Source organism: Bacillus sp. N1(2025), from assembly GCF_053470005.1.
The window spans coordinates 1-453,617 of the sequence record NZ_JBLTJB010000001.1 but is presented as its reverse complement, the minus strand read 5'-3'; the positions used below and the strand labels follow the sequence as shown (position 1 = coordinate 453,617).

At 46.4% G+C, this 453,617-nt stretch carries 488 protein-coding genes, 8 tRNA genes, 1 other RNA gene, 8 pseudogenes, 2 riboswitches and 8 other annotated features (1 of these 515 running past the window's edge); of the genes and pseudogenes, 88 read left to right on the top strand and 417 right to left on the bottom strand.

Annotation, left to right across the window (positions count from 1 at the left end; translation table 11 throughout):
- From ACNFN4_RS02525 to ACNFN4_RS02515, 3 genes are all read right to left on the bottom strand, one after another.
- Window positions 1-193, bottom strand: partial view of an MBL fold metallo-hydrolase gene (locus ACNFN4_RS02525; protein WP_014418452.1) — the 5' portion only. 725 nt of this gene lie to the left of the window's left edge; only the first 193 of its 918 coding nucleotides appear in the window; its start codon is at window positions 191-193; the stop codon falls past the left edge of the window.
- Window positions 194-239: 46 nt separating this feature from the next.
- On the bottom strand, window positions 240-722 hold the full coding sequence (gene ybaK, locus ACNFN4_RS02520; RefSeq protein ID WP_014418453.1) for a Cys-tRNA(Pro) deacylase: 483 nt from the start codon (window positions 720-722) through the stop codon (window positions 240-242).
- A gap of 67 nt (window positions 723-789) precedes the next feature.
- Window positions 790-1,674 carry a LysR family transcriptional regulator gene (locus tag ACNFN4_RS02515; RefSeq protein ID WP_007408231.1) on the bottom strand — a complete coding sequence of 295 codons (885 nt, stop codon included), beginning with the start codon at window positions 1,672-1,674 and terminating at the stop codon, window positions 790-792.
- A gap of 124 nt (window positions 1,675-1,798) precedes the next feature.
- On the opposite strand from ACNFN4_RS02515, the gene ACNFN4_RS02510 reads away from it, so the two are divergent.
- Complete coding sequence (locus ACNFN4_RS02510; protein WP_014418454.1) at window positions 1,799-3,007, top strand: MFS transporter; 1,209 nt, start codon at window positions 1,799-1,801, stop codon at window positions 3,005-3,007.
- Between the two features lie 149 nt (window positions 3,008-3,156).
- On the opposite strand, the gene ACNFN4_RS02505 is transcribed toward ACNFN4_RS02510, so the two are convergent.
- The 7 genes from ACNFN4_RS02505 to ACNFN4_RS02475 form a co-directional block, all read right to left on the bottom strand.
- The gene (locus ACNFN4_RS02505) at window positions 3,157-6,318 is read right to left on the bottom strand and encodes a bifunctional cytochrome P450/NADPH--P450 reductase (protein ID WP_014418455.1); all 3,162 of its coding nucleotides are present in this window, start codon (window positions 6,316-6,318) and stop codon (window positions 3,157-3,159) included.
- A 27-nt stretch (window positions 6,319-6,345) separates the two neighbouring features.
- Complete coding sequence (locus ACNFN4_RS02500; RefSeq protein ID WP_014418456.1) at window positions 6,346-6,912, bottom strand: TetR/AcrR family transcriptional regulator; 567 nt, start codon at window positions 6,910-6,912, stop codon at window positions 6,346-6,348.
- Between the two features lie 209 nt (window positions 6,913-7,121).
- Entirely contained in the window at window positions 7,122-7,661 is a 540-nt protein-coding gene (locus ACNFN4_RS02495) for a class I SAM-dependent methyltransferase (protein ID WP_007408228.1), read from the bottom strand.
- 172 nt (window positions 7,662-7,833) lie between these two features.
- Complete coding sequence (locus ACNFN4_RS02490; protein WP_021494367.1) at window positions 7,834-7,989, bottom strand: hypothetical protein; 156 nt, start codon at window positions 7,987-7,989, stop codon at window positions 7,834-7,836.
- 172 nt (window positions 7,990-8,161) lie between these two features.
- A complete protein-coding gene (locus ACNFN4_RS02485; protein WP_003152787.1) occupies window positions 8,162-8,302 on the bottom strand; it encodes a YrzI family small protein in 141 nt (46 codons plus the stop codon).
- Between the two features lie 389 nt (window positions 8,303-8,691).
- A complete protein-coding gene (locus ACNFN4_RS02480; protein WP_007408225.1) occupies window positions 8,692-9,492 on the bottom strand; it encodes a formate/nitrite transporter family protein in 801 nt (266 codons plus the stop codon).
- Window positions 9,493-9,759: 267 nt separating this feature from the next.
- Complete coding sequence (locus tag ACNFN4_RS02475) at window positions 9,760-10,128, bottom strand: DUF2294 domain-containing protein (RefSeq protein ID WP_007408224.1); 369 nt, start codon at window positions 10,126-10,128, stop codon at window positions 9,760-9,762.
- Between the two features lie 306 nt (window positions 10,129-10,434).
- Here ACNFN4_RS02475 and fdhF point away from each other — a divergent pair, with 306 nt between their 5' ends.
- Together fdhF and ACNFN4_RS02465 are read left to right on the top strand one after the other, a co-directional pair.
- Window positions 10,435-13,377, top strand: coding sequence for a formate dehydrogenase subunit alpha (gene fdhF, locus ACNFN4_RS02470; RefSeq protein ID WP_202729685.1), 2,943 nt, complete (start codon window positions 10,435-10,437; stop codon window positions 13,375-13,377).
- A gap of 17 nt (window positions 13,378-13,394) precedes the next feature.
- Window positions 13,395-13,886, top strand: coding sequence for a DUF1641 domain-containing protein (locus tag ACNFN4_RS02465; RefSeq protein WP_007612765.1), 492 nt, complete (start codon window positions 13,395-13,397; stop codon window positions 13,884-13,886).
- Window positions 13,887-13,924: 38 nt separating this feature from the next.
- Here ACNFN4_RS02465 and ACNFN4_RS02460 read toward each other — a convergent pair whose 3' ends face one another.
- The 5 genes from ACNFN4_RS02460 to ACNFN4_RS02440 form a co-directional block, all read right to left on the bottom strand.
- Entirely contained in the window at window positions 13,925-14,155 is a 231-nt protein-coding gene (locus ACNFN4_RS02460) for a YrhC family protein (RefSeq protein WP_012118061.1), read from the bottom strand.
- Between the two features lie 83 nt (window positions 14,156-14,238).
- Window positions 14,239-15,381, bottom strand: coding sequence for a bifunctional cystathionine gamma-lyase/homocysteine desulfhydrase (locus ACNFN4_RS02455; RefSeq protein ID WP_021494369.1), 1,143 nt, complete (start codon window positions 15,379-15,381; stop codon window positions 14,239-14,241).
- Window position 15,382: 1 nt separating this feature from the next.
- Entirely contained in the window at window positions 15,383-16,306 is a 924-nt protein-coding gene (locus ACNFN4_RS02450; RefSeq protein WP_014418459.1) for an O-acetylserine dependent cystathionine beta-synthase, read from the bottom strand.
- Between the two features lie 47 nt (window positions 16,307-16,353).
- Window positions 16,354-17,049 carry a 5'-methylthioadenosine/S-adenosylhomocysteine nucleosidase gene (gene mtnN, locus ACNFN4_RS02445; protein WP_014418460.1) on the bottom strand — a complete coding sequence of 232 codons (696 nt, stop codon included), beginning with the start codon at window positions 17,047-17,049 and terminating at the stop codon, window positions 16,354-16,356.
- A 20-nt stretch (window positions 17,050-17,069) separates the two neighbouring features.
- Window positions 17,070-17,711 carry a class I SAM-dependent methyltransferase gene (locus ACNFN4_RS02440; RefSeq protein WP_014418461.1) on the bottom strand — a complete coding sequence of 214 codons (642 nt, stop codon included), beginning with the start codon at window positions 17,709-17,711 and terminating at the stop codon, window positions 17,070-17,072.
- A gap of 183 nt (window positions 17,712-17,894) precedes the next feature.
- On the opposite strand from ACNFN4_RS02440, the gene ACNFN4_RS02435 reads away from it, so the two are divergent.
- Window positions 17,895-18,098 carry a YrzA family protein gene (locus ACNFN4_RS02435; protein ID WP_003152771.1) on the top strand — a complete coding sequence of 68 codons (204 nt, stop codon included), beginning with the start codon at window positions 17,895-17,897 and terminating at the stop codon, window positions 18,096-18,098.
- 39 nt (window positions 18,099-18,137) lie between these two features.
- Here ACNFN4_RS02435 and ACNFN4_RS02430 read toward each other — a convergent pair whose 3' ends face one another.
- The 13 genes from ACNFN4_RS02430 to ACNFN4_RS02370 form a co-directional block, all read right to left on the bottom strand.
- Window positions 18,138-18,854, bottom strand: a complete 717-nt coding sequence (locus tag ACNFN4_RS02430; protein ID WP_014418462.1) for a YrrS family protein — start codon at window positions 18,852-18,854, stop codon at window positions 18,138-18,140.
- A 63-nt stretch (window positions 18,855-18,917) separates the two neighbouring features.
- Window positions 18,918-20,672, bottom strand: a complete 1,755-nt coding sequence (locus tag ACNFN4_RS02425) for a peptidoglycan D,D-transpeptidase FtsI family protein (RefSeq protein ID WP_014418463.1) — start codon at window positions 20,670-20,672, stop codon at window positions 18,918-18,920.
- A gap of 53 nt (window positions 20,673-20,725) precedes the next feature.
- Window positions 20,726-21,199 carry a transcription elongation factor GreA gene (gene greA, locus ACNFN4_RS02420; RefSeq protein WP_003152766.1) on the bottom strand — a complete coding sequence of 158 codons (474 nt, stop codon included), beginning with the start codon at window positions 21,197-21,199 and terminating at the stop codon, window positions 20,726-20,728.
- A gap of 253 nt (window positions 21,200-21,452) precedes the next feature.
- Entirely contained in the window at window positions 21,453-22,088 is a 636-nt protein-coding gene (udk, locus tag ACNFN4_RS02415; protein WP_003152763.1) for a uridine kinase, read from the bottom strand.
- A 6-nt stretch (window positions 22,089-22,094) separates the two neighbouring features.
- Window positions 22,095-23,363: a peptidase U32 family protein gene (locus tag ACNFN4_RS02410; protein ID WP_017418217.1), complete on the bottom strand. Its 1,269-nt coding sequence runs from the start codon at window positions 23,361-23,363 to the stop codon at window positions 22,095-22,097.
- A 17-nt stretch (window positions 23,364-23,380) separates the two neighbouring features.
- Window positions 23,381-24,310, bottom strand: coding sequence for a peptidase U32 family protein (locus tag ACNFN4_RS02405; RefSeq protein WP_007408214.1), 930 nt, complete (start codon window positions 24,308-24,310; stop codon window positions 23,381-23,383).
- A 6-nt stretch (window positions 24,311-24,316) separates the two neighbouring features.
- On the bottom strand, window positions 24,317-24,970 hold the full coding sequence (locus ACNFN4_RS02400; RefSeq protein ID WP_072177609.1) for an O-methyltransferase: 654 nt from the start codon (window positions 24,968-24,970) through the stop codon (window positions 24,317-24,319).
- A gap of 151 nt (window positions 24,971-25,121) precedes the next feature.
- Window positions 25,122-26,213 (bottom strand): endolytic transglycosylase MltG, encoded by a 1,092-nt coding sequence (gene mltG, locus ACNFN4_RS02395; protein WP_215797058.1) that lies wholly within the window; start codon window positions 26,211-26,213, stop codon window positions 25,122-25,124.
- Window positions 26,214-26,323: 110 nt separating this feature from the next.
- Window positions 26,324-26,605, bottom strand: a complete 282-nt coding sequence (locus ACNFN4_RS02390; protein WP_003152751.1) for a DUF1292 domain-containing protein — start codon at window positions 26,603-26,605, stop codon at window positions 26,324-26,326.
- Between the two features lie 13 nt (window positions 26,606-26,618).
- Entirely contained in the window at window positions 26,619-27,035 is a 417-nt protein-coding gene (gene ruvX / locus ACNFN4_RS02385; RefSeq protein WP_003152750.1) for a Holliday junction resolvase RuvX, read from the bottom strand.
- An 8-nt stretch (window positions 27,036-27,043) separates the two neighbouring features.
- Window positions 27,044-27,310 carry an IreB family regulatory phosphoprotein gene (locus tag ACNFN4_RS02380; RefSeq protein WP_003152749.1) on the bottom strand — a complete coding sequence of 89 codons (267 nt, stop codon included), beginning with the start codon at window positions 27,308-27,310 and terminating at the stop codon, window positions 27,044-27,046.
- A gap of 84 nt (window positions 27,311-27,394) precedes the next feature.
- Window positions 27,395-30,031, bottom strand: a complete 2,637-nt coding sequence (gene alaS / locus ACNFN4_RS02375; protein ID WP_014418517.1) for an alanine--tRNA ligase — start codon at window positions 30,029-30,031, stop codon at window positions 27,395-27,397.
- Between the two features lie 80 nt (window positions 30,032-30,111).
- Window positions 30,112-30,319, bottom strand: a binding site (T-box leader).
- A 43-nt stretch (window positions 30,320-30,362) separates the two neighbouring features.
- Window positions 30,363-31,424 (bottom strand): AI-2E family transporter, encoded by a 1,062-nt coding sequence (locus tag ACNFN4_RS02370; protein WP_021494373.1) that lies wholly within the window; start codon window positions 31,422-31,424, stop codon window positions 30,363-30,365.
- Between the two features lie 220 nt (window positions 31,425-31,644).
- Between ACNFN4_RS02370 and ACNFN4_RS02365 the strand changes: the two genes are divergently transcribed.
- From ACNFN4_RS02365 to ACNFN4_RS02350, 4 genes are read left to right on the top strand one after another with little or no spacing between them, the layout of a single operon-like run.
- Window positions 31,645-32,373 carry an amino acid ABC transporter ATP-binding protein gene (locus ACNFN4_RS02365; RefSeq protein WP_014418519.1) on the top strand — a complete coding sequence of 243 codons (729 nt, stop codon included), beginning with the start codon at window positions 31,645-31,647 and terminating at the stop codon, window positions 32,371-32,373.
- A 20-nt stretch (window positions 32,374-32,393) separates the two neighbouring features.
- Window positions 32,394-33,221: a transporter substrate-binding domain-containing protein gene (locus tag ACNFN4_RS02360; protein WP_007408208.1), complete on the top strand. Its 828-nt coding sequence runs from the start codon at window positions 32,394-32,396 to the stop codon at window positions 33,219-33,221.
- 56 nt (window positions 33,222-33,277) lie between these two features.
- Entirely contained in the window at window positions 33,278-33,928 is a 651-nt protein-coding gene (locus tag ACNFN4_RS02355) for an amino acid ABC transporter permease (RefSeq protein ID WP_014418520.1), read from the top strand.
- Between the two features lie 18 nt (window positions 33,929-33,946).
- A complete protein-coding gene (locus ACNFN4_RS02350; protein WP_015417903.1) occupies window positions 33,947-34,603 on the top strand; it encodes an amino acid ABC transporter permease in 657 nt (218 codons plus the stop codon).
- Between the two features lie 35 nt (window positions 34,604-34,638).
- Here ACNFN4_RS02350 and ACNFN4_RS02345 read toward each other — a convergent pair whose 3' ends face one another.
- From ACNFN4_RS02345 to cymR, 8 genes are all read right to left on the bottom strand, one after another.
- Window positions 34,639-34,770 carry a YrzQ family protein gene (locus tag ACNFN4_RS02345; protein WP_003152741.1) on the bottom strand — a complete coding sequence of 44 codons (132 nt, stop codon included), beginning with the start codon at window positions 34,768-34,770 and terminating at the stop codon, window positions 34,639-34,641.
- 21 nt (window positions 34,771-34,791) lie between these two features.
- Window positions 34,792-34,983, bottom strand: a complete 192-nt coding sequence (locus ACNFN4_RS02340; RefSeq protein ID WP_003152738.1) for a hypothetical protein — start codon at window positions 34,981-34,983, stop codon at window positions 34,792-34,794.
- 12 nt (window positions 34,984-34,995) lie between these two features.
- A complete protein-coding gene (locus ACNFN4_RS02335) occupies window positions 34,996-35,454 on the bottom strand; it encodes a PRC-barrel domain-containing protein (protein ID WP_029973378.1) in 459 nt (152 codons plus the stop codon).
- 118 nt (window positions 35,455-35,572) lie between these two features.
- Window positions 35,573-37,951, bottom strand: a complete 2,379-nt coding sequence (gene recD2 / locus ACNFN4_RS02330; protein ID WP_029973377.1) for an SF1B family DNA helicase RecD2 — start codon at window positions 37,949-37,951, stop codon at window positions 35,573-35,575.
- Between the two features lie 18 nt (window positions 37,952-37,969).
- Window positions 37,970-38,590 (bottom strand): tetratricopeptide repeat protein, encoded by a 621-nt coding sequence (locus ACNFN4_RS02325; RefSeq protein WP_088461189.1) that lies wholly within the window; start codon window positions 38,588-38,590, stop codon window positions 37,970-37,972.
- 87 nt (window positions 38,591-38,677) lie between these two features.
- Window positions 38,678-39,793 carry a tRNA 2-thiouridine(34) synthase MnmA gene (gene mnmA, locus ACNFN4_RS02320; protein WP_025649675.1) on the bottom strand — a complete coding sequence of 372 codons (1,116 nt, stop codon included), beginning with the start codon at window positions 39,791-39,793 and terminating at the stop codon, window positions 38,678-38,680.
- Window positions 39,794-39,829: 36 nt separating this feature from the next.
- Complete coding sequence (locus tag ACNFN4_RS02315) at window positions 39,830-40,969, bottom strand: cysteine desulfurase family protein (RefSeq protein ID WP_007612815.1); 1,140 nt, start codon at window positions 40,967-40,969, stop codon at window positions 39,830-39,832.
- Window positions 40,970-40,987: 18 nt separating this feature from the next.
- Window positions 40,988-41,404, bottom strand: a complete 417-nt coding sequence (gene cymR, locus ACNFN4_RS02310) for a cysteine metabolism transcriptional regulator CymR (RefSeq protein ID WP_017418225.1) — start codon at window positions 41,402-41,404, stop codon at window positions 40,988-40,990.
- A gap of 194 nt (window positions 41,405-41,598) precedes the next feature.
- On the opposite strand from cymR, the gene ACNFN4_RS02305 reads away from it, so the two are divergent.
- Complete coding sequence (locus ACNFN4_RS02305) at window positions 41,599-42,867, top strand: replication-associated recombination protein A (protein ID WP_003152729.1); 1,269 nt, start codon at window positions 41,599-41,601, stop codon at window positions 42,865-42,867.
- A 114-nt stretch (window positions 42,868-42,981) separates the two neighbouring features.
- On the opposite strand, the gene ACNFN4_RS02300 is transcribed toward ACNFN4_RS02305, so the two are convergent.
- The 5 genes from ACNFN4_RS02300 to ACNFN4_RS02280 all read right to left on the bottom strand — a co-directional run bounded on the left by ACNFN4_RS02300 (window position 42,982) and on the right by ACNFN4_RS02280 (window position 47,666).
- On the bottom strand, window positions 42,982-43,746 hold the full coding sequence (locus ACNFN4_RS02300) for a tRNA threonylcarbamoyladenosine dehydratase (protein ID WP_025285046.1): 765 nt from the start codon (window positions 43,744-43,746) through the stop codon (window positions 42,982-42,984).
- A 71-nt stretch (window positions 43,747-43,817) separates the two neighbouring features.
- Window positions 43,818-44,009: non-coding RNA, 6S RNA (gene ssrS, locus ACNFN4_RS02295), on the bottom strand.
- A 62-nt stretch (window positions 44,010-44,071) separates the two neighbouring features.
- Window positions 44,072-45,850, bottom strand: a complete 1,779-nt coding sequence (gene aspS / locus ACNFN4_RS02290) for an aspartate--tRNA ligase (RefSeq protein WP_448199978.1) — start codon at window positions 45,848-45,850, stop codon at window positions 44,072-44,074.
- A 14-nt stretch (window positions 45,851-45,864) separates the two neighbouring features.
- Complete coding sequence (hisS, locus tag ACNFN4_RS02285; RefSeq protein ID WP_007408198.1) at window positions 45,865-47,139, bottom strand: histidine--tRNA ligase; 1,275 nt, start codon at window positions 47,137-47,139, stop codon at window positions 45,865-45,867.
- 63 nt (window positions 47,140-47,202) lie between these two features.
- Window positions 47,203-47,435 (bottom strand) — a binding site (T-box leader).
- A gap of 60 nt (window positions 47,436-47,495) precedes the next feature.
- Window positions 47,496-47,666, bottom strand: a complete 171-nt coding sequence (locus ACNFN4_RS02280) for a YrzK family protein (RefSeq protein WP_003152722.1) — start codon at window positions 47,664-47,666, stop codon at window positions 47,496-47,498.
- Between the two features lie 130 nt (window positions 47,667-47,796).
- Here ACNFN4_RS02280 and ACNFN4_RS02275 point away from each other — a divergent pair, with 130 nt between their 5' ends.
- On the top strand, window positions 47,797-49,359 hold the full coding sequence (locus tag ACNFN4_RS02275) for an SH3 domain-containing protein (protein ID WP_448199977.1): 1,563 nt from the start codon (window positions 47,797-47,799) through the stop codon (window positions 49,357-49,359).
- A gap of 26 nt (window positions 49,360-49,385) precedes the next feature.
- Here the strand turns inward: ACNFN4_RS02275 and dtd are convergent, their stop codons facing one another.
- The 8 genes from dtd to ACNFN4_RS02235 all read right to left on the bottom strand — a co-directional run bounded on the left by dtd (window position 49,386) and on the right by ACNFN4_RS02235 (window position 58,709).
- Window positions 49,386-49,829, bottom strand: coding sequence for a D-aminoacyl-tRNA deacylase (gene dtd / locus ACNFN4_RS02270; RefSeq protein WP_007408194.1), 444 nt, complete (start codon window positions 49,827-49,829; stop codon window positions 49,386-49,388).
- A 12-nt stretch (window positions 49,830-49,841) separates the two neighbouring features.
- Complete coding sequence (relA, locus tag ACNFN4_RS02265; protein WP_003152716.1) at window positions 49,842-52,046, bottom strand: GTP diphosphokinase; 2,205 nt, start codon at window positions 52,044-52,046, stop codon at window positions 49,842-49,844.
- Between the two features lie 157 nt (window positions 52,047-52,203).
- Complete coding sequence (locus tag ACNFN4_RS02260) at window positions 52,204-52,716, bottom strand: adenine phosphoribosyltransferase (RefSeq protein WP_003152714.1); 513 nt, start codon at window positions 52,714-52,716, stop codon at window positions 52,204-52,206.
- 5 nt (window positions 52,717-52,721) lie between these two features.
- Window positions 52,722-55,082, bottom strand: a complete 2,361-nt coding sequence (gene recJ, locus ACNFN4_RS02255) for a single-stranded-DNA-specific exonuclease RecJ (protein WP_021494382.1) — start codon at window positions 55,080-55,082, stop codon at window positions 52,722-52,724.
- A gap of 55 nt (window positions 55,083-55,137) precedes the next feature.
- Window positions 55,138-55,464 (bottom strand): LapA family protein, encoded by a 327-nt coding sequence (locus tag ACNFN4_RS02250; protein WP_014418528.1) that lies wholly within the window; start codon window positions 55,462-55,464, stop codon window positions 55,138-55,140.
- Window positions 55,465-55,527: 63 nt separating this feature from the next.
- Window positions 55,528-56,025, bottom strand: coding sequence for a cation:proton antiporter regulatory subunit (locus tag ACNFN4_RS02245; RefSeq protein ID WP_014418529.1), 498 nt, complete (start codon window positions 56,023-56,025; stop codon window positions 55,528-55,530).
- Between the two features lie 131 nt (window positions 56,026-56,156).
- On the bottom strand, window positions 56,157-58,376 hold the full coding sequence (gene secDF, locus ACNFN4_RS02240) for a protein translocase subunit SecDF (protein WP_448199976.1): 2,220 nt from the start codon (window positions 58,374-58,376) through the stop codon (window positions 56,157-56,159).
- A 36-nt stretch (window positions 58,377-58,412) separates the two neighbouring features.
- The gene (locus tag ACNFN4_RS02235) at window positions 58,413-58,709 is read right to left on the bottom strand and encodes a post-transcriptional regulator (protein ID WP_014418531.1); all 297 of its coding nucleotides are present in this window, start codon (window positions 58,707-58,709) and stop codon (window positions 58,413-58,415) included.
- 115 nt (window positions 58,710-58,824) lie between these two features.
- Between ACNFN4_RS02235 and spoVB the strand changes: the two genes are divergently transcribed.
- On the top strand, window positions 58,825-60,381 hold the full coding sequence (spoVB, locus tag ACNFN4_RS02230; RefSeq protein WP_021494386.1) for a stage V sporulation protein B: 1,557 nt from the start codon (window positions 58,825-58,827) through the stop codon (window positions 60,379-60,381).
- Between the two features lie 7 nt (window positions 60,382-60,388).
- On the opposite strand, the gene ACNFN4_RS02225 is transcribed toward spoVB, so the two are convergent.
- Window positions 60,389-61,045: a DUF421 domain-containing protein gene (locus tag ACNFN4_RS02225; protein ID WP_095061077.1), complete on the bottom strand. Its 657-nt coding sequence runs from the start codon at window positions 61,043-61,045 to the stop codon at window positions 60,389-60,391.
- 166 nt (window positions 61,046-61,211) lie between these two features.
- Here ACNFN4_RS02225 and ACNFN4_RS02220 point away from each other — a divergent pair, with 166 nt between their 5' ends.
- Window positions 61,212-61,598 carry a TIGR04086 family membrane protein gene (locus tag ACNFN4_RS02220; protein ID WP_003152697.1) on the top strand — a complete coding sequence of 129 codons (387 nt, stop codon included), beginning with the start codon at window positions 61,212-61,214 and terminating at the stop codon, window positions 61,596-61,598.
- A gap of 52 nt (window positions 61,599-61,650) precedes the next feature.
- Here the strand turns inward: ACNFN4_RS02220 and yajC are convergent, their stop codons facing one another.
- The 13 genes from yajC to nadB form a co-directional block, all read right to left on the bottom strand.
- The gene (gene yajC, locus ACNFN4_RS02215; protein WP_007408187.1) at window positions 61,651-61,911 is read right to left on the bottom strand and encodes a preprotein translocase subunit YajC; all 261 of its coding nucleotides are present in this window, start codon (window positions 61,909-61,911) and stop codon (window positions 61,651-61,653) included.
- A 30-nt stretch (window positions 61,912-61,941) separates the two neighbouring features.
- Complete coding sequence (gene tgt / locus ACNFN4_RS02210; protein WP_014305500.1) at window positions 61,942-63,087, bottom strand: tRNA guanosine(34) transglycosylase Tgt; 1,146 nt, start codon at window positions 63,085-63,087, stop codon at window positions 61,942-61,944.
- A gap of 27 nt (window positions 63,088-63,114) precedes the next feature.
- Entirely contained in the window at window positions 63,115-64,143 is a 1,029-nt protein-coding gene (gene queA / locus ACNFN4_RS02205) for a tRNA preQ1(34) S-adenosylmethionine ribosyltransferase-isomerase QueA (RefSeq protein ID WP_003152692.1), read from the bottom strand.
- Between the two features lie 25 nt (window positions 64,144-64,168).
- A complete protein-coding gene (locus tag ACNFN4_RS02200; protein WP_003152687.1) occupies window positions 64,169-64,369 on the bottom strand; it encodes a DUF2905 domain-containing protein in 201 nt (66 codons plus the stop codon).
- Entirely contained in the window at window positions 64,362-65,366 is a 1,005-nt protein-coding gene (ruvB, locus tag ACNFN4_RS02195) for a Holliday junction branch migration DNA helicase RuvB (RefSeq protein WP_003152685.1), read from the bottom strand. The genes ACNFN4_RS02200 and ruvB overlap by 8 nt, the downstream gene beginning before the upstream one ends.
- 10 nt (window positions 65,367-65,376) lie before the next feature.
- Window positions 65,377-65,982, bottom strand: coding sequence for a Holliday junction branch migration protein RuvA (ruvA, locus tag ACNFN4_RS02190; protein WP_003152683.1), 606 nt, complete (start codon window positions 65,980-65,982; stop codon window positions 65,377-65,379).
- A 134-nt stretch (window positions 65,983-66,116) separates the two neighbouring features.
- Window positions 66,117-66,626 (bottom strand): intercompartmental signaling factor BofC, encoded by a 510-nt coding sequence (locus ACNFN4_RS02185; protein WP_012118093.1) that lies wholly within the window; start codon window positions 66,624-66,626, stop codon window positions 66,117-66,119.
- A gap of 132 nt (window positions 66,627-66,758) precedes the next feature.
- Window positions 66,759-66,878, bottom strand: a complete 120-nt coding sequence (locus ACNFN4_RS02180; protein WP_022552885.1) for a hypothetical protein — start codon at window positions 66,876-66,878, stop codon at window positions 66,759-66,761.
- 132 nt (window positions 66,879-67,010) lie between these two features.
- On the bottom strand, window positions 67,011-67,604 hold the full coding sequence (locus tag ACNFN4_RS02175; RefSeq protein ID WP_038461552.1) for a YhcN/YlaJ family sporulation lipoprotein: 594 nt from the start codon (window positions 67,602-67,604) through the stop codon (window positions 67,011-67,013).
- A 147-nt stretch (window positions 67,605-67,751) separates the two neighbouring features.
- On the bottom strand, window positions 67,752-68,942 hold the full coding sequence (safA, locus tag ACNFN4_RS02170) for a SafA/ExsA family spore coat assembly protein (RefSeq protein ID WP_014418537.1): 1,191 nt from the start codon (window positions 68,940-68,942) through the stop codon (window positions 67,752-67,754).
- 126 nt (window positions 68,943-69,068) lie between these two features.
- Window positions 69,069-70,172, bottom strand: coding sequence for a quinolinate synthase NadA (nadA, locus tag ACNFN4_RS02165; protein WP_448199975.1), 1,104 nt, complete (start codon window positions 70,170-70,172; stop codon window positions 69,069-69,071).
- A gap of 1 nt (window position 70,173) precedes the next feature.
- Complete coding sequence (nadC, locus tag ACNFN4_RS02160) at window positions 70,174-71,022, bottom strand: carboxylating nicotinate-nucleotide diphosphorylase (RefSeq protein ID WP_017418241.1); 849 nt, start codon at window positions 71,020-71,022, stop codon at window positions 70,174-70,176.
- Window positions 71,004-72,569: an L-aspartate oxidase gene (gene nadB / locus ACNFN4_RS02155; protein WP_022552882.1), complete on the bottom strand. Its 1,566-nt coding sequence runs from the start codon at window positions 72,567-72,569 to the stop codon at window positions 71,004-71,006. Before nadB ends, nadC begins: the two co-directional genes overlap by 19 nt.
- Window positions 72,570-72,675: 106 nt before the next feature.
- On the opposite strand from nadB, the gene ACNFN4_RS02150 reads away from it, so the two are divergent.
- Window positions 72,676-73,827 carry an IscS subfamily cysteine desulfurase gene (locus ACNFN4_RS02150; RefSeq protein ID WP_022552881.1) on the top strand — a complete coding sequence of 384 codons (1,152 nt, stop codon included), beginning with the start codon at window positions 72,676-72,678 and terminating at the stop codon, window positions 73,825-73,827.
- A complete protein-coding gene (locus ACNFN4_RS02145; RefSeq protein ID WP_014418541.1) occupies window positions 73,824-74,366 on the top strand; it encodes a transcription repressor NadR in 543 nt (180 codons plus the stop codon). The genes ACNFN4_RS02150 and ACNFN4_RS02145 overlap by 4 nt, the downstream gene beginning before the upstream one ends.
- A 25-nt stretch (window positions 74,367-74,391) precedes the next feature.
- On the opposite strand, the gene pheA is transcribed toward ACNFN4_RS02145, so the two are convergent.
- From pheA to ACNFN4_RS01865, 56 genes and pseudogenes are all read right to left on the bottom strand, one after another.
- The gene (gene pheA / locus ACNFN4_RS02140) at window positions 74,392-75,249 is read right to left on the bottom strand and encodes a prephenate dehydratase (RefSeq protein WP_003152668.1); all 858 of its coding nucleotides are present in this window, start codon (window positions 75,247-75,249) and stop codon (window positions 74,392-74,394) included.
- Window positions 75,250-75,262: 13 nt separating this feature from the next.
- Window positions 75,263-75,706 carry a transcriptional regulator ThrR gene (thrR, locus tag ACNFN4_RS02135; protein ID WP_007408173.1) on the bottom strand — a complete coding sequence of 148 codons (444 nt, stop codon included), beginning with the start codon at window positions 75,704-75,706 and terminating at the stop codon, window positions 75,263-75,265.
- A gap of 53 nt (window positions 75,707-75,759) precedes the next feature.
- The gene (obgE, locus tag ACNFN4_RS02130) at window positions 75,760-77,046 is read right to left on the bottom strand and encodes a GTPase ObgE (RefSeq protein ID WP_007408172.1); all 1,287 of its coding nucleotides are present in this window, start codon (window positions 77,044-77,046) and stop codon (window positions 75,760-75,762) included.
- Between the two features lie 31 nt (window positions 77,047-77,077).
- On the bottom strand, window positions 77,078-77,656 hold the full coding sequence (locus tag ACNFN4_RS02125; RefSeq protein ID WP_014418543.1) for a sporulation initiation phosphotransferase B: 579 nt from the start codon (window positions 77,654-77,656) through the stop codon (window positions 77,078-77,080).
- 317 nt (window positions 77,657-77,973) lie between these two features.
- Window positions 77,974-78,258, bottom strand: a complete 285-nt coding sequence (rpmA, locus tag ACNFN4_RS02120; RefSeq protein WP_003152662.1) for a 50S ribosomal protein L27 — start codon at window positions 78,256-78,258, stop codon at window positions 77,974-77,976.
- 12 nt (window positions 78,259-78,270) lie between these two features.
- On the bottom strand, window positions 78,271-78,612 hold the full coding sequence (locus ACNFN4_RS02115) for a ribosomal-processing cysteine protease Prp (RefSeq protein WP_012118103.1): 342 nt from the start codon (window positions 78,610-78,612) through the stop codon (window positions 78,271-78,273).
- A gap of 2 nt (window positions 78,613-78,614) precedes the next feature.
- Window positions 78,615-78,923: a 50S ribosomal protein L21 gene (rplU, locus tag ACNFN4_RS02110; protein WP_003152660.1), complete on the bottom strand. Its 309-nt coding sequence runs from the start codon at window positions 78,921-78,923 to the stop codon at window positions 78,615-78,617.
- Window positions 78,924-78,936: 13 nt separating this feature from the next.
- Window positions 78,937-79,010: a sequence feature (ribosomal protein L21 leader region), on the bottom strand.
- Window positions 79,011-79,068: 58 nt separating this feature from the next.
- Window positions 79,069-79,935 (bottom strand): M50 family metallopeptidase, encoded by an 867-nt coding sequence (locus tag ACNFN4_RS02105; protein ID WP_017418245.1) that lies wholly within the window; start codon window positions 79,933-79,935, stop codon window positions 79,069-79,071.
- The gene (locus ACNFN4_RS02100) at window positions 79,928-80,731 is read right to left on the bottom strand and encodes a M23 family metallopeptidase (protein WP_017418246.1); all 804 of its coding nucleotides are present in this window, start codon (window positions 80,729-80,731) and stop codon (window positions 79,928-79,930) included. The genes ACNFN4_RS02105 and ACNFN4_RS02100 overlap by 8 nt, the downstream gene beginning before the upstream one ends.
- A 127-nt stretch (window positions 80,732-80,858) precedes the next feature.
- A complete protein-coding gene (gene minD, locus ACNFN4_RS02095) occupies window positions 80,859-81,662 on the bottom strand; it encodes a septum site-determining protein MinD (protein WP_003152655.1) in 804 nt (267 codons plus the stop codon).
- Window positions 81,663-81,664: 2 nt separating this feature from the next.
- Entirely contained in the window at window positions 81,665-82,345 is a 681-nt protein-coding gene (gene minC / locus ACNFN4_RS02090) for a septum site-determining protein MinC (RefSeq protein ID WP_003152653.1), read from the bottom strand.
- A gap of 53 nt (window positions 82,346-82,398) precedes the next feature.
- Window positions 82,399-82,917, bottom strand: a complete 519-nt coding sequence (gene mreD / locus ACNFN4_RS02085; protein WP_003152650.1) for a rod shape-determining protein MreD — start codon at window positions 82,915-82,917, stop codon at window positions 82,399-82,401.
- A complete protein-coding gene (gene mreC / locus ACNFN4_RS02080; RefSeq protein WP_007408166.1) occupies window positions 82,914-83,777 on the bottom strand; it encodes a rod shape-determining protein MreC in 864 nt (287 codons plus the stop codon). The genes mreD and mreC overlap by 4 nt, the downstream gene beginning before the upstream one ends.
- A gap of 30 nt (window positions 83,778-83,807) precedes the next feature.
- Window positions 83,808-84,821: a cell shape-determining protein MreB gene (mreB, locus tag ACNFN4_RS02075; protein WP_003152647.1), complete on the bottom strand. Its 1,014-nt coding sequence runs from the start codon at window positions 84,819-84,821 to the stop codon at window positions 83,808-83,810.
- A gap of 91 nt (window positions 84,822-84,912) precedes the next feature.
- Window positions 84,913-85,215: pseudogene (gene radC, locus ACNFN4_RS02070) on the bottom strand (RadC family protein); the annotation flags it as partial.
- Window positions 85,216-85,532: 317 nt separating this feature from the next.
- A complete protein-coding gene (locus tag ACNFN4_RS02065; RefSeq protein ID WP_119001867.1) occupies window positions 85,533-85,775 on the bottom strand; it encodes a helix-turn-helix domain-containing protein in 243 nt (80 codons plus the stop codon).
- 436 nt (window positions 85,776-86,211) lie between these two features.
- A complete protein-coding gene (locus tag ACNFN4_RS02060) occupies window positions 86,212-87,147 on the bottom strand; it encodes an N-acetylmuramoyl-L-alanine amidase (RefSeq protein ID WP_448199974.1) in 936 nt (311 codons plus the stop codon).
- Between the two features lie 55 nt (window positions 87,148-87,202).
- The gene (locus ACNFN4_RS02055; RefSeq protein WP_102422300.1) at window positions 87,203-87,466 is read right to left on the bottom strand and encodes a phage holin; all 264 of its coding nucleotides are present in this window, start codon (window positions 87,464-87,466) and stop codon (window positions 87,203-87,205) included.
- Window positions 87,467-87,480: 14 nt separating this feature from the next.
- On the bottom strand, window positions 87,481-87,693 hold the full coding sequence (locus ACNFN4_RS02050) for a BhlA/UviB family holin-like peptide (RefSeq protein ID WP_046559637.1): 213 nt from the start codon (window positions 87,691-87,693) through the stop codon (window positions 87,481-87,483).
- Window positions 87,694-87,739: 46 nt separating this feature from the next.
- Window positions 87,740-87,928 carry an XkdX family protein gene (locus ACNFN4_RS02045; protein WP_043867136.1) on the bottom strand — a complete coding sequence of 63 codons (189 nt, stop codon included), beginning with the start codon at window positions 87,926-87,928 and terminating at the stop codon, window positions 87,740-87,742.
- The gene (locus tag ACNFN4_RS02040) at window positions 87,925-88,287 is read right to left on the bottom strand and encodes a hypothetical protein (protein ID WP_421726836.1); all 363 of its coding nucleotides are present in this window, start codon (window positions 88,285-88,287) and stop codon (window positions 87,925-87,927) included. Before ACNFN4_RS02040 ends, ACNFN4_RS02045 begins: the two co-directional genes overlap by 4 nt.
- Entirely contained in the window at window positions 88,284-89,420 is a 1,137-nt protein-coding gene (locus ACNFN4_RS02035) for a phage baseplate upper protein (RefSeq protein WP_448199973.1), read from the bottom strand. Before ACNFN4_RS02035 ends, ACNFN4_RS02040 begins: the two co-directional genes overlap by 4 nt.
- 12 nt (window positions 89,421-89,432) lie before the next feature.
- Window positions 89,433-91,997, bottom strand: a complete 2,565-nt coding sequence (locus tag ACNFN4_RS02030; RefSeq protein WP_448199972.1) for a peptidase G2 autoproteolytic cleavage domain-containing protein — start codon at window positions 91,995-91,997, stop codon at window positions 89,433-89,435.
- 32 nt (window positions 91,998-92,029) lie between these two features.
- Window positions 92,030-93,748, bottom strand: coding sequence for a phage tail spike protein (locus tag ACNFN4_RS02025; protein WP_448199971.1), 1,719 nt, complete (start codon window positions 93,746-93,748; stop codon window positions 92,030-92,032).
- A 12-nt stretch (window positions 93,749-93,760) separates the two neighbouring features.
- Window positions 93,761-94,597: a phage tail family protein gene (locus ACNFN4_RS02020; protein WP_134992354.1), complete on the bottom strand. Its 837-nt coding sequence runs from the start codon at window positions 94,595-94,597 to the stop codon at window positions 93,761-93,763.
- Complete coding sequence (locus ACNFN4_RS02015; RefSeq protein WP_448199970.1) at window positions 94,598-98,344, bottom strand: phage tail tape measure protein; 3,747 nt, start codon at window positions 98,342-98,344, stop codon at window positions 94,598-94,600.
- Between the two features lie 60 nt (window positions 98,345-98,404).
- On the bottom strand, window positions 98,405-98,587 hold the full coding sequence (locus ACNFN4_RS02010; protein WP_328222013.1) for a hypothetical protein: 183 nt from the start codon (window positions 98,585-98,587) through the stop codon (window positions 98,405-98,407).
- A gap of 11 nt (window positions 98,588-98,598) precedes the next feature.
- Window positions 98,599-98,961 carry a phage tail assembly chaperone G gene (gpG, locus tag ACNFN4_RS02005; RefSeq protein ID WP_448199969.1) on the bottom strand — a complete coding sequence of 121 codons (363 nt, stop codon included), beginning with the start codon at window positions 98,959-98,961 and terminating at the stop codon, window positions 98,599-98,601.
- A gap of 57 nt (window positions 98,962-99,018) precedes the next feature.
- Window positions 99,019-99,597, bottom strand: coding sequence for a major tail protein (locus tag ACNFN4_RS02000; RefSeq protein ID WP_088030551.1), 579 nt, complete (start codon window positions 99,595-99,597; stop codon window positions 99,019-99,021).
- Between the two features lie 18 nt (window positions 99,598-99,615).
- Window positions 99,616-100,005 carry a hypothetical protein gene (locus ACNFN4_RS01995; protein WP_448199968.1) on the bottom strand — a complete coding sequence of 130 codons (390 nt, stop codon included), beginning with the start codon at window positions 100,003-100,005 and terminating at the stop codon, window positions 99,616-99,618.
- A complete protein-coding gene (locus tag ACNFN4_RS01990) occupies window positions 100,002-100,391 on the bottom strand; it encodes an HK97-gp10 family putative phage morphogenesis protein (RefSeq protein WP_227579014.1) in 390 nt (129 codons plus the stop codon). The genes ACNFN4_RS01995 and ACNFN4_RS01990 overlap by 4 nt, the downstream gene beginning before the upstream one ends.
- Window positions 100,391-100,717, bottom strand: coding sequence for a phage head closure protein (locus ACNFN4_RS01985; RefSeq protein WP_069448903.1), 327 nt, complete (start codon window positions 100,715-100,717; stop codon window positions 100,391-100,393). The genes ACNFN4_RS01990 and ACNFN4_RS01985 overlap by 1 nt, the downstream gene beginning before the upstream one ends.
- Entirely contained in the window at window positions 100,707-101,000 is a 294-nt protein-coding gene (locus ACNFN4_RS01980; protein WP_014472232.1) for a head-tail connector protein, read from the bottom strand. The genes ACNFN4_RS01985 and ACNFN4_RS01980 overlap by 11 nt, the downstream gene beginning before the upstream one ends.
- A gap of 51 nt (window positions 101,001-101,051) precedes the next feature.
- Entirely contained in the window at window positions 101,052-101,492 is a 441-nt protein-coding gene (locus ACNFN4_RS01975) for a collagen-like protein (protein WP_448199967.1), read from the bottom strand.
- A 27-nt stretch (window positions 101,493-101,519) separates the two neighbouring features.
- On the bottom strand, window positions 101,520-102,719 hold the full coding sequence (locus tag ACNFN4_RS01970; protein WP_448199966.1) for a phage major capsid protein: 1,200 nt from the start codon (window positions 102,717-102,719) through the stop codon (window positions 101,520-101,522).
- A 48-nt stretch (window positions 102,720-102,767) separates the two neighbouring features.
- Window positions 102,768-103,364 carry an HK97 family phage prohead protease gene (locus ACNFN4_RS01965; RefSeq protein ID WP_448199965.1) on the bottom strand — a complete coding sequence of 199 codons (597 nt, stop codon included), beginning with the start codon at window positions 103,362-103,364 and terminating at the stop codon, window positions 102,768-102,770.
- Window positions 103,357-104,583, bottom strand: coding sequence for a phage portal protein (locus ACNFN4_RS01960; protein ID WP_448199964.1), 1,227 nt, complete (start codon window positions 104,581-104,583; stop codon window positions 103,357-103,359). The genes ACNFN4_RS01965 and ACNFN4_RS01960 overlap by 8 nt, the downstream gene beginning before the upstream one ends.
- Window positions 104,584-104,587: 4 nt before the next feature.
- Window positions 104,588-104,794 carry a hypothetical protein gene (locus ACNFN4_RS01955; RefSeq protein ID WP_448199963.1) on the bottom strand — a complete coding sequence of 69 codons (207 nt, stop codon included), beginning with the start codon at window positions 104,792-104,794 and terminating at the stop codon, window positions 104,588-104,590.
- A 16-nt stretch (window positions 104,795-104,810) separates the two neighbouring features.
- Window positions 104,811-106,517: a terminase large subunit gene (locus ACNFN4_RS01950; protein WP_448199962.1), complete on the bottom strand. Its 1,707-nt coding sequence runs from the start codon at window positions 106,515-106,517 to the stop codon at window positions 104,811-104,813.
- Window positions 106,510-107,004, bottom strand: a complete 495-nt coding sequence (locus tag ACNFN4_RS01945) for a phage terminase small subunit P27 family (protein WP_014472238.1) — start codon at window positions 107,002-107,004, stop codon at window positions 106,510-106,512. The genes ACNFN4_RS01950 and ACNFN4_RS01945 overlap by 8 nt, the downstream gene beginning before the upstream one ends.
- A 759-nt stretch (window positions 107,005-107,763) precedes the next feature.
- A complete protein-coding gene (locus ACNFN4_RS01940; RefSeq protein WP_448199961.1) occupies window positions 107,764-108,390 on the bottom strand; it encodes a hypothetical protein in 627 nt (208 codons plus the stop codon).
- Between the two features lie 392 nt (window positions 108,391-108,782).
- Complete coding sequence (locus ACNFN4_RS01935; protein WP_013353512.1) at window positions 108,783-109,163, bottom strand: ArpU family phage packaging/lysis transcriptional regulator; 381 nt, start codon at window positions 109,161-109,163, stop codon at window positions 108,783-108,785.
- The gene (locus ACNFN4_RS01930) at window positions 109,160-110,515 is read right to left on the bottom strand and encodes an SNF2-related protein (RefSeq protein ID WP_448199960.1); all 1,356 of its coding nucleotides are present in this window, start codon (window positions 110,513-110,515) and stop codon (window positions 109,160-109,162) included. Before ACNFN4_RS01930 ends, ACNFN4_RS01935 begins: the two co-directional genes overlap by 4 nt.
- Window positions 110,512-110,823 (bottom strand): VRR-NUC domain-containing protein, encoded by a 312-nt coding sequence (locus ACNFN4_RS01925; RefSeq protein WP_448199959.1) that lies wholly within the window; start codon window positions 110,821-110,823, stop codon window positions 110,512-110,514. The genes ACNFN4_RS01930 and ACNFN4_RS01925 overlap by 4 nt, the downstream gene beginning before the upstream one ends.
- Before the next feature lie 275 nt (window positions 110,824-111,098).
- Window positions 111,099-113,510 (bottom strand): VapE domain-containing protein, encoded by a 2,412-nt coding sequence (locus ACNFN4_RS01920; RefSeq protein WP_448199958.1) that lies wholly within the window; start codon window positions 113,508-113,510, stop codon window positions 111,099-111,101.
- A 23-nt stretch (window positions 113,511-113,533) separates the two neighbouring features.
- Window positions 113,534-113,737 (bottom strand): hypothetical protein, encoded by a 204-nt coding sequence (locus ACNFN4_RS01915; protein WP_041915585.1) that lies wholly within the window; start codon window positions 113,735-113,737, stop codon window positions 113,534-113,536.
- 59 nt (window positions 113,738-113,796) lie between these two features.
- Window positions 113,797-113,982, bottom strand: a pseudogene (locus ACNFN4_RS01910) (hypothetical protein); the annotation flags it as partial.
- A 115-nt stretch (window positions 113,983-114,097) separates the two neighbouring features.
- Complete coding sequence (locus ACNFN4_RS01905) at window positions 114,098-116,044, bottom strand: DNA polymerase (protein ID WP_448199957.1); 1,947 nt, start codon at window positions 116,042-116,044, stop codon at window positions 114,098-114,100.
- Window positions 116,041-116,592 (bottom strand): hypothetical protein, encoded by a 552-nt coding sequence (locus ACNFN4_RS01900; protein WP_448199956.1) that lies wholly within the window; start codon window positions 116,590-116,592, stop codon window positions 116,041-116,043. The genes ACNFN4_RS01905 and ACNFN4_RS01900 overlap by 4 nt, the downstream gene beginning before the upstream one ends.
- Before the next feature lie 12 nt (window positions 116,593-116,604).
- Window positions 116,605-116,904, bottom strand: coding sequence for a hypothetical protein (locus ACNFN4_RS01895; protein WP_448199955.1), 300 nt, complete (start codon window positions 116,902-116,904; stop codon window positions 116,605-116,607).
- A gap of 61 nt (window positions 116,905-116,965) precedes the next feature.
- Window positions 116,966-117,535: a DUF2815 family protein gene (locus ACNFN4_RS01890; RefSeq protein WP_448199954.1), complete on the bottom strand. Its 570-nt coding sequence runs from the start codon at window positions 117,533-117,535 to the stop codon at window positions 116,966-116,968.
- A 30-nt stretch (window positions 117,536-117,565) separates the two neighbouring features.
- Complete coding sequence (locus ACNFN4_RS01885; protein ID WP_448199953.1) at window positions 117,566-118,744, bottom strand: DUF2800 domain-containing protein; 1,179 nt, start codon at window positions 118,742-118,744, stop codon at window positions 117,566-117,568.
- Window positions 118,741-119,136 carry a hypothetical protein gene (locus ACNFN4_RS01880; RefSeq protein ID WP_448199952.1) on the bottom strand — a complete coding sequence of 132 codons (396 nt, stop codon included), beginning with the start codon at window positions 119,134-119,136 and terminating at the stop codon, window positions 118,741-118,743. Before ACNFN4_RS01880 ends, ACNFN4_RS01885 begins: the two co-directional genes overlap by 4 nt.
- 12 nt (window positions 119,137-119,148) lie before the next feature.
- On the bottom strand, window positions 119,149-119,550 hold the full coding sequence (locus ACNFN4_RS01875) for a hypothetical protein (RefSeq protein WP_013353520.1): 402 nt from the start codon (window positions 119,548-119,550) through the stop codon (window positions 119,149-119,151).
- A gap of 93 nt (window positions 119,551-119,643) precedes the next feature.
- A complete protein-coding gene (locus ACNFN4_RS01870) occupies window positions 119,644-119,796 on the bottom strand; it encodes a hypothetical protein (protein ID WP_166706040.1) in 153 nt (50 codons plus the stop codon).
- A gap of 68 nt (window positions 119,797-119,864) precedes the next feature.
- The gene (locus tag ACNFN4_RS01865) at window positions 119,865-120,137 is read right to left on the bottom strand and encodes a helix-turn-helix transcriptional regulator (RefSeq protein WP_017418278.1); all 273 of its coding nucleotides are present in this window, start codon (window positions 120,135-120,137) and stop codon (window positions 119,865-119,867) included.
- A gap of 262 nt (window positions 120,138-120,399) precedes the next feature.
- On the opposite strand from ACNFN4_RS01865, the gene ACNFN4_RS01860 reads away from it, so the two are divergent.
- From ACNFN4_RS01860 to ACNFN4_RS01850, 3 genes are read left to right on the top strand one after another with little or no spacing between them, the layout of a single operon-like run.
- Complete coding sequence (locus tag ACNFN4_RS01860; protein ID WP_017418279.1) at window positions 120,400-120,834, top strand: helix-turn-helix domain-containing protein; 435 nt, start codon at window positions 120,400-120,402, stop codon at window positions 120,832-120,834.
- A gap of 13 nt (window positions 120,835-120,847) precedes the next feature.
- Window positions 120,848-121,294: an ImmA/IrrE family metallo-endopeptidase gene (locus ACNFN4_RS01855; protein ID WP_119001899.1), complete on the top strand. Its 447-nt coding sequence runs from the start codon at window positions 120,848-120,850 to the stop codon at window positions 121,292-121,294.
- A 38-nt stretch (window positions 121,295-121,332) separates the two neighbouring features.
- Window positions 121,333-122,757, top strand: a complete 1,425-nt coding sequence (locus ACNFN4_RS01850) for a recombinase family protein (RefSeq protein ID WP_017418281.1) — start codon at window positions 121,333-121,335, stop codon at window positions 122,755-122,757.
- 12 nt (window positions 122,758-122,769) lie between these two features.
- On the opposite strand, the pseudogene radC (ACNFN4_RS01845) reads toward ACNFN4_RS01850, so the two are convergent.
- From radC (ACNFN4_RS01845) to ACNFN4_RS01820, 6 genes and pseudogenes are all read right to left on the bottom strand, one after another.
- A pseudogene (gene radC, locus ACNFN4_RS01845) lies at window positions 122,770-123,177 on the bottom strand (RadC family protein); the annotation flags it as partial.
- Between the two features lie 31 nt (window positions 123,178-123,208).
- A complete protein-coding gene (locus tag ACNFN4_RS01840; RefSeq protein ID WP_012118105.1) occupies window positions 123,209-123,778 on the bottom strand; it encodes a Maf family protein in 570 nt (189 codons plus the stop codon).
- A 140-nt stretch (window positions 123,779-123,918) separates the two neighbouring features.
- Entirely contained in the window at window positions 123,919-124,920 is a 1,002-nt protein-coding gene (locus ACNFN4_RS01835) for an SPOR domain-containing protein (protein ID WP_448199951.1), read from the bottom strand.
- Window positions 124,921-125,046: 126 nt separating this feature from the next.
- Window positions 125,047-125,799, bottom strand: a complete 753-nt coding sequence (locus tag ACNFN4_RS01830; protein ID WP_017418284.1) for a prepilin peptidase — start codon at window positions 125,797-125,799, stop codon at window positions 125,047-125,049.
- Window positions 125,800-125,938: 139 nt separating this feature from the next.
- Window positions 125,939-127,231: a bifunctional folylpolyglutamate synthase/dihydrofolate synthase gene (locus ACNFN4_RS01825; RefSeq protein ID WP_014418549.1), complete on the bottom strand. Its 1,293-nt coding sequence runs from the start codon at window positions 127,229-127,231 to the stop codon at window positions 125,939-125,941.
- A gap of 58 nt (window positions 127,232-127,289) precedes the next feature.
- Entirely contained in the window at window positions 127,290-129,932 is a 2,643-nt protein-coding gene (locus tag ACNFN4_RS01820; protein WP_012118109.1) for a valine--tRNA ligase, read from the bottom strand.
- A 58-nt stretch (window positions 129,933-129,990) separates the two neighbouring features.
- Window positions 129,991-130,212 (bottom strand) — a binding site (T-box leader).
- A gap of 172 nt (window positions 130,213-130,384) precedes the next feature.
- On the opposite strand from ACNFN4_RS01820, the gene ACNFN4_RS01815 reads away from it, so the two are divergent.
- Complete coding sequence (locus ACNFN4_RS01815; protein WP_003152639.1) at window positions 130,385-130,576, top strand: hypothetical protein; 192 nt, start codon at window positions 130,385-130,387, stop codon at window positions 130,574-130,576.
- Window positions 130,577-130,589: 13 nt separating this feature from the next.
- Here the strand turns inward: ACNFN4_RS01815 and ysxE are convergent, their stop codons facing one another.
- The 8 genes from ysxE to hemA form a co-directional block, all read right to left on the bottom strand.
- Entirely contained in the window at window positions 130,590-131,612 is a 1,023-nt protein-coding gene (gene ysxE / locus ACNFN4_RS01810; protein ID WP_029973368.1) for a spore coat protein YsxE, read from the bottom strand.
- Window positions 131,613-131,645: 33 nt separating this feature from the next.
- On the bottom strand, window positions 131,646-133,526 hold the full coding sequence (locus ACNFN4_RS01805) for a LysM peptidoglycan-binding domain-containing protein (protein ID WP_215797053.1): 1,881 nt from the start codon (window positions 133,524-133,526) through the stop codon (window positions 131,646-131,648).
- A gap of 132 nt (window positions 133,527-133,658) precedes the next feature.
- The gene (gene hemL, locus ACNFN4_RS01800; protein ID WP_022552875.1) at window positions 133,659-134,948 is read right to left on the bottom strand and encodes a glutamate-1-semialdehyde 2,1-aminomutase; all 1,290 of its coding nucleotides are present in this window, start codon (window positions 134,946-134,948) and stop codon (window positions 133,659-133,661) included.
- 28 nt (window positions 134,949-134,976) lie between these two features.
- On the bottom strand, window positions 134,977-135,951 hold the full coding sequence (hemB, locus tag ACNFN4_RS01795) for a porphobilinogen synthase (RefSeq protein WP_029973366.1): 975 nt from the start codon (window positions 135,949-135,951) through the stop codon (window positions 134,977-134,979).
- A gap of 5 nt (window positions 135,952-135,956) precedes the next feature.
- A complete protein-coding gene (locus ACNFN4_RS01790) occupies window positions 135,957-136,736 on the bottom strand; it encodes a uroporphyrinogen-III synthase (protein ID WP_014418554.1) in 780 nt (259 codons plus the stop codon).
- Window positions 136,726-137,667, bottom strand: coding sequence for a hydroxymethylbilane synthase (gene hemC, locus ACNFN4_RS01785; protein WP_012118114.1), 942 nt, complete (start codon window positions 137,665-137,667; stop codon window positions 136,726-136,728). The genes ACNFN4_RS01790 and hemC overlap by 11 nt, the downstream gene beginning before the upstream one ends.
- Window positions 137,668-137,701: 34 nt before the next feature.
- Window positions 137,702-138,532 (bottom strand): cytochrome c biogenesis protein, encoded by an 831-nt coding sequence (locus ACNFN4_RS01780; RefSeq protein ID WP_007408154.1) that lies wholly within the window; start codon window positions 138,530-138,532, stop codon window positions 137,702-137,704.
- Window positions 138,533-138,539: 7 nt separating this feature from the next.
- A complete protein-coding gene (gene hemA / locus ACNFN4_RS01775; protein WP_251257563.1) occupies window positions 138,540-139,907 on the bottom strand; it encodes a glutamyl-tRNA reductase in 1,368 nt (455 codons plus the stop codon).
- 193 nt (window positions 139,908-140,100) lie between these two features.
- Between hemA and ACNFN4_RS01770 the strand changes: the two genes are divergently transcribed.
- Complete coding sequence (locus ACNFN4_RS01770) at window positions 140,101-140,592, top strand: hypothetical protein (protein WP_015240316.1); 492 nt, start codon at window positions 140,101-140,103, stop codon at window positions 140,590-140,592.
- A gap of 32 nt (window positions 140,593-140,624) precedes the next feature.
- Here the strand turns inward: ACNFN4_RS01770 and yihA are convergent, their stop codons facing one another.
- The 13 genes from yihA to ilvB form a co-directional block, all read right to left on the bottom strand.
- On the bottom strand, window positions 140,625-141,212 hold the full coding sequence (yihA, locus tag ACNFN4_RS01765; RefSeq protein ID WP_342004695.1) for a ribosome biogenesis GTP-binding protein YihA/YsxC: 588 nt from the start codon (window positions 141,210-141,212) through the stop codon (window positions 140,625-140,627).
- Window positions 141,209-143,533 (bottom strand): endopeptidase La, encoded by a 2,325-nt coding sequence (lon, locus tag ACNFN4_RS01760; RefSeq protein ID WP_014418556.1) that lies wholly within the window; start codon window positions 143,531-143,533, stop codon window positions 141,209-141,211. The genes yihA and lon overlap by 4 nt, the downstream gene beginning before the upstream one ends.
- Before the next feature lie 198 nt (window positions 143,534-143,731).
- A complete protein-coding gene (gene lonB / locus ACNFN4_RS01755) occupies window positions 143,732-145,390 on the bottom strand; it encodes an ATP-dependent protease LonB (protein ID WP_014418557.1) in 1,659 nt (552 codons plus the stop codon).
- A gap of 150 nt (window positions 145,391-145,540) precedes the next feature.
- Entirely contained in the window at window positions 145,541-146,803 is a 1,263-nt protein-coding gene (clpX, locus tag ACNFN4_RS01750) for an ATP-dependent protease ATP-binding subunit ClpX (RefSeq protein ID WP_007408149.1), read from the bottom strand.
- 259 nt (window positions 146,804-147,062) lie between these two features.
- A complete protein-coding gene (gene tig / locus ACNFN4_RS01745) occupies window positions 147,063-148,349 on the bottom strand; it encodes a trigger factor (RefSeq protein WP_448199950.1) in 1,287 nt (428 codons plus the stop codon).
- A gap of 216 nt (window positions 148,350-148,565) precedes the next feature.
- Window positions 148,566-149,570, bottom strand: coding sequence for a DNA damage checkpoint antagonist DdcA (gene ddcA / locus ACNFN4_RS01740; protein ID WP_021494396.1), 1,005 nt, complete (start codon window positions 149,568-149,570; stop codon window positions 148,566-148,568).
- Between the two features lie 117 nt (window positions 149,571-149,687).
- Window positions 149,688-150,287 carry a 3-isopropylmalate dehydratase small subunit gene (gene leuD / locus ACNFN4_RS01735; protein ID WP_007408146.1) on the bottom strand — a complete coding sequence of 200 codons (600 nt, stop codon included), beginning with the start codon at window positions 150,285-150,287 and terminating at the stop codon, window positions 149,688-149,690.
- 15 nt (window positions 150,288-150,302) lie between these two features.
- Window positions 150,303-151,721, bottom strand: coding sequence for a 3-isopropylmalate dehydratase large subunit (gene leuC / locus ACNFN4_RS01730; protein ID WP_014418559.1), 1,419 nt, complete (start codon window positions 151,719-151,721; stop codon window positions 150,303-150,305).
- Between the two features lie 49 nt (window positions 151,722-151,770).
- A complete protein-coding gene (gene leuB / locus ACNFN4_RS01725) occupies window positions 151,771-152,868 on the bottom strand; it encodes a 3-isopropylmalate dehydrogenase (RefSeq protein ID WP_003152604.1) in 1,098 nt (365 codons plus the stop codon).
- Between the two features lie 20 nt (window positions 152,869-152,888).
- Complete coding sequence (locus ACNFN4_RS01720) at window positions 152,889-154,445, bottom strand: 2-isopropylmalate synthase (protein WP_021494398.1); 1,557 nt, start codon at window positions 154,443-154,445, stop codon at window positions 152,889-152,891.
- Complete coding sequence (gene ilvC, locus ACNFN4_RS01715) at window positions 154,432-155,460, bottom strand: ketol-acid reductoisomerase (RefSeq protein WP_014418562.1); 1,029 nt, start codon at window positions 155,458-155,460, stop codon at window positions 154,432-154,434. The genes ACNFN4_RS01720 and ilvC overlap by 14 nt, the downstream gene beginning before the upstream one ends.
- A gap of 22 nt (window positions 155,461-155,482) precedes the next feature.
- Window positions 155,483-156,001 (bottom strand): acetolactate synthase small subunit, encoded by a 519-nt coding sequence (gene ilvN, locus ACNFN4_RS01710; protein ID WP_003152598.1) that lies wholly within the window; start codon window positions 155,999-156,001, stop codon window positions 155,483-155,485.
- The gene (gene ilvB / locus ACNFN4_RS01705; protein WP_029973362.1) at window positions 155,998-157,722 is read right to left on the bottom strand and encodes an acetolactate synthase large subunit; all 1,725 of its coding nucleotides are present in this window, start codon (window positions 157,720-157,722) and stop codon (window positions 155,998-156,000) included. The genes ilvN and ilvB overlap by 4 nt, the downstream gene beginning before the upstream one ends.
- Before the next feature lie 119 nt (window positions 157,723-157,841).
- Window positions 157,842-158,093 (bottom strand) — a binding site (T-box leader).
- 422 nt (window positions 158,094-158,515) lie between these two features.
- On the opposite strand from ilvB, the gene ACNFN4_RS01700 reads away from it, so the two are divergent.
- Window positions 158,516-158,866: a hypothetical protein gene (locus ACNFN4_RS01700; protein ID WP_029973361.1), complete on the top strand. Its 351-nt coding sequence runs from the start codon at window positions 158,516-158,518 to the stop codon at window positions 158,864-158,866.
- 39 nt (window positions 158,867-158,905) lie between these two features.
- On the opposite strand, the gene ACNFN4_RS01695 is transcribed toward ACNFN4_RS01700, so the two are convergent.
- The 13 genes and pseudogenes from ACNFN4_RS01695 to ACNFN4_RS01635 all read right to left on the bottom strand — a co-directional run bounded on the left by ACNFN4_RS01695 (window position 158,906) and on the right by ACNFN4_RS01635 (window position 166,583).
- Entirely contained in the window at window positions 158,906-159,091 is a 186-nt protein-coding gene (locus ACNFN4_RS01695) for a hypothetical protein (protein WP_007408136.1), read from the bottom strand.
- Between the two features lie 250 nt (window positions 159,092-159,341).
- Window positions 159,342-159,415: transfer RNA gene (locus ACNFN4_RS01690), tRNA-Arg, on the bottom strand.
- 124 nt (window positions 159,416-159,539) lie between these two features.
- Window positions 159,540-159,613 (bottom strand) — tRNA-Arg (locus ACNFN4_RS01685).
- Between the two features lie 113 nt (window positions 159,614-159,726).
- On the bottom strand, window positions 159,727-160,236 hold the full coding sequence (locus ACNFN4_RS01680) for a YfcE family phosphodiesterase (protein WP_021494403.1): 510 nt from the start codon (window positions 160,234-160,236) through the stop codon (window positions 159,727-159,729).
- 15 nt (window positions 160,237-160,251) lie between these two features.
- The gene (locus ACNFN4_RS01675; RefSeq protein WP_087920775.1) at window positions 160,252-160,848 is read right to left on the bottom strand and encodes an XTP/dITP diphosphatase; all 597 of its coding nucleotides are present in this window, start codon (window positions 160,846-160,848) and stop codon (window positions 160,252-160,254) included.
- A gap of 11 nt (window positions 160,849-160,859) precedes the next feature.
- Window positions 160,860-161,597 carry a ribonuclease PH gene (gene rph / locus ACNFN4_RS01670; protein WP_007612934.1) on the bottom strand — a complete coding sequence of 246 codons (738 nt, stop codon included), beginning with the start codon at window positions 161,595-161,597 and terminating at the stop codon, window positions 160,860-160,862.
- Window positions 161,598-161,706: 109 nt separating this feature from the next.
- On the bottom strand, window positions 161,707-162,792 hold the full coding sequence (locus ACNFN4_RS01665; RefSeq protein WP_014418573.1) for a GerMN domain-containing protein: 1,086 nt from the start codon (window positions 162,790-162,792) through the stop codon (window positions 161,707-161,709).
- A gap of 105 nt (window positions 162,793-162,897) precedes the next feature.
- Complete coding sequence (gene racE / locus ACNFN4_RS01660) at window positions 162,898-163,716, bottom strand: glutamate racemase (RefSeq protein WP_012118125.1); 819 nt, start codon at window positions 163,714-163,716, stop codon at window positions 162,898-162,900.
- A 7-nt stretch (window positions 163,717-163,723) separates the two neighbouring features.
- The gene (locus tag ACNFN4_RS01655; RefSeq protein WP_014418574.1) at window positions 163,724-164,164 is read right to left on the bottom strand and encodes a MarR family winged helix-turn-helix transcriptional regulator; all 441 of its coding nucleotides are present in this window, start codon (window positions 164,162-164,164) and stop codon (window positions 163,724-163,726) included.
- Between the two features lie 186 nt (window positions 164,165-164,350).
- Window positions 164,351-164,437, bottom strand: a pseudogene (gene gerE / locus ACNFN4_RS01650) (spore germination transcription factor GerE); the annotation flags it as partial.
- Window positions 164,438-164,468: 31 nt separating this feature from the next.
- Window positions 164,469-165,995: a recombinase family protein gene (locus ACNFN4_RS01645; protein WP_073982287.1), complete on the bottom strand. Its 1,527-nt coding sequence runs from the start codon at window positions 165,993-165,995 to the stop codon at window positions 164,469-164,471.
- Window positions 165,996-166,135: 140 nt separating this feature from the next.
- Window positions 166,136-166,363, bottom strand: coding sequence for a LexA family protein (locus tag ACNFN4_RS01640; RefSeq protein ID WP_073982288.1), 228 nt, complete (start codon window positions 166,361-166,363; stop codon window positions 166,136-166,138).
- Complete coding sequence (locus tag ACNFN4_RS01635; RefSeq protein ID WP_151296291.1) at window positions 166,356-166,583, bottom strand: WYL domain-containing protein; 228 nt, start codon at window positions 166,581-166,583, stop codon at window positions 166,356-166,358. The genes ACNFN4_RS01640 and ACNFN4_RS01635 overlap by 8 nt, the downstream gene beginning before the upstream one ends.
- A gap of 107 nt (window positions 166,584-166,690) precedes the next feature.
- Between ACNFN4_RS01635 and ACNFN4_RS01630 the strand changes: the two genes are divergently transcribed.
- Entirely contained in the window at window positions 166,691-166,879 is a 189-nt protein-coding gene (locus tag ACNFN4_RS01630; protein ID WP_129003862.1) for a hypothetical protein, read from the top strand.
- A 247-nt stretch (window positions 166,880-167,126) separates the two neighbouring features.
- Here ACNFN4_RS01630 and ACNFN4_RS01625 read toward each other — a convergent pair whose 3' ends face one another.
- Together ACNFN4_RS01625 and ACNFN4_RS01620 are read right to left on the bottom strand one after the other, a co-directional pair.
- The gene (locus ACNFN4_RS01625; RefSeq protein WP_162885924.1) at window positions 167,127-167,276 is read right to left on the bottom strand and encodes a PhrK family phosphatase-inhibitory pheromone; all 150 of its coding nucleotides are present in this window, start codon (window positions 167,274-167,276) and stop codon (window positions 167,127-167,129) included.
- Window positions 167,277-168,389 carry a response regulator aspartate phosphatase gene (locus ACNFN4_RS01620; protein WP_375035374.1) on the bottom strand — a complete coding sequence of 371 codons (1,113 nt, stop codon included), beginning with the start codon at window positions 168,387-168,389 and terminating at the stop codon, window positions 167,277-167,279.
- 299 nt (window positions 168,390-168,688) lie between these two features.
- On the opposite strand from ACNFN4_RS01620, the gene ACNFN4_RS01615 reads away from it, so the two are divergent.
- Both ACNFN4_RS01615 and ACNFN4_RS01610 read left to right on the top strand, forming a co-directional pair.
- The gene (locus tag ACNFN4_RS01615; RefSeq protein ID WP_375035373.1) at window positions 168,689-170,269 is read left to right on the top strand and encodes a T7SS effector LXG polymorphic toxin; all 1,581 of its coding nucleotides are present in this window, start codon (window positions 168,689-168,691) and stop codon (window positions 170,267-170,269) included.
- A 14-nt stretch (window positions 170,270-170,283) separates the two neighbouring features.
- The gene (locus tag ACNFN4_RS01610; protein WP_375035372.1) at window positions 170,284-170,673 is read left to right on the top strand and encodes an Imm50 family immunity protein; all 390 of its coding nucleotides are present in this window, start codon (window positions 170,284-170,286) and stop codon (window positions 170,671-170,673) included.
- A gap of 237 nt (window positions 170,674-170,910) precedes the next feature.
- Here the strand turns inward: ACNFN4_RS01610 and ACNFN4_RS01605 are convergent, their stop codons facing one another.
- The 70 genes and pseudogenes from ACNFN4_RS01605 to ACNFN4_RS01260 all read right to left on the bottom strand — a co-directional run bounded on the left by ACNFN4_RS01605 (window position 170,911) and on the right by ACNFN4_RS01260 (window position 212,492).
- Window positions 170,911-171,312 carry a DUF1878 family protein gene (locus ACNFN4_RS01605; RefSeq protein ID WP_198698706.1) on the bottom strand — a complete coding sequence of 134 codons (402 nt, stop codon included), beginning with the start codon at window positions 171,310-171,312 and terminating at the stop codon, window positions 170,911-170,913.
- An 18-nt stretch (window positions 171,313-171,330) separates the two neighbouring features.
- The gene (locus ACNFN4_RS01600; RefSeq protein WP_375035371.1) at window positions 171,331-171,786 is read right to left on the bottom strand and encodes a hypothetical protein; all 456 of its coding nucleotides are present in this window, start codon (window positions 171,784-171,786) and stop codon (window positions 171,331-171,333) included.
- Between the two features lie 334 nt (window positions 171,787-172,120).
- Window positions 172,121-172,201 (bottom strand): annotated as a pseudogene (locus ACNFN4_RS01595) (hypothetical protein); the annotation flags it as partial.
- A gap of 35 nt (window positions 172,202-172,236) precedes the next feature.
- Window positions 172,237-172,467 carry a helix-turn-helix domain-containing protein gene (locus ACNFN4_RS01590; RefSeq protein ID WP_127010282.1) on the bottom strand — a complete coding sequence of 77 codons (231 nt, stop codon included), beginning with the start codon at window positions 172,465-172,467 and terminating at the stop codon, window positions 172,237-172,239.
- Window positions 172,468-172,717: 250 nt separating this feature from the next.
- Entirely contained in the window at window positions 172,718-172,861 is a 144-nt protein-coding gene (locus ACNFN4_RS01585; protein WP_164969218.1) for a hypothetical protein, read from the bottom strand.
- 259 nt (window positions 172,862-173,120) lie between these two features.
- Window positions 173,121-174,281, bottom strand: a complete 1,161-nt coding sequence (locus tag ACNFN4_RS01580) for an N-acetylmuramoyl-L-alanine amidase (protein WP_375035370.1) — start codon at window positions 174,279-174,281, stop codon at window positions 173,121-173,123.
- A 54-nt stretch (window positions 174,282-174,335) separates the two neighbouring features.
- Window positions 174,336-174,599, bottom strand: a complete 264-nt coding sequence (locus tag ACNFN4_RS01575; RefSeq protein WP_346611359.1) for a phage holin — start codon at window positions 174,597-174,599, stop codon at window positions 174,336-174,338.
- Between the two features lie 15 nt (window positions 174,600-174,614).
- On the bottom strand, window positions 174,615-174,845 hold the full coding sequence (locus tag ACNFN4_RS01570) for a hemolysin XhlA family protein (protein WP_374956727.1): 231 nt from the start codon (window positions 174,843-174,845) through the stop codon (window positions 174,615-174,617).
- Between the two features lie 114 nt (window positions 174,846-174,959).
- Window positions 174,960-175,151, bottom strand: a complete 192-nt coding sequence (locus ACNFN4_RS01565) for an XkdX family protein (RefSeq protein WP_346611358.1) — start codon at window positions 175,149-175,151, stop codon at window positions 174,960-174,962.
- Complete coding sequence (locus ACNFN4_RS01560; protein WP_253600232.1) at window positions 175,141-175,563, bottom strand: hypothetical protein; 423 nt, start codon at window positions 175,561-175,563, stop codon at window positions 175,141-175,143. Before ACNFN4_RS01560 ends, ACNFN4_RS01565 begins: the two co-directional genes overlap by 11 nt.
- Before the next feature lie 12 nt (window positions 175,564-175,575).
- Window positions 175,576-176,817: a hypothetical protein gene (locus tag ACNFN4_RS01555; protein WP_346611356.1), complete on the bottom strand. Its 1,242-nt coding sequence runs from the start codon at window positions 176,815-176,817 to the stop codon at window positions 175,576-175,578.
- A 14-nt stretch (window positions 176,818-176,831) separates the two neighbouring features.
- Window positions 176,832-177,461, bottom strand: a complete 630-nt coding sequence (locus ACNFN4_RS01550) for a hypothetical protein (RefSeq protein ID WP_326365068.1) — start codon at window positions 177,459-177,461, stop codon at window positions 176,832-176,834.
- Window positions 177,458-178,642, bottom strand: a complete 1,185-nt coding sequence (locus ACNFN4_RS01545) for a baseplate J/gp47 family protein (protein WP_346611365.1) — start codon at window positions 178,640-178,642, stop codon at window positions 177,458-177,460. Before ACNFN4_RS01545 ends, ACNFN4_RS01550 begins: the two co-directional genes overlap by 4 nt.
- Complete coding sequence (locus tag ACNFN4_RS01540) at window positions 178,626-178,982, bottom strand: DUF2634 domain-containing protein (RefSeq protein WP_073982177.1); 357 nt, start codon at window positions 178,980-178,982, stop codon at window positions 178,626-178,628. Before ACNFN4_RS01540 ends, ACNFN4_RS01545 begins: the two co-directional genes overlap by 17 nt.
- Window positions 178,979-179,326, bottom strand: a complete 348-nt coding sequence (locus tag ACNFN4_RS01535; protein WP_016938720.1) for a Gp138 family membrane-puncturing spike protein — start codon at window positions 179,324-179,326, stop codon at window positions 178,979-178,981. Before ACNFN4_RS01535 ends, ACNFN4_RS01540 begins: the two co-directional genes overlap by 4 nt.
- Window positions 179,326-180,300 carry a phage protein gene (locus tag ACNFN4_RS01530; RefSeq protein WP_445596653.1) on the bottom strand — a complete coding sequence of 325 codons (975 nt, stop codon included), beginning with the start codon at window positions 180,298-180,300 and terminating at the stop codon, window positions 179,326-179,328. Before ACNFN4_RS01530 ends, ACNFN4_RS01535 begins: the two co-directional genes overlap by 1 nt.
- On the bottom strand, window positions 180,278-180,637 hold the full coding sequence (locus ACNFN4_RS01525; protein WP_346611354.1) for a phage baseplate plug family protein: 360 nt from the start codon (window positions 180,635-180,637) through the stop codon (window positions 180,278-180,280). The genes ACNFN4_RS01530 and ACNFN4_RS01525 overlap by 23 nt, the downstream gene beginning before the upstream one ends.
- Before the next feature lie 14 nt (window positions 180,638-180,651).
- Window positions 180,652-181,209 (bottom strand): LysM peptidoglycan-binding domain-containing protein, encoded by a 558-nt coding sequence (locus ACNFN4_RS01520; protein ID WP_129003887.1) that lies wholly within the window; start codon window positions 181,207-181,209, stop codon window positions 180,652-180,654.
- Complete coding sequence (locus ACNFN4_RS01515; RefSeq protein WP_375035367.1) at window positions 181,210-185,823, bottom strand: transglycosylase SLT domain-containing protein; 4,614 nt, start codon at window positions 185,821-185,823, stop codon at window positions 181,210-181,212.
- A 158-nt stretch (window positions 185,824-185,981) separates the two neighbouring features.
- The gene (locus tag ACNFN4_RS01510; protein WP_042635088.1) at window positions 185,982-186,278 is read right to left on the bottom strand and encodes a hypothetical protein; all 297 of its coding nucleotides are present in this window, start codon (window positions 186,276-186,278) and stop codon (window positions 185,982-185,984) included.
- 100 nt (window positions 186,279-186,378) lie between these two features.
- Complete coding sequence (locus tag ACNFN4_RS01505; protein WP_253600236.1) at window positions 186,379-186,774, bottom strand: phage structural protein; 396 nt, start codon at window positions 186,772-186,774, stop codon at window positions 186,379-186,381.
- A gap of 16 nt (window positions 186,775-186,790) precedes the next feature.
- Entirely contained in the window at window positions 186,791-187,825 is a 1,035-nt protein-coding gene (locus ACNFN4_RS01500; protein ID WP_375035366.1) for a DUF3383 family protein, read from the bottom strand.
- A gap of 4 nt (window positions 187,826-187,829) precedes the next feature.
- The gene (locus ACNFN4_RS01495; protein WP_042635086.1) at window positions 187,830-188,300 is read right to left on the bottom strand and encodes a phage neck terminator protein; all 471 of its coding nucleotides are present in this window, start codon (window positions 188,298-188,300) and stop codon (window positions 187,830-187,832) included.
- On the bottom strand, window positions 188,257-188,646 hold the full coding sequence (locus ACNFN4_RS01490; protein WP_375035365.1) for a hypothetical protein: 390 nt from the start codon (window positions 188,644-188,646) through the stop codon (window positions 188,257-188,259). The genes ACNFN4_RS01495 and ACNFN4_RS01490 overlap by 44 nt, the downstream gene beginning before the upstream one ends.
- Window positions 188,646-189,149, bottom strand: coding sequence for a hypothetical protein (locus tag ACNFN4_RS01485; protein WP_375035364.1), 504 nt, complete (start codon window positions 189,147-189,149; stop codon window positions 188,646-188,648). The genes ACNFN4_RS01490 and ACNFN4_RS01485 overlap by 1 nt, the downstream gene beginning before the upstream one ends.
- 4 nt (window positions 189,150-189,153) lie before the next feature.
- Entirely contained in the window at window positions 189,154-189,489 is a 336-nt protein-coding gene (locus ACNFN4_RS01480; protein WP_029575357.1) for a phage head-tail connector protein, read from the bottom strand.
- A gap of 14 nt (window positions 189,490-189,503) precedes the next feature.
- Complete coding sequence (locus ACNFN4_RS01475; protein WP_375035363.1) at window positions 189,504-190,373, bottom strand: phage minor head protein; 870 nt, start codon at window positions 190,371-190,373, stop codon at window positions 189,504-189,506.
- Between the two features lie 11 nt (window positions 190,374-190,384).
- Window positions 190,385-190,588, bottom strand: a complete 204-nt coding sequence (locus ACNFN4_RS01470) for a DUF7302 family protein (RefSeq protein ID WP_375035362.1) — start codon at window positions 190,586-190,588, stop codon at window positions 190,385-190,387.
- Between the two features lie 13 nt (window positions 190,589-190,601).
- The gene (locus tag ACNFN4_RS01465; protein WP_042635082.1) at window positions 190,602-191,462 is read right to left on the bottom strand and encodes a phage capsid protein; all 861 of its coding nucleotides are present in this window, start codon (window positions 191,460-191,462) and stop codon (window positions 190,602-190,604) included.
- 14 nt (window positions 191,463-191,476) lie between these two features.
- A complete protein-coding gene (locus ACNFN4_RS01460; protein ID WP_327997730.1) occupies window positions 191,477-192,196 on the bottom strand; it encodes a DUF4355 domain-containing protein in 720 nt (239 codons plus the stop codon).
- A 266-nt stretch (window positions 192,197-192,462) separates the two neighbouring features.
- Window positions 192,463-193,896 (bottom strand): phage portal protein, encoded by a 1,434-nt coding sequence (locus ACNFN4_RS01455; RefSeq protein ID WP_375035361.1) that lies wholly within the window; start codon window positions 193,894-193,896, stop codon window positions 192,463-192,465.
- Window positions 193,897-193,899: 3 nt separating this feature from the next.
- A complete protein-coding gene (locus ACNFN4_RS01450; protein WP_014470565.1) occupies window positions 193,900-195,105 on the bottom strand; it encodes a PBSX family phage terminase large subunit in 1,206 nt (401 codons plus the stop codon).
- Window positions 195,092-195,853 (bottom strand): phage terminase small subunit, encoded by a 762-nt coding sequence (gene terS / locus ACNFN4_RS01445; RefSeq protein WP_375035360.1) that lies wholly within the window; start codon window positions 195,851-195,853, stop codon window positions 195,092-195,094. The genes ACNFN4_RS01450 and terS overlap by 14 nt, the downstream gene beginning before the upstream one ends.
- Window positions 195,854-195,897: 44 nt before the next feature.
- Window positions 195,898-196,128, bottom strand: coding sequence for a hypothetical protein (locus ACNFN4_RS01440; RefSeq protein WP_375035359.1), 231 nt, complete (start codon window positions 196,126-196,128; stop codon window positions 195,898-195,900).
- 140 nt (window positions 196,129-196,268) lie between these two features.
- Window positions 196,269-196,466 carry a hypothetical protein gene (locus ACNFN4_RS01435; RefSeq protein WP_375035358.1) on the bottom strand — a complete coding sequence of 66 codons (198 nt, stop codon included), beginning with the start codon at window positions 196,464-196,466 and terminating at the stop codon, window positions 196,269-196,271.
- Window positions 196,467-196,537: 71 nt separating this feature from the next.
- Window positions 196,538-197,086, bottom strand: coding sequence for a hypothetical protein (locus tag ACNFN4_RS01430; RefSeq protein WP_375035357.1), 549 nt, complete (start codon window positions 197,084-197,086; stop codon window positions 196,538-196,540).
- Between the two features lie 169 nt (window positions 197,087-197,255).
- A complete protein-coding gene (locus tag ACNFN4_RS01425) occupies window positions 197,256-197,717 on the bottom strand; it encodes a hypothetical protein (RefSeq protein WP_375035356.1) in 462 nt (153 codons plus the stop codon).
- A complete protein-coding gene (locus ACNFN4_RS01420) occupies window positions 197,717-197,923 on the bottom strand; it encodes a hypothetical protein (RefSeq protein WP_016938703.1) in 207 nt (68 codons plus the stop codon). The genes ACNFN4_RS01425 and ACNFN4_RS01420 overlap by 1 nt, the downstream gene beginning before the upstream one ends.
- A 14-nt stretch (window positions 197,924-197,937) precedes the next feature.
- Window positions 197,938-198,066 carry a hypothetical protein gene (locus tag ACNFN4_RS01415; RefSeq protein ID WP_014470571.1) on the bottom strand — a complete coding sequence of 43 codons (129 nt, stop codon included), beginning with the start codon at window positions 198,064-198,066 and terminating at the stop codon, window positions 197,938-197,940.
- A gap of 174 nt (window positions 198,067-198,240) precedes the next feature.
- A complete protein-coding gene (locus ACNFN4_RS01410) occupies window positions 198,241-198,444 on the bottom strand; it encodes a hypothetical protein (protein WP_129003956.1) in 204 nt (67 codons plus the stop codon).
- Between the two features lie 55 nt (window positions 198,445-198,499).
- On the bottom strand, window positions 198,500-198,790 hold the full coding sequence (locus ACNFN4_RS01405; protein ID WP_151296268.1) for a hypothetical protein: 291 nt from the start codon (window positions 198,788-198,790) through the stop codon (window positions 198,500-198,502).
- 33 nt (window positions 198,791-198,823) lie between these two features.
- Window positions 198,824-199,258 carry a hypothetical protein gene (locus ACNFN4_RS01400; protein WP_375035355.1) on the bottom strand — a complete coding sequence of 145 codons (435 nt, stop codon included), beginning with the start codon at window positions 199,256-199,258 and terminating at the stop codon, window positions 198,824-198,826.
- 5 nt (window positions 199,259-199,263) lie between these two features.
- Window positions 199,264-199,482, bottom strand: a complete 219-nt coding sequence (locus ACNFN4_RS01395; protein WP_375035354.1) for a hypothetical protein — start codon at window positions 199,480-199,482, stop codon at window positions 199,264-199,266.
- Window positions 199,479-199,853, bottom strand: coding sequence for a hypothetical protein (locus ACNFN4_RS01390; RefSeq protein WP_375035353.1), 375 nt, complete (start codon window positions 199,851-199,853; stop codon window positions 199,479-199,481). Before ACNFN4_RS01390 ends, ACNFN4_RS01395 begins: the two co-directional genes overlap by 4 nt.
- A complete protein-coding gene (locus ACNFN4_RS01385) occupies window positions 199,850-200,212 on the bottom strand; it encodes a hypothetical protein (protein ID WP_375035352.1) in 363 nt (120 codons plus the stop codon). Before ACNFN4_RS01385 ends, ACNFN4_RS01390 begins: the two co-directional genes overlap by 4 nt.
- 259 nt (window positions 200,213-200,471) lie before the next feature.
- Window positions 200,472-200,834 (bottom strand): hypothetical protein, encoded by a 363-nt coding sequence (locus ACNFN4_RS01380; protein WP_375035351.1) that lies wholly within the window; start codon window positions 200,832-200,834, stop codon window positions 200,472-200,474.
- Entirely contained in the window at window positions 200,834-201,151 is a 318-nt protein-coding gene (locus ACNFN4_RS01375) for a hypothetical protein (protein ID WP_375035350.1), read from the bottom strand. Before ACNFN4_RS01375 ends, ACNFN4_RS01380 begins: the two co-directional genes overlap by 1 nt.
- The gene (locus tag ACNFN4_RS01370) at window positions 201,151-201,693 is read right to left on the bottom strand and encodes a dUTP diphosphatase (protein WP_375035349.1); all 543 of its coding nucleotides are present in this window, start codon (window positions 201,691-201,693) and stop codon (window positions 201,151-201,153) included. Before ACNFN4_RS01370 ends, ACNFN4_RS01375 begins: the two co-directional genes overlap by 1 nt.
- A 13-nt stretch (window positions 201,694-201,706) precedes the next feature.
- Window positions 201,707-201,844 carry a hypothetical protein gene (locus ACNFN4_RS01365; RefSeq protein WP_016938691.1) on the bottom strand — a complete coding sequence of 46 codons (138 nt, stop codon included), beginning with the start codon at window positions 201,842-201,844 and terminating at the stop codon, window positions 201,707-201,709.
- Window positions 201,845-201,953: 109 nt separating this feature from the next.
- Window positions 201,954-202,778 (bottom strand): DNA adenine methylase, encoded by an 825-nt coding sequence (locus ACNFN4_RS01360; RefSeq protein ID WP_375035348.1) that lies wholly within the window; start codon window positions 202,776-202,778, stop codon window positions 201,954-201,956.
- A gap of 3 nt (window positions 202,779-202,781) precedes the next feature.
- Complete coding sequence (locus tag ACNFN4_RS01355; RefSeq protein WP_071348438.1) at window positions 202,782-203,042, bottom strand: hypothetical protein; 261 nt, start codon at window positions 203,040-203,042, stop codon at window positions 202,782-202,784.
- Window positions 203,039-203,512, bottom strand: coding sequence for a YopX family protein (locus ACNFN4_RS01350; RefSeq protein ID WP_375035347.1), 474 nt, complete (start codon window positions 203,510-203,512; stop codon window positions 203,039-203,041). The genes ACNFN4_RS01355 and ACNFN4_RS01350 overlap by 4 nt, the downstream gene beginning before the upstream one ends.
- The gene (locus ACNFN4_RS01345) at window positions 203,509-203,763 is read right to left on the bottom strand and encodes a hypothetical protein (RefSeq protein WP_375035376.1); all 255 of its coding nucleotides are present in this window, start codon (window positions 203,761-203,763) and stop codon (window positions 203,509-203,511) included. Before ACNFN4_RS01345 ends, ACNFN4_RS01350 begins: the two co-directional genes overlap by 4 nt.
- A gap of 85 nt (window positions 203,764-203,848) precedes the next feature.
- On the bottom strand, window positions 203,849-204,052 hold the full coding sequence (locus ACNFN4_RS01340; RefSeq protein ID WP_003155894.1) for an XtrA/YqaO family protein: 204 nt from the start codon (window positions 204,050-204,052) through the stop codon (window positions 203,849-203,851).
- 81 nt (window positions 204,053-204,133) lie between these two features.
- Window positions 204,134-204,286 carry a hypothetical protein gene (locus ACNFN4_RS01335; RefSeq protein WP_014470584.1) on the bottom strand — a complete coding sequence of 51 codons (153 nt, stop codon included), beginning with the start codon at window positions 204,284-204,286 and terminating at the stop codon, window positions 204,134-204,136.
- A 119-nt stretch (window positions 204,287-204,405) separates the two neighbouring features.
- Window positions 204,406-204,864 carry a DUF1064 domain-containing protein gene (locus tag ACNFN4_RS01330; protein ID WP_335371334.1) on the bottom strand — a complete coding sequence of 153 codons (459 nt, stop codon included), beginning with the start codon at window positions 204,862-204,864 and terminating at the stop codon, window positions 204,406-204,408.
- On the bottom strand, window positions 204,851-205,303 hold the full coding sequence (locus tag ACNFN4_RS01325; RefSeq protein ID WP_375035346.1) for a YopX family protein: 453 nt from the start codon (window positions 205,301-205,303) through the stop codon (window positions 204,851-204,853). The genes ACNFN4_RS01330 and ACNFN4_RS01325 overlap by 14 nt, the downstream gene beginning before the upstream one ends.
- 145 nt (window positions 205,304-205,448) lie before the next feature.
- Window positions 205,449-205,592: a hypothetical protein gene (locus ACNFN4_RS01320; protein ID WP_189319827.1), complete on the bottom strand. Its 144-nt coding sequence runs from the start codon at window positions 205,590-205,592 to the stop codon at window positions 205,449-205,451.
- A gap of 9 nt (window positions 205,593-205,601) precedes the next feature.
- Window positions 205,602-206,384, bottom strand: a complete 783-nt coding sequence (locus tag ACNFN4_RS01315) for an ATP-binding protein (RefSeq protein WP_375035345.1) — start codon at window positions 206,382-206,384, stop codon at window positions 205,602-205,604.
- Complete coding sequence (locus ACNFN4_RS01310; RefSeq protein ID WP_448199949.1) at window positions 206,374-207,348, bottom strand: hypothetical protein; 975 nt, start codon at window positions 207,346-207,348, stop codon at window positions 206,374-206,376. The genes ACNFN4_RS01315 and ACNFN4_RS01310 overlap by 11 nt, the downstream gene beginning before the upstream one ends.
- Before the next feature lie 166 nt (window positions 207,349-207,514).
- On the bottom strand, window positions 207,515-208,354 hold the full coding sequence (locus ACNFN4_RS01305) for a recombinase RecT (protein ID WP_253600261.1): 840 nt from the start codon (window positions 208,352-208,354) through the stop codon (window positions 207,515-207,517).
- Window positions 208,355-208,356: 2 nt separating this feature from the next.
- A complete protein-coding gene (locus ACNFN4_RS01300) occupies window positions 208,357-209,307 on the bottom strand; it encodes a YqaJ viral recombinase family nuclease (protein ID WP_118977684.1) in 951 nt (316 codons plus the stop codon).
- A complete protein-coding gene (locus tag ACNFN4_RS01295) occupies window positions 209,307-209,492 on the bottom strand; it encodes a hypothetical protein (RefSeq protein ID WP_253600262.1) in 186 nt (61 codons plus the stop codon). The genes ACNFN4_RS01300 and ACNFN4_RS01295 overlap by 1 nt, the downstream gene beginning before the upstream one ends.
- Window positions 209,485-210,102: a hypothetical protein gene (locus ACNFN4_RS01290; RefSeq protein WP_253600263.1), complete on the bottom strand. Its 618-nt coding sequence runs from the start codon at window positions 210,100-210,102 to the stop codon at window positions 209,485-209,487. Before ACNFN4_RS01290 ends, ACNFN4_RS01295 begins: the two co-directional genes overlap by 8 nt.
- A 110-nt stretch (window positions 210,103-210,212) precedes the next feature.
- Window positions 210,213-210,413, bottom strand: a complete 201-nt coding sequence (locus ACNFN4_RS01285; RefSeq protein WP_073981971.1) for a YqaI family protein — start codon at window positions 210,411-210,413, stop codon at window positions 210,213-210,215.
- Window positions 210,400-210,678, bottom strand: a complete 279-nt coding sequence (locus tag ACNFN4_RS01280; protein WP_016938674.1) for a hypothetical protein — start codon at window positions 210,676-210,678, stop codon at window positions 210,400-210,402. Before ACNFN4_RS01280 ends, ACNFN4_RS01285 begins: the two co-directional genes overlap by 14 nt.
- Window positions 210,675-211,247 carry a helix-turn-helix domain-containing protein gene (locus ACNFN4_RS01275; protein ID WP_127010345.1) on the bottom strand — a complete coding sequence of 191 codons (573 nt, stop codon included), beginning with the start codon at window positions 211,245-211,247 and terminating at the stop codon, window positions 210,675-210,677. The genes ACNFN4_RS01280 and ACNFN4_RS01275 overlap by 4 nt, the downstream gene beginning before the upstream one ends.
- Before the next feature lie 68 nt (window positions 211,248-211,315).
- Window positions 211,316-212,014, bottom strand: a complete 699-nt coding sequence (locus tag ACNFN4_RS01270) for a BRO family protein (RefSeq protein ID WP_127010347.1) — start codon at window positions 212,012-212,014, stop codon at window positions 211,316-211,318.
- Between the two features lie 52 nt (window positions 212,015-212,066).
- The gene (locus ACNFN4_RS01265; protein WP_016938671.1) at window positions 212,067-212,207 is read right to left on the bottom strand and encodes a hypothetical protein; all 141 of its coding nucleotides are present in this window, start codon (window positions 212,205-212,207) and stop codon (window positions 212,067-212,069) included.
- 54 nt (window positions 212,208-212,261) lie between these two features.
- Window positions 212,262-212,492: a helix-turn-helix transcriptional regulator gene (locus ACNFN4_RS01260; RefSeq protein WP_129003950.1), complete on the bottom strand. Its 231-nt coding sequence runs from the start codon at window positions 212,490-212,492 to the stop codon at window positions 212,262-212,264.
- Between the two features lie 191 nt (window positions 212,493-212,683).
- Here ACNFN4_RS01260 and ACNFN4_RS01255 point away from each other — a divergent pair, with 191 nt between their 5' ends.
- The 3 genes from ACNFN4_RS01255 (at window position 212,684) to ACNFN4_RS01245 (ending at window position 215,190) form a co-directional block, all read left to right on the top strand.
- Window positions 212,684-213,088, top strand: coding sequence for a helix-turn-helix domain-containing protein (locus tag ACNFN4_RS01255; RefSeq protein ID WP_129003952.1), 405 nt, complete (start codon window positions 212,684-212,686; stop codon window positions 213,086-213,088).
- 443 nt (window positions 213,089-213,531) lie between these two features.
- Window positions 213,532-214,569 (top strand): hypothetical protein, encoded by a 1,038-nt coding sequence (locus ACNFN4_RS01250; RefSeq protein WP_375035343.1) that lies wholly within the window; start codon window positions 213,532-213,534, stop codon window positions 214,567-214,569.
- Between the two features lie 144 nt (window positions 214,570-214,713).
- Window positions 214,714-215,190, top strand: coding sequence for an ImmA/IrrE family metallo-endopeptidase (locus ACNFN4_RS01245; protein ID WP_375035342.1), 477 nt, complete (start codon window positions 214,714-214,716; stop codon window positions 215,188-215,190).
- Between the two features lie 11 nt (window positions 215,191-215,201).
- Here ACNFN4_RS01245 and ACNFN4_RS01240 read toward each other — a convergent pair whose 3' ends face one another.
- The 5 genes from ACNFN4_RS01240 to sdhC form a co-directional block, all read right to left on the bottom strand.
- The gene (locus ACNFN4_RS01240; protein ID WP_016938666.1) at window positions 215,202-215,381 is read right to left on the bottom strand and encodes a helix-turn-helix domain-containing protein; all 180 of its coding nucleotides are present in this window, start codon (window positions 215,379-215,381) and stop codon (window positions 215,202-215,204) included.
- Between the two features lie 120 nt (window positions 215,382-215,501).
- Window positions 215,502-215,939 carry an acyl-CoA thioesterase gene (locus ACNFN4_RS01235; RefSeq protein WP_012118126.1) on the bottom strand — a complete coding sequence of 146 codons (438 nt, stop codon included), beginning with the start codon at window positions 215,937-215,939 and terminating at the stop codon, window positions 215,502-215,504.
- 59 nt (window positions 215,940-215,998) lie between these two features.
- Complete coding sequence (gene sdhB, locus ACNFN4_RS01230) at window positions 215,999-216,757, bottom strand: succinate dehydrogenase iron-sulfur subunit (RefSeq protein ID WP_003152575.1); 759 nt, start codon at window positions 216,755-216,757, stop codon at window positions 215,999-216,001.
- 2 nt (window positions 216,758-216,759) lie between these two features.
- Window positions 216,760-218,520 (bottom strand): succinate dehydrogenase flavoprotein subunit, encoded by a 1,761-nt coding sequence (sdhA, locus tag ACNFN4_RS01225; protein ID WP_003152573.1) that lies wholly within the window; start codon window positions 218,518-218,520, stop codon window positions 216,760-216,762.
- A gap of 33 nt (window positions 218,521-218,553) precedes the next feature.
- Window positions 218,554-219,162, bottom strand: coding sequence for a succinate dehydrogenase cytochrome B558 (gene sdhC, locus ACNFN4_RS01220; RefSeq protein WP_003152571.1), 609 nt, complete (start codon window positions 219,160-219,162; stop codon window positions 218,554-218,556).
- A gap of 296 nt (window positions 219,163-219,458) precedes the next feature.
- On the opposite strand from sdhC, the gene ACNFN4_RS01215 reads away from it, so the two are divergent.
- Window positions 219,459-219,905, top strand: coding sequence for a YslB family protein (locus tag ACNFN4_RS01215; protein WP_007612940.1), 447 nt, complete (start codon window positions 219,459-219,461; stop codon window positions 219,903-219,905).
- A gap of 46 nt (window positions 219,906-219,951) precedes the next feature.
- Here the strand turns inward: ACNFN4_RS01215 and ACNFN4_RS01210 are convergent, their stop codons facing one another.
- The 9 genes from ACNFN4_RS01210 to ACNFN4_RS01170 form a co-directional block, all read right to left on the bottom strand.
- Window positions 219,952-221,181, bottom strand: a complete 1,230-nt coding sequence (locus ACNFN4_RS01210; RefSeq protein ID WP_448199948.1) for an aspartate kinase — start codon at window positions 221,179-221,181, stop codon at window positions 219,952-219,954.
- Between the two features lie 125 nt (window positions 221,182-221,306).
- A riboswitch (Lysine riboswitch) is annotated at window positions 221,307-221,486 on the bottom strand.
- A gap of 61 nt (window positions 221,487-221,547) precedes the next feature.
- On the bottom strand, window positions 221,548-223,320 hold the full coding sequence (uvrC, locus tag ACNFN4_RS01205) for an excinuclease ABC subunit UvrC (protein ID WP_017418307.1): 1,773 nt from the start codon (window positions 223,318-223,320) through the stop codon (window positions 221,548-221,550).
- 142 nt (window positions 223,321-223,462) lie between these two features.
- The gene (gene trxA, locus ACNFN4_RS01200; protein ID WP_003152560.1) at window positions 223,463-223,777 is read right to left on the bottom strand and encodes a thioredoxin; all 315 of its coding nucleotides are present in this window, start codon (window positions 223,775-223,777) and stop codon (window positions 223,463-223,465) included.
- 153 nt (window positions 223,778-223,930) lie between these two features.
- On the bottom strand, window positions 223,931-225,421 hold the full coding sequence (locus tag ACNFN4_RS01195; protein ID WP_014418579.1) for an alpha-N-arabinofuranosidase: 1,491 nt from the start codon (window positions 225,419-225,421) through the stop codon (window positions 223,931-223,933).
- Window positions 225,422-225,634: 213 nt separating this feature from the next.
- On the bottom strand, window positions 225,635-226,612 hold the full coding sequence (locus ACNFN4_RS01190; RefSeq protein ID WP_021494410.1) for an electron transfer flavoprotein subunit alpha/FixB family protein: 978 nt from the start codon (window positions 226,610-226,612) through the stop codon (window positions 225,635-225,637).
- A 31-nt stretch (window positions 226,613-226,643) separates the two neighbouring features.
- Window positions 226,644-227,417 (bottom strand): electron transfer flavoprotein subunit beta/FixA family protein, encoded by a 774-nt coding sequence (locus ACNFN4_RS01185; protein WP_448199947.1) that lies wholly within the window; start codon window positions 227,415-227,417, stop codon window positions 226,644-226,646.
- A 13-nt stretch (window positions 227,418-227,430) separates the two neighbouring features.
- The gene (locus tag ACNFN4_RS01180) at window positions 227,431-228,210 is read right to left on the bottom strand and encodes an enoyl-CoA hydratase (protein ID WP_332286175.1); all 780 of its coding nucleotides are present in this window, start codon (window positions 228,208-228,210) and stop codon (window positions 227,431-227,433) included.
- A 13-nt stretch (window positions 228,211-228,223) separates the two neighbouring features.
- Window positions 228,224-228,808 (bottom strand): TetR/AcrR family transcriptional regulator, encoded by a 585-nt coding sequence (locus tag ACNFN4_RS01175; protein ID WP_448200023.1) that lies wholly within the window; start codon window positions 228,806-228,808, stop codon window positions 228,224-228,226.
- 88 nt (window positions 228,809-228,896) lie between these two features.
- Entirely contained in the window at window positions 228,897-230,585 is a 1,689-nt protein-coding gene (locus ACNFN4_RS01170; protein WP_017418312.1) for an AMP-binding protein, read from the bottom strand.
- 105 nt (window positions 230,586-230,690) lie between these two features.
- Between ACNFN4_RS01170 and ACNFN4_RS01165 the strand changes: the two genes are divergently transcribed.
- Entirely contained in the window at window positions 230,691-231,368 is a 678-nt protein-coding gene (locus ACNFN4_RS01165) for a DUF2711 family protein (RefSeq protein WP_448199946.1), read from the top strand.
- Window positions 231,369-231,506: 138 nt separating this feature from the next.
- Here ACNFN4_RS01165 and ACNFN4_RS01160 read toward each other — a convergent pair whose 3' ends face one another.
- The 5 genes from ACNFN4_RS01160 to zapA all read right to left on the bottom strand — a co-directional run bounded on the left by ACNFN4_RS01160 (window position 231,507) and on the right by zapA (window position 236,922).
- Window positions 231,507-231,911 carry a DUF350 domain-containing protein gene (locus tag ACNFN4_RS01160; protein ID WP_003152541.1) on the bottom strand — a complete coding sequence of 135 codons (405 nt, stop codon included), beginning with the start codon at window positions 231,909-231,911 and terminating at the stop codon, window positions 231,507-231,509.
- A gap of 16 nt (window positions 231,912-231,927) precedes the next feature.
- Complete coding sequence (locus ACNFN4_RS01155; protein ID WP_015240335.1) at window positions 231,928-234,285, bottom strand: endonuclease MutS2; 2,358 nt, start codon at window positions 234,283-234,285, stop codon at window positions 231,928-231,930.
- Window positions 234,286-234,305: 20 nt separating this feature from the next.
- Window positions 234,306-236,018: a DNA polymerase/3'-5' exonuclease PolX gene (gene polX / locus ACNFN4_RS01150; RefSeq protein WP_029973353.1), complete on the bottom strand. Its 1,713-nt coding sequence runs from the start codon at window positions 236,016-236,018 to the stop codon at window positions 234,306-234,308.
- 105 nt (window positions 236,019-236,123) lie between these two features.
- Entirely contained in the window at window positions 236,124-236,657 is a 534-nt protein-coding gene (locus ACNFN4_RS01145; protein ID WP_021494414.1) for a CvpA family protein, read from the bottom strand.
- Window positions 236,658-236,664: 7 nt separating this feature from the next.
- The gene (gene zapA / locus ACNFN4_RS01140; protein WP_007408114.1) at window positions 236,665-236,922 is read right to left on the bottom strand and encodes a cell division protein ZapA; all 258 of its coding nucleotides are present in this window, start codon (window positions 236,920-236,922) and stop codon (window positions 236,665-236,667) included.
- Between the two features lie 133 nt (window positions 236,923-237,055).
- Here zapA and rnhC point away from each other — a divergent pair, with 133 nt between their 5' ends.
- The gene (gene rnhC, locus ACNFN4_RS01135) at window positions 237,056-237,997 is read left to right on the top strand and encodes a ribonuclease HIII (RefSeq protein ID WP_007408113.1); all 942 of its coding nucleotides are present in this window, start codon (window positions 237,056-237,058) and stop codon (window positions 237,995-237,997) included.
- Window positions 237,998-238,033: 36 nt separating this feature from the next.
- Here the strand turns inward: rnhC and pheT are convergent, their stop codons facing one another.
- From pheT to ACNFN4_RS01120, 3 genes are all read right to left on the bottom strand, one after another.
- Window positions 238,034-240,448 (bottom strand): phenylalanine--tRNA ligase subunit beta, encoded by a 2,415-nt coding sequence (pheT, locus tag ACNFN4_RS01130; protein WP_103526713.1) that lies wholly within the window; start codon window positions 240,446-240,448, stop codon window positions 238,034-238,036.
- A 13-nt stretch (window positions 240,449-240,461) separates the two neighbouring features.
- Window positions 240,462-241,496, bottom strand: a complete 1,035-nt coding sequence (pheS, locus tag ACNFN4_RS01125; protein WP_003152530.1) for a phenylalanine--tRNA ligase subunit alpha — start codon at window positions 241,494-241,496, stop codon at window positions 240,462-240,464.
- Window positions 241,497-241,857: 361 nt separating this feature from the next.
- Entirely contained in the window at window positions 241,858-242,604 is a 747-nt protein-coding gene (locus tag ACNFN4_RS01120) for a TrmH family RNA methyltransferase (protein ID WP_094031880.1), read from the bottom strand.
- A 119-nt stretch (window positions 242,605-242,723) separates the two neighbouring features.
- Here ACNFN4_RS01120 and sspI point away from each other — a divergent pair, with 119 nt between their 5' ends.
- The 4 genes from sspI (at window position 242,724) to ACNFN4_RS01100 (ending at window position 246,923) form a co-directional block, all read left to right on the top strand.
- On the top strand, window positions 242,724-242,939 hold the full coding sequence (sspI, locus tag ACNFN4_RS01115; RefSeq protein WP_003152527.1) for a small acid-soluble spore protein SspI: 216 nt from the start codon (window positions 242,724-242,726) through the stop codon (window positions 242,937-242,939).
- 61 nt (window positions 242,940-243,000) lie between these two features.
- Window positions 243,001-244,086 carry a CdaR family transcriptional regulator gene (locus ACNFN4_RS01110; protein ID WP_352426547.1) on the top strand — a complete coding sequence of 362 codons (1,086 nt, stop codon included), beginning with the start codon at window positions 243,001-243,003 and terminating at the stop codon, window positions 244,084-244,086.
- 99 nt (window positions 244,087-244,185) lie between these two features.
- Entirely contained in the window at window positions 244,186-245,598 is a 1,413-nt protein-coding gene (gene glcD, locus ACNFN4_RS01105) for a glycolate oxidase subunit GlcD (RefSeq protein WP_021494418.1), read from the top strand.
- A complete protein-coding gene (locus tag ACNFN4_RS01100) occupies window positions 245,595-246,923 on the top strand; it encodes a (Fe-S)-binding protein (RefSeq protein ID WP_103526712.1) in 1,329 nt (442 codons plus the stop codon). Before glcD ends, ACNFN4_RS01100 begins: the two co-directional genes overlap by 4 nt.
- Window positions 246,924-246,993: 70 nt before the next feature.
- Here ACNFN4_RS01100 and cstA read toward each other — a convergent pair whose 3' ends face one another.
- The 12 genes from cstA to ACNFN4_RS01040 form a co-directional block, all read right to left on the bottom strand.
- Window positions 246,994-248,790, bottom strand: a complete 1,797-nt coding sequence (gene cstA / locus ACNFN4_RS01095) for a carbon starvation protein CstA (protein WP_448199945.1) — start codon at window positions 248,788-248,790, stop codon at window positions 246,994-246,996.
- Window positions 248,791-248,900: 110 nt separating this feature from the next.
- On the bottom strand, window positions 248,901-250,400 hold the full coding sequence (gene arfA, locus ACNFN4_RS01090; protein ID WP_021494420.1) for an arabinosylfuranosidase ArfA: 1,500 nt from the start codon (window positions 250,398-250,400) through the stop codon (window positions 248,901-248,903).
- A gap of 16 nt (window positions 250,401-250,416) precedes the next feature.
- Window positions 250,417-251,244: a carbohydrate ABC transporter permease gene (locus ACNFN4_RS01085; protein WP_007612991.1), complete on the bottom strand. Its 828-nt coding sequence runs from the start codon at window positions 251,242-251,244 to the stop codon at window positions 250,417-250,419.
- An 18-nt stretch (window positions 251,245-251,262) separates the two neighbouring features.
- The gene (locus tag ACNFN4_RS01080) at window positions 251,263-252,204 is read right to left on the bottom strand and encodes a carbohydrate ABC transporter permease (RefSeq protein WP_007408105.1); all 942 of its coding nucleotides are present in this window, start codon (window positions 252,202-252,204) and stop codon (window positions 251,263-251,265) included.
- 41 nt (window positions 252,205-252,245) lie between these two features.
- Complete coding sequence (locus ACNFN4_RS01075) at window positions 252,246-253,541, bottom strand: ABC transporter substrate-binding protein (protein ID WP_029973347.1); 1,296 nt, start codon at window positions 253,539-253,541, stop codon at window positions 252,246-252,248.
- A 31-nt stretch (window positions 253,542-253,572) separates the two neighbouring features.
- The gene (locus tag ACNFN4_RS01070) at window positions 253,573-254,757 is read right to left on the bottom strand and encodes a sn-glycerol-1-phosphate dehydrogenase (RefSeq protein WP_025649711.1); all 1,185 of its coding nucleotides are present in this window, start codon (window positions 254,755-254,757) and stop codon (window positions 253,573-253,575) included.
- On the bottom strand, window positions 254,754-255,560 hold the full coding sequence (locus tag ACNFN4_RS01065) for an HAD-IIA family hydrolase (protein ID WP_370530869.1): 807 nt from the start codon (window positions 255,558-255,560) through the stop codon (window positions 254,754-254,756). Before ACNFN4_RS01065 ends, ACNFN4_RS01070 begins: the two co-directional genes overlap by 4 nt.
- Window positions 255,538-256,227 carry an L-ribulose-5-phosphate 4-epimerase gene (gene araD / locus ACNFN4_RS01060; protein WP_003152509.1) on the bottom strand — a complete coding sequence of 230 codons (690 nt, stop codon included), beginning with the start codon at window positions 256,225-256,227 and terminating at the stop codon, window positions 255,538-255,540. The genes ACNFN4_RS01065 and araD overlap by 23 nt, the downstream gene beginning before the upstream one ends.
- Complete coding sequence (gene araB / locus ACNFN4_RS01055) at window positions 256,220-257,905, bottom strand: ribulokinase (protein ID WP_017418323.1); 1,686 nt, start codon at window positions 257,903-257,905, stop codon at window positions 256,220-256,222. The genes araD and araB overlap by 8 nt, the downstream gene beginning before the upstream one ends.
- A gap of 1 nt (window position 257,906) precedes the next feature.
- Window positions 257,907-259,400 (bottom strand): L-arabinose isomerase, encoded by a 1,494-nt coding sequence (araA, locus tag ACNFN4_RS01050; protein WP_017418324.1) that lies wholly within the window; start codon window positions 259,398-259,400, stop codon window positions 257,907-257,909.
- 182 nt (window positions 259,401-259,582) lie between these two features.
- Window positions 259,583-260,548: a glycoside hydrolase family 43 protein gene (locus ACNFN4_RS01045; RefSeq protein WP_448199944.1), complete on the bottom strand. Its 966-nt coding sequence runs from the start codon at window positions 260,546-260,548 to the stop codon at window positions 259,583-259,585.
- 142 nt (window positions 260,549-260,690) lie between these two features.
- Window positions 260,691-261,776, bottom strand: coding sequence for a M42 family metallopeptidase (locus ACNFN4_RS01040; RefSeq protein WP_007408096.1), 1,086 nt, complete (start codon window positions 261,774-261,776; stop codon window positions 260,691-260,693).
- A gap of 183 nt (window positions 261,777-261,959) precedes the next feature.
- On the opposite strand from ACNFN4_RS01040, the gene ACNFN4_RS01035 reads away from it, so the two are divergent.
- Window positions 261,960-262,352: a hypothetical protein gene (locus ACNFN4_RS01035; protein WP_003152498.1), complete on the top strand. Its 393-nt coding sequence runs from the start codon at window positions 261,960-261,962 to the stop codon at window positions 262,350-262,352.
- Window positions 262,353-262,365: 13 nt separating this feature from the next.
- Here ACNFN4_RS01035 and ACNFN4_RS01030 read toward each other — a convergent pair whose 3' ends face one another.
- From ACNFN4_RS01030 to ACNFN4_RS00995, 8 genes are all read right to left on the bottom strand, one after another.
- Window positions 262,366-262,632, bottom strand: coding sequence for a DUF1294 domain-containing protein (locus tag ACNFN4_RS01030; RefSeq protein WP_007613018.1), 267 nt, complete (start codon window positions 262,630-262,632; stop codon window positions 262,366-262,368).
- 57 nt (window positions 262,633-262,689) lie between these two features.
- Window positions 262,690-263,049: a 50S ribosomal protein L20 gene (gene rplT, locus ACNFN4_RS01025; protein ID WP_007613019.1), complete on the bottom strand. Its 360-nt coding sequence runs from the start codon at window positions 263,047-263,049 to the stop codon at window positions 262,690-262,692.
- A gap of 31 nt (window positions 263,050-263,080) precedes the next feature.
- A complete protein-coding gene (rpmI, locus tag ACNFN4_RS01020; RefSeq protein WP_003152493.1) occupies window positions 263,081-263,281 on the bottom strand; it encodes a 50S ribosomal protein L35 in 201 nt (66 codons plus the stop codon).
- 12 nt (window positions 263,282-263,293) lie between these two features.
- On the bottom strand, window positions 263,294-263,815 hold the full coding sequence (gene infC, locus ACNFN4_RS01015) for a translation initiation factor IF-3 (RefSeq protein WP_071543361.1): 522 nt from the start codon (window positions 263,813-263,815) through the stop codon (window positions 263,294-263,296).
- 58 nt (window positions 263,816-263,873) lie between these two features.
- Window positions 263,874-264,004, bottom strand: a sequence feature (ribosomal protein L20 leader region).
- Between the two features lie 181 nt (window positions 264,005-264,185).
- Complete coding sequence (gene lrgB / locus ACNFN4_RS01010) at window positions 264,186-264,869, bottom strand: antiholin-like protein LrgB (RefSeq protein ID WP_007408093.1); 684 nt, start codon at window positions 264,867-264,869, stop codon at window positions 264,186-264,188.
- Between the two features lie 12 nt (window positions 264,870-264,881).
- Complete coding sequence (gene lrgA, locus ACNFN4_RS01005) at window positions 264,882-265,319, bottom strand: antiholin-like murein hydrolase modulator LrgA (RefSeq protein WP_007613022.1); 438 nt, start codon at window positions 265,317-265,319, stop codon at window positions 264,882-264,884.
- Between the two features lie 129 nt (window positions 265,320-265,448).
- Window positions 265,449-266,183: a LytR/AlgR family response regulator transcription factor gene (locus ACNFN4_RS01000; RefSeq protein WP_094296073.1), complete on the bottom strand. Its 735-nt coding sequence runs from the start codon at window positions 266,181-266,183 to the stop codon at window positions 265,449-265,451.
- Entirely contained in the window at window positions 266,161-267,942 is a 1,782-nt protein-coding gene (locus tag ACNFN4_RS00995) for a sensor histidine kinase (protein WP_017418328.1), read from the bottom strand. Before ACNFN4_RS00995 ends, ACNFN4_RS01000 begins: the two co-directional genes overlap by 23 nt.
- 186 nt (window positions 267,943-268,128) lie before the next feature.
- Here ACNFN4_RS00995 and ACNFN4_RS00990 point away from each other — a divergent pair, with 186 nt between their 5' ends.
- Window positions 268,129-268,923, top strand: a complete 795-nt coding sequence (locus ACNFN4_RS00990; protein WP_014418604.1) for an HAD family hydrolase — start codon at window positions 268,129-268,131, stop codon at window positions 268,921-268,923.
- Between the two features lie 54 nt (window positions 268,924-268,977).
- Here the strand turns inward: ACNFN4_RS00990 and thrS are convergent, their stop codons facing one another.
- From thrS to ACNFN4_RS00945, 9 genes are all read right to left on the bottom strand, one after another.
- On the bottom strand, window positions 268,978-270,909 hold the full coding sequence (thrS, locus tag ACNFN4_RS00985) for a threonine--tRNA ligase (protein ID WP_065181020.1): 1,932 nt from the start codon (window positions 270,907-270,909) through the stop codon (window positions 268,978-268,980).
- 409 nt (window positions 270,910-271,318) lie between these two features.
- Window positions 271,319-272,149, bottom strand: coding sequence for a putative sporulation protein YtxC (ytxC, locus tag ACNFN4_RS00980; protein WP_448199943.1), 831 nt, complete (start codon window positions 272,147-272,149; stop codon window positions 271,319-271,321).
- Window positions 272,150-272,214: 65 nt separating this feature from the next.
- On the bottom strand, window positions 272,215-272,856 hold the full coding sequence (locus ACNFN4_RS00975; protein WP_094296137.1) for a TVP38/TMEM64 family protein: 642 nt from the start codon (window positions 272,854-272,856) through the stop codon (window positions 272,215-272,217).
- A gap of 31 nt (window positions 272,857-272,887) precedes the next feature.
- Window positions 272,888-273,823 carry a primosomal protein DnaI gene (gene dnaI, locus ACNFN4_RS00970; protein WP_012118157.1) on the bottom strand — a complete coding sequence of 312 codons (936 nt, stop codon included), beginning with the start codon at window positions 273,821-273,823 and terminating at the stop codon, window positions 272,888-272,890.
- Window positions 273,824-273,847: 24 nt separating this feature from the next.
- Window positions 273,848-275,257: a replication initiation and membrane attachment family protein gene (locus ACNFN4_RS00965; protein WP_154817593.1), complete on the bottom strand. Its 1,410-nt coding sequence runs from the start codon at window positions 275,255-275,257 to the stop codon at window positions 273,848-273,850.
- 111 nt (window positions 275,258-275,368) lie between these two features.
- Window positions 275,369-275,827: a transcriptional regulator NrdR gene (gene nrdR / locus ACNFN4_RS00960; RefSeq protein WP_003152473.1), complete on the bottom strand. Its 459-nt coding sequence runs from the start codon at window positions 275,825-275,827 to the stop codon at window positions 275,369-275,371.
- 248 nt (window positions 275,828-276,075) lie between these two features.
- Window positions 276,076-276,456, bottom strand: a complete 381-nt coding sequence (speD, locus tag ACNFN4_RS00955) for an adenosylmethionine decarboxylase (protein WP_448199942.1) — start codon at window positions 276,454-276,456, stop codon at window positions 276,076-276,078.
- 238 nt (window positions 276,457-276,694) lie between these two features.
- Complete coding sequence (locus ACNFN4_RS00950) at window positions 276,695-277,717, bottom strand: glyceraldehyde-3-phosphate dehydrogenase (protein WP_014418609.1); 1,023 nt, start codon at window positions 277,715-277,717, stop codon at window positions 276,695-276,697.
- Between the two features lie 207 nt (window positions 277,718-277,924).
- Window positions 277,925-278,311 carry a winged helix-turn-helix transcriptional regulator gene (locus tag ACNFN4_RS00945; RefSeq protein ID WP_003152469.1) on the bottom strand — a complete coding sequence of 129 codons (387 nt, stop codon included), beginning with the start codon at window positions 278,309-278,311 and terminating at the stop codon, window positions 277,925-277,927.
- A gap of 183 nt (window positions 278,312-278,494) precedes the next feature.
- On the opposite strand from ACNFN4_RS00945, the gene ACNFN4_RS00940 reads away from it, so the two are divergent.
- Entirely contained in the window at window positions 278,495-279,694 is a 1,200-nt protein-coding gene (locus tag ACNFN4_RS00940) for an MFS transporter (RefSeq protein ID WP_014305559.1), read from the top strand.
- A 58-nt stretch (window positions 279,695-279,752) separates the two neighbouring features.
- Window positions 279,753-280,595: an aldo/keto reductase gene (locus ACNFN4_RS00935; RefSeq protein ID WP_021494429.1), complete on the top strand. Its 843-nt coding sequence runs from the start codon at window positions 279,753-279,755 to the stop codon at window positions 280,593-280,595.
- 38 nt (window positions 280,596-280,633) lie between these two features.
- On the opposite strand, the gene coaE is transcribed toward ACNFN4_RS00935, so the two are convergent.
- The 16 genes from coaE to ACNFN4_RS00855 form a co-directional block, all read right to left on the bottom strand.
- Complete coding sequence (gene coaE, locus ACNFN4_RS00930; protein ID WP_029973342.1) at window positions 280,634-281,227, bottom strand: dephospho-CoA kinase; 594 nt, start codon at window positions 281,225-281,227, stop codon at window positions 280,634-280,636.
- Window positions 281,228-281,242: 15 nt separating this feature from the next.
- Window positions 281,243-281,875 carry a sporulation membrane protein YtaF gene (gene ytaF, locus ACNFN4_RS00925; protein ID WP_003152461.1) on the bottom strand — a complete coding sequence of 211 codons (633 nt, stop codon included), beginning with the start codon at window positions 281,873-281,875 and terminating at the stop codon, window positions 281,243-281,245.
- A 136-nt stretch (window positions 281,876-282,011) separates the two neighbouring features.
- The gene (gene mutM, locus ACNFN4_RS00920) at window positions 282,012-282,842 is read right to left on the bottom strand and encodes a DNA-formamidopyrimidine glycosylase (RefSeq protein ID WP_029973341.1); all 831 of its coding nucleotides are present in this window, start codon (window positions 282,840-282,842) and stop codon (window positions 282,012-282,014) included.
- A 24-nt stretch (window positions 282,843-282,866) separates the two neighbouring features.
- Window positions 282,867-285,506 (bottom strand): DNA polymerase I, encoded by a 2,640-nt coding sequence (gene polA, locus ACNFN4_RS00915; protein WP_029973340.1) that lies wholly within the window; start codon window positions 285,504-285,506, stop codon window positions 282,867-282,869.
- Window positions 285,507-285,752: 246 nt separating this feature from the next.
- Entirely contained in the window at window positions 285,753-287,492 is a 1,740-nt protein-coding gene (pnpS, locus tag ACNFN4_RS00910; RefSeq protein ID WP_448199941.1) for a two-component system histidine kinase PnpS, read from the bottom strand.
- The gene (locus ACNFN4_RS00905) at window positions 287,485-288,204 is read right to left on the bottom strand and encodes a response regulator transcription factor (protein ID WP_014418615.1); all 720 of its coding nucleotides are present in this window, start codon (window positions 288,202-288,204) and stop codon (window positions 287,485-287,487) included. Before ACNFN4_RS00905 ends, pnpS begins: the two co-directional genes overlap by 8 nt.
- Before the next feature lie 215 nt (window positions 288,205-288,419).
- The gene (gene mdh / locus ACNFN4_RS00900; RefSeq protein ID WP_003152455.1) at window positions 288,420-289,358 is read right to left on the bottom strand and encodes a malate dehydrogenase; all 939 of its coding nucleotides are present in this window, start codon (window positions 289,356-289,358) and stop codon (window positions 288,420-288,422) included.
- Between the two features lie 45 nt (window positions 289,359-289,403).
- On the bottom strand, window positions 289,404-290,675 hold the full coding sequence (gene icd / locus ACNFN4_RS00895; protein WP_007408075.1) for an NADP-dependent isocitrate dehydrogenase: 1,272 nt from the start codon (window positions 290,673-290,675) through the stop codon (window positions 289,404-289,406).
- A gap of 160 nt (window positions 290,676-290,835) precedes the next feature.
- Window positions 290,836-291,954 (bottom strand): citrate synthase, encoded by a 1,119-nt coding sequence (gene citZ, locus ACNFN4_RS00890; protein WP_017418343.1) that lies wholly within the window; start codon window positions 291,952-291,954, stop codon window positions 290,836-290,838.
- Between the two features lie 717 nt (window positions 291,955-292,671).
- Window positions 292,672-292,824, bottom strand: coding sequence for a hypothetical protein (locus ACNFN4_RS00885; RefSeq protein WP_017418344.1), 153 nt, complete (start codon window positions 292,822-292,824; stop codon window positions 292,672-292,674).
- A complete protein-coding gene (locus ACNFN4_RS00880; RefSeq protein ID WP_014418617.1) occupies window positions 292,814-293,947 on the bottom strand; it encodes a Rap family tetratricopeptide repeat protein in 1,134 nt (377 codons plus the stop codon). The genes ACNFN4_RS00885 and ACNFN4_RS00880 overlap by 11 nt, the downstream gene beginning before the upstream one ends.
- Window positions 293,948-294,238: 291 nt before the next feature.
- The gene (locus ACNFN4_RS00875; RefSeq protein WP_289357476.1) at window positions 294,239-294,676 is read right to left on the bottom strand and encodes a terpene synthase; all 438 of its coding nucleotides are present in this window, start codon (window positions 294,674-294,676) and stop codon (window positions 294,239-294,241) included.
- Window positions 294,677-294,832: 156 nt separating this feature from the next.
- Entirely contained in the window at window positions 294,833-295,069 is a 237-nt protein-coding gene (locus tag ACNFN4_RS00870) for a peptidoglycan-binding protein (protein WP_434476128.1), read from the bottom strand.
- Between the two features lie 83 nt (window positions 295,070-295,152).
- The gene (locus tag ACNFN4_RS00865) at window positions 295,153-295,563 is read right to left on the bottom strand and encodes a YjdF family protein (protein WP_017418345.1); all 411 of its coding nucleotides are present in this window, start codon (window positions 295,561-295,563) and stop codon (window positions 295,153-295,155) included.
- Between the two features lie 214 nt (window positions 295,564-295,777).
- A complete protein-coding gene (locus tag ACNFN4_RS00860; protein ID WP_289357477.1) occupies window positions 295,778-295,954 on the bottom strand; it encodes a hypothetical protein in 177 nt (58 codons plus the stop codon).
- Between the two features lie 30 nt (window positions 295,955-295,984).
- Window positions 295,985-296,449: a DUF441 domain-containing protein gene (locus tag ACNFN4_RS00855; protein WP_448199940.1), complete on the bottom strand. Its 465-nt coding sequence runs from the start codon at window positions 296,447-296,449 to the stop codon at window positions 295,985-295,987.
- Between the two features lie 97 nt (window positions 296,450-296,546).
- On the opposite strand from ACNFN4_RS00855, the gene ytvI reads away from it, so the two are divergent.
- The gene (gene ytvI, locus ACNFN4_RS00850) at window positions 296,547-297,662 is read left to right on the top strand and encodes a sporulation integral membrane protein YtvI (RefSeq protein WP_448199939.1); all 1,116 of its coding nucleotides are present in this window, start codon (window positions 296,547-296,549) and stop codon (window positions 297,660-297,662) included.
- Between the two features lie 31 nt (window positions 297,663-297,693).
- Here the strand turns inward: ytvI and ACNFN4_RS00845 are convergent, their stop codons facing one another.
- The 7 genes from ACNFN4_RS00845 to dnaE form a co-directional block, all read right to left on the bottom strand.
- Window positions 297,694-298,077 carry an FxsA family protein gene (locus ACNFN4_RS00845; protein ID WP_012118168.1) on the bottom strand — a complete coding sequence of 128 codons (384 nt, stop codon included), beginning with the start codon at window positions 298,075-298,077 and terminating at the stop codon, window positions 297,694-297,696.
- A gap of 110 nt (window positions 298,078-298,187) precedes the next feature.
- On the bottom strand, window positions 298,188-299,945 hold the full coding sequence (gene pyk, locus ACNFN4_RS00840; protein WP_007408069.1) for a pyruvate kinase: 1,758 nt from the start codon (window positions 299,943-299,945) through the stop codon (window positions 298,188-298,190).
- 39 nt (window positions 299,946-299,984) lie between these two features.
- Window positions 299,985-300,944 carry a 6-phosphofructokinase gene (gene pfkA / locus ACNFN4_RS00835; protein ID WP_007408068.1) on the bottom strand — a complete coding sequence of 320 codons (960 nt, stop codon included), beginning with the start codon at window positions 300,942-300,944 and terminating at the stop codon, window positions 299,985-299,987.
- Between the two features lie 191 nt (window positions 300,945-301,135).
- Window positions 301,136-302,113 (bottom strand): acetyl-CoA carboxylase carboxyl transferase subunit alpha, encoded by a 978-nt coding sequence (gene accA / locus ACNFN4_RS00830; protein ID WP_100261945.1) that lies wholly within the window; start codon window positions 302,111-302,113, stop codon window positions 301,136-301,138.
- On the bottom strand, window positions 302,098-302,970 hold the full coding sequence (gene accD, locus ACNFN4_RS00825; RefSeq protein WP_017418350.1) for an acetyl-CoA carboxylase, carboxyltransferase subunit beta: 873 nt from the start codon (window positions 302,968-302,970) through the stop codon (window positions 302,098-302,100). Before accD ends, accA begins: the two co-directional genes overlap by 16 nt.
- 328 nt (window positions 302,971-303,298) lie before the next feature.
- Window positions 303,299-304,531, bottom strand: coding sequence for an NAD(P)-dependent malic enzyme (locus ACNFN4_RS00820; protein ID WP_007613079.1), 1,233 nt, complete (start codon window positions 304,529-304,531; stop codon window positions 303,299-303,301).
- A gap of 139 nt (window positions 304,532-304,670) precedes the next feature.
- Window positions 304,671-308,009 (bottom strand): DNA polymerase III subunit alpha, encoded by a 3,339-nt coding sequence (dnaE, locus tag ACNFN4_RS00815; protein ID WP_249684916.1) that lies wholly within the window; start codon window positions 308,007-308,009, stop codon window positions 304,671-304,673.
- A 142-nt stretch (window positions 308,010-308,151) separates the two neighbouring features.
- Here dnaE and ACNFN4_RS00810 point away from each other — a divergent pair, with 142 nt between their 5' ends.
- The 3 genes from ACNFN4_RS00810 (at window position 308,152) to ACNFN4_RS00800 (ending at window position 309,290) form a co-directional block, all read left to right on the top strand.
- On the top strand, window positions 308,152-308,493 hold the full coding sequence (locus ACNFN4_RS00810) for a YtrH family sporulation protein (RefSeq protein WP_017418353.1): 342 nt from the start codon (window positions 308,152-308,154) through the stop codon (window positions 308,491-308,493).
- Complete coding sequence (gene ytrI, locus ACNFN4_RS00805) at window positions 308,490-308,993, top strand: sporulation membrane protein YtrI (protein WP_007408062.1); 504 nt, start codon at window positions 308,490-308,492, stop codon at window positions 308,991-308,993. Before ACNFN4_RS00810 ends, ytrI begins: the two co-directional genes overlap by 4 nt.
- Window positions 308,994-309,098: 105 nt before the next feature.
- Entirely contained in the window at window positions 309,099-309,290 is a 192-nt protein-coding gene (locus ACNFN4_RS00800; RefSeq protein WP_017418354.1) for a hypothetical protein, read from the top strand.
- A gap of 17 nt (window positions 309,291-309,307) precedes the next feature.
- Here ACNFN4_RS00800 and ACNFN4_RS00795 read toward each other — a convergent pair whose 3' ends face one another.
- Window positions 309,308-310,249, bottom strand: coding sequence for a DHH family phosphoesterase (locus ACNFN4_RS00795; protein WP_014418624.1), 942 nt, complete (start codon window positions 310,247-310,249; stop codon window positions 309,308-309,310).
- A gap of 116 nt (window positions 310,250-310,365) precedes the next feature.
- On the opposite strand from ACNFN4_RS00795, the gene ACNFN4_RS00790 reads away from it, so the two are divergent.
- A complete protein-coding gene (locus ACNFN4_RS00790) occupies window positions 310,366-310,668 on the top strand; it encodes a YtpI family protein (RefSeq protein ID WP_448199938.1) in 303 nt (100 codons plus the stop codon).
- Between the two features lie 28 nt (window positions 310,669-310,696).
- Here the strand turns inward: ACNFN4_RS00790 and ACNFN4_RS00785 are convergent, their stop codons facing one another.
- The 14 genes from ACNFN4_RS00785 to sppA form a co-directional block, all read right to left on the bottom strand.
- Window positions 310,697-312,013: a CBS domain-containing protein gene (locus tag ACNFN4_RS00785; protein ID WP_007408058.1), complete on the bottom strand. Its 1,317-nt coding sequence runs from the start codon at window positions 312,011-312,013 to the stop codon at window positions 310,697-310,699.
- 138 nt (window positions 312,014-312,151) lie between these two features.
- Window positions 312,152-312,838, bottom strand: coding sequence for a metal-dependent hydrolase (locus ACNFN4_RS00780; protein ID WP_151296228.1), 687 nt, complete (start codon window positions 312,836-312,838; stop codon window positions 312,152-312,154).
- A 60-nt stretch (window positions 312,839-312,898) separates the two neighbouring features.
- Window positions 312,899-313,666: an SDR family oxidoreductase gene (locus ACNFN4_RS00775; protein ID WP_095272590.1), complete on the bottom strand. Its 768-nt coding sequence runs from the start codon at window positions 313,664-313,666 to the stop codon at window positions 312,899-312,901.
- Window positions 313,667-313,803: 137 nt separating this feature from the next.
- A complete protein-coding gene (locus ACNFN4_RS00770) occupies window positions 313,804-313,932 on the bottom strand; it encodes a hypothetical protein (RefSeq protein ID WP_007408056.1) in 129 nt (42 codons plus the stop codon).
- Window positions 313,933-314,005: 73 nt separating this feature from the next.
- Entirely contained in the window at window positions 314,006-315,382 is a 1,377-nt protein-coding gene (argH, locus tag ACNFN4_RS00765; RefSeq protein ID WP_003152429.1) for an argininosuccinate lyase, read from the bottom strand.
- Complete coding sequence (locus ACNFN4_RS00760) at window positions 315,379-316,590, bottom strand: argininosuccinate synthase (protein WP_003152428.1); 1,212 nt, start codon at window positions 316,588-316,590, stop codon at window positions 315,379-315,381. Before ACNFN4_RS00760 ends, argH begins: the two co-directional genes overlap by 4 nt.
- 151 nt (window positions 316,591-316,741) lie before the next feature.
- Complete coding sequence (locus ACNFN4_RS00755; RefSeq protein WP_007408054.1) at window positions 316,742-317,254, bottom strand: MogA/MoaB family molybdenum cofactor biosynthesis protein; 513 nt, start codon at window positions 317,252-317,254, stop codon at window positions 316,742-316,744.
- 99 nt (window positions 317,255-317,353) lie between these two features.
- Window positions 317,354-318,541: an acetate kinase gene (locus ACNFN4_RS00750; protein ID WP_007408053.1), complete on the bottom strand. Its 1,188-nt coding sequence runs from the start codon at window positions 318,539-318,541 to the stop codon at window positions 317,354-317,356.
- Window positions 318,542-318,851: 310 nt separating this feature from the next.
- Entirely contained in the window at window positions 318,852-319,838 is a 987-nt protein-coding gene (locus tag ACNFN4_RS00745; protein ID WP_160182918.1) for a class I SAM-dependent methyltransferase, read from the bottom strand.
- 61 nt (window positions 319,839-319,899) lie between these two features.
- Complete coding sequence (gene tpx / locus ACNFN4_RS00740) at window positions 319,900-320,403, bottom strand: thiol peroxidase (protein ID WP_007613091.1); 504 nt, start codon at window positions 320,401-320,403, stop codon at window positions 319,900-319,902.
- A gap of 115 nt (window positions 320,404-320,518) precedes the next feature.
- The gene (gene ytfJ / locus ACNFN4_RS00735; protein WP_003152423.1) at window positions 320,519-320,959 is read right to left on the bottom strand and encodes a GerW family sporulation protein; all 441 of its coding nucleotides are present in this window, start codon (window positions 320,957-320,959) and stop codon (window positions 320,519-320,521) included.
- A 12-nt stretch (window positions 320,960-320,971) separates the two neighbouring features.
- The gene (locus tag ACNFN4_RS00730; protein WP_025649721.1) at window positions 320,972-321,661 is read right to left on the bottom strand and encodes a DUF2953 domain-containing protein; all 690 of its coding nucleotides are present in this window, start codon (window positions 321,659-321,661) and stop codon (window positions 320,972-320,974) included.
- A gap of 77 nt (window positions 321,662-321,738) precedes the next feature.
- Window positions 321,739-322,230, bottom strand: coding sequence for an RDD family protein (locus tag ACNFN4_RS00725; RefSeq protein ID WP_007408048.1), 492 nt, complete (start codon window positions 322,228-322,230; stop codon window positions 321,739-321,741).
- Window positions 322,231-322,243: 13 nt separating this feature from the next.
- A complete protein-coding gene (gene sppA / locus ACNFN4_RS00720; protein WP_003152419.1) occupies window positions 322,244-323,251 on the bottom strand; it encodes a signal peptide peptidase SppA in 1,008 nt (335 codons plus the stop codon).
- 181 nt (window positions 323,252-323,432) lie between these two features.
- On the opposite strand from sppA, the pseudogene ACNFN4_RS00715 reads away from it, so the two are divergent.
- A pseudogene (locus ACNFN4_RS00715) lies at window positions 323,433-324,239 on the top strand (NAD kinase).
- Window positions 324,240-324,255: 16 nt separating this feature from the next.
- On the opposite strand, the gene ACNFN4_RS00710 reads toward ACNFN4_RS00715, so the two are convergent.
- The 5 genes from ACNFN4_RS00710 to ACNFN4_RS00690 all read right to left on the bottom strand — a co-directional run bounded on the left by ACNFN4_RS00710 (window position 324,256) and on the right by ACNFN4_RS00690 (window position 330,266).
- The gene (locus tag ACNFN4_RS00710) at window positions 324,256-325,851 is read right to left on the bottom strand and encodes an amidohydrolase (protein ID WP_017418363.1); all 1,596 of its coding nucleotides are present in this window, start codon (window positions 325,849-325,851) and stop codon (window positions 324,256-324,258) included.
- A gap of 23 nt (window positions 325,852-325,874) precedes the next feature.
- Window positions 325,875-327,461, bottom strand: a complete 1,587-nt coding sequence (gene mbcS, locus ACNFN4_RS00705; protein WP_014418632.1) for an acyl-CoA synthetase MbcS — start codon at window positions 327,459-327,461, stop codon at window positions 325,875-325,877.
- A gap of 148 nt (window positions 327,462-327,609) precedes the next feature.
- Complete coding sequence (locus ACNFN4_RS00700) at window positions 327,610-327,831, bottom strand: alpha/beta-type small acid-soluble spore protein (RefSeq protein ID WP_007408043.1); 222 nt, start codon at window positions 327,829-327,831, stop codon at window positions 327,610-327,612.
- Window positions 327,832-327,911: 80 nt separating this feature from the next.
- Window positions 327,912-329,117, bottom strand: coding sequence for a tRNA uracil 4-sulfurtransferase ThiI (thiI, locus tag ACNFN4_RS00695; protein WP_015418002.1), 1,206 nt, complete (start codon window positions 329,115-329,117; stop codon window positions 327,912-327,914).
- A 3-nt stretch (window positions 329,118-329,120) separates the two neighbouring features.
- Window positions 329,121-330,266 carry a cysteine desulfurase family protein gene (locus ACNFN4_RS00690; RefSeq protein WP_022552830.1) on the bottom strand — a complete coding sequence of 382 codons (1,146 nt, stop codon included), beginning with the start codon at window positions 330,264-330,266 and terminating at the stop codon, window positions 329,121-329,123.
- 193 nt (window positions 330,267-330,459) lie between these two features.
- On the opposite strand from ACNFN4_RS00690, the gene brnQ reads away from it, so the two are divergent.
- Complete coding sequence (gene brnQ / locus ACNFN4_RS00685; protein ID WP_448199937.1) at window positions 330,460-331,800, top strand: branched-chain amino acid transport system II carrier protein; 1,341 nt, start codon at window positions 330,460-330,462, stop codon at window positions 331,798-331,800.
- 113 nt (window positions 331,801-331,913) lie between these two features.
- Here brnQ and ezrA read toward each other — a convergent pair whose 3' ends face one another.
- Window positions 331,914-333,605, bottom strand: a complete 1,692-nt coding sequence (gene ezrA / locus ACNFN4_RS00680; RefSeq protein WP_095061275.1) for a septation ring formation regulator EzrA — start codon at window positions 333,603-333,605, stop codon at window positions 331,914-331,916.
- 195 nt (window positions 333,606-333,800) lie between these two features.
- Here ezrA and hisJ point away from each other — a divergent pair, with 195 nt between their 5' ends.
- Window positions 333,801-334,613 (top strand): histidinol-phosphatase HisJ, encoded by an 813-nt coding sequence (gene hisJ, locus ACNFN4_RS00675; protein ID WP_109567123.1) that lies wholly within the window; start codon window positions 333,801-333,803, stop codon window positions 334,611-334,613.
- On the opposite strand, the gene refZ is transcribed toward hisJ, so the two are convergent.
- A complete protein-coding gene (gene refZ, locus ACNFN4_RS00670) occupies window positions 334,603-335,226 on the bottom strand; it encodes a forespore capture DNA-binding protein RefZ (protein WP_007408038.1) in 624 nt (207 codons plus the stop codon). The genes hisJ and refZ overlap by 11 nt on opposite strands.
- A gap of 125 nt (window positions 335,227-335,351) precedes the next feature.
- On the opposite strand from refZ, the gene ACNFN4_RS00665 reads away from it, so the two are divergent.
- Window positions 335,352-335,834, top strand: coding sequence for a GAF domain-containing protein (locus tag ACNFN4_RS00665; RefSeq protein ID WP_007408037.1), 483 nt, complete (start codon window positions 335,352-335,354; stop codon window positions 335,832-335,834).
- Between the two features lie 34 nt (window positions 335,835-335,868).
- Here the strand turns inward: ACNFN4_RS00665 and ACNFN4_RS00660 are convergent, their stop codons facing one another.
- Entirely contained in the window at window positions 335,869-337,617 is a 1,749-nt protein-coding gene (locus tag ACNFN4_RS00660; RefSeq protein ID WP_267543356.1) for a sensor domain-containing diguanylate cyclase, read from the bottom strand.
- Between the two features lie 290 nt (window positions 337,618-337,907).
- Here ACNFN4_RS00660 and rpsD point away from each other — a divergent pair, with 290 nt between their 5' ends.
- Both rpsD and ACNFN4_RS00650 read left to right on the top strand, forming a co-directional pair.
- Window positions 337,908-338,510, top strand: a complete 603-nt coding sequence (rpsD, locus tag ACNFN4_RS00655) for a 30S ribosomal protein S4 (protein WP_003152406.1) — start codon at window positions 337,908-337,910, stop codon at window positions 338,508-338,510.
- A gap of 255 nt (window positions 338,511-338,765) precedes the next feature.
- Window positions 338,766-340,136: an aldehyde dehydrogenase gene (locus ACNFN4_RS00650; protein ID WP_014418637.1), complete on the top strand. Its 1,371-nt coding sequence runs from the start codon at window positions 338,766-338,768 to the stop codon at window positions 340,134-340,136.
- A 24-nt stretch (window positions 340,137-340,160) separates the two neighbouring features.
- On the opposite strand, the gene ACNFN4_RS00645 is transcribed toward ACNFN4_RS00650, so the two are convergent.
- Window positions 340,161-340,325, bottom strand: a complete 165-nt coding sequence (locus ACNFN4_RS00645) for a response regulator aspartate phosphatase (protein WP_232489598.1) — start codon at window positions 340,323-340,325, stop codon at window positions 340,161-340,163.
- 263 nt (window positions 340,326-340,588) lie between these two features.
- Between ACNFN4_RS00645 and ACNFN4_RS00640 the strand changes: the two genes are divergently transcribed.
- Window positions 340,589-341,272, top strand: a complete 684-nt coding sequence (locus tag ACNFN4_RS00640; RefSeq protein WP_029973324.1) for a hypothetical protein — start codon at window positions 340,589-340,591, stop codon at window positions 341,270-341,272.
- 350 nt (window positions 341,273-341,622) lie between these two features.
- Here ACNFN4_RS00640 and ACNFN4_RS00635 read toward each other — a convergent pair.
- The 6 genes and pseudogenes from ACNFN4_RS00635 to hmpA form a co-directional block, all read right to left on the bottom strand.
- Window positions 341,623-341,964, bottom strand: a pseudogene (locus ACNFN4_RS00635) (HNH endonuclease signature motif containing protein).
- A 37-nt stretch (window positions 341,965-342,001) separates the two neighbouring features.
- Window positions 342,002-342,439, bottom strand: coding sequence for a hypothetical protein (locus ACNFN4_RS00630; protein WP_029973323.1), 438 nt, complete (start codon window positions 342,437-342,439; stop codon window positions 342,002-342,004).
- Window positions 342,440-342,484: 45 nt separating this feature from the next.
- Window positions 342,485-342,730: a hypothetical protein gene (locus ACNFN4_RS00625; protein WP_029973322.1), complete on the bottom strand. Its 246-nt coding sequence runs from the start codon at window positions 342,728-342,730 to the stop codon at window positions 342,485-342,487.
- Between the two features lie 378 nt (window positions 342,731-343,108).
- The gene (locus tag ACNFN4_RS00620; protein ID WP_029973321.1) at window positions 343,109-343,741 is read right to left on the bottom strand and encodes a hypothetical protein; all 633 of its coding nucleotides are present in this window, start codon (window positions 343,739-343,741) and stop codon (window positions 343,109-343,111) included.
- Between the two features lie 341 nt (window positions 343,742-344,082).
- The gene (locus ACNFN4_RS00615) at window positions 344,083-344,469 is read right to left on the bottom strand and encodes a hypothetical protein (protein WP_050569573.1); all 387 of its coding nucleotides are present in this window, start codon (window positions 344,467-344,469) and stop codon (window positions 344,083-344,085) included.
- Window positions 344,470-344,840: 371 nt separating this feature from the next.
- Window positions 344,841-346,031 (bottom strand): NO-inducible flavohemoprotein, encoded by a 1,191-nt coding sequence (hmpA, locus tag ACNFN4_RS00610; protein WP_205160449.1) that lies wholly within the window; start codon window positions 346,029-346,031, stop codon window positions 344,841-344,843.
- Between the two features lie 159 nt (window positions 346,032-346,190).
- Between hmpA and ACNFN4_RS00605 the strand changes: the two genes are divergently transcribed.
- The 4 genes from ACNFN4_RS00605 (at window position 346,191) to ACNFN4_RS00590 (ending at window position 347,454) form a co-directional block, all read left to right on the top strand.
- Complete coding sequence (locus ACNFN4_RS00605) at window positions 346,191-346,262, top strand: SWIM zinc finger family protein (RefSeq protein ID WP_223204447.1); 72 nt, start codon at window positions 346,191-346,193, stop codon at window positions 346,260-346,262.
- 5 nt (window positions 346,263-346,267) lie between these two features.
- Window positions 346,268-346,495 carry a hypothetical protein gene (locus ACNFN4_RS00600; RefSeq protein ID WP_021494455.1) on the top strand — a complete coding sequence of 76 codons (228 nt, stop codon included), beginning with the start codon at window positions 346,268-346,270 and terminating at the stop codon, window positions 346,493-346,495.
- A 169-nt stretch (window positions 346,496-346,664) separates the two neighbouring features.
- Window positions 346,665-347,174 (top strand): type 1 glutamine amidotransferase domain-containing protein, encoded by a 510-nt coding sequence (locus ACNFN4_RS00595; protein ID WP_095272626.1) that lies wholly within the window; start codon window positions 346,665-346,667, stop codon window positions 347,172-347,174.
- A gap of 151 nt (window positions 347,175-347,325) precedes the next feature.
- Window positions 347,326-347,454 carry a hypothetical protein gene (locus ACNFN4_RS00590; protein ID WP_007408761.1) on the top strand — a complete coding sequence of 43 codons (129 nt, stop codon included), beginning with the start codon at window positions 347,326-347,328 and terminating at the stop codon, window positions 347,452-347,454.
- 15 nt (window positions 347,455-347,469) lie between these two features.
- Here ACNFN4_RS00590 and ACNFN4_RS00585 read toward each other — a convergent pair whose 3' ends face one another.
- From ACNFN4_RS00585 to ACNFN4_RS00570, 4 genes and pseudogenes are all read right to left on the bottom strand, one after another.
- The gene (locus ACNFN4_RS00585) at window positions 347,470-348,222 is read right to left on the bottom strand and encodes an SGNH/GDSL hydrolase family protein (protein WP_095061262.1); all 753 of its coding nucleotides are present in this window, start codon (window positions 348,220-348,222) and stop codon (window positions 347,470-347,472) included.
- Window positions 348,223-348,419: 197 nt separating this feature from the next.
- Window positions 348,420-348,647 (bottom strand): hypothetical protein, encoded by a 228-nt coding sequence (locus ACNFN4_RS00580; protein ID WP_038462250.1) that lies wholly within the window; start codon window positions 348,645-348,647, stop codon window positions 348,420-348,422.
- 47 nt (window positions 348,648-348,694) lie between these two features.
- Window positions 348,695-348,745 (bottom strand): annotated as a pseudogene (locus ACNFN4_RS00575) (hypothetical protein); the annotation flags it as partial.
- A 171-nt stretch (window positions 348,746-348,916) separates the two neighbouring features.
- The gene (locus ACNFN4_RS00570) at window positions 348,917-349,786 is read right to left on the bottom strand and encodes a cation diffusion facilitator family transporter (RefSeq protein ID WP_014418648.1); all 870 of its coding nucleotides are present in this window, start codon (window positions 349,784-349,786) and stop codon (window positions 348,917-348,919) included.
- A 222-nt stretch (window positions 349,787-350,008) separates the two neighbouring features.
- On the opposite strand from ACNFN4_RS00570, the gene ACNFN4_RS00565 reads away from it, so the two are divergent.
- The 3 genes from ACNFN4_RS00565 (at window position 350,009) to ACNFN4_RS00555 (ending at window position 351,939) form a co-directional block, all read left to right on the top strand.
- Window positions 350,009-350,815, top strand: coding sequence for a TrmB family transcriptional regulator (locus tag ACNFN4_RS00565; RefSeq protein ID WP_007408765.1), 807 nt, complete (start codon window positions 350,009-350,011; stop codon window positions 350,813-350,815).
- 72 nt (window positions 350,816-350,887) lie between these two features.
- Window positions 350,888-351,619: an AzlC family ABC transporter permease gene (locus ACNFN4_RS00560; RefSeq protein WP_003152395.1), complete on the top strand. Its 732-nt coding sequence runs from the start codon at window positions 350,888-350,890 to the stop codon at window positions 351,617-351,619.
- Window positions 351,616-351,939, top strand: a complete 324-nt coding sequence (locus tag ACNFN4_RS00555) for an AzlD domain-containing protein (protein ID WP_007408767.1) — start codon at window positions 351,616-351,618, stop codon at window positions 351,937-351,939. Before ACNFN4_RS00560 ends, ACNFN4_RS00555 begins: the two co-directional genes overlap by 4 nt.
- Before the next feature lie 40 nt (window positions 351,940-351,979).
- On the opposite strand, the gene sr7p is transcribed toward ACNFN4_RS00555, so the two are convergent.
- The 3 genes from sr7p to acsA form a co-directional block, all read right to left on the bottom strand.
- On the bottom strand, window positions 351,980-352,105 hold the full coding sequence (gene sr7p / locus ACNFN4_RS00550; RefSeq protein WP_007408768.1) for a small protein SR7P: 126 nt from the start codon (window positions 352,103-352,105) through the stop codon (window positions 351,980-351,982).
- A gap of 119 nt (window positions 352,106-352,224) precedes the next feature.
- Complete coding sequence (gene tyrS, locus ACNFN4_RS00545) at window positions 352,225-353,490, bottom strand: tyrosine--tRNA ligase (protein WP_015240395.1); 1,266 nt, start codon at window positions 353,488-353,490, stop codon at window positions 352,225-352,227.
- Window positions 353,491-353,540: 50 nt separating this feature from the next.
- Window positions 353,541-353,773: a binding site (T-box leader), on the bottom strand.
- Between the two features lie 53 nt (window positions 353,774-353,826).
- Window positions 353,827-355,545 carry an acetate--CoA ligase gene (gene acsA, locus ACNFN4_RS00540; protein ID WP_020956214.1) on the bottom strand — a complete coding sequence of 573 codons (1,719 nt, stop codon included), beginning with the start codon at window positions 355,543-355,545 and terminating at the stop codon, window positions 353,827-353,829.
- Between the two features lie 158 nt (window positions 355,546-355,703).
- Between acsA and ACNFN4_RS00535 the strand changes: the two genes are divergently transcribed.
- The 3 genes from ACNFN4_RS00535 to ACNFN4_RS00525 are packed head-to-tail and all read left to right on the top strand — an operon-like array spanning window position 355,704 to window position 358,168.
- Window positions 355,704-356,336 (top strand): GNAT family N-acetyltransferase, encoded by a 633-nt coding sequence (locus ACNFN4_RS00535; RefSeq protein WP_007408771.1) that lies wholly within the window; start codon window positions 355,704-355,706, stop codon window positions 356,334-356,336.
- Between the two features lie 24 nt (window positions 356,337-356,360).
- Window positions 356,361-357,005 (top strand): acetoin utilization AcuB family protein, encoded by a 645-nt coding sequence (locus tag ACNFN4_RS00530; RefSeq protein ID WP_007408772.1) that lies wholly within the window; start codon window positions 356,361-356,363, stop codon window positions 357,003-357,005.
- Window positions 357,002-358,168 carry an acetoin utilization protein AcuC gene (locus ACNFN4_RS00525; protein ID WP_007408773.1) on the top strand — a complete coding sequence of 389 codons (1,167 nt, stop codon included), beginning with the start codon at window positions 357,002-357,004 and terminating at the stop codon, window positions 358,166-358,168. Before ACNFN4_RS00530 ends, ACNFN4_RS00525 begins: the two co-directional genes overlap by 4 nt.
- A gap of 9 nt (window positions 358,169-358,177) precedes the next feature.
- Here the strand turns inward: ACNFN4_RS00525 and motS are convergent, their stop codons facing one another.
- The 12 genes from motS to ACNFN4_RS00465 form a co-directional block, all read right to left on the bottom strand.
- Complete coding sequence (gene motS / locus ACNFN4_RS00520) at window positions 358,178-358,867, bottom strand: flagellar motor protein MotS (RefSeq protein ID WP_007408774.1); 690 nt, start codon at window positions 358,865-358,867, stop codon at window positions 358,178-358,180.
- Window positions 358,857-359,672 carry a flagellar motor protein MotP gene (gene motP, locus ACNFN4_RS00515; RefSeq protein ID WP_020956215.1) on the bottom strand — a complete coding sequence of 272 codons (816 nt, stop codon included), beginning with the start codon at window positions 359,670-359,672 and terminating at the stop codon, window positions 358,857-358,859. The genes motS and motP overlap by 11 nt, the downstream gene beginning before the upstream one ends.
- Before the next feature lie 68 nt (window positions 359,673-359,740).
- Window positions 359,741-360,745, bottom strand: a complete 1,005-nt coding sequence (gene ccpA / locus ACNFN4_RS00510; protein WP_015240399.1) for a catabolite control protein A — start codon at window positions 360,743-360,745, stop codon at window positions 359,741-359,743.
- A gap of 279 nt (window positions 360,746-361,024) precedes the next feature.
- Window positions 361,025-362,101: a bifunctional 3-deoxy-7-phosphoheptulonate synthase/chorismate mutase gene (locus tag ACNFN4_RS00505; protein WP_003152383.1), complete on the bottom strand. Its 1,077-nt coding sequence runs from the start codon at window positions 362,099-362,101 to the stop codon at window positions 361,025-361,027.
- Between the two features lie 235 nt (window positions 362,102-362,336).
- A complete protein-coding gene (gene ytxJ, locus ACNFN4_RS00500; RefSeq protein WP_007408776.1) occupies window positions 362,337-362,663 on the bottom strand; it encodes a bacillithiol system redox-active protein YtxJ in 327 nt (108 codons plus the stop codon).
- Window positions 362,664-362,688: 25 nt separating this feature from the next.
- Entirely contained in the window at window positions 362,689-363,102 is a 414-nt protein-coding gene (locus ACNFN4_RS00495) for a YtxH domain-containing protein (protein ID WP_003152380.1), read from the bottom strand.
- A 32-nt stretch (window positions 363,103-363,134) separates the two neighbouring features.
- Window positions 363,135-363,557, bottom strand: coding sequence for a DUF948 domain-containing protein (locus ACNFN4_RS00490; RefSeq protein ID WP_007408777.1), 423 nt, complete (start codon window positions 363,555-363,557; stop codon window positions 363,135-363,137).
- 155 nt (window positions 363,558-363,712) lie between these two features.
- Entirely contained in the window at window positions 363,713-365,011 is a 1,299-nt protein-coding gene (gene murC / locus ACNFN4_RS00485) for a UDP-N-acetylmuramate--L-alanine ligase (protein ID WP_020956217.1), read from the bottom strand.
- Window positions 365,012-365,251: 240 nt separating this feature from the next.
- On the bottom strand, window positions 365,252-367,855 hold the full coding sequence (locus ACNFN4_RS00480; protein WP_020956218.1) for a DNA translocase FtsK: 2,604 nt from the start codon (window positions 367,853-367,855) through the stop codon (window positions 365,252-365,254).
- Between the two features lie 167 nt (window positions 367,856-368,022).
- On the bottom strand, window positions 368,023-368,628 hold the full coding sequence (gene ytpR / locus ACNFN4_RS00475; RefSeq protein WP_003152375.1) for a YtpR family tRNA-binding protein: 606 nt from the start codon (window positions 368,626-368,628) through the stop codon (window positions 368,023-368,025).
- A 14-nt stretch (window positions 368,629-368,642) separates the two neighbouring features.
- On the bottom strand, window positions 368,643-369,452 hold the full coding sequence (locus tag ACNFN4_RS00470; protein WP_020956219.1) for a DUF1444 domain-containing protein: 810 nt from the start codon (window positions 369,450-369,452) through the stop codon (window positions 368,643-368,645).
- Window positions 369,453-369,467: 15 nt separating this feature from the next.
- The gene (locus ACNFN4_RS00465; protein WP_003152373.1) at window positions 369,468-369,791 is read right to left on the bottom strand and encodes a thioredoxin family protein; all 324 of its coding nucleotides are present in this window, start codon (window positions 369,789-369,791) and stop codon (window positions 369,468-369,470) included.
- Between the two features lie 197 nt (window positions 369,792-369,988).
- On the opposite strand from ACNFN4_RS00465, the gene ACNFN4_RS00460 reads away from it, so the two are divergent.
- Window positions 369,989-370,435 carry a YtoQ family protein gene (locus tag ACNFN4_RS00460; RefSeq protein ID WP_014418659.1) on the top strand — a complete coding sequence of 149 codons (447 nt, stop codon included), beginning with the start codon at window positions 369,989-369,991 and terminating at the stop codon, window positions 370,433-370,435.
- Window positions 370,436-370,468: 33 nt separating this feature from the next.
- Here ACNFN4_RS00460 and ACNFN4_RS00455 read toward each other — a convergent pair whose 3' ends face one another.
- Window positions 370,469-371,542 carry a M42 family metallopeptidase gene (locus ACNFN4_RS00455; protein ID WP_014418662.1) on the bottom strand — a complete coding sequence of 358 codons (1,074 nt, stop codon included), beginning with the start codon at window positions 371,540-371,542 and terminating at the stop codon, window positions 370,469-370,471.
- Window positions 371,543-371,700: 158 nt separating this feature from the next.
- Between ACNFN4_RS00455 and ACNFN4_RS00450 the strand changes: the two genes are divergently transcribed.
- On the top strand, window positions 371,701-372,018 hold the full coding sequence (locus ACNFN4_RS00450) for a PepSY domain-containing protein (RefSeq protein WP_003152366.1): 318 nt from the start codon (window positions 371,701-371,703) through the stop codon (window positions 372,016-372,018).
- Window positions 372,019-372,073: 55 nt separating this feature from the next.
- Here the strand turns inward: ACNFN4_RS00450 and ACNFN4_RS00445 are convergent, their stop codons facing one another.
- The 3 genes from ACNFN4_RS00445 to trmB all read right to left on the bottom strand — a co-directional run bounded on the left by ACNFN4_RS00445 (window position 372,074) and on the right by trmB (window position 375,407).
- Window positions 372,074-373,771 carry an NAD-dependent malic enzyme gene (locus ACNFN4_RS00445; protein ID WP_160216551.1) on the bottom strand — a complete coding sequence of 566 codons (1,698 nt, stop codon included), beginning with the start codon at window positions 373,769-373,771 and terminating at the stop codon, window positions 372,074-372,076.
- Between the two features lie 78 nt (window positions 373,772-373,849).
- Window positions 373,850-374,695, bottom strand: coding sequence for a YtnP family quorum-quenching lactonase (locus ACNFN4_RS00440; RefSeq protein WP_021494470.1), 846 nt, complete (start codon window positions 374,693-374,695; stop codon window positions 373,850-373,852).
- Between the two features lie 58 nt (window positions 374,696-374,753).
- Window positions 374,754-375,407 carry a tRNA (guanosine(46)-N7)-methyltransferase TrmB gene (trmB, locus tag ACNFN4_RS00435; RefSeq protein WP_021494471.1) on the bottom strand — a complete coding sequence of 218 codons (654 nt, stop codon included), beginning with the start codon at window positions 375,405-375,407 and terminating at the stop codon, window positions 374,754-374,756.
- A gap of 185 nt (window positions 375,408-375,592) precedes the next feature.
- Here trmB and ACNFN4_RS00430 point away from each other — a divergent pair, with 185 nt between their 5' ends.
- On the top strand, window positions 375,593-375,871 hold the full coding sequence (locus tag ACNFN4_RS00430) for a YtzH-like family protein (protein ID WP_003152357.1): 279 nt from the start codon (window positions 375,593-375,595) through the stop codon (window positions 375,869-375,871).
- Here the strand turns inward: ACNFN4_RS00430 and ACNFN4_RS00425 are convergent, their stop codons facing one another.
- The 4 genes from ACNFN4_RS00425 to thpR form a co-directional block, all read right to left on the bottom strand.
- Window positions 375,872-376,669 (bottom strand): phosphotransferase family protein, encoded by a 798-nt coding sequence (locus ACNFN4_RS00425; protein ID WP_003152355.1) that lies wholly within the window; start codon window positions 376,667-376,669, stop codon window positions 375,872-375,874.
- 270 nt (window positions 376,670-376,939) lie between these two features.
- Complete coding sequence (locus ACNFN4_RS00420; RefSeq protein WP_007408786.1) at window positions 376,940-377,869, bottom strand: YegS/Rv2252/BmrU family lipid kinase; 930 nt, start codon at window positions 377,867-377,869, stop codon at window positions 376,940-376,942.
- 52 nt (window positions 377,870-377,921) lie between these two features.
- Window positions 377,922-378,854, bottom strand: coding sequence for a hypothetical protein (locus ACNFN4_RS00415; protein ID WP_017418394.1), 933 nt, complete (start codon window positions 378,852-378,854; stop codon window positions 377,922-377,924).
- Between the two features lie 26 nt (window positions 378,855-378,880).
- Window positions 378,881-379,432, bottom strand: coding sequence for an RNA 2',3'-cyclic phosphodiesterase (gene thpR, locus ACNFN4_RS00410; RefSeq protein ID WP_021494473.1), 552 nt, complete (start codon window positions 379,430-379,432; stop codon window positions 378,881-378,883).
- 128 nt (window positions 379,433-379,560) lie between these two features.
- Here thpR and cysK point away from each other — a divergent pair, with 128 nt between their 5' ends.
- Window positions 379,561-380,493 (top strand): cysteine synthase A, encoded by a 933-nt coding sequence (gene cysK / locus ACNFN4_RS00405; protein ID WP_021494474.1) that lies wholly within the window; start codon window positions 379,561-379,563, stop codon window positions 380,491-380,493.
- Between the two features lie 37 nt (window positions 380,494-380,530).
- Here cysK and pepV read toward each other — a convergent pair whose 3' ends face one another.
- On the bottom strand, window positions 380,531-381,922 hold the full coding sequence (gene pepV, locus ACNFN4_RS00400; RefSeq protein ID WP_160182931.1) for a dipeptidase PepV: 1,392 nt from the start codon (window positions 381,920-381,922) through the stop codon (window positions 380,531-380,533).
- 95 nt (window positions 381,923-382,017) lie between these two features.
- On the opposite strand from pepV, the gene ACNFN4_RS00395 reads away from it, so the two are divergent.
- Window positions 382,018-383,322 carry an NCS2 family permease gene (locus ACNFN4_RS00395; RefSeq protein ID WP_014418668.1) on the top strand — a complete coding sequence of 435 codons (1,305 nt, stop codon included), beginning with the start codon at window positions 382,018-382,020 and terminating at the stop codon, window positions 383,320-383,322.
- Between the two features lie 33 nt (window positions 383,323-383,355).
- On the opposite strand, the gene ACNFN4_RS00390 is transcribed toward ACNFN4_RS00395, so the two are convergent.
- Both ACNFN4_RS00390 and ACNFN4_RS00385 read right to left on the bottom strand, forming a co-directional pair.
- Window positions 383,356-384,516: an ABC transporter permease gene (locus ACNFN4_RS00390; protein WP_448199936.1), complete on the bottom strand. Its 1,161-nt coding sequence runs from the start codon at window positions 384,514-384,516 to the stop codon at window positions 383,356-383,358.
- Window positions 384,513-385,217 carry an ABC transporter ATP-binding protein gene (locus ACNFN4_RS00385; protein ID WP_021494477.1) on the bottom strand — a complete coding sequence of 235 codons (705 nt, stop codon included), beginning with the start codon at window positions 385,215-385,217 and terminating at the stop codon, window positions 384,513-384,515. Before ACNFN4_RS00385 ends, ACNFN4_RS00390 begins: the two co-directional genes overlap by 4 nt.
- Window positions 385,218-385,497: 280 nt before the next feature.
- On the opposite strand from ACNFN4_RS00385, the gene ACNFN4_RS00380 reads away from it, so the two are divergent.
- On the top strand, window positions 385,498-385,719 hold the full coding sequence (locus ACNFN4_RS00380) for a DeoR family transcriptional regulator (protein WP_003152337.1): 222 nt from the start codon (window positions 385,498-385,500) through the stop codon (window positions 385,717-385,719).
- A 127-nt stretch (window positions 385,720-385,846) separates the two neighbouring features.
- Here ACNFN4_RS00380 and ACNFN4_RS00375 read toward each other — a convergent pair whose 3' ends face one another.
- Both ACNFN4_RS00375 and ACNFN4_RS00370 read right to left on the bottom strand, forming a co-directional pair.
- Entirely contained in the window at window positions 385,847-386,566 is a 720-nt protein-coding gene (locus ACNFN4_RS00375; RefSeq protein WP_007408795.1) for a pseudouridine synthase, read from the bottom strand.
- A gap of 55 nt (window positions 386,567-386,621) precedes the next feature.
- Window positions 386,622-388,259: a putative polysaccharide biosynthesis protein gene (locus ACNFN4_RS00370; RefSeq protein WP_014418671.1), complete on the bottom strand. Its 1,638-nt coding sequence runs from the start codon at window positions 388,257-388,259 to the stop codon at window positions 386,622-386,624.
- Window positions 388,260-388,466: 207 nt separating this feature from the next.
- Between ACNFN4_RS00370 and ACNFN4_RS00365 the strand changes: the two genes are divergently transcribed.
- Together ACNFN4_RS00365 and opuD are read left to right on the top strand one after the other, a co-directional pair.
- The gene (locus ACNFN4_RS00365) at window positions 388,467-389,732 is read left to right on the top strand and encodes an NAD(P)/FAD-dependent oxidoreductase (RefSeq protein WP_448199935.1); all 1,266 of its coding nucleotides are present in this window, start codon (window positions 388,467-388,469) and stop codon (window positions 389,730-389,732) included.
- 179 nt (window positions 389,733-389,911) lie between these two features.
- On the top strand, window positions 389,912-391,447 hold the full coding sequence (opuD, locus tag ACNFN4_RS00360; RefSeq protein WP_012118228.1) for a glycine betaine transporter OpuD: 1,536 nt from the start codon (window positions 389,912-389,914) through the stop codon (window positions 391,445-391,447).
- A 35-nt stretch (window positions 391,448-391,482) separates the two neighbouring features.
- On the opposite strand, the gene ACNFN4_RS00355 is transcribed toward opuD, so the two are convergent.
- Window positions 391,483-391,665, bottom strand: a complete 183-nt coding sequence (locus ACNFN4_RS00355) for a sporulation protein Cse60 (RefSeq protein ID WP_003152309.1) — start codon at window positions 391,663-391,665, stop codon at window positions 391,483-391,485.
- A gap of 201 nt (window positions 391,666-391,866) precedes the next feature.
- Here ACNFN4_RS00355 and ACNFN4_RS00350 point away from each other — a divergent pair, with 201 nt between their 5' ends.
- From ACNFN4_RS00350 to melA, 5 genes are read left to right on the top strand one after another with little or no spacing between them, the layout of a single operon-like run.
- Window positions 391,867-392,892 (top strand): LacI family DNA-binding transcriptional regulator, encoded by a 1,026-nt coding sequence (locus ACNFN4_RS00350; protein WP_215797040.1) that lies wholly within the window; start codon window positions 391,867-391,869, stop codon window positions 392,890-392,892.
- A 41-nt stretch (window positions 392,893-392,933) separates the two neighbouring features.
- Window positions 392,934-394,211, top strand: a complete 1,278-nt coding sequence (locus ACNFN4_RS00345) for an ABC transporter substrate-binding protein (protein WP_448199934.1) — start codon at window positions 392,934-392,936, stop codon at window positions 394,209-394,211.
- Window positions 394,208-395,122 (top strand): carbohydrate ABC transporter permease, encoded by a 915-nt coding sequence (locus ACNFN4_RS00340; RefSeq protein ID WP_448199933.1) that lies wholly within the window; start codon window positions 394,208-394,210, stop codon window positions 395,120-395,122. The genes ACNFN4_RS00345 and ACNFN4_RS00340 overlap by 4 nt, the downstream gene beginning before the upstream one ends.
- Window positions 395,119-395,940, top strand: a complete 822-nt coding sequence (locus ACNFN4_RS00335; protein ID WP_007408803.1) for a carbohydrate ABC transporter permease — start codon at window positions 395,119-395,121, stop codon at window positions 395,938-395,940. Before ACNFN4_RS00340 ends, ACNFN4_RS00335 begins: the two co-directional genes overlap by 4 nt.
- A 22-nt stretch (window positions 395,941-395,962) precedes the next feature.
- On the top strand, window positions 395,963-397,261 hold the full coding sequence (melA, locus tag ACNFN4_RS00330; protein ID WP_109567140.1) for an alpha-galactosidase MelA: 1,299 nt from the start codon (window positions 395,963-395,965) through the stop codon (window positions 397,259-397,261).
- 36 nt (window positions 397,262-397,297) lie between these two features.
- On the opposite strand, the gene ACNFN4_RS00325 is transcribed toward melA, so the two are convergent.
- From ACNFN4_RS00325 to ACNFN4_RS00310, 4 genes are all read right to left on the bottom strand, one after another.
- Window positions 397,298-397,774 (bottom strand): GNAT family N-acetyltransferase, encoded by a 477-nt coding sequence (locus tag ACNFN4_RS00325; protein ID WP_217365606.1) that lies wholly within the window; start codon window positions 397,772-397,774, stop codon window positions 397,298-397,300.
- An 84-nt stretch (window positions 397,775-397,858) separates the two neighbouring features.
- Window positions 397,859-398,170 carry a rhodanese-like domain-containing protein gene (locus tag ACNFN4_RS00320; protein ID WP_021494484.1) on the bottom strand — a complete coding sequence of 104 codons (312 nt, stop codon included), beginning with the start codon at window positions 398,168-398,170 and terminating at the stop codon, window positions 397,859-397,861.
- A gap of 116 nt (window positions 398,171-398,286) precedes the next feature.
- Entirely contained in the window at window positions 398,287-400,701 is a 2,415-nt protein-coding gene (gene leuS / locus ACNFN4_RS00315) for a leucine--tRNA ligase (RefSeq protein WP_448199932.1), read from the bottom strand.
- Between the two features lie 109 nt (window positions 400,702-400,810).
- Window positions 400,811-401,024 (bottom strand) — a binding site (T-box leader).
- Window positions 401,025-401,126: 102 nt separating this feature from the next.
- Complete coding sequence (locus ACNFN4_RS00310) at window positions 401,127-401,462, bottom strand: DUF4257 domain-containing protein (RefSeq protein WP_015418038.1); 336 nt, start codon at window positions 401,460-401,462, stop codon at window positions 401,127-401,129.
- A gap of 388 nt (window positions 401,463-401,850) precedes the next feature.
- Between ACNFN4_RS00310 and ACNFN4_RS00305 the strand changes: the two genes are divergently transcribed.
- A complete protein-coding gene (locus tag ACNFN4_RS00305) occupies window positions 401,851-402,636 on the top strand; it encodes a PAS domain-containing protein (protein WP_448200022.1) in 786 nt (261 codons plus the stop codon).
- A gap of 41 nt (window positions 402,637-402,677) precedes the next feature.
- On the opposite strand, the gene ACNFN4_RS00300 is transcribed toward ACNFN4_RS00305, so the two are convergent.
- From ACNFN4_RS00300 to ACNFN4_RS00235, 14 genes are all read right to left on the bottom strand, one after another.
- The gene (locus tag ACNFN4_RS00300; protein WP_017418406.1) at window positions 402,678-403,862 is read right to left on the bottom strand and encodes an MDR family MFS transporter; all 1,185 of its coding nucleotides are present in this window, start codon (window positions 403,860-403,862) and stop codon (window positions 402,678-402,680) included.
- Between the two features lie 195 nt (window positions 403,863-404,057).
- Window positions 404,058-404,777 (bottom strand): YwaF family protein, encoded by a 720-nt coding sequence (locus tag ACNFN4_RS00295; RefSeq protein WP_448199931.1) that lies wholly within the window; start codon window positions 404,775-404,777, stop codon window positions 404,058-404,060.
- A 106-nt stretch (window positions 404,778-404,883) separates the two neighbouring features.
- On the bottom strand, window positions 404,884-406,824 hold the full coding sequence (locus tag ACNFN4_RS00290) for an FtsX-like permease family protein (RefSeq protein ID WP_032868344.1): 1,941 nt from the start codon (window positions 406,822-406,824) through the stop codon (window positions 404,884-404,886).
- Window positions 406,821-407,576 (bottom strand): ABC transporter ATP-binding protein, encoded by a 756-nt coding sequence (locus tag ACNFN4_RS00285; RefSeq protein WP_280145401.1) that lies wholly within the window; start codon window positions 407,574-407,576, stop codon window positions 406,821-406,823. The genes ACNFN4_RS00290 and ACNFN4_RS00285 overlap by 4 nt, the downstream gene beginning before the upstream one ends.
- A 102-nt stretch (window positions 407,577-407,678) precedes the next feature.
- Window positions 407,679-408,683 (bottom strand): sensor histidine kinase, encoded by a 1,005-nt coding sequence (locus ACNFN4_RS00280; protein ID WP_280145402.1) that lies wholly within the window; start codon window positions 408,681-408,683, stop codon window positions 407,679-407,681.
- A complete protein-coding gene (locus tag ACNFN4_RS00275) occupies window positions 408,676-409,371 on the bottom strand; it encodes a response regulator transcription factor (RefSeq protein ID WP_095061243.1) in 696 nt (231 codons plus the stop codon). The genes ACNFN4_RS00280 and ACNFN4_RS00275 overlap by 8 nt, the downstream gene beginning before the upstream one ends.
- 63 nt (window positions 409,372-409,434) lie before the next feature.
- Window positions 409,435-410,745 carry an ABC transporter permease gene (locus ACNFN4_RS00270; RefSeq protein WP_232489593.1) on the bottom strand — a complete coding sequence of 437 codons (1,311 nt, stop codon included), beginning with the start codon at window positions 410,743-410,745 and terminating at the stop codon, window positions 409,435-409,437.
- The gene (locus ACNFN4_RS00265) at window positions 410,735-411,430 is read right to left on the bottom strand and encodes an ABC transporter ATP-binding protein (protein WP_007408816.1); all 696 of its coding nucleotides are present in this window, start codon (window positions 411,428-411,430) and stop codon (window positions 410,735-410,737) included. The genes ACNFN4_RS00270 and ACNFN4_RS00265 overlap by 11 nt, the downstream gene beginning before the upstream one ends.
- Before the next feature lie 15 nt (window positions 411,431-411,445).
- Window positions 411,446-412,426 carry an ABC transporter permease gene (locus ACNFN4_RS00260; RefSeq protein ID WP_448199930.1) on the bottom strand — a complete coding sequence of 327 codons (981 nt, stop codon included), beginning with the start codon at window positions 412,424-412,426 and terminating at the stop codon, window positions 411,446-411,448.
- Window positions 412,427-412,462: 36 nt separating this feature from the next.
- Entirely contained in the window at window positions 412,463-413,449 is a 987-nt protein-coding gene (locus tag ACNFN4_RS00255; protein WP_448199929.1) for an ABC transporter permease, read from the bottom strand.
- A 15-nt stretch (window positions 413,450-413,464) separates the two neighbouring features.
- The gene (locus tag ACNFN4_RS00250) at window positions 413,465-414,445 is read right to left on the bottom strand and encodes an ABC transporter permease subunit (RefSeq protein WP_029974129.1); all 981 of its coding nucleotides are present in this window, start codon (window positions 414,443-414,445) and stop codon (window positions 413,465-413,467) included.
- Window positions 414,439-415,317 carry an ABC transporter ATP-binding protein gene (locus ACNFN4_RS00245; RefSeq protein ID WP_003152276.1) on the bottom strand — a complete coding sequence of 293 codons (879 nt, stop codon included), beginning with the start codon at window positions 415,315-415,317 and terminating at the stop codon, window positions 414,439-414,441. The genes ACNFN4_RS00250 and ACNFN4_RS00245 overlap by 7 nt, the downstream gene beginning before the upstream one ends.
- The gene (gene ytrA, locus ACNFN4_RS00240) at window positions 415,310-415,702 is read right to left on the bottom strand and encodes a GntR family transcriptional regulator YtrA (protein WP_014418691.1); all 393 of its coding nucleotides are present in this window, start codon (window positions 415,700-415,702) and stop codon (window positions 415,310-415,312) included. Before ytrA ends, ACNFN4_RS00245 begins: the two co-directional genes overlap by 8 nt.
- Window positions 415,703-416,049: 347 nt before the next feature.
- Window positions 416,050-416,322: a YtzC family protein gene (locus tag ACNFN4_RS00235; RefSeq protein ID WP_003152272.1), complete on the bottom strand. Its 273-nt coding sequence runs from the start codon at window positions 416,320-416,322 to the stop codon at window positions 416,050-416,052.
- A gap of 237 nt (window positions 416,323-416,559) precedes the next feature.
- On the opposite strand from ACNFN4_RS00235, the gene ACNFN4_RS00230 reads away from it, so the two are divergent.
- From ACNFN4_RS00230 to ACNFN4_RS00220, 3 genes are all read left to right on the top strand, one after another.
- Entirely contained in the window at window positions 416,560-417,528 is a 969-nt protein-coding gene (locus ACNFN4_RS00230) for a TIGR01212 family radical SAM protein (protein ID WP_448199928.1), read from the top strand.
- Complete coding sequence (locus ACNFN4_RS00225) at window positions 417,525-418,106, top strand: tRNA (mnm(5)s(2)U34)-methyltransferase (RefSeq protein WP_007408823.1); 582 nt, start codon at window positions 417,525-417,527, stop codon at window positions 418,104-418,106. Before ACNFN4_RS00230 ends, ACNFN4_RS00225 begins: the two co-directional genes overlap by 4 nt.
- Before the next feature lie 122 nt (window positions 418,107-418,228).
- Window positions 418,229-418,423: a hypothetical protein gene (locus ACNFN4_RS00220; protein WP_003152265.1), complete on the top strand. Its 195-nt coding sequence runs from the start codon at window positions 418,229-418,231 to the stop codon at window positions 418,421-418,423.
- A gap of 17 nt (window positions 418,424-418,440) precedes the next feature.
- Here ACNFN4_RS00220 and ACNFN4_RS00215 read toward each other — a convergent pair whose 3' ends face one another.
- The 3 genes from ACNFN4_RS00215 to ACNFN4_RS00205 form a co-directional block, all read right to left on the bottom strand.
- Window positions 418,441-419,250: a glycerophosphodiester phosphodiesterase family protein gene (locus tag ACNFN4_RS00215; protein WP_020956241.1), complete on the bottom strand. Its 810-nt coding sequence runs from the start codon at window positions 419,248-419,250 to the stop codon at window positions 418,441-418,443.
- Between the two features lie 110 nt (window positions 419,251-419,360).
- Window positions 419,361-420,440 carry a tetraprenyl-beta-curcumene synthase family protein gene (locus ACNFN4_RS00210; RefSeq protein WP_007408825.1) on the bottom strand — a complete coding sequence of 360 codons (1,080 nt, stop codon included), beginning with the start codon at window positions 420,438-420,440 and terminating at the stop codon, window positions 419,361-419,363.
- A gap of 20 nt (window positions 420,441-420,460) precedes the next feature.
- A complete protein-coding gene (locus tag ACNFN4_RS00205; RefSeq protein WP_003152261.1) occupies window positions 420,461-421,240 on the bottom strand; it encodes an alpha/beta hydrolase in 780 nt (259 codons plus the stop codon).
- A gap of 46 nt (window positions 421,241-421,286) precedes the next feature.
- Between ACNFN4_RS00205 and ACNFN4_RS00200 the strand changes: the two genes are divergently transcribed.
- Window positions 421,287-421,802 carry a gamma carbonic anhydrase gene (locus ACNFN4_RS00200; RefSeq protein WP_100262139.1) on the top strand — a complete coding sequence of 172 codons (516 nt, stop codon included), beginning with the start codon at window positions 421,287-421,289 and terminating at the stop codon, window positions 421,800-421,802.
- Between the two features lie 177 nt (window positions 421,803-421,979).
- Here the strand turns inward: ACNFN4_RS00200 and alaP are convergent, their stop codons facing one another.
- The 3 genes from alaP to metK form a co-directional block, all read right to left on the bottom strand.
- The gene (alaP, locus tag ACNFN4_RS00195) at window positions 421,980-423,383 is read right to left on the bottom strand and encodes an alanine permease AlaP (protein WP_017418420.1); all 1,404 of its coding nucleotides are present in this window, start codon (window positions 423,381-423,383) and stop codon (window positions 421,980-421,982) included.
- Between the two features lie 204 nt (window positions 423,384-423,587).
- Complete coding sequence (asnB, locus tag ACNFN4_RS00190; RefSeq protein ID WP_003152255.1) at window positions 423,588-425,486, bottom strand: asparagine synthase (glutamine-hydrolyzing); 1,899 nt, start codon at window positions 425,484-425,486, stop codon at window positions 423,588-423,590.
- Between the two features lie 142 nt (window positions 425,487-425,628).
- Window positions 425,629-426,831 (bottom strand): methionine adenosyltransferase, encoded by a 1,203-nt coding sequence (metK, locus tag ACNFN4_RS00185; RefSeq protein ID WP_003152253.1) that lies wholly within the window; start codon window positions 426,829-426,831, stop codon window positions 425,629-425,631.
- A 169-nt stretch (window positions 426,832-427,000) separates the two neighbouring features.
- Window positions 427,001-427,140: riboswitch (SAM riboswitch) on the bottom strand.
- Window positions 427,141-427,337: 197 nt separating this feature from the next.
- On the opposite strand from metK, the gene pckA reads away from it, so the two are divergent.
- Window positions 427,338-428,921: a phosphoenolpyruvate carboxykinase (ATP) gene (gene pckA, locus ACNFN4_RS00180; protein WP_007613256.1), complete on the top strand. Its 1,584-nt coding sequence runs from the start codon at window positions 427,338-427,340 to the stop codon at window positions 428,919-428,921.
- Between the two features lie 42 nt (window positions 428,922-428,963).
- Here the strand turns inward: pckA and ACNFN4_RS00175 are convergent, their stop codons facing one another.
- Together ACNFN4_RS00175 and ACNFN4_RS00170 are read right to left on the bottom strand one after the other, a co-directional pair.
- Window positions 428,964-429,206 (bottom strand): DUF2584 domain-containing protein, encoded by a 243-nt coding sequence (locus ACNFN4_RS00175; protein ID WP_003152249.1) that lies wholly within the window; start codon window positions 429,204-429,206, stop codon window positions 428,964-428,966.
- 57 nt (window positions 429,207-429,263) lie between these two features.
- Complete coding sequence (locus ACNFN4_RS00170) at window positions 429,264-430,037, bottom strand: alpha/beta hydrolase family protein (RefSeq protein WP_022553650.1); 774 nt, start codon at window positions 430,035-430,037, stop codon at window positions 429,264-429,266.
- A 139-nt stretch (window positions 430,038-430,176) separates the two neighbouring features.
- Here ACNFN4_RS00170 and ACNFN4_RS00165 point away from each other — a divergent pair, with 139 nt between their 5' ends.
- The 3 genes from ACNFN4_RS00165 to ACNFN4_RS00155 are packed head-to-tail and all read left to right on the top strand — an operon-like array spanning window position 430,177 to window position 432,762.
- The gene (locus ACNFN4_RS00165; protein WP_022553651.1) at window positions 430,177-431,181 is read left to right on the top strand and encodes an ABC transporter substrate-binding protein; all 1,005 of its coding nucleotides are present in this window, start codon (window positions 430,177-430,179) and stop codon (window positions 431,179-431,181) included.
- Window positions 431,182-431,192: 11 nt separating this feature from the next.
- Entirely contained in the window at window positions 431,193-431,975 is a 783-nt protein-coding gene (locus ACNFN4_RS00160) for an ABC transporter ATP-binding protein (protein WP_003152246.1), read from the top strand.
- Window positions 431,950-432,762, top strand: a complete 813-nt coding sequence (locus ACNFN4_RS00155; protein WP_022553652.1) for an ABC transporter permease — start codon at window positions 431,950-431,952, stop codon at window positions 432,760-432,762. Before ACNFN4_RS00160 ends, ACNFN4_RS00155 begins: the two co-directional genes overlap by 26 nt.
- 35 nt (window positions 432,763-432,797) lie before the next feature.
- Here the strand turns inward: ACNFN4_RS00155 and ytkD are convergent, their stop codons facing one another.
- The 3 genes from ytkD to ACNFN4_RS00140 form a co-directional block, all read right to left on the bottom strand.
- Complete coding sequence (gene ytkD, locus ACNFN4_RS00150; protein WP_003152244.1) at window positions 432,798-433,277, bottom strand: RNA deprotection pyrophosphohydrolase; 480 nt, start codon at window positions 433,275-433,277, stop codon at window positions 432,798-432,800.
- Window positions 433,278-433,409: 132 nt separating this feature from the next.
- Window positions 433,410-433,814, bottom strand: coding sequence for a phage holin family protein (locus tag ACNFN4_RS00145; RefSeq protein ID WP_007408834.1), 405 nt, complete (start codon window positions 433,812-433,814; stop codon window positions 433,410-433,412).
- Window positions 433,815-433,966: 152 nt separating this feature from the next.
- On the bottom strand, window positions 433,967-434,404 hold the full coding sequence (locus ACNFN4_RS00140; RefSeq protein WP_007408835.1) for a Dps family protein: 438 nt from the start codon (window positions 434,402-434,404) through the stop codon (window positions 433,967-433,969).
- A gap of 124 nt (window positions 434,405-434,528) precedes the next feature.
- On the opposite strand from ACNFN4_RS00140, the gene ytzI reads away from it, so the two are divergent.
- The gene (gene ytzI, locus ACNFN4_RS00135; RefSeq protein WP_014418700.1) at window positions 434,529-434,678 is read left to right on the top strand and encodes a YtzI protein; all 150 of its coding nucleotides are present in this window, start codon (window positions 434,529-434,531) and stop codon (window positions 434,676-434,678) included.
- On the opposite strand, the gene ACNFN4_RS00130 is transcribed toward ytzI, so the two are convergent.
- Together ACNFN4_RS00130 and ACNFN4_RS00125 are read right to left on the bottom strand one after the other, a co-directional pair.
- On the bottom strand, window positions 434,675-435,118 hold the full coding sequence (locus tag ACNFN4_RS00130) for a FixH family protein (RefSeq protein WP_014418701.1): 444 nt from the start codon (window positions 435,116-435,118) through the stop codon (window positions 434,675-434,677). The two genes, ytzI and ACNFN4_RS00130, sit on opposite strands and share 4 nt — an antisense overlap.
- A gap of 114 nt (window positions 435,119-435,232) precedes the next feature.
- Window positions 435,233-435,706: an S-ribosylhomocysteine lyase gene (locus tag ACNFN4_RS00125; protein ID WP_003152237.1), complete on the bottom strand. Its 474-nt coding sequence runs from the start codon at window positions 435,704-435,706 to the stop codon at window positions 435,233-435,235.
- A 124-nt stretch (window positions 435,707-435,830) separates the two neighbouring features.
- Between ACNFN4_RS00125 and yidD the strand changes: the two genes are divergently transcribed.
- Window positions 435,831-436,058 (top strand): membrane protein insertion efficiency factor YidD, encoded by a 228-nt coding sequence (gene yidD, locus ACNFN4_RS00120; RefSeq protein WP_007408838.1) that lies wholly within the window; start codon window positions 435,831-435,833, stop codon window positions 436,056-436,058.
- On the opposite strand, the gene ACNFN4_RS00115 is transcribed toward yidD, so the two are convergent.
- A complete protein-coding gene (locus ACNFN4_RS00115) occupies window positions 436,055-436,624 on the bottom strand; it encodes a beta-class carbonic anhydrase (RefSeq protein ID WP_003152233.1) in 570 nt (189 codons plus the stop codon). The two genes, yidD and ACNFN4_RS00115, sit on opposite strands and share 4 nt — an antisense overlap.
- Window positions 436,625-436,742: 118 nt before the next feature.
- Entirely contained in the window at window positions 436,743-436,991 is a 249-nt protein-coding gene (locus ACNFN4_RS00110) for a type B 50S ribosomal protein L31 (RefSeq protein ID WP_003152229.1), read from the bottom strand.
- A gap of 197 nt (window positions 436,992-437,188) precedes the next feature.
- Here ACNFN4_RS00110 and ACNFN4_RS00105 point away from each other — a divergent pair, with 197 nt between their 5' ends.
- From ACNFN4_RS00105 to ACNFN4_RS00095, 3 genes are read left to right on the top strand one after another with little or no spacing between them, the layout of a single operon-like run.
- Complete coding sequence (locus tag ACNFN4_RS00105) at window positions 437,189-438,520, top strand: cytochrome ubiquinol oxidase subunit I (RefSeq protein ID WP_025649757.1); 1,332 nt, start codon at window positions 437,189-437,191, stop codon at window positions 438,518-438,520.
- Window positions 438,521-438,542: 22 nt separating this feature from the next.
- Complete coding sequence (locus ACNFN4_RS00100) at window positions 438,543-439,583, top strand: cytochrome d ubiquinol oxidase subunit II (RefSeq protein ID WP_021494497.1); 1,041 nt, start codon at window positions 438,543-438,545, stop codon at window positions 439,581-439,583.
- 57 nt (window positions 439,584-439,640) lie between these two features.
- Complete coding sequence (locus ACNFN4_RS00095; protein WP_007408842.1) at window positions 439,641-439,799, top strand: DUF1540 domain-containing protein; 159 nt, start codon at window positions 439,641-439,643, stop codon at window positions 439,797-439,799.
- 15 nt (window positions 439,800-439,814) lie between these two features.
- On the opposite strand, the gene ACNFN4_RS00090 is transcribed toward ACNFN4_RS00095, so the two are convergent.
- From ACNFN4_RS00090 to ACNFN4_RS00045, 10 genes are all read right to left on the bottom strand, one after another.
- Complete coding sequence (locus tag ACNFN4_RS00090) at window positions 439,815-440,696, bottom strand: metal ABC transporter permease (protein WP_017418424.1); 882 nt, start codon at window positions 440,694-440,696, stop codon at window positions 439,815-439,817.
- Window positions 440,686-441,972 carry a metal ABC transporter permease gene (locus ACNFN4_RS00085; protein ID WP_022553655.1) on the bottom strand — a complete coding sequence of 429 codons (1,287 nt, stop codon included), beginning with the start codon at window positions 441,970-441,972 and terminating at the stop codon, window positions 440,686-440,688. Before ACNFN4_RS00085 ends, ACNFN4_RS00090 begins: the two co-directional genes overlap by 11 nt.
- Window positions 441,972-442,724, bottom strand: coding sequence for a metal ABC transporter ATP-binding protein (locus tag ACNFN4_RS00080; protein ID WP_014418707.1), 753 nt, complete (start codon window positions 442,722-442,724; stop codon window positions 441,972-441,974). Before ACNFN4_RS00080 ends, ACNFN4_RS00085 begins: the two co-directional genes overlap by 1 nt.
- Before the next feature lie 20 nt (window positions 442,725-442,744).
- Window positions 442,745-443,662 (bottom strand): metal ABC transporter solute-binding protein, Zn/Mn family, encoded by a 918-nt coding sequence (locus ACNFN4_RS00075; protein WP_022553656.1) that lies wholly within the window; start codon window positions 443,660-443,662, stop codon window positions 442,745-442,747.
- 269 nt (window positions 443,663-443,931) lie between these two features.
- A complete protein-coding gene (menC, locus tag ACNFN4_RS00070) occupies window positions 443,932-445,047 on the bottom strand; it encodes an o-succinylbenzoate synthase (RefSeq protein WP_448199927.1) in 1,116 nt (371 codons plus the stop codon).
- Window positions 445,044-446,507 carry an o-succinylbenzoate--CoA ligase gene (locus tag ACNFN4_RS00065; RefSeq protein ID WP_448199926.1) on the bottom strand — a complete coding sequence of 488 codons (1,464 nt, stop codon included), beginning with the start codon at window positions 446,505-446,507 and terminating at the stop codon, window positions 445,044-445,046. The genes menC and ACNFN4_RS00065 overlap by 4 nt, the downstream gene beginning before the upstream one ends.
- 87 nt (window positions 446,508-446,594) lie before the next feature.
- Window positions 446,595-447,413, bottom strand: coding sequence for a 1,4-dihydroxy-2-naphthoyl-CoA synthase (gene menB, locus ACNFN4_RS00060; protein ID WP_003152221.1), 819 nt, complete (start codon window positions 447,411-447,413; stop codon window positions 446,595-446,597).
- A 58-nt stretch (window positions 447,414-447,471) separates the two neighbouring features.
- A complete protein-coding gene (gene menH, locus ACNFN4_RS00055; RefSeq protein ID WP_448199925.1) occupies window positions 447,472-448,296 on the bottom strand; it encodes a 2-succinyl-6-hydroxy-2,4-cyclohexadiene-1-carboxylate synthase in 825 nt (274 codons plus the stop codon).
- Window positions 448,284-450,020, bottom strand: a complete 1,737-nt coding sequence (gene menD, locus ACNFN4_RS00050; protein WP_448199924.1) for a 2-succinyl-5-enolpyruvyl-6-hydroxy-3-cyclohexene-1-carboxylic-acid synthase — start codon at window positions 450,018-450,020, stop codon at window positions 448,284-448,286. The genes menH and menD overlap by 13 nt, the downstream gene beginning before the upstream one ends.
- Window positions 450,017-451,432 (bottom strand): isochorismate synthase, encoded by a 1,416-nt coding sequence (locus tag ACNFN4_RS00045; RefSeq protein ID WP_021494501.1) that lies wholly within the window; start codon window positions 451,430-451,432, stop codon window positions 450,017-450,019. Before ACNFN4_RS00045 ends, menD begins: the two co-directional genes overlap by 4 nt.
- A 282-nt stretch (window positions 451,433-451,714) precedes the next feature.
- On the opposite strand from ACNFN4_RS00045, the gene ACNFN4_RS00040 reads away from it, so the two are divergent.
- Together ACNFN4_RS00040 and ACNFN4_RS00035 are read left to right on the top strand one after the other, a co-directional pair.
- Window positions 451,715-452,434, top strand: coding sequence for a TraR/DksA C4-type zinc finger protein (locus ACNFN4_RS00040; RefSeq protein ID WP_007613312.1), 720 nt, complete (start codon window positions 451,715-451,717; stop codon window positions 452,432-452,434).
- 156 nt (window positions 452,435-452,590) lie between these two features.
- Complete coding sequence (locus ACNFN4_RS00035) at window positions 452,591-453,061, top strand: TspO/MBR family protein (RefSeq protein WP_072177718.1); 471 nt, start codon at window positions 452,591-452,593, stop codon at window positions 453,059-453,061.
- A 35-nt stretch (window positions 453,062-453,096) separates the two neighbouring features.
- Here the strand turns inward: ACNFN4_RS00035 and ACNFN4_RS00030 are convergent.
- From ACNFN4_RS00030 to ACNFN4_RS00005, 6 genes are all read right to left on the bottom strand, one after another.
- Window positions 453,097-453,168: transfer RNA gene (locus ACNFN4_RS00030), tRNA-Glu, on the bottom strand.
- Window positions 453,169-453,171: 3 nt separating this feature from the next.
- Window positions 453,172-453,262: transfer RNA gene (locus ACNFN4_RS00025), tRNA-Ser, on the bottom strand.
- A 3-nt stretch (window positions 453,263-453,265) separates the two neighbouring features.
- Window positions 453,266-453,340 (bottom strand) — tRNA-Asn (locus tag ACNFN4_RS00020).
- Window positions 453,341-453,350: 10 nt separating this feature from the next.
- A tRNA-Ile gene (locus ACNFN4_RS00015) sits at window positions 453,351-453,427 on the bottom strand.
- 15 nt (window positions 453,428-453,442) lie between these two features.
- Window positions 453,443-453,516, bottom strand: a tRNA-Gly gene (locus tag ACNFN4_RS00010).
- 8 nt (window positions 453,517-453,524) lie between these two features.
- Window positions 453,525-453,600, bottom strand: a tRNA-His gene (locus ACNFN4_RS00005).
- Between the last annotated feature and the right edge of the window lie 17 nt (window positions 453,601-453,617).

Below are 453,617 nucleotides of genomic sequence, written 5' to 3'. Positions count from 1 at the left end.
AAGAATGGCCGATCCATGTTATGGCGGTTTCCGTCCGATTGACGGCAACATCACGGACATCCCTAGTGACCGCTTTCGGAATGTTCTCGCTTAAGTCTTTACTTTTCTCTCTTCGTTCTTTCATCCATTTCAACATGTCCCTGAATCCATGTTCATTCTTCACGCCATTCAAGTTTTCATATCTTTTTTTCATTATCATTCTCCCTTGACACGTGTATTCCATTAGATTCATCGGACATTTATACAATGTCTGTAAATACCGCCCCGCTTGCTTCGGCTAAATCTTGAGGCGCTGCTTTCAGCTGCATTCCGATTTTCCCCGCACTGACGATCATAAACTCCAGTGTTTCAGCGGATCTATCAATAAAAGTCGGAAACCTTTTTTTCATGCCGATCGGAGAGCAGCCGCCGCGCATATAGCCGGTCACTCCTAAAAGGTCCTTCATGGCAATCATTTCTATTTTCTTCTCACCTGCCGCCTTCGCAGCCTTTTTCAGATTCAGTTCTTTTGCAACGGGAACGGCAAAGACGTAATAACGATCAGTTCCTGCAGATGCCACTAAGGTTTTATAAACATATTCGGCAGCGTATCCGATTTTTTGTGAAACGGAAAGACCGTCTGCGGGCTGTCCCCCTTCTGTTTTGTAACCTAATAGCTCATAGGGAATGTTTTGCTGCTCAATGATACGGACAGCATTTGTTTTCACTGTTTTTTTCGCCATGGTTTTCCTCCGTTTTCTGTATTTCTATCTGCTTTATTTTCAACTTCGATTTTAATAAAATGACCGCTCAGTTGCGTGCTTTGTAATACTCAAGTGCAAACTGTTTAAAACGCTCAGCAGCGGGAGAGAGAGCATGGTTTTTCAGCTGGGCTAACGCTATGGTGCGTTCGCATTGGTAATCTGCAACCGGAAGAAAAACGACCGGAAAGTATGAATGCTCCGCGGTTTTCGGCAGCACTGCAGCCCCCAGACCCGCGGCGGTCAGCCCTAATATGGTTGACACTTCCTCTCCTTCAAATGCGAGATGCGGGTGTATATTCAAATCCCGGCACATCAGATCAAACATATACCTCAGTCCGTATCCCGGTTTAAATCCGACAAAATCCTCGTCCTGCATCTCTTTCATTTGAATGCTTTTATTTCCTGCAAGCGGGTGGTTCTCAGGTAGCACCGCATAAAGAGGCTCTTTCTCCAGCACTGTCCATTGTAAAAGCTCGCTGGGAAGCGGCGGGGAGCTGAGACAGATATCCGCATCTCCCGTTTCCACCATTTTGCGAAGCGTTTCATTTGCGCCTTGATAAAGCCGGAAGGTCACGTTTGGGTATAGCTTTTTAAATTCGGCAATCAGCTGAGGCATTAAACGCAGCCCGAGCGTATGAAGAAAAGATACAGATATTTCGCCGTGTTCCAGGCTCATATTCTTTTTCACTTGTTCAACGCCTTCATTTAAAGCTCGTCTCGCTTGTTTTGCTTTTATTAAGAACTGCTCTCCGTGCCTTGTCAGCCGGACGGCTTTTGTCTCTCTGTAAAATAACGGCGCGCCTAATTCTTCTTCGAGCCTGATAATCGATCGGCTTAATGCCGGCTGAGAAATCATTCTTTCTTTTGCCGCATTTGTGAAATGCTGATGAGTTGCCGCCGCAATGAAGTTGTCAATTTGATGAAGCTCCATTTTCTCCTTCTCCCCTTTCTTCATAACCTACACGCATTAATTCTATAGTCATTATAAATTAGACACATTGAAATGAAAAGCGTACGATACATATATAACCAACAGTGAGAAAAGAGGGACATTCATGACGTTTATTCAGCCTCATACAAAGGCTTACAGAAAGGCCAGCTTGGCTCTGTTTATCAGCGGCTTTGTGACCTTCGCCACGCTTTACACGACACAGCCGCTTATGCCTTTGTTTTCGGAAGAGTTTCATATTTCCGCTGCGGCTGCCAGCTTAACTTTATCCATCTCAACAGCCGTTTTGGCATTTTCATTATTGGCCGCCGCTTCGTTGTCTGACGGATTCGGCAGAAAAAAATTAATGGTGCTGTCGTTAACAGCTACATCTGTTTTAGGTCTATTAACAGCGTTCAGTCCGGCTTTTCCGGCGCTTTTGGCGATGAGGGCGCTGCTCGGTATTTTCCTGGCAGGCGTTCCGGCTGTCGCTATGACATATGTAGGCGAGGAGTTTGATCCGCAGGGCCTCGGGAAAATGATGGGCTTGTATATCAGCGGCACAAGCATCGGGGGAATGAGCGGCAGGCTGTTAACGGGGCTTCTGACCGATGTATTCGGCTGGCGGCCGGCGCTTGCCATCATCGGCATTCTTTCTATTGTATTAAGCTATTTGTTTTGGCGTTTTCTTCCGGCTCCGCGCCATTCATCTCAGCGGCATGCGGGCGTAAAAGCGGCATGTAAGGAATACGGAGCGGTTCTGCACCGCAAACGGCTGCTTTTGTTAATATCTCTGGGATTTATATTAATGGGGAGTTTTGTGACATTATATAATTATATCGGCTTTCATTTAATGGCGGCTCCTTATCATTTGTCGCAGACTGTGATCGGTTTTATTTTTATTGTCTATCTCGCGGGAACGTTCAGCTCTGTCTATATGGGGAAAAAAGCAGATCTTTTCGGAAGCGCAAAAATGATTAAGATTGCGATTTTTGTTATGCTTGCCGGCGCAGCGGTGACACTTTTGCCCCAGCTTGCGCTTAAAATCGCGGGGATTGCCGTCTTTACCTTCGGCTTTTTCGGCGCGCATTCGATCGCAAGCGCCTGGGTCGGCCGCGCAGCCGGTGATCAGCGCGCGCAAGCCTCTTCATTATATCTGCTTGCATACTATATCGGTTCAAGCGTGGCAGGGTCTTGCGGCGGTTTCTTTTGGACGCATTTTCATTGGATCGGTATCATTTCATTTATTTCGGTTTTGCTATTAGTGTCTTATCCGGTTTTATTTCTGGCGGAATTCAGAAAAAAGGGACATAGCCGCCTGCATGTAAATCAATAAAAACATTAAAGATTTGTGTCTTTTGTCCGATACTAAAGTTAAGGCCGGCACGATACTCCCTATAACTATTCCTTTTGATTCAGTAGATTTCAAATATCGTGCCGGCTTTCTTCAATTAAAAAACATTCTTCAGTTGTCTCACTCTTCTGTTACATACCTGCCCAAACATCTTTCGCATATCTTCCTTCCGCCTGCAGCTGTTCAAGCCAATTCAAGGAAACTTTTGAATCAGTGTTATGCACCTTTTCATACGCCTGAAGCAGTACATTTTCTACGGCCGGAGCCATTTTGCTTCCGTCGCCGCATATATAGAGATGGCCGCCTTGGTCAAGGAGAGCAATAATTTGTGCAGCCTCGCGAAGCAGGACATCCTGTACGTAAACTTTACAGTCCTGATCTAATCTGGAATACGCCCGATGCACGGTGACAAGGCCGTTTTTCTCCGCATCGTCGAATTCATCTTTGTACAGATCGTCTTCTTCAGGATGCCGGCAGCCGAAGTATAAATGAGCTTCGCCCAGGCTGTTACCGGACATTTTTTCGGCAGCCCGCGCCTGGATAAATCCCCTGAACGGCGCAATTCCTGTGCCTGCTCCGACCATAATGAGAGGCGTTTTCGGATTTTCAGGCAATGCGAAACCCGACTGCGGCGAGCGGATGAAACAGACGGCAGGATCGCCATTCTGTAATCCGGCTAAATAGTTCGAAGCCACGCCCCGGTATTCCCCACGGCCGCTCCATGCCGGAGCCGTCACAACGCCGACCGTGATACTGAGCTCCCCGCTGGCTGCCTTCGGTGAGCTTGAGATTGAATAATAGCGCGCCTTTAAGGATGGCAGAAGTTCTAAAAAGCGCTCAAACGGCAGTTCACATGCAGGATAATCTTCCAACAGGTCCAGCATGGTCATTCGTTTTTTCAGCACGTTTTCTTTATATGCCGCATCATCAGAATAAAGATGCTCCAATTCTTTTTGGTGCGGCGGGCACACGGTATGTGCGGCAAGTTCGCGAAGCTGGGCTCTCGTTGCCGGCTCCTGCAGCTCTACATAGGACGCCAAAAGCTCCGGCGCATTAACCGGCCGGTCCATCGGCAGATGAGGCAGCTGCCGGCCCTTGATCTTAAAGTGCTGGTTCGGATCAAGACCGAATCGGCGAATGACACGGCTGATCAGTTCCCCGCTGTTTTGCGGAAGCACCCCGAGATGATCTCCTTCCTGATACGTTTCTGTTTCGGGGAGACGCAGCTCAATATGCCGGACTGAGCGCTTGCTGCTTTCGGTATGAAGCTCTTTGTTCGTGATGACCTCCGCCTCAAATGCTTTGTACGTTTTGGCAATCGGCGTCTCGGCTGCTTCACTCACGTATTCGATTGATAACTGTGATTTGTTTGTCTGTTTTGGAGCGGCCTCTATATGAAAAGCCTTCATGATGTCCTTCCAGAATGAGTCTTCCCAGGCTTCCTGACTGTACTCAAAATCATCGGCATTGTCGCCCTCCCCGATAGAGGTCAGCCGTTTTGCCCCTTTTTCTTCAAGCACTTTGTCTATCAGGCGGGGGATCCTCTGGTAAGTGGCGGCCCAGTTGCGGTCTCCGCAGCCGAAGACGGCGTAAGAAACACCCTTTAATTCCTGATCTTCAAGGGTTTCCATCCATTTCACAAAACCCGCCGCATTATCAGGCGGCGCCCCGTTATAAGAAGCCGTAACAATAACGACCGCGCCTTTTACAGGCAGTTTCCCGGCATAATCATCGAGCGGTCCGGTTTCAGTTGAAAATCCTTTGCTTCTTCCGATATCAGCCAGCTCTTCCGCGATTCCTTCCGCAGTTCCTAAATTTGATCCGTAAAGAATGAGAAGCGGCGTTCCGTGGGACGGGATTTCTTTCATTTCTTCTTTGTGACCGCTGCCTTCAGCTTTATGGTTTTGTGCGGACTGCTGATTGGACACGTCCTTGTTTTTCACACGGATTTTAAAATCACCGGGCTTAATGGTTAGAGCTTCTTTAATCGTAAGCTCATAATCAGTATGATCAATCAGTTCAAAGTGTTTCAGGACAAGGCCGAGCACCATTGTCGCTTCCTGCAGGGCAAACTGCATCCCGATGCATGCGCGCTGTCCGTTTCCGAACGGCTTATACGCATCTGCCGGAATGGCCGCGGGATCACTGAACCTTTCCGGGCGGAATGACTCGGCATCTTCTCCCCACGCACTTTTATCCCGGTGCAGCTGCGGAGTCAGAATCGTCACCGGCTGTCCCTTCGCAATCGGATATTTCCCGCCGAGAACCGTATCTTCCTTCGCGTACAGAGAAAATGCCGGGGCAGTCGGATACAGCCGCAAAGTCTCGTTTAGCACCATGCGGATATATGTCAGCTGCTGAATCTGCTTATATTCAGGTGTCTCTCCCGTCAGCACCCGCTCGGCTTCCTGAACGGCTTTTTTCAATTTATCTTTATTTTTCAGCAGGCAATATATCGCAAAAGAAAGCAACCCGCTTGTGGTTTCATGCCCCGCGATCAAAAAGGTAATGATTTGATAACGGATATTTTCATCATCCAGCCTTTCCCCCGTTACAGGGTCTTTCGCTTCAAGCATCAATGCTAAAAGGTCAGACAGATTTTCATCCGGATTTTCCCTCCGCTCAGCGATGATCCGGTCTACAAGCGAATTCATCTCTTCAATATCCTGCTGGAACTGATGTCTCGTTTTGATCATCAGCTTGTCCTGCAGGCTGTGTCTTTGCGCTTGGCGCATGGCCTCCTGCAGCGCACGAAGCATACTTGTGATAAAAGAATGCTGTGTGTCGCGGTAAAAGCTGTTAAAGCGGTAATGAAATCCGCACAGGCCGATTGTATCCAGCGTCAGGCGCGTCATATCTTCGGCGACGTCAATTTCTTCATTCGGATTTAATCTGCTCCACTTCTGCACGAGCTGCATGGCAATATCCAGCATCATTGAATGATAGCCTTTCATCGCCTTCTGGCTGAAGCTCGGCAATAAAATCCGATGCGCTTTCTGCCAGTTCTTTTCGTGAGTCCAGCTCGTAAATAGTCCGTCACCGCCAAATTCACGGACTTTCAGCAGAGCTTTGCTGAGATTTTTGTCAAATCGCTTTTCATCACAGACTTCTGCGGCGAGCTCGCGGCCTGATACGAAGACCCCGACAGAGCTCGGAAATTCAAAACGAAAGATCGGGCCGTATTCTTCGGCAATTTTCCAAAGCGATTGTGACAGTTTTTCTTTTTCCAAGTGAGGGAGATTTTTGAGAGGCCCGTATGTTTTCGGCTGCGGTATAGCGCTTAGCTGTTTCATATCGATCTTCCTTCCTTCGGCGTATAATTAATGAGTTCTGATGGCATCCCAAGAACATTGTTCCAATTCTTTCAGAAACGGTTTTGTTATTTCGACGCTTCCCGTCCGGACAAGCTGATAGAGTTTGAGATATGCCCCGAGCAGCAGCGCCATCAGCACATTGGACGGCAGATTGCGGAGCACACCTTCAGACTTGCCGCGCTGAAAAAAGACGTCAAGCATCTGTGTTATTTCATCAAGAAGCTTACGGCTCGTTTCATTCAGAAAGTAGGCGTCCTTATTCGTTTCAAGAAAAAACAATGCATACTCACTTTCCTTCGTAAAATCAATCAGACAATAAAACAGATGATGAAACCCTTCTCTTACAGATATCCCCTGAAAGTCCGTTTTGACTTTTTTCATAAAACGCTGCGCACTTTCCTGATACAGTACGTTCACAAGTGTCTCTTTACTGTCAAAGTAACGGTAAATTGTGCCGGTTCCGACATCGGCCTGAGCGGCAATCATCGGAATCGTCGTTGCGTCAAATCCTCTATCTGTAAACAAAGTAAGCGACGCTTTCATAATGAGTTCAACCTTGTTTGAAGCTGTCATTTCATCCCCCTTTCTAAACACGGAATGAATATTCATTCCGTTTGTTCAAAATATTTAAAATGTACGGTCATCTGATTACCATTGTATAAGAAAAAAACTTTTTTTTATATAAAATAGATGTAAAATAACCAAAAATAAGGAAATATGCCCAATTTCACAAAAAGAGCTGCAGTGACTTAAGCAGCTCTTTTTATTTCCCAAGAAATATTCTATTTAATGGCAGTAATAAAATGGAATGAATCTCTGCTGACAACTGAAATGTCTCTGAAATGCTGATCATAGAGCACCTCAATCACATCCTTTTCACTCATCCGCGAAGGTTTCAAAACCATATAGAAACACCCGTCAATTTGAAGAACGCGGTACACTTCTTTACATGCTGTCCGGTAATCGCTGACTGTTTCCGCAGTATGTAAAGAGAAGACTTTATGAAAGCTGCGGTCGCGGAACGGTATGCTTTCCGGCCTTCCCTGCTGAATGTTTCCGAGCCCGGCTTTTATAACCGAACGGTTTGCGCGCTGTGTTTTCCGTATTTTACGTTTCGATGTTTCTATGCTTTTAAGACTGCCCTTTTCAAGCTGTCCGATGATTTGTTTAAACATTGAGCCGTTTCCGGTCCCGATTTCCAAAATGCGGTCGTATTCCTGTATGTCCATCAAGATTTGCTGAATGACTGACTCTGCCGGTTCTGATGCAGCAAAGTATTTCGCGCGCATTCGTTTTAATGCTGAAGATGTATGTTGCAACATTGTATAACACCCGCTTTTCCATTCCTGTGATTTATTATTCAGAAATAATATTACCTCGTATTAGTATGAGGTACTAACTAGACGCACTTCTCTTCATGAACGTTTCGATTTATTTGAAATTTATATTTGTTTTCATAAAAAAAAGACGGAAAACGTAGGTTTTCCGCCTGCTCTAGTACCAATAATACGGTGCTATATATCTTGTCTGCCGGGAAAGCACCGCCATTCTCTGCCGGCGGTACGGGTTGCCGTAGCCGTGTTTAAATGAATGGGGCATTGACGCATACCCGTGCCCGATGGATGGAATTCTGTTCTGACCGCCCTGCATGCTATCACCCGCTAACCAATTTTTCTTTCTTTACCATGGTATGCAGGCCGTCTGCGACGTGACAGCAACATCCTCGCTAAACCTGGTCCTTCTCCATTGTGTAATGATTCAGCAGTTCAATTCTGAACATGATGATCTCCTCCTTCTCCTCCGTTTTGGCCCTTCGTGTCCGTTAGTTCATATAAAAATGTTTCAGCTGGCGTTCTTTCGCTTCATTATAAAACTCTTCGACCTGCTGTTCTCGTTCATACTCTTCCGCACTTTTAAAACGCTTTGAAATGGTCAGTGTTAAAAAGAAAAGATTAATGGTCATTATCGCTCACCCCCTTTCAATATCCGCACAAGCGAAAATAACCCGCAGCAAAGTTCATATGCGCTGCGGGCAGACTAAATCCGCAGACAAAAGAAGACGGTGCTTCTTTCCCTGCGGGGAGCTGCGAATGTCCTGATACTCCGAAATTAACGTGCTTGACGGGCAGAGGTTAAGGAAGGACACGAACTCTTCCACAGGCTGAATCGGTTCAATTGTAGATTTTGATTGCCGTTTAACGTCGTCATGTGATTCAACCTCCCTTTGCTTTTTTCTTACTTTGTAAGTATATCCATCAGCTTCCATTTTGTAAACATTTTTTTCAAGATTTGGACGGAAAATGTGCTGGCATTCCGCTTCAATTTTCCGTGTTTTCCGGCATCTTTCTTACCTCAGGAAACTCTTTTCATCCCTTGCTTTTTCTGATCTTTTTTTGAATATGCAATAAAATAAATAAGGCCGACAAACACTGCCCCGCCGATGACATTCCCGATAAAGGCCGGAATGAGATTGCCAATCAGATCACCCCACGAAAAAGAACCTGCAAATATCGCAGCCGGGATGATAAACATATTGGCTACAACGTGCTGAAAACCAATTGCGACAAACGCCATAATCGGAAACCATATACCCGCGATTTTTCCGGCTCCGTCTTCTGCGCCGAAAGAAAGCCAGACGGCCAAACAGACAAGCCAGTTACAGCCGATCGCCGAAACAATGACTTTTCCAAACGGCATATCCAATTTGCCTTGTGCGACCGCAATCGTTTTTTCCAAGTAAGGTCCTGTTTCGGTTAATCCGACAACATGTCCGAAAAAGTAAGCGACAAACAGTGCGCCGACAAGATTCATCAACGTCACGATCACCCAATTTTTCACTAATGCACCGGCGGATATTCTTCTGGAAAACAGCGCCATGGATACCGACATCATATTTCCTGTAATCAGCTCCGCGCCGGCAAGAACGACGAGCACCAATCCGATGGGAAACACGGACGCCCCGATTAAACTCGACAGGCTTCCCCATTCTTTCGGAAGGTCGCCGATGACACGGATATCAAGCAAATAACCGAGTGCGATAAACGCTCCTCCCAAAAATCCTAATACAATCAGTGCTGAAAGCGGTGAATGCACCTTTTTTACCCCTGATTCGACCGCAAGCTCCGCTATTTCGTCCGGTTTACGAAAAGCCATAATAACCCCTCCATTTAACAATTCAGCCCGCAGTTTCCAAAGACGCCTAACAAAAAAGGCAGCATTCAACTAACCCGTCTGAAAAAACGAGGGTTTGAATGCTGCCTAACTTGTATGCATACCCATACAACAATATCAAGCAGAATGAAAATATGCGGTATAGAATATGTACAGATCATGCACACATTCCATAAAAAATCGTCCTTAGGCCACTGCCGGCAGTTCATATCATATCAAATGTGACAATTTCGTGTCAATTGAATATTGTCAGCTTTTGATTTCTTCTTTATGCTCTTCAATTGAGCGGTCAAAGACAAACACCGATACAGCAATATTTTCCTCTATTTTTATATCTGAAAACAGATGCACCAGCTTTGCTCCGATGAGCTCTTCCATTCCATCAGGCGTTTGTTTTGAATACAGCTCCTGAATTAAGCTGGTCCGCGCCGCATGAACCATTTCTCTTCCTTCAGGCGTGCGTGCGATAAACTGCTCACTTGCGCTTAGATTGCCGTAAAGTGTAGATACCGCCATGTTATCCACAAAAACGGTGTGAATTCGTTCAGGCCCCTTTCCAAATAATTCTTTGCGCAATTTCCGGATAATATCGTTAAATTCATGAATTTTTTTAGACATATTGTCCCCTCCGATTTTAGCCTATGAAAGACATTCCCGGTTCCCCTTTGTGACATTTCACCTGGTTAAAGTTTTCCTTTCGTATTGTATTATAATAAATATCACCTTATAATAAAAGCAGTGAAGATGGATTTGTAATAGGAAACGTGTTACGAGTCTATCGTTTTATACAAATAGGATTGGTCTGTTAGTAAGACTTGCTAGTGAACTATTCCGCCATGCGTATTTATACCGTTCTCCGGACAGGAGGCCGGTATCTATGTGCATGGCTTTTTTTCGAGTTTAAAAGATGGAGGGGAATTGGAAGTGACAGACGTTCAGTCTATCCGTGTCAAAATTGACGGCACGGAGTATGAAGCACCAGAGGGGTCTAAGATTTTAGATATTTTAAACCAAAACGGAATTGAGATTCCGCAAATATGCCATGTACCGGAAGTGGATCCGATTCAAACATGTGACACCTGTATTGTTGAAGTAAACGGGAAATTGCAGCGCTCTTGTTCCACGGCTGCAGAAAACGGGATGTCCATCTCGCTTACGTCGGGAAGGGTAAAAGAGGCTCAGACAGAGGCCATGGATCGCCTGCTCGAGAATCACCTGCTTTACTGTACAGTATGCGATAACAACAACGGCAACTGCACACTGCATAATACAGCGGAAATGATGGGAATTGAGCATCAGAAATATCCATATACGCCGAAAGATGATTCAAAGTGCGCGGTTGATATGTCTCACCCGTTTTACCGCTATGATCCGAACCAATGCATCGCCTGCGGCCAATGTGTGGAAGTGTGTCAAAACCTTCAGGTGAATGAGACTCTTTCAATTGATTGGGAGCGCGACCGCCCGCGGGTCATTTGGGATGAAGGCGTCGCCATTAATGAATCTTCCTGCGTCAGCTGCGGCCAGTGTGTCACTGTCTGTCCTTGTAACGCACTGATGGAAAAATCAATGCTCGGCCAAGCCGGATTTATGACAGGTATAAAAGAAGATGTTATGGAACCGATGATTGATTTAGTAAAAAATGTTGAACCCGACTATACAAGCATCTTCGCCGTGTCTGAAGTGGAAGCGGCTATGCGCGATAAACGGACGAAAAAAACAAAAACAGTCTGCACGTTCTGCGGCGTCGGATGCTCTTTTGAAGTATGGACAAAAGGCCGTGACATCCTTAAAATTCAGCCTGTTTCCGATGCTCCGGTTAACGCGATTTCCACTTGTGTGAAAGGGAAATTCGGCTGGGACTTCGTGAATTCGAAAGAACGGATTACAAAACCGCTCATCCGGAAAAACGGCGCATTTGTTGAATCGTCATGGGAAGAAGCCCTTGACCTTGTCGCTTCAAGACTCGGTTCGATCAAGGCCGAACACGGAAATGGTTCTGTCGGTTTTATTTCTTCTTCTAAAATTACGAATGAAGACAACTACGTCATTCAAAAATTGGCACGCCAAGTATTTGAAACCAACAACGTGGATAACTGCTCACGCTACTGCCAGTCACCGGCAACGGACGGCTTATTCCGCACCGTCGGTATGGGCGGAGACGCCGGCACAATTAAAGATATCGCAAAAGCGGGCCTCGTGCTCATCGTCGGCGCCAATCCGGCGGAAGGACATCCGGTTCTGGCCACTCGCGTGAAACGCGCCCATAAGCTGCACGGCCAAAAACTGATTGTTGCCGATCTGCGCAGAAATGAAATGGCTGAACGGTCCGACCTCTTTATCAGCCCGAAACAAGGGACTGACCAGGTCTGGCTCATGGCAGTAACGAAATATATGATTGACCAAGGCTGGCACGATCAAGCGTTTATTGATGAAAATGTCAACTACTTTGATGATTATAAAGAAACGCTGGAAAAATACACATTGGAATATGCGGAGCGCATCACCGGACTTTCTCAGGATACGATCATCCGCATTGCCGAAATGATTCGTGATGCAGACGGCACTTGTGTTCTTTGGGGCATGGGCGTAACCCAGAATACAGGCGGCTCTGATACATCAGCGGCGATTTCCAACCTGCTGCTTGCCACAGGAAACTACCGCCGTCCGGGCGCCGGAGCCTATCCGCTGCGGGGACATAACAACGTTCAAGGCGCTTGCGATATGGGAACTCTTCCAGGCTGGCTTCCGGGATATCAGCATATTACAGATGATGCGGCACGCGCTAAATTCGAAAAAGCTTACGGTGTTGAAATTGACGGCAAGCCGGGTCTTGATAATATCGAAATGCTCCATGCGATTGAAGAAGGAAACATGAAAGCCATGTATCTCGTCGGTGAAGATATGGCGCTCGTCGATTCAAACGCCAACCATGTTCATGACATTTTATCCAGCCTTGATTTCTTTGTTGTACAGGATATTTTCCTTTCAAGAACGGCGCAATACGCGGATGTCATCCTGCCTGCGGTTCCATCTCTTGAAAAAGACGGAACATTTACAAACACAGAGCGTCGTGTGCAAAGATTGTATCAGGCGCTTCCGACACTCGGCGATGCAAAACCCGACTGGTGGATTATTCAGGAAGTCGCCAATCGTTTAGGCGCTGATTGGAATTATACGCATCCTAGCGACATTTTCTCAGAAATGGCGAGCCTTTCTCCGCTGTTCGGAAAAGCAAGCTACGACGTTCTTAGCGGCTGGAACAGCTTCCTGTGGGGAAGCTTTACGGGAGAAAGCACTCCGCTTCTTTATGAAGACGGCTTTAACTTCCCGGACAAAAAAGCCCGTTTTGCGCTGAGCGATTGGGTGGAGCCTGCTGTATTCCCTGAAGAATATGACCTGCATATTAACAACGGACGGATGCTTGAACATTTCCACGAAGGAAACATGACAAACAAGTCAAAAGGCATTCAGTCTAAAGTTCCGGATGTATTTGTTGAAGTATCGCCGGAGCTCGCGGCTGAACGCGGAATTTGCGACGGAACAATGATCCGGCTCGTCTCTCCTTTTGGGGCGGTTAAATTGAACGCGCTTGTGACAGACCGCGTCCGCGCAAATGAGCTTTATCTGCCGATGAACTCTACAGATAAAGATTCTGCGATTAATTTCCTGACCGGGCCTGCGTATGATTCACGGACACATACACCTGCCTATAAGCAGACAAAAGTCCGCATGGAAGTGCTCGGTTCCTGTGATACTCCGCCGCTTCCGAAAACGAATCCGCGGAACAAAAAACGTCATCCGCAAAACGGTGTGGAAGCTCAGCGAAAATGGAACCGTCCGGGCTATGTGCACTTAACTGATTAAGGAAAGGAGGAAACATTATGGCAAGCCCAATTACTGAAATTCAAAAAGAAACGAAAACAGAGGAACAGCTGAAAGCTGAAAAACTGGAAGAGCTGAAGACGCTTCTCGCAGAAAATGAAGAAGCCGTCGCGAAAACGATGTCCATCATGGCAGAGCTGAATAGCTTGGGCATTTTTGATGCCGCCGGCTATATGCTCCAGGCAAAAGAGGAGATTGCCAAAATCGCACTCGGACAGATTTCCCGGGAACCTGTCACCAATCTCCTGAATACGATGATGGCCGCGGGAGGCGCGCTGTCAAAAGCTGATCCCGAATTTATGGGCAGACTTTTAGAAAGCGCCATGGCCGGGACGGATCAGGCGCAAAGATTTTTAAAAGAGGACAGGAAAGTCAGTATGTTTGAACTGATGAAAGCCGTCGGTGATCCTGATATTAACCGCGCGCTCGGCTTCGGGCTGCAGTTTTTAAAAGGAATGGGAAAAGAATTACGCGAAACCCCGTCTGAATAAGAAACGAAAAAGCCATTGTCAAAAGACAATGGCTTTTTTTATTCATCGGCCTCTTCCAGCCTCTTTTTATAAATAAGTGAACGGTCAACGCAGAAATAAGCGCCCGCTAAAAATACACAATCCGTTACAAACATCAGCATTTTCTGGCCCGCAGTCAGCCCTTGTCCGGGAAGAACCGCGCCGATATAAATGAAGGTGCTGACTGCAAGCAGAATAAATGCGTAATGCTTAAAATCTTCTATTAATGATTTCAGTCTTTTCTTCTCCATATAAGGTCACCTGCCAGTTTTATAGTCTACCAACATTATAATACAAGCTGACAGCCGACAGAGAATGTAAATCTATCCATTCTTTATAAAAGTGAATCAAGCGCCTGTTTCACATCCGCCGTTAAATCCTCAGTATCCTCAATACCGACTGAGATCCGCACGAGCCCGTCGGTAATGCCAAGCGCAAGCCGGCGGTCGCGCGGGATCGAAGCGTGCGTCATTCTGGACGGCACGGAGATTAAGCTTTCAACCGCTCCTAAACTTTCCGCGATCGTAAACAGGTTCAATTTTTCTAAAAACGCGTCGACGCGTTCGCTGCTGCCGACATCAAAGGAAATCATTCCGCCGAAACCGGAGCTTTGCGCTTTTGTCAGCTCATGGCCCGGATGTTTCGCTGATCCCGGATAGTAGAGCGTCTGAACGGCATCATGCGCTTCAAGCAGCCCGGCGATTTTTCCGGCGCTGTGATTGATGGCATCCATTCTGAGCCCCAGCGTTTTAATCCCTCTCATCAAAAGCCATGAATCCTGCGGTCCTAAAACGCCGCCCGTTGAGTTTTGCACGTAATGAAGCTTTTCGCCCAGTTCTTTATCAGCCGTGACGACTAAGCCGCCGACGACATCGCTGTGGCCGCCGAGATATTTCGTCGCGCTGTGAAGCACGAGATCCGCGCCGAAGCTGAGCGGCTGCTGGAAATACGGCGTGTAAAACGTATTATCGACGATAAGCAATACGCCCGCTTCTTTTGCGATGTCAGACATCAGTTTGAGGTCAGTCACTTTCAATAGCGGATTTGTCGGTGTTTCGATATAAATGGCTTTCGTATTCGGGCGAATGGCCTTTTTGACTTTTTCTTCATTGCTCGTATCAACAAAGTCCGCTTCAATGCCGAAGCGGTTCAGCACACCTGTCATCACCCGGTAAGTGCCGCCGTATACATCATCCGTCAAAATAACATGATCGCCGCTGTCAAACAGCATCATGACGGCAGTAATCGCAGCCATGCCTGAGCCGAACGCATATCCCGCCGCGCCGCCTTCAAGCTCCGCAATTAAGCTTTCAAGCGCCGTCCGCGTCGGATTGGCCGTTCTTGAATATTCATAACCCGTGTGCTCGCCCGCTTTCGGCTGCCGGTACGTGCTTACTTGATAAATCGGTACGGAAACCGCTCCTGTTTTTTCATCTCCCGTAATTCCTCCGTGCACCATCAGCGTTTTTTTCTTCATCTTACTGACCTCCTTGAAAAATGTTTTTGCTTATATATCGATCGCTGCCATCAGGGAAAATGGTGACGATATTTGATCCGGCGGGCGCTTTTTTCGCTTCTTCAAGCGCTGTATAAAGAGCCGCCCCTGAAGAGCTTCCGATTAAGAGGCCTTCTTTCTCGGCCGCTTCTCTGACAAGCGAAAACGCCGTATCGTCTTCCACCGTGTAAATGGCGTCAAAATGGTTCTCGTCCATATAATCCGGGATAAACTCCATGCCGATGCCTTCCGTTTTATGGGCATGCGGCTCTCCTCCGTTCAGGATCGAGCCTTCCGGTTCAACGATCACCGTTTTGACGGCAGGATTTTTCTCTTTTAAATAAGCTGCTGTACCGGCAAAGGTGCCGCCGGAACCTGCTCCTGCGACAAAAGCGTGGATATCCCCGCCGAGCGCGTTCCATATTTCGGGTCCGATTGTTTTGTAGTAAGTCAATGGATTTACTCGGTTTTTAAATTGTAGAACGGCATAAGAATTATTAATCTCTCTCTCCAGTTCAAGCGCTTTTCGGATGGCTCCCTGCATGCCTTCTTCTCTCGGCGTATGCACGATGTCCGCTCCGAGAGCTTTCATAATTTGCTGCTTTTCTCTGCTGAAATGCTCCGGGACGCAAAAAACGGCGCGAAGCTGATGCTTTCTGGCGCACAGAGCGAGTCCGATCCCGGTGTTTCCGGCAGTCGCCTCAATGATAACGCCGCCCGGTTTCACCTTTCCCGTGCGAAGCGCATCTTCAATGAGCATCCCGCCCAGCCTGTCTTTAATGCTTCCGCCCGGATTCATCATCTCAAGCTTAGCATAAACCGCTGTTCCCTCCGGTATATCAAAATGCTTGAGACGGAGCAGCGGTGTATTTCCGATCAGTTCTGTAATATCTGTTATCACGTTCAATATGTGTCCTCCTCCTGGAAAAGCGGAGGAGAACGAGAATCCCCCGCTTATTGAATTCGTTTGATGACATTCAGGACAAGCTTAGTTGAATGAACGGCAGCCTGTTCTAAAAATTTATCAAATGAAACGTCAGATTCTTTTCCGGCAATATCAGATAAAGCTCTGATGACAACAAAAGGCGTTTTGAACTGGTAGCACACCTGTGCGACAGCCGCAGCTTCCATTTCAACCGCGTACAAATCCGCAAATTTGGCGCGTACGTCTTCAACCCGCTTCGGATCATTCATAAAAGAATCTCCCGTAGCGATTGTGCCTTTGGCGACTTGAATGCCGTTCAGTTCAGAAACCGCTTCCTCAGTAATGCTGATCAGCTTTTCATCAGCTTTGTATGCTGCCGGAAGACCCGGCACCTGTCCGTATTCATAGTCAAACGCCGTCACATCCACGTCATGATGGCGGACATCTGTTGAGATGACGACGTCGCCTACATTCAATGTATGATGAAAACCGCCCGCTGAGCCTGTGTTAATCACATAATCAGGTTTGAAACGGTCAAGCAGAAGCGTCGTGCTGATCGCCGCGTTGACTTTCCCGATACCTGATTTCAGCAAGATGACTTCCACGCCTTCATAGCTGCCAGTTGTAAACTCACAGTGAGCGATCATCTCTTGTTTTGCGTCTTTCAGTTTGCTTCTTAAAATCGTAACTTCCTCTTCCATTGCTCCGATGACTGCCAGTTTCATTTATACACAATCCCTTCGATTTACCGTTTAATCGCCTCCATTATCCAGACAAAGTCATTTTGCTGCGTAAACCGTGCGGCAAATCCCTCTTCTGAAAAAATGTTTTTCATTGTCCCGAGTGTCGGATAATGTTCCGTCTTTAAATCGTCCGCTAATTGATGATAGCCGTTTCGGATTGCTTTTTTAATGGTTTCATCATAAGCTTCATGATCTTTAAAGACTGTATCGGCAAACACTATTTTATCATGCTTCTGAAGGATTGCGCCATACTGCTTTACAGCCGTTCGCTTTTCTTCATCGGTTAAATGATGAAAGGCGTACGAGCTGACGATGGTATCTATTTGAAAAGGCGGAGCGGGAAACTCCAGAAAATCTCCGTCACTGAACACGGCTTTGTCAGAAAGCTTGTCAGCCGCCAGTTTTCTCATTGACGGAGACGGTTCTACACCAAACACCTTTTTGTTCGCGGCGGCTAATTTCGCCGTTAAATTCCCCGTTCCCGGTCCGAACTCTAAAACGTTTGAACCTGAAAGTGCGACGATGCTGTCAAGAATGTTGTCATATCCTTTAAAAACAGCGGCATATTGTTTGTCAGCCCCGTGCACTGTGGCGTCATAAGTCGCTGCCCAATCTTCAAATAAAGGAATAAATTCACGGCCCATATTTTTCACTCTCCATATTTTATAATTCCTATGAGTATAGTATGGATTAATCATGGAACAGTTACTATCCTATCACAAAAAAGAATGGAAGGGTACTAAAATACTTTGGGATTATTGCGCAATTACGGCAGAAAGGCTTATACTTTCATTGACTCAGAAGAAAAATCAGGAGGATCTGTACTGATGAATTTTCAATTGGATTTAATCAAAGATAAAGTAGAGTTTTTCGAAGCGGCATCTTTGCAGGAGCTTGAAAAGAAAATAAACGTTCAGATTGAAAACAACCAGGCGATTATGCTTCGCGTCCGTTCCGTATCCCATCAGGTGACGGCCGTTGACGGCAGAATCCTTTACAGTGCGTCGGTGCATTTTTCAGCTGACGTATGACAGAAAAAAGCAGCTGATTACTCAGCTGCTTTTTTGCGGTTATTTTAAGGTTTCTACTTTTGTCGGCTTCCAGCCTTTTTTGTCTTTCCAAGTGATGGTGACCTGATACTTTTTGCCGTTCGTTTTGTCTAAAACTTTACCCTTCGCATCTTGCGGGCTTCCATTGTTTCCGAGCCACAGCACTGTCATGTGATCTTTTGACACGCCGGTTGCGTAAGAGATGGCGTCAAGCATTTCGGCCCAGTCTTCAGAGCTTGAGTCATACGTCGCCGCATGTTCTCCCGTCTGCTTTGTGCCGACCGCTTTCCATTTTGGGTTAACAATTGTTTTCTCGACATCGCTTGATGAGCCGCCCTCTGTTATTTTTGCGCCTTTAAAAGGATCGCTTGAATCAGAGTCTTTTTTGCTGCTGTCATCACTTTTCGATGAATCATCGTCTTTTTTGCTGTCAGAGTCTGAAGATGAATCAGATGTGTCCTTATCCTGTTTATCTTTTTTGTCATCGTCTGATGCCGTATCTTTTTTGCTGTCTTTTATGTCTTCATCCGATGTCTGCTTCGTCTTGCCTGATGCAGGTGTTTCCTGCTTCTGGCTCGTGTCCGCTTTTTCGCTCACGTCGCCCGACGGACTGTTGATGAAGAGGCTGACGGCAACGACGACAATAAGAATAGATACGATAGCAATTAAAATGTTAAGCACCATATTTGCTTTTCTGCGCTTATCACGGTTTTCAAAACGAGATTGTTTATTGCTCAATCATTCTGCACTCCTTTATCCCTCTTGCTCAGCATATATTTTAACATGGGCTGAGCGGTTGTTCTATGTCTGATTTATTTCATTTTCATGTACCTTTTTAACAATATCATAAAACACTGTATTTGTCAGAGCCTTATCCCCCGGCGTGTCCATGTGCAGCACCACGAGAGCGTATTTCGGCTTGTCCGCGGGAAAGTATCCCGCAAACCATTTGTGGTAAAGCGTCTGTTTTTCTTTTGTGAACATTCCCGTCTGGGCCGTTCCCGATTTGCCTGCTATCTCATACGGCAGGTCCTGAAACCTTCGGCCGGTTCCTTTCGGTGAGGTGACGACTTCTCTGAGAATTTTTTGAAGCTGCTGCGCCGTATATTTGTCGATGTTTTCCCCTTTTAACTGCTGATCTTTGAATGACGCCATCGTCGTTTTGTTTTTGTATTCAATTTTGTCCGCGATTTTGACTTGTTTTTTTTCACCGCCGCGCGCGATCGCCGCCATCATATTGGCGACTTCAAGAGGGGTGACTTTCACGTTTTTTTGCCCGATCGCCGTCTGTGCGACGGCTTTTTTTACGGTTTTGTCTTTGTCATCTCCCCAAATGACCCCGCTTTTTTCATTATACAGCTGCCTGAATCGGTCTTCCCGGTACAGCTTGCCTTCCCAGCCCGCCCGCTGGGTGAGACCGAGTTTTTCCGCCATGTTTTCAATAACGGAATCATCTTTTTTGATCAATTTTTCCGCAAGGCTTGTAAACGTATAATTGCAGCTTTGGGCAAAGCTTTCTCCAAAACTGAGCGTGCCTTTGTCATCCCCCGGCTCTCCGTACAGGTTGAGATTGCAGTTAAAGGATGTGCCCGGCTTCACTTCGTTTTGTTCTATTGCGGCTGCGGCGATCACCGTTTTAAATACTGATCCCGGATAAATCGGCGTCAGCATGTAATTTTGCAATGTCTGCTGCTTTGACATGTCGGCGTCAGGCTTAGATACCATTCCGAGCACACTGCTTTTTTCAATGTCTAAAAGGACGGCTCCCCCCTTTTTTAACCCGCGGTCTTTCAATACATCTTCCATTGCTTTTTGAATATTGCGGTCGATGGAGGTTTTGACTTGCAGCGGATAAAACGCGTTTGCTTCAGCCGTATATTTGACGTCCATTCCGAATAAAGGGTTTCCCCTTCCGTCGACATGATACAAAAGTTTTGTGTCCTGATCCGCCAGTAAAAACTCATCAAACGTCCGCTCCATCCCGCTTGTCCCGATTTTTGCCGTGATCGGCAGTTCCTTCCTGCCGGGGTATTTCTTTTTCAAAAGCTCAGGGTCCTGGTTTGTCGCGCCCAACAGATGAGCGGCTATGTTTGTTTCTTTGCTGTCTTTCATATATACGCCGTAAATGCCGGGATATTTCAAAGAATTGATATTTGACACGGATTGTTTCGTCAAATGTTTTATTTTTCTGCTGTTCAGGATCACCGGTTTTTTTGCTTCCGTGAGCAGCTGCCTGAGCTCCCTCTGTTTCATTCCGAGAATGTCTGATACCCGGTCAACCGGCCAATCCTGCGTCACGAGAAAGGGAAACAGTATGACGGCAGGCTGCTTTTTTCCGGTCAGTTCTTTGCCGTTCCGATCAAGAAAAGAGCCGCGTCCGTCTGAAATAAGGACTTCTTCCGTCCGCTGCTTGACGCTTTCCTGAATCAGATTAATATTGGATTTTGAAAAAGATTCTGTAAAAAACAGCTGAATTTCAGCCAGCCTCGCAAGGAGAAAGAAAAACACGAGCAGAAAACAAATCACGGCCGTTTTCAGCCTTTTTGATACGATCATAAAAAAACACCTCATCCACATTTTGGACGAGGTGTTTCATTGTTAAACGGATCTTATGAAATTTTCACAATTTTCACGAGCATTTCTCCGCCCGGCGTCTGAACTGTCACTTCTTCGTCCACTTTTCTGCCGAGCAGGCTTTTGGCGATTGGCGAGTCGTTTGAAATTTTTCCTTCAAACGGATCAGCTTCAGCGCTTCCGACAATCGTGTAAGATTCTTCTTCACCGTCCGGCAATTCGATAAATGATACGGTTTTTCCCAAACCGACTACATTTGAACCGCCGTCGTCCTCGATGATTTTCGCATTCCGGATCATGTTTTCAAGCGTCGTGATGCGCCCTTCCACAAATGCCTGTTCTTCTTTTGCAGAATCATACTCAGAGTTCTCTGACAGATCTCCGAAGCTTCTTGCGATTTTAATGCGTTCTACTACTTCTTTACGTTTAACCGTTTTCAATTGCTCTAATTCTTGTTCAAGTTTTTGTTTTCCTTCGTGAGTCATCGGAAAAACTTTTTCTTGTGCCATGTTCCTTCACTCCTTGGTGGTTGTCCCTCAACAATAACGTGTGATTATGTATGAGAGCATAAACGAAAAAATCAAGAATGAGAACACAGGGCAGTCCTCGTTCTTCTCTCCCATATAGGTACTGTTTATCTTAAACTGAATGTGTGTTTTCTGCAAATGTTTCGGTTTATAAACAGGGAAAGAAGGGAACTGTCTCATTCCCTTCCAGCCTATACATAATATGGTCTGAGTTATTTATGTCTATGCTATGGTATTACAAAATTGCATTTTGTTCAAGGATCGTTTGAATCTTCGTGACCATCAGATCGATTGCGACGTGGTTTTGCCCGCCTTCCGGAATAATGATGTCCGCGTAGCGTTTCGTCGGTTCAACAAACTGATTGTGCATCGGTCTGACGACGGACACATACTGCTCAATGACAGAATCGATTGAACGGCCTCTTTCGTTAATATCTCTCATAATCCGTCTGATGATACGGAGATCCGCGTCCGTGTCAACATAAAGTTTCATATCCATGAGGTCGCGAAGCCTTTTATCTTCGAGAACGAGAATGCCTTCCAGAATTATGACATCCTTCGGCTCAACCGGAATGGTTTCCTCAGAACGCGTATGCAGTTTATAATCATAAATCGGCTTTTCTATCGGCCGGTAATTCAAAAGCTCTTGAATATGCTCGATTAAATAGTCATTATCAAATGCGAGCGGGTGATCATAGTTTGTGTTCAGCCTTTCTTCAAACGGAAGATGGCTTTGGTCTTTATAATAAAGGTCTTGCTGGATCATTAAAATCGAGTGTCCTTTAAACTGTTCATAGATGGAACGGGTGACGCTTGTTTTTCCTGATCCGGAACCTCCTGCGATGCCTATAACTACAGGACTCTTACCCATTGGTGATTACTTCCCCTTTCTCATCATGTTGCTCGGATAAATCTTTTTGTCTACTTTAAATGTAACGATTTGCAGGGGATGGCGGGCAGCATCAAGCTCGTTTCCGTCTTCGTCCCAAATAGTGCCGATTGTGAATGTGAAATTGTCGATTTCAGGACCGAAAAATTCCACTTCGTCACCTTGTTTAAAGAAATTGCGCTGCTGGAGCGTCACCATTTGAGTGTCCTCGTTATACGCGAGCACGAGACCGGCAAAATCAAATGTTGTTTTCTTTCCGTGTTCACCGAACATCTGCTCTTCATACCCAGGCGTGCCTTCAAAGAAAGCAGGCGCGGTATCCCGGTTTGCACATTTGTCCAGCTCATCCAGCCATTCTTTTTGAATGACAAAGTTTTCAGGATCAGCGCAGTATGCGTCGATGACTTTGCGATACACGCTGACAACCGTCGCAACGTAATGAATTGATTTCATCCGGCCTTCAATTTTCAGGCTGTCGATGCCCATCTCGATCATTTGCGGAATGGATTCAATCAATTTTAAATCTTTCGGGCTCATCGCAAACGGAGCGTCTTCTTCATCATAGAGCGCGACCGCGTTTGCACCGTCTGTCTGATACAGGTCATAATCCCAGCGGCAGGACTGACAGCAGCCGCCGCGGTTGGAATCCCGGGCCGTCATGTGATTGCTCAGCACGCATCGGCCTGAATAAGCGATACACATGGCGCCGTGGATAAAGGTTTCAATTTCAATATCCACCTTTTCCTTCATTTCTTTAATTTCCAGTCCGCTCGTTTCACGGGCAAGCACCACGCGGTCAAGCCCTTCTTCTTTCCAGAACTGCACCGCTTTCCAGTTGGAAAGGGACTGCTGTGTGCTGAGGTGAATTTCTACATCCGGGGCCACTCTCCGGCATGTTTCAATAATCAGCGGATCAGCGACGATAATTCCGGCAACTTTTGCGTCTCCCAACGCTTTTAAGTATTCTTCCAGACCGTCCATATTTTCATTATGGGCGAAAATGTTTGTTGTCACATATATTTTTGCCCCGTATTTTTTGGCAAATTCTACGCCCTCTGCGATTTCTTCTATTGAGAAGTTATCCGCATTTGAGCGGAGTCCGTATTCCTGTCCTCCGATAAAAACCGCGTCCGCTCCGTAATGAACGGCAATTTTTAATTTTTCAAGGTTTCCTGCCGGAGCAAGGAGTTCAGGTTTTTTCGTAATGACGCGCTTTCCGTTTACGACTTTGGAAATGGTTTGATTTACGGCTGTCATCCGTTGCACCCTCCTTTTTAATAGACCGTTTCTTTAAAGAAGAATCCTGTGTCGATGCTTCTGTTCACAGGCTGAATGCTTTCAATCCGCTCTATCCAGCTCTCTTTTTTCTCTTCGTATGTCTCTCGGCTTTCGAAGCACAAATCGATTGCTTCTCTGTACATGCGGGTCACTTCAGTTAAGTATTCAGGAGACTTCAAAACTCCGTCGATTTTGAAAGAATCGATGCCGGCATCCATCAGGTCCTCTAATTCATCAATCATGCACACATCGTTCGGGCTCATGATGTGCGTGCCGTTTTCATCTTCAAAAATCGGGTATTTATTGCCCCGTTCCTTGTCATGCAGAAACATCCCCGCTTCTTTTTTCTTCTGTTCGATGTCCATGACTTTTCCCTGGTATTCGAAGTAATGGCCCACTAAAGAACGCTTCGATTGGAACATGCACGTCATTCCGTGGATTTGAATTTCAATTTCGACTTCGGCGTTTTCTTTTATGTCAATGATGCTGTCCATATTTAATTCCTTAGCCAGCACTGCCCGCCGTGCGCCTTTGCGTCCCCAGTAATTGCAGGAATAGTAGTTGGTTCCCGTTGTTTCCGTGCTCCAGTGCAGTTTAAGCTCGGGAGCCGCTTCACGCGCCGCCATTAAAACGGCCGGATCACCGAAAACAGCCGCATCAACGCCGGCCTCCTGCAAAAAGGCAAGATAGCCGTTCAGCTCGTCCACTTTTTCGTTGTGAAAAATAGCATTCACGGCGGCGTACACTTTCGCGCCTTCCTGATGAGCTGTCTTTACGGCTTCTTTTATATCTTCTCTTGAAAATTCACCGGCCAGTCTCAGGCCGTATCTCTGTTCTCCGACTAACAGGGCCGTTGCGCCCGCTTGAATGAGCGGAAGAATATCCTGTACAGAAGTCGGAGTCACCAAAAGTTCAGGTTTTTTCATGATCCTTCACCTCTTCTTTTTACTGATGGCGATGCCGTCTCCGACCGGCAGTATGACCGTTTGATAGTCAGGCCGGTCCATCAGCCATTGGTTATATTGATCAATTTTTTCAACAAGCTTCCGTCTTCTTTTCGGCTCAATGTCCGAGTGATTTTGTGCCACCAGTCCTTTAAACAGAACATTGTCCGTAAAAATGACTCCATCCGGCGCAAGCATCGGTTCATAGAGCTCAAAAAAGTTCGTGTACTGGCCTTTGGCCGCGTCGATAAAAATGGCATCATAAGGAGCCGTGACACGGACAGACTCAGAAAGTTCCAGCGCATCCCCGTGTATTACGTGAATCCGGTTTTCCATTTCAAAGTCTTTTATATTGTTCACAGCTTCTTCATAGCGTTTGTCGTCCCGTTCAATCGTGTAAATATTCGCATCCGGAAGCTCAAGCGCCATCCGTATGGCGGAATATCCGATTGCCGCGCCGATTTCCAAAATGTTTTTCGCCTGTTGAATCGACAGCATTTGAAGCAGCACTTCAATGCCCGCTTCTTCCATAATCGGAACATGGTGCTCTTTTGCATAGGCTTCAAGCTTTTTCACTTTATCAGGCCGAGGCTTCAGCATCGCGTTTATATACTCGTTTATTTGTTCATACCGATCATTCACGGCAAACAGCCTCCGTTCTAAAAAGGAGTGCCCCTGACGAATCCGCGGGGACACTCTCTTAAGACACTTCTTTATCCATAAGTAAACAACCCGATATATTTTATCATAAAACCTTTCAGAATGGAATAAAAGGAGAGCTTTTGCCCTCCTTTTATTCGCTGTCTTTATTGGAAATATACTTTTCCTTCGCTTTATTATGGTCTTTTAATGTTTTGGTGAAAACGACCTCGCCGTTTGATTTTGCAAGGAAATAGAGATAATTCGTTTTGTCAGGGCGGAGAGCCGCTTCCCATGATGAATCACCGGCATTTGCAATCGGTCCCGGCGGCAGCCCCTTATGTTTATACGTATTAAACGGAGAATCAATTTTCAGGTCTTTGTAGTAGACCCGGCTTTTATGCTTACCGGCCGCATATAATACCGTCGGGTCAGTCTGCAGCGGCATTTTTTCTTCGAGCCTGTTGTAAAAAACGCTGGCGATTTTGTGACGGTCGGCTTTGGCGGTGGCTTCTTCTTCAATAAGTGATGCCATCGTCAGAGCGTTATGGACGGAAAGTTTCTTTTTTACCAGTTCAGATTTATACGTTTCGATACGGGTGTTTGTTTCCTGAACCATTGCCGTCAGAATCGTGTCAAGCGATGCATCCGGATCATTAAACGGATATGTGGCCGGATACAGATAGCCTTCGAGCGGATGCTTGAGCTTCTTGTTTGAAAGCGCGTCCGTTATCGTATCAGGAAACTGTTTTTTCAGTTTGCCGATGAATGTTTTGTCATCCAGTTTCGCCATGATCTCTTCTTTTGAATATGATGTTTCTTTTGCGATCGCATCCGCAATCTGTGTAAGCTGTTTTCCTTCAGGAACGGAGATCTGAAAGGCATATCCCGTTGATCCCGCGGTCAGTTTTTTGATAATCGCATCCGCATCCATCCCTTTATTCAGGTGGTAAAATCCCGCCTGAAACCCGGAAGCGCCTTTATACTTCACATACAGCTGAAATGCTTTTTTGCTTTTGATGACATGCTGATCCTCAAGAATTTCAGCGATTGCCGAAACGGAAGAACCGCTCGGAATATTAATATTGACTGCCGTTTTGCTGCCTTTGTCAACCGGGGACAGCAGAGATTTTCCATAGAAAAAAGCACCGCCAATGATGATAAGCAGAGCGATCACGGAGGACAGTATTATCGTCGTTTTTTTGTTTTTACGCGGAAATGAATTTTTAGTCTGATTGATATTCATACAAGTATTTTCCTCCCAACAGCTCTTATACTACATGATTCATGTGCATTCGGCAATTTATTACAAAAAAAAGCCGAAGCGCATATGCGCTCCGGCTTTTTCTGTTCATTTTATTCTTCGTCTTCTTCCGCTAAAAACGTGTTCAGCGTTTCTTCGATCATTTCCCACTCTTCATCGGTTTCAATCGGCATCAGTTCGCCGTCTTCACCGTTTTCGTTCGGTTCGAAGCTTGAAGCGTGAATTTCGATTTCATCATCGTCTTGAGCATCAATCGGATAATAAAGTACGTAAGATTTGTTGAATGTGTCGTTTTCAAATGTGAACAGCACTTCGCAAAGCTGTTCGTTGCCTTGATCATCGACAATTGTAATGTGTTTTTCGCCGTGTTCCATTTCTTTTCACCTCTTAGTTTAAACTGTCCAGATATCCTTGAAGGATCATGACAGCCGCCATTTTATCAATGACTTTTTTTCGTTTTTGCCTGCTGACGTCAGCCGCGATCAGCATTTTTTCAGCCGCCATCGTCGTCAGACGCTCGTCCCACAGCACAACAGGGACATTGTACGCTGTTTCAAGCAGTTTCGCAAATGTTTGGCTGGCTTCGCCTCTCGGACCGATCGTCCCGTTCATGTTTTTCGGAAAACCGAGCACGATCTTCTCTACATTATAGTCTTTCATCAGCTCGGATAAACGGTCCAGACCGTAATCTCCTTCAGCCTCGTTTATTTTTATCGTCTCAATGCCTTGAGCGGTCCAGCCCATTTCATCGCTTAAAGCTACGCCGAGTGTTTTCGTTCCAAGATCAAGTCCCAATATTCTCATGAATGTATTTACGCCTCTTTATGCTGTTCTAGATAGGATTTTACCAATTCCTCGATTAATTCGTCACGTTCCAGTTTGCGAATTAAGTTCCGGGCGTCGCGATGCCTAGGAATGTATGCAGGATCTCCAGACAGCAAGTATCCGACAATCTGGTTGATAGGATTGTACCCCTTTTCCTGAAGCGCATCATATACCGTAATCAGCACTTCTTCGACGTTTGTTTCAGCAGAATCATCGGAGAAATTAAATTTCATCGTTTTATCAAACGAGCTCACCGTTTTGCACCTCTTTCCCAAATTCGCAGGCAAAGTTCAGCCTGAGGTCCTCATCTTATCATCATTCTACACTAGTTGAAAGGATTATAAAACGGATTTTATCCAATCTTCCGCAGATGCGAGCGCCTCTTCCAATTTTTCAGGCTGCTTTCCGCCGGCCTGCGCCATGTCCGGACGGCCTCCGCCTCCGCCTCCGCAGACTTCAGCCGCTTGTTTGACCATTTTGCCGGCGTGAAGGCCTTTTTCGATCAGGTCTTTCGTCACGCCTGCTGAAAGGTTGACTTTCCCGTTTTGCACGGCGCCGAGAATGATGACCGCAGAACCGAGCTTCGCTTTCAGATCATCCACCATAGTGCGAAGGTGGTTCATGTCTTTCGCATTTACTTTTTCAGCCAGCACTTTTACGCCGCCGATGTCTTTTACTTTAGACAGAATGGCTCCGGCTTCCACATTGCCGAGTTTGCTGAGCAATGATTCATTTTCTCTTTGCGCTTCCTTCAGCTCCGCTTGAAGAGACTGAATTCGCTTCGGTACGTCTTTTACGTTTGATTTCAGCTCGTCCGCAGCGTGCTGCAGAAGGCTGAGCTGGCTGTTCATTTCCTGATAAGCGCCTTTTCCTGTTACGGCTTCGATTCTTCGCGTACCTGCGCCGATCCCTGATTCGGATACGATTTTAAACAGACCGATTTCAGCCGTATTCGTGACATGGCATCCGCCGCAAAGCTCAAGGCTGTAATCTCCGACTTGTACGACGCGGACGATATCGCCGTATTTCTCGCCGAACAGGGCCATCGCGCCCATTTCTTTTGCTTCATTGATCGGTTTCAAATCAATCGCTACCGGAATACTCTCCCAGATTTTTTCGTTGACGATTCCTTCAATGCGTTCAAGTTCTTCTTTCGTCACTTGACCGAAATGAGAGAAGTCAAAACGCAGACGGTTTTCGGTAACGAGTGAACCCGCTTGGTTGACATGTGTGCCGAGAACGTCTTTCAGCGCCTGGTGCAGAAGGTGGGTAGCCGTATGGTTTTTCACCACGCCGCTTCTCATTTGATCTTCCACTTCAGCCGTCACGCTTGCGCCTTTTTGAATCGTGCCGCTATCCACCGTGCCTTCGTGTACATGCTGACCGTTCGGAGCTTTTTTCACGTCTTTAATGGTTACGACAGCCTGCTCGCTTCTCAGCACTCCTCTGTCACCGATCTGTCCGCCGCTTTCAGCATAGAAAGGCGTTTTGTCAAGAAGGATTTGGACGGTATCCCCTTCATGCGCCTCGCTGATTAATTGCCCGTCGTGAAGAAGCTCGATCACCTTCGCTTCAGCTTTTACGGCACTGTAGCCGACAAATGTGCTTTCTGCGGTAATGTCGCGCAATGCGCCGCCCTGAACCTGCATGCTTCCTACATCTTGGCGCGCATTTCTCGCCCGTTCACGCTGTTTTTCCATTTCGGCTTCAAAGCCTCTATGGTCAACTTTCATTTGCTCATCTTCCGCGTATTCCTCCGTTAATTCAACCGGGAATCCGTACGTATCGTACAGTTTGAATACGTCTTTTCCGGAGATGATGCCGCTGCCTTTTTCCTTCTCTTTCTTTATCACGTCGGATAAAATGGCCAGACCTTCGTTTAATGTTTCATGGAAGCGCTCTTCCTCCGTTTTGATGACTTTGGCGATAAACTCTTGCTTTTCTTTCACCTCCGGATAGAAAGCGTCCATAATTCCTGCAACAGTCGGTACCAGCTCGTACATAAACGGACGGCTGATACCGATGGTTTTCGCGTATCGCACAGCCCGGCGCAAGAGGCGTCTCAGTACATACCCGCGCCCTTCATTTGACGGCAGAGCTCCGTCGCTTACCGCAAATGCGACCGTTCTGATATGATCGGCAATCACTTTAAAAGCCGTATCCTTCGCTGCGTCCTTTCCGTAAACATCTCCGGAAATGCGCTCTGTCGCTTCAATAATCGGCATAAACAAATCAGTGTCAAAGTTTGTCGGGACGTCCTGAATCACGGAGACCATCCGTTCAAGCCCCATGCCCGTATCAATGTTTTTCTTCGGAAGCGGTGTGTACGTGCCGTCCGGATTGTGGTTGAACTCTGAGAATACCAGGTTCCATACTTCAAGATAGCGGTCATTTTCGCCGCCCGGATACAATTCAGAATCTGACGGGTCATTGCCGTATTTCTCGCCGCGGTCATAGAAAATTTCCGTATTCGGTCCGCTCGGGCCTTCGCCGATATCCCAGAAGTTCCCTTCCAGACGGATGATTCTTTCTTCCGGAACGCCGATTTTTTCCGCCCATAGCGTATAAGCTTCTTCATCCTCAGGGTGAACCGTTACAGACAGCAGCTCCGGATCAAAGCCGATCCACTTTTCGCTCGTTAAAAACTCCCATGCCCACGTGATGGCTTCTTCTTTAAAATAATCACCGATGGAAAAGTTTCCGAGCATCTCAAAGAACGTGTGGTGGCGCGCCGTTTTCCCCACATTTTCAATATCATTTGTGCGGATTGATTTTTGCGCGTTTACAATTCTCGGATTCTCCGGCACAACGCGGCCGTCAAAGTATTTTTTCAGCGTCGCAACGCCGCTGTTGATCCATAATAAAGACGGATCTTCATGCGGAACCAATGAGGCGCTCGGTTCAACGGCATGGCCTTTTTCTTTAAAGAAATCTAAAAACATTTGACGCACTTCAGCAGAAGTTAAGTGTTTCATCTATATTCCTCCTTATCACTACCCGAAATTCTCTTTTGCGACAGCAAAAAAGCTCTCTCCCTATGCAAACCATGCGTTCACACAGGGACGAGAGCTGTCTCGCGGTACCACCCTGATTACAGGCCGAAAAAGGCCTGTCACCTTTCATCCCGTAACGCAGGACTGCGGCAGCCTTTAACTGCACTCAGGATTAGCTTCGGCCGATCTTCTGCTGAAGCTCCTTTCAGCGTATCGGAGCTTCTCTCTTAAACAGGGCTTCGGCGTACTCATATCCGTCACTCGAGATTCGTATGTATTCTACTCGAAATTATAGACAAGCAGAACCCGAATGTCAATGTTCCGTCCTGATCCGCAAAAAGTGAATGGCCGTCACTTTTAAAACGGCTGCCGCCGGAACAGCGAGAATCATGCCGGGAATGCCCGCGAGCTCTCCTCCGGCAAGGAGCGCCAGCATGATCACGACGGGGTGCATTCTGAGACTGCGCCCAACAATAAGCGGGCTCAAAATGTTTCCTTCTATAAATTGCAGAATAAAAATCGTGACGATTACGATGATCACAGCTTTAGCAGAAATCGCCAGCGAAAGGAGCAGCGCCGGTACAGCGCCGATAAACGGACCGAAATACGGGATGACATTCGTAATCCCGATGGCAAGGCCCAAAATCAGCGGGTAAGGAAGCCCGAACAGCCAAAATGAAACGCCGGCTATTAACCCGAGCAAAAAACAAACGAGAAGCTGACCGCGGATGTAATCACCGAGAGAGTCGTCCACATCCCGCAGAAATTCACTCCCCCTTTTTCTCCAGGACTTCGGCGTCAAATACCAGACTGTCTTTTTCATGACGTCTATATCCTTCACCATATAGAACACGAGAAAAGGAATCGTCGCCGCGATCAGGATATAATCAAGCACGAAACGGATGCTTCTGATCGTGCTTTCAATCGTGCCGGCAAGAAACGTTTCTGTCTGCTGAATCATTTTGTCCATCCGATGGTGCATGCCGTCAGGCCAATGATCCGTGTGATTATGCAGATGCGTCAGCATGCTGTTGTAGTTTTTGGCAAGACCGGGAATGCTCTCAGACAGATCCTGCAGCTGTTCAATTAAAACAGGAACCCCTTTATAAACCCCCCAGCCGATTCCGCCGAAAAACAGGCAATAAATCAGAAGCAGGCTTAAAGTTCTAGGCATCCCTTTTCTATGAAGCCATTCAGTAATCGGAAGTAAAAGATAAGCAATAAATACTGCGATGAATATAGGAATAAAGAGAGATTTTATAACAAGCCAAATGGGAGACCATAACATATCGAGCATGCAAAAGACATACACTGTTAACAAAACGAGCAGACATACAGCCGTCCACATTAAGAGCTGCAGCGGTTTTTGAAGCATGACGTTTCACCTCTTGCTTTATCTTTTGACAGAAAGCCGGAATTATTCCCGTTTCATAAACTCCGCCTTATGACGCAGACCTCTTGACGGAAATAATTATCAGAAATTACGAAATAATCTAAATAATATTCATAAAAATCTGTATAACCATCGTAATGTGTTAAAGGATTTCAAAAACTGTCCAGTCAATATGACTCTTGTTTTTTTAAGGAGGATGGCCATGATTTCATTTCAGGATGTAAATAAGCACTACGGACATTTCCACGTGCTGAAAAACATTAATCTGCACATTAAAAAAGGGGAAGTCGTCGTTATCATCGGACCTTCAGGATCGGGAAAAAGTACGCTTCTCCGCTGCATTAATCAGCTGGAAACAGTTGATGGAGGCGCCTTAACGGTAAACGGCGTCTCCATCCATGACAAGAAAACGGATATAAATAAAGTCCGCCGCAATATCGGCATGGTGTTTCAGCATTTTCATCTGTACCCGCACAAAACCGTTCTGCAAAACATCATGCTCGCACCGATCAAAGTGCTTAAGCAATCAAAAGAAGAAGCAAAAAAAACGGCCTTATACTATTTGAAAAAAGTCGGTATACCGGAAAAAGCGGACGCTTATCCTTCACAGCTTTCCGGCGGCCAGCAGCAGCGTGTCGCCATCGCCAGGGGGCTTGCGATGAAGCCCGAAATTATGCTGTTTGACGAACCTACATCCGCGCTTGATCCGGAAATGATCGGGGAAGTGCTGGATGTCATGAAAACACTCGCAAAAGAAGGCATGACCATGGCAGTCGTCACACATGAAATGGGATTCGCAAAAGAAGTGGCGGACCGCATCGTGTTTATCGACGGCGGAGCCATCTTAGAAGAAGCTGCACCGGCTGAATTTTACGAAAGCCCCCGTGAAGAGAGGGCGCGTTTATTCTTAAGCCGTATTTTAAATCACTGAAAAGAAACGGAGGAGCGCTTATGTCACGCGTAACAAAATGGTTGTCATTCGGATTGATATCACTGCTGGCCGTCTTTATGCTGGCAGCCTGCGGAGGGAAAGAAACGTCCGGGGATTCAAAAGGAACGGGAAAAGACACGTTAGCCTCTATTAAAGACAGAGACAAAATCATCTTCGGCGTCAAAACCGACACGAGGTTATTCGGGCTGAAAAACCCAAGCTCCGGTGATATTGAAGGCTTCGATATTGATATCTCAAAACAGCTCGCAAAAGATATTCTGGGGGATGAGAAGAAAGCGGAATTTAAAGAAGTGACGTCAAAAACGAGAATTCCAATGCTGCAAAACGGCGATATCGACGCCATCACCGCCACGATGACGATAACGGATGAGCGGAAAAAAGAAGTTGATTTCTCAGATGTTTATTTTGAAGCAGGGCAATCCCTGCTCGTCAAAAAAGGAAGCAGCATCAAAAGCACCGAAGACTTGGGAAAAGGCTCAAAAGTATTGGCGGTAAAAGGCTCTACTTCCTCACAAAACATCAGAGAAAAAGCGCCTGACGCCTCAGTGCTGGAATTTGAAAATTACGCCGAAGCGTTCACCGCGCTAAAAGCGGGACAGGGAGATGCGCTCACAACCGATAATGCGATTTTATACGGCATGGCGGATGAAAATAAACAATATCAGCTGACAGGCGAAACCTTCACCGATGAACCTTACGGAATCGCCGTCAAAAAAGGCCAATCCGGACTTATCAAGGAAATCAACGCCTCTTTGAAAAAAATGAAAGCCGACGGCAGGTACGAAAAAATCTATAAAAAATGGATTAAAGAAGAACCGGCAAAATAGAAAGGACCGCGGGATGAGCAGGCATGCTCATCCCCGTTTTATAAGGAGTGACATAGATGAACTTTTCAATTTTAACGGAAAACTTCGATATGTATATGGACGGTTTCCTGCACACATTGCTTGCGAGCTTCATCGCGCTGGCAGGCAGCTTTGCGCTGGGCGTTCTGATCGCAGTCATGAGAATCACGGCTTTCAAACCCCTTCAATGGATCGGCACTGCGTATGTGGAATTTATCCGCAACATCCCGCTTCTCCTCATCACATTCGTTTTTTATTTCGGACTTCCGAACGCCGGGCTGAGACTGGACGGCTTTCAGGCGGGAACGATTGCGCTGACGATTTACACGTCGGCCTTTATCGCAGAAGCTATCAGAGCCGGAATTCTGACTGTCTCCAAAGGGCAGATGGAAGCGGCCAGATCGTCAGGCTTCACCTACAGTCAGGCGATGAGATACGTCATTCTTCCTCAGGCCGTAAAAATCGTGATTCCCCCGCTCGGAAACCAATTTCTCAACCTTGTCAAAAACTCATCAATACTCGGAGTGGTGGCGGGACTCGATTTGATGTATCAGGCGGATCTCGTTTCCTCAAGTACTCTTGTCGTGTTTGATGTGTATATTTTCGTCGCGCTTTTTTATTTGATAGTAACGATCCCGCTCAGCATCGGGGTTCACTATTTGGAAAGACGTCTCGGAAAGAGTTATTAGAGAAGGAGAGTGAAAAACATGGATTTTAGCGGCGCCTATACACCTGACCATCTGCTGTTTTTATGGGACGGCTTTTTGGTCACACTTTATGTTGCGCTGATCTCCATTGTCCTGAGTTTTATTTTCGGGCTTGCCGCCGGCACTTTGCGCTATGCGAAAATTCCTATCGTCTCGGGCATTATAGCGGCCATTGTGGAAACCATCCGCAACCTGCCGCTGTTATTAATCATTTTCTTTACGTTTTTTGCCCTTCCGGAAATCGGGATCAAACTGGAAATTACCGCGGCCGCCATCACGGCGCTGACGATTTTTGAATCGGCTATGCTGTCAGAAATCATCAGAAGCGGTTTGCAATCCGTTGACAAAGGACAGATTGAAGCGGCGCGTTCTTCAGGACTGACGTACACGCAGACTCTTTTTCTCGTCGTCATGCCGCAGGCGCTCAGGCGTATGGTTCCTCCGATTGTGAGCCAGTTTATTTCTTTATTAAAGGATACGTCACTTGCGGTCGTCATCGCTCTGCCCGAACTGATTCATAACGCGCAGATTTTAAACGGACAAAGCGCTGACGGAGGGTATTTTTTCCCGATCTTTCTGCTGGCGGCCCTGATGTATTTCGCGGTCAATTACAGCCTGTCTCTCGCAGCCAGACGGCTGGAAGCGAGACAAACGTAAAAAGGATACTTCCGGAGAAGTATCCTTTTTTCTGCTTAAAACATTTTCATGACTCGTCTTCTCATCCGTTTCATACCTTTTTTATTCAGCATATCGGACTGAGAAGCCATACGATACATAACGGCTCCAGCTCCTAAAGCCAACAGAGAGGTCATTGTTCTGCCCATCGCGCGTATCTCCTTTCAACTTTAAAAATTGATACTGCGTTCGTCTTCAGAAAACAAATCATCAAGACTGCTTAACGTGCCGTCTTCCTCTACTTGATGTGTCGCAATTTTGCCTTTGGCCACTGTCAGCTCAATGAAGCAGCCCCAGCAATAGTATTGGTTTACGCCGATTTTGCCGATATCTTTACTTTTGCAGTTCGGACATACAAGCACAGACTACACCTCTTATCCGTTCAGGACGATGCCTTCTTTCCCCGCTTCAATAAGCGTATCGGCGGCGCGGCGCACTTGGCGTCTGCCAGCCAGATCTGAAAAGAAGCCGTCCGAGAGTTCATATGCTACGATTATGCCCCTGTCCAAACAAAAGTATACATCTTCCAGCAAACCGAACATTTCACCATCAGGCGATTTCACCGGCTGCATCTTAATCTGTTCAAAAGTGAAACAGCTCTTCGGCAAAGGCTGCAAATGAGCATGACCGGCAGCTACGGCTTCTTGATCCATCTCTTTTATATCACTTGCCTCTAAAAAAAGATGGCGGTTGTGAAACAGGCGTTTCTGCTCCAGCACGAAACCGAGAAACCGGCCGTCCAGAGAGAAACAAACATCCGATATCATCCCGAGACTGCGCCCGGAGTTTTCGTCATATACTGTTCGTCCTTCAGCTGCATGGCATGTTCTCAAAGTGTGATCAACCACCTTTTGTTGAACACGTATAGGTTTTGCCAAGAAGCCGGGCAGCATACTTTGAAATGACTTCCACAGGCGAAAACCCGGCGCATAAACATGTGCCGGGTTTTATTTACGCTTTTTCTTCCATAAAGTCAAACGGCGTGATGCCTTCCATTCCGATGTTCGCATCATATACACTGAACGGCAGCTCTTTTTGCAGGGCGGCCAGTTCTGCATCCATCTCTTCAGTCTGCTCTGTGAGCCTGTTTTTAAGCGACGTCTGTCTGACGGTGGCATCATTGTTTTTGACGCCCCATTCAAGCGCTTCTTCTTCTCCGCAAAGAATCAGAAATTTTTTCGCTCTTGTTATGGCGGTATAAAGCAGATTTCTCCTGAGCATTCGATAATAGCCTTTGACGACAGGCAGGACGACAATCGGGAATTCGCTTCCCTGCGACTTATGAATGGAACAGCAGTAAGCATGGGTAAACTGGCTGAAATCCTTTTTCGTAAAGGTGATTTCGTTGCCGTCAAACGAGACGACGACCATGTCTTCTTTTTCCGTATTTTCTTTGGCATAAAAAATGGACACGATTTCGCCGATATCGCCGTTAAACACATTGTTTTCCGGCTGGTTGACAAGCTGTAATATTTTATCGCCCGTCCTGTAGACGACATCACCGAATTTCAGCTCCCGCCTGTTTTCTTTCGGCGGATTCATGATGTCTTGAAGAAGCATATTCAGCTCGTTAATTCCCGCTTTTCCCCTGTACATCGGGGCGAGCGCTTGAATATCCCTGGAGGTATACCCCTTTTTTAACGCGTTCGAGACGACCTGATCCACGACTTCTTTAATCTGTGAAGAATTACAGCGGATAAATGAGCGGTCCTTTGTCGGCGCGGTCAGCCCTTTTGGAAGCAGTCCTTTTTTCATATCATGCGCAAGTTCCACAATGGATGATCCTTCAGCCTGACGGTAAATATCTGTCAGACGCACGGTCGGCAGCACCTCAGAAGCCAAAAGGTCTCTGAGCACCTGCCCCGGTCCTACTGAAGGAAGCTGGTCTTCATCACCGACGACAATGAGCTGAATGTGCTTAGGAAGCGCCTTAAACAAATGGCTGGCGAGCCAGATATCGAGCATACTCGCTTCGTCTATAATGATCAGTTTCCCTTCAATCGGCTGATCTTCATTGTAGGTAAAGCCTTCAGCGCCATTCCAGCCGAGCAGCCTGTGAATCGTAACAGCCGGCAGCCCCGTAGATTCGCTCATCCGTTTTGCGGCTCTTCCCGTCGGCGCGGCAAGCAGCACCGGGAACGTCTCGTCTTTTTTATAATCACCGGGGTCAAGCGATACTCCGTGCAGTTCACTGTATAATTCCACGATTCCTTTAATAACGGTCGTTTTCCCCGTCCCGGGTCCTCCGGTCAATAAAAGCATCGGTGAAGACAGCGCTTTTTGAATGGCATCCTTTTGGCTTGGTGCGTATTGAACATTCATCCGTTCTTCCAGTTCACCGAGTGCAAGCAGAAATTCCGATTCAGGAAATTGATCGGCATACTCCGTCTGAGCCGCAATGTCGAGCACGCGTTTTGCGACATTTTGTTCGGCGTAAAACAAGGACGGAAAATAGCAGCGCTCTCCTTCTATGACGATATCCTTACTCTCCCCGAGGGCGATGATGCCGTCAGCCGCATCCATCTCCGTGACGCGGCCGCCTTCAGCTGACTGATTCAGGAGCGTTTGCGTATTGATAATCAGCTGCTTTGTCTCTATGTACGTATGGCCTTCTGAAAGACAGGTCGATTCAATCGTATATAAGATTGCCGCTTTGATCCGCTCCGGGTGGTTTCCTGACAGACCCATTTTTCCGCCCAGCTCGTCAGCTTTCACAAAGCCGATGCCTTCAACGTCTTTTACAAGCTGATAAGGATTTTCCTGAATTTTCTCCAGGGTTTCCGTTTCGTAGGCCTGATATATTTTCATTGATAGCTGGGGCCCGAAACCGTATTGGTTCAGAGAGATCATAATCTGCTCAAGCCCCTGATGCCGCTGCAGCTCTCCGGCAAGCTTATCCGCTTTCTTTTTCGACATTTTCGGCACATCGTAAAGCACCGACGCATCCGTCAGAATTTTATTGAGCGCGCCGTCACCGAGCTTTTTGACGATTTCTTCCGCCGTTTTTTTTCCGATTCCTTCAAACAGATCACTTGATAAATAGTGAATGATCCCTTCTTTTGTGGTCGGAATTTCTTTTTTAAAGTGTTCAGCCTGAAATTGCAGGCCGAACTTAGGATGCGTGGCGGTTTTTCCGTAAAATGTGTAGGTCTCATCTTCTTGCAGCAGAGGGAAGTAGCCCGTTACGGATACGACCTTGTCTTCGATCGCCTCAGACGTTTCTGCAACTTTGACTTTCAGCACTGTATACAGGTTGGTGTCATTATGATAAATGACCGTATGAATGACGCCTTTTACATACGGCTGTTCTTCGATGTTCAGCTGGTCCACGAGCCTTCCCTCCTTTTGTTATGACTGGGTGATAAGCTGTTTCGCATGAAGCGCAAGCATATGATCAGGCTGTATGCCGATTGCGCCTTCCAGCATCTCAAGCGCCTTTTCACGATTTTCTTTGTACGCGTAAGCGACTCCGGCATTATAAAATGCGTCCGCGTGGCTTGGGTCCTGCTCGATCACCGTCTCAAACTGCGCCAGAGCTTCATCCAGCATTTCTTCATTTGCGAGGCACATTCCGAACTGGAAGCGTGCTTCCGTGTCATTTTCGTTTAATTCAACGGCACGCTGCAAATACGGCAGTGCAAGCTTCGGCCGCTCTAATTTAACGAGAACGGTCCCCAGCATATAAAACAAATCTCCGTTTTCCATTCCGGAGCGAAGCGCTTTTTCAAACATATCCTTCGCTTCGGAAAACGATTCTTTCATCACATATACGTTTCCCGCACCGTAATAAGCGGCTGCCGCCGAATTGTCCAATTCGAGCGCTCTGTTATAGAATGCAAGCGCCCGTTCGAGTTCGTTCACAGAAGAAAGCAGATTTGCGAAGTTGATATACGGCACCGGATCTTGGCCGTTTTCCTCAATCGCTTTCGTAAAAGCCTCTGCCGCTTTTTCAAAATCGCCCTCCTGCATGGCGTCAATCCCGATTTTATTATAATCCATTTTTAACTTCCTTTCGCTAAAAAACCCCAACATGCGAGTTGAGGTTTTTTACATGTGTTATACGTACCACAGTTTTGTTCCGTCTTTATAAACGTCATCTATCGTTCCGCCGCCGAGGCACTCTTCTCCGTCATAAAAAACGACGGCTTGTCCCGGCGTAACGGCGCGTACCTGCCCGTCAAAAATGACTTCCGCTTCATCATCACCCGTCATTTTCACCGTTACTTTGTGATCTTCCTGACGGTAGCGGAATTTCGCCGTGCATGTCATTTCGCCGCCGTCCATCAGACCGGGACGCGTCCAGCTGACATTTGTCGCCGTGATCTTATCGGAATACAGAAGCGGATTATGGAATCCTTGATCAACATACAGAATGTTTTTTTCAAGATCTTTACCGACGGCGAACCACGGCTCGCCGCTTCCGCCGATTCCAAGACCGTGGCGCTGTCCGATTGTATAATACATCAGACCGTCATGACGCCCTTTTACTTCTCCGTCCATTGTCATCATATCGCCCGGCTGAGCGGGGAGATATTGGCTGAGAAACGTTTTGAAGTTGCGTTCGCCGATAAAGCAGATTCCCGTGCTGTCTTTTTTCGCAGCTGTCGCAAGTTCCGCTTCTTTGGCGATTTCCCGCACGCGGCTTTTTTGCAGATCACCGATCGGGAACATGACTTTGCTGAGCTGTTCCTGATTGAGCTGATTCAGAAAATAAGTCTGGTCCTTGTTTTCATCCAGACCGCGGAGCATGCGCACTGTACCTGCGCTTCTGTCCACGCGGGCGTAATGGCCCGTCGCAAGATAATCCGCGCCGAGTGACAGAGCATGATCCAAGAAAGCCTTAAACTTAATTTCTTTATTGCACATGACATCCGGATTGGGGGTTCTTCCGGCTTTATATTCATCAAGGAAATATTGAAATACCTTTTCCCAATATTGCTTCTCAAAATTGACGGCATAATACGGAACTCCGATCTGGTTGCAGACCCGGATGACGTCTTCATAATCTTCCGTCGCCGTGCAAAAACCGTTTTCGTCCGTATCATCCCAGTTTTTCATAAAGATTCCGATTACATCGTAGCCCTGCTCCTTCAGCAGAAGGGCCGCCACGGAAGAGTCCACGCCGCCGGACATGCCGACTACGACTCTTGTATCCTCCGGCCGTTTTTCCATTTGCATTCACTCCATTAAAAACGTAAGTCCGCCGTTTTAAGCAAGCCGTTTAACGACGGCGGCAAGCTTTTCGGCGGCTGTTTCGATTTGTTCCGCCGTATTGCCGAGGCCGAAGCTGAGGCGGATTGACGAAGTCAGCCTGCCGCTCTCACTTCCGAACATGGCCGTAAGCACATGGGACGGAAGAACGGATCCCGCTGTACAAGCAGATCCGCTGGAGACGGCAATGCCTTCCATGTCAAGATTGACCAGCAGCGCTTCCACCGGCACACCGGGAAAGTAAAGGTTTAAAATATGAGGCAGGCATTTCTCGGCATCTCCGTTCACCTCCGCTGTAACGCCGGATTTTTCCAGCGTGCTCATGATAATGTTCTTAAACTCCTTATACTTCGCTGTTTTCTCTTCCCTCTCACGGTTTGAAAGGACGACCGCTTCTTTTAAGCCGGCGATGCCCGGTACATTTTCCGTCCCCGCGCGGCGCTTTCGTTCCTGCTCTCCCCCGAGAAGAATCGGTGACAGCTTCACCTCTTGATTTACATATAAAAAGCCTGTCCCTTTAGGCCCGTTAAGCTTGTGACCGGAAACAGACAGCATGTCAATTCTGCTTTTTTTCACGTCAATCGGCATATAACCGAATGCCTGGACGGCATCTGTGTGAAAATAGGCCTGATGCCCGCTTAACAGCTCTCCGATTTCGTCAATCGGCTGAATGGTTCCGACTTCGTTATTGCCATACATGACGGTAACAAGGATTGTATCATCACGGAGCGCTTCTTTCACCTGATTTGCACTGATCCGTCCTGAAGGGCCGGGGATGAGGTATGTCACCTCAAAGCCGTCTTCTTCCAGCTTTTCGCAGGCGTGCAATACAGCATGATGCTCAACAGCGGTCGTAATGATATGCTTTCCTTCATTTTTCCGGGCGGCAGCCGTTCCGAAAATCGCCAAATTATCAGCCTCCGTGCCGCCGCTTGTGAAAATAATTTCCTGTTCTTTCGCACTGATTTCGCGCGCGATGTCCGCTCTCGCTTCATCGACCCATTTCCGGGATTCTCTCCCGAATGAATGAATGCTTGACGGGTTGCCGAAACTGCCGAAGAAATGGGGCTTCATTTCTTCGAGCACACGCTCATCCATCGGGGAAGTCGCGGCATGATCTAAATAAATCCGTTCCATTGTCTGTACACCTCTGGTTTAAATATAGAACATATAAGCTTCCTGCTCGCCGTCCGTGTAGCTCGCAAGGTCTTCTAACGTCGTGCTGTCCAGCACGTCTTTTACAGCGTCGCGGATGCGGATCCATAACTCCCGCTTGGCAGGCTCTTCATCCTCAAGCACTTCTACCGGGCTGATCGGCCCTTCCAGCACTCTGATAATGTCTCCGGCCGTTATCTCTTCAGGCCGGCCCCCGAGCACGTAACCCCCGTAAGCGCCTCTGATGCTTTTTACGAGTCCCGCGTTTCTGAGCGGTGATACAAGCTGTTCCAAGTAATGCTCAGAAAGGCTGTTTGTTTGGGCGATGCTTTTGAGCGACGTCGGACCGTCTCCGTGCTTTTTCGCCAATTCAATCATAATGGTGAGCCCGTATCTTCCCTTTGTCGATATTTTCAATATGAACACCCCAGTCAATTCTAATTGTTAATTTATACAAGTAAATGGATATGAATAATCTGTTTAGTATCTTATAGACCAACTGTTATTATAACATAACTTATCCTAATTTTCATTGAAACACGGGGCCCGCCGCAATTCGCTTTTCTAATCGTCCGTTTTCCGTTACCCTGTATATGTAAGGAGAGATGTTCATGAAACCATTGGCGTATCGGATGCGGCCTGCCAATATCGAAGACATTATCGGCCAGGAACATTTGGTCAAAGAAGATAAAATCATCGGCAGAATGGTGCGTGCAAAGCACTTATCATCCATGATCCTGTACGGACCGCCGGGCATCGGAAAAACGTCCATCGCCACAGCGATCGCAGGATCGACAAGCATCGCATTCAGGAAATTGAATGCCGTCATTCATAATAAAAAAGACATGGAGATTGTCGTACAGGAAGCGAAAATGTCAGGCCAGGTCATTTTAATCCTTGACGAAGTGCACAGGCTTGATAAGGGAAAGCAGGATTTTCTGCTGCCCTATTTAGAAAACGGCATGATTATTTTAATCGGCGCGACGACCGCCAACCCTTATCATGCCATTAACCCGGCCATCAGAAGCCGGACCCAGATATTTGAGCTCGAACCGTTAACACCCGATCTGATCAAACAGGCATTGAAAAGAGCGCTCACAGATGAACACCGGGGACTCGGTTCCTACAGCGTTTCGGTGGACGACGACGCGATGGATCATTTCGCACAAGGGTGCGGAGGAGACGTCCGCTCCGCTTTGAACGCACTGGAGCTTGCCGTGCTCTCCACAAAGGAATCAAGCGACGGCACGATCCGGATTACACGGGAAACGGCGGAAGAATGTCTGCAGAAAAAAAGCTATACCCATGATAAAAACGGCGATGCGCATTATGACGTCTTATCCGCCTTCCAAAAATCGATACGAGGCTCGGACGCAAACGCCGCCCTTCATTATCTGGCCCGTCTGATCGAAGCCGGAGACCTTGAAAGCATATCAAGAAGGCTTCTCGTGATCGCCTATGAAGATATCGGCCTCGCAAGCCCGCAGGCAGGCCCCCGGGTGCTGAGCGCGATTCAGACCGCAGAACGGATCGGCTTTCCGGAAGCGAGAATTCCGCTGGCCAATGCGGTAATCGAATTATGCCTCTCGCCAAAATCAAACTCCGCCATCTCAGCCGTTGATGAGGCGCTCAAAGACATCAGGACGGGTAAAATCGGCGATGTGCCGAAACATTTAAAAGACGCCCACTATAAAGGGGCCCAAGAGCTCGGACGCGGGATCGGCTATCAATATCCTCACGATTTCGAGAACGGATGGGTCGAACAGCAATATTTGCCTGATCCGTTAAAAAACAAGCAATACTATAAACCGAAACAAACGGGGAAATTTGAAGCCGCCATAAAGCAAGTGTATGAAAAACTGATGAAGCAGAAAAAATAACCGGACAAGGACACCCTATGTGTTCTTGTCTTTTTTGATACCGGCCAAAATCTTTCGTGTAAACGGCGGATTCAAATAAAAAACAGCCTTTCCTGAAGAAGGCTGTTTTTCTTTTTATTTATCTTTAACCCGTTTAATGTCGATGTCCTTTAAGAGCTCCATGACAACATGTCCGCCCATAATCAGACCGGCCACTGACGGAACCCAGGCGTTGGAAGACGGCGGCATTTGCGCTTTACGGATTTTCGCTTCATCATTCCCGACTTCTTTTCTGACGTCTTCACGGATGACGATCGGGCTTTCATCAGAAAAAATGACCTGTACGCCTTTTTTAATGCCCTCTTTGCGAAGCCTTGTGCGGACGACTTTGGCAATCGGATCGGTATGGGTTTTTGAAATATCAGCAATCTGAAAGCGTGTCGGGTCTGTTTTATTCGCCGCTCCCATGCTTGAAATCAGCGGAACATTCCGTTTCAGACATTCTTTCATCAGATGAATTTTATAATGAATCGTATCCGACGCGTCAATGACGTAATCGAGCGGATGCTCAAAGAACTGCTCATACGTCTCTTCCGTATAAAACATTTTTAAGGCGACGACGTCACAATCCGGATTAATATCCGCGATCCGCTCTTTCATCAAGTCTGTTTTCGGCTGTCCCACCGTCGACAAGAGCGCATGCAGCTGGCGGTTTACGTTTGTAATGTCAACATCATCTTTATCGACAAGCACGATCCGCCCCACTCCGGACCTCGCCAATGCTTCGGCTGCGAATGAACCGACTCCGCCGACGCCGAGAACGGCCACCGTGCTGTTTTTTAACGTGTCCAGCCCTTCTTTTCCAATCGCTAGCTCATTTCTGGAAAACTGATGTAACAAGAACCTCACTCCACATTCTGGTTTTATAAACTCGGCTTGTCAAAAAGCCGCTGGTTTTAGCGCACAAAAAATAAAGTCCCAATTGTGCCGTTGCAGCTTTCCTTCGTTTTGAACCCGCTCTCAGCAGGTGGGTGCCCTTTTTTAAATCTTGTAAGTCCTCTTAACGAATGAAAAGAGGCATGTACGCCATTTAAAAATGCGGGCTCCCAAATCAAAAAAATGTTCGGTCAAAACTAGGTGTACAACTAACACATCAGGACTTTATTTAACTTGTCAAAATCATATCACAGCAGATTTTGATTTTCAAGAAACAAACTGCTGATCTTTACTGTTTCACTTTTCTTTTGACAGAAAGGTGAAGTTCTTCAAGCTGGGCGTCGCTCACTTCGCCGGGCGCTTCCGTAAGAAGGCAGCTTGCGCTTGCCGTTTTCGGAAAAGCGATCGTATCTCTTAAGTTTGTGCGGCCTGCAAGAAGCATAACCAAACGGTCTAAGCCGAGCGCGATTCCGCCGTGCGGAGGGGCGCCGTATTCAAAGGCTTCAAGAAGGTATCCGAACTCCTCCTCCGCTTCTTCTTTTGTAAAGCCGAGAAGCCCGAACATTTTTTCCTGAACGTCTTTTTCAAAAATACGGATTGAGCCTCCGCCGAGTTCATAGCCGTTTAAGACAAGGTCGTAAGCCTGCGCTTTCATATCTTCAGGCGCCGTTTCAATCAGGTCAAGATCTTCACGGACAGGCATTGTAAACGGGTGGTGAGCCGCATAGAAACGGCCTTCTTCCTCGTCATGCTCCAGTAACGGCCAGTCCACAACCCACAGGAAGTTGAAGAGGCTTTCGTCAATCAGGCCGCGTTCTTTGCCGAGCTTTAAGCGAAGCGCGCCGAGGGATTGAGCCACAACCTCAAACTTATCAGCCCCGAACAGGAGCAGATCGCCTTCAGAAGCATCAAGCGCTTCAGCCAGTTTTGCCTGCTTCTCTTCATCAAAGAATTTCGCAATCGGGCCTTTTACGCCGTCAGCTTCAACTTTCACCCAAGCGAGACCTTTCGCGCCGTAATTTCCGGCAAAAACGCCGAGCGCATCGATATCTTTTCTGGAATAGTCGCCGGCAGCGCCTTTGACATTGATCGCTTTTACAACGCCGCCGTTTGCCACGGCTGATGAGAACACCTTAAATTCAGTATCTTTCACTATGTCTGACACGTCCGTCAGCAGCATGCCGAAGCGGGTGTCAGGCTTGTCGGAACCGTAGCTGTTCATCGCTTCTTCATATGTCATTCTCGGAAGCGGAAGCGGTACTTCAACACCTTTTGTTTCAAGCATGACTTTCGCCATCATCTCTTCCGCCAGAGCCATGATGTCCTCTTGACTCATAAAGGACATTTCTATATCAATCTGCGTAAATTCCGGCTGGCGGTCGGCACGCAAGTCTTCATCGCGGAAGCAGCGGGCCACTTGATAATACCGTTCAAAGCCCGACACCATCAGAAGCTGTTTAAAAATCTGCGGCGATTGCGGAAGGGCGTAAAATTCTCCTACATGCACCCGGCTCGGCACTAAGTAATCACGGGCGCCTTCGGGAGAGCTTTTTGTTAAAATCGGTGTTTCAATATCAAGAAATCCGTTTTCATCCAAGAAATGGCGGATGGATTTTGTGACTTGGTGGCGCATTTGCAATGTTTGAAACATCGCCGGGCGGCGCAAATCCAAATAGCGGTGTTTTAACCGGACGTCTTCAGAAACGTCAGCCGCCTGGTCACTGATCGGAAACGGAGGTGTTTTCGCCGTGCTGAGCACCGTCACCGCTTCAGCTTTGATTTCAATTTTACCGGTTTTCAGGTTGGGATTCACCGTGCCTTCTTCACGGGCAGAAACCGTGCCTTCGATATCAAGCACATATTCGTTTCTGATTGCTTCCGCTGCGGCAAGGGCTTCCTTCGATACGTCAGGGTTGAACACGACTTGCACAATACCCGAGCGGTCGCGCAAATCAATGAAAATCAAGCCGCCGAGATCGCGCCGTTTCTGCACCCACCCTTTCAGTTTGACGGTTTCGCCAATCGCTTTTTCAGTTATCTCGCCACAATAATATGTTCTTCCAAACATAGCGTTCCTCTCCTTCACTGCTTTTGATCTGCCTTTAACACTTGTATCAGCTCGTCTAACACCACTTCACGCTGCTCTCCTGTTTCCGCATCTTTTACATTGATTTTATTTTGGGCAAGCTCATCTTCCCCTAAAATCGCAATAAAACGTGCGCCGAGGCGGTCAGCCGTTTTGAATTGGCCCTTCATCTTTTTATTTTCATAATCGATTTCACTTGAGATGCCCGCTTCTCTCAGTTTGTACACGAGGGAAACGGAATAATCCTTCGCTTTTTCTCCGAGCGTCACGATGTAGCAGTCAATCCCCTGATTGACGGGAAGCTCTGTTTTCTCAGCGTCAATGGCTGCCAGCAGACGTTCGATGCTCATCGCAAATCCGATACCCGGCGCTTCAGGTCCGCCGATCTGTTCAACAAGCCCGTCATAGCGGCCCCCGCCGGCAAGGGTTGTAATCGCTCCGAATCCTTCGGCATTGCTCATAATTTCAAAAGCGGTATGGTTATAATAATCAAGCCCTCTGACAAGGTTCGGATCTATTTCGAACGGGATGCCGAGATCGTTTAAGTATTGTTTTACTTTCTCAAAATAAGCGGCTGATTCTTCATTTAAGTAATCAAGAATGGACGGAGCCGTTTTCATCAGTTCATGCTCTCTGTCTTTCTTGCAGTCAAGAATTCTGAGCGGGTTTGTGTGCAGGCGCGACTGGCAGTCTGAGCAAAACTCTGCGATGCGCGGTTCAAAATGTTTGACGAGCGCTTCCCGGTAGGATTTGCGGCTCTCCTGGTCACCAAGGCTGTTCAGCACAAGCTTGACATGTTTCAAACCGGCTTTACGGTAAATACTCATCGCAAGCGCAATGACTTCTGCATCCACGGCCGGATCTTTGGAGCCGATCGCTTCAATTCCGAATTGATAGAATTGGCGGAAACGCCCCGTCTGCGGACGTTCGTAACGGAACATCGGTCCGACATAATAAAGCTTCGTCGGCTGCACCGGGTTCGCAAATAATTTATTTTCATTGAACGCGCGGACTGCGGCGGCCGTTCCTTCCGGCCGAAGCGTCAGGCTTCTCCCTTTACGGTCTTCAAACGTGTACATTTCTTTCTGCACGATATCTGTAGACTCACCGACGCCTCTTGCGAACAATTCCGTATGCTCGAAAATCGGTGTGCGGATTTCTTTATATTGATAAGTGCGGCACGTCTCCCTCATAATTTGTTCGACGAACTGCCATCTGTCTGATTCACCCGGCAGTATGTCCTGTGTGCCTCTTGGAATGTGATATGCCATGTTACAGGCCTCCTTAATGTCTTTCTTCAAATAAAAAAACTCCCGCTCCTACTATACATGTATAGTAGGGACGAGAGTTATACCCGTGGTGCCACCCTAGTTGGAATGCCGAAGCATCCCCGCTCTGACCTTTAACGCAGGTTCACGTCCGCTGCCTAATGACTTGCAAAAGCGTTCAGCAGGGAACCTCCGGAGTGTTGTTTCGAGAAAGATGCAGTGCGGATCCGCTTTCAGCCCGGGACGGTTCCTCTCTTCTCCATGCATTCTGACCTACTCTTCTCCATTATCGGTTCAAAATCGTTATCATGACTTATGTACATCAATTTCTATTATAATAATGGGATTGCACTCCCCTGTCAAGTTTTATTCCGTCTGTTTTTCCTTGCGACCGCTTCTTTCGATAAGAGACCGAACTCCGTCGCCGTCTCTTCAAGAAAACCCGCCTTTTCTCTATCGCTCTGATCACTGAAGTGCAGATTTCCTTCCGCATCGTGCAACGCGCGTCCCATTTTTGGTTGATATTTCATGATTTGCACACCTTTTCGCTGTATTTATGACTAGTATAAACAAACCATTTTATTTTTATTTAACATTCAGCAAGGAAAATACGATATTATACAAGAATGTATTTTAGTTAGTTCAGAAAGGAGGACAGCCATGAAGAAGAGAACTCTTGCTCTTATTTTATGCGGCGTCATCATCACAGCGCTTCTTCCGTCATTCCACACCGCAATCGCCGCAGAGGGAGAAGCGGTCATCGCGACAGACAAGATCAATGTCAGAGGCGGTCCCGGTTTGAGCTATGGAATTAAGGCTGAAGTAAAAAAAGGGGAAAGATACCCGATCGCTAAAGAAGAGGGAGACTGGGTGCAGCTTCAGCTGAGCCCCGGTAAAACCGGATGGGTCGTTTCCTGGCTGATATCAAAAACAGCGGGGGGAGCAGACAATTCATCCGCAACAAGGGGAACAGTCACTTCCACCGATCCTGACCTCCGCATCAGAAAAGGCCCGGGGACATCATATGAAGTCATCGGCAAACTTCCGCAAGGCGCACATGCATCTGTGCTGGACAAGAGCAGCGGATGGGTGAACATTTCTTATCAAGGCACAACCGGATGGGTTTCTTCCGAATACGTCACCGCGGACAGCGGCGGATCGGATACGAAAGCAACTTCCGCCCGAAGCGGGTCAAAAAGCGGAACGGTCGGCGTTTCTTCATTGAATGTCAGAAGTGCAGCATCACATGATTCAGCGATTATGACTAAATTATCACGCGGAACAAAGGTTTCCATCTTAAGTGAAGACCACGGCTGGCTGAAAATTGAAGCAAACGGGCAAAAAGGCTGGGCAGCAAGCCACTACATCATAAAGGATTCTGACTCATCGGGCAGCGCAGCCGGCTCGGGAGACGGTTCTGCGGGCTCACGCTCCTCGAAAAAAGCGTATATTGTTTACGGCGGCACCAACTTAAGGAGCTCGGCCTCGACTTCCGCTTCTATCGTAAAAAGAGCAGATAAAGGCGCAGCCTACCCGATTGTCGGCTCAAGCGGCAAATGGTATGAAGTCCGGCTTGAAAACGGACAAACCGCATATGTGGCAAACTGGGTCGTACAAACGTCAAAAAGCGGGGAGGAAACAGGAGAAGCACCTTCTCCTAACACGTCAGGCGGCAGCGGCTCACTTAAAAACAAAACGATCGTCGTTGATCCCGGACACGGAGGAAAAGACAGCGGAACGATCGGCTACTCCGGAAAGTTTGAAAAAAACGTAACCATTAAAACCGCTAAGCTGCTGGCCCAAAAATTGCGGGCATCCGGTGCAAACGTGTATATCACCAGACAGGATGATACTTTTATCAGCCTGCAGGCCAGGGTTTCAACCTCTCATTACCGGAATGCGGATGCCTTTATCAGCATTCACTATGACAGCTATGCCGATACGTCAACACGGGGAAGCACGGCTTATTATTACAGTCCGTCTAAGGATCGCCAGCTTGCCTCAGACGTCCATTCTGAAGTAGTGAAGCGTTCCCCTATCCCGGATCGCGGCGTTCTGTTTGGCGATTATTACGTCCTGAGGGAAAATAAACGGCCTGCCATGCTGTATGAGCTCGGCTATCTCAGTCAACCGCAAGAAGAAACAATCATACATAGCGGCTCTTATCAGGAAAAAGTGACAGACGGAATTGAAAGCGGATTGGAACATTATTTTCAATCATAAAAAAAGCTGCCGAACGGCAGCTTTTTTTATTGTTTAGAATCCATAATCAATGTAATCGGCCCGGAATTCGTCAGCTGAACATCCATCATGGCTCCGAATATTCCGGTTTCCACTTTGACTCCTTTTTCCCGAAGGAGTTCGTTCCACTTTTCATAAAGGAGCACAGCCTGATCCGGTTTAGCCGCATTCATAAAATTCGGGCGTCTCCCTTTCTTCGTTTCGCCGTAAAGCGTAAACTGGGAAACGGATAAAATCTCCCCGCCCGTATCCAAAAGCGATAAATTCATCTTGCCGCTTTCATCATCAAAAATCCGAAGATTCACGATTTTATCCGCCAAGTAAGCGGCATCTTCTTCTGTATCTTCATGAGTGATGCCGACAAGCGCCATAATGCCGGGTCCGATCCGGCCGGCGACAGCGCCGTCAACCGTCACACTTGCTTCTGTTACACGCTGAACAACTAATTTCATAGCAAGCTCCTTTTAGTTCATTACCCGCCGGACTGAATAGATGTCTCTGATCTGCTTAATCCGCTCGACCACTTTATGCAGATGGTTGATGTTTTGAATAAAAATCGCCATATGAATCGTAGCGACTTTATTGCGGTCGGATTTGCCGGAGACAGAGGAGATGTTGGTTTTCGTTTCATTTACGGCTTGGAGCACCTCATTTAAAAGCCCGAGACGGTCATACCCCAAAATCTCAATCTCAACGTTATATTCTTTGCGTCTTTGAACCTGTGATTCATGCTCCCATTCAACGGGGATCAGACGTTCCTGCGCTTCATTCGTTTTGACGTTCGGACAGTCATCCCGGTGAACGGATACACCGCGCCCTTTTGTAATAAAACCGACGATATGGTCGCCCGGCACCGGGTTGCAGCATTTCGACAAGCGGACGAGAAGGTTGTCAATGCCTTTTACGCGCACACCCGCTTCCCGTTTTCTCCCTTGCGGATAATGTTTCGGCTCGGAAGTGACTTCCTGAACGATTTTTTCCTGCTCTTCCTGGTCACGCAGCTTCCGCTCTTTTTCGGTGAGCCTGTTGGCCACCTGAAGAGCGGTAATGCCGTTATACCCGACCGCCGCGTACATATCCTCTTCATTTGAGAAATTGAACTTGTCGGCAACTTTTTGAAGATTTTCGAGTGTTAAAACATCTTTCACTTCAAAATCAAGATTTTTAATTTCTTTCTCGACAAGCTCACGGCCCTTTTCGACGTTTTCTTCACGGCGCTGTTTCTTAAAGAATTGACGGATTTTGTGTTTCGCCTGGGACGTCTGCGCCAGTTTGACCCAGTCTTGGCTCGGGCCGTATGAATGCTTGGACGTCAGAATCTCGACGATGTCGCCCGTCCGGAGCTTATGGTCAAGCGTCACCATTTTTCCGTTCACTTTCGCCCCGATTGTTTTGTTGCCGATCTCCGAGTGTATCCTGTAGGAAAAATCAATCGGCACAGAGCCTGACGGCAGTTCAATGACATCGCCTTTTGGCGTAAATACGTATACCATGTCAGAAAACAGATCGATTTTCAGCGATTCCATAAATTCTTCCGCATCCGTAGACTCGTTTTGGAATTCCAGAATTTCACGGAACCAGGACAGTTTTTTCTCAAATGTCGCTTCTTCGTTTGCAGCCTTGCCTTCTTTATATGCCCAGTGTGCGGCCACCCCGTATTCAGCGATCTCATGCATCTCAAACGTTCTGATCTGCACTTCCAGCGGATCGCCTTTAGGCCCGATTACGGTCGTATGCAGCGACTGATACATATTCGGCTTAGGCATCGCAATATAATCTTTGAATCTGCCCGGCATCGGCTTCCAGCACGTATGAATAATGCCGAGTACGGCGTAGCAGTCTTTAATGCTTCCGACAAGAATACGGACGGCGAGCAGATCATATATTTCATTGAACTGTTTATTTTGCAGCGCCATCTTGCGGTAAATGCTGTAGATGTGCTTCGGGCGTCCTGAAAAGTCCGCTTTGATATTCACTTCTTCGACCCGTTTTTTCACTTCATTGACAACCTCTTCGACATAAAGTTCGCGTTCCGCGCGCTTTTTCTTCATGAGGTTGACGATTCTGTAATACTGCTGAGGATTCAAATAACGGAGAGCGGTGTCTTCAAGCTCCCATTTGATTTTAGAAATCCCGAGCCGATGGGCCAGCGGAGCGAAAATCTCCAGCGTCTCATTTGAAATTCTCCGCTGCTTTTCCTGCGGAAGATGCTTTAACGTCCGCATATTGTGAAGGCGATCCGCCAGCTTGATCAATATGACTCTGATATCCTGAGCCATAGCGACAAACATTTTTCGATGGTTTTCCGCCTGCTGCTCCTCTTGAGATTTATACTTAATTTTACCGAGCTTCGTCACGCCGTCGACAAGCATCGCCACTTCTTCAGAAAATGCTTCCTTCAGGTCGTCGAGGGTGACATCCGTGTCCTCTACCACGTCATGCAGAAATCCGCCCGCAATTGTGGAAGGGTCCATTTCCAGATCGACGAGAATCCCCGCCACCTGAATCGGATGAATGATGTACGGCTCACCTGATTTGCGGTACTGTTCGCGATGCGCGTTTTGCGCATACAGGTAAGCTTTCTCAACAAACGCAATCTGCTCCTCCGGCAGATAAGTGCGCGCTTTATCTATTACTTGCTCGGCAGTCAATACTTGTTCGTTCGCCATGGAATCACCTTTTTTAAATGTAAACTGTATTAGTTTATTATCAAGAAAAAAACGAGAGATGTAAAGGGCAGAAGTTCAAAACACCTAAAGAATCTGTCAGGATGATGAAATAATAGGAAAAAAGCACCCTGACACGAGTGCTTTTTTCCATATGCGGTTAATATTTCATTAATGTTAAAATATCGTAATCGTCAAGCTTGTCTCTGCCGTCAAGGTAAGAAAGCTCGATTAAGAACGCAATACCGGCTACGACGCCGCCCAGTTCTTCGACTAGCTTAATCGTTGCTTCGATCGTGCCGCCTGTTGCAAGCAAGTCATCAGTAATCAGCACGCGCTGTCCCGGCAGAATCGCATCTTTATGAATCGTCAGTACGTCTTTTCCGTACTCCAAACCGTAATCGACTTTAATGACCTCACGCGGAAGTTTTCCTTCTTTCCGAACCGGCGCAAAGCCGACTCCGAGAGCGTATGCAACCGGACAGCCGATAATAAAGCCGCGCGCTTCAGGCCCGACAACTAAATCAATTTCTTTTTCTTTTGCATATTCAACAATTTGGTCAGTAGCGTAACGGTATACGTCGCCTTTGTCCATCAATGTCGTAATATCTTTAAATTGTACGCCTTCTTTCGGGTAATCGGGCACAATTGTTACGTATTTTTTAAGATCCATCTGTTCTATGTCCTCCTCGTACTTTCATAAGCTTCTGAACCTTGGTTCATCAGCTTATTCAGCCATTCCTTCAGCTCATGGGCTGCGGAATAATTGAGCTTCTGGTCTAATTCCATCAGCTGCTGTTTTACCTGATAGGTTTGCGAATCTGCCAGGTCGCGTTTTTTCGCGCCGCTCACGACAGACAGCACACCATCTTCTATTTTAACAAAACCGAGATCAAAAAACACCTTTGTCATGAAATTGATTGTGTCAATTGACCATCCTCTGTGTCTCGCAAGCTCTGAACCATGCTTGCCGAAGTCAAAAGCGCCCCTTTTTAAGAGAAATGCGTAAAACCACTTGAAATCATTCCGCGATGGAAATGAGGACAGGAAATGTTCTTCATGATTGATAAAAACAAAATAAATCCGTTCCGGCTTCTTTCCGTCAAGCAAATGCTGCAGGCGATCCGCTGACGGCGGCACATCCAGAAAAACGGCATATTTTCCGTCAAGCTGGAGAGCTTCCGCCTCGGATTCCGATGTGATCCCGGCCAGCTCGCCCGACAGCTCTTTTGCACGGAGCTTCTGAGCGGTTTTTTCGTTAAAGCTGATGAGCACCCGTTTTTCCTTCGGCAGCGAGGTGACCGTGTCTTCCCACGTCCGCTTGCCCCTGATATCAAAAAGCTGCCATTCCGGCACCGCAGCATCTTTAATCATCAGCTGGGGTTTCTTTCTGTTGTTCCATTCATTAATGGACATCTCGCCGACAATGGAAATCGTTGATCCGGGGACAACTCCGGCTTCAAGCTCCCCTTTGTTAAAGCCGACGCAGTCAAGGACGGCGGAATCACTTTTCACCGTCATTTTCACGTGATTTTTATTCGCTCCGATCAGGCGCACATCATCAAGCACGGCATTTTTCACCATCACATGCGGTTTAGGGTTAAGCATGCCGAACGGCGACAGCATATTCAATTCTGTAATGCTTTCAACGGTTATGTCTTCAACGCCGCAGACAAGATCAACCTCCTGAACGGGAATAAAATCCTCTTCCGTAAGGGTTTCTTCAGCCATTTGATTCAGCCTGTCCCTTAATTCCGCCACATCTTCAGCCTTCAACGTCATTCCTGCCGCCATCGGATGCCCGCCGAAATGAGGAAGAATGTCTCTGCACTGTGAAAGGCTCGTAAAAAGGTTGAAGCCTCTGATGCTTCGCGCCGACCCTTTAGCGATGCCCTGCTCCTCATCTATCCCAAGCACAACAGCGGGCCGGTAAAAACGTTCAGCCAGCTTCGATGCGACAATACCGACGACTCCCGGATTCCAGCCGGCTTTTGCCACTACAATGGCAGACGGGTTTCCGCCTTGCTGCTGAACCATTTCAACAGCCTCTTCGGTCATGGTTTTCACCATTTTCTGCCGCTCTTTATTCAGCAGGTCAATATCCGAAGCCAGTTCCTCCGCTTCAAACTGATCTTCGGTCATCAGCAGATGCACGGCGGGATCGGCCTGTTCTATTCTTCCGACGGCATTGAGCCTCGGCGCGACCTGAAATCCGATCGTTTCCTCATCAGCTTGTCCGATATCTCCGCCGGAAAGCTTAATCAGAGCTTTGAGGCCCGGCCGATTTGTCGTTCGAAGCCTTTCGATCCCAAGTGACGCAATTAATCTGTTTTCATCATGAAGAGGCACCAGATCTGCAACCGTACCGATTGCCGCCAAGTCCAGCATAGCTTCCGGCAAAGAACCCGTAAGCGCATGGGCAAGCTTAAACGCCACACCGACGCCGGCCAATTCTTTAAACGGATAGCCGCAGCCCGGCTGCTTCGGGTGGATGATCGCAAATACGTCAGGAAGCTCGGGTCCCGGCTCATGGTGGTCGGTAATAATGACGTCTAAGCCCAGCTCTTTTGCGACTTCAGCTTCATGGACGGCGGCGATTCCCGTATCCACTGTAATGATCAGCGAAAATCCCCGCTCTTTTATGGAACGGAAAGCTTGTTCATTCGGGCCGTAGCCTTCTGTGAAACGGTCGGGAATATAAAAGTCAACGTCCGCCGACAGCTGTCTGAGTGCCGTCAGCATCACTGACGTGCTTGTAACGCCGTCTGCATCGTAATCTCCGTAAATCATAATCGGTTCCCCTTGAGAAACCGCCAGTTTTATCCGATCAACTGCTTCCCGCATTCCCTTTAATTCATACGGGTCATAAAAGTCTGCATCCTTTGTATGTAAAAACAGCCTTGCGCTTTCGGCAGTATCAAAACCTCTTTTTACAAGCAGTGATGCCACAAGAGGTGTTATGTCCAATTGTTCTGTGAGTGATTTGACTTTTTCCTGATCCGGCTGCTGGATTTCCCAGCGCATTTTTGACGCTAACATAAATTCACCCCTCAACCACCCTATTATACTAGAGCGGACTGAGGGGTTTCAAATGTTATTCTGATCCTTTTTTCTCTTCAAGCATTTCTTCCGGCGGCGCGGCTGTTTTTTGGCCGTCCGAATCAGCCGTCAATTCACCTGCGGATCTGTTTTCTTTCCGCAGCATTTTAATTTCGCGCTTCAGCTTCATCACTTGAAATATGCCGGCCGAAAACACGATCAGCGCTCCCATTAACACAGAACCTAAAATGACTAAAATCAGCGGCCATTCAGCGGTTCCGAACAGATAATCAACCTCAACCGCCCGCACGTTAATGACAGCAAAAATGGCGACAATCAGAGTAAATAGTAATGCGAATATAATAGTCCATTGTTTATTCATGCGTCTGCCCCCAATCGTTCACTCTTATCTTTTCCCCCATTTTCCCGGGAGTAAACCCCGGTCTCAGGAAATCCGGGCCGTTAACTGCTCGCGGACCAGCTTTTTCAGTCCGCTTCTTTCTCCCGATATGACGAGGGTGTCCCCTTCTTCAATTACGGTATCAATGCCGGGGCTCAGCTGTTTTTGCCGATTTTTCTTTACGATCGCAATAATCTGGACGTTGTAATGTTTCTTGATCTCCAAATCTCCGATTGTACGGCTGACAGCCGGTGCATGAGATTCGGCTTTAAACCACTCAATGACGAGGCCATCAAGCGCGACTTCCACAGATTCCAGCGCTTTCGGCTTATACGTCATCCCGCCTAAAATAGCGGAAATCTGCCTCGCCTCTTCGTCGTTAAATTCAACGCATGCCAAGCATTCGTCATGATCATTCTCATCGAAGTAATAGAGCTCTTTTCTGCCGTCATCATGAAGAATAATACTGATTTTATCGTGATTTTTCGTAATGACTTCTACTTTCTGGCCGATGCCCGGAAGCTCCGACTCACGAACGTTCATAAGAACCCTCCTACATGTTTTTACAATGATGATTGATTATGTAAGCGTATGTCATTATAGCAAATGCAGGTTTTAAGTTCAATGCAGCCTGAAAAAACAGGCTGTCTTGCAGAAGGCAGCCTGTTCCCATTTTACTCTTCGATTGATTTTTTCCCTTTAAATTCTTTTCCTTTCCATACAAGCCACAGCTGCGCGGCGATGTAAAGAGAGGAATAAACACCCGTCAATAAACCGACCAATAAAGCGATGGAGAAGTTTGTAATTGACGATGAGCCCAAAATGAGCAGCACGACGACAACAATCACAACGGTCAAGACCGTATTGATCGAACGTGTAAAGGTTTGCTGCAAGCTCAGATTCACGATATGTTCCAGATCGGCAAATGACTTCGGCTTACGTTTTTTCATCTGCTCACGTATCCGGTCAAATGTAACGATCGTATCATTTATCGAGTAACCGATTATGGTGAGTACAGCGGCGATAAAGGTGACATCGACCTCCAGCCTGGTAATGCTGAAAAAAGCGACGATAAAGAAAGCGTCATAAAGCAGGGATACAATTGCGGCGATTGCCATTCTGTACTCGAAACGGATTGACACGTAAATAATGATGCCGATTGATGCAATGGCGACAGCATATAAAGCATTACGGGCCAGTTCTTTTCCGACTGTCGGCGATACCGTGCTGACGTTCGGTTCAGATCCGTATTTGTCCTTAAAATACGTTTTGATTTCAGCTATTTTTTCTTTAGATGGCTCTCCGACAAACCGGGCCGCGGCAACATGGTTCTCTTTACCAGAAAGCACGATGTTTTCCGGCTCCATGCCGAGAGAATCAAAATCTTTTTCAACCTGCTGCGCCGTCAAAGAATGATTGCTCTGCACGTCAATCCGCGCGCCGCTTGCAAAATCGATTCCCAGGTTGAGCTTAAAGACCAGTAAGATGATAATTCCCGCAATGGTTACAGCGCTTGAGAAAATAAAGAAATATTTTCGCTTGCTCGTGAAATCCCATTTTTGGAATGCCGTATGCGGTTCAGTATTTTCATCCGTTTTTTGAATGTCCATAATATGTTTTTTCTTGACGCCGAACCAGCCTTTTTTCCGGTCAAGCCATCTGCTTTCCACGAGAAGAGAGAGCAGGAATCTTGAAAGGAAGACAGCTGTAATAAAGCTTGTCAGAATTGACAAAATCAGCATCGTCGCAAACCCTTTTACAGAGCTTGTCCCGAAAATAAAGAGCACGACCGCTGCGATGATCGTTGTGATGTTCGCATCGAAAATCGTCGCGAATGACCGTCTGTTCCCTGAACGGAAAGCTGAGCGGACGGATTTGCCGAGTTTCAGTTCTTCTTTTATCCGTTCATAGGTGATGATGTTGGCGTCAACCGCCATCCCGACACCCAAAATGAGCGCCGCAATACCCGGAAGCGTCAGCACCGCCTGCATCCAGTCAAACACTTGAAGCGTAATATACACGTATACAGAAAGCGTAATTACCGCTATGATTCCAGGCAGTCTGTAATAAAGCAGCATAAATAAGAAAACAATTGCAATACCGATGATGCCGGCCTCTACCGTATCATGCAAAGCCTGCTGTCCGAATTGCGCCCCTACGGAAGTAGAGTATTTTTCGGTCAGTTTCACAGGCAGCGCGCCCGCGTTTAAAATATTGGCCAAGTCCTTCGCTTTTTGAACGGTGAACTGGCCTTCAATCGTGACATCCTTTGTATTTAGTTCCTGGCTCACATTCGGAGCGGATACATATTTCGGATGTTTTTTGCCGACTTCTTTTTTAAATGAATCGCCTTTTTGGTAATCAAGCCAGATCACAAGCTGATTATTAGGCGCCATTTTCTTGACTTTTTTCGTCACTTCTCCGAACTTATCCGCATCCTTCAGCTTAACGCTGACAATCGGTTCGTTCGTCGTCGGATCAAAGGTTTGCTTCGCGCCGTTTTCCACGAGATCAGAGCCGTTTAACAGCTCTTTATCATTCGTATCCCTGAACGAGAGCTGCGCTTCCGTTGACAGAATTTCGCGCGCCCTGTTCTGATTCGTGACGCCCGCCAGCTGTACGCGGATGCGGTTATTTCCTTCAATCTGAATGTTCGGCTCGCTTACGCCGAGAACGTTAGCCCGGCGGTTCAGCGCCTGCACCGTGCTGACGAGCACGTCTTTTGTGATTTTATCGCCTTTTTTGACGGGCTGCACATCGTACAGAACTTCAAACCCGCCGCGTAAATCCAATCCTAACGTAATATTATTGGCAGCCGGTTTTGTAAAATACCCCAGCCCTGTGCCGATCAATAATACGATCAGGAAAAACGCAATCAAGCGTCCTTTTTTCATTATGTATTTCCTCCTTAAACCTATGCCGTCAAATCATTATCTCAGCAGTTCATCTAAAGCTTCCTGACCCTCATCGCTTTCCAGCCAATTAGACGACTTAAAAGCTTCAACGGTTGCATAGTTCATAAAATCGCCAATTTTAACTGATAAAATATGACCGGCCAATTCATGCAGCGGCAGTTCCTTTTTCTGTTTCCACTTTTTATGTATTAAGTATGACCATAAACTCTCGTGCTCAACATCATCGTATCCGAGGATTTTGAACTCTTCAAGTTTACTGTACAAAAAAGGCCGCAAATGATCTTTGTATATTTCGGCGGGATGTTTCTCCACTGGGCGCTCGCTCCTTTTTCCATTTTTCTCGAAGACTTGTCATGCTCGGACGACATCGGCGCATATCTTTATTGTATATGATTCCAGGTAGTTTGAGAAGGCAGGGGTTTATAAAATGGCAAAACAGACTTTTTTAAGAGGCACTCTTATTCTCATCGCAGCCGGGATGATTACGAGAATGCTCGGCTTTGTCAACCGGGTGGTTATCGCCCGGTTTATCGGTGAAGAAGGGGTCGGTTTATACATGATGGCTGCCCCGACATTTTTTTTGGCCACCACTTTGACTCAATTCGGCCTCCCCGTTGCCATCAGCAAACTTGTCGCTGAAGCAAGCGCGCGGGGGGACCGGCAGAAAATGAAACACATTTTAGTGATGTCGCTTACCGTCACCGGGATATTAAGTCTCATCTTCACGCCGCTGTTTTTATGCTTTGCGCCGATTATGTCCGAAACGATGCTGACGGATCAGCGCACGGTTTACCCGCTTCTGGCGATTACGCCCGTCGTGCCGATTATCGCAATCTCCAGCGTGCTGCGCGGTTACTTTCAGGGCAGGCAGAATATGAACCCGCTGGCGTTTTCCCAAGTGCTTGAGCAGATCGTGCGGATTTCACTTGTCGCAGTCTGCACGACGGTGTTTCTGCCGTACGGGATTGAATATGCCGCAGCCGGAGCTATGATTTCGTCTGTCATCGGGGAGCTTGCCTCTCTTATTTATTTATTCATTTGTTTTAAAGCAAATAAAACAATCAGAATCAGAAAACAATTTTTCAAGTCGATTGCAAATGGAAAAGAAACCTTCCGCCAGCTGATGAGCGTGTCGCTCCCGACAACCGGAAGCCGCTTCATCGGAAATTTATCTTGGTTTTTTGAACCTATTGTCGTCGCGCAGAGCCTTGCGATTGCAGGAGTAGCCACCGCTGCCGCCACCAGCCAGTACGGGGAGCTGACCGGATTTGCCATGACGGTTTTGACGCTGCCCAGCTTTATAACCTATTCTCTGTCTACGGCGCTTGTTCCTGCGATCAGTGAAGGAATGGAGCAAAAAAAGCTGCAAGTTGTCGAATACCGTCTGGAACAGGCGATGAGGCTGTGTCTTTTAAGCGGAGGCATTTCGGTGGTTATTTTATTCTCTTTCGCTGATGAACTGATGTCCGTCATGTACGGATCAACTAATGCGGCGGTATTTGTTAAAGTGATGGCGCCGTTTTTTCTGCTTTATTATTTTCAGGGGCCCCTTCAGGCGGTGCTGCAGGCTCTCAATTTAGCCGGGGCCGCCATGATGAACAGTTTTATCGGCGCCGCTGTCAAAACTGGCCTAATTTTTGTTTTGGCGACCAGGCCTTCATTGGGCATCATGGGCGCCGCACTTGCGATTGTAACGGGGATGGTCCTTGTCACCCTGCTGCATGCGGCCACCGTAAGCAAGGTGCTTCCGATCAGCATTAAAATAAAAGAATACGCGCTCTGTTTTGCCGTCATATTCATTTGCGGTTATGTCAGCCGCATCATCAAGCACGCCGTTCATTTTTCAGGGTCAGAGGCTGTTAATCTCACAGGCTGGATTGCAATGACCGCGGTTTTGTACATTGCGCTTCTTCTGTTATTCAGGCTGATAAAAAGGGAAGAGCTGATCCGGATTCCGGTCATCGGCAAGTTCGTGACGCGGTAAAACCCATTTATGGCTCCCCTTTTTCATCTTTAAGATCAATAAAAAAAGCGCCGTCCGTAAACGTGCAGAATGATATAACCGAAAGATCGCGATATCCTCTTTTTGCTAAATTTTTTTCGAGCCAGTGTTTATCTTTCCCGATTCTGTCCAGATGCTCGTTCTGAATGACCCCGTCAACGATAAGCGATGTTTCCATCTGCTTATCCTTATTAGTTTTCTTTTTGACGATCGACAGTTTGCCCGAAGACTCCAAAATGGCGTATGACACGTCAGAGATTCTATCGATGTTATTCTCCCTCAGCTGCATAAGAAGATCGTCAAAATTGTAGCGCTGCGATCTCATCGCCCGTTCATCAATTTTTCCCTGTTTTATAATAATGGTGGGTTTTCCGTCAAGCAGCTGCCGTATTTTTTGGCTTTTGAGCGAAATAAAAGCAAGGCTTACTTGAATAATCATTAAAACGACAATCGGCACAATTGTATGCAAAAGCTTATCTTTTACATTTTCAATTGCCAATACGGCAATCTCGGCAATCATAATGGAGACGACAAGGTCTAAAATGCTCAGTTCTCCGATTTCCCGTTTTCCCATCAGTCTGAAAATCACCAGAATGATAAAATAAAGCACAATCGTACGAAACGTAATAATGAAAATATCTTCCATATCGCACCTCCAACGGTCATAGCATTTGCCACCGGCTCTGAATTATGTAAGAAAAGGGCTGAACATCATGCATTTACGTCTAATTCGAACATTCAGAGAATACATTTAGAAAAAGACGGGCTCCGGCTTGTCATATATCAGGCCGCAGGGCGGAGAGGAGATAAAAATGGAAGAAACGAAACAAGTGGGAAGAGGCGTCTTGTACGGCTTAGTGGCTATCTTTGCGGTGATGCTTCTTACGAGTTTGGCGATTTCGCTTTTACTGACGGTTACCTCAATGGAAGAGTCATCTTTCAGCTGGCTGATCACCGCGCTTTCCTTTCTTTCTTTATTTGCGGGCGGTTTTATATCGGGCGGCAAAGCGAAGGAAAAAGGCTGGATGATCGGAGCGTTAACCGCCGTCTGTTTTTCATTAATCATCTTGCTGTTTCAATATTTAGGGTTCGGAAAAACGTTTACATCCGGTCAGCTTTTGTTTCATCTCGGCTTTTTGGGAGTCAGCATGCTGGGCGGCATTTTCGGAGTGAATTTGAAAGGAAGCAGATCAGCGTAATAAAAAAAGAGCGGATTCTCCGCTCTTTTTTTTGTATGTATGAGCTTCGCTGTTATTCAGCGGAAGCTTCTCTGATTGCGCGGCGGTCAAATGTTAAACGGGTGTTATCACCTGTTTTAATGACGACCTTGCTTTCATCAATTGAATCAACAGTGCCGTGCAATCCTCCGATTGTCACCACTGTATCCCCTTTTTTCAGCTCTTCCTGCATCTGGCGTACGGCCTTCTGCTGCTTTTGCTGCGGACGGATGAGCAGGAAATAAAGCACTGCAAACATTAAAATAATAGGAACGATTGTGCCTAAAGTACCCATCTGTTTCCCTCCTTTCAAGAATGGTTTTATTTAGAAGCTTTTCGCATTTGGCTTATTATAGCCGTAACGCTCAAAGAACTCTTCTCGGAAATCACCAAGACGATCCTCCCGGATGGCTTGTCTGACCTGCTCCATTAAGTGTAACAGAAAATGAAGGTTATGGTAAGTTGTTAATCGAATTCCAAACGTTTCATTACAGCGGATCAAATGTCTGATGTAAGCGCGGGAGTAATTTTGGCATGTATGGCAGCTGCACTCTTCGTCAATCGGACGGAAATCACGCTCATATTTGGCGTTTTTCATGTTCAGACGCCCTTCATTCGTAAACACCGTGCCGTTTCGGGCAATCCGGGTCGGCAGTACGCAGTCAAACATATCTACGCCCCGGATGGCGCCGTCAATTAAGGCATCCGGTGAACCCACACCCATTAAATATCTCGGCTTGTCCTTCGGTAAAAGCGGAGTTGTAAACTCAAGCACTCGGTTCATGACGTGCTTCGGCTCGCCGACAGATAATCCGCCTATGGCATAACCCGGAAAATCAAGCGAAACCAAGTCTTTTGCACTTTGTGTCCGCAGGTCTTCGTATTCTCCGCCCTGTACGATTCCGAACAGCCCCTGCTCATCTGAGCGCCCGTGCGCCTCCAGGCAGCGTTCCGCCCAGCGGCTGGTCCGTTCCACAGAACGTTTCATGTAATCATACTCTGCCGGATACGGCGGACACTCATCAAACGCCATCATGATATCAGAGCCGAGGGCGTTTTGAATTTCCATCGCTTTTTCCGGAGATAAAAACAGCTTGTCTCCGTTTAAGTGATTGCGGAAATGAACGCCTTCTTCTTCTATATTACGAAACTTGCTCAATGAAAAGACCTGAAAACCGCCGGAATCCGTTAAAATCGCGCGGTCCCAGTTCATAAACTTATGAAGCCCGCCCGCTTCTTTTACAATATCGTGTCCCGGACGGAGCCATAAATGGTACGTATTGCTTAAAATAATGCCCGCATCCATAGATTTCAGCTCGTCCGGAGACATCGTCTTTACCGTAGCAAGCGTGCCGACCGGCATAAATACAGGCGTCTCAAAGGAGCCGTGGGGCGTATGAACTCTGCCCAGACGCGCTCCCGTTTGTTTGCATTCCTTTATAAATTCATAACGTATCGGTTGTTCAGCCACTTTGTATGAGGCCTCCTGTCATTCAAATTAGATAATCAGCATGGCGTCGCCAAAGCTGAAGAAACGGTATTCCTCTTCTACCGCATGACGGTAGGCGGAAAGAACATGCTCTCTGCCGGCAAGCGCAGAAACGAGCATGATAAGGGAAGATTTCGGCAGATGAAAATTGGTGATCATGCCGTCAATCGCTTTAAATTCATATCCCGGATAAATGAAGATGGACGTCCAGCCGCTTGAAGCGGTAAATACGCCGTCATGCTCGCCGGCAATGGTTTCCAGGGTGCGCGTTGATGTCGTCCCGACCGACACGATGCGCCCTCCCGCCTTTCTGACCTCGTTTAAAGAGGCGGCGGTTTCTTCCGTCATTTCATAAAATTCCGCGTGCATGTTATGCTCTTCCACATCATCCGCACTGACCGGGCGGAATGTGCCGAGTCCCACATGAAGTGTGATAAATTCAATCCGCACACCCTTTTGCTTCAGCTCGTCCAGAATCTCTTCCGTAAAATGAAGTCCGGCCGTCGGAGCTGCGGCAGATCCGATTTCTTTTGAAAAGACGGTCTGATACCGTTCTTTATCATCAAGCTGCTCTTTAATATAAGGAGGCAGCGGCATTTCACCGAGTGATTCAAGCACTTCGTAAAAAATCCCGTCATACCGGAATTCTATTTTTCTGCCTCCGTGATCAAGCTCCTCCGTGCAGACCGCTGTCAGCCGGCCGTCGCCAAATGTCAGGACCGTTCCTTTTTTTACGCGTTTCGCCGGCTTTACGAGCGTTTCCCATGTATCATTTTCTTCCTGTTTTAATAACAGAAGCTCCACTTTCGCTCCCGTATCTTCTTTTGTGCCGAATAATCTTGCAGGCAGCACACGGGTATTGTTCAAGACGAGGCAATCCCCTTCATTAAAAAAGCTTACAATCTCTTTAAATGAACTGTCCGTCAGCCCGCCCGTCTGTTTGTCGAGCACCATCAGCCGCGATGCGTCACGCTCTTTCAGCGGCACTTGGGCAATGAGGCGTTCAGGCAGTTCAAAATCAAATAAATCGACTTTCATCATTTCACCTTAATTCTGTCTATTGTTATTTCATTCTGCCGAAAAAATTAAGCAGAATGGATAGTATCACACTGATCACAATACAAGTGACAACGGGAAAGAAAAATGTAACATTTCCCTTCTTAACGAAAATATCTCCGGGCAGCCTTCCGACAAAGTGCCAGACTGCGCCGGCAATGAGCAAAACGGCACCGAGAACCATGAGAACCTTCGGAAAGTCAGTCACGGGCGGGCGCCTCCAATCGAAAATGTTCATACACAGCCGGAGTCACGACCCGTCCCCTCGGCGTCCTCTGGAGAAATCCGATCTGCAGCAGATACGGTTCGTACACATCCTCTATTGTATGCGGTTCTTCACCGATTGTCGCGGAAATCGTATCAAGGCCGACGGGACCGCCGCTGAATTTTTCGATCATGCCCATCAGCAGCTTATGGTCGATATGGTCAAGGCCGAGCGCATCGACTTGAAGACGTTCGAGCGCGTCGTGAGCGATTTCTTCCGTGATGCGGCTGTCGCCGAGCACCTGGGCAAAATCCCTCACCCTTCTGAGAAGCCGGTTTGCAACCCGCGGCGTTCCCCTTGACCGTCTGGCGATTTCCAGAGCCGGGGCTTCTTCGATATCCACTTCAAAAACGTCAGCCGTTCTTGACACGATATCTGTCAGCTCTTCCTGCGTATAGTATTCAAGGCGCGACAGCACCCCGAACCGGTCTCTGAGCGGTGCGGTCAATAATCCGACCCTTGTCGTCGCTCCTACAAGCGTAAAAGGGGGAAGGTCGAGACGGACGGAGCGGGCGGACGGGCCTTTTCCAATGACGATATCAAGGCAGAAATCCTCCATCGCCGGGTACAGCACTTCCTCAATTGAGCGGTTCAGCCTGTGAATTTCGTCAATAAACAGCACATCCCCTGGTTCGAGCGCCGTCAAAATGGCTGCCAAATCTCCCGGTCTTTCGATGGCGGGGCCTGACGTCGTCCGCATCTCCACACCCATCTCATTGGCCACGATAGACGCAAGCGTTGTTTTCCCGAGACCCGGAGGCCCGTATAAAAGAACGTGGTCCAGCGTTTCCTGCCTCATTTTCGCCGCATCGATAAACACACGCAGATTTTCTTTCACCTTCTTTTGGCCGATATACTGGGCGAGATTCTGCGGCCTGAGGCTTTGCTCGATTATTGATTCATGGCTGTCTGCTTCACTTGAAACGAGCCGTTCATCCATGAACATCACCTTACTTTAATAATTTTTGCAATGCTTTTTTCACATATTGATCTGTTGAAAGCGCCGTTTCCTCTTTTAAGTGAGGAAGCACTTTTTTAATTTCTTTTTCGGCGTAGCCGAGAACCCGAAGCGCTTCAAGCGCCTCGTCAAGCGCCGTTTCAGCCTCTTGTTTTTCAATGCGCGCTTCATGATTGAACAGGTTGTCAATCATTTCAGGCACGACGTCGGCCAGTTTGCCTTTCAAATCAAGAATAATCTGCCGCGCCGTTTTTTTGCCCACACCCGGAAATTTCACCAAAAAGGCTTCATCTTCCTGTTCGATCGCTTCGATGACGGCTCCGGGATCACCGGAACCGAGGATGGCGAGCGCCCCTTTCGGCCCGATGCCGGTGACGTTCAGCAGCTTTGTGAAAAGCGCTTTTTCTTCCCGGGTTGAAAAACCGTACAAAGAAAAGGCGTCTTCTTTTATATGATGATACGTAAAAATGGTCTCTTGATTGCTTACCTTATAAATAAACGGATTCGGAGTGAAGACCTGATAGCCGATTCCGCCGTTTTCAATCACGATGTATTGGGGAGATACGTAATCAATCGTCCCCTTCACAAATTCAATCACACCTATTCACCTCTTTGACTGCTTATCATTGTAACACAAAAACAGCCAAAGTCTTATAGAAAAGTTAACGTATGTTCGCTTTAACACCTTCCATTCAGAAAAAAAAGACATGTGTCACATGTCTTGCGTCAACGTCAGCCGCTGTAAGTCTTAATATGATCGATCACGCTCTCAAACTCCGCTTTTGTTCTGTACGGTATGCCGTGTTCCAAGTGCTTTTGCAATCGGCTTTCCAGCCTTTCTATATCAATCTGGAAGAAAGACTGAATCGGCTCGGCCAGCGATCCGGGACGGCCGTGAAAAGTGGAGATGACGCCTCCGTCCGTGACGCCGATATAACCGTTAACCTTACTGAGCGGAGAAATATCATCAACATGCTTACGGAAAAGGACGAAGCCTTTTTTCTGCTCAACGAGCGTCCAGCCGGCATATGCGGCCCAAAAATCCTCCATCGCTAAAACGGTTTCATCCGTATGTTCAATGCCGACATCACCGTCAAGATAGACCTTTTCCAGCTGGACATGCACCCGAAGCGGCCCGTAATGCTCGACCTCCGCCCCGTATGCGCCTTTTCCTCCGCAAATCAGGACTGCAGCCGATAAGATAAGCATAAACAATAGACGAGCACCGCAAATTCGTTTCACCAATAACACCTCTTTATTCAATCAAACTCTTGATGCTAGTTTGACCAAAGATGCCGGTGCTTAATCGTTTTCTTTCATTTGTCTGTTTCAGCCGAAAAAAAGCAGCTCTCTAAATGAGGGCTGCCCCGATGATTATACCCGGCCGGCTGAAATCAGTTTCATTTGTCCGGGCGTCAGTTTGAGCCGGTATCCCCTTACGGTCAGATACACAGTTTTTGTTCCGCGGCTTTTGTCATGCTCCGTTTTTTTCATCCCGGCCCCTCCGTTACGTTTTATTACTTTTATGTTAACACCGCAATATAAAGAGCGTTTTAAGAATATGTAAAGAAATGATGAAGATTTATCCATAAAAATACTGCCGGATGAAATCATCCGGCAGTCCGTTTAACGGCTGTTTCTGTTCATGTCTTGCAGCTTTGTAAAAGTAGCGTTGTCGGTAAACACTTGAATTGTACGGCCGTCCGCGAATTTTTTGGCCGCATGTTTGACATGTTTATCATCATTTTTCGTAAAAGGATGATTTGTTCTGACGGCAATGACGACTCTCGTGTCAGTCACGATGACCTGACTATCCTGTACGCCTTTTACTTTTTTCACGCGGTTTGCAACTTTTGCCGCCAACCTGATGTTTTCGGCGTTGTCATACCCATTATAAGACATTGCTGCCGGCGGCGTATTGACATTTCGGCCGTTATATGTGCCGTCCGTCGTTAACGGAACCCCGTCATTAGGGGCGTACTGGTCGGACACGTTTGTCGTATTTTGACGGCCGTTTCGGTTTTCCATCATTTCAGAAACGGGTCCTTGATGGTCCATTCCGTACTGGCCTCTGCCATTACCATTATCATTCGAATAATATCCGACCGGACGTGTTGACTGATTGTAGCGTCCGTCATTCATGGCATTATTTGCTCCGCATGCCGTTAAGCTTGCCGTCACGGCTAAAACGCCCGCGATCGTCATCAGTTTTTTACCCAATGGAAAAACCCCCCGTGGATTCATCGCTGTTTGAGCGTTTTCCGCTCATGTTTAGGATGTGCGGCGGGCGGCGGGTTTAAGCTTGTCAGTTATGTCCATTCCTCAGTTGGACATAAAAAAAGGAACGACATACATCGTCCCGAAACATTAATCTTCTTCTTCCTCCGGCCGTCCGAATACTTGATTTGGACTCGGCTGATTCGGCGCGACATTGGGATTTGCTCCGCCGTAAGGCATAAAATGTCCTGCGTTTGCACCCATATTCGGATACGGCTGCACAGGCATATTTGCGTGATGGTGATGTGAACCGTGGTGGTGATGATGGTGATGATGTGAATCATGGCAGCCGCAATCATCATCCTTATATTTTCCATCATGATGAGGGGCGTGTGCGTAATGTGACGAATATCCGCCGTAATACGGCATTTGACCGTAAGGAGCACCGCCGAAACCAGATGCAGAACCATCATAATGCTCTGCATTTTCATGGGCCTGGTTTTCATATTCACCGTAACCCGCTTGCGGCCCAAATCCCGGATGATGGAATCCGTACGGTAACGGCATCGGCATGACCGGAAAGCCTCCGAAACCTCCTCCAAAACCGCCGAAACCTCCGCCTACCGGGAAGCACGGATGGCATAATCCAGAACCCGGCAGCATCGGTGTCACCGGAACCGGACAAGGACAAGGCATGCACGGCATCGGGTAATGCATAAAAGGCGGTTCAACGGCCGGCATATTCGGAAACGGGACATTCGGAATGTTTGGCATGTTCGGCAGATGATAAGCGGCGTTTTCTTCTTCCATCTTTCCGGCTTCAGGCGCCTTTGGCATATTCGGGTAATTCGCGTTTTCCATGTTGATCATTTCCTCCTGTTGTGGAATGTTATTGTCATGCTCTTTTTCTTTCGGCTCGACAAAATGTGTCACCGGTTCCTCCGGCTTAGGAGGCGACCACGGCTGAAACAGCTGATTGGACGGGTAATATTGGTTCATATCAGCTTCCGGCAGCACATTTTCATGCTTTTCAGGGATTGGCGGCACATAAGGAATCGACGGCTTTGGTTCTTCCGGTATGGTGTCTTCAATGTCCACAACTGATTTCGGTTTTTCTTTGGCATATGGATGCTCATGCTTATGCGCAGACGTTCCGAAGCCGGCCTTAGGTTCTTTTCTGACCGGAACGGCTTCTGAAGGCACCTTTATCTTCATTCCAGGCATAATTAAGTCTGGATTGCTAAGCTGATGATTCAGTTTTTTTAACTCTTCAAGATCAACTCCGTATTTTTCAGCTATTTTCCAGAGCGAATCGCCTTTTTGAACGATATGAATTTTCAACGTTTTCCCCTCCTATGCACAAAACGTGAACGGTACATTTGTCATTACAATACGTTTCTTCACACTATATGCCGATGGACTGGGCATGATGATAAAAAATTTGGGAAGGAGGGGAAATTTTTATAACTACGTATGACTCAGCATTCTGTTCAAAGCACGAAGCGCTTCTGTCCGAACCGCTTCCGGAACTTTAATGACACCCTTCAGCTCGCCTTTTTCAAGCTGCTCAAGCGACCACAATAAATGCGGCAGATCGATTCTGTTCATTGTCAGACACGGACACATATCGGGATTCAATGATTCAATCTGTTTATCCGGATGCGATTGAATGAGGCGCTGAACAAGATTCATTTCCGTTCCGATCGCCCACTTGCTTCCCGGTTCAGCCTGTTCAATCGTATCAATAATGTATTTGGTAGACCCGCTGTCGTCACTGAGCGAGACCACTTCCCTCGAACATTCCGGATGAACGATAATGCGGATGCCGGAATCCCGCTGCCGCAGCTGAGAAATATTTTCCGCTGTGAACTTTTCGTGTACGGAGCAATGCCCTTTCCAAAGGATGACTTTAATGTTTTCCGGATGGTCAGTAAGCAATCGGTTCTGCCCCGGGTCCCATACAGCCATTTCTGTCAGCGGAATGTCGAGATCATAGGCTGTATTTCTGCCTAAATGCTGATCCGGCAAAAATAAAATTCTCTCTTTTTGTTTAAAAGCCCATTTCAGCACACTCCGGGCATTCGAAGAGGTGACGGTCGCTCCTCCGTGCCGTCCGACGAATGCTTTAATTTCCGCCGTCGAGTTAACATATGTTAACGGAATGATGGTGTTACCGTACAGTTCTTGAAGCTCTTGCCATGCTTTGTCCGTCTGCTGAATATCTGCCATATCAGCCATCGAGCATCCGGCGCGCATATCGGGCAAAATGACGGTTTGGTTATCATCAGTCAGCATATCAGCGGTTTCCGCCATAAAATGCACGCCGCAAAACACAATATATTCCGCCTCTTTATTTTTTTCTGCCACTTGAGCAAGCTGCAGGGAGTCACCTGCCGTATCGGCGAATTGTATTACTTCGTCTTTTTGATAGTGATGCCCCGGAATGAACAGGCGCTTTCCGAAATCCCGTTTAATGGCAGCGACCCGCTTCTCCATTTCTCCGGTGCTCATGTCTTTATAATGGCTCGGCATCATTTCGGCTGATGCAGTTAACACGTCAAAAATAGACATCTTAAAAATCCCCCTGTTCCGCAGCCTCAACATCCATGCTGATGTCGGCGCTTTTTACTGAATGAGTCAGAAATCCGAGTGAAATATATTGGACGCCCGTTCCTTTATAAGCGGGCAATGTGTCGAGCGTTATGCCTCCAGATGCTTCCGTTTTGATATGGCCCGGTGTCATGCCTGCAAAACGCCGGACGGACTCAGGCGGACAGTTGTCAAACATAATAACGTCTGCGCCCGCTTCTATTGCCTCGAGCAGCTGCTGTTCGGATTCGATTTCGACTTCAACCGCAAGCATCTGCCCCGCCGTTTTTCTTGCCCGCTCCACGGCCGCCTTTATCGATCCGCAGGCGGCAATATGATTATCTTTTATCATGATGCCGTCATATAAGCCGAAGCGATGATTAAAGCCGCCTCCGACCCGAACGGCGTATTTTTCCAGCATTCTGAGCCCGGGTGTCGTTTTTCTCGTATCACAAATCTTAATGGACGGATCATCAAGACGCCTTTTGGCCTCATCCGTCATTGTCGCAACGCCTGACATTCTTTGTAAGAGATTCAGAATGACCCGCTCCCCCGTAAGAAGAGCCGCCGCCTGGCCTTCCATTTCAGCGAGCACGTCTCCTTTTTTCATCCGTTCTCCGTCTTTTTTCAGGGAGCGGACGCGGATATCATCGTGTAAAAGCTTCCATCCTTCACGGATAACGGCTTCTCCGGCAAACACGCCATCTGTTTTTGCGATGATTCGCGCTTTACATTGCTGATCAGCAAAAATCGCTTGTGACGTCGCATCACCCGTTCCGATATCTTCCTGAAAAAAATGAGTCAGCATTTGTTTCAGCTGCAGAATGTCCATAGTTCCCCAATCCTTTCGTTTTTTCTGATAACTGTTCCAGATGTTGAATGAATGATTTGTTTTCCGTGCCACTCTTTCTCCGTCCCGGGAAAATCAGCGCGAAAATGAGCGCCTCTGCTTTCTTCCCGAATAAGGGCTGAGGTCACAACAAGTTGCGCAGTCTTCCATAGGCAGGATAGCTCGGCTTGTTCTATTGTGATATCCTTCACATTTATATGACGCACAGATACGTTGTTAAGCCAGGATGCCAGCGCCTGCATGTTTTCTTTTTGCCTGACGATGCCCGCTCCGGTTGTCATTTTGGCTTGGAGCACATGAAGCGTTGTGTCCGGCACTTCTAAGATGACGTCAAATTTCTTCGGGGTTTTTTTATATCTTCCGTTTAACGGTGTTTGAATGATATGTTCAGCACATCGTTGCCCGCTTGCCAGCGCTTCCAGCAGTGAGTTGCTCGCAAGGCGGTTCGCCCCGTGCAAGCCTGTGCAGGCGGTTTCGCCTATAGCGTACAAATCAGGCACGGACGTTTTCCCCCATGTATCGGCTTTTACTCCGCCCATTAAAAAATGCATTCCGGGTGCTACGGGAATTCCGCTTTCGAGATCAACACCGGCTGTTTGACAAATTTCTGTTATGGTCGGAAAACGTTTCTTAAAATCGGCTATTCGGCTGCAATTTATAAAAACAGGATTTTCTTTCATCATTTCTTCATAAATCGCCCGTGAAACCACATCCCGGGGCGCCAAATCTTCTAGTGCGTGTCTGCCAGCCATGATCCTGCGCCCGAAGCGATCCGCTAAATATCCTCCTTCTCCTCTCACTGCTTCAGAAATCAGGCCGTACACAGTCCCGTTTTTCACAAGGAGGGTCGGGTGGAACTGGGTGAACTCCATATCCGTGATCTCAGCTCCCGCGCGAAAGGCAAGAGCGATGCCGTCTCCCGTTATGGCGGAATCATTTGTGTGATATTGGTACAGACTGCCGCAGCCGCCTGATGCAAGCACTACACAATCCGCTCTTCTGTAAGAAACGGCGCCTGAAGCATCCTTTACGGCAACGCCTGCGCATCGTCCGTGTTCAATCAGCAGATCAACAACCGACTCGTGTTCAATGATCCGTATGCCGTCCCTCAGCTGCCGAACCAGAAACTCAACCAACATCCGTCCGGTCGCATCTCCCCCGGCGTGCAGAATCCTCCTTTTGGAATGAGCCCCTTCCCTGCCGAGACAAAACGTTCCGTCCGACTTCGTATCAAAAGGGAAATGGCCTTCTATCAGCCTGTTTATCATGGTCTGTCCGCTTTTCAGCAAATGCCGCACGGCTGTCACGTCATTGTGTCCGCATCCCGCATACAGTGTATCGTTCACATGGGATTCTAAAGAGTCATCTTTTGCGTATGAAACAGCAATCCCGCCTTGAGCATAATGCGAATTGCTGTTCGTTACGTTTCTCTTTGTGATGACGGTCACTTGATATGACGGAGGAAATGAGGAAGCACAGGCAAGGGCCGCCGTCCCCGAACCAATGACGATAATTGTTTTTTCAGACATACATCACCCTCCTGTTATATTTACACCTGTCTTGACACCTATATTTACACAGCGATAAAATAAACTCAAGCTTTTTTTTAACATAAACGGATAGGAGACGGGCTGTATGATTTATCTTGATTACGCGGCGGGAGCGCCTTTAAGCAAAGAAGCCGCAAAAGTCTTTCAGCATCTCAGCACAGAGGTATACGGCAATGCAAGCAGCCTTCATGACGCCGGAGGAAGAGCGGCGGACGTGCTGGAATATTGCAGACATTCTGCAGGAAAATTGATCGGCGGAGCCGCAGACGGCATTTACTTTACAAGCGGCGGAACGGAAGCGAACATCCTGGCCGTCCAATCACTGCTGCACGGTCTGCCCGTTCACAAAAAACATTTTATTACGACCGCAATGGAACACCATTCGATCCATAATGCCGCGGCGTTTTTAGCTGATCGGGGAATTGATGTCACCATCATATATCCCGACGAGAACGGACTTATAACCGAGGACATACTGGCGGCTCATATCCGTCCTGACACGGGGCTCGTTTCCATACAGCACGCCAATTCAGAAACCGGCCTCATCCAGCCAGTGGATCGCCTGGCCGCTTTTCTTCACCATCGAAACATTTTGCTGCATTGCGATTGTGTTCAAAGTTTCGGCAAACTGCCGATTGATGCGGATCAGGCAGGAATCGACGCCCTTTCCGTCTCCGGTCATAAAGTATACGGCCCGAAAGGCACCGGGGCTGTTTACATTCGGCCCGGTGTCAGCTGGAACCCGGTTTATCCGTATACCGTGCATGAAAACGGGTTCAGGCCCGGTACGGTGAATGTGCCGGCCATCGGCGCTTTTACCGCTGCTGCGGAGTATGCAGTGAAACATATGGAGGAACACCGTAAGCATGCTGACAGGCTGAGGAATTATTTGTATGACCAAATTCGGCGTCAAGGCCTCCCCATTTCATTTTCAGAGGAAGAAACCGGCGGTGAATGCCTGCCCCACATTGTCGGGTGTTTTTTTCACTCCTTTGAAGGACAATATATTATGTTAGAATGTAATCGTAACGATATTTGCATCTCAACCGGGAGCGCATGTTCCGCCGGCAGCCACGGCCCTTCTTCAGCTATGAAGGCGCTGAGAAAAACCGAACGGGAAGCGCGGCAGTTTTTCCGAATCTCATTCGGAAACGAAACAACATGTGAACAGCTCGATATGCTGATACATACATTTACGGCGCTGTGGGAGCAAAAGAAAGGAGAATCAGCAATTTGACAGAAGGAACGAAGCTTACTGGGGAGAAAAGACGCGACATGCTGCTTCATTGGCTGAAAGAAGCCGGCTCGCCATTAACAGGAGGCGAATTAGCCAAAAAAGCAAATGTCTCAAGACAGGTGATCGTGCAGGACATATCACTCTTGAAAGCAAAAAACGAGCCGATCATCGCGACGAGCCAAGGCTACTTATACATCAGCATGAATGCCGGCGGTGAAAAAAACGCCGAACGGATTGTCGCCTGTCTGCACGGCCCGGAGCGGACGGAAGAAGAGCTTGAACTCATTGTCGATGAAGGCGTCACCATAAAGGACGTCATTATTGAACACCCCGTATACGGCGATTTAACCGCCGCCATAAGAGTCAGCACACGGAAAGAAGTCAAACAATTCATGGATCACATTAACTCGACAAATGCCGCTTACCTTTCACAGCTGACCGGAGGCGTGCACCTCCATACGTTAAGCGCCCCGACAAAAGAGCGGATTGACCAAGCCTGCCAAGCGCTGGACGACGCGGGTATTTTAATAAAAGATTAAAAAAAAGCCCCCTGAAGGGCTTTTTTTATATCGAATAGGATTGATATGTTCCCAGAAGCTTGACCCGGCAGCCGAGGGCTTCCATCTCTTGAACGGCACCGGGAATGAGAACCTGATCCATCGCCTGTTCAATATCAATAATAAAGAAATAGTTGCCGAGACCCGTTTTTGTCGGGCGCGATTCGATCTTTGATAAATTCAGGTTTCTCCATGAAAAAGCGGACAGCACCCTGTGCAGCGCACCTGATTGGTCATCTTGAGGAAGCGTTACCATCATCGTCGTTTTCGGCCGTGAAGACAGTTTCGCATTCACTTCGAATGAGACGTCTTTTTCAGGCGAAAGAATGACAAATCTCGTGTGGTTGTCCTGATAATCCTGAATATCCCGCTTCACGATGCTCAATCCGTATGTAGCGGCGGCCATTTCATTTGCAATCACGCCGATCGGAAGGTCCGAATGCTCACTGACATACTTGGCAGCCGCACCTGTTGACTTCGCATACTCATAAGGAACGGACGAAAAATGCCGGTGAAGAAATTTGTGGCATTGCGCAATCGCATGGGAATGAGAATAAATTTTCTCAAGCTTTTTCCACTCATTTTCTCTCGAAGGGTGAACGAGCAGATGCTGGTGAATCGGCAGCGTCATTTCCCCCACGATCGCAAGAGGCTGCTCATGAATCAAATAGTCAATCGTTAAGTTAACCGAGCCCTCCAGCGCGTTTTCCAAAGGAACAAATGCAAGATCAACTTCTCCCGCAACCGCCGCATCCATGCATGCCGGTATTGTTTGATAAGGTGCTTGTGTCACGCTGTTTTGAAAGCAGGAACTGACTGCTAGATGTGTAAATGTGGCTTCTGGCCCTAAATAACCGACTTTCATGTCTCTTCTCTCCTTACGCGCCTGACCCTAAGATCTCAACTTTTTCTATAAAATCAAATTTTCTCAGTTTATTCATTAACGTATGAATGTTTTCTTCCATTGCGGACGTACTGATTGAGAGCGTGACATTCGCCCTGCCCTGAAGCGGAATCGTCTGGTGAATGGAAAGCACGTTGCTTCCTGAGTCAGCCACCGCCTGCAAAAGCTGAGATAACGCGCCTGACCGATCCTCCAAATGAAAGAAAAGTGTGATTATTTGTTCTTTAACCATCGTGTAAAAAGGGAAAACCGCATCTCGGTATTTGTAAAAAGCGCTTCTGCTTAAATCAACTTTCTGCACGGCATCTGCAACCGATTCAGCCTTTTTTCTATCGAGCAGCTTTTTGACTTCAAGGGTTTTCCGCATCGCATCAGGCAGAACGTCTTCACGCACTAAATAAAATGTCTCTTCTTTCACCTGCACCCCTCCCTTTTACATCAGAGAGCCTGCATTGCAAGCTCTCCGTTTTTTTAATCAATAAATTCAAATTCAAATTCCAGAAGCCGGATGATATCGCCGTCTTTAGCACCGCGTTCTCTGAGCGCTTCATCAACGCCCATACCGCGCATCTGTCTTGCAAAACGCTTGACGGATTCGTCACGGGAGAAGTCAGTCATTTTAAAGAGGCGTTCCAGGCTGTCACCTGAAAGCACAAACGCACCGTCCGGATCACGGGTAATGTTAAATGGAATTTCTTCGTCTTCCATCGTGTACATTACGCGGTTTTCCGCCAGTTCTTCTTCATCATACAGCGGGAATTCAGGCGTTGTTTCCAGCTGGTTGGCGACTTCAAACAGAAGATCGCGGAGCCCTTCTCTCGTCACCGCGCTGATCGGGAAGACAGGGTGATCATCCTGAAGCTTTTCTTTAAACGCTTTAAGATTTTCAGCCGCCTCGGGCATGTCCATTTTATTCGCAACGATAATTTGCGGACGCTCCGTCAGCCGCAGATTATATTCACTGAGCTCCTGATTAATGGTCACATAATCCTCATACGGATCACGGCCTTCCATCGCTGACATGTCAATGACATGAACGATGACACGCGTCCGTTCGATATGGCGGAGAAATTGGTGGCCTAAGCCGACTCCTTCATGCGCTCCTTCAATCAAACCGGGCAGATCCGCCATGACGAAGCTTCTTCCGTCATCCGTTTCCACCATGCCCAGATTCGGAACAAGCGTTGTAAAATGATAATCGGCGATTTTCGGCTTTGCCGATGAAACGACAGACAGAAGCGTAGATTTTCCGACGCTCGGGAAGCCGACGAGACCTACGTCTGCAAGCACTTTCAGTTCAAGCACGATATAGCGCTCTTTTCCGGGCTCTCCGTGCTCTGACAGCTGCGGTGCCGGGTTGGCCGGTGTCGCAAAGCGGGTATTTCCGCGTCCGCCGCGTCCGCCTTTTGCGATGACGGCGCGCTGCCCGTGCTCAGTCAGATCGGCAATGACCTGTTTTGTATCGTCATCCGTTACGACTGTGCCGGGCGGAACTTTAACAACCATATCGTCCGCATTTCTGCCGTGCTGGTTTTTAGACATGCCGTGCTCGCCGCGTATCGCTTTGAAATGCCGCTGGTACCGGAAGTCCATGAGCGTGCGCAGTCCTTCATCAACCTCAAAAACGACGTCGCCTCCATTACCTCCGTCACCGCCGGCAGGCCCGCCTTTCGGCACATATTTTTCACGGCGGAACGCAACCATTCCGTTACCGCCGTCGCCGCCTTTTACATATACTTTCACCTGATCTACAAACATAATATCCTCCGTTCTAAACCGTAAAAAACCGCTAGTTCATTCCAATTTCGGCCACACATTCATGGCCGGTCAGCTCAAATTGCATGACATCAAAGTCCTCATACCGGGATTTGCGAAATTCATCAAACACATCTGCATTTGCAATCGTTCCATGAAAATCGAGATATACAATAAGCTGTCTGTCAGGGTGATCCGTCTGCAGCGATACGGTCAGATGATTTTCACTTTCATTGTTTACCGCCAGACCGAACAGATGAAACAGTTTTCTCATCAGGTTCGACAGCTTTTGATCATATGCCGATAAATCTTTAATTTCTCCGAGCACTTCGTATTCGAGCCTCATATAACGGGACTTCCAATTAAATGTAAGGAAGTCAAACGCCAAGTGCGGGGTTTTCAGGTTTGAGAGCTTTGATTCGTGCTTTGCATCTATGACCATTTCGTCAATAATTTCAACGACCCTGTCATACTTCTGCAAACTTAAGTTTCCTTTTATCAGCTGCAGCTTATTCATCCAATCATGACGGAAATGGCCCATTAATTGGATCAGCTCATTGATCAGAGCTGCATCGCTTACAGGTTCTTCTTGTTTCTTCGATACATCCTTCATTTTCGCACTCCCAATCGTTTAATTTCTTTTTAGGAGTCTTGATAAGTGTGTACTATGAATTATAACAGAGAAGGCTTTGTTAAAAAAACACTTGTTTTTCCTGGTTCATCATGTTCCTTTTTCGGATCGCATACTATGCGGATGCCAGGCAGAAACATTTTTGGTATCACTGCTTGGGGAACATATCCAGTGGGTATGGGAAGCTGATGTCCTCATTCAAGGCGGGGTTCACTCACGCATCCTCTGCTTTTCATTCTTGATGTTACTCCGCTTACTGCAAAAAAAACTCCAGTCAACGACCGGAGTTTTTTGTGTCATTATTGAGCTACAGGATATACGCTCACTTTTTTGCGGTCACGGCCGAAACGTTCGAATTTAACAGTTCCGTCGATTTTAGCAAAAAGAGTGTCATCTCCTCCGCGGCCCACGTTTTCACCTGGGTAGATTTTCGTTCCGCGTTGACGGTAAAGGATAGATCCGCCTGTTACGAATTGACCGTCTGCACGTTTAGCGCCTAAACGTTTAGATTCAGAGTCACGTCCGTTCTTTGTAGAACCTACACCTTTTTTAGAAGCGAAAAACTGAAGATCTAATCTAAGCATGTAACTCACCTCCTATATTTGGTTTGCAGTCAACCGTAAGTGTTCACTGTAATCCCGCTCGATCGTTTCAAGAGAAACAATCATGCCTTCAATCAGCAGCTGCGCTTTTTGCAAAGCTTCCTGATCAGCGGCTTCAGGGAATTCAAAGTAGAAATAACCCCCGTCCTCGCCTATATCAAGAATCGGTTCGAGAGGAGCCAGCGCGATAACCGCATTGACCGCTCCGAAAACGACAGCCGTGACCCCGGCGCATACGAGATCTCGTCCATGTTCAGCAAAATCGGCATGTCCCGTCATTTCAAAGGACAAAATGCCCCCGTCATTCCGGGATCTTCGAATTGTTGCCTCAATCATGCTTACGCGTTGATTTTTTCGATTGTCAATTTAGTATAAGGCTGACGATGACCTTGTTTTTTATGAACATTTTTCTTTGGCTTGTAACGGAAAACAGTGATTTTTTTCGCACGGCCTTGTTTTTCAACTTTAGCTGTAACTGTCGCGCCTGCAACTGTTGGGTTGCCGACTTTCACGCTGTCTCCGCCAACAAACAATACGTCTTCAAACGTCACTGTTTCACCTGCTTCAGCAGCAAGTTTTTCGATGTAAACAGTTTGACCTTCTTCAACTTTGATTTGTTTTCCGCCTGTTTTAATGATTGCGTACATTCTCTGCACCTCCTATTAGACTAAGACTCGCCAGCAACAGGGGGCTTTAAAGCTCTTATCACCTGTCCCGAGCGGTTGTAGCATTGGTGCTACATCCATAACATTAAAAAATATATCAGAACCAAAAGGATATGTCAATCTATTTCTAGTAAGGCAGCAGCAGGTCTTCCATAGAGGAATCTGTCCGTTTATCGGCAAAATACGCATGAAGCACTTCATTTTCATCGAGCTGGCTGAGCTTTTCGCCGGCTTTTTCAACGATAATGGGGTGCTTGCATCCCCGTTTGAATTCGGCCATGACATGCTTTACTTTGGCATCGGCCGCGACCGTCAAAGGATGCAGCATGGCAACATCGCGGTTTTTGCCGTAGTATCTCTCCAAAAGAAACCTCAGCTGAATATAGTGCCGCTTCCGGTATTCATCCCATAAAGAAGCGGCGAGAAAGACGAACAGCACCCATGCACTGACCTGAAGGGGGACGGCCAGCACAATCCAGCAGCAGAGCAAAAGCGCGGAAACGGCCGATGTCTGCAGGCTGAGGAGATGCGCTTTTTGAAAAGCCATTTGTTTGGAGAAGTATAAAAACACAAACTTTCCGCCGTCAAGCGGCCAGATCGGCAAAAGATTGATGAAAAGAATAGAGAGATTATAAAAGGTAAACATCTCAAATGTCTGCTCACTTGCAAAACCTGACATGAAAAAGAGCCAGGCTGCCGCCTGAAGCCACACATGCTGAAGCGGGCCTGCCAGGATGACCGCGAATTCCTCTTTAAGCGGCCGGTTTCCGTGCTCCTCCACCTCAACCGTCCCGCCGAAAGGGAGCAGAAAGATTCGTTTTATGCGCCACGAAAAAAACACAGCCAGAGCAGCATGCCCCAGCTCATGAACGGATACGACCAGCAAAAGACACAGCAGCGCTTTGATGTGCCCCGTCATAAGACCAAGCCCCATGATAATCCAAAGAAAAGGATGGACATGAACTTTGAAAAGGAGGCTGAGCCATTTATTCATCAAAAGTGATCACCTGGATCGGATCTATGAATTTATCGCCATCCTGGATCGCGAAATAGTACTGGCCTTTACTTTTATCGTTAAGCTTGATCGAACCGATCTTTTTCCCTTTATCGACAAAGTCGTACAATGAAACGTTAACATCTTTTAGCCGGCCGTAAATGCTGCTTGTATTGTCGGCGTGCTGCACCTTCACCGTCAGCCCTGTTTTTTTATCTTTGCTCACTTCCATAATGTAGCCTTCTTTTACGCTGTCAATGGCTTCGCTGGCGGTTTCGACGACGACGCCCTCTCCGTTATTTTGAAAGTCCTGCTGGATTTTCCCCGCGGCAGGAACGGCCATATCCTGACTGACCGCCACCTGACCGTCCTTCTTTTTCGTTCCCGGCGTAAGAAAAGCGAGCGGGTTTCCGAAGGAAGATACGAACCAATTGCTTACGGCAGCAAACTGAAATTCCTTTTGAAAGGTTTGTGCGATCGCCGGTTTGATCTGACTCAACGGCTGTTTGTCAGTTTTATAGGCAATAGCGGAGATCAGTACGAGACAGGCGGCCAGCAGGCATTTTAAAATAATAGAATGAGCGCTGATCAATGGATGCCGTCCGTTAAATTCGGGCGGGTGTTCCGTTTGATATTCGTAGTCCGGTAGAAGCTTGTGCTTTTCCTGCTCCTTGACCGTCTGCCACGCGGGAAAATCCTGAGTTCGGGCGTTTTGAACGAAAGTCCGTTTTGATTCAGGCCGCTGTTTTCTTCTTTTGGCCAGTCTTTTTCTAATTTCATCAGCTCTGTGACTCATCGCCATCATCCTTTGCAATCGTTGGGTTTGTACATCCTATGTCTTGTCCATTGCAAATATGCGCTCTTGAAAAACAAAAAAGACCTGATAAGCTGGGCTTCATCAGATCTTTGTATTCTGGTATATATTATGAACGCACGCCGAAAAATGACTTGATTTTCGCCATCATCCCTTTTTGCTGCTCTTCAAGCACCTGCAAAGGAACGGATTCTCCTAAAATGCGCCGGGCGATATTGCGGTACGCAATGCTGGCGCGGTTTTTGGAATTCATGGCAATCGGTTCGCCGATATTTGAAGCCCTGATCACTTCATCATCGTCAGCAACGATTCCGAGGAGATCAATAGACAGATGATGAACAACTTCATCCACATCCATCGTGTCACCGTTTTTCACCAGGTGATTTCTGATGCGGTTCACGATAAGGCGCGGCGGTTCAATATCTTCCTGCTCCAAAAGTCCGATAATGCGGTCAGCGTCCCGCACCGCTGATATTTCCGGCGTCGTCACAACAATCGCCTTATCAGCTCCGGAGACGGCATTTTTATAGCCTTGTTCAATTCCGGCCGGACAATCAATAATGACATAATCAAATTCCTGCTTAAGCTCCTGCACAAGCGATTTGATCTGCTCAGGGACAACAGCCGTCTTGTCGCTTGTCTGGGCAGCCGGCATTAAATGAAGCAGATCATCAAAACGTTTGTCTTTGACAAGCGCTTGATGCGTCTTGCATCTGCCTTCAATTACATCTACTAAGTCGTAAATAATTCTGTTTTCAAGACCCATTACGACATCAAGGTTGCGCAGTCCGATATCTGTGTCTACCAAACAGACGCGCTTCCCTAAAATGGCTAAGGCGGTACCGAGGTTTGCAGATGTTGTTGTTTTACCTACTCCGCCTTTTCCCGAAGTTATTACGATAGCCTCACCCAATTTCACATTCCTCCCTCAAGCCTTGTTAGATCAGGTCTTAAATGAGCCAATTGCTGAAGGCGTTCAATGACCATATTTCCGTCAGTATCTAAATAAGCACATTCCATGTCGTTCCCTTTTTGAATGTGGTCTGGGGAGCGATTTAACACGTGATTGATCCTCAATTGTGTCGGCATCATTTCGGATGCGGCGATCACAGCCCGGTTATTTCCGTTATAACCCGCGTGGGCAATCCCTTTTAATGAACCGAGAACAAATATATTTCCTCCGGCTCTGATCGTACCGCCGGGATTCACATCTCCGATTAAAAGCAAATCTCCCGTCACGTGAAGCACCTGGCCCGAACGGACGATTTTGGAAACAGAAACAATTTCCTGCTCCTCTTTCATCCGCTGCGCTTCTTCTTTGGCGATGACTTCACTGTCAATTGAATGCACGACTAAATCTTTCTTTGACGCGATCAGATCAGTCAGCTGCTCTGCCTGTTCCTGATACAGATACCGATGCCCGAGTTTAATATGAACACTGATTTTTTGGCCTTTGCCATCAGTATATTGTTCAATCGACAGCATGTTTTGAAGACCATCGAGAAGCTCATCAAAAGAACATGCATCATCCAGATGCAATGTTAAGCCGTTTTTTGTTCCTTTTATTGTTACATATTGCTGCTTTTTGGTCTTCATCAATGTTCACCTCAACAACATACTCTTTTCGTCAAAAAAAGATAAAATCCTTTTTACTCATCTCTTAATTCTTTCTTCAGACTTATATAAAACAGCCTGAAGGGCAGGACTAATATAACGGCCCCCGCAATATTCAGCAAAGCAGTCGGCAAGAACCGCTGAATGACAAAATCGTTAAACGTCATTGTGCCGCTGCGGATTAACGTCTGAATGCCGTAGACGTAAAATTCAAGCACACATACGCTCAGCACCGCGACCAGAATGACCATCAGGGCGTTTGTCTGCAGCACTTTAAACGCTTTGGCCGCCAGATAGCATAAACCGGCAAAACCAAACATATAAACGCCTAAAACACCCGTATAATTGATGTCATAAAGAAATCCGAAAATGAAACCGTAGATCACCGCATGCTTTTGGTTGATATAAGCGGACATAAAAATCAGCGCAAGCAAAAGAAAATGCGGAACGACCTGCTGCTCGACGGAAACGAAAGGAAAACGCACCAGATCGGTATAGATGCTTTCCGCACAAAAGACCAAAATCATAATCAAAGGGAGAAGGAAACGTTTCACGATCCTTCCTCCCCTGTTGCTACGCTTCGGTTCACGACGATGACATGGTCAAGATCGTACAGGTCGGCAGCCGGTTTCACGTAAGCGATTTTCGTCAGGCCGTAAGCATCTGATTCTACATCGGTCACTTCCCCGACCGTCAGCCCTTGAGGAAATACGCCGCCCGTTCCGGATGTCTCCACGAGGTCGCCTTTTTTCACTTCACGTTTTTCATCCGGCTCTAGGATGGTCATTTTCAGTGTCTGTTTCTTTTTATCATACCCTTCAATTAAACCGTAGCCTTTGCTTCCCTTTTTGCCGGAGATTTTGGTGGCCACTCTGTTATTGCGGTCAACATCGCTCAGCAGCTGAACGGCGGATGTGAAACTGTTGAGTCCGCTGCTTTTGATCTTCCCGACCAGCGCACCCTTTTCGTTCGTGACAGCCATGTCTTTGGCCACTTTCTGCTTCGTTCCCTTATTGATCATGATCTGCTTGTACCATTGATCAGGGTTTCTGGCGATAACGGTCGCTAAAATCGGATCATAGTCGGAAATTGATTTGACATGCCCGAGTTCATCACGCAGCTTCTTGTTTTCATCTTTGAGTTCTTGGAGCTTCGCTTCATATTGTGTCTGTCCGTCCAGCTTTTGTCTTAAGCGTTCGTTTTCCTTGTACGTGTTTTTCAGGTCTTTTATGTCCCCGAAGAACCCTGCAAAATATTCGGCAGGCGTGTGAAAAATATTTTGAAATACTCCCGTCGTATCACCGATCAGCTTTTCAGGCCAGGTGGTATTACGGCCGTTCTTCAGCGAGAATCCAATCATAGCCACCAATATGATAATACACAGAAGTAATAGCATTAACCGTTTGTTCGGCATCGTGATACACCTCTTCTATTTAACTCCTGATTATCTTGTTTTTCCTTTGAAAAGATGGATGTGCTCCAGTGCTTTTCCAGTGCCGATCGCAACACAATCCAGCGGATCTTCAGCGATAAGAACAGGCATTTTTGTTTCGTCGCTGATGACTTTGTCGAGATTGCGGAGCAGGGCGCCTCCCCCTGTTAATACAATACCTCTGTCCATAATGTCAGCGGCCAGCTCAGGCGGTGTTTTTTCAAGCGTGCTCTTCACCGCGTCAACGATTGAGAGAACTGTATCACGCAGTGCATTTGCAATTTCCGTTCCCGTGATTTCGATCGTTTTCGGCAGACCTGTCAGAAGATCGCGGCCGCGGATTTCCATTGACGCATTTTCTTCACCGGTTTCTGCTGAACCGATTTCCATTTTAATAGCTTCCGCCGTACGGTCACCGATCATCAGATTATATGTTTTTCTGATATAGCTGATGATTGAGTCGTCCATTTCGTCACCGGCTACGCGGATTGACTGAGACGTGACAATGCCGCCTAAAGAAATGATCGCCACTTCAGTTGTTCCGCCGCCGATATCAACGACCATGCTGCCCGTCGGCTCCCATACCGGAAGATTCGCGCCGATTGCTGCCGCAAACGGTTCTTCAATCGGATAAGCGTCACGTGCGCCCGCTTGTCTTGTCGCGTCGATGACCGCCCGTTCTTCAACGGCCGTAATACCTGACGGCACACATACCATAACGTAAGGCTTTCTCGCAAACAATCCTTTATTTTTCACAGCCTGATTAATGTAGTATTTCATCATTGTCGCAGTTGTTTCATAGTCAGCGATAACGCCGTCTTTCATCGGACGGAGCGCAACCACGTTGCCCGGAGTTCTTCCGATCATGTTTTTCGCATCGTTACCGACCGCAACGATGGACTTCGTATCCGTTTGCAGAGCAACGACAGACGGCTCTCTCACTACGATTCCTTTACCTTTAACAAACACAAGCGTATTCGCGGTTCCCAAATCTATACCAAGGTCTCTTGTACCAATTCCGAACATATGTATGTATCTTCCTTTCTTAAAGCAAAAATACCCTAAAGGGAAAAACTCATAAAATCTATTATATCTTAAATCAACGAAAAAAAAAGTGTTACAAATATCCTTTTTCCTTTAAACTCACAAATTTTTTGTCACCAATGACCAAATGATCCAGCAGCTCGATGCCGATTAAATTTCCGCACTCAAAAAGCCGCCTGGTTACCTCTATATCTTCCCTGCTCGGTGTAGGATCTCCTGAAGGATGATTGTGAACGCAAATGAAGGACGCGGCGGATCGTTTGAAAGCTTCTTTAAACACCTCCCGCGGGTGGACAATAGATGAATTCAGACTTCCGATAAAAACGGTGCGTTTATGAATGACTTGATTTTTGGTATTTAAATATAAACATGAAAACTTGACACAAATACGAAAATTCTATAAGCCCACGTATGTTAGACGGAGCCAAGAAAAAATGGTTTCAAAAAAATTTCTAGCTTTTAAAAAAATATATATTTAAGCTATAAATAAAAGAGGGGGATTCCATGAATCTAAATAAAATAAGATCGGCGCTGTACAAGTCCGCGAGAATTTTGGGGGATGTCAACGCAGCCAAAAATGGGACACTTGGAAAAAGGATGGCCCGCAGAGCTGCAGGAAAGGCAACCAATAAATTACTGAGAAATATTTTCAAATAAGAACAAAAAAAATGCCCTGCTCTTAGTGAGCAGGGCTTAGTCATTATGAGGGCGGTATTTCTTATTTGCTGCCAGTTCTCCTTTAAGTGCCTCAGCGTCCTGGCGCAAAAATAAGCTGGTGTTTCCTATCTTCTTAACCGGCTCAATACGCCCATCTTTAATCAATTTACTCATGCGCTGCTTGTTCACGTCCAAAATTTCAGCAACTTCGGTGGTGCTGAGGACTTCAGCTTTTACGAAGTCCTCAACCTCCTGGCGACCCCTTAGATGAAATTCCATGTTATTTTCTCCTTATATCTTTGAGAATTGCATAAACGGTCAATGCTACTACAATAGCCATTATGGCCGTTGTAAATGAGTTTGTCCAAAATGTGCGCATGCTTATCGCTGCCACACTTAAAAGAATTAGTGTAAAAATGAACTTTTGGTTTTTCTTCATTTTTTATGCTAGACTGATTATAATGATATTGAGAAGCGAGCGACCAACTCGCTTCCCTGACTTTGTTAGTCCTTCTTATTTTTCTTCTCGTTATCGTTTGATTGTTGGGCAATCCATCCGATAGACACGACGTAGAAGATAATTTGAAGGACTTTTATCATGTTGTCTAGCATTTCCTCACCTCCTTATATACTTATTATAGCATATGTGTAGACTTACGTCTATAGTTTATATAAAAAAATTTCCCTCCCTTGGTAAAAAGAGAGGGTTTTTTTATTATTTCAGAAGCGCTTCGATCTTCGCCTTTGTCTTCGGCCCATAAATACCATCAGCAGTCAGGCCATACATTGACTGGAATCGTTTGACCGCATTTGCTGTTTTTGGCCCGTAATAGCCGTCAATTCCGTTGTTCTTTGCTCCTTTGTCCGGATAGTAATAAAGAGCCGCCAGGGCCGTCTGAATCTGTTTCACAGCCGTTCCCTTAGTTAATGGGCTTGTCACTTTAAAAATGCCTGACGGCAGCGTGTAAGATGATTTCTTTTTACCGGATGAAGAGCTGACCGATCCAGTCAGCTTTAATACCTGGCCGACTTTGATAAAATTCGGGTCCTTGATACCGTTCAACTTTTGCAGGGCGGCCATGCTTACGCCGTTTTTCTGTGCAATGACAGAAAGAGCATCGCCTTTCTTGACGGTGTACGTCGCCCCGCCTGTCTTTGTTTCTGTCTTCGCTGGTGAAGATGGCGCGCCGCTTATACCCGCCTTAAAGGAGTCCCATCGATCAAGCAGCTTGTGCGGACAATACTTGCCGGACCAGTGCTGGTGAGGGACCACGTTTGCAAGGGAAATGCCCTGCTCCTTCATGAGCTTTTTGATCAGCCACTGAGCATTCGCCACGGCTTTCTCAAAATCCCCGTCGCTATTCTCACAAATTTCAATACCGATAGATTTCCGGTTACCAGTGCCGTTTCCGTCGCCAGCGTGCCAGCCGTTCTCATTTAATGGCAGATGCTGATAAATCTCTTTGTCATCTACTGTAAAGTGCCAGCTGGTGGGTGTTTCTGGATTTTTCTCATAACGGGCGTGCATGGCTGCGTTTGCCCTTCTTGCCGTGTTCGCCGTGTTGTGAACGGTGATATATGCCGGGTCCATTGCGTATCCCGGTCTGTTATTGTGTCCTACTGGAATAAAGTCCTTTGTGATTTTCACCATTTTTCATCTTCTCCTATTCTGTTTTGAAATATAAAAAGGCCGCCGACGGCAGCCCTTACTTGGTCAAATCGTGCTGTTTTAAAACGGTTCTTTGCTTATGGCCTTTTTCAGTCACATAGTTGTTTTTGAACCATGCTACAAGCGTAGTGCTGATAGTAAAGATTACAGAGCCGGCAGTGTACAGCGCATCAGCAAGCTGATTCACCTGACCCTCTGTAATATCCAAAGGTGATTTGCCAAACATCAGCATAGTTTGGTTGATAAGCGCAATTAAAAGAAGCACCGTCCGGACGACCGTGCCTTTGTCAAATTTTTTCATATTGTGTATTCCTCCTATTGTACTTTGCTTTCAATTTTGTCGAGCTTTTCAATTACAACATCATACTTTTCACTGAACTTCCCTAAGACTTCATTTTGGGAGTCAATTTGATCATAAAGCTTTGATTCCCTTTCCTTACTTGTTTTCATTACATAGAAAAGGAGCCAGCAAAACAAAACAGCAAAGGGCCCCTGAGTAATTAAATACTGTGAAATATCCATCTCCATAAATTCCTCACCTACCTCTGGGCAAAATAAAAACACCTCTGGGGTGTTAGTTTGCGGCGCCGCCTAAATCCACACTGACAGGTTGTTTTGTCATCGGATAGGTCAAGCCAGTTATTTGTTTATATTGATCTTCTGTAATTCTTCCCCACTCAACAAAACGGGCCACGTCTGCATTACTGTAATACTGCGGCCCCCACCCGTAGATGGTTTTAACGCTTGTAAACCAATCCATCATACCCCTTTCCCTCCCTCCGCCAGCATTAGATAAAGATTGGCAATCATTTGCGCTTGTGACTCGGCCAGGCTCTGCGCTTCCGCAAGCTGCGTTGTGATGGCCGCGTTCTGAGCTTTCAATTCATCAACGGTAAAAGGCATCCGCCCGCTTTCAATTTGCTTTTCCAGGGCTTCTTTCTCTTCCTGGGTGGCGGCTTCCGTCCATGTCTTCTCAGCTGGATGATACATCGCCTTTATGAAAGACGGAGGCTGGACGGATGTACAATTTTTAGGGATTGTATAGTTGCCTTCTTCGTCAGGCTCAATCGGAATAGGTTTGGTCAAGATAAAATTTTCATCGTATTCATACACCTGAATCATGCTGTTCCTCCTTTCTGAAAGCCCACGACCACATCCAGATAATAGCCTCCGCCCATCTTACTTGAGTCAGCCGGGTCCGGGTATTTTATTTTTAAATCCCCATTATCATAAATGATTAAATTGGCCGTGCCGCCTGTCCCACTCAACGGAACTGTATAAACGCCTCCGCCAGCTGGTGCGTATTCCGCGGGGATGGAGCCGAATATGATTTCTGGTTCAGTTCTAACATGCCCTCTTAATAAGATAAGGGGCCCCCATTTTGCGTATATAGGCGTTCGGGTCCCTGCGGCGGCTCCATTCTTCAGCATGATGTTGGCATATGTGGCATCCCCATTCCATGTCTTCCGTTCAGCTGCAGAGATGTGCCGTTCTTGGTTGTAGTTATGAGCTTTGAACTGCCGGGTCATATCATCCCAATACGCCTGATCTTCGGCCGTAACGTGAATGTCCGTGTTGTTGGCGTGCAGGTTTACTTTATCTTGAGCACCCGAAGGGGTTTCCTTAGCGTCCCAAGCCTTCCGATCTGCTGCAGAAACATGCTTTTCTTGATCGTTTGCATGCTCATCTGTATAATCCATAGCGTTTTTCTCTGCAACATCCGCCTTTTGCTGTGCTCCATCTTTCGTTTCAATGGATTCCAGATCGGCGAATTTCTTCTGTAATTCCTCGACGGTCTGGCTGATTTCTTCGACGATGTGGTTTATCCCGTCTCTCAGCGTTTCAAAATCGTCAATGTAATAGTCAGCTGTCGGAATGATGTTCTGATCTTCTAACGTTTTGGCGATAGAGAAAGTGAAAAATGAAGTCGCCAGCGCCTGACCGTTTGTGTAATAAAGTTTGATTTCAGCCTTAACGGTCCCGTAATGCTTAAGCTCTTCATCTGAAAGCACATATTCCGCCTGCCCGTTCATCTTATCAGTGATGGTAAGGCTCTTCTTGTAAAATGACCCATCAGCATACAATAGAACAATTTTCGCGTCTACGGCAGACAGAGGCAACGGCGTACCGTCTTTTGTAAAAGAAAAAGACAGCTTCGCGCTGCCCGTATCCTGCGTCATGAATTGAATGCTCGTGGTTCGCCCGTTTGTCCGGTTCGCATTAATATCAAATGCGACGCCCCCCGTTTTGTACATTCCTTTTCCTCCTTAGTGCTGCGGCGTAACGATCATTTGAGCTACACCGTATCCTTTTTCCGCATTATACGGGGACTTGATTCTCATAACAGTTCCATAGCCTCCGCTTTCTGCTTTAGTCGCGATCCCGCCAATTGCTGACACGCTATCCCCTACGGCCACTGTGTCGTCAATCCTGACAAAGACTTGGCCGATCAAGCCGATGACATGCCATTCGTCACGAGAGTCACGCGGCACATATTCGAGAGAAGGGTCGTAGTCTGGATTAAGTTTAGGGATGCGGATTTCTTCTCCGCCGCGGAAAACTGTCTCGTAGACCAACCCGCCGAATTCATTTCTTTCGTACTGCTCGTTCCAATAGAACGCAGCACCGCCGAGCACCACGCCCGCAGTTTCCGAAACAACTCCGAGAATCTTGTCCTCTTTTTCCGCTTTTCGAATCTTTTCGCCTTCTAGTGCAACGAGATAACTAGAATCAATTTTCTTGCCGTCAGCAGACTCAAAATACTCAGCGAAGTCTTTAAAATCTGAGACGCTCTCCACTCGCCCTGTGCCGCGAATATGGCCGCCTGACGAATCAAGTTCCCATCTCGTATTTTTTGTTGAGGCGCTTCCTGTCCCATAACCGCCCCGGACACTGTATCCGTTATCGTTGATAACACCCTGAGATGCAAGAATAGCCCTTGAGTTGCCGTCGCCTTTTGTGTGGCAGTTATTGACGGCTATTAGCGCTTGACGTGACCCCTCGGTTGTTGATCCGCCCCGGACACCCAGCAGGACATTGGCGGGACCTTTAGCGACGTTGTCGCCTGTGCCTCCCAAAATGGCGCTTGCTTCATGCAGAGCTGATCCGGAAGTAGTGCCGCCCATAAATCCGCCTTTTACTCTTGTGGGGATAGTGCTGTATTCTCTGCCGGCCAATCTTGCGGACACTTTATACCCGGCCGTCTCTACACCTACAATGGTTGTCTGATTGTTCGGGGATTCAATCCCGGCGGAGCCGTTTTTCCCGATCAGGGTTCCATTTATGAGATTCGTATGATACACACCGCCGCCCAGACCAATGCCTACAGGAGCAGAGTCGAGAATGTCAAAGTTTGAGATTTTTACATAATCGGATTTTTGCGGGCCTCCGATCACTCGGATGTCATGCGAAGCCTTTCTGAACCCTCTCATCTTAATTCCATTAACTGTGATGTACCTGCTGCGATACTGAAACGCAACCATCGGGCCGTTTTTATAATCATAGTCAGGGTCTCCGATCGCGGTAAAATTGACAATCTGAACGTTTTTATAAGCAGACACAACCAAAGCCCGCGGGCTTATCCCTTCATATAGATCATTGAAGACTGGCTCTATTGCGGTACAGTCTGTCAGCGTTACGTCGTATGCTGTGGTGCTCTCCGGGTCTTCGGCTTTATGGTGGCCGATATGCCGCAGATCATAGGCCCGCACGTCCCGATATGAAACGTGGCCGAGAATATGAACATTCTGAGAAGCCGGCCACTCAGTATGCGCCTTAACTTCAACGCCTCGGATATTCCCTTCTGTGTAGTTGTTGAGCAACCACACATGTTTAGAACCGTCGTCAATCTCAATACCGTTTGAATTAGCCTTTCCCGCGGCATGTGCGAGGCCTGTCGGGTTTGTGCAATGGCAGTTTGAGATGAAAATATATTCACTGTAATGGGTTGTTATCCCGTCATCCCCATACCCTGAGTTAACGCAGCCATCAATCCAAACATATTTGCAGCCGTCTTTTGTATACTTGGTATCCGGCAGATGGTCATAGGTTGGTGCTGTTATATCAATGCCGTGAAGTGCCGGGTTCATGTTTTCTATATTTTTAATCCAAACGAACTTTGAATTTGCAAAGGCAACACATGTGGAATGCTGTCCGCCTGTCGCCCTTAAACCTCCCTGCCGCTCTCGATTCCAGTCTGTTGAAAATCCTTCAACGTGAATGTTTCGATTCCCTTTCTCATAGTCAGCATTCGTGATGACCCATTCTGAGGCCGGTGTCTCATCATTCAAAATCAAGAATGTAACGCCGATTCCCTGGCCGACCAGACGAACCCAGGAAGGGATTCTCAAGCCTTTCACGACGTAAATGCCAGCTGACATAACGACCTGCACCTTACCTGTCCCGAATGCCTTCTTAAATGCCTCCGTGCTGTCTGTTTTTCCGGTTGGGTCAGCCCCGAAGTCATCAACGTTTACAACGCGTTTAATTTTCCTGTCAAGCTTGCTGAATTCCCTATCGAGCCTGTCTTTCAATGTTGCGGCAATTTCCCCATCCGTCGTTACACGGGAATCCACGACTTCTTTTACATCTTGGCCGTCGTGATTTAGCACAAGGTTAGTAAAGCGCGCAAACAGATTTTTCAAACGGTTTTCGACGGTGTACCCATCATGTGTAACTTGTGAAGAATCATGAACAGCAACCCCTGTCCGATGGCGCTTCATGTCGTCATCCACTTTATTTAGTACATTTTCAATATTTTGCATATCTCTCCGCAGTTGGGCCGAATATGTTGAGTTGCGCGTCGTGTTGTAATCTTTAATGAGTTGAACCATGTCACTCACTCCCTCCATAATAAAAAGACGCCTCAAATGAGCGTCTTGTATAATGCATCCATATATCTTTTTTGATCTCTTATTTGCTTCGCTTGGCTAACTGCAATGTCTTGAATATCTTTTCTGAAATTCGCAAACGTGAGCGCAGGACTTCCGTACGGGTTAAGAGAATCATATTTGATAGACAGTACCCGAACGTCATCCTCATAGGTGATACCCTCGGCGGTGTCCGCTATCACGTGGATGGTGTCACCTTTCCAGAAGTCCTGCTGAATGTCCAAAAGCTTCGGCTCATAAATGTATTGGAAATTCGCCTCAACGGTCATTTCAGGATACGGGTTCACATGCTTTTTTAAAGCCGAAACCATGCGGCTGGACTTTTTATACCGCTCGTCCTTTATGGGTTCGGCCCAGCGCGGCTTTCCATCTATCAAGAACTTTTCTTCATCGGGATGAATGTATAAGATGGGCTCAAACTCATATTTCGGGTTTTTGTCATCGGCACTGCTTCCCTTTTTTAACGCCCCATATCCCCATGCCCGCGTGGTGCTGTTTTGAGAATTAGTCTTAATCTTAATGCCCGGCATATTATAGCGTGAGTCCAGGGTAAAGTTGATACGGGACCCCATTTTTTTATAGACATGAATTTTGTAATTATCTACGTCAAGCTCTGGCCCGTAATCCTCTATGATTTCATCCACCAACTCGGTGGAATTTTTATCCCCAAAGCCCTCCTGTTCCGCGCTTGGGAACTCACTTTCAGGCGTTTCAAAGATGTATTGAAAATCAGTCCCTTTAAGAGCGATATCAAAAGCCTCTTTAATCGTTAATTTCTTGGTGACTGAATCATCCACCCGGTTATTGACCAGCAGAACAGAAAAGATATGACTTGCACTTACTGTCTTTGTTAACACCCCGTTTTGTTGATCGAGTTCCACGTCTGTAATGTAATATTTTTGGTGGCGGAACTTTTTTTCATCAAGGTAAAGTATGTTATCAGTAGTCAATAAATCGAATTCTATGCCGTTATCCGGCGTCCTACCTATCGTAAAGGTAAAAGACTTCTTCCCTGTCCTGTCGTCTGTCAGATCGACTGACACGCCCGTTATTTCTACTACCTGCTCCCCGTCTTTTGAAGACACATGCAATTGCGGGAAATAGACATCAGCTGGCAGCTTTTTGTTGAGCGTGACGTCCTTCCCTGCATACTCTTTACTCGGGAAGGAAGGGCTGGGCTCCGGGGCAGGATTGTCCGGGTTATCCGGCTCATCTGGTAAGCCGTCTATATTATCGTATTGAGTAAGCTTATACGTTAAAATGATGCTGTTTAGCTTTGTTGCGTAATTGGGGTCCGTCGCATAACCCGCTTTCTGAACAGCCGCAGTTGCCTTTTTATAGTCAGTCTCTCCAATGACGGCTTTATATAGGTTGGGGTCCCAGCTGGTCCCGTTTATATAAATCTTGGCTAAATCCTGCAGCGACTCATACCAGGAAGGATATTTCCTGAATTTCGCCTTAACACGGGTGGGAGAACCGCCGTTATCATACTCCGTTGTCCACATCAGGACATACTTTCCGTTATACGTGCCCTTAATCCCGAAAAGGTTCTTTCCCTCTTGAGCCAGTCCACTACTCCCCCAGGCACTTTCCAGACATCCTTGCGCGATGATTAGAGAGGCAAGAATATTGTATTTCTTATAAACCCTCTGTGCATCTGCTGCAATCTCATTTATAAAATCTGCGTTTGCCATCTTTCCCCCGCCTTACGGATAATAAAATCTTGTGTCAAATGTGATTTTAAAATCACTTGTATTCTGTATTTCGAACTCATTCCAACCGATCTCAAGCCCCGGAAGCCGCCCGGAGGTTTTGAGCGTCTTTTTATCAATGACAGTGTATTGCTTGATAAACGAAACCTTCTGCGACTTCTTCAACGTCTCTTCAATGGTGAGCTTTTCGCCATTAGTGTGGTTGACAATGGAGACGTTTTTCCCAGCAGCATACAAATAGACGTTATAATCATGCTCCATAGGATTGATCATAACGCCGCCCGTATTGTATACGCTGAATGTCTTTTGATTGGCAAATGAATATTGGAGGCTGTCCACCTCCTGGATATTCATGCCGGGGCTCCAATGCTCGCCGCTGAAATTTTGAGCCGTCAAAGACGTGGTTTTCGATTCTGCGACACCATTTATATTTAAGAAAGGAACCTCGAACGTGTTGAAGTTCTTTTCCTTTTCTTTCGGCACACTGAAATTGCCGTCACAGGTAACTTTAAAACGTCGATTGGGCAGCAGATCAGTAGAAATATAATAAGGGAACGGCTTTACAAGAGCCGCATACAGTTCATGCCGATACTGATAGAAATTTTCAGCAATTATTGAGTCAATATGGATTTCAACCTTTATATCACGCTCTTTATACGTAACGTCCCTGGGGTGCTGCGGCAAGACAACACCGTTTATTCTGTGAACCTTGGCCGTTTCCCGTTCAATGTTTGGCGACTCGGGTAAAAAGCTCACCAATTTAAAATAGGGAAGCAAATCAGATAAGCTTTGCTCCCCCAACCCATTGTCATAATCTATATATAACTCCATTTACCTCACTCCATTATGAAATGCCGCCCGAGCATACCGATCAGCTGACACCTGGTCCACTTTTCGACCATCCACATAGTTATTATTATCCTTTGCTACAAGACGCGTTAACAATGTAATCATGGCGTCCAGCTTCGTGTTGAGCGTTTCGTTCTGTTCTTTCAGCAGCTTTATTTCCTCGGCATTATCATTTTGAACAATCGTCTGCTGAGGCGCAGGGTTGTATCCGACCATTGCGCTGGCCTGGCTTAATACCTTATGCGCCTGGCTTCTTCTGAATTGCCGCAACGGCAGCAGCATTTCCCCTTTATGGACCTCAGCCGTGTGGTCACGCGTAATCAGGCCGCCTTTGTCATAACCCACATAACGGCCGCCGCGCTTCATGGATTTCAGCCCGGGATGGTTTAAAATGCCCCCATATCTGCTGTTGAGGTAATTGATTGACGCTAAAATCTGATGGACAGGATTTTTGATATTCCCATAGCCTTTTTCCTTGTGAGCATTGAAGGTGCTGGGAATGAACTGCATTAAACCTTGAGACGGATGGCCGGCTTTCCAGTTTGAATCCCATCTATTTACTACATTCGGATTTCCGCCTGATTCTTTCATCGCTATTGCCTCAAGAGCTCCGGCGAACTCTGATCCAAGCCCTTTGATCTTTAACGCTTGGGCAACCCACTTTTTAACAGCAGCCGTCCCGCCTTCACCAAAGTTGCTAGCATCGCCCATCTTGTCTTTAATAAAATCAACAAATTTGTTTTTGACGAATTTAAATGACCCTTTGACAAAATCCCCGGCAAAGCCCGCAAAGTTAGGCATCTTCAAGCCGAGTTTCTCAATAACCTTGTTAATGAGCTTTGATGGGTTACTGATATAGCTGAACACATCAAGCGCCAGGTCTTTCACTTTACTGGCGGCGGCCTTGGCGCCGTTCCAAACCGTTGACAAAATGCCTTGTTTTTTCTTTTTCTTTGTTCCGTTTGCGTAAGCAGGAATGCCGGACATAAATGCTTTTGTATCAAGCGCTGATAAGACCTGAGTCCCTTTTGGTAAGTTCATGAGTGTGTCTGTAGCTGGGCTTATCCCCATGTGTCCGGACGGTGTAAAGAATGCTTCTGGACCTGCATTTCTCCCCTTACCATCTCCCAGGATAGCCGGACCGCCTGGGTGCCCGCCTGTTCCATTGGCATATTGGGGAACATCCCATTTTGGTATCTTCGTATCAACACCAATCTTTCCAAGAATCCAGTTGATGCCCTGCTGGGTGAATCCGTTGATGATTTTACCGAAGCCCCGGAGCGTTCTGTTTCCAAAGGCTTTGATTCCGTCCCAGGCTTTACCGCCCATGCTCTTGATTCCGTCGCCCATTTTTTTCGGCAAGGCCTTGGCAGCATCCACGATGTCCCAAAACTTTTTAGTGATACCTGATTTCATATCACCGACAAGCTTTAACGCCTTGTCTTTCAAGAACGAGAACATTCCTCCGGCCTTTGAAGCTCCGTCTTTAAATAAGCTTTTAATCCAGCCCCACATTTTTGGAAAAATACCCTTTAAGCCAGCGCCGAGAGCCTTGGCTCCCCCAAGAATTTTGCCAAAAAATGAAAGCTGAATTGCATTCCAGACCACTTTAATGGCGCCGGAGAATATCTGCTTTATCCCTTCCCACATCTTACCGAAGTTGCCTGTCAATAAGCCGGAAAATACCTTGATAACACCTTGGATGACAGCAATAGCGCCAGTTATTACGCCCTTTATGTTTCCCCATACAGAACTTATGATCGCAAGCACGGCCGGCATCACAAACTGAACCACCGACCACACATTTTGAAGGGCTTGAGAAATAACCGTTCCGTTCTCTTTCCAAAACGTACCCCATTGTGCTGATAGCTGACCCACAAAAGACATAATTCCGCCAAGGGCCTGTTTAATAAGAGGGCCCAAAGTTCCAAAAACCTGGGATGCAATTGAGCCGAGTGTAGAAAAGACCGGCTGCATGGCTGACAGCCCGTTTTTAACGTTGGTTATGATGGGTTGCGCCTGCTGTTTAAACCCTGAAAAAGCTGTCTTGATACTGTTAATGCCATCAATGATAGATTGAACTGTTAAGACCGGGAAAAAGTCCATAAGCTTGTCAGCGCCCTTTGACGTGTCACCGTTGAAAATATCCATAATCCCGGTAAATACTGTTTTCAAATGGCCGCCTGCGCTAGAAATGCTGTTCATGACCGGCTGCAGGCCCTTCATACCTGATTCCAGTCCGGACATGGCCGGCTCCAATACATCTAAAAGGCTATTGCCGATCGGAAGGAGAGCAGACAAGGCGGAACGACCTATCTTTTTCAGCCGTGCCCCAAAGTTATCCTGAAGAGCTTTTCCGGCCTCTTTCGTTTTCCCGTTCACATCGCCAATCTTTCCATTAATGCCGCCGAGGGCATACATCGCGTCGGCCTCAAGGTCTTCCCATTTGGTGCCGTACAAAGCAACCCCGATATTATTCGCCTTGACCTGGTTTTTCATCCCCTTCAGCTCGCCCAGAACCGCATTCGAAACGTCCTTAACTGTTCCTTTCCCTTTTAGGAATTGGCTCCACACTTTCTGAGTGCTGCCGGAAAGCTGCGCCATCGCTCCGGATGTCGAATCGGAGCCGTCTTTCACTCTGATCTGAAATTCTTTCATGACATCATTAATATAGTCGAGATTATAAACCCCTGCTTGGCTGCCCTTCGTTAAGAGCTGGAAGTATTCTTCCGCAGAAAAACCCATTTTACCGAATAGGGGCGCGTACTCGCTCAGGTTGTCAAACATTTCATTTGAAAAGTTTAAGCCCTTTTGAGCACCGTACGTCATCAAATCAAAAGCCTTTTGACTCTCAACACCGAAGCCTTTCATGATATTGTTGCCGGCTCGGGTGACTTCATTTACATCAGCGTCAAAGGTTTCTGAAAGAGTAATAGCCCCTTTGGTTACATCCTTTAAATCTTTTTCGCTGAGTCCCCTGATATTCTGACGGACCTGTTTCAGGGCGTCTTTGACTACATCCATATTTTCGCCGAAACCGTCTTTCCAGATGCTTGAGGCTGTTTGTGTCAGCGCTTTAGCTTCGTTCTTTGTCAGCCCTAATTGCGCCCGGAATTCCCCTTGGCTTTTCTGTGCGTCAAGCGCCATTTTGGTGCCCATCGCTCCGACCGCAGCCGTTAACCCGGTTACGGCCGCCACTCCTGCAGTCAGTGCCCCGACCAGGCCGACTTCAATAAAAGAAGAGAATTTCCCGACCCTGCCCTTTGCTGTCTCGGTTGCCTCTCCAATATCCTTCTGGCTGTCTGATAAAGAATCGGCGCTTTTCCCTGCTTCCCGTTGCGCCTGCTCAAGCTGCTCGTATTGCACTTGTGCGCGTCGTAGAGAGCCTTGTAAAGAATGATAGGTTTGAATCTGAGTATTGAGCCGCTGGGCGTATTTCTGCGCCTGTTCAGACCCTTCGCCGTATTGCTCCACCTGTTTCTCATATGACTTGCGGTATTCGTTGACGATCTTTTCTTGAATAGAAAGCTCATTTGACAGGCCTTCAACTTTTTTCTTGCTGGCGGTCAATTCGTCGCCCATCGCTTTAAATTCCTGGACGGTTGCCTTTGTTGCTGTGCGGGCAGTCTTTAGATTGTTTCTCAGGCCGGTAATTCCTTTGTTTACCCCTGCGTCATTCAGCGTCGTATTAATGACTAGATTCCCTATCGGTCTGCCTTCTGTGGCCACGTTTTACCTCCTTTCTTTAGAAATTGACAAAACAAAAAGAGCATCTGATCAGATACCCTTTTACAAAGTCACCCCAAAAATCTTATACGCCGGCACCAGCTTGTTTTCTTCCTCATGCTGATGATCGGCAAGATCGAAGAAACGGTTTATATCCATTTCATCTATTTCATGAAGCTTGTATCCATTTTTCATCAAATCAATGTACATTTCTTTCATTTTGTTAAAGTAATCCCGGTAGCTCATGGGCTTGCCCGTTACTTTTGAGCTGCTACGGCCTTCTTCTTCAATTGAGCCTTTTTTTTATCTTTAACCATAACCTGATCCATAATATCTCTAAGCCAGTCAAATAATTCATCAGATTGAACACCGTCTAAAATATCATCAAAGGTAAATTGCCCTTTGAATATGTCCAAGACAAGAGTCATCATCTCATCCATTACATCACGCTGAGTCTTTCCGAATTCTTCGTCCGTTGCATCTGCATGTATTTCTAAAGCTCTATACGTATATCTTGCTGTAACAAATGGCTGAATAAATGTTTTTTCTGGAACAGATACAATATCGCCGCTCTCATCTACTTCTGCAAGAGCATAGTCTTTCAATACCGCTTTAATCATGTAGAAAACCACCTTTTTATTTTTTAAAAAACAAAAGCAGCCGCACCGGGCTGCCTATTATTTCCCTAGTTCTACTGTCTGGCCCTCTTCTGTTGGGTGCTCCAATTCATAAGCCAGCTTATAAAACTTATCAAGTGAAAAACCTTCATTTTGGTCATAACCAACCAGGAATACAAGACCGTCCTCTTTCCGTGGTAAGAACTGTCCTTCGATTGAGTCCGTTTGATAATCCACTTTATCTTCTTTTGTCTTACCTTCTGCAGAAGGGATACCGAATTTACCTTTTAACAGAGCATAATACACGTATCCTTTTTCATGGTGTTTTTGCCGCCAAGTGATGCAAACATAAGGCGGCTCCAAGTCCTTATGATATAATTCAATGCCAGAAACAACAGGAACGCCCAAAAGTGTTCTCTTCATTTCAGTTGTCAGATCTGCCAAATTTAATTCTAGTTTTGTTTCACTCACGCCTGAGCTCTTCACTGCGTATATACCGTCATCCGCATAGAGAGGTGTCAGTTCTGAAGAAACGTCTAATTTTGCCTCAATAGCTCCCGGCATCTTCTTCCTATCTTCTGCTTTTTCATTTTCGCCAAGTACGCCGTACTGAATTCCGTCTAAACCTGTTCGCGCCATTCATATCACCTTTTCGTTTCATATTTGTATGTTAATCATTTTTGTTGCTCTGTATCTCCGGGCATATCTGTAAAGTGCTATATCCGGATCCCGGTCAAATGCAGAGGCATATTGTTGGAAGTCGTTTTTTGCCATAAGCTCGTCAATGATGGGCTGAATCTGATGCGCTTCCTTGATCGTTTTCGTCCATAAGTCTATTTGAATATCAACCTCAAACGTCAATGCCGCGTCATCGGCATAATCTTTTCTGTGGCTCTCAAGCTCATTTATTCGAATCATCGGGGCCTTTTCTATATCCTGATCGGCTTCTGGGACAAAAACCAAAAATACACGGCCAGGATCCACAAAAGAAGAAAGGACCTCATTTTCACTCAGAATCATTTCCACTTCCTGAATTGGCAGCATCATAATCCCAGCTCCCTTCTATAAACTTCTTGCACCTTCTGCAGCACCGCGGCCGTGTACTCATTTACCGTCCTCTCCACAAAGTGCTGAGGTCGCTGTTTGATCGTCCCGAAGTTCGAAAAATGCAGCCTTGATGCGGTTTCCTTTCCGTATCCCACATTTGAATAGACTTCACCATCTTCTTTTGGCTTGGAAAAAACAACATTGTCCTTCATGTGTGTTTTGTGGGGATCCTGATCGGCCCGCCCGCGGGGTGTATTTTTTTCTAATCCAGTAGCATATATTTGTGCGCCTGCACTGACAGCCGACTTAGCAGCACGAACTTTTTTTCGAGCCAGCTTGTTCAGCTCTTTTTCTATATCTTTTATTCCGTCATCTTCCCGGGCCATCAGCTCACCTTCTCCGCAAGAACATTTATCAGGTCTTTATCCTGAGAGTTTGGGAGAATGTCTTTGATCTCGTAAAGAGTTTCATCATGCAGGATGTGCATGCTGTTCGTTACTGTCTTAACCTGCTGATAGCGAATGATGAATGTAATACTGTTTTCTAAAAAGGTGCCTGCGGTCGAAAGCTTCTCCCTTAATTTCTGATCTCTGATCTCCGCCCAGCAAGAAAACAAGGGGTCATTCACCTCAATGTTTTCACGGCTTTCCGGATCCTTTTGATTCTTTCGAGTCACAAAAGTGATGCGGGTATTGAGTCGGCTAAACTGCATCTGTATAAGCTCCTCTGAATTGTTGGATAATGTTTGTTACGCCGAACGGTATTTCCTGTAGTGCTTTATCCATTGAGGATACCCGCTGCTCATACCAGGCTCCCACAAGGAATTTGACGGCCATGTTAAACCTGGGATTGTTTTCAAAAAATGCATCCCTGTTGGGCGAAAGTGTGACAGCATCCTTGATATAATCTTCTGCCGACCCTTTCAACTCCATAATCCAGTCATCGTCAAAATTATGATCTATTCGCAACGCGTGCTTTATTTCTTCGAGCGTCATCCCATCACTCCTTACATACAAAAAGGAGCGCCGGAGCGCCCCTTCACGTCATTATTCTGTTGGTGTTTCTTTCAATTCATCAATTTGTTTTTGTAGGCCGGTTAGGATGTCTTTGACCTCGCTGTTCAGATGTTCCAGCATAACACTGCCTGCTCCGATATTCTTGCTTCGAACTGATTTTTCACCGAGCATTTCATTTACAATGCTGCCCGCTTCAATGACTGCCGGATCACCTTTTTCACCTTTTGGGCCTGGTTCGCCCGGTTCGCCTTTTTCGCCTTGTGGACCTGGTTCGCCTGGCTCACCTTGAGGTCCTGGTTCACCTTGAGGACCTTGTTTCCCTTGAGGGCCGGGTTCACCTTGAAGACCTTTTACATAGAGAGGATTTTTTTCGCTGTTATCCGCGATAGAAACATCTGTGATTGGCTCCCCTGATCCGTTGTCCCTTGCTGATGTTTTCGCTCCGTTACTTTCATTTAAAAACTCTGCCATGTTCGATCATCCTTTTCTATTATTATTTTATTTCCCTAAATCTTTACTTGTATCGTCTGGCTGCTCCGCGCCCGTATCAATGGTCACAAAATAACCGGCTTTGTCATCAGCTTTCTTCACATCGAAACGAATCGCCAGGGAAAGGACCTGTCCATAAAGATCATTCTCCACCCATTTTGCTGTGGCTTTTAATCGATTCGCAAAAAGAACTGCTCTTTTTAAATCCCCGATAAACATAACCGCGTCGCCAGCTTTTTCACCTAAAACAATATCATCTACAACTGTGTTCGGTATCCCAAACAATACTTTTCCGGATGGGGATGAAATATTTTGCTGTAAAATGTACTGACCGTTTTTATCTTTCAACGTATCTAAGAATTGGAACGCTGAAGAAGTTGCGACAATATCACGCTTATAAGCCTGTTTTAAATACACATTTAGAATTTTCTTAAGCTCGTCAGTTCCTGAGACTGTCATCGTTGTAAATGTGCGCAGAACTGCAGCAATTCGTGAATTACGTGTATTGCGTTCAATCTGTTGCAAATAATTTGCTACAAGAGCCGTTAAGTCAACGCCCGAATCGTCAATGGCCTCCTGGGAAATTGGCAATTGACCGCGGTATGTTACAACCTTCCACTCCACCTTCTTAAACTTTGGCTTCGCTAACTCAGGGTTTTTCTCTAATTCTTCTACAGAGTTGAGTTGAGTGCTAGCGTTCTCCAGAACTGGATAAGTACCAGATGAAGTTGTAACAGAAACGTTATTTACCATAGTACCAAGATCAACAACGTCTTCCAGTTCCTGTTGTGGCTTAGTGATTACATCAATAGGGATCAGCACTTCCGCGCCATCAGATTTCAATCCGTCGCGTTTTTCCCCTTTTGATCGCAGAAACTCTTCAAAAGCTCTTACCTCTTCTGTCTTACCAGGTTTGATGATTGTACGGAAGCCGCCATGCATTGATCTTTTCTCCTCTTCGTCCTCTTCTTTACCGCCTGCCGGCGCAGGTTCTTCCGGATTCATTCCGGCAATCTCTTCGTATTCCGCAAGCTTTTTCTTGAGAGCGTCGAGCTCTTCTTTCAAAGTGGAAATTTCACCTTTCAAAGCTGTAGCTTCGTCCAGCTTGTCTTCTTCGGCCCGCTTCTGCGCCTCTGTGATTTTTGTATTCACCGCCGTTTGTTTTTGAGTAATCTGCGATCTCAGTTCCTTAATTTTTTCAGATAGCATGTGTTTTCTCCTTTTCAAATAAAATAAGCACCCGGTTTTCGAGTGCTTTTACAATCCCATTTTTATTAAATCCAGCTGTAACAGCAGCTTTTCTTTTTCCGGATTCAGGTTTCTTTGTTCATACTGCTTTAAGTTCCGTTGAGCAATCGTCACGTCGGTGTCTTCATAAGCTGGATACGTAACCACTGATACATCTGTCAGCTTTGAAATGTTTCTCAGGCTTCGTAACGGCAGCCCCGTTTCTTGGTCACGGGTAAAGCTGTCACCGTTTTTCCCAAGCAAAAAGCCGAAAGAACAGTTTGAGATATTGCCGACGCGTAGATTTTCGTATAAATCCGTGGCGTACTGAGTATTCGGTAAAGTGACATCAAATCTTAGGCCGATGTCATCGACCTCAAGCTTGAGCGTACCGGCAGACGTGCGGCCAAGAATCTTTGATGGATCATGGTCAATTAAAGCCCGTACATCGCTCATATCTGTTTGGTCAAGAGCCCGCTTATCAATCATTTCAATGAACCCACCCAGGTTATGGCTGCGGGTTCCAAACTTGAGTGCATACCCGCTAATCACCTTCGGCCCATCATCGCTTGAATGGGCTTTTAATGCCCCTTCCTGCGACGTTCTGATTTCCACTTCCTTAGACATTCCCCTCACCTCCTTCACCTGCTGACGAGATCGGCAGGCTCTTTGCCTTCGCTTTCTGAATCTCGTCCATGATTTCAACGTCAACGTAATTCAAACTCATGAAACGCTTATCCCCGTTTGGTATTGGCTCGTATCCATACTCAGCCAGGGCATTGTTGAGCGAGAAAATACCGTTTTGCAGTAGAGCAATGACGTTTTCTCGCTTTGTTTTCGCGTCCGTTTCCCTAAACCGCCGTGTATCGAATTGAAATTTCTGCTGCAGGTTTAAAGGATACGGCAGCATTTTGAAATTCAGTTCTGAGACAATAGCCGTGAAATAGTTCGATAATGTATTTGTCAGATAGTCCAGGTTAGCTTGTTCAAGCGATGTATTGACTTGTTCTATCCCCAGCTTATGGGCGGGCAATCCAAACGCTTTGGCGATCTGCTTTGTTGAATGCGTGTAATTATTAACGATTTCAAGCACTTTTGTATTAATTTCTAATTGCTTAAACTCCTCATTTTCACTAAGAACAGCAATTCTTTGCTGATTCCGCCCCCCTGAGTTTGCTTTCTCAAATTCATTTCGAATCTTGTCCTTTGCTTCAGGGGACAAATGACCCTTTTTCAAATTGACAATCCCACTCAAGTTGATGCCTCTTCTAAAAAAGTCAGTAACAAGGCGTTTTCCAAACTCCTGGCTTTCAATCTCACGCTTAAGACTAGAAAGAGGACCCATCCCCGTTATACCGTCCAAGCTGAAAAATTTAATATGCAGCACATTTTCAGGCTTCAATACTCTCTCTTTACCGCCAGAAGGATAATACCGGTAAAGGATTTCATTTCGGTTTGGAAGCTGCTCGGCATAGACTTCACTGTTCCGCATATGGATAAGCTCCACGGGTGCCCCCTCTTTGTCCCGGATGATTTCAGCGTACGATTGGCTGTTCAATAGTGCGTTGGCTACAAGTATGAATTTGAAAAAGTACCCCGAATAATAATCATTGGGTTTTTCATTCAGCAGCCTGAACAGATCAGAATCCTTTTCTTCGACACCGTTATGCTTAACCATAATTGGCGATGCTGCAATATCAGAGGAAAGGGTATGCACTGCTGTGAATACATCGCTGTTCTTAATTGCACTTGCTGACACGTAAGACAGGCCGTCCAAGCCGACAATAATTTCATTAAATTCCCGCGCCCCCTGGCTTTGTTTGTCTAATGATCGAAAGAACGCCACTCAATCACCTCCCTCCCTCTTCTCTCGGATTGAGTAAGAAGGCAATCAGAACAAGAAAAAGGCCGGCCACAATAAGTCCGGCGATCGGGCGGAAAAGGAAAATTCCATAGTCGATTAAAAACAGCCCAACCAAAAAGAAAAGAGTATGCAGGTTCATTCTAATAAACTGGCATACCCCCAATAAAAATTTAATTATTTTTCCTAATTTCATGGTGCTCCCTCCTTCCTCAAAGGGTGAATTCTTCGCTTTCGTAATATGTGTTCCAGTCAAATTCATCTGCATAGTAATGCATCGCCTCATAGTGAGCCGTGATCATCGCCGCGATCGGGTCAATTTTCTCACGGTTCTTATCTTTATCAATTCTGATTAAATCATTGAACTCTTTAGCTATCGCGTTATTTACGGCGATTGTCAGTAAAGGGTTGTCAGTATGAATGATGCGCTTATCATAAACGCAAAGACGGAAGTCTTTTGCTGGTGGGGAAAGCCGCTTCGCTCCCTGCCCCACTTCTATTAATGGGTATTCTTCCAGCTCATTTAAAACCAGGGAGATAGCATGAGGGTCATAAAGAATGCCTTTAACTTTAAGCTTTTGAGACTTAATCCTATGCTTAATGTAGTCAATGACCTGCTGCTGATTGATTATCCCTGTTTCTTTATTTGTAATAGTGCAGTAACCTCGGTCGGCCATCTCCCTATAGTCGATTTTGTCCCGTTTTATTTTATGGTCTAGGCCGCCTTTCGTCGCAACAAATGAATGACTGTCAACGTAATACCTTCTTGCCTCGTCATCAAGTGGATAAATCCAAGACGCAGCCGTTAGATCGTCTGACCTTGACATATCCAAACCGATATAAACCTCTCGGCCGACAAGGTCCGGCTCCTCTTCCACGGCGCAAGCGTTCCAATCGTCAATAGAGATAAAGCTTTCCTCACTTACTTGCCGCCACACATTAAAATTTTTCACGTATAAAGCATTTAAGTTCCGCTGCTCCTTTGCTGCATCCAAGTCCAGCTTTAATGACTCCATGACGGTTTCGCCAATCTCCGGGTGCTCCAAGATAGGATTGGACTTTATCCATGTTTCTGGGAGCTCCGCCTCTTTTTCAACATCGTCCTGCTCATAAATGGCGATGAAGTAATCATCCATATTGAGCTCTTTTCTTAAAACCTTTTTCAGCATTTGAACTTCTCTATACATTGGGACGTTTGGGTTTAATCCTGCTGTGCTGATAATTGCAAGCAAGCTGTTTTTCAGAGCGATCTGACCCGATTTCAAAAGATTGTACATTTTTAGGTCCTGGCTTTCGTGCCATTCGTCTATGATTGCGACTGTTGCCGCAAATCCGTCACCCGTGGACGTGTCAGAGGAAATGGGATATGCCGTGCTGCCGGAGAATAAATCCTTAATTTCAGCATCCTTAATTTTCACTCTTTTTTTCATAGCTTTAGAGCCCTTTGCCAATGACCGGATTTGATCTTGCATATACTCAAAGCCAATTCGTGCCTGTTTTAAGGCGTTGGAGGCAAAAACAATTTTTCTGTTGCGTTTTGGTGTTTCGCAGAGGAAAAACTCATTCGTTCCCATCGTCGAGACTAAAAACGTTTTCCCATTACGCCGGGCCTTTGTTATCAGGGCTCTTTTGAATCGGCGGTTATCATTATCTTTTCTTTTCCAACCAAAGACGCTGCCGATAATCCATTTTTGATATGACAACAATTCCACCGGCTCACCAGTCTCAGGGTTTGGCAAAATTTCAGTAAAGTCAATTCTTGCGTTTGCCGCTTCCACATCAAAATAATAATTAAACGGCGCAAGTTTTGACCTTTCCAAATCCTCCATATGCCTTTTGCAAGCAAGAATGATATACTCACCCGCAACAATCTCGCCACTTATAACCGCTTGAGCATATGCCGTTACATGGTCAAGCATTCTTACCACGACTTTTCAAGAATTTTGTGATCGGGTCCTCTTCGCCTTCATCCTCACCCAGGCCGACAAGCCGGAGCCTTGAGTCCAGGGAAAGCCCTAACTGTCCCGCAATGCCTCGAATCTCTTTTGACATGCTATTCATAATATCAACGGAAGGGTTTTTCTTTTTGACCGGAAAGCCTTTGCTGTTTATTTCGACAACCGTCTGACCGTTTTCGTTAATATCATTCAGGGCCACCCTATACTGCGCATAGCTATTGCAGAATAAAGCAAAAAGCGTCCTATCTAACTCCGAAATGGGCAGCTCACTGAGATAAGGGTATATTCTTTCCCATTCATTCTTCGCCATTGTGGAAAGCCAGTAAGGTGGTTTCTCTTGCAATGGCGTAAACCCTTTTAATTTTTCTTCCTGCTGCTGCCGCTTCTCCAATTCTTCTTTAGAAACTTGTCCTTTTAATGTTTCCGTCATTTGTTTTCTTCTCGCCAATAAAAACCACCACCTTTCAGCGAATTTCCGCACTACTGTTTTCCAACAAATGAACGCATAACAAAAATGCCGGTCATCACATACGAGATAAGGGACCAAGCAAAAATTTCACATATCAAAAACGGCCCAAAATAGTGAAAATCAAAATTTCATTTCAACAATTTTTACGAAGAAGAGGGGGCGCCGATGTACAGGAAAATGAAAAAGCCCACCCGGTAAATTGACGGGGGGACTTAATCCAATTTCTCATACGTTTTTTCGAAAATACCTGGATAACATGGGTAAACTTCCCCCTCGATGCCTAAACGCTTCAACCTCAAGAGGTTTCTTCTTATACCTAGTCATTGTTATCCCCTTTCCCAAACGTGACCTGATTATGATGATATTGACAAAGCACCTCAAGGTTATTCAAATCGGTACGCGCTTGAATATCGTTTATGACGTCTCTAAGCTCTCTGTGCTTATGATGGACTACTAATCTATTCGACTTATTTAAACGTCCCTGCGAGGCACAGACAGCACAATGATAGTTACTTTCTCTAAGCTTCTGTTCTCGAAGGAGCTTCCACTCTCTCGAATGGTAATAGGAATAGCGCTTGTTGTTCTCCCTTGTGTATCTCACATCTTTGTTATACTGCTTGTCGGCATAGCCCTTGTGCTTCTCACAATAACGTTCTGCCCAATCCACATAGCTGCGGCAGGCAGGCGCGTTACATCTTTTCAGCGGCATTGGCAATCACTACCTCCGATCCCTCATGCTTATCCCTCCACCAGAAACCGATTATAAACAATAGCTTTTGTCCCGCACTTGCTGTCCTTATCCATGTATTCAATATCAATATGTGTCGGGTTCATTAACTCAGTGTTTGTTACGTATGAAAAATCTGCGTTTATAATTTCCCCAATTTGTTCACCTTTATAAAAAACACGAGGCGCAGAATTAATATCATCAAGCTCGATCTTGAGTAATAACGGATTTGCTTTTCTCCAAGTAAGAATGCTTTCCTCATCATTAACAGCAACAGCATTCATCTCGCTATCTTCTAAAGATTCGTTCAGAAACCCCGATACACCATGACCTTTAGTTTTCAATTCTTCAATAGTTCTTTTTGGTACTCCCTCATCACATAGACAAGTTAGAGGCAATGCGCCAATACGGAGAACATCTTCATGCCCCAATATATTAACGTCTGGATGCTCTTTCAGATAATATCTTTTCTGTGATTGCCGGACGATCACAGGCAGTTGGTTTATTTCTGCGAAAAACATCAACGCTTTTGTTTTTCCTAGCCCCCTCTGCCTTTCATTCGTAACAATCATTTCTCTTTTCGCGTGTGCTTCTTCAAGTAACTCAAAGATGGTTCTATTTGCTAATTCCAATTTCATTTACATCGCTCCCTTTCGACAATTAAAAAGCGCTTGGTATATTCTTTCTAAACTGCCCCCGCACTCAAGCCGTTAACCGCCAATTGTTTTCCCTGAGAATTACCGGACGCAGTTTACAAAAAACATCTCCCGATACCAAAGTCGCAAGACTAGCGCGATCCAGCTCAGAATGAAAAGTCATTCCTCAACGCTTTAATTTGAGTATCCGAATTCGCCTTGATAAGGGATAGGCGCTTTTCCCATATTATGTAGGTTGTTTTTACCGGTCCGAAATTCACACCCCTTGGAAGTTGATAGGTAAAGTTTATAGGGATTTCAAACATAAATAGTCTCCTTTTTTGGGTCCCTTTTTGTATCCATAAAAGTCCGTTTTTTGTCCAAAAGAAAAGCACTCAGATGATTCCGAGTGCTGTAGCAAGGCGGTAGATAGCCCTTTTCTTAAGTTCATAATAGGTGTTTTTCTTAATGCCCAAATCAATATAAATGCTTATGTCTTTGACGGTAGATGCTGTAAGGTATTTTTTCTCAATAATCAAGCGCTCCAGGTCGTCCAAGCTGTTTTGTAACGCCCGTTCCATTTGCTTCACCTTCAGCTCGTTTATATTATGTGAATCTCTTAGAGAGGGAAAAAGGCTCATGCCGGCGCTTTCGCATTCCCTTTTGTTTTCCATTTGAACTTTTAAGGCCCTGTAATCTTTCAGCTCTTTGATGACTATTTTTCTCACGGCTCTTGCATCCACAGGGTCCATGAATGAAAGCTGCTCTGCTGTCATGCTAATTTCTCCAATCTTGCTTTGACTGCCTCCATTAAGGCGTTTTGCCCGACGGCTTTGCCTTCTAATGCCCTCATTACATCCTCGTCCACAGTGCCTTCTGTTACAAGATGGTTCACAATTACGCTATGTTTCTGCCCCTGGCGGTCAAGCCTCGCATTGGCCTGCTGGTAAAGCTCAAGACTCCATGTCATGCCAAACCATACAATGACATGGCCTCCATCCTGTAAGTTAAGCCCGTGCCCTGTAGATGCTGGATGCGCTAAAAGCATTTCAATCTTACCATTGTTCCAGTCAGCTATCTCCTTGCTACTGTCTAACGTTTTCGCCTTTTTAAATTTCTGCTGAATGCGCTCAAGATCATGTTTATAAGAGTAGAAAACAAGGATAGGTTTTCCATTGGCTGCGTCTACTATATCCTCTAACGCATTCAGCTTTTCATCATGAAGCTTTTGGATTTCCCCGTTTTCGTCATAAACGGCACCATTCGCCAGCTGTAACAACTTGTTTGATAAAACGGCCGCGGTGTCGGCCACAACATCACCATCTAAAAAAGGGAGAAGTAAATCTTTTTCAAGCTGCTTGTATTTCGCTTTTACTTTGTCCGTCATTCGTACTTTGACAATATTATCAATTCGTTCCGGGAGCTGAAGCCAGTCCCGGGCCTGCATACTGATGCAGATGTCAGACACTTTCTCATGAATGGCTTTCTCGGCTCCTTCTTTCAATTTCCAACTGTAGATAACAGTTCTGTTTCTTTGGTCAGGCTGAAAATATTTTTCCCGGTAACTGGTTACGGTTTTCCCCAGCCGTTCCCCTTGATCTAATAAGTACATCTGCGGCCATAAATCAATTAAGCTGTTCGGTGCTGGGGTTCCGGTCAGGCCCACAATTCTTTTTATGAAAGGCCTAACTTTTTTCAAAGCCCTAAACCGTTTGGCTTTAGAGGACTTAAAGCTAGAAAGCTCATCTATCACGACCATGTCAAAAGGCCACTTCTTACCGTAAAAATTCACCAGCCATTCGACATTCTCCCTGTTAATAATGTAAATATCAGCTTTCATATCTAAAGCCATAATTCTGGATGATTCCGGCCCCAATACTTTTGAGACTTTTAAATAAGAAGTGTGGTCCCACTTCTCAGACTCTCTTGACCAGGTATCTTCCGCAACTCTCAAAGGTGCAATTACTAAAACATTTGAAACGTCAAAATAATCGTATAGGAGATCTGATACTGCTGTCAGAGTGCTAACGGTTTTCCCCATCCCCATATCCAGGAAGAGGCCTGCAGCATGAGTATCAATTATGTGCTTAATTGCATGTTCTTGGTATTGGTGTGGTTTGAATTTCACGAAATGCCCCCCCTGACAAAAGCTGTTATTGAATCTATTGAATCTAAAACGCGGACTTCAAAACCTAATGTTTCTAAATCCTTTTTGCGTTTTAGCTGCAGAGGTCTTGGCTTTTCTCCCGGGGCCTTCATTTCTACAAAAACAAGCTTGCCGCCAGGTAAAAGTACAATCCGGTCAGGCACCCCAGATAATCCCGGAGATACAAATTTCATCGCCTTGCCTCCCTGCCTTTCGACCTCTCGTTTTAGTATTCGCTCTAATTGACTTTCCTTCAAAACTGCCTCCACTCCTTTTATGCTTGCCTCCATATGTCCATGAGGCCATCGTTCTGTATAGATTGTTGAAATAAAGAGATTATAGGGATTTTCTTATGTGTGTACGCTATATTCTTTTATTTTTATATTTATATAGAAATTATGAAGGTATTGGAGGTATATAAGGCTGAAACCCTTAATATGACTGGCTCCGCCCATACCTCCATACCTCGAAAAGAAAGACGGTATCCCATGAAGGTATGGAGGTACATTTTACATTTTTCCATATCCTGCATGGAGGTATTCATTAAAGCATGTAGGTATGCCGATTACACTCTAACAAACGCCCTTTGGTAACCGTAATTTTTTCCGAAATAGAGCCGCCCACGATCTTTAGTGTGGGCCTCCCATCCTGGCAAACGCCTTAGAATATCGTTGATTTCTCGCGCCTGTATCGGGTTCATTTGTTTTGGGTCGCCTTCAAACAGCTCAACCCATATTTCCATAGCACAAACTCGGCCACGCTGTACTGTGCCCCCCTCGCTCTCCCCGAAATCTCGATCATGGAGAAACCGACGCCTTTCGCTGATATCTCTTTTCGCCCAATCTTCCGGCAGAAGGGTGTTCAAATATTCCTCAATCAATCCAGCTTTTACACTGTCCTCGGTGTGGGCCTCCTGCGCTTCTTTGGCGGCCTCCTCTAATTCGCCTGTTAGATAAAGAGGCTCTTTTTCATGCCAGCAGTCAACGGCTTCAGCCCAAATTTGATCTATCTCGTATTGATTAAGGTCCCGCCAGATACTTTTTGATCTTTCTTGCGCTGCCACAACAACGGGCCAAAAGCGCCGGTTCCCCGTGCGGTCCTTCAAAAAAGTCACATCATTTGTTGACCCGAAGAAAACGCACTGACGGGGGAAAACAGAAATTTGTCGGCCATACGCTACCCTATAGCTGTCCTCTTGTTTAGAAATAAAGTGTTTGACGGCTTCCGCCTCAGCTTTCCGGGTTGCGGACAACTCGGCCAACTCAATCAACCAGGCCCCTTGTAATTGTTCATAGGCTTCCTTTCCTTGCACAGTAGTGATGGAATCGGAATGCCAGCCCATGCCAAGCTTTTTAATGATGAAGCTTTTTCCGACGCCCTGCGGCCCCACCATGACTAAAACGTTATCGAATTTCAGCCCTGGCTTAAGAACGCGGCCGACTGCTGCCGTAAAAATCTTTCTTGTAACTGCCCGGACATATTCCGTATCCTCAGCGCCCAGATACTCAATAAAAAGAGAATCAAGCCGGGGAAGCCCGTCCCATTCCAGGCTATTGAGATAGTCTTGGACCGGGTGAAATTTATTTTTTCCTTGAACCTCCATAAGTGCATCATGGACCTTGCCCTGCCCTGAGATTTTATAAATTGTTTCCAGGTAGTTCCGTAGTGAAGCATCGTCCCTATCCATCCAGTAATCGCCCTCTGACAGCTTGCGCCAAGGCAAATCCCCTAAGACGGCGGCCCGATGCGAAAAGTCATTCCATGCGATCTTCCCAGCAAGCCGTGGGTCATTCTGCAGAATCAAAATAATGTTCTTGGCCGTTGAGAGGATGTCGCCGTTTTTCTTTACGTCTAAATGTTCCAGCCAGTCCATGGCCGAATCCTCAATAGCTCCGAACTCTTCACTTGCTTGGGATAGTTTTTCCTGTCCGATCGTGCGTTTCACGTTTTTATCTTGCAAAGCAAAATCCGACATCGCAGTGAAGGACGGGAGCCGGACAACTGGTGTGTTTGGGTCGGCTTCTTCATCGCGCATCCCGAATTTATGGATACGAACTAAATCGAAAGCATTGACGAGCAAGCCCCCGACGGGATCTGTTCCATGATGCGAGAAAGCAAATTTTTCATCATCGTAAAGAATTAATCCGCCATTAGTGGATCCTTCTTTGTAAGTGAAACGACCCGGCCCCGCCTCTTCATAGACATCAGAGAGAAACGTTTCAATAGCTTCCGGAATTGAGTACGTTCGGCAGAAAGCCCCGACCATTCCGTTTTTCTCATGCGGGTCACCTTGCTTATCCGCAAGCTTTTGGCGATTCTTTTGGATCCTAGATGACTCCGGCCAATATGAAGGATCGGTCCAGTCTTCATAACTGGCTAAAACCTCATCAGGGTCGAGCCAGGCCTCGTCCTGCAGCTTAAAAACATATTCGCCGTCTTGAGAAGTTGACGGCCAGTACATCAACCGGTGCGGCTGATACGTCGTATCATCGAAAAAATCAATGCCGATGTCGGCCGCAAGTTTGCGGGATACTGCCTGGTATTCATCAGGCGTTACCGCCCGCCTTAACGGAATCACTAACCGGAGCCGCGGCGTCTCTTTGCTGTGCTTATGCGTTGAATAAGCCGCACAGGCAAAGTCATACATCATTTCCACCGATGCCCAAAGATCGCCTTTTATAAAATCAGCATCTAACGTGACAACTTGGCGCCAGGCCACCGTGTCAGTCTTTCGGCGGCCGCCCTTTAATGAGCCGCCTACGAATCCGCCAACGTCTTTTATCTGGTCCTGCTGTGACTTGGACATTTTTTTATATTCTGCATAGGTCTCATTCGTATAGTTTGGCGTTGCTAATTTTTTCAGCAGATCAGACCAAAGCATGTCTTTATTTCTCCAAGCCTTATCCCATCGGTTGCGCCCTATTGCGATGGTGATAGACCCGTCATGCTGCACTCGATTTTTCAAAGCTGTTTCCATCACCGGACACCCCCTCCTTTTCTTCACTCACTCTGTGGCCTTGCGGTATCCACTTTTCTAGCTCTAATTTTTCTGGCTTCAAATCGCCATTTGTAAGCGTCTTTTCCTATTTTGTTAAATAGGGCTTTCCAGGCCTTTGTTTTCGACGGCTCATCAATACCAAAACAAAATTTACGTGAGCGTAAACTGTAAATTCCGTACCTTGTTTGTTGTTTTTCCGCATTCATTATTTACCGTCCTCCTCCATCCATAACCCTGTGGCACTCACTGCATGCGTTTCTACGGGTTTATCGACTACACTCTGCCACTCTGATGAGGCTTTCACTTTCAATTCCACTAAACACACATCACAAAGAGTCACTGTTACAGAATTGTCGTTAAAATCAGTGAATGACACCGATCTGACTGACTTTCTTTCCGGGTGCATTGTGCATGTTTTCTTCATGGGTAACGGCCTTGTAAATTCGATCACTTCCCGTCCTCCTCCATCCACTTCATATATTCCGACTCTCTTTTTCTTGCAGATAAGCAAAGCCCAATCACTGCTATTAGACTCCTTATAAGTTTCATAATCTCCGCCCTTATTATTAATCTTTTTTATAGTAATCCGTGATAAAGCCGTCTGCAGTCAAAGGCAGACCCTTTGCCCAGGGGATAGGCTCCCCCATAATGGCTTCCACTTTATCAAGCTCCTTTTTTCCGCGCGGAACGTCCAGGACAGCTTCGTCATGAACGTGCATGACCGTTTTATAACCGGCATCATCCAAACGTATAAGGGTGACAGCCAGGCAATCCCGGGCAACTGCCTGAACGATGTTCTCGACAAGTTTGCCGCCGTAAGTGTTCAGGCGGCCCCATTTACCGGACTCAAGCTTCCCCTCATATGTTAGGGCTTCTTTCCCAAAACGATCATCTATTTCAAGTTTTGGCTTCGCATAGGCCAGGCGTCTACCGGACGGCAGTTGTACAAACAGGATGCCTGACTCGCATAAAAATGTCAGGCCGTGCTGAATCTTAACCGGCTTTCTCTCTTTGACAGCCTTGACCGCGGCGGCTTCGACGTCATACCAAAACTGCACTATTTTCTTATTTGCCGTCCGCCATGCTTTCACAAGCCCCGGCAGTTCATCTTCAGCCAGGCCCATGGTTAAGGCGCCCATTTGTATAAGAGCACCCTTTCCGCCCTGGTAGCCCAAAGCTAATTCGGCCACTTTACCTTTTTGCCTTAATGGGCTGCCTTTAGTGATTGACTCAACCGGAACTTTGAACATTTGCGCTGCCGAAGCCTCGTAAATCTTCCCGTGAGTGTTGAATACATCCAGGCGCCATCCTTCCCCGGCAAGCCAGGCAATGACACGGGCTTCAATGGCGGAGAAGTCAGACACATAAAACTCATTACCTTCTGACGGGATGAAAGCTGTTCTGACTAGCTGAGAAAGCACAAAAGGCACCTGCCCATAAAGCAGCTCTATTGCTTCATAGTGACCGCCCTTCAAAAGCGTCCTTGCTGTGTCCAGGTCAGCGATTTTGTTTTGAGGTAAGTTCTGTACTTGGACCAAGCGCCCGGCCCATCTGCCGGTCCGGCTGGCCCCGTAGAATTGCAGCAACCCACGAACACGACTATCCGGACAAAGGGCTTTTTCCATCGCTAGGTACTTTTTAACTGAGGTTTTCGCCATTTCCTGCCGCAGCCGCAAGACTCTGTGTACGCTCTCATCGTTTGTGTTTTCTATTAACTCCTCGATTTTGTCTTTTGCAAGACTCGAAACAGATAGCCCTTTATCTTCAAGCCATTTTTTTAATTGGGCTGTACTGTTGGGATTGGGTAGACGGGTTAGCTCCTTCGCCTCTGCCATTAAGCCCGCCTGATATTGTTCATCGCAGGCTATTGCGTGCTTTACTAGATCGGCATCTATCCGGACGCCTCTGTCATTTATATCCTGATCTAATGCCCATAACTCTTGTTCAGCTTCCAATGGCTCAAACTTAGAAATACGGTTTTTAATAGAGCGTTCCACTTCAACGTCCTGGCCGCAATAAGCTTTGAATTTCTCCCATTTATCCGGTGCGTGTTCAGGGAGATTCCTGACCCTCTGTCCGTTTGCTTTGGTTGGCTTACAGGGCACAGAAAAGTAACGAATGAGGGCTTTCCCTTCCTTGTCCTTCTGTTCCGATAGTTTTAGCGCCTTTGCCACACCGTCAAGATTTCCGGGAAGCCCTAATGTAGTAGCATGGACCGCCGTACACCTCCATTGCGCCGGCGGCAGCATAGTCTTAAAATGCTTCGCAATACAAGTTCTTTCAAAGTTGGCGTTATATGCTGTTTTGATGACCTTTGAGCTTGTCAAAGCCACTAGAACTTCATGAGGTAATGCCTCCCCTTGGGCCAGGTCAATAACTTTTATCGGCTCTTCATCGAAAGCATAGGCAAACAGAAGAATTTCAAAGTCCGGGGCTTCTGTGTATGCATAAACACCACACTTTAAAAGATCAACGCTCGAAAATGTTTCTATATCAATTGACAATGTTTTCAATTAGTAGCCCGCCTTTTCTGAAAAAATAATGTGTGTACATCACCATGCTTATCCAGAAAGGCCTGCCGCCCAATGCGCCCAATTTCGGCGCGTGTTTTGAGGGGGGTCACTGCGGCTTCATAAGGGTCCATCCCGCATTCCTTCACTCTAAAAGTGTAAGTTCCGTATTTAATGCCGTTTGATTCTGCTAAAGCAACCAGTTCAGGACAGTACCTCCGACTTTTGCAGCGTGGCGATTTCTGGCGCGCTCTTCTCATGCACTCGCTTGTTTTGGTAGGCGGGGTTTTCGCTGCCCGTTCTTCGTCCCAGCCTGCTGTATTCACACGCCAGTAGAACGTGGCTTTGGGTATGCCATTCTTTTCAGCAACGTCAACCCATTTAGACCTAATAGACCTTGGGCGCCGTTTCTGCGGCGGGGTTGTAAGAGCCCTTTCTTTATCCCAGCCCGAGCACCGAATCCTTTTTGACAAGCATCCTCTGCTTATACCGTTTTTTGCTGCCCTCTCATATTCTTCAGGTGTGATGTACCAATCCGATGGATTAAACATGACTGTACCCCCTTAGCGAAAAATGTCATCTGGTAATAATGGTGCTGGTGCTGGTGCCGGTGCTGATGGCTCATTGGCTTTATTCACGTAAACCATGTCCAGCTTCCCATTATTTAGGACTAATTCCATTTCACTGATCTCACCTTTAATCAAATCCACTTCATAAAGTCGTTTCATTTCGATGTCATCTGATAGTGTTAGGCTACCCAGGTATCTCAAAGCGCTGTCTTTTTCTGTGAAAGAGGATAAAGAATCTGATACCTCATTCCAATCATCCGTTTTTGTGGTCATTACAAGCCAAGCATTTTTCAAGTTAATTACCTCCCAATCTATTAGAAAAGGGGGAAACTCTCGTCCCCCCTCATTGTTTTTTTCAGCTTAAGAAATCATCGCCCTCGTCTTCGAAATTATCCAGGGCGTCGAAATCGTCCTCAGCTCGTGAACGGCCGCCGAGGTAATCCCCGTCCTCAAGTTTCTGAATGTTATTCAGGCCGCACGCAATGCCTTTATTACCGGCTGTGTTAAATGCGTAGAAATTAATCGACACCCGCCCATAGCAACCGCTGTAAAGCTCTTCTGAGTCAATAATGTGATTCAAGTTTCTGTCTACAATGCCGGGCTTAGTTTTGCTGGAGGCGTTCAAGAAATAGCATCCGGCGTATTCCTCTTGGTCCGGTCTTTCTTCGTCCCCATCGCGTAAAGGTGTTTTGAGGTTGGCCGGAATCTTTCCGCCCCATTTGCTTTTTCCAGCTTCTTTTGCAGCTTCGACCGCCGCCTTGATTTTACGCAATGTATCTTTATCAGTTTTCGGGATAAGGATTGCGGTGCTGTACTTTGGTTCCTGCCCTTCCTCGATCGCGTGCGGTTGGAAGGCATGAAGATATGAGAAACGTACCTTTCCTGTTACTACCTTTGTGTTTGTGTTAGTGTTGTTAACTGCCATTTTGCATGTCTCCTTTTAATTTGAATTTTTTTATTCGAAGTCAGCGATTGCTGATTCCGTAGAATTTAACTCCGGCCGTTTGTCCGATTCAGGGACAAGAGTCGGTTTTCCAACTGGCTTTATAACCAGGTCTTTCAGTAGCTCATTAAATGCTTTTTTCCCTATGCTTTTTTCCAGGGCTGAGACTCCTAGAACCTCCGGTTTTGACAAGACTTGTTCCGGTTCATAACCTTCAGCCAGGAGAGTATTTTTCACCGCGTCTACATCCGCATATTTGCGGTTACTTCTTCCCTCAACCAGTTTCCATCCAGGTATCTTTTCCCCGTGGTGTTCAGCCTGCGCCAAGGTGTACTCTTGAATATCTTTGACCCAGCGTTTTAGCTCTTCTGCTTCATAAAGGATTTTCCCAAGGTCCTCTTTAGACAGAAGTTCAGGCTTCTGAAAATCGAATCGAGCCAGATCCAAGTTTTTTTCCGCCCTTGCTGAGCAGTTTGCTTTTGCCCTGCAGAATCGGCAGTGATCGCCTGCTTCAAATTCGCCCTTTCCCTGCCAAGCCATTTCAGCCCTCGGCTTGACAAAGTCATTCGCCCATGACAAAAGCTCTGATACTGATAGCTCATATGTTGACACGCTATCCAGGCGGGGCTGCACGATCGTCATACGAATGCGTTCGATGTCATAAAGGGCCCCAAATTGATTCAATGCCCCTAATGCATAAAGCATCATCTGAGTGTTTTTTTCAGCATCGACGGGAACGCCTTTCCCGTATTTCAGGTCTATAACTTCCATCACTTCATCAGCAATGATTAACGCGTCACCAGTGCCGAACCCTTCCGGAACCCACTCACTGAAATCTAAACGCTGTTCAAGTAAGATCATTGCATCGCCTTTTTCAGCTTCAAGCGCATTGAATTTCTCAATAACTAAATCTGAATAAGTGGACACATATTCAATCATTGAATCTGAATACAGCTCATGCTTTTTCAATTTGTTCAGACGCCGCGTCCGTGCAGCTTTACTGATCGCACCCGTATGGTATTGGAGCAGCACCTCTGACACTTCGTGTGCCAGGGTCCCTTCTTCTGCAAACTCGCTAGTCGTTTCTTCAAACTGATCTTCTAAACGAGCGCTTGGTGTGCAGGTTAACCAGCGTTTTGAGCCTGACGCCGATAACTTGGCGTGTGCTCTTTCCGCGTGCCCTTGGGTCATAGCTGTTCCGCCTTTTCAAGCAACTCCGCATAATGCTCTTTTGGAATCTCTGTCAGCTTTTTAGCGCCGTAATTTGCGAACAGCTTCTTAATCTCAGCTTGTTTGCCTTCCTGTGACTTTTCAGCAAGCTTCTGGCGGACTACTGTAATATCAATAGCTTGCGTTTCTTCTTTGTCAGCTTTTGGAGCTGGCTCAGATTCGGGTTCAGGTTTCACAGCCTCTTTTTCAGGCGCCTTTTGTACCGCATCTGCTTTTTGGTCCGCAGCCTCCTGCTTTTTCGGTTTGCTATCAGCAACCTTGTTCACGGGTAGAGGCTTGGCGGTCAGTGCATCTGCCAGGGATTGGATAGACTTAGCAAGTTCCGGCGCTTCAATTTTCAATGTGATATTCATAAGTAAATCCCCCTATTGTTTATTGCGGAAATCCGCAATCTCTTTCTTTTTAGCTTTACGAGTTTTCAGCTTGTAATCTTCTTCCTCGTATTGGCAGCCCTCTACTTGAGCCGCAGTAATCTTACCTTGTTCAACAAGTTCAGCGATTTTGATCGGGTTTAGAACAGCAGCAGACAGTCCCACCAAACTGGCAAGCTTAGCCTTGTCAAATTTGACTGATACCTTTTTGACTGCTTCGATCATCGTCGCTTTGTCTTCCCGGTAGACCAGCACAGGCCCATTCTGCCTAAGGTAGGCAACCAACCGAGCTGTTTTGGCGCTAATGTGTGAAGCTAAGGCCGAACGGTCTTTCTTTGCTTGGTTAAGTTCTTGAAAAAACGCGTTTACTTGTGAAACAGAGTTAATCTTTTCCATCATTGAAACCTCCGTTTATTATTTTTAGCCCGCATGGTATAATGGCGGCGTTATTTGTTTTTCAATGGGTCGCCTCTGCCAAGGCGGCTTTTTTCATACTGTGAATTCGGTGCAAACGTAAGCCCTCGAATACTTAATCATTTGTCTGCGAGAAAACTCAGCGATTTTAGGTCTGTTCATTTTTTTCATTCTTACTTCGTATTCAGCGAAAAAGGCCGCAAGATCAAGCACCTTTACTTTCTTCATTTAAATCCTCCCCTTTCTCCAAGGCCTCTTTTTCGAGTAGCCTTGGAACTGATAGCTTCATGAAAATCTCATAAAGCCTGTCTTCTACATGTGCCGGAAGCTCTATCATATCCGCCCTCCTTAAATACTTGTATTTCCGTCATTTTTAACACGTTTAAGTCCAGATTGATAAAGATCGCTATTCTGGAAAGTGTTTTAGTGCTCGGCATATACCTTCCGTTTTCAATGTCAGAAAGATAAGTTCTGGATAACCCCAGCGCTTTCGCCATTTCAGTTTGTTTCAAATGGTGTTCTTTCCTTTTCTGCTTAATCAATGCCCCCAGCTTTTTCCCGTCCAGCATGTTATCACCTCCCGTTAAGGTATGACTAAATTGTATGGTATTCACGACATTTTGTAAAAGTCGAAATATGACGAAATTCAAGCATTTTAAAGATTTAGAGAGTAAATATCTTGTATTTCCGTCATTTTGCTAAAAAATACTTGTATTTCCGTCTTTTTTAGCATTGTATTTCCGACATTCGGATACTATAATTGTGACATGCCGTAAGGCACAGTGAGGCACAGTAAGGCACTATGTGTTGTAAAGGAGACAGGTGATCGTAATGACTGTAGGGCAAAGAATAAAAGCCATTAGGAAGGAACGTAAGTTAACCCAAGTACAACTGGCGGAAAAAGCCAATCTTTCACGTTCATACCTTGCAGATATTGAAAGAGATAGATACAACCCAAGCCTTTCCACAGTAGAAGCAGTAGCAGGCGCGCTGGGTGTTCAGGTTTCTGCCATAGTTGGCGAGGAAACTCTTTTAAAAGAAGAGCAGGCTGAATATAACGCTAAAGAAGAAAAAGACATCGCAAAACGTATGGAGGAAATAAGAAAGGATTTAGAAAAATCGGACGGCCTTAGCTTTTCAGGGGAGCCCATGAGCCCGGAAGCTGTTGAGTCTCTCATGGAAGCAATGGAGCACATAGTTCGTCAAACGCAAAGAATAAATAAAAAGTACACTCCAAAGAAATATAGAGAAGACGATCAAAAATAGGGGGCATTATACTTTGATAAAAGCAGCTGTGCAAAGACTAATTAAAAAGTATAAAACCAGTAATCCTTATGAGCTTGCATCATACATAAATATCAATGTTATTCCATGGAACTTGCACCATGAAATAATGGGGTTTTATAAGTATGATAAGCGAAATAAATATATCGTTATCAATTCCAACTTAAGCCAGGCCGAAAGAACTTTTGTGTGCTCCCATGAATTAGGACATGCACAGTTACACCCACGGGCCAATACGCCATTTATGAAAGAGCATACTCTTTTCTCGGTTGATAAAATTGAAGTGGAAGCAAACACCTTTGCGGTTGAGCTCCTTCTCCCCGATTGGGTGGTGAGCCAATACAAAAATACAGACTTCACCCTTGATGACATAGCTGTCATGAATGGGGTCCCTGCTGAGTTAGCCCACCTAAAAGACCTATCAGCGCTGAAAAATTTTTAACCAAAAACAGAACATACGTTTCATAAAAGGGGGATATCATGAACCTGATGGATGAAAACACTCCAAAGAATGTTGGGATATATGTTAGGGTTTCAACAGAAGAGCAAGCAAAAGAAGGGTACTCAATATCTGCCCAAAAGGAAAAGCTTAAAGCATATTGCATTTCTCAGGGGTGGGAAAATTACAAGTTTTATATTGACGAAGGCAAGTCCGCAAAAGACATACATAGACCGTCATTGGAGCTAATGCTTAGGCACATAGAACAGGGCATTATTAACACAGTTTTAGTCTACAGGCTCGACCGGCTGACCCGCTCTGTCCGTGACCTCTATTCCCTTTTAGATTACTTTGATAAATATCAGGCGATTTTTCGTTCTGCTACTGAAGTTTATGACACCGGGTCAGCAACTGGCCGGTTATTCATTACATTGGTGGCCGCCATGGCACAATGGGAACGAGAGAACTTAGGCGAACGGGTTAAAATGGGGCAAGTTGAAAAAGCGCGTCAGGGACAATTTAGCGCGCCCGCCCCATTCGGGTTCACAAAGGAGGGTGAGAGCCTGGTCAAGAACCCAGAGGAGGGCGAAGTCCTTTTAGACATGATAGATAAGATCAAGAAAGGCTATTCGCTCAGGGAACTGGCAGATTATCTTGACGAATCTGATGCTATTCCGAAAAGAGGGTACAAGTGGCACATAGCTTCTATCCTGGTTATCTTGAAAAACCCGGTATTGTATGGCGGATTTCGTTGGGCGGGTGAAATACTAGAGGGCGCATTTGAGGGCTACATATCAAAAAAAGAGTTCGAACAACTCCAAAAAATGTTACACGATCGGCAAAATTTCAAGAGAAGGGAAACCACATCTATATTTATTTTCCAAGCAAAAATAATATGCCCGAATTGTGGAAGCCGCTTAACGTGCGAGCGCTCCATATATTTTAGAAAAAAAGACAATAAGAATGTGGAAAGTAATCACTATAGATGCCAAGCGTGCGCCCTAAATAAAAAGCCGGCAATTGGAATAAGTGAGAAAAAATTCGAAAAAGCATTTATGGAATATATGCAGAATGCGAACCTTAAGCGCGAGCCTAAAATACCTCAAGAGAAGCAACAGGACTACGATAAACTCCACCAAAAAATAATTAGTATTGAAAAGCAGAGAAAGAAATATCAAAAAGCCTGGTCCATGGAGCTAATGACTGACCAAGAGTTTGAGCAGCTTATGGTAGAAACAAAAGAGGCACTGCAAAAAGCTACGGCCAAACTTGAGCAGAATGATTTACAGTCCATAGAAAAACCTTTGAATATTGAGCGAGCTAAAGAACTAGCAAAAATGTTTAGAGAAAACTGGTCTGTCCTAACAGGAGAGGAAAAAAGACAAACTGTACAAGAGTTAATAAAACATATTGAGTTTGAGAAGAAAGACAATAAAGCCAGGGTTTTAGACATTCATTTTTATTAGGGTTTATGTAAAGTACAAGCAGACAAAATGCTCCTGGGATAAAAAGCGCATATCCTCCATCACATACTTCGCCCCGTCTTCCGGAGAGCGGATGACGCAATGCTCCCCGGCGGATGTCTTATGAATGCGGCTCCCCAGCTCAATTGCGGCAAGAATCTGAACGGCTTTCACCGTGCCGATTCCCGGAATGCTGGAAAGCTCCTGGGCAGAGGCGCCTTTTAACAGTCGCAGCCCGTCAAACGTCCGCAGCAGCCGGTGAGCGAGGTTCATGACGGACTCATGTTTCGTTCCCGTCCGCAGCAGGATGGCGAGCAATTCATTGTTAGAGAGATGTTCGGCTCCGAAGTGCAGAAGCCGCTCTCTCGGTTTTTCTTTTTCGGGGAAATCTCTTAATTTTAACGGCAGATCACGGATGATCAACCCCTCCTTGTTCCCCTTCCCGGTTTGAACATCAAGCTTTTATATTAAATTCTTTCAAGGCTCTCATTGTTTTAGCGACAGGAAGCCCGACGACAGAATAAAAATCACCGTCTATTTTTTTCACTAAAAGCGCGCCTTTTCCTTGGATGCCGTATGCACCTGCTTTATCCATCGGTTCTTTTGTTTCAATGTAGAGCTGTATGTCGTCTTCACTGAGCGGCCAAAACGTCACTTCCGTCGTGTCACAGAACGTTTCTTTCCGGTCATGCGTCTGAATGCTGACCGCCGTAATGACTTGATGGCTTCGGCCGGAAAGCCTCCGCAGCATGTGTGCCGCTTCTTCTCTGTCATGCGGTTTGCCGAGGCATTCGCCGTCTATGCACACCATCGTGTCAGCCCCGATAACGACTGCATCGGGATTTTCGGCCAATACAGCACCGGCTTTTTGCTCGGCCAAACATTGGACGTTTTCTTCCGGCGAAAGGTTTCGATTTAATTTTTCTTCTGTGCGGCTTGCAATAATGCTGTAAGGAATCTGAAGAAGATTAAGGAGTTCTTTTCTTCGCGGAGATTGTGATGCGAGTATTAAGCGTTTTGTCATGATTGTCATCCTTTCAGGGTTTGCTTAAGAAAAAAAGATACTTGTCTATCCTACCAAATCAAACGGGCAACCACAATTTCAGAAAAATAACTTTTTGATGACAAAATAAAAAATCCCGCCGGATGACGGGAAATGAGATACTATTTTACAACACTTAAAAGCTCTTTTTGGGCTTTCCAGCCGGATTCCGAACCCGACGTTTCCAGTTCTTTCAGCGCTTGAAGCACGGCCTCTTTCTGCTTTTTGTCAGCGGCGTCTGCACCGTCTGCCGCTTTTGCCGCTTCAGCCACTTCCGTTTTTGAAAGATCTTTGCCGGTAATCGCTTTGGCGGAGAGCTCAGATGCTTGTTTAAAAGAGTCTTCCAGTCCTGAATCGACCGCAAAGCTGAGCTCTTTACCGCCCCAAGCCTCAAAATCATGGTCTATCAGTGTCTGACCCAATTGCTGTGATAAGCTTTTTTCCGCTGCAAGCCCGGCGATCACGTATGTGTATCCGTCTTCTTTAGCCAATGAGACGGCCGAGTATCCTTTTTCAGTCAGCTGGTCAACAAGCGTTTGCGCTCCTTTTTCTGATGAAAATTTTCCGGCCTGCACCGCATATGTTTTATAGTTTCCCTCTGAAGTTTCCGCATCTCCTGTGCCGGCTGTTTCAGATTTGTCTTTAGAAACATCTCCCGCTTTCGCCGTCTGCCCTTGTGAACCTTTGTCAGCTGATGCAGGAGCGGAGGCTTCTTTACTTCCCGACATATTTAAGGCGACAAGACCGAGCCCGGTGCCTAAAACAGCCGCAACGGCAATTGTCGTGACCGCTTTTTTAACTGGAGAAGACGGCTGCTTTTTTTTCGGAAAATGAGGGCCGTTTTTTTTCTTCTGGTATGGCGGAACGACTTTCGGGTCATCTTCAAATACCTCAGAATTCTTCTCATGGTCCCAATTGAAATCTTCTTCTTTCGGATCTTCATGGGATGCGGCAGTCTCTTGCTCCGCCTTTTTTGTTTCCTCCCAATTTGAAAATGTGACGGTTTTCTCCCCGCCTTCTTTCACATCTTCTTGTCCATACATCGTTTCTTCTTGTCCGTTAATGGTTACTTTAAGGGCATTATTTTTGGCTTTGCTGTGCTTTTTGCTCTTCCTTTTTTTCAACGTCTCTTCCCCCTTGCATTCGTCTTGGCCGTACCTTGAACTGATCATGGTTCACACTTTAGCATAGGCGAAAAAAAAAAGAACAAGACTTTTGTCGTCTTGTCCAAAAAACGTTCGCCAAATTTTTCAAGCCCCGCCTGAAGCGAGCTTGATGTAAAACGAAAACAGCTCTTCACCGTATAAATAACTCAAAGCGCTCCCGGCTGAGATGGCCGGCGCAAACGGAAATGGCTGCTTTTTACCAAGCCTGCCCCGGGCTGCGGCGCACATACCGTATACGGTTCCGATCATAACGGAAAGAAAGAATGCAATGAGCACGAGCTTCACGCCGAGCGGCAGGCCGATCACCCCAAACAGTTTCACATCACCTGCGCCGATGCCTCCTTTACTGACAAACATGATAAAAACAAGCAGAAAAAATCCGCAAACGGCTCCGGCAAACCCTGCATACCATGTATCCAGCGGAGAAAACATACGGCCGGCGATGAAAAGCGGAAGAAAAAACAGCAGAACCTTGTCAGGAATCAGCATATATTGCAGATCCGTCATAGTAACAATCATGAGCAGAGACAGAAATAACAGCGCGACTAACAGTTCTTTTGAGAAACCGAAATGAATGCCTGCAGCAGTGAATAAACACGCCGTCCAGCATTCCGCCGCCGGATACATAACCGACAGCTTCGCACGGCAGTTTCTGCATCTGCCTCTTTGCAGAATATAGGAAACGACGGGCACAAGTTCCCCCCAGGAGAGCGGCAAGCGGCAAAACGAACAGGCTGAACGCGGCGAAATAACCGAGATTCGCAGCGGGATACGGCACGCTGCTGTATAAAAAAAAGAACCGAAAATCAAGCCGAGAAAAAACAGAATCAAAAGCACTCAGACCACACCTTTACTATCAATCTGGCTCAGATTATAGCAAAGAAAAACACCATGACTGAAATGGCTGAAAATATATTTTCAGCATAAAAACACCCGGCAAAACCGGAAAAGGGTCTGCCGGGCATCCGAGGGGCTGTCAGATAAGCCGCTTTCTCATTTCTGAAATAAAATATAAGGAGCCGGTAATGATGATGACATCATCCGCCCCGTCTTTTTGTTCTATCCATTCTTTCACACTGTCCGGGTTCTCATCGAAGCTCTTAGCCGCAAGACTGCTTGCATTGTAAAGGGCTTCGGCGCTTGAAGCACGCGGAAAGTCAAATGATACAAAGTGAATAGAGTCCGCTTCGGTTTCAAGCTTTTTAATCATTTCCTGATACGGTTTGTCTTTTAATGCGCTGAATACGACATGAACGTTTTTATCGGAAAAGCGCTGCCTGATCGTTTCTGTCAGCGTTTCAACGCCCTCTTCGTTATGCGCGCCGTCCGCAAACACTAAAGGGCGGCTTTGAAGACGTTCAAACCGGCCCGGCCATGAAGCTTTTTCCAGACCGTTTCGCATTGCTTCTTCAGAAATGACTGCGGCTCCCAGACGATTCATCCATTCAGCGGCCAATATCGCCAATGCCGCATTCTGCCTTTGGTGAATGCCGATCAGCGACGTTTGAATGTTTTCATAGCATTTCGTTTCCGTTTCCAGCGAAAAGCTTTCACCGGACGGAAGCGCCGCTTCATTAAACAGTCTGCACGTTTTATATAGTGACTGATACGGAGCCTGCTTTTTTTCGGCTTCCGCTTCAATAACGCCGAGTGCTTCCGGCTGATTGACGCCCGTAATGACCGGAATGGAATTTTTAATGATACCGGCTTTCTGCCCGGCGATCTCCTCGATGGTATTGCCTAAAATGGCCATATGGTCATGTCCGATACTTGTAATGACCGACAGGAGCGGTTTCACAATATTGGTTGAATCAAATGTGCCGCCGAGCCCCGCTTCAAAAATGACAAAATCGATATCAGCCCGCTTCGCAAAATATAAAAATGCACACGCTGTAATGATTTCAAATTCTGTCACCGTTCCGGCATCGGTCTTATCAAGCTCATCGACTATCGGTTTTATGTCATTAACGAGCGTTCTCCATTCCTCATCAGAAATCGGCGTGCCGTTGACGCTGATACGCTCATTAAACGTAATAATGTAAGGCGATGTGAACGTGCCGACCGTATAACCGGCTTCTTGAAGCACGGAACGGATAAAAGCGACGGTCGATCCTTTGCCGTTTGTGCCCGCCACATGAATGGCGCGAATGTTCTTTTCCGGGTGTTCCAGTTTTTCCATCAGCTTTTCCATACGGAGAAGGCCCGGCTTAACGCCGAACTTGAGTCTGCCGTGAATCCAGCTGATCGCTTCTTTGTACGTATTAAACAATGAAATCCCCTCTTTTATACGACAAGGCGGTTTCTTAGGAAACCGCCCCGCTGTTTTATCAGCCTTTCAGCTCTGCAATCCGCTGCCGGACAGCTTCGCGTTTTGCCGTGTAGTCTTTCTCTTTTCCGCGTTCTTCTTCAATGACATGTTCAGGAGCTTTTTTAATGAATCCTTCGTTGCCGAGTTTTTTCTGAACGCGTTCGACTTCTTTTGTCAGCTTGTCGAATTCTTTTTGCAGACGGGCGATCTCCTCATCAATGTTAATCAGCCCTTCAAGCGGCAGAATGACTTCCGCTCCGGTGACGACCGCTGTCATCGCTTTGTCTGCCGCAGTGATATCCGTCCCGATTTTCAGCGTGCTCGGATTCGTAAAGCGTTCAACGTAAGAACGGTTCTTCTCAAGGCGGCCGGCAATGTCTTCCGTAGATGTTTTAATGTAAAGCTCAACCTGCTTGCTCATCGGCGTGTTGACTTCGCTCCGGATATTGCGGACAGAACGGATTAATTCGACGAGCAGTTTCATATCCGCCGCTGCCTCTTTATCCGTATGTTCGGGCACCGGAACCGGCCAAGAGCTGATCGTGATTGACTCGCCTTCATGAGGAAGGTGCTGCCAGATTTCCTCCGTTAAGAATGGCATAAACGGGTGAAGAAGACGCATCGTCTGGTCAAGCACGTATGCCAGAACAGAACGGGTTGTTTTCTTCGCCGCTTCATCTTCCCCGTACAGCGGAAGCTTCGCCATTTCGATATACCAGTCGCACACATCGTCCCAGATAAAGTTGTACAGGTGGCGTCCGACTTCACCGAATTCATAACGATCCGCAAGCTGTGTTACGTCTTCTATCGTTTCATTCAGTCTTGTGAGGATCCACTTATCAGCAACTGATTTTTCACCGGACAGATCAAGCTCGTCATACGTCATGCCGTCCATGTTCATTAATGCAAAACGGGAGGCGTTCCAAATTTTATTTGCGAAATTCCATGTGGATTCCACTTTTTCATAGCTGAAACGGAGATCCTGTCCCGGTGAACTTCCGGTTGCCAGGAAATAGCGCAGGGAATCCGCTCCGTACTTGTCGATGACATCCATCGGGTCCACGCCGTTCCCAAGGGATTTACTCATTTTTCTGCCCTGCTCGTCACGGATTAAGCCGTGAATCAGCACGTCTTTGAACGGACGCTCGCCGGTAAACTCAAGACCTTGGAAAATCATCCGGGATACCCAGAAGAAAATGATGTCATATCCCGTTACAAGAACATCGGTTGAGTAATACCGCTTAAAGTCTTCAGCGTTTTCATCAGGCCAGCCCATTGTAGAAAACGGCCAAAGCGCGGAGCTGAACCATGTATCAAGCACGTCTGAATCCTGTTCCCAATTTTCACTGTCCTCAGGCGCCTCAAGGCCGACGTACACTTCTTTTGTTTCTTTATGATACCAAGCCGGGATGCGGTGGCCCCACCACAGCTGACGGGAAATACACCAATCACGGATATTTTCCATCCAGTGCAGGTACGTTTTCTCGAACCGGTCAGGAACGAAGTGAACTTTCTCTTCTTTTGACTGAAGGTCAACCGCAGCATCGGCCAGCGGCTGCATTTTGACAAACCATTGTGTGGACAGGTACGGCTCAACAACGGCGCCGCTTCTCTCACTGTGTCCGACAGAATGCATATGGTCTTCGATTTTAAAGAGAACGCCGGATTCCTGAAGATCTTTGACGAGTTTTTTACGGCATTCAAACCGGTCCATACCGTTATATTGCAGCGCTTTTTCATTCATTGTTCCGTCTTCATTCATGACGAGAATCCGCTCTAAATTGTGGCGGTTTCCGAGTTCAAAGTCATTCGGGTCATGGGCAGGCGTGATTTTAACGGCGCCTGATCCGAATTCCATATCAACATAATCATCGCCGACGATCGGAATTTCGCGGTTTGTAATCGGCAGAATCACCGTTTTGCCGATTAAGTGCTTGTAGCGCTCATCTTCAGGATGAACCGCGACAGCCGTGTCGCCAAGCATTGTTTCCGGGCGGGTGGTCGCGATTTCAATTGAGCCTGAACCGTCTGCTAACGGGTAGCGCAAATGATAAAACGCGCCCTGTACGTCTTTGTAAATCACTTCAATATCGGATAAAGCCGTTTTTGTGGCAGGGTCCCAGTTGATGATATATTCGCCTCTGTAAATCAAGCCTTTTTTGTACAACTTGACGAATACTTCCCGCACGGCTTTGTTCAGCCCTTCATCAAGAGTGAAACGTTCGCGTGAATAATCGAGTCCGAGTCCCATCTTGGCCCATTGGCTGCGGATGAAATCAGCATACTCTTCTTTCCACTTCCACGTTTCTTCTAAAAACTTTTCACGGCCGAGGTCATAACGGCTTGTGCCCTGTTCGCGGAGTTTCGCTTCGACTTTTGCCTGAGTGGCGATGCCGGCGTGATCCATGCCCGGAAGCCAGAGCACGTCATAGCCCTGCATGCGTTTCATACGCGTAACGATATCTTGCAGCGTCGTATCCCACGCATGTCCGAGGTGCAGCCTGCCCGTCACGTTCGGCGGCGGAATGACGACAGAATACGGCTGTTTCGTTTGATCGCCGCCCGCTTCAAAATATTTTCCTTTCAGCCAAAAATCATAGCGGCCTTTTTCAATCGCAGACGGATCATATTTTGTCGGCATTGTTTGTTCGTTTGTATCCATGATAACCCTCCAGCATGTTTAGAAATGGCTGAGCAACTAAAAAAGAGCCTTCATCCTGATAAAGGACGAAAAGCTCTTTCGCGGTACCACCTTTTTTCATGAACAGATTTGTTCATGCACTTAAACGGATAACGGGTGCGGCCCGAATTTCTCTACTGTATGTTCAAGAAATTATGCTCCCGGGCGACCTTCCAATGAGACGGCATAAGAAGCCTTTCAGCACAGTAGCTTCTCTCTCTTCATGCGTCTTTCTTGTACTCTTCCCGTTCAAAGCAGGTGTATTTATATCAGCTCATGATCTTATTTATTATGTTCTTTATTATAGTAAAAGTGTTTTTGATTCGTCAATCATCTTTTCCAAAAACCGCTGCCGTCATACATAAATGGGCATGCACCCCGCCCTTTCCCTTACATACGATACATAGAAAGGCGAATGTGAGGAGGAATTGCCCGTGAGAAAAAAATTCAATTCTTATTCGCTCCCCCAGTGGGCCAGACAGGTCCGCCTTGTATCCGTGCAAGTCATTATCCCGATTACGATCTTTCAGGGGATCAGGACGATTTTCTTCCCGACGACTTTTGATGTCCTGCTGCTTGCCATCCTGCTGTTTTTAGCGTGCGCCCTGCATTTGGAATGGATATAAAAAACGAGTCCCGTTATGAAGAGGACTCGTTTTCCGCTTTTATTTTTTTCTCCCGCTCAATCTGATGAACCTTCATGAGAAAAGGCTCAACATTTTTCATCTGCCAAAACGCTCTTAATAATTGCGTGCACTCTTCTTTTTCAGAGCCCCTTTGGCCGGTCTGATACCGTTTCAGCACTTTGTACATGGCGGACGGATAAGCCATATAGCTGAGAAACAGGCTGATTTCCGCTTCACGGAGCGGGAATGATTTGTGATACGTATAAAACCAGTCCAGACACTCCGGGCATGCTTTCGGATAGCTTCTGAACATTCTGGAGTAAAAGCCAAGCAGGTCGTTTTGCGGAGGGCCCAGCGCAGCTTTCTCGAAATTCGTGAAAAAGCCCGATCCCGCATCATTATACAGAAAGTGGCGGCTCGATAAGCTGCCGTGGTTGATCACCGCTCTCGTCTTGTCATGGTCCTTTGCCGCCTCAAACCATTCTTCCAGACGTTCCAGAGCAAAATTGACGGCGGAAACCGTTTCTGTAAGATACGTAACAGCCTGCAGTTCAAAAGGTGAAAGGTACCACTCTTTTTCCGCCCGGTCGGCGAATTGTTCATAGACAAGCTTATCATTTTCCCAATCTCTTTTCGTTGCTTCATAAAAACCGCTGATATCTTCAGTCCGGATTTGGATGTCCCGCACAGTCGCGGAATGGAGCTTCGCGACCTCTTTAAAAAGGTAAACATGTTTTTGATCCCGTTCCTCTTCCTGATCGTACTGAAGCCAAGGCATTAAATAATAAGAATTCTCCGTCTGTCTTCCCGCAAAAAAATCGCCGGCATACGTGCGGCAGATCGGCACAAATGATCGGTAGCCCTTCTCCTCAATCTCAATCATAAGATCCGTAAATTCACTGCTGCGGGCCGGCTTGAGCTGTTTCAAAGCAAAAATGCCGTAGTTTGAGTAGACCTTCCAAACATGCGGGCTGACAGGCTCAATATACTCTGCCGCCAGCCCGTATTCCTGAAGCACTGATTGGACTGCTTCCATTCCATTCACCACATTTTTACGGCCTCTTTGTGCTTACGCATGGCTGTTATTATATTCAGGTATATACAGAAGCTGACCTTCTTCAAGCTCGTCATCAAACGATAAAGCATTCGTTCTGATGAGCTGCTGGGATGTTATGTCATATCGTTCACACACCCGGTCGATAGTATCTTGCTGCTGTACGATACAAATTTTCATTCTTGAAAACTTTTCTTCTTCCCTTGTAAATAATTTTGTCAAGTAATGAGAGTTGTCATTTTCCTTCTGCTCGGTTCCCGGTGCCGCTTCTTCATTCTTTCTTTCAGACTTAAGCGGCTCAGGCGGTTCAGCTTGCGCCGGCTCCTCAGGCTGCAGTTTGGAAAACTGAAATGACAAATCGAGAGGCTTCCCGGTTTCCTCCTCCGGCTGCGCCATCTTCCTTACCTCAATTTCAAACCCTTCTTCATCATGAGCCTCTTCTTCAAGCAGCTTAGGAGCGCTGTAAAACTCCTCTTCCTGCTGTTCCGGAACGAACTCGCGATAAACGGGCGCCTGCTCTTCTTGAAAAACCGCAGGCTCATCTTCGTCTTCTGCCGCCTCATGATCGCTCTGACGGAGAAGCGGCTCGGCCTCTGGCTGCTCTTCTTTTTGAAGGAAGGGCTGTTCCGCAATTTTTGGTTTTTCTGCATGCGGAGTCAGAGTGAACGCAGGGAAAACCGGCTCGTTATCATCTTTTGGCTCTTCCTGCACTTCTGCTGAATCATCCTCAAATACAGGTTCATTCCTCACAGCCGACATGATTGCAGGCTCCTCAGCTTCTTCCGGCTCTTCTTCGTGTTGAAAGGAAACGGGAGGAGGAGGCTCAGTAAAGGAAACAGGTTTCGGCACCTCTTCCTGCTCCCTCAGAATCGGGGCAGTCTCATGCTCTTCTTCTTCCTGCTCCCTCAAAATCGGGGCAGTCTCCGGCTCTTCTTCTTCCCGCTCCCTCAAAATCGGGGCTGCTTCCTGCTCTTCTTCCCGCTCCCTCAGAATCGGGGCAGTCTCCGGCTCTTCTTCTTCCCGCTCCCTCAGAATCGGGGCTGCTTCCTGCGCTTCTTCTTCCCGCTCCCTCAGAATCGGGGCAGTTTCTTGCTCTTCTTCTTCCTGCTCCCTCAGAATCGGGGCAGTCTCCGGCTCTTCTTCTTCCTGCTCCCTCAGAATAGGGGCAGTCTCCGGCTCTTCTTCTTCCCGCTCCCTCAGAATAGGGGCAGTCTCCGGCTCTTCTTCCCGTTCCCTCAGAATCGGAGCAGTCTCCGGCTCTTCTTCCTCCTGCCTGAGTAAAGGCGGAGTTTCTTCCTCGTTCTTCTCGGTTTCTTGTGCTGCTTCTTCTGATACAGTCAAAGGTATTTCAGGCTCATGGCGTATCATTAATTCTGGTTCGTTTTCGTCCTCAGAATAATGTCCGGCAAGATTGATCATTTCTTCTCTGGCAAATTCAGGCGCCACGTACAAAGGGATCTCCGGCTCTTTTGGCTCGGATTCCTCAAGCAGCCCTTCAATTGCCAAATCAGCTTGAATGGTTAAGATCCTTGAATCCGTCAGCTGATAATCAAAGGCATCAATAAATACGAAAACATCATTGAGGTGGCTCACTTTATTTTTCGGAATCGTGATGTCCACCGGGAAACAATGAATGAGCTCGGCCGTGCCATCCTCCCTCGCCCTCACTTCCTCTACATGCCTCAGCTCCCTATCAAGCTCTTCAAAATGACTGCTGTGATCTATGTTGTACTCGCCAGTAAGTTCTAATGATCCTTTAATTGAGACATAATCATTTACTTCCTGCACCCTGATGTCAGGGTCTAATGAAATCGAAAGTAATTCAGAAACTTCCTGTCCTTTTTGGAAACAGATTGATTCTTCAACAGAAAATTGCAATCGGTGATTATGCGGCAAGTTCATATCCTCCTTTCATCTAATCCATACAATTAGATGTCACTAAAGGTGTATGCCGCAATCCGGGAAAATATGATAATGGAGGCATTGAAAAAAGCCGATACAAGTCTTGCTTGCATCGGCTTTTCGGTATCAGCGGCTGATCGCCTGGAACACTTTCTCAGCGGCTTCAATGGTTTTTTCAATATCCTCCATTGTATGCGCAGTGGAGAGAAACAATCCTTCAAATTGAGACGGCGGCAGAAATACGCCTGCGTCGGCCATCCCTTTATAATATTTGGCGAACAGCTTTAAATCAGAAGATTTGGCTGCTTCATAGTTAATGACAGGCTCATTTGTGAAAAAGAAGCCGATCATGGAACCCGCCCGGTTAAACGTGTGCGGAATGCCATGTGCTGCAGCTGCTTTTGAAATGCCTTCTTCAAGCATATCGCCTTTTTTCACAAATTCTTGGTAAGATTCAGGTGTGAGCTGCTGTAGCGTCTCAAGTCCCGCTGTCATGGCAAGCGGATTTCCTGACAATGTTCCCGCCTGGTAGATCGGACCGCTCGGCGCGATTCGTTCCATAATGTCAGCTTTTCCGCCATACGCACCGACAGGAAGACCGCCGCCGATGACTTTGCCGAGACACGTTAAGTCAGGCGTCACGCCGAAATACCCTTGCGCACAGTTATAATCCACGCGAAAACCGGTCATGACCTCATCAAAAATGAGCAGCGCGCCATACTGTTCCGTCATGTCGCGAAGTCCTTGTAAAAAGCCTTCCTGCGGCGGAACAACGCCCATATTGCCTGCTACCGGTTCAACAATGACCCCGGCAATATCTTCACCGTACTCCCGGAATGCGAGTGCAACGCTTTCCAAGTCGTTGTATGGAACGGTAATCGTATTCATTGCTATTCCTTCCGGCACGCCCGGGCTGTCCGGAAGGCCGAGTGTCGCCACTCCGGATCCCGCTTTGATCAGCAGCGAATCGCCATGGCCGTGGTAACAGCCTTCGAATTTCAAAATTTTGTTGCGGCCGGTATATCCTCTTGCCAGACGCAGGGCGCTCATTGTCGCCTCTGTGCCGGAGCTGACCATCCGCACGATTTCAACAGACGGCACACGGTCAATGACCAATTTGGCCAGTTCGTTTTCCACCTCAGTAGATGCCCCGAAACTTGTCCCGTTCTCGGCTACTTTTTTCAGGCTTTCAACGACCCGGTCATTTGTGTGGCCCAAAATGAGCGGCCCCCAGCTCAGGACGTAGTCGATATATTCATTGCCGTCAATATCAAAAATTTTCGATCCTTTTCCGCGCTGCATAAAGATCGGGTCCATATCAACTGATTTAAACGCGCGCACCGGGCTGTTCACTCCGCCCGGCATCAGTTTCTGCGCTTCTTTAAAAGCGGCTTTTGATTTTTCATAGCTTCTCATCTGCCTCAGCTCCCGTCAAATGAAATCGTTACTCAGCAAGCCATTTTGCTGCGTCTTTTGCATGATACGTCATAATCAGATCGGCTCCTGCACGTTTCATGCTCGTTAAAATTTCCAGCACCATTTCTTTTTCTTTAATCCAGCCGTTTTGGGCTGCCGCTTTCACCATGGAATACTCCCCGCTCACATTATATGCGACCAGCGGCAGGTGATGGCGGTTTTTCACATCACGCATAATATCTAAGTATGACATAGACGGTTTGACGATTAAAAAGTCAGCGCCTTCTGCCGCGTCTGATTCAGCCTCACGGAGCGCTTCCAAGCGGTTGGCCGGATCCATCTGATATGTTTTTCGGTCTCCGAACTGCGGCGTGCTGTCAGCCGCATCGCGGAACGGACCGTAAAATTCACTTGAATATTTCACGGCATAAGACATGATCGGAATATTCGTGAATCCTTCTTTGTCGAGCGCTTCCCTGATCACTGTGACAAAACCGTCCATCATATTTGAAGGAGCGATGATGTCAGCGCCGGCTTTGGCTTGGCTGACGGCTGTCTGCGCCAGCAGTTCAAGCGACTCGTCATTGAGGATTTCTCCGTCTTTCACGACGCCGCAATGGCCGTGATCCGTGTATTCACAGAGACACGTATCAGCGATTACGATCATTTCAGGATAATGCTTTTTAATTTCAGCAATCCCTTTCTGCACAATGCCGTGATCGTGAAAAGCCTGGGTTCCGCAGGCGTCTTTTTCTTCCGGCACGCCGAAAACGATGACTGACTTAATGCCGAGCGATATCAGCTCAGCCATTTCATCCTTTAACAAATCGAGTGATACATGATAAACCCCCGGCATGGAAGGAACTTCTTTTTTTCCTTCAAGTCCTTCAACGACAAATAACGGGTAAATAAAATCTGAAGGGTGAAGACGTGTTTCTTTTACTAAATCTCTCATCTCAGCGTTCGCGCGCAAACGGCGGTGTCTGTTAAATGTTTGATTCATCATTATCAATCCTTTCCCGACATGCTGCACATGACGTCCAGCATGCCTTCAATCGTATAGATGTCAGGCACATGGGATGAGATCCCGTATTCCAAGAGCGCTTTCTCTGTCAAAGGGCCGATGCTGATATAGCTCGCACCGCTGTTTTCCCACGCTTTTTCTCCGTCTCCGACCGCGTGCATAAACGTATGCACCGCCGATGAGCTGGTAAACGTAATAAAATCAAAATGAGAGCGGGATGCAGCCCGTCTCAGCTCGTCCATGCCTTTTTCATCCTGAATGGTATTGTATAACACCCATTCCCTTATTTGATAGCCAAGCGGCTCAAGCTCCGCTTTTATGACATCGCGTGATAAATTGCCCTTTATCACTGAAATGGGTTCGGCAGCTGATGCGTGCCGTTTTAAAGTATCAGCCAGACATTCCGCCACATACTCGTCAGGCATCGCATCCGTCCGGGCTCCCCGCTCTTTCAGGGCGCGCGCAGTCTTTTCACCGACGGCTGCGATTTTTTTCCGTCCCGAAAGCGCAAGACCGTGCCGATCAAGATAGGAAAAAAAGAACCGGACACCGTTTACGCTTGTAAACACAAGCCATCCCGGCTCAGAAAGGTCTTCCCGGAGACTGTCCGCACATTCATCCGGGAGCGCTTCCTGAAAAGCGATCAGCGAAGCGGAAACAGCCGTTCCGCCGAGCGCCTCCACTTTTTTTCGGAACGGTGCGGCCTGTCTTTTGTTCCGGGTGACAAGCACGGTCTTTCCTTGTAAAGGAAGGTCATTTGCCATCCTGATCGAGCTCCTGTTTCACGCTGTCGATTAATGCTTTGGCTCCTTTTTCAGACATCATCGCCGCACAGCGTTTCCCGATTTCTTCCGGATCATGTCCCGCCGCTGTTTCTTTATAAATCGTCTTTCCGTCCGGAGACGCGACAAGACCGACCAATTCAACCTCATCCCGGTCATTGACGGACGCATACCCGGCTATCGGCACTTGGCAGCCGCCTTCCATCGCGTGTAAGAAAGCCCGTTCGGCTGCCACCGTGCGCTGCGTATACTCATCGGTAAATTGCGCAAACAGCTTCAAAAGCTCCTCATCCGACTCTCTGCATTCAATGGCAAGAGCGCCTTGGCCGACCGCAGGCAGACAGCGGTCCGGTTCGAGAAATTCAGATACGACATCATCTTTCCAGCCCATTCTCGAAAGTCCCGCAGCCGCTAAAATAATAGCATCGTAATCTTCCGTTTCAAGCTTTTGAAGTCTCGTATCGATATTGCCTCTGATCCACTTAATTGTAAGATCAGGGCGTTCAGCAAGAATCTGGGCGCTTCTTCTTAAACTGCTGGTGCCGATGATGCCCCCTTCTTTTATGCCGTCCAGCTTTTGATGCCCCTTTGAAATCAGCGCATCACGCGGATCCTCACGTTTCGGTATGCAGCCTATGACAAGACCCTCAGGCAAAACGGCGGGCATGTCTTTCATGCTGTGAACCGCCATATCAATCTCCTGATGCAGCAGCGCCTGTTCAATCTCTTTGACAAACAAACCTTTGCCGCCCACTTTTGACAGTGTAACATCAAGGATGCGGTCGCCTTTTGTGACAATCTCCCGGATTTCAAAGTTATAGGAAGGGTTCAATTCCTTCAGTTTGTTAATCACCCATTTTGTCTGGGTCATAGCCAGTTTGCTCCGTCTGGAACCTACCTTAATCGTTCTCATTTTCTTTCCTCCCGAATCTGTTTGGGCGCGTGCGTTAACTGAACCAATGGAATTGCGACAGGCTTCCGAGCAGGAAGTAATTAATCATCAGCACGAGAAAACATGCTGAATTCCATAACGCCGCCACTTTTCCCTGCAGTTCCTTAATCATTCTGATATATAAATAGTAGCTGTATAAAAGCAGCACAATAAACGAACCGAGCACTTTTGAATCAAACCAGTACAGCGTTTCCAGCGACACATACGCCCAGATCACGCCTAATATCAGGCTCAACAGCAGCATCGGAACCCCGATGACATTTAAAACGTAAGCCATATAATCAAGTTTTGACAAATCTTCAATTCTCAACAGCCATTTTCCCCACTTTTTCTTCTTTAATAAAGAATATTGAAACTGATAAAGAAGCGAAAAGACAAAAGAAAGGGAAAAAGCGCCGTAAGACAGAATCGCCATTGTAATATGAATGACCAAAAGCTCTGAGACCAGCTGGCCGGAAAAAGCGGCCGAATGCTGATCCGTCGGTGAAAACGTATGGATCGCAATCATCGAGAAACCGATGACATTCGTGAAAAACACGATAAAATCAACGCGGAGAATCTGCGTGACCACAAGTGAGAGCGTGACAAGCACCCACGCATAAAAGTAAAGGGCCTCTGTAATATTCAAGACCGGAAATCTGCCCGTCTGCCACATGAAATAAGAAAGATAGACGGTTTGCAGAGTCCAGACAATAGAAAGCAACCAGAAGGCCATTTTCCCAGCCTTCCGGTTGTGTTGAAGAAAATCTATAAAGTAAAAAAGGACGCTTACTGCATAAATAACAATTGTCGCTTCATTAAGTCTTGCCATTGCTGTATCAATCATACAGCCCTCACTCACTTACAAGCGGACGTAAGCCCGTTTTTGCTTCTGCCTTTTGAAACGAATGAACCGTCTGGCGGTTATCCAGGCTTTTGTCCAGCTGGCGGCTGGCCTCTTCCTCAATATCGAATATCTGCATAAACAGCTTCAGCTTTTCATCTGAATCCGCTTCAGCCGCAAGCTCTTTCGCTTTCAGAATCGGGTCGCGCAGCATTTGGTTAATGATGCTTTTCGTATGTTTGCTGAGAAGTTTTTTCTCTCTTACCGTCAGATGAGGCAGCTTGCGCTCAATGCTCTGCATCGTATCGGACTGGATGGACAGCGCCTTTTCACGCAGCGCCGAAATGACCGGCACGACGCCGAGCGTATTAAGCCACTGCTTAAACTCAACAATTGCCGCTTCAATAAACAGCTCGACTTTTTCAGCGGTTTCACGGCGTTCTTGTAAGTTGGCTTCAACGATTCCTTCAAGGTCATCAATATCGTACAGAAAAACACCTTCAAGATCGTTCAGCGCCGGATCGAGATCTCTCGGCACAGCGATATCCACCATAAATAACGGACGGCCTTTCCGCTGTCTGCCCGCTCTCTCCATCATTTCTTTAGACACGACGAAATCACTTGCGCCTGTCGAACTGATTAAAATATCAGCTTCAGCAAGTGCATGTTCAAGCTGGTTTAAGCTGCGCGCTTCTCCGGAGAAACGGTCAGCAAGCGCTTTTGCCTTCAAAAACGTTCTGTTGATGACCGTTACTTTGCCGATGCCCTGACCGTGCAGGTTTTCTGCGGCGAGCTCGCCCATTTTTCCCGCACCGAGAATCAAAATGTGCTTATTTGACAATGAGCCGAAGATTTTTTTCGCGAGTTCAACGGCGGCGTAACTGACGGAAACGGCATTGGCGCCGATATCGGTTTCGGCATGCGTGCGTTTGCCGACGGTCACCGCCTGTTTAAACAGCTCATTGAAAATGGTGCCGATCGTCTTTTCTGCCTGCGCCGTTTTAAAGCTCGAGCGGACCTGGCCGAGTATTTGCGTTTCTCCGATGACCATGGAATCCAAGCCGCACGCCACACGGAATAAATGCTCGATCGCCGCGTCGCTCTCATAAAATTTCAGAAACGGAGACAGCTCTTCTTTCGGCAGCGAGAACCATTCGGATAAAAATGTCTTTATATAATAACGGCCGGTATGAAGCTGGTCGACCACCGCATATATTTCGGTGCGGTTGCAGGTTGACACGATAATGTTTTCAAGAACGCTTTTTTCTTCTTTTAAACGGAGCATCGCTTCTGCAAGCTCATCCGGCTGAAAACTTATTTTTTCGCGTATTTCAATAGGGGCGGATTTATAATCTACTCCCACAACAAGAATATGCATCGCTTTCATGCACCCCCGTACATCGCAATTTATTTATAATCATTCTAACATAGAATTTATTATTTATAATAATTATAACATAGTTTCTTCGGGAAAATGTGAACAGATTTCAAAAATGTTATGCTATAGTATAAAAAGCTCGTTTCCACTTAATCATCATACTAAAAATCCTTTACTGCGGGTAGGTGACAGGATGAAAAAAACATCAATTTTATTACCGGGACTTCTGCTTGCCGCTTCATTATTCGCATGGCTTCAGAGCGGACAGGTTCACCTGTTTGCGAATCAGGGGGAATGGCCGGTGCTCCTTATGCTCTTGGGCGCTGTGCTCTTGTATCAGGGCAAAAAGGAAGCGGCCGGGCCTCACGTCCTGATCGGCATGCTTCTTTTCGGCATAGGTTTACACTTTTTCGCCAAACCTGAGCTCTCATGGTGGCCGGGAGATTTTGAAATGATTCTCTTCGTCTTCGGATTCTCCTTATTTGCGGCAGCCAGAAAAGAATATGTATACGAAGCGGTTGCCATGATTGGTTTTTCCCTCTTTTTATACTTCTTTAAACAAATTACGGCGTGGCTGGAGTCCGTCCATATTCCGACGGAACACTTCAAAACATACTGGCCGTATGTTTTCATCGGAATCAGCCTTTTGTTATTGTTTATCAAGCGGAACAAAACTATACGATAAAACCCAAAACGCACTGCGTTTTGGGTTTTTCATTACCGGCTGATCATTTTTTTAATGGCTCCCCATGCTTCATCTTTGCCTTTTTTCGTTTCAGAGGAAAATAAAATCAGCTCATCTTCAGGATCCATATTAAGCGTCTGTTTGACAACCTTTAAGTGCTTGTCCCATTTTCCTTTTGGAATCTTATCCGCTTTTGTCGCGATAACGATGACGGGAATGCCGTAATACTTCAGGAATTCATACATGTTCACGTCTTCAGCAGACGGCGCGTGCCTGAGGTCGACAATCTGCACGCAGGCTTTCAGCTCTTCGCGGGTCGTCATATAGGTTTCAATCATTCTCCCCCATGCTTCCCGCTCGCTTTTGGAAACTTTCGCAAATCCGTACCCGGGAACGTCGACAAAATGCAATTCATCATTGATGATGTAAAAGTTTAAGGTCTGTGTTTTCCCCGGTTTTGATGACGTTCTGGCCAAGTTTTTCCGATTGATTAATGAATTGATAAAAGATGACTTTCCTACATTTGATCTTCCCGCCAGCGCGATTTCCGGAAGCCCCCCATCAGGGTACTGTTCGGGTTTGACCGCGCTGATCACGATTTCTGACTTTGTGACTTTCATTTCTTCTCTCCTACTAAGGCATGTTCCAAAACGTCATCCAGGTGAGAAACGAATATAAACTTCAGTCCTTCTCTGACGCTTTCTGGAATATCCTCTATATCTTTTTCGTTATCTTTAGGCGCAATAATAGTAGTCAGGCCCGCTCTGTGCGCGCCGAGCGCCTTTTCTTTCAGTCCGCCGATCGGAAGCACGCGGCCCCGCAGCGTGATTTCTCCCGTCATACCGACTTCGCGTTTTACCGCACGGTCCGTTAATGCTGAAACGAGCGCCGTGGCCATCGTAATTCCGGCAGAAGGGCCGTCTTTCGGCACCGCTCCTTCAGGGACATGGATATGAATGTCATACTTCTCATGGAATTTCGGGTCGATTCCGAACTGTTCCGCTTTCGAGCGGACATAACTGAAAGCGGCCTGCGCTGATTCCCGCATGACATCTCCAAGCTTCCCGGTCAGAATCAGCTTTCCTTTTCCCGGTGACAATGACACTTCGATTGACAGCGTATCTCCGCCGACCGTCGTATACGCGAGCCCCGTGACAACCCCGATTTGATCTTCGGTTTCCGCCTGTCCGTATCTGAATATCCGTTTTCCGAGATAGTCGGCCAGATTTTTCTCTGTAACGGTAATGCGTTTTCTCTCCTCAGACACAATGGCTTTCGCAGCCTTTCGGCAAATGGCGGCAATCTGGCGTTCAAGCGTTCTCACGCCGGCTTCCCTCGTATAGTAGCGGATGATGTCCGTAATCGCCTGGTCCCGAATCTGCAGGTTGCTCTTTGTGAGCCCGTGCTCTTTGATTTGTTTCGGAAGCAGGTGGTCCTTCACGATTTCCAGCTTTTCGTTTTCAGTGTAGCCTGACAGGCTGATAATCTCCATTCTGTCTCTGAGAGGTCCCGGTATGGAAGCAAGGTTATTCGCAGTCGCGATAAACAGCACTTTCGATAAATCGAACGTCTCTTCAATATAGTGGTCGCTGAATGTGCTGTTTTGTTCCGGATCCAGCACCTCAAGCATCGCCGAAGACGGATCGCCTCTGAAATCAGACGACATTTTGTCGATCTCATCCAGGAGAAAGACGGGATTTTGTTTACCGGCTTTTTTCATCCCCTGTATAATACGGCCCGGCATCGCTCCGACGTATGTACGCCGGTGCCCGCGGATTTCAGACTCATCGCGCACTCCGCCCAGTGAAATTCTCACAAAACGGCGCCCCATGCTCGTACTGATTGATTTTGCAAGAGATGTTTTACCGACTCCCGGAGGTCCGGCCAGACAAAGAATCGGCCCTTTCAGCGTTTTCGTCAGCTGTTTCACGGCCAAATACTCCAAAATCCGCTCTTTCACTTTCTCTAAGCCGTGATGCTCTTTATCTAAGATTTCCCCGGCTTTTTTAATGTCAAGTTTATCTTCTGTTTCATCCGACCACGGAAGGGCGATGAGCCAGTCAATATAGTTGCGGATAACAGAGCTTTCCGCTGAGCTTGACGGCACTTTTTCGTAACGGCTTAATTCCTTAAGCGCCGTTTCTTTGACACGCTCAGGCATGCCTGCTTCTTCTATCTTTTCCGTGAGCGACTGAACTTCGCCGGTTTTTCCTTCTTTGTCGCCAAGCTCCTTCTGAATGGCTTTCATCTGTTCACGCAAGTAGTATTCCTTTTGAGTGCGTTCCATCGAACGTTTGACGCGCTGACCGATTTTTTTCTCAATCTCCAGCACTTCTTTTTCATTATGAATGGAACGGATGACCTTATTCAGACGTTCTTTAATATCCGCCGTTTCTAAAATGTCCTGCTTGTCCTTTAATTTCAGCGGGAGATGAGAAGCGACGATATCCGCCATTCTGCCGGGCTCTTCAATATCAGTCACAGCCGCATACGTTTCTGCGGAGATTTTTTTAGAAATTTTTATGTACTGGTCAAAATGGTCCAGCAGCGTCCGCATAAGCGCTTCGTCTTCCACGTCTTTTGAATCATCCTCATGCATCAGCTGTATATCGACCGAAGTATAATCTTCGAGCTCGGCGTATTCAAGAATCTGCGCCCGCTGAATTCCTTCTACAAGCACTCTGATCGTACCGTTGGGCAGCTTCAGCATCTGTTTAATTTTTGTATAAGTGCCGACGGCGAAAATATCCTCTTCACCCGGTTCGTCTATCGAAATATCCTGCTGAGTGGCTAAAAAAATCATATGATCATGCATCATTGCCTGTTCAAGAGCCTGAACCGACTTGTCACGGCCTACATCTAAATGTAAAACCATTGTCGGGTATACCAATAAGCCTCTTAAAGGGAGGAGCGGGATGCTGCGTTTTGTATCTTCTGCCATGTGACTGACACCTCCGTGACTTTAGTATGAACCATTATAATACAACTTTTTCATCGTTGTACAATTCCGGGATCGGGCAAAATCGGCTTATCCGCCTGCCCTGTATATAAAACAGTCTCTTCGTAGTATACCCTTTCTTTCTGTTCTGAAAAAGGAAAAGATGTCCTCCATAAAAAAACCCCATTATAAAAATGGGGTTTATACGGATTCTTTATTCATTTGGATATCAAACGGTTTTTGTTCTGAAGGAGGGTCAACCAATATGACGTCAAGCACTTCCTGGAACGTTTTTACCGCTTTAATGGTGATTCCGTCTATTCGTTTCAGAATGGACTGCTGATTTTCATATGGGATAATGACCGTTTTTGCTCCGGCCTGTTTTGCGGCTTTAATTTTCGGAATGACGCCGCCGATCGGTTTGACAAGCCCCGTCAGGCTGATTTCTCCCGTCATCGCCACCGTATGGTCGATCGGGATGCGGTGAATCGCGGAAAAAATCCCCGCGGCCATCGCGATACCTGCTGAAGGTCCGTCAATCGGGCCTCCGCCCGGAAAATTGACGTGAATGTCATAGTCTGAAGGTTTGATGCCCATTGTGCGCAGAACCGTCAGAACATTTTCCACAGATCCCTTCGCCATGCTTTTGCGGCGGATCGACTTCGATTGGCTGCCGATGCTTTCTTCCTCTGCAATTCCCGTGATATTCAGGCTTCCTTTGTCCTGCGCAGGTGTGACATTCACTTCGATTTCCAGCAATGCGCCGCTGTTCGGCCCGTAGACAGCAAGTCCGTTCACGATGCCGACTTGCGGTTCATCGGCGATTTTCTGCTCATTTTTAGGCGTAAGCTGACTGGAATGAACAACCCATTCTATATCTTCTGTCGTAATTTCCTGTCTGTCCTCAGTCACCGCCATGCCGGCGGCGATCTGGATCATATTGACGGCTTCACGTCCGTTTCTCGTATATGCGGTCAGCACACTGAGAGCTTCGTCAGAAATCTCTTTCTGAATTTTGTCGGCTGCTTTTTTCGCAACGATTTTAAGTTCATCCTTTTCCAGCTCGCGGAAAAATACTTCAAGACAGCGCGAACGGATGGCCGGCGGAATTTCATTCGGCATTCTCGTTGTCGCTCCGATCAAACGGAAATCTGCCGGAAGCCCATTTTGAAAAATATCATGAATGTGATTCGGTATTTGCGTATTTTCTTCACTGTAATACGCACTGTCTAAAAATACTTTTCGATCTTCAAGCACCTTCAGCATTTTATTCATCTGAATCGGATGAAGCTCGCCGATTTCATCAATAAACAATACCCCGCCGTGAGCATGGGTCACAGCCCCCTGTTTCGGCTGCGGAATGCCCGCTTGGCCCATCGCACCCGCTCCCTGATAAATCGGATCATGCACTGAACCGATAAGCGGATCGGCAATCCCCCGTTCATCAAATCGCGCGGTCGTCGCATCAAGTTCAACAAATACAGCCTGCTTTTGAAACGGTGACTGTTTATGTTTTTTCGCTTCTTCCAATACCAGCCGCGCCGCAGCCGTTTTACCGACTCCCGGAGGACCGTAAATAATGACATGCTGCGGGTTCGGTCCGCAAAGCGCTGCTTTTAACGCTTTAATTCCGTCTTCCTGGCCGACAATGTCCTGAAAGCTTTTCGGCCGCACCTTTTCTGATAAAGGTTCTGATAAACTGATGGCGCGCATTTTGCGCAGCTGTTCCATTTCTTTTTTTGATTCTTTATCTATCGTCACTTTTTGTGTACGCTGGTTTTTGAGCAGATTCCAAAAATATAATCCGATGACTATCCCGAAAAACAGCTGTACAAATAATGCGATCCCTGTCCAACTCATGCTGGTCCCTCCTGAAAAAACGATTTATGTATCCAATTCATTCCTCTGTCCGCTAGTATCTCCCAGCAAAGCCCGGAATAAACATTTTCAGAAGGGGCAGGACAAGAAAAAAAACCTCCTGATCAATTCGAGTCAGGAGGTTTTGTCATGTTATGCTGATGTTTTATCTTGGCCGACAACTGTGCCGTCTTTTAATACAAGACGCGGTGCTTCACCGTCTGCGACTGTCGCTCCGGTAATGACACATTTTTCAATATCATCGCGGGACGGCAGATCAAACATGACGTCAAGCATGATGCCTTCAATGATAGAACGCAGGCCGCGTGCGCCTGTTTTACGCTCGATCGCTTTTTTCGCAATTTCAGATAATGCCTCGTCTTCAAATTCAAGCTCGACATCATCAAGTTCTAACATTTTCTTGTATTGTTTGACGAGTGCGTTTTTCGGTTTAGTCAGAATTTCAACCAGTGCCGTTTCGTCAAGCTGCTCAAGGCTTGCAATGACAGGAAGACGGCCGATGAATTCAGGAATCAGCCCGAAACGGAGCAAGTCTTCCGGAAGAACTTTAGAAAGCAGTTCTTCTTTTTCCAGGTCTGCCGCTTTATTATCTGAGCCGAAGCCGATGACTTTTTGTCCGAGACGGCGTTTGATGATTTGTTCGATGCCGTCAAATGCACCGCCGCAAATGAACAAGATGTTCGTCGTATCGATCTGGATGAATTCCTGATGAGGATGTTTGCGTCCTCCTTGAGGCGGCACGCTTGCAACCGTTCCTTCAAGAATTTTCAGCAGCGCCTGCTGAACGCCTTCGCCTGATACGTCGCGTGTAATGGACGGATTTTCAGATTTTCGCGCTACTTTATCGATTTCATCGATATAAATAATGCCTTTTTCTGCTTTTTCCACATCATAGTCTGCTGCCTGAATCAGCTTGAGGAGGATGTTTTCTACGTCCTCACCGACATATCCGGCTTCAGTCAGAGATGTAGCGTCCGCGATCGCAAACGGCACGTTCAGAATACGCGCAAGCGTCTGGGCAAGAAGTGTTTTCCCGCTTCCAGTCGGTCCGATTAAAGAAATATTACTTTTAGAAAGCTCAACATCATCCACTTTACTGTTGGAATTGATGCGTTTGTAATGGTTGTATACCGCAACCGCAAGTGATTTCTTCGCCTGATCCTGTCCGATGACATATTCATTCAGAATCTCACGGATTTCCTGCGGCTTCGGAACGTCTTTAAATTCGACTTCTTCTTCCGTACCAAGCTCTTCCTCTACGATTTCTGTACAGAGCTCAATACATTCGTCGCATATATATACACCCGGTCCTGCAACCAGCTTACGAACCTGATCTTGCGTTTTTCCGCAGAACGAGCATTTCAATTGTCCTTTTTCCTCGTTGAATTTAAACATTCTTTCACCCCTTAATCTTGTCTCACTTTTTCTTTTACCTGAAGGGCAAAAGAAAACGGTTCTTGCTACGATCGAGTATGTATTGCATTTTACCATACTTTCCAGTAAGACGGTAACAATGTGTTTCGCACTTGCACATTCTATATGTATGACGAAAAACAGCCCGGCAATGACTATCTTGCCCCAAGAAAAAGAGTTATATCATAATTGTACAAAACAAGGCACGAATTAATCGCGCCCTGTTTTATTATGTCTATTATTATGAACCATAATAACGGTTTTCTACAAGAAAATCAATTGCTTTTCGAACTTTTAAATCTTCTTTCATCGCGTCAGTTGAACCGATTGCCTGCTTGATGTTTTCAACCGGCATGTTGTAAGCTTCAGCCATTTTAGTCAGCTCAGCTTCAACTTCTTCGTCCGTTACTTCAAGGTTTTCTGCTTGAGCGATCGCTTCAAGAGTCAGGTTTGATTTTACGCGTTTTGCGGCATCTTCTTTCATTTGCTCTTTTAACGCGTTTTCGTCTTGGCCTGAGAATTGAGTGTAAAGCTCAAGGTTCATGCCTTGCATTTGCAGACGCTGTTCGAATTCTTTCAGCATGCGGTCAAGCTCAGTGTCGATCATCGCTTGAGGAACATCAGCTTCAGCGTTTTCAGATGCTTTCAGAACAAGCTCTTCACGCAATTTAGCGTCAGCTTCGTTTTCTTTTGCTTCTTCAAGGCGTTTTTTTGTTTTCTCAGTTAATTCAGCAAGCGTTTCAACTTCTTCGTCAATGTCTTTTGCGAATTCGTCGTTAAGCTCAGGAAGCTCTTTCGCTTTGATTTCATGAATTTTCACTTTGAAAACAGCTGGTTTTCCGGCAAGCTCTTCAGCGTGGTACTCTTCAGGGAATGTTACTTCAACATCCTTTTCAGCGCCTGCTTCAAGGCCTGTTAACTGCTCTTCGAAGCCCGGGATGAATGAACCTGATCCTACTTCAAGTGAGTAGTTCTCAGCTTTTCCGCCTTCAAACGCTTCGCCGTCAACGAAACCTTCGAAGTCAAGAACGACTGTATCGCCGTTTTCAACAGCGCCTTCTTCTTTCACGACAAGCTCAGCCTGACGCTCTTGAAGCGCTTTAAGTTCGTTTTGTACATCTTCGTCAGTAACGGCAGTGTCATCTTTTTCGATTCCTAAGCCTTTGTAGTCGCCAAGTTTCACTTCAGGTTTTACGGTCACTTTTGCAGTGAAAATCAAGCTTTCGCCTTTTTCGATTTTTTCAACATCGATTTCAGGGCGGTCTACAGGCTCAATGCCGGCTTCTTCAACCGCTTTAGGGTATTCTACAGGAAGTAAAATATCTAAAGCATCCTGGTAAAGAGCTTCAACGCCGAAACGCTGTTCGAATAAACCGCGGGGAACTTTCCCTTTGCGGAATCCAGGAATAGAAACCTGTTTTACTACTTTTTTAAATGCATCATCAAGAGCTGTTTTGAACGTATCCGCATCAACTTCAACCGTTAATACGCCTTCATTGCCTTCTTGTTTTTCCCATTTTACAGACATGTGTTTCCCTCCAAAAATCTATTCAGGTTGTGTCGGTCTTCCATTCTAAAGCAATCCGCGGCTTTGTCAAAGAAAAAACCGCTTTGAATCAGAATCATTATGTAATGAACTGGCAGCCTGTCCAACCGTAATTCTCATTTCAGTTAAACCGCTATACATAAATACAACCACTATATTATAACATAACGCCTACCGCTTTCAACTATATGGCGTGATTTACAAATAAGAAATTTCTTCAATATCCTTAATCATCGTGCAGGCTTCTTCGAGTTCGCGGCTGTCAAACTCGTACATCATATGAAGTTCCTCCGGCTCAATGTCAATGCCGTGCATCTCGTAACCGACCTTATGAAGCGCCGCCGCCCATAAATCTGCGTTCAAAAACTTCGGCATAAAAGGGTGCAGGACATACAGATGCCTTCTCCACAGCTCCTCGACGGCAGCGTATAATGTAGGGTTTTCATTGCCGAGCGTTTCATCAAGCACCCGGAGAACGCGATGCAAAATCGGAGCCGCATCAGGCTGAACCGTTTCACTCGGAACCGCGGTCATTGAATCGCCGAATTTTGTAATATGGACCGGCTTGCTGTAGTCATGCTCCGCCATCAGCGTCAAAATCATCGTCTTGATAAGCGGATGCGCGGCCGGATCTTGAAGAATTGTTTTTAAGAGACCCGTGTATTTTGCAATATTGCGGTCTTTAAGAGAATGAATCAGATTCATTTGTTCAGCGGGGCTGTTCAGCACTTTTTCCGCATCAAGAATGTCCTCGTATTCCTCCTCCCATGCTTCATCCTGCTGGTCGGGATCGGTCATTTTGCGGCTGAATTCGAGCAGCCGGTAGAATTGCTCCGCACTTTCTGCGGGCAGCTGATTTTCTTCCAGCACAGCTTCAATTGTGCTTTTGACTTCTTCATATTGTTTCAGCTGAATTAAAATGGTCATGTACACCTGCAGTACGGTAAAATAATGGCCGTACCCTTCATTCAGCATTTTCTCGCAAACTTGTTTTGCTTCTTCCAATTCCCCGAGTTCCAGAAAACAAATCGCCATGCCTAAATGTACGTCGGACTCGGTATCACCGTGGCTTACCGCCTCTGAGAACAGTTCGAGGGCCTCCTGATACTGTTTATCCTTCATGGCGGCCATCCCTTTATCAACCAAGCGTTCTTTCAGACGGGGGAAAGGAATGATATCAGCTTTTTTCTTGTCATGCGTCATACTTTATTTCCTTTCAGGCGCTATTTTGTTCAAGTGTATCAACACGCGTCATGAAACACAAGAAAGGATGGTGCGCACGGTAAAAAAAGCCGCCGGACAGATGCCGGGCGGCTTTTTTCAGGCTTGAAGCCATGAACTTCTTTTCGATTCAAACTGCTGAATGTCGTCCTCCAGCAGAAGCGTTAATGAAATTTCATCATAACCGTTTATCAGCATTTCCTTCCAGTGCGGATCGACTTCAAATGAAATCTCTTTTCCTTCACTGTCGTGAATGAGCTGGTTTTCCAAATCAACCGTCATGTTAAGAGACTGATTTTCATATTGACCGGCGAGTTTTTTCCACTGATCATACGGCATACGGATGGGAAGCATACCGTTTTTAAAACAGTTTTGATGAAAAATATCGGCAAATGACGGAGCAATGATGATTTTGAAGCCGTAATCATCCAGCGCCCAAGGAGCGTGCTCACGGGATGATCCGCAGCCAAAATTCTCTCCGGCAATTAATATGGACGCGCCTTCATAGACTTTGCGATTTAATTCAAATTCAGGATCAGGCTCACCGTTCTCAAGGTATCTCCAATCAAAAAACGCGAATCTGCCGTATCCGGTTCTTTCAATTCTTTTCAAAAACTGTTTCGGAATAATCTGGTCCGTATCGACGTTGATCCGGTTTAAGACGGCCGCTTTTCCCGTATGCGTTTTTAAAGGTTCCATCTTTTCGCGCACTCCTTACACAACTGTTTTTTCTTGATAAAACTTTCTTACATCGACGAAATGCCCGTGAATGGCTGCCATTGCCGCCATCGCCGGACTGACAAGGTGTGTTCTCGCGCCTTTTCCCTGTCTGCCTTCGAAGTTGCGGTTGGAAGTGGAAGCGCATCGTTCCCCTTCAGGCACGACATCATTGTTCATACTGAGGCACATGCTGCAGCCTGATTCTCTCCATTCAAAGCCGGCCTCGAGAAACACGCGGTGCAGCCCTTCTTCCTCGGCCTGCTGTTTCACGCTTTGAGAACCCGGCACCACAATGGCTCTGACGCTGTCAGCGACTTTTCGGCCTTTGATCATATCCGCAGCCTGGCGAAGATCGGTCATCCGCGAATTTGTACAGGAGCCGATAAACACATGCTCGACTTTAATATCTTCAATTTTTTGATTCGGTGCGATTCCCATGTATTCGTACGCGCGGATGGCTTCTTTTTTACCGTCTTCAGAATCAATGGTTTCCGGCGCCGGTATTTGGGCATCGACCGGAAGAACCATGCCGGGATTGACGCCCCATGTTACCATTGGAGAAATCTCGCTGCCGTCTAACACGATGGAATGATCGTATACGGCGCCCGGATCGGTTTGTAACGCTTTCCATTCTGCGGCGGCTTTTTCAAATTCCTCGCCTTTTGGCGCGTATTTACGGTTTTTACAATATTCAATCGTCGTGTCATCTGGAGCGATCAGTCCCGCCCGTGCTCCCGCTTCTATTGACATATTGCAGACCGTCATGCGTTCGTCCATAGACATGTTTCTGAATACTTCCCCGGTGTATTCAATGACATATCCGGTACCGAATTTCACCCCGTATTTTCCGATGACCGACAAGATGACATCCTTCGCGGTCACTCCTTTTTGGAGCGTTCCGTCAACGCGGATTTCAAGCGTTTTCGGCCGCTGCTGCCATAATGTCTGTGTGGAAAGAACATGTTCCACCTCACTTGTGCCGATACCGAAGGCAAGCGCTCCGAACGCGCCGTGAGTCGATGTATGGCTGTCTCCGCAAACGATCGTTTTTCCCGGAAGTGTCAGACCAAGCTCAGGCCCGACCACGTGAACGATTCCCTGGTCTGCGCTGTGAAGATCCGCAAGACGGACGCCGAACTCCTCACAATTCCGTTCAAGCGCGGTTACTTGGCGCTTTGCGACTTCATCTTTAATGTCAAAACGGTTGACGGTCGGAATATTGTGGTCCATCGTCGCGAATGTGTTCTGCGGCCGTCTGACCTTTCTCCCCTTCTGCCTTAACCCTTCAAACGCCTGAGGAGACGTCACCTCATGAATTAGGTGCAGATCAATATAGAGAAGGTCGGGTTTTCCTTCACCGCTTTTTACAACATGCCGATCCCAAATCTTTTCGATGATTGTTCGAGGCATCATCTTTGTTTCCTCCCTCTACCTATGAACTAAGACCGCTTTCTTTAAAGCGTCACACTATAGATTTTGTATTCGAGCCGGCTAATGCGGCTTTTACTTTTTCAGTAATGTCATGCGTTCCGGCATATTGGCCGTCCCGGGCGATATCACGTGTACGGCTGCCGTCTGCAAGCACCTTTGCGACCGCCTTTTCCACCGCCTGAGCTTCGTTTTCAAGCCCGAAAGATGTTCTCAAAAGCATCGCCGCTGATAAAATCGCCGCAAACGGATTGGCCATCCCTTTACCGGCGATGTCAGGCGCAGATCCATGCACGGGTTCAAACAAGTGAAGACCTGAACTTGATAAACTGGCTGACGGCAGCATGCCGAGCGAACCTGTCAGCATGGAAGCTTCATCGCTTAAAATATCGCCGAACATATTCTCAGTTACGATGACGTCAAACTGGCTCGGAGCGTAGATGAGCTGCATCGCGGCATTATCGACAAGCATATGTTCAAGCGTCACATCAGGAAATTCTTTTGCGATTTCATCTGCGGTTTCACGCCACAGCCTGCTTGATGAAAGCACATTCGCCTTATCGACGGACGTCACTTTTCCTTTTCTGCCGGCAGCCATCTTAAAGGCTTCTCTGACAACGCGTGCGATTTCTTCTTTCTTATAAAAAAGGGTATCGACCGCTTCCTTTTCTCCCGCTTCATTGACATACTGTCTGCTCGGTTCTCCGAAGTAGAGGCCGCCCGTCAGTTCCCTGACGATTACAAAGTCGACGCCGCTGATATATTCTTTTTTCAGCGGAGAAGCCTCAGACAGGCTTTCAAATACGGTCACGGGACGCAGATTGGCAAACAGGCCGAGTTTTTTTCTGATGCCAAGCAGGCCTTTTTCCGGTCTGAGCTCTGGAGGATTTTGGTCCCATTTCGGCCCGCCGACGGCTCCGAGCAGGATGGCGTCGGATCTTTCACAAAGAGCCACCGTCTCCTCAGGAAGGGGGTTTTGATGGGCGTCAATAGCTGCTCCCCCGATCAGCCCGTTTTCAAATTCAAATTCATGTCCGAATTGTTCGGCAACGCTTTTCAATACATCTGCCGCTGATTCCGCCACTTCCGGTCCGATTCCGTCACCGGGCAGCAAAGCAATGCGTTTTTTCAAATCAAACGTTCTCCTTTCTATTACGAGCCGACCGCAGTCTGTCTCTTTAATCCGTCTAAATTGCAATCCAGCACCAACTGCCGGTTCACGGCGTTCAGATAAGCTTTAGCAGAAGCTTCCAGAACATCCTGCGCGATTCCCCGCCCTGATGTTTCTTTTCCGTTCACGGTCACTCTGACAAAAACTTGAGCCAGCGCGTCTTCGCCTTTCCGGTTGGATTGGATGCGGTAGTCTGTCAGTTCAATATTTTTATCGATGCAGCGCCCGAGCGTGTTATAAACGGCTTCCACGCTGCCCGCCCCCGTTGCCGCCTCTTGAATCAGCTGTTCGTTTTCCTGATTTTTTAAAGAGACTGTTGCAGTCGGCACCTGAGACGTCCCGTAATGCACTTGCAGAGACAAAAATTCATAGCCGATTTTTTTGTCCGTCACTTTTTCTTCTAAAATAAGAGAAATCAAGTCATCATCGGTGATTTCTTTTTTCTTTTCGGTCAGTTCTTTAAACATCGTAAAAAATTTATTGATTTCCTCACTATCAAACTGGAATCCAAGCGCATTCAGGCGGTCTTTGAACGCATGGCGTCCGGAATGCTTTCCGAGTACGAGCGCATCAGCAGTCACGCCGACAAGTTCCGGTGAAATGATTTCATATGTTGATTTTTCTTTCAGGAAACCGTCTTGGTGAATGCCGGACTCATGTGCGAAAGCGTTATCTCCGACGATTGCTTTATTGCGGGGAACGGCCATGCCCGTCAGTTTGCTGACAAGATCACTCGTCCGCTTCAATTCATGAAGATTGAGGGATGAATCGGCTTGATGCGCGTCATTTCTGACATGAAGCGCAACGGCGATTTCCTCTAGCGCGGCGTTCCCGGCTCTTTCTCCTATGCCGTTAATGGCGCATTCAATTTGATCTGCGCCGTTCTCAATTGCCGAAAGTGAGTTGGCAACCGCCATTCCGAGATCATCGTGGCAATGGGCTGAAAGCTTTACCCGGCCGATATTCGGAACGTGTTCCTTCATATATTTAAAGATGTTTCCGTATTCAGCCGGCGTCAGGTAACCTACAGTGTCCGGCAGGTTGATGACGCTCGCGCCGGCATCAATCACTTTTTCTACGATTTCAGCCAGAAACGGAAGTTCGGTGCGGCATGCGTCTTCTGCTGACCATTGAACGATCGGAAAGCGTTCTTTTGCATACTTCACCATTTCAACCGCTTTTTCCTTAACCTCTTCCCGCGTCATTTTCAGCTTATGCTTCAGATGAATGTCAGAGGTGGCGATAAAGATGTGAATCCGCGGGCTGGCCCCGTCTTTCAGCGCTTCCCAGGCTGCGTCGATGTCACCTTTGACAGATCGGGCAAGCCCTGTTACCGAACAATTTTTAATCGTTCTTGCGATTTCCTGCACGGCTAAAAAATCACCTCGGGATGAAGCGGGAAATCCCGCTTCAATAATGTCCACCCCGAGTCTTTCAAGCTGCTTGGCTATCGCCAGTTTCTCCCGGGAATTGAGGTTGACCCCGGGGGATTGTTCACCGTCACGAAGGGTCGTGTCGAAAACATTAATTTTGCGCAACGGAGACCACCGCTTCCTTCTTTTTGCCTTGTTTGACAAACGGCATCATTTCACGAAGCTGTCTGCCGACCTTTTCAATCTGATGCTCGTTTTCACTTGCATTGATCGCATTGAAACGAGGACGGTTCACTTGGTTTTCCACGATCCATTCTTTTGCGAATGTACCGTTTTGAATATCCGTTAATACTTGTTTCATCGATTCTTTTACCTTCGCATCGACTACGCGCGGTCCTGATACAAAGTCTCCCCATTGAGCCGTATCGGAGATAGAGTATCTCATGCCCGCCAATCCTTCTTCATACATCAAGTCTACGATCAACTTCAGTTCGTGCAGACACTCGAAGTATGCGAGTTCAGGCTGGTAGCCGGCTTCTGTCAGCGTTTCAAAACCCGCTTTGACAAGCGCTGTTAAACCTCCGCACAGAACAGCCTGCTCACCGAACAAATCCGTTTCCGTTTCTTCCTTAAATGTTGTTTCAAGAACGCCCGCACGCGCTCCGCCGATTCCTTTTGCATAAGCAAGAGCCGTATCTTTCGCTTCGCCTGATACATCCTGGTAGATGGCAAACAATGCCGGTACGCCCGCGCCTTGTTCATATGTTCTTCTGACAAGGTGTCCAGGTCCTTTAGGGGCGACAAGGAATACATCCACATCAGCAGGAGGCACGATCTGATGGAAATGGACGTTAAATCCGTGTGCGAATACCAATGACTTGCCCGCCGTCAATTCATCTTTGATTTCAGATTCATATACTTTTTGCTGCTGTTCATCCGGAAGAAGAACCATAATGATATCAGCCTGGGCAGCCGCTTCTCTTACCGAAAAGACTTTATGACCGTCTTCTTGGGCCTGTGTAAATGATTTGCCTTGTCTGACGCCGACAATGACATCAATTCCGCTTTCTTTTAAGTTCAGCGCGTGTGCATGACCTTGTGAACCGTAACCGATAATCGCTACTTTTTTACCTGCCAATACGTTCTCTTTGATATCACCGTTATAATATACTTTTACCATTTTAATCTCTCCCTTTTTTGTGTTATACAATTGAAATTGTTTTATTGGATGACGCCTTCTGCTGGGTTCCCCTCGCAAAAGCCGTTGTGCCCGTTCTCGCGATTTCTTTAATTCCGTAAGGTTTGAGAAGCTCTATGAGCGCTTCGATTTTATTAGATTCGCCGGTAACCTGAACGACGATGCTGTCTCTTGAGACATCAACGACGGAAGCTCTGAACGGCTCAATGATTCCATTGATTTCCGTTCTGGCCGACGGTGCGGAAACAACTTTGATTAATGCCAGCTCACGCTGTACAATTGATTGGTTTGTAATATCCGTCACTTTCAGGACGTCAATTTGTTTGTTAAGCTGCTTTGTCAGCTGCTCTACGTCATTTTCGCCTTCCACATGGACGACAAATGTAATCCTTGAAACACCGCTTGTTTCCGTGTGGCCTACAGTGATGCTTTCGATATTATAGTGTCTTTTTGTAAACAGGCCGGTGATCCGGTTTAATACTCCCGAGCGGTTGACCACCGTTAATGTGATAATGCGTTTCAAGGTTTCACCCCCACCATTTCATGAAGTCCTTTACCCGGCGCAATCATCGGGAATACTTTCTCGCTTTTGGCGACCCGGACGTCAATAACGGCCGGTTCTTTTGATGAAAGCGCCTTTTTAAGCTCTTCTTCCGCCTCTTCTTCCGATGAAATCCGGACGCCTTTAATGCCGTAGGCTTCTGACAATTTGACAAAGTCAGGCTGCGCCGAGAATTTGGATTCAGAGTAGCGTTCTTCATAGAAGATTTCCTGCCACTGTCTGACCATGCCCAGACATTCGTTGTTCAAGATAACCACTTTGACAGGAAGATTCAGCTGCCGGATGACATCTAATTCCTGAAGGGTCATCTGAAAACCGCCGTCTCCGAGGATGGCAACGACCGTGGCGTTACGATCGGCCAGCTGCGCTCCGATAGCCGCCGGAAGGCCGAAGCCCATTGTGCCGAGCCCCCCCGAGGTCACCCACTTATCAGCCTTTCGGAAAGGATAAAACTGAGCCGCCCACATCTGGTGCTGGCCGACATCCGTCGCCACAATCGCCTCTCCGTTTGTGAATTGGTGAATATACTCAATCAGCTTTTGGGGTTTCAAGCCCTCTTCTCTGTTGTCTGTATACCAAAGCGGATATTCTTCTTGCCATTCTGAAAGCTGCTGTTTCCATTCCTCTGTTTGTCCCTGTTTTCCGTTTTGCTTCAATAATTCCTGAAGGACGATTTTACTGTCGCCGACCACCGGAATCTGCGTTTCGATAATTTTTCCGATTTCAGCAGGATCAATATCGATATGCGCTACTTTGGCCGATTTTGCAAAATGCTTCAGATTTCCGGTCACGCGATCATCGAACCGCGCTCCGATGCTGATCAACAAGTCACAGTGGTAAAGCGCCATATTCGCTGTGTATGTGCCGTGCATCCCCGCCATTCCCAGAAAAAGAGGATGGTCTGCCGGGAAACCGCCCAGACCGAGAAGCGTGTGGGCTACCGGTATTTGCTGCTGTTCGGCATAATTTTTTAAATCTTCTGAAGCTTTACCGTGCAAAACACCCGCTCCGGCTAAAATAACCGGCTTTTTCGCACTGCTGACAGCTTCCACGAGCTTTCGGATCTGCAGATAGTTAGGCTCTTTTACCGGCTGATAACCCGGAAGGCTGATCTCGTGATCATATCTGAACTCTCCTTCAAATGCTGCGACATCCTTCGGTATATCAATTAATACCGGGCCCGGTCTTCCCGTCGTGGCGATATGGAAAGCCTCTTTAATCACACGGGGGAGATCTTCCGGACGGCGGACTTGGTAGCTGTGTTTCGTAATCGGCATCGTAATTCCTAAAATGTCGGCTTCCTGGAAAGCGTCGCTGCCGATGACCGAAGTGGCCACCTGCCCGGTAAATACTACGAGCGGCAGTGAATCAATCATCGCATCCGCAAGACCGGTAACTAAATTTGTCGCGCCGGGTCCTGAGGTTGCAATCACAACCCCCGGCTTTCCGGAGATTCGCGCATACCCTTCTGCCGCGTGAATCGCGCCTTGCTCGTGGCGGGGCAGGATGTGGACCAGCCCTGATTGATACAGTTTATCGTAAATCGGAAGGACGGCTCCCCCCGGATAGCCGAAGATCATCTCGACATTTTCTTTCTTTAATGATTCAATCAGCATCAGAGCCCCGTTCATTGTTTTTGTACAATCGGCAGACAAAGAATCCGCCTGTACATTTGTGCCCATTTTCAGTTCCTCCTTTTCAATGTTCCCTTCTAAAATCCAATTCATAAAACGCAGCGCCGGCTGACGCAAATAAAAAAGCCTTCCCACCCACATTCAGCCAAGCATTTCATGCGATAGCCAAAAGGGGCGAAAAGGCTTTGCTCTCCGCGGTACCACCCTTGTTTACGGTCATATGCAGACCGTCTCATGGATAATGATTATCCGTTTTGATAACGAGTAAACATTGCGTTCACTCGGCCGAGTCCTACTCTTTACATTTCAGACCGGCACTCTGAGGGGAGTTCACTTTGATTTGTTTTACCGGCTCTCAGCGTTACCGGCTCTCTGTGAAAAACTTCAGCAAAGCTACTTATCCTCTTCTGCGCTTTTTATTATGGCAGCTCTTTTATTAAAAAAGAACCTTCATTTGTTTGTTTTTTCAGTGTTTTATGATTTTTCTTTTTAGCGTGAATCATTTATTTATTTTTGTTTGAACTCATATTACGCCCGTTTGCAGACAGTGTCAACAGCATTTTTATAATTATTAGACAATTTAGATTAATCAATCTACTTTGTATACGCTTTCATTACTGGTACAAAGGGATCTGTAAATATTAAAAGTTTTTATCATTTTTTTATTAATCTCTCAAGATTACATGAAATTTTTCCGTTCATATACGAATATGTCACATTTTATTACACGATTTTTCTCTGTCCTTCCGGCATGCTTGTCAGATATTCCGTTCGATTGAACAGGCTCTTTATACAGACATACGCATACACTGTTCTTATCTCGTAAGAAATGAGTGATGTCATGAATAAGATGTTATCAGGCATGCAGGGCCTGCCTCCCGGATTTCCGCCTTTACCGGTCTTACCGCCGCAGTCTTATTATCCTCCGGCCCCGATGCATACAGCACCATATCAAGGTGACCCTTCTTTTCAGCAGGGATTCCCGTCATCCGGATACGGACAGCAGACCCCGCAAAGCACGCTGTCATTCGCCGGACAGCAATTCGTCCCATACCCTTATACATCCGGGTACTACGGCCAATCCTTCAGTGACGTCGGCGGAAGCCTCGGCGCCGGGGCACATCCCGGCGCGCTCGGGGGCGGTTTCAGCGGCCATGCCGGGGGCTTCAGCGCTCCGAGCGGATTCAGATGATACAAAAACCGGTCTCACACGGCCGGTTTCTTTTCTTATTCACAGAGTATAACGGTCATTCCATTGATTCATTTCCTGCTCCGTATAGTAATCAGCCCTTGAAACCTCAACAATGATTAAACCGCATTGAGTGATTAAAAATTGCTTCAGTTCCTCAAACAGCTCGTCTTTTCCGCAAAAGATCGTTTCTATATTGTGATTTTTATATGCAAATGCGTACTTCAAAAGCTAATTCCTCCTGCTGTCTTTCTATCAATTATTGACAAAACGCATGATAGAAATTAGATAATTTATCACTCAAGGGCGCCTTAAGTATCTTTATACATATATTTATTACGGTAAATATTACATTAAGTTTCATTTATATTAAAATTACTTTACAATTTTCATCAAATACGGAACTTTTGTTTCGTAAAATTAAAAATAAAATACAAAAAAACCTCAAACCCATTGTCAGGGCTTGAGGTTTTTTATACGTCCCAGGAGAGATTCGAACTCCCGACCGACGGCTTAGAAGGCCGTTGCTCTATCCGGCTGAGCTACTGGGACATGAAAATCAAATTGTTCTGCTGATCATTTTACCATGATATCAGCGAATTGACAATATAGTCATCCGATAAAAAAGGCCAGCGGCATCAGTTTTCAATCTGATGTCACCAGCTCTTTTTTTGTACGTCCCAGGAGAGATTCGAACTCCCGACCGACGGCTTAGAAGGCCGTTGCTCTATCCAGCTGAGCTACTGGGACAGCTTTTGCTTTATGTATCAGCGACAAGATTTATTATATACAGGTTCAAATCATAAGTCAATATTTTTTTAAAAACTTTTGATGGGGAAGAATGAAATCTCCCCCATCACTTGTTAAAAACTGATTGTAGTCTCCAAGTCCTTCAATTCCCGACCCGTTTCGTCGTAAAATGTCACGGCGCCTTCTCTTTCTGTAAGAGTAAGAATGGCATAGCTTTTCACATTGCGGACTCTCGGAAGACGGATGCTGCCCGGATTAATCAAAAGCTTGCCCCGAAGCTCTTCACTCCCAGCAATATGTGAATGGCCGAAGCAGACGATATCCGCCCCAAGCTCTTCCGCCCGGTAAAAAACAGTTAAAAGTGACTGTTTAATGCCGTGAAGATGCCCGTGAACGGCCAGAATTTTCTTTGAACCGGCGTCCAGAAGGAGTTCATCCTGAAACCCGCCGCCAAAGTCGCAATTGCCTTTTACCGTGTGATACGGCGTAAGCGCCGGATGTGCGGCGTCAAGCTCTGAATCACCGCAATGAATCATCAGATCCGCTTCGTCTTCGTGCCGCTTTGCAATCGTCTCCAGCTCATCTTCAAGGCCGTGACTGTCACTTATTATCAGCACTTTCATTGCATACGCTCCCCCTTATGAATCAAGCAGCTTTGACAGTTTCTTGAGCGCCTCAGCCCTGTGGCTGATTTTGTTTTTCTCAGCGCTTGTCAGCTGGGCCATGGTTTTATCTTTATCTTTTACAATAAAAATGGGATCATAGCCGAACCCGTTATCCCCCTCGGGTCCTTCCGCAATATACCCTTCAACATGACCTTCGACCGTTTTTGTTTCCTGCCCCGGCATGCTGACGGCAAGGGCGCAGCGGAAACGGGCCGTGCGCTGCTCTTTTTCGATGCCTTTTAATTCTGACAGCACCTTGTCCATATTCGCCTTATCATCTTTTGCTTCTCCGGCATAACGGGCTGAATAAACGCCCGGTCTGCCTCCAAGGTTGTCCACCGATAAACCGGAGTCATCTGCAATGACCATTTTGTTTACGGCTTTTGCCACGGCTTCCGCTTTTAAGATGGCGTTTTCTTCAAAGGTATGTCCGGTTTCTTCAATTTCTTCCGTAAATCCGATTTCCGCCAAAGAAGAGACGCTGTAGCCTTTCGGTTCGAGTATTTCCTTGAATTCTTTCACTTTTCCCTGATTGTGTGTCGCAATAATGGCTTCTTTCACGGTGATCAGGCCTCTCTTTCTTATTTCAGTTCAGGCAATGTTTCTCCCAGCACTTCTTTTTGCTTTTGAATAAGCGTCTGGATTCCTTTTTCGGCAAGACTTAACAGTCCGTTTAAATCTTCACGGGAGAATGTGGCTTCTTCGCCCGTCCCTTGAAGCTCTACAAAACGTCCGCTTCCCGTCATGATAATATTCATGTCGACTTCAGCCGCCGAATCCTCTTCATAATTCAGATCCAAAAGAAGGCCTTCTTCTTTATCCATCCCGACAGAAATGGCCGCGAGATAATCTGTCACAGGAGAGGTTTTGATAACGCCGCTTTTTACGAGTTTGCCGATCGCAATGGCCATCGCCAAGAAGGCGCCCGTAATGGAAGCCGTTCTTGTTCCGCCGTCGGCTTGAATGACGTCACAGTCGATCCAGATCGTGCGTTCGCCGAGCTTCTCCAAATCAACGACGGCCCGGAGCGCGCGCCCGATCAGCCGCTGAATTTCCATCGTTCTGCCGGAGACCTTTCCTTTTGAAGATTCTCTTATCGTTCTTTGATTCGTCGCGCGGGGAAGCATACTGTATTCCGCTGTGATCCAGCCTTTTCCTCCGCCGCGTAAAAATGGCGGCACCCGGTCTTCCACAGATGCATTACAGATGACCTTCGTATTTCCCGCTGTAATTAAAACCGAGCCTTCCGGGTGAGTGATAAAATCCAAATCAAATGTGATAGGGCGCAGCTCATCGTGCTGTCTTCCGTCGTGTCTCATATTTTACCTCCGATTATATGTACATAAACCTTTTGTTCCGGATTGTGAATAAAGAAAGAGGCAGCCGGAACGCTAACCTCTTTTTTACTAGTATATCAAAAATCGCAAATTAAAAACTACCCGTATTCACTTGTGACGGCCTCGAAACAGGTTTTGAAAGGGATTCTCCTTTTTCATTCACCAGTTCTGATTTTCCATTTACTTTTATAGAAACACTTTTGATCGACGGCTGTTCGGTTAACGTGAGAACGATGCTGTCCAGTACGCCCGATGATACCATTTTTGTTTTTTCGTCGGCGCTTCCGTAAATAGAGCTGTTAAAGTCCAGTGTAACCTGGCCGTCTTTCACTTTCGGCTTGCTGAGAAGCTTAACATCGTTATTAAAGTCCGTCAAAAGCCCGCTTGCTTTGCCCGGTCCGTCAGCGAGCTGTTCAACGGCAGCGGTGATGTCATTTGTTTCCGAATTGTCAATCCGCTTTGTGACAGGCACGTAGTATTCGCTTGTCTCTGTTTCCGCCAGATAATATACAGTCAGCGGATGGGTGTCTGTCAGATCATTCACTCCGGCCGTTTCAATATTAATCCCGTCTTTTCTGCTTAAGTCGCCCGTAATAGGCGTGCCGCCCACAGGCATTTCTTTCAGCTCGTGCCCGTTGATTCTGATTTTGACTTTATCTATTGAGCTGAATTGGGTAAGCGTCCATGTAATCGATTGCAGGATTTTTTGTTCGTCTTCTTTTTTATAGTTTTTAAATTCCTTCGAAAAATCAGCGACGGCAGTGCCGTCTTTTTTAATATCAACATTTACCGTCGTATCCGCAGGGAGCACCGCTCTGAAGCCGTTCGGCAGGATTTCTGACACAGGCCCTCCCTGAACCAAATACTCAAGGGCCTGCTTTGCGGTTCCCTCACTGTTCGGAAGAGGCAGTGTCTGTGCTGCGACATAGCCGTTTTTATCAATCAGATACAGCTCTCGCATGACTGTATTGGCCGGCTGGTCGGCTTTAGAAGTGCCGTTTTTCTCTGACTGCTTTGGTTTTGCCTGAATTCCCGCTTCATCCTTTACATATGAAATGTCTTGAGGCGGGTCAATTTCCCCGGCTGTTTTATCGGATTGAAACAAACCGCATCCAGATAACACAAAAGCCGAAGTAAGACATGTTGCAGCAATGACTGCAGGTCCTTTTTTCAGCATACTTTTCCCTCCTAAGGCTGTTTGTACTATGATGTATACGAGCCCTGTCCGGGAAATAGACCGGGAAGCGCAAAAAAACCCGCCGTAAACAGCGGGTTTTTTGATTTATTTTCTGACCGGCTCTTGAAGGGAGATGCACTCGACATGGCCGATTTCGTGGCCGAACCAGTCTTCGGCAATTTTTGCGAAACCGTTCCGCTCCCCCGTTGTAAGAAATTGATGCTCCGGTGCATGTTTCGATTGGTTTAACAAACCTTTATAAGACAAGATGGTGCTCACTTCTCTCGCCGTCTCGTCTCCGGAGGAAATGATTTTCACATGCTCTCCCATATAGTTCTGAATCGGATCTTTTAAAATCGGATAATGCGTACATCCTAAAATCAAGGTGTCAATTGATGTACCTTTTAAAGGTTCAAGCGATGCTTCAACCGCTTCCTCCGCCGATTCCTGAAGAAACCGTCCGCTTTCTACAAACGGCACGAGCAGCGGACAAGCCGTGTTCTCAACTTGAAGTTCTGCGTTTAACCCGAGCAGCGCCTGCTCATACGCTCTGCTTTTAATGGTATTGACCGTGCCGATGACGCCGATATGCTGGTTTTTCGTGACCTTTATCGCCGTTCTCGCACCCGGCTGAATGACGCCGACAACCGGAATATCCGTTTTGCGCTGAATATCCTCCAAGGCAATGGCCGTGGCCGTATTGCAGGCGATCACGAGCATTTTGATATGGTGGTTTTCCAGCAGGTAATCGGTCATTTCCCACGTGTATTGAAGAACTTCTTCTTCAGGACGCGGGCCGTACGGGCAGCGTTTTGTATCTCCCACATAGATGATATTTTCCTTCGGTAGCTGTCTCATGATTTCCTTAGCAACGGTTAACCCGCCAACCCCGGAATCAATGACTCCTATCGGCTGTTCCAACAAAATCGCCTCATTTTCTTTTCATTTCATGCTGCAGTTTCAATAATGATTTTTCGAAAGCGGCTGTTTCTTCTTCGGAAAATGTCGCAAACATATCCCGCAAATAAGCCTGTCTTTTCAAAATCACTTCTTGGATAATGCGCTCTCCTTCAGCGAGAAGATGAATTCTGACGACCCGTCTGTCAGCCGGGTCTTTGACCCGCTCGACAAGCTTATTTTTTTCCATGCGGTCTATCAGATCCGTCGTCGTGCTGCAAGCCAAATACATTTTGGCTGATAATTCGCCTATTGTCATATCCCCCAATTCATAAAGCCATTGAAGCCCCACGAATTGCGGCGGTGTAATTGCATATTGGTTAAGGATTTCTCTTCCTTTTTGTTTAATGATCGCAGCGATATGGCGGAGTGATTTTTCGATATCCGCAACATGCTCTACAGATTTTGATGTCATTTGTCCATCCCTCACTCAAGGATCTTTCTGGGCTATGCGCTCCGTGTCTATTTTCCTTCTTTTTTTAAGAAAATGCAAGACTGACGGAGAAAAAGGAAAAACCGGGATTTTCACCGCATGCCCATCAGCCCGGGCGCCAACGCAAATAACCGGCTCCTTCTCGAAAAGAAGGAAAACCGGCAAGAATCAGAGCTCTAGCTCACCCATTCTAAGAAGCTCGACAACAGCTTGCGAACGCCCTTTCACACCTAACTTCTGCATGGCATTTGTTATGCATATCTTTTGCAAACATAAATGAGAATGATCACTGGAATTTATAATGAAAATCAACGGTTCCATCTTCATGAATGACCAATTTTTCGATAAGCGCATGAAACGCCTCATACAAATCCTGGTCCTTTTTCTTTAGAAGACTAAAAGCGATTTTAATGTTGGTAATGTCAATTGATTCCTCTTCTTCACGCTCAAGCAGAAACAGCTTATCGTTTAACTGTTCCAATTGTTCCTCGATCTCTTTCCGCTTGGATTGGAATTCCGCTTTTGAGATCATTTGGTCTTCGAGGAATAATTCCAGCAGCCGTTTATGTTTTTTCTCAGCTGCCTCAATTTGAACTTTTGTTTCTCTGATCCGCCTTTTCTTTTTCTCTTCATAATCTGATTTCACATTCAGTTTTAATTTACGGCCCTTCTCCTTGAGCTTTTCAATAACTATTTCGCGTAAATCTTTATACTGGATGGGCGGGTGAGAAATACACATGTTTTTCCCTCCGCGTCGGTAGGCGCTGCACTTCACATAATTGTGCTCCACTTTCACGCCGTCTTTTTTCCTGCGTCTATAACTGAACAGGATGACCATGTTCGCGCCGCAAACACCGCACTTCATTAAGCCGCGAAGTTCGTTCTTCGGATTGAAACGCCGTTTTTTCAGCACATGCTTTTTATTATTCGCCTTTTCGTAATCTTCCAGTGTAATGATCTTCGGCGCCCAGTCTTTATAAATCGTCCATTTTTCCTCTGGGTTACGGATGAACTTTTTTCGGCCCCCGATTTTCACTTGAGTATACCGGTTTGCAATGAACACACCGCAATAGATCGGATTTTGTAAAATCCTCTGAACAGTTGATAGTTGCCATCGCTCATTCTGCTGAGGCTTGGGAATATTGCCGAGCAGCAATTCTTCATTTAATTTGTGCACAACTCTCTTTTGGCCGTAACCGTGATTATTGTATAAATCAAAAATCATGCGAATCACTTTTGCTTGTTCTTCGTAAATTTCAAGAAACTTGCCGTTTTTCTTATACCCATACGGAACCCGGCCTGAATGTTCCCCGCGCCTTGCTTTCGCTGCGAGCGCGCTACTTGCTGAAACCGATATTGTCTGTGGGTATTGAGCAGCAAACATGGAAAACATTTCGAACTTCATTGAGTTTTTTCCTTCATATAAACTGTCATATCCCTCTTCCAGCGTAACTACACGAACGCCGTGCGCCAGCAAAACCTCTTTTATATCTAGCGCATCCTTCAGATCCCTTGCAAGCCGGCTGATGGATTTAAATACAACCATTTTCAATTTGTGATTCTTGGCCTTGTTTAAAATTAACTGCATGGCTTTACGGTCGAGAAGAATTGTTCCACTTATACCATCGTCCAGCTGGATAGCCTCGTCTTTCCATTCATAGTTGTTTTTTTCAATCCAGTGATGGCATATGTCTATCTGGTTTTGTATGGATGTTGTTTGGCTATCCTTTTCAGACGAAACCCTGGCATAAACCGCGTAGGGATAATCTTCATATCTGATCAATTCCTCTGTATTTTTTTCCTCAAAAAACAAAATATCACCCCGTTTGCAAAAGGTACATTTTTCAAAATTATATCATAATGGTTGCGGGCAGCCTACAACTTTAACGAACGTCAGTTCTTGTCCAATTCGTACGCTGGCCCGAAAAAAGTGCAGTCAATAGAAAAAGAGCTTCAGAATTGCTGAGCTCTTTTTTCTAATTTCAGCGTACGCGGGCAACCATTCTGCCACGTGATGTAATTCTTCTCTTTTAATTTGTCGAGATGCCCCTTTACTGTGCTCGTAGAGCTTAAACCGAGGTGTTTCATTAACTCCCTATAAGTCGGAGCCACACCGTGTTCATTAATGAAATGAATAATCGCTTGCAGTGTTTCGGATTGCCTTTTCGTCATATCACGCATGATTCCTTACCCCTTTTTTATAATTGGCCGGGGCAACGGCAAGAATATTGTCTATCCTAAATGTTTTTGTCTGCCTACTCTTAAAACAAAATGCCCGGATAAAATTCTGTTTTACCTGGCGCACTATGATGGTTCTTTTCGAGACTGTTCCATCAGCTTTTATATAAATCATGTCTAATGCTGATTTTTCATTTAACGAACGATTTAGCAATGCTTTCATGCTGCTGCCCCTCCTTATTTACTATCATATTATACGAACTTTTGTTCTATTTCAAGTTGAAAAGAGAATATTTGTTCTGGTATTATTCTCTTCAGGAGGTAATTCAAATGAATGACTTTGAGAGGAAAGTATACAGGATCATCATTAATATGACCCGCTTCGGGAAAAACCCCTCCTTGGATGAATTGAAGAGAAAAACTGGTAAGGATGAACGCGCAATCCGGGAAGCAGTGAAGAACCTCATGAGGCAGCGTATGCTGAAGTGGGATAAGCACAAAAACAAGTGGATGTTTTGAGACAATATAATGAAGAAACTAAAATAGCTTTCCCCTTCTCTCCGCTTATTCACGCGTAATAACTGCCGCTAAAAGCATAAAAAAAAGCCCCATCTAAGGGCTATTTTCTGTTTTTTCACGAAGATGGGGTCTGATAGTAAGAGACAACTCCAATTATCATTAACACGATAATTATCCCTAGAATACTCCATAATGTTAGTTTAACGCCTTTCGTCATGCTATGCCCCCATCTTTTAATTAAAATTTTTTAGGTGCCCACTGGTCGCTCTGCTAATTTTAGAGTACCCACCGGTCGCTCTGTTATCTTAACATCTGATGATGCATGATTAATTTTGACTACAGCTAAACCACTTAACGCAACGAAGGTTAGAGCTGCACAAAGAATAATTTTTTTCAATTACAATCCCTCCAGGTGCCTCATTTTCTTCTCGGCTAAAATAGCATGCTTAGAAAACTCAAGCGCCTCTTTATAGAGTCCATGCTTCTCACAGTGTTCTGAAATAACCAAAGAAAGATCAAAAACGCTATCAAGGTCATTTACTTCGTACAAGTAAGAAATACCACCTCGACAAGTTTCAATGCTTTTTCTCTGATCCTGTTGCAGAAGTCCGTAAATAATATTTATTTTAGCCTCATACACCTTATTCTCTTTTTGTTTGAAATATTCCTTTGTCTTTTTATAATAATATGGCATTTTATTTACATCCCCTATTTTATAAAGCTCTTTCAAAAACATATACAGGGAATTTATATAATAAACCGAGTCCCTCCACTCTTTATTTCTGATGGCCTTTTTCAAGGCATTTATACAGTCTTGGGGACGGTTTGCTGCAGAATATGTAATACTTAAATTATGATGTATTAAAGCGGTGAAAAGTGAATCGTGAAGAACTCTCGAAATTCTGATCGCTTCTAAATAACTTTCCTCTGCTTTTTCGTAAAGTCCTAAATCAGTGTAGTTTTGGCCAACAATCATAAGAGACGTGGCAAGCTTTCGTTTATAGCCTTCATTTTCTCTATAAATTTGTAGCGCATCATTGATATAATTCAAAGAAATTAGACTCTGCCGCAGCATCATATACATAGACGCTACTTTCGAATAAAATTCAGCCCGTTCTATACAATCGGGTATATCTTTCAATTTTTTCTCTGCTATTTTGAACAAAGTAATTGCTTTCTCAAAATTTCTTTTGTGCGACTCATATAACGCTTCAAATAGAAAGAAATAATATTCAATCATATGGTCTGTTTTTAGGATTTCATCAGCGTGGTTCTCATTAAAGTATGAATGAGGCGGTAGCTCCTCCCCTTTCACCTGATACAAAAGCATTTTATGCCTTTCTTCCAGCAGAGAATAATACATTAAAACCTCTTGATCCTCTTCCATTTCATCAAACAATGGTTTGATTTCTTCAAAATATCTCTCAGCAGACTCAGTGTCTTGTTGTTTTATCGCGATATACCAATCATTTAATATATTTGCAACACATTCAGAAGCCAGTTTACTCATCAATAAACCCCTCTTTCTACAAATATTCTAAATTTTCTCAAACAATATTCTAGCATACGTTTAGCATAATATGTAATATATAGGAATAATTTTCGACATGCCGCAATTCTTATTTCGTTTTTACGCAATCAAAGGAAAGGGCAATTCAACCTATTTTTAATAGTTCGAATCGAAGGATAATAGTAAAAATAAACCAATTCAAAAGAACTATTTTGCATTTGGAAGTTTTGTTATGTATTTACTACGGCTTTCATCGTGGTAAAATTTTGAATAACATTTTATCGCGAAAGGATATGATCATGAAAATCTTTGAAGCAACCACCCTGCTTTCTGCCGCCAAACAACGCGCAAACGAATACAAAGAATTGCGTAGCCAAATGACGAACCTGAAAAATGCGTTCCAAGGCATGGCAGACCTGGGCGACAGCGATTTTTCGGGCAAAGGCGCCGACAACATCAAAGCTTTATTTCAAGATCACGCTGGCGTCACAGATGAATGGCTGGAATTGATTGATATGAAAATTGCGTTTCTCACAAGCATAGAAGCTATGATTGAAGATGCCGGCCTTTCAGACTCTTATGTGGAAGAATCTTTCCTTGAACATGAATTGACAAACGCACTTGATAAATCAAAAGCGATTATGCAAGAGCAGCGCAACGAAATGAAAGGTATCCTTGATGAAATCGCAGATATACTGCCGCTCGATCTCTTTTCAACCGATAACGCGGATCAAAAATTAGATGATTCTGATACAACAAAAAGAGATACAATACAAAAAATTGGTGAGCTGGATAACAACCTTTCAAATGAATATGGGCTGTCAGAAGCTAATGAGGCGTTCATTATAGCAGATTTTCAGGCATTACAAGATGCGACAGGGAAAGGCAAAAACGCCACCCCGCTCAACTATAATGCCAAGGCGTATCGGGAAAGTGAAATCCATCAGATGCAAGCAGGATTACATAAACAATCATCGGAATATCTTTCGTTCAAAAAACAGCAGGCAGAAGAAAGAAGAATTGCGAAGGAACAGGAAGAGCTTGCGAACAGGCCGTGGTACGAAAAAACATGGGATGTTGTTTGTGATTTTACAGGTGAAGTTGCCGGATATTATGATTATAAAAGGGCGGCTGATGGAGTTGACCCCGTTACGGGTGAAAAACTTACTGCCGGGCAACGGGTCGCAGCCGGGGGAATGGCTGCTGCTGGCTACATTCCGATTGTTGGGTGGGCAGGCCGCATCTTTAAAGGCGGAAAAGCAGTCTATTCAACTGGAAAAGCGATATACAAGGCTGATAAAGCCCTCGAAATATATAAAACTCCCAAAACCTTTCATGCATTAGAAAGTTCTCAAAAAGGGCTTTATGGCTTAGTCTCAGCAAATGGTTTAAGTGAAGGGATAACAGGCCGTGATATGTTTGGGAATAAGATTTCCAAAGAACAGCAGCATAACAGTATTAATGCAGCGCTTGCTGTTTTTATGCCTTTCGGTGCAAAGGGTTTTTCCGGTAAAACAGGCCTTAAAACTTCAACTTCAGTTGAAAACACAACTATTATTGTTAGCAGAAAAGGAGCTTTGAAAGAAGCTAAAAGAGACGCCGGTATCCCACGTGCTCAACATCCAGAGTCAATCAATCGAGTAGAAATGCGCACTGCTCCCCACGAAGGTAGCCGTGTAATTAAAGATAAAAATGGTAAGATCATATGGACGAGAGAGTACACTTTCACTAATAATAAAGGGGAACAGATTATCATACAAGATCATAGTGCTGGGCATGAAAAAGGTGGTCAGGGCCCACACTTTAATGTTAGGCCGATTGATAACACTCGAACAGGAAAAGTTCCTGGCACAAAAGAACATTATCCTTTTAACAAATAATTTGAGGTGATTTTATGTGGTACACAAAGATTGAAGAGAGTCGTTTTTTAAATAGTTTATATAATGAGGTGCCAAATTTAGAAAATGTACGCATCGAAGGAATTTACATAAAGGAGGAAGGCAGAAAAGTAACATTACATTTTGACATGCCATTTTATGCAGAAAACCCTCCTAAGAAATGGGCTAATTTAGGATACAACTCAATTGCTCTTCAAGTCGACTTTTTTGATATTCATTCTTTAGAAATGAAAACAACAGCAGATACATACAGAGGAAACATCGAGATAAATAATGATGAAGAGGGATTATTAGAGGTTAATGTGACTGGTGAGATTACGGCAAAAATTAAAGCTGATGCAGGATTTATTCAAACAATAAATGGTTATATTAACGAAGCTATATAATTACAGCGCCCCTTCTCAATGTGAGACGGGGCATTTTATTATTACAAAAGAGTTCTCAGTTTTGCCTTTGTTTTTGGTCTATAAATGCCATCTGAATGCATTTACTGATGAAAGCAATTTAGATAGATACAGAAAAACCCTTCTCATTTTGAAAAGGGCTTCAATCATCATACGGACGATACTTTTATCGTTTAAATGCAAAATCCCCCCGCATTTGCGGAGGGACAAAAATTCTCATTAATTATCTTGCAGTAAAAATTCACAAACATTTGGCTTAATATGCTGTCTTTGAAGACTCATTAATAAATATTTGGTTTCAATTTCAGAAGAAAAGATTTTATCCTTATAACTCTCAAATTCTTTTCTTGTTGGTTTTTCGTTTTTAAAGACTTCTTCAACCGCAATGCCAAACGCATCAAACTTCTTACCAGCAGAGTTTTTTCTTAAATTGAGAGACTCTTTTTCGCCATTAAGACGATTAGAAAAGATGCTTAAAATCTCTACAGTTGCTTTGACTTGCTTCTCATTTAAGTTGTGATCTAAAGCAAACATAAAAAATGGATAATCATCACCATTTATAATTGTTTTTAATAAATAATTTTGGTACTTGAGAAGCTCTACTTCTTTTTCTAAACTCATGGAGTCACTCCTTTATCGTCATCCAATAACTTGCATAATCGCCCATGCAATAGTACGAGCAGCTGATTGCGGCAGCTCCAAATCAAAAATCATAAAATCAACCAACTTTTTCTCAATGTCACTGGAAACTTTGTCAAGGAAATCAGCCAGCTCTTTGGAATACTTTTTAACATAACTTGCATTTTTCTTGCTTAACAGACTTAGTAGATCCCCTGCCAAATCACCGCCGTATCTAAGAGCAAGAACAAGCGCATCTTTCTTCCATCCCTGTGTAGAAAATTCACCGCTAGTATTTCCAACTGATTTGCTTTTAGACCCAGCAATAGTCTGCAACTCAGTTTTTTGAACTTGGGCATACGTCAATAATTCATTACCTTTATTAGAACTTCTTTCTGCCGCAAAAGAGGTTAGTGGGGAAGCTGAAAGCATTATTGTAAAGGCTAAGCAACCAGCAAGAACTTTTTTCTTTAGCATCATTTTCTCCTATTAGTAGATGCATCTACAAGTGTTATTTGGCCCAAACAAATTATAACATTAAAATTTTACTTAAAATACATATTTTTCATAAAATACATTAAATAGTATTTTTGTCATTGTATTGCCCGAGTAAAAATAAGTAAGTGTTCTCTTTAATTTATGCGATTCATTACAATACTAATACAAAAACTGGTAGCATTTATTTTGAGTCCACAACGTTGGGTTTAGGTGAAAATAAGTGAATTATAAGAAAATCGCTGTCCTTATTCGTTTGGAAATCAATTGTTTATCAAAAAGGGTCGCCCTCTTAAACTGAGACTGAACTCTATTTTCACTTTAATAGTGCTTCAAGCTTTGCTTTTGTTTTCGGCCTGTAAATGCCGTCAGCAGTCAACCCATACATGGGCTTAAAAAACAAAAAAACCCTTCTCGTCATAAGAAGGGCTTTCATTCATCATACGGCCGATACTTTTTCCGCTCTGCCTCTAATTCTTTTTTTAAAGCTTGTACATGTTCCAGCAAGAATAAAGCCACCGTTCCCACCTTCTTTATCACCTTGAGCCGGCCGCCGCTGACAAGCTGGCTTACGCGCTGCCGGCTAACAGAAAGCAGCTCGGCAACTTCAGCAACCGTCAAAACTTCTTCCTGGATAAACCTAATTTTTTCACTTTCTTTCATGTCGGCTTTCTCTCCACATCATAAAAAATCCTTTTAACAAAATAACCATTACAGCCAAGTATAAAACAAACGTTGTGATTTTCCCAAGGGTACCGGCTTTTTCGTAATCAATAGCCACTATACCAGCAATGATGATAATAAGAGTGGTCATGTCAAACGAGCTGTACTGCTTAAAATATTTTTTCATATCGCCGTGGACGTGATATAATAATGGAGCAAGGGGATTTTCTCCCCTTGTCTCACTATGTTTTTAGCGCTTCTTGCTTACCCGGCGGGAGCGCTTTTTCATGTTCTTTTCTCGCTTTTCGCTTTCTTTCTGCCATATATCATAGATGTTTTTGATAATGGTCACGATACCAGCGATGATAAGAACGATGTTTCTGATCTCGTCCACCTTAGCACCTCCTTTCTATACTTCAATTATACAATATCTGTTTACCGTTGTAAATAGATATTGTAAATAAAATTGGTATTTTTGTTCTATATTGTTATAATTCTCTTATATTGAGTGAAAGGAGTGTTTCTTTTGGCTGAAAGTTGTCAATGTGGTAAATGCGGTAAGCGTGTAGAGTTTTTATACGGTTCTGGTTTTTGCGAAGACTGTGTAAAAGAAGAAGATTAAAAAAAGGCCCTCCCAATCGGAAGGGCTTTTTTTATTTGAGAAGGGATTCAAGCTTTGTTTTCGTTTTCGGCCCATAGATGCCGTCAGCAGTTAACCCGTACATAGATTGGAATCGTTTGACCGCGTTTGCTGTTTTCACGCCATATGCGCCGTCTATTCCGAAATTCTTTGCACTCTTATCCGGGTAATAATGAAGAGCCGCCAGCGCTGTCTGAATCCGTTTTACGGCCTCCCCTCGGGTCAATGGGCTTGTGACTTTAAAAGTACCCGCAGGCAGGCTAAATTTTGATTTTTGAGTGGATTTAGGCTTTGACGATGTTGCTTTCTTCTTGTTGCCGCTTTTCAGCTCGTTATCGCTTTTGATATAGGAGACATTCACATATCCGTGGAATGTCTTGCCTTTTGAATTGGTGTATTCAACATATCCCCATCCGTTGACAGTTGATCCAAGCTGATATTTTACAACTGTGCCATTCGGCAGGTTAAACACCATGGAAGAAGAGGCGCTCCGTTGTGTACGTAAAACAAGCCCATCACTTGAAACCACCGTGTTTTTAATGAATCTTCCTGTGTCTGTATGAGTAACATCTGGATTTGATACCACAGGCACCGTTACAACCACGCCGGCCATTCGCTTTTTAACACGGGTCTTAAAATCGGTAAACCCTTGAGAGTTGCTTACCCACGGCGCCGGACAGATTTTATGTGTAATGTCGTAATGGCGCACAATGTCATTGATTGGATCGAGTTTATACATTTTGCACAGCTCGGCACAAACTTGTTCTGCGCGGGCAATGGTATCAGGATGAAAAGTTCCGTCCTTTTCGATGCAAAGCTCCACGCCTACAGACAAGAAATTCGCATTCGGCTTCAGCGCCGCGACACCCCGGTAAGGCTGCCCGTTGACGAATTGCTGAACGTCATTCGCATGATAGGCCACCTCATTCAATGGGATGATGCAAATAGCCTCTGTACGATCGACAAAGATCTGTGCAGATGCAAACGTCTGTTTTTTCTCAGGCAGATTTCTGTTCTGTGCGGGGAGCGTTTGACCAAAATATCTATAATGATTAGCAGCAGACGCGCCGGGGTTTGCCGTGTAATGTAAAGCCAGTTTCTTCACGCCGTTGTTTTTGATTCCCGGCCGCGTCCATTTATTAATATCAATATATTGGTTTCTAAATGCTGACATAAAATTCTCTCCTATTCTGTTTTGAAATATAAAAAGGCCGCCGAACGGCAGCCCTTACTTGGTTAAATCGTGCTGTTTTAAAACGGTTTTTTGCTTATGGCCTTTTTCAGTCACATAGTTGTTTTTGAACCATGCTACCAGTGACATGATGATCGTAAACCCGATGGAGCCGCCTAAGTAAACCGCGTCCGCAAGGTCATTCACTTGATCATCTGCAATCGGTAGCACATCTTTACCAAACATCACTAAAACTTGGTTTACCAGAGCAATAAAAAGAAGCACAGTCCGGACGACTGTACCTTTGTCGAATTTTTTCATATGTTATTTTCCTCCTTATTTTTGCAGCAGGTTATACATGATCGCGATAGCCCCGCCGATAAAACCGGTACTGACTGCCGTTATTATGGCCCCTGTGATGGTCCGTTTGATCCAAGTCGTATTTTCATCAATTTTATTCAGCTTTTCGTTTAATGAAATGATTTGCTGATCATGCCTGTCTGAAGAACGTTCAAGAACACTCACTCGCTGTTCAAGAGCCTTTTGCTCGGCTTTAACCTCTGACATTTCTTTTTGAAAAGCATTCACTTCTTGTACCTCCGTCAATTGTGACATTAGTACGCCCCCCTTTTATCTATCTCATACGTTTCACCTCCTTTGAGGCAAAATAAAAAAGCCTTATTAATTGGCTTCTGGTTGTTCCTCGTATGGTTGCCCTATTACTTCCTGAAACTGATCCGGTGTAACATACGCAGCAGCCACACCCTCTTTCATATCGTCGATGGTACAATCGTTAAAACCCATTGCCTGCTTTACCATTGCGGTTGTCGCCCACTTGTAGAACAAGGCATATACCCAGAAATTAAGATTCACTGGTCACCCCTCCTTCCAATTCCAACAATTTAAGCTTTAAGGCGGCAAGCTGTTTGCCCATTGATATATTGACTGCTTCAGCCTGCTTTCGTGCTATGATTTCATCTGTAAGCTGCATCCCAAGAGCCTGCTGGCCTTCTTCAGCTTGCTTTCTTGCAAGCTCTTCTGCTGATAGTTGTTTACCGATTGCAGAAATCTGCTCCATTAAGGGATTGGGTTCAGGAATACCTTTTGTTTGATCAATGTACTCCCGAGTCGCAGCTTCAACCCATTCACCTTTAATCTCGTCAAATTCCGGGTCGTACATGCCAGGTTTTATTTGCGCTTTTGTACTATTCGGCGGCAGCTCTTTTCCCTCAATATCAGCTTCACCTATATACTTTTTATTCTCGTCGTAAAATAGAACATGCATATTCTCCCCTCCTTACCATAATGGGATTGGTTTATCGAATGATACCCGGGTTACCGCTGAGTTATCATTTGCCATCATACCGTCATACCTCAACTCACCGTTTGTTGTGAAAGCAAACCGGGCAGTCCCGTATGACCCAATTGTCGGAACCGCAAAATCAAGTAGGCGTGTCGGTTTATATGCGAATTTCGCCACAACTGTTCCTATAGATGGCAGGGAACCGAATGATCCAGCCAGCCACAAGGTATTATTTACTACCGAAAACATAAACGGGAAACTTGAATCCTGCTTCGCCCCGTTAATAAGTGATACAGTATTCCAAGACGGTGATAAATCACCATCTGACAAAAGGCGTTTCCACCCGCTCCAAGTCAGGCTGCCGTCTACATAATTGGAGAATACATTATTTTTGAAGTCTACCGCGATTACATAACCGTATGTCCCCAATCCGTTGCTGTCTAATGAGGTTAAATGAAAAACCCCCCTTGTAGAGCTTGTGCTGGGGGCATTTACCGCTTTTCCTGTTGAATAAAAAGTACCGAATCGCTTCCCACTTTGAACAATTTTGCTGTAAAAGTCATCTGTATCACTAATAGATACAAGAGCGCCTCCCGCGTCATCAGTTATTTTCGATAATTGCCCATTGTTCCATTTCTCCCGTTCTGCCTTTGATGTGTGGCGTTCTCCGTTGTTGTCGTGTTGGCGAAACGCATAATAGTCGGCCTGTCTAACATTTTCAACGTTACTAAGCCCGATCTGGTCCTTTGTAACCTCATGAGGGTTGTTTTTATCGTCGATATGTTTATCGGCGTATTCCTTGGCATTCCTTTCGGCCGTAGCAGCTTTATTTGATGCACCTGCTGTTGTCTCCTTGGCATCCCAGTTTACGCGCTCTGTAGCCGTAATATGGCGGTCATTGTCATTGGTATGTGTATCAAAATCGACTTTGGAAGCCTGCTGCACATTGTCAACGTTACCCAGCCCCACTTGTGCTTTTGTTGTCTTGTGCGGGTTGTCAGTCCGTTTTTCGTGCTTGTCAGTATAAGCTTCGGCATCAGATACAGCAGAAGAAACATCTTCTTTCGTTGCTCCGATCGTTTGCAACTCTTTCAAAGCCTGATAGGCCGTATATTGATACCAGTTAAACCAATCGGCCGGCGGGTGGTCCATCGGCTTATACCCTTGATCAATGGACGTTTGCGGCGGCCGCTGACCGGGGTTCCCCCATTCTGGTAATTCTTTTGTAAAAGGCATATGCATCACACTCCTTAAATTGGTAACGGGTAATCATCTTCTGGCCGGAAGATGCCCCCCAAGGTCCCGCCGTCTTTTCCATCAGAAGAAAACCCATATTGGCTTGTTTCTATGGTGCTGGCTGATGATGAAAAACAGAAAGTGCCGTTTAAATCCACATAAGCAACTCGAACCCCCGCAGCCACCGTTTTTTGAACGATGTTCGAAAATTGCGTTTCGCTCATTCCTACCTTGCTTAATGCCTCGATCGGCGCCTTTTTCACAATGATTGCAGCTGGTTCATCCTGGTTGTTTTCTTTGCTGCTCACAATGTTTATTTCACTCGGCTTGCAGTTCAATGTTTTCGCCAGCGCTTCAATAATCCGGTTCGTTGTCCCGTCTGAGGCATTCCGGGCTACCTTTCCACGAATGAGCACGCGGTATATTTCATCAGTGGCCCGGCCCCGATCCTGGGCAACGTTATCCCCGAGAAGGTCCAGCGATTTCCCGCGCGCCGCGTCAATATCCCGCCATTGTTCCGCCGTTGTCAGTGAATTTTTTAATGCTGTCAATTGTTCATCGACAATTAAAAAAAGCTTCCCGATATTGCTCTTTTCGTCTTTCAAGAACGCATCAGTCAGCTTTCCTATTAAATCTTTGATCATATCAGATTCACCACTATTTCAGAGAAGTGAACTTGCGCAACTTCTCTCGGTTCAATTGTAATATTTGACTGACTGAGAGCCGCCGCATCCTTCCCGATTTGTATAGTTACATCTGAAACTCCATTCACCTGATATACAGCGTTAAAAAGTTGCGACAGAATAACATCATCACCCATCTGCGAGCCGGTAAAAGATGAACCATTTTCATCAATCCCGCCAATTTTATATACGAGATTCTTTTTGATTTGACTCACGCCGTCGGCTGGGAATGAAGCGTTTGTTTTTAAATCAAGCTGCACATAAATTTTTACTTCTTTTGCAAAATCAAATTTCACATCATGATCCAAACCGCTTGCATCTGTAATGACAACCGATTGTTCTCCGACTGTTTCAATACCGGCCGCCACGCTGTCAAACAGAGCTTGCGCCACGTCTACTTTTGTTCCCCCGAGGACATAAGCATGAATGCTTTTCGGTGGATTTCCGTCCGCATCCGTTTGCATGGTATTATTCGCGACTATATTCGCTGAACGAACGCCCGAAACGGCAAGCAATGACGAAATGATGCCGCTATTCGTAGAAGCTGAACTGCCTTCAACTGATTTTTTAATTCGCGCCCGAAATTCCGGATCAGATTCCTCGTCAGTGCCGCCGGCAGCTGCTTCCGGATTATTCACTGAATAAACTCCCTCTAACGTCTCAGCCTGTTCAGTAATGGTATTGGCCGCGACATTGTTAATAATCCCTTTAGACAGCGATACAGCCGCCCCTGTGCCCGTTCCATCATCCCCGATTACAACATCTTCGATTAGTTCAAAATAAATACCGGATTCCGTTGTATATTGGGTTTGTTCTTCTATGACGAATCCGGGTTCCCCGGTAAAAAACAGAGTTGTGACCGCCTCAGCCGCCGGCTCCCGGCTTATACCGAAATTACTTCCCAACCTGTCCAACTGAACGCCCTCCGATTTACTGACAAAGCCGCTATTATAAACCCGCTCTGCAATGTCCCAAATTCCCGCCAAAAACCAAGCAAAGATACGTAGGATAATGCCTAATGGCGTTTTGCTTGACGTGTTTATATCTTCGCCAAACAGCTCCTTCGCTTTGTCCTCCATGCCGTCAAGAAGCTCCGAATAGGTTTGCCGTTGGAATCCTGTTTCATTAAGCAAGATCAACACCCCCAAGCTCGATTGTTTGATCATCCTCTTTCTTCATTTTCAAGTGGACAGATAGGTTTCGTGTCTCTTTATCATGAGAAAACTCAACCGATTCAACGCTCGCAATGCGCTCGTCTTGTGTCACAGCATTAATGATGTCGTATTGGGCCTCTTCTTGGTCAAAGCCTTTCCCGAGAATGTTACTCCGATCCAAGCCGAAATGTTCATCCAGAGTAAATTCCCCTAACCGTGTTTTTAAGGTTAATTCGACTGATTGAGCAATTTCCTCGTTCCCCTCGACCATCTGAAGAGTGCCGTTTTCAAAACATAGATCACCGTCTACAAGCTTGAGCGTTTTCATCCTTCCCACACTCCTATGACCACCGGATCATTGATACTGTGCGTTCGTCGAGAATCAGGATCAAACGTTTTGTTTCCATCCAAGTTATCAAGGGATCTTTCAGCGAATGAAACAAAGACCGAGGAACCAACCTTTATATCAGGTTCAACATGCTTTAAAACTGGTGCATGTTCGATCAACGGGTATTCATGAAGGTATTCACCATCATTCATAAGAAACAACAATTGCAGATCAGCAGTATGCTTTTCCGCATTGTATTTCACAACGCGAGCCGGGGCCAGTGTATGGATGGATAGTTTGATTCTTTTCTCAAAAGCATCGAAAAACCTCGTCGCTTTACTCATTACATCACCTTGCATTCTGTGAAAAAGTCTCTTCCATCAAACGAATGAGTACCCTCTTTCACTCGATATTTTCCTTTTGCTGTTTTGCTGTTGATTTCAATAATTGAAGCAACAGCGATACGGTGCTGAAGAAGACACTTCGTCTTGTAACCTTTGAAATCATCTTCCTCAACCTGCTCAGGTGTCTCAATTAGCCCGGTGGCCTCTTCTAATTTGAAACGCTCATCATCGCCCTGATTAATTGGGCGAATAACCGGTTTCCCTCGTCGATAGTACATAACGGCTCCAGCATCATGTATGACTTCTTCTAAATTATTTTCTATTAAGCCAGTCACCCGGTAACCCTTTTTGTACACCTTATTTTTCGGCAGGATAATGTTTTTCACTTTAATTCCGAGAACGCGCAGCAGTTTATCTACAATTTGCCTCGATGTGGTTCCTGCTTTAAAAGTAATCTTCATGTATCGTTTGCGATACCTAACCTCTTCCCGCGTCCCGTAATTCCTGACAGTCTTGTATGTTCGGCCGTTTTTGTCTTTCCTGACAGTAACAACCGGTTTTGCAAGCTTATATCTTTTTTTGACATAATATTTCTCAGCAGGATCAGCATTGGCGGTTGTCACTTTCATATGGGTATAATCATCGCCGTCTTTTGAATAGATCGACGTCACCTTATCCAAACCGTTCCAGTTATTCAGAACCTTTGTCACTTTGCCAATCGTCAAAACGCCGTAGTCGTCTCGATAACCGGCCTGGACCGTTATCGTGCTGCCTTTTTTAATCTTGTTGATCGAATCTTTGCTAAGATTGTAAATCTCAACTTTTGTTTCATTGGGTTTAAAATCATCGTCGAAGGGCACTTCAAAATGAATTTCTAAATCCTTGTAATCAAATGTGGTCTGCGAACTGCCGTTATCAATGGTTATTTTGACAACCCGGCCAAACAACTTTTTATTCGTCGTCGCCAATGTCATCCCCCTCCGATCCGTCAGCTACATCATCAATAAAAAGAAACACGGTTTCCATGAAATTCTTATATGTAACCCGTGTTTCTGAATTTGATTCATCTAAAGGGATAAGGGCGGGGGCCGGCAGGTTTTCACTTACAATGTCAGTCCACAGAGGAACGTTAAGTATAAGCTTCTCGCCCAGCACGATAGGCGTCATATCCTGCTCATATAAATCCAGTGAAAAACTATCATCGGATTGATTGTAATTTATACGCAGAATAAACGTGTCATCTGCTAAATCAAATTCGAACTGCTGCGGAATATCCTCTTTATCAAAAGGAATGTAGTCCCTCGTAGCCATTTCCCGTGCCCTCCCTATTTAATCCGCATCTTTACCCCGATAGGTATTCTTCTGTCAGGCCATGGATTGAGCCGCCTCAATGCGCTGACAGTAGTTCCGTATTTGCGGGCGCAGCCCCAATACGTATCACCCTTTTTCACCTTGTGATAAATCTTGCTGGATTTTTTTGTGGTTTTTTTCTTATTGGCCTTTTTCTTTTTTCCGGCTGTTTTCACTTTCTTCTTAACCCACGGGCTTTTTGCAATGCGGATTTCTTGTAAAGAGATTGTTATCGCAAACCCGTTTGAAAATTCCCCTGTATCGCGGTCGATTTTCGTAATGATCACGTCTTTTGCGACCTTTCGCCCGGTATAGGTTAGGAGATTGCCGGCATATGCTTGCTTTTTTAAATATTCATAGTCGCTATTTGCCGTCTTCCCAAGTAAATAACCGGAAACACTTGTGGTTTCCGGTTTTCTCTGCACATGGTCGGTAATCGGCACGCCTTTTTCAACGGGATAAGATGTGACTTCCACATCCGCCCCGTCTGATTCTTTTTCGTTAACAAGATTGACCTTCCCAAGCTTCGCCAATTAATAAACCCCCTCCGCTTGAAAAAGAGCCGCCAGGCTGTCGTAAGAGTCTTCCAGTGATTGGGTGATAGCCTTTGAAATATCAGTTTCAACTTTTGCACTTCCGCCCTCAACTTTTACATTGATAGACGGGCTGAATGTAATATTTACAGACGTTCCACCGCTGCTGCTTGCTGCTTTTTCTGGTGTATATCCAGTTTCAGCCCCAAGCTCTTTGCCGAGCGCAGCATACATTCCCAGTGATTGATTCCGGTAACGCGGTTCAGTCGTGATGACATATTCCCGCCAACCGTTTTCCCCGAGTGCCGCAACCTGCGGGCTATTGATTACGCCGCCTGTTGCATATCCTCTGTACGGCCCGCCGTGCGCCATTGATACCAAGCCGGGATGTTTCATGATACCGCCATATCTGCTGTTCAGATAGTTAATAGACGCTAGAATTTGATCAACTGGATTTTTAATATTTCCGTGTCCTGGTTCTTTATGGGCGTTAAAGGTGCTTGGGATGAACTGCATTAACCCCTGTGACGGGTGGCCGGCTTTCGCATTGGAATCCCAATTGTTAACAACATTGGGGTTTCCGCCTGATTCTTTCATTGCGATTGTTTCGAGTGCCCCTGCGTATTCAGGGCCTAAATGCTTAATTGACAGCGCCTGAGCTACCCACTTTTTAACGGCTTTCGAGCCGCCGCCTGAAAAGCTGGCAGAGTAACTGGACATTTTGCCTTTGACAAAACCTACAGCCTTATCTTTGACAAAGTTAAAAGCCCCTTTTGCGAGATCACCGAACGAGCCAGCCATAGAAGGTGCAGAGACACCCATTTTTTCTAACACTTTTGTTAAAAGCTTAGAGGGGTGCCCGATGTAATCAAAAACATCAAGAGCAACATCTTTCACTTTGCCAGCAACGGATTTTACACCATTCCATGCATTTGTGAATATATTTCCTTCTGTGCCTTTCGCGTATGCTGGAACTCCCGCTAATGCAGCCCTTGTCTGTTTTGCAGATAAGACCGCAGTGCCTTTTGGAAGGTTCATCAGTGTATCTGTTGCAGGGCTGAGCCCTACTTGTCCTGAAGGTGTCCGATACATTTCAGGGCCAGCGTTTGCCCCTTTACCGTCTCCCAGTATCGCCGGACCTCCTGGGTGTCCTCCGGTTCCGTGTGCATATTTAGGCACTTCCCATTTTGGGATATGCTTATCTTTCAAACCGATCTTATCGAGTACCCAGTTCACTCCGCCGATTACACCGTTTACGCCTTTTCCAAGTGCGCCGGAAAGTTTGTTCGCTAAGCTAGTCACACCAGATACAGCCTTGTGAGCCATGTTCTTAATTCCATCACCGATTCTGCCCGGTAATTTCTTGGCCCCGTCAACTAAATCGTTGAAACGATCCATGACTTTCTTACGCAGATCATATGCCAATAACGCGACTTTATTTTTTATATAAAGCCATCTGTCAGTGATTGCTGCACCCATATTGCTTACAAGCTTTTTCACCATTCCGACTGCACTAGAGAAGATTTGCTTCACTCCGTCCCACATCATGCGGAAATTCCCAGTGAATAAGCCTTTGAAAACCTTCACTATTCCCATAATAATGCCGATTGCACCCTGTATGATCGCAATGATATTTTTTAGTGCAACTTGAATTATCGAGAGCACAACCGGAAACACAGCAGTCACGATATTTAGGATGAAACGGATCGCCGGAATTACAACCGTAGTAATGATGTTTGCCAAGGCTTGCAGTAGAGAAACAACAATAGGCAGCACCATCTGAATGATCTGCACAATTTGCGGAAAGACCTGCTGGACCACCTGAATTAAAATTGGTAAAGCCGCCTGCGCAAGCTGCAAAATAATATTTGCTGCTAAAGTAAGAAGCTGGGCGACAACCGGGAGGACCGCCAGAATGACCTGCCCTATGATCGGAAACACCTGTTGCACCGCCGTTAAAATCAACGGCAGAATTTGCATGGCAATTTGTCCGATCGTTGATCCGAGTAATTGAATCAGTTGAACCACAATCGGCAGAGCCTGCTGGATGATATTCATAATCAAAGGAAAGACCATCTGAATTGTCTGAACCAGGATAGGCAGAATAGTCTGAATGATCGTAACGATAACCCCTGAAAAACTGCTGACTAATTGAATGATGATAGGTAAGACCGCATTTATCACGCTGAGAATGACCGGAAAAACAGTCTGAAACCCTTGAACAAGTAACGGCAAAATTGAACTGACAATCTGCAATACACTCGTCATTAATTGCCCTGATACCTGCATCCATGCAGTTAATAGCTGCTGGATCAACGGAATCAATTGTGGGCCGATCGTTGAAAGTGTTTGTGAAACGGCTGCGGCTAAAAGAACAAGATTTCCTGCAAGCTGAATGAACGTCTGTTGCATTTGACCAGCTAATTGCTGAAATTGCGGTGTCAGTTGTGCTACCAGTTGACTGAAAACCTGCTGTATTGTCGTGATAATCGGCTGAATGGCCGTGAATACCGTTGTCAGCACAGATTGAACAGTCGCCCACGCCGAATGAATTGCACTGCTGACCGCTTGGTTTGCATCTTTCAAACGATACAAATACCCTACAAAACTGAGGATCGCCCCAATTGCTATTCCTATCGGTCCGGATACTCCCAAGAAAGAAAGGCCAATCGACGCAATTATAGGCGCAATTATTGACACAATCCCTTGAAAACTTGATAAACCAATCTTGAGTTGATTCATGAAGCCTTTAATAAAACTGTTCAACCCTTCGGTTAATCCCTTTCCGAAAAAGTCGGTTACTCGTTTTCCTGCATTCTGAACAAATGAGGAAACAGTATCAACAGCCGTTTTGTAAGCAGCCTCAATCCCGGCGACTAAATGAGGGTGTGACTCGCCCAACCGATCCCATAATTTTAAGGATTCGGCTTGCATCTTATGAATTGCGGATATAGCAACCTTTTGTGAATCCTCAAATCCTTTCATAAATGCAGGTTTAAGCCCCTGTACCTCTTTAATCATGGTATGGAAGGCACTAACTACCGCAGTTTTTCCGGTATCCGCAAAGCGCTTCATGGCATCCGTAGCCGGTTTGAATCGCTCTTGAAGCTTGTCAAAATTCTTGTAAAGCATATAAACGCCTGTTACAAGCAAGACAATTGAGCCGGCGACTACATAGACTGTTCCGGACATGGCAGCAAGCCCCGTTACTACCGGGCCAATGAACATCCAAAGACTGCTCAGAGCCCCGAGAAACCCATTAAATAACCCCACTCCTATTGCCAAAGGCGATAAAAGCAGGGTTAAAACAGGGATGAGCAATAAAAATCCTTGGATCATTTTCGCCAGCACTGGATGAGCTTTATTGAACTGAATGATCATCTTTCCGATTGCGGTAACGCCTTTATAAATTGACATGGCCACGGTTCCGAATACTTCAAGGGCTGGCTGAATTGCTTTTAAAAGAGTGCTGCACATCTGTTCCCAAGCCTTTGAATAACCGGGAACGGTCTGTGTGGCTGCCTTATGCAACCCTTGGAATAGGAAAAAGTTTGTGAAGGCCGTGCCAAGCGCTACCATCTGAAAACGCATATACCCCTGTGTTATCATGGCTGTCATATCTTGAAGCTGTTTCATATTTGCGGTAGGCCCGAGCATCTTCAAGGCCAAATGTGCCGCAGTTCCCTGCTTCGCCATGTTTTCAAGGGTATTTGAGACGGCAAGCCCCGCTTTGTTGACTTGGTATAACGGGTTCGCCATCCTGTCATAATTGGCAGCGATCTTTTCTGATTGTGTTGACATTGCCATAATCGTTCCGATGGACTGCAACATACTCATGCGCATCATTTTATTATTTTTGATCATGTTGTCAGTAACCGCTTTATGCTCACGGCCTAGCCTGTACACTTCATCCATGAACTGTTCATTTGTCCCGGTCCAGTTGTCCATTTCTTGGCCTAACTGAAAGAAGCCATATCTTGCCCGTATCAGCTCGTTACGGAAACCATTCATTCCGTATCTTTCCTCATTCCAAGCCCGTCGCATTTCATTGACCATTTGAATAGTATCTGCTTCAAGTCCGCGTGTTGAGCCGCGCAAAAAGTCCATTTCCCGCCCGTAATAACGCATACCCCTGTAATCAGGGGCAGGCATGGCCGCCGCGGTTTGTGATGATCCCCCGTTAACCCGGCGCATGTCCACATTATGCAAATTGTTTCGCAGCCTATCAACTTGATCATTTGCATTGTTTAATGATGATTGGTCAACGTCGATACTCACGCGTGACGGTATATTTTGCACTAATCTGTTCGTTTGTTGAATGGTCCGGTTAAGGCTTTCCACATGAGACGTCATAAGGTCAAATGCGGGGCCAAGATTTTCAATTGTCCGCACAGCAGTTTGTAAAGAAGAACTGTCCAGAATCATACTCATGTTCCTGAATCTTCGCTGCTCCCTGTGCATGTTGGACATTTGCGTTCGCATTTGAGAAAAATGGCCGGCCGCATTATCTGTATGATCAACAAGTCTATCAATCTGGCGATTTGCTCGTTCAAGAGGGGAGGTGTCAACGTTTAATTCCACATCAATATGCGTACTCCGCAAGGCGTCTGTCAACGTTTAACCCCCCTTATTTCTTTTTGTTTCGTTTTTTTTCTTCAGCCAGATGAATGTCCAAAGCCGCATTGGCTTCGAGTAACGTATCGAGGTCCATTGCTGAAACCTCTGTGAAAGAAAACTTCTCAGACATCACAAGCCGATACATAGGCCAGTTGTCACTCGCCTTCTTTTTGTAGAACTGTTTCGGCTTCATTTTCGGCGCTAAGAAAGGTCTGAACCTCTTTCATCAGCTCAAGGAAACCAGGTTTTTCATCAAAATAGCCATAGCTTACTTTTGGTTCAACAACTACTTCTTTCATGTACAGTTCATACAGTTTCGCAGACGAAAACATTCCTGTATTGATATTGATAGCCTCATCGTTAAATTCAATTGAACGACGCGTTCCTGGGTGTTGAAGAGTGTACTCAGTTCCTTGGATTGTTACTTTCTTTTGTTTACCGAATTTTGACATAGGTTTTCCCTCCGATTGTTTGGTTTGCATATATTGAAAAGCAGCCCTAGTGGACTGCTTTTTTGCATTTGATTTTTTTCTTTTCGACATGATTAATACCTTACTGATCTAAAACTGTATAATCGAAAACTTGAATTTCAAATTCACGATCTCCGATTTCGTCACTGAATTCTGCATCAGCAGGCTTTTTTACCATTGCTTCAGTGCCGCCGATTTTCTCTTGTCCGCCAGTTACCCAGATGGGAAATTTTTTTGACGTGTTCGCCAATCCATTTAAATAAGGCACAAACGGCGAACCCATGGACAGAGTAAGCGTAATTGTACCTAGCGGATTGTTTTTTGTTGCAACACTCACATCACCTTTAGCGCTGACTTTTGTTGAAAACTTTTCTTCGTCTTTTGCACACGAAACCATGGTACCCTCTGAATAACCAGTAACAATTTTTCCGTCGATATTCGTGTTAACCTCGTTCGCATCATAAACATAAGCAGCCATTGACTATTCTCCCCCTTTAGATTGAAATTTCGCCTGTAATGGAGGCGGAATGAACCGCGCCGGCTAATTCGAACGTGAAAGAAAGGCCGTCATACACGCGATTTTTTCTGTTCTCGTCTGATACTTCAGAGCGTTTTTTTGTGCTGATGGTGTAAACGGGCAAGCCGTCTTCATCAGAAGCGACAATCCCATTTGAAAAGGCTTTTTGAAGTACATTCGTAACCTGAACGCTCAACAATGAAAAACCGGCATTCGAGAACGGGATTTTACCGTTATTTGAGAATGCCGATTGAATGGATGTTTCAATATTTAATTTCACCCAGTCCTTGCCGTGCAGGACGTCAATGTACTCACCTGATGCAGTAATTCCCTCTGAAGTCTCGCTGTGGCCTGCTTTGGTCACATAAGCGATAGCTCCCTCTTTGTGGAGCTTTTGCAGCTCGTCCGCCTTCAGGTCTTGCGGGGTGACTCCCACAATGTTTTTGAACTTCCAAGTAACTGAACCCACTGTCAGGGAGCCTACGGCACCAACCAGTCCGGCGTCTGGATGCTCGCTTGTTATCGGGTGATAAAAAACGCTTGTCCGGTCCTTCCCGGTATAGGAAGTGACTTCTTCCCGATCTGTTACTTGCAGAACGAGGAATTTGTATGATTTTTCTTCCATCGCCTTTGCTGCTTCCAGCTTCTCGTCTGCCGTCGCATCAGCAAGAATGAGGAAGTGCCAATCATTATCAAAATACTCGTCAAAAGCATTCCGAATCGTAAATGTGGCAGCCGCTCCCGCTCCGTCGCTCTCCCCGTTCTCCGGGTTACCTCCGTAAGTACCGATGGCTACTTTTGATGGAGCATTGTCGCCCTGTGCATAAATAGCAGCAGCCTTTTTATATGCGGGTGTTCCTTCTGGATAATCCGCTTTGACAGCTTCTATTGAGCCGTATTCTTTATAAGTGTTGTGTCCGGCAACCTTCGCAAGAATTAGGGGTGTTCCTAACCCTTTAAGATTCGACGGTTTCACCAGGTCAATTTTGACCGTTACATCACTAAGTGGCATGTGTTTAACCTCCTATGGTTTCTATTTGTGCGGAATCAAAAAACTCCGCTTGTGTCTCTCCATAAGCCGCTCGCGTTCTAAGACGCATATCAAAGCCGTGACGGCGTTCTGTGTCTATCGTGATAAATGTATCCCGATTCCCGAAACCGTCGTTTCTCACCCACGCCATGCCGTTGTCATGAAGCGTCTGGCGCGCGTCAGCAGTTTTGAAGTAAGAAGCTGTTTCTTGAGCAAGAGAAATGACTTCAATGTGACTGTTTGAAATCCATGTAAAAGAAAAAACCAGCTCAATGTCTTCCGTTAACACTCCTTGTTCCTCAACACCCCTGTGTTGCGGCAAATACGGAGAAGTAACGGTATACGTGCAAAAAGGGTATTCAGGCTGTTTACCTGTCCCGTTTGCTTCGATAACGACATGGCCGGTTTTCTCTTTAATCATTCTGAGAACCGTTCTGATTATGCTGTTGTAATCCATCTGAATTGCTCACCGCCTTTAAGATATAGGAATTGAAATCGGCGTATGTCCCGTATGGCGTCATTGCTTCCACCAAAAAGGTTACTCCATCAAAAAACACTTGAGCTTTGAAAGGGATTTTCCTCTGGAAGTACAGTTGCCTGTCCATCTGTGTAAGCCGTCCGCCGGATTGATAAATTAATTGCGCCTGCAATGGGACAATAGCGCCTTTTTCTTCCGATTCCACCGGCTTGCCCTCTACCCATTTTCCGAGATCGTCATAAAACCCCTCAGACGCCGGGAGCAACAATGTAAAATCAACGCTGTATTTCTCAATCAGATCACCGAACTGAAAGTGATTTTTCATTAGCTTTCAACCTCGTAATCCATAGAACCGATCATTTCCCCGGTATCTACTAACGGATTTGAAGAGCCTTTTTCCTCCGTTGTAAAAGGATGATTGGTAGGACTCCGCAAGTCTCTTGCATAAGTCTGCAGCCGGCCCTTTGCCAGTAAGCCGACCGCGTTCATGATGTCATTAATAGAATCGCCGTTCTCTATGGCTCTATTGACCAGTTCCTCTACCTTTTGTACAATCTCAGCTTCATTTTCATCCCAGCCAGCCCGTAAGAATGACCGTTCAGGGATATTAATAAATTGTGTATCCTTCTTGAGATAAAGACCTTTGGCAGCAAGATATTTCCGCATGCGATCAGTTACAGCAATACGGCAGCCGAATTCATGAACAGCCGCGATCATTTGGCGGTCGCCGTCCAGAACACCGACTTTCATTTTCCCTTTTGGCTCAAGGTTCCTCAGTAATTCCGGTATACGGTTTGTATCCCGCACCCGGATATTTCGGCGCCCCATCTGCTCACCTCAATGGTTTAAAACGAATTTTTTTGTATGGCCGGAAAAGATCAAACGCGGGTTTATACCTTACGTCATCCGCCGTGTATGTCTTGCTCATTCCGCCAATTGATTCAGCCTGGACGCCTTTCGGGCTATCCCGGTCTATTTCAATCATGAGGGCAATTCCTTTCTTCACAGGACCTGGTAATGATTCAACCCCGTCTGGTCCGACAAAAGAGTTATTACACTCCTCCTTAACGAAAGAAATTGCGTCTTCAAGGTCAATTTGTAGCTTTGCATCCTGCGAGGTGTCATCCTCGGGGATTCCCAACCGTATTTTTAATTCTGACAGGTCCATTTCTCTCAGTCCTTTCAAAGCACGGGTTCATATGTCGCGAAGCACCTGCAATTTATATCATTTGAGGGATCTCCGCTTTGTCCCGGTGCCGGCGCCCTCACAGACTTGCCGTTTTTATCTTGACCGAGATCAAACAGCTCATTTACAAACCTGGCCTGGCCTTCTAAATGAACATGATCCGCGTTTCTTCCCTCACGAACCCGCTCGTCACCCATGTTGTGCCATATCTTTTTCATGGCAATACCATTGGAATCAGCTTTCGTAGCTGCGTCCAGTGTCGCTTTCTCCCGCACTCGATGCATTTCTGTTCTGGCAATGCGCTGCGCACGGCTATAACTGATACCCACATCAGCTTGCAGCTCCTTCGCTACCTGAACAAAGCGTTTCCGCTCAATAAAGCCGCGTTCAATCGTATGAGTGATCTTCTGAACTGTCTTTTTACGGTCGGTTTCGATTGCTTTGAGCATATTTTTGCTTGTGATAGTCTGCGAGATTGATGCGGGCGCCGCCCATGTGACAGGCAATTTTCCTTTCGATGAACGGGAAAATTTAAAGCCGACGGCCGATAGGATACCAAGCATTAGCCAGTTATACGATGACTCGTAGGTTTCATTCAGAAAATCAAGAACAGCCGTTTTAACCTTTGCAGAAAGGGCAGTAATCAATGATGCTATATCCTTCTTAATCTGAGAAAGATCATTACTCCGATTCGCGTCAGCAAGGCTGATTTCGCGCCCTTTATCAAGCTTGACAAACAGGGCAGTCAACTTGGAAAGTATTTTTTCGGAAGTACCACGAAAAAGCCGCTTCAGCTTCCGTAAAAACTCCTGCATCTTACGGGTTAACGGCTTCAAAAGCTCTTTTTCAGTTTGTTCTTTATCCACCGCTATCCCTCCTATTCGTCAGATGCTTTTTCACCAGCGTCATCAGATTCTTGATTCTCTTCATCTGTTGTTTTGTCCGCTGCCTTTTTGCTGTTTTTTTCAGCTTTTTTAATGGGCGACTGTACTTTTTTGTATCTGTCCTCTTTCAAAAGCTTATTACCGTGTTCATCCTCAACAAACCAAGTTGAACCGGTATCAGTATTTTGAATCCACATAAAAAAGCCCCTCCTATTGTGGACGGGCTGCGCTTAATACCGCGAGCGCTTCCGGTCTTGTTACTTTGGCGCCGTACAAGTGAAGCCCTTTTACTGCATCAGCAAAACGTTTCTCAGGGCGATAAGCCTCGACTTGGGTTGCTTGGTCTGCATAAGACCACGCCATGCCGTGACCGGCGATAATCTTATGATTTTCTGTGCCGCCCTCTGGTTTAGAAAGTGGAGCATTGTTTGATTTTAATACCGTGAATCCGGCAGCTTGTCCGATAACACCATTTAAAAGGCGTTGTTCTGAAGACATGTTTCCAGCTTTCACGAAGCGATCATCTTTTAGCATTAATCCTTCATACCAAGGCGTTACAACTACCCATCGCCCCTGTTCCGGCACGTCTGCTTCATCCAATTTCACTGAAAGATCAACCAGATATTCGTATGCGTCGTTTTTTGTTGGTGAAACAACTTTTGTATCGCTGCCGATCGTATGAGCTGCATCCACATAATGAGAAGCAATATATGAATCAGCAGTATTTTTCAGAGCGTATGCTGCCTCTTGCATAGCCGCATCCATCAACTTTGGATTTTGTTGAATTTTATCAACGTCATCAATCTGAAAGTTGAAATATTTTGACTGGTCAATGAGAAGCTTACGGCTTGTAGAATCAAGTGTTTGCGCGCTATCCATGTCTTGATTTTTAGTGTAGTCGCCCACACTAACGCGCCCCATATTGTTGATTGTCACAGAGTCACCAGCAGCAGTGATTTCCCCTTCATAATCTCTGTTAATGACTCCCGTTTGACCATAAACCAATGTTCTTTGTAAATTGCTCAGCAGTCTTGCACTCCATAATACCGGAATAAAATTGTCTAATGCCATGTGTTTTTATCCTCCTATTGATTCTTGTAAAGAGCTTGGATGCGATCCCAGTTTTGATTGACTTCCTCGGGACTCATCTTTTTAATGTCTTCTTCTGTTAACGGGGCTGATGCTCCGCCTGAAGGTGTCGGCGTGCTGCCGTTCTTTTTGAAATGATCGTTTACGATGCTTTGTTCAAAAGTCTTGAAGGCTTCGGCCAAGGTATTCAAATTTTGTTCTGTGGTCGTATCGTCCTGACCGATAAAAAAGTCAACAAGATTAGTAGGCAAACCCTTTTCCGTTGCAATTGAAAGGGCCGTATTTCTCAACGACTCCCGCGTTTTCTCTTGCTCAAGGTTCTGGAATTTTTCCTGCAACTCACGTAATTGCTTTTGTTCCTCTGTTTCAGGAGGAAACCGCTTTGAAATCTCTTCCTCAAGTTTCTTCGGCAACGTATTTTTCTCATACGTCTTGATCGCCTCTGTCACCCTTGCATCAGATGTTGATTGAAGCAGCTTCTTTCCCTCGTCATTTGTTTCTAGGAAAGCCCGTACTGCATCCAGCGAGAGTTCTCCGCCGCTCGGCTGCGGTGCCGGATCGGTACCGGTTCCACCTGCTGGATGGGCTCCCGGTGTTGGATCAGCCGCGCCCCCAGGTTCGGAAAAATGCTGAAGGTTAATGCGCAGTGGTAGCCTTTCTTTTTTCATGAAATTCATTGACGGACTGACTGACTTATCCGTGTTTAATCGTTTCATTTCTGTGTATCCTCCTTGCCCTTATCAGTTGCCGAAGCCCCTAACAAGTTCAAAATTATTTCGGTTGCTCTTTAACGCCTACAACGCGAAAAAAAGGCATAAAAAAAGCCACTCAAAAGAGTAGCTTGCTGCTCAATTAGTCGGAAACGTTATCTTTCTTCCCGTTCAGAAACAGAGACTTTTTCACTTCAGCATATATTTCTTCAGATTCATGCAGCAGGTTTTCGTTTTCCAGCATCCTCAACAAAGAATTAATCCTAAACTCTTCATTCAGATTGCTGTTTTTTTCTTTCGTCCTTTTGAAAAGTTTCATCATCCTCATTCGCCTCCTGTTCCTCGTCTTCATCCTGATTATCATCAATGGTGTAAGCATCTGCTTCCGCTCTCATTCTTTCAATCTCAAAACGCACATCATCAATGAACGATAGTAGAGCAAGCCGCGTTTCTTCGCTTACCAGTCCTTTGAGTTCCGCGGATGCTTGAGCCTCTTCGAGAATGTTCGCAGGAAGATTTCGCTTGAATTGAAACCATAGTTTCAGATACGCGTCTTTGCCAGCCAGTATCCTTTTGGACCATGCCGAGCAGAGTATCTTATACTGATACCGGAATGCCGCGGTCATTTTGCGTTCCATAGTAATTGCCTTGTGTTCCAGCGCCATAAGCTTATACCGCATGGCAACGCCTGTAATAGTGCCCCCGAAAGAGCCGTCAGAAAAATTGACCGTCTTCGCAAAACGTAAAATATTTTCTTCCAGCCGGTTCAAGTGATTTTCGATCATGGCGTCGTTTATTTCCTTGGTTAAAAATTTCACGTCTCCGTTATCGTCGAAGACTTCAAACACACCATTCTTTTTTAGCTTTTCCATATCCTCATCATCGAGTGAAGCACCTTTGACAATCAAGTATGCAAGCCGGAACTGTTCGATTTCGTTCGATGCGTCAGACAAAGTTCTGTCGTATGCATCAATTAACGAAATGACTTTTTCAGTGTCGCCTTTCATTTCTTTATTGTTCGGAACACCAAACAACGGGCATCCATTGAAAAGATGCGGCTTCGTCTCAATAAGATCGTACTTCGTTTTATCAGACGACTTAAACGAATAAATGAACGTTTCATCGTAGAAATCAGCCCGATATGACTCGACTTTTTTGCCGCTCACCCACTCAAACACTGAATAATAGCGCAAAGCATATGTGGGCTCTGTTATATCGTCTAAAGCGAGAATAATGCATTCCCACGGATCAACGTTTCGCAGGCATTCGTTTCCGTCTTCATTAACAAACAGCAGGCGGGCGCCGTAACCGCAGATGGAAGCCATTTTCCCGAGTTCGGAATCGGCGTCCTCAATGTTATTTCTCGTATTGAAGGTGCTCACTTGATCTTTTAATTGCTTATCTTCGGTTTCATAAGAAATGGGGTGTCCAAACATATAGCCTGTCTTGGTATCAATGATTTCAGAGTCAAATGAGTTGTTCAGCTTATTGTTTACCTTGTCATCAATACGCTGCACCTTATCGGTTCCCGCGCTGCCATAATCAATGATGGACCGTGTTAATATGGGAACGCCTGCCGGATCAGCCTTATATCTTGCATATAGTTTCATCAATTTTTCACGAACAGGGACGTGCTCATTAATCATCATCTTGATAATGTCACCGTTGATTCCACTCTGACGAATTAGATTTATATATTCCTTCATTGGTCACTCCCCCTTTCTATGTTTCGGCTTGTTGTGGGTATACAGAGCGTACCGGAGAGCATCCAGCACGTCGTCCCATTCCTTCACAGGGTCGCCGGTCTTGGGATTCCATACATACATGAAAATTTCTTTTTTGAAGCGCTCAACCTTGTCTTTCACGACGAATAACTCATTTCGCTTAAACAGCCGGGCCACTTCTTCAATACCGGATATGATCGCCTTATCGGCGTTCAGGGCTCGCAACTTCTCCCGCCGAAAGCGCTGCACATGCTCTGGCCGCGCAGAATCGCAGTAGAAATTAATATTGCCGTACCGCTCCTTTACGCCTTTCGCTACCTTCACCCAGTAGTCAATTTCCTCATGCTGCTTGGCATGTTCTTCGAGCAAATAAAAACACCCTTGGTCATCTTGTCCGATTACGACAATAGAACCCGGGTGCTCATATCCCCAGTCAACGCCAGCGAAATACTTCTTGAAGTTGACGCGCCTGTTCTCCAATTCCTCAGAACTGATATAGTGAATGTCCTTATTGAAGTCCCGGTAAATGACTCCTTCAGACGCCACCCAATAACCGTTTATATCTCGATCGGTAAACATGCCGCTGGGCGTCGATGCCACGATACTCTCCACATATTCCGGATCGAGAAAATTGTTATCGAACAGCGAGAAATGAAATGACCGGATGTTCAGCCGGCCGCTCTTCAACTTTTGCCCGTCTTTGTCGATATAATCGGTTTTGACGGTGTGCATCGGGTTTTCGGGGTTTGTATCCATCATGACCACAGCGCCTTTGTAAGAGCACCGGGAAATGACTTCTTTTACAAATGAATCATGCAGGGCGGTCGCCTCATTCAGAAACGCGCCGGCTGACGTGAACCCCCGCGCTTTTTTCCATGAATTTGCGTTTGCTCCGTCAAAGCAATATACCTGATTACCGAATATCTCAACGGCGCTCGACTTATTGAGTTTCAATTCCTTGCCGAGAATCTGTTCTAAATCATTTAGAACGTTCCGCCTGATAGTTCCCAGGTTCGCCCCGCCGATAACAAAATTCAGTCCCATGTTTTGATACTTGCTGACGTGAGCAAGAAACGCCAAAAGGAGCACGAATGTTTTTCCTGCCCTCTTTGCGCCGCTACAAATTAAAATTTTGGGCTGCTCTTTTATGAAGCTGTCCCAAACTTCCTTTTGCTTTTTATTGAGTTCCATCGGCATCCACCATTTTTCTCAACATTGTAGCAATTTCATTTTCTTTGGTGTTTTCGTCGCCGCCGTTAATAGCCTTCTTCGTCTTCTCGATATTCAAGCGCATCTGTTCCAATTTGAGACGCCGCTCATCTTGCTCATGCGCCAGCTGGTCAAATTGCTTGAGCAGACTCCGGAGCTCGCCCATTGCCCGAGATTGAGCATTCAGGAATGTTGCATGACGATCCCAAGCGAATTGTATTTCAAGTTCTTCTTCTACAATGTTTTTTTCATATGTTAAATTGCCATCTTCGTCCTCATCTTGATGATAAGCGTATTTTGCCTTTTTAAGCTCTTTTGCCGTATCATCTTTATCCTGCACAAACATAATGCGTTGCGCCCAGATAATAGCCGCATATTGTATCTGAATCTGATCCCATATCATATCAGCAGGGGAACGCTCCTGAATCTCTTCCATGATTTCAAGCGTTTCTGCTGGCAGATATTTCGAGAAAAAGCCATGCGAAACCGCGTTTCGATTTCTCTCCGGGGCGCCGCCGTTGTTTCCCAATGCATTTTTATTACCGGGTGGGGCGCCTGCCTTTTTTGTGTGCACACTTTTTTCAGAGGGTGCACCCTTTTTTCGTTCCCAACCATGCCGCTGCTTCCACGATTTAATGGTGTTCATTGACACCCCGTATTTTTCAGCAAGGTCCTTGTATTTCATGCCTTTGGCGTAATCCTTGTACGCCTGAATGTGCTTTTCAGCCATCTACATTCACCGCCGCCCCCTTTTGAATTGAGTTGTTTTGGAGATTATTTTCTTGGACTAAACTCGTCATCGTGTGCAAGCTGATGAATCGTGTCTTTCCCAATGTCCGCAAGTCCAACAGCCTGCAAGTATGATTCTGCGTCATACGCAGTCATTGTGGTGCCGTCTTTCATGTTGAAAGTAGCGACAAAGCCATCTATCTCATGAAAGTTCTGTTCCATCCAGTTAATAAGTCCGTTTGTAGGGCCGGGAAAAACTCTTTTCACTTTACTCATCGTATCATCCCCTTCATATTCTCTCTAAACCAAGCCCACACTCAGAGGCTGTCAGCCGCCAATTGTTTTATCTGAGATTCACTGGACCCGGTTTACAGAGAACATAAAAAAAGAGCCATATAACTCAATGGCTCTTTCGTTTATTCTTTAATTTCAATATCTGTAATTTGAGTTGGGTTAATAAGAACAGATTCACCAAGATCAATCAAACGATTTTTCAAAACTCGTTTGCCATCCAATTTATCATGGAAATTTTCTATAAGATTCTCCACGCTTTTCATATCTTCGTAGGAAACTTCAAAAGATTTTTTATTACTCATTGATATAAGCACTTTCATAAATTTCACCTCCCATCTTATTATCGGTTAAGGATCAGGAGAAAGGAACAATTTGCAGAATTTGTCGAACACTACGGTTGATTATTGTTGTTTATTGATTCAATTTTCATAATAAAATATTCTAAATTCTTTTTGAAATAAAGATAATTAATAAATGTTATAACCACTAATAAAAACAAGGTGACAATCAACAAAAGAACTTTTGATGAAAAATACATTGTTATACTCAAAACCACCGTTGTAACTAACGCGATTATAAGACTAATATTAAGAGACCTTAAAGCATGTACATTCCCCAGCCTATAACTATATATACGCTGTACCTCTTTACCCTTTTCATCCTTCATAATAATCTGATCAAACTGGAATTCTTTTTCAAAGTAATCAGACCATTTGTTCCATATCACAAAGCCTAACAACATGCTTATCTGATGGATTAGATGTCCGATTATGATTCCAACACCTACAAAAATTGCAGTAAACATGAAAGCTGGTATCTTGCTTATTGAAAAGGCGCTGTTCAAAACTGATTCTTTAATGTAGAAGTAAATAGTTAATGCACCTAGAAAAGTCCAACCAGGTATTCCCCAACGAATTAAATGTTTTGTTTCAAAGTTCATAGCGCTCCCCCTCTATATTAAATATGGGAAAGAATCAACAATAAGTCCATACTTTGCGAAATTTGTCGAACGAAAGCCCTACACCCAATAAGGGCATAGAGCTTTATGATCACTATATGAAATTGGTGGGGACGCAGGAATATTCCGCCTCCCCGTCCTGCCTTCCAGTTTACACTGCGGATTTTATTTGATTCAACAATTGCAAAAGCTGACACGTTTCGCACATTTGGCACAAATGGCACACAATATCATTTTTAATGCGTCTGACTGTTTCGCGGGAAACGCCAAGATGCAACGCGATTTCACGAAACTTCATCCCTTCTAACATGCAATCAAAGACAATCCGGTTTTTTTCGTCCTCTATTTCTTCAGTAGAGCGCTCAAGAAAATCAACGATAGTTTCGTATTTACGGAGCCGCTTTTCCCGACGATCCATCTGACGTAATTCCGCCTGGCTTATTCCGGCTGACCCTCTCGGCATTCCTGCTTCGTCACCATAAGTAGCCACAAGCTTCTGCCCGGCAAACTCCACTTTGTTGAGAATGCGGCTTAATCGACTGATCTCCCGCAACATAAAATTATAATCACGAATCCATTCTTCGATTTCCCAAGCCATCATTTGAGCAGACATTATAAACTCTCCTTTTGTCCGTAAATAGAATATTTCTCATTCCAACCGTTCTTTTTTTGTTCTGCCAGATATTCGGTTTTAGATACTTCCTGAATTGTTAGGCTGCACTTTTCCATCAAGAAACTTTTCATATTCTCGAATAAATCTTCTTTTCCGCACAAAAGATTCACGATTTTCCCATTTTGATAGGCGAATCCATACTTCACACCAAACACTCCCTTTATTTGCGCCTCAAAGCGCCGCCCTTGCCTCTTTTCAGAGTTTGCATATTTTGCCCCATCATCCGCTGCCAAAAGCGATCTGATCGCTCAGAAACGTTTTTATCTGGCTCCTTTTTCTTCCGCTTCATGTCATCCCTCCTGATAACAAAAAACGGACACCAACCAGAGCGCAGAAAAAATTCTGTGCAATGATCAGTGTCCGCAGGCTTTCCGTCTTGGACTTATTTATTTTTAAACTCCCTAGCTGGTATTCAGCAGGTTCTTTTTATTTCTTGGTATACTTTATTTTACCATGATTCGGTCTAAATATTGAAACCGAGTTGTTTCATGGCAGAGCATACCGCCAATGGTAAAACATCGCCCGGTTCTACATTTGGATTCTTTTTGAATTCCTGATAGTAAGCAACAATTAACTTTGATGATTCGGCTACCGTTTGCAAATGAAAAGGAATTATTTTTTTAAATTCATCTTGAAGCATTTCTAATTCAATATCTGAAAATTTCATTGTCACTGGAACCCCCTATAATGTATCTGATAAAACCCATTGATTTATTTTTCCTTCAGAGGCCGGCTTTCTCTTTGTATTGCTCCCAAAAGCCGTTCACTTCATCCAAGTAACTTGCAGCCTCGGGGCTTTTGCTTTCAGCCTCTTCCCGAATTGCGTCAAAAGCCTCTTCAAATTCATCGGCGGGCGTCTTTAAAATCTCATATTCATTGGTAGCGAGGGCAGTTGCAAGCGCGACAGGATCAACGCTGTTTAACGGGGCCCATTCTCCCTGCCAATTCCCTAAGCTAACACTTTTCCGTAGGCTCTCAAAAGCCGCAGCCTGTTCTTTTGTTAATTGTAGCATTGTATTTTCCTCCGATTCTTCTTTGAATTTATCTTACTTCACAATGAATTTTGCTGATTCAAATGTTCCGATATAGTTCCGCTTGCCGGAATCAGAATAGCAGTCAAGCTGAATGACATAGGTTCCTTTCCCAGTCTTATTCCGGATCGTTTTCACGTTGAATGATTTCAGAGGCGTTGCCGTTTTGAAGCTGCCCCGCTGTACTAAATTCGTATCAGTCAGCCCGCCGCCGCTGCGCTTCTTGTATACGCCGGCCGTATAATAAAGTGTGCTTGAGCCTTTTTTCTCGGCTTTCCAGTCCACCGTTGAGGCGCCGGCCGTGTAAGTCGCTGCATCCGTAAACACCCGCCCGCTGTACCCGGATTCATTTTGCCAGCCGGACCATGCGGCGGAAGCAGACGGCGCAACGGCCGCCGCTCCCATAAGTAATACCGCTGATAGAATGATTGATTTGAATAGCTTTTTCATAGTTATTAATCCTCCGTCCTTTCGGATATTCCATGTAGTTTTTTAGAAGTGAAATGAAATGTACTGTTAAAATCCACATGGAAAGGCTTGTGGCACTTCTCACAATTCATTTCAAATTCACCCGACATATCGCCTCCCTCAATGTAATCGTAAAATTCCATTACATGCGCGCAATGCGGGCATTTGATTGCGTCAATAACTGAAACTGATTCATTTTTCATCATTTTGTTTCCTCCAATCCAAGAATCTCCTTCATTTTTTTGACCGAATGCATGCTATTGAACCAGTCGCCGTTTTTCAATTCCAACCGAGAGCCACCGGGAATTTCTTTGATGGACGCTATATCCTCTCTGTCAAAAGCCCATATTATTTCCGAGCCGCGCCAGATTTTAATGTCTTTGCTCATTTTTCTTTCGTATTCCCTCTGAATTATTGGGTCGGCAAATATTTCCGGTTGCGCTTCAGGTTCTATTTCCGCAAATAATTGGTCCATTGATTTAAAAAGAACAGCAGCCGTCAAAGGTTCATCATTCGGCTTTTTGGCTGTTATAGCCACCATGGAGCTGTACGGCTCAGGGAATAATGTAGTCTTCATTCCGTGCCCTCCTGATTCAAAATGATCTCTTTCAGATCATTCAATTCAACGACAAAATCACTGAATGCATCGTGCAACGGATTTTCCTTCTGCGATATGGCATCTGCTCTTCTCTCATATACACTTATCAGCCTTTCGACTTCTTCTAATGGCGTTTTCAGCCTTTCGAAATTCTCTTTCACTACCGCTTCAATTAATGAATAGCGAGAAATATTGTTTAAAGGGGCATATTTCATATTGCCAGTGTCTCCCCATCTTCCATGAAAATAAATGATTTCAGAAATAATCACATCTTTATTTCCTATTTCTAACAATGTACAGAATGCATTGTACTGCTCATCTGTCAATTTAAGCTTCACGCCACGCCCTCCTTAGTAATTTCTCCACCAAACTATAAACCCCCAAAACAGGAGCAGGAATACTATGACTCCAATCATTCCGCGTCCTCCTTCTTTTCCGGCGGCCACCATCCACGAACCAAGTACCCACTGATCGCCGCGGTAACTGACACACAATTTAATCTCAAACTCGGATTGTCGAAATAATACGCCAGAATTATTCCTATGGAATCGGCAACGGCCGACATTATGAGAATCATCAACACTTTAAATGCAAATTTCACTCCGCGTTCTCCTTTTTAAGATTAAAACCTAATAAAAATGCCGTGGAATAAATCGTTTGAGCTGAATTAAGGTTCATATAGTAATCGCCCATATCTTCTATTGATTCGGAAGCAGGCGGATTATTTTTCAAATCGTTATATGTCGCTTGTAGTGTCTCCTCTTTTCTGTCTAAAGTCTGAATAGCCGCTTCCAGATAGACTGCCTGGTCAAGAGTTTCTTCAAGTGCGTGCTGCAACCAGCCGCGTATGTCATAGGCGTTAACTTGAACGGGCCGGCCGTACTTGGCAAGCCCCTTTTCCTGTTGTGCGTTTAGTTTGCTGATGACGGCTGAAATGATCGGGTTGTCGGTGTGGTTCATCAGATAACCCCTCCTATTGGTGTGACGACTGAATAAAGATCATCTGTTCCCTCAATGATGTCATTTTCATGAATTCGGACGTTATATGCCCCTGCTGCTATGATTCGGAATGCAAACAGCGTTAATAACTCCTGCTTTTCAGCTTTACACCCTGCGAATTCCGGGTTTGGCCCGCCTTGGACACCTATACGCTTGTTAACTTCAACAATCGCATCCCATACATCATCCCTAAACTGAATGACATCCACCTCTAAACCTCGATTACGAATGCTATTGATTGCTTCGATTGCCGACGATTGGATTTTTTGAATATCCATCAATACCCCTCCTGCTGCCGCTGATGATTGACGGCGTTTTTCTCCATGTAAGCCGCTTCGATCTGTTCAATAGTAAATCCGAGCCGCTTGCCAAGAGTAAAAAAGTTAATAAACAAATTGATATAGTTTTGACGTGTAAAAGCAACAGTAGAAATAAGAGAAGAAAACAACCACTTAGGGTTTAAAATGCCTCGAATATTCAAATATTTAGAAAGAATAATATTTATTGTTTCGCTGTCGTTATAATCCAGACGATTCCCAATGCTCAAGATAAAATGCAGGCAGTCCACGTATTCCTCTAGTAGAGGGTTTCCGCCTCTTCTGAAAGCCCCATTAGGTGAAACTTCTAACGGATGTTTTGTTCTCGGTTCTCGGTCATTACTCCAATGTTTAAAGCCGCGCCATTCATTCGCACACTCGGCCAGTTCCACCTGTAGAGCAAGAATGAGGTTTGGCAGCAAGTCCTGCCCCTCAAGCCCCTTTTCTTTGATGATCCGATCATCAAGCACCTTTTGCATTTCAAACATTTTTTGTAGATTCATTGTTTCCGCTCCCTTATTTCCGCCCGCCGACGGTATTTTGTAGAAATTCATGCACATGACACATAAGCAGCATGCCGCCTGTTTCCGGTCCATGCTTTTCACGGAAGACAGCCAATGCTTGTTCGAAAGCCTGCCTGTAATCCTGTTTCACACTATTTCCTCCTCGGCGCCCATGCAGCGACCACAATGCGGGCAGCGTGCATCCGGGCGGATTTCTAAATCAAGTTTTTTATAATCGCAGTCCGGGCAATGGTATTCGATCATGGCCGGACCACCGAATCAAATAAGCTGAGTTGAGTGATCTTATAGTTGAACAGCAATAATTCTTCAGCTCCGCGGCTTTTTTCGGACCCGCCAACAACCTGTTTGTATGCGGAAAAGGTTTCTGACTCCCAGTTCGGGTAGATCTCGAGTATCAAAGGATCATCGTAATAAGAAAGAACCACTTTCCCTTTGACCTGATTAAGCAGCCGGGCCAGTTCCCGGTGATCCTCTTCCGTAAAGCCGCCAGCATAAAACCGCTCTCGGCCAACGTATGGCGGATCCACATAAAACAGAGTATCCGGGCTATCGTATTTCTCAATGATGTTGCGAAAATCCTTACATTCGATCATGACGCCCTTCATACGGTTGGCGAAAGACTCAAAGGCAGCGCAGGCGCTTATGTATCCGCCAGCAGGGTTCTGCCCGCTTTGTGTGCTATGCCTCCAGCCTGTCTGCGGTACTTCCTCCGCGTTCCCCTTACTAATGCCGGAGCGATTCATATAAAACCATCTGACAGCCCGGTCAAAATCATTTTGCGGGTAATCTTCAGTTTTCCATTTCTCATAGAGCGCCCGGCTGTACGGAATGGATTCGCAAGCCTGCTGCATGGCCTTCGGATCCTTTCTGACTTGCATCAAGAAATTCACCACATGGCCGTCAATGTCGTTATACACTTCATGACCTATTTGCGGTTTATTAGCTATGACATGAGCTGCGCCGCCGAAAGGCTCGACGTACACCTTATGGGCGGGCATTTTATTTATAATGTGATCGGCGTATCGACCTTTGCCACCGAACCAGATTAACGGTGAGCGCGCCATCCCTTAACCCCCGATCAAATTCGGCAGCACAGAGATAGCGAAGAAGAAAAGCCCCACGCATGCCCCGACCAGCCAGATATTTGTTTTATCCCGTTTAGCGATAATGGTATGGTCGCCGATCATTTTCAGATCGTCAGACCGAGCGACAAGCGTCGGGATGTAGTCCGGATGAACCTTCAAAAGCTCGGCCGCCTGCTCGACGGTCATTGCTTCATCCTTCGTGGCCTTCACGTTCCTTTGCAGTTCTACTTGTAATGGCATCATTTTGCTGCACCGCCTAACAATTCCGGATTTTGATGTACGTTGCCGATGATTTCTGTAAAATAAAGAGCATTGTGTTTGTGTAACTCTTGAAGTTTCCCCTGGTGATCTGTTAGCGTTCCACGCTTGATACGAAGGACTCCATGAATTTTTTCTAGCCTGTAGTTGCGGCAAATCTCTTTCATCTTGAAGCCGCTGCCTTCAAAAACAATCTGCATAAATCGTGTGTTTTTTTCGCCCTCGTCAATAAAGGAGAACATAATAACATCGCCCTGATAAATCTCCTTGCCGTTCTTGTCCTTCGTGCCGGAAAATAAATCGCGGCTGATCAACTCGTAACCAAATTCTTCACAAAAGACGGGAGACAGTTTGCGCGCCGGGCGTTCTTCAAGCTGACTGATAAAGTACGTTTTCAATTCGACATTGCCTGTTTCCTTATGTCGGAACACATACCGGATTTTTATGTTATTCATTCCGCATCACCCTCCCATGCAGCAGGAAACTGACCGTTTAAGGCCTTCCTTACCACTCCGAAAGGGTCGTCCTCTTCATCAGTGAATGTAGCAAGCAACCTTCTGAAATTGTCATTCTCTTTTGTAAGCCGCTGTATCTCTTCCTGAGCCTGCCGAAACTGATTGACCGCGATTTCCTGCTGACGCTTGTTTTCCTCGATGATTTCCTGTTGTTTAGCAGACAATTCAGCTTGTTCAAGAAGCCATCCCATTTCCTTTTGCGGAATATACGTAAGCCCTTTTAACCACTCAATTCTCTCTTTCATGCCCGTTCCTCCCCCGCAGGGGAAACCCCTGCTATTTGAATTTGTGGCCGATCTCGTAATCACAACGAGCCAGGCCGCCTTTTATTGTTTGAATGATTGTTTTACCGTGTTCCGGGGCGTCCATTAAGTGGGCTGTCCCTTCAGTACCATCTAAAACGATGATCCGGACTTTCCCCGGCTCGATGCTTTGCTGAATAGTTGTTTCATGATTTTTTATTTCTGTTGGCTTGTTCACTCTGGCCGCCCCCTGTGCTATGATAGAAGTACCAGTTCATATCAGAGCATCGGGGCCACGGCTTCGGTGCTTTTTTACGTTTTACGACGGCAGCCGCATCGTTAAGCCGGCAGATGGCTTTAATTCCTCACGGTAGATGATTGGATGCTTTTCGACGTATGCCGCCAACTGCTCCGGCGTCATTTTCCACTCCTTAACTGGACCAGGCTTGTATGGATCGATTTTTTCTTGCATAGCGATAACCTCCTGAATTGATTTTGGGAATTTCTGAACCTCCAAGCTTTTTGCAATCCGCTCCCATGCGGCTGGCGCATCGTTTGTAATCGGAACAGAGCATCATGCAGGCCATGAGCTTATCTTCTTCCTGCACCCACAACGGCCGATCGTCTGCGATTACCACGTTTTGCAGTGGTCTTCCCCGCCTTTCTTTTGAGTTTTTTCAGCTCGTCCAGCTCAATGAAGCCGAGTGACTTATCTAGAGCCAGCACCTTGAGTGGCGTATCGTAAAGCCGTTCATACAGCTTGCGTTTGATGGCAAATTCCTTTGTTTCTACGCCCTTGATGTCAATGATCTCTATACTGCCATCCAAGTTATGAACCTCAAAGTCTGCAATATATTCAATCTTCCGAAAAGTTTTTCCGTTCTTTTTGAATGCTTCTTGAAGCAGGAACCGCGGCTGCAGCTTGAAATCTTTGATCTGCTTGCTCATCTTGAGCCACTTCAGTTGCTCATAGTATTTGGCTTCGGCCCGGCTATCGAACGTGATGCTATCCATCTGCGTTTTTCTGGCGCCGTACTTATTTGCTGGCATGCGATGCCTCCAAAAGCTCAGGATTTTGGTGAATATTGCCGATGACTTCTAAATCAACATGAGCTACAAATACAGTAGTCAAGCCTCGCTTTATTCGCTTGAATCTAAAACCTGGCACCTCTTTTGTCCAATAGATCCCGTCTGAAGCATGTTCAGCCACTTCTTCCTGCCATAAAACTTCTAATAGCTCATTTGAATTATCACGGTGGTTCCTTACAATGTCTCCGTCATAAATCTCCCGGCCGTTTTTATCCTTTAATCCAGTAAATTGCCCAACTGTTTCCGGCCTCACACTGTAAGCAAATGGAACCCCAGCTTTATTAGAGATATAAGAACCAAGATCAATGCCCATGCTCTTGATTCTTTGTTTAATGATTGATAGGTTCCCGTAATACCATTCTCCGTTTATTCCCATTCCTCGAAACTTAATTTCTCTCATTTCGCCGCCTCCATATCTCTGACTATTTCCTTATCGGCCCGTTCCCGCGTGCCGTCGTTACCTACCGTCAATTTGTTCCCAGTGCTGAATCTGCTTTTCCTTGTACGGCGCTGTGAGGATGATGGCCGGCAGCAGGATAACCGCTTTAAGCACTGTGCATCAGCTCCATTTGTTTGATTTTTTCCTCAAGCACCCGGATCGCCGGGGTAAGGTCCTGGCCGGCCGTTTGCTCTGCGGGCCCGAACAGATACATACCGCCGGATATCGTAACGTTTGTTTTCTCTTTCATAGCAATCTCCTATTCGTATAATGATCGGAGCAATAGATCATTTTCCTGCTTGGCTTTTTTGCTCCTGATTTTTTCATCTGGCATACGAATTGGAAATGTCATTTTCTCAATCCGGCTGCTGATACGCCCTTCAGGATATTTAATGTCTAATTCATCAATGCTCAGATTACTTGTGAAGATGGTCGGTTTCTTATTCTGCAGTCTGTAATCAAGGATGCGTGTGAACGTTTCCTCTACCCAATCGCTGACTTTCTCAACGCCTATATCGTCCAGAATGGCAAGATCAGCCGTTTTAACAGCCTCGATAATGTCCGAGCTTTTCACCTTTGATTCTCCATCAAAGGTTTTTTTGATTTCACCGATTAGATCAGCAGTTGATGAATAAAGAATCTTCATAGGGCTTTCCGGCTTATCATGCATTTTTATGATGGCCTTTAGGATACTTGCAGCAAGCCGCGTTTTCCCGCTGCCCTTCTCATGACTGTGGAAATAAAGTCCTTTTCCTTGCTCGCGCATCATATCGAATTTAAGCACATAGTTTTTTGAGGCCCTTTTGGCATTGGCTGCCCGCTCTTTAGAAATATCCTGATCGTAAACATCAATTTCAAAAGAGTTTAAAGTGACATCCTTAAATTCTTCCGGAAGCCGGGCGCTGAGCAGTTTATTTTCTAGCGCCTTAATGGCTTTACAAGGGCACTCTTTCATAAACTCAGTGTTTTCTTTGTGATCCTTCACCCATATGAGCCCTGAGCCGTCGCATTGTTTATAAATGCAGTTTTCCTCAGAAATCACAGTGAGTGTCTCGTATCTTTCCTGAGAGGCCCTTTTCACGGGCAAGCGCTTCGAGTCTTTCAACTTCTGCGCTAGATGTGGATTGGCTTTCTCCAACTGCTTTAGGGCGGTTGCTAAACTGTTCATGATTTCCTCGTCCTCCCCGGTTCATTAATTTCATAAGTCCCTGCCGCGCTTTATGGTCACTCGTTCCCCGCAGAATACCGAGTGTGTACGCTTCTTTGCGGTCGTCGTATTTCTCAGCATGTTCCCACATAGCGTAATGAAGCTGATCGACGCTGTACTTACTCATTTTTTCTATATGGTTCGCAAGCAACTTCGCGGAAATTTTGCAATGCGAACGTGTAAGCCGGATGCAGTCAAGATATTGAACAAGTATGCCTTTTTTGATGCCTTCCGGAAGCGCGCCCATTTTAATAACCATGTCAGCGAATTTTTCAATTTCTTTTTCGCTCGCCAGATTCATATTTTTTAATTCTGCTGCACTTAATGCGTCCTTTAGTGTGTCTTCGTTGCTGATCTGTTGCGGCATTAAGTGATCAGCGTAATCAGGAATGTTTTTGAATTTACCTTGGTCTTGCATATCCTCACCCTTTTTATGTTCTTGTTCCGAATCCCCGGTATCCACTGGCGGAAATGAATCTGCTTTCTTCCCGTAATTCTTTATGTTTTGAAGCTTCTCATAATCAACAATCGTGATAATAGTTGCTTTGTTCTGCTTCATTCGTCTTGTTTTGATCAATCCTGCTGTCTCAAGTTTGCCGAGAGAGTACCGCATTTTTTTAAGATCAATAGATAGGTCCCTCGCAAGCTCCGCCACATTAATCATTGCTTCACCTGTTTTTAATGATCCAACGGGAGCGAAAACGGCCTCTTCGAGCAAACACATATAAAGAATCTTTTCGCGCCTATTTGCAAACTGCTGGCGGGGCTGAATAACATACCCCATGCCTTGCATTTCCAAGCCGCTCACCTACTTCCTTTCACACAGTGCTGTCATGCCGCTGATGCGGACTAAACGCAAGCCCGGTTCATTTGTTCGGATATAACCCTGAACATAATCACGGAACAGTTGCGCCCGGTTAGGCGCCCCTTCTGTCATCCACTTGTAACAGAAGGGTATGCTAACCTCAATCAAATGGCAGGTCATTTTCGCTAATGTCTACAGGCTTACCGTCAAAGGGATCGACATCCTGCGCGCTCGGCTTTTCTTCTGACACTTCGGCATCAATGATTTCCGGCTCTGCCATTTCGTCAGTAATGTCAATTCGCTCACGTTCCTCGTTATCCTCGATGACTGCCTTTTGCATTTCAATGGAGAGAATCCCCCATTTACTAAGCATGGATTTAAGAACGGTTTTAAGCGCCATTGCATCCCAGTCCTTGCCCCAGCCAAAGTCCGACTTACTAAACTTCTTTTTGTGTTTCTCTACTTGCGCCTTTGTCCAATACACTGTTTTCCGAAAACCGTTTAAAAGCTCAAAGTAAGCAGCGTAGCCAATAACCGCATCTGATTCCCGTTTTTCAAAATCAATCTCTATTTCCTCGGTTAGTGGGTTCCACTTTTGCAATTCTCCTTTATGGACAGGTATGCAATTGATAGATTTATATTGACCTGTCCGCAAAGCAAGCTGAATGTATCCTTTGTAACCAAGCTGAAATTGTGCGCGGCCTTTATACGGAACGATCCAGGCATAACCCAAGTTCTTATCCACTGGCAGATCAAGCGTTGCCGCCACCATAGCCGATGAAATTACACTCATAGGTTCTGCCTTTTGAAGAGTGTTTTCACTGTTGTACAGACTCAAAATTGATGCTGTGAATTGAGACGCTCTTTTCCCCAGAACTTCTTCAAATCGGTTCATGACTGCCGGAGAAGAAAGCAGGCCCTTCATTGTTGTTCCCTGCGGCTGTCCTGGCGCGTTATTTTGTTTTTGAATGTTATTTTTAAGCGATTCATTTGTAGCCATATTTAGCTAACCTCCTTAATTCCAAAGCGTCTATATTGCACTTCTTTTGTGACTTTCTCATATACATCTGGAAACTGCTCTTTCAGTTTATTGGTGTCGATCCGGTTAGATACAACCGGTTTCCAACTAGCTTGATAGTTTCCAATGAATCCGTATTCCGCTTCCTTCATTTCGTGTTTGATTTGGTTTTCTAATTCTTTCGCCTGCAATTGCAATTCAGCGATACTTTCCTTTAATTGCAAATACTGCTTTATCCGTTCACGGTTTACCGCGGTAAGATCAATAACCTTGTTGCTTTCCGTTTCCGCATACCGTTTTTTCAGATATTCTTCTGCTGCGCTTGAGCCGTCCAACGCAGGAGCAACCCCACCCAATACCGCAGCATTCCAAAACTCGACTTCAGCAGTGAATATCATTTCGATTAATTCATCGTCCCGCTCAATTTCTTTCCAGACGAATTTATTGCCACCGATCAGAACAGCAAAGTATGCTTTTTTATACTCGGGACCAAGCACGCCAAGATAGTGCTGGACCTGAACAATATAGTCAGCAGGGATCTCGTCATTCTCCCATTCTTTCAAGTTGTATTCCGATGTGGTCTTACATTCCAGAATGGCCTTTTCTCCAACGATCATTCGGTCAACATTCGCCAAAATGAAATCATATTCAGGATGCTTGAGCATGGACTTTTTACGCCTAACCTTTTTTCCGCTCCGTACTTCGAATTCTTTTGCGACAATGTCCTCAAGGATTGAGCCGAAGTAAGCCGCCTCGCTGGCTGACTCACTGACCGGAACTTGTCCCGTTTTGTCCAGCCATAATTCGAATGCGGTTCTCCATTTGTTTAACCCCAGGATTACGGAGGCATCAGAACCACCGATGCCCTTCCGTCTTTCCATTAGCCATTCTTCACGGCTCATATCTGCAGTTTTTGCAAATATCTCAGCCTGCATCAGAGCAGCCCCACCCTTCTCTTGTATGCTTCCGCACCAAGCTGCTGCCATTGTCGGTATGCGTCCATTGATGGGAAAGAAAATACGGGTTTGCCTTTACTGAACATGATCGAGCCGCCGACTTGTCTCAAACGCTTCTGATCGTCCGCTCGGTCACTGAAAGATGCTGTTACTGGTTTAGGCATCGTATCTTCCCTCCTTTTTTTCCTCATAGAAGTTATTGGCTCTGTATACGAATCCCTCTGAATCTTCCTGCCCCCACGCGTCGTTTGCAGGTTTGATTTGAACACGCGTTCCGCAGTTATCACATGGTGTAAAACGGAATCCTTGGGGGACGTGTTTTGTTTCACTTAATCCACATGAAGGGCATGAAAATCTTGTTTTCCACTTTTCACGCTCCCCCTTTTCGTTTGTAGGGAAAACAATTGGCGTCGCCAAACGGCGTTCACTGTTCAACAATTGAACCTGTCTTGGTCTTGAATTGATTTTTTCGGCAGGTTCAGCTTTTTCAGCAAGCCGATTTGTCACTGTTTTTGTTGCCTCTCTCGCATCTGCCGCGCCTGCCTTATCGGTGTTCTTTTCTATGTCATCCTTTTGAGAGTTAGCAGTAATAGGCTTTGCTGTTTGACGGGCTGGCGTAGATATTTGTTCAGGACGGATGCCGCCAGCCATTTTATCGGCATTCATGTAAGTGATAATTTGATGGATAATTGAGCCTGCTTCCTGAGCTGTTAAACTGTCAGCTTCAAAATTCGCTTTTTTACCGATGTTGTTTTCTAGATTTAATTTGATCATTGTTATTTCCCCCGATTTCTAATTGTTTTTAGACAGGCAATTTGATATAATTAAAAGAACATTTCTTTACCAAAAGACCTTTTGAAGTCCACTTTGCCGAGTGGGCTTTTTTATTGTGCTGAATGAAATTTAAATCCAAGTTGCTCCTTCAAGTAGCGTTTGAGATTGTCTTGTAGAATTATCTCGCCGCAGTCGATTACATAATTATCTGCTGACGTTACTTCGTCCCCGAAAAAGTCCTTTTTTGTTTCCGGTTCAGTCGCCTTGTCATGCCAGTTGTTCAGAACCATCGGATTTTCAATATGCTGCATCAACCAAAAACCTCCTTTGAAATTCCTGAGCAGTTGCAGGACTCATATACTTAACTGGTTGTACCATCCGAAGAAACTCTCTTTTTTCGGCCTTATAATCTTCCAGTCTCGCGCTTGCTTGCTGCATCCTTGTATATGCTGCATCTGCTTGTTTAAAGTCACCGCTTATTAAAGATTTGCTGAGAATTTTCGAATATTCTTCAATCACTATCATTTCTAATTTGGCCGCGTTACGCCTCTTCACCAGCACTTTGTCATCAATCACACCAGCACCGCCTGCCTTCCCTCTTGTTTTGCCATTGCAACCTGACTCATGAGCGCCTTACGCGTCCACCTGTCGGCCAGGTCCTTCATGTTCAAACCATGACTGCGGACCAGTGAATATATCAACGTTTTGTTCGCCGGGATCAGATCGAAAATCTGCTTAATATCAGCCATTGGCAGTTCTTCCGACTGTCGGCCCGGCCTATCGTTCGCCAGCCAGCGCGATAACTGCCGTGTTGCTTGCAATGCTTCTTCAAGCTGATGGATCATGTTAATTACCGCCGCGCTTGCACTCTCGTTAAGAGCTGGATCAATTGGCGCCGCCGCTGTCGGATGCAGTTTGAAGAGGTAATGTACGAGATCAATATGTTCGTATGCGCCGCACGCTTCAAACCACTTGATGCATAATTCCGGAGTAAGCTTGCTGAATCCATTTTCAACGTCCGAAACATACCGCTGATCCTTCCCACCTATCAAATTACCGATCTGGTATTGTGCAAGCCCTGCCGCTTTGCGAACACTACGCATGATCCGGGGTAGATTATGCAAATTGTATGGGTTGTTCTCCATATGTTTGCCTCCTGATATATCCAGTTGTTCACTGGTAAAATTTAATTAATGAAGGAACTCGAAAGGCTTTAGGAAACCTTCCGAGGAATCCAATTTTCTATATATTTGATTGCGGATAACAGCTCCCGGCGCTTTATGTCTTTGTAGCTTGCAACGCCGAACCGGTCTTTTATCTCACGGTGTATTTCTCTGAAAAGCCTGGCCGCTTCTTCCTTACCTTCCGTGATGCTATAAACCCGGCGCGCGACTACTTTTTGAAACCGGCGCTGTTCTCCGGAATCCAGGGTGATTTGCTCGTCCACTTTTTGACTGAGCTCACCGATCTGTTTTTCATGATGGAACAACACTTTTTGCATTTTTTGCTGTTGTTCTGCTGTACTTAAAGTGAGTTTTAGCGATTCGATTCGCTGTTCTTCATCGGATAATACTCTCGGGCCGCCGTACTGGCCTGTTTTGCGTAATGTTGGTAACAAGTCATCAAACACCCATGATTCGAACTGAGTTGCGGCGGGAAGCCTTGATTTTACGATCAGCCGATACAAATTTCCTTCGTTGATAAATTTTTTCTGTTGTGTCCGATCCATTGAATCGGTGACCTCGTGAAACGCGACCCCACTTACCAAGCAATGTTTTGATATGGCGTCATGTGGATTTGCGTAGCCGAGTGCCTCAGCAGCTTCAGTTGCGCCGAAATAGTCTTTGTTGTTAATTTGAATGATTGGCAGCTCTCCAAACTGCTTATGGGAGAAGTTTTGCAGTTGATTCATGTTGTTGTGGCCTCCTTTGCTTGTCCACCAAAAAAAGGTGAAGCAGAAAATTTTAAGCGTTTAACTTCAGGTCTTTTTTTGAAGTGAAATACGGTTCCAGAGCTTTACGGAAGCATTCTTCTCTGTCCATTGTTCCGTAATACTCTTTGCCGATTTTGATGTTCGTTGTTTTAGTCTTTGTTTGTTTAGCCATTGCGCTCACCTCACGACAGTGTATTCATGTTGGACAGATGGACTACCCAAGGAATTAAGCTGATTCCTGAGAACCCTTATGTTTCATATCGTTACCTTCATCTTCAAAAAAAAACGTCCAAGGTAAATCTAGAATTACGCCGATTCTTTTTGAAACGGGGACACTCGGCTTTCTGCTACCGTTCTCGATCATTGTGTAATAAGCACGTTCGATTTTTGCTGCTGTAGCGACATCCTGCTGTGTATACCCCTTTTCTAAGCGTTGATGTTTCAACCATTCTCTCAAGTTTTATCACCTCCAAAAACAAAATGTAACGTTTCGTTACTTACATAATAGTATCATATCGTTACATTGTCAACATAAAATATCAAAAAAAGCGCAAAAAAGTTTCTATTCGTTACATACACTTATATGTAACTAATTGTTACGTTAAAATGATAAACAAAGTAACTTTTAATAAAGGCAGGTGTATATCATTGTTTAAAGACAACTTGAAGCAGGCCAGAAAAGAAAGGAAATTCACACAGCAGTATATGGCCGATAAGCTTGGCATAACTCGTCCTGCCTATACTGCATATGAATTAGGCAGCCGAGAGCCAGATCATAAAACCTTAATAGCCATATCGAATATATTAGATGTTTCAACTGATTATCTTTTAAAAGGGGTAACTGAAGAAAAGCGAGAAAAAATCTTTAATGACGAAGCGCTAAAAATTTTAGAGAACCCTGACACATTAATTGCCGCTGCTGATGGTAAGATCACTGATTCTATCCTAAAGGCAGCACAGAAGATAATTGCGCAGCAATTAGAGGCAGGCCGCAAACCGGGGGATATTCGCAACAACAAATATAAGCCGGACAAGCCAACTGATGAAAGTTGATTTTTTTTAGTCTGTAGTGACACAAATAATTACATAATTTCATCACCTTGATAAACCGATCTTTTGTTTATCAAAAAACGACGTCTTTGTTATTTTAGTTATCTTTAGTTATTTAGTTATCTAATAGAAGAAACCCAACAAAAACGAATGGAAACTAATGTAAGTCAATCCGTATCCCAATGTTAAATATTACAAGTGGATAAACCTACGTTTATCAAGGGTTCGCGAAATATCCCGTATCCCAATCGTGTTCCTCCCGTGTCCCAATGGTATACCAGAGTAGTACCAAAAAAATCAGAGGAAAATACGGTGTTAAATCGCATTAAAAAGCGCTTATATAGAGAGAAAATTGCCGCTTTTATACAGAGAAGACAATAAAAAATTCCGGCTTCTGCCGATATAAATAAAGTGTATTCATTTCTACAAAAAAGGGGAAAATTGCTTTGAAAAAATGGTTGTTAGGTATTGGGGCGTTAACATTAAGTTTTTCTTTAGCTGCATGCAATTCTGACTCAACATCTTCTAAAAGGGATGACTCTTCGAACAAAACAAAGTCACTTTCCTTAGAAGACCAGTTAAAAAAAGATGCAAAGCCATATGATTACGCTCAAGTTAATAGCGCTGGAATAAAAAAGGGCACCAAAATTGTTATTGAAGGTGACGTAACATATGCAGATAACGTGGATGATGACGGGAAGACAGTTTCGAAAAATGTAGCGTTCACTGTGAGCAAAAACAGTGATGGTTCAGAGGCTTACACTGTCAGCAATAAAAGCTCTGACAAATTCAAACTGCAAGATACTGTTAAAATCTATGGTACATACGAGGGGCGTGAATCAGGCACCTCCATGCCTAAAGTCAAAGCCGTTGTAGTGGAAAAAGTCGATAAGAAAAAAGAGCAAGCAAAAAAAGACGCTGCAATTAAAGACAAATTCCAAAAAACAGGCGAAGGCGATATTGAAGGATTAGGACATGTAAAGACTATTGGCATCGGGTATAGCGATGAAGTAGGTATTGACGGAAAAGACACACCACTGAAGCCTGTTAAAATGGGTGATATGAAACTGTATATCGAAAGCGTCAGAGTCTTGGAGATTACGCCAACGGAAGACGCCAAGTCCCTTTATTTTAATGATCAAGACAAGGTACGATCAGTTGTAATGGAACTGAAGGCCGAAAACACTTCTTCAAAGGATATTACATTCGATCCGAATCAATCTGTCATTGTAACAAATACAGGCGAACAAGTCGAAACTGATATGGGCTTAATGGGCGAAGTAGGCGGAGACTTTTTAGGAAAAGTAAAGAAAGAAGATCAGACATGGTGGGTTTTAAAGGATAATTCAAAGGATATCAAAAATATAAAAATGATTATTCCAGCTCCGACCGATTCCAAAACATTTGATGAGCTCGGAACAGAAAAAAGGATCGATTTCAACATTCTTAGTTTTGAGGATGCGAAGAAAAAGGACGAAAAATAACAATTGCCCTCTTGCGGGGGCATTTCTTTTTCACTTAAAATAGAACATATGTTTGATCCATAATTTTCAATAGGCTATTGGACACATTTACCATAGGAAGATTGTACACATTTTAATTTCCACATATTTAAGGGGGCGTTCACCTTGGTATACACAAAAAGTCATCTGGAAGATTGGATTGAAAGGCTATATAGAGAAATAAACATTCTCCATCCATGTGACATTAATTTTGATCATATCGCTCATGCGCTGGATATTTTAATCGTATACAATCCGGTAACCAGTTTTGCGCTGCGCTTTAAGGGAATGTTCACCATTTCTTTAGATTCCCGAAAGTCCAGAAAAGAACAATGGCTCGATTTTTCTCATGAGGTTTGCCACGAGTTCAGACATGAAAATAATGATAAGATCATGCCGATTTATTGGAAAGAATACTTAGAGTGTCAGGCGAATTATTTTGCATATCATTTCTGCATCCCAACATTTATGCTCCGGCAAATTGAAATCCCTCATAATCAATACTTCGCGGCGCAGGTCATTGCCGACATATTCAAAGTGCCTGAATCATTTGCATATCTCCGCTTAAATATGTACTTAAACAAAGCCAGGCTGATCATATAAAAAGAGCCTTTTCAGGCTCTTTGTTTGCAACAGGTATGCATCTCATTTGAAATGTGATTCCGTACAGTTTTTTCACTGATAAATAGCTCGCTTGCAATTTCCTTTGTTGTCTTGTCTTGAACGAGCAATTCGAATACTTCTCTTTCTCTTTTGGTCAGCAGCGGCTTTGATTGAAAATCTTTCTCCTTCAAGTATTGTAACCCTCCTTGCTAAGGTGAGAGCGAATCTGAAACGAATGGGTTTATATAGTCAAGATATCATATGTAAAGGACGCTTCGGAGGTGACGTCTCTTAGAGAAATAGTTATCCGTTCAGGCGAGCAGAATGCCTTTCTCCCGCTCCGTCCAGCTGACCGCTTTGCCGCTTTTCTTCGACACTTGAACCATAACGACGGAACCTGTAAAGCACGGCAGGCCCGACTCATTTTCTCCAAGGTAATGAAGGGTGACGGACGCATTTCCGGCAGCGCTTGCTTTCACATAAATCCGCAGATTTTCATACGGCATCACCTGACGCATATAGTCGCACTGCTGGCTTGCGACGACCGTCATCGTTTCCGAGTTTTGCGCCGTTATGCCTCGCTGTTTAAAATAAGCGATCCGTGCTTCTTCAAAATAGATGAAAGGGGTTACATTATTCATATGGCCGAACATATCCGTTTCTGAAAAACGAACCGATACTTCAGTAAAGAAAGAAAACGACTGTCTCCATTCTTCAAACGGGATATCAATATATTGCGGTTGTTTCATCATCTTCAGCTCCTTATAAAAAAACCTCTCCCGTGCGGAAGAGGCTCTTTTTCTCTTTCTTATACTCTGTCGCTTCCGAAGAAATTACGGAATGCTTGTAAATTGGTATCTCTGTTCAAAGCGGCGATTGAAGTCGTAAGCGGAATGCCTTTCGGGCAGGATTGCACACAGTTTTGTGAATTCCCGCAATCTCCAAGGCCGCCGTCTGTCATTAACGCTTCTAAACGTTCTGCTTTGTTCATCGCGCCCGTCGGATGGGCGTTAAACAGACGCACTTGCGACATCGGGGCAGGCCCCATGAATTTCGACTTGCTGTTGACGTTCGGGCAGGCTTCGAGGCAGACGCCGCATGTCATGCATTTAGACAATTCATATGCCCACTGGCGGCGTTTTTCCGGCATTCTCGGCCCCGGCCCCAAATCGTAAGTTCCGTCAATCGGCACCCATGCTTTCACTTTTTTCAGTGAATCAAACATTCTGCTGCGGTCAACCTGAAGGTCACGGACAACCGGGAATGTTTTCATCGGCTTCAGACGGATCGGCTGTTCCAGCTTATCAATCAGCGCCGTACATGACTGGCGCGGTCTCCCGTTGATGACCATGGAGCAGGCGCCGCATACTTCTTCAAGACAGTTCATGTCCCATGCGACCGGAGTGGTTTTCTCTCCTTTTGCATTCACGGGATTTCTGCGGATTTCCATCAGGGCAGAAATCACGTTCAGATTCGGGCGGTAATTGATTTCGAATTCTTCATCGTATGGCGCGCTTTCGGGCGTATCCTGACGTGTAATGATAAACCGTATCTTTTTCTCACTCATGATTATTTCGCCACCTTCTTCTTCGAGTAGTCGCGTTTACGGGGCGCAATCAGTGATACATCGACATCCTGATATTCAAATTCCGGAGCTTCAAACGGACCGGCATGTTTAGCCATCGTCGTTTTGAGCCACTCATCGTCATTTCTTTCAGGGAAATCCGGTTTATAGTGCGCTCCCCGGCTTTCATTTCGGTTATATGCGCCGAGCGTGATGACTCTGGCAAGCTGAAGCATATTGGAGAACTGGCGGGTGAACATCGCCCCTTGGTTGCTCCATTTTGTCGTATCGTTGATATTGATTTTCTTAAAGCGTTCCATCAGCTCTTGGATCTTGTCATCCGTTTTCAAAAGCTTGTCGTTGTGGCGGACCACCGTGACGTTGGCCGTCATCCACTCTCCGAGCTCACGGTGAAGCACGTAGGCATTTTCGTCGCCGTCCATCTTCATAATATCGGCCCATTTTTCTTCTTCTTTTTTCACATAGGAATCAAATAATGAAGAAGACAGGTCTTCCGCTGATGTTTCAAGTCCGGAAACATATTTCACCGCATTCGGTCCGGCCACCATTCCTCCGTAGATGGCGGAAAGCAGAGAGTTCGCCCCTAAACGGTTTCCTCCGTGCATTGAATAATCACATTCACCCGCTGCGAACAGTCCGCGGATGCTTGTCATCTGATCATAATCAACCCACAGTCCGCCCATTGAATAGTGAACGGCAGGGAAAATTTTCATCGGAAGCTTGCGCGGGTCATCGCCCATGAATTTTTCATAGATTTCGATAATGCCGCCAAGCTTAACGTCAAGCTCTTTCGGATCTTTGTGCGACAGATCGAGATACACCATGTTTTCTCCGTTGATGCCGAGTTTCTGATTCACACACACGTCAAAGATTTCACGTGTCGCAATATCCCGCGGTACGAGGTTTCCGTAAGCCGGATATTTTTCCTCAAGGAAGTACCAAGGTTTTCCGTCTTTGTACGTCCAGACTCTTCCGCCCTCGCCGCGTGCCGATTCACTCATCAGACGCAGTTTATCGTCCCCCGGGATTGCTGTCGGGTGAATTTGGATAAATTCGCCGTTTGCATAATAAGCGCCCTGCTGATAAACGATTGATGCGGCAGATCCCGTGTTGATCATGCTGTTTGTTGATTTTCCGAATACGATTCCGGGTCCTCCCGTCGCCATAATAACGGCGTCAGAACGGAATGACTCGATTTGCATATTGGTCAGATTTTGGGCTACGATACCGCGGCACGTGCGCTCATCGTCAAGAACGGCGCCGAGGAATTCCCAGCCTTCGTATTTTGTGACGAGACCCGCCACTTCATATCTGCGCACCTGCTCGTCCAGTGCGTAAAGAAGCTGCTGACCCGTCGTCGCTCCCGCGTATGCGGTTCTGTGATGCTGTGTACCCCCGAAACGGCGGAAGTCCAAAAGCCCTTCCGGCGTTCTGTTAAACATAACCCCCATGCGGTCCAATAAGTGGATAATGGACGGCGCCGCTTCACACATCGCTTTTACAGGAGGCTGGTTTGCCAAAAAGTCGCCTCCGTATACCGTGTCATCAAAATGCTCAAACGGAGAGTCTCCTTCCCCTTTTGTGTTGACAGCTCCGTTTATCCCGCCCTGCGCGCAGACCGAGTGAGAGCGTTTGACCGGAACGATGGAAAACAATTTAACGGCCGTGCCTGATTCCGCTGCTTTAATTGTCGCCATGAGGCCGGCAAGACCCCCGCCGACTACGATAATGCTTGATTGACTCATGATAGCCCCTCTCCCTCTAGTAATCTAGTTCTCTTACACAAACGCAAAAATCGCTTTTAAACCTACGTATGAAAGCGCTAAAAATATAATCAGCGTCACGTAAGTCGAAATTCTTTGAGAACGCGGCGTGACCGTGATCCCCCATGTGACCGCAAAAGACCATAAGCCGTTTGAAAAGTGAAAAATGACCGATAAAACGCCTACAATGTAAAAGCCGAGCATAAACGGCGAGCTCAGAATATTCGCCATCATATCGAAGTTGACTTCAGCGCCCATCTGCGCGGCAATCCGCGTCTGCCACACATGCCAGCTGACGAAAATAAGGGTGAGAATACCAGTGACACGCTGAAGCACAAACATCCAGTTTCTGAAATAACTGTAGTGGCCAGCGTTGTTTTTCGCAGTAAATGCTATGTACACACCGTAAACCGCATGATAAATTAAAGGTAAGAAAATAATAAAAATTTCTAACGCATACCTGAACGGCAGACTGTCCATAAAGCCGGCCGCCTTGTTAAACGCATCCGCTCCCCTTGCGGCAAATTGGTTGACGACTAAATGCTGGATCAAAAAGATGCCGACCGGAATAACACCGAGCAAGGAATGCAATCTTCGAAAATAAAACTCTCTGTTCCCAGACATTACTTTACCCCCTGTTTGATTTAAGTGCGAAATGTACTAAAATCTCTGCCCCCACTTCGTTTCAATTGTAAGCACTTTATTAAAATTTATTGACAATTTCATTTTACTCCTCCCTCAAAAGGGCGTCAAGAAAACGTGTACATAAATTATAATTTTCGGAATTGATTATCTGGAGGGAAAATTTTATTTTCCTGCGATATCTTTCTCACATTTTTTCGCTTGTTTTATAGGATCATCCTGTAATCCTCCCCCCTGTTTAAGCTATAATAAACGAAGGAGAGAGGGGAATACATAATATGAAGAATAATTATGAAGCAGCTTTAGAACCTTTAACTGAACTCGACGTCAGCGCATACGGCTACGAATTAATCCGGGAAATCGTGCTTCCGGATATCCTCGGCCCGGAACATTCATCGATGATGTATTGGGCGGGAAAACGCCTCGCCCGCAAATTTCCTCTTCAATCGTGGGAAGAAATCCCCGCCTTTTTTGAAAAAGCCGGCTGGGGAACTTTGACAAACGCAGGATCAAAAAAACAAGAACTGGAATTTGAACTGGAAGGACCGCTCGTATCCAGCAGGCTCAAACATCAGAAAGAGCCTTGTTTTCAGCTTGAAGCCGGTTTTATAGCCGAACAGATTCAATTGATGAACGATCAGATTGCAGAATCTTATGAACAGGTAAAAAAGAGAGCGGATAAAGTCGTCCTGACCGTAAAATGGGATATGAAGGACCCTGTATAATTGAAAAAAGGCGGTGACTCCAAGTCCCGCCTTTTTGCCTGCCCGTTTATACGGCAGACGGCTGTTTAGAAAGCTCAAACGCATCATGAAGCGCTTCGACCGCTTTCACCATATCATTTTCGCTGACAACCGCTGATACTTTTATTTCAGATGTGCTCACCATTTTGACTTGTACATTTTTTTCCGCCAGTACGGCAAACATGTCCGCGGCGACGCCGGGATTTGAAACCATGCCCGACCCGACAATAGAGACTTTCGCCAGTTTTCTTTCGGTTTCAATTTTTTCATAGTCAAGCGCGTTTTTATATTCTTCAAGCACGGCGACCGTTTGCGCGGCATCTTCCGTTTTCACTGAGAAAGAAATATCCGCTTCCCCATCGTCCGACTGTGTCTGAATAATAATGTCAACGTTGATGTTTCGTTTTGCCAGCGCGGTGAAGATTGTTGAAAGTGTTGTCAGTCCGCTTGCAAGACCCGTAACGGACACCCTTGTGATCTGGTCTTCAAATGCAATTCCTCTGACGATTAAATTCTGCTCCATTGATGATTCCTCCTCAATTAATGTTCCCGCTTCATGCTCTGTGCTTGACCGCACTTCCAAAGGCACTTGGTAGTTTTTCGCGAACTCAACCGCCCGCGGGTGAAGAACACCCGCTCCTAGATTTGCAAGCTCCAGCATTTCATCATAAGAAATTCCCGCCAGTTTTCTCGCTGACCGGACATACCGCGGATCTGTCGTAAATACGCCCGGAACATCTGTATAAATGTCGCATTTATCCGCTTCCAGCGCTGCTGCAAGAGCGACCGCCGTCGTATCGGAACCGCCCCGTCCGAGCGTCGTGATGCCGCCGTCTTCCGTTACACCCTGAAAACCGGCAACGACTGTGATTTTGCCTTCTGCAAGCTGCGAACGAATCGCCGTAATATCAATATCCGTAATTCTCGCATTACCGTGAACGGCTTCCGTGCGGACACCCGCCTGCCAGCCCGTATAAGAGACGGCGCCATATCCTTTTTCCTGAAGCGCCATGGACAAAAGGGAAATCGTGACCTGCTCTCCCGTTGACAAAAGCATATCCATCTCGCGTCTGCTTGGTTCAGATGTGATTTCAGCCGCGAGGTTAACGAGCGCGTCGGTTGATTTTCCCATTGCCGAAACGACGACTACGATATCATGGCCTTTTTGCTTTTCAGCAATGGCGCGATTTGCAGCATTTTGAATTTTTTCGGCAGAGCCGACGGAAGTGCCTCCGAATTTTTGTACGATAAGACCCATACTAGACCACCCTTTACATTTTGGTTCGTGCGGGTGAGGAGAAAAGAGCGTTTTGTCCACAATAAAAAAAGCAATGAGAGGAATAGCTCTCATTGCTTTTTCATATCATTACGATTGATTATGAACAACGAGATAGCCCTCCAAGAAAATGAATTCTTGACAGCCTTACATTTATTTAATGCAAGGCCAGCGAATCACACCGATGGGATGTGATACACTTCGGCGACGCTCCCCTTTCAGCCTTTTTCGCAGAATCCATCATTCTCCAAAGGCTTACTATTGAAGTTCGCACCTCTATCTTCACCATATAACACGATCTTATGAAATTAGTTCACATTCTAGCAGATTTTTCAGAAAAGCACAATACTATTTTTTCAATTTTTCAAACAGCAGCTGGGCCGCCGCGGCCGGCACACCGGCTTTTTTGATATCGTCAAGGCTTGCTTCCTTCATCTTTTTGACAGATCCGAAATGTTTTAAGAGCATTTTTTTGCGTTTTTCGCCGATTCCGGGGATATCATCCAGAACGGATTGAAAGACGCTTTTTCCCCGGATCTGTCTGTGAAAGCTGATCGCAAAACGGTGAACTTCGTCCTGAATACGCTGAAGCAGGTAAAACTCTTGGCTGTTCCGCTCCAGAAACACCGGTTCAAGCGGGTCGCCGATCAAAAGGTTCGATGTTCGGTGTTTATCATCTTTCGCCAATCCCGCTACCGGGACATCAAGGCCGAGCTCATTCTCGAGCACGTCGCGCGCCGCGTTAATCTGCCCTTTTCCGCCGTCAATGATGATTAAATCCGGCAGCGGAAGATTTTCGCGGAGCACCCTCGTGTACCTTCTTCTGACGACTTCCCTCATTGAGCCGTAATCATCCGGCCCTGTTACGGTTTTAATTTTATATTTGCGGTATTCCTTTTTATTCGGTTTTCCGTCAATAAAGACAATCATGGCCGATACGGGGTTTGTGCCTTGAATATTGGAGTTGTCAAACGCTTCAATCCGATGCGGCGTGTAAATATTCAGCGCTTCGCCGAGCCGTTCGGCTGCACCGATCGACCGTTCCTCATCCCGCTCGATTAACGAGAATTTTTCCCGCAGAGCAATTTTCGCATTTTTGTGCGCAAGCAAAAGCAGCTCTTTTTTCGGGCCTTTTTTCGGCTGATGCACGGCGGTTTCCAACAGCTCGCTGATCATGTCCCTGTCAACGCTGTCAGGCACCAGAATTTCCTTAGGCAGAAAGTGATTGTTTTTGGAATAGAACTGGCCGATGAAGGTCAGGAATTCTTCATCCGCTTCCTGATACATCGGAAACATGCTGACGTCGCGTTCGATCAGTTTTCCTTGGCGAATGAAAAAGACTTGGACGCACATCCAGCCTTTATCGTAGGCATATGCAAACACATCGCGGTCCAGAAGGTCATTCATGGTCATTTTTTGCTTCTCCATCGTCGATTCGATGTGAACAAGCTGGTCGCGGAATTCTTTAGCCCGTTCAAATTCAAGCTTTTCCGCCGCTTCTGCCATTTTCGCTTCGAGCTCTTTTTTGATTTCGTTATGCCCTCCCTTTAAAAAACGGGTGATGTCTTCAACAATCTCGCGGTTTGTCTCCTCAGATATATCCTTTACACATGGGGCGAGGCATTGTCCGAGATGATAATAAAGACAGACGCGGTCCGGAAGCTTTGAGCATTTCCTGAGCGGGTAAAGGCGGTCCAACAGTTTTTTCGTTTCCCGCGCCGCCTGCACATTCGGATACGGGCCGAAATAGCGTCCTTTGTCTTTTTTGACATTCCGGGTGACAATCAGCCGCGGATGGCGTTCATGGGTGATTTTAATAAAGGGATAGGTTTTATCATCTTTCAGCATGACATTGTATTTCGGATCGTATTTTTTAATCAGATTCATTTCCAAAATAAGCGCTTCAAGATTGGAGGAAGTCACGATATATTCAAAGTCCTCAATCTCCGTCACAAGCCGTTGGGTTTTTGCGTCGTGAGAACCGGTGAAATAAGATCGCACCCTGTTTTTCAAGACTTTCGCTTTCCCCACGTAGATGACTGTTTTTTGACGGTCTTTCATTAAATAACAGCCCGGCTGATCGGGAAGGAGGGCCAGCTTTTCTTTCAGTTGTTTATTCATACGTTACCCTTCCTTACATTCATTTCTCGTGTCCATTCAGTGTATCACGAACATTTGTTTTTCTCCATTTTCAGCTTTTGGAAGATCAAAAAAGGCGATTCCCTTTCAAAGGAATCGCCCTGCCGTAACGGAAGCTTTCGGCTTACAGATGTTTGTTTACAAGCTCTTCAAGAGCTTCTTTCGGTTTGAAACCGACAGATGTTTCAACGACTTCTCCGTCTTTTAACACGAGAAGTGTCGGGATGCTCATGACGCCGTATTTACCGGCAGTTTCTTGGTTTTCATCCACGTCGATTTTGACGATTTTCAGTTTGTCTCCCATTTCTTGATCAAGCTCTTCAAGAACGGGCGCGATCATTTTACAAGGTCCGCACCAAGGAGCCCAGAAATCAGCCAATACGACACCTTCACTTGTTTCAGCTGAGAACGATTGATCAGTTGCTTTTACGATAGCCATTTTGTTATTCCTCCAATTGTCAAATGATGATTTTTAGTATAGCATCTCCCATTCGTTCATGCTAATTTAATGCTTATATTATTTTCTCCCGATCCCGCCGGAAATAATCTTATTTATACAGTGTATTATAACCGGGCGGCGGGCGTTCAAAACTTAAGATGGACCCGCAGGCAGCGTGATTAATACAATCGCCATCGGAGGAAGCTCCGCCTCAAGTTTTCCGCTCTTTTGAGTAAACCCGGAAAACGGCTTCGGTTTGACGTTTTCCGGACTGCTGAATGTATTATGGGCATTCATTTTTTCCGCGTGCAGAATCGTTCCCGAAGGCTTCCCTGTCTTTTTCATGCCCCGCAGTTCAATCTTCACATCAGCTTTTTGCAGATGATCGATATTGCAAATGCTGATATGTATGTCTCCGTTTTGCTGTTTGGACGCTGAAATGCTGACTTGCGGGAGCCGGCCGTCATTCCATTCGTACCCGGCTGCTTTTGTTTCTGTCGCCAAAAAAGAAGCGTCCTGATGCACTTTAAACATATCAAACACATGATACGTCGGCGTCAACAGCATTTCTTTCCCTTTTGTCAGGATCATTGCCTGAAGCACGTTGACGGTTTGCGCGATATTGGCCATCTGTACGCGGTCTGCGTGCTGATGAAAAATATGAAAATGCGTGGCGGCGACAAGGGCGTCGCGGATCGTATTCTGCTGATACAGAAAGCCCGGATTCGTGCCCGGCTCAGGATCAAGCCACGTGCCCCATTCATCAATGATCAGCCCGACTCTTTTTTCGGGATCGTACTGATCCATGATGGCACTGTGCCTTGTGATCAATTCATCCATATGCGCCGCTTTTTTCATCGTGGTGAACCATTCATCTTCCGTAAACTCCGTCGCTGATCCTTTCCCCTTCCAGAAGTCGCCCGGTATTGTGTAATAATGCAGGCTCAGCCCGTCCATGAGATCAGCGGCTTTTTTCATTAAAGTTTCAGTCCAGCGGTAATCGTCGACATTCGCGCCGCCGGCAATTTTATAGATTTCATTGCCGCTGTAATTACGGACATAGGTTTGAAAGTTTCTGTAAAGGTCGGCATAATAGTCAGGATGCATGTTTCCGCCGCAGCCCCAGTTCTCATTTCCTATTCCGAAATATTTCAGCTTCCACGGTTTTTCCCGCCCGTTTTCTTTTCTCCAGTCGGACATCGGCGTGCCCGCTTCAAACGTCATGTATTCAATCCAATCAGCCATTTCTTTAACCGTTCCGCTGCCGACGTTTCCGGCGATGTACGGTTCGCAGCCGAGCAGTTCACAAAGCATCATAAACTCGTGCGTGCCGAATTCATTGGAATCAATCGTCCCGCCCCAATGGGTATTCAGCATGGTTTTGCGTTTCCCTACGCCGTTTGCCCAATGGTATTCATCAGCAAAACAGCCGCCCGGCCATCTGAGGACGGGAATCTGAAGCTGTTTGAGGGCGGCGGCAACATCCGTCCTGACCCCGCCGGTATTCGGAATATCGGAATCTTTTCCGACCCAGATGCCCTCATATATGCCTCTTCCCAGGTGTTCCGCGAAATGTCCGTATATGTTTTTATTAATGGTTCCCCGTGTGATATCAGTTTGAATGACTGCCGTATTGTGAGACAAACTTGATCATTCCTTTCCCTTAATAAGAATGAAAGCACTACAGCCGATCTATGTATCTGGAATGCATGCTGAATGGATAAGTTTGTAAGCGCTTTACAAAAGCTTATTACATTGGTTCGTACATGTCAATCTATTGTTTTATTAATCTATAATTTGTACGAACCAATTAACACAAATCAAAACCCTCTGACAAATTAAGCCAGAGGGTTTTGATTATGAATGAATATTGGCATTTTTAAATTCCTGGGTCAGAAGCGGAACCACTTCGAACAAATCGCCGACAATTCCGTAGTCCGCTATTTTAAATATTTCCGCTTCCGGGTCTTTGTTAATGGCAACAATGACCTTACTGTTTGACATGCCCGCCAAGTGCTGAATCGCTCCGGAAATGCCGCAGGCGATATACAAATCCGGCGTGACGACTTTTCCCGTCTGGCCGATTTGAAGAGAATAATCGCAATAGTCCGCGTCACACGCGCCGCGTGAAGCGCCCACCGCTGCTCCGAGCACCTCGGCAAGTTCTTTTAACGGTTCAAACCCATCTTTGCTTTTTACACCGCGGCCGCCTGCTACGATAATTTTCGCTTCTGATAAATCCACGCCGTCCGCCGTTTTTTTGACTACTTCTTCAATGACTGTCCGCAAATCTGCCGGAGGCGCCGCAAGCTCTTCAATATCACCCGTCCGGTTCGCGTCTTTTTCTAATGCCTGAATATTATTCGGCCGAATTGTCGCCAAAATGAAAGGATCGGTTGAAATCACCTGTTCAAAGGCTTTGCCGGAATAGATCGGTCTTGTAAAAACGATGTTGTCTCCGGTAACGCTTACATCCGTGCTGTCTGAAATCAGCCCCGTTTCAAACCGGGCCGCAAGCTTAGGTGACAAATCTTTTCCCATAGAAGTGTGGCCGAAAATGACCGCATCAGGCTTTTCATTTTCGATCAAATCCCCGAGAACCGCGGCATATCCGTCCGCCGTATACTGAGAAAGCCCCGGCGCATCGGCCGTAAATACTTTGTCGGCGCCGTACTGAATGAGTTCTGATGCTGCATCAGCCGCGCCTTTTCCCATCAGCACGCCGATGACATCTCCTCCGCCGGAAATGGTTTTGCCTGCGGCTATAGCTTCAAAGGTGACGTTCCGTAAGGCGCCGTCACGAATTTCTCCGAGTACGATCACTTTTTTTCCCATTCTGACATCCCCCAGTTTCTTTAATATCGGTTTATACGACTTTGGCTTCTTTTCTCAGCAGTGACACAAGCTCTTTCGCCTGCTCAGCGGCTTCTCCTTCGATCAGTCTGCCCGCTTCTTTTTGCGGCGGCAGAAAACGTTCGATCGTTTTGAGCTTCGGTGCGGCATCATCTTCATCAATGTCGAGATCATCGAGCTCAAGTTCTTCCAGCGGTTTTTTCTTCGCCTTCATAATGCCCGGAAGCGACGGATAGCGCGGCTCGTTTAAACCTTGCTGTGCCGTGATGGCTAAAGGAAGTGAGGTTTTAATGATTTCGGTATCCCCTTCGTTGTCTTTCTCTGCCACAGCTTCATCGCCGATGATTGTCAGTTTTGTAATCGTTGTGACGCAAGGAATGTTCAGCAGTTCGGCAAGCCTTGGAGCCACTTGGCCGGAACCGCCGTCAATCGCGACATTTCCTCCGAGAATCAGATCATATTCCCGATCCTTGAAATAATGATATAAGATAGTTGAAATGGAGTATTGGTCAGGATCGCTCAGATCATCTTCAATATTGATTAACACCGCCTGGTCACAGCCCATCGCAAGGGCGGTTCTCAGTTCTTTCTCCGCATCTTCTCCGCCGACGGTTACAGCGGTAACGGTTCCGCCGTGCTCTTCTTTCAGCTGAATGGCTTCTTCAATGGCGTATTCATCATACGGATTAATGATAAATTCGGCTCCGTCCTCCTGAATCTTTCCTGCTTCAATGACGATTTTCTCTTCTGTGTCAAACGTCCGTTTCATCAGTACAAATAGATTCATAATCTTATCCCCTTTATCTTCGCCCACCGAATTGAGGCTTTCTTTTTTCGAGAAATGCCTGAATGCCTTCTTTTGCGTCATCTGATGCAAATGCTTCCCCAAAGCGCTTTGCTTCAAGCTTTAAGCCGCCGTCATAAGAATAGATCTTGTTTGAATAAAGGAGCTCAAGCAGAGAAGCCATCGACTGCGGGCTTTTTTCCGCAAACTTGCCCGCGAGCGTTTTCGCTTTTTGCAGCAGCTCTTCCTCATGTTCGGCGCCTATCGTGACAAGGCCGAGGCTGAGCGCTTCTTCTCCGGTCACAGGTTCTGAAGTGCCGATCATTTCAAGCGCTTTCGCCGTACCGACGTACCGGGGAAGCCGCTGCGTCCCGGCAAAGCCCGGAATAATGCCGAGATTCAGCTCGGGCAGGCCGAGCTTTGCATCCAATGTGGCGATTCTGATATGGCAGGCCATGGCTAGCTCAAGGCCGCCGCCGAGCGCAGCGCCGTGAATCGCCGCGATAACGGGCTTCGGAAACCCTTCAATTCTTTCCATCAGCTGCTGGCCTTTATCCGCCATGGCAGAAGATTGCTCAAGATTTTCAAGCGACGTAAATTCCTTTATATCGGCGCCCGCCGAGAAAAATTTTCCCTCACCGCGAATGATGATACTTCTGACGCTGTCATCTGTTTCACACCGGTCGAACAGACCGGACAACTCATCTAAAACCGCACCGGACAGCGCGTTGGCCGGCTGATGATTAATGGTGATCACCGCAACAGATTGTTCTACCGCCATCGAAAGGCTGTTCATCCGTCAACCCCCTTTAGTTTTGATGAATCCCTGACACCAACAGCTCCAATACCTTTTCTGACAAATCCGGAAGATCATATTTCTGATCGTTCATCACCCATGTTGTCACTGTTTCATCTATCGTCCCGAATATCATCTGCCGGGCGAGGCGGACGTCGAGATTGTCTTTCCATTCCCCCGACTTGATTCCTTCGGTCAAAATGGTGTCCAGCATGTTTAAATAACCTTTTAAAATATCATTGATTTTCAGGCGCAGCTTGATATTCGACTGTCTGAGCTCAAGCTGGGTCACAATCGCGAGGTGGCGGTCATTGCCGAGCAGTGTGAAATGCTGCTTAATAACGAGGGCGAGTTTTTCTTTTGCCGTCGTTTTTTCTTTCACTTCTTCTTCCATGCGTTCAATGAACTGGCCCATCTTTTCTTTAAAAAGAGAAATGAGTATATCCTCTTTGTTTTTGAAATATAAATAGATGGTGCCGTCCGCAACGCCGGCCTGCTTGGCGATTTTGGACACCTGTGATTGGTGATAGCCGTTTTCCGCTATGACTTCTACTGCTGCATCAATAATCTGCATATACTTTGGCCGTTTTTGGTTCAATGTCATCGTTCCTTCCTTCGATAAATGAATGACTATTCATTCATAACTTCATGATAAAAAGGAATCCGGATTTTGTCAAGTTTTTCTTTTAAGGCACCTTGTTTTCACGGGAAACATCTTCCTCTTCAACTAAACGCCTTCTTAATATTTTTCCGACGGCCGTTTTCGGAAGCTCTTTTCTGAATTCGTAAAGCTTCGGGACTTTGTACGGCGCAAGCCGCTCTCTTGCAAACGCATCAAGCTCATCGGCATCTGCCTCGGCGCCTTTTTTCAAAACGATAAATGCTTTCACCGTTTCCCCTCTGTAGGAATCAGGAACGCCCGCTACGACGATTTCCTGTACGGCTTCATGCTCATACAGCGCCTCTTCCACCTCCCGGGGGTAAATGTTGTATCCGCCGGCAATGATGATGTCTTTTTTCCTGTCGGCGATGTAGAAAAATCCTTCCTCATCCATATATCCCATATCTCCGGTAAACAGCCAGCCGTCTCTGATGACACGCGCCGTCTCCTCCTGCTTATTCCAGTATCCTTTCATGACCTGAGGACCTTTTACGATCAGCTCGCCGTGTTCATACGGCCCCGCAAGCCCGCCTTTTTCTTCTGAATAGATTCCGGCGTCGGTATTGGGCCAGGGACAGCCGATGCTGCCTGGTTTATTTTTTCCCCAAATGAAGTTTGAATGGGTAACCGGTGATGCTTCGGATAATCCGTAGCCTTCCACAAGCTTTCCTCCGGTCACTTTTTCAAATTTCTGTTTGACCTCAACCGGCAGCGCCGCTGAACCGCTCGGACAGCTTTCAATGGAGGACAAATCATACTTATTCAGCTCCGGGTGATGCAACAGCCCGATGTAAATCGTCGGTGCCCCGGGAAAAACCGTCGGCTTCAGCCTGTCGATTGTTTTCAGGGTATCCAAAGGATTAAATTTAGGAAGAAGGATCATTTCACATCCCTGCATAATGGAAAAATTGAGCACGGCGGTCAATCCGTACACATGAAAAAAAGGCACGATGCCGAGCACCTTTTCGGCTCCCTTTTTCATTTTGTACATCCAGGCGGCGCACATTTCTGTATTGGCCTGAATGTTCCGATGTGTGAGCATGACGCCTTTCGGATAGCCGGTTGTTCCGCCCGTGTATTGAAGCACGGCGATGTCATGCGCAGGGTCAATATCAAATGGCTCCGCTTCCTCCGCTCTTTCGTTTTTTAAAATATCCGCTAATTTGTGAATTTGTTCGCAGCCGTCATAATCAATATGCACCTGTTGTTTTTGGGTGAGCGTATACAGCATATTTTTCGGGAACGGCAAAAAGTCTTTTATACTCGTTGTAATAATGCGTTCGACGATTGATAACGTTTTCATTTTTATCACCTTCGGAAACAGCATATCGAGGGTGATGATCACGCGCGGCGCACTGTCTTTCAGCTGATACTCAAGTTCGTGTTCCGTGTAGAGAGGATTGGTTTGAACGACAATGCCGCCGGCAAACAATACGCCGTAAAAAGCGATGACCGACTGCGGACAATTGGGCAGCATAATGGCGGCTCTGTCACCTTTTTTCAGGCCTGTTTTGCGTAAAAAAGCGGCTAGCTTTAACGAATCTGTGAGAACGTCTTGAAATGTGAGTTTTTTTCCGAGAAAATAAATGGCGGTATGGTTCGGGAATTGAGCTGCGGAGTTTGTCAGATTGGATGGCAGGGTTTGATCGGTAAATTCAAGCTCATGCGGAATCTCTTCGGGATATTGAGAAAGCCATGGCTTTTCAGACTGCATAATACCTCTCCCTTCTGTTTTCCTATACGCTATTATTATAGCAGAAGGGTGATTGGAATTGGAAAGCGTTTCATGTGAAATTTCGAGTTTCAGGAGGTGTTGAGTTTGCTGGAAACGCTGCATTTTGAAGAAGGAGTTCCTATCCTGCGCCAGCTGCCGAAGCCGTTTACGTCGGCCGCCTTTTTGCTTCATCCCTTTGTCCGGATGCCGGATGGGTGGGAAGAGCAAAAGCGCAAACTGCCTTATGAACATATGTATCCGAGTGATGAGGAGATCATCGCGATGGGCAGCCCCGTTTCCTGGCAAACCGTCATGACCGTTTGCGGATTGCGCTCTGAAAAAGAGACAGCGCTTGCGCTTATGAGCGCTGTCATGGCACTGCGGGATGAATATGCACATCCTGAATCCGCCGAGCTGTTAAATCGGCTTCATCATCCCGATCTGTACTTGCCGAGCGATGATGTCACTTCGCCATTTTTAATTCCGGGACTTTTGGATGTGTTCCGTTCAAAAGGCATAAAGCGCTGCACTTATTATGAGCCGGTCGAAGAGAAAGGCATATTTTCACTCAATCAAACGGCGGCTTCGGATGTATGCGGATTGCTGCGGGCTGACATGATCATTTCCGACGAAAAACGGCGCGCCGCTTTTATGAGCATATATGATTCTTTTACGACACTCTTTCTCATGGAAGAACAAGACATGCCATCTGTCATCCGCGCCATGAGTTGGGAAGCCGGCATTTGCTCCGATACGGCCTGCATAAACTGGTATTCTCAATAAAAAAGGCCGCCGATTTTAGTTCGGCAGCCTTTTTTCAGTATTAAGATGTCATGACCAGATAAATAAGTCCGATGAACAGAAAAATTCCCGCTGCCGACAGCAGCACTTTCGCAAGCTTCTCCATTTTTCCCCGTCCCCTTAAATCCCGGCGGCCACCACAAATGACAGGCCGACTGAGATGACAAATGAAATAAAGCCGACAGCTCTGTTATCTTTTTCAATTTCTTTATCAATTTTAAACCGGGGCGTCAGAAATTCAAAGATAAAATAGCTGATTAAAAGCATAATAAATCCATATACGCCCCAGCCGATCATTTGCAAAAGCGAATTATGCTGGGCGATGCTGTGCTGAAAGACATTTGCGATACCGAGAATTTTCCCTCCGGTCGCCATTGCCACCGCAAGATTGCCTTTTTGGATTTCCACCCAGTTTTTATAGGATGTCACCAATTCAAACACGGTCAGAAAAATGACGAGACACAAGACGGCTACACTGTAATAAGCCGCGATTTCAACAAGCTCATTTTCCCAAAAAGCATTCATGACGTTTACTCCCTTTTTATTTTAGTTCGACAATCGTTACGCCTGATCCTCCTTCTCCCGCTTCCCCGAACCGCGAGCTTTTCACACTGCGGTGGTTTTTCAGAAGATCCTGCACCCCTTTTCGGAGGGCGCCCGTGCCTTTTCCGTGAATGATGGACACTCTCGGATAGCCGGCAAGCACCGCGTCATCTAAATATTTTTCGACGCGGCTGAGGGCGTTTTCGTAACGCTCTCCCCTGAGGTCAAGTTCAAGCGATACGTGATAATCCTTCCCTTTTACGGCGGTGATTGCTTTTTCTTTTTTCGGTTCAGGAGCCGATTTGAGAAACTCAAGATCTTTTTCCTTCACCTTCATTTTGAGGATGCCGATTTGAACGTTCCATTCTTTCTCGCCGGTTTTTTCAAGCAGCGCCCCTTTTTGTCCGAATGTGAGCACCTTTACTTCGTCGCCCGGCTTCAGCTCGCGTTTTTTCTCTGTTTTTCTTTCCGGCTGCTTTGATTTTTCAAAAGCCGGCATCGCGTCTCCGAGGCGTTTTTTGGCGTCAATCAGCTCGTGTTCCTTAAAGGATCTGTGTTCTTGCTTGATGGACCGGAGTTCGCGGATAATCTGTTCGGCTTCATTTGCGGCGGCTTCCAGTTTTTCCGCAGCTTTCTGCTCGGCTTCTTCCATCATTTTATCTTTTTGGGCGTTCAGCTCAATGATTTGCTGCTGAAGCTCTTTGTGCAGTTTTTCTGCTTCTTTTCTGATTGATTCGGTTTCTGAAAGCTCTTCATCCGCTCTTTTTTTGCTTTTTTCAAGCGATGCGATCATCAGATCGACTTCGTTATGTTCGGCGGTCATTTCTGACTTCGCCTGGCCGATGATATGCTCCGGAAGCCCAAGGCGTCTTGAGATTTCAAATGCGTTGCTTCGGCCCGGCACTCCGATCAGAAGCTTATAGGTAGGCGAAAGCGTTTCAATGTCAAATTCAACGCTGGCATTCATGACGCCTTGTCTGTTATATCCGTATGCTTTCAGTTCCGGATAATGGGTTGTCGCAAGCACTCTGGCGTTTGTCCGGTGAACTTCGTCAAGGATGCTCATGGCAAGCGCCGCCCCTTCCTGCGGATCTGTTCCGGCACCGAGTTCATCAAACAGCACAAGACTGTTTTCAGACACGTCTTTTAAAATATTAACGATATTGACCATGTGGGATGAGAACGTACTCAGACTTTGTTCGATCGACTGTTCATCGCCGATATCGGCAAACACATTGTCAAATACTGCTGCTTCCGATCCCTCATCAGCCGGTATGTGTAATCCTGCCTGCGCCATAATCGTCAGCAGCCCGAGTGTTTTTAACGTAACGGTTTTACCGCCCGTATTCGGCCCCGTGATAACGATCGTTGAATAATCTCCGCCCAGTTCAATATCGTTGGCCACGACTTGATCTTGGGGCAGCAGCGGATGGCGCGCTTTTTTCAGCCGGATAAAGCCGTCTCCGTTCATGAGTGGTTTTGTCGCCTTCATCGCTTTTGCGTATCTCGCTTTGGCGAAAATGAAATCCAGTGTCTGCAGCACTTCCACATTTTGAGCGATTTCTTGTGTGTGTTCAGCCGTATGCTCCGTCAGCATCCGGAGAATCCGTTCGATTTCCTGTTTTTCTTTTACTTTCGCCTGCTGAAGCGAGTTGTTCATATCTACGATCGCCTGCGGTTCAATAAACAGTGTCGCACCGGATGAAGATGTATCGTGGACAATTCCGCCGTAGCTTGATCTGTATTCCTGTTTGACCGGGATGACAAAGCGGTCATTCCGAATCGTAACGATGGTGTCAGACAGCATTTTAGAAGCGGAAGATGAACGCAGCATCGATTCAAGCCGGTCTCTGACTCTTGATTCAAGCGTCCTGAGCTGCGTGCGGATTCCCCTTAAAGCGGGAGACGCATGATCAAGCACTTCACCATGGTCATCAATGCAGGAGTTAATCTCCCTTTCCAAATCGCCTAATGTAATCAGCTCTTCTGCATGGGCCTGTATCAGCGGAATGCCGACGCCGTCTTCTGTCATTTGGCTGATAAAATGCTTCATTTGTTTAACGGCATACAGCAGCCCGGACAATTCGGTGAATTCCGCCGGCGTCAGCACACTGCCGATTTCCGCCCGCCGTAAAGCGGATCTTATGTCGGTCAGGCCGCCGAACGGAGCATGGCCTCTCAAACGCATGACCGCGGATGCTTCTTCGACTTCATCCAGCTGTTTTTGGATGTCTGAGAGATCCGTCAAAGGTTTCAGCTGCAGAAGCTTCTCCCGGCCGAGCGATGAGGCGGCATGTGCGGTAATCTGTTCTTTTACTTTATGAAATTCAAGTGATGATAACACTTTTTGCTGCACGGTTTTGTGATCCTCCTTACTTAATCATTGCGCGTCAGAAATGCTTTGACCTCGTGTAGCGGCCGGGCGTTTAACACATGTTTTGTCTCCGTCCACCCTTTGCGCGCAGCGGTCACGCCCGTTTTCATATCATCGAGCATCTCGATATTATGGGCATCGGTATTAATGACCAAAGTCACACCTTTTTCATTTGCTTTGATCAGATGCTCAGTCCGTAAATCGAGGCGCGCGGGGTTTGCATTCAGTTCAAGCGCCGTATTTGTTTTGGCGGCGAGTTCAATCAGCATGTCGATGTCGACTTCATAGCCGGCCCGTCTGCCGATCAGGCGGCCCGTCGGGTGGGCGATAATGTCCACGTGCTTATTCGTCAGCGCCTGTTCAAGCCGTTTCATAATGACATGTTCCGGCTGGCTGAAGCTTGAATGAATAGATGCGATGACAAGATCCATTTCAGACAGAACACTGTCATCATAATCAAGCGAACCGTCGGGGAGAATGTCCATTTCTACGCCTTTAAAAATATGAAAATTTTCAAATTCAGCATTTAACGCGTCAATTTCTTCCGCCTGTTTTTTGAGCCGTTCGGCCGTTAACCCGTTGGCTACCTTTAAATATTGGGAATGGTCGGTAATCGCCATGTACTGATAGCCTTTTGCCATACAAGCTTCTGCCATTTCTCTGATGGAAAAAGCGCCGTCACTCCAGGCTGAGTGCATGTGGAGATCGCCTTTTATCGCTTTATGCTCCACAAGGTCCGTTTCTTCCCGGTACGTGTCGACCTCCTGCCCGCTTTCTCTGAGCTCAGGAGGAATAAACGGCAGACCGAAGTGGGCGTAAAACGCTTCTTCGCTCGGGAATGTTTTGACGTCTCCCGTTTCTATAGTTTCTACTCCGTATTCACTGATCCGTTCACCGTGCTCTTTCGCCAGCTGGCGCATTTTAATGTTGTGATCTTTAGAACCGGTAAAATGATGCAGTGTGGTGGCAAACTGTTCCTCTGTCACAAGCCGGAAATCCACACTCGTCTCATATTCAAAGGTCAGGATGACTGATACTTTTGTATCCCCGCTCGCTATCACGTCTTTTACGTTCGGGAGGGAAAGAAGCTGTTCTCTGACAGCCTCCGGATGATCTGTAGCGATAATGTAATCCAGATCTTTTACGGTTTCCCGCGCTCTTCTGAGACTGCCGGCCCGGGAATATTTCTGAATATCCGTCAGCCGGGCCAAATGTTCTTCAATTACTGAAGCAATGCTGAGCGCATAGCCGATCGGAAACCGTTCCGGCTGTTTTCCGGCTTCTCCGAGAGCCTGGAGGATTTTCTCCTCCGTTTTTTTGCCGAAACCGGCGAGCCCCTGTACTTTTTGCTGCTCGCATGCTTCTTTCAGCGATTCCGCGTCATGAACGCCAAGCTCCTGATACAGCTTGGCAATTTTTTTGCCCCCGAGGCCCGGAAGCTTCAAAAGAGGAACCAAGCCTTCCGGGACTTCTTTCTGCAATTGGAGAAGCGTGCCGGACACACCTTCCTGCATATATTCACGAATGACGCCGTAGGTGCCTTTTCCGATTCCGGATAAAGACATCATGTCGTCGATTTCCGACAGGCTGCGGTCATCCTGCTCAAGCGCCGCTGCCGCTTTTCGGAAGGCTGATATTTTAAACGGGTTGTCCCCTTTCAGTTCCATATAGACCGCAATCGTTTCAAGCAGCCTGATGATATCTTTTTTATGCATACTGTTAACCCCCAGTCGTTTCCTGCTTTTCATCATACAAATTTTTCTCCTCCGGCACAACTGACGCAGAGCTTGAAAAAAACTTCTCCGGTCAAGAGAAGTTTTTTATGCCCCGTACTGGGCCCACAGTTCTTGCAGGAGCCCTGACAGATACGGCGTATGATGTGTGATGATATTTGCAAGCGTCGATTGCGCGAGCATATCCTGAAGCGCGCTTACCGGCAGTACGGATGCGACGTATAACAGGATAAACGCAAATAAATAGACTTCCAGAAACCCAAGCACCCCGCCCAGCAGTTTGTTGATCTGTTTAATGACCGGAATGCTGGCGATGATATTAAGCGCCGCTCCGATAATCCGGAGCAGAATCTTTGCGATGATAAACAAAATGACAAACGCGATCGCGTTGTAATAAGCCGTCTCTACGTTTCCTTTAATAAAAGACAGAGCCGCCTGCCCGCCGGAAAAATCAGGCGCGGGTATAAAGCTCAGATGCGGGGCCAGGCTTTTGTAAAAAAGCGCCGCAAACGCAATCGAGAGGATGAAACTCGTTAAATATATAAATTGGAGGATAAATCCTCTTTTTAATCCAAGCAATGTGCCCATTAAGAGCAAAACTAAGATGATGATATCTATCATATGGTGTTCATTCCTTTTCTTTAAGCTGCCGCTCCAGTATTTCATATTTTTCTTGCAGTTTCATATAATCATGCACAACATTGACCGCAGTCAATACAGCGAGCTTATTTATATCAAGATATGGATTTTTCTCGTTGATTTCTCTCATTTTATCATCAACCACTCCGGCCACATGACGCATGTGCGCTTTGCTTTCTTCCCCGATAATGGTGAAGTGCTGGCCGTAAATGTTTACTGTCGTTTTGGTTTTTTTGCCGTCAGACAACGTTTCTCCTCCATTCCGCGAGAATCCTAGTTCCTATCATACCACGATTATCGTTTGAATGGAAAGACGAGCCTCGGGCTGTTATGATACACTGGTATATACAGTGAAAAGTGCCAAAAAAGGAGATTATATCGTGTCCCATTCTGTTATAAAAGTATCCGCTTCCGCTATGGAACAAATGAAACAATCCTATGCCGGCTCCCTTACTCCCGCCGTTCCGCAGGGCGCCGTCTTCCAGGCTAAGCCTCCGGGCTGTACCATTACAGCCTACCGCTCGGGCAAGGTTCTCTTTCAAGGAAAAAACGCCGGCACAGAAGCGGCCCGCTGGGGAACGGCTGAGGCGCCGAAAGCAAAGAAAACCGTCAAAAAAGCGGCCGACCCGCTCTACGCTCCCCCGGCGGGCATTGCCTCCATGTCAGTGATCGGCTCTGATGAAGTCGGAACAGGCGATTACTTCGGACCGATAACAGTTGCTTGCGCCTACGCCGACAAATCAAAGCTCTCTTTAATGAAAGAACTCGGTGTGAAGGATTCGAAGGATTTAAAAGATCCGCAGATTATTGAAATCGCCAAACTGTTAATTAAAACCATTCCTTACAGCCTGCTTGTGTTAAAAAACGAAAAATACAATCAGATGCAGGAAAAAGGCATGAGCCAAGGAAAAATGAAGGCGCTCCTTCATAATCAGGCGATTTCCAATCTGCTGAGAAAAATGAACGGCGTTAAACCGGAAGCGATTCTGATTGACCAATTCGCAGAGCCCGGCATTTATTTTAAGCATCTTTCCGGACGGGATATCGTAAAAGAAAAAACGTTTTTCAGCACGAAAGCGGAAAGCATACATCTTTCCGTCGCCGCAGCCTCTATCATTGCGCGATATTCTTTCTTAATTGAAATGGATAAGCTTTCCCGTGAGGCTGGGATGACGATTCCAAAAGGCGCGGGGCCGCACGTCGATGAAGCTGCCGCCAAGCTGATCATCAATAAGGGAGAAGGTGCGCTCAGAACGTTCACCAAACTTCATTTTGCCAATACGCAAAAAGCGAAACGCCTTGTTGAACGGAAGCGGTCATAATAAAAAAGCTTGCAGAGTGATCTGCAAGCTTTTTCTTTATCCTCTTAATACGGCCTGATACGTTTCTTCCAGCGCTTTCAGCACGTTTTCATGTACTTTTGTCACTTCTTCTTCTGTCAATGTTTGTTCAGGGTTAACATATTGGAGCGAGAAGGCGACGGATTTTTTGCCTTCTTCCATATGCTCACCTTCGTACACATCAAATACGGTGACTTCTTTCAGCAGCGCGCCGCCGGCTTCTTTGATCACGGCTTCGAGCTGTCCGCTTGTAACGGTTTTATCTGCCACAAGCGCAATGTCGCGCGTGACGGACGGGTACTTCGGAATCGGCGTATACACGACAGGTTCTGTTTCCTCGGTCAGAAGCGCGTGCAGATCAAGCTCGAACACATACGTTTCTTTGATATCCAGCTCTTTTTCCATTGCCGGATGCACCTGGCCGATAAATCCGGCAAGCGAACCGTTCAATAGAATGTTTGCCGTCCGGCCGGGATGCATGTTTTTGCGTTCTGACTGGACAAATTCAACCCGGTCTGACACATTCAATTGATGCAGCAGGCCTTCAACGATTCCTTTGGCGACGAAGAAATCAACCGGCTTTTTCTCACCCTGCCATAAATTTTTGCGCCACAATCCGGTTACAGCTCCGGCAACCCGTTCTTTTTCAACCGGTTTTGTGTTTTCTTCTTTCGTCAGAAATACAGAACCCGTTTCATATAAAGCAACGGAATCAGTCTGTCTGGCCAGATTGTATGAAACGGCTTCAAGAAGATTCGGCACAAGGCTGTGTCTGAGAATGCTTCTTTCTTCGCTCATCGGCAGAGCAAGCATCGTGTTGAATGATTTTTCGATCGCAAAAGCGGCCGCTTTTTTATCATTCGTTAATGAATAAGTGGTCGCTTGTGAAAGACCCGCTCCTTCAAGGAAACGTCTCACTTTCCGGCGTTTTGCCTGATACGGTGTCAAGCCGCCTGTCGTGCCGGCCGTTTCCGGAAGCGTGGACGGAATATTGTCATACCCGTACAATCTCGCCGCTTCTTCAATCAGGTCTTCTTCTATTCTAATATCTCCGCGGCGCGACGGCACCGTTACGACGAGAACGCCTTCAGCTTCACCGACTGCAAACCCGAGGCGCTTGTAAATGCTGATGATTTCTTCTTTAGCGATTGTCATGCCGAGCACGGCGTTCACTTTTTCAACAGACACGTGAATATTGTTTGCTTCGATTGTCAGATGGTTTTCTTCAACCGTGCCTGAGAGCACTTCTCCGCCGGCATATGCCTGAATGAGACTGCAGGCCCGTTCAGCCGCCAGCAGAACACGTGCCGGATCAATGCCTTTTTCATATCTGGCGCTCGCTTCGCTTCTCAGCCCGAGGTCTCTCGACGCTTTGCGGACGGTCTGTCCGTCGAAATAAGCGGCTTCCAGTAAAATCGCAGTGGTGTCTTCACGGACTTCAGACTCAGCTCCGCCCATGACTCCCGCAACGGCTTGCGCTTTTTTTCCGTTTGTGATGACCAAATGGCTGCTTGACAGCTTGCGCTCTTGTTCATCCAGCGTCACGATGGTTTCATTTTCCGCCGCTTTTCTGACGACGACCTCTTTTGAACCGAACCGGTCGTAATCGAAAGCGTGAAGCGGCTGTCCGTACTCAAGGAGGACGAAGTTTGTAATGTCCACGACGTTATTATGCGGGCGGATGCCTGCATTCATCAGCTTCGTCTGCATCCAAAGCGGTGACGGGCCGATTTTGACGTTTTTAATGATTTTTGCGGCATAATGCGGATTGGCCTGCGTATCTTCAACCTTAACGGAAACAGCATCCGCCGCTTTTTCTGCCGCTTTTTCATATGAAGCCTCCGGAAGTTTTACCTCTGCGCCGAGGATAGCCGCAACTTCATAAGCCACGCCAAGCATGTTCATCGCGTCGGCGCGGTTCGGCGTTAAGCCCAATTCTAAAATCGCATCATCAAGCTGAAGGGCCGCCATTGCGTCAGCTCCCGTTTCAGCATCATTCGGAAAAACGAAAATGCCTTCCGCATATTCTTTCGCCACGAGCTTGCTTTCAATGCCGAGCTCCTGAAGGGAACAGATCATGCCGTGAGACGCTTCGCCGCGCAGCTTGGCTTTTTTAATTTTGAAATTGCCGGGAAGCACGGCTCCGACCGTTGCAACGGCAACCTTCTGTCCTTTATCAACATTCGGGGCGCCGCAGATAATCTGCACGGGTTCCTCCGCACCGATATCAACAAGGCATTTGTTGAGTTTGTCGGCATTCGGGTGCTGTTCGCGCTCAAGCACGTGTCCGATGACAACGCCTTTTACGCCCTCCCCTTTATACTCGATACCCTCAACTTCAATACCGGCTCTCGTAATTTTTTCTGCAAGCACGGCCGGGTCGATTCCCTGCAAGTCAACGTAATCTTCTAACCATTTATAAGAAACAAACATGTGTATCCTCCTCTTACGCCTGTTTAAACTGCGAAATGAATCTGACATCATTGGTATAGAAATGGCGGATATCTTCAATGCCGTATTTCAGCATCGCGATACGTTCCACACCCATTCCGAAAGCAAAACCCTGGTATTCCTCAGGATTGAATCCGGCCATCTTCAGCACGTTCGGGTGAACCATGCCGGCGCCGAGAATTTCGATCCAGCCTGTTTTTTTGCAGACGGAGCAGCCTTGTCCGCCGCACTTAAAGCAGGTCACATCCACCTCGACAGAAGGCTCTGTGAATGGGAAAAAGCTCGGACGGAGCCTGATTTCACGATCTTGGCCGAACATTTTTTTGGCGACCAATTCAAGCGTGCCTTTCAGGTCGCTCATGCTGATTTTGCGGTCGACGACGAGACCCTCAATCTGCATGAACTGATGGGAATGTGTCGCGTCATCGTTGTCGCGGCGATACACTTTACCGGGACAAATGATTTTGACGGGGCCTTTTCCTTTATGCTTTTCCATCGTGCGCGTCTGCACCGGTGACGTCTGCGTTCTCATCAGCATTTCTTCTGTAATGTAAAAGCTGTCCTGCATGTCGCGGGCCGGATGTTCCTTCGGCAGGTTCAGCGCCTCAAAGTTGTAATAATCCGTTTCCACTTCAGGGCCTTCTTCGACGGTATATCCCATTCCGATAAATAAATCTTCAATTTCTTCAATAACGACCGTCAGCGGATGGCGTCCGCCGATGTTTACCTGACTGCCCGGCAATGTGACGTCAATCGTCTGGCTGCTGAGTTTTTTATTCATCTCTTCTTGTTCAAGCTGTTCATTTTTCGCCGTAATGGCTGCTGCAATGCGCTCTCTCACTTCATTGGCGAGCGCTCCCATTTTCGGGCGCTCTTCGGCGGACAGTTTGCCCATGCCGCGGAGAACTTCTGTAATCGGCCCTTTTTTTCCGAGATATTGCACCCGAATGTCGTTAACTTCTTTTAATGAACCCGCCGCTTCTACTTTTTCTGCAGCTTCCAGTTCGAGCTGTTTAAGCTTCTCTTCCATCATGCATCCTCCTTTTATGTAAACCAAACCGTTCTATGCCTTTTTCAGAAAACAAAAAAACCCGCCCCTTGAGAGAAGGGACGAGTTGTGGCCGCGGTACCACCCTTTTTAAGGCAGACTTCATCTGCCGACAGCTTCATTGACATAACGGAAACGATCGTTCCGGTTCACCTTTACGCGCGTTTGGCGCGGTCCCGGTGACAACTCGAGAGGTGAAAATCAATTTTTGTGCTGCGATAAAAATGCTTTCAGTCAGCGGCATTTTCTCCCTGGAAGGCAGTGTGTGCAAAAATTGACGTCCTCTGTCACGGTTTTTACATTATTGCTATCTATTATAGTGAAATCCAAGGCTTTTCGCAACCTATCCTCTGAGATGATAAACGAGGATGGCGGCCGCTACCGCCACATTCAGCGATTCCGCCTGCCCGTACAGCGGAACGTACAGGTTGAGATCCGTTTTTTGCAGAAGGCCGGCGTCCACTCCCGCCCCCTCGTTCCCGACGATTAACGCGAACGATTCTTCAGGCTTCACACTTTGATAAGCCGCACCGTTTTCAAGCGCCGTGCCGTAGATCGCGACGCCTTGTGATTTCAGCTCAACGGTAAACTCATCAAGCGGACGTTTCAAAATGGGAATATGAAAATGAGAACCTTGTGCTGAACGCAGCGTTTTTCCATTGTACGGGTCTGCTGTTCCCTCACCAAGGACAACGGCGTCGATTCCCGCCGCATCTGCCGTTCTGATCATTGTTCCTAAATTCCCCGGGTCCTGCACGGCATCAATCAGAAGCAGCCGCTTCAGCTGATCAGGCTGCTTATCCGGCATATGGCAGACCGCGGCGATCCGCTGCGGCGTTTCTGTTTCCGTCACGGCTGAAAACGCGTCTTCGCTCAGCACGTAGCACGGAATGCTCATGTCCAGATCGGCCGGGATGGCGCTCTCATCGTTTACGAGAATTTCTTTTACCGTTCCCTTTGATTTGAGCGCTTCTTCTGCCAGATGCTCTCCTTCTATCAGAAATGTATTCGTTTTAAGTCTCTCTTTTTTTGTGTGAAGTTTTTTCCAGTCCTTCACTTTTTGGTTTTTTGCAGAGTCGATTCGTTTCACTTTATGTCTGTGCTCTCCTTTTTTCATGCATGTTGTTATTATATCTTAAGAACAGCACATAATAAACCGCGTGCGCGGTAAGAATATGCGTATCACATTCAGAAAAAGGAGCGGTTGTAATGGATCTTAATTTACGCAACGCCGTTATTGCCAATGTAACCGGCAATAACCAGGATCAGCTGGAGCATACGATCGTTGACGCCATCCAAAGCGGTGAAGAAAAAATGCTTCCGGGCCTCGGCGTCTTATTCGAAGTTCTTTGGCAGCATGCGTCGGACTCAGAAAAAAATGAAATGCTCAAAACACTTGAAGGCGGATTAAAACCTGCGCAATAAGCATGAACCGGGTGATGGGACACCCGGTTTTTTTTGTATAATAATGGCGAGGGGGATCGCCATGCAGTTACAGCCGGAACTGGCAAAGAAATTGATTGCCGAAGTCAAACATATGTACAGCCGCGAAGTGATTATTGCCGATACAAAAGGGATGATCATCGCGGGCACCAACGAGGCGCGCGCCGGATGGTTTCATGAAGGCGCACTGATCTGCGCGCGCGAAAAACGGAATGTCATCATTACGAAAGAAGATGAAAAACGGCTCGAGGGCGTAAAAGCAGGACTGAACCTCCCCGTTTTTTCAGGCCATGAAGTGATCGGAGTATTCGGCCTGACAGGAGACCCTGACGATATCCTGCCTTTCGGAGAATTGCTCAGAAAAATGACGGAGCTGTTTATTAAAGAAACGCGCCATATGGAAGAAGCGCAGTGGCGAGCGAGAATGCTTGAATCCTTTATGGTTGATTGGCTGCAGCTGAAAGAATGGTCTCCGGGCTTTTTAGAAAAAGCAAAGCTCATCGGCGCAGACCTTCACGCATACCGCCGGATCATACTCATTCAAGGCCGTTATGAGCAATATAAAGCGGAGGAGCTCGGGCGGCTCTGGCAGTACGAATGCCCTGAAGACCTGTTTGTCCGCTGGGGAAATGAACGCATTCTCATTAATCATGAAGCAAATTCGGGTTCCAAAACACAGCTCATTAAAAAGATCGGCGCCGTTTTTGGGCAGCCTGTCACCGCCGGCATCGGACGGATCGTTCCGGGAGAGCGCCTCACGGAATCATACGAACAGGCAGATAAAGCACTTTCAGCCGGAATCGGTGACAAGCAGGCCGTCTTTGAAGAAGATTTAAAACTGGATATGTGTCTTGCCGATATCACACCCCGCACGAGGTCGGAATTTTCACGGCGGGTTCTCGAGCATGTACTCGGCCGGGAAGAACTTCTGGATACGCTGCGCGCCTTTTTCGACCGGCAATTATCGTTAAAGCGCACCGCCGACGACATGCATATTCATATCAACACATTGCGCTACCGTCTTTCCAAACTGGAATCACTGACAAATATGAAACTTGACCGCCCCGAAGACATAACGGCTTTTTATTTGGCGCTGCGCTTTTTAGATCAACATACAAAAAGCACGTAATCATATCATCATTTTTCATATGTTTCTCCATAGTGTGCGGAATCGTTTTTCTTTACAATTAAATGAAAACGCTTTTCTTATCAGGGAGGTTGGGAGAACATGATTTCACGAGAGGCAAAAGAAGCGTTCATCCGGACGGTCGGGAAGGAGAATTATGATGATTCGGCGGCGGGCCGTCTTGTGTATTCTTATGATGCGGCTCCTCAGCTGCAAGCCATGCCGGATGCGGTAATCGCCCCCCGCAGCGCGGATGACGTGTCGCGTATACTAACGATTTGCAGCAGGCATGACATTCCGATCGTGCCGAGGGGTTCAGGCACAAACTTATGCGGCGGCACATGTCCGTCTGAAGGCGGGCTTGTGCTTTTATTCAAACATATGAACCGCATTCTAGAAATCGATGAAGAAAATTTGACGGCAACCGTCCAGCCGGGCGTAATCACGCAAGATATGATCCGTGCGGTTGAACAAAAAGGTTTATTTTATCCGCCTGATCCGAGCAGCATGAAAATATCGACGATCGGCGGGAATATTAATGAAAATTCCGGCGGGCTGCGCGGTTTGAAGTACGGCGTCACCCGGGATTATGTCCTCGGCCTTGAAGCCGTCTTGGCTTCAGGCGATATCATCCGCACAGGAGGAAAGCTGACAAAGGATGTCGCCGGTTATGATCTGACCCGGCTTTTCGTCGGATCAGAAGGGACGCTCGGCGTTGTGACGGAAGCGACTTTAAAGCTGGTTCCGAAGCCGGAAACGAAAAAAACGCTGCTTGCACTCTATGAACATATTGAAGCGGCTGCGGAATCGGTTTCTGCCATCATCGCTGAAAAAATCATTCCGGCGACACTCGAATTTCTGGATCAGCCGACACTGCAGGTCATTGAAGATTACGCCAAGATCGGGCTTCCGACCGACGCAAAAGCGGTGCTGCTGATCGAACAGGACGGTGACATCGAAACGGTCAGACGAGATATGGAAAAAATCGAAGCCATCTGTAAAAACGGAGCAGCCGTATCCGTCCAAACGGCTGAAACCGAGGAAGAGGCATTCGCGCTTACAGAGGCCAGACGGTCCGCATTATCAGCCCTTGCCCGGCTGAAACCGACAACGATTCTGGAAGATGCGACCGTGCCGAGATCACAAATTGCCAGCATGGTCAAAGCCATTAACGAGATTGCAGAAACATACGGCCTGTCCATCTGCACATTCGGCCATGCCGGAGACGGCAACCTCCATCCGACGTGCACCACCGATATCCGGAATACAGAGGAGATGGAACGTGTCGAAAAAGCTTTTGCCGCCATTTTTGAAAAAGCGATTGAGCTGGGCGGGACGATAACGGGTGAACACGGGGTCGGCATCGTAAAAGCGCCGTATTTAGAAATGAAACTGAAAACAGAAGGCATCACCGCCATGAAAGCGATCAAACAAGCGCTTGATCCCCAAAATCTGCTGAATCCGGGAAAAATATTCGCCAATTCATCAAGGAAACGCGTGGTGGTGATGAAATGACCACGGCTAAAGAGCAGAAACAAATTCAAACAGAATTCAAAAACCGCATGGATGAAGGTGAATTGCTGAACTGTATGCGCTGCGGCTTCTGCCTTCCTTCCTGTCCGACCTATATCGAATCGGGATTTCAAGAATCCCATTCACCGCGCGGCCGGATCGCCCTGATGAAAGCCGTCACTGACGGACTGATCGAGCCGGATGAAGATGTCGAGCGCTCACTTTCGCTGTGTCTCGGATGCCGGGCATGCGAGCCCGTTTGTCCGGCAGGGGTCAATTACGGACAGCTGCTTGAAGAAGCGAGGGATATCATTCATCAAAATAAAAAACATAAGCCGGGCGTGCGCCTCTTGCGGAAAGCCGCCTTCACCGGGCTTTTCCCTCACCAAAACCGCATGCAGACAGCCGTGAATCTTCTCGGAATATACCAAAGATCGGGACTGCAGACCGCCGTCAGAAAAACCGGTATGCTTCGCGTTTTGCCTGAACATCTGCGCACAATGGAACAAGTGCTCCCGCCCGCCCCGAAACGGAAAGACATGAAGGAAAGGCCGCGTTTTCTTCCTGCCGCGGGTCCCGTCCAAAAACGGGCCGCTTTTTTCTCGGGCTGCTTAATGGATACGATGTTTTTAGCGACAAATCATGCGACAACGGCGCTTTTACAGGCGGCCGGGTGTGAAATCGCGGTTCCGGACGGCCAGGCGTGCTGCGGCGCGCTTCACGGGCACAGCGGAGAAAAAGAGATGGGAAAAGAACTGGCCAAGCGGAATATCGCGGCTTTTGAAGCGCTTGATGCTGATTATATCATTACAAACGCCGGCGGATGCGGCGCCTTTCTTCAGGAATATCCGCATTTACTGAAAGATGAACCTGGATGGGCGGAACGTGCCGGACAATTCGTCCGGAAGCTCAAAGACTTTTCATCCGTACTGGTTGATCTGAAGTTCCATCAAAAAAACCTGCGGGCACAGTCTCCTCATATCGTCACATATCAGGACTCCTGCCACCTCCGCAATGTGATGCATACGTCAGAGGAACCGCGCACGCTTTTGAAAAGCATTAAAGGGGCTGAGTACAGAGAAATGGAAAAGGCCGACAGCTGCTGCGGGTCGGCGGGAATTTATAATATAACAGAGTCAGAGATGTCTATGAAAATATTAGACAGCAAGATGAAAGCCGCCGGAAAAACGGAGGCGGCCGTCATCGTGACAGCCAATCCCGGATGCCTTCTGCAAATGCAGCTCGGCATTTTACGCGAAGGATTAACAGGCCGTGTCCGCGCGGTTCATTTGGCGGATTACCTTTTGGAAGCGGCGGATTTGTCATAAGATGAAAGCAGAGAGACCGATCGGCTCTCTGCTTTTTTTATGATGCTGCAATGTTCGGACGGCCGCGGATTTATCCGGGTATTGAAGCTTCCAGTCTGGCACTCGGATCACGCCATACATTCGCCCATTTTTTCACAGCCGCAATGATAATCACAAGCCCGAGAATGAGCATGATAATGGATAAAACGCCATTCAGCACGTTGTATCCCGCCGCTTCGGGGTTCAAATACACATACCGCACCATCCAATAACCCGCATAGTTGACGGTCACGTACAAATAAGCGAGAGGAATCAGGCATGTCAGCATATAGCGCCGCTTATCCGCTATTTTTAATACGACGGTCGCACCGATAATTAAGCCGACAGACGCCATAAGCTGATTGGATACGCCGAACAGCGCCCAAATGGAGCTGATGTCGCCCGAATACAGAAGATAGCCCCACAGCAGGCAGGCGAGCGCGCTTGAGAAAATCGAGCCCGGCAGCCAGTCTGTTTTTTTCAGCGGCTTATAGACCTCTCCGAAAAACTCTTGAATCAAGTACCGGGCGACACGGGTTCCCGCATCAATCGCCGTTAAAATAAACACCGCTTCAAACATAATGACGAATTGAAAAAAGTATGAAGCCAAATGACTGAAAAACGGAATCTCCGTAAAGATATACGTCATTCCGACGGCAAGCGTAACGGCGCCGCCCGTTCTTCCTTCCAGACTGAGCCCGATTTCTTTGCTCAATTCAGGCAGATGGACGACATTCATCCCGAGGGTGCGGAATATTTCAGGCGTGCTGTTAATAGCAAAATAGTCGGCGGGCTCAAGAGCGGCAGCTGCAATGAGCGCCATAATTCCGACGAGACATTCCACAAGCATCGCTCCGAAAGCAACCGGCTTTATATCACTCCATTTATCCAGCATTTTCGGCGTTGTGCCGGAACCGACAAATGCATGAAAGCCCGAAATGGCGCCGCAGGCAATCGTTATTGAAATAAACGGCCAGACAGGACCCGCGATCACCGGCCCTCCGCCGTGAATAAACTCCGTTACGGCAGGAAATTTAATGGCGGGATTGACGAAAAAGACGCCTGCGATCAAAGCGGCAAAAACCCCGATTTTCATAAAACTGCTTAAATAGTCACGAGGAGCCAGCAAAAGCCAAACCGGAAGCGCCGCGGCGAAAAACGCATAGAAAGGAAGCGCCACTGCAAGCGTTTTCGCATCCAGTGTCAGCATGTCCCCGAAAGCCGTTGTCTGCAGCTGCGGCCCGATTACAACACCGGCCATTAACAAAAGAAACCCGACAGTTGATGCGAGTTTGAGATTGCCCGTTTTTTTATAGTAGAGGCCGACCCCCATCGCGATCGGAATCGTAATCCCCACCGCAAACGTTCCCCACGGGTTTTTCTCAAGCGCGTGCAGCACAACCATGGACAGTCCCGCCATCGTGATCGTAATGATAAACAGCATCGAGAGACCCGTGCAAAAACCCGCCACCGGGCCGAGCTCTTCTTTGGCGACTTCAGAAAGCGTTTTCCCGTTTTTCCGCATTGATGCAAACAATACGACAATATCGTGCACGGCTCCTCCGATCACCGCCCCGATTAACAGCCATAAAAGCCCGGGCAGATAGCCGAACTGAGCTGCCAGAATCGGTCCGACAAGCGGGCCGGCAGCGGCGATTGCCGCGAAGTGGTGGCCGAATGACACCCACTTATTCGTCGGCACATAATCTTTCCCATCCTCAAGCACATGGGCCGGAGTCGGTGTCTGATCATTGATTTTTAATACTTTGACCATCATAAAGGTACCGTAAAGCCGATAGGCGATCGCCAAAATACATATAGACGCTATGACGATTGTAATCGCATTCATTTAATCCCAGCCCCTTTTCTCTTTTTCTAAATATTATCACAATTATCAGATAACAGGAGATGATTTTTGCGTAAAAAAAAGCCGGCAGCGCAGCCCGGCTTTTCGGAACATTATTTTCCTGATAAACGGATGACATTCCAGGACAGCGGAGTAAAATGAGCCGTTATCCCTTCAGCATTTGCCGAAGACGTTCCGTTGGAGTGCGGAATGACTTCTTTTCTGTTTTTTTGATTGGTCGCTTTCATATCCTGATGCTCCAGCACGATATGCTCAATAATGCGGTAATCTTCAAACCCTCTCAGCTTTATCTCCGTTTCCATCAGTTCCTTGCTTTTGTTGACGGCAAAAATGGTCAGTGCTTCATCCTCTTCATGGTAAACGGCCGCGGCATCAACATACGGCACATCCGTAAAGTCCGCTGAGTCGTATTTCGGGGAGGTAATCAGCAGCTTCATTGAAGTCCCTCTCCCGTAGACAGAGGCGTGCATGTAAGGATAAAAGATCGGCTGTCTCCATGCTTCTCCGCCCTTTTCAGTCATGATAGGCGCAATCACGTTGACAAGCTGGGCGAGACAGGCGATCTTCAGTCTGTCCGCATGCTGCAGCATCGTAATCAGCAGTGAACCGATCAACAGCGCATCTTCAAAATTGTAGATGTCTTCGAGGATCGGCCGGGCCGTAATCCATGGCTCCACTTTTTTATCCGCTTCATTTGAGTGATACCACACATTCCATTCATCTAAAGAAAGGTGAATCGTTTTTTTGCTGCGTTTTTTCGCTTTCATATAATCACATACGGCTGTGACGGATTTAATAAAATGGTCTAAATCCATCGACTTCGCCAAATAGTTCTCAAGATCATTTTCATGATTGCCGTAATACGTATGCAGTGAGATGTAATCCACATGCTCGTACGTATGCTCAAGCACCTCGGCCTCCCACTCGATGAAGGACGGCATGCCGCTGTTTGAGCTTCCGCAAGCCACCAATTCGATCGTCGGGTCCGTCCATTTCATCACCTTTGCCGTTTCAGCGGCGAGCCGTCCGTATTCATGCGCCGTTTTATGACCGATCTGCCAAGGGCCGTCCATCTCATTTCCTAAGCACCATGTTTTGATGCCGTAAGGTTTTTCATATCCGTGCGATTTTCGTAAGTCGCTCCAGTATGACCCTTCAGGATGGTTGCAGTATTCGACGAGGTTCCGGGCGGCATCGATCCCTCTCGTCCCGAGATTAACCGCCATATTCACTTCGGCGTTCACTTTTTTCGCCCACGTTAAAAATTCATTCGTCCCCACTTCGTTCGTTTCTGTCGTCTGCCATGCCAAATCAAGCCTCCGCGGGCGGTCCTTCACCGGTCCGACACCGTCTTCCCAATTGTAGCCCGAGAGAAAATTCCCTCCCGGATAGCGGATGAACGGCACTTGCAATTCTTTGATTAACTCCTGCACGTCTGTTCTGAAGCCGTCCTTGTCGGCTTTCGGGTGTCCGGGCTCATAAATGCCTTCATACACCGCCCGGCCCATATGTTCTATAAATGATCCGTACATCCGTTTGTCCACTTCACCGATGATATATTCTTTATCTGCTGTAATCCCCGCTTTTTTCATTATTTCCTCCCTCTCTCTATCCCTTCACTCCGCCTACTGTGAGGCCGGAAATGAAGTATTTTTGGAAAAACAAGAATATGATGATCACCGGCAGTATCGCAAAAACGGACCCGGAAATCAGCATGTCATAGTTGTTGCCGTACGGACTCAGCAGCCCTGAAAGTCCGATTGGAAGCGTAAACATTTCTTTCGACCGAAGCACGATCAGCGGCCATAAAAAGTTATTCCAGCTGTTTAAAGATTGAAGAATGATCATTGCCCCGAATGCCGGTTTCATGAGCGGCGCCATAATTCTGAAAAAAATGCCGAATTCGGTGCAGCCGTCCATTCTCGCTGAATCAAGCAGATCCTTCGGAAGTCCGAGCGCATATTGCCGGAAAAAGAACACGGCGACAGGCGACACAATAAACGGCAGAATCACTCCCGTATAAGAATCGATCAAATGAAGACCCACCGTCAATTTGAACAACGGAAGCATCATCACTTCAAGAGGCACCATCATAATGATCAGCACAAGAACGAAAATAATATTTCTGCCTTTAAATTCGTAGACACCGAGTCCGTAGCCGATCAAAGAGGAAAAAAACAGCGTGAGAACCGTGGTGAGAACGCCGAGCAGCAGGCTGTTAAAAAACCATTTGAAATAAATGCTCCCCCCGTTGAACAAATAGGTGTAGTTATCAAGGCTCATTACATCCGGATCAAGACGCAGATTCAGCCCGATGCGCATCAGCTCAGATGACGGCTTTAAAGAACCGAGCAATAGACAGATCATCGGAAAGATATACAACAGGCTCAGCATGATAAAAAACAAGGTAAACGCGACTCTGTACACGGAAAACATGTAATTGTTACGCAACGCTTATCCCTCCCCTTTAAACGAACCGGACAGTTTCAGTGAAACAAGGCTGACTAGTAAGATGACAAGCAAAAGGACAATTCCGATTGCGGCCCCGTACCCCATTTCGTTGTATGCAAGCCCCTGCTGATATAAATAACCGACAAGTGTGAGGCCGATATTGCCCGGGGAATTATTCTGCCAAAGCACATAGCTTTCCTCAAACATTCTGAAACCGCCGATAATACTGATCGTTAATACATAAACGGACACCGGCTTTAAAAATGGAAGGGTAATATGCCGGAACTTTTTCCACGTACTCGCCCCGTCAATTTCAGCCGCTTCATACAATTCTTTCGGCACGTTTTGCAATCCGGCCAGAAAGTAAAGAATGTTAATGCCCATCCACCTCCATGACGCAAGCAGCACCATTAAAAACATGCCGGTACCTTTGTTGTTGAGCCAGTTTTGGGGTGATGCGCCAAGCTTCATCATCAGCTCGTTTGCAAGCGACGTATTCATTTCTCCGAACATCAGACGGAAAATAATCCCCGCTACGATCGTCGATGTTAAAGCCGGTACAAACAGAGCCGATTTAAACACATTTCTGAACCTGACGAGCTTCGAATTCAGAATCACCGCCAAAAGAAGCGGCACCGGAATCAGCACGATCAGCGTCCAGAAGGTATATTCCAATGTGTTAAATAATGCCGTATAAAAGGTTGGATTAAGAAGAGCGGTATAATTGGAAAACCCGACAAATGTAATTTCTCCCGGCAGTATCCGCTGAAAGCTCATGATAAACACGCTGATGATCGGATACAAAAAGAAAACGAGAAACGAAATGATAAATGGCGCCGTAAAAAGATAAGGCGCCGCTTTTTTTGAATACAGCACATTGCGCCGGCGCGGCTTCTTCCGGACTGCAGAAACGGTTTGTGCTGTCTCTGTCTTTACAGGTCTCATAAAAGCTCCCCCGCTTTCACTGTTAAATAGGACGGCTTCTCCTATTTCTCTAATTGCTCTGCCGCCTCGTCCAAGGCTTCCTTAGGTGTTTTTTCCTGCGTCTTCAGCGCATCGAACAGCACTTGTCTGACAACGAGATCAGCCGCTTTAGAGAAGTCTTCATGCAGATAAATCGGATTGATCTCATCTTTTATTTCAAGGAGCGAGGAAAAAATTGACGTACCGTTCCGGAAGAAATCCGTGTACTTGTTTTTCTCCTTCAATTCTTTTGAATCCCACACGTCCCAGCGGAGCGGGTCAAAGCCGAGCACCGTCCAAAGCTTTATATTCCCTTCCTTCGAACCTTTCGCAAAACCGAGAAATTCTTTCGCGAGCTTCAGATGTTCAGCCTGCTTCGGCACGACGGTGGCTGTTCCGCCTAAACCCGCTGATCTGTCACCGCCTTCTTTCCAGGCCGGCATAGGGTAAATCGCCATTTTTCCTTTTAAATCAGGCATATAATCGATAAACCGTCCCATGTACCAAATGGGCATCAGCACTGAGGCTGCCCCGCCCTGATTCATAAAACCGTAGTATTCTTCGCTGTGATGGCCGCCGCCGGGAGCCGGCAGAAGGGTTTTATCATTTACCATGTCCTTTACGTAATTCAGTGTGTCTGTATTCGTCTTGCTGTTCAGAATCAATTTTCCGTTTTTGCTGTAGTAGCCTGACCCTTGCTGCGAAATCATGGATAGGAATGTGGCGGAGTCGTTTGTTTCAACCGTTCCCATCGGTTTCCCAGATGCTTCATGCACTTTTTTCCCTGCCCGCCGGTAATCTTCCCATGTCTTAATGGAGGCGGGATCAACGCCCGCTTTTTTCATAATATCCATGTTGTAAAACATGACGGTCGTCCCCACATGTGTATCAAGGCCGTACAATTTTCCGTTTTTGCTGTACAAGGCCAGACGCGCTTCCACAAACTTATCGCGGTCTTTTTCAATCAGCGGCGTCAGATCGGCAAGCGGGATATCCTTCCCCTTCAGAAAGTTCGAGAACCGGCTTAATTCCACGTCGGCTATATCGGGAAGCCCCTCACCCGCGATCAGCGAAACCGATAAATTATCATGCATTTGTCCATAAGGATAAACAACGGTATTCAGCTTGATTTTGCGCTCCGGATATTTCTGATTCCATTCTTTGACCATTTCCTGATAAAACTGTTCGTGCAGACCGTTAAACGTCCAAAACGTCAGCTCCGTTTCTCCCGGCTGGCCGGCAGTCCGTTCTTGTGAACAGCCGGCGGTAAACAAGAAGAGCATCATCAGCACCAAACATACAGCGGTCGTTTTTTTCATGTCATTACCCCTTCCACTTTAGGCCGTGCGGCTATTGATGCAAATGATGTGCAAAGAGCGCTGCATTTTCATTTATGATGGTTAAACCGGTATAACGGTCTCTCAGTGTGTGCGCATGCTTAAGCGCATCGCTGACAAGGTCCTGTTTTACACCGATCTCATCAAAACAGGCGGGACCCCCCGCAGATGTGAGCCACCCGGCAATTGTTTTGCCGTCGGGAAGCCCTTCATATGCAGATTGAATCGCCTCGCGAAAGTGCGGCGGCAGTTCAGCAAGCTTTTCGTGACAAGCCAGTTCTTTGTAAATATCACTCAGCACCGCGCACGCACAGCCGACCTTCGCACCGTGGAGAATCGGAGGCTGTTTTGCCTTCAGCATTTCCATCTCAATCCAATGCGAGATGTGATGTTCTCCTCCTGAGGCGGGGCGGGAGTGGTCAAGCGCAAGCATGACAAGACCCGAAACGATCAGCGCTTCCATCAGTATCTGAATGCCGGCCTCCGTTCCCATGGCAATGTCAGCGCGGTGATCAATGCACTGCCAAAGCGCGTCTTTCACAAGCTTCGCCCCGGCTTCTGAGTACGGCTCACCCGCTAGCCTGCTGGAAATCTCCCAATCTGCCAGCGATGTTATTTTTCCGAGCATGTCTCCGAAGCCCGCGGCTGTCATTGAACGGGGCGCTTCTTTTAATACATTCGTATCCGCAAATAAGGCGATCGGCGCTTTCGTTTGAATCGTCGTTTTGATTCCGTTTAATATGAGCGGCGCTCCCGCCGATGTAAAACCGTCGACTGACGGAGCGGTGGGGAATGAGATAAACGGCAATCCGCGCTGGCAGGCGGCAAACCGTGTAATGTCGTGAATCGTTCCTGAACCGGCCGCAATGATGACATCCGTCTCTTCCGCGAGATTGATCAGCGTATAGACCAATGTCCTCTCATCAGCCGCGGCGGTCCCGGCTTCATGCTCCGGAATGATGACTTTTGACGCTTTGATCCCGCCTGCCCTCAATTCGTCCGCAAGCAGACGTCCCGCCGCCTCGTACGTGTTCCGGTCACAGACGATGACCGGATGATTCCAGCATTTTTTTTGCAGAAATGTGAGAAGCTCTTCTTTTGCATTCGACCCGATCACGATATCTTCTATTTGAATCGGTGAGCGGCTGGCCCCTTCCTTGTCAAACTCGGATTGAATGTCCTCAGGAGAACGTTTCATAAAAGGATTCCCTCCTTCGCTAATTCTGTCAGGTCTTTAATAGAATCAAGGACGATGTCAGGTTCATATAGACGGGGCTCCCCAAGTTTGGCCGCCCCCGTCAGAACCAATACGCTTTTCATTCCGTACAGCCTGCCCATTGCGATATCAGATTCGAGGCTGTCTCCGATAATGGCGCATTCCTCAGGGGGAAGTCCGAGCGCTTCACATGCCGCCTCAGCCATCAGCCAAGACGGTTTGCCGATGACAAGCTCCGTTTTTGCTCCGGCGGATGCTTCAATGGCCCCGATCATTCCCGCGACGTCCATGGCATGGCCGCCTTCATTCGGAAAGGAGCGGTCCCGGTTCGTGGCGATGATACGCGCGCCGGAGGAAGCCGCCTTAAAAGCGAGATTCAGATCCTCATAGGTGACGGTTTCATGCAGGGAGATGACAAGCCAGTCTGCCGCCTGCGGGTTTTGCGCCAAGGCGACACCCGCTAAAGCGAGTTCATCAGTCAGCCCTTTCTCTCCTAACACCCACACCTTTGACAAAGGATAATGCTTCTTTAAAAATGATGCCGTCACACTGGAGGACAGCACGATGCTCCGTTCATCCGTGCGGATACCGGCACCCAGCAGTTTCTTTCGGCACATTGCTCTTGATAGATTGCCGCGGTTGCTTAAAAAGACAACGGCTTTGCCCAGTGACTGAAGGGTATGAACGGCTTCTTTTGCGCCGTCAATCAGCTCCCGCCCCCTGAATACGGTTCCGTCTAAATCAATCAGAAACCCGGCTGCGTCAAGTTTGGCCATAATAAGCATTCGCCCCGTGTTTTCTGTAAAAATGCTTATCATGCAGCACTCTGTCGATCGGACTGAGCTGTTTGTTCAGCATAAGCGAATGGTAGGCCATTTCCGCTACCGTTTCGAGCACAACGGCGTTATGCAGGGCATTCAGCGCGTCCGTTCCCCAGCAGAACGGGCCGTGGCTGTGGACGAGGACACCCGGATTTTGTTCATACGGTTCGTTTTGAAAGGTTTCGGCTATGACTTTGCCTGTATGATATTCATAATCTTTCACAATTTCTTCTTCATACATTTCCCTCGTACAGGGTATAGCGCTTTCAAAGTAATCCGCGTGAGTCGTTCCGAGAGCGGGTATGTCTCTTCCGGACTGTGCCCAGCTCGTCGCCCAGCGGGAATGAGTATGAACGATTCCGCCGATAGCCGGAAACGCTTTATACAGATAAAGATGGGTCGGCGTGTCAGAAGACGGTTTCAGCGAGCCTTCGAGAATGTCTCCGTCCTCATTCAGGACGACCAGTTTGTCAGCGGTCAGCTCACTGTAATCGACACCGCTCGGTTTAATGACGATTCTCCCGCTCTCTCTGTCAATGCCGCTGACATTCCCCCATGTAAACGTGACAAGGTTATGTTCCTCAAGCTTCAGATTGGCGGCGAGCACTTCTTCTTTTAACGCTTCAAGCATGGCGGCTCCCTCCTTTTGCAAAATCACGGTTTTTAATGGCTTTCAGGCGTTTCATGACATTGTTTTCTTTGCCGAAGTAGTGTACGAGCTCTTTATATTCCGCATATAAATTGTCATAAATCTCAGCTCTTTCCGGGTTCGGGGCATAAAAGCCGTCTTTTAATTTCCCCATATGCGCGCATGCTTCAGCAATATTGGAGAATCCCCCGTTTTCCCGTCCCGCGGCGAGTGCTCCGAAAATCGCGGAGCCCAGTGCAGGCGCCTGCGGAGACCCGGATAATTTAATATCCATATTTGTGACGTCTGCATAAATCTGCATGACAAACGGATTTTTTTCGGCGATTCCTCCGGCTGCGTAAAGCTCTTCGACCGGAACGCCGTTTTCCCGGAACGTTTCGATAATCATCCTCGTTCCGAACGCCGTCGCTTCAATCAATGCCCTGTAGATTTCTTCCGGCTTCGTGTGCAGCGTCATGCCAAGCATCATGCCCGTCAAATCGGCGTCCACCAAGGTTGACCGGTTTCCGTTCCACCAGTCAAGCGCGAGAAGGCCGCTTTCCCCCGGAACAAGTTCAGCTGCTTTTTTGCTGAGCAGCTCGTGAATGTCTATGTGTTTATCCTCAGCTTCCTTCTCATAGTCTCTCGGAACACACGTTTTGACGAACCATTCAAAGTGGTCGCCGACACAGGACTGCCCCGCTTCATATCCCGCATATCCGGGCAAGATGCCGTTATTGACGACCCCGCACATACCGGGGACGATATGTTCTTCGTCGCCGAGCAGCACATGGCAGGTAGACGTTCCCATGATCATCAGCATTTTCCCCGGCTCTGTAATACCGACCGCGGGCACTGACACATGAGCGTCGACATTGGCGACGGCAACGGCCGTCCCCGGCAGAAGCCCGGTTAGCTCCGCCATTTTTTCGGTTAAACCTCCTGCTTTTTCCCCGACTGAATAAATGGTGCCGCTTAATTTATCCTTTGTAATCGTTTTCATTAACGGGTTGAGCTTTTCGAAAAAATGATCCGGCGGATACCCCGTCTCCTCATTCCAGATTGCTTTGTAGCCGGCCGTGCAGTTGCTTCGCTTCAATGAACCGCACAATTGATAGACGATCCAGTCTGCCGCTTCCACAATCCGATCTGCCGCCTCGTATATATGCGGCGCTTCTTCCGCGATTTGCATGATTTTCGGGATCATCCATTCAGAAGAAATTTTACCGCCGTATCTTTTAAGGAATGTTTCTTTTGTGTCTTCGGCAATCGTGTTCAAACGGTCTGCATGTTTTTGAGCCGCATGATGCTTCCACAGCTTCACATAACTATGGGGCTCCCGTTCAAATTCCGGCAGCATACAAAGCGGCTGCCCCGCGCCGTCTATCGGCAAAATCGTGCAGGCGGTAAAATCAATTCCTATGCCGATCACGTCTTTTGGATCAGCGCCCGCCTGCTTAAGCAGGTTCGGAATCGCCGTTTCCAGAACTTCGATATAATCGGCAGGATGCTGAAGCGCCCAGTCCCGAGGGAGTTTTTCACCCGTCTTCGGCAGCGTGCGGTCGATGACGGCATGAGTGTATTCTTTTACCGCAGACGCGATTTCTTCGCCCGTGCGGACATTGACAAGCACTGCCCGGCCGGACAATGTGCCGAAATCAACACCAATCGTATACGCCATATCAATTCCCTCCCAGCCGGTATAATACGTCATTCCATTTCAGCTCTTTTTTCAGCTCATGTATTTCGGTATTGCGGGAAATAAAGATGCTTTCAATGCCTGCCATCTCAGCCCAGTCAAGCATCTGTTCAGCCGTAAGCCGGAAGGACATACAGGTATGGTGGGCGCCTCCCGCCAAAATCCATGCTTCCGCAGCTGTTTTCAGCGATGGCTCCGGCTTCCACAGCACCCGCGCCACAGGGAGATTCGGCATATCATGATCAATTTCCCTGCCTTCCGCTTCATTCAGAATGAGACGGAATCGCCCGCCGATATCAATGATGCTGGCGATGATGGCTGAACCGCCGATTCCGTTAAAGACCAACCGGGCCGGATCTTCCTTCCCTCCGATTGAGAGAGGATGAACTTCGATTTTCGGCTGATCAAGGGCGATCGTCGGACATACTTCAAGCATATGTGATCCGAGAATCATCGCACGCCCCGGTTCAAAATGGTACGTATAATCTTCCATGAAGGAGGTTTGTTCTCCGTCCGCCATTATTTTCATCATTCGCACAAGGGCAGCCGTTTTCCAATCGCCTTCGCCGGCAAATCCGTACCCTTTTTCCATAAGACGCTGAACGGCAAGACCCGGAAGCTGCTTCATTCCGTGCAAAACTTCAAAGGAGGTCGAAAACGCTGTATATCCGCCCCGTTCGAGAAAGGCCGTTAATCCGAGTTCAATTTTCGCCTGTTCTTTAATGGAAGAAACTTTTGCCTCATCCCGTTTTGTTTCGTCGCTGATGACATACAATTTGTCGTATTCCTCATAAAGCGCCTCAATTTCTGAGTCGGTGACGTTGTTCATCACCTCGGTAAGATCGCCGATTCCGTAGCCGTCAACCTGCCAGCCGAATTGGATGTGGGCGCCGACTTTGTCTCCGTCAGTAACCGCCACATTCCGCATATTGTCGCCGAACCGGGCTACTTTAATATTCCTGCTTTCATTCCAAGCGGCAGCCGTGTTCATCCATTGCGAAATGTCATGTTTGACTTCCTCATCATTCCAATAGCCTGCGATGACTTTTCTCGTCTGCCCCATTCTTGACTGGATATATCCGTATTCCCGGTCTCCGTGAGCGGATTGGTTGCTGTTCATAAAGTCCATATCAATCGTTTCCCACGGGATGTCGCGATGATACTGGGTATGCAGATGAAGCATCGGCTTTTGAAAAGCGGAAAGACCTTCAATCCACATTTTCGCAGGGGAAAATGTATGCATCCACGTCACGACCCCCGCACAGTTTTCTTGATACTGCGCTTCCCGCAAAACCTCTCTGATTGTTTCAGATGACGTGACAACCGGTTTATGCCTGATCTTGTATCTTGATGACACCCCGCTGAGGCCGTCACATATTCCCTTTGCGTGTTTATCGACAAGCTGCAGCGTTTCCTCTCCGTATAAGTGCTGGCTTCCCGTTACAAACCAAAATTCATATTCTTTGTTCTGAAGCACATTCATTTCCCCTTCCCATCAAAATAAAGCGCTTGCATTTTAAAAAGTATACGTACGAATATAAACCACAAAACTTTTATCCTTTTATTTGTACGAACAACTTTATTATAGTTAAGGAGGAATCAACCTGTCAATCTTTTATTGCAAGTAAAAAAGCCGGACACACATGCCCGGCTGATCAATTAATAGGAAGGCCAGCCTGAACTCCAGTCGATATCATTGATGAGCATCTTCGGAATTCCGCTGTTTTCGGCATCATACGCATGACGCACTAAAATATTCCCGTTCACAATGTCTTGACCGCCCGGGCCTTTCCAACGGTCATTGCCGGAGTCAAGAATCGTCCCTCCGCCTTCTGACATGCTTTTCCCGCTTTTATCGAGATATGGGCCGGTGATGCTTTTGGATCTTCCATAAGCGATTTTGTACGTACTATTCACGCCTGAACAGCATTTATCAAACGACACCATTAAGTAATAGTAGCCGTTCTGGTAGGTGATGGCCGGCGCTTCCAAAGCTCCGCTGTTATTCGGTCTGGCAGCGATGGAATAAAGTGATCCCGTCGGTTTCATCGTATTTTTATCAAGCTTTGTCAGCTTAATGCCGCTCCAAAAAGAACCGAAGGCAAGCCAAGGGTTTCCGTCTTTATCAATTGTCAGCTCCGGATCAATTGCATTGTAGTTATCGGCGCTTGTTGAACGGATGACGAGCCCTTCGTCCTTCCAGTTTCCCGAACTGAGGCTTGTAGATGATGCAAGACCGATCGCGGAGGTATTTTTGCCGAATGAAGAAACGGCATAATACAGCCAATACTTTCCGTTATAATATTGAACATCGGGGGCCCATTGATTCAGCCCGTAATTCGGCACATAATTGCCCCACCATGACAGCGGGGAAGTAAAGATTGATTTCTGAACGGTCCATACGCCGCCGCTGCCCGCCTTTAAGACGCGAAGCCCCCTCTCCCCTTCCAAACCGGTTCCGAAAGCGTACCACGTGTTTCCTTCCTTCGCCATTGTCGGATCGTGCAGCAATTCATTTGATGCCCCCCAAAACGCGGCAGATGCCGGAGATGAAGACATCAGCAGCAGCCCGGCTGTAACGGCTGCGCACGAAAAGCGGATCATGCGTCTGAATCTGTTTTTCATTTGTAAACCCTCCCCTTTTTTAAAGCGCTTTCAAAAACATGTTGTCAGATTTTTCTATGTCTTCTCTTATTGTAGACGCAGGGCTCATATTTGTACAGACAAAAAAAAGAATCTGCTTAAAAAAGCAGATTCTTCCGTATCTTTATTGGTAAGTAATACGGTCAACTGTTTCCCGGTCTAATTTTTTAATCACTTCTGTAATCAATTTTACCGTATTCTCATAATCATCCCGATGCAAAATAGCGGCATGAGTGTGAATGTAGCGCGTCGCGATCGTAATGGACAGCGCCGGCACTCCGTTTGCGGTTAAATGAATGGAACCTGAATCCGTGCCCCCTCCGGCAATGGAATCGAATTGATACGGAATTCCCGCTTCTTCCGCCGTGTTCACGACAAGGTCGCGCAGCCCTTTGTGAGATACCATTGACGCGTCATACAGAATAATTTGCGGCCCTTCGCCGATTTTGCTTTGCGCCTCTTTTTCAGAAATTCCCGGTGTATCTCCGGCAATTCCGACATCCACACCGAACGCGATATCAGGCTGGATCGTATGTGCCGCTGTTTTCGCCCCGCGCAGCCCGACTTCTTCTTGAACCGTTCCGACCCCGTATACTTCATTGGGGTGATCACTGTTTTTCAGATTTTTTAATACATCGATGGCAATCGCACAGCCGATACGGTTGTCCCATGCTTTCGCCAATAAATGCTTTTCATTGTTCATCACTGTAAATTCAAAATACGGCACAATCTGGTCACCCGGAAGAACGCCCCATTCCATTGCTTCTTCACGGCTGGACGCCCCAATATCGATGAACATCTCTTTAATATCGGCGGCTTTTTTTCTGGCGTCAGGAGGCAGAATGTGAGGCGGTTTCGAACCGATGATCCCCGTGATGTCCCCTTTTTTTGTCACGACGGTGACGCGCTGGGCCAGCATGACCTGAGACCACCAGCCGCCGACGGTTTGAAAGCGGAGAAAGCCTTTATCAGTGATTTGCGTCACCATAAAACCGACTTCGTCTAAATGCCCTGAGATCATGATTTTCGGACCGTTTTCTTTGCCGGTTTTTTTGGCGATTAAGCTTCCCAGCCGGTCTGTTGTGACGTCATCGGCAAATGGTTCTATGTATGATTTCATCACTTGTCTTACTTCTCTCTCATTTCCCGGTATCCCTTTTGCATCCGTTAACGCTTTCAGCATGGTGAGCGTTTCATCTAATTTTGTCATCAATAAACCTCCTTTTTTTCACTACCCTTCTTATTATACAAAACCAATGCTGAAGCATACGATTAATTCGCCTGAAAAACGGGTAAATGTTTTTATCTATTTCTTTTAAAAAAATGAAACCTTTTGTTTTGTTTTTCGTATTACATCAGATCATGACAAAGGTGAGGAGGTGCCTTCACACATATGGCCATTACAGTATTGAGGATTGTCTTGCTTGCACTTCTTATTTATTTTATTTACATGTGCGTCAAATTTTACGCAAACCCGAAAAGAAGGCTCAGACTGGCACAATCAAAAGAGAATTTTTATTTTATTGACGAACAGAAAAACACGCGAAAAAATCTCCAGCTTACTTATAAAGGAGTGCTCTTTGAAGGAGAAAAGCATATCCCTTCCAAAGATCATCCGCTGTTTATTCATACGATATTTGTATGGACCGAAAATCCGGAAAAGCTGAACCGCTTTTCTGCAGGTGATTTTGAAGAAGTCGAAAAAAAGGTATTGGAGCGGTATCCGAATTGCAAGATTGATTGGGACCAGCCCATCAAAAAAGCGAAAAAAGCAGGCGAGCGATAAGCTCTCCTGCTTTTTATGTTTTATACATCAAATACATCAGCACAAGGGCGGCTTCAGTGAGAAAAAGCAGCGGCACCCCGTATAAAAAGGATTTGTGTTTCGTCTTATGCCTGAAGGTGCGCATGCCGATCCATACGCCGAGTGAGCCGAACATGGCGGCTGTGAGCCATATTCGTTTCTCTGATATTCTCCACCGGTGTGCCTTTGCTCTTCTTTTATCAGCGCCCATGATCCAAAAGCCGTATCCGTTTATCAATACGGCGTAAATGAAGAGAGCCATTGATTGTCACCCTTTACGTAAAAAAACCGCTCCCGGAAAGAGAGCGGCTTTTTCAACTTACTTGTCTAACTGAGCTTTAGCAGCATCAGCAAGCTGATTGAAAGCAGTAAGATCGTTTACAGCAAGATCAGCAAGCATTTTGCGGTTTACTTCGATGCCTGAAAGCTTAAGACCGTGCATTAAACGGCTGTAAGAAAGACCGTTCATACGTGCAGCAGCGTTGATACGAGTGATCCAAAGCTTACGGAAATCACGTTTTTTCTGACGGCGGTCACGGAATGCATAGTTTCCTGATTTCATGACCTGCTGGTTTGCTACTTTGTATAATCTATGTTTTGAACCGAAATAACCTTTTGCTAATTTAAGAACCTTTTTACGACGCTGACGCGACACAGTTCCGCCTTTTACTCTTGGCATTATATTTCCCTCCTAATTGTTCCTTGTCCGATTACTTGATGTTAGCAAGCTGTTGTTTGATGCGTTTGAAGTCTCCTGCGCTTACAATAGCACCCTTGCGAAGCTTACGCTTTTGCTTTTGGGATTTGTTGGCGAATAAGTGACTTGTGTATGCATGAGAACGTTTTAACTTCCCAGAACCTGTCTTTTTAAAACGTTTAGCAGATCCGCGGTGAGTTTTCATTTTTGGCATGGGATTTCCTCCTTATTGCTTTTCGTTTTTCGGCGCGAGCATTAAGAACATGCTGCGGCCGTCCATTTTTGGTTTTGTTTCGACTGTCGCAACTTCCGCACATGCTTCAGAGAAACGGTCCAATACGCGCTGGCCGATTTCTTTATGAGTGATTGCGCGCCCTTTAAAGCGGATAGAAGCTTTCACTTTATCGCCTTTTTCAAGGAATTTAATCGCATTGCGCAATTTCGTGTTAAAGTCATGCTCATCGATCGTCGGACTTAATCTAACTTCTTTTAAGTTAATGATTTTTTGATTTTTGCGTGCTTCTTTGTCCTTTTTCTGCTGCTCGAATCTGAACTTACCGTAGTCCATGATGCGGCAGACAGGCGGTTTTGCATTTGCTGCAACTAACACAAGGTCAAGATTTGCGCGGCCGGCGATTTCAAGTGCTTCCTGACGGGACTTGATGCCGAGCTGATCGCCATTTTGTCCGATCAGACGAACTTCACGTGCACGGATACCCTCATTAACCAATTGATCTTTGCTAATAATGAGCCACCTCCATAGTTTCTTCGAATTGATTCACAACGCTTTTTGACTGCATTCTGCAGGCAAACAAAAAGTGCGGGCATGACAACACACCCACACTACGAACATCTGCATAAATAAAAATGTACGGTCAACCTGCCAACTACATGAATGTGTCAATCAGGTGAGAAGCGGGTGCCTCTGCTTGTGATTTATATTCAATTCAATAACTATTCTACACAATACCGGATCATTAGTCAAGAATGACTTCTCCGGATCAACTTTTTCATTTTAACACGATGCCGGGGCGAGCGCAAGGAAAAATGTGAAATTTCGTTCTTTGCCGCCCGCAGATGCTGCCGGACAATAAAAAACCCGGGTCTATGACCCGGGTTTATCCTCCGATGAGCTGAACGAATACCGGAATGACCAGCACCGTCACCACTCCCACGACGACAACCGCGATACTTGCCATTGCCGCTTCTACTTCCCCCATCTCAATACCGACCGCAACACCGAGTGCGTGTCCTGATGTGCCGAGAGCCAGTCCTTTAGAGATTGGGTGCTTTACTTTAAACAGTTTTAAGAATAGAGCGCCCAGAGCATAGACGATAACGGCGTTGAAAATGACGGCGAAAGCGGTGATATCGGTGATGCCGCCGATTCCTTTTGACAGCGGAAGGGCAATTGCCGTTGTCGCCGCCTGCGGAAGCATGCTTTTCATAACGGCCGCGTCAAGATGAATGCCTTTTGCGATCAAATAGACAATCGTCACTGAGCAGATAGAGCCGACAATGATAGAAGACATGATCTGCCACCAGTATTTTTTCAGTTTGTCACGCTGTTTGTATAAAGGGATGGCAAAAGCGATCGTTGCGGGCTCCAGGAAGAATTTAATAATGTCTCCCCCGCTTTTATAATCTTCATATGAAAAACCGCCGAGCTTCAGAAAAAGGATTCCAAGCACCATCGCGACAAACAGCGGGGTGAAGAGGAAAAAGCCTCTCGTTTTTTTAAATAAATACGTGCCGATGCCAAAGGCCGCAAGTGAAACGACAATACCGAAATATGGACTCATCCGATTTCCCTCCTAATGCTGCACAAGTTCTTTTTCCTGATTGGAACGGCGCACCGTTTGTTTTTCAGGAGCAGTCTTCTGACGTTTTTGGCTGACAGACAAGATCAGCTGAGAAAAAAGGCCTGTGGCCCCTAACAGAATGATGGTGGCGAGTAAGATGACGAGTGCGATCTGCACGCCGTACTGCTGCATGACGCCAAGTGAATTCATCACGGAGATGCCCGACGGGACAAATAAAAATCCGATCAGTGACGTTAATGATGTTCCCAGCGTTTCTACTTGTTCAAGCTTAATCACTTTCAGGCATAAGAGGACAAATAATAACACCAAACCTACTACGGAAGCGGGTATAGGAATGGGGACAATCGCTGCAATCCCATTAGATATGAGCATAATTACGGCAAAAATAAATGCTTGTGTCAGAAATCCGTACACTTTTTTCGCACTCATTTTCTTCACCTCTTTCTCTTTGTTAGGTCCATTATAAAAGAGAAATCGATTTTTAAAGCGCTTTCATAATAAACGGCTGAATATTCATTCTGAAATGCAAAAAACGGCTGCTGAAATGCAAAAGCCGCCTCATATAATATGAAGCAGCTTTTTTAAGTCCTTGGCGTATGTACGGCTGACGGGAATTTTAGAGCCGTCTTTTAAGATAAGATTGTACGTCGAATTAAACCAAGGATGAATTTCCGTAATATGCTCCGTATTCACGATGAACGCGCGGTGCACTCTCAAGAAACCCGTCTCAGGCAGTTTTTTCTCAATGACCGCCAAAGTTTCATGAACGGAATAAGAAGCGGCAAACGTTTTGACAGAAACGTGTCCGTCCTCCATGCCGGCGAAAATAATGTCCTTCGTATCTAAAATGACAATAGATTCACCGGCTGATACAGCCAGTTTATGCGCTCCGGCTGCGGACGGCTGCTCTGAGACGCCTCCTGCCCTGTCCTGCTTCACTCTTTTAAACTTTCTGATCGTCTGGCGCACTCTTTCTTCATCAAAAGGCTTCGTTAAATAATCGAGCGCGTCGACTTCAAAGGCTTTTAAAGCAAATTGGTCATACGCCGTCGCAAAAACGACGGCCGGCGGATTTTTCATGTTTTTCAGCCGTTTGGCAATGTCAAATCCGTTTTCTCCTGACAAATCAACGTCCAAAAACAGCAGATCCGGTTTTTGATCCATCATACTGTCAAAAGCGGATTCAATATTTTCTGCTTCGTTTATGTCACTTACTTCATTCGTCCGTTTCAGCAAATAAGCTAATTCATCTCTTGCCAGCATTTCATCATCAACGATTAACACCTTCAGCATGTTCTTCTCCTTTAGTCATCAGTTTCAAAGGCAGCTCAAATGATACGTCCGTACCTTTGCCGGCCTCACTTTCCAATCGCAGGGCTGCTTTGGGGCCGAACAGCCCGATCAGCCGCTGATTTAAATTGTAAAGCGCGGTTCCCGTCCCTTCTTTAGACGGGAGCGGACGGTTTCCGAGCACGGACAGCAATTCCGGATCAATTCCCCGCCCGTTATCTCCAACCCGCATTAAAACCGATTGACCGGCGGATACCACGCTGACATTGACGGCACAGCTGTCCTGCTTTCTTGAAAATGCATGGCGGAGCGCATTTTCGACGAGGATCTGCAGCACAAAAGGAGGAATTTCGATGTCCTCCAAACCGCGTTCGATCTCAAGGCTGATTTTATATTTCCCGGGAAAACGGGCCTGCTCCAATGATAAATATGCCTGCAGATGGTTCAGTTCTTTAGAAAGCGGGATGAGCAGCTGCCTTGCCCCCTGCAGATTGGAACGGAAATAGACGCTGAGCTGCAGCAGAAGCTTTCGGGTTTTTTCCACATCCGTACGGCAAAGAGCAGAAATCGTATTGATCGCATTAAACAGAAAATGCGGATTGACCTGTGCCTGAAGCGCCTTTATTTCTGCGTCTTTCAGCAATTTGCTCTGCAGTTCCGCCTCACCGAGTTCAAGCTGGGTGGAAAACAGCATGGCGAGTCCTTCTGCAAGCTCTTCTTCAACCCGGCTTAAACCTGACGGGCTTTTAAAGTACATTTTCAGCGTCCCGATCGTTTTGCCGTTTGACGTCAGCGGCAATACAATCGCCGCATGCAGCGGACAGGGATCGTGCGTGCATTCAATTTCTGCCTTTGATGTCGCTTTCATAATATGACCCGTTTTAATGACGCGTTTTGACAATCCGGTGATCAGGCTTTCAGACGGAATATGATGGTCGGCACCCGCGCCGACGTGCGCCAAAATCTTTTCGTTATCCGTAAGCGATACCGCGTCCGTTCCTGTTTGCCTGTGGATGATGGCGGCGACGCTTTTGCATGAGCTTTCATTCAGCCCCTGGCGGAAAAACGGAAGCGTCTGATCGGCAATCATCAGCACCCTGTGGGTTTCAAGGGCTCTCGCCCGTTCTTCCTTCCGGATAATCGACTGAATGATCGAAAGAAAAATAAAAGTCCCTGACCCGTTTACCAATATCATCGGGATGCCGATGATGCTCACAAGCGTCCAAGCATCAGAAAACGGCTTGGCCATCAAGAGGATGAGCAGCATTTGCAGCGATTCCATCCCGAGTCCGACAAGCGCGGCCACCCGCGGTGTCGGCATCGCATAGCGTTTTCTGAAATACCGTCCGATCCAGCCGGACAAAATGCCCGCTAAAACGGATGAGACGGCACAGCTGACTGCGGTCGCGCCGCCGAGTGATAAACGATGCAGGCCGGCCAGTATGCCGACGCCGATTCCCACATACGGGCCGCCTAAGAGTCCGCCGATTTCAACGCCCATAATTCTTGTATTGGCAATTGAACCGGACGGATTAATTTGAAACACCCAGTCATTATTCATGATTGTATTCCGCTGAATTTCTATTCCCGTATAGTTGCTGATGATACTGAACAGCGAGAAAATTGAAATCAGCACCGCTTTGCCTTTATAGCTCTCAGGCTGCTGGAGCGCCTGTCTGAACAATCTGGTATGAGCCAGAACAAATCCCAATATGACGATAATTCCGACTCTTTCCAGCATCATGATGATCAAATGCAGCATACTTTTCACCTGTTCTTTCAAATTTTATTTTATCACGTTTTAGAGCCTGAGACAGAATCTGACACAAACCTGCCTGTTTTTTTCAAATCATCTGAAAACAAATCTTTCACAGTCTATATATCTATTGTAGAATAAACGGGAGCCTTGCGGCAGAGAGTTTCAGAATATAACAAAGAGGAGAAGATCATGAAAGCCGTATTTTTTGATTTGGACGATACACTGTTATGGGATGAAAAAAGCGTCAGAACAACATTCAGGGAAACATGTTTACAAGCGGAAAAAAAATATGGCCTTGACCCGCATACATTTGAAGAGGCGGTTCGGAAAGCGGCACGGGAATTGTATATGTCATACGAAACCTATCCTTATACGGTCATGATCGGCATTAATCCGTTTGAAGGATTGTGGGCGAATTTTTCCGAGCCGGTCAGCGAAGGGTTTAAACAGCTGAATCGGATTGCGCCGGAATACAGACGAAACGCCTGGACGAACGGCTTAAAAAGCGTCGGTATAGACGATGCGGCTTACGGCGAATATTTGGCGGAGTTTTTCGCGGCGGAACGCAGACAGCGTCCGTACGTGTATGATGAAACGTTTGCGGTGCTTGATAAGCTGAAAGGTGTTTATGAATTGCTTCTGCTGACAAACGGCGACCCCAGCCTGCAGAAAGAAAAACTCGCCGGCGTTCCTGAGCTCGCGCCTTATTTTAATGAAATCGTCATCTCAGGCGCTTTCGGAAAAGGGAAACCCGACGCCTCCATATTCGAACATTGCCTCGGCCTCCTGAACCTGAAAAAAGAAGACGCCATTATGGTCGGAGATAACCTCAATACTGATATATTGGGAGCGAAACGGGCAGGCATTACGACAGTCTGGGTAAACCGGACGCAAAAGAAAAATGATACGGACATTGCACCTGATTACGTGATCAGCGATCTTCACGAGCTGTTTGCGATTATAGAGAAACAAAAAGAAAGATAATGTTATACGCAAAAAAACCCCATTCTGAATGAACGGGGTTTTTTGTATTTCCGGTTATTTTTTCGCTTCGGCTACAGCCTTTTTCACAAAATCGTCCAATGAGACGGTTTCTGATTTCTGCTCGCCGTATTTCCGGACGTTTACCGCGCCGTTTTCCGCTTCTTGGTCACCGACCACAAGCATGTACGGGATTTTTTGCATTTGCGCTTCACGGATTTTATAGCCGATTTTTTCGTCCCGGCTGTCAAGCTCGACACGCAGACCTTCACGCTGCAGGCGCTCCTGCACTTTTTTCGCATAATCAAGATGCACGGACGGTGATACAGGAATGACTTGGAACTGCACCGGCGCAAGCCATGTCGGAAGGGCGCCTTTGTGCTCTTCGATTAAGAAAGCAACGAAACGCTCCATCGTTGACACGACGCCGCGGTGAATAACGACAGGGCGGTGCTGTTTGCCGTCTTCTCCGACGTAAGTGAGATCAAAGCGTTCCGGAAGAAGGAAGTCAAGCTGTACAGTTGACAATGTCTCTTCTTTGCCGATCGCCGTTTTCACCTGCACGTCAAGCTTAGGGCCGTAAAACGCCGCTTCGCCTTCCGCTTCATAATAGTCGTGCCCCATCTCATCCATTGCCGCCTTCAGCATGGATTGCGCTTTGTTCCACATCTCATCATCATCAAAATATTTTTCCGTGTCTTCAGGATCGCGGTAAGACAGGCGGAATGTGTAATCACTCAGGCCGAAGTCTTCGTATACGTCTTGAATCAAACGGACCGTGCGGATGAATTCTTCTTTAATCTGGTCAGGGCGGACGAAAATGTGCGCGTCATTTAAAGTCATGCCGCGTACGCGCTGAAGACCTGAAAGCGCCCCGGACATTTCATAACGATGCATCGTTCCCAGCTCTGCGATGCGGATCGGAAGCTCGCGGTAGCTGTGAATGTCCTGTTTGTAAATCATCATATGGTGAGGACAGTTCATCGGACGGAGCACGAGTGTTTCATTGTCCATTTCCATCGGCGGGAACATGCCCTCCTGATAATGTTCCCAGTGCCCTGATGTTTCGTACAGGTCTTTGCTTCCGAGAACAGGCGTATAGACGTGCTCATAACCGAGGCTCAGCTCTTTATCCACAATGTAGCGCTCGATCACGCGGCGGATGGTTGCGCCTTTCGGCAGCCAGAGCGGCAGGCCTTGTCCGACTTTTTGAGAGTTGGCGAACAATTTTAATTCTTTGCCCAGTTTTCGGTGGTCGCGCTCTTTCGCTTCTTCAAGCATCCGCAAATGCTCTTTCAAGTCATCCTTTTTAAAGAAGGCCGTGCCGTAAATGCGCTGAAGCATTTGGTTTTTGCTGTCGCCGCGCCAGTATGCGCCCGCAAGGCTCAGCAGCTTAAATTCTTTAATTTTGCCTGTAGACGGCACGTGCACGCCGCGGCACAGGTCAAAAAATTCGCCCTGCTCATAAATGGAGACCGTTTCGTCTTCTGGGATGGCATCCAGCAGTTCAAGCTTCAGATTATCGCCGATTTCCGCAAACATGGCTTTTGCTTCATCACGGCTCACTTCTTTTCGGATAATCGGGAGATTTTCACCGACGATGCGTTTCATTTCTTTTTCAATCTTCGGAAGGTCATCCGGCGTCAGCGCCTGCTCCATTTCAACGTCATAATAGAACCCGTTTTCAATGACGGGGCCGACACCGAATTTCACATCTTTATAAATGCGTTTAATCGCCTGGGCCAATAAATGCGCCGTGCTGTGCCGCATGATGTTCAAGCCTTCTTCTGTACCTTCTGTAATGATTTCTACGGCACCATCCTCTTGAATCGGCGTTCTTAAATCAATTTCCTGTCCGTTCAGTTTTCCGGCTAAAGACTTTTTCTTTAATCCCGGACTGATGGATGCCGCGATATCTTCTGTTGTTGTTCCTTTCGGAAATTCCTTTACCGCTCCGTCCGGAAATGTGATGTTGATCATATCTGACATCTTCGTCACTCCTTTTTTTATGCAAATCAAAAACCCCGCCCCCTATGAAAGGGACGAGGTTAAATAAACGGAATCGTGGTTCCACCCTTTTTTCCGCACGGCCGATTGTTTCGGCACCTGCGGCTCTAAACTCTGTAACGGGAGTTCCCGTCAGCTATTACTGGCGCTTCTTCCGGCGTTCACAGCTGAAGTTCAAAGGCGGTAAAGACAATGATCCATAGCTGGAAAGCTTTCAGCCTGGGCTCTCCTCTCTTATAAAGCCGGTATCAATGCTTCATGTCCTTATCAATACGTGTAGCAATCATTAATCTTTTATGTATTATAAAATGTCTGCGAGAAAAATGCAACTCGGTTTTCCGTCTGATTTCGCACAGACAGCCCTGCCGCTTACACAAGGCCGTCCGTGCGGCTATCCTTCCGTCTTCTCGGCTGCAAACGCGCTCAGCGGAAAAAGGCGCACCCTCTCCTGAAACACGTTTTGAATCGTTCTGGACATCATATGCTCCGGTTTGTCCGTATACAGTTCTACCGTCTCAGGCGCAATGGAGATCAGCGGCGCAAGGAGATGGGAATCTATATACATCGGGTGCTCCCGCACAAACCGTCTGTCTATGTATTTTTTCTGTTCCCGTTCTGACAAATAGCGCAGCTCCCACAGCGTAAAAGCCCGGTCATGTACGATGCGGACTTTCTTCATCCGCGGCGGATTGGTTGTCACATAATCTCTCAGAGACTGGATAAAGTTTTGATATTCCTGTTCCATCCGATATTCATCTATCGCAGCCTCCGCGTATTCTCTGAGCCGCTCATAATACCTGCCGAGCCGGAACGTCTGAAACGAACGCACGGAAAAAACACCCGCATCAAGTGAAATCGTCCGGAGCGCATCTGAAATAAACTGTGTGCGCGGCTCTTTCTTCGGCTCGAACGGATGATCCTCAAGCTCTCCTTCCATAATGCTGTGTGCAAGCTGAAGGATTTGCTGCTGTTCATCCTGATCGGTGAAGCAGTATGCGTCCTCAATAAGCGAAAGCATATGCTCGTCTTCTTTGCATTCCAAAAAAAACCTGACAAGTATCGGCTCAATAAAGCGCTGAACGCAAAAAGCCGTTTCAGACCTTGCGATTCCGACTTTTTTTATGCCTTCACGGACAATAAAATGTCTCCGGTCGTCCGATTGCTGAATGAGATGTAAAAAAGCGGCGGTATCGTGGTCATCTTCAAAGATCACTTCAAGCATATTTGTCCCCCCTTACGGCATCTGTTACAAGTATATGGGGGATGTTTTTAAAATAGACGTAAAGGTTAGCTTTCACCGCCGAACAAATGGCGCACCTTCTTTTTAAATATAACGGGAAGCGATAAAAATACGATGTAAAGACACATCACGCCGAGTACGGTCAGCACATTGCCGGACATAAAGCTCGCGCCGAGCACATTCAGGACGATCGTCCCCGGAATAATGCCCGCTGCGGTCGCCAAAAAATACGTCATCGGCCTGACTTTCGATAGGCCCGCGGCATAGCTGATCACATCAAAGTTAACAGGCAGAATGCGCAGGATAAAAATATAAAAGAAGCCATTGGTTTTCATCTGCTTTTGAATGGCTTCCATTTTTCCATGACGGCTTTTCTCATTAAAGGCAAACAGCCCCGCCGCAAAAAAAGACGCGGCGGCAGCGCCCATTGAGCCCGCCAGCGTATACATGGTGCCGAAAAACGGCCCGAACGCCAATCCTCCGGCGACGGAAACGATTGATACGGGAAACAGCACAAAAGGCCTGACAATGGAAATTCCGATAAACACAAGCGGCGCAAAAACACCGAACGATAATACCCACAGCCGGATCTCCTTAGGCGACAGATTCAGATATTTGCGGTTTGCCCACAGTAAAAGGCCCGCTCCCGCCGCAGCCGCAGCCCAAGTGACAGCCTTCTTATTCCTCATTCCCTCAAATCCTTCCCATTGGACGCCGGCATCATGAACGGCGGCGGTTTTCCCCGTCAAGACGGACGGGCGAAGCCAAATATAAAATCCGCTCCATCAGTCTTGCCGCTTTTACTTCTTCCTTTTCTCCCCGCTGTGAATACGTAAAATGATGCTTCAGCTCGTCTGGTGAAAAATTAGACGAGAAGAAAGTGGGAAGCTGCTGGCTCATTCTGTGCTGAAGCACGGTGCCGATGACTTCATCCCTGACCCAGCTTGTCATTGACTCCGCTCCGATATCATCAAGCATCAGTACGGGCGTCGTTTTCACCATATTCAGTTTCGCCTCCAACGACTGATCCTGGAGAGAGTTTTTCAGCTCTCTGACAAATTCGGGAACATATACGATCATTGATGAATACTCTTTTTCCGCCAGCTCGTTGGCAATGGCGGCTAAAATAAATGTCTTTCCGATTCCGAATTTTCCGTACAGATACAGCCCTTTGCCTTTTCCCGTTTCATTATAGCTCTTCAGAAAATCCGTCACATGCTGGAAGATGCCGACTCTGCTCGGATCGGTAATGTCGATCTGCTGAAACGTCGCGCCGAGAAGATCCTGCTGGATATACATGCTCTTCATCAGGGACTTTTGCCTTTTCTGGCGGTCGAGCTTTCTCTTTTCCGGACATTCGTAATATTCAATATCAATGGAACGCCCGTTGATCACAAGCTTCGGATGATAGCCTTCAAGCAGGCTGTTCGTCCGGCTGTCTTTCGAACAGAAGGCGCACTGTTTGCTTTGCTGAACGAATTCGTACAGTTTATTTAACCCTCTGTCAATCATGCTTTGATTGATTACATCTTTCTGTTCCTTCAAAAAAGCCTGGACGTCTTCGTCGGCCATGACTTGCTGCTGCATTCGTTCCAGGCGTTTTTGAAAGTCAGGTCTTTTCGTCACGCCTTCTAAGGATCGGCTGATCGGTTCCATTCAATATCACCCCGCTTCTCTGTCTCAATAGGCAGAGTATTTTTTCAGTTTTTTCATTTCTTCCATCATTTTTTTCTTTTGTTCTTCAAGATCCTGCGCGGAAAGAGCCGGCTGTTCTTGTTTCTTCCCGGTTTCTTCTTCTTTCATCCAATCAGGGCGCTTTTCTTCCCGGACGGTTTTTTTGCCGCGCGCCGCGCCGTTTGTTTTGCCGTCCGCCCAATCAAGATATTGCCTGTGCTCTTCTATTGCGAGCTTCATTGCTTCCCGTACCGTTTTGACTTTCTTTCTGGCCCAGTGGGCGGCGATTTTTTGGATATAGTTTTTGGACAGCTTCATATCCGTTTTCAGCATGACATAATAAATCAGCACATTGGTGACGCCGGGCTCAAGCTTTTGTTCGAACATAATATCGGCGATAATCTGCAAGTCGGCTTTTGACGGCTCGGTCCCGTCGGCAATGTCCTGAAGAAGCTTTCTCGGTGATATGGTCTCAAGCTGTGCGATGAGTTCGCCGTTCAATGAATCGTCCTTTTCCGTCCGGTTTTCTCTCAAGGTGACAGGCTGTGTTTTATCAATCAGTTCCGGAAGCTTCCCGCTTCTTTCAATTTGATACCAGTCGCTGGCCGCTTTCCTCAGCGCTTCGGCCGTTATCGTATCCTGTTCATTAATTGCGGTCATGACGACGTGCTGCATGGAGATAGGATCTATTCCGTATAAATATGAAAGCTTTTTAATGCTCTCCCGCACGTCCTGCGTGATTGATTTGCGCGGTATCATCGTTTCTGACAGTCCCGCCATGAAAAGCTCAAAATCAAACACTTCCTCCGTCACCGTATAGGAAGGCGCTTGTCCGACAGACGCCGTCTCATAGTCCTCGGGGAGCTTCATCGCCTCTTCCATATCAGGCGTCATTTTCCATTCACTCGGCTGAAAAGAGGCAAAAGCGTGATTAAACGGACGGGTAATTTCCCTTGCGCCCACGCCGACGGAAGGGTGCGTGTAAAATTGTCTCAGCTGCTGGTATTTCGTTTTACCGACTCTGTTATAAAGAAAGACATTCAGCATGCCGTCTTCAAAAAAATCATTCGGTCTGAGCGGGGGCAGCAGCTCATAAATAAACATCCGCTCTTTTTGCTCGGACTCCCGGATATACACTTTCAGCAGCCCGATTCCTTCAAGCTTTCCCTGTTCATGATGAATCTTTTTTAAATTTGACTGCATCATGCCCATCAGCTGCCTGTGCGTGGATTCCGCTCCCCACAAGCGGTTCTGCTCAAGCTCCCCCCATAAGGTCATATAAAGGGAGAATGCAAAAGAACCGATCAGCGGCTGGTACAGATGTGTCAAAACCTGTCTGTCGACATCCTGAAGAAGCGAACGGCTTTTGACCGTATAAGGATCTACAGGCAATACGTCATTCCAATAGTCAGCCATGATTCTCAAACCTTCCGATATGTTTCTACTCTCATTTTACACCGTTTCTGCGATCTATCAAATGCCAATTTTGCTCATGAGAAAAGAGCCAGACACAATCTCTTAGCTCTCTCAGCGTTCTTTCTTTATTAAATCTTTCAATTCATCGATAAACACGTTTATATCCTTAAACTGCCGGTAGACGGAGGCAAAGCGGACATAAGACACCTCATCGATTTTCGCCAGACGGTCCATTACCATTTCTCCGACAAGTTCGCTTTTGACTTCAGATACACCTTGGTTTCTCAGCTCTTTTTCAATGTCAAAGCACATGTCTTCCAATGTTTTTAAAGGAACGGGCCTTTTTTCACAAGCTTTAATTAACCCGCGCAGCATTTTTTCACGGCTGAATTCTTCCCGGACGCCTTCTTTTTTCACGACGATCAGAGGCATCTCTTCAAACTTCTCAAATGTAGTGAAGCGGTAATGGCAGGCTTCGCATTCCCGCCTTCTGCGGATTGATTTCCCTTCGTCCGCAGGCCGTGAATCAAGTACGCGGGAACCGTTATGCTGGCATGAAGGACATTTCAAATTGGATCAGCTCCCATCTGTTTCGTTGCTGTAATGCGGTTCGCAAGCTTCCGGTAAATGCCCGCCAACGTTTCTAGGATGAGCCTATTTGTTGGGAGAGCCGATAGACCGGCCTTATCTTTTCTATTTTACAAAAAAAATGCTTAAAGAAAAAGCAATGCTGTTTTTTTACATTAGAAAAGGAGCATCAGCTTCAAAGCGCGTAATGGCTTTTTCAGCTTAGCTCCCTTGTGTTTGCGTTTTGAAAATTACAGTACTTTCACTTGTGCCTGTTTAATCTGTACAGGCCCCATTCCTCTCGGTATTTCAATGTTTTCTCTTGTATCTGCATGTAATGCGTCCGCAATGTAATCCGCAGCCACATTAGGATCCAGGTCTCCACAAGTATAAACATCAATGCTTGCATATCCGTGTTCAGGAAAACTGTGAATCGTTAAATGTGACTCAGAGATAATAACGACTCCGCTTACGCCTTGCGGTGCAAATTTGTGAAATGCGACCTCGCGCACCTCAGCTCCTGATTTCAAAGCAGCATTTACAAACGTTTTTTCAATAAAATCCATGTCATTGAGCTTATCAAAATCGCATCCCCACAGCTCGGAGATGACGTGACGCCCCATTGTTTCCATAATCATGGACCCCCCTTAACAAGAATTAAAAAAGTGAATTTCCGAGAACTGACCCGGCCATTTACCACGGGGGAAAGTTAGTCCGGAGAGGTCCTAACCCTTTAAGTAATTCCGAAGCAGTCACGAGCAAGAAGTTCACGAAAGATAGTATACTGTGTTTAAGTTTATTTTGCAAGGTGTGTTTTTTGCGAATATGCCGTTAAGGGTTTTTTTCTAACAAATGTCCATGATCTTTAGTCTACACAGCTGACGGGTGTTTCATTCGCGCGGCGACGTGACGGATAAGATCAACGACCCGGCAGGAATATCCCCATTCATTGTCATACCAGGCGAGCACCTTTACTTTTCGGTCTTCCATCACTATCGTTGTCAGTCCGTCAATGATCGCAGAGTGTGAATTCGTATTATAATCCGAAGAAACGAGCGGCTCATCCGAATAATCAAGAATTCCGTACATCGACGTTTTTGCGGCTCTTTGGAAAGCGGCGTTCACTTGCTCGGCCGACACATCTGTTTTCAGATCGCAGACAAGGTCCACTAATGACACATTCGGAACGGGAACACGCAAAGCGAGACCGTGAAGTTTTCCTTTCAAATGAGGCAGCACGAGCGACAGCGCTTTGGCGGCGCCTGTAGAAGTCGGAATGATGGATTCTCCGCACGCTCTCGCCCTCCGCAGATCTTTATGCGGATTGTCGATATTTTTTTGATCATTCGTGTAAGCGTGAACAGTCGTCATCAGGCCGCTTTCAATCCCGAATTCCTGATCAAGCACTTTGACGACCGGCGCAAGACAGTTTGTCGTGCAGGATGCATTTGAAATAATGACATGTTCATCGGGATTGAACTGCTCTTCATTTACTCCCATGACAATGGTAACGTCTTCATTTTTGCCCGGAGCCGTTAAAATAACTTTTTTCGCCCCTGCTTCAATATGGCTCATTGCTTTTTCTTTTGAATTAAATTTCCCCGTTGCCTCTACGACGATGTCTATTCCGCATTCTTTCCACGGAAGCTCTCTCGGGTCCCGGCGATTGAACAGCATAATATGTTTTCCGTTGACGATCAGACTGTCGTCGGAGGTCTCAACTTCTTGATCGTATTTGCCGTGAATTGTGTCATACTTTATCAAATGAGCAAGCGTTTCCGGGGGATAGCTTGCATTAATGGCTGTTATTTGAATTTGATCATCTTCCATTGCTTTTCTGAACACCATTCTTCCGATTCTTCCAAACCCGTTGATTGCTACTTTTACCTTCATGCTCAGGTCACCCCTTTTTAATATGCCACTCTAATTTACCTTTATTTATATATAGTATAACACATTAAAAGAAATCCGCCAGTACAACTTGATAAAAATCCACCCTTATACCGATCAATATGTTGTTCAATCGGTTTTTTTGCATATAAAATGATCTTTCTTCCATAAAAAAAGCAGGATCAGCGTCTCAGGCTGCCTGCTTTTTTCTTATATTTGTCCCGGTTCTTTAAATTTGTCATTTAAAATGCTGTCCTCTAAAACGGAAGACACCTCGCCGTACCGTTTAGCAATATGCATCGCGCCCCAGTCGCACAGCGCGTTTAAAATTCTTTCCAGACTGTGCCCGTATTCACTCAGCTCGTATTCCACTTTCGGCGGCACCTGATTGTACACGATCCGGTTGATGACGCCGTCAGCTTCCAGCTCCCGCAATTGCTGTGTCAGCATCTTCTGGGTGATGTCCGGCATAAGCCGCTTCAATTCGCTTGTCCGTTTTTTCCCGCGCATGAGGTGGCAGAGGATCACACACTTCCATTTTCCGCCGATCACTTCAAGCGCCGCCTCTACGGATATATTGTATTTTTTCTTCAGCAACGGTAATTCCTCCTCATCTATAGGAACTAAAAAGTGCCTATGGCACTTAAAAGTACGTTCTTTTCAATGACACTTCTATCGATCATAATGACATTTGCCGGCTGAAAAGGAATGTACTCTTATACTTATATCGTTTACCCGGCATCATTTCAACCATACATTATCGTTCAAGGAGGAAAACAGATGTCTTCACATCGCCAAAGCTATTTACCAGCGCTGCTGGCATTAGCCGTCAGCGCTTTTGCGATCGGCACAACCGAATTTATCAGCGTCGGGCTGCTGCCGCTTATATCTCAAGATCTGCATATACCTGTGACAACGGCGGGGCTTACCGTTTCCATGTATGCTCTGGGCGTGACATTCGGCGCGCCGGTTTTAACATCTCTCACATCCGGCATGTCACGGAAAACGCTGCTGCTCTGGGTGATGTTAATTTTTATCGCCGGAAATACACTCGCGGCAAGTGCGTCCTCAATCGGCGTCTTACTGGCGGCACGGGTTATTTCGGCGTTTTCCCACGGCATTTTCATGTCAATCGGGGCAACAATCGCCGCCAATATCGTGCCGGAGCATAAAAGAGCAAGCGCGATTTCCATTATGTTTACGGGGCTGACGGTGGCTACGGTGACCGGCGTTCCGTTCGGCACCTATCTCGGCCAGCAATTCGGATGGAGAATCGCATTTGCCGTCATTGTGGCGGTAGGAATCATCGCATTCCTCACAAACGCGCTTCTCGTTCCGTCGCATTTGCGCAAAGGGACGAAAACCGCATTTTCCGAGCAGGTCAAACTCGTCACAAACGGGCGGTTATTGCTTTTATTTATTATTACGGCGTTAGGCTACGGCGGAACGTTTGTCGTGTTTACGTATTTATCTCCGCTTCTTCAGGAGGTAACCGGTTTTCAGAAAGAAACCGTCGCGGCCATCCTGCTCATTTACGGAATTGCGATTGCCATCGGAAACATGATTGGCGGCCGTTTATCAAACCGAAATCCGCTGAAAGCCTTGTTTTATATGTTCATTGTCCAGGCTGCTGTGCTGTTTGTTCTGACTTTTACCGCGCCGTTTAAAACAGCCGGGCTGATCACCATTATTTTCATGGGGCTGTTGGCGTTTATGAATGTGCCGGGGCTTCAGGTATATGTCGTGATGCTGAGTGAACGTTTTGCGCCAAGCGCCGTTGATACAGCATCAGCCTTAAATATCGCGGCATTCAATGCCGGAATCGCGATCGGCTCGTTTGCCGGCGGAATCATTACAGACTCAATCGGAATCATTCATACCGCTTGGATCGGGGCGCTGATGGTGCTCAGCGCGGTCGTATTAACCGGATGGAGCAGGAAGCTTGAAAAGCGGGATCGCACTGCCCTTGAAAGGAGGTGAGTTTTTCTTCAGCGCATTTTGATTGTTTCAACAGACAACTAATAGGAGGAATATATACATGACAACACATTTACAAGCAAAATCAACATTGCATAACGGAGTAGAGATGCCTTGGTTCGGCATCGGAGTTTTCAAAGTAGAGGAAGGCGCGGAACTCGTCAACGCGGTGAAAACGGCATTGGTGCACGGCTATCGCAGCGTTGATACCGCCGCGATTTACGGAAATGAAGAAGGTGTCGGCGAAGGCATCCGCCAAGGGCTGCAAGAAGCGGGATTAAAACGTGAAGACATTTTTGTCACGTCAAAAGTATGGAATGCCGATTTAGGATATGAAGAAACGTTAAAAGCGTTTGACACAAGCTTAGAAAAACTCGGTTTAGATTATTTGGATTTATATTTGATCCATTGGCCTGTCGAAGGAAAGTACATCGATGCGTGGCGGGCGCTCGAAACCCTTTACCGGGATGGACGCATTAAGGCGATCGGGGTCAGCAATTTCCAAATTCACCATCTGAAACATCTCATGAAAGAAACGGAAATCAAGCCGATGATCAACCAGGTGGAGTACCACCCGCGTCTGACACAGAAAGAACTGCTTGCTTTCTGTACTGAACAAGGCATTCAGCTAGAAGCGTGGTCGCCATTGATGCAAGGGCAGCTGCTTGATCACCCCGTCTTACAAGAGATCGCAAAGAAGTACGGCAAATCAGCCGCTCAAGTGATTTTGCGCTGGGATTTGCAAAACGGTGTTATCACCATTCCGAAATCAACTAAAAAACACCGTATTGAAGAAAATGCAAATGTCTTTGATTTCGAACTGTCAGCTGACGATATGAAGCGGATTGATGATCTGAACGAAAATCTCCGTGTCGGTCCTGACCCTGACAATTTTGATTTTTAACCAGAAAAACACCGTTCGGCTTTCCGAACGGTGTTTGTTTATGCCCAGCCGCTCAATACTTCCTCAAGCTGGTGCTTTGTATGTTCAAGACTGCCGCTGTTATCAATGACGGCGTCAGCTTTTTTTGTTTTGTCCGCTAAAGGCATTTGCGACGTTATCCGGCTCATCGCTTCTTCTTCTGTAAGGGAATTCCGCTCCATCAGCCGTTTGAGCTGAATGTCTGCCGGTACGGTGACGACGAGCACCTTGCCGACAAGATAATCAAGCCCGCTTTCATACAAAAGCGGTATATCCAAAACGACGAACTGCTCTTTTCGTGCAACGGCTTCATCCCGCTGTTTCAGCATTTCCGCACGCACCGCCGGATGAACGATCTGATTCAGCTTCAGACGCTTCTGTTCGTCAGTAAAAACGATAGAACCGAGTTTTTTTCTGTCAATACCGCCATTTTCCAGCAGGATGTCTTTTCCGAATGCCTCCACAATTTGTCCGTAAGCCGGCATCCCTTTGTCCACCGCCTGTTTTGCGATGACATCCGCATCAATGACTGTTATTTTTTTGTCGATCAGCATACGCGCTACCGTGCTTTTGCCGCTTGCGATGCCTCCCGTTAAACCGATGACCAAGCTCAAAAAGCCCACTCCTTCTTACATTTTCCAAATCCCGATGATAATCAGCAGGACTCCCGGCAAAAATGTCATTTTATCTATCCAATTCCATCTTGAGAGCAAATGCCCCGCGTTTATGCCGAGTGAAACAAACAGCGAGCTCATCAGCCCGACAGTCACGCTCATCATAACCGGAGAAAAGCCGAGAATGGCCGCTCCCAGCCCGGCGCCAAACGCGTCAATGGATAAGGCGATACCGAGCAGAAGCGCCTCGACTCCGTTAATGGTTCCGGATTGATCAATATCGGCGCTGGTCGGTTTTTTCAAAATGTGAATCACGATGCCGAGCGATTTCACTTCAAGATTAAGTAACGTTTTTTCATGCAATAAGTAATCAGGCTCTTTAGCCGGTTTGAAAAATTGCCAGATGACCCATGCCCCGATTCCGATTAAGATCAGCCCGCCCAGTTTTTCCGTGACGGATACGGGAAAAATCTTTGTCAGAAAATGGCCGATCAGCATGGATATAAACATCACAGAGGCTGAACAGCAAGCGATCACGGCAATCGCTTTGAACGGGATTTTCATTTTTCTCAAACCATACGTAAACCCGACTGAAAAACTGTCCAAGCTGACAGCAAAAGCCAAAAGCAGCAAAGAAACAATCTCCATATCCGTTTCTCCCTTTCTCTTGATCGGCAATTGTGACATATGCCTATTGGGTGAATCACAATATATATATGGAGAAAGGTCATCAACTGTGTTAGAAAAAAGTCATTCTGCTGCCGCCTGCTTGAATCGCTTCAGTTTATGATTTTTTTTGGCAGCGGGCGCAAAAATGCGTCCCTCTTCCGCCGACCACGATTTTAGAAATCATCGTGCCGCACGTTTTGCACGGTTCATCCTTTTTGCCGTATACGTAATGTTTGAGCTGAAACATTCCGATCTCCCCTTGAGAATTGATATAAGACCGGACGGTGCTCCCGCCCGCGTCAATCGCTTCCTGAAGGGTGTCTTTAATTTCTGTATGAAGCGTTTTTATCTGCCCGTCTGACAGACTGTTCGCTTTTGTCTCAGGATGAATACGCGCCCGGAATAAAGCTTCATCGACATAAATATTGCCGAGGCCGACGACCGCTTTTTGGTCGAGCAGGGCTGTTTTCACCGCGCGGTTCGTTTTTGCAAGCCGCTCTTTTAAATAAGCAGCGGTAAATGCTTCATCATCGGGTTCGGGCCCGAGCTGTGAAAGCGGTAATGCATTCTGTTCCTCTCCCGGCGCAAACAAATGCATCGTGCCGAATTTCCGGACATCCCGGTAGCGGAGCTGTGTTCCGTCCGTCATGTGAAACACGACGTGCACATGTTTATCGTCAGGCTCATCGGCCTGATGAAGACCGTATTTCCCCTCCATCCGAAGGTGGGACACCATGACATAATGATCCAGATGGAAAAGCAAAAACTTTCCTCTTCTTCCGATGGATCGGATCGTTTCTCCTGCAATCTGCCGCGCGAATTCCTCCGGCTCGGCGGGTTTTTTGATGATATTCGGCCATCTGATATGCGCCGATTCAATCGTTTTCCCCTTCACAAGACCGGTCAGAGTGCGCCGGACCGTTTCAACTTCTGGTAATTCCGGCACAATCATCACTTCCTTTTTCTCTGTTTATTTTGCATCGTACCAAGACGGCCCTGAAGCATAATCCGCCTTCAGAGGCACGTCTAATGCCAAAGCATGCTCCATCACTTCAGGAACCAGCTTCTCTAATATTTCAATTTCTTCCTTAGGCGCTTCAAAAATCAATTCATCGTGCACCTGAAGCAGCAATCGTGCCTTCAGGTTTTTCTCTTTCAGCTCAGCTGCCATGTCAATCATGGCTTTTTTAATAATATCGGCGGCGCTTCCCTGAATCGGCGTATTCATGGCCGTCCGTTCCGCAAAGCTCCGCAGGTTGAAGTTGCGGCTGGTCAGCTCAGGAATATAGCGGCGGCGCTGCATAAGTGTCGTGACATATCCTTTTTGCTTCGCTTCCTGCACCGACTCTTCCATATATGCCTTGACGCCCGGGAAGCTCTCCAAATAGCGGTCAATAAAAGCGCCCGCTTCTTTCCGGGTGATGCCGAGGTTTTGCGACAGCCCGTAATCACTGATGCCGTAAACAATGCCGAAATTGACGGCCTTTGCCTGGCGGCGCATCGCTTGTGTCACTTCATCTTCACTGACATGAAACACGTCCATGGCGGTTTTTGTGTGAATGTCCATGTCATTCGTAAACGCTTCGATCAGATTTTCATCTTTTGAAATATGCGCAAGCACCCTTAATTCAATTTGTGAATAATCGGCGGCGAAAATAAGCCAGTCCGGTTCGGACGGTACGAAAGCCTGACGGATTTTCCGCCCTTCCTCCAGCCGGATCGGAATATTTTGCAGGTTCGGATCCGTTGAGCTGAGGCGTCCGGTTTGAGTCAACGCCTGATTGAACCGTGTATGCACCTTATGAGAATCCTTGCGCGTGACTTTCAGCAGCCCTTCTATATAAGTCGATTGAAGCTTGCCGATTTGTCTGTATTGCAGAATGTAAGCGACGATATCATGTTTGTCTGCGAGCTTTTCCAGGACATCGGCTGAAGTGGAATAGCCTGTTTTTGTTTTCTTTACTGGCGGCAGGCCGAGCTTTTCAAACAGAATGACGCCGAGCTGTTTTGGTGAATTGATGTTAAACGGCTCACCGGCGATGTCATGGATTTTTTCTTCATATTCCTTCAGCTTCGCCTTAAGCTCTTCGCCCATTCGCTTCAGTCTTTCAACATCCACTTTGACGCCCATTGATTCCATTTCTCCGAGAATAAGCGCAAGCGGGAGTTCGAGATCTTCATATAATTCAAGCTGATTATTTTCTTCCAGCGCGTACAGCAGTTTGTCACGGAGGCTGTTAACGGCAGACGCTTTCCGCGCGAGATGATCGGCAAGCTCTTTTTCAGCCGGAACGGCGCGCTTTGCGCCTTTTCCGTATACCGCTTCATCTTTTGAAACGATATTCAGCCCGTATTCTTTTGCTACGCTCGCGACATCGTCGTACGAGTTGCCCGGGTTTATAATGTAGGCAGCAAGAAGCGCGTCAAATTCCGTTCCCTTCAGCTCAATTCCCTGCCAGCGCAAAGCGACGACAGAACGTTTGCTGTCGAACACCCACTTTTTCATCGATTCATCTTCAGCCCAAGATTTAAACGCTTCAGACTGAATGGCGATTTCTTTCGGAATATAATAAAGACCTGTTTCATTCACGATGGAAAAGCCGAGGATCGGTTCTTCGTGATAGTTATCACCGATTTGTTCGACGACCAAAGCGGACGGCGAAACGAGCATATCTTCGGTGATTTCTTCTGCCGTTTCGACATTGATGTCTTCAAAATTTTCTTCCGCCGTTTCGCCGCTTTCTTCACCGAGCCGCTCAAGAAGCGTATTAAAACCCAGGTCTTTAAAAATGGCAACAACTTGTTCACGGTCAAACCCTTGGTAATCTAAATCTTCGGGCTTGACTTCAATCGGCGCATTTGTCATAATCGTCGCCAGCTCTTTGCTCATCAAGGCTTGTTCCTTGTATTCTTCAAGCTTTTCTTTTAATTTTTTTCCGCTGACTTCATCAATGGAATCAAGCAGTTTCTCAACCGAATGAAACTGCTTTAAGAGCTTAATCGCGGTTTTTTCTCCGACGCCGGGGACGCCCGGTATATTATCGGATGAATCCCCCATTAATCCCTTCATATCAATGATTTGCAAAGGGGTCAGACCGTACTTTTCTTGCACGTGCTCCGGCGTGTAATCTTCCACGTCGGTAATGCCTTTTCTCGTAATGGCAACGGTCGTTTTCCCGGTTGCAAGCTGGGTTAAGTCCTTGTCCCCCGAAACTACCTTTACTTCGAAGCCGTCTTTTTCAGCAGATACGGCAAGCGTGCCGATAATATCGTCCGCTTCATATTCAGGAAGCTCGTATCGGCTGATTTTGTAGGCATCAAGGAGCTCACGGATGAACGGCATCTGTTCTGAAAGCTCCGGCGGCGTTTTTTGTCTTCCGCCTTTATATTCTTTAAACGTGCTGTGGCGGAAAGTGGTTTTTCCCGCATCAAAAGCCACCAGCATGTGGGTCGGCTTTTCATCTTCCAGCATCTTCATTAAAATCATCGCAAACCCGTATACGGCATTTGTATGGATGCCTTTTTCATTGCTTAAAAGCGGCAATGCAAAAAACGCCCGGTACGCCAGACTGTTTCCGTCGACAAGCACTAATTTTTTTCGTTCCGTCATTCAATATCCTCCTAAGAGCAAAAGCTCGTCATTCCTCTATTTTTTAATCTCACAGCTTCTCTTATTTTAACAAAGTTCAATTTGAAAGGAAAATGAGCGAACCCCGTGAAAACGCAAAAAAGGACGGGAACAAGAAAATACGTTCCCGCCGTCAAAATTGGCTCCTTGGATGAAGGGGTTCTGTTACATCCTAACAAGATAGGTTTAACAGGTCATGAAGAAATTGTTAATCCTTTGTAAAGCTGATCACGCTTCCGGCTGCCGCTTCAGCGTCACGGTAAATACAGTCCCCTGTCCCGGCTCGCTTGTGACCTCGATTTTACCTTCATGGGCTTCTATTAAGTGCTTCACGATGGCGAGGCCGAGCCCGGTTCCTCCCGAGTTGCGGCTTCTGTCTTTATCCACGCGGTAGAATCTCTCAAATATCCGCGGGATCTCTTCCTTCTGAATGCCGATTCCCGTATCGGACACTTTGATATCGACAACGGTTTCTTTCACATGTACCGAAATCCCCACCGTCCCTTTTTCAGGCGTGTAGGTCAGGGCATTGTTCGCCAGATTCAAAAATACCTGCTTCAGCCTGTGCGCATCACCCGTCACAAAAATCGGCTCTTCCGGGAGATCGAGCTGAAAGCTGATGCCTTTTTCCGCAGCCTTATGCCGCAAAAGCGCCTCAATTTCATGCAGAATTTTTGCGGCGTCAAAGGACTCTACGCGCATCGTAAAGTTTTGCTGCTCCATCTTGGATAAATCCAGTAAATCCTGCACGAGAGATTGGAGCCGCTCACTTTCTTTCAGAATGATAGACAGAAAGTCTGAAAGCGCCTTTTCATCTTTCATCGCTCCGTCTAACAGTGTTTCCGTAAATCCTTTAATCGAGGTGATCGGTGTTTTCAGTTCATGGGAGACATTGGCGACGAAGTCCTTTCTCATCTGCTCCAATTTTTTAATTTCCGTCATATCGTGAAAGACGAGGACGATGCCCTTCCATTCATCGTCAGGGCCCATGATCGGAACGCCGTCAACTTCAAAGTAGCGCCGCTCAATATTGATGGGAAGTCTGAGCAGCTGGCATTTTTTCGTCTCCGTCATAAAAATGTCTTCGACAAGCCGAATGATCTCCTCATGTTCAAACGCATCATGGTAAAGGCGCCGAAGCAGACGTTCAGGCTTTGTATGAAACTGCTTCGTGTATGACCGGTTCACGAGATTGATAAAACCTCGCCCGTCTATTAAAATCAAACCGGATCCGATATTTTCAATGACGGTTAACAGACGATCGCGCTGCATATCCTGCGTTCTCGTCATTTCCATTAAATCGACCGCCAGGCTGTTCATCGCACGCCCGAGACGGTCCGACCGCCTTGCGTAACCGCTGTAGGAGCGGGCGTCATAATTCCCTTTGGACAGCTCCGTCGCCACCTTTGTCGCGGCGTCGATGGATTTTTTGTAACGGGACGTCATGTTTGTATAAAAGAAAACGATAATGATAAAAGCGGTACAAAGACTTGCTGCCAGCATGCCCCACATTTCTCCGGTAACGCTTGAACCGCCGTTGATCTCAGAGGAAACAAGTACATACCCCGCTGTTTTCCCGGCGTCATTTTTTACGGCAGTGCCGCGGATGACTTTGCTTTTCGACTGTACGGCTTCCTCACTTTTATTGTGAGAAATGAACTCCTTTACGGCTGAATCATCAGCATGACTGCCGGAATGATATACGGCGTCACCCTTCTCGTTGAGCACGGCGACGTTTATACCGAGGGTGCGGCCGGCATCACGGATTACCGTTTCATTGCTTTTATTGCCGATTCGGCCGGTGTCAAGAAGGCCCGCTATGTATACCGATTCCTTTTTCAGCTGATCCGCCGTTCTTTCTTCAGCGGATGAAGAAATAAGCTGCTGTAAAAAAAGGCCGAGAACACTGAAAACCAATATGATACATACAACGAGTAAAGCGAACAGACGCACACGGACTTTATTCATTCATTTTTGGCTCCTCCAGTTTATACCCCAAACCTCTGATTGTTTTAATATAGATGGGTTTTTTGGTATTTGATTCGATTTTGTCGCGCAGATGGCTGATATGAACGTCAACAATCCGGGTATCCCCGGCAAAATCATAGTTCCAGACCGCGCTCAGCAGAAGATCTCTCGTCAGCACTCTTCCCTTATGTTTTCCCAAATACAGAAGCAGTTCAAATTCTTTAGGCGTCAGTTCCAGCTGTTCTGACTTAAAGTACGCTTCGTAATGCTCCGGAAGAATTTTCAGCTCGCCGATGAGGATCTGCCCGTCCTTTTCCTCTTCTCTGCCTTGTGACAGCGAAGAAATGTCAGCCCTTCTTAAAATGGCTTTCACCCGCGCAGTGACTTCCCGCGGACTGAACGGCTTTGTCATGTAATCATCCGCTCCGAGCTCCAGTCCCAGCACCTTATCAAACTCCTCATCTTTTGCTGTCAGCATCAAGATCGGAACCATCATTTTCTGCTGTCTGAGCTGTTTACAGACGTCGATTCCGTCCACTTTCGGCAGCATGACATCCAGTACGATTAAATCCGGATTTTCATTCTCTGCCTGCTCCAGAGCCTCTTCGCCGTCTGATGCGGTGATGACATCATAGCCGGACCGTTCCAGATTATACTGTAAAAGAGTAACGATAGATTGTTCATCATCTACAACTAAAATTTTTTTGTTCATGCTGCGCCCTCCGCTGTCTATTTTCCCCGACATCCAATTTTCTCTATTTTATGTGCTGCATATCACTTTATGATTTCATTTTATCCAATACTGCCCGTTCAGACAATTCGCCTTTTTGATCATTTTCAGAGAAAGGATCGCTCAGGGAAAAAGAAAACGCTTTCATTAATTGTAAAAAGAGGAAGGCTTCTGATTCGGAAGCCTTCCCTTTTTTCTTATGACAATACTTTCATCACGTTTTTGACAGATTCAACTGATTTACTCAGCTGCGCTTTTTCATAGTCTGTCAGTTCAAGCTCGATGATTTGCTCTAGGCCGTTTCCTCCGATAATCGTCGGTACGCCTAAGTAAATGCCTTCATGACCGTATTCGCCTTCTAAGTAAGCGATGGTCGGAAGCACGCGGCGCTGATCTTTCAAAATGGCTTCTACCATTTCAGTCAGTGATGCAGCAGGCGCATAGTAGGCGCTTCCGTTGCCGAGAAGGTTGACGATTTCCCCGCCGCCTTTTCTTGTGCGTTCTACAATCGCATCAAGACGGTCTTTCGGGATAAGCGTTTCAAGCGGAATGCCGCCCGCATAGGAATAACGGACGAGAGGAACCATGTCGTCACCGTGTCCGCCAAGAACAAAACCGGTCACATCTTTTACAGACAGGTTTAATTCTTCAGCGACGAATGTTCTGAATCGCGCAGTGTCAAGCACTCCGGATTGTCCGATGACGCGTTCTTTCGGGAAGCCTGATTCTTTGTACACCGCATATGTCATCGCATCAACAGGGTTTGTCAATACAACGATAATGCAGTCAGGAGAATATTTCACGATCTCACGTGTGACGCTTCTCATGATTTTTTCGTTTGTAGATACGAGATCATCACGGCTCATGCCCGGTTTTCTCGCAATTCCGGCTGTGATGACGACGATATCAGAACCGGCTGTGTCCTCGTAGTTGGACGTGCCTGTGATTTTCGCGTCAAATCCTTGAACCGGACTTGCTTCGAGCATGTCTAGCGCTTTTCCTTTTGTCGGGTTTTCTAATTGCGGAATATCAACGAGCACAACGTCTGCAAGCTCTTTTTGAGCTGTAAGAAAGGCTGTTGTCGCTCCCGTAAATCCTGCTCCGATAACAGAAACTTTACTGCGTGTTTTTCCCATGATTCTCTTCTCCTTTTTTGGCTTCATTAGAAGTCTGCTTTAGGTTCAGTCCATGTTTTTGATTAGCTCTTCACCAAACTCTGAACATTTCACTTCAGTTGCACCGTCCATTAATCTAGCAAAATCGTACGTTACTACTTTTGAAGCAATCGTTTTTTCCATAGATTTAATGATCAAGTCAGCAGCCTCATTCCAGTTCAGGTGTTCAAGAAGAAGCACTCCTGAAAGGATGACGGATGACGGGTTGACTTTGTCAAGGCCGGCATATTTAGGAGCCGTTCCGTGAGTCGCTTCGAAAATCGCATGCCCTGTTTCATAGTTGATGTTCGCTCCCGGCGCGATTCCGATTCCGCCTACCTGAGCGGCAAGCGCATCAGAGATATAGTCTCCGTTTAAGTTCATTGTCGCCACGACGTCGAATTCGCTCGGACGGGTTAAGATCTGCTGAAGGAAAATATCAGCGATGCTGTCTTTGACGATGATTTTCCCTGCCGCTTCCGCGTCGCTCTGCGCTTTATCAGCCGCTTCTTTTCCGTCTTTTTCGACAATGCGGTCATATTCAGCCCAAGTGAATACTTTATCTCCGTATTCTCTTTCGGCAAGCTCGTAGCCCCAGTTTTTAAATGCCCCTTCAGTGAACTTCATGATGTTTCCTTTGTGGACAAGCGTGACAGACTTACGGCCGTTTTCGATCGCATACTCAATGGCAGCTCTGACTAAGCGGCTTGTGCCTTCTTCAGAAACAGGTTTGATGCCGATTCCTGACGTTTCAGGGAAACGGATTTTGTTAACACCCATTTCATTTTGCAGGAAGCTGATCAGCTTTTCAACCTCTTCAGAACCTTTCGCATACTCAATTCCGGCATAAATATCTTCCGTATTCTCGCGGAAAATGACCATATCCGTATCTTCAGGACGTTTGACCGGAGAAGGCACTCCCGTGAAATATCTGACAGGGCGCAGGCACGTAAACAAATCAAGCTCCTGTCTCAGCGCCACGTTCAGAGAACGGATACCGCCGCCGACCGGTGTCGTCAGAGGACCTTTGATGGCGATGAAGTACTCTCTGATGTCTTCCAGCGTTTCGGCAGGAAGCCACTCACCTGTTTTATTATAAGCCTTTTCACCGGCATAAACTTCTTTCCACGTGATTTTTTTCTCGCCTTTATATGCTTTTTCAACAGCGGCTTCCAATACTTTAGAAGCGGCGTTCCAAATATCAGGGCCTGTGCCGTCGCCTTCAATAAACGGGATAATCGGATTATTTGGTACGTTTAATACTCCATTAGAGACTGTAATTTTTTCACCTTGTGACACAATATTACCTCCCAGTATGTAATTCATATTTAGAAAACATTTTATTTTTCTTGTACAGAAAATAAAATGACTTTTCTCAAGATTCTATCAAAATTGTAAACCAATCCGGGCTTGATTAACAAGAGGCTAACGACATGAAAATCACCAGCCTCCCGTTTGATCAGGCTCTTTCATCAATCGGAACAAAAGTCTGCTTATCCGGACCCGTGTAATCAGCGCGCGGGCGGATGAGGCGGTTGTTATCGTACTGTTCAAGAATATGGGCGATCCATCCTGACATTCTGCTGATCGCAAAGATCGGCGTGAACAGATCGTGATCAATGCCGAGACTGTGGTATACAGATGCGGAATAGAAATCAACGTTAGGCGGGAGTTTTTTCTCCGACGTTACGATTTCTTCGACACGGATTGACATCTCGTACCATTTGCTTTCACCCGTCAGATTCGTCAGGCGTTTGCTCATTTCTTTTAAGTGTTTGGCGCGCGGGTCTCCATGCTTATACACACGGTGTCCGAAGCCCATTACTTTTTCCTTTTTCTCCATTTTGCTGCGGATATAAGGCTCGGCGTTTTCCACTTCGCCGATTTCTGTCAGCATTTTCATGACGGCTTCATTGGCTCCGCCGTGAAGCGGTCCTTTTAAAGCGCCGATGGCGGCAGTGATGCCTGAGTAAATATCAGATAAGGTGGCGACACATACTCTCGCCGTAAATGTTGATGCATTCAGCTCGTGATCCGCATGAAGAATGAGCGCTTTGTTAAACGCTTCCACTTCGATCGGAGAAGGCTCTTCACCGTTTAAGGTGTAAAGGAAGTTCTCCGCGATTCCATACTCTTCCTTCGGTTCAACAGGATCAAGTCCTTTGCGGATTCTTGAGAAAGCGGCGACAATGCCCGGCACTTTCGCCTGCAGACGGATGGCTTTTCTGTAGTTCGCTTCCGGATTCATGACATCGGCTTCACTGTCAGTCAGACCGAGTAATGAAATCGCCGTCCGGAGCGCAGCCATTGGATGTACGTTATTGAGGGGATAGGATTTGAAGTGCTCAATGATTTCTTGTGGAACGGCAGCTTCTTTCGCAAGCTGTTTTTTCAGTTCAGCAAGTTCCGTTTTATTCGGCAGGCGCAGATGCCACAGCAAATAAATGATTTCTTCAAAACTTGCATTCTCTGTCAAGTCGTCAATATCGTACCCTACATATGTAAGGGTATCGTCGATAATAGAGCTTACAGATGATGTTGTTGCTACAACCCCTTCAAGACCGCGTGTTGCTGTCATATTCAACCTCTCCTTTTCAATCAAAATTCCCCTTTAAAGAGTATATAAAACATACGGCTTACTTAAAATGAGTCATGCAAACAATCCCTTTCCCCTTTAAGAAAATGCTTACATTTCAATGGTTGCGATTACATAACCAGTATGCTTATAGAGGAACATAACAAATTCTTATAAGCTTATTTAAGTTTAAGCCTATTCTTATTATAAACAATAATCTGATTAATTTGTAGACTTTTAACTAAAAATGTTTTAAAAGCCTTATATATCAAGGCTTTTCGTTGATAAATTTAATCGTTTGCTTTCAGGCGCTTTGTAAAACCATGTATTCTCATGTTTTCATTTGGGGGAGTTTTGGAGGAGACTTTAAAAGGACAGGCGCGACAACTTCACCGCAAGTTTAACCCCCTTCTTTACCGGAGAAGGGGGTTAATTTGTTTACTCGACTGAATCAATGTTCGGATCAGCTTCAGAAATCCATGTCTTGGTTTTAGTTGGCTCAAATTTTCTTATATATATCTTTGTTGTTACTTCGTATTTCGCTTTTGTGTATATAACGATCCTTTTGTATTTTTATGCGGACTTCAAACGAATATCACCCTTGTAACATAACCTGTTACCATGCTTGTAATGCAGCAGCCGCAGCCCCGCCTAAAAAGAGAAAAATCGAAAATGCATGACAAAAAAAGATGCAGCCCTAAAAAGGCCACATCTTTTAAATCATGTTTGCAGTCGCGCAGCTAGTTGTATTACCTCATTATCAGTTTTGGCTGCATTATGATGAAGATGAGTCGTGTTTCCTACAAAAGCAATTACACCGAACGTAATAGCGAAAGCAGAGACAGAGAAACAAATTGCTTTTTTAATATTCATACAAACAATCCCCCCGCTGTATTTGAAGTTGAGACTCCACCATCTTATCATAAAAAATTGTAGCCATTTCAAAGTCCTTCATTCCTTTGAAAAAGTTTGCTGTTAAAAGTGTCAACTCTTCGACATACGAATACATATGAATATTTTCAAGCTTACTTAAAATTTCTACAAGGCTGTCTTTGTTAATCGGTTCAGCAAATAAAACATATAAAAACTCTGTTAATAAGCAAAACAAATTGTCGTCATATTTTACTGCTGTTTTTAAACCTTCTTTTAAAGCTTGGCCTGCCGCGGCTGTTTTCTTTTGCTTAAATAATACTATGGAAAGTGAATAATATGAATGGGGCAGAGTTCTCAATTTCATTTCTTCACCAATCACAATTGCTTGTCTCAAATACGCTTCGGCCTTTTCTTCTTGTCCCATGTAGTGATAACTTTCACCCAAATTATAAAGAGCAGAGGAAATCAACCTTTTATGACCAAATTCTTGCGAAAGCTTCAAGGCTTCCTCAAGATGCTGTAATCCTTTTTCGTAATGTTTAAAATCAAGATAATTACCCACAATTACAAATAAACTTTGAATTTTTCGGACGGTATAAAGCGGGTTTCGATCATAAATTTCTAACGCTTTTAGAATATGATGCATGGATACGTGCGTTTGTTTCATATTATAATAAGCCTCTGCCAACTTAAAATGAAACTCAGCTTGTTCTATTTCATCAGAGACATGATGAATTTCCATCTCTGCTTTACGATAAAAATTAATTGCTTCTACATACTGCTTCTGATCAAATTCGTACATTCCGCGAAAAAAATGTGAGTAATATTTTAAGAGGCCGGTAAGTGTTTTTTGTGGTTTCTCAATCTTCTCAAGTAGTTCTGTGGTGGTTGGCCTATCAGTCCTATACTTTATTTCTGGGTTTAAATAATCTAGCATAAGTTGATGACGAAAAGTCATGAGAGAGTAATAAATAAGTAAATATTCGTCTTCTTCCATTTCTTTTATTTCGTGTTCCACTTCGGCTTTTAAAATTTCCGCGTCTGGCACACTAAATTGACGAATCATCTTGTACCACTCGTTAATTTTAACGCCTACATGTGAAGACGGTAATACTTGGTCCATGCATTCATTCCCCTCCTCCTCTTTTGATTTATTTTCCACTAATTTCTTATTTTCTGTAAACGAAAAAATACCGCAATTTTCCTAATTAACCGAAAATAACAAAAATAATAGCGATTTTGGAAATAGAACATCCATGACAATAAAGCACTTGTATACACCCCTTGCGGGTGCTGAACTTACGATTTTCGTCAATTGTATTTATGCTATAAAGAGAAACTAGAAGTCTATTTTTTGCCTTAAAAAGAAGTACAGAAATTATCTTCTGTACTCCTTTAAAATCTAAATAAGAAATCAATCTTGAGATAAATAAATCCAATTTATATCGTCAAATTCTTTGATAACATAATCTGATCCTATACTACGTAAAATTCTATTAAAGAAAATGATGTCATCTTCTTCATCGTAATTATATAAATCCTTTTGAACATATTCTTTAATAATAAAATTCGTTAAATTTGTATGATTAACAAATTCAGAAAAGTAAGATCTTATAAAAATTGAATTATCTTCATTTAATTTTTCATCATTAACAATTGAAATCTTAAAAACATTTAAAATCGCATTAATATCTTCTTCGTCCATATAACATAATGGTTCTAATTTTTTGTCTTCTTCTGTAAATGGCTTTCGAGTATCTTCAATTATTACGTAAGATAAAATGTTACCATCTTTCAGCACACGAAAAACTTCTAAATCACGTAATTTTAAAGCTCTATTAAGTGATAGCATTCTTTCCCCCTAATCAAATATTAAAATCCAAATACTAACCTTAGATTCTTTAGTAATCTACCTCCTGTTACACCTATTTAAAGCTGCTATTGTTATCACATATGCAGGGTTCAATAGTATATCAATCCAACTATATTTAGAAATTTTTTTCGTTCTTTATCTAATTTTTCCTATTTCTTTAACGCTGATTTTCATCTTTGTCTTTGGCCCATGAATGCCGTCAGCAGTCACGCAGTACATGGACTGGAATCGTTTGACTGCATTTGCTGTTTTCGGGCCGTAAATATCCTCATCAAGCCGTTCATCAATTGAAACTGACTCATTTACTGATGTAAGTGAATTTAAATAAATTGCAGAAAAACCCTCCTCATCTCGAGAAGGGCTCTGACTTATACTTCTTTTTCTCTAAATCAGTCCGAAGAAACTAACTGATGCCGCTCAACTTTTTAATCGGAGGGCTTTATCGGGTTCTCCGACTATTTGCCCCTATGCTTTTCTTTTGCTTTTTGTTTTCTGATTAAATATTTTTGTTCCTTTATTTTTTCTCTTTGTTTTCTATTCAGTTGTTTTTTCTTTTCTTTTCTTGCTTCAAGCTCCTGTTTTATCGCTTTTTGTGCCTTAGTTGATATCCCGATATTTTTCATCTCTTTAGAAGCTTGTCGTTGCAATCTTTTTGGGTTTAATTTCTTAGATTTTGCTTTAACACAAACCCCTTCTTGTTCAGTGTGGGAGAGAGTCGGTAAAAGTTGATTATTAACAAAATGCATTATTTCTGAATCCTTTGGCTCTTGTCCAAACAAATGACGAATTGCTCTTAATTTCCCATCATTCACAACTTCAATGACTCCTACCCAAAACTGACCATCGTAGTAAACCGTTAATTTCATAACGATTCCCTCCTCCTAAATTTACTGAAGAATGATGGACATCCCGAGGAGGGGAAGGTTACTGACATTTTAAATCATGCATCCGGACTACCAACCGAATTGTGTTTTTTCATTCTCATTATAAATTTAACAAACTTTCAAATTGAAGGAAAGGGTCTCCGCTTATTTTGAACAACACTTCAAGTTTGTTTTGGTATCAGGCCCATAAATTCCATCAGCTTTTCATCCATTCATCAATTGGAATTACTGCAATCGCTGTTTTCGCTCCATGTGCGCCGTCAATCCCGAAGTTCTTTGTTACATGGTAAGCCACTTCATTCATCGGAATAATGCAAATGGCATTTGTCTGAACTACAAAATGCGCAAGTGCAAACTCTAATTTTCTCCACAAAAAAAAGCAGCTTTACGCCGCTTTTTTACTTTACGAAGTGAATATTTTAACGATTTGCATGGCCAAGTAGGCGATTCCGGCGCCGATTAACGGGCCGACGGCGACGCCTCCGAAAAGCGCGACGGCAAGTATCGTGCCGATGACCAGCGCCGTTGTAATATGAGGGTCGTTTTCCAATAAGGTGAGACCGTTTTTGGCGATTAAGGCAACCGCGATCCCGGCACCGAGAGCGATCCACGCATAATATGATTTCATCGCTTCTCCGAGCTGTTTAAAACCGATATCACCTGTGGCAATCGGCACTAAAACGGCGATTGTAATGACGGTGACCCCCCAGTTGATGCCTTTTGACTGAATAACCGGAAATAGTTTCTGATCAAGACCGACAGCTTTTATCATAATGAGAAAGCCGACGGCAAAAAGCAATGACTGATTTTTGGCTACCAATGCGATGGCCAGCAATAATAGTAAAAATAAATTCGCCTGTGTAAACATCCTGAAAGCACCCTCTTTCATCATATCTATATTCATATCCTTTTTTCTGACGAATAAACTAATGTAATAGGACGTGCCGACCGAGAGGAGGATCGATGTGAACCCGCACTATGCAACTGTTTTTTTCCGCGCGCTGTTTGTACTCGCTGCGGCCGGCGGCGCTTTAGCAGCCGGTTACGCCTCATTTCCGTTAACTTATCCGTTTCTGATCGCCCTTATTCTGTCATCAGCGATCATTCCCGTAGTTGACTGGCTGGACAAACTGACGGGGCTGCCCCGGTCAGTCAATACTGTCATTGTCCTGGTCTTCTTTTTGCTTATTCTTCTTGGCGCGGCGACATTTCTCGTTGCGGAAATCATTTCGGGAACCGCCTATCTGGCCAAAACGCTCCCTCCCCATATCAGCGCCTTTATGACGTATTGCGAAGAGCTGTTCACTTCCCGCATTCAGCCATTGTACCACGAGCTGACCGTCCTATTTAACGGGCTGGAGACCAATCAGCAGGCATCCATCGTGACGCATATTCAGACCCTCGGTGATACAGCCGCTAAAAATGCGGGGCTGATGCTTTCACATCTTTTGGAGTTGGTGCCGAAATGGATTGCCTTCCTTCCCAATACAGCTGCCGTCTTCATTTTCGCAATGCTGGCGACTTTTTTTATGACAAAGGACTGGCATAAGCTGAAGGCGCTGCTTTATTCTACTCTTCCGGAACGGGTTTCAGCAAACGCCAAGGCCGTATCGGGAGAGCTGAAAAAAGCGATGGCCGGTTTCATTAAGGCGCAGGCCGTGCTCATCCTTTTCACGATGATCATTGTCTTTATCGGACTTTTTCTTTTAGGGATTGAGCATGCGGCAACCATCGCCTTTTTTATCGGCCTGGTTGATCTGCTCCCGTATCTCGGCGCCGGGTCGGTCTTTGTTCCCTGGATTATGTATTTGGCCATTGCCGGTCAGCTTCCTCAAGCGATCGGTCTCGGTATTTTATATATTGTGGTTCTCATTCAGCGCCAGCTGACGGAGCCGAAAATTTTAAGCAAGTCAATCGGACTTGATCCGCTTGCGACCTTAATCGCCCTGTTTGCCGGCTTTAAACTGTTCGGAATTTTAGGACTGGCTGCGGGGCCCGCCCTGCTCGTTTTCATTCAGGCCTTTATCACAACGGGCGCTTTAAAAGAAATATGGGCCTATATTACTGTTCAGTCCAAATAAAAACAGCAGCCCTGTAAGAAGGCTGCCGTTTTTATTTGATAATGATCCGCTTGTTTTTTGACATTCCTCTCAGCCATTTGAACAAAAGCGGCTTCATGCGGTTCCGAGTGAACGGAATCAGAAGACAGGCCCCTGCAATATCGGACAGAAAACCCGGAAGCATCAAAAGCAGGCCTCCGAAAAAGACGCATATTCCGTCAAGAAGCGCTTCCCCCGGCATTTTGCCGTGCTGCAGGTCGCGCATCACCCGATGATACACATCGGTTCCCTGTCTTTTTGCCACCAAGGCGCCTAACACGCCTGTCAAAATGATGAGAAGGAAGGTCGGAAAAATACCGAGCCATTTTCCCGCCAGCAGAAACAAACCGATTTCAATTGCCGGACACACGATAAACAGTAAGAATAACACTCTCATTTTTCTGCCCTCCTGCCCTTCTAAAAGCGCGTCACCGCCCGCATGGGAATAGGAAAATCAACCTAAAGACAAAAGAGAAGGGAGAACCCCCCTCTCTTTTTTAAAGCTGTTTAAAGAACGCTTGCGCGGCCTTCATACACAGCGCCGCGGGCAGCGTCAACTGTGATAACCTGTCCTTCTGTTAAAACTGAAGTTGCGTTCTCCAGACCGACGATAACCGGAATGCCCAAGCTTAAACCGACAACGGCTGCATGGCTTGTCAGACCGCCTTCTTCAGTGATGAGCGCTGATGCTTTTTCAAGTGAAGCGATCATGTCGCGGTCAGTGCTTGAAGCAACCAATACTGCGCCGTCTGTCATTTTTTGTTCAGCTTCTTTCGCATTTTTTGCAACAACGACCGGACCGAATGCAGATTTGCGTCCGATGCCTTGCCCTTTCGCGATAACGCTGCCGACAGTGTGGACTTTCATCAGATTCGTCGTGCCTGATTCACCGACAGAACCTGCTGTAATGACAATCAGATCACCGCGTTTCACGATGCCGCTGTCAAGTGATTTTTGAACCGCGTCTTCAAGCATTTCATCGGTTGAATTCGCGTTTTGGCCGCTTGCCGGGAATACACCGAATACAAGACCGAGTTTGCGTGATACAGACTCATTAACCGTAACGGCTACAATCGGAGCCTGCGGACGGTATTTCGCGATCATACGCGCCGTATGGCCGCTTTCTGTAGGGGTAACGATAGCTGCCGCACTCAGATTGATCGCCGTGTGCGCAACTGATTGGCCGATCGCATCGGTAATCGTCATGCCGACCTGATCTCTGCGTTTAGACAGAATTTCTTTGTAGTTCAGAGATTCTTCCGTGCGTGTGGCGATGTTAAACATTGTTTGAACCGCCTCGACAGGATATTGTCCCGCAGCCGTCTCACCGGAAAGCATGATAGCGTCTGTGCCGTCGAAAATGGCGTTGGCAACGTCACTTGCTTCAGCGCGTGTCGGACGAGGGTTGCGCTGCATGCTGTCAAGCATTTGTGTCGCAGTAATAACCGGTTTGCCGAGCGCGTTGCATTTTTTGATCATTTCTTTTTGCACGAGCGGCACTTCTTCGGCCGGAATCTCTACGCCGAGGTCTCCGCGCGCTACCATTAAGCCGTCAGATACTTCCAGGATCGCGTCCAGGTTGTCCACGCCTTCCTGGTTCTCGATCTTAGGAATGATTTGAATGTCAGACGCGTTATGCTCTTCAAGCAGTTCGCGGATTTCAAGGACATCCGTAGAACGGCGTACAAATGACGCAGCGATGAAATCAACGCCTTGCTCGATACCGAATACGATGTCTTTGGCGTCTTTTTCAGTAATTCCGGGAAGGTTGACGCTGACGCCGGGAACGTTTACGCCTTTTTTATTTTTCAGCGTGCCGCTGTTTAAGATTTTTGTTTTGATTTCGTGTTTTTCCGGATTTGATTCTAGCACTTCCAATCCGATTAAACCGTCATCCAACAGGATGATAGACCCTGCTGACACGTCGTCTGCCAGGCCTTCATAAGAAACTGAGAATTTTTCAAGCGTTCCCAGCACCTGTTTCGTAGAAACGATAATTTCATTTCCCGCCTGAAGCTCAAGCGCGCCGTTTTCCATATCGTGCGTGCGGATTTCCGGACCTTTCGTATCGAGGAGAATCCCCACGTTTTTGCCGAGCTTTTTGCTTGCTTCTCTGATGTTTTTGATTCTTGCGCCGTGCTCTTCGAAATCACCGTGTGAAAAATTCAGACGAGCAACGTTCATACCCGCTTCCATCAATTTTGTCAGCATTTCTACACTTTCACTGGCCGGACCGATTGTACAAACGATTTTTGTTTTTTTCAACTCGTTCACTTCCTTCTGAAATCTTCAGCTTCTTCCGCCTTAAATAGACAGTTCTTTTGAAAGCTGATACATGTTTGGTTCAACAGTATGTTTTGATTCTAAAATTTCTATAATATCATGGTCTACAAGCTTGTTGTTTTGTATACCTACGCAGCGTCCGCCTTTTCCTTTAAGCAGAAGCTCAACTGCGTAAGCGCCGAGGCGGCTTGCAAGAACCCGGTCAGAAGCGCTTGGAGATCCGCCGCGCTGGATGTGCCCTAAAACGGATACCCGTGTTTCAAGGTTCGTTTCTTCTTCGATGCGTTTTCCGAATTCAACCCCGCTGCCTACCCCTTCTGCAACGATGATGATACTGTGTTTTTTGCCGCGGTCGTGCCCTCTCTTCAAACGGCCGATAATTTCCTGCATATCGTAGTCCGCTTCAGGAATTAAAATTGATTCCGCTCCGCCTGCAAGACCTGCCCATAAAGCAATGTCGCCCGCATGGCGCCCCATCACTTCAATAACGTATGTACGCTCATGGGACGTAGCGGTGTCACGGATTTTATCAATCGCATCAATTACGGTGTTTAACGCCGTATCAAATCCGATCGTAAAATCAGTTCCCGGGATGTCATTATCTATCGTACCCGGTACACCTACACACGGAAACCCGTGTTCCGTTAATTTTTTCGCACCCATGTATGAACCGTCTCCGCCGATGACGACAAGACCTTCAATGCCGAGTTTCTTTAAATTTTCGATTCCTTTTTCACGGCCTTCAACTGTTTTGAATTCAGGACATCTGGCCGTGTACAGCTTTGTTCCGCCGCGGTGGATGATGTCACCGACCGAACCCAGCTCCAGTTTCTCTATTTTTCCGCTGATTAATCCTGAATAACCGTTATAAATTCCGTACACTTCGACGTCGTGGTAGATAGCTTTCCGCACAACCGCGCGCACCGCAGCGTTCATACCCGGGGAATCCCCGCCGCTCGTTAAAACTCCTATACGCTTCATTTCCTATTCACCTCAGCAACATATATATGTTAAACATATCATGATCATTGCCCTAAAACAATGAAAAGGGACGCCTGAGCTCCCATGAAACCTTACCTATTATACAATTAAATAAATTGTTTTTAAATAAAATTTAAGGAATATCACAAAAATCACAAAAAATAAACGTGAGCCATAGGCTTCACGTCTATTCAGTTTACCCCGATATATTGATCCTCAACCGAAACTTTCCCGATTGCTTTATATTTTTCATAGCGCTGTGAGATCAATTCTTCGGCGTTCAATTGAAGAAGAGATTTTAACGTATCTTTAAGAATACCGTCAATGTAGCCCGCCTGCTGCTTAATATCATGGTGAGCGCCGCCCTTCACTTCTTTAATCATATCATCAATAATTCCTAATTCTAATAAATCGGGCGCAGTAATCTTCATGGTTTCGGCCGCTTTTTTCGCAAGGCTGGAGTCTTTCCACAAAATGGACGCGGCTCCTTCAGGAGAAATAACGGAATACGTCGAGTTCTCAAGCATCAGCATGCGGTTGCCCACACCTAATGCCAGCGCGCCTCCGCTGCCGCCTTCCCCGATGACGATACAAACGACAGGCACTGTCAGGCCGGCCATCTCGAACAGGTTCTTGGCGATGGCTTCACTTTGTCCCCGTTCCTCCGCCGCTTTACCCGGGTACGCTCCCTTCGTGTCGATGAAGCAGATAATCGGGCGGTTGAACTTATCCGCCTGCTTCATGAGACGAAGCGCTTTGCGGTAGCCCTCAGGGTGAGGCATTCCGAAATTGCGGACGAGGTTTTCTTTCGTGTCTTTTCCGCGCTGATGTCCGATGACGGTGACCGGCATGCCGTGATATTTGGCGACTCCGCCAACAATCGCAGCATCATCTCCGTATGTTCTGTCTCCGTGGCACTCAAAAAAGTCGGTAAACAGGTATTGAATGTAATCAAGCGTCGTCGGCCGGTCGGGAAGGCGTGCGATCTGCACTCTGTCCCACGGCTTCAGGTTTTTATAAATCTCATCCTGGAGCTTGCTGAGCCGGTCTTCAAGCCTTGCGATTTCAGCGCTTAAATCCATCTCCGAATCTTGGGTGAATTTTTTCAGTTCGGCGATTTTCGTCTGCAGTTCAATCACTGGTTTTTCAAATTCTAATCTTGCAGCCACTCATGCTCACCTCCTGTTTGGTGCATGTCCAGCAGAAATGCGAGTTTGTCTTTCATGTCGTTTCGGTGAATCACCGCATCAAGCTGGCCGTGCTTTAATAAAAATTCCGCCGTCTGGAAATCTTCCGGCAGTTTTTCCCCGATCGTCTGTTCAATAATACGTCTTCCGGCAAATCCGATCAAGGCGCCCGGTTCAGCGAAATTATAATCACCGAGAGACGCGAAACTGGCCGATACGCCGCCTGTCGTCGGATGGGTCATGACAGAAATAATCAGTCCCTGCTCCTCACTGAACAGTTTTAATGCAGAGCTTGTCTTGGCCATTTGCATAAGGCTTAAGACCCCCTCCTGCATACGTGCGCCGCCGGAAGCGGTAAAGATGATAAACGGGACTTTTTCCTCTTTTGCTTTTTCAATTGCAAGCGTGATTTTTTCGCCGACAACCGAACCCATGCTGCCCATTCGGAATGTTGAATCCATGATCGCGATCACGGCAGGGAATCCGCCGATGGTTCCTTTTCCGGTAACCACCGCTTCATTCAGCGATGTTTTCTCACGGTCTTTTTCGATTTTTTCTAAGTATCCCGGGAAACCGAGCGGGTTTTCAGATATCATTCCCTGGTTGAATTCTTCGAATGAATCTTCATCCAGGAGGCTTTCAATGCGCTGCTTTGCATTCATCGGGAAATGGTGCCCGCAGTTCATGCAGACGCGCAGGTTTTTATCTAACTCTTTTGTGAGCATGATTTTTTTACATTTGGGGCACTTTGTCATAATGCCTTCCGGAACATCATGTTTTGCCTGCTCAGACGGCACGGAAGCATATTTTTTCTTTTTTGTGAATATATCCTTTAACAAATGATTACCTCCCTTTTGTGAAGGGTTCTCTTCACTGCATGTCTTCCGATTAGATAGACTTAATAATAACTTTACCGAAACTATTGTACTTTTTTTGTCAAACGGTGTCATCCTCCATTCGACATTTTTTGCTGCAAAACAGACGGAAACGGACGGATTTCATACCGTAAAAAGCGTTGTTCAGCCTTATCTGTCAGCGTTTTCAAAAGAAATAAGGATTCTGCTGAAATTTTTTTAAGACCTGCCCTTAAAAAAATGCCAGCAGTCCGTATATTGAACAGCAGCGCGTTGTTTTTTTCCAACGCGCTGCCATTTCATTTTTGTGTTATTATTCGCCGATGACTGTGAGCTGTCTTGTTTTTTCAGCCACTTCCTCAGGATCGACCGTAATTCTGGCGACGCCCGTTTCCATCGCTGCTTTCGCAACAGCTTTCGCAACGGCAGGAGCCACACGTTTGTCAAATGGAGCCGGGATGACATAATCAGCGCTTAATTCTTCCTCTGAAACGAGGGAAGCAATCGCTTCAACCGCAGCAATTTTCATTTCTTCGTTGATGTGAGTCGCGCGAACGTCAAGCGCGCCGCGGAAAATTCCAGGGAATGCCAGAACGTTGTTGACCTGGTTCGGGAAATCAGAACGGCCTGTTCCGATTACGCTTGCGCCGGCTGCGCGCGCGTCTTCAGGCATGATTTCCGGATTCGGGTTGGCCATTGCGAAGATAATCGGATCTTTCGCCATGCTTTCCACCATTTCTTTCGTCAGCGCGCCTTCGACTGATACGCCGATAAAGACGTCTGCATCTTTAATGACATCCTGCAGCGAACCGTCGTTGCGGTCTTGGTTTGTAAACTTCGCCACTTCGTTTTTCACTGCGTTCATGCCGGCCGGACGCCCTTCGTAAATCGCCCCTTTAGAGTCGCACATTACGATGTCGCGTACGCCGAAATGGTAAAGAAGCTTGATGATCGCGATGCCTGCCGCTCCCGCTCCGTTTGCCACAACTTTAATGGATGACATGGATTTTCCTGATAATTTCAGCGCGTTTACAAGTCCGGCAACGGTTACGATGGCAGTGCCGTGCTGATCATCGTGGAAAACCGGAATGTTTGTTTCTTTTTTCAGGCGCTCTTCGATAATGAAGCAGTTCGGCGCCGCAATATCTTCAAGGTTGACACCGCCGAATGTCGGTGCAAGCAGCTTCACAGTGTCAATGATTTTGTCCACATCGTTTGTGTCAAGCGCGATCGGGAATGCATCCACGCCCGCGAAACTTTTGAACAGCACCGCTTTCCCTTCCATGACCGGAAGTGAAGCTTCAGGCCCGATATTACCGAGACCGAGAACGGCTGATCCGTCTGTTACGACTGCTACCATGTTCCCCTTCATTGTATAATCATATACTTTATTTTTATCGTCATAAATCTCTTTACAAGGCTCAGCTACTCCGGGAGAGTAGGCAAGGCTTAAGTCGTCCGCGTTTCTGACTTCTACCTTTGCTTTTGATTCCAGCTTTCCTTGATTTACTTTGTGTAAATGTAACGCTTCTTCTCTTAATGACATTCTAAACACTCCTTTTAAGTACTTTGTTACATATTCTGCCGCATAGACTGGTACAATCGCTGGAGATGAAAAATTTCAGAATCTTTAAATAAGATAGCACAATTGTTTCAATTGTATAACAAAACGATTATTGTTACCACTATTTTAACACGACGTTTTCGCGGCCCAGCAGCTCTTTTAAACGGTATAACGCCTGATGGTCCGCCTGAATATGAAAAGTATCCGGCAGCCTGATCGTCTGCTTGTCTTTTTCATAATAAAGATAAACGCCGGTTTCCCCTTTATGCTCCAGTAAAATACGCTTCATCTTTTCCAAAAACTCCTGATTGTGCCGGCTGCCTTCGATTTTGATGTAAACAGACGGCGCTCTGTCTGCCTCCGTCTGCTCAAGAAGAGAGGCGGATGACATGATGAATTGTGTCTTCTCCTGACGCTCTTCCATTTTCCCGGCGGCGAATAAAAGCGCGCCTTCTTCTAACAGCGGAGACAGCCTTCTATATTGGTCAGGAAACACGACGGCTTCCATTTCTCCCGTTTCATCGCTTAATGTGAGAAACGCCATATGCTGACCTGTCTTTGTCCGAATCGTTTTGATGCCCGCGAGCAAAGCGCCGATTGACAGCTGCCCCTTCGGCATCTGCCGCGCTGCTGTGATCGCTTGGGCCCCCCGTTTTTTCAGGAGATCCCTGAAAGCAGACAAAGGATGGCTTGAGAAATAAACACCGAGAGCTTCTTTTTCGAACCGAAGCTTGTCCACGAGCGGAAATTCCTCAGCCTCTACATATTTTGGCTTAATGGAGAACGATTCTTCCAAAAACAATCCCATTTGGTCATCACCTGCACGAAAAAGTTCAGCGTGCTCTAAAGCCACATCAACGGAGGCCAGCAAGGCTGCGCGATTTTGATTGAATTCGTCCATGGCGCCAGAAAATATAAGGGCTTCGATGGTTTTCCGATTCACGCTTTTTGCAGGTACGCGAAAGCAGAAATCGAAAAGATCCTCGAACGGTTTATGTGTTCTTGCTTTATAAATATCTTTCACTGCCGAGACGCCTACGTTTTTAACGGCCCGCAAACTGTATCTGACGGCTCCGTTTTCCGGCGCAAACGGAAAACCGCTTTTGTTTATTGACGGCGGAAGGACTTGAATCCCGCTCCCCTTCGCTTCATGCAGATATTGCGATATTTTGTCCTCATTGCCGATGACGCTCGTCAACAGCCCGCACATAAAATATAGCGGATAATGCGCCTTTAAATAGGCGAGCTGATAGCCGATCATGCTGTATGCGACAGCATGGCTTCTGTTGAATCCGTAGTTAGCGAATTTTACAATCAGATCGTAGACCTCGTTTGCAGTGACTACAGAATACTCCTTTTTTAAGCACCCTTCAACAAAATGGCTTCGCTCTCTGTCCAGAATGTCCTTTTGCTTTTTGCTGACAGCCCGTCTGAGCAGATCCGCTTCACCTAATGAAAACCCTGCCATGCGCGAGGCGATCATCATTATCTGTTCTTGATAGACGATGACGCCGTAAGTGTCACTGAGAATATTTCTTACGTCCTCGTGCGGCACTTCCACACGCGCCCGTCCGTGCTTCCGATCGATAAATAACGGAATATTTTCCATCGGTCCCGGCCTGTAAAGCGCGTTAACCGCGACAATGTCTTCCAGTCTTGACGGCTTCAGGCGCTTCAGCACGTTTCTCATTCCTGATGATTCCAGCTGGAAAATACCCGTCGTATCACCGTTTGACAATAGCGAGAACGTTTTTTCATCCTGATAAGAAATCTCGGAAAAATCAATTTTCGTATTCGTCTCTTTTTCAATCATCGTTTTAATGGATTCAATAAGCGTCAGGTTGCGCAAACCTAAAAAGTCCATTTTCAAAAGACCGAGATCCTCCAGGTGATCCATCGCATACTGCGTTAAATACACGCCGTCATGCCCTTCTTGAAGAGGGACAACTTCCGAAAGCGGCTCTTTACTGAGAACGACCCCGGCCGCGTGTGTTGACGTGTGTCTCGGAAGACCTTCGATTTTCCTTGCGATCTGAAACACTTTATGAAGAACGGCGGATTCGGACAGCCGCCTGTTCAGCTGAGCGGACAGCCGCCTCGCCTCCTCAAGCGTCATTCCCGGTTTCGACGGGATCAGGCGGGCAAGCTGGTCGGCTTCTTTCGGGCTGATTCCGAACACTCTCCCGGTATCCCTTAACGCCGCCTTTGCGGCCAATGTCCCGAAGGTGATAATCTGGGCGACGTGCATGGCCCCGTACTTATTTTGCACATACTGAATGACCTCATCCCTTCTCGTATCAGGGAAATCGATATCAATATCCGGCATGCTGATCCGCTCGGGATTAAGAAATCTCTCAAACAGCAGAGAATGTTTAAGCGGATCCACGTCGGTAATGAAAAGCGAGTAAGCGACAAGCGAGCCTGCCGCGGACCCCCTTCCCGGGCCTGTCACAATGCCCTTTTCATGCGCGTACTTCATAAAGTCCCATACGATGAGAAAATAATCACTGAATTTCATGCGCCTGATGACGTCCAGCTCATATTCAAGCCGGCGGACAGCCCGCTCATCAGGAGTGCTGAAACGGAGACGCAGCCCCTCATGACAGATCTCCGCCAAATAGTCATCGGCTGATTTGCCGTCCGGCGCCGGAAAAGACGGAAGCTGTGTCTGTCCGAGGCTTACATCGACCCGGCATTGCCGGGCGATACGGGCGGCTGCTTCAATCGCTTCCGGATGCCGCGTGTAAAGCTCTGCCATTTCTTCAGGCGTCCTCAAGTATAAGTCCGGCAGATTCCCGCTCTGATCCTCCCATTTCTCTCCGGCTTTAATAGCGCACAGACAGCGGTACGCATCTTGATCTTCTTTCTTGATATAGCGGACATCTCCCGCAGCGCAGACAGCGATTTCCGTCTCGGCTGACAGGCGGAGAATCTCTTCTGATAACGTCTCATGTCCTTTAAACGGCTGGTACCCTAAATAAAAACGGCCGTCTCCGAACAGCTCCCGGAATCCTTCGGCAGCCCGGACCGCTTTTTCAAACTTCCCGGCTTGAAGCAGGCTTTCAATGTACCCGTTTTCACCGGGCGTAATGGCGATCAGCCCCTCATGATAGCTCTTCATCCATTTTCGCTTCATGCCGCCCTTTGCCATGGATTGCAGCGCACTTGAGATTTTCACCAGGTTCTGATAACCGGTGTTTGTCTCCGCTAAAAGAATGAGCGGGTGTGCTTCAAGCTCCGTATCGTCCGTGTATATAGAAGCCGTCAGACCGATAATCGGCTTAATTCCGTTTGATTTGCATGCTTTATAAAACTCAATGGCGCCGTACATCACATTTTCGTCCGTCAGCGCCAATGATGAATATCCGAGTTCCTTCGCTTGTGCAACAAGCTCTTTTACAGAAGCGGCGCTGTTTAACAGGCTGTAGCCGCTATGTACTTGCAGGTGAACAAAAGACAATGCCGCCACTCCTTTCCCATACGTTCATTTTGCCTTTCTACATTATAAGACGGGTTTTCTTAAGAAACAAATGTTCTTTTTTGACTCATCATCATACTTGTCCGTTTCGCTCAATATGATAGAAAAGTGAGGTGGTGTATATATGGATCAGGAAGCCGGATTTATGGCGAATTTCATCAGCAGTTATTTTATCGCCCTCGGTGTGTTGCTCGGCGGCGCGCTGATCGGCGGACTCGGAGCTTATTTATCAGGCGAGCCTCCGCTGACGGCGATCACAAAATTGGCGAACAGGCTGAAGATCTGGGCGCTTGTCGCGGCCATCGGGGGAACATTTGACGCGGTATACAGTTTCGAGCGGGGGCTGTGGGAAGGTAACACGCGCGACATCTTCAAACAGCTTCTTTTAATTATTTCAGCAATGGGCGGCGCGCAGACCGGCTGGCTGATTATTTCATGGCTGACCCAGGAGAATATGTCATCATGAGAATTCCCGAGTATTATAAAAAACCGGGATGGCAGCGTTTTTTTGCGGGAATGATGTGCGGAGCCATCGTCAGCTGGCTGTTCTTTCTGTTTACATACGGAACGTTTCAGGAAGAACAGGTGACGTTAATTGAAAAGCAGCGGGAGCACGCGCGGGATTTAAAAAACCAAATCTCCATCTATCAGAAAGATCTTCATAAATTAAATGAGGATAATAAGCAAAGGCTGCTCATCCAAAGTGTTGATGTGAAGCTGATCAATGGGGAAAAATACAGAATCGCCCAGCCTGACAAGATGAAATTTGAGGAACAAGTGAAAGATAATATTTCTGAAGTCATCACAAAGGATATTGAAAGCGTGTATAAAACAAAGGAGCTTTTAAAACGGACGATCGAAAACAAAATATACACCATAAATGAGAAGGAATTTAAAGCTGAAGTAAAGGAACTGACGATTTATACGAGATTGTCTGTCGAAATTCATATTTCTTTTGCGACGTAATTATGTCATTTTTAAAAATTTTCCATAGATCTGTCGCTTTTTTCTCCGCTTTTTTATAAACTGTAGATGAGACATTTTCAATGATTCTGAAGGGAGGAAGGGAAAATGGAGGTTTTTAGTGAACGACGCTTGGCAAAAGATCATGCAGCCCGAATCAGACAAGGCTATTCCGCATATGCAGAAACAAACACACTCGCTTCCCTCATAAAAAAAGAACTCCAAATCTGTAATCTCCGCGTCTACGAAGACCTGACTGAATTCGGCTGCTGGTTCATCCCCGTGACAGATGAACACTAAGAAAGAGGGTCTCCCCTCTACTTGTGTTCGTTACATATCTCTTCCAGATCAGCAAGAATCTGATCGGTTTCATCCCAGCTGAAGATGGATGCGCCGGCCGCAAGCGGATGTCCGCCGCCATTGTATTTCCGGGCAATTCCGTTGATGACCGGACCTTTTGAACGGAACCGGACTCTGATTTGATCGTCTTCTTCTACGAAAAACACCCAAGCGCGGATACCCGAAATATTTCCGAGTGTTCCGACAAGCTGCGACGCTTCAGAAGCGGTGGTTCCATATGTCTCCAAAATGTCTTTTTTAATGAAAACGGAAGCGACGCCGTTTTCAGACAGTGACACATTTTGATAAATAAAGCCGTTAAGCTTCACCACATTTAATTTTGTTTCATACAATTGATTGAACAGCTCTGACGATGAAAATGGGAACTCAATGAGCTCTCCCGCGTATTTTAATGTCTTTTTTGTGGTGTTCGGGAATAAGAAGCGCCCCGTATCACCGACGATACCCGCGTAGATCAGCTCAGCTGCTTTCGTATTCAGTTTCCAGCCGTGCTGCTTTCCTTCCAGGTACAGCTCATAGATCATTTCGCTTACGGAGCTTGCATTCGTATCGACCCATAACAGATCGCCATACGGATCTTCATTTGGATGGTGGTCTATTTTCATGAGCTTTGCGCCGGAATGGTAGCGCTGATCGTCGACCCTGCCTTGGTTTGCGGTGTCGCACACGATGACAAGAGCATCTTTATAGGTTTCGTCATCCACCTCATCGAGGGAATATAAAAAAGACAAGGACGGCTCAGGCTGTCCGACAGCAAAAATATTTTTTTCGGGATACGTTTCCCGCAGGATTTCCGTAAGGCCGCACTGTGAACCGTAGGCGTCCGGGTCAGGCCTCACATGTCTATGTAAGATAATGGTGTCATATAATGATATGGTTCTGATCAGTTCGGATTTCATCGTTTTCTCCTTTTCGTTTTTATTCATTTAATCATACTCTTTATCCATGGAAAAGGAAAATCTTTCAGTAACGGTATAAACGGTTTTGCAAACTCATATAATGGAGGATTTCATTTATGCTGTTTTTTGTTTTTCTCATCGGGCTTTCTGCCTGCTTTTACGTGTATTACAAAGTAAAAGGAATCCAGACGAAACGGGCGCTGGAGAAGGAATGTTTTTCGGCTAAATCAAGTATGGCATTAGGGGCGCTGGTGCTTTTGTACGGAGTAAACCAAATGATTCTGTTTCACTCCGTCCTGACCCTGGTCATCGGCGGCGTCTTCATTTTAATCGGAGCAGGCAGCGCATGGGCCGGGTATAGAGCCTATAAGCATTATGAGCCCATCCATGCAAAGGAAGCGGAGAGGGACCACGCATAATGAATGCAAAGGGACCCGGGTGCGTCCCTTAACTTCTCTCCATCAGCTGCACCATGAGCATCGCTTTTGAAACGATGCCGCTTTGGCTTGACACTTCCACTTCCATTTTCCCGAATTTCCGGCCCGCCTCTAAAATGCGCGGTTTCACTTCAATGACCGACTCCATCTGTACGGGCTTCAGGAAGAAAATCGTAATGCTTTCAATGACCAGCTCGCCGCGTTTGCGGGAGCGTAAAAATCGGCTGGCGGCCTGGGTTAAAATCGTCGTAAACACCCCGTAAGAAATCGTGCCGAGCTGATTGGTCATTTGCGGCGTGACTTCATATTGATAAACGGCCGGCGTTTTGTCATCTTCCTCTTCTTTAAATCCCCTTGAAACAATATCATCCAGCTTTTCACCGACCTGAGGCTGCTTTTGAACCATTTGAAGCGCTTTTAAGACATCCTGGCGGCTGATCATTCCGATCAGTTTGTGATGCCCGTCTGTCACCGGAAGCACTTCAATTCCTTCCCAAACCATCATTTGAGCCGCTGAGGCGACAGATGTTTTCCCGATCACCGTGACAGGGTTTTTGGTCATTACTTTTTCAATCGGAACTGACCGGTCATGCCCCGCGATATCTTTCGATGTGAGGATTCCGTGGATTTTCATCTGCTGATCGATAACCGGGAAGCGGCCGTGTCCGGTTTCATAGTTCTTTTCGTACCATTTCTCCAGCTTATCCTTAGGGGACAGCGTCACTGTCCGATCTGCGGGCGTCAAAATGTCTTCCACGAGCACAATCTCTTTTTTTATGAGCTGATCATAGATCGCCCGGTTGATCATCGCGGCTACCGTAAAGGTATCGTAGCTCGTGGAGAGAATCGGAAGCTCAAGCATATCAGCCAGCTCGATAATGCTGTCGTCGGTGTTAAACCCTCCTGTTACCAAAACAGCTGCGCCCGCCTCAAGCGCCTGGCGGTGGGCGTTGATTCGGTTCCCGACGATTAACAGGTTCCCCGCCGCTGTGTAACGCATCATCGCGTCAAGCTCCATCGCGCCGATCACAAACTTATTCAACGTTTTATGCAGACCGGCTTTTCCGCCGAGCACCTGGCCGTCTATCACATTGACGACCTCGGCGTATGTCAGCTTTTCAATATTTTCTTTTTTCTTCTGTTCAATCCGGATGGTCCCCACACGTTCAATAGTGGAAACGAATCCTTTGTTTTCGGCTTCCTTAATGGCTCTGTAAGCCGTTCCTTCACTGACTTTCATTTCTTTCGCAATTCTTCTGACCGAAATTTTTTCACCGACAGGAAGCGAATCTATGTATGATAGGATTTGTTCATGCTTTGTTGCCAAGCGTTTCACCTCTAAGGACAGTCTTCTGCTTTTATTATAAGGGTACGGGGGATTCATTCGCAATGAGACGCCCGAAAAAAGGCGGCATCACAAAAAGACCTTCTGAATGCTTGATTCAGAAGGTCTTTGACACATATGTCAGGCAAGCTCAATGGTCTCGCCGGCCGCCATGACTTTGCCGACGCCTCCGGGCAGACTTTCGGCGAAAGCGTCAGGGTCCTGTTCAATGACAGGAAATGTATTGTAATGGACGGGAACGACCTGTTTCGCTCTCAGCCATTCAGCCGCGAGTTTTGCGTCTTCAGGGCCCATGGTGAAGTTATCACCGATCGGCAGAAACGCCAGGTCAATGTGATTCAGTTCCCCGATCAGTTTCATATCTGAGAACAGCGCCGTGTCTCCGGCGTGGAAAATCGTTTTGCCGTCAATCGTCAATAAAATCCCGGCCGGCATCCCCGTGTACGTAATGGTTTTGTTTTCTTCATCAGTGACCGCCGATCCGTGGAATGCCTGTGTCAGTTTCACTTTGCCGAAATCAAATTGGCGCGCCCCGCCGATATGCATCGGGTGGACGTTTAAACCTTTAAAGCCGAGATAAACGGCCAGCTCGTTCGGCGCAATGACGAGCGCATCGTTTTGTTTAGCGATCTGCTCTGTATCTCCGACATGGTCATTGTGTCCGTGAGTAAGCAGGATGACATCCGCTTTCACTTCTTCCGGTTTCAAATTTGTCAGACTGTTTCCGGTCAGAAACGGATCAAAAATAATGTTATGGGTTTTCGTTTCCACTTGAATAACAGAATGTCCGTGATAAGTCACTTTCATCGTTTTCACCTCATAAAAAATTAATATTTATCAAGTTCCCTTTTTGACAAACGAAAAAACTTACAGGGATTGATGCCTGTTAATCACATTCAGCCCGCCTGTTGCTTCAATGACCGTTCCGGTTACAAGATCGGAATCTTCCTCACATAAAAAGGCGATGATTCTCGCAATATCCTCTCCGGTTCCGGACCTGCCGATCGGCGTCTTTTCTTTGCCGATTTTCCGTCTTGCTTCCTCTATAGACGCTTCTTTCATATCTCCTACAATATCACCCGGGCAGACCATATTGGCCGTAATGCCTGATTCGGCTTCTTCAATCGCAATGGTTTTCGTTAACGAAGCCAATCCGACTTTAGCCGCTCCGAAAGCGGAACGGTGAAGCCAGCCGGGGGCATGGTCCGCTCCTTGAAAACCGTATGTAATAATCCGGCCGAACCGCTGCTGTCTCATGACCGGGATAACCGCTTTAAACAGATGGAAAACGGCGCTTAAATTCCCTTCAAGCATGTCATACCATTCGTCATCGGAGTAATCGGCTAGCTTTTTGCGCTCAAATATGTACGGCCCGGCATTGTTAATCAGTATGTCAATCCTTCCAAACCGCTGAAGGGCTGCATCGGCGATCCGAATGAGATCTTCTTTCCGGGTTACATCGCCCTTAACGAATTGCAATCTGTCATGGCACCCGGGATAATCCGCCTTCAGACAGGCGACCGCTTCTTCGTCTTGTCTGTAATTCACTGTGACAGAAAAGCCTTTTTCCAGAAGCATTTCAGTCACTTTTCGGCCCAATCCCTTTGTACCGGCAGTGATTAGAGCATGTCGCACATTGAATACCCTCCCCAGGCAACGTTGCCGCTTCAATAAAATCAAGACGTTTCTCCCTCTACTTTACTATAAACAAACGGCAATATCACTTTTTTGCACTTCGTCCGCACGAAAAAAAAGCCGTCTTTACAGACAGCTTAATTTTCTGAAGGAGCAGAGGCTTCCTCCATGCCGACATAACCGCTTTCGTATGCCTCTGAGATGAGCCTGGCCGTTTCTTCACTTTCTTTTTCATCATAGATGTAACGGTCTTGTTCTTTGCGCATTCCTTCTACCTCCCATCTTTATAGATGTAGGGTGTCTGATATGACGGGAAAATATGAAGGAAATTTCAGCAAATTAAATGCCGGCGCAGGCTTTTGCTTTTACGAGCGCCTGTTCTACCTGCTGAAAACCCGTTCCGCCGGCGCTCATTCTTTTTTCAACCGCATGATGCGGATCGAGCACGGTATAGATATCTTCTTCAAAGAGACTGCTGGCTTGAAGGAATTCTTCAAATGCCATATCACTTAAATAGATTCCTTTTTCAATGCAGCTGTACACAAGCTTGCCGACCACTTCATGCGCTTCTCTGAACGGCATGCCTTTTTTAGCTAAATAATCGGCAAGTTCCGTCGCATTTGAAAAATCTTGTTTTGTCGCTTGTTTCATGATGTCTTTGTTTACTTTCATCGTTTCAATCATGCCCGTGAAAATCTGAAGGCTTCCTTCAACGGTTTTCACCGTGTCAAACATGCCTTCTTTATCTTCCTGCAGGTCTTTGTTGTAAGCGAGCGGGAGCCCTTTCATAATCGTGAAAAGCCCCATCATATCACCGTATACGCGTCCGGTTTTACCGCGGATCAGCTCCGCCATGTCGGGGTTTTTCTTCTGCGGCATCATGCTGCTTCCCGTCGCATACGTATCATCCAGTTCAATGAATCTGAATTCCTGCGAGCACCATAGAATGATTTCTTCTGATAAACGTGAAAGGTGCATCATCAGCATGCTGCTGCCGCTTAAAAACTCGAGAATAAAATCTCTGTCACTGACTCCGTCAAGACTGTTCTCATAAATGGAGTCAAAACCGAGCAGCTCCGCCGAATAGTTACGGTCTATCGGAAACGTGGTTCCGGCAAGCGCCCCGCATCCGAGCGGCGATATGTTAATCCGCTTCATAGCGTCGCGAAAACGCTCTTTATCCCGTTCAAGCATCCAAAAATAAGCAAGCAGATGGTGGGCGAAAGAAATCGGCTGAGCCCGCTGTAAATGGGTGTACCCCGGCAGAATGGTCTCGACATTGGCCTCCGCTTTTTCGATCAGCGCTTTTTGGAACTGTTCAATCAGCACGATGATATGTGAGACATGATCTTTCAAATACAAATGCATGTCGGTCGCCACCTGGTCATTCCGGCTTCTGCCGGTATGCAGCTTGCCGCCTAGCGGTCCGATTTCTTCGATCAGCATTTTTTCAATATTCAAATGGATATCTTCATAATCAACAGAGAATTCAAGCGTCCCTTCCTCTGCTTTTTGCAGGAGGGTCTGCAGCCCCTGTCGGATGGCGCCTTCTTCTTCTTCCGTCAGAATGCCGCATTTTTTCAGCATTGCCGCATGAGCGAGAGACCCTGTAATATCCTCTTTGACTAAGTTTTGGTCGAATGTGATGGATGCGCCGAACTCATCGACCCACTTTTCCGGTGTTTTTTGAAAACGGCCTCCCCAAAGCTTCTTCATGCTTCAATCTGCTCCTTCTTTTTCACAATGCTGTTTACTTTTGTCGGCAGCCCCCAAAGCTCAATGAAACCGATTGCCGCGTGATGGTCAAAAGCATCGTCTTTTGTATATGTCGCAAGTTTTTCATCGTAGAGTGAATATTCCGACTTACGCCCTTCTACAATGGCATGGCCTTTAAACAGCTTGACGCGCACGACGCCGGTGACGTGTTTTTGAGTTTCTTTCAAGAATGCAAGCAGCGCGTCTTTTAACGGCGAGAACCATAAACCGTTATAGATGATTTCAGACAGTTTTTGTTCAATTGCCGGTTTGAAATGGGCCACTTCTTTCACTAAAGTCAGGTCCTCAAGCTCTTTGTGAGCCGTAATCAAAGTCATCGCGCCCGGGCACTCATAAACCTCACGGGACTTAATGCCGACCAGGCGGTTTTCCACATGGTCAATCCGGCCGATGCCGTGTTTTCCGGCAGTCTCGTTCAGCTTGAGAATTAAATCAGCGAGCGGGTAGGTTACGCCGTCGATTGAAACCGGAACACCGGCTTCAAATGCGATTTCGATGATTTCCGGAACGTCCGGCGTGTTTTCAAGAGATGCTGTCAGGTCATATGCCCCTTCAGGCGGCGCCGCCCACGGGTCTTCTAATATACCGCATTCATTGGCGCGTCCCCATAGGTTCTGATCAATGGAATAAGGGCTGTCAAGATTGATCGGAATCGGAATGCCCCGGCTTGCGGCATATTCAATTTCTTCTTCACGCGACCATTGCCACTCACGGACCGGAGCAATGACCTCCAGATCAGGATTTAATGATTTAATGGATACTTCGAAACGAACCTGATCGTTGCCTTTTCCCGTGCAGCCGTGCGCTACGGCCACCGCGTTTTCCTTTTCCGCGACTTCAACGAGTTTTTTCGCGATTAACGGACGGGATAATGCAGATACGAGCGGATACTTGCCTTCATACATTGTATGGGCCTGCATAGAAATAAGCGCGTACTCCCGGGCGAATTCTTCTTTCGCATCAATCACATAGGAATTTACGGCGCCTACTTCCAGCGCTTTTTGCTGAACGAATGCCAAATCCTTTCCTTCCCCTACATCTAAGCAGCAGGCAACAACATCGTATCCCTGTTCTTGCAGCCATTTTATCGCTACAGAAGTATCAAGACCTCCTGAGTATGCCAATACAACCTTTTTTTGTTCTGCCATGTTAAAAGCTCCCTTTGTATAAAAATTAGTTTTAATTAATAAAAATGCATTTTGTATGTATACACTGTAACAAGTAAATTCTGTTTTTTCAAGCCTTTTATAAAAAAAACCCCACCCAATTTTTTGAGCGGAGCAGAGCCTTTTTATACATTTATAAATCTTTTCGGATTTCCCGGAGCACATGGGGCAGTTCAGGAATAATCAGTTTACTCATCGCAAGCTTTACGGCGCCTGAGGAGCCGGGCGTGCAGAAGACTGCGGTATTTTGGATCACACCCGCTGCCGCTCTGGACAAAATGGCGGCGGAACCGATGTCCTCCGTATAGCTCAGCATGCGGAACAGCTCGCCGAATCCCGGGAGTTCTTTTGAAAACAGCGGCGTGACCGCTTCAATTGTGACATCCCTTTCGGCAATGCCCGTCCCTCCGTTTAACAGCACCGCATCTGTATATTCATCCATACAGCCGGATAAAACGGCTTTCTGCAATTCATCTTTTTCATCTTTAACAATGTCATAAGCGACCGTTTCAAATCCCGCTTCCCTGAGGAAGTCCATCATGACGCGCCCGCTTTTGTCGGTTTCTTTCGTTCTCGTGTCGCTGACTGTAATCACCTTGCAGCGCACCGCTGACGGGGCTTCTTGTTTATGTTCATGCACACTCATTGCTTCACCTCATCGTTTATGTAATAAACATATCGTAACGTTTGATTCTGGGGCATTCAATAAAAAAGCACACCCTAAAGGATGTGCTTTTTTCGATCATTACTGTGCAAGGCGGACAACGTCGCGTGCGATCATGACCTCTTCGTCAGTCGGAATGATCATGACTTTGACAGGAGAGTGAGGGTAGCTGATAAACGCTTCCTCGCCGCGCACGTTGTTCAGCGCAGGATCCCAATATACACCCATGAATTCTAAGCCGCGAAGCACGCGTTCTCTGACTTCAACGCTGTTTTCACCGATACCCGCAGTGAAAATAATCGCGTCAACGCCGCTCATTCTCGCAGCATAAGAACCGATGTATTTATGGATTCTGCTCGCGAACACTTCAAGAGCCGTTTCCGCTCTTTCGTTTCCTTCTTTTGAAGCTTCCACGATATCGCGGAGGTCGCTGGAGAAACCGGATACGCCAAGCAGTCCGCTCTTTTTATTTAACGTATTTAATACTTCATCTGCCGTCTGATCCGTTTTTTCCATAATGTACGGAATCAATGCAGGGTCGATGTTTCCTGAACGTGTTCCCATCGCGACACCCGCAAGCGGTGTGAAGCCCATTGACGTATCAATGGATTTTCCGCCTTCTACGGCCGCGATACTTGCGCCGTTACCGAGGTGGCAGGAAATCAGACGCAAATCTTCAAGCGGGCGGCCGAGAAGCTCAGCTGCGCGCTGTGTCACGTATTTATGAGAAGTGCCGTGGAAACCGTATTTGCGGATGCCGTATTTCTCGTAGTATTCGTACGGTAGGCTGTACAGGTAAGATTGTTCAGGCATCGTTTGGTGGAACGCCGTATCAAACACTGCAACCGCAGGCACATTCGGAAGCACTTCTTTAAAGGCTTTAATGCCGACGATGTTAGCCGGGTTGTGAAGCGGCGCAAGTTCTGAAATCTCTTCAATCTCACGGATTGTTTCATCCGTAAGCAAAACAGAATCGCTGAATTTTTCTCCGCCGTGAACCACACGGTGGCCGATTCCGTCAATTTCATTTAAATCCTTTATAATACCGAATTCAGTCAGCTTGTGAAGCAGCATCTTCACCGCAACCGCATGATCCGGAATATCTGTCACTTCTGTATTTTTTTCGCCGTTAACAGAGATTGTGAAAACGCTGTCGGCGATACCGATCCGTTCTACTAAACCTTTTGTTAGCACCTTTTCTGAAGGCATTTCGAATAACTGAAATTTTAAAGATGAGCTTCCTGCGTTAATTGCAATAATTTTAGACATAAATGACGCTCCTATCAAAATTCTTCTTCGTTTGTTCGTTCTTTTTTCCCAGACCATAATTGCAGTCCAAAAAATATCTGACTTTTCCATTTAAACATTGTCAACTCAGCATTTCAAGTCAACATCCACATTGGTACCGCTTACAATATGAAGTCGATATTTTCTGATAAATTTTATTTGTGCCAAATGGACGGTACCGCCTTACGGAATGTTATTTTCTTTCCTTAATTTGTGTTATCGTCCTGATTTCCATTCATTTTAAAAAGCAAAAGCAGCGCGGGATTTTGCATCTCACACTGCTTTTTCGCCATTATTTTTCTTTTTGAATCCATTGATCCAATTTTGCCATCATCTCCCGCATCGCCTGCTGGTTCGCAAAGGAAGGAAGATTCGCCAAAAGCGCTTGTTTCGGCGGCATTGCGTCTTCGCCTTTTTTCTGCAAGATTAAAATGCTCTTTGCCTGCGCTTCGTCTTTAAACATAGTAGCCGGCAGCTGAAGAAGGGCGTTGATATACACTTTTTCCGCAAAAAACCGCTTCAGTTTATCGCTTTGCGCGCTGTCAAACAGATGGTTCGGAATCATAAAAAATAAGTATCCGTCCGGTTTTGTATGTTTGACGCTCTGCTCAATAAATAAGTGGTGGGCAAATGAGTGGCCTTCATCCGCTTTCAGCTCATACGCTTCAGCGCCTTCGTCATTCGGATAGTAGCCGACCGGCAAATCGCAGATGACCGCATCGGCCGGTTCGATAAATAACGGCTGAAGACTGTCCTGGCAGAACAGCTCCATTTCTTTTTCCTGCAGATTCGCCTGCGCATATGCGATCTTCAGAAGGACATCGTCGATTTCAATGCCGAAACTTTTTCCCGCTTTGTCAGAAAGCTGGTTTGCCGCGGTCAGCAGAAGATTTCCGGTGCCGCAGGCGGGGTCCAGCAATGTCAGGCCTTTTCGGCCGCCCGTAAATTTATTCACGAGGTAACTGATGAAAAGGCCGATCGTATCAGGCGTCATCTGTCTGTTCGGATGGGACTTATCTTTGAGCCCTTTTAAAATGGCGAGCTGGAACGCCTTGCGGATCCATTCATGCTCCCATTTTCGGAAGTCTGCTTTCGCGAGCAGGCTGTTAAGCTCGCCGGTTTGCTTTTCCTGAAGCGGAAGCTGGTCGGCCTTTTCAAGAAAATACATTTCTCCCGCTTCCGCAAGCCCCTCAATATAAGAAATCTGAAGGCCTTCTGCTATCACTTGGGCGGCTTCATCTAAAAGTTCATAAATCTGACCGACATGGTCGTGTTGCATGCTGTTTCCTCCTTGCCATGAAAAGAGCTCCGCGGCAGCACCCGGAGCTCTTTTTCTCTCTTTACTTGATTAACGCTTTTGCAGCTTCGATAGGCTTTTCATAATTCGGGTGGTTTGTCGCTTCGCTTACGTATTCCGCGTAAACGACTTTTCCGTCCTGATCAAGGACGAATACGGAACGCGCCAAAAGACGAAGTTCTTTGATGTGAACACCGAATGCTTCACCAAATGACATCTCTTTATGATCCGATAACGTTTCAACTTTATCAATTCCGTTCGCTCCGCACCAGCGCGCTTGTGCAAACGGAAGGTCGGCGCTGATTGTATAAACGTTCACATCACCGAGTTTTGCGGCTTCTTCGTTGAAGCGGCGTGTCTGCGCGTCACATACGCCTGTGTCAATGGAAGGAATAACGGATATGATCGTTACTTTCCCTTTCATATCTGCTAATGTCTTCTCTTCTAATCCGTTTGTCAAAACCGTGAAGTCAGGAGCTTGGTCACCCGGTTTCACTTCTTGTCCGATCAGCGTCACGGCTCCGCCTTTAAATGTAATTTCAGCCATTCTGATTCCTCCCTTTATCTATGTATAGCTCTATCATAGTCGAGTTTTATGCAAACTGCAAAGGTTATGCCGCATCGTAAAAAAAGCTAACTGCGGGCGGCAGTTAACTTTTCTGTTATAAATCGATATCCGTTCTTTTTTGGTTCCGGCCTTTTTCATTCTTTTTAAACATATGCTGGATGCGTTCAATCGTTTGAGGCGCGGAGTCTAACAGTTTATCAATCAGATGGGTGTTTTCGTCCAAATGAAGCATACGCACGCCGTTTGTTCCGACAATCAGAAACGCAATCGGCGTAATGGATACTCCGCCGCCGCTTCCGCCGCCGAACGGGAGCTTCTGCTCTTTTCTTTCATCATCATCGGTTCTTTTTTCAGCCGGCTTTCCTCCAAACTCGCTTCCGCCCGCCGCAAATCCGAATCCGACCTTTGAAACCGTTAAGATTACGCTGCCGTCAGGCGTTTCAACAGGATCGCCGATGATTGTATTCACGTCAATCATTTCTTTTAAATTTTCCATAGCGGTTTTCATTAAACCTTGAATGGGATGGTCTGCCATATGCGCTCCTCCTTAAACTGATGAATCATTCTTTGAAGCAACCGGAACCGGCTGTTTCTTTCGTATGATAGAAAGTCCGTTCCGCCCGTATTTGAGCAATTTGAAAGCTGCACCTATAAGATGTCCAAAACGAAAAAAGAATATACACTGCAAATGCGTCTTGGATGCAGGCACTTGAAAAGACGGAATGACTTCGCACACCGGTTTATGTATGAAACGCAGATGATCATACAGCATCGCCGTAAGGCCTCCCTTTACGGCCCACAATCCGCCGGCGGCGATTCCCGTAACGGCGGCGTCCTTTATTCCGATAACCGTCACCCATTCGAACTTCGTAACACGGACTCCCGCAAGAAATGAGGCGCCGATTTGGCGCATCTGAAAGACTTGGTGCAGAATCATTTCTATTCTGTGAATGCTCTGTTTGACATCTTCATATGTGATTTTTTTCTTCTCTTTTTTCTGACCTTTCATTTCTGATTTCGTGTCCTGTTTGACATCAATTGACGCGTCTTCGCTGTTTACTTTAATGACGGGCAGCGTTTTTTTAAAACGGACCAGCCCGTATAAGGCCGAGAGTTTAAACGTCAGTTTGTCGTTATCTTTATCGTGAAGATATTCGAAAGTCAGGTGGATTTTCATCCTCATGAGCAGCCAGAACAAAATGAGAATGAGAATAACAGCTGCTGCGGCATATCCCATAAGCTTCACTTCCTTAGCAGCATTATCGCCAAAACAAAAAAAAATAAACCCGGACGTTTATTCCGGGTTTACTGCTTTTATTTGCGGTACAGCGCTTCGTGAATCACCGTTGTGTCGGCGATCAGATCATGAATGCCCTGCTTTTTGGGCGTAAACGCAATGACGATATAGAGAATCCAGATTTTATCGATATAACGCCCCACCGCTTCTCTGAAAATGACGGTGCTCCAAGTCAGCGGCTTTCCGGGCGTCAAAGAAGTGACCTTTAACCCGAAGACCATCTTGCCGAGTGTCTGATGAAACCATTTCGTCATGAACACAAAATAGGCGAGGTAGACGATCAGGGTTGTGACGGAATAAGCTGAGATTGTAAACATTCCGCTTGTTGCCGGGAGCTTCATCAGCGTGAAAATCGGTGAAACGATGAGATGGTTTAGCCCCCAGACCACCAGCCAATCAAGAAGAAACGCCCAAAACCTGATCCAAAAGCCCGCATATGCCTGCTCGGGCGCCCTCTGTTGTTCAGCTTCCTCTTCTTTGCCGTGAAAGCCTTCGTAAGTCGCGTCCATTCTTTCTTCCCCCCTACTTTGCATAGAGATACATCATCCGCGGCGAACCGGATTGCGAAATGAGTTCTTTCATATTCAGAAAATCAATTTCGCTTTTAAACATTTTCGCTGCGCTCATGGAAAAGAGCGAGCCTAATCCGAATCCTTCCTCGTATGTGATGACTGAAGCGTTTTTCATATTTTTATGGTCCTTTTTCATCGCGCTGATCGTGTCATCGTAAAAACCGAGCTCATCAACGAGGCCGATTTTTTTCGCTTGTCTGCCGTCGTAAACACGGCCGTCGGCAATTTTTTTCACATCCGCTTTTGACATGTGCCGGCCTTTTGAAATGACATTGACAAATCCTTCATAAGAATCGTTGACCATTGTCTGCATGATCTTTCTTTCTTCCTTCGTCATGTCGCGGGTCGGGGACATGATGTCTTTATGCGCGCCGCTTTTAATGGTTTCAAACTTGATGCCGAGTTCATCGGCGAGCTTGGAATAATTGACGCTTTCCATAATGACGCCCAGTGAACCCGTGAGCGTTTCCGGTGAAGCATAGATTTTATCGGCGGCCGTTGAAATATAGTAGCCTCCCGATGCCGCCATGGAGCCCATGGATACATAAATCGGTTTCTTCGTTTCTTTCTTTAGTTCTTCCAGTTTTTTATGTATTTCCGCGCTTTCGTACACGCCTCCGCCAGGGGAATTGATTTTCAGCACAATTCCTTTGACGCTTTTGTCTTCTTTCGCACGCTCAACCTGTTTTAAAAATGATCTGTGATCATACCCGCCTGAGCTGAGCAGGCCAGCGGACCCACCGTTATCCTCAATCGTGCCGTCCACTTCAAGCACGGCGATTTTACTGCCGGGGCTGCCCTTATCCAGCGTCACTTCCTCTGTGTCATCTGTCAGTGATGCAAAGTCAGACCCTGTATCTCCGATATTCTTCAGCACCCCGACGGTCACACTTGCAATGACTGATACGCCGAAAATGCCGAGCGCGATGACGAGCGCAATCCATCTTTTTGCATTCATTTGTTCTCCTCCTTTTCTGTCAATATTCGTACGTTCCCCCGTAAAAAAAGATTCATTTTTTTCATGAAGCGCTTTCCCTTAACGGATAAACAGGAAACATGTTACACTATTGCCACAGGTATTTTAACACAATACCTGCTGGGAGAAAAACGTAAATATGACAGCAAAGGGGAATGGGGATATGACCGATCTTCGCCGCAATGTTTATTTTTTTCACAAACAAAACAACGAAACAAAAGAACAAGTCAGCTCTTTGAAGCAGCTTGCTGAATCGCACGGTTTTACAGTTGCGGCTCAACCGGAGGATGCCGGAATTATCGCCAGCATCGGCAGCGACGGCTCATTTCTGCAAGCCGTCAGAAAAACCGGATTCCGTGATGACTGCCTGTATGTCGGCATCGCTAAGAAAGGGAAAGCCCATTTGTACTGTGATTTTCACAGCGATGAGCCTGAAAAAATGGCGGCCAGCATGACCGCGGAACAGCTTGAGGTCAGAAAATACCCGCTCATTCACGTAACGGTGGACGACAGCAATCATTTTCACTGTTTAAACGAGGTTTCCATCCGTTCAAGCATTATTAAAACGTTTGTGATGGATGTGTTAATTGATGATCTTCATTTTGAGACGTTCAGAGGAGACGGGATGATCATTTCCACCCCGACGGGCAGCACCGCCTACAATAAATCTGTTTCAGGCGCCGTTGTTGATCCTTTGATTTCCTGCATGCAGGTATCCGAACTGGCGTCGTTGAACAACAACACATACCGTACACTCTGATCTCCGTTTATTTTAAGCTCAGACCGGAAGCTGACACTGCAGGTGGTGCAAGACGGCAATGAGCATCCGATTATCGGGCTTGATAATGAAGCGCTCAGCACGCGGAATGTCAAAAAGGTTGAGATTAGACTATCCGATAAAAAAATCAAAACGGTGAAACTGAAAGACAACTCTTTCTGGGAAAAAGTAAAACGATCATTTTTATCATAAAAAAAGAGGACGGGCATCAGCGCCTGTCCTCTTTTTCATATACGATACGGCCGCCGACGACGGTTTTGACCGCTTCCAATTCATGAAGCTTTTTCGGGTCCGTCATGAACGGATCACCGCTGAGTACGGTAAAGTCGGCATCATAGCCGGGGGCGATCCGTCCGCGGCTATGTTCTTTATGGATGATGGCCGCGCTTCCCTCCGTGTAAAGCTGAATGGCTTCGTACACGGTCAGGCACTCTTTTTCATAATAGGCCGGACCTTCCGGGTGCTGCTTGCTTGTACGGAGCACAGCCGATTGAATGCCCAGAAGCGGATCGGCCGGCTCAATCGGGGCATCTGAACCTCCGGCGCACAGCAGCCCTTTTGACAGCAGTGTTTTCCAGGCGAAAGCCGTTTTCATCCGCTCTTCTCCGAGCCGGTCAATCACCCACGGAAAATCACTGGCCACAAAATGCGGCTGAAGATCAAGTCCGATCGGCAGCCGGGCGGCTCTTTCAATCAATCCGTCATCTAATACTTGCGCATGAATGAGCCTGTCTAGCTGTCCGGGCTTTGCCGGGTATCTTTCGATAACATCCAGCACCTTTTCAAATGCAAGGTCGCCAATCGCGTGCACGGCAATCTCCATCCCTTTCTCTCTCGCTTTATAAACAAGAGCGGCAAGGGTTTCGTCATCATGCACCTGAACGCCGGAGACTGACGGATCATCGTGATAAGGCTTTTTCAATAGAGCGGTTCTGCCGCCGAGCGCGCCGTCAGCAAAAATTTTCATCGCTCCGTATTCCAGATAAGGTCCGATCGATTTATCCAGAGCGCTCCAGCTGTCGACGGCTTCGTGATGTACGAGCAGATGGGCGCGAAAAGGATAAAGGCCGCTGCCGGTTAACGACTCGTACGCGGCAACGGGAATGGACGCGTCTCCGTAGTATGCCAGATCTTCTGAATGCCCGCCGGTCAGGCCTTTTGACCAGCAGTCCGTAATCGCCGTTTGAAGCGCGCGTTTGACATAGTGAAGTGAGACGGGCGGCAGGGCCTGTGTCACAAGCTCTTGGGCTTTATCCAGCAGGAGGCCTGTCGGACCGGTTCCGTCCCGGACGATAATCCCGCCGTATGGATCAGGTGTTTCGTTTGTAATTCCCGCCGCGCGCAATGCGGCCGAATTAACCGCCGCGGCGTGCCGGCATACCCGCTTCAGCAGGACGGGGCGGTCGGGAAAGAGCAGGTCAAGGTCATGCTTCGTGACGTAAACCGGCCGTTCAAACAGATTTTCATCCCAGCCTTCGCCGATCAGCCATTCGCCATCTTCCAATTCACGCTCTGCTTCTTTTGCAGCCCGCAGTATCGCTTCTTTTGACGTCAGCTGCGACAAATCGAGGCGAAGCTGTTTTTCCCCGTGCCCGATTAAATGCATATGACTGTCCGTAAACCCCGGGAACATGACAGCTCCATGTAAATCGATTTCCTCCGTATCAGGCGAACCGTATGTTCCTTGGAGTTCCCGGAAGCTGCCCGTCTGCCTGACGACGCCTTCTTCGGTATAAACGGCTTCAGTGACATGATTCTTGTCCAGCATTGTATAGATGGTGCCGCCGTGCCAAATCGCTTTCATCCCCGCTCACCCTTTATCCTGTATTATGCTTTTTTATCAGCCTTCAGCCGTTCTTCACGCTGTCTCAGCTCCACACGTCTGATTTTTGCGGACGCCGTTTTCGGCAGGCTTTCGACAAATTCAATTTCTCTCGGATATTTATAAGGCGCCGTAATCGTTTTTACGTGGTTTTGCAGTTCTTTGACAAGTTCGTCACTGCGCTTTTCATCGTCTTGTAAAACGACATAAGCTTTTACGATTGAACCTCTGATTTCATCCGGGCTCGCCACGACGGCACATTCTTTCACTTCCGGATGCTTCACGAGCGCGTCCTCTACTTCAAAAGGCCCGATTGTATATCCGGAGCTGACAATGATGTCATCATTGCGGCTCTCAAACCAAAAGTAGCCGTCCTCGTCTTTTTTCGCGCGGTCTCCTGTAAGAAAGTAATCTCCGCGAATCTGCTTTTTCGTTCTTTCGGGATCTTTATAATATTCCTTGAATAAGGCCGGTGTGCTCAAATGCACGGCGATATCGCCCGTTTCGCCCGTTTCGCATATTTCGCCTTTATCGTTTATAATCTCCACTTGATTTCCAGGGGTCGGTTTGCCCATGCTTCCCGGCTTAATATCCATATCCTTCAGGACGCCGACTAACAGGGTGCTCTCCGTTTGGCCGTATCCGTCTCTCACTTTAATGCCGAAATGCTTCCGGAATACGTCAATGACTTCCCGGTTTAATGGCTCACCAGCAGAAACTGCGCTGTGAAGGGCAGAAAGATCATATTTGTCCAACTCCTCCACTTTTGCCATCAGGCGGTATTCCGTCGGGGTACAGCAGAAGACATTTACTTGATGGCGCTCCAGCAGCTCTAAATACGTCTTGGCGTTGAATCTGCCGTGATAAATGACTCCTGTCGCGCCGCTTCCCAGAATTGCGAGCAGCGGGCTCCACACCCATTTCTGCCAGCCGGGCGCCGCGGTGGCCCACACTGTATCGTCTTCAGAAATATCCAGCCATGCACCGGCTGATGTTTTTAAATGGGCAAAGGCCCAGCCGTGTGTATGTACAACGCCTTTAGGCTGGCCGGTCGTGCCTGAAGTATAGGACAAAAACGCCATGTCTTCTCTTGTTGTATCAGCTGTTTGAAAACTGTCTCCGTCCGCTTCAATCGTTAGGAGGTTTTTCCAGCCGGCATCATTTTCACCGATTGACAATGTCACCAGCTGCCCGGTATTCACCTCGTCAAACGCGTTTATAAATGAAGGATAAACGATAGCGCCTTTCACTTCGGCGTGTTTGATCCGGTATTCAAGGTCTTTGGCGCGCAGCATTTCCGAGCAAGGAATGACGACCATCCCCGCTTTTAAGATCGCTAAATAAACGGCATACGCTTCAAGCACTCTCGGAACCATGACAATCAGCTTATCGCCTTTTTCAAATCCGAGACCTTTCAGGCGGGCTCCGATTTTATTCGTTTCTTCCATCAATTTTTCATACGTCCAGACTTTCTTGCCGCCTGTTTGATCTTCCCAAATAAGCGCGTTCTTCTCTTTGGAACGGCTGAACTTTTCGATTTCATTTACAAGGTTATAGTTCTTTGGGGCGATTAAATCTTCTCGTTTTAACACGAACAACTCCTCACTTTCTTTCCCCATTATACATAAACATAGGCCATTACAATAAAAATATGCATAAATTGCTTCCCGCCTTCTATCTATACTCATGAAAAAAGAGCGGGGAATTCCCCGCTCTCTTAGCCATTATGTGAAGTTGTGATTAAAACTGCTGCTGGCTGCTTCCGCCCATGCTTTGCTGAGCAAAAGAGACAAGACGTTTTGTGATTTCTCCACCGACAGAACCGTTGGCGCGAGAAGTTGTTTCCGGTCCAAGGTTTACACCGAATTCAGAAGCGATTTCATACTTCATTTGGTCGATAGCTTGAGCAGCGCCTGGCACTAAAAGCTGGTTGCTGTTTCCGCTGTTTGATTGTTGTGACATGTGTATCACCTCCTTGTGAGTATAGAATGTGATAAAACACATGTCTTCATTCAAAAAAACTTTGGTAATTGTATACAGTTTTAAAACAGGCCGGCAAACTTATCGTGAGCTTCCTGCTCTGAGTAAACAGTGATGGTTTCGATGCCGGCAGCGGCCTCAGCAATCAGCGGTTCAAAATCAACGAAGCTTTCGAAGTGCTCGATTTTTTCTTTTTTCGGGCGTGTTTTCGGACTTGGCGGCGTAAAGATGGTGCAGCAGTCCTCAAACGGCTGAATGCTTGTTTCATAAGTGCCGATTTCTTTTGATTTCTCGATGATTTCTGTTTTGTCCATTCCGATTAAAGGGCGCAAAACCGGTGTTGCCGTCACGGCATTGATCGCATACATGCTTTCAAGCGTCTGGCTCGCTACCTGCCCGAGGCTTTCTCCCGTAATGATCGCGAGCGCTTTCCGTTCTTCTCTGATTCTGTCCGCGATTTGCAGCATAAGACGCCGCGTCGCCGTCATCGTATAGTTTTCCGGGATTTGTTTTTGGATGAGTTCCTGCGTCTTTGTAAACGGCACGATATGAAGTGTCATACTGCCGCCGAACTTCGCGAGGCATCCCGCGAGATCCATGACTTTCTGCTTTGCCCGTTCACTCGTATACGGCGGACTGAAGAAATGTACGGCTTCAACTGATAATCCCCGTTTCATCGCGTAAAAACCGGCGACCGGACTGTCAAAACCGCCGGAAAGCATCAGCATCGCTTTACCCGCGGAACCGACAGGAAGGCCTCCGGCGCCTTTTTCGTTACGAATGGTCAGGAATGTCGCTTCCTCCCTGATTTCAATCCGAAGCGGAATATCGGGATGTTTCACATCGACGGTTAATCCATCCGTGTTTTTCAAAATATGCCCGCCGATTTCAGCGTTCATCGCATTCGTATCTAATTCAAACTGTTTGTAAGCCCGTTTCGTCTCGACCTTAAACGTATTCCCCGGTTTATATTCGCCTTCTATCGCGGCTAAAGCCGTTTTTTTAATGTCTTCCAGCTTGCTTTCGCATTTAATTGCGAGACTAAAGCTTTGAATGCCGAATATATTCTTTAATAAGGAACAAATTTCCTCCGGGTTTTCTCCATTAAGTGTAATTGACATCCGGTCCCGGTTTGAAAAGTATTTTACTTTTTTATAATCCTTTAATACCAGGCGGATATTCTGTTTTAATCTTTCAATAAAACTGCGTCTGTTTTTTCCTTTTGTGGATATTTCACCAAAACGGATTAAAATATGATCGTAATTCATATGCTACCTCATCATTTTTTTTAGTTTTTGAACAGCCGGCACCAGCGCGGCCATAAACGGCTCCGTGATGTCAGCCGTATGGCTGAAGTTCAGGCTGACTCTGATGCTGCTTGATGCAATCTGTTCGCCTTTATTCATTTGCAGAAGCACACGGCTCGGTTTGTGCTCTCTTGCCGAACATGCCGCGGTTGTGGAGACATATATTCCTTTTTCCTCAAGCATGTGCAGCAGCACTTCCGCCTTCACGCCCGGAACGGAAAAATTAATGATATGCGGCGCGCTGTTTTCGGCGGGGGTGTTGATGACGACCCCGTCCGTCCCGCTCAGCCTTTCCATGAGCGCATTCTTGGCAGCCTCCACGGAAGAAAGCCGCTCGTTCATGTCACGCGCGGAAAGATTGATCGCTTTCGCAAGGGAAACGGCGCCTGCCGTGTGTTCTGTTCCGGCGCGGACGCCTTTTTGCTGCGAGCCGCCCGTTATAAGCGGAATGAGCCGCGTTCCTTTTTTGACGATAAGCGCTCCGGTCCCTTTTAAGCCGTGAAACTTATGCCCTGAAACGGTGCAAAGGTCAATGCCCGCTTCTTCTATAGACAGAGGAACTTTATGAATGCCCTGCACATGATCAACATGAAACAGAATATTCCGGTGCTGCTTCAAAAACCCGCCGATTTCCTTTACGGGCTGAATGGAGCCGACTTCGTTATTGACATGCATGACGCTGACGATTATTGTATCCGGCCTGATAGCCGATTTGACGTCTTTCAAAGAAACGAAGCCGTTTTGATCGGCCGGAAGATATGTGACTTCAAAGCCGAACAGCTCTGTCAGCTGATCAAGCGTCTCCGTCACAGAAGGGTGCTCAATCGCCGAAGCAATGATATGTCTTCCTTTACTCATGTTTGCCCAGGCTGCTCCCTTTAACGCAGCGTTATTCGCTTCAGTCGCGCCTGATGTAAATACAATATCATAATTTTTTAAACGCAAGGTTTTTTTTATTTGCTGAGCGGCCGCTTCAAGGAGCTGTTCCGTCTCAGTTCCTAACTGGTGCAGAGACGAAGGATTGCCGAAATACCGGCTGCTCGTCTGTTTGTACACATCCAATACCTCTTCATACGGCTCGGTCGTTGAGCTGTTGTCTAAATATATCATTTTTTTTACTCCTTTAATGAAAACGGTACATCGTATGATATTTATGCTACCATAACAAAAGTAAATATAAATTCGCAATAAATCGAGTATTGACTTCTCTGTACATTGCCATATAATAAGTAATGTTCGTTTTGTTATATTATCTGACAATTAATTGACAGAATATTTCAACATAGTATTTAGGAGGATTTTTATGAAACACTCACTACCTGTCAAAGATACCGTTATTATCGGTTTCATGCTTTTCGCACTTTTTTTCGGGGCAGGAAATATGATATATCCGCCGGAGCTCGGGCAAGCGGCGGGGCATAATGTCTGGAAAGCGATGGGCGGTTTCTTACTGACCGGCGTAGGTCTGCCGCTTTTGGGTATTATCGCCATCGCATTAACGGGCAAAGACGCGAAAGGGCTTGCCGATAAAGCTCATCCGGTATTCGGGACTATTTTCACCGTTATACTTTATTTATCAATCGGGCCGCTTTTCGCGATTCCGAGAACCGGAACCGTTTCATATGAAATCGGTGCAGTTCCGTTTTTAAGCGGCATTCCGGAAAGATTATCTTTATTTGTTTTCACGTTGATCTTTTTTTCTATTACGTATTATTTAGCTCTTAATCCTTCCAAAATCGTTGACAGAGTCGGAAAGATTTTGACTCCTATTAAATTCGGTATTATTTTAATTATCGTCGTAAAAGCCATTGTCACTCCGATGGGCGGGCTGGGCGCCGTACATCAGGCATATTCCGGAACGCCGGTGTTCAAAGGATTTTTGGAAGGCTATAAAACAATGGACGCGCTCGCCTCAATCGTCTTCGGCGTCGTTGTCGTCAACGCTGTTAAAAGCAGGGGCGTCACCCAGCGTAAAGCGCTCGCGGCCGCTTGTATTAAAGCGGGTCTGATTGCAGCGGCAGGTTTGACATTCATTTATTTATCTTTGGCCTATTTGGGAGCGACAAGCACGGACGCTGTGGGGCCGCTCGGCGAAGGCGCAAAGATTTTATCAGCTTCATCTGATTACCTGTTCGGTTCACTGGGAAACATCGTTCTCGGCGCCGCCATCACCGTTGCGTGTTTAACGACAAGCATCGGGCTTGTCACATCTTGCGGCGAATATTTTTCAAAATTGATTCCCGCTTTATCATACAAAATGGTGGTTACGATTGTCACGCTGTTCAGTCTGGCGATTTCAAATTTCGGACTTGCTGAAATTATTGCATTTTCAGTTCCTATTTTATCAGCCATTTACCCGCTGGCGATTGTCATTATCGTCCTTTCCTTTATTGATAAAATCTTTAAGGAAAGACGGGAAGTCTATATCGCCTGCCTGATCGGAACAGGGCTGTTCAGTATCTTGGACGGTTTGAAGGCAGCCGGCATTCCGCTCGGATCATTAGATTCATTCTTAAACGCAAATCTTCCGCTTTACAGCATGGGAATCGGCTGGGTGCTTCCGGGCATTGCCGGAGCGATCATCGGCTGCATTATCACGTTTTTTACCAGCCCGCCCATCGAATTAAATAAAGCAAAATCGTAACATTCAGCGCCTGCGGCTTGACGTATATCAGCCGCAGGCGCTTTTTATATTCCGTGAGAAACTAAAAAACTGCACCTCTGATTTCCATCAGGGTGCAGTTTTTGCTTGTGCGTCTATGAAGCAGATTGATCAGCTTTAATTTTTTTCACGGCGCCGGGAGCTGCTTTTTCAACAGCATCTGCCGCCATCTCATAAGCTTCATTATAGCTGTAAGCGTAAAACAGCCGTTCCGCTTCTTTCAGCTGTTCGGATAAAATATGATTCTGGCTTCGGAAGCGGTTGCCGTACTGGATGATCCGCTCAATCAGCTTCACCTGAATCACAAGATCTTCCGCCTCTTCGCTGACTTCCTCAACCACCTTTTCGGCTTCGGTCAGATGTTTGGCGGCTTCCTCCATGTTCAGCGGCAGCTCTTCCAATTGGCTGACGGTTTCTTCTATATGATGATTTGCCGTCTCGAGCTTGTCCTTGACTTGTTCAGGAATTCCCGGCACGTTGCTTTTTTGCAGCATTCGGGCCGTGTCAGAAATGGTTTTCCGAAGATGCATCAGCGTTTCCCGCGCCTGCAGTTCTTCTTTTCTGAGCGCCTGCAGATTTTCACGGTATTCGGCATGTTCTTTCTGAGCCTCTTCCATCTGCTTTTCGATGGCCTCGACTTCTTCAATCAATAGAGAGTAAGCGACATGCTCACCATCAAGCTTTTCTCTCGCCTGCTCAAGGAGCCGGCCGATCGTTTCCAGCTGTTTTTCGAAGGCATGCTGTCTGCCGATTTCTCCCGCCGTCAGCTGATAGCTTTCCTTGACGAGCTCCGTTTCGGTTTTTGTGCGGTCTTTTTCTTCCTCAAGCTTCTCATACGCGATGATCAGCTCAGGCATTTTGCTTAATACGGACTGTCCGGCTTCCACTTCGCCTTCCAGCTGGTCATACATCGATTGAATGGTTTCATCAATCAGCTGAAGAATGGCGGACGCTTCGTCAACATCCAATTCTTCCAAAAGCGCGTTTTCGGCCCGTTTCAATTGATTTGTGAGTGTATCCAGCTCTTTTTCGATTTGAATATGCTCCAATTTGTAGCCTTTTTCCGTCATTTCCCGGTAGCCGTCTTTCAGCTTGGCAATTTGGTTCGGCACGGTCTGTTTACAGTCCGCAAGCAGTTTCGGAACGTCATCTATGTATGTCTGAAGCTGATCCAGTCTGCGGTCCTGTTCAAGCAGCACTTTTCTCGCTTTGATGTAATTGCCGCTTTCCGTCTCTTCTTCGAACTCTTTTATGCCGCTCCAGATTTCGTCGAGATCCGTCTCCAGGCTGTTATAAAGCTCTCCGTAGAGATGGCTGTACGCCAGAAGGTTTTTCCGCGCTTTTGAATACCGCTCACGCACCTGTTCAATCTCTCCGCGGCTTTTTTCCTCGCTCGTCACAAGGTCGCTGATCTCACGCAGTATGCCTTCTATATTTGATTCGGCTGCAGTGAGGAGGTCGTCGATGTGGACAAGCACCTGATTCGCTTTTTTAAAGCGGTATTTGTCGGCGTTCTCTTCGGCATCATAAAGGAGCTCTTCTACTTTCGGCAGATGGGCTGTGACAATTTCATCCCACTCCTCGCGCCATCTTTCAAAGAACTCTTCCGTCTCTCCGGTCATTTTCAGATGTTTGATCTTGGACATTTCTTCCACTATCGAACGGTTTAAAATTTCAATCTTCCATGACTCCAGCCGGTCAATTTCCGTATAAATTTTTTTCCTGAAAAAGTAGCCCGCCGCAAAGAGCGCGAGCAGTATAACCAATAATCCGATGACTAACTCCATAATGAGCCCCCTTGTTGTTCTCTTAATCTGTCAGGGTGTTTTATGTATTCAGAAAGATTTCAATATATGTATTGAGAAAATCTGTCGTTTTCATTGTTATTATGATACCATGTAACCAACATTTTTTGACCAGAAATCAAAAACTTTTTGCATAATTTCGGCAGGATTCTGCAATTTTTTAATGGAGTGACACAAATGGAAAAACGAGACGCTCATATCCACACGCCTTTTTGCCCTCACGGCTCGAAGGATGCGCTGAAACAATATGTCGAAAAGGCCCTGGAAAGAGGCTTTGACTCGATCACATTTACAGAGCACGCCCCCCTTCCTCCGTCATTTCAAGATCCCGTACCGTTTCAGGACAGCGCGATGGATCTCAGACAGATGGAGGTTTATTTGGAGCGGCTGTCACAGCTGAAAAAGGAATACGCTGGACAAATCAGCATTCTGACTGGGCTAGAAACCGATTTTATCACAGGGTATGAAGAGGAAACCGCGGCGTTTCTGAACACGTACGGCCCCTCACTGGATGACGGCATTTTATCCGTTCATTTTTTGAAGACCGGCCCGTCTTATATATGCCTCGATTTTGACGAGCACGCCTTTCAGCAGCTTGCCGACCGCTTCGGAAGCGTTGAAGCCGTATATGAACAATACTATGAAACTGTGTATTCTTCCATTGTAACACCGCTCGGCCCCTTTAAGCCAAAACGGGTCGGCCATATCACGCTCGTCAAAAAATTCGCGCGTCTTTTCCCTTACAGCATGTCACCTCAAATAAGAGAGCTTGCGGCCCGCTGTCTTGACGCCGTGAAAGAACACGGAATGGAGCTGGATGTGAATACATCCGGGCTCAGAAAGAAGTTTGCCGGGGAAGTATACATGGAGGATTGGATGGCTGAGACGGCGAAGCAAAAAAAAATCCCGCTCATATTCGGGTCGGACGCCCATCAAGCGGAAGATGTCGGCAGTTCCTATGAAACGTACAAAAGCATCATTACTTCATAAGCGCCGCATCAGGCCGTCGGAACACGCTTTCGATCCAGATCTTCACCTCTTCAAAATACCTTTTATAAAAGTACGGTTCATGAGGCTGCATATAGAGCACCTCGGTAATGTATTGAGGCTGAAGATACGGCATCATCAAGAGGGATTTCAATTGCAGAATAAAATGCGGCACGGGCAGCGTCAGCCGTCTGTGGCGTGACTGCCCTTCTTCAATCACCAGCTGGAAAATATATTTTTCTTTCATTAAGTAAGTAGACATAATTTCCCTGATAAGCACGGAATCAATCGTTACTTCCCGATATACAAACCGCGTTAATTGACGGTTATCGTGCTGATAGGATAAAATATCGAAAATCACCCGCAGGATGCGTTCCTGCGCGTCTTCACCGTTCATACTGACGGCGGCTTTTTCCAGCGCTTCAGTATAGCCTTCGTAAAACTCGGAAACTAAATGTTCCATTAATCCGCCTTTCCCTTTAAAATAGTAGGAGATGTGCGCAACATTTACATCAGCTGACTTTGCGATTTCACGGACGGACGTGCCGGAATAACCTTTTTGGTTAAACAGCTGGACAGCGGCGTTAATAATTTTGTCTTTGGTGCTTACTTTCATACGGCTCACCCCTTTATGTGTAACAATTCAAGCAGAAAGGCGCCGTTCCTGTAAGAACTTCTCGACAAATGCCGGCAGAACGGCCGGAACTTTGTTTGATATTATAGAAAAAGTGAGGGTTTTCCATGTTTCATGTCGAAAAACAATCCGGAGATAAAGAAAAAAGTTATCAGCTTCTGCTTAAACAGCTCGAAGCCATGACAGAAGATGAAACGGATGCGATCGCAAATTACGCGAATGCGTCAGCGCTTTTATACCATTCATTACATGAAGTCAACTGGGCGGGGTTTTACTTCGCTAAAGAGGGCGAGCTCGTGCTCGGACCGTTTCAAGGACTTCCTGCCTGTGTGCGCATTCCGTTCGGCAGAGGCGTATGCGGCACTGCCTACTCTAATGGCGACGTGCAGCGGATTGCCGATGTGAATGCGTTCCCGGGACACATCGCCTGTGACGCGGCTTCCCAGTCAGAAATCGTTCTCCCGATCCGCGTAAACGGTGAAGTGATCGGTGTGCTGGACATTGACAGCCCCGTGAAAAACCGTTTTGATGAAACGGACGAAACCTATTTAGCAAAGTTCGTTGAAACGCTTGAAAAACGATTAGGATAAAAAAAGGAGCCCGGCCGGCAGGCCGGCTCCTTTTTTATGTCGTCGTGCTGTTTTGATGGATGATCAGCCGGTTTTTGCCGTTCCGTTTGGCGATATAAAGCGCCTCATCCGCTTGCTGAACGAGCAATTTCAACGGCATCGGGCCGGACTTTGACCAGCAGGAAACGCCGCAGGAAATCGTCACGCGCGGCTCGGTGTTTTCCCGGATGGCGCGAACCAGCCTTTTAGCGATGCGTTCTCCGGATGACACGTTGATATTCGGCAGATAGACAGCCAGCTCCTCGCCCCCCCACCTTGCAGCGACATCATGCTCACGAATATGGTTCTTCATAACGGAGGCCACCTGAATCAGGATCGAATCTCCCGTTTGATGACCGTATGTATCATTAATATTTTTGAAATTATCGATATCAACGAGGATGAATACACCCCGTTTATGAATTTTCATGCTGTATTGAATTTTCTCATCCAAATAGGTTCTTGAATACAGCTCCGTCAGCTGGTCTGTCTGAACAAGATGCTCAAGCCTGTCGCGCAGCATGGAGTTCGTGACCGCCAATGTCGCATGGTGAATGAGCGCTTGAAAAAGCTTATACATTTCAAACGTAAAAGCATACAAATCCTTTTTCAATAAAATCGCGAACCCGAAGACGGTGTCATTTTCGATCATCGGCACCGCCATCAGCGAGCCGTAGCCGTTTTCGCCGAATACAGTCTTTCCGCTGCCGATAAACACGCCCTTTTCTCCCTCGAACAGCTTTTCTTTCACAATGCTGATATAAGGGTTCGCACGTTCTGTCTTAAAAAAAGCGGTATGTCCCGGAAGCAGATTTTGCGTCTCAAAATGATCAATATGAAAAAAAGCCACTTCTTCCGCATGAAACGACTGGGTCATAATGGCGGCGAGCTCCCGCATCGTATCAGTGAGTCTGAGGCGCTGATTCAGCTGGCGCGATGTTTCATTAATGAGCTCCAGATTCGCAATGCTTTTTTTCGATTGCTCATAGAGCTGCGCATTTTCAAATGCTTTTCCCGCTGCGCCCGCAAGCAGCAGCATTTCACTGAGAGTACTGCACGAAAGAACGGCATCCTGCAGCCCCTCCGTCTTCAGAACCCCGTATGTCCCCTGCTGGCCTTTGATCGGCAGGTAAGCAGATGACCTGCCTTTTCTGAGCAGTCTCCCCGATAAATAAACCTTCAGGGCAGACGGATCGGCATCTTTTCCGTCCATATGTAATTCTTTTGCGGGAAGCTGTCTGTCCGTATCCTGATCCTGCGTGATAAACAGTGAAAAGCGGAAAGACCGGAAAGCCGTACTCAAACTTGCCTGCAGTTTTTCCAAAACCTCATTTTGGTCCAAAAGCGAATGGAACATTTCTGTCATTCTGTGAATTTTCCGCTGATGCTTCGTTTTGTCAAACAGCCCGCTTTGTCTCACAGATTGATTAATAAACTGAGTAACGATCTCAGGCAATGATTCCGGGATCGGCAGCCCGACTTCCGAGCGCAGATAAAAGGATCTGCCGGACGTCTGATTCCTGATCATAAAACGGCCGTCACTCTCTTTCAGCGGAGCATAATGCGGTTCATCTTCTGTTTTTATGGTGAAACGTGTTGATTCTGCCGGTGAAAGGGTCAATGAAAGAGATGTAAAGCAGGATTCGAGAGCTGAGGCCAGCCATAACAGCGAGTCGGATAATGAGACGGATTCAGATTTCGTTAAGAAAAAAGAAAGCATTTTCTGATGAAAGGCCGTCACTTCATCAATTGTTTGTTTTTTCATTTTTATCACCTAAACATGTACTACTCATTTTTGTACATTATATCATAAACCGGCACTCTTCATGGAGAAATGGTTGACGGCGGCGGGGAAAAATCATATAATGTTCTTTGTGTGAAATATTGCAGCCTTTTTGTTCAGCTTCTGTGTTTGCATTTTGTTCCTTAGCTGTAAGGTGTATCGTGTAACTCTCTGCTGCTGGAGCGAGGATACATGAAAACAAAATGTGCACGGTCGGATCGAACAGACGGTTTTTATTTTCCACAAAATAAAACCAAAGGAGGAGTCACATTATGGCTCGCTATACAGGTCCATCTTGGAAACTGTCTCGCCGTTTAGGAATCTCTCTTAGCGGTACAGGTAAAGAATTAGAAAAACGCCCTTACGCACCAGGTCCCCACGGTCCGGGACAGCGTAAAAAACTATCAGAATACGGTTTGCAATTGCAAGAAAAGCAAAAACTTCGTCACATGTACGGTGTAAACGAACGTCAATTCCGCACATTGTTTGACAAAGCTGCAAAAATGACTGGTAAACACGGCGAAAACTTCATGATTCTTTTAGATGCACGTCTTGATAACGTTGTGTACAAGCTCGGTCTTGCGCGCACTCGCCGTCAAGCACGCCAATTAGTTAACCACGGTCACATCCTTGTTGACGGAAGCCGCGTTGACATTCCGTCTTACCAAGTAAAACCTGGTCAAACAATCGGTGTTCGCGAAAAATCAAGAAACCTTTCCATCATCAAAGAATCTGTAGAAGTAAACAACTTCGTTCCTGAGTACCTTACTTTCGACGCTGAAAAGCTTGAAGGTACATTCACTCGTCTTCCAGAGCGCTCTGAGCTTGCTCCGGAAATTAACGAAGCGCTTATCGTTGAGTTCTACTCCCGTTAAGTAAAACGCTCTTTAAAGAGCATTGGATTAAACCCCGGACATGTTGTAATGACAATGTTTCCGGGGTTTTTCTTTTGGGCTGTCAGAATAATGGACAGATGCTCCCTCTCTTTATTAAAAAAAGCCCCTGTCCGGGGCTTTTTTTATGTGCCTACTGGCTTTTCAGCTACATGTACATTAGAAACCCCCATTTGACAAGCAGAAGCGATTTTTTACATAATGAATCATCATACCTTACAAAAAAGGAGCGACTGAATGAACAGCATCCCCTCTATCGTCAGCAAACACAAAGCCTATTTTGCGGCGGGGCATACGAGACAGCTAGAATCGAGACTGAACATTTTGCAGAAGCTGAAACAAGCCGTCAAAACTCATGAAGCCAATCTCATAGCCGCTCTCTATCAGGATCTCCACAAATCCGAACAGGAGTCGTACACGACAGAAATCGGAATTGTACTGGAGGAAATCAGTTTTGTGATGAAGCGGCTGGGAAAATGGATCAAACCGAAACGAGTCAAAACGCCTCTGACTCACCTAGGCTCGAAAAGCATCATCATCCCTGAGCCGTATGGAACCGTTTTGGTGATTGCGCCTTGGAACTATCCCTTGCAGCTGGCGCTTTCACCCTTGATTGGAGCCATTGCGGCCGGAAACACAGTCGTTCTTAAACCGTCAGAATATACGCCGGCGGTTTCCGCTGTTCTTTCCAAACTCATCAGCAGCGTTTTTCCGAGTGACTATGTCGCTATGGCGGAGGGCGGACCCGACGTCAGCACTGTGTTATTACAGCAGCCCTTTGACTATATTTTCTTCACAGGAAGCGTTGCCGTGGGAAAAATCGTCATGGAGGCCGCCGCCAAACAATTAATTCCCGTTACCTTGGAGCTCGGCGGCAAAAGTCCCTGCATTGTCCATAAGGATGCTGATATACAGCTTGCCGCCAAACGCCTCGTCTTCGGGAAATTTACAAATGCAGGGCAAACCTGCATCGCACCGGATTATTTATTTGTCCACCAAGATATCAAAACGAAGCTCACAGAAGAAATGAAGCGTGCGATCAGCGAATTTTACGGCCCTCAGCCTGAACAAAATCCGCAGTACGGCAAAATCGTCAGTGAACGCCACTATCAGCGGCTGCTCAGCTTTCTGAATGATGGCATCCCGCTCACAGGCGGACAATCTGATCCCGCTCATCATAAAATTGCGCCGACGATTCTAGATCAAGTGAAGGATGACTCTCCAGTGATGCAGGAGGAGATTTTCGGGCCAATTCTTCCGCTCTTTACATACCGTGATATCGGGGAAGTCATTGAGAAAGTCCAATCGCGCCCAAAGCCGCTCGCCCTGTATCTCTTCACAACAAACAAAGGAATCGAGCGAACTGTTTTAGAGAATCTGTCGTTTGGCGGCGGCTGTGTCAATGATACGTTAATGCATGTTGCGACACCGTATTTGCCATTCGGCGGCGTCGGGGAAAGCGGCATCGGCAGCTATCACGGATTTGACAGCTTTAACACGTTTACGCACAAAAAAAGCGTCGTCAAACAAACGAACCGCTTCGACTTCGCTTTCCGTTATCCTTCTTCCAAAAACGGGCTGCGAATGATTCGGAAAATACTTAAATAAAAAAGCGCAGAGTATCTGCGCTTTTTATAAATCCTCTATACACCAATTAATCGGTTCGTCTCCCATTTCATCTAAAAGCGGTTTGATCTCTTCAAAATATTTCTCAGCAGACTCAGCGTCTTGTTGTTTTATCGCGATATACCAATCATTTAATATATTTGCAACTTTTTTAGAAGCCAGTTTACTCATATGATAAACACCTATTTCTACAAATATTCTAAATTTTATCAAAAAATATTCTAGCATACCTTTACATAAAATGTAATTAATAGGAGTTTTTTCGACATCGCGCAATTCCAAAAAAAGGCTATTGACCCACTTTTTCAGAACGGTATTATAGCGGACTATTTATCTCCATTGTCGAATTTACACTTCGCTGTCCCTATTCTTAAAAAATAACAATCCCAGTATAATTTGGGTCGTAACGAATATACAATAGGGAGTGTGATTGTTTGAAGAAATTCAAGTCAGCTTTACTTTTGTTTTTGGTCACTGCATTGGTTGTAGGGGTTATGCCTAATTTTAAAGCCAAAGCAGAAAGCAATGAAATGTTGAACACCCCTGCATCAATGTCAAATGATACTGTAGGTGAGAATGTTTTTGAGATTAATGGGGAAAAGTATGTCTATTCTTACGACTTTACTGACCCTGCTGTGAATAAAGCTAAAGTTATTGAGGAAAATGGGACAGTTACAAAATTTGAATACAACAACGAAACAAACACACTTTATAAAAACGGTGAGGTCGATTTTAACCTTACTATGGAGGAAGATGGGGTATTTTCTTCTCCTAATATGTCAACTATGAAGATACCGCCCGGTGGAAAATACATGGGGAAATACAATTATAAATACAATTTGAAAGGCGTTTCTGTCGGTGTGGCAGCCACAGCTATTTCAACAATAACAAAAACACCTTACAACGTAGTATTCGCTATTGTAGGGTTTTTAGCAGGTACCCAAACAACTGCATACTATACAGTATTCCAATATCGTTATGCCTTTAAATGCAGCGCATACCCTTATGCTAATAGAACAAAATTCTACGAAGACTCTAAAAGAAAGAAAGTCCTTAAAACGGCAGACAGTCCCAAATTTTTTGGAAGCAGGCCAATCCCATCAACTTGCCGACCATAAAAACGAGGTGAAAAAATATGCAACAAGAAAAAACAACGTCTAATGTTAACAGGATATTAAAAAGATATATCCTACTGTTCCTTGTTTTATGTGCATGTTATTTTGTTTACATGGGCGTTTTGGGTAATAAATTCACTCCAGTCCCATTGATTATTTTCATCGCTGGATCAATTATTGGGGAGTTAATCAGAATAGGAAGAATGAGAAGATAGGGGGTTACATCCTCCTATCTTTTTTAAAACACACAAGCTTCACAAATTTGTTTTTACCCATTTTTCTTTTATGCTCGGGTATATAACAGTGAAGACAATAACATCGAAACAGATGAAGTTAAGTGTACGCAAAAGAATTTAATTTTTAGTCTTGGGGATTTTGTACATTCTTTCATTTGATGTTCTGTTCCCAAATCCTCCATCCTCCGTCGCTATGACACGAGGCGCATAAGGGCCCATTTACTTGAGGTTCATGCCGCCTTTATGCGGAACGATATGATTGATAACTGTCTCCGGGGTTCTTCTTCCTTGCATTAAGCAGACAGCACATAACGGATGCTTGGATAGGTAACCAGCGCGCGACGGCCTCCACTTGCTGTTATACCCCCGTTTGCCAGCTGATTCCCGGTATTGGTCATAGGCCGGTTTGGTTCGTTTGTGCTGTTCGCAGTAACCCTCCCTTGTTGGCTTGCATAATATACCTCCATATAAAAAAGCGCCCTTAAAGGTGCGCTTTTTAAAATTTAATACCCGATTGATACGTTAGCCCTGATTTATCTATAAAAGAAAAAGTATCCTCATGTCTAGTGTCAAACAATATTCTGTCGATTATCACTCCTACTATCAAATCATCATCTTCAATATGTGTATCTGCTAATCCTCGAGGACTCGGTATATAGGCTCGAGCACCATCAACCATATATAGGCATACATTCTTTACGGTAGAACCATTATAATTAAGCGAGTAATAGTGATAACTAGCCTTTGAATTTATAAATTTATCAGTAAACTCATTTGAAATATCATTATCTTCTCTATCAGGCTTTTCTTTAATTGTTACAGAAATATCTTCTCTAAGTGTAAAGGTGTATCTGTGATCCCGATCAATACTTTTAACCCAATCTTCACAATGTGCGTTCTTAAGTAACAAAGACATTAATTCTTGATATTTCACTTCAGCATCACCTCTATCAATTTTATCTATAATTCTGACAGAATACTAAATTCTTTCGATTACAAAAATTTTAGACTTAATCGTAGGAACAATATGATTCCTATTAATTTCATTGGTTTTGTGAACATACTTAATACTCTTGCTTAAGATTTTAAAATTCATATCTGAATCGTAATCAAATGTTTGTGTATCACTAAGAAATATTGAATTTTTATTATTTGCCATAAAAATTCTAATCTGTTCTGCTGTATAGATTTGATTAATCTCTAAATCAATATTCTCATATGCCATTCCCTCACCTCCTCTTCCTTATTATCGGCGAAAAAGTATTTAAAGGAACTGTTCGCGGAATTTGTCGAATTATTTATGTACAAGCATTCATTTTGTCTCACTATTATAAATCGTTCCCTTAGCTGCTTCAAACATACAAGAGAATCTTTTCTATAAATTACAGTTTAGCCTTTATCACAGCACTAACCTAACAGCCAAAAACTTTGTACATAGTCTTTCCATAACCTTAAATATAAAGAGCGCCCTCCCGATTGGAAAGCGCTTGGTATATTCTTTCTAAACTGCCCCCGCACTCAAGCCGTTAACCGCCGATTGTCCATCCTGAGATTTACCGGACACAGTTTACAGAGAATATAAAAAACACCCAAAAAAGGGTGTTTAGCTTTTAATTTTAATCTCTTTTTTAATCTGTTTATTTAAACTTTCTAGAGTAATATCAATTTCTTCTTTAAGTGAAGCAGTTTTATCTTGATTCTCTTTTGGATCTGGTATTTCATAAGTAACCAGTAAATTTAGCATTTTCTTTATAGCTTTATTTGCAATCACATTAATTTCATCAGATGAGAATATTGCAATTTCATTGACCCAATTATTTAGTTCTATCCATTTATTTCTTGCCTCATATAAGTTATTACGCTCAATGAATTTATACACTAACTTGGACGCTTCTTCGCTTGATCTTTTAAATGCATCTAATACATCTGACTCTTCTTTCTTTGTCAATTTTAGAATTTCACTTGTATAATTACGAACATCCTCTTCATTAGAACGTTCAAAAGACGGGCAACTTATAAAATAATCGCGACACGCAAGTAGAGCACCATGTGCTTGTAAAGATTTTTTATATAATTCTGGGTACATTTCATATTTCTTATTCATAGAGAAAGTATGAAAGCCCATTTTCTTTTCAAGCCAATGTTTAAGTAGTTGTAATGCTGAATTAAATACCAAAATAGTTATTGTACTTAAGATTACCTTGCCGAAAAATTCCATATTGAAAATTTCATTCACTAATATCCCTCCCACCTTATTATCGCTAAAAGAAAGGAACAATGGAATCATTTACGAAATTTGTCGAACGTTTTACGGAAGCAGTTTATAGAGAACATAAAAAAGCACCCCCGCTCACTAGCAGTGCCGCTCCCTTGATTTATTACCTATTACCATAATACCTTATCTAAAACAAAATGGTGTGCCATCTTTCTGCCGTTATTCTGCCATTTGTCTGCCATCTATTTGTTTTTTCTGCCTTAAGATTAATATAGTCTAAAATTTTTCTATAGTTCTGAATGTCATGATTAAAAAAAGAGGCTAAAGCGTTTATAACAACTAACTTTTCATGTTCTATATCCTTAATTTTCGTTTACAACTGAATTTGAAATTGTCTCTATGATTAAACATGCTTCACTAGAGTTTGCAGATAAAATTTTATTAATTGTATTAGCAATAAATTCCGCTCTTATTGGATTATCTATATATTTTCTGAGCTTTTGAATCTGCTGATCTAAAGGTATATCATTTTCGTTAAAACCTTTCAAAAACATATTGAATTTTATTTCTTGAGCAAAGTCGAATATGTTCTTCGCAAACTTCAACATTGGAGAGATTTCACTAAACATTTCAACATAATCATTTTCTACAATTGTCTTTTTCAAGTGCTTATAACCGTTGAATTCATCTCTTAACCCCTGATTCAAGTCCTCTAATCTCTGAACTAATATCTTTACTTCGCCACTCAATAAAAGCTCCCCTTTTTTTCATCAGTATAACATATCCACATTGTCCACGAATTACCCATATGTTATACTGTGCAACTGCCTGAAGCGCCGTTAGCCCTTTCCCCTACTGTTTTCAACCCATATGCCAATATTTTTCTCAACGTGTGTATGTGGCTATATCATCCAAACCGCCATATTCAGCGGCAGCCCTCAGAATATCTTATAGGCCATCGACTTGGAAATGGGCTTGTTGATCCCTTCGCGGCCAACCGCTCTAATTCCCTGTTCGTTCTCTATCCCTATTTCCCCTACTTCTGGTAAAAATCCTGTTCTCTAGAATAAAAAAGCACCCAACCCGGGTGCTTCATACATTAAAATCCTTCCTTCTTCAATCACACCATACTCAGCTGGGGTTCAAATAATTCATAGTGAATGGATTCCGGCGGTGTATTGAATTCAGAAATCAGCTTTTTCATTTCTTTAATGAACGACGGTGATCCGCACAGGTAAAAATCAGCATCTTTATCTGTCATCACTTCTTCTAACAGCTGTTTGTCAATCCGGCCTTCCCGAAAACGAATGTTTTCTGAACGGTCTTGTTCGGACGGCTCGCTGTAAATAAAGAGGGTGTCAACGGATGAGTGTTCCGCGGCTTCTTCTGCTTCATGCCGCAACGCATGATACTCTCCGCTCCTTGCCGCATGGATAAAGAGAACGTTTCGCTGCGGCTGGGTTTTGGCAACCGTCTTTAACATGCTGATCATCGGGGTAATTCCGACACCGGCACTGATGAGAACCAGATTCTTTTTGGAATCAGGGTCTAATACGAAATCCCCGGCCGGAGCGCTGATCTCAATTGAATCCTTTTCGTGTAATTGGTCATGCAGATATGAGGAAACAACCCCTTCTTTTTTCACGGAAATCCGGTAATAATCCTTACCGGACACGTCGGATAAGCTGTATTGGCGGATATGCGTATAGCCCGTGTCCGGAATGTATACTTTTACACTGATATACTGCCCTGCTTTGAATTCGGGGAGAACTTGTCCGTCTTCCGGTTTTAAATAAAACGACGTTATCTCCTTGCTTTCTTTTACCTTTTTATCAATTTTAAACACCTTATAGTCTTTCCAGCCGCCTTTTTGCGTTTCCGCTTGTTCATACATGTCCTTCTCAATTCCGATAAAAGCGTCTGCAATGACGCCGTATGCTTTTTCCCATGCCTGAATGACCTCAGGAGCGGCCCCGTCTTTTAGCACATCCTTTATCGCGATTAACAAGTACTTTCCAACGATTGGGTAATGCTCGGGCTTAACACCGATACTCCGGTGCTTATGGCTGATTTGTTTGACGACGGGGACTATGTTTTCCAGCCGGTCAATATTGGCTGCGGCCGCGATCACAGCATTCGACAAGGCCGTACGCTGTGTTTTTTTCTTTTGATTTGTCTGATTAAAGATATTCAGCAGCTCAGGGTGATGCTGAAACAGCAGGTCATAAAATCGGCCTGTGATTTCTTCACCATGCTCTTCTAAGACCGGCACTGTGCTTTTAATGATTTCAATCGTTTTTTCATCGAGCATTCTGAAATCCCCCTAAAGATGTATGCATCTCGATTGACCTGAGAAAAGAATCGTTTTTGAATTCTTTTTTATAGATTTCCCTGCTTAAAAAGGGTTAATCGTTCCAATTTGAGGCGGATTCAGGAAAAACCAGAAAAACGAAATTGCATATGAAAAATTGTGGACTTGCCACGGTGTACTTGTCCGATGCAAAACCCTCCTTGCCAGCATTTAATAAAGTACGGGAGGTGAGATGAATGGGTAAAAAATCGAAAGTGTATTACTGTGACCCTAAGTATATTGTGACTGACAAGTATACTGACAAAGAAGTGGTTTACGTCCATCCCATCAAACACATTAACAGAGAGCATATCCGTTATGTTCCCCGCCACGTTTATAAGGAAGAAACAATTCACGAAGTCATTGATCCGGGAGATCCGGGGAAATGCGGGTGTAAAAAGCATAAAAAAAGACGCAAAAAGTAATTGGTTCGATTTCTTGCCTTATCTCAAGTTAAACACGTTAGTTTCAGCAGACCTCCGTACCTTTTGGCTCCTCTTTTTCAGAGGGGTCTTTTTTCATAAGCAAATACGTTGTGAGGCGGGAATCTGCCTGATATTCTTGTCATATACAAATTCACAGGAGGCATGATGTATGAGCAAAAAAATCGCAGTTCTGATGACAGATCAATTTGAGGATATTGAATATACAAGCCCGGCGGACGCATTTAAAGAAGCGGGCCACAGTGTGGTGACAATAGATTTGGAAGCAGGGAAAGAAGTGACGGGCAAACACGGTGAGAAAGTAAAGATCGATCAAGCGATCTCAGACGCAGACGCCAAGGAATTCGATGCGTTATTGATTCCCGGAGGCTTTTCACCGGATCTTCTGCGCGGAGATGACCGCCCGGGTGAATTCACTAAAGCATTCGTGGAAAATCAGAAACCCGTTTTCGCGATCTGCCACGGCCCGCAGCTGCTGATTGATACCGACCTTCTTAAAGGAAAAGATATCACGGGATTCCGCAGCATCCGCAAAGACTTAATCAATGCCGGCGCAAATTATAAGGATGAAGAAGTCGTCGTGAGCCATAACATCGTAACGAGCAGAACACCTGACGATTTGGAAGCCTTTAATCGTGAATCATTGAACCTGCTGAAATAAGAGAAAAAAGCACAGACCCGTTCAGTCTGTGCTTTTTTTATGGACTTTTCACCGGCTCTCAAAAAACACCATCAGTTAGACCTATTCTCCGGCCCATCCATCATAAGTAAAATTAAGAGTGGTTTTTTCGACACTCGACAGGAGGTTCGCTATGTGGATGATCATTTTGCTGCTTATCATTTTAATCGGTTTTACCGGTAATATCGTCTCGCTTTTGAGAGCGCAAAAACACGCATCTCAAAGAATAATTGAGCTTTTAGAAAAGCAAAGCCGAAAATAATCTGTTAGCGCTGCGTTACCCGTAATAGTAATAATAATTCCGGCAGATTTCCTGAAATATGATTTGATGCCCTTTCTCGTTCGGATGAAGACCTTCTGACATGCACATGCTGCGGAAAGCGGGATTATACGGGTCGATAAGATCAGTATCAAACAGATCGGCATACGGTACAGAGAGGAGTGTGCAGGCTTCTTTTTGGGCTTTCACATAGTCAGCCAGCTTCAGACCCAGTTTATTTTTATCAGTATCACGGCGGACGATTTTTCCTTTTGATATTTTTGCTTGTCTCGTTGGGGTCACCACAATGATGCTCGCGCCTTTATTTCCGCTTCGCAGCTGCTGGATCACTTGGCAGAAGCCTCCGTAAAATGTGGTGATATCCTTTTCATCTGTACCGATGGGAATGTGGTTGCACCAATCATCATCTGTTCCCTGGACAATGATGACATCATGTCCCTTTGTTTTAAACGCCTGCTGATAAATGTTATCGCTTCCGTTGTTGCTCATATTAACGCCGCTGACAGACAGATTGGTTATTTCAGCGTTTGTCCGGTCTTTCAGAATGTCACCAAAGCCGTATTCCGCACGCAGCCCCCGGGCGACGCTGTCACCTAAGATCGCGATTTTTGAAGCCTTCCGCAGCCTGCTTATGCTGATGAAGTCAATGCTGATATGCCCGCTGTCCGTGATATGCAAAAGCTTGCTGCTTATGTTTGGCAAAGAGACTGTCTTTCCTTCAGAGTTATAAAAATCCTCATTCAGCTTCATTCGGCGTCATCCCTTCCTTTTTATCCTCCGGCATCTTTTTTGACATAAAAAACGGACACGAACAAACAGCGCCATGTTGTCAGTTCAGTGTCCGCGGATGATGATACCGGATCTTTTATGCAGTTCTCTTGCCATTATAGCAGATCCCCGTTACTTGTAATAGAGTCTGCAGTCAGCATTTAAAACAGCGTTTGCGGCTACGTTTTTGATGAGACCGTCTGCTGCGGGAACGGTGTGTCCGGCGATGCGTCCGTCTTCTGCTGCGGGAACGGTGTGTCCGGTGATGCGTCCGTCTTCTGCTGCGGGAACGGTGTGTCCGGTGATGCGTCCGTCTTCTGCTGCGGGAACGGTGTGTCCGGTGATGCGTCCGTCTTCTGCTGCGAGAACGGTGTGTCCGTTTTCTGCTGCGGGAACGGCGCGAACATTTTTTAGAAACCGGTTCTTGGTATAAATACTCCCCTAAACCTTCTCTTTCCGCAACGGCAACTCCATGTTCAATTTCTTTAACAGAAATAGCGTTCAATTCTGTTCACCTCCCTTTTTCTTTACAACATAACGTATGAAATGAACCCCTCACGTGTATAAGCTTATCTCTCATATGAGCGAGAAATAGTCATTTATACAACAAAAAGACCCGTGGGAACGGGCCTTTTGTAGACATTTTGCCGGGAACAAAAGCAAACTTAAGATCGATTTATTTCTTCCTCTCGCTCTCCGGCTCGGGGTGAATCATTACCTGTGCTTGTTTGAATTCATTCGTAATATCTCTTTCAATGCGGTCACACAGGTCATGCACGTCTTTAATCGTCACGTGAGAGGCTACGACCAGGTGAAAATCAATATACTCCTGCGGGCCGGAGCGCCTTGTACGAAAATCGTGAATTTCAATAAATTCCTGTTGAAATGTTTCAATAATCTTTAAAATTGTTTTTTCTTCCTCTTCCGACAAACGGGTATCAATCAGCGGCGGGAATGCTTCTTTCATTAACTTAAACGCTTCATATATGATATACACCGCCAGCACCATACCTATAATGGGATCAAGTATGTACCACTCCGTTACGGTAACGACCAAAAGACTTGCCGCTACGCCTAATGATGTGTACACGTCAGTCAGTAAATGCAGGGCATTTGATTTCATTGCCACGGAATTAACCTTTTCGGCTTCTCTTTTTACGAACTTCGAAACGATCAAATTAATGAGAGCCCCCGCAAGCATCACAACAATTCCCAATACGGGCAGATGAACCGGCGCCGGGTTCACCAGTTTTTGAACGCATTCATATATCATCCAAATCCCTGCCGCAAAAATCAGAATCGTCTCGATAGTCCCCGACAGATTCTCGACTTTTCCATGACCGTACGGATGCCCTGTATCAGCCGGCTTTTTTGAAATCCTGACGGAGATAAAGGCAATGAAGGCGGCGATCAAATCTAAAAAAGAATGAATGGCTTCAGAAAGTATCGCGACAGATCCGGTTATTATACCCACCACTATTTTGAGCATGACGACCAGGGAATTGCTTATAACCGATAAAAAAGCGATTTTAGAGGTGTTTTCCACCGTGATCCTCCTCTTTTTAACTTCTTGAATTTATCGTATCAAACGGCATTCGTGTGGGTCTACGGCAACGTTTTTCACAAAAGCCATACATGTAACTCACCATAAACTAAGTTGGAAAGCGACAAAACAGGCGCACCTTTCTTTCAGCACTCAAGTCCCATTGACAAGATATAACCGCTTACATTATAGTAGTTTCATGAATAACCACTACGGAGGATGTTTATGGAGGATGTTCTGAAAGAATTACAGAAGTTTGGATTTTCTCAATATGAATGTAAAGCATATATCGGCTTGTTGAAACACTCGCCTGTTACCGGATATGAAATCAGCAAAAGGTCAGGCGTCCCCCGCTCAATGATCTATGAAGTATTGGGGAAATTAGTTGATAAAGGCGCTGTCCATATTGTGCCGTCTGATCCGGTTACATATGCTCCGCTTGCCGGAAAGGAATTAATCGACCGGCTCCGGCACGATTTCGAGAGCTCATTCGGCTACCTTGAGGAAAAGTTATTGGCACTGGAAAGCGAGCAGGAGATGAATGTCATCCGCCGCATCAGCACGAATGATCATGTCATCAATGAGATGAAGGATATGATTGAAAAAGCCGAGGAAGAGTTGTGGCTGTCTGTCTGGGAACAGCAGATTCCCTTTATTCAAGAAGCCGCTAACAAACGCGCCGCCGAACAATTGCCCGTCTTTTCGATTGTGTTCGGCCCTCCGGAAGTGAAGCTCGGAAATACGACAAATCATAATATGTCTCCTGAAGTGGCGGAGAAACGGATGGGCGGAAGATTAACGATAGCTGCCCGCGATAATAAAGAAGTCTTAATCGCCAATTTTTCTCCGCAGACGAATGCCTGGGCCATTAAATCAGAAGATCCCGCTCTCGTTCTCGTGGCTATGGAATATATGAGGCACGATCTGATGTTCGCGGAGCTTGTGAAAGAAGTCGGGGCTGAGAAAGTTGAAGGCCTGATGAAACAAAACCATTCGTTATTTCATGTCGTCACCGGAAATCGGTTCATATAAATGTGAACCGTATTTTCTTTGATTTTTTCATTAGTCGTTATCATTATAATCTCTATGAAAGGAGTATAAAAAATGATTAACACAGAAGTGCAAAAAACCGCCGTTTCCCGGGAAATGAACGATACGTTTTTACAGGGGGTGCGGGATTGTGTGCCTACGCTGCTGGGCTATATGAGCATCGGTTTTGCTTTCGGCATCGTTGGCGTTGCCTCTCATCTAAGCATTCTTGAAATTTGTTTGTTATCTTTGTGTGTCTATGCCGGCGCCGCCCAATTTATTATTTGCTCGCTCCTTGTTTCCGGGAGTCCGATTTCCGCCATTATTTTAACGACGTTTATCGTCAATCTGCGGCACCTTCTGCTGAGCCTGACCATCGCGCCGTATTTCACGAAATACTCTTTGGCGAAAAATATCGGCTTCGGGGCTTTGCTTACTGACGAATCTTTCGGAGTAGCGGTGAACAAAGCGGCTCAGAACGGCAGGTTATACGATAAGTGGATGAACGGCCTCAATATAACCGCTTACATGTGCTGGGTTATTTCCTGCGTGATGGGCGGGCTTCTCGGACAATGGATATCTGATCCTTACGCGCTCGGCCTGGACTTTGCTTTGCCCGCTATGTTTGCGGCGCTGCTTGTGCTGCAATTGCAATCGTCCGCTTCGGAAAAGCTGAAGCACAGCCTCTCCTTAATTCTCTATATGATCATTTTTATGGTCTTGTTATCGTATTTCGTCCCGTCACACATCGCGGTCATCGTCTCAACCGTGATTGTGGCAACGATCGGGGTGGTGACGGACAAATGAGCATCAGCACACAAATGATCTGGATTATACTCGGCTGCATGATTGTTACACTTGTGCCGCGCATTGTTCCGTTTATATTTGTCCGGAACATTCAGATGCCTGAGTTGGCTTTAAAATGGCTCTCCTTTATTCCGCTTTGCATTTTGACGGCTCTGGTAACGGAAAGCATGATTGTGAAAACAAACAGCGCTTTGACCTTTGATTGGAAAGCAATGATCGTTCTCATCCCGACATTGCTTTGCGCGATGCGGACAAAAAGCTTATCCATCACGGTCATCACAGGAGTCGTGCTGATGGCCGCCGTCAGGCTGATATGGTGACAATCAAAAGCCTCCATTCCGCAGAATGGAGGCTTTCCCTTTATGATGTCGGATTTTCTTCTTCCGTCTCTGATTCCTCGGCTTTGGCTTCGGCGTTTATGCTTTGCTGCTGTTCCCAATGATCCCGCTGCAATCTTTCTTTTGCGATGGTAAACATGAAATTCACGGCGCAGCACCCCTTCCCTGTTTTGCTTATACTATGTACTGTACTCATTTCCCCGTGCAGTATTCACAAAACATAAAAAAGCAGCCTGCCGCATTGAGCGGCCGGACTGCTTTTTATTTTCAGTACGTGATCAGGAAGTATTTTTTCTTTCCGCGGCGCAGTACGGTAAATTGATCTTCAATGCGGTCTTCCGCAGTCAGAAGATGCCCGATGTCCGTCTGGCGCTCGCCGTTAATGTAAACAGCTCCGTTTTGAATGTCTTCGCGGGCCTGCCGTTTTGAAGGCGACAATTTAGATTCCACAAGCACGTCTACTAAAGACAGTTCTTCAGAGCGGTCTTTTTCAAACGAAGGTACATCTTTAAATCCTACCTTGACGTCTTGAGCGGAAAGCTCTTTAATATTGCCGCTGAACAGCGCCTGGGAGATATGAACGGCCTGCTCAAGCGCTTCGCGGCCGTGTACAAGAACAGTCACCTCTTCAGCGAGACGTTTCTGCGCTTCTCTTTTCTCAGGAGCCGTCTCCGTTTTTTCAGCATAACCTTCAATTTCCTCTTTTGATAAGAAAGTAAAGTATTTTAAGTATTTGACGACGTCGCGGTCATCTGTATTGATCCAGAACTGGTAGAATTCGTACGGCGATGTTTTTTCTTTATCAAGCCAAATGGCGCCGCCTTCCGTTTTGCCGAATTTCGTGCCGTCAGCTTTTGTGACGAGCGGAATGGTAAGACCGAAAGCTTTCGCCCCTTCTTCTTCTGATTTTCTGATCAGTTCAAGACCGGCCGTGATGTTGCCCCACTGGTCACTGCCTCCGATTTGGAGTTTGCAGTTCTTTTCTCTGTACAGATTCAGAAAATCGTAGGATTGCAGGATCATGTAGCTGAATTCCGTGTAAGAAATTCCGGTTTCAATTCTTGAGCTTACAGTATCTTTCGCAAGCATGTAGTTAATTCCGAAGTTCTTTCCGACGTCACGGAGAAATTCAATAATGCTCAGCTTTCCGATCCAGTCAAAGTTGTTCGCTATGACAGCAGGGTTTTCTCCGGCCTCGAAATCTAAAAATCGGGAAAGCTGATTTTTAATTTTTTGCGACCATTCGACAACGATATCCTGAGTATTTAACGTACGCTCCGCTTTTTTGCCGCTCGGATCGCCGATCAGTCCCGTCGCGCCGCCTACAAGCGCAATCGGATGGTGGCCTGCAAGCTGGAAACGGCGCAGTGTCAATATCGGCAGAAGGTGTCCGATGTGCAGGCTGTCAGCCGTCGGGTCAAACCCTGAGTATAAACGGATTTTTTCTTCGTTCAGCTGTTTATTTAATCCTTCTTCATCCGTCATTTGCTGGATTAAGCCGCGGAATGATAAATCCTCTAATAAGTTAGTCATTTTGTCTGCTCCTTTGTTTATGAAAATAAAAAACGCCCCTTCGTTTAAAACGAAGGGACGATATAATCGCGGTACCACCCTACTAATAAAAGCATAAAAAAGCTTTTATCACTCTTTTTGATAACGGACCGTGTCCGTTCTTTCACTACTGAAAGCCTTGGAATGGCTTTGTTCGCAAAAGCGGTTCATGAGTGTATTCGGCATATCTTATGTGCTGATTTTCACCGGCCATCAGCTCTCTTGAACAATCAGATACCCTACTTGTCTCAATCAAAACCTTTTCGTATGAAGCTTACTCATTTTTAACATAAATAAGATACGATGTCAACGCCGTCTTTAATCTTCCATTGTGGACAGGTCGCCTGCCGGCAGATTCAGCTCCCACGCCTTCAGCACACGTCTCATGATTTTTCCGCTCCGTGTTTTCGGAAGTTTATCTTTGAATTCAATTTCCCGCGGTGCGGCATGCGCGGCAAGCCCCTGTTTTACAAAGAGGCGAATGTCCTCCTTCAGCTGATCGGATGGCTCATGCCCTTCTCTGAGCGCGATAAACGCTTTAATAATTTCTCCCCGGACAGGGTCCGGCTTTCCGATGACGCCGGCTTCGGCAATCGCCGGATGTTCAACAAGTTTGCTTTCGACTTCAAACGGGCCGACGCGCTCGCCGGATGTCATGATGACATCATCGACTCTGCCTTGGAACCAGAAATAACCGTCTTCATCCATATAAGCAGAATCTCCGGAAACATACCAGCCGCCCGGCATGAAATAAGAATCATATTTCTCTTTATTGTTCCAAATGGAATCCATCATCGACGGCCAGCCCTTTTTAATGGCGAGATTTCCCATTCGGTACGGCGGAAGCTCATTTCCCTGATTGTCAACGATCGCCGCTTCCACTCCCGGAATCGGTTTCCCCATTGAACCCGGCTTGATCTCCATGCAAGGATAATTGCAGATGAGCTGTCCGCCCGTTTCTGTCATCCACCACGTGTCGTGGATGCGCTTGCCGAATACTTTATGTCCCCACTTGATGACCTCGGGGTTCAAAGGTTCTCCGACACTCAGGACGTGACGAAGTGAAGTAAGGTCAAATCTGGATGCCATTTCATCTCCGGCGCCCATAAGCATTCTGAAAGCCGTCGGAGCGCTGTACCAGACGCTGACACCGAGCTTCTCGATCGTGCCGTACCAGTTTTCCGGACTGAATCTGCCGCCGACGATTACATTCGCCGCTCCGTTCAGCCACGGCGCAAATATCCCGTACACCGTCCCGGTCACCCAGCCCGGGTCCGCAGTGCACCAGTAAATATCGTCTTCTTTAAGATCAAGCACCCACTTGCCGGTCTGGTATTGCTGAATCATGGCTTCATGAACGTGGAGCACACCTTTAGGCGTTCCGGTAGATCCTGATGTGTAGTGAAGCAGGTAGCCGTCTCTTCTGTCCATCCATTCAATATCAAGTCTCGTGCTTTCTCCCTCAGCCGCTTTATCATAATGAATGATTTTATCTCCCGTTTCTTTGCTGCCGCCGACAATGAAAATATGCTCGAGGTCGGACAGGCTGTCCGCCGGAATCCGTTCGGCCAGTTCAGGTGTTGTCACGACAACCTTTGCCTGGCTGTTCAAGAGGCGGTCTTTGACGGCGCCTTCCATAAACGCTTCAAATAAAGGACCGGCGATCGCACCGATTTTAATTGCGCCGAGCATGATAAAGTAAAGCTCCGGCGAACGCGGCATGAAAATAAAAACGCGGTCCCCTTTTTCCACGTTTCCATACCGTCTCAGTACATTTCCCGCCCGGTTCGATTCCTCCATCATTTCTTTAAATGTGTATTTTTCATCCCGATTTGCGTCCTTGTAATATAGCGCTACTTTGTTTTTTCGAAATGATTCGGCATGACGGTCAATCGCTTCGTACGCCGCATTCAGCTTCCCCGTCTGATGCCAGGAAAACGCCGCTTCGACCTCTTTCCAATCGAAGCTGCGGTACGTTTCCTCATAATTTCGCAGATGATAATTCCCCTTTTCCGCCGGCAACGCTTTCAAATTCATGCAACATCCCCCTTTGCTTATCTATAGACTAATTATAGTAGATGTTCACAGTTTTCTCAATTTTTAAAATATAAATTACAACACTATTGAAAACGCTTTATATTTTGTTATGCTTTAAAGAGATGTGTTTTTATTAAGAACCGACAGGCGGTGAATCAGTGAAACATCATAAAACGTACCATTCTTCATCAATTCAGACAGCAGCCGGCCCTCTTTTAGTAGAAGGGCCCGTTCCTCCAGGGGATCTAGCACAGTATGAGTTTCATGAAGGCCTGACAGCCTTTCGCCTTCCTCATGAACAGCACAAAGCGTTAATCGAGATCGCCGGGCTTCCTGAAGGGCGGATCATTATTGCCAGGGACGGACAGACGATTATCGGCTATGTGACGTATTTATATCCTGATCCGCTTGAACGATGGTCTGACGGAAATATGGAAGACCTCCTTGAACTCGGGGCGATCGAGGTCGCTCCCGGCTACAGGGGCTGTTCTGTCGGAAAAACTTTGCTGACAGTCAGCATGATGGATGAACAGATGGAACGGTACATCATCATGACGACGGAATATTACTGGCATTGGGATTTAAAAGGAATGAAAAAAGATGTGTGGGAATACAGAAAGATCATGGAAAAGATGATGAATGCCGGGGGTCTTGTCTGGTTCGCAACGGATGAACCGGAAATCAGCTCTCATCCGGCCAATTGTCTGATGGCCCGCATCGGCAGGCACGTCAGTCAGGAGTCAATTGAACAGTTCGACAGGCTTCGTTTTTATCAGCGATTTATGTATTGACTGACATACAAAGGGGATAAAAAGATGATTGCAGAACAAATCATGAAACGGGACGTCATCACCGTCTCAAAACACGACTCCATTGAAACAGCCGTCCGTAAAATGAAGATATATCATATCCGCCATCTCCCTGTCATCGACGACGAGCTGCACGTCATCGGTATTGTCACAGACAGAGACATTAAACAGGCCGGTCCCGGCAGCTTTGAACAAAAGGAACGCGGCGCGTTTCTGACAAACAAAGTGGAGACCATTATGAAGCGCAATGTCATCTGCGCCCATCCGCTTGACTTTGTGGAAGAAATATCCGCTTCCTTTTATGAGCACGGCATCGGCTGTCTGCCGATTACGGTAAACCATAAGCTGACGGGCATTTTAACGAAAACCGACGTGCTCCGGACTTTCGTCAGCCTGACAGGCGCGGCCCAGCCGGGATCACAGGTGGAAATCCTGGTGACGGATATGACAAAAAGCCTTGCTGATCTCAGCTGCATGTGCCGTGATCTTCAGCTGCAAATCCTGAGTGTGCTCGTCTATCCCCATGAGTCCGCCGGGTCGAACATTCTCGTCTTCCGGGTGAAGACGATGAATCCGCTCCCTTTTATCCGTGCCGTTCAAGAAGCCGGATACAATGTCTTATGGCCGAAACATTTGAGGGATCAGCCATGAGAGACAGCGTTTTTGTTTACTCGCCTTCTTATCAGACGTATCAATTTCATCAGGAACATCCGTTCAATCAGCGTCGTGTGCTTTTAACATACGATCTGCTTCAGGCGGCGGATGCGTTTGACGAAGGAGATATCGTCACACCGCGCGCGGCCGCTAAAGAAGAGCTGGCTCTCGTTCATACGGAGGATTATATACAGGCGGTGGAACTAGCGGGTGCGGGCCGGCTCCCTGCCGCAGAAGGAGAAAGCTACGGTCTCGGAACGGAAGACACCCCCGTTTTTGCCGGCATGCATGAAGCCGCGTCACTTCTGGTGGGCGGCACCTTAACGGCGGCTGATTATGTCATGACGGGACAAGCAAGGCACGCCTGCAATTTAGGAGGCGGCCTTCACCACGGCTTCCGCGGCAGGGCCTCAGGCTTTTGTATCTATAATGACAGCGCCGTGGCCATCCAATACATCCAGAAGAACTACGGGGCAAAAGTGTTATACATTGATACAGACGCTCATCACGGCGACGGCGTTCAATTTACGTTTTACGACAGGTCTGATGTCTGCACTGTTTCTTTTCACGAGACCGGGCGTTATTTATTTCCCGGGACGGGACAGGTACTGGAAAAAGGAAGCGGGCAAGGCTACGGCTATTCTTTTAACATTCCGCTGGACGCTTTCACAGAGGACGATTCCTTTCTTCACGCTTACAATACGGCCGCCTCAGAAATCGCGGCTTTTTTCAAGCCGGATGTGATTCTTACCCAAAACGGTGCGGACGCCCATTATTACGACCCATTGACACACCTGTCCAATACAATCTCCATTTATCAGGAGATCCCGCGGCTCGCTCATTCATTAGCCCATCAATATTGCAGCGGCAGATGGATCGCGGTCGGCGGCGGAGGATACGATATTTGGAGAGTCGTCCCGAGAGCATGGAGCCGCATTTGGCTTGAGATGAAAGGGATTGATCCCGGGGAGCGCATACCGCAGAAATGGATTGATAAATGGCAGAAGCACTCCCCCTGCACGTTGCCCGCTTTTTGGAGTGATCCTGAACAATTATATCCTCCGATTCCCCGCAAAGAAGAAATTTCAGAAAAAAATGCCCAAACCGTGGAAAAAGCACTTTTTGCCATCCGGTCTGAGCAGCGGTATAAAACTAAATAAAAAACGACCTTATGAGGAGGTCGTTTTTTTGATCACAATTTCTACACGGCGGTTTTCTTTCATATGTCCGGGACTTTTGTTGTCCTTCACAGGTTTCGTATCCGCATACCCGGCAGAGATAAACCGTTTGGCGGAAAAGTCTTCATTCGCGGTAAAATACCGGATCACACTCGCCGCTCTTGCAGACGACAGCTCCCAATTTGACGGAAATTGATAGGTGGAAATCCGGCGGCTGTCCGTATGGCCTTCTACCTGTATGTCATTCGGAATTGTTTTTAAAAGCACCGCGATCTGATGCAGAACCGGCTCGGCGTTTTTCAGCACATCCGCTTTTCCCGTCTGAAACAGAACGGCCTCCTGCAGCACAAGAACCACTCCGCGCTCATCGCGCTTCGCCGTCAATTTCGAACTCAAATGATGCGCTTTTATGTATGTCTTCACGTTTTGTAACAGCAAATCCTGTTCTTTATTTTCGTTTGCTTTGTCTGATGACGCCGGTTCACCCCCGCTGCCTTTTGTATGAATCGATGAAACGGCAGATTGAAATTTTTCCGCGTCTATTTGCGACATCGAAAAAAGCAATATAAAGAACACGAGAATGAGCGTGATCAAGTCAGCGAACGTCACCATCCATCTCGGTGAACCGCCGGAATGTTCCGGTTTGTTTCTTCTTTCAAAACGCTCTTTTCTAAGCTTCATGGACAGCGCCCTTTTTCTTGTTCGCAGGCTGTCCTTTACGCCAGTCTTTTCTTGAGCTGAAGACGACGAGCTGACTTTCGAGGTTGCGGGGATTTTTGCCCGATTGGATGCCGACAACCCCTTCGATCATGACCTGTTTGATGAAAATTTCACTTTCCGTTTTTTCTTCAAGCTTTGCCGCGATTGGGATAAATACCAAGTTGGCAAGCAGCGCTCCGTACAGCGTCGTCAATAGCGCAACAGCCATGTTCGGTCCGAGGGTATGCGGGTCATTTAAGTTTTTGAGCATGAGAACGAGTCCGACGAGCGTCCCGATCATTCCCCAGGCGGGTGCGAAATCACCGGCTTTTTCAAAAACGCGTCTTCCTTTTCTGTGTCTTTCTTCCATCGCGGCGATCTCAGAATCCATCACCAGCCGGATCGTTTCCTCGTCCCAGCCGTCAATCGCAAGCAAAAGCCCTTTTTTTAAAAACGGATCCTTGATCTCACGCGCCTGGTCATCCAGAGACAGAAGCCCCTGCCTGCGCGCCTGCTCCGAAAGGCTGACAAATACTCTGACAAGCTCTTTCACATTGTCATCCTGACGGGAGAATACCTGTTTCAGTACAGAAGGGGTTTTCTTTAAATCCCTCGGCGGAAAGCTGATAAAGATCGCCGCAACAAGGCCGCCTGTGACGATTAAAAAAGAAGTCAGATCTAAAAATGAACTGATTCCCGCCAGTCCCGTCCCTGACAGAATACCGATTGCGACAATAATACAGCCTAACATAAAGCCAACGGGCGTCAGATAATCAAAACGTTTCATATCTTCTCCTTACTCAAGTAAAAAAGCAAGATTCCACCCCTCAGAGTGAAGCTTGCTTTTCCGTTTTTTTATGACTTGGTTGATTGTCTTAATTCGATGCGGTGAGGCAATTCGACGATCTGCTCTTCAACCGGCTCTTTGTTCATCAGTTTTGTCAAAAGTCTCATCGCCACGGCGCCGATATCGTACGTAGGCTGCACGACTGTTGAAAGCTGAGGGCGGACCATCAGGCTCAATCTCGTATTGTCAAAACCGATAATATCAAGATCATCAGGAATCGAAAGACCTTGATCTTGGGCCGCATGGATAATGCCGAGGGCCATTTCATCCGTCGCAGAAAGAATCGCCGTCGGTTTCCGGTCAAGGCCCATCAAGCTTTGAAGCGCCTCCATACCGGAATCATAGGTGTAATCGCCTTCCGCTACGAATTGCTCGTTAAACGGAATCGCCGCTTCTTCAAGCGCCCGTTTGTACCCTTGCAGTTTTTTCGAACGGTTGATCGGCTCTTGCATCGGTCCGGAGACGAGTGCAATATCGCGATGCCCTTTATCAATGAAAAGCTTAACGGCATCATAAATCGCCTGTTCATAATCAATGGCGACAGAAGGCGTCTCGCCCTGTTCTTCCACTGATGCCGCCAAGACGATCGGCACAGGAGAGCGCTTAAATTCTTCGACATGCTCGTCCGTAATGTTGCCGCCCATAAATACGATACCGTCCACTTGTTTGCCAAGCATCGTATTTAACAGATGCAGTTCTTTCTCAAGATTTTGGTCCGAGTTGCTTAAAATAATATTATATTTGTACATCGTCGCGATATCTTCAATTCCACGCGCAAGTTCAGAGTAGAAAATGCTTGAGATATCAGGGATGATGACGCCGACCGTAGTCGTTTTTTTGCTTGCAAGCCCTCTTGCCACCGCATTCGGGCGATAGCCGAGCCGATCAATGGCTTCCAATACTTTTTTTCTGGTCGTCGGTTTTACATTCGGGTTGCCGTTCACGACGCGGGAAACAGTCGCCATACTGACATTTGCTTCTCTGGCCACATCGTATATCGTAATGTTGCTCACTGAAACCACTCCTTTTACTGGATACACTTATCCTTATCTATAGCATAAACACTTTATGTAAAGAAATGTCGTACGATTTCGCATTCTGTCGTTTATGATTGTAAGCGTAAGTCAGTAGTGTACATTATTTTTCATTATTCATCAAATTTAAATATCTCTCATGAAATTATACACGTTTTTCCCAGTGATGAAAACGTTCACTTTCATTTTATAATTAAATAAAATGAAGATACGAAAAAAAAGCCGCGCGTGGCGGCCTTTAAAGAGCGGAACGTTGTATTATGCTTTTACTTTCAGCATTGGCTTTAATTCGTTCAGCCATTTCTCGAATTCAGGTATATCCATCTGCTGCGCAGAGTCTGAAAGGGCAACGGAAGGATCAGGGTGAACTTCGGCCATCACGCCGTCAGCGCCGATCGCAAGCGCCGCTTTTGCTGTCGGAAGCAGGAGATCGCGGCGGCCTGTTGAATGTGTGACGTCAACAAACACCGGCAAGTGAGTTTCCTGTTTCAAAATCGGCACGGCAGAAATGTCGAGTGTGTTTCTCGTTGCCGTTTCGTACGTTCTGATACCGCGCTCACAAAGAATGATTTGGTCGTTTCCTTGTGACATGATGTATTCAGCTGCATTGATGAACTCTGAAATTGTTGCGGCAAGACCGCGTTTTAACAATACCGGCTTTTTAACGGAACCGGCGGCTTTCAGCAATTCAAAGTTTTGCATGTTCCGCGCGCCGATCTGAATGACGTCAATGTAATCAATCGCTTGCTCAATGTGGGCGGGCGTTACGATTTCACTGATCACCGCGAGGTCATATTCATCAGCGACACGTTTAAGAATTTGCAGGCCTTCTACGCCGAGACCTTGGAAATCATACGGACTTGTGCGGGGTTTAAACGCGCCCCCGCGCAGGATTTTAATGCCTTGTTTTTTCGCTGCGGCCGCTACTTCGGCAACCTGCTCATAGCTTTCTACGGCACAAGGTCCGACGATGAATCTCTGATCGCCGTCACCGATTTTTTCACCTTTAATGTCAACGATCGTATCTTCTGCTTTTTTCTTCCGGGAGACGAGCAACGCTTTGCTGTGATCCTCTTCTTGAAGTTCAAGTCCGGCTTTGAAAATTTCTTTGAAAATATGCTGGATCGTTGAGTTTTCAAATGGGCCGTCATTGCTTTCAATAATGCGGTTAAGCATTGTACGCTCTCTGACAGGGTCAAATCGGTTGACACCCTGTGCTTCCTTTGCTTTACCGATTTCTTTTACAACGGCTCCGCGTTCATTGATTAATTTAAGGATTTCTAAGTTTAGTGCGTCTGCCTGCTGTCTTAGGCTCTCTAATTCCTTGTTGCTCATCTTTTTCATCCCTTCTATGCTATGTTTTATTTTAATGGTTAACATGCATCTTACTACAGTTATGCGAAAATAGGAATATGAAATAATAAATTTTTTCACATTCGACTTTATCACAAAAACGCTTTTAAGCTTTTATGCGTTGAAGCAGTATATATTGATATCCTACATGATCCGGCTGAAATGATCAATAGTTTTTTTCAAAAAAAAACCGCCGGTATCAACCGGCGGCCAGCAATTATGAAAGGTGCTGCTCTATTGCGTTTTTTGTGATTTGTGAATGAGACGCGTGCCATTTCACTTCGCCGTTTGCAATGACGAATACTTGCGGGCTTTCATGTTTCACGCCGTATGTCTCGGCGATATAGTTTGAAAGCGGCCGGCTGTCCTGCACCTGCAGGTAATAAGAAGGCACTTCCGAATGCGCCGATGCAAAGGCGTCAAACTCCTGAAACGCGGCTTGGCTGATCGGGCAGGTTGTGCTGTGTTTCAAAAACACGAGCGTGTTTTCTTTCTCAGCGGCATTTTTGAACTCTTCCTCAGACGATATCAGCTGTTTTGTCATGTCGGTTATCTCTCCTTATTGAGGATCAGCGATTTGCCTGACCGGCTTTTTCCCCGGCGTCTTCCGCTTCGGCCTTGATGCTTTGGGCCGTGTCCTGCATTTCGCTTCTCGTCTCTTCGGCTTTCTCGGTTAGTGTGCTCTTAGAACGGTCTTTTAAATCCTTCACTTTATTCATAATCTGGCCTGACTGATCAGCTACCAGCTGGGTGATATTAGATGTTTTGTCTTTGGCGATACTGACATATTGAGAGCCTTTTTCTTTCGCGTCGGCCGTCATTCTGTCCGTCTTATCCTTTAACGCAGAAGCCTGACTGCCGAGATCGTCGCGCAGCTCCTTACCTGATTTAGGCGCCAGAAACAACGCCGTTGTCGCGCCGATAATTCCCCCGATCAGCGTTCCGATTAAAAAATCCTTACTATTGATTCCATCTTTGCTCATTATGATTCCTCCTTAGTGGATTTTTCTTATGATTAAAGCGATGTTTTTTTCTTTTGCTTCCACTTGTCCCATATTTCCATAGCGGCCTGGCTCCAGGTGACAACCTGACTGATCTTATCCTGATTCTCTCTTACAGAGGCCGTAACGGAACCTGCTGCCTGCTTTATGGATGTATTAAACTGCTGGACGGAAGTTCCCACTTCCTGGACAGCATGGACAACCGTATTTAATTTCTCTGATTTTTCCTGAATGTCTTCCGCGAGACGGTTTGTCTTATGTAACAGCTCGGTTGTCTCTGCGGTAATGCCTTTCATCTGCCCTTCAAGGCCGTCTAAAGTCGAGGCAACGTTTGTTAAAGTCATCTGCACGGACTTTAATGTTTTGGACAGATAGATGACGAGGATGAGAAATGCAACGGCAATGAGTGCGACACTTAAGTAAAGAATGATGATCATCTAATACCTCCTTAATGCAGGATATAGTGGTATATACCCAATTCTTAAAATGATAAACATATATGAAAGATCTGTATGTATACTATTTCTCCGTTTCTCGGTAAATCCCTTTGCAGCACGCGCAAAAAAGCAGTGAGAGCCCCACTGCTTTTTCGTTACGCTATGACGTTTTCATAGGCTCTCATATATTTTTGAATGTCTCCGGCGCCCATGAAGATCAGCACTGCGCCTTCATGCGCTTTTAACACGGATGTGTCATTTTCTTCAATGAGTTCTGCGTTATCGATTTTTTCCTGAAGATCCGTGATCGTGAGCTTGCCGACGTTCTCGCGGGCTGAGCCGAAAATGTCACACAGATACACGCGATCGGCCGCGCTTAAACTTTCTGCGAATTCATCAAGGAATGATTGCGTCCGTGTAAACGTATGCGGCTGAAATACCGCGATAATTTCACGTTCGGGATATTTTTGGCGCGCCGCCTCAATCGTGACTTTGATTTCAGTCGGATGGTGGGCGTAGTCGTCGATCAGTACCTGGCTGCCGATCACTTTTTCATTGAATCTGCGTTTGACGCCGCCGAATGATTCAAGTCCGCGCTTAATCATGTTCACGTCTATCTCTTCATAGTGGCAGAGCGCAATGACCGCTAAGGAATTGAGGACATTGTGATGGCCGTATGCCGGGATGTAGAACGTATCGTAAAACGTATTGCGGACAAAGACGTCAAATGTCGTGCCTTCCGTATTTTTCACGATGTTTCTCGCTTGAAAATCATTTTCTTCTCCCGTGCCGTAATACACGACAGGCACATTGGCGTGAATTTTCGGCAGGTACTCGTCATCACCGCAGGCAATGATGCCTTTGTTAACTTGAAGCGCCATGTTTTGGAAAGCATCAAACACATCGTCAATGTTGGCGAAATAATCAGGGTGGTCAAAATCAATATTCGTCATAATCGCATAATCAGGCTGATAGCTTAAGAAATGACGGCGGTACTCGCAAGCTTCAAATACAAAGTATTCGCTGCTTTCATTTCCTTTGCCCGTTCCGTCCCCGATAAGAAACGAAGTCGGCTTCGCCTGCTGCATCACGTGTGCCAAGAGGCCCGTTGTGGACGTCTTGCCGTGTGCGCCCGTTACCGCGACACTTGTGTATTTTTTCATATATTCAGCTAAAAATTTATGATATCTGATGACAGGAATCCCTTCAGCGAGCGCCTTTGCGATTTCCGGATGAGAATCAGGGAATGCGTTTCCGGCGATTATCGTTAAGCCGGGTTTGATGTTATCGGCGCTGAACGGATAGATCGGGATATTTCTTTTTTCAAGGGCAGCCTGAGTGAAAATCTGCTTCTCGATATCCGATCCCTGCACCTGATACCCTGTATCATGCAGGATTTGAGCAAGCGGGCTCATACCTGTCCCTTTTATTCCAACAAAATGATAAACAGTCATAATCGTACCTCCAACAAACGTCTATCTGTTCCCCAGTATATGACGCTCATTTCATTTTGCGACCGCCGCGGGCAAAAAGCCCGCACAGCGGCGCTTCCATTTATTTTTACGTTATCGTCAGTATCTGTAACTTTCTTTTTGATTAAACCTGCCGCATGATATTTCAGCGCGTGACAGTGATGCAGTTTTGATGGTCCATCCACTATCATACCATGTTTGTGAGAAAAATGAACGATATTATTATTCTTGAGCAATGTCAGCGGCCGTAATCAGCACTTCACGGGGTTTGCTGCCCTTCGCTTCTGAGATCATGCCTTCGGCTTCCATCATGTCAATCAGCCTCGCGGCGCGATTATAACCGATTCTGAACCTTCTTTGAAGGCTTGAGGTGCTGGCGCTGTTTTGCTCCACGACGAATTGGCACGCCTCAGGAAACAGTTCGTCTTCTTCCTTGAGGGCGGTTCCCTGCCTGATCAGTTCTTCCTGTTCAAACAAATAAGAAGGCGGCAGCTGCTTTCTGACATGAGAGACGACGCGGTCAATTTCTCTGTCGGATACAAAGTTTCCCTGCAGGCGCACCGGTTTTCCGGTACCGTTTTCCCAGTACAGCATGTCGCCTTTTCCGAGCAGCTTTTCCGCTCCCGCCATGTCGATGATCGTTCTGGAATCTACCTGGCTTGAGACGGAGAATGCAATCCTCGTCGGTATGTTTGCCTTGATCATTCCGGTAATGACATCGACAGACGGACGCTGTGTCGCGACAAGCAGATGAATGCCGCAGGCTCTCGCTTTCTGCGCGATTCTGGCAATGCTTTCTTCCACATCGTTCGGCGCGACCATCATTAAATCGGCAAGCTCATCAATGACCACTACGAGGTACGGAAGCTTTTCGCCTGTCTTATGATCGGCGGTTAATTCATTAAAGCGGCCGATATCTCTCACACCCGAATGGGCAAACAGTTCATATCGCCGTTCCATCTCTTCCACAACCCATTTTAACGCGGCGGTCGCGGCTTTGGCGTCCGTGATGACGGGGCTGACCAAATGCGGAATTTGGTTATATGGCGCAAGCTCGACCATTTTCGGATCAATCAGAAGCATTTTGACATCACTCGGATCCGCCTTATAAAGCAGACTGACCAAAATGGTATTGATGCAGACGCTTTTTCCCGATCCTGTCGCACCCGCTATCAACCCGTGCGGCATCTTTTTCAAATCAATGACGACCGGGTTTCCGGAAATATCGACACCGAGCGCGGCTGTAAGCGGAGACGGATTCGTCCTGAAAGCGGCGCTTCTGATCATCTGCCTTAAATCGACGACTTTGCTTACGCGGTTCGGAACTTCAATGCCGATCGTGTTTTTACCGGGGATCGGCGCCTCAATCCGAATATCCTTGGCAGACAGGCTCAGTTTAATATCATCTGCTAAGTTTGTAATTTTGTTTACTTTCACTCCGGGCTCAGGATGCACTTCAAAACGTGTGACGGACGGGCCTTGTGTGACATGAACGACTTGGGCGCGCACATTAAAGTTTTTCAGTGTAACGTTTAAAAGCTCGCGCTGTTCTTCAATCCACGATTGGTCGTCATGTCTTTGCGCCGGCGGTACGTCCAGAAGCGACAGATTCGGAAAGACATAGCTCGCTCCGCCCTCTGGCGTCTTCGCCTGCTTGTGTTTATCGCTTTTAAGCATCATGACGTTAAACGGTACATTGCGCTCTTTCGGCCGCTCCGCTTTTTTCACAGTCTGAGGCTGTCCTTGATGCTCCGTTTTTTCTTCGGCAGGCCGGGACGGGGCATCGGCCGTCTCGATGCTTGCAGGTTCAGGCTCGGGGTCTGAATGCCGCGTGACTTCATTGTACTCAGGCTGAGAGTCTGCTTCCTGTTTCGCGTCGGTTTCAGCTGATTCGGGCTTGTCTTCAGACTGCGGCTGAACTTCCTCATCGTATCCGGGTTCTGTGTATGTATACACCGTTTCTTCTGCGGTTTCAAAAGGCGGTGCTTTTTCCGGCTCAGGCTCCTGATATTCCTCCTGCGGCGCCGCTTGTTCCTCTGTGTTTTCAGCCGTTCGGGATGCTTCATACTCAGGCTCTTTAATAGGCTGCGGGCGGGTTTGTTCATGCTCTTGTTCTTCTGTAAAGCCGGCAGACTCCGCGCTTTCCGTGTGCTCCCGCTCTTCAGTCTGCTGCGGTTCTGCTGCTGCAAACACTTGCTCTTTTGCATTCTCAGCCTCGGTGTGAAGCTCCTCTTTTTTAAAGGCCGGGATTTCTTCCGTTTCTTGTTTCGCAAACGGTTCTGGCCGGTCATTCGTCTGTTTTGTTATGCCGGATGTTGTGAAGACGGGCTCTTTTTCCGTTTCCTGACCGGCTTTTGGCGGAACAAATTGCTCCTCTGACAGCAATGTTACGTTCTCTTCACGCCGCTTTTCGGATATAGGCGCTTTTTTTATGCTGTGCTGAGATTGAAAGCCGTAAACCGGTGAAGGAATGGATGACGGTTTAAACGGCTTTTTCACCGTATCAGGCTCTTTATGTGTATGCTGTTTCCGCTCGGTTTGCTCCTTCCCGGCGGCATAATCCCGGGACGGCTGGCGGCGTTCGTGCCTTTCCCGCTGTCTTTGGTTTTGCTCCGTTCGCTTATAGCCGTCCGGAACGACAGGGAAGCGGAAATTCCCTTTCGGATATTCGTAATATATTTTAGGATCTTCCATGCGCGTGAATTTGCCTTCTGGCTGATCCGGTATCTGCTGTTTCGGGATTTGGGCATGCGTGTTTGGTTCACGTTCATGCTCTTCTTCTTTTTCACCTAAAAATAAGTCAAAAAATTTATTCAGCCAACTCATGTTTAATCACTCTCTAACTCCCTTTTTAGTAGTCTGGGACGATATTTAGTATACCATTGCCGGGCGGCTCAGAAAAGATTAAGCTCCCAACTGAAGAAAGCCGTTAAGCAGGCCTGCTTAACGGCTTTCTCTCACATCATTCGATTCTGTGCGCTTATTTATGGGAGTTAGAATTGAAATGCTTCGCCGGCCTCGCGGCTGTCTTCAAGAACAAGAATCCCTTTTTCCGCCGGCGCATCCGGCAAAGCGAGTTCTTTCGCAGAGCAGATCATGCCGCTTGACGGAACGCCTCTTAATTCAGCGTCTTTAATCACAAGTCCGCTCGGCATTACCGCGCCGACTTTAGCGACGACGACTTTTTGCCCTTTGTCCACGTTCGGCGCGCCGCAAACGATTTGAAGGGTTTCCTCTCCCACATTCACTTGGCAGATATTCAGTTTATCCGCATTCGGATGTTTTTCTTTCGATTCAACGTGACCGACAACAAATTTCGGAGAAAGGTCAACCGTCAGCGTTTCTGAAACGCCGTTTCTGTTCAGTATTTCATTCACATCCTGAACGAATGTCTCAGACAAAGCGACGGGGCCGTTGTCCTCAATCTGTAAGTAAGAAGACACGTTAAAAATGTTAAAGCCCGTCGTTTCTTTTGTTTCTTTGTTAAAGATTCTGACGACATCGCCTTCTCTTTCATAGCCGATTTCTTCGCGTGCTGCATCTTTAAGAGAGATCAGAAGCGTATCTCCCACACCTTCTTTATTGTAAAAAGCGTTCATAAGAAAAATCCTTTCTAATCCTTTTTCGGCCGGCTTTTCGCCATGATAAACACAGGTTCCAGTCTGCCTTCATTATACAGAAATGAAAGGGCCGTAATCGGCACCGTGCCGCTTGCAAAGAAGCTCATGGACATTTGCCCTAAAATATCATAACCCGATTCATTTCGAATGTCAGCAAGTATTAATACATCCTGATGCGGGACGGAAATCGCCAATTCGCCTTCAGCGGCCTGCTTGTATTCATGAAGAATCGAATCATTGAGAATCCGGCTGGCGTCATAGCCGTCATTCGCCCTGAAAAAATAAAAATAATTGTCCGCAACCGTATCCTGTTTCACAACTGAAGGAAGAGAGCGGAGATTGAATGACGCCGTCTCCCTGATCCGTTCTTTTGTCCAGTTTTCTTTCTCGAGCATACGGCTGTCAATTAAGCGGTACGTCTTGCCGAGGTCAAGCGCGTAGTAGATTCTTGTTTCGGCCGTATGGTCATCATACACGAGCGGAATGCCGTCGCTCGTTTGATCGGGAAATGATGTGGAGCGGATGACCGGAAAGATTCCGGCCTCCTTTCCGGACATCTCCTGTCCGCTGCCTTCCATCGCCTCCATTGCTTCTGACACATAGTAGACGATTTCGTCGATCGCTTCTTCTTTTTTCGTCTCCCACTTCGCAATGATAGGCGGGAGCTCCAATGTGATGCCTTTTTTGGTCGTTTGATCCTCAACACGGAGGGTGTCTTTTTCTCTGTCAAAAAAGAAGGATCGGTTCTCGTGCTGCAGGCGCTGTTTTAATAAATCCGCCAGCTTCCTTGACGTCATTTTCAAAGCCCGTGGCCTCCTTTATGCTTTAGCAAGGGAATCGGTTAAAAATTGCTCAATTTCTTCTTTTGTTTTACGGTCTTTGCTGACGAAGCGGTTCACTTCTTTTCCTCCGTTAAACACAACAAAGCTCGGAATGCCGTAAATTTCCCATTCCGCGCATGTATCAATAAATTGATCGCGGTCTACGTAGTAATAAGTGAATTCAGGAAAGTCCGCTTCCAGCTCAGGGAGAAACGGCTCCACAAAGCGGCAGTCCGGGCACCAATCCGCTGAAAACATAAATACCGCCCAATCGTCTTGTACCGCTTTTTGCAATTCTTCCGTGCTTTCAATCTTTTTCATTGTCATTCCTCCATCTGGATTATGAGTTTTTTATATGCTGATGTTTGTCCAATTGGATCATACCAGACTGTTTACGGCAAGACCAACTATATGCAATATCATTATCATATTTCATTTGCATTATCAAGCAAGTTTCGTTTACCATTTTGCTTGTAGCCGTACGAAAATCTGAATATGTACATAAGGAGGGGCAAAAGATGCAGTTTGTCGTGTATTTAGCGGGTGAAATCCACAGTGATTGGCGGGATGAAATCAAACAAAAAGCAACAGCGCTGGACCTGCCGATTACGTTTGTCGGCCCGATGGAAAACCATGAACGCTCAGACAATATCGGAGAAGAGATTATGGGCGTGCAGCCCGATTCTGTTTTAAAAGACGCCAGAGCTTCCGATATCAACAATTTCCGTACAGAGGTGCTGATGGAAAAAGCCGATTTTGTGATCGCCCTGTTTGGCGAGAAATATAAACAGTGGAATACCGCGATGGATGCTTCTTATGCCATCGCAAAAGGAAAGCCGCTCATTCTCATCCGTCCGAAAGAACTTCATCATCCGCTGAAAGAGCTTTCCGGAAAAGCCAATATCACGGTCGAAACCGTCAATCAAGCGATGAAAGCACTCTCTTATTTATTTGAAACAGAATAAGCAGGCCGCCTTTATGCGGTCCTGCTTATTTTTTTACACATTTTCTCTGATCGTTTCGACCGTCTGTTTGTCACTCGCCATGACCAGCTTAATGAGCATTTCTTTCGCCGCGGCATAATCATCGACATGGATGATAGCGGCATTTGTATGAATGTATCTTGAACAAATACCGATGACGGCAGACGGAACCCCGCTGTTTGATATGTGGACCCGTCCGGCATCCGTTCCCCCGCCTGAAGCGAAATATTGATAAGGGATATTGTGCGTTTCCGCCATATCAAGGACGAACTCTCTCATCCCGCGGTGCATGACCGTCGTTCTGTCGAGAATGCGGAGCAGCACCCCCTCGCCGAGACGGCCGAACAGCTCCTTATCGCCGCTCATATCATTTGCCGGGCTGGCATCAAGCGCGAAGAAGAGATCAGGCTGAATCATATTGGCCGCTGTCTGCGCCCCTCTCAAGCCGACTTCCTCCTGTACGGTGGCCCCGGCGTACAGATTGTTCGGCAGGTCTTTTCCTTGCAGCTCTTTTAATAATTCAATGCTTAACCCGCAGCCGTAGCGGTTATCCCACGCTTTGGACAATATTTTCTTCTCGTTGGCCATCGGGGTGAACGGGCAGACCGGCACGACCTGCTGTCCCGGTCTGATCCCCATTTTGACCGCGTCCTCTCTGTCATCGGCACCGATATCAATCATCATATTTTTGATCTCCATCGGCTTTGCGCGCTGGGCATCTGTTAAAATGTGGGGCGGGATGCTTGAGATGACGCCGATAATCGGTCCGTTATCCGTCTGCACCTCGACGCGCTGGGCAAGCAGCACCTGGCTCCACCAGCCGCCTAGCGTCTGAAATCTCAGCATGCCGTTATCCGTAATCTGCGTTACCATAAACCCGACTTCATCCATATGGCCGGCTACCATAACGGTCGGCGCATCTTCAGCGCCGCGCCTTACTCCGAAAACACTTCCGAGTCTGTCCTGCACGATGTCATCCGCATATTTCGCAAGCTCCCGTTTCATAAAGGAGCGGACCTGATGTTCATTTCCCGGTGCGCCGGGAAGCTGCGTCAGCGTCCGGAAAAGCGTTTTCGTTTCCTCATTCATATTTTCCCCTCATTTCTATGTAATGCTTTTATTTTATTAGAAAAACAACCGTTTTCCAAGCGCTCAGATTGAATGGGCTGTAAAACCGCCGCTTTACTTAACACCGTCTGGCATCTTCTGTATAATAAAAACTACGACATAATTGGAGGTGCTTCATATTGAAATTACGTCATTTTCTCTTAGGTGCAGGAGTCGGATTATGCGCTGCCATCGCAGTGAAAAAGTATGCGATGAAACCTTATATCTCTTCAGAAAAAGCGCTCCGTATCGTGAAAGCGGCTTTTAAACAGCGCGGGCCGATAGACGGATCATGGATTTACACAGAGCCCGAGCCCTACCAGGTAAACGGAGAAACCATCCAGGTATACAAAACCGGCGTGACACGTTCGGCATTCGGCGAACTGGAGCAATATGAAGTTATGGTCAATGCAAAAACAGGCCAGATTGTCGATGTCATTGATTCTGTCGCCTCATAATTCGGACAAGCAAAAAATAAAGCCCAAAACCATCAGCGTTTTGGGCTTTATTCGGTTACATCGGCCGAATTCGTTTATATACGGGGTGCCACATCGCGTCCTGCACCGCTTGGATCAGATCCTCGGGTTCCGTTTCCGCTACACCGTCCTGAATGGCTGCTTTCGCTACGGCTACCGCCACAGTTGCCGATACCGTCCTGAGATCCTCCACTTTCGGAAGCATCGGCGCACCGGGCTTGCCGACGTCCACCATACCGGCGATGGCATTCGCGCAGGCAACGAACATATTGTCCGTAATGAGCCTTGCTTTCGTCACAATCGTTCCGAGCCCGAGTCCCGGGAATACGAGCGCGTTATTCGCCTGTCCGATATGGTAGGTAATGCCGTTATACGCAACAGGCGGGAATGGACTTCCCGTAGTGACAAGCGCGCGGCCTTCCGTCCATTTAATTAAATCTTCAGGTTTTGCTTCTGATAATGTCGTCGGGTTTGACATCGGCAAAATAGCGGGCCGTTTGACATGCGAGGCCATTTCTTTGACGATTTCTTCCGTAAATGCGCCTGATACGGTGGATGTGCCGATCAGAATCGTCGGCTTGGCCTGACGCACCGTCTCCGCCAGATCAATTGATCCGCCTTCACCGCTGCGGCCGTACTCTTTCACTTCATCAGCAGGGCGCGCGTACGGAACCTGAAAATCTCGCAAGTCCTTCATATCATCCGTTAACAATCCGTTTCTGTCGATACACCAAAAATGGCTGTAGGATTCTTCTTCGCTTAATCCGTCATGCACCATGGCTTCACGCAGCTGCTCAGCAATTCCGATACCGGCCGTTCCCGCGCCGAAGACGACGACTTTATGCTCTTTTAAAGGCACTTTTGATGCTTTCGCACACGCTAAAACAGCTGCAAGCGATACCGCACCCGTTCCTTGAATGTCATCGTTAAACGTACAGACTTTATCTTTATACCGTTTTAATATGCCGCGGGCGTTAGCCGTACCGAAATCCTCCCAATGAAGCAGCGCATTCGGGAATGTTTCCCGGGCAAGCGAGACATACTCATCAATAAAGCGGTCATATTTCTCGCCGCGTACTCTTGAATGCTGGTTTCCGACGTAAAGCGGGTCATTTAAGAGGCTTTCCTGATTTGTCCCCGCGTCCAATACGACCGCAAGCACTCGTGACGGATCAATTCCGGCCGCCGCCGTATACACCGCGAGTTTTCCGACAGAAATGGCGATGCCGCCGACGCCCCAGTCACCGATTCCCAGAATGCCCTCCGCATCTGTGGCAACGATTAAGTCAATGTTTTCATTTTTTCCGAACTGCTGAAATGCGGCGCGCATTCCTTCAGGGTCATCTATTGACAAATACAGACCGCGGGGTTTTCTGTACTCATGGCTGTAACGCTGGATCGCAGTGCCGACGGTCGGCGTATATACGATCGGAAGCATTTCGCCTAAATGATCATTTAACAGCCTGTAAAATAACGTTTCATTCCGGTCATGGAGAGCGGTCAAGTAGACATTTTTGCTCAGCTCATCAGGCTGCGAACTGAATTGTTCGTAGGCCCGCCTCGCCTGCTCTTCGATTGTCAATACTTTCGGCGGCAGAAATCCCTCGAGCCCGAGTTCCTTTCTTTCCTCCTGTGTAAAGGCCACCCCTTTATTTAAAAAAGGCGTAGAAAGCACTTCTAATCCGCGCAGAGTTGTTTTGATTTCTCCATCTTTCGTCACTTGAAATTGATTCACCTGTCTCTTCCTTTCAAAGCAATTTGTCTTAGGTTTGCTTTTATTCCCGAAATTCATACAGGCAAATCATCGATCCGCTTATTTTTTCTCCCGTTTGACAGATGCAGCCACTTCGCCGTCTTCTCCCCATTTTACCGCTCTGTAAATCGCGTCGTGATAGAAAATCAGCCAGGCGTCTTTTTCTGCCGCGAACGTCTGCCATTTCTGCTTTTGAGGAATGGAGGTCATCGGATAATCATCATAGGCCAGCACCCATAACGGATTTTTATGCGCGTTCGTCGGCATCAGGTCGGCAAAATGCACAGCCGTCTCCCCTCCGTCTTCTAAGACGATAACGCTGTGGCCGTCGCTGTGGCCGCCGGTGTGGTGCATCGTAATGCCTTCTGTCAGCTGATACTCGTTCTCAAAGGTTTCGACCTGATCTTGTACCGCCTCCCAATTTTCTCTCCAATATGTATTTTTCGATCTGATATTAGGGTTTCTCATTTCGCGCCACTCTGTCGCAGAAGTGATAATGCGGGCATTCGGGAAAACAGAGACAAGCTCCTCTCCGCTGTACTCCGTCAGACCGCATGCATGGTCAAAATGAAGATGGGTCATCGCGGCAATATGAATGTCCTCACAGGAAAGCCCGAGTTCACGAAGAGATTGTTTCAGATTGGATTCCTGTGTTACGCCGTAATTCCTTTTTTGTTTATCAGAGAATTTCCCTCTGCCGATACCCGCGTCAACCAATATATTCAGGCCGTTTGTTCTGATCAGAATCGGGTCTGTTCTTAATTCAATCTGGTTTTTGTCATTTACGGGGTATTTTCTCGACCATAAAGGCTTCGGGACAACGCCGAACATCGCTCCGCCGTCCATATGCGTTACACCGCCGTCCAGCCATGTTAATGAAATATTCCCAATATTCAATGTCTCCATCTTTATCCCTCCTGATGTAATGGTAGCAAATGGCGGCATAAAAAAACAGACTCCCGCATCAGAGTCTGTCTTTTGTTCTCCATTCAACTTCGGCCCGGTAAATCGGCTGGCCGAGCGCAGAGAATTTTTCTTCGTATTCTGTCATAATATTGCCCTTCGGATCGCTGTTGTGCAGATCAAGGCTGACTTCCGTCAGAAGCAGGCCGTATTCGGAAAAGCTTTTCAGAGAGTATTCGAATAAACCGCGGTTATCGGTTTTAAAATGAATCTCACCTGTTTCGCCCATCACTTCTTCGTATTTTTTCAAGAACGTTTTAAATGTTAAACGGCGCTTTTCGTGGCGGTTTTTCGGCCACGGGTCAGAAAAGTTTAGATATACGCGCTTGATTTCTCCCTGTTCAAATACGTCATTCAGTGTTTCCGCGTCTATATTTAACAAACGGACATTGTGAGCCCCGCTGTCCTTTACTTTTTGGACGGCAGTGACGATGACGCTTTTAAACAGCTCAATCCCGATATAGTTGATATCCGGATTCTGCTTGGCCATTCCTGAAATGAACTGCCCTTTTCCCGTACCGACTTCAATATGGATCGGGTTGTCATTGCCAAAGACCGTGTTCCACCGCCCTTTATACTGGGCCGGGTCACTGATGGCGATGTCAGCGTTTTCTGCCAGAAAATCATTCGCCCAAGGTTTATGGCGCATTCTCATATGATTGACACCTCTATCTATAATTTCGAGTAACAACATACCATGAAACATAAAGAGCCGCAAGCGCCTTTTAAAGGCGCCGGCTGCATAAAAAAAGAGGCTCCCCGGTCCGGAACACTCATGTGATGCATAAAACCGCACCGCTTTGCACAATGTATGACACAGAAAGGATGTGTATATGAATCATGGGCTTAACAAGCGAACATCAGGTCCGGTTATTAAAGGACATACTGGCCGACCACCAATTGGATTGCTGCGGCACGGTTGCCGAGTATGAACAGCTGGAGCGCGTCATCAAATCACTGATGGCCAACACCGGGCTTGATTCAAATATAAAAAACGTGCTCGAGGATGTCTACCGCTACAGCCAGTCCGGCATCACGGCCGATTCCATCGACACGCATATTCAGGAGCACCAAAACCATTTGTCCCAATGGGTGGAGCAGATGGATTCGTACTCCTGACTACTTGACAATCCGCTTCATCAGGGCATGAAGCTCTTCCATGGCATCATGATACGCTTTGTCGTTTCCTTTTGATTTGTGCCAGGCGATGAAGGTGATGGTCTCCGATAACATGTACCACGCCATCCGCAGCCGAAGCCCTTCCGTGAGCTTCATGCCGTACATCCCAAGCCAGCTGTCCCACGCTGGCTCTTCGACGTAATGATACAATAAAGGGCCGAGATCCATGGCCGGATCGGCTATCATGGCGCCGTCCCAATCTATTAAATACAGCTGGTTGTCTTCAGACAGAAGCCAGTTATTATGATTCACATCACAATGGCAAACGACTTTTTCACCGAATTGCACCTGATCCACATGAGCTTCCAAATAAGCAAGGCCTTCCTGAATAAGCGGCGAAAATTGCCGCACGGCAAAGACGGCCTGCTTCAGCTGCGACAAAAGGGCGCCCGGATCAAGCGGTTCTTTTCCCAATCTTTTCAGCATGTCGAGCAAAGCTTTTGATGTGTGGATTTTGCGGAGCAGCTCAGCCACCGGGCGTCCGCTCATATCCTTTGCCTTCAGCTCCCTGCCCGCCATCCAATGCTGAGCCGTAATGACGTCTCCGTTTTCCATCCGTTTCGTCCAAACCAGCTTCGGAACAATGCCTTCGGCGGATAACACGGCTAAAAAGGGCGAGCTATTACGTTTTAAAAAAAGCTGTTGGCCGTTATGTTTCGCATAATATGCATCTCCTGTAGCTCCTCCGGCGGGGAAGATCTCCCAATCGCTACCTAGTAATTGTCCCAACCAGTTCATATCAATGTTCAACCCATCATTTCTTAAAATATTTTAGAATAGGCCTCCAGCCTTTCACTATTGGCGGAGCGGCCTGTCATAAACAATTTCATGAGAATAAAAAAGACAGCTATTGAGAGTCTCATATGCTAATCAATAGCCGTCCTATAAATTTTAGCGCTACAGCACAAACTTCGTCAAGCAAAACTAGCAAGAACACCTGTGAATTCTGAAGATTTATGCCGCGAACCGCTCTTTGCCGTGAAACATGTGACGGGTTTCATTTGTTTATTATGTTTTTATTTTCAACGGCGTACCGCCCGGCATAAGCCGAAACGGCGTCGTTCCGATCAGCTCGCCGTCAGCGTGAAACGGAATTTTCCCATCTGTTTCAAAAACGAATTCCTTCCCCTTTATCATCGTCACTCCGTCCATTTTGATATGCCGGCCGAAGCTCATCGCCCATAAAAAACGATACAGCGAGAAAAAGGACAGGTTTTCTGCGATGACAATATCAAAATGGTTTTGACGGGGATTTGCTGAAGGCGCCGCTTTCATGCCGCCTCCGTAATAAGGGTGATTAGCCGCAATGACAAACCAGACATTGCGGAATTCACGCCTCTGGCCGTCTGCCGTGCAAACAAATCTGAACGGCTGAAACCCCGAGGCCGTATGTAAATGCGCGAGCGGGTAAATCACAAAACCGAGACGCAAAAACCGAAGAACGCGCGATAACGGAAAATTCGCGGCTGCCTTCAAAACTGAGGCATCGAAGCCGACAGACAGGTGGTTAATAAAATAAAGTGATTGCGCTTTGTCATGAAAAAAGTTGATGTTTCCCGCAAAAAATTTCCGTGTGAGCGGGCGGTGCAGACTTTTGATTTCTTGGAGAAGCGCCGACTTCTTAATACCGAGCCCTTTCGAAAAGTCATTGTACGAACCGGCAGGCACAAAGGTCAGCTCAATCTGATCCGTTCCTTTCAGTCCGTTAATGACTTCATGCATCGTCCCGTCACCGCCGATGACGAACAGCCGCTTAAGCTTATGATCCTGCATCATTGAAATCTGTCTCGCCAGCACCTCCGCATGTCCGGGATGCCCGGTCAAAAAAGAGCGGTGGCTGACCCCGCGCCTGGTCAGCTCTTTTTGAACTGATTTCCAGACACGCCGGCCCCGCCCGCCTCCTGAGACCGGATTAATAATAAAAAACCATTGACTCATCGTTTGTTTTCACCTGCTTCATAGATGAAGAGACAGCCGGCAAACGTCCGTTTTAATCAAGCCATTCCTGTCTCCGGCTTGAATCGCTCAAGCCGTAAGACAAAAGAGCCTTCGCCGCCTTCAGCTGGTGGTGCTTGATCGGCGCCGTATTTTTCTGCTGCTTTTCCAGCCACTCTGCGGCAGTCCGTTTATCAGCTATTTCCAGCCCGTACGGCGGCTCCGGGTAATCAATATAAGACGTTCTGCTGAGCAAAAGCTTCCGCACGGGAATGTCGGCCTGCTTTTCTTTTACGATTTGCGAAACGACCGAGCCTGTCCGGTGCAGGCTGAGAGACGGATTCAATACTTGGCGCGTGCTGCCGGAGCCCCTTTCTTCCCAAAAACGGTGTTTTGATCCGATATATACGCTGTCCTCTTCCGCTTCCATAAAAGCGGCGCAGAAAATCTCCAGCGGCGAGATGATGATCATACTCAGTTCGACGGACGCCTGCTGAATTTGGAGAACCGGATGATACATCACAAAATAGGAATCGGGCAGCTTTTGAGCCAGCATTTTTAACATCCTGTCCCTTTTGACCGCCTGCGAAAGCTCAGACTTTTGAGAAAGCGTGGAGCTCGCCCATTTTAATTGAAAGTCATACAGCTGATCTTTGAAAAAAGGCGCGAGCTCAGATTTTTGAGACGGAAGATTCCCGAACAGCGCCTCTTCTCCCTCCGGCTCATCAAACCATTGGTGCCTCTTTTCATTTATATCGGCCGTATTTTCTTCTTTTCTCTTTTTTAAAGAAAATTTTTTCCTGGCCGGCGCTTGATCGGTTTCCCCGCCTGCAGCCGTTTCCGTTTCTTTTTCTTCCGTCATCCGGTCAAACGCTTCAAGAAGCGCCTCCCAGCGTTCTTTCTTCAGCCGGATAAACTGGTTCATATAATGATATGGATCAAGTTCATATCTGGATATGCAGTCGTGAATTTTGATGATCTGTGCCATGTGATTTCTCCACTCCGAATATTTGTTTATGTCAATTGAAACTGTGCGATTTCTTCGTATTTAGGCGACCGGTCAAGATGGGTCTGAAACAGGGAAAACCGGCTGACGGCACTTTGCACCCTGCCGCTTTCAAACGGCACATCGTCAGGAAACGGCTGGTCTCCCGCCCACTTCCGCGCCATCGTCATATGAGGGTGATACGGCCGTTTTTCCACTTGAAAACCGGCTTTCAAAACAGCCTGTTTTGTTTTTTCCCGCAAATCAAAGAGCAGTTCATTCCGTTCGGGCTCAAGGTGAAGCACTCTCGGCTGTCTGCGGTCGCCGAAAATATCCAGATGCTGAAACTGTACGGTAAACGGCTGCGCTGCCGACGCCGCATCTGCGAGAAGAGACGATAATTTCGCAAGCCGGTCTTCATCCGCGGCTCCTAGAAAAATGAGCGTAATATGATAGTCATGCGGGTGCACCCATTTTTTGAATGATAACGCCGGCTCCTTTTTGGCTGCTTCCCAAATCGGTTCAGCAATGTCAGCCGGAATCGGAATGCCGATAAAATAATGCGGCAATGAAGCTTTCATACGAGGATCTCCCCCTCTTTGGTTATGGTGTTATTATAAAACGGATAAGCGGAGAGGAGAACCCTGTCCGCTCATTATGATAGGATATTATGTACTGAACGTTTTATACAGAAAGGAATGAGCCGGCCTTGAAAATCGTAAACACCACGGCGGAGCTGATCGGCGGCACACCGATCGTAAAGCTCAATCGCCTTCAGCCAGAACATGCAGCACAGGTCTATTTAAAATTAGAATCGTTTAACCCGAGCGGCAGTGTCAAAGACAGAGCGGCTTACAATATGATCATTGAAGCGGAAAACAGCGGGCATTTAAAACCCGGCTCTGTCATCATTGAACCGACAAGCGGCAACACGGGCATCGGCCTGGCGATGAACGCGGCGGCGCGCGGCTACAAGGCAATCCTCGTCATGCCTGACACGATGACGAAAGAACGCATCAACCTCCTGAAAGCGTACGGCGCGGAGGTTGTGTTAACACCGGGGGCGGAAAGAATGCCCGGCAGCATCAAAAAAGCGAAAGAACTCGCCGAACAGATTCCGGGAAGTTTTATCCCGATGCAATTCGATAACGGCGCAAATCCAGATGCCCACCGAAAAACGACCGCCATTGAAATCTATCAGGCCGTTCAGCAGCTCAACAGACCGCTCGGTGCTTTTGTGGCAACGGCGGGAACGGGCGGAACCATTACCGGAACCGGAGAAACGCTGAAGGAGCTTTTCCCGGATATGATTGTTCATGTCGCCGAGCCGGCGGGTTCCCCCGTCCTGTCTGGCGGAAAACCCGGCGCTCATAAGCTTGTCGGGACAAGCCCCGGATTTATTCCCGGCATACTGAATCAGGACGTTTACGATGAAATCATGAAAATATCTGATGAAGATGCGTATACGACAACACGTCGTCTGGCCCGGGAAGAAGGTATACTCGTCGGCCCGTCTTCAGGCGCCGCCTGCTTCGCCGCCATTGAAACCGCAAAACGCCTCCCTTCCGAACAGATCGTCATCTGTATGACGGCTGATACGGGGGAACGTTATTTATCAACGGATTTATGGTCATTTGAATGATAAAAAGGGATGCCGCTTTCGGCGTCCCTTTTTATTATCACTTGGCAAGCTCATAAATGGCTTCGGCGTATAAAGCGGTTGACCTAAGAAGGTCATCGATTTCAATGTACTCATCCTTTTGATGCGCGCTGTCAGGCCGGCCGGGGAACAGCGGACCGAACGCGACGCCCGCCGAAAGGGATCTCGCATACGTTCCTCCGCCGATTGAAATCAGATCCGCTTTCTTTCCCGTCTGTCCTTCGTAAACCTTTTGAAGCGTCTTTACGAGCGGATGATCGGCAGAAACATGGTGCGGTTTGCTGTCTTTAAATTCTTCAAGCCTGAATTCTTCAGCAGACGTAAAAGCATCACGGATGACTTTGCTGTCTGAAGTGACGGGATAACGGATGTTGATGCCGAGTTCTCCTTCCTCACCCTTTCTGTATGTAAAGGTGCCGACATTCAATGTAAGCTCTCCGCTGATGTCATCCCTGCAATCAATTTTCAGCTTTTTGCCTCGTGTATCATTTGAAAAATAGTCACTGACGGTTTTGACAAAGTGCTTTCCGGCTCCATCCAGCTCCGTTCCGTTAAGGCATTCAGCAAGCTTTAAGCCGGCATTGACACCATTATCCGGTTCCATCGCATGGCATGATTTTCCGTATACCCGAAGCGTCAGTTTTCCATTTTCCGAAACTGCTTCACCTTGTGTTTTTGACTGCTCAAGCCATTTGCTGAAATATGCGTGCACGGCATCAAGACCGTCCCCTTCAATAACCGCTTCAGCCGCATCCGGCACCATGTTCAAGCGCAGTCCTGAACGGAATGACAGAAGCCCATTTTTTGCGTCTTTGTCAGAAGCGCTTTTTGCAATGCGCAGTGACGCATCTATAATTCCTTTTTCCGCGTTAATGATCGGAAAATCTGCGTCAGGAGCAAAGCCGATGTCAGGCATTTTTTCGTGTTTGAAGTAGTGATCCACGCATCTCCAATCACTTTCTTCATCCGTTCCGATGATGATTCTCACGCGTTTGGATAAAGGAAGCTGCATGTCTTTGACGATTTTCAGCGCATAAAACGCCGCCATTGTCGGCCCTTTATCATCAATGGCGCCTCTGGCATATATCCGGCCGTCCCTGATATCGGCTGAAAACGGATCGCTCGTCCAGCCGTCTCCGGGCGGAACGACATCGACGTGGCACAGAACGCCGACGATTTCGTCACCCGTTCCCCATTCAATATGGCCCGCATAGCCGTCAAGATTCTTTACGGTGAAGCCTTCTTTTTCACCGAATTCCAGCAGTGACGTCAGGCTGGCATTGACGCCTTCTCCAAACGGCCGGCCGGGACCGGCTGTTGTTTCGTCCATTACGCTGTTGATCTGCAAAAACTTCTGCGTGTCACGGATCAGATCTTCTTTGTTTCTGATGACTTCAACTTCCCAGTTCATCACAAATCCCCTTTCTTGATAAAGACTTGCAAAATGTCGATAAAACGAATAATATAGATGATGTTTTGAAAAAATGTTCGTCATTGGAGGTACTTATGTTTCATCTCGACAAGCATCAAACGACAATAAAAAGAGAAATTACCGCGGGATTGACCACCTTTTTCACAATGGTATATATCATTGTCGTCAATCCGGTGATCCTTTCCAATGCGGGAATTCCGTTTGACCAGGTGTTCACCGCGACGATTATCGCTTCCATTGTCGGAACTTTATGGATGGCTCTCGCTGCGAATTTTCCGATCGCCATTGCCCCCGGCATGGGCTTAAACGCGTATCTCGCCTTTCACGTTGTCGGCACAGGCAGCGGCATTACGTATCAGACGGCTTTCAGCGCCGTTTTTATCGCGGGAGTCATCTTTATTATTTTATCGTTAACGCCTTTAAGAAAACAACTTATAGAAGCGATTCCGGACAATTTAAAATACGGAATTACGACCGGCATCGGCTTATTTATCGCTTTTATCGGCTTACGCCAATCCGGAATCATCACCGCTGATAAATCTAATCTGGTCGCACTCGGCGATCTTCATTCGCCCGCCGTCATTTTAACGCTTATCGGACTTATCATCAGTATTGTACTGATGGTGCTGAATGTAAACGGGGCTCTGTTCATCGGAATGGCGCTGACCGCTATCATTGCCTTTTTGACCGGACAGATCCATTTCGCGAAAGGATTCATGTCCTTCCCGCACCTGCCGGAGGGGCTTTTGATCACAAATCCGTTCGGTGCCCTCGGGGATGTCGTGCATCACGGTCTGTACGCCGTTGTGTTTTCTTTTCTTCTCGTTACGATTTTTGACACGACCGGCACCATGATCGGTGTCGCCGAACAAGCGGGATTGATCAAAAACAATCAGCTGCCGAATGCCAGAAGAGCGCTTTTGGCTGATTCGACCGCTACGACGGTGGGAAGCATCTTCGGCACCAGCCCGACGACCGCGTTCGTTGAATCTTCAGCAGGTGTGGCGGCCGGCGGAAGAACGGGTCTGACGGCGCTGACGATAGCCGTTATGTTTGCCGTTTCCATGTTTTTCAGCCCGCTTGTCAGCGTCTTATCGGAAGTGTCCGCGATTACGTCACCGGCTCTGATTATTGTCGGCAGCCTGATGATGGGCGCAGTCTCGAATATCCGCTGGAATGAGCTTGATGAAGCGTTCCCGGCCTTTCTCGTCATTTTGGCGATGCCTTTAACGTCCAGTATTTCAACCGGAATCGCACTCGGCTTCATTTCATATCCGCTTGTTAAAGCAGCTAAGAAAAAATGGCGCGAAATCCATCCTCTAGTCATCATCTTCGCCGTGCTGTTTTTTATTCAGCTTTTTATTTTGAACGGACATTAAGAAAAATCCCTTTCCTTTTTCGGAAAGGGATTTTCACATATAAAGAACGGAAAGAATCGCGGCAATGAGACACCAGGCGGAACAGATGATTTGAATGACGGTTAATGCGCTGTTTCGCGCCCTGAAATAGTCATCACTGTCTCTCTTGATACCGCTTAAAACCGGTTTATCCGTGATCCGGTCAAATAAAAGCGACGCGGCATAGCGGCTGACGATCGCAAATAAAATAAGGACTGCCGGCTTCACTAAGAGCGGAAGAACGAGAATAAGAGCCGTAAAAGCCGCGGTTAAAAGGTAAAGCTGCCGGAGATACCCGCCGTTTCGGATCAGCACTTTAAAGAACAATTCTTTCCACGCCGTATACGCCGACCGTTTTGTAAAGATGTGCTTTGAGCCGGGATATAAAAACGGCTTGCTCCGCCCTTTATTTTTACCATTCGGGAGCTGCACATCATGGCTGAGCATCAAAACAGAGGCCGCGAATGAAAGCTTGCGCCTGTTCTCTTCAAGCACTTCTTCCTCAAAGGCTGATAATGTCTCCGTCCCTTTCCAAGTCAAAAGAGCGGAACAGATGAACAATATACAGCCCGCCGGCCAAAGCCAATACCATTCGGCGGCAAAGACGATCATAAAAAACGCCCCCGCCATCAGAACCATCACTTTCAGCCAGCCCGCCGCCTGAGTCCCGAATGTCCGCCTGCTGTTTTTTCTGTGCCGGTGCACCGCTAATATTGCAGTATGGAAGCCGAACAGACAGCAAAACATACCTGAATATGCCGGTAAGGTACAGTCACCGTATTGGCGCCATAAGGGAAATAACAATACGGCAAGCGCACCCCATTTGATAAGGGAAAGGAACATCGAATACAAAAGCGCATACCGTTTCAGCTTTTGCATCAGATGTTTTGCATGCACCAAAAATACGTGATCCGCTTCCAGCAAAAAGGTATGAATAAAACCCGTGCACAACAGCAGGGCACTGAATACATACAGCCAGCCCCATCCTAATACTCCTGCCGCTCCATTAAGAAGCCCCCTGCCGTTCAGCCAATCAGCATATTGATAAACGGCAAATGCGGCAGCCGGAAGAACGATATACAGCGCGACCGTCCAATCAATGACCGTCTGGAACACCTTCCATTGATACCGCCAATAATGAAACAGCCTTTGAAAAAACAAAGCCCGCCCGGTCATCGCTGACTGCTCCGAACCGCTGAATAAAAGCAATCCAGCAGTGAACGGCTCCCCGTTTTTTCCTGAAGCTCCTCTAACGTGCCTTGAAGAAGCAGAGCGCCCTGATCCAGCAAATAAAACCGGTCGCAGATTTTTTCCGCCGTATCCAGAACATGAGTGCACATCAAAATCCCCGCGCCCCTTTCTTTCTCAGCAATCAGCATGTCGGTAAACAGCTTCGTTGAGATCGGATCAAGTCCGATAAAAGGCTCATCAATGATGTAAATATCCGGCTTCGCCAAAAATGCCTGTATGAGCATCAATTTTTGCTGCATCCCTTTTGAAAAGCCGGAAGGCAAATCATGTTTTACAGACGTCAGCGAAAACTCTTCAAGCAGCCGCCCTGCCCGCTCACGGCATTCTTCCCCTTCTATACCCCGCAATGACCCGGTCAGCTCGAGGTGCTCCCAAAGCGTCAGTTCATCGTAAAAACTCGGACGCTCCGGTATGTAAGCATAAGATGAATCATTCCACTCAATATCGCCTTCTATATCCCGGGACAGCCCGAGAACCGCCTTTATTACTGTACTTTTCCCCGCGCCGTTCGCTCCGATTAAACCGGCAATTTCACCAGCGTTGACTGACAGAGATACATCAGAAATCACCTTCGGCCTGTCAGCATAACCGGCGCAGACAATGTTTGCATTCAATAATTCTCCCAAACTTCTCACTCCCCCGTTTTCATACGGACATGTATAAAAAAAGTTTCAGTTTCCATAATAATAAAAGCGGACCGGACATAGTAATGCACCAAGGCGGCACCCATTTGGAAAAAATTATCTGCGCTTATTCCTAGATTCATGTCGTCCATATCGTGTATAATGGAGGCAGTTAAAAGAGAAAAAACAGAATGTCATCCTTTGTTGCTTATTCGTACGAAGTTTTAGAGTCGAAAGTTGTGGTATATCAAGTCCATCCGATCTTATGATAGGGAGTGGTTTTTTGAAACCTTCAACAAATCGTATGCTGACTCGGATTAAATCAGTTTACATGTTCATCCAGGAAAAAGGCCTTGTGACAACACAGGAACTGGTTGATGAATTCGGCATTACACCTAGAACCATTCAGCGAGACTTAAATGTGTTAGCATACAATGATCTTGTTCATAGTCCTAGCCGAGGCAAGTGGGAGACAACACGAAAAAAAGTGAAAATTACATCTTAAGCGAACAATTACATAAGGCCCTTTTCGGCCTGACATGCTGCAAGGCAAAGCAGCGTCTTTGCCTTGTTTTTTGTTCCTCTATATAAAAAGCCCAAAACAAATCTGTTTTGGGCTTTTCTGATATCGATTACACTTCAGCGCCTCTCAGCGTTTCGAGCTCCTCTTCAGTCAGCTCGCGGAATTCTCCCGGTTTAAGATCCGGGTCAAGAGAAACAGCCCCCATTGAAAGCCGCTTCAAATAAGCCACTTCATTTCCGACAGCCTTTGCCATCAGCTTCACCTGATGATATTTGCCTTCTGTAATGGTCAAGTGAATCACCGTTTCATCCGGGCTTTCTGTAATGATTTCAACGGCTGCCGGCTTCGTCTTATAGCCTCCTTCAATGACGACGCCTCTTTCCAGATGAACGATGTCTTCCGGTGACAGGGGTGAAGTTAACCGGACCTCATATGTTTTAGGCACATGCTTTTTCGGAGAAAGCAGGCGATGAGCGAGCTGCCCGTCATTGGTCAGAAGCAAAAAGCCTTCCGTATCCTTATCAAGACGTCCCGCCGGAAACGGTTCAAATCGCTGTTCTTCAGGCGTCAGCAGATCAACCACCGTTTGCTGGCGGCTGTCTTCGGTAGCGGACAGCACTCCTTGCGGCTTATTCATCATGACATAAATAAATTCACGATAATCTGCCGGCTCTCCGTATACCGTGATGTCCTGTTTTTCCGGATCGACATGGGTTTTCACATCTTTCGCCGGCTCTCCGTCAATCATGACAGCCCCAGCCTTGACGATTTTTTTCACATCTTTTCTTGAGCCGAATCCGCTGTTGGCAAGCAGCTTATCAAGTCTCATCCTGATCCTCTCCTTTAAAAAGAAAAGCCCGCGATAAGCGGACTATTCATTATTCTTAATGGGCGGAATGCCTGCCTCTTCTCAAAACGCGGGGCAGACGGTTTCCAAACATTTTCTGTAAAAATCCGATTCGGTACGCGGCAAACATGTACACCGCACCGCCGACAGCGGCGCAGACAAAGACGACAATCGCCGCATGCACCTGGCCGCTTTGGTATGTTACAAAGAAGCTGAGCAGCCATTGAGTCAGCTTGACCGCGACTCCCATCAGGACGGACAGGACTGCGATTAAAATGACCCGTTTTATAAGTACCGTATACGAATAGCCCGCATGGCGCTTAATCATGATAAAACCGTACAGAAGAGAAGCGATATAACCGAGCGCCGTTGCCAGGATGGCCCCGTCTCCCTGAAACAGCTTGATCAGCGGCACGTTCAGCACCACTTTTATAATGACGCCGATGAAAAGGCTCACGACAGCAAATTTCTGTTTATTAATCCCTTGCAGGATCGCGGCGTTTACGGTAAACAGAGAAAACAGAATCGCGACAGGCGCGTACCAGAACAATATATCCTGTCCGATATCCGGGCGAAGACTTTCAGAGCCGTAGAAGAACGTATAGGCCGGACCCGATAACACGGACATCCCGACAACGGCGGGAATAACCAAAAACAGAATGATTTGCATCGTCTGGTTAATCTGCTGGTTCAAAAGCTTATAATTCCTGCTCGTAAACGATTCAGTAATCGTCGGAATCAGCGTCAGACCGAAAGCGGTCGCCAGAGAAACCGGGATCATAACAAGCTTCGGCACATAAAGGGTGACAATCGCAAGCATGTCCTGGCTGATATCCTTATGGCCCGCCGCAATCATCGCTTTATTAAACGTATTCGTATCGATATATGAATACAAAGGAATCGCCAGTCCGACAAATACGTAAGGAGCGGCATAACTGAAAAGCTCAATGAACATTTTTTTATAACTTAAGTTCGCGGACGGGACAAGATTCGGCTTCATCGCCAGAAGATCGCCCTTCCGCTTATTCCAGTAAATATAAAGGACGACAAGCCCTCCGAATGATCCGATCAGCGCCGCGAAAGTCGCGTATCCGACTGCGATGACAAGGCCGCCGTTGATCACTCTTAAAATCAAATACGTTGCGCCCAATAAAAAGATAATCCGGGCAAGCTGCTCCACAACCTGTGAAACGGCTGTCGGCCCCATCATCTGGTGACCTTGGAAAAAACCGCGCACAAGACTCATAATCGGCACGACCAAAAGTGCCAGACTGACCATCCGGATGACATAAACGACGTGGTCAATCGTAAGTCCGTTGTTACTCGTGCCGCCGAGAGATGTTTCCGCAAAAAACGGCGCCGAAATATAAAGAATTGAAAAAGCGATCATCCCGGTTACGAGCATAACCGACATTCCCGCTCTCAGCATCCGCCTGCTCGTCTCATAGTCTCCTTTGGAGTTATATTTCGAGACAAATTTTGAAACCGCGGCGGGAAATCCCATCGTGGCAATGTTTAAAAACAGTGTATATTGATTATATCCGTATTGAAACAAAGCTCCGCCCGTCGCTCCGACCATCGCTCCGAACGGGATCAGATAAATCATCCCTAAAATCCGCGATATATAGGTGCCGAGCGTCAGCACGAACGTGCCCCTTAACAATTTGCTTGACATGTTTCCTCATCACCATTTTCTACGAAGATTCAACTTTTCTATTTTAACACAACTGGGCAATTAGACGGTAATAATTACAGCGGGAAACTTTTTGGGAAAACCCTTTAAAAAACAAAATACGTTTAAGGATTCCCTTTCTTTCGCTATAATAGCAGAAAGCGGACATTTCCGCCTATTATACGTGAAAAAGAAAGTTGTTGATGAAATATGAAACATTATGACGTGATTGTGATCGGCGGCGGTCCGTCCGGTTTAATGGCTGCGATTGCGGCAGGCGAAGAAGGGGCGGACGTATTATTAATCGATAAAGGAAACAAGCTGGGACGGAAGCTGGCGATTTCCGGCGGCGGGCGCTGCAACGTGACCAACCGCCTCCCCGTTGAAGAAATCATCAAACACATCCCCGGCAACGGCCGCTTTTTATACAGCGCGTTTTCCGAATTTAATAATGAAGATATCATCGCCTTTTTTGAAAAACTCGGCATTCAGCTGAAAGAAGAAGACCACGGGCGCATGTTCCCGGTGACGGACAAAGCGCAAAGCGTTGTCGATGCGCTTTTGAACCGATTAAAACAACTGAATGTCACCATCCGCACAAATGAAAAAATCAAAGAAGTGCGGTACGAGAACGGCAGGACAGCAGGCATTACGACAAACAATGACGAACACATTAACGCAGACGCCGTCATTATCGCGGTCGGCGGAAAATCAGTCCCGCATACCGGCAGCACCGGAGACGGCTATGCATGGGCGGAAGCGGCCGGTCATACCGTGACCGAACTCTTTCCGACGGAAGTGCCGGTTACGTCGTCAGAACCGTTTATTAAACAAAAAACACTTCAGGGGCTGTCTCTTAGAAACGCGGCCGTCAGCGTCCTGAATAAAAAAGGCAAACCAATCGTCACACACGTGATGGACATGCTGTTTACCCATTTCGGCTTGTCAGGCCCCGCCATTCTCCGCTGCAGCCAGTTTGTCGTCAAAGAACTGAAAAAGCAGCCAGAGGTCAAACTCCGCATCGATCTGTTTCCCGGCATCAACGAGGAAGAGTTATTTCAAAAGATGCACAAGGAACTGAAAGACGCACCGAAAAAAGCGCTCAAAAACGCGCTGAAGCCGTGGATGCAGGAACGGTACCTGCTTTTTCTTCTGGAACGGAACGGTCTTGATCCGCAGACAAGCTTTACGGAACTGCCGAAGGATCAATTCAGGTCTTTTGTCAAAGACTGCAAACAATTTACGGTTGCCGCTGACGGAACGCTTTCTTTGGACAAAGCGTTTGTCACAGGCGGAGGTGTTTCCGTAAAAGAGATTGAGCCGAAACAAATGGCGTCTAAAAAAATGGAAGGCTTATATTTTTGCGGAGAAATACTCGACATTCACGGCTATACCGGGGGCTACAATATCACTTCAGCCTTTGTCACGGGTCGTCTCGCCGGTTTGAATGCAGGACGTTTCTCACGCTCGCTCTAAATGGTTTAAAGCGCATTTACCTGAGCGTCCCCGTTGATAATTGACCAAAAACATGATAGAGTTTTCTGCGTTTTGTTTCACCTGATTGAGGGAATAGGAAGAAAGGAATGATCTGCAATCGTACGACCACACTAAAACAAAATGGCGTATTGAAAAAAATAGTCAGAGGGTGAGAACGTTTGAAGAAGAACATCTCCAGTGTTTTTTGGATTGTGATTGTCATCACAGCAGCTGCGGTTTTATGGGGGGCCATTTCTCCTGACAGCCTGCAGCAAGTCACTGATACGGCACAAAAATTTATTACGGATTCTTTCGGCTGGTATTATCTGCTGGTCGTTTCTATATTTGTCGGTTTCTGTCTCTTTCTCATTGTGAGTCCGATCGGCACAATAAAACTCGGAAAACCCGGGGAAAAACCGGAATTCGGCTTATTATCATGGTTTGCCATGCTTTTCAGCGCAGGCATGGGAATCGGTTTGGTATTTTACGGGGCTGCGGAACCGATCAGCCATTACGCCATCAGCTCTCCCTCAGGTGAAACAGAAACGCCCCAAGCATTTCGTGATGCGCTCCGGTACACATTTTTCCACTGGGGGCTGCACGCTTGGGCCATCTATGCGGTCGTCGCTTTATGTATCGCATATTTTCAATTCAGAAAAGACGCGCCCGGTTTGATCAGCAGCACACTGACACCGCTTTTGGGCGATAAAGTAAACGGGCCGATCGGCAAAGCAATTGACTGTATCGCGGTGTTTGCGACCGTTGTCGGTGTGGCGACAAGCTTAGGGCTCGGAGCGACTCAGATCAACGGCGGTCTGCATTATTTATTCGGCATTCCAAAAACATTTTCCATTCAGCTGATCCTGATCGCTGTCGTGACCGTGTTATTTTTGATTTCTGCATGGAGCGGAATCGGCAAAGGGATTAAATACTTAAGCAATACCAACATGGCGCTCGCGGCTATTTTAATGATCTTTATGCTCATTGCAGGCCCGACGGTGCTGATTATGAACTCATTTACCGATTCTATCGGCCAATACATCCAAAATATCGTGCAGATGAGCTTTCGCTTGTCTCCGAATGATCCCCAAAAACGCGAATGGATTAACAGCTGGACCATTTTCTATTGGGCGTGGTGGATATCCTGGTCGCCGTTTGTCGGCATTTTTATCGCCCGTGTATCAAGGGGCCGGACGATCCGGGAATTTTTAATCGGGGTGTTGGTGACACCTTGTATATTGGCTTTCTTATGGTTTGCGATCTTCGGTGTATCCGCGATGGATCTTCAGCAGAAAGGCGTATTCAATGTCGCGGGAATGTCAACGGATACGATGCTGTTCGGCGCACTCAGCCACTATCCGCTGACAATGGTGACATCCGTATTAACGCTTGTTCTGATCGCTGTATTCTTTATTACATCAGCGGATTCAGCGACATTTGTGCTTGGAATGCAAACGTCTTACGGCTCATTAGACCCGTCAAACCGGGTGAAAATCATCTGGGGCGTCATCCAGTCCGCCGTGGCAGCGGTTTTATTATATTCCGGCGGTCTTGCCGCACTGCAAAACACGGCCATTCTCGCCGCGGTTCCGTTTTCAGTCGTGATTCTTCTGATGATTGTGTCTCTGTACAAGTCATTAGCGAGCGAGAGAAAAGGAATCAAACAAGCGGAGAAATACCAAAAACCAAGAAGTCCCCGCGTCAAAAAAGCATAATGAACAAAGAAGCCCGGCATTTCGTCCGGGCTTCTTTATTTTCGGTATAAAATGAGAGCGGAAAAACAATAAAGCTGCTCACCTTCAGGATCACAGGCCGCCGCTACCGTATATTTAATATCAACGAGCTGTTCATCAGAAATCCCCTTTAAAAATGTATTGACTTCAGTCTGCAGATCCTTTTCATGCTCCTCATCAAAAACAGCTATCTTCAGCACATCACCCTCTCCTTTCTCTATCAATTTATTCCGGTTCAATTGAAATATGATAGAGAAAAACAGATTTTCTTTTTTACTGATTTTTTACTAAAAGTGACCAAAAATAGTTGTTGAAAACGCTTACTAACGTATGATAATATCACTTTAACAATAACCAGGTCATTTCTATTTAGTAAATATTTAGTAAAAAGGAGATGCGAAATGGTCCGTCTCAAAGATATTGCCTTACAGGCATCTGTATCCAGCGCGACAGTATCGAGAATTTTGAATAAGGATGACTCTTTAGCCGTGACTGATGAAACAAGAGAAAAAGTTCTGAGGATCGCTGATGAGCTGGGCTATCAGCCGTCGGCAAAAAGACGGAAGAACCGCAGCCGCAGCGATTCAGCGCCCCTGATCGGCGTTGTCAGCTGCCTGTCACCCGAAGAAGAACGGCAGGACCCTTATTTTTCAGCGATCCGAAAAGGCATTGAGGAAGAATGCTTTCGGCAAAAAGTTTTTATCACATCTTCTATCCATCTCGGTTCTTTTCAAGAGCATATGTTTCACGAACTGGACGGCGTGATCATAATCGGCAGCCTGCAAGACGAGGCGCTTACGAACATCAGCGCCGCTTTCAGGCACGCGGTATTTGTTAACGGCACCCCCGATCCCGCCCGCTACGATTCCGTCAGCGTGGATTTTTATGCCGCAGCGCAAAAGGCGATAGAACATCTTCTGTCGCTCGGTTACCAGCGGCTCGGTTATATCGGCGGCCGGGAGCGGGAGCATACCGTCATAGACGGTGTAAACAGCAATAAAACGATTGAGGATAAGCGTCTGACCGCTTTCTTACAAATGGCCGGCGCCGAGCCGGAGCATGTACTGATCGGCGAATACAGCATGCACGAAGGGTTCCGGCTGATGAATGAAGCCATCAAAGGCGGAAGTCTCCCCGATGCCTTTTTTATCGCAAGTGATTCGATGGCTGTCGGCGCTTTAAAAGCCTTGCAGGAAGCCGGTCTTCAAGTCCCGCGCGATACGGCGGTTGTCAGCTTCAACGGAATTGATGAGGCAGAATACGCCAGCACGCCGTTATCAACGGTAAAAGTATACACGGAAGAGATGGGCCGGACGGGTGTCAAATTGCTTCTCGACCGTTTAAACGGCAGAACCGTCCCGCTGGCCGTGACGCTCCCCACTTCATTGATTGTCAGACAAAGCTGCGGCTCACAAGAAAGGAGGTGACGTGTCCCGCAGCGTTTATATCATATTTAAAGGAGGAAAAGATGAAACGCTTACTGGCTTTGTTTCTTTCTTTTACTTGCATGATCCTTCCCGGCTGCTCGGCAGAACAGAGCGGCGCCGGAGAAAAGCAGAAAACATTGACAGTCTATTCCACCATATCCTCAGACAGCGAACGCGCCGTATTCAGAAAGTTGGCTGATTCATTCCAAAAAGAACATCCGGACATTCAAGTAAACGTTCATTTCCCAGGCAATGACTACGAAAATATGATGAGGGTCAGAATGGCAGCCGGTGACATGCCCGACCTTTTCGACACACACGGCTGGGCCAAAATCCGCTACGGAGAATATACCGCCGACCTCAGCGGCATGTCTTGGACGAAGCGGCTCGATCCGAATTTAAACAGCATGCTCAAAGACGCCAAAGGCAGAATATACGCCTTCCCTCTGAATCAGGCAAAGGACGGACTGGCCTACAACCGCACTCTGTTGGAAAAATACGGAATAAAACAGCCGGAAACAATGGATGATTTTATGAAGGCACTGCGACAGATTAAAGAAAAAAGCGGCGGAACAGTCACCCCCTTCTGGTTTGCCGGCTATGAGAAAAGCTCATTTGCCCAATATTACGATCAATTCGCCGCACCGCTTCTCATCACAGATCCCGCACACCGTTACAAAAAACAACTGTTAAACGGAACCTTCCGCTGGACACACTTCACCTATTTATCTGACAAACTGAAAGAGATGCAAAAGGAAAACCTGCTCAATATAGATGCCGTGACGGCAAAACGGTCCCAGCTCATTGAACTGATGGCGCAAAACAAAATCGCCTTTACGCTGCAGGGCGGCACCCTCGGCCAAGACGTCGCTCAAATCAATCCGAAAGTAAAAGTCGGCATCATACCCACCCCGGCCGTCCACAAGGGAGACGCGCCGGTTTGGATCGGAGGCGAACGTTACACGCTGGCGGCATTCAAGGATTCCCCGCGGCTTAAAGAAGCGAAACAGTTTATCGCATTTATGGCCCGCCCCGAGCATGCAAAATCAATTGCCGAAGCGACCTCGCTTCCGGCCGGATTAGTGAATGTGCAAACGGACATTTTCTACGCAAATGACTATAAGCGCTATCAGCATATTAAGGTGCAGCCTTATTTTGACCGCCTTTATTTGCCGAACGGAATGTGGGATGTGATGGGAACAGCCGGGCAGGAACTGATGGCCGATATCTTAACCCCCGCTGAAATTTCCGCGAAACTCGGCAGGGAATATAAGCGGCTCCGGCTTCAATCTGATTCACAGGGAGCTGAAAAAGAATGAGTGATCTTGCAAGAGAAACCCAAGGATTTCAACATCAAAAGCCGGTAAAATCCGCGTCACTGTGGTGGATGTACGTCCCCGCTCTTGCCATGGTTTTTATTTTCATGATTTTTCCGTTTGTCAAAGGCGCTTTTATCACATTTACAAACTGGAACGGCTTCTCACAGACGTATCAATGGGTGGGAGTCACTCAATATAAAAGGCTTTTTACAGATCCGGACACGTGGCTTGTTGTGAAAAATACTTTGCTTTACGGAATCGGAAGCACTTTTTTTCAGAATATGCTCGGACTTTTATATGCGCTGCTTTTGAATCAGAGCTTAAAAATGAAGGCGCTCACAAGAACGATCGTCTACCTGCCCGTCATTATCAGTCCGCTGATAATGGGATACATTTGGTATTTTATTTTCTCATATGACGGGGGTGCGCTGAATGATGTGCTTGGCGCACTGGGAATCGGTCCTGTCAACGCCTTGGCAAGCCCTGCGGCAAACCCGTGGATTATCGTCATGATTAACACGTATCAATACGCAGGCATTGCGATGATTGTATATTTGGCGGGGCTGCAAAGCATTCCGAAAGATTATTACGAAGCCGCAAAAATGGATGGCGCTGGACGTCTTCAGCCGTTTTTCACCATCACCCTGCCTTTATTGATGCCGGCTGTCACCATCAACATGGTCATCAATATCATCGGCGGGCTGAAGCTGTTTGATGTCATTTTCGCGCTGACCGCAGGCGGGCCGGGCAATTCCTCTCAATCGATGTCGACGTTTATGTATGATTTATATTTTAAACGGCAGGATGCGGGATATGCCGCCGCCCAAGGCGTGTTTATGTCCGTCATTATTCTTGTCATCAGCTTTTCGGCTCTCGTGTATTTCAAGCGAAAGGAGACGGAAATGTCATGAAAACAGCCCGAATGCGGATTTTTACGCTGTTGGCAGCCGTTATCTCGTGCGTTCATATTGTCCCCTTTTATATTTTGCTGACCACGTCATTAAAAGCAAAAGGAGACTACAGTTCAAAATGGTCGCTGCCATCCGCCTTTTCATTTCAGAATTTTCGTGAAGCATGGGAACGTGCCTCTCTCGGGCAATCCTTTCTGAACACGATTATCATTACAGCCGTTTCCGCCGCTTTGTTAATTTTCATGGGTTCGCTTGCCGCATACCCGCTCGCTAGAAGAAATACAAAGCTGAACAAAATCGTCTTCGGCCTTTTGATTTCTATCATGATCATCCCGCCTTTGACTTCCATGGTTCCTTTATACAAGATGGTCGCTGATGCGGGGCTGATCAATACGCATGCCGCAGCCATTCTCATTAATACGGCTGCATATATGCCGCTGACCGTTTTCTTATATTCAGGGTTTATCCGCTCTTCCATTCCGAAAGAGCTTGAGGAAGCCGCCAGGATGGACGGCGCGGGATTGATCAGGACTTTTTATACAATCGTGTTTCCTTTGTTGAAACCGATTACCGCAACGGTCTGCATTATTTCCTGCGTGTTTATCTGGAACGATTACCAATTTGCGATTTTCTTTTTACAAGATCAAAAGGTGCAGACATTGACCGTGGCCATGGCGGGATTTTTCGGCGAAAACGCGAACAATCTTCACTTAGTCGCCGCAGCCGCGATTATGGCGATGCTGCCGATGGTCGTATTGTTTTTGGCGCTTCAAAAATATTTTATCTCAGGGCTGTCCTCCGGGGCGGTCAAAGGCTGAGAAGAAAAGGGAGGAATTTCTGTTGAAGAAAATTACGTTTATCGGAGCGGGAAGCACGATTTTCGCAAAAAATGTACTGGGGGACTGCTTACTGACTGAAGCATTAAACGGGTTTGAATTCGCGCTTTATGATATTGACGCTGTACGGCTGAAAGAATCCCAGCTCATGCTGGAAAACATGAGAGACCGCTACAATACGAGTATATCCATCATCTCCTACGATGACCGAAAACAGGCGCTGAAACACGCCGGCTATGTGATAAACGCCATTCAGGTCGGAGGCTATAAACCCGCGACGGTCATTGACTTTGACATCCCGAAGCGGTACGGTCTCCGTCAGACGATTGCCGATACCGTCGGGATAGGCGGCATTTTCCGTTCCCTTCGCACCATCCCCGTTTTATTTGACATCGCAAAAGACATGGAAGAGGTCTGCCCGGATGCGTGGCTGTTAAACTATACAAATCCGATGGCCTCTCTGACCGGAGCGATGCTCAGACATACAAATGTAAAAACGGTCGGCCTGTGCCACAGCGTCCAGGTATGTACCAAAGATCTGTTTGACTCACTCGGCATGGATCACGAAGGTACGGAAGAACGCATTGCCGGCATCAACCATATGGCTTGGCTTTTGGAGATTAAAAAGGACGGAATTGATTTATATCCGGAAATTAAAAGACGGGCACGCGAAAAACAAAAGACGAAACATAAGGACATGGTGCGGTTTGAGCTGATGGATAAATTCGGCTGCTACGTAACGGAATCATCTGAGCATAATGCCGAATATCACCCGTATTTTATAAAAAGCCGGTATCCGGAGCTGATAGATGAACTCCAAATTCCGCTTGATGAATATCCGAGGAGATGCGCGGAACAAATCAACAATTGGGAAACGATGAGAGACGGCATCATCAACAACCAAAACCTGACGCATGAACGCTCAAAAGAATACGGTTCGAGAATTATAGAAGCGATGGAGACGGGCCGTCCGTTCACATTCGGCGGCAATGTGCTGAATACCGGGCTGATACCGAATCTGCCCGCGAAAGCGGTCGTTGAAGTGCCTTGCACAGCCGTCAAAAACCACATTATGCCGTGCTATTCGGGCGAACTTCCGGAGCAGCTCGCGGCGCTCAACAGAACAAACATTAACACACAGCTTTTAACCATCGAAGCGGCCGTTACTTTAAAAAAGGAAGCCGTATATCAGGCGGCCATGCTTGACCCGCATACGAGCGCCGAGCTTTCCATGAATGACATCATATCTTTGTGCGATGACTTATTCGAAGCGCACAAAGACCGGCTTCCGACTTATCACTGATCATTCGCGATCCGGCCCCGGAAAGGCTGGATCGCTTTATATGTTCAGCACCAGTTTGACCGTCTGTAAGGTGTGTCCCCTAAAGTCTTCTTCAAATTCACATACCCATTGAAACCCTTTCGCTTGATAAAAGGACAAGGCGATGCGGTTCTCTTTTTCTGCATGGACATAAAGCTTTTTTACCCCGCCGGACTGCCTGATGCATTCTTTAAGGAGTGCCGTTCCTATCCCGCTTCCCTGGCAATCCGGGTCAATATAGATGGCGGTCAGCTCCGCATTTCCGTCTTTTTGAACCGGAGTGACATTTGCAAAACCGAGCACTCGCCCCTCTTCTTCTGCCACAAAGAACAGAGAATGCAAGAGCCGGCGTTCCATCATCTCATCCTGATAGGCGGATTCGAGAAACTGATCTTGAATGTGTCTGGGAATAATCCCTTCATACGTATGATGCCAGCTTCGTTCTGCGACTTGCCGGACCTGTTTGATATCGTTTGATTTCATAGCGCGGATCATCGGTTTCACCTGATTCGCCTCCCGTTTTTTTATAAAAAAAGAAGAAAAAGACGCACGTCCCTTTTCTTCTTTCACTTCAAAGCGTTATTTCTTCGGCTTTGTTTCGCCTTCCCACTCCAGCATGCCGCCTTCAACATTAACCGTACGGAAGCCCTGCTCATGTAAATACATACAAACGTTCATGCTTCTTTTTCCGGAACGGCAGATAAATACATACTCCTTGTCCTTGTCTAACGCATCCATCTTCTCAGGGATGTCCCCCATGCGGATGTGAACGGCCTGCGGAATCATTCCTTCGGCAACTTCTTCGTCTTCTCTGACATCAATCAGATACAGCTCTTCTCCCGCTTTTAATTTTTCTTCCAGTACGGCTGTGCTGATTTCATTTATTTTCAATGTGTGACACTCCCATTCATCTTTATGGTGTTAAGTATACCAAAGCCCGCGGTGCAATTTCTATGATAGAGGCCTGATAAAAAAGCCCCTCTCTATAGGAGAGGGGCTTCGTCCGGTCAGTTTGCCACGATATTGACAAGCTTGCCCGGTACGGCAATGATTTTTCGGATCGTTTTTCCTTCAAGCTGCTCTTTTACTTTTTCGTCAGCTTGTGCGAGCTGTTCTAACGCTGCTTTATCAGCATCAGCCGGAACCATTAATTTCGCTTTTACTTTTCCGTTCAGCTGTACGACGATTTCCACTTCATCGTCCACCAGTTTTGATTCGTCATAAGCAGGCCAAGCCTCGTATGCAATCGAACCTTCGTGGCCGAGTTTTTCCCACAGTTCTTCGGCCAAATGCGGCGCAATAGGAGAAAGCAGCTTCACAAAACCTTCGATATAGTCTTTCGGCAGTTCATTCGCTTTGTAAGCTTCATTAATGAAGACCATCAGCTGAGAAATGCCCGTGTTAAAACGAAGGGCTTCGAAGTTTTCTGTCACTTTCATGACCGTTTCATGATAGACGCGCTCAAGAGTTTCGCCTGCGCCTTCTGTCACTTTGCCCGTCAGTTCGCCGTTTTCCTCGATAAACAAACGCCATACGCGGTCAAGGAAGCGGCGCGCTCCGTCAAGACCTGATTCAGACCAGGCGATAGATGCGTCAAGCGGCCCCATAAACATTTCGTACAGGCGGAGCGTATCTGCTCCGTGAGACGCCACAATTTCATCCGGATTGACGACGTTTCCGCGGGATTTACTCATTTTTTCATTGTTTTCCCCGAGAATCATTCCTTGGTTATACAGCTTTTGGAACGGTTCTTTCGTCGGCACGACACCGATATCGTAGAGGAATTTATGCCAGAAACGCGCGTACAGAAGGTGAAGCACGGCATGCTCCGCTCCTCCGATGTAAATATCAACGGGCAGCCATTTATCCAGTTTCTCAGGTGAAGCGAGCTGATCCGGATTTTTCGGGTCGATAAAGCGGAGGAAATACCAGCAGCTTCCCGCCCATTGCGGCATCGTGTTCGTTTCTCTTCTGCCTTTTTTGCCCGTTTCAGGATCAGTGACTTCCACCCACTCTTTAATGTTGGCAAGCGGTGATTCACCTGTTCCGCTCGGTTTGATCTCATCGGTTTTCGGCAGAATCAGCGGCAGCTCTTCCGCCGGAACGGCTGTTGACGTGCCGTCTTCCCAATGAATAACCGGAATCGGCTCGCCCCAATAGCGCTGGCGGCTGAACAGCCAATCACGCAGGCGGTATGTCACTTTTTTCTCACCGTTTTTCGTTTCTTCAAGCCAGGCGATCACTTTTTCAATCGCTTCCGCTTTATTCAGTCCGTTCAGAAAGCCGGAATTGACATGCTCTCCGTCTCCCGTGTACGCTTCTTCTTCCGTGTTTCCGCCTTTTACGACTTCTTTGACAGGCAGGCTGAACACTTTGGCGAATTCAAAATCACGTTCATCATGCGCCGGCACGGCCATTACAGCGCCCGTTCCGTAAGAGGCGAGGACATAATCCGCTATCCAGATCGGCAGCTTTTCTCCATTTGCAGGGTTTACGGCATATGCGCCCGTGAAGACGCCCGTTTTTGTTTTCGCAAGATCCGTCCGTTCCAGGTCACTTTTCGCCTGAACTTCTTTAACATAAGCGTCTACCGCTTCTTTTTGTTCAGGCGTCGTGATGGCCTCCACAAGCTCATGCTCAGGAGCCAGTACGGCATAAGCCGCGCCGAACAGCGTGTCCGGTCTTGTCGTAAACACCGTAAACGTGTCATCAGTGCCGTCGATCGCGAAATGCACGTTTGCGCCTTCTGAGCGTCCGATCCAGTTGCGCTGCATGTCTTTAATGCTTTCCGGCCAGTCAAGTTCTTCTAAATCTTCAAGAAGCCTGTCCGCATAAGCGGTGATTTTCAGCATCCATTGTCTCATCGGGCGGCGTTCAACCGGATGGCCGCCCCGCTCGCTTTTGCCGTCAATGACTTCTTCGTTCGCAAGCACCGTTCCGAGCGCCGGGCACCAGTTGACCGGCACTTCGTCTACGTAAGCGAGCCCTTTTTCGTACAGCTTAGTGAAGATCCATTGCGTCCACTTGTAATAGTCCGGATCAGTCGTATTGATTTCACGATCCCAGTCATAAGAAAATCCGAGTGATTGAATCTGACGGCGGAAATTATCTATATTTTGTTTTGTGAACTCAGCCGGATCATTCCCCGTGTCAAGCGCGTATTGCTCGGCAGGAAGCCCGAACGCGTCCCATCCCATCGGATGAAGCACATTGTATCCTTGCATGCGTCTCATGCGCGAAAGGATATCGGTTGCCGTATAGCCTTCCGGATGTCCGACATGAAGGCCGGCTCCTGAAGGATACGGGAACATGTCAAGCGCGTAAAACTTCGGCTTGTCATTCTCTTCACTGACGGCGAACGTTTTATGATCCAACCAGTAATTCTGCCATTTCTTTTCTATTTTTTCGTGCTGAAAACTCAACGTAAAAACCTCCTTCTGATTGAATACGGCGTATGTAGTCCAAGTATTGACGGGATGAGGAAGATTATATTCAGATTATTCTAAAACTAAAAAAAACTCCCTCATCCCAAAAAGGGACGAGAGATTTTTGTTTCCCGCGGTACCACCCTCGTTAGCGCGCTTTTAAGCCGCACTCACTTGATACTTTTAACGCAGTTATGCGTCAGCGGTTTTGCCGCTGCAACTCTGAGGCGAGTTCGGAAACAGACTTGATTGACTTGCACCGGCCGTCAACTCTCTGATTGCAAAATCTGCTTCTTACTGCTCCTCTTCACTGTTCTTATCGCTACCGTAATCTTACCTGTATTTTATAGAATTCTGTTCATAAGTGCAAGCAGGTTTGTATACAATGGGAATGTACCCGGAACGGGTCGTGAGCGGGGATATTATTTTGATGGAGGATTTTTTTGCTGGTGTGGTTTTGCTTCGGCCGAATCACTGTTTTGTTCTCTGACAAAATCAAAGCTCCTGAGAACAGCTTCTCCGCCGTAGCCTGCGATTATGGATAAGATGACGAGTTGAATTCCTGAATCGGGGTCAGCGGATAAGACAAGTAAGATGGAAGCAGCCATTCCGATAAAACCATCTTCCAAAAAACCGAGATAGATAAACCGCTTTGTCATTCTGGGTTTCTCCAGCCTGCCTCTCTTTTTCACATGACCGAGAACCCCCATGATTCCTCCAATTACACAAGCAATTATTACCTGATGCAGCATCTTCATCACCTTCCTAAAGCCCTTATTTAGTAAAGCGACTTCAGGCCATCCAGCCCCCTTACGAATACGATGATTTTCGATATCTACATACCGGCGATTGAGCAGGAAAGTAAAAAGCTTGTTTCTTCCATTATATGTGAACACATGATCGGTAAGCTTGATGCATTAGATTCATTTTTCACCCAGTGACAATGACCTAGTCACTTACTTAGCGATGATGTGCCTTCCCCTTATATATTCAGTGTATATGAGGACAAGCCCGAATGACAAATTGCAAACTTCGGCTGCTTGAATCAGAACATATGTTATGCTACGGTTACTGTAGATTCATTTAAAAAGGGGAGAAACAATGGCTGAAAAAGCGCGCAGCTTTACGGCCAAAAGGGGGTTTTACATGGCTGACTCAAATGTATTCGGAAAACCGGAGCAGCTGGAGCTTATCAAAAAGGCGCTTGATCACGCACGTATCGGCGTGGTGATTACAGACCCCTCTCTTGAGGACAATCCCATCATATATACAAATCAGAGATTTATGGATATGACAGGCTACTCTTCCGAAGAGATATTAGGTAAGAACTGCAGATTTCTGCAAAGCAAAGAAACCGACCGTCAACAAGTCGCGAAAATAAGAAAGAGCTTAAACCAGAAAGAAAAGATCACGGTGCGGCTGAAAAATGTCAAAAAAGACGGCACCCCATTTTGGAATGAACTCAACATTGATCCTCTGTATGTTGAAGACAAGCTCTATTTTGTCGGTTTTCAAAAAGACATCACAGAGCAGAAAGAATACGAAAAGCTCCTTGAGGATTCCCTCGCAGAAATCACGACACTGTCAACGCCGATTGTTCCGATCCGAAACGGCATCTCCGCTTTGCCGTTAGTGGGAAACTTAACGGAAGAACGATTTGATTCAATCGTGACAACTTTGACGGACATATTAACCGCATCTAAAGATGATTACTTAATTATAGACTTATCAGGTCTGGCCGAGGTAAACGAACAGACCGCAGACCGGATTTTCAAATTGCACCACCTGCTTAAATTAATCGGCACGGAATTGATTATCACCGGGATCAAGCCTTCCCTCGCCATGAGAATGAATCAGCTTGATGCCAGCTTTTCTTCATTAAAGACATATTTAAACGTTAAGGACGCGGTCAACGTGCTTCCGGTCGTATAAACAAAAAAATCCCGCCGAAACAGCGGGATTTTTTTATGTCGTCATCGCACTTGGACGTTTTGTTTACTAACGGTTTTCAGGCGTTTGTCGTACAGCACCGTCGCTGCGATGCTGACAACAAGAAGCACCATCAGGATCAACAGCAGCACGCTCATTCCGTACTGATCAACCAGCACGCCGCCAAGAAGCGGCCCGATCATTCTGCCGCCCGTCGCCGCACTGTTGACGAATCCTTGGTAAAACCCTTCTTTCCCCTTAGGCGCAAGCTGATTGGCAATGGTAGGCACGGCAGGCCAGACAAGCATTTCTCCGACGGTTAAAATCACCATTGCGGTGAGGTACATCGGAAATTGCTTGGCGCTGAGAAGCACGCCGAACGAGACGATAAAAATACAAAAGCCGATGACCATCTGCGTTTTTAACGCACCGGACCATTTTTTCAAAACAACTCCTATGAGAGGCTGTCCGGCGACAATTAATATTCCGTTTACGGTCCAGAGCACACTGTATAATGAAAGCGGCATACCGATGCTTTGAGTATGTGACGCAACGGTTGTGGACCACTGAGAATAGGCAATCCACCCGAGAACATACCCGCCGCTCAATATGAGAAGCGCCGTAAATTTCGTTCTGCTGCTGACAGGCTCGTAGTCCAGGACAGAAACCTGGCTCGCATTTCCGGTTTTGATATTTCGAAACCCGAAAAATACGATAAGGAAAAACAGCACATACAGCATAGCATTGGCTAAAAACACGTACGTAAACGAGTACGCCGCAACCATCCCGCCGAGTGCCGAGCCGACGGCGACACCTGCGTTCTGAGCTACATAAATCGCATTAAAAGCTCTCCGCCCGCCTTCTTTCCATACCGCTCCCGCCATGGCGTAACTGGCCGGAAACACGATACCGGAACCGAAGCCGACAATGATGAGCAGCCAAATATAAACGGGCCATTGATGAAACAGAACGAGTCCGAGAAGACTTGCCAATGTGATCATAATGCCCAGCATAATGGATTTGAATCCGCCGATTTTATCAAACAAAAATCCGCCGCATAAATTCCCCGCCACACTGGCACCGGAATTCAGCATCAGAACAATCCCCGCAACAGTCAGCGATTTCCCTAAATGATTATGAATATAGATCGTATTCAGCGGCCACAAAAAAGATGCGCCCGTCACATTGATAAACATTCCGATGATTAATATCTTCAAAGCGCGCGGCATACCGATCCCCCTCTCTCTATAAAAAACCCCATGAAAAAACGGAAACCGCAAGCCGCGGCTCCGTATCGAACACGTTATCATAGCACATTCATTCTATCGCCGCGGACGTCTTTTTTCAACATCAGAATCTGAAAAAAATAATGCCGGAATGTTGAAAAAATTACAAATGATTGGATTCACAAAAACAGGCCGGCCTCATGCTCTTTTCCTCAGCAGCCAAAACGGAATATACAGAATGAAAAAGCTCAATATCACCGCCGCTTCCATTGATAGAAGATACCACGGCCAAGGTCCGAAAACGTTCAGAAGCGAAGCGGTCTTCGGTTTTTTCATTAAATATAGGTAATTTGCATTCAGCACACGGTCAATAAAAAAGACACACGCCCCGTACAGATTTACGATCAGCACCGATACCCACAGCCCGCGCGCCGACGGCCTGTACCTTTCTGAAGCGGCCATGAATAGACAGGTAAGAAAAACACAGCCGTGAGAGACGAAAAACACGATGTACCGAAAATGCGGGAAAGAATACGCCCCTAAATCAGGTGTTGCCATCGCCTGTACGGCGCTGCCCAAACCGGCAAAATAGAGGAAGGCGAACAGTTTTTCGCTTTTTGTCATGACCATCAGCATCGCCAAATAGACGGAAAGATCGCTCAGCTGCAGCGGCAGAACTGTTTTCAGCGACCAGGCATGATGACAAAGCAGCCATATATGATAGCTGATCTGCGACACGGCAAGGAGAATGAACAGTACATAACGGAAAACGCGATTCGGCCGGCCGTGGTTGAGCTTTTTCCGGAATACGATCAAGCCCGCCCCCAGCAATCCGATGATCAACAGCGTGAAAATGTGTTCCTTGGAAAAAAGATGAAAGGCCCCTGTTTCAGATTTCAATTGAAAATATCTCTGCATAAGGCTCCCCCGCGCGAAAAAATGACGTATGTCTATTCTTTTAAAAATCGCTTTCTTCTATTCATACAAAAAAGCCTCCGCTTGTGCGGAGGCTCCTCAACTTGTTTTACAAGGCGGATTGAATGACTTTTTTATAGTATAGCACCGACAGCATGCCGAAGATGGAGTACAGCAGCGTATACAGCGCCATGACGATGATCATCGGCGTCCACACTTCCGTTCCGAATAAAAACCATCCTGACTGAACGGCAAAATAGCTGTGGAACAGCCCGAGAACGAGCGGGATGCCGAAATGATACGCCTGCTTCCGGCGGATGCCTTTCAGCAGATCCCCCGTTGTGAAGCCGAGTTTCCGCAATATCGTGTAATCAGCCTTCTCATCCTCACACTCGCCCATTTGTTTAAAATAAAGGATACAGCCTGAGGTGATCAGAAAGGTTAATCCCAAAAAGCCGACAATAAACATGATCAGCCCCATGTTTTTCTTTTGGGTGTCAGCCGTTTCAAATTGCGAAAGCGCGCCATCTGAATAGTGCTGCGCCTGAAACAGACCATCAGCTTTTTGGATGTCCTCTTCACGTTTGAGTGTAATGCCGAAAAACCGATTTGATTTTCCCTGAATGGACGGGTCGATATCTTTCTCGATCCGATCAAATACCTGCTGCGTGACGATAACGGTCGGCAGCCCTCCGCTTGTAAATGTATATGACAGGAGGAAGTCGTTCTTCAAGCCCTTATACGCCAGCGGTATTTTATCCGTTTTGCCGTTTATATCAATGGAACCTGACGTTTTCAGGTCGAGAAATCTTTTCATCATATCATTATATCCGGTAAACACGGCTTCTCCGTCAGAAAGCTCCGTCCCTTCTGCGTCTTTCTCGCTTATAATCGGCAGCGCCAAGCTGGACGGGTCTTGTTGAAAGCTTTTCATATCGCCGTTTATGATGTTCTTCATATTGACACCGGCTTGAATGGTCTTGATTGTTTTCACTTTGTGTTCAATTCCGTTTTTCTTCAATAAAGCGGTAAATGAGTCAGTCTCCTTTTGGTTATCAAACGCAAAGTCCGCGGCTGTATTTTGCTCAGCCGATTTTTCCGCGGAATAGTACGAGATATAGCTTAAAGACAGCAAACCGATTGCCAGCGCCGAAAGAGTCGTAATAATCGTCAGCAGGACGGCGTTTGACTTCATCCGGAACATGATGGATGACAAAGACAGCACTTCACTGACATTCAGATACCCGCCTTTTGATTTCCGGATGAGATTTGCCAGAAAGCTGACCGAACCTTTATAAAACAGATAGGTTCCGATAATGACCGAGCCGAGAATAAACACCATGGCCGAAAACAGTTCATTCATGCTCGTAAAACTGCCTCCGAATAAATCCGCGGACACGGCATAGCCGGCGATAATGGCCGCAATACCGACAACGCCGATCGACATCTGCACCCAAGAAAGCCGTCTTATGCCGCTTTCTGACGATGACGCGGTTTTAAATAAAGACAAAATGCTTTGCCGTTTAATAAATAAGTAATTCATCATCATAATCAGCACGTAAATTGCCCCGAACACAATTAACGTCTGAACGAGCGCCTTGCTTGAAAAAAACAGTGAGACAGAGGCTTTCACACCGACTGTATGAAACAGCATCATCATACATAATTTCGAGAGAGAAAAGCCGGCAAAAATACCGATCCAAATCGATCCGAAATACAAAATGAAATTTTCTGTGCTGAGTATGCGGAAAATGTGCATTTTCGTCATGCCGATTAATCGGAATAAGCCGATTTCCCGGCCGCGCCGTTTAATAAAAATGGTGTTGGCGTATAAAAGAAATACCGACACGATCGCCACAAGCAGTACAGAGGCGGCCCGGATTGCCGCCGCTCCTTTTATGGAGCTTTTCATTTCATCAAGCGCCGGATCGTATTGCATCGTGACAAACGCGAAATAAAGGGCGGCGCTGAACACCAGCGCAAAAACGTAAAGGTAATAGTTTTTCATATTCTTTTTCAGGTTCTGGAAGATCAAATGATGAATACTCATGCCTGAACTCCGCCCAATACACTTTGCGTTTTCATAATATCCTGAAAAAAGTCCGGTCTGTCCTGGCCGCCTTTATTCAGCTGTGTATACACACGGCCGTCTTTAATGAAAACCACACGTCCGGAATAGCTGGCGGCAACCGGATCATGCGTCACCATCACAATGGTGGCGCGGCGTTTTTGATTCAGACGGCTGAGTTTATTCAGTAAATCCATGGCAGCCTTTGAATCGAGCGCTCCGGTCGGCTCATCAGCAAAAATAATGCCCGGCTCGTGAATAACAGCTCTTGCGGCAGACGTCCGCTGTTTTTGCCCGCCGGAAATTTCACTCGGATACTTATGTCTCAAATCATAGATCCCAAGCTCCTCTGCCGTCTCGGCAAATCGCAGGTCCGCCTCTTTCTTAGACATTTTCGTAATGGATAATGGCAGGAGTATGTTTTCTTTCACGGTCAGGGTGTCCAATAAATTATAATCCTGAAAAATAAAGCCGAGATGCCGTTTTCTGAATTCGGCAAGCTGTTTTTCTTTCATGGATGTAATCTCCGTCTCATTCAGTTTAATGGTGCCCGTGCTCACTTTATCAATGGAGGAAAGCACATTCAAAAGGGTCGTTTTCCCTGATCCCGACGGGCCCATAATGCTGACGAATTCCCCTTTGTGAATCTGAAGATCAATTCCTTTCAGCACCTCTTGTTTATTCAGCTTGTTTCCGTAGCTTTTTTGTATATTGCCTGCTTCTAAAATCATCACGTTATGATTCTCCTTTTACATTGGTTATCTTTATTTTAAAAACAGAAACCGTTTTTTTCGTTTGATTAAGCGAACAAAAGAGAAAAGCATGTGACACTTTTGTCACACGCTGAACATGCTGACGGCATCGTTCTGTTTCGGAAACACCAAGGTAAAAACCGTGCCGCTTTCCGGCTCAGAGCGCACGCTGATCCGGATAAGAAGCGGAGCCGCGGCTTTTTGAGCCAAATACAGGCCCATCCCCGTTGACGCGTGATCACGCCTCATTCGCGTCGAGGTAAATCCCTTTTCAAAAATGCGCGGAAGATCTTTGGGCTCGATGCCGATGCCGCGGTCTTCGATATCCACATGCACCCGGCCGTTTTGTTCATAGCTTTTTACGGTAATGTCATCCGCTTCACTGTATTTGACGGCATTGCTTAACAGCTGCCTGATGATGAAGGAAAGCCATTTTCCGTCACTGTGAACGTCTGGTGAATCAAGCTGAATGTCAAACCCGATCCCTTTTTGTATACACCATGATTGCAGATTTTTAATTTCTTTGAAAACGAGCGGTCTGAGCTGAATTCGCTGGAATGATAAATCATTTTCAATAAAGGACAATCGTTTCTGATGAAGCTGCTGGTCCAGGAGATGGTGAATCCGCAGCCATTCATACAGCAAAGGGGCTTTCAGCTGCTGTTCATCAAGGCGCTCGATCATGAGATGCATCGCTGTCAGCGGTGTTTTGACCTCATGAATCCATGACATCAGATCGTCCTTTTCATGCTCTGACGCCGCCTGAAGATGAAGGGAGCTTTTTCTTAACTGCTCCGTCTGCCCTTCAATGCTTTCTTCAACGATAGACTCAAACGGACTTTCAGGCGCTTTAAGATAAGACATGTCTAAATTGGCGTCCCACTCTCTTAAGCTTTTATAATAGGCGGTCTCTTTACGATAGCGGAACAAGAGAAATACAAGAAACACAAGAAGCGACAGGTAAACGAAATACAGCACCGAAAAAAACGGAATAGACGGATCAATATATGCCGCAAAAAGGAGCACAGCCTGCTGCAAAAGAAACATCGCGATCCAGCTTTTTCTTTCGAGCAGAAATGACTTAATCATAAAGACCGTCTTCTTCCTTTGCGATGTATCCCTGCCCCACCTTGGTTTCAATCATTTTCCCGATGCCTAATTGATCGAGTTTTTTCCGCAGCCGGTTGACATTCACCGTCAGCGTATTATCACTGACGAAACGCTCATCATTCCATAGGCTTCTGATGAGTTCTTCCCGGCTGACGATTTTATTTTTCTGCTCAGCCAGCAGTTTTAAGATCAGCATTTCGTTTTTGGTCAGCTCGACCGAACCGTTTTTACGGCTGACCGTGTTGGTTTCTGTGTCAATGACCGCCCCGCACCATCTTTTCATCAGGGCCGGTTCTGTGCCGTATTGATGCATACGGCGGAACACCGCCTGTATTTTCGCGATTAACACATCAAAGTGAAAAGGCTTCTGAATAAAATCATCTGCCCCGAGCTGCATCGACATGACCATATCCGCGGGATGATCGCGCGAGGACAAAAAGAGAATCGGCACGTTTGATTGGGAGCGTATCATTCTGCACCAATGAAAGCCGTCAAATTTCGGCAGCTGTACATCAATGATCACCAAATCAGGCTTAATTTCGGAAAACTCCCGGATGACACGGCTGAAATCTTTTATTCCGTGCACCGCAAATGACCAGCCCGTTAATCTCTCTTTCATCTCGTGAAACAAAGTGTTATCATCTTCTATTAACAAAATGTGAAACATGGTATCCGCCCTTTTCTGATAGATAGAGGAAAAACCGGCTGATGTTCAGCCGGCTTTTTTCCGTTACAGTTCTCTTCTTAATGCAGTCAGAACATTGGTTTTTGTCGCTTTGCGGGCCGGATTCATACCGGAAATCACCGCGACCCCCGCACAAATGACAACTGCGATCACAACGAGGCTGAGCGGGATATAGGAGAAGGTATAATGAAGATCTTCGGCTCCGGTGTTTCCCCCTACCGCTTTCAAAATAACCGGCACAGCCAGATTGACGGCAAAACTCACTACGTAAGAAATGATAATCCCGATGACAGAACCTAATATCCCGATATAGGCGCTTTCCATCAGGAACATTCTGCGGATGATGGACGGGCTTGCGCCGATCGCTTTCATAATCCCGATTTCCTGCGTTCGTTCCGTCACCGCCATCGTCATCGTATTGAAAATACCGATGGCAGAAATCACGACGGCGATAAAGCCGACAAAGATCAGGCCGATTTTAAAGACGAGGAAGAAGGTATTGACGCCCTTCAGCTCGGTTGTGACAGATCTGACATAAAAGCCGTCATCCGTGAGGTCATGGGTAAGCTGATCGACATGTTCGAATTTGTCCGCATACACATTGATGTTTTTTTCCACATTTCCATTCTTCAGATCCAAGAATGTTGAGAAGTCCTTCTTGAATTGATCACTTACAAAAATATTTGTATCCTCTATCCAATCTTGGGACGGTTTTTTTGTAATTCCGACTACTTTGAAGTCGTACGTTTTCGTTTTCTCAACGTCTCCGTCTTTGTTTGTTTTGGAGATGCTCAGCTGTATCGTTTTATTAAGCAGGTCTTTCGTATAGCCTTTTGGTTTTTTCACCTCCGACATGTCGCCTTGGTGATCCTTTAACTCTTTGTCGTAAGCGTCAGCCTCTTTTTTCGTCAATAGGTTCTTCGCAAAATCATAGCCGACCACGATTTCATTCTCTGTACGGGCGACCCTTCCCTGATCAAGCTCCATATTGGCTTTGACTTCATCGTTCATGTTTGTCAGCACAATGGCTGAATCTTCATTTGTTCGGTTTCCTAACGACGCTTTATTCGGTTCATACACTTGTGTTCTTTCAACGACAGACTTGACATTTTTATACTTTTCCAAGTCTGATTTCTTCACAGCTTTTCCGTTCTCTTGGCCGAGCACATTGATTTCCGTAACAATCTGCTGGCTCATCGTAATGTCTGTAATCGTTTTTTGGATGCCGAATCCGACGGACGACAGCACGACCAAAAACGCGCACGCCATTGTCGTTGCCAGCACCGTCATGAAAACACGCAGCCGGTTTTTCTTCATATTTCTTCTGATAAAGTGAATCTGATCCTTAAATCTCAACAGTAACGCCCCCTTTTAATACACCGTCATGCAGCTGGAATTTTGAATGCGCGATTGAAGCGACTTCATCGTCATGCGTAATGATGACAAATGTAATCCCGCGCTCCCGGTTCAGCTGCTGAATTAACGCAAGCACCTCAAGCTCCGTTTCTGAATCGAGGCTTCCCGTCGGCTCATCAGCTAAAATAATCGACGGATTTAAAATCAGGGCTCTTGCGATACTGACACGCTGCTGCTGGCCGCCTGACAGCTCATTCGGATAATGATTCGCATGATTCTCAAGTCCGACCCGTTTCAGCATGTCCGCGACTTTTTGCTTGCGTTCAGACGGTTTGACGCCTTTTAAGGCAAGCGGCATTTCAACATTTTCATAGGTTGTCAGACTCGGAATGAGCTGAAAACTTTGAAAAATAAAACCGAAATGCCCGAGGCGGAACTGCGCCCACTCTTTTTCACTGAAGCCCGTCACATCAGTGCCATTAATGACGATACGACCCTTCGTCGGCGCTATGTATCCGGAAATTAAATTCAGAAGCGTTGATTTTCCGGAACCGCTCCGCCCGACGATACAGGCAATTTCCCCTTTTTCAACGGTCAAAGAGACATCTTTCAATACCGGAACCTCACTCTCTCTGCCTTTCCTGCCGATTTTAAATGAATGATCAATATGCTGTACTTCTATCATGTACACCACTCCCCCTTATATAAGTTTCGTTTTTTTATAGATGAAGTAATAACTGATGAAAAACCCGATCACCGCACCGATAAGCATGCCGAATATGTAACCGGTATACGAACCGTTATAAGCATATCCGCATACCCCCGCACTTCCCAGCATACTGAGCACCATGACGAGCACTTGAATGGTGCGTTCAATGTGTTTGCTTAGGATAAAATGTCCGCTTCGTTCACTCGGCATTTTCAGGAAATTCGCATAGCCGAATAGATAGAAACAAAATCCCATAATTGCGGAGATTAACAATGCGTGTTTCATGTAATACATCCATGAGGTATGGATGTAAGCGGCAGGCATGAAATAGATCAGAAATCCGCTCCAAGGGAAATCAATATCCGGCACAGCCTGCCTGCCAAAAAGGAACTCAGCGTTTAACAGGTAAATCGTCATAACCACGATCGGAAAGACGGAAACCGTGAACGCCGTGATCAGCTGCGCCGCTAAATTGCCCGTTATCGTGCCGGCAGCTGTCACTAATGCATAAATCATCAAGCTGATGACCAGCATCCCTGCGCTGAATGATTGAAAATGATGGACAGCGTCAGGTTTAAGCGCTAGAAACAATATGTCAGATACTCCGTAAGAAACAAACTGCGAGCCGGCTAACACGGCTGCTCCCAAGAAAAACTTCGTATGAAATATCCGGCTTCTCGAATACGGAAGACTCAGTGTAAACATCCTTTCAGCCCGGCCTGCTCTTATCAGAAAAAGCCCTATCATAACCGGAGGAATGAAATGCAGCCCAATCAAATTTTGATTGCTGTAATCAATGCTGAACGTACAAACTGAACCTGAATATTGATGAAGTGTTTTTAAACAATCCTTATAGTGAAAATACTCATTTATAATTGCCAAAGGGCCTAAAATAGCTAAGAACCCCGCTGTAAGAAGCAGCAGCGTCTGCCGCTGCTTCCATTCTTTATAAAGCAAACCGCTAATCGGCACCTTGCCTTCCTCCAAACTGCTCATTTTCAAACAGATCTACATATGCTTTGACTTCCTGTAAACCGTAAAATAACTGATGAAAAACCCGATAATCGCGCCGAAGATAATGCCGGCTAAATAGCCGAACATCGTGTCTGTGACCCCATATCCGAAAACGCCGAAACCCATAACGGCAAAGGCAATCACCAAGATCTGCACCGGCCGGTCCAATTTTCTCCAAAGAAAGAATCTGCCGTTCCGTTCATTCGGATGTTTCAGAAAGCTGACATAACCGATCAGATAAAAGACAAGGCTCATCACCATCGGAATGATTAAAATCAAATCCCTTTCTCTGATCCAGTCGTTAAACACATATCCAATAGGGGTTACAAATATAAAAAGACGGGATTCGATATAACTGCTGATAAAAGAAAATTGATCTCCCACACTAAAATCGAAAACAACCTCCAAATTCGCGGCCGGCAGACCGATGAGTAAAAAGGGCAGAACCGTTACTGTAAACGCCGTTAACAGCTGGGCGAATATCTGTCCCGTTAATGCGCCGGATGCCATTAACAAGGCGTAAGCCATAAAACTGATGACAATCATTCCGATTGAAAAATGATCAAAATCGTACGTATGGCTCGGTTTCAGTAAAGATATCAGCAATGACGCCGCTCCATAGCCTATCGCCTGAGGAACAACAATGACTGCCCCGCCGAGCCAGAATTTCGTCTGAAAGATTTGGCCTCTGCTGTAAGGCATGCTTAACAAAGCATCCATCGTTCCCTTTGTCCGTTCTAACCCTAATAAGAAGACGGCAATGATGACACTCACAATCCAGCTGAAGGAAAGAGGCGACCCATTCGTATAATTGACAACGAATTCACAATCTTGAAGAGCTGGGTTATTCAAACATTCTTGATATGTTGAGTAGTTGTTATAAACCATAAAAGGGTTTGCCGCCATTAAAAGAATGCCGCTGCATAAAAACAACCACTGATTTTTTTTCCATTCTGTGTACAACAATCCCCGCGGTATCATTCCGGTCCTCCTCTCTTACACATGCTTCGTTTTTTTATAAATCACAAAATAACTGACCAAAAATCCGATCGCTCCTCCGACCAGCATCCCGGCTACATACCCTGTCATCGTATGTCCCGTCGAGTACCCCGCCAGGCCAAAACCGAGAACGGCGATTATGATCACCACAATCTGAATGGGCCGGTCAAGCTGTCTCCAGAGAAAAAAACGGCCGTTCCGTTCCACCGGCTGCCTGACATAGCAAAAGTACCCGATGGCATAAAATACAATGCTCATCACTGCCGGAATGATTAATATATACTTGCTGGCAGATACCCAGTCCGTATTAACATACATGATCGGAATCAGATATTGAAACGAATCGTTTAGGTAAGCATTGACTGATGGCATCAGCTCATGCATGCCGACCCTGAAGATAACTTCCGCATTTGTCAGCGGCAACGTAATAATCAGGTAAGGCGCTATCGACACGGTAAACGCCGTTAACAGCTGGGCGAACGTATTGCCCGTTAAGCAGCCTGCACTCGCGACCAATGTAAAAGCCAAAACACTCACAATAATCTCTCCGACGCTGTAATGGTGAAAGAAATATACGCGCTCAGGCTTTAACAGAAGAATGAGCAGCTCAGCCAGCCCGTAGCCGATCACCTGAGCGCCGGTAATGAGCGCCGCCCCGAGCCAAAATTTAGTGTAAAACACCTGAGCGCGGGAATAAGGCAGACTGAACAGCGCATCAATCGTTCCTTTCGTACGCTCCAGTCCGAATAAGCAAACTGCCAAAATCACAGCGGGCGCCCAGTTCAAGTTCAGCATTCCGCTCTCCAAAGAATTCACATAAAACTTACAATATGCTCCGTGGGTATCCAGACAGCCCTGATAGACCAGATAGGTATTTAACACTTCAAATGGATTGACCGCCGCTAAAAAAATACCGACCATCACAAGAACAGTTCGATTCTGCACCCATTCTCTGTACAGCAATCCCCTGTCTACCATCTCCGGTTCCCTCCAAACTTCGCGATGAAGACTTCTTCTAAGTTCACAGGAAGTTCGTTCCATACTTTCGGCTGCAGCTCTTGCAGAAAGTTCTTTTTCTTTTCATCGTTCTTTTGAATCAGCACCGTATAAAACACACCGGCATGGTCGAGAATCGGTATGTTTTGTTCTCTGATCTTCAAGGCGACGTCCTCTTCAAATGCCATTTGGATTTTCATGTACTCTTCCTTCATATCATCCAAGTCCATCACATTCGTCAGCTGATTTCCTTCCAAAAACCCGATCCGGTTGCACATTCGCTCAATATCTTCTAAACGGTGTGAGGTAATCAGAATGCTCGTTTCCCGTTCAGCCACTTCATCCACCATAAGCTGAAGCACGTCATGACGCGTTACGGCGTCAATTCCGTCCGTCGGTTCATCCAAAAGGATAAGAGCCGGGCGTGAAGCAAAGGCAAGGACGAGCGCAAGCTGTTTTTTCAGGCCTGTCGATAATTCACGGTATTTCTTCGTTTCCGGAATGCCGTACCTGTTCATCAGCTCATTGGCGTAAGTCACATCAAAATTCGGATAGATTCTGCTTACAATCGCAACTAGCTGTTTATATGTATACTTGTCATAAAAAGGATTTTCAACAGGCATATAAATGATGTTCTGTTTTACTTTCGGATGACGCTTTATTTCCACCTGATTAAATAAAACCGTCCCTTGATCCGGCAGCAGAATCTGCTGAATGAGCCGGAGCAGCGTTGTTTTCCCTGATCCGTTTCGCCCGAGCAGCCCGAAAATTTCCCCTTTTCCGATGGTGAGCGAAATATCCTTGAGCACTTCTTTACCGTCTATTGTTTTTGAGAGATTCCGCAATTCAATCATGATCCTTGCCTCCTTTCAGATCAGCGCTGATTTCCTTTATCCATTCCTGCAGCTTCTCCAGCTCAACTCCCGCGTAATGGGCATCGATGATGAGCTGTTTCAATTGCTCTTTTATCATCGTCATCTTCCCTTCAACCAATGTCGTTTTTGCATTCTCCGATATATACGTTCCTCTTCCCCTCAGCGTTTCAATGACACCATCGCGTTCGAGCTCCTTGTACGCTTTGCTGACTGTGTTCGGATTGGCGATAATGATCGTTGCCAATTCCCTGACAGAAGGAAGTTTATCCCCCGGCTTCATGATCCCTTTTAAACAAAGCTCTTTCAGTTGCTGTATGATCTGCTCATAAATCGGAGTTGAGCTTCTCGGATCGATTTGAATCATTTACTTCCCTTCTTTCTTTTACGAGCTGCTCTCTTTCTTTAAATGTTCTGCCATTGAAATCCGATGACGACAAGAACGACAAACAGACTGCTGGCCAAAACCGAGGCGGCGATAATAAGAGGCACATCTTGTTTTACGGATCTTTTGTTTTTCATGAAAGTTCCCCTTCCCTATGCTTAACATTTATATGTCGATTTCATTTTTCGAGTGTTTTATGTGTATTACATCAAGTAGTACACGTAATACAATAAACACACTCCGCCCTATTGTCAATTCTTTTTTTAAAAAAATACAAAAAAACCCGCCGGGATTCCGGCAGGTTGGCTGAACCATTTGAAACGGAGCGGTCAGTAATCAAAATTACGCTGCAAAATCATATTGTTTTGCAAGGTCTGCAGCTGCAATCTCATTCGGTAAAGCTGCTCTCTTTGCTGATCATTCGCAGATAATGACAGCTTGTTTAATTCATTCACCGCGTTTTCAAGCATCATTTGCGCTTCACTGTACTCATTATCATTATAATGCTCTTGTTTCGAAGCGGTCATAAATTGCTCATTCGCAAATTCATACGCCTGTTCGCTTCTTTGGAGATGTTCATCTACTGATTGTCTTGTTGCCAACGAAACCCCTCCTCAGTGAATGGGAAATCAAACTTAGTTTGAGCGGACCAAAAATAATAACACCCGAAGGTTTCAGGAAAGAGAACCAAATTTTCCGCGTTTAAGCTAAAAGAATGAGAATCCTGCCTGGAGTCATAATAAACAAAAGAAAGCAGCATCCTGTTTTCAGATTGTGAACCCCCATCATTCATGCTACAATTTTAGGATGCATCTGATGTGAGGGAGGCTTTTTGAACATTGAACGAGAATAACCCTTTTCCTTATTCAAATACGGAAAAACGGTACCATACATTAAATTATCATCTGCGGGAGCATTTCGAGCATAAAGTGTTTAAAGTCGCGCTTGACGGCGGTTTTGACTGCCCGAATCGGGACGGCACGGTTGCACACGGAGGCTGCACATTCTGCAGCGCGGCGGGCTCCGGCGATTTTGCCGGCAATCGGGCCGATGACTTACTCACGCAATTTCACGATATCAAAAACCGTATGCACGAAAAGTGGAAAGACGGCAAATATATCGCATATTTCCAAGCGTTCACGAATACGCATGCCCCGGTAGAGGAGCTGCGTGAAAAATTCGAATCCGTCCTCAAGCTTGACGGCGTTGTCGGCATGTCGATCGCGACCCGTCCGGACTGCCTGCCGGACGATGTCGTGGAATATTTGGCCGAACTGAATGAGCGGACCTATTTATGGGTTGAACTCGGGTTGCAGACCGTACATGAGCGAACCGCCCTTCTGATCAACCGCGCCCATGATTTTGACTGCTATGTTGAGGGTGTCAATAAACTGAGAAAACACGGCATACGCGTTTGTTCCCATATCATTAACGGGCTTCCGCTTGAAAACAGGGACATGATGATGGAGACGGCCAAAGCCGTCGCTGATTTGGATGTGCAAGGCATTAAAATTCACCTGCTTCACTTATTAAAAGGCACACCGATGGTGAAGCAATATGAAAAAGGAAAGCTGGAGTTCCTTTCTCAAGAAGAATATGTAAGTCTTGTATGTGATCAGCTCGAAATCATTCCCCCGGAAATGATCGTTCACCGCATTACGGGAGACGGGCCGATCGAATTAATGGTCGGACCGATGTGGAGCGTCAATAAGTGGGAAGTACTGGGCGCCATTCAAAAAGAGCTGGAAACACGGGGAAGCTATCAAGGAAAGCTCTTCAGAAAGATCGGGGAGGAGACCGCCCTATGACCTTGATGCACATCCTCCCTTTCAGTAAAGAATTGCTGAAGTCCGCCGCACAGGAAGGTGATATCACGGTTGACGCGACGATGGGCAACGGACATGATACATATTTCCTGGCCGGCCTTGTCGGTGAGACAGGACATGTCCATGCCTTTGATATTCAAGCGGACGCACTCGCTAAAACGAAGGAGCGGCTCGGTGCCGACTTCAGTCCGCGCGTCACGCTTCACCATAAGAGCCATGATCAAATAAAGGCATCGCTGCCTGAGGATGCGCACGGTCGTGTGGCTTGCGCCGTGTTTAATCTCGGCTATCTGCCCGGCGGCGATAAAAGCATTACGACAAACGGCCACTCAACCATTTCCGCGATCGAACAGCTCCTTGAACTGCTGAAGGAGAACGGGATGATCGTTCTCGTTGTGTACCACGGGCATCCTGAAGGCAAGACGGAAAAAAGTGCATTACTGGAGTACTGCAGCAATCTTGATCAGGAAAAAGCGCGCGTGCTGAGCTACGGCTTTCTCAACCAGCGAAACGACCCGCCGTTTATTATAGCGATTGAAAAGAAATCTGCCGGCAAATAAAGAATCGGCCTGACATAAGCGGGCCGATTCTTTTTGTGTTTACTTTTTCTGAAAAATCAATTACTATGAAATAATGGAAAAAAGTTCATCTTTTAAGTGTAACATCTGGGAGGAGCGGCAGTTTGAATATTCTTCGCATCATATTTTCAAGTGTTCCCTATGTGATGTTCGTCATCATTTTATCAAGACATTTAGGATTTGAGTTCGCAAAAACCTATTACTGGTGGTTTGCTGCATTTTTTGTCATCGGGCTGATCGGCAAATTCGCAATGCACCTTGCGGCAAAAAAGAAACCGTTAAAAAAAGAGACAGCGTAAAATGCGCATGTCTCTTTTTATTTACTGTTTTGCAGCACGCCGCGTGTATAAGCGGGATTGTTTGTAAAGACACCATCTGCTTTTTGTTTCAGCATAATAGGCGTCAGCGTATGCTCGTCTTCCTTATCAAAAAACACGTGCACTTTCATCTTATTGTGATGAATGCACTTCACGACTGCTTCATTTGCCAATTTGGCGTTGAGCCCGATTGTATCAGCATACGTTCTGATGGTTTGCAGCTGCTTATCATTTATCTCCTCAGCCTCGTTATCTTTTAATAATCGAACAAGAGGAACTTTTTTATCCATAGATCGAACTTTTTTTAAGCTCTTCCCGCTAAAAGACTCAATGACTGCTTTATGGCTGGAAATCAGCTTATGTTTTTGTAATATGTCAATCAGTTTCTTTTCCATCACCAGGCTGCCGTTGCTTTCTCTTGTCTCAATATAGTAATTGGCAGTTTGTCCGAATTTCTGTATGATTTCTTCTAATGTTAAAATCTTTTCTCCTTTTCCCGCATTCAGTTTCTTAATCTGAGCCAAAGACAGATCATCTGTCATCCCTTTACCATCTGTTGTCCGATCTACCGTTTTATCGTGAATTGCAATCAGATGGCCGTCCTTCGTCTTCCGTAAGTCTATCTCAATATAATCTGCTTTGTCTTTAATGGCACGCGCATAAGACAAAGCTGTATGTTCCGGCTCAATCGCAGAAGAGCCCCTGTGCGCTATCAAGACAGGATGATAGCCGGCGGAAGCATGGATGACGGAGCAGCCTCCGGAAATGGAAAGTAATGCTATGACCGCTAAATACTTTAATTTTTTCATAAAATTAAAGTATCATATTCTGCAGGCGCAAACAATGTTTCATTTCATACTTCACGTCATAAATAAAAAACTGCGCCGTCATGATTTACACGAGAGGCGCAGTTCACCCATTACGAACTTTTCGTCCAAGCCATCTTCTGAAATTTGCGGTAGGCTCTTCCGTTGATATAAAAGAAAAATGACGTTTTTCCGCTAGCCCTGATCAGCTTTCGCGCGAGGCGGCCCATTTCTTTTTGGCCGGCGACTTTGTCATCGGATAAATAGACGCCGAGCAACCCTCTGTTGATCAGCCGGTGAAAATTTTCATGCGGAATGCCTTGCAAATGTTCATCCGCTTTTTCAATAAAATGCTGCAGTCTCTGCATCATTTCTTCATGAGACTGATAATACGTACAGAAATTCAGATCGCCTTCAAGCAGATCCTCTTCCTGGTCAATTAAATAATCAAGCAGTATATGCAGCCCTTGTATGTACGGAAAATAACTGCTGCGGATTTTCTCAGCGGTATGTTCGTTAAAATCAGGCTGGAATGAGTAAGCAACGAGACAGAAAATGCCTAACGTCGATCCGGCGCAGGCCGAGAACTCAAACCACTCCATTTCCGGAAGCTGTGACCGGTACTGCTCAAACCAGCCTTTAAGCCTCGGAACGCGTTCATGCTCAACGACATGCTTATGAACCTGAAGGTCGCAATAATAATCACACAGCTCAAGCAAATAAGGTTTAATGATACCGTAATGTTCTATTGACCCGAGCACCCGCTGGCATGTTCTGACCAGCTCATGAAGATAACCGCCGTCATCCTGCTCGTCTCTGTACTGATAGTACGGCCGCACCTCGGCACCGACCGTCAGCGCGTCACGCATGGAGAGATGAAGCATGCGGAAGTCCTCGGGATCAAGCGAGGTGCTGCGGTCGCACAGATTGTCCAGATAATCACTGATTGTCTGATACGCGATGATAAATTGTACGCATTTCTGTTTCTGCTCTCCCGAAAGCAGGGCTAAAATGCCGCCGCCTTCACAATGAAACGACTTATCGCGGATACTTGCGGCCGCCTGCTGCCGCAGTTCGGTATTTTTAATGGAATCTGATTTTTCCCGCCACATGTTCAATTCCTGATGAACGAGCGGAAAAATTTCCCGATACACTTTTGCCATAAGGTTAAAAGGATGTTCCGGTACTGTCAACATATGCACCCCCAGCGAATTCAAATATACTGATCTGTAAAGGCTTTTGCCGCCTTAAACACAGTTTCTCTTTCCGGTTCATTAAAAATTTCATGATAGAGCCCTTCCCATTCCCGGTACGATTTATTATGGGAAGCCACACCGGAAAACCATTTGCGGACCTTCATTTTATCGACGATTTTGTCATCACCGCCCTGCATAAGCAAAAGCGGCACCTTTAAAAACGCATCAGTCGGCACCATAGCGGCATCAATGGTTTTTAAAAGCTCTCTGTACCATCTTACGGATACCTTCGTGACATATAAAGAATCGTTTTGATCCGCTTCAATCATATCCGCATTCCTCGTTGCCATATCAGGTGATAAGCCGGAATCCACTCTGAGGGACGGAGCGAGGACGTTCAGTCCTTTAGACGCAAAATCAAGGACTTTATTGACTTTTATTTGCAGACCCAGACAAGGTGATGATAAAATGAGTGCCGTAATGCGGGGATTTCTCTGCTGCTTAAACCATTCTATCGCAATCAGTCCGCCCATGCTGTGGCCCAAAAGGAAAACGGGCGCTTCAAGCGTTCTCGCTTTATCAATCCATATATCTACTTCATCAATGTATTCTTGGAAAGAGCGAATATGCCCTCTGGCGCGGGTCGACGTTCCCTGACCGGGCAAATCGCCCATCACCACGTTATATCCGGAAGATCTCCACATTTCAACGAGCCATTTATAACGCCCGTGGTATTCGCTCGCCCCGTGGATAATGACAATGGTACCGACGGGCCTGTCTGCTTTCCAAGTCCACATGCAGTTCACCTCTTACATAAATTTAGAGAAAGAAGGATGAGACATGATAATCTACCCTTATAAACAATTTACGCCGGACATACATCCTGAAGCGTTCATTGCGGATAACGCCGTCATTACGGGCGACGTCGTGATCGGAGAACAATCAAGCATTTGGTTCTCAGCCGTCATCCGGGGGGATGTTGCGCCGACAAGGATCGGAAAAAGAGTCAGCATACAGGACTTGAGCTGTCTGCATCAAAGTCCGAACCGCCCGCTTCTTATTGAAGATGACGTCACGATCGGCCATCAGGTTACACTGCACAGCGTAATCATCAAAAAGAATGCTTTAATCGGTATGGGCTCCGTCATTCTTGACGGGGCGGAAATCGGAGAAGGCGCGTTTATCGGCGCCGGAAGTCTCGTTCCTCCGGGCAAAACCATTCCTCCCGGCTGTCTTGCGTTCGGCCGGCCCGCAAAGGTTATCCGCCGGCTGACAGAAGAAGACATACGGGACATGGAAAGAATCAGAACGGAATATGTTGAAAAAGGCCGATATTATAAAACACTGCAAAAGAAATAAAAATAGATCAGCTTTGTTTTTACTACTGTACCATTTTTCAAAATATTATTTAAGTAAAAACCATTTGCATTCTCCCGATTGTCAGGAAACAGAAGCAAAATGTTCAGGAATTTGTTTTATTCTTCCCCCGCTGGCCCGATCCTATGAAAAAAAGAGCCCATGTCCCGGGCTCTTTTTTTACGCTTTTTCGGCGAATGTCTGTCCGTTTTCCAGACCTATGTCTTTTCTTTTATGGAAACCTTTCCCGTAATAGGCGGCTAATAATATGCCGAACCAGACAGGACCGATGATGACGGCCACCCTGGTCTCTGCATCAAAAGCCATCAGCACAACGACAAAAGCGAGAAATGCCAGCGAGATATATGAGGAAAAGGGGTATAAAGGCATTTTATATTTCAGTTTTTTCCGTTGTTCCGGCTGTAAGCTTTTACGGTATTTCATTTGGGAAAGCAAAATAATCGACCATGTCCAAATCGCCCCGAACGTCGCAATGCTCGTCACCCACGTAAACACTTTCGCCGGCACCACGTAGTTCAGCAAAACGCCGATGCACAACGCGCCCGCTGAAACCAATACCGCTTTTCCCGGCACACCGCCTTTTGTGACCGTACCGTATGCTTTAGGCGCTTCATTTTGCTCCGCCAGATTGAACAGCATGCGCCCCGTGCTGAAGATCCCGCTGTTGCAGGAAGAAAGAGCCGCCGTCAATACGACAAAATTAATGATTCCGGCTGCAGCGGGGATTCCGATTTTTTCAAATGTCAAAACAAACGGGCTTCCGCCTGAACCGATTTCCTGCCACGGATAAATTGACATAATGACAAACAAAGCTCCGACGTAAAAAATGAGAATGCGCCAAAAAACAGTATCTATGGCCCGCGCCAGTGATTTTTCCGGATTTTTGACCTCACCGGCTGTGACACCGATCAGCTCAATCCCGAGATAGGCAAACATGACCATTTGAAGCGACAGCAGCACCCCTTTAATCCCATTCGGGAAAAAGCCGCCGTGGCTCCATAAATTGCTGATTCCGAGCGCAACGCCTCCGTTTCCGAGACCGAATACGATCATCACCAGACCGATCGCGATCATTGACAGAATCGCCAAGACTTTAATGAGCGCAAACCAGAATTCAAGCTCACCGTACGCTTTGACCGCCAGAAAGTTGACAGCCGTCATAATGACGAGTGCACAAAGCGCCCAGATCCATGACGGCACGTCAGGGAACCAGTAGCCCATATAAATGCCGACCGCGGTGATTTCCGCCATGCAGGTAACAACCCATAAAAACCAATAGTTCCAGCCTGTTAAAAATCCGGCAAGCGGACCGAGATAATCTCTGGCATACCGGCTGAATGAGCCGGCTACAGGCTTTTGAATCGCCATTTCCCCTAATGCCCGCATAATAAAAAACATAATCAGTCCGCTGCAGGCGTAAGCGGCTAAAATCCCCGGCCCGGCAAGCTTTATGGCAGAAGCCGACCCGAGAAACAGCCCGACTCCAATCGCGGCGCCCAACGACATAAGCGAGATATGCCGCTCTTCCAAGCCGCGGTGAAGCGTTTTTTCTTTGTTTTGCATAACTCTCCCTCCCCCTGATTTTGACAAAGAAACAACAAACCGAGACGAAATAGCCAGAAAACACTTTCCGGAATCTACCCGATTAGTCCTATTATAACCTTTTTCTGAATATTGCGTAATACTTTGTCGAAAACAGAGCGGAATAGACGGTTTACAAAAAAACAATAGAAAAAAGGCTTTCGATAACATCGAAAGCCTTTTGGATTAAACGAAAATGACTTCTTTCGGCTGATGATTCAGCTCTTCCGGCACCAGTCTTTTTTCAACATTGATGCTGTGCCAGATCATGAAGATCAGCACGGTCCAGATTTTGCGGCTGTTGTCCGCTCTGTCGGCACAATGATCTTCCAGAAGCTGAAGGACATAATCCTTTTCAATATAAGCATCTGTTTCACTTTCACGAATGATGTTGCGAACCCATTCGTTCATTTCATTTTTCAGCCAGTGGCGGATCGGCACAGGGAAGCCGAGTTTTTTGCGGTTAAGCACATGATCAGGCACTACTCCTTCAGCAGCTTTGCGCAGAAGATATTTCGTCGTGCCGTTTTTTGTTTTCAGTTCATCCGGAATTTTAGAAGCCACGTCAAACACGACTTTATCAAGGAACGGCACGCGCAGTTCCAATGAGTTGGCCATCGTCATTTTGTCAGCCTTTAACAGGATGTCGCCGCGCATCCACGTATGGATGTCAACATACTGCATTTTATTAATGTCGCTGTATGAACGGCTTTCCGTAAAGTACGGCTTCGTGACATCACGGTATGAAAGCTCTGGATTGTAATGTTTGAGCAGCTGTTTTTTCACGGGCTCTTCAAAAATCTTCGCATTACCGATATAACGCTCCTCAAGCGGTGTGCAGCCGCGGACTAAGAGGCTTTTCCCTCTCATTCCTTCAGGCATGACGGACGCCACATGAAGAAGCATTTTTTTCAGACCGGACGGAATGCGTTCAAACGGTTTAAGCGAAAGCGGTTCGCGGTAAATATTGTACCCGCCGAACAGCTCGTCCGCGCCTTCCCCGGATAACGCGACCGTTACATGTTTTTTCGCTTCTTTTGCGACAAAGTACAAAGGAATCGCCGCCGGATCTGCAAGCGGGTCATCAAAGTGCCAGACGATTTTCGGAAGCTCGTTCATATACTCCTCAGGAGAAATGACTTTGCTGATATTTTCAATCCCGAGCGCGGCAGCCGTTTCCTTCGCTACGTCAACCTCACTGAAGCCCTGCTGCTCAAAACCGACGGAAAATGTTTTAAGGCTCGGGTGAAATTCTTTCGCAACTGAGACGATAAAAGAAGAGTCGATACCGCCGGATAGAAACGAACCGACAGGAACGTCACTTCTCATGTGAACTTTGACAGAGTCAAAGATTGCGTCTCTGACTTCTTTCACCAATTTATCTTCATCAGACTGAACAGGCTTAAAGTTCGCTTTAAAATATGTTTTAAACGCGATATCGCCTTCCGGGCGGATCGTAAACTGGCTGCCCGGCTCGACTTTTTTCACTTCAGCGTCAAGCGTGCTCGGTTCAGGAACGAATTGGAAAGACATATATTGCTGTAAAGAAGCTGTATCAAGATCAATGCCGTTTTGAGCGGCCATTAAACTTTTTCTTTCAGATGCAAAATATACTTTGTCCCCGATGGTTGTGTAATACAGCGGCTTAATGCCGAACGGGTCTCTCGCGCCGTACATAACGCGGTCAGCTTTGTTCCAGATTAAAAACGCAAACATTCCGCGAAGCTTTGAAGCGGCTTCTTCTTTATAATGACGGTATGTCGCAAGGAGCACTTCAGTATCGGAATCTGTATTGAAAGTGTAGCCTTTCGCTTCAAGCTCTTCTCTCAATTCAATGTAGTTATAGATTTCGCCGTTAAAAATGATCCAATATTTTTCGTCTTCATATGATAAAGGCTGTCCGCCGTTTTCTACGTCAATAATACTGAGCCGTCTGAAGCCGAATCCGACGTGCTCGTCATGATAATACCCATCGCTGTCAGGACCGCGGTGAACGATCATTTGGTTCATTTGTTTGATTAGCTCTTCTTGATCTGCGGTTTGAGTTAATGGATGCTTATTAAAAACACCGACAAATCCACACATAGTATAGCCTCCATAAGTGTAATTTTCTAATTGGACCCCCTTTTTATAGACGCTGTGTTACGCCATTGGTTTCACGCTATGTAAAAATAAGCATGGCAGCATCTACAAAAAGGGAAAGCCGCTTAAGTAAGCGGCTATAAAATTATTCTCCTAGTGCTTCTTTGCGAAGCGCATCCGCCTTGTCAGTACGCTCCCAAGGAAGATCCACATCATGACGTCCGAAGTGGCCGTAAGCAGCAGTCTGCTTATAGATCGGGCGGCGCAGATCAAGCATTTTAATAATGCCGGCAGGTCTCAGGTCGAAGTTATTCCGTACGACTTCGATCAGTTTTTCTTCAGAAGCTTTTCCTGTATCAAATGTATTGATGGAAATAGAAACAGGCTGTGCCACGCCGATTGCGTATGCAAGCTGCACTTCACAAGAATCAGCAAGGCCTGCTGCCACGATGTTTTTCGCTACGTATCTCGCAGCGTATGCCGCAGAACGGTCTACCTTCGTCGCATCCTTACCGGAGAATGCGCCGCCGCCGTGGCGTGCATATCCGCCGTATGTGTCAACGATGATTTTACGGCCGGTAAGACCCGCGTCACCTTGAGGTCCGCCGATTACGAAACGTCCCGTAGGGTTGATGAAGTATTTTGTTTCTTCATCGATCAGTTCCTCAGGCACGACAGGATTAATGACATGCTCTTTCAGATTGCGCTGAATCTGCTCAAGCGTAATTTCCGGGTGGTGCTGAGTTGAAATAACGATCGCGTCGATGCGGACCGGCTTGTTGTTTTCATCATATTCAACGGTAACTTGCGTTTTGCCGTCAGGGCGAAGATACGGAAGAATGTCTTCTTTGCGGACTTCGCTCAAACGGCGGGCTAATTTATGCGCCAAAGAGATCGGAAGCGGCATAAGCTCTTTCGTTTCGTTACACGCATAACCGAACATCAGGCCTTGGTCTCCCGCTCCGATTGCTTCGATTTCAGCATCGCTCATTGTGCCTTCACGCGCTTCAAGAGCCTGATCGACACCCATTGCGATATCCGCAGACTGTTCATCAATTGATGTTAAAACAGCGCAAGTCTCCGCATCAAATCCGTATTTGGCGCGTGTGTAGCCGATTTCTTTAATCGTTTCACGGACTGTTTTCGGAATGTCAACGTATGTTGATGTAGTAATCTCTCCGCTTACCAGCACAAGTCCTGTCGTTACAGATGTTTCGCAGGCCACGCGCGCGTTCGGGTCATTTTTTAAAATCTCATCTAAGATACTGTCAGAAATTTGGTCACAGATTTTGTCCGGATGACCCTCAGTAACAGATTCAGATGTAAATAGTCGACGGTTTTTACTCATTCACTTTTCCTCCTGAAAAAAGATCTTTTGCAAGACCTTCTCATATGATACGGAACTCGCTCCCTCTTAATACAATGTCATACTATATCAGAGAATGTTAATTGGCATATTTTATGAAATAAAAAAACCTTTTCCACTCGAGGAAAGGGTTTGGTCTGTGTGCCTTTCACTCTTATCGCTCAAGGAAAATATTAAACCTTGCATCAGGTTAGCACCTTGGTTTCCCACAGTGTTTTCACCTGCTTTTTTACAGAGAAACCGGTTGCTGGGCTTCATCGGGCCTGTCCCTCCGCCAGCTCGGGATAAGAGTATCCGCTCAATGAAATATCTTATCGTAAAAGGGCGGAAAGTGTCAATATGAATTAAAGCGATTACGCGCCTTTATTTCGGGAAGCAATGGAAAAACACAAACAAAAAACCGCAAATAGTATAGACTATTTTCAGATATATGTTATACTAATTCCACATTCAGCGAAATACAAATAAACCGGCAAAGGAAGGTTTTTATGAAATTAGTTGATTTAACCGCAGATCTTCAAGCATTACTTGCAAGTCCGAATGTGCATCATAATTTATCGGCTCCAAAACTTACCGAAAAAGTGATCAGCCGAAATGAAGGAACGCTGACATCAACGGGCGCCGTACGCGCCACCACCGGCGCTTATACAGGCAGGTCACCTAAAGATAAATTTATCGTCCGTGAACAAAGCACAGAAAATCAAATTGATTGGGGCGCGGTGAATCAGCCCATTTCTGAAGAGGCGTTTGAAAAGCTGTACGCCAAAGTCGTCAGCTACTTAAAACAGCGGGATGAACTGTTTGTTTTTGAAGGATTCGCAGGAGCGGATGAAAAATACAGACTCCCGATTACGGTCGTAAATGAATTTGCGTGGCACAATTTATTCGCACGCCAGCTGTTTATCAGACCGGAGACGGATGAAAGAGATCCGCAAGCGCAGCCTTTCACCATTCTCTCGGCTCCGCATTTTAAAGCAGATCCGGAGACGGACGGCACGCATTCGGAAACATTTATCATTGTCTCTTTCGAAAAGCGCGTCATTTTAATCGGCGGCACCGAATACGCCGGAGAAATGAAAAAATCAATATTCTCCATTATGAACTTCCTGCTTCCGCAGCAGGATATACTGCCGATGCACTGCTCAGCCAATGTCGGTGAAAAAGGCGATGTCGCCCTGTTTTTCGGTCTTTCCGGCACAGGGAAAACGACGCTTTCAGCCGATGCGGACCGCAAACTGATCGGCGATGACGAGCACGGCTGGTCAGATTCCGGCGTTTTCAACATTGAAGGCGGATGTTACGCTAAATGTATCAATCTGAGCGAGGAAAAAGAACCGCAGATTTTTCGTGCGATCCGCTTCGGGTCTGTTCTTGAGAATGTCGTGCTTGATGAAAAAACGGGTGAAGCGGATTACGATAATTCCTTCTACACGGAAAACACAAGAGCCGCATATCCGATTGAGATGATCGGCAATATCGTGCAGCCGAGCATTGCCGGCCATCCGCAGGCAATCGTCTTTTTAACGGCGGACGCATTCGGTGTGCTCCCTCCGATCAGCAAACTGACGAAGGAACAGGCGATGTATCACTTCTTAAGTGGGTACACCAGTAAACTCGCGGGAACCGAGCGCGGCGTGACATCTCCGCAAACGACTTTCTCGACGTGCTTCGGTTCACCGTTCCTTCCGCTTCCGGCGCATGTATATGCCGAAATGCTCGGGCATAAAATCGACGAACACGGCGTTCAAGTCTTCTTGGTCAACACAGGCTGGACCGGCGGAGGGTACGGAGTCGGAGAACGGATGAAACTTTCGTATACAAGAGCGATGGTCAAGGCCGCTATTGAAGGCAGGCTGAACCAGACTGACATGACGGCAGACAGCATTTTCGGCCTGCGCAGTCCCGTTCATGTTCCGGGCGTTCCGGATGAAGTTCTTCAGCCTGAAAACACATGGAGCGATAAACAAGCATACAACGAAAAAGCGCTGTTTTTAGCCAATGAGTTTAAAGAAAACTTTAAAAAGTTTTCCCATGCAGACTCGATTGCCAAAGCCGGCGGACCTCTCGTGTAATCAAAAAAGCCAAGGGCGTTTATGCCCTCGGCTTTTGTTTTTTCAGTTTGTCGAATGAAGCGACGTGAGTCTGTATGTAATGCTTGTCCGGCCATTCGCCCATTCGAGCTTTTGGACCTCGCCGGTGCCGGATTTCTCGCCGGTTTTCGTTTTGCGCACGTCCATCGGAATATCAAGAGGATAGACGCGGTAGCCCTCTTTCTCCAATAAAAAGATATTTTCCTCTATCCGTTTTTCATTGCCTTTTGTCACAATCATGGTATTAAATTCAACAGGCATTCCCAAAATGAAAATCCCCTTTCATTCTCTTATTCTTTATTATCATATCATAAATCAGGCATCTTACCGTGTCTTCATCCATTCCGCCAGCCGCCGGACAATGCGTCTGTTTTCCTGCGGCGGAAAATAATGCGTAAAACCGCTGTAATACCAAGTTTCCACCGGTTTCCCCGCCTCTTTCAGCTTGTCCTCGATCATCCGGGCGTGTTCGATCGAAACATTCTTATCATTCTCTCCATGGATGAGAAGTACAGGGGCCTGAATGCGGTCTGCTTTTTCAAACGGCGAACGCCATCTGTATTCATCCGGCACCTTTTTCGGCGTGCCGCCGATCACCCGCTTCATCATCCGCCGCATATCCTTCCGCTCTTCATAAGTAAGCACCATATCGCTCACACCGCCCCATGAAACGAGCGAAGCCGCTTGATGCCCCATTTCGATCGCGGTCAAAATCCCCATGATTCCGCCCCGGGAAAAACCGAAAATATGCACCCGCCCTTCCCTGACGTTCGGATGCTCCCGAAGCAGGCGAAAAGCGGAAAACGCGTCCTCTCTGTCCTCTCCCGCAAAATCTTCATTTCCCTCGCCGCCCTGGTTGCCTCTGTAATAAGGCGCAAACACGACAAAGCCTTGGGAAGCGAATTGAACGATTCTTCCGGGGCGTACCATGCCGACATTTTTTATGCCGCCGCGCAAATATAAAAAACCGTCATATGTTCCCGGCGCCGCAGGCTCGGCAAGGAGCCCCTTTACCTTCAGCCCTTCTGACTCATAGCATACCGCAAAGAGGCGGACATGCGGACTCGGAGACGGGAACCTTTTCTTTTCTGCCAGCAAAACAATGAGCCTCCTTATATCATCAGTTTTTTTATTCTTTCCCAACGTGAATATGGGCACTCACACATTTTTTATACCCATCATACGATATGTAAAGCAGAAAAGGTTATTTAAACGCTTAAAACAAGGAGGTTACACCGTGAACAAATGGCTCAAAACGGGCTGCGTTTTTGTCATATGCGCCTTTTTCCTGCTCATTCTTCCGGCCTGCAGACAGGAAGAAAGTCTGACGAAGGTAAAGGTGGCGGAAGTCACACACTCCATCTTCTATACGCCTCTGTATGTCGCTGAAACAAAAGGTTTCTTTAAAAAAGAAGGGCTCCAAGTGTCACTTCAAACAACATGGGGCGGAGACAAAACGATGACATCGCTTTTGTCAAACGGGTCTGACATCGCGCTGGTCGGTTCTGAAACATCCATTTACGTGGAGGCGCAGGGAGCAAAAGATCCGGTCATCAACTTCGCGCAGCTGACACAGACGGACGGCACATTTCTCGTGTCACGGAAGGATGAGAAATCATTCAAATGGAGCGATTTAAAAGGAAAAACATTTCTCGGCCAGCGAAAAGGCGGCATGCCCCAAATGGCCGGTGAGTACGCCCTGAAAAAGAATCACATAGAACCGAAAAAAGACATTAACCTCGTTCAAAACATTGATTTCGCCAATATTTCCAACGCATTCGCATCCGGAACGGGTGATTATGTGCAGCTGTTTGAACCGACGGCATCCCAATTTGAAAAAGAAGGCATCGGCCATATCGTCGCATCCTTCGGAGAAGCTTCCGGCCAAGTGCCATACACAACCTTTATGGCAAAAGAAAGTTATTTGAAAAGCAATGAAAAGACGGCGGAAAAATTCACCCGCGCCATCTATCGCGCCCAGCAATGGGTGGAAAGCCATCCGGCCAAAGACATCGCAAAAACGATTCAGAAGGAATTTGCCGATACTGATCCGGCCATTATCGAAACATCAATAGAGCGCTATAAAAAACAAAAGTCATTCTCTGCAGACCCAGTTCTGCAAAAGGATGAATGGGAACAGCTTCAATCTATTATGGATGAAGCCGGAGAGCTCCCGAAACACATTCCGTACAGCAAACTCGTCAACACAAAAATCGCCCAAAAAGTCACCTCAGAACAATAGGAGGAACATGAATGTCTTTTTTACATGTGGATCATGTAACACATACTTATTTCTCGCTGAAAGAAAAGACAACCGCCGTGAAAGATATACATTTTCAGATTGAAAAAGGGGATTTCATCTCCTTTCTCGGGCCGAGCGGATGCGGAAAAACAACACTCCTGTCCATTCTGGCCGGCCTTATCACCCCTGCGCAAGGCCGGGTGCTGATTGAAGGAAGCGTGCCGAACCATAAAGAACACCAAATCGGTTATATGCTTCAACAGGATTATTTATTTCCTTGGAAATCAATTGAGGAAAACGTGCTGCTCGGTTTACACATTTCAAAAACATTAACAGAAGAAAAAAGAGCTGAAGTTCTCAGCCTTCTGCCTAAGCTCGGATTAATCGGCGTTGAAAAGAAATACCCGAAAGAGCTCTCAGGCGGGATGCGGCAGCGGGCGGCACTTGCCAGAACTCTTGCGCCGGACCCGGGCCTGCTGCTCCTTGATGAACCGTTTTCCGCGCTGGACTTTCAAACGAAGCTTTCTTTAGAAAACCTTGTCTTCAGAACATTAAAGGATTTTCAAAAAACCGCCGTGCTCGTCACCCACGATATCGGTGAAGCCATCGCCATGAGCGATACGATCTATTTATTTTCGAATCAGCCGGGCACCATCCACCAAATATTCACCGTGCCTAAGGAGCTCGCGGCTTTAGATCCGTTTGACGCGCGTCAGGATCCGGCCTTTCAGCCGCTGTTTCAAACCATATGGAAGGAGCTGAATTCCCTTGAAAAACAGCAGCGGCACGATTGAACAGCTTCATCAGCAGTTTAAGAAAAGACACCAAAAAGAAAAGTTCCGGATCCGTGCGTATCAGGCCGCCATTTTCATCGTATTTTTTGCCGGCTGGGAAATATCGAGCAGGGCGGGCTGGATCGATCCGTTAATCTTCAGCTCACCCTCCGCCGTTTGCAGGCTTTTAGTTGAAAAGATTGCGGACGGATCCCTTGCGGCGCACATCGGCGTTACCTTAGGCGAAACCGTTCTCGGCTTTTTGCTCGGCACGCTCCTCGGCACATGCCTCGCCGCTCTGTTATGGTGGTCAAACAGGCTCGCCCGGGTTTTAGACCCGTACCTCGTCATTTTAAACGCGATGCCGAAGGTCGCACTCGGACCGATTCTCATCGTGGCACTCGGACCGAATTTCACAAGCATTGTCGCCATGGGAGCAGTCATCAGTGTCATTATCACGACAATCGTCGTCTTTACGGCTTTTCAGGAAGTGGATGAAAACTATATTAAGGTGATGAAAACCTTCGGAGCGAAAAAAAGCATCATGTTTAAAGAAGTCATTCTGCCGGCGTGCGCCCCCGCGATTATTTCCGCGCTTAAAGTGAACGTCGGTTTATCCTGGGTCGGTGTCATCGTCGGCGAGTTTCTCGTTTCCGAAAAAGGTCTGGGCTACATGATCATTTACGGATTCCAGGTCTTCAATTTCACTCTTGTGTTCTTAAGCCTTCTGATCATCGCGATTTTTGCAACATTGATGTATCAGGGAGTCGAACTGTTAGAAAGAAAATGGACGAAAGGAAAAATATAAAAAAGACCCGTGCGTAAGCGCCGGGTCTTCGTTTTTTATGATTGAAATACGCCGTCCTCTTTCAGCTTTTTCAGACTGATCGGAAGCACCGAATCTTTCATAATGAAACTGAATTTTTTATTTCGGGGGAGATTCTCCGGCAGTTCGCTGAACAGCACCGGCCCCTTTGTTTCAAAATAGTCAGCCTGTTTTTCAAGCTTTTCAATATCGGCAAAATAAATATTCTTCACGATTACCTTTTCCCTGCCGAGAACTTTATACTGTCCGACGTACTTCAGATGTCTTACCGCGGCACCGGTTTCTTCTTTCACCTCGCGCAGGGCCGCTTCCTCCGCACATTCCATCGGCTCCACTTTTCCGCCCGGAAATTCAAACCCCCGGTCTTCATGCTCGGTCAAAAGCCACTTATCTCCATATCGGCATATGACCCATACGTGCTTCGGGCTGTCTGAAAAAGGCTGGTGTTCAAAGGAGAGCTGAACAGTGTTCTGATAATAGTCTTTAAACTCGTACATGTTTATCCCTCTAATCCGTTCCTTCATATCTTCCATACATCATACCACAGTTGCGTTTGTTCGGAAGCCCTTTATCAAAAATTCAGAGGAAAACCATCATACCCGCTAGTATAGCCTCCTTTGAAGCAAATGTTACGGTTTGCGCTTGAATTTATTTTTCAGGGTATCCAATAGGTCGACGAGCACCTGCGGAACCGGTATGCCCAGCGAGCTTGCCGTAATCACGATCTGAACCGATTCGTATAAGATATAAAACATGATAGCCAAATTACGGATGGCGCCTTCGGTATGAAGCAGCTGGTCAAAAAAATGGCAAACTGAGACTAATGCCAGGGTCACGATTTTTTTGACCAGCCGCGCAAAAAGCTTTCTTGCGCTCAGCTGCTGCAAAAGAGATTCTTTTAAGCTTGTACTGATAAACTCAATCGCCATGACCGATAGCAAAATCAGAAACGAATACTGAAAACCTCCGAAGAAAAACCCCGCTGCCGACACGATCACTGCAAAAAACGAAAAGATGCCAAAGTCTTTGCCCACTTGATCCAACATCCTTTCACAGAAACGGCCTTACATTATTCTATGAAAAGTGAATGGAACGGACTGGATTTTTCAGAAAAATGGACAACACCTCTCTTCGGCAGCCAAATAAAAGACCGAGTGCTTTATAGCCCCGGTCTTCCCTTGTTGATTTATCCTAAATACGCTTTCAGCATCCAGTTATGTTTCTCGATATTCTGGTGAATGGCAAGCAGCATATCACCGGTCGTTTCGTCTCCTACCTCATCTGCGAGGTCCATGCCGCTTTTCAGCTCTTCCGCAATGACAGTGAAATCATCATAAATGTTCTGTACCATTTGTTCTGCGCTCTCATTGCCTTCCGCTTCTTTTACAGACGCTGTCTTCAATGATTCCGTCATTGTGCCGATCGGCTTGCCGTTTAATGCCAGCAGACGTTCTGCCAGATCATCAATATATGTAGCCGTTTCGTTATACAGCTCCTCGAACTTTTCATGCAATGTGAAAAAGTCCTTCCCTTTGACGTACCAATGATAGTTATGTAATTTCACATACATGACCGTCCAGTTTGCAACTTGCTTATTGACTGCATCCAATAGTTTTTCTGACATGCCTATCTTCCTCCTTTGGTTTACTATTGATATACCCTATATATCGTGTGTTAAAACATAAATTTTTAGCCCTTGATTTTACGGATGGAAAATATGTTATGATTTGTTAAAAAGGAGGGATTTCATGCTGCTTCTTCTGAGCTTCGGCTTTCTTATCGTGCTCGCCGTGCTGCTTTTATCCATCTGGTCGACTGTAAGAGCTTATAATGTAAAACATACGATTGACCCGCCGGAGGACGCATCAAAAGGCTTAACGGATAAAAAAGATCCTTAATGATGATGCGTCTGTTCCTCATGGCCGGAGGAATCATCGGCAGCTTCAGCATCCCCGACACGCACTTTTACAGTCGGCATATTATGCTGCTGTTTTGCCGTTACGTGGGATTGAACGGTATAGACACCCTCTTCATCAAATTCAGTCCGCAGGTGATACGCCCCTTTTTCCTCCTTGGCCTTGCTTGTTTTGCTGCTGCCTTTTTTTCCTTCTTTCCATACTTCAAACATGACTTCATCCGCATCCGTGACACGCTTGCCGCCGTAAAAAACCTCCGCCTTGTATTCCGCTTTTTCATGCGGTGCTGCCGTTTCCGGTCCTGTAAGCTTGACCTCAAGCGCTTTAGGCTCCTCATCCGCGGAGGTTTTGTCCGAATTGCCCCCGCAGGAAGATAATAAAAATACCATACCGCACATACCTGCCAATACAGCCCGTTTCATCCCATCACTCCTTTATGTTTGCTTCTATTTTAGCAAACGCTTACACACAAGGTGTGACATTTTTTAGAAATATGTAAAAAAGCCTTTTTGCATGTCAGCAAAAAGGCCTGTTTTTTATCCGAACACTTTCAGCAAATCTTCTTTATCCTGTGACAGCCAGAAACGCATCAGGCGTTTCGCGCCTTCTAAATCATGAAGTTTCGCCTGACCGCACTGTTTTTCGTTGGCCGCCGGAATCTCCGTAATATCGATGGCTTCTTTCAGCGTAGCGTCAAGCAGGTCTACAATTTCTTCCGCTGTCGGCTCGCCGCTGACAACAAGATAATAGCCTGTCTGGCAGCCCATCGGTGAGATATCTATGATGTCGAAGTGATCGTATTTCTCAGAATGTGTGCGAATCGTAAACGCAAGCAAGTGCTCAAGCGTATGAATCGTATCCGGCTTCATCGCCTGTTTGTTCGGCTGGCAGAAGCGAATGTCAAACTTATTCACGACGCCGTCTGTTCCGACTTTATGCACTCCGCAATGTCTTACATACGGAGCCACAACCGCATTATGGTCAAGCTCAAAACTTTCTACTGAAGGCATAATGGCACTCCCTTTTTTTCAGAATATGCATCCATTATAACACAGTTTTCCGATAAGAATTGTGGCGGAAGCTTTTCAATCTGAAATTTTTTTTCTATACTAGCATCAGAAAGGTGGTTTTTTGATGAAAACCATAATGATTGCGTTCATCCGCGGATACCAGAAGTTCATCTCTCCGCTGACACCCCCGTCATGCCGCTTTTATCCGACGTGTTCACAGTACGGAATCGAAGCCGTCAAGACTCACGGCGCATTAAAAGGCGGATGGCTGACACTGAAGCGGATTTTAAAGTGCCACCCTTTTCATCCGGGCGGTGTTGATCCCGTACCGGACAAAAAACAAAAACATTAGTCCATATGCTGGTAGCCGTCGATCACCAGATCAAGTTTACCAGTTTCAGGATCAATCACCAGACCGTGCACCGGCACATTGTCAGGGAATAGCGGATGGTGTTTAATGACGTTTACGCTGTCTGTAACACTCGCTTCTACTGAATCAAAGCTTTTCAGCCATTGATCAAGATCAACTCCTGAGTGCTTCAGCATGTCAATCCGCTCTTTCGGAATACCGCGGTCGATAATTTTATCAAGCATATCCTCGCTGTTGATTTTGCTCATGCCGCAATCATGGTGGCCGATAACGCAGACTTCATCGGCGTTTAATTCGTATACGGCCACTAAAAGGCTGCGCATGATACTTCCGAACGGGTGGGCGACAAGCGCGCCGGCACTTTTAATAATTTTCACATCGCCGTTTCGCATGTTCATCGCATGCGGAAGCAATTCTACAAGACGCGTGTCCATACAGGACAAAATCGCCATCTTTTTATCCGGGAATTTAGATGTTTGGTATTTTTCATAATCTTTGTTTTTAGTGAACTGCTCATTAAATTGCATGATATCGTTTAGAAGACTCATCTTGGTGTTTCCCTTCTGCTTTTTTATTCACAATATAACATAAGACGGGTCAATTCGTCACTCCCCGCACGAGATGACAAAGTGCTCAATAAATAAGACAAACCCCATTGGGCTTGTCTTATTTCCCCATATTGTATTTTTTGTTGAACTGTTCGACTCTCCCGCCTTTTTCGTTGAATTTTTGGCGGCCTGTATAAAACGGATGCGTATCTGAGCTGACTTCTACTTTAATCAGCGGGTATGTTTTTCCGTCTTCCCACTCTGCCGTTTCCTCTGACGTTTTCGTTGAATGGCTTAAAAAGCGGTAGCCGCTGTTCACATCTTGAAAAATCACTTGATGGTTATCCGGATGAATATCTTTTTTCATGCTGATCTCCCTTTCACAAATCGTAATAATTACGTTTTATTCTAAACCTTAAATAACCGCTTGTCAATCATATATGCCCTGATCCCTTGGTTTCTAAACCCTGCACATATATGGAATCAGAAGAATAATCTAATCGCTTCAGCAAATAATATAACCACATTACATAAAACGGTAATTTAGAAAGGCGGTTTATGATCGTGGATGATTTAGTGTTAGCCAGAAGCCTGTTCGGGACAACCATGGGCTTTCATATTATTTTTGCGACGCTTGGTGTCGGCTTGCCTCTGATGATTTTAATGGCTGAATTGATTTATCAGAAAACAAAAGATCCGCATTATGCCATTATGGCGAAAAGGTGGACGAAGGCGCAGGCTGTTCTGCTCGGCGTGGCGATACCGACCGGAACGATCGCGGGTACACAGCTTGCCCTTTTGTGGCCCGGATTCATGGAAGTCATCGGCAGGGTGATGTCACTCCCGTTTCAGATTGAAATTTATGCTTTCTTTATCGAAGCGCTGTTTATGTCCATTTATGTCTACGCCGCTGACCGGCTGACTCCGGCGATGCGCATCATTGCCGTTATTTTCGTTTTGATCGGCGCCGCGGCATCCGCCGTCTTAATCACAAATGTTCACGCATTTGAAGGAACGCCGGCCGGCTTTAAAATTTTAAACGGCAAAATCACTGACGTCGAACCGTGGGCAGCGTTTTTTAATCCAAGCTTTTTCACCACCGCGGGCCATGTCGTACTGACGGCTTTCATGACCGGTGCATTTATCGTTGCGTCAGTTGCGGCTTATAAAATGCTGAGAACGAGAAAACAGGAGCAGGTATACCGCTTTCACCGAAAAGCGCTGCTGCTCGCCTTAACGATCGGCGGAATCTTTTCCATTCTTGCCTCTTTAAACGGTCACGAGTCAGCCCAGCTTCTTTACGAATACCAGCCTGAGAAGCTTGCGGGCGCAGAAGGGCTGTTTGAAACTAGATCACACGCTCCGCTTGCGATCGGGGGTTTTACTGACGCAAAAGAAGAAAAAGTAAAATGGGCGATAGAAGTACCGTGGGCTTTAAGCTTTTTGGCTGCAAACAGCTTTGATACCGTCGTCAAAGGATTGAACGCGTTTCCGAAAGACGAGTGGCCGCCTTTATTCATCCATACACTTTTTAACGGAATGGTCGGCATCGGGATGCTGCTCATTTTGTACTCAATCGTCGGCATCGTCTGGAGAAAAATTTTAAAGAAAGACAGCTTTCCGACTTGGCTTTTGATTTTATTTTTAACCGCAGGACCGCTTAGTCTGATCGGAATTGAATTCGGGTGGATATTCGCTTGTACGGGGCGGCAGCCATGGGTGATTTACCATCTCTTGAAAACGTCTGATGTCGTCACGACAACCGGTTCAATCGGTTTGCTGTTCATCCTGTTTACGGTCGTTTACGCCATTTTGGCAGCCGCAGTCATTTATGTGCTGCTTTATTATTTCCGCAAACATCCTGTTGAAGAGGATGTAAAAGCGGCGGAATCCTAACAATAGAAAGGGCTGAATTGAAATGGACATTACCATGGATGCTCTCATTGCGATATCAATCGTATGGGGCTTCGTGTTTATCTACGCGGTCATGGCAACGATGGACTTCGGAGCAGGCTTTTGGTCGATGATTTATTTAAATAGAGAACAAACAAAGGCGACAAACATCGCCAACCGTTATTTGTCCCCGACATGGGAAGTGACCAACGTCTTTATCGTCGCGATCGTTGTCGCCCTATTCAGCTTCTTTCCAGGGGCAACCTTCGTGCTGGGAACCGTTTTATTGATCCCGGGGAGTATTATTTTGCTGCTTTTGGCCATCCGCAGCGGCTTTCTCGTCTTCTCCAATACTGCGAAGGAAAGAAAAATCATGAGATATATCTCCGGAATTTCGGGCTTCATTATTCCCGCTGTTCTGATTTTGGTCCTTCCGGTCACACACGGAGGATTTATTGAGAAGACGGGCGGCGTGTATCACCTGAATTTGGAAAATGTCTTTACAAGCCTTAATGCGTATGCGTTTATCGGCTTTGCCATTTTAAGCACTTTATTTTTATCTTCACTGCTTCTGGCCGATTTTTCAAATGTTGCGGAAGAGGAGCATGCGTACCGCATCTACAGACGGAGCTCTTTACTAACAGGGCCGCTGTCGCTTCTGTTTGCCTTCTTCATTATGCTGACATTACGCTCTGAAGCCGGCTGGCTGTATACGGGGATGATGAAAGACAAGACATGGCTCATTCTGTCTGTCATTACATTTATCATTGCCGGCGTGGCTCTGTTTTTGCCGAATAAGCGCTTCGGCCGCAACCTCGGCAAACCGAGAATCGCCATGATCGCCATTGCGCTTCAATACTTTCTGGCAAGCTATGCATACGGACGGGCGCATCTTCCTTATATGATTTATCCGGATATTACGGTCATGTCAGGATTTACGGAGCCGGCAACCTTCAGGGCGCTGTTTATGACGTATATCGTCGCTTTCATCATTTTGTTTCCCGGGTTTTATTTCTTCTGGAAGCTCTTTATGAAAGACAGACGTTATATCCGCCAGGAGGAATAACAGAAATCAGGGCGGCTCATACTAATGGCGTACCTTTTATCTTGGAGGGGAGCCAGCATGGACCAAAAAATTCTGTGTGAAGTCAATAACTGTTCATATTGGGGCAGAGGAAACAAATGCACGGCCGACGCTATTTATGTGGTCAGCCATACAGGCGAAACCGCTGAAAAAAGTGAAGAAACGGATTGCAAAACCTTTAAACCGCATGATTTATAAAAGAAAAGAGCTGTTTTATACAGCTCTTTTTAATTTCCGCGCCGCAAGCCTTTTTGAAATCAGCCCTTGAGCCGGAGAAAACAGAAAGGCCAGCAGAAAAAACACGCCGGTCATCGCAGCCATCGCACCTGAAATTGACACGTTGAGCCATGTGGCGGCGCCATATCCCAATACGGCTGACAGCCCGCCGATACCCGCACTGATGAAAAGCATGGAAGAAAGGCGGTTTGTCAGTAAATAGGCGGCTGCAGGCGGTACAATCAGCATCGCAACGACTAAAACCGCTCCCACTGAATCAAAAGAAGCAACCGTCGTAAGCGACAGCATACCCATCTGCACATAATGAATGACCAGGACAGGAATGCCGATGGCTATCGCCATTTCCGGGTCAAAGGCGGCGATTTTAAATTCTTTATAGCAGCAGACAATCAGCAGCACATTGATGATAAGCACAGATAAAATCATCCAAAACGCTTTAGGGCCGATATCGAAGCCGAACAGCTGAGCTGTATTCCACGGAACGAAAGCAATTTCTCCCATAAGCGAATGTTCTATATCAAGATGTACATGTTTGCCGTATACAGACAGCAGAATGACGCCGATCGCAAACAAGGACGTAAAAACGACACCGATAGCCGCGTCAGACTGCACGCCTTTACTGTGCAGAAACTGTACGAAAAAAGCCGTCAGCAGCCCGGATGCCGCAGCTCCGATAAACATTGGAATTCCGTTAAGGGCTCCCGTCACAAGGAAAGCGCCGACAATTCCGAGCAGCACCGTGTGGCTGATCGCGTCAGCAAGCATCGCCATGTTTCTCAGCACAAGAAAAGTGCCGATTAACGCGCAGCTCACGCCGACTAAGATTCCCGTTGCGATAATCCACGCTTCATAACTCATTGTAAGCGCCTCCTTTCTCCTTTTGAAGTGATTCATTCGGCATTCGCCCGTGCAATCGTAAAAGCTGCAAAAGCTTTTCTTTCAGTTCTTTCGGCAGAAGATCCGGATGAAATTCGTCCCTGGCGGCCGTTTCTATACCGGCCAGTTCCGTTTCATGCATGAGGTAAACTTCATACATGCGCTGTGATAAGACAATTTCGTATCCCTTCGTCAGCCCTGCCTCCGTCATCCGCCATTGTTCGGCTCCGCTGCGCTTGAGGTATCCCTTTTTCTCCAGTTTCCTGATAGGGCGCTCCCATTCTTTTTTCAACATCTGCCCGGTGACTGAGGTTTCATTCGTTTGTTCACTCATCTCGTAAATAGCTGAGAGCGTTTGTTCAAAAGCGGTCTTTTTTCTCAGCCGGAAAAGTTTAACCGTCTTTGACACCAGTCCGCGATCCGGAGCGAATAATAGAGAAAACAGAAAAACGGAAGCCGCGCTTAAAATAATTAACGGCCCGGTCGCCATACCGTCCGTCGTCGTACTTAAAAGCGTTCCCGCCACACCGGATAACCCGCCGATTAATCCGGACAGCACGATCATGACCGTTAAACGCTCCGTCCAATACCTTGCGGCGATCGCCGGCGTAATAAGCATGGCCGCCATTAAGATGACACCGACCGTCTGCAGCCCGATCACAACCGCACAAACAATTAAAAAAACCAGCAGTCCGTTCAGAAACCTGACAAGCAGTCCTGCCCCTTTCGCAAATGCCATATCAAATGTGATCAATTTGAATTCCTTAAAAAAGACGGCGCACAATAAAAGCAGAACGGCAGAAATGACTCCGATGATGACAATGTCCTGTTTAACGAGTGACGCCGCCTGACCGAATAAAAAAGAATCAAGCCCGCTCTGGCTTCCGGAACCGAGTCTTTGAATATAGGTCAGAAGAATAATGCCGATCCCGAAAAACACGGACAATACGATGCCGATCGCAGAATCCTCCTTCGTTTTTGAATGCTCCGTGATGTTCTGGATGCACCAAGTTCCAGCAAGCCCCGCGGCAGCCGCTCCGATCAAGAAGAACAGCATCGTCTTTTCTCCGGCAATGAGAAACGCAAGACATACTCCGGGCAAAGCCGAATGAGCCATGGCGTCGCCGATCAGACTCTGCCTCCTGAGAAGCACAAAGCTTCCCAGCACGCCGCTTGCCATGCCGAGAAGCAAAGTTCCCGCCAACACCCATTGGGTATTCGGTTCCTGAAGCTGAAGCCATATATGATGCAGCGCCATCAGCCCGTTCCCCCTTCGGCCAGGAGGTGATCTTTCAAAAATGCAAGCCTTCCTCCGTACGTTTTTTGTAAATTTTCGATTGTAAACACGTGTTCAGTCGGTCCGAAAGCAATCTTTCTCATGTTCAGCAGCAGCATCCAATCGAAATACTCCTTTGCCGTCTGCAGGTCATGATGGACGACGAGCACGGTTTTTCCTTTTTGTTTTAATTCCGTCAACAGCGTGATAATCGCCCGCTCCGTAGCGGCGTCAACTCCCACAAACGGTTCATCCATAAAGTATATATCCGCATCCTGACATAAAGCCCGGGCCAGAAAAACCCGCTGCTGCTGGCCTCCTGAAAGCTGGCTGATCTGCCTTTTGGCATAATCAAGCATACCGACCTTATCCAAACAGGCTTCAGCAAAATCAATATCACGTTTTTTCGGACGCCTGCACCAGCCGATATGCCCATATCTTCCCATTAAAACGACATCCAGAGCGCTTGTCGGAAAATCCCAATCCACAGAACCGCGCTGCGGAACATAGCCGATCCTCTTCCGCTCCTTTTCTGATGATTTCCCATAAATAGAGACCGTTCCGGAGGCGCTTGGCGTTAATCCTAAAACAGCTTTTATCAACGTTGATTTTCCGGCTCCGTTCGGCCCGATAATCCCGATCAGTTTTCCTTCCGGCACCTGCATGGTGACGTTCTGCAGGACCGGTTTTTTGTGATAGGCTACCGTCACATTTTCAATGCTGACAGGATACACGTCATTCTCTCCCTTCCTGTTTATTTTAATGAGCTGACAATCGTATCTATGTTATGGACGAACATACCGGCGTACGTGCCCTCTTTTGTCCCCTTTTCGCCCATGGCATCTGAATACAGCCAGCCGCCGACCGAAACATCATGACCTTTTTCTTTGGCGCCCTCAACAACCGCGTTTATTGACTTTTTCGATACGCTGCTTTCCGTAAACACAGCTTTAATTTCCTTATCCGCAAGCAGACTGACAAGCTTTTGAACATCTTTCAGTCCGTAATCAGAGTCAGTGCTCAGCCCTTGAAGTCCTCTGACCTCAAATCCGTATTCCTTGCCAAAATACGCAAAGGCATCATGTGCTGTAACTAGTACACGGCTTTTTTCGGGAATTGTCCCGATCTTTTCTCTCGATTTTTTATCTAAAGATTTCAAATTCTCTTTATACTCTTGGGCGTTTTTTGTAAAGTCGTCTGCATATTCCGGTTTTGCTTTTTTTAATTGCGCTTCGATTTCGTCAACGGCATACAGCCATAACGGAATGCTGAACCATACATGCGGATCATACATATTCTCACCCGCTGGAATCAATTTCTCCTTCGGTATTGATTCAGCCACTGCTGCAGACGGTTTTTGCCGGCTGATTTTCGTTAACATATGCTCCATTTTCCCTTCTAAGTGAAGTCCGCTGTATAAAACAACATCCGCCTCCGTTAATTTTTTCGTATCTCCTTGTGATGCTTTATAAAGATGCGGGTCGACTCCAGGCCCCATCAGTGACGTCACTTCAACATGGTCTCCGCCGATATGTTCAGCGGCGTCAGCCACCTGAGAAGTGGTAGCCGTAATCGTAAGCTTTCCTTTTTGTCCGCCTGAAGATTCAGAGCTGCATGAAGACAATGCAAAACAAATCATCAGCACAGACGCCATTACACTGCTTCTTTTCATATCCGTCCCCTTTCCTTTGTCCCGTTCTCTTTTAAATGTGATGTTGATGTCAGTCTTATGACAATTCTTTATATTTAAGAACAAATGATTGATACAGGACAAAAAGTTTCCTTTGTGCAAAAATATCGCACGCACTCACGTTTGTCAAGTGTCCGCTCATTAAAAAAACCGGCTGATACAGCCGGTTCAAACGGGGGAAGGGGTGATGATGAACAGTTTCAATATAACAGCAGCATACAGGCAGCTCAACTCGCTGAAATGTCTTTTTATCAGTTGTTTGTCGTAAAAACGTCCATTTGGGTGACGTATTTTCTCATTATTTCCTGATTGACTTCGACACCCAGTCCGGGACCGTCCGGAACAGAGATGAACCCCTCTTCGATATGGATGTCGGGAGTGACAATATCCTCCTCCCAGTATCGGTCTGATGAGGAAATGTCACCCGGTATCGTAAATTGCGGCAGCGAAGCGAGCGCGACTGTCTGCGCTCTCGAAATGCCGGTTTCAAACATTCCGCCGCACCAAACCGGCATGTGATGCTCTCTGCATAAGTCATGTATTTTTAAAGCCTCTGTCAGGCCTCCTACACGCGCTGGTTTTATGTTAATGATTTTACAGCTCCCAAGCTCAATCGCCCGCCTCGCGTCATCATATGAGCAAATGCTTTCATCAAGGCATACCGCGGTTCTCAAGTGTTTCTGCAGGTGGCGGTGATCGACAATATCATCTGCCTGAAGCGGCTGTTCTATCATCATGAGCTGGAATTCATCCAACTCTTTCAGCCTGCTGATGTCTTTCAGTTCATATGCCGAGTTGGCATCCGCCATCAGCGGTACGTTCGGAAAACGGCTGCGGATGGCTCTGACCAGATCAACGTCATGGCCGGGCTGAATTTTTATTTTTATACGTTGATAACCTTCTTTTACGTATTGCTCAATTTCCCGAAGCATCTCATCAGCCGAAGCCAGACCCACCGCCACGCCGGCGGGCACTTTATCTCTTTTTCCCCCTAAGGCTTCTGCGAGAGATATCCCCTTTTTCTTGGCATATAGATCCCACACGGCTGATTCAAGCCCCGCTTTTGCCATGCGGTTTCCTTTGAAACGCGCGAGACTGTCAGGCACTTCTGACGGATGGAAAAACTCGCGGCCTACGATATTCGGGATGAAAAAATCTCTCAGCATATGCGCGCATGTCTGAATCGTTTCTTCTGTATACCACGGAGAAGAAAACGCCGATACCTCCCCCCAGCCGGTTCTCCCAGTTTCATCGATCGCTTCCACGATCAAAAATTTACGGTCCTGCAGCGTTTCAATACTTGTTTTAAACGGTTTTTTCAGCCTCATACTTACATGATAAAGGGTGATTTTTTCAATCTTAATCATGACAATTCTCCTTTACGAAGCTCATTCAGCCGATGCCTCATCAGTTTATTGGACGCATTCCGCGGGAGCCCGTCAACCTCGAAAAAAGCAGCCGGTATTTTATATTTTGCAAGCCGCTCACGGCAAAAGGCGGTCAGCTCCTCAGAACTGACAAAAGAAGTCAGCACGAGAAAAGCATGCGGCACTTTCCCCCACTTCGGATCTTCAGCTCCCGAAACACCGGCCTCCGCTACAGCCGGATGGGCAAGCAGCGCCGCTTCCACTTCTGCCGGGTAGATGTTCTCTCCGCCTGAAATAATGAGGTCCGACCGCCTGTCCAGCACGTATAAAAACCCTTCATCATCCAAATATCCAAGATCGCCCGTTTTAAACCATCCATTATGAAAAGCGGCCTGGTTTGCGTCATCACGATGGTAATACCCTTTCATTACATTCGGGCCTTTCACCGTAATTTCACCGTGTTCAAACGGCGCACAAAGGTTTCCGTCTTTTTCAATTCTAATTTCACATGAAAACAGCGGTTTACCGGCCGAGCCGAGCTTGTCCATACTGAATTCCGGAGAAAGCGTGACAATCTGTGAGCAGGTTTCAGTCAAGCCGTAAGATTGAAACACCGGAAATTGTTTCCTGCGGCATTCTTCAAGGAGCGGCAGCGGCGCCGGACCCCCGCCAAGCAGAATGCAGCGCAGTGATTCAGGACATTGTTCAGTTTCCGCAAGCAGGCCCGAAAGCATGGTCTGCACCGCTGAAATGATCGTGACCTGATGGGAGCTGATGCTGTCCAGCACATCAGTGACAGAAAATTTTTGATGAAGCACGACAGGCATACCGTAAATGACCGACTTAAACAGCGCAGACAGACCGCTGATATGAAACAGCGGCAGCGCAATAAGCCAGCGGTCCCGCTCCGTGACCCCCAGATTCAGCGCAGACGATACAGCGCTGGAATAATGATTACCGAAAGTCTGCTGCACCCCCTTCGGCCTTCCCGTTGTTCCTGACGTATACATAAGAGTCGCCGTATCATCAAGCGTTACATAAGCTTCCGGCTCCATGTCACCCGCCTCTTCAGCCTGCAGCTCGTCCACATCTGCGGTGGCGACTGCAGATTCATATTCTTCGCGGCAAAAACCGTCCTCCGTCAATAAAAGCTTTGCCTGTGAATCTTCGAGCTGAAATAACCGTTCCTGTTTTGAGAGCTTCGTATTCAACAGCACAGCTTCCGCCCCTAATAAGAAACAGGCGTGAACGGCATAAACCATTTCCGGTCTGTTAGAAAGCAAAATCGCAGCGCGGTCTCCTTTTTTAAGCGAGCAGTATTTGGACAGCCGCGCGGCCATTTGTTTAGAAGCATGATATAATTCTCTGAATGTCATCTGTTTGTTTTCAAATATGAGAGCGATTCTCTCTGGTGTCAGCTGAGCCCTTTGAATGAGCCAATTCGGCTGTTCTGTCAGCATGTTATCATCTCCGAGGTAAAAGTACTTTTTTTGAAAAGAAAACAGCTTGGACCAGAGCGGCTCAAGCTGTTTCGTAGTGTCATCTGATCACGGAAAACGAGGGAACTGACCGAAATCGGGACTGCGTTTCTCTTTAAAGGAATCGCGGCCTTCTTTCGCTTCGTCAGTCGTGTAATAAAGAAGCGTTGCATCTCCTGCAAATTGCTGAATTCCGGCGAGGCCGTCTGTATCTGCGTTAAATGCCGCTTTAAGGAAACGAAGGGCTGTAGGGCTTTTCTCAAGCATTTCTTCACACCATTTAATTGTTTCCTCTTCAAGTTTCTCTAATGGGACAACCGTATTGACAAGCCCCATGTCGAGCGCTTCCTGCGCATTGTATTGACGGCATAGGTACCAGATTTCACGGGCTTTCTTATGTCCGACGATACGCGCCAGGTAACCTGAGCCGTAACCTGCGTCAAAGCTTCCCACTTTCGGTCCGGTTTGGCCGAAAATCGCATTATCGGCCGCAATCGTTAAATCACAGACGATATGAAGCACATGGCCTCCGCCGATGGCATAGCCTGATACCATCGCTACGACCGGTTTAGGAATAACACGGATCAAACGCTGAAGATCAAGCACATTCAGACGCGGGATCTGATCATCTCCGACATATCCGCCGTGACCGCGGACTTTTTGGTCTCCGCCTGAACAGAATGCTTTATCTCCCGCTCCCGCAAGAACGATGACACCAATATTGGAATCATCACGCGCACAAGCAAACGCGTCAATCATTTCTGATACCGTCTTAGGAGTAAATGCGTTATGTACCTCCGGGCGGTTAATTGTTATTTTTGCAATACCGTTATACGTCTCGTACAGGATTTCATCGTACTGACGTTCACTTTTCCATTCTGCAGCCATTGATATGACCTCCTTCATTTTTGCCTGAGTCCGGCCGAAAAGCTATTTTCTTTATGCTTTACAAGCCGTATAAAAACTCACTTACTATCTTACCAAAAATTCGCGGCTGTTCCACATGTACCGTGTGCCCCGCCTGTTTGACAACCTCTATTTTACTTGATGGGAGCAGGTTATGCACCTTTTGATTAATAGCGCAAAACTTTTCATCCCATTCACCGCATATGAGCAGGACGGGCGCCTTGATGCGGTGTAATGCCTCCCACCAGGAAGGCTGTGAGCCCGTCCCCATTCCGAGCAGGCTGCCTGCAAGTCCGGACGGATTATTTTTCAGCCTGCCGGCACGGATGGATGCCTTTACGCTGTCCGGCAGAGAAAGCTGCGTGGCAAACAACGGAATGCTCTCCCAATAATCGACAAACGATGTTATACCTTCCCGCAATATAAAGTCAGCAAGCTTCCGGTCTGACTGAATCCGCTTTTTGCGTTCCTGAAGCGTGCTCAGGCCCGGGGTTGTACTTTCCAAAACTAGCGCTGACACCCGATGCGGAAATGCCTGTGCAAAGGAATACGCAAGTCTTCCCCCCATAGAATAACCAATAAGTTTCACTTTGTGAAGTTTTAATTGATCAAAAACGGCGGCAAGGTCCGCAACCTGCCGGCTCGCACTGTACCTTGCCGCTTGCACAGGCGCGTCTGTCTCCCCGTGACCCAGGCAGTCAATCATCACCATTCGTTCGCCGGGAAACATGCCGCGTAAAAACATCCATGATTCTTTGCTGCCCGTAAATCCATGCAGACAAACAATAGCTTCAGATGATTCGTGACCGCTATCAGCAACCCGATAGCACACGCCGTCGGCCGTTTTAACAGTTACAGTTTCCATTCTTTTTTCACTTCCCGCACTGCGGCCTGCAGCAGATCGCGATGGAATTGAACTCTTGATGTCCGATCTGTTTTCAGCTCGATTATATGAAGTCCGGGCTTGTCCGCCTGCGGCTGATACGCATCCTTAAATGCTTCCCATGTCTCAGGGCAAGTATACGTCCCGCCGTACAGTGCGGCGGCATGCCGGAAATCAAGGCCCGTCGGCGTACCGAACAGTTCTTCAAAATGAGTCTTATCAGATGCCTGCGGCAAAAACGAGAAAATCCCGCCGCCATCATTGTTTATTAAAATAACCGTAAGCGGAATTCCAAGTTTTTTAGCCGCTAACAGCCCGTTTAAATCATGGTAAAACGATAAATCTCCAATTACAAGCGTGACAGGAGCTTTTGTACCTTCACACAGTCCCATAGCCGAGGAGACAACCCCGTCAATGCCGTTAGCGCCGCGGTTGGCATAAACACGGAAGGAACGATCTTGTTTTTCAAAGAACGTATCCACGTCGCGAATCGGCATGCTGTTGCCGACAAAAATCGAACTGCCTTCAGGGACAAGATGCTGAAGCTGACGATATACATTTCCTTCAAAAGATAAATCATCCATGCTCGCGGCCTGTAAATGACTCCGGAACCGCTCATTGACAAACTGCCATTTCTCAAGCCATCCGGACGGCCGTTTTCCGGTTTCAGCTGAACGGACCGCTTCCAAAAACACAGACGGATGGCAATGAATCATATGCGCGCCGGCCTGGGTGGGATCTCTCCATCCTCCGTCTTCATCGACGATAAACTGCTCAATGGCAGGATCATCTCTGAGCCATAAAAAGAGCGGTTTGGAAACCGGCATCGGGCCGAAGCGGATCACAGCGTCCGGGCGCAGCGCCTCTTTTATTTCTTCATCTTTTAAAAACGAGTCATAAGCATCAATAATCAGCGTCTTATCATGCTCCCCGTTTCGGAGGTTTGAAAGCGGGTCAGCTAAAATCGGGAACTGAAGCATCTCGGCAAGCGCGATGATTTGCTGCTTTTCTGCTTCACCGTGAATTTCGCCGCAGACGATCATACCTTTTTCGGTACCCGCAAGACGCTCTGTAATATGATAGAGAGAATCTTGATCAGCTGACTGAATCCCTGTTGTGACTGAGACGTGCCGCCCCTTTCTCATTCTTTCAAAAGGTCCGGCTGATAAATCCGGCATCAAAGGCTCTCTGAGCGGCACATTGATATGGACTGGCCCCATCGGGCGCTTCCCGGCTTCACTTACGGCTCTGCCGGCCAATGTTCTGATATAGCTCAGCATTTGAGGATTTTCTTCAGGCAGAGCCGAGTCTGTGAAAAACTTAACAAAGTTACCGAACAGAAAATGCTGGTTAATCGCCTGAGGCGCCCCCACTTCCCTCAATTCATGAGGCCGATCAGCAGTCAGGACAATAAGAGGCACTCTTGAATAATGAGCTTCAATCACGGCCGGATAGAAGTTAGCCGCTGCCGTTCCTGACGTACAAATCAGCATAACCGGACGCTGGCGGGCTTTTGCAAGACCGAGCGCGAAAAAACCTGCGGATCGTTCATCAATCTGTATATGGACTTGAATATCCGGGTGGGCCGCCGCCAAAACCGCCAAGGGAGTTGACCTCGATCCCGGGCAAACAACCGCGGCGGTGACACCCGATAGAGCGAATTCATCAATAAAGCTTCCGATATAATGTGTAATCGGGTTTGTCAAAGCCTTTCACCTCCTAAAGCAGAGATCATCGGCTTTAGTTTAATTTGTGTTTCTTCATATTCTGATTGCGGATCTGAATCTTCAACAATGCCGCATCCTGCGAAAAGCCGCGCACTTTTGCCTTCAATCAGCCCTGATCGGATAGCCACGACAAATTCTCCGTTTTCCCTGCCGTCCATCCAGCCGATCGGAGCCGCGTACCATCCGCGTGTCATCGGTTCAATATCAGCGATAACTTCAACAGCTTTCTGCTGGGGAGCTCCGCCCAATGCCGGTGTGGGATGCAGCTTTTCAATTAAATCAAACAGCGAAGCGGACGTTTTAAGATGGCCTGTGATCGGTGTATATAGATGCTGAACACTTTTTGTTTTATATAATTGCGGACCTGCAGGCTTTTTCACATCGCTGCAGCTCGACAAGAAAGAATCGTGTATCATCTGAACCACAAAATCATGTTCCGCGAGATTTTTTTCGTCATGCAGCAATTCCTTGCCGAGACGGTCATCTTCTTGTTGATTTTCTCCGCGCTTAATTGAACCTGCCAGACAGGTGGACATGACGTCTTTGCCGGATTTTTTGATCAGCCGTTCCGGTGAAGCGCCGACAAAGCATTTATCTCCCTGCTCAATCGCAAAAACATAGCTTGTCGTTTGGTCCGTCAAAAGCTTACGGACAACGCTCTCTGCCGGAATAGGCCCATCATATGACAAAACGACTTCCCTTGCCAGCACGACTTTATCATATTGATTTGCTTTCATATCATTTGTTGCTGTTTTAATGGCTTCAAGCCAGTTTTCCACATCAAGTTCTTCCGCTTTTGTTAAAACAGGATATTCTTCATACTCGATTGAAGAAACTGAAAAAGCTTCCGAAAAAGATTTCAGACGTTTCAGCGTATCTTCTGCCTGATTACCGTCTGCTGCCCATTGATTGACGGTTAAATAATCACCATCTGCCGTCTTTGTCAGCATGAGTGAGGGGATAAAGAACAGCCCTTCTTCGAACCCGTTCCATTCGTCTCCTCTCTCTTCAGCGGGATTAAATGAAAAACCGCCGAATAAGACAGGGCCGACCGCGGTATGCGCCGCCTCTTCTTCTTCATGAATATGAAAAGCCATCTTTTTAAAGCGCTCCCATTGTTCAAAAACGTCGTGATAACGCTTTCCATTTTTTTCATTCGATTGGAACAGCGCTTCTGTGCCAAGACCGACTATTGTTAATTCACTACCGGGTTCTGACCAAAAAAATCGTTTGCCTTTATATTTTTTTGCTCCGTCTTTGAAAAATGATAGAGGGTCTAAAGACGCAATACGTCTTGAATAGCTCAATAAGACAGCATGGTTGACTTGTTTGGCTTTATGTAATGCATGATCTGCTTCCTCTCGGAACGTATGCTGCACCGTTGTCACCATGAGACATTCCTCCATAATCCGTTAAATGCTTTTAATACAATACACCTGTGATGACTTTGTGTCAAACACACAGATTTGAGCACGACAAAATGCCTGCATTTCTTATTATAAACCTTTTTGCGCAAATGAATAAAGAAACAAACTTGAATTTTCTTTCCCCACTCTCGGCAATCACTGTATCCTTTTACTTCCTCATGGGAAAATGACTATTTTTATCCACCATTTTTCTGCGAAAAAGCGTTCATACTAACAGTAAGCATCACATAGAAACGAGGGATTGATGTGCTTACAAACGAACAGATCACACACTTAAAAAAAGAATTGGAAGAAGCCAGACATGATATTTTAAGCCGCTTTAAAGAAAATGATCAATTTCAGTTAACTGATGAATTCCCGTATCAGTCATCCGGCGAATTGTCTTCCTATGACAATCATCCCGGCGATCAGGCGACCGAATTATACGAGCGGGAAAAAGACCTGGCTCTGCTCGACCATGAACGGGAGCACCTTCGCGACATTGATTACTCTCTGAAACAAATTGAAAACGGCACATACGGCACGTGTGAAGTCAGCGGCAAGGACATTCCTTATGACAGACTCGAAGCTCTGCCGACGGCTACGACATTGGCGGAATATTCCTCGCAGGATGCCGTTTCCAAAGACAGGCCGATTGAAGAGGAAACACCGTTCGGACAGTTTGAATTTGATGATGATGAATCAATCCGGGCGGCTTACGATAGTGAAGATGCTTATCAGGATGTTGAGGAATACGGAAACTCAGAAACGCCTCAGGATTTAGAGGATCCTCCGCTCAGCTATGGGGATATGACAATGAACTCAGAAGAAAACATCGGCTATGCTGAGGATTATGAAAACTTTATCGCGACAGATATTACCGGAAAAAACATTTCCGTGTATCCAAGCAAAGCACACGAAAAATATGAACAGGAACTGGACGAAGAAGGAATAATGACGACCTTTGGCGATCTTCATGCTGATTAAAACCCCGGCCTGCCGGGGTTTTTGAATACAAATAAATGGTTTGCTGCATTTTCACACTGAAAACCCATACACTTAATGGTGCATGAACCTTTTAAAAGGTTTAATCTTTCCAAAAAAGGGAACTAATGTATTGACATTGAATGGCGGAAGGAACAAATGAAAAAGAAGTATATCGGTGCGATTATTGTATTTATCATTACATATGTCTTGTTTTCTTTAGCGGGGGTTCTCTTTCCCATCGACCGGGAATGGTATGACGCGCTGCAAAAACCTGACTGGACGCCGAGCGGATCAGTGATCGGCATCATATGGGCGGTTTTGTTTGCGCTTATTTCGCTCTCAGCAGCCTTAATATACGCAAAGTTTTCATGTAAAGAATCCAAAGCTTTTTGGGTGATGCTTCTCATCAATTATATCGTGAATCAAGGATTCAGCTATTTTCAATTCACACAGAAAAGTTTGCTTGCTGCATCTATCGATTGCCTGCTTGTGGCGGTGACAACACTCATTCTGTTGCTCATTGCCGGTAAATACAGTAAAGCTTCAGCCTGGCTTCTGGTTCCTTATTTATTATGGAGCGCTTTTGCCACATACCTTTCTTTTACCATTTATGCTATGAACGCATAATAAAAAACCTTGCATAGTATGCAAGGTTTTTTTAATGACCCGTACGGGATTCGAACCCGTGTTACCGCCGTGAAAGGGCGGTGTCTTAACCGCTTGACCAACGGGCCTTATGGCGGAGAAGGAGGGATTTGAACCCTCGCGCCGCTTACACGACCTACACCCTTAGCAGGGGCGCCTCTTCAGCCACTTGAGTACTTCTCCGTATGGCTCCACAGGCAGGATTCGAACCTGCGACCGATCGGTTAACAGCCGATAGCTCTACCACTGAGCTACTGTGGAAAAATCATCATGGTGGGCCTGAGTGGACTCGAACCACCGACCTCACGCTTATCAGGCGTGCGCTCTAACCAGCTGAGCTACAGGCCCATGACAATATAAAAATGGAGCGGGTGATGGGAATCGAACCCACGACATCAGCTTGGAAGGCTGAGGTTTTACCACTAAACTACACCCGCATGTTGTTTGGGGCGATTGATGGGAATCGAACCCACGAGTGCCAGAGCCACAATCTGGTGCGTTAACCACTTCGCCACAACCGCCAAAACAATATTAAATT

What these genes read in the sequence shown, in the direction of transcription:
- ACNFN4_RS02365 (WP_014418519.1), top strand. Translation starts at nt 31,645, where the DNA reads ATGATTTCATTTCAGGATGTAAATAAGCACTACGGACATTTCCACGTG.
- ACNFN4_RS02455 (WP_021494369.1), bottom strand. Translation starts at nt 15,381, where the DNA reads ATGAAGAAAAAAACGCTGATGGTGCACGGAGGAATTACGGGAGATGAA.
- ACNFN4_RS00530 (WP_007408772.1), top strand. Translation starts at nt 356,361, where the DNA reads ATGATTGCAGAACAAATCATGAAACGGGACGTCATCACCGTCTCAAAA.
- ruvX (WP_003152750.1), bottom strand. Translation starts at nt 27,035, where the DNA reads ATGAGAATATTGGGACTTGATCTTGGAACGAAAACACTCGGCGTAGCT.
- ACNFN4_RS00480 (WP_020956218.1), bottom strand. Translation starts at nt 367,855, where the DNA reads ATGAGTTGGCTGAATAAATTTTTTGACTTATTTTTAGGTGAAAAAGAA.
- ACNFN4_RS00310 (WP_015418038.1), bottom strand. Translation starts at nt 401,462, where the DNA reads ATGAAGATGCTGCATCAGGTAATAATTGCTTGTGTAATTGGAGGAATC.
- ACNFN4_RS00095 (WP_007408842.1), top strand. Translation starts at nt 439,641, where the DNA reads ATGGACCAAAAAATTCTGTGTGAAGTCAATAACTGTTCATATTGGGGC.
- ACNFN4_RS02275 (WP_448199977.1), top strand. Translation starts at nt 47,797, where the DNA reads ATGAAGAAGAGAACTCTTGCTCTTATTTTATGCGGCGTCATCATCACA.
- ytkD (WP_003152244.1), bottom strand. Translation starts at nt 433,277, where the DNA reads ATGTACGAGTTTAAAGACTATTATCAGAACACTGTTCAGCTCTCCTTT.
- metK (WP_003152253.1), bottom strand. Translation starts at nt 426,831, where the DNA reads ATGAGTAAAAACCGTCGACTATTTACATCTGAATCTGTTACTGAGGGT.
- ACNFN4_RS01380 (WP_375035351.1), bottom strand. Translation starts at nt 200,834, where the DNA reads ATGAACCACACCGACAACCCGATCATTTCAGCCGTCATCAGCAAACTA.
- udk (WP_003152763.1), bottom strand. Translation starts at nt 22,088, where the DNA reads ATGGGTAAGAGTCCTGTAGTTATAGGCATCGCAGGAGGTTCCGGATCA.
- ACNFN4_RS00665 (WP_007408037.1), top strand. Translation starts at nt 335,352, where the DNA reads ATGTTTCATGTCGAAAAACAATCCGGAGATAAAGAAAAAAGTTATCAG.
- ACNFN4_RS00555 (WP_007408767.1), top strand. Translation starts at nt 351,616, where the DNA reads ATGAGCATCAGCACACAAATGATCTGGATTATACTCGGCTGCATGATT.
- alaS (WP_014418517.1), bottom strand. Translation starts at nt 30,031, where the DNA reads ATGAAACACTTAACTTCTGCTGAAGTGCGTCAAATGTTTTTAGATTTC.
- ACNFN4_RS02495 (WP_007408228.1), bottom strand. Translation starts at nt 7,661, where the DNA reads ATGTTGCAACATACATCTTCAGCATTAAAACGAATGCGCGCGAAATAC.
- greA (WP_003152766.1), bottom strand. Translation starts at nt 21,199, where the DNA reads ATGGCACAAGAAAAAGTTTTTCCGATGACTCACGAAGGAAAACAAAAA.
- ACNFN4_RS00275 (WP_095061243.1), bottom strand. Translation starts at nt 409,371, where the DNA reads ATGTTTCACATTTTGTTAATAGAAGATGATAACACTTTGTTTCACGAG.
- ACNFN4_RS00390 (WP_448199936.1), bottom strand. Translation starts at nt 384,516, where the DNA reads ATGACCGGGCGGGCTTTGTTTTTTCAAAGGCTGTTTCATTATTGGCGG.
- ACNFN4_RS01100 (WP_103526712.1), top strand. Translation starts at nt 245,595, where the DNA reads ATGACCACGGCTAAAGAGCAGAAACAAATTCAAACAGAATTCAAAAAC.
- sdhC (WP_003152571.1), bottom strand. Translation starts at nt 219,162, where the DNA reads ATGTCTGGGAACAGAGAGTTTTATTTTCGAAGATTGCATTCCTTGCTC.
- ACNFN4_RS01665 (WP_014418573.1), bottom strand. Translation starts at nt 162,792, where the DNA reads ATGCTGAAAAAAGGACCTGCAGTCATTGCTGCAACATGTCTTACTTCG.
- thiI (WP_015418002.1), bottom strand. Translation starts at nt 329,117, where the DNA reads ATGAATTACGATCATATTTTAATCCGTTTTGGTGAAATATCCACAAAA.
- ybaK (WP_014418453.1), bottom strand. Translation starts at nt 722, where the DNA reads ATGGCGAAAAAAACAGTGAAAACAAATGCTGTCCGTATCATTGAGCAG.
- ACNFN4_RS00780 (WP_151296228.1), bottom strand. Translation starts at nt 312,838, where the DNA reads ATGAAAGTGACTTATCACGGACATTCTGTTATTCAAGTGGAAACGAAA.
- ytxC (WP_448199943.1), bottom strand. Translation starts at nt 272,149, where the DNA reads ATGCTTGAAGTGATCTTTGAAGATGACCACGATACCGCCGCTTTTTTA.
- refZ (WP_007408038.1), bottom strand. Translation starts at nt 335,226, where the DNA reads ATGAAAGTAAGCACCAAAGACAAAATTATTAACGCCGCTGTCCAGCTG.
- tyrS (WP_015240395.1), bottom strand. Translation starts at nt 353,490, where the DNA reads ATGACTAACTTATTAGAGGATTTATCATTCCGCGGCTTAATCCAGCAA.
- ACNFN4_RS02065 (WP_119001867.1), bottom strand. Translation starts at nt 85,775, where the DNA reads ATGGAATTTCATCTAAGGGGTCGCCAGGAGGTTGAGGACTTCGTAAAA.
- ACNFN4_RS00205 (WP_003152261.1), bottom strand. Translation starts at nt 421,240, where the DNA reads ATGTGGACTTGGAAAGCAGACAGGCCCGTCGGTACCATTGTCATTATC.
- ACNFN4_RS01235 (WP_012118126.1), bottom strand. Translation starts at nt 215,939, where the DNA reads ATGAAACAACCGCAATATATTGATATCCCGTTTGAAGAATGGAGACAG.
- ACNFN4_RS01550 (WP_326365068.1), bottom strand. Translation starts at nt 177,461, where the DNA reads ATGATCAAAGATTTAATAGGAAAGCTGACTGATGCGTTCTTGAAAGAC.
- ACNFN4_RS00810 (WP_017418353.1), top strand. Translation starts at nt 308,152, where the DNA reads ATGGATCAGGAAGCCGGATTTATGGCGAATTTCATCAGCAGTTATTTT.
- ACNFN4_RS01035 (WP_003152498.1), top strand. Translation starts at nt 261,960, where the DNA reads ATGGCCATTACAGTATTGAGGATTGTCTTGCTTGCACTTCTTATTTAT.
- ACNFN4_RS02505 (WP_014418455.1), bottom strand. Translation starts at nt 6,318, where the DNA reads ATGAAACAGCTAAGCGCTATACCGCAGCCGAAAACATACGGGCCTCTC.
- lrgA (WP_007613022.1), bottom strand. Translation starts at nt 265,319, where the DNA reads ATGAGTGCGAAAAAAGTGTACGGATTTCTGACACAAGCATTTATTTTT.
- ACNFN4_RS01045 (WP_448199944.1), bottom strand. Translation starts at nt 260,548, where the DNA reads ATGAAAAACAGATTCAGACGCATGATCCGCTTTTCGTGCGCAGCCGTT.
- nadB (WP_022552882.1), bottom strand. Translation starts at nt 72,569, where the DNA reads ATGTCTGAAAAAACAATTATCGTCATTGGTTCGGGGACGGCGGCCCTT.
- murC (WP_020956217.1), bottom strand. Translation starts at nt 365,011, where the DNA reads ATGACTGTTTATCATTTTGTTGGAATAAAAGGGACAGGTATGAGCCCG.
- ACNFN4_RS02475 (WP_007408224.1), bottom strand. Translation starts at nt 10,128, where the DNA reads ATGTCTAAAAAAATTCATGAATTTAACGATATTATCCGGAAATTGCGC.
- ACNFN4_RS02350 (WP_015417903.1), top strand. Translation starts at nt 33,947, where the DNA reads ATGGATTTTAGCGGCGCCTATACACCTGACCATCTGCTGTTTTTATGG.
- ACNFN4_RS02515 (WP_007408231.1), bottom strand. Translation starts at nt 1,674, where the DNA reads ATGGAGCTTCATCAAATTGACAACTTCATTGCGGCGGCAACTCATCAG.
- dnaI (WP_012118157.1), bottom strand. Translation starts at nt 273,823, where the DNA reads ATGGAACCGATCAGCCGATCCTTAGAAGGCGTGACGAAAAGACCTGAC.
- mdh (WP_003152455.1), bottom strand. Translation starts at nt 289,358, where the DNA reads ATGGGAAAAACACGCAGTAAAGTTTCTGTTATCGGAGCAGGATTTACG.
- ACNFN4_RS00100 (WP_021494497.1), top strand. Translation starts at nt 438,543, where the DNA reads ATGGACATTACCATGGATGCTCTCATTGCGATATCAATCGTATGGGGC.
- ACNFN4_RS00245 (WP_003152276.1), bottom strand. Translation starts at nt 415,317, where the DNA reads ATGATTGAATTGCGGAATCTCTCAAAAACAATAGACGGTAAAGAAGTG.
- ACNFN4_RS00365 (WP_448199935.1), top strand. Translation starts at nt 388,467, where the DNA reads ATGAAACATTATGACGTGATTGTGATCGGCGGCGGTCCGTCCGGTTTA.
- ACNFN4_RS00800 (WP_017418354.1), top strand. Translation starts at nt 309,099, where the DNA reads ATGGAGGTTTTTAGTGAACGACGCTTGGCAAAAGATCATGCAGCCCGA.
- nadC (WP_017418241.1), bottom strand. Translation starts at nt 71,022, where the DNA reads ATGGACATTCTGCAGCTGAAACAAATGCTGACTCATTTTTTTCAGGAA.
- ACNFN4_RS00430 (WP_003152357.1), top strand. Translation starts at nt 375,593, where the DNA reads ATGGGCTTAACAAGCGAACATCAGGTCCGGTTATTAAAGGACATACTG.
- gpG (WP_448199969.1), bottom strand. Translation starts at nt 98,961, where the DNA reads ATGATTAAAGCGGTATTGAAAGACTATGCTCTTGCAGAAGTAGATGAG.
- ACNFN4_RS01875 (WP_013353520.1), bottom strand. Translation starts at nt 119,550, where the DNA reads ATGGAAAAGATTAACTCTGTTTCACAAGTAAACGCGTTTTTTCAAGAA.
- ACNFN4_RS00295 (WP_448199931.1), bottom strand. Translation starts at nt 404,777, where the DNA reads ATGCAGAGATATTTTCAATTGAAATCTGAAACAGGGGCCTTTCATCTT.
- ACNFN4_RS00700 (WP_007408043.1), bottom strand. Translation starts at nt 327,831, where the DNA reads ATGTCACAACAATCAAACAGCGGAAACAGCAACCAGCTTTTAGTGCCA.
- ACNFN4_RS01965 (WP_448199965.1), bottom strand. Translation starts at nt 103,364, where the DNA reads ATGTCTAAGGAAGTGGAAATCAGAACGTCGCAGGAAGGGGCATTAAAA.
- ACNFN4_RS01865 (WP_017418278.1), bottom strand. Translation starts at nt 120,137, where the DNA reads ATGCTGGACGGGAAAAAGCTGGGGGCATTGATTAAGCAGAAAAGGAAA.
- ACNFN4_RS02315 (WP_007612815.1), bottom strand. Translation starts at nt 40,969, where the DNA reads ATGGAACGGATTTATTTAGATCATGCCGCGACTTCCCCGATGGATGAG.
- ACNFN4_RS01145 (WP_021494414.1), bottom strand. Translation starts at nt 236,657, where the DNA reads ATGATAGATATCATCATCTTAGTTTTGCTCTTAATGGGCACATTGCTT.
- queA (WP_003152692.1), bottom strand. Translation starts at nt 64,143, where the DNA reads ATGAAAGTCGATTTATTTGATTTTGAACTGCCTGAACGCCTCATTGCC.
- ACNFN4_RS01080 (WP_007408105.1), bottom strand. Translation starts at nt 252,204, where the DNA reads ATGAGACCTGTAAAGACAGAGACAGCACAAACCGTTTCTGCAGTCCGG.
- mtnN (WP_014418460.1), bottom strand. Translation starts at nt 17,049, where the DNA reads ATGAAACTGGCAGTCATCGGAGCAATGGAAGAGGAAGTTACGATTTTA.
- ACNFN4_RS01940 (WP_448199961.1), bottom strand. Translation starts at nt 108,390, where the DNA reads ATGAAATTGGAATTAGCAAATAGAACCATCTTTGAGTTACTTGAAGAA.
- ACNFN4_RS01300 (WP_118977684.1), bottom strand. Translation starts at nt 209,307, where the DNA reads ATGCAGGCTGAGATATTTGCAAAAACTGCAGATATGAGCCGTGAAGAA.
- ytaF (WP_003152461.1), bottom strand. Translation starts at nt 281,875, where the DNA reads ATGGAGATTGTTTCTTTGCTGCTTTTGGCTTTTGCTGTCAGCTTGGAC.
- ACNFN4_RS00255 (WP_448199929.1), bottom strand. Translation starts at nt 413,449, where the DNA reads ATGATACCGCGGGGATTGTTGTACACAGAATGGAAAAAAAATCAGTGG.
- ACNFN4_RS00160 (WP_003152246.1), top strand. Translation starts at nt 431,193, where the DNA reads ATGTCTTTTTTACATGTGGATCATGTAACACATACTTATTTCTCGCTG.
- ACNFN4_RS00885 (WP_017418344.1), bottom strand. Translation starts at nt 292,824, where the DNA reads ATGAATATTAAAAAAGCAATTTGTTTCTCTGTCTCTGCTTTCGCTATT.
- ACNFN4_RS02150 (WP_022552881.1), top strand. Translation starts at nt 72,676, where the DNA reads ATGATTTATCTTGATTACGCGGCGGGAGCGCCTTTAAGCAAAGAAGCC.
- hmpA (WP_205160449.1), bottom strand. Translation starts at nt 346,031, where the DNA reads ATGCTCGATGAAAAAACGATTGAAATCATTAAAAGCACAGTGCCGGTC.
- ACNFN4_RS01655 (WP_014418574.1), bottom strand. Translation starts at nt 164,164, where the DNA reads ATGACATCAAAATCTGTAGAGCATGTTGCGGATATCGAAAAATCACTC.
- ACNFN4_RS00935 (WP_021494429.1), top strand. Translation starts at nt 279,753, where the DNA reads ATGACAACACATTTACAAGCAAAATCAACATTGCATAACGGAGTAGAG.
- araB (WP_017418323.1), bottom strand. Translation starts at nt 257,905, where the DNA reads ATGGCGTATACGATTGGTGTTGATTTCGGCACATTGTCCGGCCGGGCA.
- ACNFN4_RS00855 (WP_448199940.1), bottom strand. Translation starts at nt 296,449, where the DNA reads ATGTTTACACAGGCGAATTTATTTTTACTATTATTGCTGGCCATCGCA.
- ACNFN4_RS00990 (WP_014418604.1), top strand. Translation starts at nt 268,129, where the DNA reads ATGAAAGCCGTATTTTTTGATTTGGACGATACACTGTTATGGGATGAA.
- hemA (WP_251257563.1), bottom strand. Translation starts at nt 139,907, where the DNA reads ATGCATATTCTTGTTGTGGGAGTAGATTATAAATCCGCCCCTATTGAA.
- spoVB (WP_021494386.1), top strand. Translation starts at nt 58,825, where the DNA reads ATGGCAAAACAGACTTTTTTAAGAGGCACTCTTATTCTCATCGCAGCC.
- pckA (WP_007613256.1), top strand. Translation starts at nt 427,338, where the DNA reads ATGAAATTAGTTGATTTAACCGCAGATCTTCAAGCATTACTTGCAAGT.
- ACNFN4_RS00940 (WP_014305559.1), top strand. Translation starts at nt 278,495, where the DNA reads ATGTCTTCACATCGCCAAAGCTATTTACCAGCGCTGCTGGCATTAGCC.
- ACNFN4_RS01330 (WP_335371334.1), bottom strand. Translation starts at nt 204,864, where the DNA reads ATGCCAGCAAATAAGTACGGCGCCAGAAAAACGCAGATGGATAGCATC.
- ACNFN4_RS01575 (WP_346611359.1), bottom strand. Translation starts at nt 174,599, where the DNA reads ATGAAAAAATTCGACAAAGGTACAGTCGTCCGGACTGTGCTTCTTTTT.
- tpx (WP_007613091.1), bottom strand. Translation starts at nt 320,403, where the DNA reads ATGGCTGAAATTACATTTAAAGGCGGAGCCGTGACGCTGATCGGACAA.
- ytrA (WP_014418691.1), bottom strand. Translation starts at nt 415,702, where the DNA reads ATGATTCAAATCGATCCGAGAAGCTCAACTCCGATTTATGAGCAGATC.
- ACNFN4_RS00875 (WP_289357476.1), bottom strand. Translation starts at nt 294,676, where the DNA reads ATGCTATCACTTAATAGAGCTTTAAAATTACGTGATTTAGAAGTTTTT.
- rph (WP_007612934.1), bottom strand. Translation starts at nt 161,597, where the DNA reads ATGAGACACGACGGAAGACAGCACGATGAGCTGCGCCCTATCACATTT.
- ACNFN4_RS00950 (WP_014418609.1), bottom strand. Translation starts at nt 277,717, where the DNA reads ATGAAGGTAAAAGTAGCAATCAACGGGTTTGGAAGAATCGGAAGAATG.
- ACNFN4_RS00865 (WP_017418345.1), bottom strand. Translation starts at nt 295,563, where the DNA reads ATGAAATTAACGGTTTACTACGATGGTCAGTTTTGGGTAGGAGTCATT.
- ACNFN4_RS00845 (WP_012118168.1), bottom strand. Translation starts at nt 298,077, where the DNA reads ATGAGAGTGTTATTCTTACTGTTTATCGTGTGTCCGGCAATTGAAATC.
- nadA (WP_448199975.1), bottom strand. Translation starts at nt 70,172, where the DNA reads ATGTCTATTTTTGACGTGTTAACTGCATCAGCCGAAATGATGCCGAGC.
- ACNFN4_RS01950 (WP_448199962.1), bottom strand. Translation starts at nt 106,517, where the DNA reads ATGCTTGACCATGTAACGGCATATGCTCAAGCGGTTATAAGTGGCGAG.
- ACNFN4_RS00745 (WP_160182918.1), bottom strand. Translation starts at nt 319,838, where the DNA reads ATGCAACACGACCATGTCGGTCAGATTTATGAACTTTTAGATGAAGCC.
- ACNFN4_RS00300 (WP_017418406.1), bottom strand. Translation starts at nt 403,862, where the DNA reads ATGCCGCGCGCTTTGAAGATATTAATCATCGGAATGTTTATCAATGTG.
- ACNFN4_RS01680 (WP_021494403.1), bottom strand. Translation starts at nt 160,236, where the DNA reads ATGAAAGTGCTGATAATAAGTGACAGTCACGGCCTTGAAGATGAGCTG.
- ACNFN4_RS02460 (WP_012118061.1), bottom strand. Translation starts at nt 14,155, where the DNA reads ATGGAGAAGAAAAGACTGAAATCATTAATAGAAGATTTTAAGCATTAC.
- brnQ (WP_448199937.1), top strand. Translation starts at nt 330,460, where the DNA reads ATGAAACACTCACTACCTGTCAAAGATACCGTTATTATCGGTTTCATG.
- yihA (WP_342004695.1), bottom strand. Translation starts at nt 141,212, where the DNA reads ATGAAAGTCACAAAGTCAGAAATCGTGATCAGCGCGGTCAAACCCGAA.
- ACNFN4_RS00660 (WP_267543356.1), bottom strand. Translation starts at nt 337,617, where the DNA reads ATGAAAAAACAAACAATTGATGAAGTGACGGCCTTTCATCAGAAAATG.
- ACNFN4_RS01395 (WP_375035354.1), bottom strand. Translation starts at nt 199,482, where the DNA reads ATGATGAAAAATGAATCAGTTTCAGTTATTGACGCAATCAAATGCCCG.
- ACNFN4_RS00085 (WP_022553655.1), bottom strand. Translation starts at nt 441,972, where the DNA reads ATGGCGCTGCATCATATATGGCTTCAGCTTCAGGAACCGAATACCCAA.
- ACNFN4_RS01915 (WP_041915585.1), bottom strand. Translation starts at nt 113,737, where the DNA reads ATGAATGCGGAAAAACAACAAACAAGGTACGGAATTTACAGTTTACGC.
- citZ (WP_017418343.1), bottom strand. Translation starts at nt 291,954, where the DNA reads ATGACAGCAACACGCGGTCTTGAAGGGGTTGTAGCAACAACATCATCT.
- ACNFN4_RS00420 (WP_007408786.1), bottom strand. Translation starts at nt 377,869, where the DNA reads ATGAGTCAATGGTTTTTTATTATTAATCCGGTCTCAGGAGGCGGGCGG.
- ACNFN4_RS00905 (WP_014418615.1), bottom strand. Translation starts at nt 288,204, where the DNA reads ATGAACAAAAAAATTTTAGTTGTAGATGATGAACAATCTATCGTTACT.
- ACNFN4_RS01620 (WP_375035374.1), bottom strand. Translation starts at nt 168,389, where the DNA reads ATGAGTAAACTGGCTTCTGAATGTGTTGCAAATATATTAAATGATTGG.
- ACNFN4_RS01850 (WP_017418281.1), top strand. Translation starts at nt 121,333, where the DNA reads ATGAACCTGATGGATGAAAACACTCCAAAGAATGTTGGGATATATGTT.
- ACNFN4_RS01415 (WP_014470571.1), bottom strand. Translation starts at nt 198,066, where the DNA reads ATGAAGCGGAAGAAAAAGGAGCCAGATAAAAACGTTTCTGAGCGATCA.
- dtd (WP_007408194.1), bottom strand. Translation starts at nt 49,829, where the DNA reads ATGAAATTAGTTGTTCAGCGTGTAACAGAAGCAAGTGTGACGGTTGAC.
- ACNFN4_RS02440 (WP_014418461.1), bottom strand. Translation starts at nt 17,711, where the DNA reads ATGGGCCGTGAATTTATTCCTTTATTTGAAGATTGGGCAGCGACTTAT.
- polA (WP_029973340.1), bottom strand. Translation starts at nt 285,506, where the DNA reads ATGACGGAACGAAAAAAATTAGTGCTTGTCGACGGAAACAGTCTGGCG.
- ACNFN4_RS00645 (WP_232489598.1), bottom strand. Translation starts at nt 340,325, where the DNA reads ATGAGTAAACTGGCTTCTAAAAAAGTTGCAAATATATTAAATGATTGG.
- ACNFN4_RS00075 (WP_022553656.1), bottom strand. Translation starts at nt 443,662, where the DNA reads ATGAAAAGAAGCAGTGTAATGGCGTCTGTGCTGATGATTTGTTTTGCA.
- ACNFN4_RS01990 (WP_227579014.1), bottom strand. Translation starts at nt 100,391, where the DNA reads ATGGCCCGGGAAGATGACGGAATAAAAGATATAGAAAAAGAGCTGAAC.
- ACNFN4_RS00115 (WP_003152233.1), bottom strand. Translation starts at nt 436,624, where the DNA reads ATGAGTCTTCTAAACGATATCATGCAATTTAATGAGCAGTTCACTAAA.
- ACNFN4_RS01305 (WP_253600261.1), bottom strand. Translation starts at nt 208,354, where the DNA reads ATGGCTACAAATGAATCGCTTAAAAATAACATTCAAAAACAAAATAAC.
- ACNFN4_RS01185 (WP_448199947.1), bottom strand. Translation starts at nt 227,417, where the DNA reads ATGAATCTATTTGTACTGATGAAACGGACGTTTGACACAGAAGAGAAA.
- ACNFN4_RS01995 (WP_448199968.1), bottom strand. Translation starts at nt 100,005, where the DNA reads ATGATGCTGCCAATTCAGGAAGTGGAAATGATTCTGAGTGAAAATGAG.
- ACNFN4_RS01790 (WP_014418554.1), bottom strand. Translation starts at nt 136,736, where the DNA reads ATGGCAAATGACCTTCCTTTACAAGGAAAGACCGTGCTTGTCACCCGG.
- hisJ (WP_109567123.1), top strand. Translation starts at nt 333,801, where the DNA reads ATGGAAAAACGAGACGCTCATATCCACACGCCTTTTTGCCCTCACGGC.
- ACNFN4_RS00790 (WP_448199938.1), top strand. Translation starts at nt 310,366, where the DNA reads ATGCTGTTTTTTGTTTTTCTCATCGGGCTTTCTGCCTGCTTTTACGTG.
- ACNFN4_RS01580 (WP_375035370.1), bottom strand. Translation starts at nt 174,281, where the DNA reads ATGTCAGCATTTAGAAACCAATATATTGATATTAATAAATGGACGCGG.
- mreB (WP_003152647.1), bottom strand. Translation starts at nt 84,821, where the DNA reads ATGTTCGGAATTGGTACAAGAGACCTTGGTATAGATTTGGGAACCGCG.
- thrS (WP_065181020.1), bottom strand. Translation starts at nt 270,909, where the DNA reads ATGTCAGATATGATCAACATCACATTTCCGGACGGAGCGGTAAAGGAA.
- ACNFN4_RS00045 (WP_021494501.1), bottom strand. Translation starts at nt 451,432, where the DNA reads ATGGTGACAACGGTGCAGCATACGTTCCGAGAGGAAGCAGATCATGCA.
- terS (WP_375035360.1), bottom strand. Translation starts at nt 195,853, where the DNA reads ATGGCTGAAAAGCACATTCAGGCGTACAAGGATTACGCCAAAGGCATG.
- ACNFN4_RS00415 (WP_017418394.1), bottom strand. Translation starts at nt 378,854, where the DNA reads ATGGCACAGATCATCAAAATTCACGACTGCATATCCAGATATGAACTT.
- ACNFN4_RS00730 (WP_025649721.1), bottom strand. Translation starts at nt 321,661, where the DNA reads ATGGGATATGCCGCAGCAGCTGTTATTCTCATTCTCATTTTGTTCTGG.
- ACNFN4_RS02490 (WP_021494367.1), bottom strand. Translation starts at nt 7,989, where the DNA reads ATGCAGGGCGGTCAGAACAGAATTCCATCCATCGGGCACGGGTATGCG.
- ACNFN4_RS01000 (WP_094296073.1), bottom strand. Translation starts at nt 266,183, where the DNA reads ATGCTGAAGGTGTTAATCGTTGATGATGAAATGCTGGCAAGAGATGAA.
- ACNFN4_RS01970 (WP_448199966.1), bottom strand. Translation starts at nt 102,719, where the DNA reads ATGCTATCTGAAAAAATTAAGGAACTGAGATCGCAGATTACTCAAAAA.
- secDF (WP_448199976.1), bottom strand. Translation starts at nt 58,376, where the DNA reads ATGAAAAAAGGACGCTTGATTGCGTTTTTCCTGATCGTATTATTGATC.
- sdhB (WP_003152575.1), bottom strand. Translation starts at nt 216,757, where the DNA reads ATGAGTGAGAAAAAGATACGGTTTATCATTACACGTCAGGATACGCCC.
- ACNFN4_RS01600 (WP_375035371.1), bottom strand. Translation starts at nt 171,786, where the DNA reads ATGCTAAAGAAAAAAGTTCTTGCTGGTTGCTTAGCCTTTACAATAATG.
- ACNFN4_RS00395 (WP_014418668.1), top strand. Translation starts at nt 382,018, where the DNA reads ATGTTTCATCTCGACAAGCATCAAACGACAATAAAAAGAGAAATTACC.
- pepV (WP_160182931.1), bottom strand. Translation starts at nt 381,922, where the DNA reads ATGAACTGGGAAGTTGAAGTCATCAGAAACAAAGAAGATCTGATCCGT.
- ACNFN4_RS00140 (WP_007408835.1), bottom strand. Translation starts at nt 434,404, where the DNA reads ATGTCAGAAAAACTATTGGATGCAGTCAATAAGCAAGTTGCAAACTGG.
- ACNFN4_RS00265 (WP_007408816.1), bottom strand. Translation starts at nt 411,430, where the DNA reads ATGATAGAAGTACAGCATATTGATCATTCATTTAAAATCGGCAGGAAA.
- ytpR (WP_003152375.1), bottom strand. Translation starts at nt 368,628, where the DNA reads ATGAACGCTTTTTACAATAAAGAAGGTGTGGGAGATACGCTTCTGATC.
- ACNFN4_RS01890 (WP_448199954.1), bottom strand. Translation starts at nt 117,535, where the DNA reads ATGGCAGTTAACAACACTAACACAAACACAAAGGTAGTAACAGGAAAG.
- motS (WP_007408774.1), bottom strand. Translation starts at nt 358,867, where the DNA reads ATGAAGCTTAGAAAAGAGCGTTTTGAAAGAAGAAACAAACCGGAACAT.
- ACNFN4_RS02435 (WP_003152771.1), top strand. Translation starts at nt 17,895, where the DNA reads ATGAATTTTCAATTGGATTTAATCAAAGATAAAGTAGAGTTTTTCGAA.
- ruvB (WP_003152685.1), bottom strand. Translation starts at nt 65,366, where the DNA reads ATGGATGAACGGCTCGTTTCAAGTGAAGCAGACAGCCATGAATCAATA.
- sspI (WP_003152527.1), top strand. Translation starts at nt 242,724, where the DNA reads ATGGATCTTAATTTACGCAACGCCGTTATTGCCAATGTAACCGGCAAT.
- ACNFN4_RS02045 (WP_043867136.1), bottom strand. Translation starts at nt 87,928, where the DNA reads ATGATGGATTGGTTTACAAGCGTTAAAACCATCTACGGGTGGGGGCCG.
- ACNFN4_RS02305 (WP_003152729.1), top strand. Translation starts at nt 41,599, where the DNA reads ATGAAACCATTGGCGTATCGGATGCGGCCTGCCAATATCGAAGACATT.
- ACNFN4_RS01590 (WP_127010282.1), bottom strand. Translation starts at nt 172,467, where the DNA reads ATGAAAGAAAGTGAAAAAATTAGGTTTATCCAGGAAGAAGTTTTGACG.
- ACNFN4_RS01925 (WP_448199959.1), bottom strand. Translation starts at nt 110,823, where the DNA reads ATGGAGGCAAGCATAAAAGGAGTGGAGGCAGTTTTGAAGGAAAGTCAA.
- ACNFN4_RS02125 (WP_014418543.1), bottom strand. Translation starts at nt 77,656, where the DNA reads ATGAAGGATGTATCGAAGAAACAAGAAGAACCTGTAAGCGATGCAGCT.
- rpmA (WP_003152662.1), bottom strand. Translation starts at nt 78,258, where the DNA reads ATGCTTAGATTAGATCTTCAGTTTTTCGCTTCTAAAAAAGGTGTAGGT.
- pheT (WP_103526713.1), bottom strand. Translation starts at nt 240,448, where the DNA reads ATGTTTGTTTCTTATAAATGGTTAGAAGATTACGTTGACTTGCAGGGA.
- ACNFN4_RS02025 (WP_448199971.1), bottom strand. Translation starts at nt 93,748, where the DNA reads ATGGCAAACGCAGATTTTATAAATGAGATTGCAGCAGATGCACAGAGG.
- ACNFN4_RS00600 (WP_021494455.1), top strand. Translation starts at nt 346,268, where the DNA reads ATGGGTAAAAAATCGAAAGTGTATTACTGTGACCCTAAGTATATTGTG.
- ACNFN4_RS01335 (WP_014470584.1), bottom strand. Translation starts at nt 204,286, where the DNA reads ATGCAAGAAAAAATCGATCCATACAAGCCTGGTCCAGTTAAGGAGTGG.
- ACNFN4_RS00690 (WP_022552830.1), bottom strand. Translation starts at nt 330,266, where the DNA reads ATGATATATTTAGACAACAGCTCAACGACCGAGCCGTATGAAGAGGTA.
- ACNFN4_RS00125 (WP_003152237.1), bottom strand. Translation starts at nt 435,706, where the DNA reads ATGCCTTCAGTAGAAAGTTTTGAGCTTGACCATAATGCGGTTGTGGCT.
- ACNFN4_RS01345 (WP_375035376.1), bottom strand. Translation starts at nt 203,763, where the DNA reads ATGGGATGGCTTCTTGAACAAGCTGAATTGTCTGCTAAACAACAGGAA.
- ACNFN4_RS02250 (WP_014418528.1), bottom strand. Translation starts at nt 55,464, where the DNA reads ATGAATAAACAATGGACTATTATATTCGCATTACTATTTACTCTGATT.
- ACNFN4_RS00065 (WP_448199926.1), bottom strand. Translation starts at nt 446,507, where the DNA reads ATGCTGACAGAACAGCCGAATTGGCTCATTCAAAGGGCTCAGCTGACA.
- rpsD (WP_003152406.1), top strand. Translation starts at nt 337,908, where the DNA reads ATGGCTCGCTATACAGGTCCATCTTGGAAACTGTCTCGCCGTTTAGGA.
- hisS (WP_007408198.1), bottom strand. Translation starts at nt 47,139, where the DNA reads ATGGCATATCACATTCCAAGAGGCACACAGGACATACTGCCGGGTGAA.
- ACNFN4_RS00225 (WP_007408823.1), top strand. Translation starts at nt 417,525, where the DNA reads ATGACCTTGATGCACATCCTCCCTTTCAGTAAAGAATTGCTGAAGTCC.
- ACNFN4_RS01880 (WP_448199952.1), bottom strand. Translation starts at nt 119,136, where the DNA reads ATGAATATCACATTGAAAATTGAAGCGCCGGAACTTGCTAAGTCTATC.
- ACNFN4_RS00035 (WP_072177718.1), top strand. Translation starts at nt 452,591, where the DNA reads ATGAAAAAGAAGTATATCGGTGCGATTATTGTATTTATCATTACATAT.
- ACNFN4_RS00325 (WP_217365606.1), bottom strand. Translation starts at nt 397,774, where the DNA reads ATGATCCGCGCTATGAAATCAAACGATATCAAACAGGTCCGGCAAGTC.
- ACNFN4_RS01490 (WP_375035365.1), bottom strand. Translation starts at nt 188,646, where the DNA reads ATGAAAAATCACTTTCAGTTCGGTGATCTGATTGAGAAATACAGCGTT.
- ACNFN4_RS00375 (WP_007408795.1), bottom strand. Translation starts at nt 386,566, where the DNA reads ATGAGACTTGATAAGCTGCTTGCCAACAGCGGATTCGGCTCAAGAAAA.
- ACNFN4_RS01900 (WP_448199956.1), bottom strand. Translation starts at nt 116,592, where the DNA reads ATGTTTAATCCATCGGATTGGTACATCACACCTGAAGAATATGAGAGG.
- ACNFN4_RS00595 (WP_095272626.1), top strand. Translation starts at nt 346,665, where the DNA reads ATGAGCAAAAAAATCGCAGTTCTGATGACAGATCAATTTGAGGATATT.
- menH (WP_448199925.1), bottom strand. Translation starts at nt 448,296, where the DNA reads ATGGAAACTGTAACTGTTAAAACGGCCGACGGCGTGTGCTATCGGGTT.
- argH (WP_003152429.1), bottom strand. Translation starts at nt 315,382, where the DNA reads ATGAAGAAGCTTTGGGGAGGCCGTTTTCAAAAAACACCGGAAAAGTGG.
- ACNFN4_RS01985 (WP_069448903.1), bottom strand. Translation starts at nt 100,717, where the DNA reads ATGCAGTTTAGCCGACTCAATACCCGCATCACTTTTGTGACTCGAAAG.
- ACNFN4_RS01500 (WP_375035366.1), bottom strand. Translation starts at nt 187,825, where the DNA reads ATGCCACTTAGTGATGTAACGGTCAAAATTGACCTGGTGAAACCGTCG.
- ACNFN4_RS01405 (WP_151296268.1), bottom strand. Translation starts at nt 198,790, where the DNA reads ATGCTACAATTAACAAAAGAACAGGCTGCGGCTTTTGAGAGCCTACGG.
- ACNFN4_RS00725 (WP_007408048.1), bottom strand. Translation starts at nt 322,230, where the DNA reads ATGGACGCGACTTACGAAGGCTTTCACGGCAAAGAAGAGGAAGCTGAA.
- rpmI (WP_003152493.1), bottom strand. Translation starts at nt 263,281, where the DNA reads ATGCCAAAAATGAAAACTCACCGCGGATCTGCTAAACGTTTTAAAAAG.
- ACNFN4_RS01470 (WP_375035362.1), bottom strand. Translation starts at nt 190,588, where the DNA reads ATGTGGATTCAAAATACTGATACCGGTTCAACTTGGTTTGTTGAGGAT.
- ACNFN4_RS00425 (WP_003152355.1), bottom strand. Translation starts at nt 376,669, where the DNA reads ATGAACTGGTTGGGACAATTACTAGGTAGCGATTGGGAGATCTTCCCC.
- ACNFN4_RS00760 (WP_003152428.1), bottom strand. Translation starts at nt 316,590, where the DNA reads ATGGCAGAACAAAAAAAGGTTGTATTGGCATACTCAGGAGGTCTTGAT.
- ACNFN4_RS02355 (WP_014418520.1), top strand. Translation starts at nt 33,278, where the DNA reads ATGAACTTTTCAATTTTAACGGAAAACTTCGATATGTATATGGACGGT.
- ACNFN4_RS01215 (WP_007612940.1), top strand. Translation starts at nt 219,459, where the DNA reads ATGAAGAATAATTATGAAGCAGCTTTAGAACCTTTAACTGAACTCGAC.
- ACNFN4_RS01270 (WP_127010347.1), bottom strand. Translation starts at nt 212,014, where the DNA reads ATGAATCAACTGCAAAACTTCTCCCATAAGCAGTTTGGAGAGCTGCCA.
- ACNFN4_RS00350 (WP_215797040.1), top strand. Translation starts at nt 391,867, where the DNA reads ATGGTCCGTCTCAAAGATATTGCCTTACAGGCATCTGTATCCAGCGCG.
- ACNFN4_RS00770 (WP_007408056.1), bottom strand. Translation starts at nt 313,932, where the DNA reads ATGCGCAAAGAACAAGACCGTTACATCTATGATGAAAAAGAAAGTGAA.
- ACNFN4_RS01065 (WP_370530869.1), bottom strand. Translation starts at nt 255,560, where the DNA reads ATGCTTATTATGGCCAAACTTGACGCAGCCGGGTTTCTGATTGATTTA.
- ACNFN4_RS02055 (WP_102422300.1), bottom strand. Translation starts at nt 87,466, where the DNA reads ATGAAAAAATTTGACAAAGGCACGGTCGTCCGGACGGTGCTTCTTTTA.
- ACNFN4_RS01540 (WP_073982177.1), bottom strand. Translation starts at nt 178,982, where the DNA reads ATGAAAACGCTCAAGCTTGTAGACGGTGATCTATGTTTTGAAAACGGC.
- ACNFN4_RS01070 (WP_025649711.1), bottom strand. Translation starts at nt 254,757, where the DNA reads ATGAAACGTTCTCCTGAGGACATTCAATCCGAGTTTGACAAGGAAGGG.
- ACNFN4_RS01285 (WP_073981971.1), bottom strand. Translation starts at nt 210,413, where the DNA reads ATGCAGCATATTGAAAATCCGATGGTTCTGAACAACTGGCATGACAAG.
- ezrA (WP_095061275.1), bottom strand. Translation starts at nt 333,605, where the DNA reads ATGGAGTTAGTCATCGGATTATTGGTTATACTGCTCGCGCTCTTTGCG.
- ACNFN4_RS00215 (WP_020956241.1), bottom strand. Translation starts at nt 419,250, where the DNA reads ATGAAAAAATTAAAGTATTTAGCGGTCATAGCATTACTTTCCATTTCC.
- trxA (WP_003152560.1), bottom strand. Translation starts at nt 223,777, where the DNA reads ATGGCTATCGTAAAAGCAACTGATCAATCGTTCTCAGCTGAAACAAGT.
- recJ (WP_021494382.1), bottom strand. Translation starts at nt 55,082, where the DNA reads ATGTTAGCGTCAAAAATGCGCTGGGAAATCCAGCAGCCGGATCAGGAA.
- pheS (WP_003152530.1), bottom strand. Translation starts at nt 241,496, where the DNA reads ATGGAAGAGAAGCTTAAACAGCTCGAACTGGAAGCTGCAGAAAAAGTA.
- ACNFN4_RS01040 (WP_007408096.1), bottom strand. Translation starts at nt 261,776, where the DNA reads ATGACAAAATTAGATGAAACGCTCACCATGCTGAAAGCGTTAACGGAT.
- ACNFN4_RS01160 (WP_003152541.1), bottom strand. Translation starts at nt 231,911, where the DNA reads ATGAATGCTTTTTGGGAAAATGAGCTTGTTGAAATCGCGGCTTATTAC.
- ACNFN4_RS01440 (WP_375035359.1), bottom strand. Translation starts at nt 196,128, where the DNA reads ATGAGTAAAGTGAAAAGAGTTTTTCCCGGCCCTACAAACGGACTTATT.
- ACNFN4_RS01560 (WP_253600232.1), bottom strand. Translation starts at nt 175,563, where the DNA reads ATGCATGTTCTATTTTACGACGAGAATAAAAAGTATATAGGTGAAGCT.
- ACNFN4_RS02480 (WP_007408225.1), bottom strand. Translation starts at nt 9,492, where the DNA reads ATGGCTTTTCGTAAACCGGACGAAATAGCGGAGCTTGCGGTCGAATCA.
- lonB (WP_014418557.1), bottom strand. Translation starts at nt 145,390, where the DNA reads ATGAGTTGGACAGGGATCGCATTATTTGTACAGCTGTTTTTCGGGATA.
- yidD (WP_007408838.1), top strand. Translation starts at nt 435,831, where the DNA reads ATGAAAACCATAATGATTGCGTTCATCCGCGGATACCAGAAGTTCATC.
- ACNFN4_RS02370 (WP_021494373.1), bottom strand. Translation starts at nt 31,424, where the DNA reads ATGCTTCAAAAACCGCTGCAGCTCTTAATGTGGACGGCTGTATGTCTG.
- ACNFN4_RS01980 (WP_014472232.1), bottom strand. Translation starts at nt 101,000, where the DNA reads ATGACGCTCGAAGAAATAAAGCACGCGTTGCGAATAGATCATAATTTT.
- ACNFN4_RS02060 (WP_448199974.1), bottom strand. Translation starts at nt 87,147, where the DNA reads ATGGTGAAAATCACAAAGGACTTTATTCCAGTAGGACACAATAACAGA.
- ACNFN4_RS01935 (WP_013353512.1), bottom strand. Translation starts at nt 109,163, where the DNA reads ATGACAGCAGAGCAGCTTTCATTCATGGACCCTGTGGATGCAAGAGCC.
- ACNFN4_RS01075 (WP_029973347.1), bottom strand. Translation starts at nt 253,541, where the DNA reads ATGAAAAAAACGACCGCTGTATGTTTGGTGCTGATGATGCTCTTCTTG.
- ACNFN4_RS00130 (WP_014418701.1), bottom strand. Translation starts at nt 435,118, where the DNA reads ATGAAACGGGCTGTATTGGCAGGTATGTGCGGTATGGTATTTTTATTA.
- ACNFN4_RS00340 (WP_448199933.1), top strand. Translation starts at nt 394,208, where the DNA reads ATGAGTGATCTTGCAAGAGAAACCCAAGGATTTCAACATCAAAAGCCG.
- ACNFN4_RS00250 (WP_029974129.1), bottom strand. Translation starts at nt 414,445, where the DNA reads ATGGTAGACAGGGGATTGCTGTACAGAGAATGGGTGCAGAATCGAACT.
- mnmA (WP_025649675.1), bottom strand. Translation starts at nt 39,793, where the DNA reads ATGGAAAAACGGCCGGAGGATACAAGAGTCGTAGTCGGCATGTCCGGC.
- ACNFN4_RS02360 (WP_007408208.1), top strand. Translation starts at nt 32,394, where the DNA reads ATGTCACGCGTAACAAAATGGTTGTCATTCGGATTGATATCACTGCTG.
- ACNFN4_RS01350 (WP_375035347.1), bottom strand. Translation starts at nt 203,512, where the DNA reads ATGAATAACATAAAAATCCGGTATGTGTTCCGACATAAGGAAACAGGC.
- ACNFN4_RS02345 (WP_003152741.1), bottom strand. Translation starts at nt 34,770, where the DNA reads ATGGGCAGAACAATGACCTCTCTGTTGGCTTTAGGAGCTGGAGCCGTT.
- ACNFN4_RS01435 (WP_375035358.1), bottom strand. Translation starts at nt 196,466, where the DNA reads ATGAAAGTGCTTATATCAATGAGTAATAAAAAATCTTTTGAAGTTTCC.
- ACNFN4_RS01505 (WP_253600236.1), bottom strand. Translation starts at nt 186,774, where the DNA reads ATGGCTGCTTATGTTTATGATGCGAACGAGGTTAACACGAATATCGAC.
- ACNFN4_RS02410 (WP_017418217.1), bottom strand. Translation starts at nt 23,363, where the DNA reads ATGACAGCCGTAAATCAAACCATTTCCAAAGTCGTAAACGGAAAGCGC.
- mltG (WP_215797058.1), bottom strand. Translation starts at nt 26,213, where the DNA reads ATGAATATCAATCAGACTAAAAATTCATTTCCGCGTAAAAACAAAAAA.
- leuD (WP_007408146.1), bottom strand. Translation starts at nt 150,287, where the DNA reads ATGGAACCTTTAAAAACGCATACGGGAAAAGCGGCCGTCTTAAACCGG.
- ACNFN4_RS02260 (WP_003152714.1), bottom strand. Translation starts at nt 52,716, where the DNA reads ATGGATCTTAAAAAATACGTAACAATTGTGCCCGATTACCCGAAAGAA.
- ACNFN4_RS02040 (WP_421726836.1), bottom strand. Translation starts at nt 88,287, where the DNA reads ATGATTCAGGTGTATGAATACGATGAAAATTTTATCTTGACCAAACCT.
- ACNFN4_RS00505 (WP_003152383.1), bottom strand. Translation starts at nt 362,101, where the DNA reads ATGAGCAACAAGGAATTAGAGAGCCTAAGACAGCAGGCAGACGCACTA.
- ACNFN4_RS01030 (WP_007613018.1), bottom strand. Translation starts at nt 262,632, where the DNA reads ATGGCTCTCTTCATTTACGCCGTATTGATAAACGGATACGGCTTTTGG.
- ACNFN4_RS01920 (WP_448199958.1), bottom strand. Translation starts at nt 113,510, where the DNA reads ATGGAAACAGCTTTGAAAAATCGAGTGCAGCATGACGGGTCTATCACC.
- alaP (WP_017418420.1), bottom strand. Translation starts at nt 423,383, where the DNA reads ATGCAAAACAAAGAAAAAACGCTTCACCGCGGCTTGGAAGAGCGGCAT.
- ACNFN4_RS01480 (WP_029575357.1), bottom strand. Translation starts at nt 189,489, where the DNA reads ATGGACCTGTCAGAATTAAAAATACGGTTGGGAATCCCCGAGGATGAC.
- ACNFN4_RS01355 (WP_071348438.1), bottom strand. Translation starts at nt 203,042, where the DNA reads ATGATGCCATTACAAGTAGAACTGCAAAGGAACGTGAAGGCCACGAAG.
- asnB (WP_003152255.1), bottom strand. Translation starts at nt 425,486, where the DNA reads ATGTGTGGATTTGTCGGTGTTTTTAATAAGCATCCATTAACTCAAACC.
- ACNFN4_RS01455 (WP_375035361.1), bottom strand. Translation starts at nt 193,896, where the DNA reads ATGAAGGAATATATAAATCTAATTCGTCAGAGTGGAATCAACGGTGAC.
- ACNFN4_RS00965 (WP_154817593.1), bottom strand. Translation starts at nt 275,257, where the DNA reads ATGGCTGACTATTGGAATGACGTATTGCCTGTAGATCCTTATACGGTC.
- cstA (WP_448199945.1), bottom strand. Translation starts at nt 248,790, where the DNA reads ATGAATGCGATTACAATCGTCATAGCGTCTATATGTATTTTGGCGATC.
- ACNFN4_RS00370 (WP_014418671.1), bottom strand. Translation starts at nt 388,259, where the DNA reads ATGTCAAGCAAATTGTTAAGGGGCACGTTCGTGCTGACGCTCGGCACC.
- ACNFN4_RS01955 (WP_448199963.1), bottom strand. Translation starts at nt 104,794, where the DNA reads ATGAAATTAGGAAAAATAATTAAATTTTTATTGGGGGTATGCCAGTTT.
- sdhA (WP_003152573.1), bottom strand. Translation starts at nt 218,520, where the DNA reads ATGAGTCAATCAAGCATTATCGTAGTCGGCGGGGGTCTTGCCGGCCTC.
- hemC (WP_012118114.1), bottom strand. Translation starts at nt 137,667, where the DNA reads ATGAGAACGATTAAGGTAGGTTCCAGACGGAGCAAACTGGCTATGACC.
- ACNFN4_RS02485 (WP_003152787.1), bottom strand. Translation starts at nt 8,302, where the DNA reads ATGACCATTAATCTTTTCTTTTTAACACTGACCATTTCAAAGCGTTTT.
- ACNFN4_RS01425 (WP_375035356.1), bottom strand. Translation starts at nt 197,717, where the DNA reads ATGTCTGCTCAAATGATGGCTTGGGAAATCGAAGAATGGATTCGTGAT.
- ACNFN4_RS02010 (WP_328222013.1), bottom strand. Translation starts at nt 98,587, where the DNA reads ATGAGCTACCGGGATTACTTTAACAAAATGAAAGAAATGTACATTGAT.
- ACNFN4_RS01630 (WP_129003862.1), top strand. Translation starts at nt 166,691, where the DNA reads ATGAATGACTTTGAGAGGAAAGTATACAGGATCATCATTAATATGACC.
- ACNFN4_RS02280 (WP_003152722.1), bottom strand. Translation starts at nt 47,666, where the DNA reads ATGAAATATCAACCAAAAATGGGACGCGCGTTGCACGATGCGGAAGGA.
- ACNFN4_RS00345 (WP_448199934.1), top strand. Translation starts at nt 392,934, where the DNA reads ATGAAACGCTTACTGGCTTTGTTTCTTTCTTTTACTTGCATGATCCTT.
- ACNFN4_RS01535 (WP_016938720.1), bottom strand. Translation starts at nt 179,326, where the DNA reads ATGAGTAAAGCGACGAGGTTTTTCGATGCTTTTGAGAAAAGAATCAAA.
- ACNFN4_RS00565 (WP_007408765.1), top strand. Translation starts at nt 350,009, where the DNA reads ATGGAGGATGTTCTGAAAGAATTACAGAAGTTTGGATTTTCTCAATAT.
- ACNFN4_RS02510 (WP_014418454.1), top strand. Translation starts at nt 1,799, where the DNA reads ATGACGTTTATTCAGCCTCATACAAAGGCTTACAGAAAGGCCAGCTTG.
- ACNFN4_RS00335 (WP_007408803.1), top strand. Translation starts at nt 395,119, where the DNA reads ATGAAAACAGCCCGAATGCGGATTTTTACGCTGTTGGCAGCCGTTATC.
- acsA (WP_020956214.1), bottom strand. Translation starts at nt 355,545, where the DNA reads ATGAATTTGAAAGCGTTGCCGGCGGAAAAGGGGAATTATCATCTGCGA.
- araD (WP_003152509.1), bottom strand. Translation starts at nt 256,227, where the DNA reads ATGCTTGAAGCGTTAAAAGAAGAAGTGCTCGCCGCCAATCTGAAGCTT.
- ACNFN4_RS00820 (WP_007613079.1), bottom strand. Translation starts at nt 304,531, where the DNA reads ATGTCATTAAGAGAAGAAGCGTTACATTTACACAAAGTAAATCAAGGA.
- rplT (WP_007613019.1), bottom strand. Translation starts at nt 263,049, where the DNA reads ATGCCAAGAGTAAAAGGCGGAACTGTGTCGCGTCAGCGTCGTAAAAAG.
- ACNFN4_RS00580 (WP_038462250.1), bottom strand. Translation starts at nt 348,647, where the DNA reads ATGTTCGCGCCGTTCCCGCAGCAGAAAACGGACACACCGTTCTCGCAG.
- ACNFN4_RS00465 (WP_003152373.1), bottom strand. Translation starts at nt 369,791, where the DNA reads ATGAAAAAGATTGAAAGCACGGAAGAATTGCAAAAAGCGGTACAAGAC.
- ACNFN4_RS01400 (WP_375035355.1), bottom strand. Translation starts at nt 199,258, where the DNA reads ATGAAAAAGCTATTCAAATCAATCATTCTATCAGCGGTATTACTTATG.
- ACNFN4_RS00525 (WP_007408773.1), top strand. Translation starts at nt 357,002, where the DNA reads ATGAGAGACAGCGTTTTTGTTTACTCGCCTTCTTATCAGACGTATCAA.
- ACNFN4_RS02225 (WP_095061077.1), bottom strand. Translation starts at nt 61,045, where the DNA reads ATGGAAGATATTTTCATTATTACGTTTCGTACGATTGTGCTTTATTTT.
- ACNFN4_RS00710 (WP_017418363.1), bottom strand. Translation starts at nt 325,851, where the DNA reads ATGAAAGCGATTTGGCACGGCGGCACCATCTATACAATGCTGGACAAG.
- ACNFN4_RS02465 (WP_007612765.1), top strand. Translation starts at nt 13,395, where the DNA reads ATGGCAAGCCCAATTACTGAAATTCAAAAAGAAACGAAAACAGAGGAA.
- ACNFN4_RS02220 (WP_003152697.1), top strand. Translation starts at nt 61,212, where the DNA reads ATGGAAGAAACGAAACAAGTGGGAAGAGGCGTCTTGTACGGCTTAGTG.
- ACNFN4_RS00995 (WP_017418328.1), bottom strand. Translation starts at nt 267,942, where the DNA reads ATGCTGCATTTGATCATCATGATGCTGGAAAGAGTCGGAATTATCGTC.
- ACNFN4_RS01640 (WP_073982288.1), bottom strand. Translation starts at nt 166,363, where the DNA reads ATGCGTGATATGACGAAAAGGCAATCCGAAACACTGCAAGCGATTATT.
- ACNFN4_RS00650 (WP_014418637.1), top strand. Translation starts at nt 338,766, where the DNA reads ATGAACAGCATCCCCTCTATCGTCAGCAAACACAAAGCCTATTTTGCG.
- ACNFN4_RS01295 (WP_253600262.1), bottom strand. Translation starts at nt 209,492, where the DNA reads ATGCCTAAACCAGTAACAGCATCTTTCAGTGACCGAGCGGACGATCAG.
- ACNFN4_RS01770 (WP_015240316.1), top strand. Translation starts at nt 140,101, where the DNA reads ATGAAAAAAACATCAATTTTATTACCGGGACTTCTGCTTGCCGCTTCA.
- ysxE (WP_029973368.1), bottom strand. Translation starts at nt 131,612, where the DNA reads ATGGAAGCAGTCCAATCAGTGCTTCAGGAATACGGGCTGGCGGCAGAG.
- ACNFN4_RS01085 (WP_007612991.1), bottom strand. Translation starts at nt 251,244, where the DNA reads ATGTTTTCCGTGTACAGAGTCGCGTTTACCTTGTTTTTTATCATGCTG.
- menC (WP_448199927.1), bottom strand. Translation starts at nt 445,047, where the DNA reads ATGATTAAGATTGAAAAAATCACCCTTTATCATGTAAGTATGAGGCTG.
- ACNFN4_RS00305 (WP_448200022.1), top strand. Translation starts at nt 401,851, where the DNA reads ATGGCTGACTCAAATGTATTCGGAAAACCGGAGCAGCTGGAGCTTATC.
- ytxJ (WP_007408776.1), bottom strand. Translation starts at nt 362,663, where the DNA reads ATGACAAAACAGCTGATATCGTCTGAGGAAGAGTTCAAAAATGCCGCT.
- sppA (WP_003152419.1), bottom strand. Translation starts at nt 323,251, where the DNA reads ATGAATGCAAAAAGATGGATTGCGCTCGTCATCGCGCTCGGCATTTTC.
- ACNFN4_RS01605 (WP_198698706.1), bottom strand. Translation starts at nt 171,312, where the DNA reads ATGAGTTTAGAAAAAGAAGTAGAGCTTCTCAAGTACCAAAATTATTTA.
- ACNFN4_RS02390 (WP_003152751.1), bottom strand. Translation starts at nt 26,605, where the DNA reads ATGGAACACGGCGAAAAACACATTACAATTGTCGATGATCAAGGCAAC.
- ACNFN4_RS01615 (WP_375035373.1), top strand. Translation starts at nt 168,689, where the DNA reads ATGAAAATCTTTGAAGCAACCACCCTGCTTTCTGCCGCCAAACAACGC.
- ACNFN4_RS02050 (WP_046559637.1), bottom strand. Translation starts at nt 87,693, where the DNA reads ATGGAGATGGATATTTCACAGTATTTAATTACTCAGGGGCCCTTTGCT.
- pnpS (WP_448199941.1), bottom strand. Translation starts at nt 287,492, where the DNA reads ATGAATAAAGTCCGTGTGCGTCTGTTCGCTTTACTCGTTGTATGTATC.
- ACNFN4_RS02405 (WP_007408214.1), bottom strand. Translation starts at nt 24,310, where the DNA reads ATGAAAAAACCTGAACTTTTGGTGACTCCGACTTCTGTACAGGATATT.
- ACNFN4_RS01495 (WP_042635086.1), bottom strand. Translation starts at nt 188,300, where the DNA reads ATGGATTACAACAGCATAATCAGAACGGTTCTCAGAATGATTAAAGAG.
- ACNFN4_RS01485 (WP_375035364.1), bottom strand. Translation starts at nt 189,149, where the DNA reads ATGGGGCGCCGAAATATCCGGGTGCGGGATACAAACCGTATACCGGAA.
- thpR (WP_021494473.1), bottom strand. Translation starts at nt 379,432, where the DNA reads ATGAAAGCTTCATTGCCGCATTATTTTATCGGCATTCCGATTCCGGCT.
- ACNFN4_RS01635 (WP_151296291.1), bottom strand. Translation starts at nt 166,583, where the DNA reads ATGAAAGCATTGCTAAATCGTTCGTTAAATGAAAAATCAGCATTAGAC.
- ACNFN4_RS01975 (WP_448199967.1), bottom strand. Translation starts at nt 101,492, where the DNA reads ATGGCAGAGTTTTTAAATGAAAGTAACGGAGCGAAAACATCAGCAAGG.
- ACNFN4_RS01210 (WP_448199948.1), bottom strand. Translation starts at nt 221,181, where the DNA reads ATGGGTCTTATCGTACAAAAATTCGGAGGCACTTCCGTCGGCTCTGCC.
- ddcA (WP_021494396.1), bottom strand. Translation starts at nt 149,570, where the DNA reads ATGACGCATGACAAGAAAAAAGCTGATATCATTCCTTTCCCCCGTCTG.
- ACNFN4_RS00290 (WP_032868344.1), bottom strand. Translation starts at nt 406,824, where the DNA reads ATGAGTATTCATCATTTGATCTTCCAGAACCTGAAAAAGAATATGAAA.
- ilvB (WP_029973362.1), bottom strand. Translation starts at nt 157,722, where the DNA reads ATGGGCACAAATGTACAGGCGGATTCTTTGTCTGCCGATTGTACAAAA.
- motP (WP_020956215.1), bottom strand. Translation starts at nt 359,672, where the DNA reads ATGAAACGTTTTGATTATCTGACGCCCGTTGGCTTTATGTTAGGCTGT.
- ACNFN4_RS01275 (WP_127010345.1), bottom strand. Translation starts at nt 211,247, where the DNA reads ATGGAGAACAACCCATACAATTTGCATAATCTACCCCGGATCATGCGT.
- ACNFN4_RS01885 (WP_448199953.1), bottom strand. Translation starts at nt 118,744, where the DNA reads ATGACCCAAGGGCACGCGGAAAGAGCACACGCCAAGTTATCGGCGTCA.
- ACNFN4_RS01525 (WP_346611354.1), bottom strand. Translation starts at nt 180,637, where the DNA reads ATGGCTACGAGGGACTACATTCCTTTTGATAAAGAGGATATTCCGCAG.
- yajC (WP_007408187.1), bottom strand. Translation starts at nt 61,911, where the DNA reads ATGGGTACTTTAGGCACAATCGTTCCTATTATTTTAATGTTTGCAGTG.
- ACNFN4_RS01375 (WP_375035350.1), bottom strand. Translation starts at nt 201,151, where the DNA reads ATGGATATTCAAAAAATCCAATCGTCGGCAATCGAAGCAATCAATAGC.
- ACNFN4_RS01360 (WP_375035348.1), bottom strand. Translation starts at nt 202,778, where the DNA reads ATGGCGCGCTCACCGTTAATCTGGTTCGGTGGCAAAGGTCGATACGCC.
- uvrC (WP_017418307.1), bottom strand. Translation starts at nt 223,320, where the DNA reads ATGAATAAACAACTGAAAGAAAAGCTGGCCCTCCTTCCCGATCAGCCG.
- ACNFN4_RS01460 (WP_327997730.1), bottom strand. Translation starts at nt 192,196, where the DNA reads ATGAAACGATTAAACACGGATAAGTCAGTCAGTCCGTCAATGAATTTC.
- ACNFN4_RS01180 (WP_332286175.1), bottom strand. Translation starts at nt 228,210, where the DNA reads ATGAACAGCCTTTCGATGGCGGTAGAACAATCTGTTGCGGTGATCACC.
- ACNFN4_RS01610 (WP_375035372.1), top strand. Translation starts at nt 170,284, where the DNA reads ATGTGGTACACAAAGATTGAAGAGAGTCGTTTTTTAAATAGTTTATAT.
- polX (WP_029973353.1), bottom strand. Translation starts at nt 236,018, where the DNA reads ATGCATAAAAAAGATATCATCAGGCTGCTTGAAACGATTGCGGTCTAT.
- trmB (WP_021494471.1), bottom strand. Translation starts at nt 375,407, where the DNA reads ATGAGAATGCGCCATAAACCTTGGGCGAATGATTTTCTGGCAGAAAAC.
- ACNFN4_RS02500 (WP_014418456.1), bottom strand. Translation starts at nt 6,912, where the DNA reads ATGACAGCTTCAAACAAGGTTGAACTCATTATGAAAGCGTCGCTTACT.
- ACNFN4_RS02030 (WP_448199972.1), bottom strand. Translation starts at nt 91,997, where the DNA reads ATGGTTCAACTCATTAAAGATTACAACACGACGCGCAACTCAACATAT.
- ACNFN4_RS01555 (WP_346611356.1), bottom strand. Translation starts at nt 176,817, where the DNA reads ATGCCTTTTACAAAAGAATTACCAGAATGGGGGAACCCCGGTCAGCGG.
- minC (WP_003152653.1), bottom strand. Translation starts at nt 82,345, where the DNA reads ATGAAGACCAAAAAGCAGCAATATGTAACAATAAAAGGAACAAAAAAC.
- hemB (WP_029973366.1), bottom strand. Translation starts at nt 135,951, where the DNA reads ATGAATCAAACATTTAACAGACACCGCCGTTTGCGCGCGAACGCTGAG.
- ACNFN4_RS01465 (WP_042635082.1), bottom strand. Translation starts at nt 191,462, where the DNA reads ATGGCATTAGACAATTTTATTCCGGTATTATGGAGTGCAAGACTGCTG.
- ACNFN4_RS00590 (WP_007408761.1), top strand. Translation starts at nt 347,326, where the DNA reads ATGTGGATGATCATTTTGCTGCTTATCATTTTAATCGGTTTTACCGGT.
- ACNFN4_RS01870 (WP_166706040.1), bottom strand. Translation starts at nt 119,796, where the DNA reads ATGAAGAAAGTAAAGGTGCTTGATCTTGCGGCCTTTTTCGCTGAATAC.
- ACNFN4_RS00495 (WP_003152380.1), bottom strand. Translation starts at nt 363,102, where the DNA reads ATGAGCAAAGATGGAATCAATAGTAAGGATTTTTTAATCGGAACGCTG.
- ACNFN4_RS01700 (WP_029973361.1), top strand. Translation starts at nt 158,516, where the DNA reads ATGAATAAGATGTTATCAGGCATGCAGGGCCTGCCTCCCGGATTTCCG.
- aspS (WP_448199978.1), bottom strand. Translation starts at nt 45,850, where the DNA reads ATGTTTGGAAGAACATATTATTGTGGCGAGATAACTGAAAAAGCGATT.
- ACNFN4_RS01390 (WP_375035353.1), bottom strand. Translation starts at nt 199,853, where the DNA reads ATGAAGACTACATTATTCCCTGAGCCGTACAGCTCCATGGTGGCTATA.
- ACNFN4_RS02180 (WP_022552885.1), bottom strand. Translation starts at nt 66,878, where the DNA reads ATGAAAAAAACGGAGCATGACAAAAGCCGCGGAACAAAAACTGTGTAT.
- ACNFN4_RS02000 (WP_088030551.1), bottom strand. Translation starts at nt 99,597, where the DNA reads ATGGCGCGAACAGGTTTAGACGGAATTCAGTACGGCGTACTTGGCGAA.
- ACNFN4_RS02105 (WP_017418245.1), bottom strand. Translation starts at nt 79,935, where the DNA reads ATGAATAAATGGCTCAGCCTCCTTTTCAAAGTTCATGTCCATCCTTTT.
- ACNFN4_RS02325 (WP_088461189.1), bottom strand. Translation starts at nt 38,590, where the DNA reads ATGCAGGAGGGCGATTTTGAAAAAGCGGCAGAGGCTTTTACGAAAGCG.
- ACNFN4_RS01450 (WP_014470565.1), bottom strand. Translation starts at nt 195,105, where the DNA reads ATGGAACTCAATAAAAAGCAAAAGGAAGTTTGGGACAGCTTCATAAAA.
- arfA (WP_021494420.1), bottom strand. Translation starts at nt 250,400, where the DNA reads ATGAAAAAAGCGGGGATTACAGCAGATAAAGAATATATCATCGGTGAA.
- ACNFN4_RS01325 (WP_375035346.1), bottom strand. Translation starts at nt 205,303, where the DNA reads ATGAGAGAAATTAAGTTTCGAGGAATGGGAATAAACGGAGAATGGTAT.
- tig (WP_448199950.1), bottom strand. Translation starts at nt 148,349, where the DNA reads ATGTCTGTAAAATGGGAAAAACAAGAAGGCAATGAAGGCGTATTAACG.
- ACNFN4_RS00880 (WP_014418617.1), bottom strand. Translation starts at nt 293,947, where the DNA reads ATGGACCAAGTATTACCGTCTTCACATGTAGGCGTTAAAATTAACGAG.
- ACNFN4_RS01410 (WP_129003956.1), bottom strand. Translation starts at nt 198,444, where the DNA reads ATGAAATTTTCAGATATTGAATTAGAAATGCTTCAAGATGAATTTAAA.
- ACNFN4_RS01320 (WP_189319827.1), bottom strand. Translation starts at nt 205,592, where the DNA reads ATGAAAGAGAAAACAAACGTTACGATATCCGGCGGTATGTATCTGTTC.
- pheA (WP_003152668.1), bottom strand. Translation starts at nt 75,249, where the DNA reads ATGAAAGTCGGTTATTTAGGGCCAGAAGCCACATTTACACATCTAGCA.
- lrgB (WP_007408093.1), bottom strand. Translation starts at nt 264,869, where the DNA reads ATGAGTCCATATTTCGGTATTGTCGTTTCACTTGCGGCCTTTGGCATC.
- ilvC (WP_014418562.1), bottom strand. Translation starts at nt 155,460, where the DNA reads ATGGTAAAAGTATATTATAACGGTGATATCAAAGAGAACGTATTGGCA.
- ACNFN4_RS02425 (WP_014418463.1), bottom strand. Translation starts at nt 20,672, where the DNA reads ATGATCGTATCAAAAAGGCTGAAAACGGCCGTGATTTGTTTTCTGCTC.
- ACNFN4_RS01860 (WP_017418279.1), top strand. Translation starts at nt 120,400, where the DNA reads ATGACTGTAGGGCAAAGAATAAAAGCCATTAGGAAGGAACGTAAGTTA.
- ACNFN4_RS01820 (WP_012118109.1), bottom strand. Translation starts at nt 129,932, where the DNA reads ATGGATACAAACGAACAAACAATGCCGACAAAATATGATCCGTCTGCG.
- ACNFN4_RS01170 (WP_017418312.1), bottom strand. Translation starts at nt 230,585, where the DNA reads ATGCAGTCTGAAAAGCCATGGCTTTCTCAATATCCCGAAGAGATTCCG.
- ytrI (WP_007408062.1), top strand. Translation starts at nt 308,490, where the DNA reads ATGAGAATTCCCGAGTATTATAAAAAACCGGGATGGCAGCGTTTTTTT.
- ACNFN4_RS00755 (WP_007408054.1), bottom strand. Translation starts at nt 317,254, where the DNA reads ATGAGTGTGCATGAACATAAACAAGAAGCCCCGTCAGCGGTGCGCTGC.
- ACNFN4_RS02115 (WP_012118103.1), bottom strand. Translation starts at nt 78,612, where the DNA reads ATGATTGAGGCAACAATTCGAAGATCCCGGAATGACGGGGGCATTTTG.
- ACNFN4_RS02245 (WP_014418529.1), bottom strand. Translation starts at nt 56,025, where the DNA reads ATGAACGTTCGTGAGTCGGAGCTTCCGGGCATCGGCCAGAAAGTAGAA.
- ACNFN4_RS00795 (WP_014418624.1), bottom strand. Translation starts at nt 310,249, where the DNA reads ATGAAATCCGAACTGATCAGAACCATATCATTATATGACACCATTATC.
- rplU (WP_003152660.1), bottom strand. Translation starts at nt 78,923, where the DNA reads ATGTACGCAATCATTAAAACAGGCGGAAAACAAATCAAAGTTGAAGAA.
- ACNFN4_RS00110 (WP_003152229.1), bottom strand. Translation starts at nt 436,991, where the DNA reads ATGAAAAAAGATATTCATCCGGATAACCATCAAGTGATTTTTCAAGAT.
- ytfJ (WP_003152423.1), bottom strand. Translation starts at nt 320,959, where the DNA reads ATGGCAGACCATCCCATTCAAGGTTTAATGAAAACCGCTATGGAAAAT.
- ACNFN4_RS01190 (WP_021494410.1), bottom strand. Translation starts at nt 226,612, where the DNA reads ATGGGAAAAAAAGTGATCGTACTCGGAGAAATTCGTGACGGCGCCTTA.
- ACNFN4_RS01110 (WP_352426547.1), top strand. Translation starts at nt 243,001, where the DNA reads ATGCAGTTACAGCCGGAACTGGCAAAGAAATTGATTGCCGAAGTCAAA.
- ACNFN4_RS02035 (WP_448199973.1), bottom strand. Translation starts at nt 89,420, where the DNA reads ATGTACAAAACGGGGGGCGTCGCATTTGATATTAATGCGAACCGGACA.
- obgE (WP_007408172.1), bottom strand. Translation starts at nt 77,046, where the DNA reads ATGTTTGTAGATCAGGTGAAAGTATATGTAAAAGGCGGCGACGGCGGT.
- ACNFN4_RS02100 (WP_017418246.1), bottom strand. Translation starts at nt 80,731, where the DNA reads ATGAGTCACAGAGCTGATGAAATTAGAAAAAGACTGGCCAAAAGAAGA.
- ACNFN4_RS01780 (WP_007408154.1), bottom strand. Translation starts at nt 138,532, where the DNA reads ATGATTGATACAGCAATGGCAAGACTTAATGAAGCGACAATTGTTATT.
- pfkA (WP_007408068.1), bottom strand. Translation starts at nt 300,944, where the DNA reads ATGAAGCGTATAGGAGTTTTAACGAGCGGCGGGGATTCCCCGGGTATG.
- ytzI (WP_014418700.1), top strand. Translation starts at nt 434,529, where the DNA reads ATGCTGCTTCTTCTGAGCTTCGGCTTTCTTATCGTGCTCGCCGTGCTG.
- hemL (WP_022552875.1), bottom strand. Translation starts at nt 134,948, where the DNA reads ATGAGAAGCTATGAAAAATCAAAAGCCGCTTTTAAAGAAGCGCAGAAA.
- leuC (WP_014418559.1), bottom strand. Translation starts at nt 151,721, where the DNA reads ATGATGCCTCGAACAATCATCGAAAAGATTTGGGATCGGCATGTTGTA.
- ACNFN4_RS01510 (WP_042635088.1), bottom strand. Translation starts at nt 186,278, where the DNA reads ATGTCAAAATTCGGTAAACAAAAGAAAGTAACAATCCAAGGAACTGAG.
- ACNFN4_RS01840 (WP_012118105.1), bottom strand. Translation starts at nt 123,778, where the DNA reads ATGACAAAACGCTTAATACTCGCATCACAATCTCCGCGAAGAAAAGAA.
- relA (WP_003152716.1), bottom strand. Translation starts at nt 52,046, where the DNA reads ATGGCGAACGAACAAGTATTGACTGCCGAGCAAGTAATAGATAAAGCG.
- ACNFN4_RS00585 (WP_095061262.1), bottom strand. Translation starts at nt 348,222, where the DNA reads ATGAAGCTGAATGAGGATTTTTATAACTCTGAAGGAAAGACAGTCTCT.
- ACNFN4_RS00440 (WP_021494470.1), bottom strand. Translation starts at nt 374,695, where the DNA reads ATGGAGACATTGAATATTGGGAATATTTCATTAACATGGCTGGACGGC.
- ACNFN4_RS00490 (WP_007408777.1), bottom strand. Translation starts at nt 363,557, where the DNA reads ATGATCATCATTCTTTACTTAAGTGTCGCACTCATTGCCGTTGCATTT.
- ACNFN4_RS00090 (WP_017418424.1), bottom strand. Translation starts at nt 440,696, where the DNA reads ATGAGTTATGAAGCGTGGATTATCGCAACGGGAATCTTAGTCGGCGTG.
- ACNFN4_RS01570 (WP_374956727.1), bottom strand. Translation starts at nt 174,845, where the DNA reads ATGTCAGAGGTTAAAGCCGAGCAAAAGGCTCTTGAACAGCGAGTGAGT.
- ACNFN4_RS01290 (WP_253600263.1), bottom strand. Translation starts at nt 210,102, where the DNA reads ATGATCAAATTAAATCTAGAAAACAACATCGGTAAAAAAGCGAATTTT.
- ACNFN4_RS01530 (WP_445596653.1), bottom strand. Translation starts at nt 180,300, where the DNA reads ATGACATTGGCGACGACGAATAAAAAGTTGTTTGGCCGGGTTGTCAAA.
- lon (WP_014418556.1), bottom strand. Translation starts at nt 143,533, where the DNA reads ATGGCAGAAGATACAAAACGCAGCATCCCGCTCCTCCCTTTAAGAGGC.
- menB (WP_003152221.1), bottom strand. Translation starts at nt 447,413, where the DNA reads ATGGCTGCAGAATGGAAAAGTGAACGTCAGTACGATGAAATCCTGTAC.
- glcD (WP_021494418.1), top strand. Translation starts at nt 244,186, where the DNA reads ATGATTTCACGAGAGGCAAAAGAAGCGTTCATCCGGACGGTCGGGAAG.
- ACNFN4_RS00455 (WP_014418662.1), bottom strand. Translation starts at nt 371,542, where the DNA reads ATGAATGAGGAAACGAAAACGCTTTTCCGGACGCTGACGCAGCTTCCC.
- ACNFN4_RS00975 (WP_094296137.1), bottom strand. Translation starts at nt 272,856, where the DNA reads ATGAGGAATAAGAAGGCTGTCACTTGGGCTGCGGCTGCGGCGGGAGCG.
- ACNFN4_RS01265 (WP_016938671.1), bottom strand. Translation starts at nt 212,207, where the DNA reads ATGGCTAAACAAACAAAGACTAAAACAACGAACATCAAAATCGGCAAA.
- ACNFN4_RS00560 (WP_003152395.1), top strand. Translation starts at nt 350,888, where the DNA reads ATGATTAACACAGAAGTGCAAAAAACCGCCGTTTCCCGGGAAATGAAC.
- ACNFN4_RS00750 (WP_007408053.1), bottom strand. Translation starts at nt 318,541, where the DNA reads ATGTCTAAAATTATTGCAATTAACGCAGGAAGCTCATCTTTAAAATTT.
- clpX (WP_007408149.1), bottom strand. Translation starts at nt 146,803, where the DNA reads ATGTTTAAATTCAACGAGGAAAAAGGACAATTGAAATGCTCGTTCTGC.
- ACNFN4_RS00280 (WP_280145402.1), bottom strand. Translation starts at nt 408,683, where the DNA reads ATGATTAAGTCATTTCTGCTCGAAAGAAAAAGCTGGATCGCGATGTTT.
- ACNFN4_RS01430 (WP_375035357.1), bottom strand. Translation starts at nt 197,086, where the DNA reads ATGAACTTTGAAACAAAACATTTAATTCGTTGGGGAATACCTGGTTGG.
- ACNFN4_RS00625 (WP_029973322.1), bottom strand. Translation starts at nt 342,730, where the DNA reads ATGGCATATGAGAATATTGATTTAGAGATTAATCAAATCTATACAGCA.
- ACNFN4_RS02020 (WP_134992354.1), bottom strand. Translation starts at nt 94,597, where the DNA reads ATGGAGTTATATATAGATTATGACAATGGGTTGGGGGAGCAAAGCTTA.
- ACNFN4_RS01370 (WP_375035349.1), bottom strand. Translation starts at nt 201,693, where the DNA reads ATGAATCTACAAAAAATGTTTGAAATGCAAAAGGTGCTTGATGATCGG.
- ACNFN4_RS00460 (WP_014418659.1), top strand. Translation starts at nt 369,989, where the DNA reads ATGCAGTTTGTCGTGTATTTAGCGGGTGAAATCCACAGTGATTGGCGG.
- speD (WP_448199942.1), bottom strand. Translation starts at nt 276,456, where the DNA reads ATGGAAACAATGGGGCGTCACGTCATCTCCGAGCTGTGGGGATGCGAT.
- mreC (WP_007408166.1), bottom strand. Translation starts at nt 83,777, where the DNA reads ATGCCGAACAAACGGTTAATGCTATTACTTCTGTGTATTATCATATTG.